Origin of the sequence: Pseudomonas wadenswilerensis, from assembly GCF_024749185.1 — a bacterium.
Classification (GTDB): Bacteria; Pseudomonadota; Gammaproteobacteria; order Pseudomonadales; family Pseudomonadaceae; genus Aquipseudomonas; species Aquipseudomonas wadenswilerensis.
Map to the genome: position 1 here is coordinate 1,309,927 of NZ_CP087191.1, position 449,138 is coordinate 1,759,064.

Annotated in this window: 427 protein-coding genes, 9 tRNA genes, 5 pseudogenes and 1 riboswitch (2 of these 442 only partly in view); of the genes and pseudogenes, 273 read left to right on the plus strand and 168 right to left on the minus strand. The window is 62.4% G+C overall.

Annotated features, from left to right (window positions below; genetic code table 11):
• The 23 genes from LOY45_RS05940 to recX form a co-directional block, all read left to right on the plus strand.
• On the plus strand, positions 1-533 hold the 3' portion of the coding sequence (locus LOY45_RS05940) for a hypothetical protein (protein ID WP_233673339.1). The gene continues 16 nt to the left of window position 1, outside the view; 533 of the gene's 549 nt are visible here — the last part of the coding sequence; the start codon falls outside the window, past its left edge; its stop codon occupies positions 531-533.
• 120 nt (positions 534-653) lie between these two features.
• Positions 654-1,172 (plus strand): hypothetical protein, encoded by a 519-nt coding sequence (locus tag LOY45_RS05945; RefSeq protein WP_115088352.1) that lies wholly within the window; start codon positions 654-656, stop codon positions 1,170-1,172.
• Complete coding sequence (locus LOY45_RS05950; protein ID WP_134063990.1) at positions 1,169-1,729, plus strand: phage baseplate assembly protein V; 561 nt, start codon at positions 1,169-1,171, stop codon at positions 1,727-1,729. Before LOY45_RS05945 ends, LOY45_RS05950 begins: the two co-directional genes overlap by 4 nt.
• A 46-nt stretch (positions 1,730-1,775) precedes the next feature.
• Entirely contained in the window at positions 1,776-2,102 is a 327-nt protein-coding gene (locus LOY45_RS05955) for a GPW/gp25 family protein (protein ID WP_115088350.1), read from the plus strand.
• Complete coding sequence (locus LOY45_RS05960) at positions 2,099-2,980, plus strand: baseplate J/gp47 family protein (protein WP_115088349.1); 882 nt, start codon at positions 2,099-2,101, stop codon at positions 2,978-2,980. Before LOY45_RS05955 ends, LOY45_RS05960 begins: the two co-directional genes overlap by 4 nt.
• Before the next feature lies 1 nt (position 2,981).
• Positions 2,982-3,587, plus strand: coding sequence for a phage tail protein I (locus LOY45_RS05965; protein ID WP_115088348.1), 606 nt, complete (start codon positions 2,982-2,984; stop codon positions 3,585-3,587).
• A complete protein-coding gene (locus tag LOY45_RS05970; protein WP_258578860.1) occupies positions 3,584-5,242 on the plus strand; it encodes a phage tail protein in 1,659 nt (552 codons plus the stop codon). Before LOY45_RS05965 ends, LOY45_RS05970 begins: the two co-directional genes overlap by 4 nt.
• Positions 5,243-5,427: 185 nt before the next feature.
• Positions 5,428-5,931 (plus strand): gp53-like domain-containing protein, encoded by a 504-nt coding sequence (locus LOY45_RS05975; protein WP_258578861.1) that lies wholly within the window; start codon positions 5,428-5,430, stop codon positions 5,929-5,931.
• Positions 5,932-5,933: 2 nt separating this feature from the next.
• The gene (locus LOY45_RS05980) at positions 5,934-6,365 is read left to right on the plus strand and encodes a phage tail assembly chaperone (RefSeq protein ID WP_115088347.1); all 432 of its coding nucleotides are present in this window, start codon (positions 5,934-5,936) and stop codon (positions 6,363-6,365) included.
• Positions 6,366-6,455: 90 nt separating this feature from the next.
• Entirely contained in the window at positions 6,456-7,622 is a 1,167-nt protein-coding gene (locus LOY45_RS05985) for a phage tail sheath subtilisin-like domain-containing protein (RefSeq protein WP_115088346.1), read from the plus strand.
• A gap of 12 nt (positions 7,623-7,634) precedes the next feature.
• Positions 7,635-8,144, plus strand: a complete 510-nt coding sequence (locus LOY45_RS05990) for a phage major tail tube protein (RefSeq protein ID WP_258578862.1) — start codon at positions 7,635-7,637, stop codon at positions 8,142-8,144.
• A gap of 9 nt (positions 8,145-8,153) precedes the next feature.
• A complete protein-coding gene (locus tag LOY45_RS05995) occupies positions 8,154-8,456 on the plus strand; it encodes a phage tail assembly protein (protein WP_134063980.1) in 303 nt (100 codons plus the stop codon).
• A 140-nt stretch (positions 8,457-8,596) separates the two neighbouring features.
• Complete coding sequence (locus LOY45_RS06000; RefSeq protein ID WP_258578863.1) at positions 8,597-10,657, plus strand: phage tail tape measure protein; 2,061 nt, start codon at positions 8,597-8,599, stop codon at positions 10,655-10,657.
• Between the two features lie 9 nt (positions 10,658-10,666).
• Positions 10,667-11,512, plus strand: a complete 846-nt coding sequence (locus LOY45_RS06005) for a phage tail protein (RefSeq protein WP_115088342.1) — start codon at positions 10,667-10,669, stop codon at positions 11,510-11,512.
• Entirely contained in the window at positions 11,487-11,693 is a 207-nt protein-coding gene (locus tag LOY45_RS06010; RefSeq protein WP_115088341.1) for a tail protein X, read from the plus strand. The genes LOY45_RS06005 and LOY45_RS06010 overlap by 26 nt, the downstream gene beginning before the upstream one ends.
• A gap of 68 nt (positions 11,694-11,761) precedes the next feature.
• Positions 11,762-12,793 carry a phage late control D family protein gene (locus tag LOY45_RS06015; RefSeq protein WP_258578864.1) on the plus strand — a complete coding sequence of 344 codons (1,032 nt, stop codon included), beginning with the start codon at positions 11,762-11,764 and terminating at the stop codon, positions 12,791-12,793.
• A gap of 29 nt (positions 12,794-12,822) precedes the next feature.
• Complete coding sequence (locus LOY45_RS06020) at positions 12,823-13,374, plus strand: glycoside hydrolase family 19 protein (protein WP_258578865.1); 552 nt, start codon at positions 12,823-12,825, stop codon at positions 13,372-13,374.
• A complete protein-coding gene (locus LOY45_RS06025) occupies positions 13,371-13,871 on the plus strand; it encodes a lysis system spanin subunit (RefSeq protein ID WP_115088338.1) in 501 nt (166 codons plus the stop codon). The genes LOY45_RS06020 and LOY45_RS06025 overlap by 4 nt, the downstream gene beginning before the upstream one ends.
• A 43-nt stretch (positions 13,872-13,914) precedes the next feature.
• On the plus strand, positions 13,915-15,225 hold the full coding sequence (locus LOY45_RS06030) for a colicin-like pore-forming protein (protein ID WP_115088337.1): 1,311 nt from the start codon (positions 13,915-13,917) through the stop codon (positions 15,223-15,225).
• A 27-nt stretch (positions 15,226-15,252) separates the two neighbouring features.
• The gene (locus tag LOY45_RS06035; RefSeq protein WP_134063968.1) at positions 15,253-15,825 is read left to right on the plus strand and encodes a hypothetical protein; all 573 of its coding nucleotides are present in this window, start codon (positions 15,253-15,255) and stop codon (positions 15,823-15,825) included.
• A gap of 14 nt (positions 15,826-15,839) precedes the next feature.
• Positions 15,840-16,322 carry a CinA family protein gene (locus LOY45_RS06040; protein WP_115088335.1) on the plus strand — a complete coding sequence of 161 codons (483 nt, stop codon included), beginning with the start codon at positions 15,840-15,842 and terminating at the stop codon, positions 16,320-16,322.
• A 103-nt stretch (positions 16,323-16,425) separates the two neighbouring features.
• Positions 16,426-17,493 (plus strand): recombinase RecA, encoded by a 1,068-nt coding sequence (gene recA / locus LOY45_RS06045; RefSeq protein WP_115088334.1) that lies wholly within the window; start codon positions 16,426-16,428, stop codon positions 17,491-17,493.
• Between the two features lie 8 nt (positions 17,494-17,501).
• On the plus strand, positions 17,502-17,969 hold the full coding sequence (gene recX / locus LOY45_RS06050) for a recombination regulator RecX (protein WP_038996683.1): 468 nt from the start codon (positions 17,502-17,504) through the stop codon (positions 17,967-17,969).
• Positions 17,970-17,973: 4 nt separating this feature from the next.
• Here the strand turns inward: recX and LOY45_RS06055 are convergent, their stop codons facing one another.
• Complete coding sequence (locus LOY45_RS06055; RefSeq protein ID WP_115088333.1) at positions 17,974-19,092, minus strand: LOG family protein; 1,119 nt, start codon at positions 19,090-19,092, stop codon at positions 17,974-17,976.
• A gap of 395 nt (positions 19,093-19,487) precedes the next feature.
• Here LOY45_RS06055 and LOY45_RS06060 point away from each other — a divergent pair, with 395 nt between their 5' ends.
• Positions 19,488-19,688, plus strand: a complete 201-nt coding sequence (locus tag LOY45_RS06060; RefSeq protein ID WP_115088332.1) for a hypothetical protein — start codon at positions 19,488-19,490, stop codon at positions 19,686-19,688.
• A gap of 5 nt (positions 19,689-19,693) precedes the next feature.
• Here the strand turns inward: LOY45_RS06060 and LOY45_RS06065 are convergent, their stop codons facing one another.
• Positions 19,694-20,110, minus strand: coding sequence for a quorum-sensing-regulated virulence factor family protein (locus LOY45_RS06065; RefSeq protein WP_258578866.1), 417 nt, complete (start codon positions 20,108-20,110; stop codon positions 19,694-19,696).
• A gap of 236 nt (positions 20,111-20,346) precedes the next feature.
• Here LOY45_RS06065 and LOY45_RS06070 point away from each other — a divergent pair, with 236 nt between their 5' ends.
• From LOY45_RS06070 to LOY45_RS06080, 3 genes are all read left to right on the plus strand, one after another.
• Positions 20,347-21,057 (plus strand): tRNA-uridine aminocarboxypropyltransferase, encoded by a 711-nt coding sequence (locus LOY45_RS06070; RefSeq protein ID WP_115088330.1) that lies wholly within the window; start codon positions 20,347-20,349, stop codon positions 21,055-21,057.
• Between the two features lie 260 nt (positions 21,058-21,317).
• Positions 21,318-21,968 (plus strand): response regulator transcription factor ErdR, encoded by a 651-nt coding sequence (gene erdR / locus LOY45_RS06075; protein ID WP_115088329.1) that lies wholly within the window; start codon positions 21,318-21,320, stop codon positions 21,966-21,968.
• 75 nt (positions 21,969-22,043) lie between these two features.
• A complete protein-coding gene (locus LOY45_RS06080) occupies positions 22,044-22,409 on the plus strand; it encodes a diacylglycerol kinase (protein WP_115088328.1) in 366 nt (121 codons plus the stop codon).
• Here LOY45_RS06080 and LOY45_RS06085 read toward each other — a convergent pair.
• Positions 22,406-23,332, minus strand: a complete 927-nt coding sequence (locus LOY45_RS06085) for a LysR family transcriptional regulator (RefSeq protein ID WP_010224761.1) — start codon at positions 23,330-23,332, stop codon at positions 22,406-22,408. The two genes, LOY45_RS06080 and LOY45_RS06085, sit on opposite strands and share 4 nt — an antisense overlap.
• A 119-nt stretch (positions 23,333-23,451) precedes the next feature.
• Here LOY45_RS06085 and fpr point away from each other — a divergent pair, with 119 nt between their 5' ends.
• Positions 23,452-24,231 (plus strand): ferredoxin-NADP reductase, encoded by a 780-nt coding sequence (fpr, locus tag LOY45_RS06090; protein ID WP_003222277.1) that lies wholly within the window; start codon positions 23,452-23,454, stop codon positions 24,229-24,231.
• Between the two features lie 50 nt (positions 24,232-24,281).
• Here fpr and tsaA read toward each other — a convergent pair whose 3' ends face one another.
• From tsaA to rimO, 5 genes are all read right to left on the minus strand, one after another.
• On the minus strand, positions 24,282-24,977 hold the full coding sequence (gene tsaA, locus LOY45_RS06095; RefSeq protein ID WP_134063966.1) for a tRNA (N6-threonylcarbamoyladenosine(37)-N6)-methyltransferase TrmO: 696 nt from the start codon (positions 24,975-24,977) through the stop codon (positions 24,282-24,284).
• A 7-nt stretch (positions 24,978-24,984) separates the two neighbouring features.
• Complete coding sequence (locus LOY45_RS06100; protein ID WP_115088326.1) at positions 24,985-25,446, minus strand: YehS family protein; 462 nt, start codon at positions 25,444-25,446, stop codon at positions 24,985-24,987.
• 49 nt (positions 25,447-25,495) lie between these two features.
• Positions 25,496-26,206 carry an rRNA pseudouridine synthase gene (locus tag LOY45_RS06105; RefSeq protein ID WP_115088325.1) on the minus strand — a complete coding sequence of 237 codons (711 nt, stop codon included), beginning with the start codon at positions 26,204-26,206 and terminating at the stop codon, positions 25,496-25,498.
• A 130-nt stretch (positions 26,207-26,336) separates the two neighbouring features.
• On the minus strand, positions 26,337-26,807 hold the full coding sequence (locus LOY45_RS06110) for a GNAT family N-acetyltransferase (protein WP_115088324.1): 471 nt from the start codon (positions 26,805-26,807) through the stop codon (positions 26,337-26,339).
• A gap of 90 nt (positions 26,808-26,897) precedes the next feature.
• Positions 26,898-28,235 (minus strand): 30S ribosomal protein S12 methylthiotransferase RimO, encoded by a 1,338-nt coding sequence (rimO, locus tag LOY45_RS06115; RefSeq protein WP_115088323.1) that lies wholly within the window; start codon positions 28,233-28,235, stop codon positions 26,898-26,900.
• Positions 28,236-28,503: 268 nt separating this feature from the next.
• On the opposite strand from rimO, the gene LOY45_RS06120 reads away from it, so the two are divergent.
• Positions 28,504-30,402 (plus strand): potassium transporter Kup, encoded by a 1,899-nt coding sequence (locus LOY45_RS06120; RefSeq protein WP_115088321.1) that lies wholly within the window; start codon positions 28,504-28,506, stop codon positions 30,400-30,402.
• Between the two features lie 105 nt (positions 30,403-30,507).
• Here LOY45_RS06120 and LOY45_RS06125 read toward each other — a convergent pair whose 3' ends face one another.
• The 4 genes from LOY45_RS06125 to LOY45_RS06140 form a co-directional block, all read right to left on the minus strand.
• Positions 30,508-31,803, minus strand: coding sequence for a virulence factor family protein (locus tag LOY45_RS06125; protein ID WP_134063962.1), 1,296 nt, complete (start codon positions 31,801-31,803; stop codon positions 30,508-30,510).
• Positions 31,803-34,445: a bifunctional lysylphosphatidylglycerol flippase/synthetase MprF gene (mprF, locus tag LOY45_RS06130; protein WP_258578867.1), complete on the minus strand. Its 2,643-nt coding sequence runs from the start codon at positions 34,443-34,445 to the stop codon at positions 31,803-31,805. The genes LOY45_RS06125 and mprF overlap by 1 nt, the downstream gene beginning before the upstream one ends.
• A 224-nt stretch (positions 34,446-34,669) precedes the next feature.
• Positions 34,670-34,746: transfer RNA gene (locus tag LOY45_RS06135), tRNA-Met, on the minus strand.
• Positions 34,747-34,877: 131 nt separating this feature from the next.
• Positions 34,878-34,954, minus strand: a tRNA-Met gene (locus LOY45_RS06140).
• A gap of 218 nt (positions 34,955-35,172) precedes the next feature.
• On the opposite strand from LOY45_RS06140, the gene dinB reads away from it, so the two are divergent.
• On the plus strand, positions 35,173-36,237 hold the full coding sequence (dinB, locus tag LOY45_RS06145; RefSeq protein WP_115088318.1) for a DNA polymerase IV: 1,065 nt from the start codon (positions 35,173-35,175) through the stop codon (positions 36,235-36,237).
• 45 nt (positions 36,238-36,282) lie between these two features.
• Here the strand turns inward: dinB and LOY45_RS06150 are convergent, their stop codons facing one another.
• The 3 genes from LOY45_RS06150 to LOY45_RS06160 form a co-directional block, all read right to left on the minus strand.
• On the minus strand, positions 36,283-37,236 hold the full coding sequence (locus tag LOY45_RS06150; protein WP_115088317.1) for a hypothetical protein: 954 nt from the start codon (positions 37,234-37,236) through the stop codon (positions 36,283-36,285).
• An 18-nt stretch (positions 37,237-37,254) separates the two neighbouring features.
• The gene (locus LOY45_RS06155; protein WP_115088316.1) at positions 37,255-38,970 is read right to left on the minus strand and encodes a proline--tRNA ligase; all 1,716 of its coding nucleotides are present in this window, start codon (positions 38,968-38,970) and stop codon (positions 37,255-37,257) included.
• Between the two features lie 170 nt (positions 38,971-39,140).
• Positions 39,141-40,421, minus strand: coding sequence for an OprD family porin (locus tag LOY45_RS06160; protein WP_115088315.1), 1,281 nt, complete (start codon positions 40,419-40,421; stop codon positions 39,141-39,143).
• Positions 40,422-40,716: 295 nt separating this feature from the next.
• On the opposite strand from LOY45_RS06160, the gene LOY45_RS06165 reads away from it, so the two are divergent.
• The 3 genes from LOY45_RS06165 (at position 40,717) to LOY45_RS06175 (ending at position 41,865) form a co-directional block, all read left to right on the plus strand.
• Entirely contained in the window at positions 40,717-40,974 is a 258-nt protein-coding gene (locus LOY45_RS06165; protein ID WP_148708569.1) for a hypothetical protein, read from the plus strand.
• Positions 40,975-41,229: 255 nt separating this feature from the next.
• Positions 41,230-41,655, plus strand: a complete 426-nt coding sequence (locus tag LOY45_RS06170; RefSeq protein ID WP_115088314.1) for an HIT family protein — start codon at positions 41,230-41,232, stop codon at positions 41,653-41,655.
• A 3-nt stretch (positions 41,656-41,658) separates the two neighbouring features.
• Positions 41,659-41,865, plus strand: a complete 207-nt coding sequence (locus tag LOY45_RS06175) for a SlyX family protein (protein ID WP_038996659.1) — start codon at positions 41,659-41,661, stop codon at positions 41,863-41,865.
• A 62-nt stretch (positions 41,866-41,927) separates the two neighbouring features.
• On the opposite strand, the gene LOY45_RS26860 is transcribed toward LOY45_RS06175, so the two are convergent.
• Positions 41,928-42,515, minus strand: coding sequence for a cold-shock protein (locus LOY45_RS26860; RefSeq protein WP_115088312.1), 588 nt, complete (start codon positions 42,513-42,515; stop codon positions 41,928-41,930).
• Between the two features lie 298 nt (positions 42,516-42,813).
• Here LOY45_RS26860 and LOY45_RS06185 point away from each other — a divergent pair, with 298 nt between their 5' ends.
• The 18 genes from LOY45_RS06185 (at position 42,814) to LOY45_RS06270 (ending at position 56,512) form a co-directional block, all read left to right on the plus strand.
• A complete protein-coding gene (locus tag LOY45_RS06185; RefSeq protein WP_115088311.1) occupies positions 42,814-43,287 on the plus strand; it encodes a Dps family protein in 474 nt (157 codons plus the stop codon).
• A gap of 243 nt (positions 43,288-43,530) precedes the next feature.
• Positions 43,531-43,860, plus strand: coding sequence for a ribbon-helix-helix domain-containing protein (locus tag LOY45_RS06190; protein WP_115088310.1), 330 nt, complete (start codon positions 43,531-43,533; stop codon positions 43,858-43,860).
• Positions 43,861-43,953: 93 nt separating this feature from the next.
• Positions 43,954-44,175: an FmdB family zinc ribbon protein gene (locus LOY45_RS06195; RefSeq protein WP_045193542.1), complete on the plus strand. Its 222-nt coding sequence runs from the start codon at positions 43,954-43,956 to the stop codon at positions 44,173-44,175.
• 93 nt (positions 44,176-44,268) lie between these two features.
• Positions 44,269-46,044: an aspartate--tRNA ligase gene (aspS, locus tag LOY45_RS06200; protein WP_115088516.1), complete on the plus strand. Its 1,776-nt coding sequence runs from the start codon at positions 44,269-44,271 to the stop codon at positions 46,042-46,044.
• Positions 46,045-46,165: 121 nt separating this feature from the next.
• Entirely contained in the window at positions 46,166-46,912 is a 747-nt protein-coding gene (locus LOY45_RS06205) for a YebC/PmpR family DNA-binding transcriptional regulator (RefSeq protein WP_115088309.1), read from the plus strand.
• A 170-nt stretch (positions 46,913-47,082) separates the two neighbouring features.
• Entirely contained in the window at positions 47,083-47,607 is a 525-nt protein-coding gene (gene ruvC, locus LOY45_RS06210; RefSeq protein ID WP_045193540.1) for a crossover junction endodeoxyribonuclease RuvC, read from the plus strand.
• 108 nt (positions 47,608-47,715) lie between these two features.
• Positions 47,716-48,324 (plus strand): Holliday junction branch migration protein RuvA, encoded by a 609-nt coding sequence (gene ruvA, locus LOY45_RS06215; protein ID WP_115088308.1) that lies wholly within the window; start codon positions 47,716-47,718, stop codon positions 48,322-48,324.
• Positions 48,325-49,380, plus strand: coding sequence for a Holliday junction branch migration DNA helicase RuvB (gene ruvB, locus LOY45_RS06220; RefSeq protein ID WP_115088307.1), 1,056 nt, complete (start codon positions 48,325-48,327; stop codon positions 49,378-49,380).
• A 125-nt stretch (positions 49,381-49,505) separates the two neighbouring features.
• Positions 49,506-49,961, plus strand: a complete 456-nt coding sequence (gene ybgC / locus LOY45_RS06225) for a tol-pal system-associated acyl-CoA thioesterase (protein ID WP_115088306.1) — start codon at positions 49,506-49,508, stop codon at positions 49,959-49,961.
• A 2-nt stretch (positions 49,962-49,963) separates the two neighbouring features.
• A complete protein-coding gene (tolQ, locus tag LOY45_RS06230) occupies positions 49,964-50,659 on the plus strand; it encodes a protein TolQ (protein WP_010223192.1) in 696 nt (231 codons plus the stop codon).
• Between the two features lie 14 nt (positions 50,660-50,673).
• Positions 50,674-51,126, plus strand: coding sequence for a protein TolR (tolR, locus tag LOY45_RS06235; RefSeq protein ID WP_115088305.1), 453 nt, complete (start codon positions 50,674-50,676; stop codon positions 51,124-51,126).
• Positions 51,126-52,202 carry a cell envelope integrity protein TolA gene (gene tolA / locus LOY45_RS06240; protein WP_115088304.1) on the plus strand — a complete coding sequence of 359 codons (1,077 nt, stop codon included), beginning with the start codon at positions 51,126-51,128 and terminating at the stop codon, positions 52,200-52,202. Before tolR ends, tolA begins: the two co-directional genes overlap by 1 nt.
• On the plus strand, positions 52,199-53,500 hold the full coding sequence (gene tolB / locus LOY45_RS06245; RefSeq protein ID WP_115088303.1) for a Tol-Pal system beta propeller repeat protein TolB: 1,302 nt from the start codon (positions 52,199-52,201) through the stop codon (positions 53,498-53,500). Before tolA ends, tolB begins: the two co-directional genes overlap by 4 nt.
• 52 nt (positions 53,501-53,552) lie before the next feature.
• Positions 53,553-54,050: a peptidoglycan-associated lipoprotein Pal gene (pal, locus tag LOY45_RS06250; protein WP_010223188.1), complete on the plus strand. Its 498-nt coding sequence runs from the start codon at positions 53,553-53,555 to the stop codon at positions 54,048-54,050.
• A 6-nt stretch (positions 54,051-54,056) separates the two neighbouring features.
• Positions 54,057-54,881: a tol-pal system protein YbgF gene (gene ybgF / locus LOY45_RS06255; RefSeq protein WP_115088302.1), complete on the plus strand. Its 825-nt coding sequence runs from the start codon at positions 54,057-54,059 to the stop codon at positions 54,879-54,881.
• A 158-nt stretch (positions 54,882-55,039) separates the two neighbouring features.
• Positions 55,040-55,687, plus strand: a complete 648-nt coding sequence (queE, locus tag LOY45_RS06260) for a 7-carboxy-7-deazaguanine synthase QueE (RefSeq protein ID WP_115088301.1) — start codon at positions 55,040-55,042, stop codon at positions 55,685-55,687.
• 13 nt (positions 55,688-55,700) lie between these two features.
• Entirely contained in the window at positions 55,701-56,375 is a 675-nt protein-coding gene (gene queC / locus LOY45_RS06265) for a 7-cyano-7-deazaguanine synthase QueC (RefSeq protein ID WP_115088300.1), read from the plus strand.
• Between the two features lie 61 nt (positions 56,376-56,436).
• Positions 56,437-56,512 (plus strand) — tRNA-Lys (locus tag LOY45_RS06270).
• A 134-nt stretch (positions 56,513-56,646) separates the two neighbouring features.
• Here the strand turns inward: LOY45_RS06270 and LOY45_RS06275 are convergent.
• Entirely contained in the window at positions 56,647-58,860 is a 2,214-nt protein-coding gene (locus LOY45_RS06275; protein ID WP_115088299.1) for a TonB-dependent receptor, read from the minus strand.
• Positions 58,861-59,122: 262 nt separating this feature from the next.
• Here LOY45_RS06275 and LOY45_RS06280 point away from each other — a divergent pair, with 262 nt between their 5' ends.
• Together LOY45_RS06280 and LOY45_RS06285 are read left to right on the plus strand one after the other, a co-directional pair.
• Positions 59,123-60,016: a glycosyltransferase family 2 protein gene (locus tag LOY45_RS06280; RefSeq protein ID WP_258578868.1), complete on the plus strand. Its 894-nt coding sequence runs from the start codon at positions 59,123-59,125 to the stop codon at positions 60,014-60,016.
• 17 nt (positions 60,017-60,033) lie between these two features.
• Complete coding sequence (locus LOY45_RS06285) at positions 60,034-60,654, plus strand: CatB-related O-acetyltransferase (protein ID WP_115088515.1); 621 nt, start codon at positions 60,034-60,036, stop codon at positions 60,652-60,654.
• A 9-nt stretch (positions 60,655-60,663) separates the two neighbouring features.
• On the opposite strand, the gene LOY45_RS06290 is transcribed toward LOY45_RS06285, so the two are convergent.
• The gene (locus LOY45_RS06290; RefSeq protein ID WP_233673350.1) at positions 60,664-61,917 is read right to left on the minus strand and encodes an SMI1/KNR4 family protein; all 1,254 of its coding nucleotides are present in this window, start codon (positions 61,915-61,917) and stop codon (positions 60,664-60,666) included.
• A gap of 148 nt (positions 61,918-62,065) precedes the next feature.
• Here LOY45_RS06290 and LOY45_RS06295 point away from each other — a divergent pair, with 148 nt between their 5' ends.
• Complete coding sequence (locus LOY45_RS06295) at positions 62,066-62,524, plus strand: carboxypeptidase regulatory-like domain-containing protein (RefSeq protein ID WP_115088296.1); 459 nt, start codon at positions 62,066-62,068, stop codon at positions 62,522-62,524.
• On the opposite strand, the gene LOY45_RS06300 is transcribed toward LOY45_RS06295, so the two are convergent.
• Positions 62,466-63,416, minus strand: coding sequence for a DMT family transporter (locus tag LOY45_RS06300; RefSeq protein ID WP_258578869.1), 951 nt, complete (start codon positions 63,414-63,416; stop codon positions 62,466-62,468). The two genes, LOY45_RS06295 and LOY45_RS06300, sit on opposite strands and share 59 nt — an antisense overlap.
• Positions 63,417-63,513: 97 nt before the next feature.
• On the opposite strand from LOY45_RS06300, the gene LOY45_RS06305 reads away from it, so the two are divergent.
• The gene (locus LOY45_RS06305) at positions 63,514-64,395 is read left to right on the plus strand and encodes a LysR family transcriptional regulator (RefSeq protein ID WP_115088514.1); all 882 of its coding nucleotides are present in this window, start codon (positions 63,514-63,516) and stop codon (positions 64,393-64,395) included.
• 48 nt (positions 64,396-64,443) lie between these two features.
• The gene (locus LOY45_RS06310) at positions 64,444-65,142 is read left to right on the plus strand and encodes a peptidoglycan DD-metalloendopeptidase family protein (RefSeq protein WP_115088294.1); all 699 of its coding nucleotides are present in this window, start codon (positions 64,444-64,446) and stop codon (positions 65,140-65,142) included.
• Between the two features lies 1 nt (position 65,143).
• Here the strand turns inward: LOY45_RS06310 and LOY45_RS06315 are convergent, their stop codons facing one another.
• The 3 genes from LOY45_RS06315 to LOY45_RS06325 are packed head-to-tail and all read right to left on the minus strand — an operon-like array spanning position 65,144 to position 68,936.
• Positions 65,144-66,442: an NAD(P)/FAD-dependent oxidoreductase gene (locus LOY45_RS06315; protein WP_258578870.1), complete on the minus strand. Its 1,299-nt coding sequence runs from the start codon at positions 66,440-66,442 to the stop codon at positions 65,144-65,146.
• A complete protein-coding gene (locus tag LOY45_RS06320; RefSeq protein ID WP_420832711.1) occupies positions 66,439-67,518 on the minus strand; it encodes a polyamine ABC transporter substrate-binding protein in 1,080 nt (359 codons plus the stop codon). Before LOY45_RS06320 ends, LOY45_RS06315 begins: the two co-directional genes overlap by 4 nt.
• A 59-nt stretch (positions 67,519-67,577) precedes the next feature.
• Positions 67,578-68,936, minus strand: coding sequence for a glutamine synthetase family protein (locus tag LOY45_RS06325; RefSeq protein ID WP_115088513.1), 1,359 nt, complete (start codon positions 68,934-68,936; stop codon positions 67,578-67,580).
• 174 nt (positions 68,937-69,110) lie between these two features.
• Here LOY45_RS06325 and LOY45_RS06330 point away from each other — a divergent pair, with 174 nt between their 5' ends.
• The 4 genes from LOY45_RS06330 to nadA all read left to right on the plus strand — a co-directional run bounded on the left by LOY45_RS06330 (position 69,111) and on the right by nadA (position 73,784).
• A complete protein-coding gene (locus LOY45_RS06330) occupies positions 69,111-70,025 on the plus strand; it encodes a helix-turn-helix domain-containing protein (protein ID WP_115088291.1) in 915 nt (304 codons plus the stop codon).
• A gap of 53 nt (positions 70,026-70,078) precedes the next feature.
• Positions 70,079-70,948, plus strand: a complete 870-nt coding sequence (locus tag LOY45_RS06335) for an isocitrate lyase/PEP mutase family protein (protein WP_115088290.1) — start codon at positions 70,079-70,081, stop codon at positions 70,946-70,948.
• 54 nt (positions 70,949-71,002) lie between these two features.
• Complete coding sequence (locus LOY45_RS06340; protein ID WP_166675721.1) at positions 71,003-72,499, plus strand: YdgA family protein; 1,497 nt, start codon at positions 71,003-71,005, stop codon at positions 72,497-72,499.
• Positions 72,500-72,725: 226 nt separating this feature from the next.
• The gene (gene nadA, locus LOY45_RS06345; protein ID WP_115088288.1) at positions 72,726-73,784 is read left to right on the plus strand and encodes a quinolinate synthase NadA; all 1,059 of its coding nucleotides are present in this window, start codon (positions 72,726-72,728) and stop codon (positions 73,782-73,784) included.
• A 104-nt stretch (positions 73,785-73,888) separates the two neighbouring features.
• Here the strand turns inward: nadA and LOY45_RS06350 are convergent, their stop codons facing one another.
• The gene (locus LOY45_RS06350) at positions 73,889-75,322 is read right to left on the minus strand and encodes a M48 family metalloprotease (protein ID WP_115088287.1); all 1,434 of its coding nucleotides are present in this window, start codon (positions 75,320-75,322) and stop codon (positions 73,889-73,891) included.
• A gap of 124 nt (positions 75,323-75,446) precedes the next feature.
• On the opposite strand from LOY45_RS06350, the gene LOY45_RS06355 reads away from it, so the two are divergent.
• Both LOY45_RS06355 and LOY45_RS06360 read left to right on the plus strand, forming a co-directional pair.
• The gene (locus LOY45_RS06355; RefSeq protein ID WP_115088286.1) at positions 75,447-75,686 is read left to right on the plus strand and encodes a sulfurtransferase TusA family protein; all 240 of its coding nucleotides are present in this window, start codon (positions 75,447-75,449) and stop codon (positions 75,684-75,686) included.
• 24 nt (positions 75,687-75,710) lie between these two features.
• On the plus strand, positions 75,711-76,781 hold the full coding sequence (locus LOY45_RS06360; RefSeq protein WP_115088285.1) for an AI-2E family transporter: 1,071 nt from the start codon (positions 75,711-75,713) through the stop codon (positions 76,779-76,781).
• A 103-nt stretch (positions 76,782-76,884) separates the two neighbouring features.
• Here the strand turns inward: LOY45_RS06360 and LOY45_RS06365 are convergent, their stop codons facing one another.
• Positions 76,885-77,358: a peroxiredoxin gene (locus LOY45_RS06365; protein WP_134063938.1), complete on the minus strand. Its 474-nt coding sequence runs from the start codon at positions 77,356-77,358 to the stop codon at positions 76,885-76,887.
• Positions 77,359-77,369: 11 nt separating this feature from the next.
• Positions 77,370-77,930 carry a glycine cleavage system transcriptional repressor gene (locus LOY45_RS06370; protein ID WP_115088283.1) on the minus strand — a complete coding sequence of 187 codons (561 nt, stop codon included), beginning with the start codon at positions 77,928-77,930 and terminating at the stop codon, positions 77,370-77,372.
• A 260-nt stretch (positions 77,931-78,190) separates the two neighbouring features.
• Here LOY45_RS06370 and dapA point away from each other — a divergent pair, with 260 nt between their 5' ends.
• From dapA to LOY45_RS06420, 10 genes are all read left to right on the plus strand, one after another.
• Positions 78,191-79,069 (plus strand): 4-hydroxy-tetrahydrodipicolinate synthase, encoded by an 879-nt coding sequence (gene dapA / locus LOY45_RS06375; protein ID WP_038996627.1) that lies wholly within the window; start codon positions 78,191-78,193, stop codon positions 79,067-79,069.
• Between the two features lie 17 nt (positions 79,070-79,086).
• A complete protein-coding gene (gene bamC, locus LOY45_RS06380) occupies positions 79,087-80,199 on the plus strand; it encodes an outer membrane protein assembly factor BamC (protein WP_115088282.1) in 1,113 nt (370 codons plus the stop codon).
• Positions 80,200-80,958: an MBL fold metallo-hydrolase gene (locus LOY45_RS06385; protein WP_093386320.1), complete on the plus strand. Its 759-nt coding sequence runs from the start codon at positions 80,200-80,202 to the stop codon at positions 80,956-80,958.
• 27 nt (positions 80,959-80,985) lie between these two features.
• Positions 80,986-81,696: a phosphoribosylaminoimidazolesuccinocarboxamide synthase gene (gene purC / locus LOY45_RS06390; RefSeq protein WP_038613804.1), complete on the plus strand. Its 711-nt coding sequence runs from the start codon at positions 80,986-80,988 to the stop codon at positions 81,694-81,696.
• Between the two features lie 93 nt (positions 81,697-81,789).
• A tRNA-Ser gene (locus tag LOY45_RS06395) sits at positions 81,790-81,879 on the plus strand.
• 245 nt (positions 81,880-82,124) lie between these two features.
• Complete coding sequence (locus LOY45_RS06400; RefSeq protein WP_115088269.1) at positions 82,125-82,502, plus strand: type 1 fimbrial protein; 378 nt, start codon at positions 82,125-82,127, stop codon at positions 82,500-82,502.
• A 192-nt stretch (positions 82,503-82,694) separates the two neighbouring features.
• The gene (locus LOY45_RS06405; protein WP_233673357.1) at positions 82,695-85,022 is read left to right on the plus strand and encodes a hypothetical protein; all 2,328 of its coding nucleotides are present in this window, start codon (positions 82,695-82,697) and stop codon (positions 85,020-85,022) included.
• The gene (locus LOY45_RS06410; protein ID WP_115088267.1) at positions 85,013-86,233 is read left to right on the plus strand and encodes a hypothetical protein; all 1,221 of its coding nucleotides are present in this window, start codon (positions 85,013-85,015) and stop codon (positions 86,231-86,233) included. The genes LOY45_RS06405 and LOY45_RS06410 overlap by 10 nt, the downstream gene beginning before the upstream one ends.
• A 10-nt stretch (positions 86,234-86,243) precedes the next feature.
• Positions 86,244-86,900 (plus strand): DUF1266 domain-containing protein, encoded by a 657-nt coding sequence (locus LOY45_RS06415; RefSeq protein WP_115088266.1) that lies wholly within the window; start codon positions 86,244-86,246, stop codon positions 86,898-86,900.
• A 42-nt stretch (positions 86,901-86,942) separates the two neighbouring features.
• Positions 86,943-87,839 (plus strand): LysR substrate-binding domain-containing protein, encoded by an 897-nt coding sequence (locus tag LOY45_RS06420; protein ID WP_115088265.1) that lies wholly within the window; start codon positions 86,943-86,945, stop codon positions 87,837-87,839.
• Here LOY45_RS06420 and LOY45_RS06425 read toward each other — a convergent pair whose 3' ends face one another.
• Positions 87,840-89,237, minus strand: a complete 1,398-nt coding sequence (locus tag LOY45_RS06425; protein WP_115088264.1) for an amino acid permease — start codon at positions 89,235-89,237, stop codon at positions 87,840-87,842.
• A 203-nt stretch (positions 89,238-89,440) separates the two neighbouring features.
• Here LOY45_RS06425 and LOY45_RS06430 point away from each other — a divergent pair, with 203 nt between their 5' ends.
• A complete protein-coding gene (locus tag LOY45_RS06430) occupies positions 89,441-90,244 on the plus strand; it encodes a phytanoyl-CoA dioxygenase family protein (protein WP_115088263.1) in 804 nt (267 codons plus the stop codon).
• An 84-nt stretch (positions 90,245-90,328) separates the two neighbouring features.
• Here the strand turns inward: LOY45_RS06430 and LOY45_RS06435 are convergent, their stop codons facing one another.
• Positions 90,329-90,553, minus strand: coding sequence for an HP1242/YdcH family protein (locus tag LOY45_RS06435; protein WP_115088262.1), 225 nt, complete (start codon positions 90,551-90,553; stop codon positions 90,329-90,331).
• A gap of 120 nt (positions 90,554-90,673) precedes the next feature.
• On the opposite strand from LOY45_RS06435, the gene LOY45_RS06440 reads away from it, so the two are divergent.
• From LOY45_RS06440 to LOY45_RS06460, 5 genes and pseudogenes are all read left to right on the plus strand, one after another.
• Positions 90,674-91,039 (plus strand): 5-carboxymethyl-2-hydroxymuconate Delta-isomerase, encoded by a 366-nt coding sequence (locus LOY45_RS06440; RefSeq protein WP_115088261.1) that lies wholly within the window; start codon positions 90,674-90,676, stop codon positions 91,037-91,039.
• Positions 91,040-91,208: 169 nt separating this feature from the next.
• Positions 91,209-92,822: pseudogene (locus LOY45_RS06445) on the plus strand (phosphoethanolamine transferase); the annotation flags it as partial.
• Between the two features lie 121 nt (positions 92,823-92,943).
• Positions 92,944-94,077: a ribonuclease D gene (gene rnd, locus LOY45_RS06450; protein WP_115088259.1), complete on the plus strand. Its 1,134-nt coding sequence runs from the start codon at positions 92,944-92,946 to the stop codon at positions 94,075-94,077.
• Entirely contained in the window at positions 94,074-94,367 is a 294-nt protein-coding gene (locus tag LOY45_RS06455) for a YcgL domain-containing protein (RefSeq protein ID WP_115088258.1), read from the plus strand. The genes rnd and LOY45_RS06455 overlap by 4 nt, the downstream gene beginning before the upstream one ends.
• A 66-nt stretch (positions 94,368-94,433) precedes the next feature.
• Positions 94,434-95,366 carry a D-2-hydroxyacid dehydrogenase gene (locus LOY45_RS06460; protein ID WP_134063805.1) on the plus strand — a complete coding sequence of 311 codons (933 nt, stop codon included), beginning with the start codon at positions 94,434-94,436 and terminating at the stop codon, positions 95,364-95,366.
• A gap of 90 nt (positions 95,367-95,456) precedes the next feature.
• Here the strand turns inward: LOY45_RS06460 and LOY45_RS06465 are convergent, their stop codons facing one another.
• Positions 95,457-96,050, minus strand: coding sequence for a nitroreductase family protein (locus tag LOY45_RS06465; protein ID WP_258578872.1), 594 nt, complete (start codon positions 96,048-96,050; stop codon positions 95,457-95,459).
• Between the two features lie 148 nt (positions 96,051-96,198).
• Here LOY45_RS06465 and LOY45_RS06470 point away from each other — a divergent pair, with 148 nt between their 5' ends.
• Positions 96,199-96,648, plus strand: a complete 450-nt coding sequence (locus LOY45_RS06470) for a YcgN family cysteine cluster protein (RefSeq protein WP_045193480.1) — start codon at positions 96,199-96,201, stop codon at positions 96,646-96,648.
• Positions 96,649-96,698: 50 nt separating this feature from the next.
• Positions 96,699-97,919, plus strand: a complete 1,221-nt coding sequence (locus LOY45_RS06475) for a hypothetical protein (RefSeq protein WP_258578873.1) — start codon at positions 96,699-96,701, stop codon at positions 97,917-97,919.
• Here LOY45_RS06475 and LOY45_RS06480 read toward each other — a convergent pair.
• The 3 genes from LOY45_RS06480 to LOY45_RS06490 all read right to left on the minus strand — a co-directional run bounded on the left by LOY45_RS06480 (position 97,916) and on the right by LOY45_RS06490 (position 99,252).
• The gene (locus LOY45_RS06480; protein ID WP_038996596.1) at positions 97,916-98,281 is read right to left on the minus strand and encodes a YgaP family membrane protein; all 366 of its coding nucleotides are present in this window, start codon (positions 98,279-98,281) and stop codon (positions 97,916-97,918) included. The genes LOY45_RS06475 and LOY45_RS06480 overlap by 4 nt on opposite strands.
• 66 nt (positions 98,282-98,347) lie before the next feature.
• Positions 98,348-98,818 carry an RNA methyltransferase gene (locus tag LOY45_RS06485; RefSeq protein ID WP_010223125.1) on the minus strand — a complete coding sequence of 157 codons (471 nt, stop codon included), beginning with the start codon at positions 98,816-98,818 and terminating at the stop codon, positions 98,348-98,350.
• Between the two features lie 62 nt (positions 98,819-98,880).
• Complete coding sequence (locus LOY45_RS06490; RefSeq protein WP_038996595.1) at positions 98,881-99,252, minus strand: YajD family HNH nuclease; 372 nt, start codon at positions 99,250-99,252, stop codon at positions 98,881-98,883.
• Between the two features lie 126 nt (positions 99,253-99,378).
• Between LOY45_RS06490 and LOY45_RS06495 the strand changes: the two genes are divergently transcribed.
• A complete protein-coding gene (locus tag LOY45_RS06495) occupies positions 99,379-99,651 on the plus strand; it encodes a hypothetical protein (RefSeq protein WP_115088254.1) in 273 nt (90 codons plus the stop codon).
• Here LOY45_RS06495 and LOY45_RS06500 read toward each other — a convergent pair.
• Both LOY45_RS06500 and LOY45_RS06505 read right to left on the minus strand, forming a co-directional pair.
• Positions 99,648-100,121 carry a cyclic nucleotide-binding domain-containing protein gene (locus LOY45_RS06500; protein WP_115088253.1) on the minus strand — a complete coding sequence of 158 codons (474 nt, stop codon included), beginning with the start codon at positions 100,119-100,121 and terminating at the stop codon, positions 99,648-99,650. The two genes, LOY45_RS06495 and LOY45_RS06500, sit on opposite strands and share 4 nt — an antisense overlap.
• 128 nt (positions 100,122-100,249) lie before the next feature.
• Complete coding sequence (locus tag LOY45_RS06505; protein WP_258578874.1) at positions 100,250-102,301, minus strand: S9 family peptidase; 2,052 nt, start codon at positions 102,299-102,301, stop codon at positions 100,250-100,252.
• Positions 102,302-102,385: 84 nt separating this feature from the next.
• On the opposite strand from LOY45_RS06505, the gene LOY45_RS06510 reads away from it, so the two are divergent.
• The 3 genes from LOY45_RS06510 to LOY45_RS06520 are packed head-to-tail and all read left to right on the plus strand — an operon-like array spanning position 102,386 to position 104,207.
• Entirely contained in the window at positions 102,386-102,877 is a 492-nt protein-coding gene (locus tag LOY45_RS06510; protein ID WP_095161860.1) for an MFS transporter, read from the plus strand.
• Between the two features lie 21 nt (positions 102,878-102,898).
• Positions 102,899-103,675, plus strand: a complete 777-nt coding sequence (locus LOY45_RS06515; protein WP_095161862.1) for a class II glutamine amidotransferase — start codon at positions 102,899-102,901, stop codon at positions 103,673-103,675.
• A gap of 10 nt (positions 103,676-103,685) precedes the next feature.
• Positions 103,686-104,207 carry a DUF2937 family protein gene (locus tag LOY45_RS06520; protein ID WP_095161864.1) on the plus strand — a complete coding sequence of 174 codons (522 nt, stop codon included), beginning with the start codon at positions 103,686-103,688 and terminating at the stop codon, positions 104,205-104,207.
• On the opposite strand, the gene LOY45_RS06525 is transcribed toward LOY45_RS06520, so the two are convergent.
• Positions 104,204-105,115, minus strand: coding sequence for a LysR family transcriptional regulator (locus tag LOY45_RS06525; protein WP_095161866.1), 912 nt, complete (start codon positions 105,113-105,115; stop codon positions 104,204-104,206). The genes LOY45_RS06520 and LOY45_RS06525 overlap by 4 nt on opposite strands.
• A gap of 142 nt (positions 105,116-105,257) precedes the next feature.
• Between LOY45_RS06525 and LOY45_RS06530 the strand changes: the two genes are divergently transcribed.
• From LOY45_RS06530 to LOY45_RS06545, 4 genes are read left to right on the plus strand one after another with little or no spacing between them, the layout of a single operon-like run.
• Positions 105,258-106,544, plus strand: coding sequence for an MFS transporter (locus tag LOY45_RS06530; RefSeq protein WP_095161868.1), 1,287 nt, complete (start codon positions 105,258-105,260; stop codon positions 106,542-106,544).
• A gap of 25 nt (positions 106,545-106,569) precedes the next feature.
• The gene (locus LOY45_RS06535; protein WP_095161870.1) at positions 106,570-107,322 is read left to right on the plus strand and encodes a 5-oxoprolinase subunit PxpA; all 753 of its coding nucleotides are present in this window, start codon (positions 106,570-106,572) and stop codon (positions 107,320-107,322) included.
• Positions 107,319-108,023: a 5-oxoprolinase subunit PxpB gene (pxpB, locus tag LOY45_RS06540; protein ID WP_258578875.1), complete on the plus strand. Its 705-nt coding sequence runs from the start codon at positions 107,319-107,321 to the stop codon at positions 108,021-108,023. Before LOY45_RS06535 ends, pxpB begins: the two co-directional genes overlap by 4 nt.
• Positions 108,020-108,940 carry a 5-oxoprolinase subunit C family protein gene (locus LOY45_RS06545; RefSeq protein WP_258578876.1) on the plus strand — a complete coding sequence of 307 codons (921 nt, stop codon included), beginning with the start codon at positions 108,020-108,022 and terminating at the stop codon, positions 108,938-108,940. The genes pxpB and LOY45_RS06545 overlap by 4 nt, the downstream gene beginning before the upstream one ends.
• Before the next feature lie 96 nt (positions 108,941-109,036).
• On the opposite strand, the gene LOY45_RS06550 is transcribed toward LOY45_RS06545, so the two are convergent.
• The 3 genes from LOY45_RS06550 to LOY45_RS06560 form a co-directional block, all read right to left on the minus strand.
• Positions 109,037-110,215 carry a vWA domain-containing protein gene (locus tag LOY45_RS06550; RefSeq protein ID WP_010223112.1) on the minus strand — a complete coding sequence of 393 codons (1,179 nt, stop codon included), beginning with the start codon at positions 110,213-110,215 and terminating at the stop codon, positions 109,037-109,039.
• A gap of 16 nt (positions 110,216-110,231) precedes the next feature.
• On the minus strand, positions 110,232-111,077 hold the full coding sequence (locus tag LOY45_RS06555) for an AAA family ATPase (protein ID WP_115088248.1): 846 nt from the start codon (positions 111,075-111,077) through the stop codon (positions 110,232-110,234).
• A 138-nt stretch (positions 111,078-111,215) separates the two neighbouring features.
• Positions 111,216-112,289, minus strand: a complete 1,074-nt coding sequence (locus tag LOY45_RS06560; RefSeq protein WP_115088247.1) for a DUF748 domain-containing protein — start codon at positions 112,287-112,289, stop codon at positions 111,216-111,218.
• 130 nt (positions 112,290-112,419) lie between these two features.
• Here LOY45_RS06560 and cysK point away from each other — a divergent pair, with 130 nt between their 5' ends.
• From cysK to LOY45_RS06575, 3 genes are all read left to right on the plus strand, one after another.
• On the plus strand, positions 112,420-113,394 hold the full coding sequence (gene cysK / locus LOY45_RS06565; RefSeq protein ID WP_258578877.1) for a cysteine synthase A: 975 nt from the start codon (positions 112,420-112,422) through the stop codon (positions 113,392-113,394).
• A gap of 161 nt (positions 113,395-113,555) precedes the next feature.
• The gene (locus tag LOY45_RS06570) at positions 113,556-114,491 is read left to right on the plus strand and encodes an aspartyl/asparaginyl beta-hydroxylase domain-containing protein (RefSeq protein WP_258578878.1); all 936 of its coding nucleotides are present in this window, start codon (positions 113,556-113,558) and stop codon (positions 114,489-114,491) included.
• A 402-nt stretch (positions 114,492-114,893) separates the two neighbouring features.
• Entirely contained in the window at positions 114,894-115,784 is an 891-nt protein-coding gene (locus LOY45_RS06575; protein ID WP_115088244.1) for a DMT family transporter, read from the plus strand.
• Positions 115,785-115,823: 39 nt separating this feature from the next.
• Here the strand turns inward: LOY45_RS06575 and LOY45_RS06580 are convergent, their stop codons facing one another.
• The 20 genes from LOY45_RS06580 to LOY45_RS06675 form a co-directional block, all read right to left on the minus strand.
• Positions 115,824-117,053 (minus strand): hypothetical protein, encoded by a 1,230-nt coding sequence (locus LOY45_RS06580; RefSeq protein WP_258578879.1) that lies wholly within the window; start codon positions 117,051-117,053, stop codon positions 115,824-115,826.
• A 474-nt stretch (positions 117,054-117,527) separates the two neighbouring features.
• Positions 117,528-118,487 carry a PDR/VanB family oxidoreductase gene (locus tag LOY45_RS06585; RefSeq protein ID WP_115088242.1) on the minus strand — a complete coding sequence of 320 codons (960 nt, stop codon included), beginning with the start codon at positions 118,485-118,487 and terminating at the stop codon, positions 117,528-117,530.
• A gap of 3 nt (positions 118,488-118,490) precedes the next feature.
• Positions 118,491-118,928, minus strand: coding sequence for a Rid family hydrolase (locus tag LOY45_RS06590; protein WP_115088241.1), 438 nt, complete (start codon positions 118,926-118,928; stop codon positions 118,491-118,493).
• Positions 118,928-119,959, minus strand: coding sequence for an aromatic ring-hydroxylating oxygenase subunit alpha (locus LOY45_RS06595; RefSeq protein WP_115088240.1), 1,032 nt, complete (start codon positions 119,957-119,959; stop codon positions 118,928-118,930). The genes LOY45_RS06590 and LOY45_RS06595 overlap by 1 nt, the downstream gene beginning before the upstream one ends.
• 20 nt (positions 119,960-119,979) lie before the next feature.
• On the minus strand, positions 119,980-120,207 hold the full coding sequence (locus LOY45_RS06600) for a recombinase-like helix-turn-helix domain-containing protein (protein ID WP_115088239.1): 228 nt from the start codon (positions 120,205-120,207) through the stop codon (positions 119,980-119,982).
• Position 120,208: 1 nt separating this feature from the next.
• Entirely contained in the window at positions 120,209-120,526 is a 318-nt protein-coding gene (locus LOY45_RS06605) for a hypothetical protein (RefSeq protein ID WP_134063783.1), read from the minus strand.
• Positions 120,527-120,535: 9 nt separating this feature from the next.
• Positions 120,536-121,678, minus strand: coding sequence for an FAD-dependent monooxygenase (locus tag LOY45_RS06610; protein WP_258578880.1), 1,143 nt, complete (start codon positions 121,676-121,678; stop codon positions 120,536-120,538).
• A 13-nt stretch (positions 121,679-121,691) separates the two neighbouring features.
• Positions 121,692-122,657: a VOC family protein gene (locus LOY45_RS06615; protein ID WP_115088236.1), complete on the minus strand. Its 966-nt coding sequence runs from the start codon at positions 122,655-122,657 to the stop codon at positions 121,692-121,694.
• Complete coding sequence (locus LOY45_RS06620) at positions 122,654-124,144, minus strand: aldehyde dehydrogenase (RefSeq protein ID WP_115088235.1); 1,491 nt, start codon at positions 124,142-124,144, stop codon at positions 122,654-122,656. Before LOY45_RS06620 ends, LOY45_RS06615 begins: the two co-directional genes overlap by 4 nt.
• Positions 124,145-124,154: 10 nt before the next feature.
• Positions 124,155-124,958, minus strand: a complete 804-nt coding sequence (locus tag LOY45_RS06625) for an aspartate dehydrogenase (protein ID WP_134063779.1) — start codon at positions 124,956-124,958, stop codon at positions 124,155-124,157.
• 10 nt (positions 124,959-124,968) lie between these two features.
• The gene (locus LOY45_RS06630) at positions 124,969-126,651 is read right to left on the minus strand and encodes a thiamine pyrophosphate-binding protein (protein ID WP_115088233.1); all 1,683 of its coding nucleotides are present in this window, start codon (positions 126,649-126,651) and stop codon (positions 124,969-124,971) included.
• On the minus strand, positions 126,644-127,444 hold the full coding sequence (locus LOY45_RS06635) for an SDR family oxidoreductase (protein WP_258578881.1): 801 nt from the start codon (positions 127,442-127,444) through the stop codon (positions 126,644-126,646). Before LOY45_RS06635 ends, LOY45_RS06630 begins: the two co-directional genes overlap by 8 nt.
• A gap of 1 nt (position 127,445) precedes the next feature.
• Complete coding sequence (locus LOY45_RS06640; protein ID WP_115088231.1) at positions 127,446-128,273, minus strand: IclR family transcriptional regulator; 828 nt, start codon at positions 128,271-128,273, stop codon at positions 127,446-127,448.
• Positions 128,270-129,139 carry an alpha/beta fold hydrolase gene (locus tag LOY45_RS06645; RefSeq protein ID WP_233673369.1) on the minus strand — a complete coding sequence of 290 codons (870 nt, stop codon included), beginning with the start codon at positions 129,137-129,139 and terminating at the stop codon, positions 128,270-128,272. Before LOY45_RS06645 ends, LOY45_RS06640 begins: the two co-directional genes overlap by 4 nt.
• 4 nt (positions 129,140-129,143) lie before the next feature.
• Positions 129,144-129,683 carry a cupin domain-containing protein gene (locus tag LOY45_RS06650; protein ID WP_115088229.1) on the minus strand — a complete coding sequence of 180 codons (540 nt, stop codon included), beginning with the start codon at positions 129,681-129,683 and terminating at the stop codon, positions 129,144-129,146.
• Positions 129,684-129,697: 14 nt separating this feature from the next.
• A complete protein-coding gene (locus tag LOY45_RS06655) occupies positions 129,698-130,462 on the minus strand; it encodes an SDR family oxidoreductase (protein WP_115088510.1) in 765 nt (254 codons plus the stop codon).
• Positions 130,462-131,238, minus strand: a complete 777-nt coding sequence (locus LOY45_RS06660; RefSeq protein ID WP_045193442.1) for an ABC transporter permease — start codon at positions 131,236-131,238, stop codon at positions 130,462-130,464. Before LOY45_RS06660 ends, LOY45_RS06655 begins: the two co-directional genes overlap by 1 nt.
• 29 nt (positions 131,239-131,267) lie before the next feature.
• Complete coding sequence (locus LOY45_RS06665) at positions 131,268-132,266, minus strand: ABC transporter substrate-binding protein (protein WP_115088228.1); 999 nt, start codon at positions 132,264-132,266, stop codon at positions 131,268-131,270.
• A 39-nt stretch (positions 132,267-132,305) separates the two neighbouring features.
• A complete protein-coding gene (locus LOY45_RS06670; RefSeq protein ID WP_233673390.1) occupies positions 132,306-133,142 on the minus strand; it encodes an ABC transporter ATP-binding protein in 837 nt (278 codons plus the stop codon).
• 410 nt (positions 133,143-133,552) lie between these two features.
• Positions 133,553-134,437, minus strand: a complete 885-nt coding sequence (locus LOY45_RS06675) for a DMT family transporter (protein ID WP_115088226.1) — start codon at positions 134,435-134,437, stop codon at positions 133,553-133,555.
• Positions 134,438-134,623: 186 nt separating this feature from the next.
• Between LOY45_RS06675 and aceK the strand changes: the two genes are divergently transcribed.
• The gene (aceK, locus tag LOY45_RS06680; RefSeq protein WP_233673370.1) at positions 134,624-136,345 is read left to right on the plus strand and encodes a bifunctional isocitrate dehydrogenase kinase/phosphatase; all 1,722 of its coding nucleotides are present in this window, start codon (positions 134,624-134,626) and stop codon (positions 136,343-136,345) included.
• Between the two features lie 134 nt (positions 136,346-136,479).
• On the opposite strand, the gene LOY45_RS06685 is transcribed toward aceK, so the two are convergent.
• Complete coding sequence (locus tag LOY45_RS06685; RefSeq protein ID WP_115088224.1) at positions 136,480-137,349, minus strand: DUF6279 family lipoprotein; 870 nt, start codon at positions 137,347-137,349, stop codon at positions 136,480-136,482.
• A 145-nt stretch (positions 137,350-137,494) separates the two neighbouring features.
• Between LOY45_RS06685 and LOY45_RS06690 the strand changes: the two genes are divergently transcribed.
• On the plus strand, positions 137,495-138,331 hold the full coding sequence (locus tag LOY45_RS06690) for a CvfB family protein (protein ID WP_115088223.1): 837 nt from the start codon (positions 137,495-137,497) through the stop codon (positions 138,329-138,331).
• Here LOY45_RS06690 and LOY45_RS06695 read toward each other — a convergent pair whose 3' ends face one another.
• Entirely contained in the window at positions 138,332-138,712 is a 381-nt protein-coding gene (locus LOY45_RS06695) for a hypothetical protein (protein ID WP_115088222.1), read from the minus strand.
• Between the two features lie 198 nt (positions 138,713-138,910).
• On the opposite strand from LOY45_RS06695, the gene LOY45_RS06700 reads away from it, so the two are divergent.
• A complete protein-coding gene (locus tag LOY45_RS06700) occupies positions 138,911-139,327 on the plus strand; it encodes a hypothetical protein (protein ID WP_115088221.1) in 417 nt (138 codons plus the stop codon).
• 14 nt (positions 139,328-139,341) lie between these two features.
• Here the strand turns inward: LOY45_RS06700 and LOY45_RS06705 are convergent, their stop codons facing one another.
• Positions 139,342-140,832, minus strand: a complete 1,491-nt coding sequence (locus LOY45_RS06705; protein WP_258578882.1) for a right-handed parallel beta-helix repeat-containing protein — start codon at positions 140,830-140,832, stop codon at positions 139,342-139,344.
• 235 nt (positions 140,833-141,067) lie between these two features.
• Here LOY45_RS06705 and LOY45_RS06710 point away from each other — a divergent pair, with 235 nt between their 5' ends.
• The 3 genes from LOY45_RS06710 to def all read left to right on the plus strand — a co-directional run bounded on the left by LOY45_RS06710 (position 141,068) and on the right by def (position 142,929).
• Positions 141,068-141,247 (plus strand): CsbD family protein, encoded by a 180-nt coding sequence (locus LOY45_RS06710; RefSeq protein WP_115088219.1) that lies wholly within the window; start codon positions 141,068-141,070, stop codon positions 141,245-141,247.
• Positions 141,248-141,413: 166 nt separating this feature from the next.
• Entirely contained in the window at positions 141,414-142,400 is a 987-nt protein-coding gene (locus LOY45_RS06715) for a YihY/virulence factor BrkB family protein (protein WP_038996548.1), read from the plus strand.
• Positions 142,390-142,929 (plus strand): peptide deformylase, encoded by a 540-nt coding sequence (def, locus tag LOY45_RS06720; RefSeq protein WP_115088218.1) that lies wholly within the window; start codon positions 142,390-142,392, stop codon positions 142,927-142,929. Before LOY45_RS06715 ends, def begins: the two co-directional genes overlap by 11 nt.
• Here the strand turns inward: def and LOY45_RS06725 are convergent.
• Positions 142,881-143,252 (minus strand): GNAT family N-acetyltransferase, encoded by a 372-nt coding sequence (locus LOY45_RS06725; protein ID WP_115088509.1) that lies wholly within the window; start codon positions 143,250-143,252, stop codon positions 142,881-142,883. The two genes, def and LOY45_RS06725, sit on opposite strands and share 49 nt — an antisense overlap.
• Before the next feature lie 366 nt (positions 143,253-143,618).
• Here LOY45_RS06725 and LOY45_RS06730 point away from each other — a divergent pair, with 366 nt between their 5' ends.
• Both LOY45_RS06730 and LOY45_RS06735 read left to right on the plus strand, forming a co-directional pair.
• Positions 143,619-143,876 carry a DUF2790 domain-containing protein gene (locus LOY45_RS06730; protein WP_134063769.1) on the plus strand — a complete coding sequence of 86 codons (258 nt, stop codon included), beginning with the start codon at positions 143,619-143,621 and terminating at the stop codon, positions 143,874-143,876.
• 99 nt (positions 143,877-143,975) lie between these two features.
• The gene (locus tag LOY45_RS06735; RefSeq protein WP_115088216.1) at positions 143,976-144,605 is read left to right on the plus strand and encodes a lytic polysaccharide monooxygenase auxiliary activity family 9 protein; all 630 of its coding nucleotides are present in this window, start codon (positions 143,976-143,978) and stop codon (positions 144,603-144,605) included.
• A gap of 6 nt (positions 144,606-144,611) precedes the next feature.
• On the opposite strand, the gene ada is transcribed toward LOY45_RS06735, so the two are convergent.
• From ada to LOY45_RS06750, 3 genes are all read right to left on the minus strand, one after another.
• Positions 144,612-145,673: a bifunctional DNA-binding transcriptional regulator/O6-methylguanine-DNA methyltransferase Ada gene (gene ada, locus LOY45_RS06740; RefSeq protein WP_258578883.1), complete on the minus strand. Its 1,062-nt coding sequence runs from the start codon at positions 145,671-145,673 to the stop codon at positions 144,612-144,614.
• A 76-nt stretch (positions 145,674-145,749) separates the two neighbouring features.
• Positions 145,750-146,379, minus strand: coding sequence for a DNA-3-methyladenine glycosylase family protein (locus LOY45_RS06745; protein WP_115088214.1), 630 nt, complete (start codon positions 146,377-146,379; stop codon positions 145,750-145,752).
• The gene (locus LOY45_RS06750; RefSeq protein WP_258578884.1) at positions 146,379-147,722 is read right to left on the minus strand and encodes an aminotransferase-like domain-containing protein; all 1,344 of its coding nucleotides are present in this window, start codon (positions 147,720-147,722) and stop codon (positions 146,379-146,381) included. The genes LOY45_RS06745 and LOY45_RS06750 overlap by 1 nt, the downstream gene beginning before the upstream one ends.
• Positions 147,723-147,809: 87 nt before the next feature.
• On the opposite strand from LOY45_RS06750, the gene LOY45_RS06755 reads away from it, so the two are divergent.
• From LOY45_RS06755 to LOY45_RS06795, 9 genes are all read left to right on the plus strand, one after another.
• Positions 147,810-148,766 (plus strand): threonine dehydratase, encoded by a 957-nt coding sequence (locus LOY45_RS06755; protein WP_115088212.1) that lies wholly within the window; start codon positions 147,810-147,812, stop codon positions 148,764-148,766.
• Between the two features lie 57 nt (positions 148,767-148,823).
• Complete coding sequence (locus LOY45_RS06760) at positions 148,824-149,078, plus strand: type II toxin-antitoxin system HicA family toxin (protein ID WP_115088211.1); 255 nt, start codon at positions 148,824-148,826, stop codon at positions 149,076-149,078.
• Positions 149,075-149,407 (plus strand): type II toxin-antitoxin system HicB family antitoxin, encoded by a 333-nt coding sequence (locus LOY45_RS06765; protein ID WP_010223090.1) that lies wholly within the window; start codon positions 149,075-149,077, stop codon positions 149,405-149,407. Before LOY45_RS06760 ends, LOY45_RS06765 begins: the two co-directional genes overlap by 4 nt.
• Positions 149,408-149,488: 81 nt before the next feature.
• A complete protein-coding gene (locus LOY45_RS06770) occupies positions 149,489-150,148 on the plus strand; it encodes a LysE family translocator (protein WP_115088210.1) in 660 nt (219 codons plus the stop codon).
• Between the two features lie 298 nt (positions 150,149-150,446).
• Complete coding sequence (locus LOY45_RS06775; protein WP_134063758.1) at positions 150,447-150,932, plus strand: GyrI-like domain-containing protein; 486 nt, start codon at positions 150,447-150,449, stop codon at positions 150,930-150,932.
• Positions 150,933-151,152: 220 nt separating this feature from the next.
• On the plus strand, positions 151,153-151,587 hold the full coding sequence (locus tag LOY45_RS06780) for a YybH family protein (protein WP_115088209.1): 435 nt from the start codon (positions 151,153-151,155) through the stop codon (positions 151,585-151,587).
• An 86-nt stretch (positions 151,588-151,673) separates the two neighbouring features.
• Positions 151,674-152,018 (plus strand): YciI family protein, encoded by a 345-nt coding sequence (locus tag LOY45_RS06785; RefSeq protein WP_115088208.1) that lies wholly within the window; start codon positions 151,674-151,676, stop codon positions 152,016-152,018.
• Between the two features lie 19 nt (positions 152,019-152,037).
• The gene (locus LOY45_RS06790; RefSeq protein ID WP_115088207.1) at positions 152,038-152,529 is read left to right on the plus strand and encodes an SRPBCC family protein; all 492 of its coding nucleotides are present in this window, start codon (positions 152,038-152,040) and stop codon (positions 152,527-152,529) included.
• A complete protein-coding gene (locus LOY45_RS06795; RefSeq protein ID WP_258578886.1) occupies positions 152,529-153,764 on the plus strand; it encodes an RNA polymerase sigma factor in 1,236 nt (411 codons plus the stop codon). Before LOY45_RS06790 ends, LOY45_RS06795 begins: the two co-directional genes overlap by 1 nt.
• Before the next feature lie 3 nt (positions 153,765-153,767).
• On the opposite strand, the gene LOY45_RS06800 is transcribed toward LOY45_RS06795, so the two are convergent.
• Both LOY45_RS06800 and LOY45_RS06805 read right to left on the minus strand, forming a co-directional pair.
• Entirely contained in the window at positions 153,768-154,238 is a 471-nt protein-coding gene (locus tag LOY45_RS06800; RefSeq protein ID WP_045187560.1) for a MaoC family dehydratase, read from the minus strand.
• A gap of 34 nt (positions 154,239-154,272) precedes the next feature.
• Positions 154,273-155,217, minus strand: coding sequence for an alpha/beta hydrolase (locus tag LOY45_RS06805; RefSeq protein WP_134063754.1), 945 nt, complete (start codon positions 155,215-155,217; stop codon positions 154,273-154,275).
• Between the two features lie 209 nt (positions 155,218-155,426).
• Between LOY45_RS06805 and fadD2 the strand changes: the two genes are divergently transcribed.
• Both fadD2 and fadD1 read left to right on the plus strand, forming a co-directional pair.
• Complete coding sequence (gene fadD2, locus LOY45_RS06810) at positions 155,427-157,115, plus strand: long-chain-fatty-acid--CoA ligase FadD2 (protein WP_115088204.1); 1,689 nt, start codon at positions 155,427-155,429, stop codon at positions 157,113-157,115.
• A gap of 306 nt (positions 157,116-157,421) precedes the next feature.
• Positions 157,422-159,119 (plus strand): long-chain-fatty-acid--CoA ligase FadD1, encoded by a 1,698-nt coding sequence (gene fadD1, locus LOY45_RS06815; protein ID WP_115088203.1) that lies wholly within the window; start codon positions 157,422-157,424, stop codon positions 159,117-159,119.
• 97 nt (positions 159,120-159,216) lie between these two features.
• Here the strand turns inward: fadD1 and LOY45_RS06820 are convergent, their stop codons facing one another.
• From LOY45_RS06820 to LOY45_RS06830, 3 genes are all read right to left on the minus strand, one after another.
• Positions 159,217-160,524 (minus strand): NAD(P)/FAD-dependent oxidoreductase, encoded by a 1,308-nt coding sequence (locus LOY45_RS06820; RefSeq protein ID WP_258578887.1) that lies wholly within the window; start codon positions 160,522-160,524, stop codon positions 159,217-159,219.
• A 31-nt stretch (positions 160,525-160,555) separates the two neighbouring features.
• A complete protein-coding gene (locus LOY45_RS06825) occupies positions 160,556-161,920 on the minus strand; it encodes a glutamine synthetase family protein (protein WP_134063748.1) in 1,365 nt (454 codons plus the stop codon).
• Positions 161,921-162,016: 96 nt separating this feature from the next.
• A complete protein-coding gene (locus tag LOY45_RS06830; protein ID WP_166675713.1) occupies positions 162,017-162,181 on the minus strand; it encodes a hypothetical protein in 165 nt (54 codons plus the stop codon).
• A 186-nt stretch (positions 162,182-162,367) separates the two neighbouring features.
• Here LOY45_RS06830 and hrpA point away from each other — a divergent pair, with 186 nt between their 5' ends.
• The 6 genes from hrpA (at position 162,368) to LOY45_RS06860 (ending at position 171,269) form a co-directional block, all read left to right on the plus strand.
• Entirely contained in the window at positions 162,368-166,273 is a 3,906-nt protein-coding gene (hrpA, locus tag LOY45_RS06835) for an ATP-dependent RNA helicase HrpA (protein ID WP_258578888.1), read from the plus strand.
• A gap of 206 nt (positions 166,274-166,479) precedes the next feature.
• Positions 166,480-167,601: a beta-ketoacyl-ACP synthase III gene (locus LOY45_RS06840; RefSeq protein ID WP_115088199.1), complete on the plus strand. Its 1,122-nt coding sequence runs from the start codon at positions 166,480-166,482 to the stop codon at positions 167,599-167,601.
• A 111-nt stretch (positions 167,602-167,712) separates the two neighbouring features.
• Positions 167,713-168,324: an RNA polymerase sigma factor gene (locus LOY45_RS06845; protein WP_115088198.1), complete on the plus strand. Its 612-nt coding sequence runs from the start codon at positions 167,713-167,715 to the stop codon at positions 168,322-168,324.
• Positions 168,318-168,548, plus strand: a complete 231-nt coding sequence (locus tag LOY45_RS06850) for an anti-sigma factor family protein (protein WP_115088197.1) — start codon at positions 168,318-168,320, stop codon at positions 168,546-168,548. Before LOY45_RS06845 ends, LOY45_RS06850 begins: the two co-directional genes overlap by 7 nt.
• Before the next feature lie 198 nt (positions 168,549-168,746).
• Positions 168,747-170,060: an OprO/OprP family phosphate-selective porin gene (locus LOY45_RS06855; RefSeq protein WP_115088196.1), complete on the plus strand. Its 1,314-nt coding sequence runs from the start codon at positions 168,747-168,749 to the stop codon at positions 170,058-170,060.
• Positions 170,061-170,144: 84 nt separating this feature from the next.
• Positions 170,145-171,269, plus strand: coding sequence for a GNAT family N-acetyltransferase (locus LOY45_RS06860; RefSeq protein WP_258578889.1), 1,125 nt, complete (start codon positions 170,145-170,147; stop codon positions 171,267-171,269).
• An 81-nt stretch (positions 171,270-171,350) separates the two neighbouring features.
• On the opposite strand, the gene LOY45_RS06865 is transcribed toward LOY45_RS06860, so the two are convergent.
• The 4 genes from LOY45_RS06865 to LOY45_RS06880 form a co-directional block, all read right to left on the minus strand.
• Positions 171,351-173,183, minus strand: coding sequence for an ABC transporter ATP-binding protein (locus LOY45_RS06865; RefSeq protein ID WP_115088194.1), 1,833 nt, complete (start codon positions 173,181-173,183; stop codon positions 171,351-171,353).
• A 64-nt stretch (positions 173,184-173,247) separates the two neighbouring features.
• Positions 173,248-173,805, minus strand: a complete 558-nt coding sequence (locus tag LOY45_RS06870) for a peptidylprolyl isomerase (RefSeq protein ID WP_115088193.1) — start codon at positions 173,803-173,805, stop codon at positions 173,248-173,250.
• The gene (locus LOY45_RS06875) at positions 173,799-174,611 is read right to left on the minus strand and encodes an alpha/beta fold hydrolase (RefSeq protein ID WP_134063743.1); all 813 of its coding nucleotides are present in this window, start codon (positions 174,609-174,611) and stop codon (positions 173,799-173,801) included. The genes LOY45_RS06870 and LOY45_RS06875 overlap by 7 nt, the downstream gene beginning before the upstream one ends.
• Before the next feature lie 14 nt (positions 174,612-174,625).
• Positions 174,626-175,549, minus strand: a complete 924-nt coding sequence (locus LOY45_RS06880; RefSeq protein WP_038996518.1) for a PA3225 family LysR-type transcriptional regulator — start codon at positions 175,547-175,549, stop codon at positions 174,626-174,628.
• A gap of 49 nt (positions 175,550-175,598) precedes the next feature.
• Here LOY45_RS06880 and LOY45_RS06885 point away from each other — a divergent pair, with 49 nt between their 5' ends.
• From LOY45_RS06885 to LOY45_RS06895, 3 genes are all read left to right on the plus strand, one after another.
• On the plus strand, positions 175,599-175,913 hold the full coding sequence (locus LOY45_RS06885; protein WP_115088191.1) for a 3-phosphoglycerate kinase: 315 nt from the start codon (positions 175,599-175,601) through the stop codon (positions 175,911-175,913).
• 109 nt (positions 175,914-176,022) lie between these two features.
• A complete protein-coding gene (locus tag LOY45_RS06890; protein WP_010223065.1) occupies positions 176,023-176,622 on the plus strand; it encodes an FMN-dependent NADH-azoreductase in 600 nt (199 codons plus the stop codon).
• A gap of 295 nt (positions 176,623-176,917) precedes the next feature.
• A complete protein-coding gene (locus tag LOY45_RS06895) occupies positions 176,918-177,796 on the plus strand; it encodes a carboxylate/amino acid/amine transporter (RefSeq protein WP_038996515.1) in 879 nt (292 codons plus the stop codon).
• Here LOY45_RS06895 and LOY45_RS06900 read toward each other — a convergent pair.
• Positions 177,737-179,038 carry a mechanosensitive ion channel family protein gene (locus LOY45_RS06900; protein WP_115088190.1) on the minus strand — a complete coding sequence of 434 codons (1,302 nt, stop codon included), beginning with the start codon at positions 179,036-179,038 and terminating at the stop codon, positions 177,737-177,739. The genes LOY45_RS06895 and LOY45_RS06900 overlap by 60 nt on opposite strands.
• Before the next feature lie 144 nt (positions 179,039-179,182).
• On the opposite strand from LOY45_RS06900, the gene LOY45_RS06905 reads away from it, so the two are divergent.
• Complete coding sequence (locus LOY45_RS06905; RefSeq protein ID WP_115088189.1) at positions 179,183-180,508, plus strand: DEAD/DEAH box helicase; 1,326 nt, start codon at positions 179,183-179,185, stop codon at positions 180,506-180,508.
• A 91-nt stretch (positions 180,509-180,599) separates the two neighbouring features.
• Here LOY45_RS06905 and LOY45_RS06910 read toward each other — a convergent pair whose 3' ends face one another.
• A complete protein-coding gene (locus tag LOY45_RS06910; RefSeq protein WP_115088188.1) occupies positions 180,600-180,869 on the minus strand; it encodes a hypothetical protein in 270 nt (89 codons plus the stop codon).
• A 126-nt stretch (positions 180,870-180,995) separates the two neighbouring features.
• Here LOY45_RS06910 and LOY45_RS06915 point away from each other — a divergent pair, with 126 nt between their 5' ends.
• From LOY45_RS06915 to LOY45_RS06930, 4 genes and pseudogenes are all read left to right on the plus strand, one after another.
• Complete coding sequence (locus tag LOY45_RS06915; protein WP_115088187.1) at positions 180,996-181,388, plus strand: transcriptional regulator; 393 nt, start codon at positions 180,996-180,998, stop codon at positions 181,386-181,388.
• A 109-nt stretch (positions 181,389-181,497) separates the two neighbouring features.
• The gene (locus LOY45_RS06920; protein ID WP_115088186.1) at positions 181,498-182,424 is read left to right on the plus strand and encodes a DMT family transporter; all 927 of its coding nucleotides are present in this window, start codon (positions 181,498-181,500) and stop codon (positions 182,422-182,424) included.
• 87 nt (positions 182,425-182,511) lie between these two features.
• Positions 182,512-182,703 (plus strand): annotated as a pseudogene (locus LOY45_RS06925) (LysR family transcriptional regulator); the annotation flags it as partial.
• 123 nt (positions 182,704-182,826) lie between these two features.
• On the plus strand, positions 182,827-182,952 hold the full coding sequence (locus tag LOY45_RS06930; RefSeq protein ID WP_258578890.1) for a PA1414 family protein: 126 nt from the start codon (positions 182,827-182,829) through the stop codon (positions 182,950-182,952).
• 54 nt (positions 182,953-183,006) lie between these two features.
• On the opposite strand, the gene LOY45_RS06935 is transcribed toward LOY45_RS06930, so the two are convergent.
• Together LOY45_RS06935 and speB are read right to left on the minus strand one after the other, a co-directional pair.
• Positions 183,007-184,386 carry a sodium:solute symporter family protein gene (locus LOY45_RS06935; protein WP_115088185.1) on the minus strand — a complete coding sequence of 460 codons (1,380 nt, stop codon included), beginning with the start codon at positions 184,384-184,386 and terminating at the stop codon, positions 183,007-183,009.
• Positions 184,387-184,531: 145 nt separating this feature from the next.
• Positions 184,532-185,482 carry an agmatinase gene (gene speB, locus LOY45_RS06940; RefSeq protein WP_115088184.1) on the minus strand — a complete coding sequence of 317 codons (951 nt, stop codon included), beginning with the start codon at positions 185,480-185,482 and terminating at the stop codon, positions 184,532-184,534.
• 222 nt (positions 185,483-185,704) lie between these two features.
• Here speB and LOY45_RS06945 point away from each other — a divergent pair, with 222 nt between their 5' ends.
• From LOY45_RS06945 to LOY45_RS06955, 4 genes and pseudogenes are all read left to right on the plus strand, one after another.
• Complete coding sequence (locus LOY45_RS06945; RefSeq protein ID WP_115088183.1) at positions 185,705-186,598, plus strand: LysR family transcriptional regulator; 894 nt, start codon at positions 185,705-185,707, stop codon at positions 186,596-186,598.
• A 142-nt stretch (positions 186,599-186,740) separates the two neighbouring features.
• Positions 186,741-187,046: pseudogene (locus tag LOY45_RS26965) on the plus strand (PAS domain-containing protein); the annotation flags it as partial.
• A gap of 279 nt (positions 187,047-187,325) precedes the next feature.
• Positions 187,326-188,300, plus strand: a pseudogene (locus LOY45_RS26970) (methyl-accepting chemotaxis protein); the annotation flags it as partial.
• A 79-nt stretch (positions 188,301-188,379) separates the two neighbouring features.
• Entirely contained in the window at positions 188,380-188,979 is a 600-nt protein-coding gene (locus LOY45_RS06955) for a tRNA-uridine aminocarboxypropyltransferase (protein WP_258578891.1), read from the plus strand.
• A 124-nt stretch (positions 188,980-189,103) separates the two neighbouring features.
• Here the strand turns inward: LOY45_RS06955 and LOY45_RS06960 are convergent, their stop codons facing one another.
• Genes LOY45_RS06960 through LOY45_RS06970 form a run of 3 tightly spaced genes read right to left on the minus strand, consistent with a single transcriptional unit; the run spans position 189,104 to position 194,032 of the window.
• A complete protein-coding gene (locus LOY45_RS06960; RefSeq protein WP_258578892.1) occupies positions 189,104-190,459 on the minus strand; it encodes an HlyD family type I secretion periplasmic adaptor subunit in 1,356 nt (451 codons plus the stop codon).
• An 11-nt stretch (positions 190,460-190,470) separates the two neighbouring features.
• Positions 190,471-192,618: a type I secretion system permease/ATPase gene (locus tag LOY45_RS06965; RefSeq protein ID WP_267954066.1), complete on the minus strand. Its 2,148-nt coding sequence runs from the start codon at positions 192,616-192,618 to the stop codon at positions 190,471-190,473.
• 40 nt (positions 192,619-192,658) lie between these two features.
• A complete protein-coding gene (locus tag LOY45_RS06970) occupies positions 192,659-194,032 on the minus strand; it encodes a TolC family outer membrane protein (protein ID WP_115088178.1) in 1,374 nt (457 codons plus the stop codon).
• A 520-nt stretch (positions 194,033-194,552) separates the two neighbouring features.
• On the opposite strand from LOY45_RS06970, the gene LOY45_RS06975 reads away from it, so the two are divergent.
• On the plus strand, positions 194,553-203,153 hold the full coding sequence (locus LOY45_RS06975; protein ID WP_258578893.1) for a retention module-containing protein: 8,601 nt from the start codon (positions 194,553-194,555) through the stop codon (positions 203,151-203,153).
• A 135-nt stretch (positions 203,154-203,288) separates the two neighbouring features.
• On the opposite strand, the gene LOY45_RS06980 is transcribed toward LOY45_RS06975, so the two are convergent.
• Entirely contained in the window at positions 203,289-203,654 is a 366-nt protein-coding gene (locus LOY45_RS06980; RefSeq protein WP_115088176.1) for a YbaN family protein, read from the minus strand.
• 10 nt (positions 203,655-203,664) lie between these two features.
• The gene (locus tag LOY45_RS06985; protein ID WP_115088175.1) at positions 203,665-204,252 is read right to left on the minus strand and encodes a UPF0149 family protein; all 588 of its coding nucleotides are present in this window, start codon (positions 204,250-204,252) and stop codon (positions 203,665-203,667) included.
• Positions 204,253-204,497: 245 nt separating this feature from the next.
• On the opposite strand from LOY45_RS06985, the gene recQ reads away from it, so the two are divergent.
• Positions 204,498-206,636 carry a DNA helicase RecQ gene (recQ, locus tag LOY45_RS06990; RefSeq protein ID WP_258578894.1) on the plus strand — a complete coding sequence of 713 codons (2,139 nt, stop codon included), beginning with the start codon at positions 204,498-204,500 and terminating at the stop codon, positions 206,634-206,636.
• Positions 206,637-206,754: 118 nt separating this feature from the next.
• Positions 206,755-207,189: a MarR family transcriptional regulator gene (locus LOY45_RS06995; RefSeq protein WP_115088173.1), complete on the plus strand. Its 435-nt coding sequence runs from the start codon at positions 206,755-206,757 to the stop codon at positions 207,187-207,189.
• Positions 207,190-207,195: 6 nt separating this feature from the next.
• On the opposite strand, the gene LOY45_RS07000 is transcribed toward LOY45_RS06995, so the two are convergent.
• Positions 207,196-209,385 (minus strand): patatin-like phospholipase family protein, encoded by a 2,190-nt coding sequence (locus LOY45_RS07000; protein WP_115088172.1) that lies wholly within the window; start codon positions 209,383-209,385, stop codon positions 207,196-207,198.
• A 70-nt stretch (positions 209,386-209,455) separates the two neighbouring features.
• Here LOY45_RS07000 and LOY45_RS07005 point away from each other — a divergent pair, with 70 nt between their 5' ends.
• Complete coding sequence (locus LOY45_RS07005) at positions 209,456-209,740, plus strand: Rdx family protein (RefSeq protein WP_038996489.1); 285 nt, start codon at positions 209,456-209,458, stop codon at positions 209,738-209,740.
• Between the two features lie 3 nt (positions 209,741-209,743).
• Here the strand turns inward: LOY45_RS07005 and LOY45_RS07010 are convergent, their stop codons facing one another.
• Both LOY45_RS07010 and LOY45_RS07015 read right to left on the minus strand, forming a co-directional pair.
• Positions 209,744-210,628, minus strand: a complete 885-nt coding sequence (locus tag LOY45_RS07010) for a DMT family transporter (protein WP_258578895.1) — start codon at positions 210,626-210,628, stop codon at positions 209,744-209,746.
• A gap of 78 nt (positions 210,629-210,706) precedes the next feature.
• Positions 210,707-211,471 (minus strand): AraC family transcriptional regulator, encoded by a 765-nt coding sequence (locus LOY45_RS07015; protein WP_134063724.1) that lies wholly within the window; start codon positions 211,469-211,471, stop codon positions 210,707-210,709.
• A 135-nt stretch (positions 211,472-211,606) separates the two neighbouring features.
• On the opposite strand from LOY45_RS07015, the gene LOY45_RS07020 reads away from it, so the two are divergent.
• Positions 211,607-212,446, plus strand: coding sequence for a UDP-2,3-diacylglucosamine diphosphatase (locus LOY45_RS07020; protein ID WP_115088169.1), 840 nt, complete (start codon positions 211,607-211,609; stop codon positions 212,444-212,446).
• On the opposite strand, the gene LOY45_RS07025 is transcribed toward LOY45_RS07020, so the two are convergent.
• Positions 212,420-213,013, minus strand: a complete 594-nt coding sequence (locus LOY45_RS07025; RefSeq protein ID WP_115088168.1) for an HD domain-containing protein — start codon at positions 213,011-213,013, stop codon at positions 212,420-212,422. The genes LOY45_RS07020 and LOY45_RS07025 overlap by 27 nt on opposite strands.
• Before the next feature lie 96 nt (positions 213,014-213,109).
• Positions 213,110-213,421, minus strand: a complete 312-nt coding sequence (locus LOY45_RS07030; protein WP_115088167.1) for an Mpo1-like protein — start codon at positions 213,419-213,421, stop codon at positions 213,110-213,112.
• A 161-nt stretch (positions 213,422-213,582) separates the two neighbouring features.
• On the opposite strand from LOY45_RS07030, the gene LOY45_RS07035 reads away from it, so the two are divergent.
• The gene (locus LOY45_RS07035; protein ID WP_134063718.1) at positions 213,583-214,662 is read left to right on the plus strand and encodes an AraC family transcriptional regulator; all 1,080 of its coding nucleotides are present in this window, start codon (positions 213,583-213,585) and stop codon (positions 214,660-214,662) included.
• Here the strand turns inward: LOY45_RS07035 and LOY45_RS07040 are convergent.
• A complete protein-coding gene (locus tag LOY45_RS07040; RefSeq protein WP_115088165.1) occupies positions 214,619-216,073 on the minus strand; it encodes a TrkH family potassium uptake protein in 1,455 nt (484 codons plus the stop codon). The two genes, LOY45_RS07035 and LOY45_RS07040, sit on opposite strands and share 44 nt — an antisense overlap.
• 100 nt (positions 216,074-216,173) lie before the next feature.
• On the opposite strand from LOY45_RS07040, the gene LOY45_RS07045 reads away from it, so the two are divergent.
• Positions 216,174-216,728, plus strand: coding sequence for an NAD(P)H nitroreductase (locus LOY45_RS07045; protein WP_134063716.1), 555 nt, complete (start codon positions 216,174-216,176; stop codon positions 216,726-216,728).
• A gap of 123 nt (positions 216,729-216,851) precedes the next feature.
• On the opposite strand, the gene LOY45_RS07050 is transcribed toward LOY45_RS07045, so the two are convergent.
• The 6 genes from LOY45_RS07050 to LOY45_RS07075 form a co-directional block, all read right to left on the minus strand.
• On the minus strand, positions 216,852-218,186 hold the full coding sequence (locus tag LOY45_RS07050) for a sensor histidine kinase (RefSeq protein WP_258578896.1): 1,335 nt from the start codon (positions 218,184-218,186) through the stop codon (positions 216,852-216,854).
• A 63-nt stretch (positions 218,187-218,249) separates the two neighbouring features.
• Positions 218,250-218,666, minus strand: a complete 417-nt coding sequence (locus LOY45_RS07055; RefSeq protein WP_115088162.1) for a Spy/CpxP family protein refolding chaperone — start codon at positions 218,664-218,666, stop codon at positions 218,250-218,252.
• A gap of 119 nt (positions 218,667-218,785) precedes the next feature.
• Positions 218,786-219,463, minus strand: a complete 678-nt coding sequence (locus tag LOY45_RS07060; RefSeq protein WP_258578897.1) for a response regulator transcription factor — start codon at positions 219,461-219,463, stop codon at positions 218,786-218,788.
• A gap of 7 nt (positions 219,464-219,470) precedes the next feature.
• Positions 219,471-219,875, minus strand: coding sequence for an SH3 domain-containing protein (locus LOY45_RS07065; protein ID WP_115088160.1), 405 nt, complete (start codon positions 219,873-219,875; stop codon positions 219,471-219,473).
• Positions 219,876-219,996: 121 nt separating this feature from the next.
• A complete protein-coding gene (locus LOY45_RS07070) occupies positions 219,997-220,296 on the minus strand; it encodes a YciI family protein (RefSeq protein ID WP_115088159.1) in 300 nt (99 codons plus the stop codon).
• Position 220,297: 1 nt separating this feature from the next.
• A complete protein-coding gene (locus LOY45_RS07075) occupies positions 220,298-220,906 on the minus strand; it encodes a septation protein A (protein WP_205125916.1) in 609 nt (202 codons plus the stop codon).
• Positions 220,907-220,972: 66 nt separating this feature from the next.
• Between LOY45_RS07075 and LOY45_RS07080 the strand changes: the two genes are divergently transcribed.
• The 6 genes and pseudogenes from LOY45_RS07080 to LOY45_RS07105 all read left to right on the plus strand — a co-directional run bounded on the left by LOY45_RS07080 (position 220,973) and on the right by LOY45_RS07105 (position 227,425).
• The gene (locus LOY45_RS07080) at positions 220,973-221,836 is read left to right on the plus strand and encodes a PHP domain-containing protein (protein ID WP_134063712.1); all 864 of its coding nucleotides are present in this window, start codon (positions 220,973-220,975) and stop codon (positions 221,834-221,836) included.
• 13 nt (positions 221,837-221,849) lie between these two features.
• On the plus strand, positions 221,850-222,479 hold the full coding sequence (locus tag LOY45_RS07085; protein WP_115088156.1) for an L-threonylcarbamoyladenylate synthase: 630 nt from the start codon (positions 221,850-221,852) through the stop codon (positions 222,477-222,479).
• A 128-nt stretch (positions 222,480-222,607) separates the two neighbouring features.
• A complete protein-coding gene (locus tag LOY45_RS07090) occupies positions 222,608-223,306 on the plus strand; it encodes a segregation and condensation protein A (RefSeq protein WP_166675712.1) in 699 nt (232 codons plus the stop codon).
• 15 nt (positions 223,307-223,321) lie between these two features.
• Positions 223,322-224,098, plus strand: a pseudogene (scpB, locus tag LOY45_RS07095) (SMC-Scp complex subunit ScpB); the annotation flags it as partial.
• Between the two features lie 153 nt (positions 224,099-224,251).
• Positions 224,252-225,379, plus strand: coding sequence for a 23S rRNA pseudouridine(2605) synthase RluB (gene rluB / locus LOY45_RS07100; protein ID WP_115088153.1), 1,128 nt, complete (start codon positions 224,252-224,254; stop codon positions 225,377-225,379).
• A gap of 624 nt (positions 225,380-226,003) precedes the next feature.
• Positions 226,004-227,425 carry an amino acid permease gene (locus tag LOY45_RS07105; protein WP_115088507.1) on the plus strand — a complete coding sequence of 474 codons (1,422 nt, stop codon included), beginning with the start codon at positions 226,004-226,006 and terminating at the stop codon, positions 227,423-227,425.
• A gap of 45 nt (positions 227,426-227,470) precedes the next feature.
• Here LOY45_RS07105 and LOY45_RS07110 read toward each other — a convergent pair whose 3' ends face one another.
• The 6 genes from LOY45_RS07110 to LOY45_RS07135 all read right to left on the minus strand — a co-directional run bounded on the left by LOY45_RS07110 (position 227,471) and on the right by LOY45_RS07135 (position 234,212).
• Positions 227,471-228,598 (minus strand): DUF1120 domain-containing protein, encoded by a 1,128-nt coding sequence (locus tag LOY45_RS07110; RefSeq protein WP_258578898.1) that lies wholly within the window; start codon positions 228,596-228,598, stop codon positions 227,471-227,473.
• An 87-nt stretch (positions 228,599-228,685) separates the two neighbouring features.
• On the minus strand, positions 228,686-231,148 hold the full coding sequence (locus LOY45_RS07115; RefSeq protein ID WP_258578899.1) for a fimbria/pilus outer membrane usher protein: 2,463 nt from the start codon (positions 231,146-231,148) through the stop codon (positions 228,686-228,688).
• Positions 231,145-231,861, minus strand: a complete 717-nt coding sequence (locus LOY45_RS07120; protein ID WP_258578900.1) for a fimbria/pilus chaperone family protein — start codon at positions 231,859-231,861, stop codon at positions 231,145-231,147. Before LOY45_RS07120 ends, LOY45_RS07115 begins: the two co-directional genes overlap by 4 nt.
• Before the next feature lie 137 nt (positions 231,862-231,998).
• On the minus strand, positions 231,999-232,634 hold the full coding sequence (locus tag LOY45_RS07125; RefSeq protein ID WP_258578901.1) for a DUF1120 domain-containing protein: 636 nt from the start codon (positions 232,632-232,634) through the stop codon (positions 231,999-232,001).
• A 124-nt stretch (positions 232,635-232,758) separates the two neighbouring features.
• The gene (locus tag LOY45_RS07130) at positions 232,759-233,394 is read right to left on the minus strand and encodes a DUF1120 domain-containing protein (protein ID WP_233673955.1); all 636 of its coding nucleotides are present in this window, start codon (positions 233,392-233,394) and stop codon (positions 232,759-232,761) included.
• Between the two features lie 164 nt (positions 233,395-233,558).
• The gene (locus LOY45_RS07135; protein ID WP_115088147.1) at positions 233,559-234,212 is read right to left on the minus strand and encodes a DUF1120 domain-containing protein; all 654 of its coding nucleotides are present in this window, start codon (positions 234,210-234,212) and stop codon (positions 233,559-233,561) included.
• A 366-nt stretch (positions 234,213-234,578) separates the two neighbouring features.
• Here LOY45_RS07135 and LOY45_RS07140 point away from each other — a divergent pair, with 366 nt between their 5' ends.
• Together LOY45_RS07140 and arfB are read left to right on the plus strand one after the other, a co-directional pair.
• A complete protein-coding gene (locus LOY45_RS07140) occupies positions 234,579-234,893 on the plus strand; it encodes a helix-turn-helix domain-containing protein (protein ID WP_115088146.1) in 315 nt (104 codons plus the stop codon).
• A gap of 327 nt (positions 234,894-235,220) precedes the next feature.
• Complete coding sequence (arfB, locus tag LOY45_RS07145; RefSeq protein WP_115088144.1) at positions 235,221-235,634, plus strand: alternative ribosome rescue aminoacyl-tRNA hydrolase ArfB; 414 nt, start codon at positions 235,221-235,223, stop codon at positions 235,632-235,634.
• Here arfB and LOY45_RS07150 read toward each other — a convergent pair.
• The 5 genes from LOY45_RS07150 to phhA all read right to left on the minus strand — a co-directional run bounded on the left by LOY45_RS07150 (position 235,628) and on the right by phhA (position 239,666).
• Positions 235,628-236,827, minus strand: coding sequence for an MFS transporter (locus tag LOY45_RS07150; protein ID WP_134063698.1), 1,200 nt, complete (start codon positions 236,825-236,827; stop codon positions 235,628-235,630). The two genes, arfB and LOY45_RS07150, sit on opposite strands and share 7 nt — an antisense overlap.
• Positions 236,828-236,927: 100 nt before the next feature.
• Positions 236,928-237,056 (minus strand): hypothetical protein, encoded by a 129-nt coding sequence (locus tag LOY45_RS07155; RefSeq protein ID WP_258578902.1) that lies wholly within the window; start codon positions 237,054-237,056, stop codon positions 236,928-236,930.
• Positions 237,057-237,286: 230 nt separating this feature from the next.
• Positions 237,287-238,480 carry an amino acid aminotransferase gene (locus LOY45_RS07160; RefSeq protein ID WP_134063696.1) on the minus strand — a complete coding sequence of 398 codons (1,194 nt, stop codon included), beginning with the start codon at positions 238,478-238,480 and terminating at the stop codon, positions 237,287-237,289.
• Positions 238,480-238,836, minus strand: a complete 357-nt coding sequence (locus LOY45_RS07165) for a 4a-hydroxytetrahydrobiopterin dehydratase (protein WP_036994257.1) — start codon at positions 238,834-238,836, stop codon at positions 238,480-238,482. The genes LOY45_RS07160 and LOY45_RS07165 overlap by 1 nt, the downstream gene beginning before the upstream one ends.
• 41 nt (positions 238,837-238,877) lie before the next feature.
• Positions 238,878-239,666, minus strand: coding sequence for a phenylalanine 4-monooxygenase (gene phhA, locus LOY45_RS07170; protein WP_134063694.1), 789 nt, complete (start codon positions 239,664-239,666; stop codon positions 238,878-238,880).
• 281 nt (positions 239,667-239,947) lie between these two features.
• Between phhA and LOY45_RS07175 the strand changes: the two genes are divergently transcribed.
• Positions 239,948-241,504 carry a sigma-54-dependent transcriptional regulator gene (locus tag LOY45_RS07175; RefSeq protein ID WP_134063692.1) on the plus strand — a complete coding sequence of 519 codons (1,557 nt, stop codon included), beginning with the start codon at positions 239,948-239,950 and terminating at the stop codon, positions 241,502-241,504.
• A 125-nt stretch (positions 241,505-241,629) separates the two neighbouring features.
• Here LOY45_RS07175 and LOY45_RS07180 read toward each other — a convergent pair whose 3' ends face one another.
• Entirely contained in the window at positions 241,630-241,890 is a 261-nt protein-coding gene (locus LOY45_RS07180) for a DUF2790 domain-containing protein (protein WP_115088139.1), read from the minus strand.
• Between the two features lie 404 nt (positions 241,891-242,294).
• Here LOY45_RS07180 and acs point away from each other — a divergent pair, with 404 nt between their 5' ends.
• The 13 genes from acs (at position 242,295) to astE (ending at position 256,938) form a co-directional block, all read left to right on the plus strand.
• A complete protein-coding gene (gene acs, locus LOY45_RS07185; RefSeq protein ID WP_038996456.1) occupies positions 242,295-244,256 on the plus strand; it encodes an acetate--CoA ligase in 1,962 nt (653 codons plus the stop codon).
• Between the two features lie 576 nt (positions 244,257-244,832).
• Entirely contained in the window at positions 244,833-245,615 is a 783-nt protein-coding gene (locus LOY45_RS07190; protein ID WP_115088138.1) for an ABC transporter substrate-binding protein, read from the plus strand.
• A 90-nt stretch (positions 245,616-245,705) separates the two neighbouring features.
• Positions 245,706-246,395: an ABC transporter permease gene (locus LOY45_RS07195; protein WP_010226646.1), complete on the plus strand. Its 690-nt coding sequence runs from the start codon at positions 245,706-245,708 to the stop codon at positions 246,393-246,395.
• A complete protein-coding gene (locus tag LOY45_RS07200; RefSeq protein WP_038996454.1) occupies positions 246,392-247,090 on the plus strand; it encodes an ABC transporter permease in 699 nt (232 codons plus the stop codon). Before LOY45_RS07195 ends, LOY45_RS07200 begins: the two co-directional genes overlap by 4 nt.
• A 66-nt stretch (positions 247,091-247,156) precedes the next feature.
• Positions 247,157-247,921 carry an ABC transporter ATP-binding protein gene (locus LOY45_RS07205; protein WP_010226650.1) on the plus strand — a complete coding sequence of 255 codons (765 nt, stop codon included), beginning with the start codon at positions 247,157-247,159 and terminating at the stop codon, positions 247,919-247,921.
• A 98-nt stretch (positions 247,922-248,019) separates the two neighbouring features.
• The gene (argR, locus tag LOY45_RS07210) at positions 248,020-249,000 is read left to right on the plus strand and encodes a transcriptional regulator ArgR (protein WP_010226652.1); all 981 of its coding nucleotides are present in this window, start codon (positions 248,020-248,022) and stop codon (positions 248,998-249,000) included.
• Positions 249,001-249,305: 305 nt separating this feature from the next.
• Entirely contained in the window at positions 249,306-250,526 is a 1,221-nt protein-coding gene (locus LOY45_RS07215) for an aspartate aminotransferase family protein (RefSeq protein WP_134063683.1), read from the plus strand.
• Positions 250,527-250,658: 132 nt separating this feature from the next.
• Positions 250,659-251,678: an arginine/ornithine succinyltransferase subunit alpha gene (gene aruF, locus LOY45_RS07220; RefSeq protein WP_115088136.1), complete on the plus strand. Its 1,020-nt coding sequence runs from the start codon at positions 250,659-250,661 to the stop codon at positions 251,676-251,678.
• A 74-nt stretch (positions 251,679-251,752) separates the two neighbouring features.
• Positions 251,753-252,778 carry an arginine N-succinyltransferase gene (gene astA, locus LOY45_RS07225; protein ID WP_115088135.1) on the plus strand — a complete coding sequence of 342 codons (1,026 nt, stop codon included), beginning with the start codon at positions 251,753-251,755 and terminating at the stop codon, positions 252,776-252,778.
• Positions 252,775-254,241, plus strand: coding sequence for a succinylglutamate-semialdehyde dehydrogenase (gene astD, locus LOY45_RS07230; protein ID WP_258579293.1), 1,467 nt, complete (start codon positions 252,775-252,777; stop codon positions 254,239-254,241). Before astA ends, astD begins: the two co-directional genes overlap by 4 nt.
• A 24-nt stretch (positions 254,242-254,265) precedes the next feature.
• Positions 254,266-255,615 carry an N-succinylarginine dihydrolase gene (gene astB, locus LOY45_RS07235; RefSeq protein ID WP_115088133.1) on the plus strand — a complete coding sequence of 450 codons (1,350 nt, stop codon included), beginning with the start codon at positions 254,266-254,268 and terminating at the stop codon, positions 255,613-255,615.
• Between the two features lie 14 nt (positions 255,616-255,629).
• Positions 255,630-255,920: a topoisomerase II gene (locus tag LOY45_RS07240; protein ID WP_233673959.1), complete on the plus strand. Its 291-nt coding sequence runs from the start codon at positions 255,630-255,632 to the stop codon at positions 255,918-255,920.
• Between the two features lie 10 nt (positions 255,921-255,930).
• Positions 255,931-256,938: a succinylglutamate desuccinylase gene (astE, locus tag LOY45_RS07245; RefSeq protein WP_115088131.1), complete on the plus strand. Its 1,008-nt coding sequence runs from the start codon at positions 255,931-255,933 to the stop codon at positions 256,936-256,938.
• An 82-nt stretch (positions 256,939-257,020) separates the two neighbouring features.
• On the opposite strand, the gene LOY45_RS07250 is transcribed toward astE, so the two are convergent.
• Positions 257,021-257,527, minus strand: coding sequence for a 6,7-dimethyl-8-ribityllumazine synthase (locus tag LOY45_RS07250; RefSeq protein ID WP_115088130.1), 507 nt, complete (start codon positions 257,525-257,527; stop codon positions 257,021-257,023).
• A gap of 92 nt (positions 257,528-257,619) precedes the next feature.
• Positions 257,620-257,771: riboswitch (FMN riboswitch) on the minus strand.
• 352 nt (positions 257,772-258,123) lie between these two features.
• Here LOY45_RS07250 and alaS point away from each other — a divergent pair.
• The 8 genes from alaS (at position 258,124) to mgtE (ending at position 264,926) form a co-directional block, all read left to right on the plus strand.
• Complete coding sequence (gene alaS / locus LOY45_RS07255; protein WP_115088129.1) at positions 258,124-260,742, plus strand: alanine--tRNA ligase; 2,619 nt, start codon at positions 258,124-258,126, stop codon at positions 260,740-260,742.
• Between the two features lie 88 nt (positions 260,743-260,830).
• On the plus strand, positions 260,831-262,066 hold the full coding sequence (locus LOY45_RS07260) for an aspartate kinase (protein ID WP_258578904.1): 1,236 nt from the start codon (positions 260,831-260,833) through the stop codon (positions 262,064-262,066).
• A 185-nt stretch (positions 262,067-262,251) separates the two neighbouring features.
• Positions 262,252-262,440, plus strand: coding sequence for a carbon storage regulator CsrA (gene csrA / locus LOY45_RS07265; protein ID WP_010226667.1), 189 nt, complete (start codon positions 262,252-262,254; stop codon positions 262,438-262,440).
• A 72-nt stretch (positions 262,441-262,512) separates the two neighbouring features.
• Positions 262,513-262,603: transfer RNA gene (locus tag LOY45_RS07270), tRNA-Ser, on the plus strand.
• A gap of 108 nt (positions 262,604-262,711) precedes the next feature.
• Positions 262,712-262,788: transfer RNA gene (locus LOY45_RS07275), tRNA-Arg, on the plus strand.
• A gap of 77 nt (positions 262,789-262,865) precedes the next feature.
• Positions 262,866-262,942: transfer RNA gene (locus LOY45_RS07280), tRNA-Arg, on the plus strand.
• 76 nt (positions 262,943-263,018) lie between these two features.
• Positions 263,019-263,095 (plus strand) — tRNA-Arg (locus LOY45_RS07285).
• Positions 263,096-263,483: 388 nt separating this feature from the next.
• The gene (gene mgtE / locus LOY45_RS07290; RefSeq protein WP_115088127.1) at positions 263,484-264,926 is read left to right on the plus strand and encodes a magnesium transporter; all 1,443 of its coding nucleotides are present in this window, start codon (positions 263,484-263,486) and stop codon (positions 264,924-264,926) included.
• Between the two features lie 56 nt (positions 264,927-264,982).
• Here the strand turns inward: mgtE and LOY45_RS07295 are convergent, their stop codons facing one another.
• A complete protein-coding gene (locus tag LOY45_RS07295) occupies positions 264,983-266,290 on the minus strand; it encodes an NtaA/DmoA family FMN-dependent monooxygenase (protein ID WP_258578905.1) in 1,308 nt (435 codons plus the stop codon).
• A gap of 33 nt (positions 266,291-266,323) precedes the next feature.
• A complete protein-coding gene (locus LOY45_RS07300) occupies positions 266,324-268,411 on the minus strand; it encodes a TonB-dependent receptor (protein WP_134063675.1) in 2,088 nt (695 codons plus the stop codon).
• A 182-nt stretch (positions 268,412-268,593) separates the two neighbouring features.
• Between LOY45_RS07300 and LOY45_RS07305 the strand changes: the two genes are divergently transcribed.
• Positions 268,594-269,385 carry an IclR family transcriptional regulator gene (locus tag LOY45_RS07305; protein WP_115088506.1) on the plus strand — a complete coding sequence of 264 codons (792 nt, stop codon included), beginning with the start codon at positions 268,594-268,596 and terminating at the stop codon, positions 269,383-269,385.
• Here the strand turns inward: LOY45_RS07305 and LOY45_RS07310 are convergent.
• Positions 269,373-270,173, minus strand: a complete 801-nt coding sequence (locus LOY45_RS07310; RefSeq protein WP_115088124.1) for an ABC transporter ATP-binding protein — start codon at positions 270,171-270,173, stop codon at positions 269,373-269,375. The two genes, LOY45_RS07305 and LOY45_RS07310, sit on opposite strands and share 13 nt — an antisense overlap.
• A gap of 157 nt (positions 270,174-270,330) precedes the next feature.
• Between LOY45_RS07310 and fepB the strand changes: the two genes are divergently transcribed.
• Genes fepB through LOY45_RS07325 form a run of 3 tightly spaced genes read left to right on the plus strand, consistent with a single transcriptional unit; the run spans position 270,331 to position 273,329 of the window.
• Positions 270,331-271,260, plus strand: a complete 930-nt coding sequence (fepB, locus tag LOY45_RS07315; protein ID WP_115088123.1) for a Fe2+-enterobactin ABC transporter substrate-binding protein — start codon at positions 270,331-270,333, stop codon at positions 271,258-271,260.
• Between the two features lie 3 nt (positions 271,261-271,263).
• Positions 271,264-272,304 (plus strand): FecCD family ABC transporter permease, encoded by a 1,041-nt coding sequence (locus LOY45_RS07320; protein ID WP_233673962.1) that lies wholly within the window; start codon positions 271,264-271,266, stop codon positions 272,302-272,304.
• Positions 272,301-273,329 carry a FecCD family ABC transporter permease gene (locus LOY45_RS07325; RefSeq protein WP_258578906.1) on the plus strand — a complete coding sequence of 343 codons (1,029 nt, stop codon included), beginning with the start codon at positions 272,301-272,303 and terminating at the stop codon, positions 273,327-273,329. Before LOY45_RS07320 ends, LOY45_RS07325 begins: the two co-directional genes overlap by 4 nt.
• 59 nt (positions 273,330-273,388) lie before the next feature.
• Here LOY45_RS07325 and LOY45_RS07330 read toward each other — a convergent pair whose 3' ends face one another.
• Positions 273,389-273,715: an Arc family DNA-binding protein gene (locus LOY45_RS07330; protein ID WP_010226671.1), complete on the minus strand. Its 327-nt coding sequence runs from the start codon at positions 273,713-273,715 to the stop codon at positions 273,389-273,391.
• Positions 273,716-273,830: 115 nt separating this feature from the next.
• On the opposite strand from LOY45_RS07330, the gene LOY45_RS07335 reads away from it, so the two are divergent.
• Both LOY45_RS07335 and phnN read left to right on the plus strand, forming a co-directional pair.
• Positions 273,831-274,022, plus strand: coding sequence for a hypothetical protein (locus LOY45_RS07335; protein ID WP_115088121.1), 192 nt, complete (start codon positions 273,831-273,833; stop codon positions 274,020-274,022).
• 36 nt (positions 274,023-274,058) lie between these two features.
• Entirely contained in the window at positions 274,059-274,655 is a 597-nt protein-coding gene (gene phnN / locus LOY45_RS07340) for a phosphonate metabolism protein/1,5-bisphosphokinase (PRPP-forming) PhnN (RefSeq protein WP_115088120.1), read from the plus strand.
• A gap of 3 nt (positions 274,656-274,658) precedes the next feature.
• Here the strand turns inward: phnN and LOY45_RS07345 are convergent, their stop codons facing one another.
• Positions 274,659-274,856 carry a hypothetical protein gene (locus LOY45_RS07345; protein WP_115088119.1) on the minus strand — a complete coding sequence of 66 codons (198 nt, stop codon included), beginning with the start codon at positions 274,854-274,856 and terminating at the stop codon, positions 274,659-274,661.
• Positions 274,857-275,149: 293 nt separating this feature from the next.
• Here LOY45_RS07345 and LOY45_RS07350 point away from each other — a divergent pair.
• Both LOY45_RS07350 and LOY45_RS07355 read left to right on the plus strand, forming a co-directional pair.
• Positions 275,150-275,226 (plus strand) — tRNA-Arg (locus tag LOY45_RS07350).
• 131 nt (positions 275,227-275,357) lie between these two features.
• Complete coding sequence (locus LOY45_RS07355) at positions 275,358-275,729, plus strand: c-type cytochrome (protein WP_258578907.1); 372 nt, start codon at positions 275,358-275,360, stop codon at positions 275,727-275,729.
• 43 nt (positions 275,730-275,772) lie between these two features.
• Here the strand turns inward: LOY45_RS07355 and LOY45_RS07360 are convergent, their stop codons facing one another.
• Together LOY45_RS07360 and LOY45_RS07365 are read right to left on the minus strand one after the other, a co-directional pair.
• On the minus strand, positions 275,773-276,795 hold the full coding sequence (locus LOY45_RS07360; protein ID WP_258578908.1) for an LLM class oxidoreductase: 1,023 nt from the start codon (positions 276,793-276,795) through the stop codon (positions 275,773-275,775).
• Positions 276,796-276,816: 21 nt separating this feature from the next.
• On the minus strand, positions 276,817-277,443 hold the full coding sequence (locus LOY45_RS07365) for a glutathione S-transferase family protein (RefSeq protein WP_233673965.1): 627 nt from the start codon (positions 277,441-277,443) through the stop codon (positions 276,817-276,819).
• A gap of 117 nt (positions 277,444-277,560) precedes the next feature.
• Between LOY45_RS07365 and LOY45_RS07370 the strand changes: the two genes are divergently transcribed.
• Positions 277,561-278,451: a LysR substrate-binding domain-containing protein gene (locus tag LOY45_RS07370; protein WP_115088115.1), complete on the plus strand. Its 891-nt coding sequence runs from the start codon at positions 277,561-277,563 to the stop codon at positions 278,449-278,451.
• Here LOY45_RS07370 and LOY45_RS07375 read toward each other — a convergent pair.
• On the minus strand, positions 278,403-278,999 hold the full coding sequence (locus LOY45_RS07375) for a hypothetical protein (RefSeq protein WP_258578909.1): 597 nt from the start codon (positions 278,997-278,999) through the stop codon (positions 278,403-278,405). The two genes, LOY45_RS07370 and LOY45_RS07375, sit on opposite strands and share 49 nt — an antisense overlap.
• Before the next feature lie 237 nt (positions 279,000-279,236).
• Between LOY45_RS07375 and LOY45_RS07380 the strand changes: the two genes are divergently transcribed.
• Positions 279,237-280,250, plus strand: coding sequence for a sensor domain-containing diguanylate cyclase (locus LOY45_RS07380; protein WP_115088113.1), 1,014 nt, complete (start codon positions 279,237-279,239; stop codon positions 280,248-280,250).
• Positions 280,251-280,305: 55 nt separating this feature from the next.
• Here the strand turns inward: LOY45_RS07380 and lpdA are convergent, their stop codons facing one another.
• From lpdA to LOY45_RS07400, 4 genes are read right to left on the minus strand one after another with little or no spacing between them, the layout of a single operon-like run.
• On the minus strand, positions 280,306-281,691 hold the full coding sequence (gene lpdA, locus LOY45_RS07385; RefSeq protein ID WP_115088112.1) for a dihydrolipoyl dehydrogenase: 1,386 nt from the start codon (positions 281,689-281,691) through the stop codon (positions 280,306-280,308).
• Positions 281,692-281,693: 2 nt separating this feature from the next.
• Positions 281,694-282,965: a dihydrolipoamide acetyltransferase family protein gene (locus LOY45_RS07390; RefSeq protein WP_115088111.1), complete on the minus strand. Its 1,272-nt coding sequence runs from the start codon at positions 282,963-282,965 to the stop codon at positions 281,694-281,696.
• Complete coding sequence (locus tag LOY45_RS07395) at positions 282,966-284,024, minus strand: alpha-ketoacid dehydrogenase subunit beta (RefSeq protein WP_038996423.1); 1,059 nt, start codon at positions 284,022-284,024, stop codon at positions 282,966-282,968.
• A gap of 1 nt (position 284,025) precedes the next feature.
• Positions 284,026-285,258, minus strand: coding sequence for a 3-methyl-2-oxobutanoate dehydrogenase (2-methylpropanoyl-transferring) subunit alpha (locus LOY45_RS07400; protein WP_115088110.1), 1,233 nt, complete (start codon positions 285,256-285,258; stop codon positions 284,026-284,028).
• 201 nt (positions 285,259-285,459) lie between these two features.
• Between LOY45_RS07400 and bkdR the strand changes: the two genes are divergently transcribed.
• The 3 genes from bkdR (at position 285,460) to LOY45_RS07415 (ending at position 288,913) form a co-directional block, all read left to right on the plus strand.
• Entirely contained in the window at positions 285,460-285,945 is a 486-nt protein-coding gene (gene bkdR, locus LOY45_RS07405) for a Bkd operon transcriptional regulator BkdR (RefSeq protein WP_045189126.1), read from the plus strand.
• Between the two features lie 217 nt (positions 285,946-286,162).
• Entirely contained in the window at positions 286,163-287,404 is a 1,242-nt protein-coding gene (locus LOY45_RS07410; RefSeq protein ID WP_258579294.1) for a glutamine synthetase family protein, read from the plus strand.
• A 171-nt stretch (positions 287,405-287,575) separates the two neighbouring features.
• Positions 287,576-288,913: an MFS transporter gene (locus tag LOY45_RS07415; RefSeq protein ID WP_115088504.1), complete on the plus strand. Its 1,338-nt coding sequence runs from the start codon at positions 287,576-287,578 to the stop codon at positions 288,911-288,913.
• A 101-nt stretch (positions 288,914-289,014) separates the two neighbouring features.
• Here the strand turns inward: LOY45_RS07415 and LOY45_RS07420 are convergent, their stop codons facing one another.
• From LOY45_RS07420 to flgA, 4 genes are all read right to left on the minus strand, one after another.
• A complete protein-coding gene (locus LOY45_RS07420) occupies positions 289,015-289,758 on the minus strand; it encodes a flagellar brake protein (protein WP_258578910.1) in 744 nt (247 codons plus the stop codon).
• A gap of 81 nt (positions 289,759-289,839) precedes the next feature.
• Complete coding sequence (locus LOY45_RS07425) at positions 289,840-290,307, minus strand: flagella synthesis protein FlgN (protein ID WP_134063626.1); 468 nt, start codon at positions 290,305-290,307, stop codon at positions 289,840-289,842.
• A 45-nt stretch (positions 290,308-290,352) separates the two neighbouring features.
• The gene (gene flgM / locus LOY45_RS07430) at positions 290,353-290,670 is read right to left on the minus strand and encodes a flagellar biosynthesis anti-sigma factor FlgM (RefSeq protein WP_115088106.1); all 318 of its coding nucleotides are present in this window, start codon (positions 290,668-290,670) and stop codon (positions 290,353-290,355) included.
• Between the two features lie 168 nt (positions 290,671-290,838).
• The gene (gene flgA / locus LOY45_RS07435; RefSeq protein ID WP_115088105.1) at positions 290,839-291,591 is read right to left on the minus strand and encodes a flagellar basal body P-ring formation chaperone FlgA; all 753 of its coding nucleotides are present in this window, start codon (positions 291,589-291,591) and stop codon (positions 290,839-290,841) included.
• Between the two features lie 69 nt (positions 291,592-291,660).
• On the opposite strand from flgA, the gene LOY45_RS07440 reads away from it, so the two are divergent.
• Positions 291,661-292,590: a chemotaxis protein CheV gene (locus LOY45_RS07440; RefSeq protein WP_010224956.1), complete on the plus strand. Its 930-nt coding sequence runs from the start codon at positions 291,661-291,663 to the stop codon at positions 292,588-292,590.
• A gap of 52 nt (positions 292,591-292,642) precedes the next feature.
• Entirely contained in the window at positions 292,643-293,470 is an 828-nt protein-coding gene (gene cheR / locus LOY45_RS07445) for a protein-glutamate O-methyltransferase CheR (protein ID WP_115088103.1), read from the plus strand.
• Positions 293,471-293,540: 70 nt separating this feature from the next.
• Here cheR and LOY45_RS07450 read toward each other — a convergent pair whose 3' ends face one another.
• Entirely contained in the window at positions 293,541-295,721 is a 2,181-nt protein-coding gene (locus tag LOY45_RS07450; RefSeq protein WP_233673969.1) for an autotransporter family protein, read from the minus strand.
• Between the two features lie 251 nt (positions 295,722-295,972).
• Here LOY45_RS07450 and flgB point away from each other — a divergent pair, with 251 nt between their 5' ends.
• From flgB to LOY45_RS07750, 60 genes are all read left to right on the plus strand, one after another.
• Positions 295,973-296,380, plus strand: coding sequence for a flagellar basal body rod protein FlgB (gene flgB, locus LOY45_RS07455; RefSeq protein WP_115088101.1), 408 nt, complete (start codon positions 295,973-295,975; stop codon positions 296,378-296,380).
• Positions 296,381-296,383: 3 nt separating this feature from the next.
• On the plus strand, positions 296,384-296,827 hold the full coding sequence (flgC, locus tag LOY45_RS07460) for a flagellar basal body rod protein FlgC (RefSeq protein ID WP_010224960.1): 444 nt from the start codon (positions 296,384-296,386) through the stop codon (positions 296,825-296,827).
• A gap of 15 nt (positions 296,828-296,842) precedes the next feature.
• Complete coding sequence (gene flgD / locus LOY45_RS07465) at positions 296,843-297,586, plus strand: flagellar hook assembly protein FlgD (protein WP_115088100.1); 744 nt, start codon at positions 296,843-296,845, stop codon at positions 297,584-297,586.
• A 30-nt stretch (positions 297,587-297,616) separates the two neighbouring features.
• Positions 297,617-298,942, plus strand: a complete 1,326-nt coding sequence (gene flgE / locus LOY45_RS07470; RefSeq protein WP_134063622.1) for a flagellar hook protein FlgE — start codon at positions 297,617-297,619, stop codon at positions 298,940-298,942.
• 72 nt (positions 298,943-299,014) lie between these two features.
• Entirely contained in the window at positions 299,015-299,203 is a 189-nt protein-coding gene (locus tag LOY45_RS07475; protein ID WP_415842460.1) for a hypothetical protein, read from the plus strand.
• Positions 299,204-299,392: 189 nt separating this feature from the next.
• Complete coding sequence (locus tag LOY45_RS07480; protein WP_115088098.1) at positions 299,393-300,133, plus strand: flagellar basal body rod protein FlgF; 741 nt, start codon at positions 299,393-299,395, stop codon at positions 300,131-300,133.
• Positions 300,134-300,178: 45 nt separating this feature from the next.
• Positions 300,179-300,964 carry a flagellar basal-body rod protein FlgG gene (gene flgG / locus LOY45_RS07485; protein ID WP_115088097.1) on the plus strand — a complete coding sequence of 262 codons (786 nt, stop codon included), beginning with the start codon at positions 300,179-300,181 and terminating at the stop codon, positions 300,962-300,964.
• Between the two features lie 54 nt (positions 300,965-301,018).
• Positions 301,019-301,714 (plus strand): flagellar basal body L-ring protein FlgH, encoded by a 696-nt coding sequence (gene flgH, locus LOY45_RS07490; RefSeq protein ID WP_115088096.1) that lies wholly within the window; start codon positions 301,019-301,021, stop codon positions 301,712-301,714.
• A gap of 12 nt (positions 301,715-301,726) precedes the next feature.
• Positions 301,727-302,836 (plus strand): flagellar basal body P-ring protein FlgI, encoded by a 1,110-nt coding sequence (locus LOY45_RS07495; protein ID WP_010224970.1) that lies wholly within the window; start codon positions 301,727-301,729, stop codon positions 302,834-302,836.
• Between the two features lie 10 nt (positions 302,837-302,846).
• On the plus strand, positions 302,847-304,046 hold the full coding sequence (gene flgJ / locus LOY45_RS07500; RefSeq protein ID WP_258578911.1) for a flagellar assembly peptidoglycan hydrolase FlgJ: 1,200 nt from the start codon (positions 302,847-302,849) through the stop codon (positions 304,044-304,046).
• Positions 304,047-304,056: 10 nt separating this feature from the next.
• Positions 304,057-306,105, plus strand: coding sequence for a flagellar hook-associated protein FlgK (gene flgK, locus LOY45_RS07505; RefSeq protein WP_258578912.1), 2,049 nt, complete (start codon positions 304,057-304,059; stop codon positions 306,103-306,105).
• Between the two features lie 13 nt (positions 306,106-306,118).
• A complete protein-coding gene (locus LOY45_RS07510) occupies positions 306,119-307,693 on the plus strand; it encodes a flagellar hook-associated protein 3 (RefSeq protein WP_258578913.1) in 1,575 nt (524 codons plus the stop codon).
• A 73-nt stretch (positions 307,694-307,766) separates the two neighbouring features.
• On the plus strand, positions 307,767-311,333 hold the full coding sequence (locus tag LOY45_RS07515) for a glycosyltransferase (protein WP_258578914.1): 3,567 nt from the start codon (positions 307,767-307,769) through the stop codon (positions 311,331-311,333).
• 59 nt (positions 311,334-311,392) lie between these two features.
• Positions 311,393-314,191 carry a glycosyltransferase family protein gene (locus tag LOY45_RS07520; protein ID WP_258578915.1) on the plus strand — a complete coding sequence of 933 codons (2,799 nt, stop codon included), beginning with the start codon at positions 311,393-311,395 and terminating at the stop codon, positions 314,189-314,191.
• A 69-nt stretch (positions 314,192-314,260) separates the two neighbouring features.
• A complete protein-coding gene (locus tag LOY45_RS07525) occupies positions 314,261-314,959 on the plus strand; it encodes a WbqC family protein (protein ID WP_258578916.1) in 699 nt (232 codons plus the stop codon).
• Complete coding sequence (locus LOY45_RS07530) at positions 314,956-315,600, plus strand: class I SAM-dependent methyltransferase (RefSeq protein ID WP_258578917.1); 645 nt, start codon at positions 314,956-314,958, stop codon at positions 315,598-315,600. Before LOY45_RS07525 ends, LOY45_RS07530 begins: the two co-directional genes overlap by 4 nt.
• Positions 315,601-315,637: 37 nt before the next feature.
• Complete coding sequence (locus LOY45_RS07535; RefSeq protein ID WP_258578918.1) at positions 315,638-317,014, plus strand: NAD(P)/FAD-dependent oxidoreductase; 1,377 nt, start codon at positions 315,638-315,640, stop codon at positions 317,012-317,014.
• Positions 317,015-317,045: 31 nt separating this feature from the next.
• Positions 317,046-318,209: a dTDP-4-amino-4,6-dideoxygalactose transaminase gene (gene rffA, locus LOY45_RS07540; protein WP_258578919.1), complete on the plus strand. Its 1,164-nt coding sequence runs from the start codon at positions 317,046-317,048 to the stop codon at positions 318,207-318,209.
• Between the two features lie 41 nt (positions 318,210-318,250).
• Positions 318,251-321,787, plus strand: coding sequence for a glycosyltransferase family 2 protein (locus LOY45_RS07545; protein ID WP_258578920.1), 3,537 nt, complete (start codon positions 318,251-318,253; stop codon positions 321,785-321,787).
• A gap of 256 nt (positions 321,788-322,043) precedes the next feature.
• A complete protein-coding gene (locus LOY45_RS07550) occupies positions 322,044-322,973 on the plus strand; it encodes a ketoacyl-ACP synthase III (RefSeq protein ID WP_258578921.1) in 930 nt (309 codons plus the stop codon).
• Between the two features lie 256 nt (positions 322,974-323,229).
• Entirely contained in the window at positions 323,230-324,078 is an 849-nt protein-coding gene (locus LOY45_RS07555) for a flagellin domain-containing protein (RefSeq protein WP_258578922.1), read from the plus strand.
• Between the two features lie 71 nt (positions 324,079-324,149).
• Positions 324,150-324,515, plus strand: coding sequence for a flagellar protein FlaG (locus LOY45_RS07560; RefSeq protein ID WP_115088087.1), 366 nt, complete (start codon positions 324,150-324,152; stop codon positions 324,513-324,515).
• Between the two features lie 71 nt (positions 324,516-324,586).
• Positions 324,587-325,993 carry a flagellar filament capping protein FliD gene (gene fliD / locus LOY45_RS07565; protein ID WP_115088086.1) on the plus strand — a complete coding sequence of 469 codons (1,407 nt, stop codon included), beginning with the start codon at positions 324,587-324,589 and terminating at the stop codon, positions 325,991-325,993.
• Positions 325,994-326,126: 133 nt separating this feature from the next.
• A complete protein-coding gene (fliS, locus tag LOY45_RS07570) occupies positions 326,127-326,522 on the plus strand; it encodes a flagellar export chaperone FliS (RefSeq protein WP_115088085.1) in 396 nt (131 codons plus the stop codon).
• Between the two features lie 9 nt (positions 326,523-326,531).
• Positions 326,532-326,828, plus strand: a complete 297-nt coding sequence (fliT, locus tag LOY45_RS07575; RefSeq protein ID WP_115088084.1) for a flagellar protein FliT — start codon at positions 326,532-326,534, stop codon at positions 326,826-326,828.
• 170 nt (positions 326,829-326,998) lie between these two features.
• Complete coding sequence (gene fleQ, locus LOY45_RS07580) at positions 326,999-328,474, plus strand: transcriptional regulator FleQ (RefSeq protein ID WP_258578923.1); 1,476 nt, start codon at positions 326,999-327,001, stop codon at positions 328,472-328,474.
• A 204-nt stretch (positions 328,475-328,678) separates the two neighbouring features.
• The gene (locus tag LOY45_RS07585; RefSeq protein WP_115088082.1) at positions 328,679-329,890 is read left to right on the plus strand and encodes a sensor histidine kinase; all 1,212 of its coding nucleotides are present in this window, start codon (positions 328,679-328,681) and stop codon (positions 329,888-329,890) included.
• Complete coding sequence (locus LOY45_RS07590; RefSeq protein WP_115088081.1) at positions 329,890-331,266, plus strand: sigma-54-dependent transcriptional regulator; 1,377 nt, start codon at positions 329,890-329,892, stop codon at positions 331,264-331,266. The genes LOY45_RS07585 and LOY45_RS07590 overlap by 1 nt, the downstream gene beginning before the upstream one ends.
• A 120-nt stretch (positions 331,267-331,386) precedes the next feature.
• Entirely contained in the window at positions 331,387-331,713 is a 327-nt protein-coding gene (gene fliE, locus LOY45_RS07595; protein WP_115088080.1) for a flagellar hook-basal body complex protein FliE, read from the plus strand.
• Between the two features lie 15 nt (positions 331,714-331,728).
• Entirely contained in the window at positions 331,729-333,510 is a 1,782-nt protein-coding gene (gene fliF / locus LOY45_RS07600) for a flagellar basal-body MS-ring/collar protein FliF (RefSeq protein ID WP_115088079.1), read from the plus strand.
• Positions 333,503-334,522, plus strand: a complete 1,020-nt coding sequence (gene fliG, locus LOY45_RS07605) for a flagellar motor switch protein FliG (protein ID WP_045189054.1) — start codon at positions 333,503-333,505, stop codon at positions 334,520-334,522. The genes fliF and fliG overlap by 8 nt, the downstream gene beginning before the upstream one ends.
• Before the next feature lie 84 nt (positions 334,523-334,606).
• Positions 334,607-335,368, plus strand: a complete 762-nt coding sequence (gene fliH, locus LOY45_RS07610; RefSeq protein WP_258578924.1) for a flagellar assembly protein FliH — start codon at positions 334,607-334,609, stop codon at positions 335,366-335,368.
• Positions 335,358-336,722, plus strand: coding sequence for a flagellar protein export ATPase FliI (fliI, locus tag LOY45_RS07615; protein WP_093385605.1), 1,365 nt, complete (start codon positions 335,358-335,360; stop codon positions 336,720-336,722). Before fliH ends, fliI begins: the two co-directional genes overlap by 11 nt.
• Positions 336,723-336,728: 6 nt before the next feature.
• Complete coding sequence (fliJ, locus tag LOY45_RS07620; protein WP_115088078.1) at positions 336,729-337,181, plus strand: flagellar export protein FliJ; 453 nt, start codon at positions 336,729-336,731, stop codon at positions 337,179-337,181.
• Between the two features lie 93 nt (positions 337,182-337,274).
• Complete coding sequence (locus LOY45_RS07625; protein WP_115088077.1) at positions 337,275-337,580, plus strand: STAS domain-containing protein; 306 nt, start codon at positions 337,275-337,277, stop codon at positions 337,578-337,580.
• Positions 337,577-339,292, plus strand: a complete 1,716-nt coding sequence (locus LOY45_RS07630) for an ATP-binding SpoIIE family protein phosphatase (protein WP_115088076.1) — start codon at positions 337,577-337,579, stop codon at positions 339,290-339,292. The genes LOY45_RS07625 and LOY45_RS07630 overlap by 4 nt, the downstream gene beginning before the upstream one ends.
• A gap of 25 nt (positions 339,293-339,317) precedes the next feature.
• Positions 339,318-339,665, plus strand: a complete 348-nt coding sequence (locus LOY45_RS07635; protein ID WP_134063588.1) for an Hpt domain-containing protein — start codon at positions 339,318-339,320, stop codon at positions 339,663-339,665.
• A gap of 79 nt (positions 339,666-339,744) precedes the next feature.
• Positions 339,745-341,034, plus strand: a complete 1,290-nt coding sequence (locus tag LOY45_RS07640; RefSeq protein ID WP_134063586.1) for a flagellar hook-length control protein FliK — start codon at positions 339,745-339,747, stop codon at positions 341,032-341,034.
• Between the two features lie 131 nt (positions 341,035-341,165).
• Positions 341,166-341,660, plus strand: coding sequence for a flagellar basal body-associated protein FliL (fliL, locus tag LOY45_RS07645; RefSeq protein ID WP_115088073.1), 495 nt, complete (start codon positions 341,166-341,168; stop codon positions 341,658-341,660).
• Between the two features lie 9 nt (positions 341,661-341,669).
• On the plus strand, positions 341,670-342,638 hold the full coding sequence (fliM, locus tag LOY45_RS07650) for a flagellar motor switch protein FliM (protein ID WP_010225006.1): 969 nt from the start codon (positions 341,670-341,672) through the stop codon (positions 342,636-342,638).
• 46 nt (positions 342,639-342,684) lie between these two features.
• Positions 342,685-343,149, plus strand: a complete 465-nt coding sequence (fliN, locus tag LOY45_RS07655) for a flagellar motor switch protein FliN (protein ID WP_010225007.1) — start codon at positions 342,685-342,687, stop codon at positions 343,147-343,149.
• Positions 343,150-343,605, plus strand: a complete 456-nt coding sequence (gene fliO / locus LOY45_RS07660) for a flagellar biosynthetic protein FliO (protein WP_115088072.1) — start codon at positions 343,150-343,152, stop codon at positions 343,603-343,605. It abuts the gene before it with no gap.
• Positions 343,605-344,357 carry a flagellar type III secretion system pore protein FliP gene (fliP, locus tag LOY45_RS07665; protein ID WP_115088071.1) on the plus strand — a complete coding sequence of 251 codons (753 nt, stop codon included), beginning with the start codon at positions 343,605-343,607 and terminating at the stop codon, positions 344,355-344,357. Before fliO ends, fliP begins: the two co-directional genes overlap by 1 nt.
• A 21-nt stretch (positions 344,358-344,378) precedes the next feature.
• Complete coding sequence (gene fliQ, locus LOY45_RS07670; RefSeq protein ID WP_038996371.1) at positions 344,379-344,648, plus strand: flagellar biosynthesis protein FliQ; 270 nt, start codon at positions 344,379-344,381, stop codon at positions 344,646-344,648.
• Positions 344,649-344,655: 7 nt separating this feature from the next.
• Positions 344,656-345,432: a flagellar biosynthetic protein FliR gene (gene fliR, locus LOY45_RS07675; RefSeq protein ID WP_115088070.1), complete on the plus strand. Its 777-nt coding sequence runs from the start codon at positions 344,656-344,658 to the stop codon at positions 345,430-345,432.
• A 2-nt stretch (positions 345,433-345,434) separates the two neighbouring features.
• Entirely contained in the window at positions 345,435-346,571 is a 1,137-nt protein-coding gene (gene flhB / locus LOY45_RS07680; protein ID WP_115088069.1) for a flagellar biosynthesis protein FlhB, read from the plus strand.
• Positions 346,572-346,740: 169 nt separating this feature from the next.
• A complete protein-coding gene (gene flhA, locus LOY45_RS07685; RefSeq protein WP_115088068.1) occupies positions 346,741-348,870 on the plus strand; it encodes a flagellar biosynthesis protein FlhA in 2,130 nt (709 codons plus the stop codon).
• Positions 348,871-348,881: 11 nt separating this feature from the next.
• Complete coding sequence (gene flhF, locus LOY45_RS07690) at positions 348,882-350,192, plus strand: flagellar biosynthesis GTPase FlhF (protein ID WP_134063580.1); 1,311 nt, start codon at positions 348,882-348,884, stop codon at positions 350,190-350,192.
• 120 nt (positions 350,193-350,312) lie between these two features.
• Positions 350,313-351,146, plus strand: a complete 834-nt coding sequence (gene fleN / locus LOY45_RS07695; protein WP_038613333.1) for a flagellar synthesis regulator FleN — start codon at positions 350,313-350,315, stop codon at positions 351,144-351,146.
• Entirely contained in the window at positions 351,143-351,883 is a 741-nt protein-coding gene (gene fliA / locus LOY45_RS07700; RefSeq protein ID WP_115088066.1) for an RNA polymerase sigma factor FliA, read from the plus strand. The genes fleN and fliA overlap by 4 nt, the downstream gene beginning before the upstream one ends.
• 103 nt (positions 351,884-351,986) lie before the next feature.
• Entirely contained in the window at positions 351,987-352,361 is a 375-nt protein-coding gene (locus LOY45_RS07705) for a chemotaxis response regulator CheY (protein WP_036990294.1), read from the plus strand.
• A gap of 19 nt (positions 352,362-352,380) precedes the next feature.
• Positions 352,381-353,169 (plus strand): protein phosphatase CheZ, encoded by a 789-nt coding sequence (locus tag LOY45_RS07710; protein ID WP_010225027.1) that lies wholly within the window; start codon positions 352,381-352,383, stop codon positions 353,167-353,169.
• Positions 353,170-353,181: 12 nt separating this feature from the next.
• Entirely contained in the window at positions 353,182-355,410 is a 2,229-nt protein-coding gene (locus tag LOY45_RS07715; RefSeq protein WP_258578925.1) for a chemotaxis protein CheA, read from the plus strand.
• Positions 355,411-355,454: 44 nt separating this feature from the next.
• A complete protein-coding gene (locus LOY45_RS07720) occupies positions 355,455-356,576 on the plus strand; it encodes a protein-glutamate methylesterase/protein-glutamine glutaminase (RefSeq protein WP_115088064.1) in 1,122 nt (373 codons plus the stop codon).
• Positions 356,576-357,316, plus strand: coding sequence for a flagellar motor protein (locus tag LOY45_RS07725; protein ID WP_115088063.1), 741 nt, complete (start codon positions 356,576-356,578; stop codon positions 357,314-357,316). Before LOY45_RS07720 ends, LOY45_RS07725 begins: the two co-directional genes overlap by 1 nt.
• Before the next feature lie 3 nt (positions 357,317-357,319).
• The gene (motD, locus tag LOY45_RS07730) at positions 357,320-358,207 is read left to right on the plus strand and encodes a flagellar motor protein MotD (RefSeq protein WP_115088062.1); all 888 of its coding nucleotides are present in this window, start codon (positions 357,320-357,322) and stop codon (positions 358,205-358,207) included.
• A gap of 45 nt (positions 358,208-358,252) precedes the next feature.
• A complete protein-coding gene (locus tag LOY45_RS07735) occupies positions 358,253-359,041 on the plus strand; it encodes a ParA family protein (protein ID WP_010225035.1) in 789 nt (262 codons plus the stop codon).
• Positions 359,041-359,910, plus strand: coding sequence for a CheW domain-containing protein (locus tag LOY45_RS07740; RefSeq protein WP_115088061.1), 870 nt, complete (start codon positions 359,041-359,043; stop codon positions 359,908-359,910). Before LOY45_RS07735 ends, LOY45_RS07740 begins: the two co-directional genes overlap by 1 nt.
• Positions 359,911-359,974: 64 nt before the next feature.
• Complete coding sequence (locus tag LOY45_RS07745; RefSeq protein WP_010225041.1) at positions 359,975-360,454, plus strand: chemotaxis protein CheW; 480 nt, start codon at positions 359,975-359,977, stop codon at positions 360,452-360,454.
• 1 nt (position 360,455) lies between these two features.
• Positions 360,456-360,848 carry a DUF2802 domain-containing protein gene (locus LOY45_RS07750; RefSeq protein ID WP_010225042.1) on the plus strand — a complete coding sequence of 131 codons (393 nt, stop codon included), beginning with the start codon at positions 360,456-360,458 and terminating at the stop codon, positions 360,846-360,848.
• 177 nt (positions 360,849-361,025) lie between these two features.
• On the opposite strand, the gene LOY45_RS07755 is transcribed toward LOY45_RS07750, so the two are convergent.
• Together LOY45_RS07755 and fliK are read right to left on the minus strand one after the other, a co-directional pair.
• Positions 361,026-361,358, minus strand: a complete 333-nt coding sequence (locus tag LOY45_RS07755) for an EscU/YscU/HrcU family type III secretion system export apparatus switch protein (RefSeq protein ID WP_233673977.1) — start codon at positions 361,356-361,358, stop codon at positions 361,026-361,028.
• The gene (fliK, locus tag LOY45_RS07760; RefSeq protein WP_258578926.1) at positions 361,355-362,923 is read right to left on the minus strand and encodes a flagellar hook-length control protein FliK; all 1,569 of its coding nucleotides are present in this window, start codon (positions 362,921-362,923) and stop codon (positions 361,355-361,357) included. Before fliK ends, LOY45_RS07755 begins: the two co-directional genes overlap by 4 nt.
• A gap of 163 nt (positions 362,924-363,086) precedes the next feature.
• On the opposite strand from fliK, the gene ccmA reads away from it, so the two are divergent.
• The 12 genes from ccmA to LOY45_RS07820 are packed head-to-tail and all read left to right on the plus strand — an operon-like array spanning position 363,087 to position 371,877.
• Positions 363,087-363,719, plus strand: a complete 633-nt coding sequence (gene ccmA, locus LOY45_RS07765; protein WP_115088058.1) for a cytochrome c biogenesis heme-transporting ATPase CcmA — start codon at positions 363,087-363,089, stop codon at positions 363,717-363,719.
• Positions 363,716-364,384: a heme exporter protein CcmB gene (gene ccmB / locus LOY45_RS07770; RefSeq protein WP_026001415.1), complete on the plus strand. Its 669-nt coding sequence runs from the start codon at positions 363,716-363,718 to the stop codon at positions 364,382-364,384. Before ccmA ends, ccmB begins: the two co-directional genes overlap by 4 nt.
• A gap of 43 nt (positions 364,385-364,427) precedes the next feature.
• On the plus strand, positions 364,428-365,204 hold the full coding sequence (locus LOY45_RS07775; protein ID WP_038996353.1) for a heme ABC transporter permease: 777 nt from the start codon (positions 364,428-364,430) through the stop codon (positions 365,202-365,204).
• Complete coding sequence (ccmD, locus tag LOY45_RS07780) at positions 365,201-365,377, plus strand: heme exporter protein CcmD (RefSeq protein WP_115088057.1); 177 nt, start codon at positions 365,201-365,203, stop codon at positions 365,375-365,377. Before LOY45_RS07775 ends, ccmD begins: the two co-directional genes overlap by 4 nt.
• Complete coding sequence (ccmE, locus tag LOY45_RS07785) at positions 365,374-365,829, plus strand: cytochrome c maturation protein CcmE (RefSeq protein WP_115088056.1); 456 nt, start codon at positions 365,374-365,376, stop codon at positions 365,827-365,829. The genes ccmD and ccmE overlap by 4 nt, the downstream gene beginning before the upstream one ends.
• A gap of 11 nt (positions 365,830-365,840) precedes the next feature.
• On the plus strand, positions 365,841-367,814 hold the full coding sequence (locus tag LOY45_RS07790) for a heme lyase CcmF/NrfE family subunit (RefSeq protein ID WP_177414889.1): 1,974 nt from the start codon (positions 365,841-365,843) through the stop codon (positions 367,812-367,814).
• Entirely contained in the window at positions 367,811-368,344 is a 534-nt protein-coding gene (locus tag LOY45_RS07795; RefSeq protein WP_258578927.1) for a DsbE family thiol:disulfide interchange protein, read from the plus strand. Before LOY45_RS07790 ends, LOY45_RS07795 begins: the two co-directional genes overlap by 4 nt.
• Positions 368,341-368,817, plus strand: coding sequence for a cytochrome c-type biogenesis protein (locus LOY45_RS07800; RefSeq protein WP_115088053.1), 477 nt, complete (start codon positions 368,341-368,343; stop codon positions 368,815-368,817). Before LOY45_RS07795 ends, LOY45_RS07800 begins: the two co-directional genes overlap by 4 nt.
• On the plus strand, positions 368,810-370,012 hold the full coding sequence (gene ccmI / locus LOY45_RS07805) for a c-type cytochrome biogenesis protein CcmI (RefSeq protein WP_115088052.1): 1,203 nt from the start codon (positions 368,810-368,812) through the stop codon (positions 370,010-370,012). The genes LOY45_RS07800 and ccmI overlap by 8 nt, the downstream gene beginning before the upstream one ends.
• Positions 370,013-370,022: 10 nt before the next feature.
• The gene (locus LOY45_RS07810) at positions 370,023-370,436 is read left to right on the plus strand and encodes a hypothetical protein (protein ID WP_010225056.1); all 414 of its coding nucleotides are present in this window, start codon (positions 370,023-370,025) and stop codon (positions 370,434-370,436) included.
• A 47-nt stretch (positions 370,437-370,483) separates the two neighbouring features.
• Positions 370,484-371,422, plus strand: coding sequence for a 2-hydroxyacid dehydrogenase (locus LOY45_RS07815; protein WP_258578928.1), 939 nt, complete (start codon positions 370,484-370,486; stop codon positions 371,420-371,422).
• Between the two features lie 47 nt (positions 371,423-371,469).
• Positions 371,470-371,877: a GFA family protein gene (locus LOY45_RS07820; RefSeq protein ID WP_115088050.1), complete on the plus strand. Its 408-nt coding sequence runs from the start codon at positions 371,470-371,472 to the stop codon at positions 371,875-371,877.
• On the opposite strand, the gene LOY45_RS07825 is transcribed toward LOY45_RS07820, so the two are convergent.
• Positions 371,870-372,763, minus strand: coding sequence for a LysR substrate-binding domain-containing protein (locus LOY45_RS07825; RefSeq protein WP_115088049.1), 894 nt, complete (start codon positions 372,761-372,763; stop codon positions 371,870-371,872). The genes LOY45_RS07820 and LOY45_RS07825 overlap by 8 nt on opposite strands.
• 154 nt (positions 372,764-372,917) lie before the next feature.
• Here LOY45_RS07825 and LOY45_RS07830 point away from each other — a divergent pair, with 154 nt between their 5' ends.
• The 3 genes from LOY45_RS07830 to LOY45_RS07840 all read left to right on the plus strand — a co-directional run bounded on the left by LOY45_RS07830 (position 372,918) and on the right by LOY45_RS07840 (position 375,179).
• Positions 372,918-373,850: a DMT family transporter gene (locus tag LOY45_RS07830; protein ID WP_115088048.1), complete on the plus strand. Its 933-nt coding sequence runs from the start codon at positions 372,918-372,920 to the stop codon at positions 373,848-373,850.
• A gap of 120 nt (positions 373,851-373,970) precedes the next feature.
• A complete protein-coding gene (locus tag LOY45_RS07835) occupies positions 373,971-374,309 on the plus strand; it encodes an FKBP-type peptidyl-prolyl cis-trans isomerase (RefSeq protein ID WP_115088047.1) in 339 nt (112 codons plus the stop codon).
• Between the two features lie 207 nt (positions 374,310-374,516).
• Positions 374,517-375,179, plus strand: a complete 663-nt coding sequence (locus tag LOY45_RS07840; protein ID WP_115088046.1) for a histidine phosphatase family protein — start codon at positions 374,517-374,519, stop codon at positions 375,177-375,179.
• Between the two features lie 3 nt (positions 375,180-375,182).
• On the opposite strand, the gene LOY45_RS07845 is transcribed toward LOY45_RS07840, so the two are convergent.
• Positions 375,183-375,869, minus strand: a complete 687-nt coding sequence (locus LOY45_RS07845; RefSeq protein ID WP_115088045.1) for a hypothetical protein — start codon at positions 375,867-375,869, stop codon at positions 375,183-375,185.
• A complete protein-coding gene (locus tag LOY45_RS07850; RefSeq protein WP_258578929.1) occupies positions 375,866-376,630 on the minus strand; it encodes a hypothetical protein in 765 nt (254 codons plus the stop codon). Before LOY45_RS07850 ends, LOY45_RS07845 begins: the two co-directional genes overlap by 4 nt.
• A 265-nt stretch (positions 376,631-376,895) precedes the next feature.
• On the opposite strand from LOY45_RS07850, the gene LOY45_RS07855 reads away from it, so the two are divergent.
• Together LOY45_RS07855 and LOY45_RS07860 are read left to right on the plus strand one after the other, a co-directional pair.
• Positions 376,896-378,878, plus strand: coding sequence for an S-type pyocin domain-containing protein (locus tag LOY45_RS07855; protein ID WP_115088043.1), 1,983 nt, complete (start codon positions 376,896-376,898; stop codon positions 378,876-378,878).
• Positions 378,875-379,141, plus strand: coding sequence for an immunity protein (locus LOY45_RS07860; protein WP_115088042.1), 267 nt, complete (start codon positions 378,875-378,877; stop codon positions 379,139-379,141). The genes LOY45_RS07855 and LOY45_RS07860 overlap by 4 nt, the downstream gene beginning before the upstream one ends.
• Positions 379,142-379,224: 83 nt before the next feature.
• Here LOY45_RS07860 and LOY45_RS07865 read toward each other — a convergent pair whose 3' ends face one another.
• The gene (locus tag LOY45_RS07865) at positions 379,225-380,133 is read right to left on the minus strand and encodes a LysR family transcriptional regulator (protein WP_115088501.1); all 909 of its coding nucleotides are present in this window, start codon (positions 380,131-380,133) and stop codon (positions 379,225-379,227) included.
• 106 nt (positions 380,134-380,239) lie between these two features.
• On the opposite strand from LOY45_RS07865, the gene LOY45_RS07870 reads away from it, so the two are divergent.
• Together LOY45_RS07870 and LOY45_RS07875 are read left to right on the plus strand one after the other, a co-directional pair.
• A complete protein-coding gene (locus LOY45_RS07870) occupies positions 380,240-381,481 on the plus strand; it encodes a D-amino acid dehydrogenase (protein ID WP_258578930.1) in 1,242 nt (413 codons plus the stop codon).
• 35 nt (positions 381,482-381,516) lie between these two features.
• The gene (locus LOY45_RS07875; protein WP_115088040.1) at positions 381,517-382,428 is read left to right on the plus strand and encodes a transporter substrate-binding domain-containing protein; all 912 of its coding nucleotides are present in this window, start codon (positions 381,517-381,519) and stop codon (positions 382,426-382,428) included.
• 156 nt (positions 382,429-382,584) lie between these two features.
• Here LOY45_RS07875 and LOY45_RS07880 read toward each other — a convergent pair whose 3' ends face one another.
• Entirely contained in the window at positions 382,585-383,022 is a 438-nt protein-coding gene (locus LOY45_RS07880; protein ID WP_115088039.1) for an Lrp/AsnC family transcriptional regulator, read from the minus strand.
• Positions 383,023-383,153: 131 nt separating this feature from the next.
• On the opposite strand from LOY45_RS07880, the gene LOY45_RS07885 reads away from it, so the two are divergent.
• On the plus strand, positions 383,154-384,059 hold the full coding sequence (locus LOY45_RS07885; RefSeq protein ID WP_115088038.1) for a DMT family transporter: 906 nt from the start codon (positions 383,154-383,156) through the stop codon (positions 384,057-384,059).
• Here LOY45_RS07885 and LOY45_RS07890 read toward each other — a convergent pair.
• The 9 genes from LOY45_RS07890 to LOY45_RS07930 form a co-directional block, all read right to left on the minus strand.
• The gene (locus LOY45_RS07890; protein WP_115088037.1) at positions 384,046-384,738 is read right to left on the minus strand and encodes an alpha/beta hydrolase; all 693 of its coding nucleotides are present in this window, start codon (positions 384,736-384,738) and stop codon (positions 384,046-384,048) included. The genes LOY45_RS07885 and LOY45_RS07890 overlap by 14 nt on opposite strands.
• A 97-nt stretch (positions 384,739-384,835) precedes the next feature.
• Positions 384,836-385,696 carry a glutathione S-transferase C-terminal domain-containing protein gene (locus tag LOY45_RS07895; RefSeq protein ID WP_115088036.1) on the minus strand — a complete coding sequence of 287 codons (861 nt, stop codon included), beginning with the start codon at positions 385,694-385,696 and terminating at the stop codon, positions 384,836-384,838.
• 1 nt (position 385,697) lies between these two features.
• The gene (locus tag LOY45_RS07900; RefSeq protein ID WP_115088035.1) at positions 385,698-386,345 is read right to left on the minus strand and encodes an FMN-dependent NADH-azoreductase; all 648 of its coding nucleotides are present in this window, start codon (positions 386,343-386,345) and stop codon (positions 385,698-385,700) included.
• Between the two features lie 183 nt (positions 386,346-386,528).
• Complete coding sequence (locus LOY45_RS07905) at positions 386,529-386,966, minus strand: PaaI family thioesterase (RefSeq protein ID WP_134063557.1); 438 nt, start codon at positions 386,964-386,966, stop codon at positions 386,529-386,531.
• A gap of 12 nt (positions 386,967-386,978) precedes the next feature.
• Entirely contained in the window at positions 386,979-388,055 is a 1,077-nt protein-coding gene (locus tag LOY45_RS07910) for an acyl-CoA dehydrogenase family protein (RefSeq protein WP_115088033.1), read from the minus strand.
• Positions 388,056-388,065: 10 nt separating this feature from the next.
• Positions 388,066-389,190, minus strand: a complete 1,125-nt coding sequence (locus LOY45_RS07915) for an FAD-dependent oxidoreductase (RefSeq protein WP_115088032.1) — start codon at positions 389,188-389,190, stop codon at positions 388,066-388,068.
• Positions 389,187-391,133, minus strand: a complete 1,947-nt coding sequence (gene asnB / locus LOY45_RS07920; RefSeq protein WP_115088031.1) for an asparagine synthase (glutamine-hydrolyzing) — start codon at positions 391,131-391,133, stop codon at positions 389,187-389,189. Before asnB ends, LOY45_RS07915 begins: the two co-directional genes overlap by 4 nt.
• Before the next feature lie 86 nt (positions 391,134-391,219).
• Positions 391,220-392,002, minus strand: a complete 783-nt coding sequence (locus LOY45_RS07925; protein WP_115088030.1) for an enoyl-CoA hydratase-related protein — start codon at positions 392,000-392,002, stop codon at positions 391,220-391,222.
• A gap of 3 nt (positions 392,003-392,005) precedes the next feature.
• Positions 392,006-393,193, minus strand: a complete 1,188-nt coding sequence (locus LOY45_RS07930; protein WP_258578931.1) for a hydroxymethylglutaryl-CoA synthase — start codon at positions 393,191-393,193, stop codon at positions 392,006-392,008.
• A 674-nt stretch (positions 393,194-393,867) separates the two neighbouring features.
• Between LOY45_RS07930 and LOY45_RS07935 the strand changes: the two genes are divergently transcribed.
• Positions 393,868-394,782, plus strand: a complete 915-nt coding sequence (locus LOY45_RS07935; protein WP_115088028.1) for a LysR family transcriptional regulator — start codon at positions 393,868-393,870, stop codon at positions 394,780-394,782.
• A 17-nt stretch (positions 394,783-394,799) separates the two neighbouring features.
• On the opposite strand, the gene LOY45_RS07940 is transcribed toward LOY45_RS07935, so the two are convergent.
• The 4 genes from LOY45_RS07940 to LOY45_RS07955 form a co-directional block, all read right to left on the minus strand.
• Positions 394,800-396,173: a TolC family outer membrane protein gene (locus LOY45_RS07940; protein ID WP_115088027.1), complete on the minus strand. Its 1,374-nt coding sequence runs from the start codon at positions 396,171-396,173 to the stop codon at positions 394,800-394,802.
• 107 nt (positions 396,174-396,280) lie between these two features.
• Complete coding sequence (locus LOY45_RS07945; protein ID WP_115088026.1) at positions 396,281-399,361, minus strand: MexW/MexI family multidrug efflux RND transporter permease subunit; 3,081 nt, start codon at positions 399,359-399,361, stop codon at positions 396,281-396,283.
• A 45-nt stretch (positions 399,362-399,406) separates the two neighbouring features.
• Positions 399,407-400,522, minus strand: coding sequence for an efflux RND transporter periplasmic adaptor subunit (locus tag LOY45_RS07950; RefSeq protein ID WP_115088025.1), 1,116 nt, complete (start codon positions 400,520-400,522; stop codon positions 399,407-399,409).
• On the minus strand, positions 400,519-401,175 hold the full coding sequence (locus LOY45_RS07955; protein WP_115088024.1) for a DsbA family oxidoreductase: 657 nt from the start codon (positions 401,173-401,175) through the stop codon (positions 400,519-400,521). The genes LOY45_RS07950 and LOY45_RS07955 overlap by 4 nt, the downstream gene beginning before the upstream one ends.
• Before the next feature lie 170 nt (positions 401,176-401,345).
• On the opposite strand from LOY45_RS07955, the gene LOY45_RS07960 reads away from it, so the two are divergent.
• A complete protein-coding gene (locus LOY45_RS07960) occupies positions 401,346-402,275 on the plus strand; it encodes a class I SAM-dependent methyltransferase (RefSeq protein ID WP_258578932.1) in 930 nt (309 codons plus the stop codon).
• 62 nt (positions 402,276-402,337) lie between these two features.
• On the opposite strand, the gene LOY45_RS07965 is transcribed toward LOY45_RS07960, so the two are convergent.
• The 11 genes from LOY45_RS07965 to gcl form a co-directional block, all read right to left on the minus strand.
• Positions 402,338-403,801, minus strand: a complete 1,464-nt coding sequence (locus tag LOY45_RS07965; protein WP_258578933.1) for a PepSY domain-containing protein — start codon at positions 403,799-403,801, stop codon at positions 402,338-402,340.
• A gap of 10 nt (positions 403,802-403,811) precedes the next feature.
• Positions 403,812-405,980 carry a TonB-dependent receptor gene (locus LOY45_RS07970; protein WP_258578934.1) on the minus strand — a complete coding sequence of 723 codons (2,169 nt, stop codon included), beginning with the start codon at positions 405,978-405,980 and terminating at the stop codon, positions 403,812-403,814.
• A gap of 99 nt (positions 405,981-406,079) precedes the next feature.
• Entirely contained in the window at positions 406,080-406,466 is a 387-nt protein-coding gene (locus LOY45_RS07975) for a DUF2946 domain-containing protein (protein WP_115088021.1), read from the minus strand.
• A gap of 159 nt (positions 406,467-406,625) precedes the next feature.
• On the minus strand, positions 406,626-407,627 hold the full coding sequence (locus tag LOY45_RS07980) for a sulfate ABC transporter substrate-binding protein (RefSeq protein WP_115088020.1): 1,002 nt from the start codon (positions 407,625-407,627) through the stop codon (positions 406,626-406,628).
• 96 nt (positions 407,628-407,723) lie between these two features.
• A complete protein-coding gene (locus LOY45_RS07985; RefSeq protein WP_233673986.1) occupies positions 407,724-408,545 on the minus strand; it encodes an ion transporter in 822 nt (273 codons plus the stop codon).
• A 44-nt stretch (positions 408,546-408,589) separates the two neighbouring features.
• Entirely contained in the window at positions 408,590-409,474 is an 885-nt protein-coding gene (locus LOY45_RS07990) for an urea transporter (RefSeq protein WP_134063543.1), read from the minus strand.
• A 162-nt stretch (positions 409,475-409,636) separates the two neighbouring features.
• Entirely contained in the window at positions 409,637-411,052 is a 1,416-nt protein-coding gene (gene pyk, locus LOY45_RS07995; protein ID WP_115088017.1) for a pyruvate kinase, read from the minus strand.
• 1 nt (position 411,053) lies between these two features.
• Positions 411,054-412,322: a glycerate kinase type-2 family protein gene (locus LOY45_RS08000; RefSeq protein ID WP_115088016.1), complete on the minus strand. Its 1,269-nt coding sequence runs from the start codon at positions 412,320-412,322 to the stop codon at positions 411,054-411,056.
• A 172-nt stretch (positions 412,323-412,494) separates the two neighbouring features.
• Positions 412,495-413,388, minus strand: a complete 894-nt coding sequence (locus tag LOY45_RS08005) for a 2-hydroxy-3-oxopropionate reductase (protein WP_233673988.1) — start codon at positions 413,386-413,388, stop codon at positions 412,495-412,497.
• Positions 413,389-413,541: 153 nt separating this feature from the next.
• Positions 413,542-414,324 carry a hydroxypyruvate isomerase gene (gene hyi, locus LOY45_RS08010; RefSeq protein WP_115088014.1) on the minus strand — a complete coding sequence of 261 codons (783 nt, stop codon included), beginning with the start codon at positions 414,322-414,324 and terminating at the stop codon, positions 413,542-413,544.
• Between the two features lie 57 nt (positions 414,325-414,381).
• On the minus strand, positions 414,382-416,157 hold the full coding sequence (gene gcl, locus LOY45_RS08015; protein WP_115088013.1) for a glyoxylate carboligase: 1,776 nt from the start codon (positions 416,155-416,157) through the stop codon (positions 414,382-414,384).
• Positions 416,158-416,413: 256 nt separating this feature from the next.
• On the opposite strand from gcl, the gene LOY45_RS08020 reads away from it, so the two are divergent.
• Entirely contained in the window at positions 416,414-416,854 is a 441-nt protein-coding gene (locus LOY45_RS08020; RefSeq protein WP_010225106.1) for a GlcG/HbpS family heme-binding protein, read from the plus strand.
• 108 nt (positions 416,855-416,962) lie between these two features.
• Here the strand turns inward: LOY45_RS08020 and LOY45_RS08025 are convergent, their stop codons facing one another.
• Entirely contained in the window at positions 416,963-417,571 is a 609-nt protein-coding gene (locus tag LOY45_RS08025; protein WP_115088010.1) for a TetR/AcrR family transcriptional regulator, read from the minus strand.
• 146 nt (positions 417,572-417,717) lie between these two features.
• On the opposite strand from LOY45_RS08025, the gene LOY45_RS08030 reads away from it, so the two are divergent.
• A complete protein-coding gene (locus LOY45_RS08030; protein ID WP_258578935.1) occupies positions 417,718-418,626 on the plus strand; it encodes a DUF808 domain-containing protein in 909 nt (302 codons plus the stop codon).
• A gap of 107 nt (positions 418,627-418,733) precedes the next feature.
• Here the strand turns inward: LOY45_RS08030 and LOY45_RS08035 are convergent, their stop codons facing one another.
• The 7 genes from LOY45_RS08035 to puuE form a co-directional block, all read right to left on the minus strand.
• A complete protein-coding gene (locus LOY45_RS08035) occupies positions 418,734-419,522 on the minus strand; it encodes an outer membrane protein OmpK (protein ID WP_115088008.1) in 789 nt (262 codons plus the stop codon).
• A gap of 362 nt (positions 419,523-419,884) precedes the next feature.
• Entirely contained in the window at positions 419,885-420,670 is a 786-nt protein-coding gene (locus LOY45_RS08040) for an outer membrane protein OmpK (RefSeq protein ID WP_115088007.1), read from the minus strand.
• Between the two features lie 134 nt (positions 420,671-420,804).
• Positions 420,805-422,160 carry a nucleobase:cation symporter-2 family protein gene (locus LOY45_RS08045; protein WP_115088006.1) on the minus strand — a complete coding sequence of 452 codons (1,356 nt, stop codon included), beginning with the start codon at positions 422,158-422,160 and terminating at the stop codon, positions 420,805-420,807.
• Between the two features lie 133 nt (positions 422,161-422,293).
• Positions 422,294-423,619: a urate hydroxylase PuuD gene (locus LOY45_RS08050; protein ID WP_115088005.1), complete on the minus strand. Its 1,326-nt coding sequence runs from the start codon at positions 423,617-423,619 to the stop codon at positions 422,294-422,296.
• Positions 423,620-423,669: 50 nt separating this feature from the next.
• Positions 423,670-424,173 carry an ureidoglycolate lyase gene (locus LOY45_RS08055; RefSeq protein WP_045200421.1) on the minus strand — a complete coding sequence of 168 codons (504 nt, stop codon included), beginning with the start codon at positions 424,171-424,173 and terminating at the stop codon, positions 423,670-423,672.
• Between the two features lie 104 nt (positions 424,174-424,277).
• On the minus strand, positions 424,278-424,793 hold the full coding sequence (uraD, locus tag LOY45_RS08060; protein WP_115088004.1) for a 2-oxo-4-hydroxy-4-carboxy-5-ureidoimidazoline decarboxylase: 516 nt from the start codon (positions 424,791-424,793) through the stop codon (positions 424,278-424,280).
• Positions 424,793-425,719 carry an allantoinase PuuE gene (gene puuE / locus LOY45_RS08065; protein WP_115088003.1) on the minus strand — a complete coding sequence of 309 codons (927 nt, stop codon included), beginning with the start codon at positions 425,717-425,719 and terminating at the stop codon, positions 424,793-424,795. The genes uraD and puuE overlap by 1 nt, the downstream gene beginning before the upstream one ends.
• Before the next feature lie 398 nt (positions 425,720-426,117).
• Here puuE and uraH point away from each other — a divergent pair, with 398 nt between their 5' ends.
• Positions 426,118-426,471 (plus strand): hydroxyisourate hydrolase, encoded by a 354-nt coding sequence (gene uraH, locus LOY45_RS08070; RefSeq protein ID WP_010225132.1) that lies wholly within the window; start codon positions 426,118-426,120, stop codon positions 426,469-426,471.
• 274 nt (positions 426,472-426,745) lie between these two features.
• Here the strand turns inward: uraH and LOY45_RS08075 are convergent, their stop codons facing one another.
• Positions 426,746-428,095, minus strand: a complete 1,350-nt coding sequence (locus tag LOY45_RS08075) for an NCS2 family permease (protein WP_038996292.1) — start codon at positions 428,093-428,095, stop codon at positions 426,746-426,748.
• Between the two features lie 359 nt (positions 428,096-428,454).
• Here LOY45_RS08075 and LOY45_RS08080 point away from each other — a divergent pair, with 359 nt between their 5' ends.
• Together LOY45_RS08080 and aqpZ are read left to right on the plus strand one after the other, a co-directional pair.
• On the plus strand, positions 428,455-429,222 hold the full coding sequence (locus LOY45_RS08080) for a GntR family transcriptional regulator (RefSeq protein WP_115088002.1): 768 nt from the start codon (positions 428,455-428,457) through the stop codon (positions 429,220-429,222).
• Between the two features lie 145 nt (positions 429,223-429,367).
• Entirely contained in the window at positions 429,368-430,060 is a 693-nt protein-coding gene (gene aqpZ / locus LOY45_RS08085; RefSeq protein ID WP_420832719.1) for an aquaporin Z, read from the plus strand.
• Here the strand turns inward: aqpZ and guaD are convergent.
• The 4 genes from guaD to xdhA form a co-directional block, all read right to left on the minus strand.
• Positions 430,057-431,361: a guanine deaminase gene (guaD, locus tag LOY45_RS08090; protein WP_258578936.1), complete on the minus strand. Its 1,305-nt coding sequence runs from the start codon at positions 431,359-431,361 to the stop codon at positions 430,057-430,059. The two genes, aqpZ and guaD, sit on opposite strands and share 4 nt — an antisense overlap.
• 10 nt (positions 431,362-431,371) lie before the next feature.
• The gene (xdhC, locus tag LOY45_RS08095; RefSeq protein ID WP_115087999.1) at positions 431,372-432,217 is read right to left on the minus strand and encodes a xanthine dehydrogenase accessory protein XdhC; all 846 of its coding nucleotides are present in this window, start codon (positions 432,215-432,217) and stop codon (positions 431,372-431,374) included.
• A 110-nt stretch (positions 432,218-432,327) separates the two neighbouring features.
• Positions 432,328-434,724, minus strand: a complete 2,397-nt coding sequence (xdhB, locus tag LOY45_RS08100; RefSeq protein WP_258578937.1) for a xanthine dehydrogenase molybdopterin binding subunit — start codon at positions 434,722-434,724, stop codon at positions 432,328-432,330.
• Positions 434,717-436,171 (minus strand): xanthine dehydrogenase small subunit, encoded by a 1,455-nt coding sequence (gene xdhA / locus LOY45_RS08105; protein ID WP_115087997.1) that lies wholly within the window; start codon positions 436,169-436,171, stop codon positions 434,717-434,719. The genes xdhB and xdhA overlap by 8 nt, the downstream gene beginning before the upstream one ends.
• Positions 436,172-436,443: 272 nt before the next feature.
• Here xdhA and LOY45_RS08110 point away from each other — a divergent pair, with 272 nt between their 5' ends.
• The 6 genes from LOY45_RS08110 to LOY45_RS08135 form a co-directional block, all read left to right on the plus strand.
• Positions 436,444-437,103, plus strand: coding sequence for a GntR family transcriptional regulator (locus LOY45_RS08110; RefSeq protein WP_115087996.1), 660 nt, complete (start codon positions 436,444-436,446; stop codon positions 437,101-437,103).
• A 2-nt stretch (positions 437,104-437,105) separates the two neighbouring features.
• Positions 437,106-440,594: a chromosome segregation protein SMC gene (smc, locus tag LOY45_RS08115; RefSeq protein ID WP_258578938.1), complete on the plus strand. Its 3,489-nt coding sequence runs from the start codon at positions 437,106-437,108 to the stop codon at positions 440,592-440,594.
• A gap of 204 nt (positions 440,595-440,798) precedes the next feature.
• Positions 440,799-441,677, plus strand: coding sequence for a cell division protein ZipA (zipA, locus tag LOY45_RS08120; protein ID WP_134063523.1), 879 nt, complete (start codon positions 440,799-440,801; stop codon positions 441,675-441,677).
• A gap of 131 nt (positions 441,678-441,808) precedes the next feature.
• Positions 441,809-444,163: an NAD-dependent DNA ligase LigA gene (gene ligA, locus LOY45_RS08125; protein ID WP_258578939.1), complete on the plus strand. Its 2,355-nt coding sequence runs from the start codon at positions 441,809-441,811 to the stop codon at positions 444,161-444,163.
• Between the two features lie 60 nt (positions 444,164-444,223).
• Positions 444,224-445,375 carry a zinc-binding metallopeptidase family protein gene (locus tag LOY45_RS08130; protein ID WP_115087992.1) on the plus strand — a complete coding sequence of 384 codons (1,152 nt, stop codon included), beginning with the start codon at positions 444,224-444,226 and terminating at the stop codon, positions 445,373-445,375.
• 76 nt (positions 445,376-445,451) lie between these two features.
• A protein-coding gene (locus LOY45_RS08135; RefSeq protein ID WP_258578940.1) for an NEL-type E3 ubiquitin ligase domain-containing protein crosses the window boundary here: on the plus strand, positions 445,452-449,138 show its 5' portion. It continues 972 nt past the right edge of the window; 3,687 of the gene's 4,659 nt are visible here — the first part of the coding sequence; it begins with the start codon at positions 445,452-445,454; its stop codon lies off the right edge, out of view.

The following is a 449,138-nucleotide window of genomic DNA, read 5'->3' on the forward strand; positions in this document are numbered from 1 at the left end:
TGTCGTTGTTTCGTGGAAAAACAGTCTACGAGCAAATCAGGGTTCTGCTAGGGATGGCAGGTGTTTTTTTGTTGATGGGGCTTACCTTCCTGCTTTTTGTTCAATCATTTGACAAACTCGGGGATGAAGCACCGACTCTGTTCAAAGGGCAGATTGTCAGTGTCCCCACCGAGATGCGCCAAGACAGTTCGACCGTGTACTTCCAGGTTCGACTGACTGAAGCGAACCCGCGCCCCTCGTCCAAACAGATAGTCTATGTCTCGAAAGAACTCTACCAAGCCGCGGGCCTGGCGCCAGGGGTGATGGTTGATGTTTTTGCGAGTGGTGGGGTGGACGAACTGAAGATTCGCGAAGTTCTGAATAGTGACGGGCGCGTTGTCTTCGATGAGCGCTTTGATCGTCGGATCACTTCAGTCAAGAACCACGACCTGATTCGTTATTTTTCCTACTTTATGATGATGACGCTTATCTGCTGCAGCTTCGCCGGTGTGCTCTGGTTTCGCCAGACACTTTTGTTACGGGCTAGCCGATAACTAACGGGTGCTCATGGGTGCCTTTACAACAGCTTCGATGAACCCGCCTTATGGCGGGTTTATTTTTGCCTGTTTTTAGCCGCGAATAGCCTTTGCGAGCTCCACGACACAGGACTGATCATGAGCGAACTGAACCGCTTGCATGAGGCGATCAGCGCGACTATCAAGGCCGCCTTGCCTCAGTTTGAAACCGTCGACGCCTATGGGGCGGCGGACCAGCACACAGCGCTGCCAGCGTTGTTTCATTCCATTTCCAGCCTTAAACCGGCAAATGATCCAGGCGACGGTCGTTCGTGCGTCATCGCGACCGTTGAAGCGCGCATCGTGATTGACTCCGGTCGCCAACACGCGGCATTGGAAGCTGTCACTTTGGCTACCCAACTGATCGTACTGTTGCGCAAACAATTCTGGGAGCTGGAGTTTGTTGAAGCGGCGATGAGTGTGCTGGCCGAGCCTGTTCAACCGGTTCCGGGGGCAACCCCTGCCGTTGGCTGGTTGGTGCAATGGCAGCAGATCCTGCACCTGGGAACCGTGCAGTGGCCATGGCCTGATCAACCGGGCCCACTCGCTTTTGCCTTCAGCCCCGACACCGGTCCGGGCTTTGAAGCGGATTACCAATCGCCGGAGGACATGCAATGAGCTACGCCAGTGCCATGCACGACCGCATGCTCGCCGGCCTGGTGATTCCTTGCCGGGTGGTCGCCGTTGACCTTGCCGCCGCCCGGGTGCGGGTGTCCGACGGCGCCGGCTGGACCAGCGCCTGGTTGCGCTGGCACAGCCAGGCCGCCGGCAAGGCCCGCCACTGGCGCGCACCCAGCCTTAACGAGCAAGGGGTGTTGATCAGCCCAAGTGGCGAGCCGGCCCAAGGCACCTTCGTGCCGGGCCTGTACGGTAACGCCGGCGCACCAGCGGACAACCGCGAGCATGTCGAGGTCTGGCGTTTCGACGATGGTGGCTCGCTGGTTTACGACTGGCAGGCCCGCAGTTACAGCATCGAGTTGCCCAGCGGTACCGTCAGCATCAAGGTCGGCGGCAGTTCGGCAGTGGTGACCGACCAGGCCATCGAGGCGAAAGCCGCCAGCATCACCCTGACCGGTGAGGTGCAGATCAACGGTCCGCTGCGGGTAACCGGCGACATCCTCGGTGGCGGCAAGATCATCGACACGGGCGGCAACACCGCCAATCACAAACACTGAAAACCAGCCCGCCCACTGCGGGCTTTTTTACGCCTGGAGAACATCAATGATCGGCATGGATCGCCGGAGCGGCCAGCCGTTATCCGGCATTGCACATTTGCGTCAGTCCATCGAAGACATCCTCACCACACCGCTCGGCGGCCGGCGCATGCGCCCGGAATACGGCAGCAAGCTGCGCCGCTTCGTCGATCTGCCGGTCAACGAAGGCTGGAAAAGCGCGGTGCAGGCAGAGGTGGCACGCGCACTGGGCCGTTGGGAGCCGCGTCTGAAGCTGGAGCGGGTCAGGGTAACGGGGGTGGTTGGTGGGCGGATCACTTTGCAACTGAGCGGACAGTACCTGGGAGCCAACCAGACTTTGGAGGTGACGGCATGAGTAGTGTGGATCTTTCGGCGCTGCCCGCGCCGCAGGTGCTGGAAGACCTCGATTTCGAGGCGCTCTTCCAGGCTGACCTGGCGACCTTCCGGTCGCATATGGGCGACAACTGGGACGCCGCAGTCGAAAGCGATCCGGTGACCAAGCTGCTGGAAGTCGGCGCCTATCGCAAGCTGCTCAACCGCGCGCGGGTCAACGATGCCGCCAAGGCGCTGTTGCTGGCTTATGCGCAGGGTTCCGACCTGGATCAACTGGCGGCCAATGTGCAACTGCAGCGGCTGGTGGTGCAGGCACAAGACCCCGGCACGGTACCGCCAACGCCACAGGTGCTCGAAGAAGACGACGCCCTGCGCGAGCGGGTGCAACTGGTCTATGAAGGGTTGACCACGGCGGGGCCGCGCAACAGCTACATCCTGCATGCCCGCAACGCTTCCGGGCAGGTGGCCGATGCCACGGCCGAAAGCCCGTTGCCGGCCCAGGTGGTGGTGACGGTGCTGGCGCTCGAGGGCGATGGCAGCGCCGCAGCCGAGCTACTGGACACCGTACGGCTCAAGCTCAATGACGATGACGTGCGTCCGGTTGGTGACCGCCTGACGGTGCAAGGCGCGCAGATTCTGCGCTACCGCATCGATGCGGTGGTGCACATGAGCGGCAACGGCCCGGAGATCGAAGCGACGCTTGCCGAGTGCAAACGCCGGCTGCAAGCCTGGATCAATCCGCGCCGGCGCCTGGGTGTCGAAGTGGCCCGTTCGGGCGTGGATGCCCAATTACACATCAACGGCGTCAGCCGGGTCGACCTGAACAACTGGGCCGACCTCCGCCCGACCCGGGCGCAAGCGGCCTGGTGCGAAGGGATCACTGTGACGCGAGGAAGCTGACATGGACAGTCTGCTCCCGCTCAACGGTACCGATCTCGAACAGGCCATCGAGGCCGCTGGTTTTGAAACTACCGAAATACCCCTGCGTGCGCTGTACAACCCCGACACCTGCCCGGCGCACTTGCTGCACCAACTGGCCTGGGCCTGGTCGGTAGACCGCTGGGATGAAACCTGGCCAGAGGCAATCAAGCGCTCGGTGATCCGCTCGGCGTTCTATGTGCATGCGCACAAAGGGACTATCGGCGCGTTGCGCCGGGTGGTGGAGCCGCTGGGTTACCTGATCGAAGTGAAGGAGTGGTGGCAGACGGTACCGCAAGGCGTGCCGGGCACTTTTGCGCTTCAGGTCGGGGTACTGGAGAACGGAATCTCCGAGGAAATGTATCAGGAGCTGACCCGGCTGATCGATGACGCCAAGCCGGTCAGTCGCCACCTGACGGGGCTTGCGATCACGCTCGCCACTACCGGGCATCTTCGCTTGGCGATGAGCGTGTCCGAAGGTGATGAGATTGACGTTTTTCCTCCTGCGTCCCGCGACATTGAAGTCAAGGGCGGCTTCGGCCCTGTGGGTCGCACACACCACATCGAAACTCTGGACGTTTATTTATGACTGATCAAAACAGCCAGTTCTTTGCCATTCTCACGGCAATAGGTGAGGCCAAGCAGGCCAACGCCGATGCCCTGGGCGTGCCTTGGACCTTTGCGCAAATGGGTGTAGGTGATGCCAACGGCACCGATCCTACCCCGTCCCGAACCCAGACCCGACTGATCAACGAGCGCCGCCGTGCGCCGCTCAATCAGGTCAAGGTCGACCCCGCCAATGCAAGCATCGTGATCGCCGAACAGGTTATCCCTCCCGACGTTGGCGGCTGGTGGATCCGGGAAATAGGGCTTTACGATGCCGACGGTGATCTGGTGGCCGTAGCCAACTGTGCACCGAGCTTCAAACCGCTGCTCACCCAGGGCTCCGGCAAGACGCAAGTCGTGCGCATGAACTTCATCGTTACCAGCGCAGCCAACGTGACCTTGAAGATTGACCCCGCCGTAGTGCTGGCCACCCGTGAGTTTGTAGAGCTGCGGTTGTCCGAGGAAATCGGCAAGCTGGATAGCAAGAACAGCGTACGCGCGGCAACTACAGGGCCAATTGACCTGGGTGGTCTGCCTGTATTGGATGGTATTGCAATCCGCGCCGGGGACCGGGTGCTGGTCAAGGACCAGGTGCAAGCCAGGGAGAACGGAATCTACGTTGCCGGTACCGACGCGTGGGTACGTGCGCACGACGCGAACGGCGATGGGGACGTGACACCTGGCCTTACTGTGATGGTCGAGCAAGGGATCAAGCTGGCGGACACGCAATGGGTACTCGTCACAGACGCACCCATCGTGTTGGGCTCTACAGCGTTACAGTTTCAAAATCTCACGCCTGGATACAATGGCGTAACCGCTCGAAATACCAGTGGTCAAATCACTGCTGGCGATGCGGGCAAGATGTTCTATTTCTATGGCAACGCGACGGATCAGGTTTTGACCTTGCCACATGCGTCCGAGTTGCATCAAGGCGCAAAGCTGAACTTGCAGAATATGGGCTCTGTGCCGGTTGAACTGTTTCCAGCTGAAGGGGAGAAGATTTGGGTTGGCGGCAGCAATTCGCTCCCGTCGTTGACAATGCACCCGTGTACTGAGCTCGAACTGGTCCGCGTTCATCCTACCGAGTGGTTTGCTCAAGGCACAGGCACGGTGTACAGGATGAGGAATTTGCCGACCGTGCCCACCGGATCAAATGACGGTCGATTGGCAAGCACCGGTTTTGTCCAGCAGGAGTTGTCAGCGGAGCGTGGCAGTGCGGCACCGTTGATGGATGGCGCTGCGATTGCTGGTGTTTCGACGAAAAAGTCGCGCGAAGATCACCGTCACCCAACGGACAGCACTCGAGCGCCGGTAGATTCACCCATTTTTACGGGGACACCCAGGGCGCCGACAGCAGCAGCTGGGGCAACGGGTAATCAGATCGCAACGTTGGATTTTTGCCGGCTATTGGTCGCGGCTTTGGTTGACTCGGCGCCGACTGCGCTCGATACCCTCAACGAGCTAGCCGCAGCGTTGGGCAATGACCCTAACTTTGCCACCACCATGCTCAATCAACTGGCTACCAAAGCCAACCGCTCCTCAACCCTGGCCGGTTACGGCATTACCGACGCAATTCCAAACCGCAACCCACTGGCAGGGGAAGCCTTGATGTTCATGGCGGTCAATTTGCATTTCTGACGTCTCTTTTTGAGTCGACGATTGCACAGAATGCTTACTACGATGGCGCCTCCTGGGTCAGGCATGATCCAAGCAAGAGTTCTGTTGCCCTCGTAGCGGCAGGCGGTTATGCAGGGGTGCGCAGGTGGCCTGCCGGAGCGCCGGTAGGCGATGCTGGGGTCAGCCATGAGGTTGTAGATTTTGGCATGCAGGCCACCGAGCCGGAAATCGATGCAGGTACCACCTCGCTCAAGTGGATAAGTGTGGCCGGCGTGGCTCGTTTCGTCGCCCGGACAGTGAAACAAGCGACAGAAGCGCTGGCCGGCCTTGCGCGCATCGGCACTCAAGCCGAAGTCAATGCAGGGACGGACGACACCCTGATTGTGACGCCAAAGAAACTGCGCTTCGGCGTGGCCTACAGCCTGACGCAGAATGGCTATATCGCACTTCCCTATTGGCTTGGCGGCTTCATTTTTCAATGGGGTTACGTCTACGAGTCTCAAGGGAGCACGGACTATCGCAATTTCTCCATTCCGTTCCCCAACAACGCGTTCGGCATGAACATTACTATCGAGGCGGCCACCACCGGTGGGCATGCCGGTAGCTATGGGCACGTGGTGCAAGTGGTTAACCGGAATGCGTTCCTGTGGTCCGTTGGCGGTTCGCTAGGCGGAGCAGGATATGGATATTACTGGGCGTGGGGGAACTAAAGATGTCTGATAGATACTGGTTCGTTGTAGCTGAAGATGGACGTTTGATTGGCCGTTTGGACACGGTGGTGAATCGAGAGGTGCCAGAGGGCGCTATTCCTGTGAGCAGTAAGTCATTTGAGCAAAGTCTTACTCTTCAACGAGGCCAACAGTGTTACTACGTTAATGGCGTAGTTGAGTATCGGGCGCTTGAAGGGCTGGCAGCCGTTGAGCAACGTGCTTGGCGAAATTCGGAGTTGTCCAGGGTCGAGTGGTTACGCAACCGGCACCGAGACGAAGAGGATCTGCAGCGCAAGTCTACTTTAACCGTGACGCAATTTACCGAGTTGTTGGGCTATATGCAGCAGCTGCGTGACTGGCCGCAAGCCGAGGTTTTCCCGGAGAACGAGCATAAACCTGTAGCGCCGTCCTGGATCGCCACCCAAATCCAATAAAGCCCCGCACCGCCGGGGCTTTTTCTTATCCGCAACAAACCCTCTGAAGGCCCCGCACTGCGGGGCCTTTGCATTTCTGGAGACTTACCCATGAGTGGATTCTTCCACGGCGTTACCGTTACCAACGTCGACACCGGCGCACGTACCATCGCGCTGCCTTCTTCCTCGATCATCGGCTTGGTCGACACCTTCACCGAAGGCCCGGGCGCAACCGCCAAGGCCAACGACCTGGTGCTGATTACCAGCGAGCGTGAAGCCATCGCCGCGTTCGGCGCCGATGCGGCAATCACCCGCGCCTGCCAGGCCATCTACAGCCGCGCCAAGGCGGTGATCGTCGCTTGCGGCGTGGCCAAGCTTGAAGAAGAGGCGGCGCAGACCTCGGCCATCATCGGCGGCGTGCTGGCCGACGGCAAACGCACCGGCCTGCAGGCGCTGCTGGACGGCAAAAGCCGTTTCAACGCCCAGCCTCGCTTGCTGGTGACGCCAAAACACAGCGCCACCCTGGCGGTCGGTACTGCCCTGGTGGCCCTGGCCGACAAGCTGCGCGGCCTGGCCATTATCGATGGCCCGAACACCACCGACGAGGCGGCCATCGCCTACGCCGAGAACTTCGGCGCCAAGCGTGCCTACCTGGTCGACCCGGGCGTGCAGTACTGGGACACCGGCAAGAGCGCGACCCTCGATGCCCCTGCGTCGGCCTGGGTTGCCGGTCTGTTCGCCTGGACCGACAGCGAGTACGGCTTCTGGGCCTCGCCATCGAACAAGGAGTTCGTCGGCATCACCGGCACCAGCCGCGCGATCGAATACCTGGATGGCGATGCCACCTGCCGGGCCAACCTGCTCAACAACGCCAACATCACCACCGTGATCCGCGATGACGGTTTCCGCCTGTGGGGCAACCGTACCCTGAGCAGCGATCCGAAGTGGGCCTTCGTCACCCGCGTGCGGACCATGGACATCGTCATGGACGCGATCCTCTACGGCCACAAGTGGGCAGTCGACCGCTCGATCACCGCAACCTACGTCAAGGATGTGACCGAAGGTCTGCAGGCGTTCATGCGTGATCTGAAAGCCCAGGGCGCAATCATCAATTTCGAAGTGTTCGCCGACCCCGAGCTGAACACCGCCAGCCAGCTGGAGCAAGGCAAGGTCTACTGGAACATCCGTTTCACCGACGTGCCGCCAGCCGAGAACCCGAACTTCCGTGTCGAGGTCACCAACCAGTGGTTGACCGAAGTCCTCGACCAAGCCGTTTAAGGAGCAATAACCATGGCAATGATTCCCGAAACCCTGGCGAACCTGAACCTGTTCGTCGATGGCGTCAGCTTTCAAGGTGACGTCCCCAGCCTGACCCTGCCAAAGCTCACCCTGAAGATGGAGGAGCACCGTGCCGGCGGCATGGACATGGCGATTGAAATCGACCAGGGCATGGAGAAGCAGGAAGCTGGCTTCGTCACTACCGGCGTGCGCCGCGAGTCGCTGAAGTTTTTCGGCCTGGCCGACGGCTCGGCCTTCAACGGCACCTTCCGCGGTGCCTTCAAAGGCCTCAAAGGCAAGATCACCCCGGTCATCGTCACCCTGCGCGGGGCGCTGAAAGAAATCGACATGGGCGACTGGAAGCCGGGCGACAAGGCCGAGATCAAGCACAACGTGGCCGTGACCTACTACAAGCTCGAAGTCGATGGCCGCCTGGTCTACGAAATCGATCCGCTGGGCATGAAGCGCGTCATCAATGGCGTCGACCAACTCGCCGCCCAACGTTCGGCCCTGGGCCTGTAAGGGGATCACATGACTCAAGCAAACAAGACGCCGAGCTGGCTGGCCGTGAGCGCCGAGCGGGTTGTCGTGACGTTGACCAGGCCGTCCGAGGCCAATGGTGTTCACGTCGACAGCCTGTCCCTGCGGGCACCGACCGTACGTGACATTCGTTCCGCGCAATCGGTGGCGAACAGTGACGATGAGCAACGTGAGCTGAACCTTTTTGCCTCGCTGGCCGAGGTGGGGGTCAAGGACCTTGAAGGGCTTGCCCTGAAAGACTACAGCCGCTTGCAGGCCGGTTATTTTCGCCTGGTGCAAGACGACGAGGTTTGACCCCAGGGTGCAGAGGGCGGCGGCAAAGCGCCTGGCCAGGGAGCTGAACTTTACTGCCGCTGAAATCATGACCATGTCGTTCAGCGATATGGTCTGGTGGCTCTCGGATTAAGCCTGTGGCGTGGCTATAGGGGAATCAGATGACGAGCAATCCGCCATTGAAACTGGAGCTCGGTGCCACCGCCGCATTCACGGTAGGCATTGCGTTCAAGTCGGTCGAAGACCGAATCAAGAAAAACACCAGGGTTCTGGAGAGCATTTACGCTGGGCTCTTAAGCTTGCGCAACGGCGGGACGCCTGCGTCGCAAGGCAGCTTCGCCTGGTTGGGTGAGCTGCGGCCCTACCTGCAAGCAACGCTGAACCTGCTTGAGCAGCAAGTCGTTGCGCTGGGCCGGTTTCGTCAGCAGCAAGTATCGGTGGCTGTGGACAAGGCCGCGCCGCCGGCAACGGAGGTAGCACCCGAGAGAGACAACCTGAAAGTCATCGAGGACCTTCCGGTACTCGGCGAGGCATTGAAGATCTCTCGGGCGTTGCTGCTACCCACCCAGATCAGCGCACAGTTTCAAAAGATCACCCGCGACATTGCGATCAGCGCCGGGGGAGCCGACGGAACGGACCCTTCGGCGCAGGAGCAGGCGATCATCGCCAAGGTGGCGGCGATCACCGAGGCAACCGGGATGGAGCGTAACCAGGCAGCCGAGCTGATCAAGCAGTTGTTCGACACGGGGATGGGCCTGGATAAAGCCCTGGACTTTGCCCCCGCGACGGCCAAGTTCTCGGTTGGCCAGGATGTGTCAGCCAAGGAGGCGGCACGCCTGGTCGGCGAGGTTCAGAAGAACCCTCGGGTGCGTGGACCGGATGAACTGGAAAAGGCGCTGGAGCACATTGTGTTTCAGCGCAAGGGTACCGGCGAAGGAGTTGCCGACAGCCTGTCTGCGTCGCAGAACCAAGGATTGGACCAGGCCCTGGACAGTAAGGAACCCTCGAAGGCCACGGGCGTGCTCGACAGGGATCTGGTCGCACGCCGGGGGACTTCCGATCAGCGTTTGACCGAAGCGTCCAACGCAGTTGACGAATCGCTGCGCAGCCTGGGTGATTCCATGCGGCCGTTGACGGATGGATTGGCCGAGACCGTGACTGGCATGGCCAAGGCATTCACTGGCGCTCCGGATGCGATCAAGTGGTTGATAGCGGGTGCCACCGTGCTCGGTACGACGTTCCTCGCACTCAAAGGCGGTGAAGCTGCCAAGGGTGTGTTGAGCAAAGGCCTTGAATGGCTCAAAGGCAAGCCGACGTCGGTGGGCGCAGCGGATGATCCGGGGCAGGGCAGTGATCTGTCGAACGTGAATGTGCTCAATGACCCGCTCAATGTGTTCGTCGTCAATGCCAGTGACATGGGTTGTTGCGTGAGAAAGCCGGGTCAGCGACGCAAGCCGTCCCGAAACGGACGAAAGGCGCCGCAAGGCCGGACGTCACAACGCAGGGCACCGCAACGCCAGCCTCGTTCAACGACTCGGCGGGCACCGTCGCCCAGAGCACCTGCGCCAGGTCCGTCCACACCACCGCCAGCGCCTCCCGCCAGCCCGGTGGGGACAGCTGGCAAGATTGGTGCGGCGATCAAGGGCGTTCGCGGCCCGGCGTTGCTGACGGCGGGTATCAATACTGTCGCCACGTTCATGACTGCCGACACTCCGGAAGAAAAAGCCGAGGGTTACGGCGCCGCCGCTGGCGGCCTGGTCGGGTCCGTCATCGGTGGAGTCGTCGGCTCGTTCGTCCCGGTAATCGGTACATCGATTGGCGCCGTGCTCGGTGGCATGGCCGGCGAGGCAATTGGTGGCTGGCTGGGCAAGCGCATGGTGTCTTCCGATCAAGAGGCAGAGCCTGCAGACAAGCAGGATCAGAGCAGCAAACCGGTGGCGGCACAGCCTGGCGATGTCGCGCGTTCTCTGGCGAGTGCCATGCCTGCAAGCGACGCTCTGCAAGCGCCCATCAAGCCAACGGGGGAGGGCATTGCCCAGCCGCAATCGGTCACCCAGCAATTCACCTTTACCCCCAGCATGCCCATCACGGTCCAGGGCAGTGTTACCGACCCTGCGCTGCTCGCCCAGAACCTGCAGGCCCTGGTCCGCCGTGAATTCGAGGAGCTGATGCGCATGGCGACCTCTCGGCAGTTGTCCGACGTTCCACATGTGTATGTTTAAGGAGAGTCCATGACCTACATGCAGCAGTTACAGTCGGCGCTGAGCTCCGTGGTGGCGGCAGGGCAGGCGGGGCGGCGGAGCGCCGATGAAATGCTGGCGCCCATGAACGGTGCTGTCAGCGACATCAGCGGCGCAGTCGCCGAGCTTGAGGCCATCCCATTTGTCGGGCCGATCATCGGGGCAAAGTTGCAACGTACGATGCGCGCCATTCATAGCGCACAAGCGACCGTCAACCGTGTCTCGGCCAAATACGACCAGGGATTGGCCGTGGTGGTGCAGGTGCAGGAGCGGGTTCAGGCATTCGGCGAGCAGGCTGCAAAGGCCGCGGCGACGATCAACCGAATTGCCGGCAAGATCAGCCCGTCGCTGGGCAATATCCTGCCCACCGGCAGTTTTGCGCCTCAGGTGACACCGGCTGCGGAGGCAGTCAAACCGTTCCCGCACTTGTTGATCCTGCAACCGCTGGATGGCGAGTCGCCGGGTTACTACTTCAACCTCGATACGGCGGCCTTCGAAGAGCTGCGTCGCCAGACCAGCTTTCGCTGGGTCGGCCAGGAGCGCCTGACGCGCAGTGCTGCCCAGCAGGCGGTGGGCCTTGGCGAGGAAAAAATCAATATCAGGGGGGCGATATTCCCGACCTTCAAGGGTGGCCTTGGCCAGTTACAGACGTTGCGCAGCATCGGACGGCTGTTACGTCCCCTGAGCCTGATCACCGGTTACGGCGAGGTGCTGGGCAACTGGTGCCTGCTCGGCATCGATGAAGACCAGAGCAACTTACTGGCGGGTGGCATCCCGCGAAAACAGGGTTTCACATTGGAGTTTGTGAGTTATGGCGACGACCTGCAGAACCTCTGAAGGGGACGTGCTCGACACCCTTTGCCATCACTACTACGGGCATCTCAATGGCAGCGTCGAGACGGTGCTCAATGCCAATCAGGGGCTGGCCGACGAACCCCAGCCATTTCGTGCCGGGGTGCTGGTTCAATTGCCAGAGCTGATCAACGCTGCCAATGCCACGGTGCAGCTATGGGACTGACGCTCCGGACTTGCGTACAACCAGCAGACCCCGCTTCGTGCGGGGTCTGCTTTTCTGGAGCATGAGCCATGCAACCTGTGTTTCGTATCGTCGCCGATGGCAACGACATTACTGCGCTAATCAATGATCGCTTATTGCTGCTGCGCACCTCGGACAAGCCTGGCATGGAGTCGGACGATTTCGAGTTGCGTATCGATGATCGCGATGGCGCGGTTACCTTGCCTGCACGCGGGGCACTCATCGAGGTTCATCTGGGGTACGCCGGTCAGACGTTGACCCGTCTGGGGCGCTACACGGTGGATGAAGTCGAGTTATCCGGCCCGCCTGACAGCATCGTCATCCGTGGCAAGGCCAGCGACATGCGCGGTACCGGCAAGACCACGCGCAGCGGCAGCTGGGAGGGCATCCCGTTGCAGCAGATCGTGCGCGACATTGCCGCACGCAACGGCTGGCAGCCGGCGTGCCCGGTGTTGACCAGGGTGCTACGGGTCGATCAGCTCAACGAGTCGGACTTCAACTTCATCACCCGCCTGGCCAAGCAGTACGACTGCACCGCCAAGATTGGCGACGGCGTCCTGCTGGTGCTGCCGCGTCAGGGTGGGCAGAGCGCTAGTGGCAAGGCGCTTGGCGTGGTTGGCCTGCGTCGTGCGGACGTCACCCGTTGGCAGTTTCGCCTGGCCGACAAGGGGACTTACAAGGCGGTGCAGACCCGCCATCAGGACAAGCGTAGTGGTCAGCTCGTGGTGGTCGACCTGGCGAACGACGAGACGCCGCAGGGGATGGCGCCGGTTCACACTGACCGCCACCTTTACCCTGACAAGGCCTCCGCCGAGCAGGTGGCCAAAGCCAGGCTGGCGGCGCTCAACCGCAGTACCGCCAGTGTCCGTCTGGATATGCCCGGGCGTACAGATGTGTTTACCGAGCGGAGCGTGGAATTGAAGGGCTTCAAGATCGGACTCGATGGTGAGTACCTGGTGGAGTCGGTGGAGCAGGTGTTCACGGCTTCCGGCTGGACGACCACGGTCGAATGCAATGGTGGCAAGCAGGGCAAGGCCCGGGCCAAGGGCGCCAGACCGCGCAAGGGCGGTGATTCCCGTTGAATGGACTTAGCAATACGCGTGAGGAATCTATGGAGCTAACTGAAAAAACGCTGAAATTGATTTTCCCCGACGCCCGCCAGCAAGCGGGCGTTTTCGTTCCTGCGTTGAAAGTCGCCATGGCCCGTTGGGAAATCGACACCCCGCGGCGCAAAGCGGCTTTCCTCGCCCAGATCGGGCATGAGTCCGGCCAGTTGCGCTATGTGAAAGAGCTGGGCAACGATCGCTACCTGGCGCGCTACGACACCGGCACCCTGGCCCTGCGCCTGGGCAATACCCCCGAAGCTGATGGCGACGGCCAGCTGTATTGCGGCCGCGGCCTGATCCAGGTCACCGGGCGCAACAACTATCGGGCCTGCAGCATGGCCCTGTTCAGTGACGAGCGCCTGCTCAAGCAACCGCAACTGCTCGAACAGCCGCAATGGGCGGCTGAGTCGGCGGCCTGGTTCTGGCACTCGCGCGGCCTCAATCAACTGGCAGACCGCGGCGAATTCAATCGTATCACCCGGCATATCAATGGCGGGCTCAACGGCCTGGAGGATCGCCTGAGACTCTGGGCGCGGGCCCGTGAGGTGCTGTGTTGAACCGCCTGCAGCTCGGAGCATTGCTGCTGCTGACGCTGCTGGCCTGTGCGCTGACCTGGCAGGTCCAGGGCTGGCGCATGGGCCGGCAATTGGCGGAGCAAGCCGAACTGCATGGGCGGGAATGGCAAGCACAGGCCGAATCCGCTGCCGCGCAACTGGTCGCCGAACGCCTGCAACGCCAGGGGCTGGCGCAACGGTTGGAGGTCAGTGAGCAACACCATTATCAGGAGCTACTCGATGCCCAACAGACTCAGGCACGCCTGCGTGATCGCCTGGCTACTGCTGACCTGCGGCTGTCGGTCCTGGTCGAGCGCGACGCCGCCGGTTGCGCCGGCCTGCCTGCCACCGCCGGCACCGGCAGCGTGGATCATGACCCCGTACGCGCCCGACTTGACCCGGCGCATGCTCGACGAATTATCGCCATCACCGAAGACGGTGACCGCGGACTGATCGCCTTGCGCGCTTGCCAGGCGTACGTGCGCGGGCTGGTGCGCTGAGCGCACATTTATTTAATGACGTTTCAACGAAAAGGACTTTGTAATGGGTGAAAAGAATATTGTTGTCGATCGTGGCATTCCGCCGGGCAACACCGGCAACGGCAGTGGTGGTGCCGGTAGTGGCGGGATACTCGGCGGCTTCTGGGGCGCTGGTGATATCAGCTCCGTGGTCGGTTCCGTGTCGGTATCGATCGACGGCGTCAGCAAAACCGCCGGCCCGGCGTTCAATGGCGCGGTGGTGTTCAACTCCACCATCGTCGAATCGGTGTTGTCCGGGGACGGCTGGCCCAGTATCGACGCCTACTACGATGTTGGCGTAGGGGTCTGGGGCATTCTTCCCTACCAGATCCTGGAAGTGCGCGACGAGATTCGCGGCAGTTTCGTGGTCAAGGAGCGCAACCTGCCGGCTACCCTCGACGCCGAGCAAAAAGCCGCCGAAGCCGCGGCAGGCAGTGATGCTGCCCTGAGCCCGGCACAAAAGCTTGAACGCTCCGTCAGTGCGGTGAAAGGGATGATGGCCAAGCGCGATGAACTGATCAAGTTCAACCGCCTGCGCCTGTCCACCTCGCCCGGCAGCGAGCTGCTCGAGCGCAACATCGACAAGATGGTCGCTGAGTTGAAAACCCTCGACGACGAGCAGATCCCGCCTGCCATCGACCAGGTACTGGACGTGCTGACCGCTGGCTTGAGCCTGCATGTCGACCTCAGTGCCAATGCCATGCTTCAGGAAAAGCTCGACAAGCTGCAGGCGCAAGCGCGCGAGGCCGCGGAGCAGGAGGCGTACAAAAGTGCGTTGGCCTTTGCCAGTGATGTCGGCAAGGAAGTCTCCAGCCGCTTCGGCACACAGATGGGCAAGGCTGCAGAGGAACTGAAGCAAGGCATCGCTGGCAAGACGGTCAAAAGCTACGATCAAGCCATGCAGGCGTTTGAAAAACTCACGCGCAACCCGGGCTTCAAGATGAACCAGAAGGACACCGCCGCCATCGCCCAGGCCCTCAACGCCCTGGATGCGGCAACCTATGCCGACAACCTGCAACGCTTGGGCAAGGCCTTTGGCGTCACCGGTAAAGTGGTCCAGGCAACGACCCTGGCGCAGAAGGCGGCCAGCGGTTTCAGCAGCGGTGAATGGAAACCGTTTTTTCTCGAGCTTGAAAGCATTGCCGTGGGTACGCTGGTGGGGGCTGCCGCCGGTGCAGTGCTGGGGGCGGGCCTGGCGCTGGTGCTGGCACCCGGCTTGGCCGCTGGTGCGGGTATCATTGCCACGGGGGTGATTCTGGCTGCCGTTTCGTCTTATATCGATGCGCAGGCTATGGAGTCATTCAATCAGATGGTGCTCAATGCAGTAGCACCCTGACGAGCAAATGAAAGGGCGGATTGAAGGATGAATGTGCTGAAAGGGAGCGAACAGCAGGGTGCCTACCTGCATATCCCGTACCTGCTGATTGCCGTCAGCCTGCTACCGATCTTGCTGTTGGCCTGGCGGGTACCTGCCGAGGCACATGAGGGCTTCTACTTCGAGCTTGACCGATTTCTCGATGGCTGTTTGTTTGGCCAGGTGGGTGTCTGGTCGTCGCTCTTCCCGCTGACGGCCAAGGCAATCGGCAACTACATTGCCGTGGCGGCTCCGGTTTTCTCCTTGTGGATCACGGTAGGTATCATGAGGCGATCGCGGCTGCAGCCGGCTGCGCCTCCTCAGGTCTCTATCGGCAAATATGCCGTGATCGCCTTGGGTTGTGTGCTGCTGGATGCTTTTCTGATCTACCAGAACTATTTTACGTTCACCGACTTTGCCACTCACTCGAGGAAATTTCGCTTTTTCGGGTTGAGCGTGGCGTTCTTTCCATTTGTCGCGATGCTGTCACTGTTGGCGTTCTATGTGATGGCATTCTTCAGTTACAACCTGCTGTTTCGCTTCCCTCGTGAGGTACTGGCGCGGCGCAAGCATCTGCACTGAACAAGGAGCTTGTCATGGACCCGATCACTGCACTGTCCGCCCGCCTGGGGGAACATCTGCGCCGCTTCAATGCCCAGGTGACTACGGCCGAATCCTGCACCGGTGGTGGCATTGCCGAGGCCATTACCCGCATTCCGGGCAGCTCGGCCTGGTTCGAAGCCGGTTACGTAACCTATTCCAACAGCCAGAAGACCCGCCAGCTGGCGGTGCCCGAGGCGCTGTTCGCTCAAGTAGGGGCGGTCAGCCAGGAAGTGGTCGAGGCCATGGTCCGTGGCGCCCAGGCCGCCAGTGGCGCGCGTTTTGCCGTGGCGGTCAGCGGCGTGGCCGGGCCTGATGGCGGCTCGCCGACGAAACCGGTGGGTACGGTATGGCTGGCCTGGGCCGATGGCAGCGATGTCAGCAGCGAGCGCAGGCACTTCGACGGCGACCGTGACGCGGTTCGCCGACAAACGGTAATCGCCGCGCTAGAGGGCTTGTTACAGCTTGGTGCAGAGTAAATCGCACATCGGGGGTAGGCGGGAAGAAAACCCTGTGGAATAATACTGGCTACTTATACAGGTGTTCTGGCCGTCAGGCCCTATCGATTACGTGAGGACTTCAATGGACGACAACAAGAAGCGCGCCTTGGCTGCGGCCCTGGGGCAAATCGAGCGTCAATTCGGTAAAGGCGCGGTCATGCGCATGGGCGATCACGAGCGCCAGGCGATTCCGGCCATTTCCACCGGCTCCCTGGGCCTGGACATTGCCCTGGGCATTGGCGGTCTGCCAAAAGGTCGTATCGTCGAAATCTACGGCCCTGAGTCGTCCGGTAAAACCACCCTGACCCTGTCGGTGATTGCCCAGGCACAGAAAGCTGGCGCTACCTGTGCCTTCGTCGACGCCGAGCACGCCCTGGACCCGGAATACGCCGGCAAGCTGGGCGTCAACGTCGACGACCTGCTGGTCTCGCAGCCGGACACCGGCGAACAGGCCCTGGAAATCACCGACATGCTGGTGCGCTCCAACGCTGTTGACGTGATCATCGTCGACTCCGTGGCAGCCCTGGTACCCAAGGCCGAGATCGAAGGCGAAATGGGCGACATGCACGTGGGCCTGCAGGCTCGTCTGATGTCCCAGGCGCTGCGTAAAATCACCGGTAACATCAAGAATGCCAACTGCCTGGTGATCTTCATCAACCAGATCCGCATGAAAATCGGCGTGATGTTCGGCAGCCCGGAAACCACCACCGGTGGTAACGCGCTGAAGTTCTATGCTTCGGTCCGTCTCGACATCCGCCGTACCGGCGCGGTGAAGGAAGGCGACGAAGTGGTCGGCAGCGAAACCCGGGTCAAAATCGTCAAGAACAAGGTGGCGCCGCCATTCCGTCAGGCTGAGTTCCAGATCCTCTACGGCAAGGGCATCTACCGCAACGGCGAAATCATCGACCTCGGCGTGCTGCACGGCTTCCTGGAAAAAGCCGGTGCCTGGTACAGCTACCAGGGCAGCAAGATCGGTCAGGGCAAGGCCAACTCGGCCAAGTTCCTCCAGGAGAACCCGGAAATCGCCGCGACTCTCGAGAAGCAGATCCGCGACAAGCTGCTGAATGCCGGTGCCGTTGAAGCGGCTGGCAAAGCTGCTGCGGTTACTGCTGAGCCTGAAGACGATGTGGCCGAAGCTGACGCCTACTGATCGCCCCCATGTCCGCCGTACTCGATACCCCCGTCGCCGTAAGGCGGACAGCCATGGACCTGCTCGCACGTCGCGAGCACGGTCGAGTCGAGCTGACGCGCAAGTTGCGTCAGCGCGGCGCTCCCCCCGAATTGATTGATCAGGAGCTCGACCGTCTGACGGAAGAGGGCCTGCTCAGTGAAGCCCGTTACCTGGAAAGCTTCATCAGCTACCGTTCACGCTCGGGCTATGGCCCTGCGCGTATTCGTGAAGAGCTGGGCCAGCGCGGGCTGCACCGTGGTGATATCGACCAGGCCCTGCGTGAATGCGGGGTGGACTGGTCGGCCCGGTTACTGGATGTCTGGCAGCGCAAGTTTGCCGGCCAGTTACCTGTCGATCCGCGCAGCCGCGCACAGCAAACCCGTTTTCTGGTTTACCGTGGCTTCTCCATGGAGTCGGTCGGCCGCCTGTTGAGCGGCCGAGGGCTGGACGACTGACGGCTCAGGTGACTTTCAGCGCTTCACGTGCCCGTTGGGTGGTGTGCATGGGCTCCGGCTTGGCCCAGTTTTCCGACAGGTTGATGAAGTCCACCAGTTCGCGCAGGCGTCCCTGATCGCGCCCGTTAAAGGCAAAGGCCAGGCGTGTCAAATGACTGAAGCGGGCTTCGTCATGCTGCTCGCCTCCGTAGGCGTGCTGATGAAAGTTGCCGCTCAGGCGCAAATCGGCAAACCCTTCCTGCAAATCAAACAATGCCGCTTCACTGAGCGGATGCTGCATGCGGATCACAAACTGGTTCTTCAGCCAGCGGCTGGAGTGGTAGTTACTGTAGAACTGGTTGATTTCTTCCACCGCTTCGTCGGCGGTGTACACCAGGCGCAGCAGTTTCATGTCGCTGGGCAGGATGTAGCGGTTCTCTTCCAGTTGGCGGGTGATGAAATTCAGGGCTTCCTGCCAGAAGGTGCCGCCTGGCGAATCCAGCAGTACTACCGGCACCAGCGGACTTTTGCCGGTCTGGATCAGGGTCAGTACTTCCAGGGCTTCATCCAGGGTACCGAACCCGCCTGGGCACAGGACCAGGGCGTCGGCCTCCTTGACGAAGAACAGCTTGCGAATGAAGAAGAAATGAAACGGCAGCAACTTGTCGGTGCCGTCCACCGTGGCGTTGGCATGTTGCTCGAAGGGTAGGGTGATGTTGAAGCCCAGGCTGTGTTCCACCCCTGCGCCTTCATGGGCGGCGGCCATGATGCCGCCACCGGCGCCGGTAATCACCATCAGGTCGGAGCGTGCCAGGGTTGCGCCAAGTTCTCGGGCCAGGGCATACATCGGGTGTTCAATGGGTGTTCGAGCCGAGCCAAACACCGTGACCTTGCGGCGCCCCTTGTACTGTTCAAGGGTGCGAAAGGCGTGATCAAGCTCGCGCAGGGCTTGCAGGGTGATCTTGGCGTTCCAGCGGTTGCGGTCGTCATGGGCCATGCGCAGGACGGTCAGCATCATGTCGCGGTACAGCGGCAGGTTGGGGCTGTTGGGCGCGACCAGGTTCAGTTGTTCTTCAATCTTGCTCAGGTCGATTCCGTTGTTCCTGAAGTGACTCGATAGCAGTTCGTTCGGTTGGTAAGGCATTCAAACGTCTCCTTCTGCAGCAAAACCTCTGACCGGGTGGCAATGGGCTGCCCGGCCGCGACACTGCATGTGTCGCTGGCTGCCGTGGCTCGAGTGTGGCCCCCGAGCATTGCAGTAGACCTGCAAGGTCTCAGTGCAGTGGTAATGGGTCCATACAACTTATTGTTCTTCATGTCTTCGAGTGCAACGCATAGCAGCAATGGGCAACCCCCTTTGCTTGCCCGAAAAATACAGGGTGGTTGCTATCAATCTAGACCCTGGCGCGTGTTTATGCAGGATGATCCGCTCTGAACCGGGCATGAGCAGGGACCGCTCGTCAGCCAGGATCCAATCATTGCGTGGGTCTGGTTAACTGAAAGTCCAGAGCGACAGTCGCGGTGCAGGGAGGCTGCAGCATGCAACGGCTTAACCTAGAGCTCGACGAGCAGCTGTACCGGATGCTTGAGCGCGCGGCGCAGGCCAATAACCTGAGCCTTGAACAGGAGTGCCTGCGACGGCTGGGGGGAGGGGAGCGGCACTCGCGGTATATCCAGGCGCTGGTGGCCGAACTGCGCGCCGATGAAAAACAGCGGCGCGACAGGGAGCGAGTGGCCTAAAACAGTTACTTCTGGATTTTCAGGCCACAGCTGGCGGCATTGAATGCCTGTTCGCTAACCGGGCGGTTGGTGTTGTACTCGGTGAAGCGGTAGGTCAGCACCGCGCCTTTGGCGAGCAACTGGCGAAAGCCGGAGTTCTTGCACACGCTGTCACCCAACTGGCTGCGCACCCTGTTCGGGTCGGCCTGCATTTTTTGCGCATGGCTGGGGAGCACACTCAGGTGATTGATCAGCTGTTTGCCTTCGACGGTGTAGCCCTGGTCGAGGATGTCTTCGTTGATCGCCCGCGGCGTGCCCACGCTGCTCTGCTTGGCAACTTTTTGCAGCATCTGGCTCAGCTCGTATTCCTGCTTGGACGCAGCATTTGCCGCCAGTGGCAGGGCGAGCAACAGGCTCAAGGACGGGGCGATGAAACGCAGCATGAATCTCTCCTGGTTCAGTAACTGGCAATTGGACCAACAACGGCGCACGGTGTTCCGTCACGGGCGCAACGGCAATGCCAGCGGGTAGCGACAGGTTGAGGATTATAGGGAGTCGGCGCTAGAGCTGCACGGCAAATCCCGTCAACCAGTAGGCAGGCTCTGATAAACTGTGCGGGTTTTCTGTCTTGCCGAGTCCGAGCAGTGCCATCCCTTTCTTGCCCACGTTGTGCCCAGTCATGAGCCATGCCGTATCGCGCCTGCGCGCCGAGCGCCTGGCGCGCAGTGTCAAACCCTTCGTTGCCCGCGGCTCCCGGGCGCCGCGCTGTCCTCAATGCCGGGTGATTTTCAGCTATTGCCTGTGTGCCTGGCGCCCGCAAGTGCCGGCCGATTCAGGCATGTGCCTGCTGATGCATGACACCGAGCCACTCAAACCGACCAATACCGGCTGGCTGATCGCCGACCTGATTGCCGACACCTCGGCATTCGGCTGGCAGCGTACGGCCGTCGACGAGTCCTTGCTGGCCTTGCTCGAGCAGCCGCACTGGCAGCCTTACATTGTCTTCCCCGGCGAGTTCGTCGAGCCTGGGCGGGTGGTCAACGAGGTGGCGCGCGTACCGGGCAAGCGTCCGCTGTTCATCCTGCTGGACGCCACCTGGACCGAAGCCCGCAAGATGTTTCGCAAGAGCCCGTACCTGAACCGTTTTCCGGTACTGAGCCTGCAACCGGAGCAGATTTCGCGCTATCGCCTGCGCCGCTCCAAGCGTGACGATCACTTTTGCACCGCCGAAGTGGCGGCCATGTGCCTGGAACTGGCGGGTGATCAACGCGCTGCCGAGGCGCTGGACGCCTACCTGGACGTGTTCACCACCCATTACCTGAGTGCCAAGCATCAATTGCCGCTGGATGAACAGGACACCGTGCACCAGCGTTTGCATACCTTCCTATAGTACAAGGGGCAGGCGCGGCACTTTGCGGCATAATGCTCGGATTGGTGGCCAGGGGGGCGAGCAGGGGCGGGTATTGAACTTGACCACCCGATCCAGGCTCGGCATCCTTGGCGCCGATTCGGGCACGACGAAGGCTTGAAACGCTGTTTTTCCTGGCCTCGATGTGCCTTTTGGGCTTACGGCGTTGCCGTAGCCTCGAGTTGCCCGCCAGGCGCCTATTCTTCCTTCCTGCGCCTGCACAGAACAGGATCATTAGATCGATGGCCACATACGAAATCCTGATTGCCGACGACCACCCGCTGTTTCGCAGTGCGTTGCGCCAGGCCGTCACCCTGGGCCTGGGCCCGGATGTACGTCTGGTTGAAGTGGCAAGCATCGCCGAACTGGAAACCCGCCTGACTGAAAAGTCCGACTGGGACCTGGTGCTGCTGGACCTGAACATGCCTGGAGCCTACGGGTTCTCCGGGCTGGTCCTGTTGCGCGGGCAGTATCCGCAGATTCCGGTGGTGATGGTCTCGGCGCAGGAAGAAGCCGCAGTCGTGGTCAAGTCGCGTGAGTTCGGCGCCAGTGGTTTCATCCCCAAATCGAGCCCGCTGGAAGTGATTCAGGACGCCGTGCAGAAGGTCCTCGATGGTGAGGTCTGGTGGCCGCCGCAGGCCTTCGAGAAAGTCGACGTGTCCGCCGAGGCCAAGGCCGCCAGTGAAGGCCTTGCGAGCCTGACGCCGCAACAGTTCCGGGTGCTGACCATGGTCTGTGAGGGCTTGCTGAACAAGCAGATCGCTTACGAGCTTAACGTGTCGGAAGCGACTATCAAGGCCCATGTCACGGCGATCTTCCGCAAGCTCGGCGTTCGTACCCGTACCCAGGCCGCCTTGCTGCTGCAACAACTGGAATCGGTTTCAGCCAGTTAAGGCCATTGGCCTTCACGCTTTTTTAACCCGATCTACACTAGGCTGCAGCGCTTTCAGTGGAATAAGTGATCTTCTATGTCGTCGCCTTTCAAGGGCCAGACCGGCCTTAAACGTATTTTCAATGCCGCGGGCTATTCGTTTGACGGCCTGCGCGCCGCTTTCACTGGCGAGGCTGCGTTCCGGCAGCTGGTGCTGCTCAACGTCTTGCTGATCCCGGTGGCGTTCTGGCTGGATGTCAGCCGCGCCGAGCGGGCGATCCTGATCGCGGTGTGCTTGCTGGGCCTGATTGTCGAACTGCTGAATTCGGCGGTGGAGGCAGCGATCGATCGTATTTCCCTCGATCGCCACCCGTTGTCGAAAAATGCCAAGGACATGGGCAGTGCTGCCCAGTTCGTCGCCCTGAGCATGGTCGGCCTGGTCTGGGCGGTGATCCTGCTTTAAGCAATGGTCGGCAGGACGATCTCGTCGCTGCGGCTGACGCCTGCGGTAAAGCTTCTGCACAGTTCAAGAAACTCGCGCATGGCGGAAGTCTGGTACTTCTGCTTGTGCCAGATGAAGAAGAACTGCCGGGCCAGGTCCAGTTCGGGGGTTTCCACCGGCACCAGGCTGCCGCGACGAAATGCGTCGCGCAGGGCCAGGCGCGAGATGCAGCCAATGCCCAGGCCCGACTCGACCGCCCGTTTGATCGCCTCGGTGTGTTCCAGCTCCAGGCGGATGTTGAGGTTCGAGCGGTGGTGACGCATGGCCTGATCAAAGGTCAGGCGCGTGCCGGAGCCTTGTTCGCGCAGGATCCAGGCCTCGTGGGTCAACTCTTCCATGCTTGCCTGGCCGCGTTTGGCCAGCGGGTGCTGAGGCGCGCAGAACACCACCAGTTCATCCTCGACCCAGGGCTGGACTTCCAGATCCGGATGGTTGCAGTCGCCTTCGATTAGACCCAGATCAATTTCGTAATGGGCAACCTGTTGCACGATATGCGCAGTGTTCTGTACATGCAGCTTGACCTGGCTTTCCGGGTGAATCTGCATGAAGCTGCCGATCAACAGGGTGGCCAGGTAATTGCCGATGGTCAGGGTCGCGCCCACCGCCAGCGAGCCGAAACCCGACTTGCCGTTGAGCAGGTCCTCGATTTCCTTGGCCTGGTCGAGCAGGGCCACCGCCTGGGGCAGCAGTTGATGGCCCAAGGCGTTGAGGCTCAGGCGTTTACCGGCGCGGTCGAACAGCTGGCAGCTGGACTGGCGCTCAAGTTCAGTGATCGATGTACTGGCGGCCGACTGCGATAACGCCAGTATCCCAGCGGCCCGCGAGACGCTTTGGTACTGGGCCACGGCAACGAACACCTGGAGCTGACGAAGGGTAAATCGCATATCTATATAACCGATAAGGCATATCTTGATAATTCATTTAACAGATATTGTCGCTGGCACTAAACTATTGCGCAATCGCGCTCTCGCTTAGCGCCGCGTTTTTCTTCAGGAGCCCGTACATGAGCAACATGAACCACGAACGTGTCCTCAGTGTTCACCACTGGAACGACACCCTGTTCAGCTTCAAGTGCACCCGCGACCCGGGCCTGCGCTTCGAGAACGGTCAGTTCGTGATGATCGGCCTGCAACAGCCAAATGGCCGCCCGCTCATGCGCGCCTACTCGATTGCCAGCCCGAACTGGGAAGAGCATCTGGAGTTCTTCAGCATCAAGGTGCCGGACGGCCCGCTGACCTCCCAGCTGCAGCACCTGAAGGAAGGCGATGAGATCATCATCAGCAAGAAGCCTACCGGTACCTTGGTACTCGACGACCTGAACCCGGGCAAGCACCTGTACCTGCTCAGCACCGGTACTGGCCTGGCGCCGTTCATGAGCGTCATCCAGGACCCGGAAACCTACGAGCGTTTCGAGAAAGTGATCCTGGTCCACGGCGTACGCTACGTCAACGAGGTCGCCTACCGCGAATTCATCACCGAGCACCTGCCGCAGAACGAATTCTTCGGCGAGGCGCTGCGTGACAAGCTGATCTACTACCCGACCGTAACCCGCGAGCCGTTCGAAAACCAGGGCCGCCTGACCGACCTGATGCGCAGTGGCAAGCTGTTCAGCGACATCGGCCTGCCACCGATCAACCCGCAGGACGACCGTGCGATGATCTGCGGTAGCCCGAGCATGCTCGACGAGACCAGCGAAGTGCTCGACAGCTTCGGCCTGAAGATCTCGGCGCGTATGCGCGAGCCGGGTGATTACCTGATCGAGCGTGCATTCGTCGAGAAGTAAGCGGCGCTGAAAACAAAAAAAAGCAGGCTTCGGCCTGCTTTTTTTGTGCCCTACTGGTCCATCACCACTTCCAGCAGCCGGATCTGATCCGGCTGCGGGTAGTGCCAGCGCACCTGTACATCCCAGAACTTGACCCCGTACACGCGCTCGGGTGGCGGTACCTGGTAGGCCGGGCGCGGGTCCTGGGCCAGGCATTGTTCAATCAGCTCCACCAGTGGCTCGGCGAGGCGCAGGGCGTGCTCGCGTGCCTGGCACAGGGCAGTATCGCTCCAGCTCACCGCAATCGGCGCAGGCGGCGCATCAGCCATGCGGTTGACCGCTCCGGCCACCGAATCGGCGTAGGGCACGTAGGGTTTGATATCGAGCACCGGCGTGCCATCGAGCAGGTCGATACCAGACAACCACAAGCGACCGGCCTCGACCTTCTCCAGCCTGACCACCGACTGACCAATACCGTTGGGCCGGTGGGTAGCCCGGGTGGCGAACACGCCCATGGACTTGTTGCCGCCCAGCCGTGGCGGGCGCACCTTCAGCCGTGGCTTGTCTTCCAGGGCCTGGTGGAACAGGAACAGCAGCCAGACATGGCTGACCTGCTCCAGCCCGGCCACGGCCTCGCCGTTGTCGTAGGGCGGCAGCAACTCCAATACCCCACGGGCAGCCGGTGCCAGTTGTGGCTGGCGCGGAATGGCGAACTTTTCCTTGAAGCAGGAGCGAACGTGGCCGATTGGAGCAACGCTGTAGTTCATCGGGGAATCAGCCACGAACCCGCAGGGTCAGGCCCTTGAGGAAGTTGCGCAGCAACTGGTCGCCGCATGGGCGGTAGTTGTTATGGCCGACTTTGCGGAACAGGGCGCTGAGCTCCGGTTTCGATACAGGGAAGTCGGCGGCCTTGAGGATCGCATGCAGGTCGTCTTCCTTCAGCTCGAAAGCCACGCGCAGCTTCTTCATGACGATGTTGTTAGTCACCGGCAGTTCGATGGGCAGTGGCGGGCGGCTGTCGTCCTTGCCGCGCTTGAAGATCACCAGGCCGTCGAGAAAGTAAGCGATGACTTCGTCCGGGCAGCGCACGAAGCCTTCTTCGTCTTCCTTCTTGAGGTAGGAGGCGATGTCGGCGAGGGACACCTCGAAGCCGGTCAACTTGATGATATCGGTGAGCTTGGCGTCGTTGACGTCCAGCAGGTAGCGCAGGCTGCGCAGTACATCGTTGTGAATCATGGGGACAATCCTGTTCAGGGGCGCCGTCTGGGTGACGGCGCCGTGTTGCTTAGAATCTTTCGCTGGTTGCCAGGTAGCGCCACTGGCCCAGTGGCAGCTTGCTCATGGCGACCCCGCCCAGGCGAATCCGGCGCATGCTCACCGGCGTGACCCCAACACTGCTGCAGAGCAGGTTGATGAGCCCGGCTGGCGGGTTTTTCAGGACCATGCGCAGGCGCGTTTCGTTCTGCCAGCTGGCCTTGATCTTCGGCAGTTCGTTGCCTTTCCAGTTGAAGCCACGGTTCAGGCGCTCCAGGCCGTGGGCAATCATTTCGCCGCTGACTTCGACGATGTATTCCTGTTCGAGCTTGGCCAGGTCGGCATCAAGCTTGCGGGTCACGCGCCAGTCCTGGGTGAACACCTGCAGGCCGCTGGCACCTTGCTGCAAGGGGGCGGCGCAGCTCAGGCGGGCGAAGTGGCCCTTGAGCGGGCGACGGCTGTAGCTGTGCTCTTGCGAGAGGCTATCGGCGCTGATACTGGCACAGGCGCTGTCGAGGTCGAGCTCGGCGGGCTGGTTGAGCAGCAGGGTGACCGGCTCCAGGGCTTCGGCCTTGGCGCCCTGGCGCAATTCGACCTTGTGCTCGGTGACCTTGAACTGCGGCTCGTCGATCACGGTGCCGTTCACCGTGACCCAGCCGCCCTCGATGTACAGCTCGGCCTCCCGCCGGGAGCAACCGACCAGTTCGATAAGGCGTTTGGAAAGGCGAATGGGTTCAGACATGACGACAGCCGTAGACACAGGGAAAGGTGCCCATTGTAACTGCCCCGGCGGGGTTGGGGCCGGGAACATTCGTTGATCCGGCCATTAATCTGCAGTTTCGTCATTTTTCAGAGGGGGATTACACAGACCTTCAGCCGGTGCGGGCAGACTGCGTACGAATCAGCCTCATGTGAAGTAGGGGATAGGGCTGGCCCATGCCGTCCGTTTCTGAGCGGCCCACCACCTCGAAGCCCTGGCGCAGGTAGAAGCCCAGGGCCTGGGCGTTCTGCTCGTTGACGTCCAGTTGCTCGGCGTGCAGTTCATCGATGGCCACCCGCAGCAGTCGCGAGCCCAGGCCCTGGCCGCGCATCTCGGGGTCGATGAAGAGCATCTCCACGCGCCCGCCGGCGACCCCGGCAAAGCCATGGACACGCTGCCTGGTATCTTTACAGCAGATCAGCATCACCGCGTCCAGGTACTGGCTGAGCAGCAGCTCGCGCAGCAGGCAGATGTAACTGTCGGGGAGAAAGTCATGGGTGGCACGCACGGACGCTTCCCACACCCGCGCCAGCTCCGGGTAGTCACGCAGGCCAGGGGTCTGCACGGTCATATGCCTGCGCATTGCGGTGGTCTCCTCGGGGCAACTGAAGAAACCATAGTTGCAAAAAAAAGCCCCGCCATTGCTGGCAGGGCTTTTTTTATCGGCGCCGAATCAGATCGGTTCGGCCCACATGTCGTACTCGTCGGCGTCGGTCACTCGGCAGCGTACCGTGTCGCCCGGCTTGAAGCCGTGGTTGCCGTCGATGAACACGTTGCCGTCGATTTCCGGGGCATCGAAGAAGCTGCGGCCAACCGAGCCTTCTTCTTCAACTTCATCGATCAGCACGTCGATTTCCTTGCCGATGCGCAGTTGCAGTCGCGCGGTGCTGATGGCCTGCTGGTGGGCCATGAAGCGGTCCCAGCGCTCCTGCTTGATGTCGTCCGGGACTTCATCCAGGCCCAGGTCGTTGGCCGGGGCGCCTTCAACTGGCGAGTACTGGAAGCAGCCGACGCGATCAAGTTGGGCTTCGGTCAGCCAGTCGAGCAGATACTGGAAGTCTTCTTCGGTTTCACCCGGGAAGCCGACGATGAAAGTCGAACGGATGACCAGCTCAGGGCACTGCTCGCGCCAGTTCTTGATGCGCGCCAGAGTGCGGTCTTCGAAGGCCGGACGCTTCATCGATTTGAGCACTTTGGGGCTTGCGTGCTGGAACGGGATGTCCAGGTACGGCAGGATCTTGCCGGCAGCCATCAGCGGGATCACGTCGTCGACGTTCGGGTACGGGTACACATAGTGCAGGCGCACCCAGGCGCCCAGGCTGCTCAGCGCTTCGCACAGCTCGAGCATGCGCGTCTTGACCGGACGGCCGTTCCAGAAGTCGGTCTTGTACTTGACGTCGACGCCGTAGGCGCTGGTGTCCTGGGAGATCACCAGGATTTCCTTGACCCCGGCCTTGACCAGGCGCTCGGCCTCGCTCAGCACTTCGCCGACCGGGCGGCTGACCAGCTTGCCGCGCATCGAGGGGATGATGCAGAAGCTGCAGCTGTGGTTGCAGCCTTCGGAAATCTTCAGGTAAGCGTAGTGGCGCGGGGTCAGCTTGACGCCCTGTGGTGGCACCAGGTCGATCAGCGGGTTGTGGTCCTGGCGCGGCGGCACGACTTCATGCACGGCATTGACCACCTGCTCGTACTGCTGCGGACCGGTCACCGACAATACGCTCGGGTGCACGTCGCGGATGCTGCCTTCCTCGACGCCCATGCAGCCGGTGACGATGACCTTGCCGTTTTCCTTGATGGCTTCGCCAATCACTTCCAGGGATTCGGCCTTGGCGCTGTCGATGAAGCCGCAGGTGTTGACCACCACCACGTCGGCGTCCTGGTAGGTGGGCACGACTTCATAGCCTTCCATGCGCAGCTGGGTCAGGATGCGCTCGGAATCGACCAGGGCCTTGGGGCAACCCAGGGAAACGAAGCCGACCTTGGGCGTGGTGGGCGTAGGGGTGGTGGACATGACTAACCTCGGTGTTGAAGGGCTTGCCTGGCCGGACAGGCGGGCAAACCTGATGGGCGCTTTGGGCGCCTCTGATCAAAAAGTGCGCAATTCTAGCGAGCGCAAAGTCACTTGACCAGCAGAAATACGACGAACGCTCAGCTATGCTTCGCGGCGATATGCCTGCGTTTGCATCGGGCCCTGACAGTGCCGGCGGCGCGATAGCAGAAATCATAGCGTCTGGCGCGAATCTTACCGGCCTCAAGGGTCTTGGTTGCGGGAGTGGTGGATGGTTCAGGCAAGCAGTCAGACCGATAGCGGGCATTCGTCGGCAAAGCCGCTGAGCCTGTTGGTGGCAGCCGTAGGGGTGGTGTACGGCGATATCGGCACCAGCCCCCTGTATACCCTCAAGGAAGTTTTTTCCGGCGGTTATGGCGTGCCGGTCAACCATGACGGCGTGCTGGGCATCCTGGCGTTGATCCTCTGGTCGCTGATCTGGGTGGTGTCGGTCAAGTATGTGCTGTTCATCCTGCGCGCCGACAACCAGGGTGAAGGCGGCATCATGGCCCTTACCGCCCTGGCCCGGCGGGCCTCGGCGCCCTACCCGAAACTCAAGGTGCTGATGGTCGGCTGTGGGCTGATCGGCGCGGCGCTGTTCTACGGCGACAGCATGATCACTCCGGCGATTTCGGTACTGTCGGCGGTGGAGGGCCTGGAACTGGCCTTCGACGGCATCGATCACTGGGTCATTCCGGTGGCGTTGATCGTGCTGGTGGCGTTGTTCCTGATCCAGAAGCACGGTACGGCGCGCATCGGCATCCTCTTCGGGCCGGTGATGGTCACCTGGTTCGTGGTGCTCGGCGCCTTGGGTGTGCATGGCATCATCCAGAGCCCTGAGGTGCTCAAGGCTTTCAACCCGGTCTGGGCGGTGCGCTTCTTTATCGTCCACCCAGGCATGGGCGTGGCGATTCTCGGCGCCGTGGTGCTGGCACTGACTGGCGCCGAAGCACTGTACGCCGACATGGGCCACTTCGGCCGTAAACCCATTGCCCGCGCCTGGTTCGCCCTGGTGCTGCCGGCGCTGGTGCTCAACTACTTCGGCCAGGGTGCCTTGCTGCTACAGAACCCGGAGGCGGCGCGCAACCCGTTCTACTTGCTGGCGCCGAACTGGGCGCTGATACCGTTGGTCGGTTTGTCCACCCTGGCCACGGTGATCGCCTCCCAGGCGGTGATTTCCGGGGCCTTCTCCCTGACCCGCCAGGCGATCCAGCTTGGCTATGTGCCGCGCATGCAGATCCAGCACACCTCCAGTGACGAGCAGGGGCAAATCTACATCGGGGCAGTGAACTGGTCGCTGATGATCGGGGTGATTCTTCTGGTGCTTGGGTTCGAATCCTCCGGGGCGCTGGCCTCGGCCTACGGCGTGGCGGTGACCGGGACCATGTTGATGACCACCTTGCTGGTGTCCACGGTGATGTTGCTGCTGTGGAAGTGGCCGCCGCTGCTGGCGGTACCGATCCTGTTGGGCTTTCTCTTTGTCGATGGCCTGTTCTTCGCCGCCAACGTGCCGAAAGTGGTGCAGGGCGGGGCCTTTCCGGTGCTGGCGGGGATTGTCCTGTTCGTCCTGATGACCACCTGGAAGCGCGGCAAGCAGATCCTGGTCGAGCGCCTGGACGAAGGCAGCCTGCCGTTGCCGCTGTTCATCGGCAGCATTCGCGTGCAGCCGCCGCATCGGGTCGAGGGAACTGCGGTGTTCCTCACTGCGCGCCCGGATGCGGTGCCACATGCCTTGCTGCACAACATGCTGCACAACCAGGTGCTGCATTCGCAGGTGGTGCTGCTGACCGTGGTCAGTGAGGATACGCCGCGGGTACCGGCGCAGGAACGCTTTGAAGTCGAGGCATATGGCGAGGGTTTCTACCGGGTGCTGTTGCACTTTGGCTTCATGGACGAGCCGGATGTGCCAGCGGCGTTGAAGCTCTGCCATCTTGAGGGGTTGGATTTCAGCCCGATGCGTACCACCTACTTCCTCAGCCGCGAGACGGTGATTGCGTCGCGGCTGGTGGGCATGGCGCGTTGGCGGGGGCTGTTGTTTGCCTTTTTGCTGAAGAATGCCAACGGCAATCTGAGGTTCTTCAATTTGCCGTTGAACCGGGTGATCGAGCTGGGTACACAGGTAGAGATATAGGTAGCTGCAAGCTACAAGCCTCAAGCTGCAAGCAAGAGCCGTGCGCGATTGGCTCTAGCTTGCAGCTTGAGGCTGACAGCTTGCAGCTGCGCGCCGGGGCGCGCTTCAATCCTGCTCGGCGACGCGGGTCTTGCCCTGGCGGTTCTCGATGTCGCCAATCAAGCGCTTGGCCAGCGCCGGGTAGTTCTCGTCGAAGTGATGCCCGCCGGGTAGCTTCAGGCGCTCGCCGACGGCAGTGTGGTCGGTACAGCCGCTCTCGTCTGCCTCTTCCTCGCCATACACACAGACCACCTTGGCGGCTGGCAGCCTGGCCATTTCCGGGCCGGTCGGCGCTTCTTTACCGGCATTGCCCAGCCAGCCCTCGACCTCGATCTCGAAGCTGCCACTGCGGGCAAAGGCCAGCAGGATCACTGCATCGATGCGCTTCTGGTCTTCGGCCGGCAAGCGGTTGTAGATCGCCGGCAGCACGTCGGCGCCGAATGAGTAGCCTGTCAGCACGAAGCGTTTGGTCCCCCATTTCTGCCGGTAGTGCTGCATCAGTTCCGAAAGGTCGATAGCGCTCTGTTCCGGGCTCTTGTGCTGCCAGTAGTAACGCAGGGTGTCGATGCCGACCACCGGGTAGCCGAGCTTGGCCATCTCACCGGCCACGTCGCGGTCCAGGTCACGCCAGCCGCCATCGCCGGAGAGGAACAGGGTCACGGTATCGGTGGTTTGCCCGGCCGGCACCTCGACCACCGGGATGCTCATGGCGTTGCCATCGTCGCCGACCAGCGCCTGGGTCAACTGGGCCTTGAGCACCTGCGGCAGGTGGATGTCGTAGTCGCTGATGCTGGTCTCGGCATTCGGCTGATCACGCACGAAGGCCGCGCTGGCGTCATCCGGGTTGTCGTTCCAGGCCACGCTCCAGTGGCCGTGGGCGGCAGACTTGGGCAGTGGCGTGGCGCAGCCGGGTTGCTCCAGATTGAAGTCCACCGAGATTGCCTGGGCCTTGTCATCGCTTTGGCTGGCCAGCCAGCTCCAGGCCTGGGCCGCGCCTGGGCCGATACCGGCAACCAGCGTCGGAGCGCCCTTGAGTTGTTGCAGGGCCTGCTGCATGGCCTGTTGCTGCTTGCTGCAATCGGCGGGTGGGAGGATCAGCTGGACCAGCTGCGCTTCGCCGCTCTGGCTCAGGTCAAGCAGTTGTTTCTCGCTCAGGGCCTGGTCCTGGGGCACGGCGATGGCGACTCGCGCCTTGGCACGGGTACCTGGGTTGACCCGGATCAGGCTGCTGCCATCAGTCAGGCTCAGGTGCTCCAGGGTCGCCTCGGGTGCCGGGCGGGTCCATAGCCAGAAGCCAAGGGCTGTGGCCAGCAGGGCCAGCAGCAAGGGGATCAGTACATACAGCCAGTAGCGTCGAATCATCAGCGTTTCACCAATCCAGTCAGGCCGCCTGCGATCAGGGCGGCAGTGTCAGCCAGTGCCACCAGTGGATCGAGTCCGGCCGGCACGGCCATGTAGCGGGGTTCCCAGTCCGGCTGGAACTTGTCCTTGAAGCGACGCAGGCCCTGGAAGTTGTAAAGCTGCTCGCCGCGCTGGAACACCATCGAGCCCAGGCGCTGGGTCAGTGGCGCGCCGCGACGTGGTTGCAGGCCGGAAAGCGGCACCATGCCGAGGCTGAAGCGCCCATAGCCGTGCTGCTTATAGTGTTGGATCAGGCCGATCATCATGAATTCCATGGTCAACTTCGGCGCTTCGGGGTGGGCGCGCATCAGGTCGAGGCTGGCCAGTTCCAGGCTGCGGGTCTCCAGCAGGTTGGCAAAGGCCACCGGGCGGCCCTCGAAGCGGATCAGGGCAATCCGGAAGTGCTGCAGGTACTCTGGGCTGAAGCGACCGAGGGAGAAGCCTTTCTCGCGCACGTTCTTGCCGCTGAGCCAGGCATCGGAAATGAGTTTGAGCTCATCCATCGGCGCCTGGCCTGGCTCGTGCACCTCAAGGCTGAGCCCGTCGCGGCCACCGCGGTTCCAGGTGTAGCGCAGGTCTTTCATTTCCTTGCCCTTGGCTTCGAGGTCAAAGCGCTTGAGATCGACCCGGGCTTCTTCGCCCAGTTTGATCGCGGTCAGGCCGATGTCCATATAGAAGGGCAGGTTCTCGGCCCGGACCTGGTAGAACACCGGGCGGGCGTGATGTACGTCGCACAGGTCGCGGAACTGCCAGATCATTTCTGCACGCTCGTGGGCCGGCCCGATGGGGTCGTATAGCGCCACCAGGCTGCGCCCGCGCCGGGCGTACATAAGGAAGGCATCGTCGTTGGGGTGGAACAGCAGCGCCTTGTCGCCGGTCAGTGCCAGGCCGCCGTCGGGTTGGTCGGAGGCCTGCAGGATAGTGCTGGCCCGTTGCAGTTCTTCGGCCGACGGTAAGTGGATCACCGGACGTGCGGTGCGCAGCAACCAGGTCAGGGCGACGATCACCAGCAATACCGCGCTGCCCAGGGCCGAGCGCAAACCGCGCGGGGCATCGGCGTCGAGGGTGAACTGCCACCACAGCTGATGGCTGTAGGGCACGTCCTGGTACGCGAACAGCAGCAGCCACACCGACGCACCCAGGACGCAGGCGCTGGCCGCCAGGTAGACCGGCGAGAACGGTAGCTCGAGCAAGCGGCTGGGTCGGTAGAAAGAGCGCCGGAAGACGGCCAGCAGGCACGCGGTCAAGGTCAGGATGCTGGCCTCTTCCCAGTCAAAGCCTTTGAGCAGCGAGAGCAGGGCGCCGACCAGTAGCAGGATGGTGGTCAGGATCCAGGCGGCCGACAGGCGCCGCCGCAGGCCCTGGGCCAGCAGCAGGCACAGCACGCCAATCAGGCTGGCGCCGAAGTGCGAGGCGTCGATCAGTCGGTGCGGTACGAGAAAGCCCAGGTGTTCCAGGCGTCCGTCGATTTCCGGGGTGGCGCCAGAAAACAGCAGCACCACGCCGGACAAAAATACCAGTACCGCCAGCACCGGTGCCGCCAGCCCGGAAGCAGCCCTGATCGCCTGTTGGGCAAACAACAGGCGCCGGGCTTCGCTGGCGAGCAGCAGAATGCAGGCCAGCAGCAGCGGCAACACCACATAGATCAAGCGATAGAGTAGCAGTGCGGCGGCCAGTGGCGCAGCGCCGAGCTTGTCGGCAAAGGCCGCCAGCAGGATCGCTTCGAACACCCCGACACCGCCGGGCACATGGCTGAGTACCCCGGCTGCCAGCGCCAGCAGGTAGACCAGCAGGAAGGCACCAAACGGCGGTGCTTGCGGCAGCAGCAGGTAAAGCACGGTGGCGGCAGCGGCAACGTCCAGGGCGGTAATGAACAGTTGTAGCAGGGTCAGGCGCGTGCCCGGCAAGCGCAGGGTGCGCCGGCCTGCCTGCACCAGCAGATTGTCCGCCAGTGGTTGTTCGGGCAGCCGTCGGCGATAAAGTCCGTAGACCAGCGCCGCACTCAAGCCAAGCACGGCCAGGGCAATCGTTGCCAGCAGCGCAGGCGAGAGGTGCAAGGCTGCAGCGGCAGCCGGCAGATTGCTCAAGGTCGCCAGGGCCGCGAGAGGCGGCAGGGCACAACCGAGGGAAAGGCTGGCGAACAGGGTCATCCGGGCGACTTCGGCGGCGCCTATGCCGTGACGGGCGTATAGGCGATAGCGCACGGAACCACCAGACAGTAGCGACAGGCCGATAGCGTTGCCGATGGCAAAGGCGCTGAAGCCGCCCATCACCAGAGTACGCGGCGGTAACTGGACGCCGGCGTAACGGCTGGCTGACCACTCGTAACCAAGCAGGATGACGAAGCCGACGACCGTGGCCATGACCGCACCCATCAGCGAAGTCGGGGGCACGCTGAGCAGTGAGTCATGCAGGGCATAGATGTCCAGCTCGCTGAGCAGATGGCGGCAGGCGATCAACGCCACGGCAAACAGCAGCAAGGTCACACCCAGGCCGATCGGCTGGCGGTATTTGCTCAGCCGTTCGAGCCAGCGCAGGCGATGCTCGGCATTGGGCAGTGCGGTAGTAACAGGAGCTTGTGTTTCGGGCGTCTGGGCGCGCATCAACCACCTCGTGGCTTGCGCGCGGCAGGAAGGTTGTATCCGGTCAAAGTACCAATCCCTTTGGAAGCGTAATGTCCGATATGATCGGGCCGCTGAGTGCCTTGAGGATAGTTAAAGAAGTTTCATATTGCCCCGGGTGGGAAGGGGGCAGGCGAGGAGGGCGAATGGTCGAACGAGCAGATGCAAAAAAGGCCACTTTTTTCAAAGTGGCCTTTTCTGTTGTTTGGTTGCGGGAGCCGGATTTGAACCGACGACCTTCGGGTTATGAGCCCGACGAGCTACCAGACTGCTCCATCCCGCGTCTGTGGGGCGGATTCTACAGCGTTGAGCTTGGCTGTCAACGCTTAATTGTTGATTTACAATAAAAAATTACCTGGCACTTTATTCCGGGCAAAGAAAAAGGCCACTCGTGAGAGTGGCCTTTCCTGAATCTGGTTGCGGGAGCCGGATTTGAACCGACGACCTTCGGGTTATGAGCCCGACGAGCTACCAGGCTGCTCCATCCCGCGCCTGTGGAATGAGATTCTACAGTTTTGCCCGGAGCTGTCAATAGCCTGTTTACAGAAATCCTTTCTCCTTCAATCGCTTAGCGCACCTGAAAAGGGCTGCAGGGCAGCAAGGGCGGGCCTCGCAGGGGATCCGGGGGTGAATGAATTAGTTGTGATGCGTGGGGCGCTATCGGGTGAGATACTGCTTACATCACTTTAAACCTGTTCTTACGCTCCCTATGTCTCAACGCAAGATCATCCATATCGACTGCGATTGTTTCTACGCCGCCATCGAAATGCGCGACGATCCGCGCCTGGTCGGACGGCCACTGGCGGTGGGCGGCTCGGCGGAGCGGCGTGGGGTGATCGCTACCTGCAACTATGAGGCGCGGGCGTTCGGGGTGCGCTCGGCGATGTCCTCGCGTCATGCCCTCAAGCTGTGCCCGGACCTGTTGATCGTCAAACCGCGCATGGATGCCTATAAAGAAGCCTCGCGGGAAATTCACGGGATCTTTCGCGAGTACACCGATCTGATCGAGCCACTGTCGCTGGATGAGGCTTACCTGGATGTGTCGGACAGTTCCTGGTTCGCCGGCAGCGCCACGCGGATTGCTGCAGATATTCGCCGGCGGGTTGCCCAACAGCTGCATATCACCGTGTCGGCCGGTGTCGCGCCGAACAAGTTCCTGGCCAAGATCGCCAGTGACTGGCGCAAGCCCAATGGCCTGTTTGTGGTTACCCCGAATGAAGTCGAAGACTTCGTTGCCGCTTTGCCGGTCAGCAAGCTGCACGGGGTAGGCAAGGTCACCGCCGACAAGATGGGGCGCCTGGGCATTATCAATTGCCTGGAACTGCGCGACTGGAGCCGCCTGGCCCTGGCCCGTGAGTTCGGTAGCTTTGGCGAGCGGCTGTGGGGGCTGGCGCGGGGCATCGATGACCGTCCGGTACAGAATGACAGCCGTCGTCAGTCGGTCAGCGTGGAAAATACCTACGACACCGATCTACCGGACCTGGCCAGTTGCCTCGAAAAACTCCCAGAGCTGATGGAAACCCTGGCCGGGCGCATGGCACGTATCGATGACAGTTATCGCCCGGGCAAGCCGTTCGTCAAAGTGAAGTTCCATGATTTCAGCCAGACCACCCTTGAGCAGTCGGGGGCGGGGCGTGACCTTGGTGGCTATCAGCAATTGCTCAGCCAGGCCTTTGCCCGTGGTGGCAAGCCGGTGAGACTGTTGGGGATCGGCGTGCGCTTGCAGGATTTGCGCGGTGCCCATGAGCAGCTGGAGCTGTTCACTCAGGAGTGAGGAGGGCAGCGCCAGCAGGCTGGCGCTATCCGGGTGTAGCGAAGGTCAGTGCGCGCCGGGGTCGGCAACCAGGCGGCCAGCGTCCTTGGTCAGTGACTTGAGGAACTCCTGTTGCAGCTCCGGATCGTTGCGGGTCAGCTCGATCAGGCTCTGCTCCAGTTCACTGGCTTCTTCTTCCAGGCCCAGCTCCGACAGGCGCTTGACCCGATGCACCCACTGGCTGACTTCATCGTCTTCCAGGTCGTCAAAAATCAGTTCGTGGGCTTCCACCAGTTTGCCGCGCAGGCTGGCGCTGATCAGCAGGCTGGCATCGCCACGCACGTTGTTGTCTTCATCGACTACCTGCAGATGCAGGGTGCCGATGTGGGTCAGGTTCTGCTCGCTGAACGGGCTGTCGAGCAGGTTCAGGTGCAGCACGCCATTTCGGTCGGTGGTCAGCTCATGGTCCATCTTGCCGGCCTTGACCGATACCGGCCGCTCGCTCCAGGGCACACTGGTGTATTCCTGGCGCTTGTCCTTTTGCACTTCGGTGATGCCCGCCAGGTTCTGCTGGGCACGGCCGTTGGACTGGGCGTTCATGAACGGGTTGAGGCCGTCGAAGCCATAGCTCAACCAGTCGTGGGTAACGCTGTCGGGCAAGTTGCCCAGGGCAAAGACGTTGACCACGTTGGCGCCGACACCGGCCACCACCGCCACCGCGCCCAGCGGAATCTCATAGACTTCGCGCCAGGGCTGGTAAGGCGTGTAGCGATCATAACGACGGGTGACTTCAAACTCGGTGACTTCGAAGTTCTTCTGTTCGTGGATGCGCACACGCCGTTGCGGCAGCTCGAGTACCTTGGGGTCCCCGGCATCGATCTGCAGGCTGTGTTCGAGCAGCTTGCGCTCGATGCGTTCCTCATGTTCGCTGCGCTGTGACATCTGGTTGGCGCAACCGCTGAGGAACAGGGCGCCGCACAGTGCGGCGCCCCCCAGGTTGATGGTACTTCGCTTGAACATGATTACTCTTGCGTTGGCTTAGCGACGAATGCGGGCTTGCAGGAACGACAGCACCTCGGCCACTGGCAGCGGCTGTGCGTCACGCTCGGTGCGGTGCTTGTATTCCAGGTTGCCGTCGGCCAGGCCGCGATCGCTGACCACGATGCGGTGTGGAATGCCGATCAGTTCCATGTCGGCGAACTTGATCCCCGGGCTGGTTTTCTTGTCGCGGTCATCCAGCAGCACTTCGAAACCGGCGGCGGTCAGTTCGGCATACAGCTTGTCGGTGGCTTCGCGAACCTGCTCGGTTTCGTAGCGCAGCGGTACCAGGGCGATCTGGAACGGTGCCAGGGTATCGCTCCAGATAATGCCGTTGTCGTCGTAGTTCTGCTCGATGGCCGCGGCAACTACGCGCGATACGCCAATACCGTAGCAACCCATGCTCAGGGTCACCGGCTTGCCGTTCTCGCCCAGGACCTGGCACTTGAGGGCTTCGCTGTACTTGGTGCCGAGCTGGAAGATGTGCCCGACTTCAATACCGCGCTTGATCACCAGGGTGCCCTGGCCATCCGGGCTCGGGTCGCCTGCAACGACGTTACGCAGGTCGGCCACTTGCGGAACCGGCAGGTCGCGCTCCCAGTTGACGCCGAAGTAGTGCTTGTCGTCGATGTTGGCGCCGATGCCGAAATCGCTCATCAGGGCGACCGAACGGTCGATGATGCACGGCAGCGGCAGGTTCAGCGGGCCAAGGGAGCCGGCGCCGGCGCCAATGGCGTTGCGCAGTTCTTCATCGGTGGCCATGACCAGCGGGCTGGCAACCTCTGGCAGGTTGGCGGCCTTGATTTCGTTCAGTTCGTGGTCGCCACGGACGATCAGGGCAATCAGCTTGCCCTCTTCGGCGGCGTGGACGATCAGGGTCTTGACGGTCTTTTCGATCGCCAGGCCATAGTTCTCGACCAGTTGGGTGATGGTCTTGGCGTCCGGGGTGTCGACCAGGCGCAGCTCTTCGGTCGGCGCCAGGCGCGCGGTTTCCCGCGGGATGGCCTCGGCCTTCTCGATGTTGGCGGCGTAGTCGGAGCTGTCGCTGAAGATCACATCGTCTTCACCGGACTCGGCCAGCACGTGGAATTCGTGGGAGTAGCTGCCACCGATCGAGCCGGTGTCGGCCTGCACCGGGCGGAAGTCCAGGCCCAGGCGGGTAAAGATGTTGCTGTAGGCCAGGTGCATGCGATCGTAGGTTTCCTGCAGGGAAGCCGGATCGGCATGGAAGGAGTAGGCGTCCTTCATGATGAACTCGCGACCACGCATCAGGCCGAAGCGCGGACGGATCTCGTCACGGAACTTGGTCTGGATCTGGTACATGTTCAGCGGCAGCTGTTTATAGCTGTTGAGCTCGTTACGGGCCAGGTCGGTGATGACCTCTTCGTGGGTCGGGCCCACGCAGAACTCGCGACCGTGACGGTCCTTGAGGCGCAGCAGCTCGGGGCCGTACTGTTCCCAGCGGCCGGACTCCTGCCACAGCTCGGCAGGCTGGATGGCCGGCATCAGCACTTCAAGGGCGCCAGCGGCGTTCATTTCCTCGCGGACCACGGCTTCGACCTTGCGCATTACCCGCAGGCCCATCGGCAGCCAGGTATACAGGCCGGATGCGAGCTTGCGGATCATGCCGGCACGCAGCATCAGCTGGTGGCTGATGACGACCGCGTCGGAAGGGGTTTCTTTCTGGGTAGCGAGCAAATATTGACTGGTGCGCATGGTAGGCCGTTGTCGGTTGCTTAAGACTTTAAATGACCCCGCATTGTACGGGGGCGATTCGGTGGCGTACAGGATGCCGGAGCACGAAGGCGTTGTCAGCCCGAATTCAGACAAGAAAAAGCCCGGCAGTGCCGGGCTCTTTCGTACTGGGAATACTGAAAGCCCGAGGCTTACAGGATGCTCAGCGGGTACTCGACGATCAGACGCAGTTCGTCGATGGAGTCCGAACCGTAGTAAACGCCATCGCTGGAGCGATAAGTCGCTTGACGAATGCGGAAGCTCAGGTCTTTGGCCGGGCCTTCCTGCAGGACGTACTTGGCCTCGATGTCGCGTTCCCATTCCTTGCCGTTGTCGGTGGAGGCAACATTGGCGCCGGTACCTTTGACATAACGGGTCATGAAGCTCAGGCCTGGTACGCCGAAGGTGGCCATGTTCAGGTCGTAGCGAGCTTGCCAGGACTTCTCGTCTTCAGCGTTGAAGTCGGAACGGGCGATGGAGTTGGCCAGGAAGATGGTGCCGCCACCGTCAACGCCGTAGCCGTAGTCGCCGTCACCGCTGACTTTCTGGTAGGCCAGGGTGAAGGTGTGCGCGCCAATGTTGTAGGCGCCCGACAGGCTGTACGCACGGTTATCAAGTTTGTCGCCATCGTAGGCGGCATAGTTGGTCGTGCCGTCGCTCTTGGTGTCATAGATGTTGAAGTCGAACACCAGGCCCTGATCGTCGCTGATCGGCAGCGCCCAGTTGACGTTGGCGTAATATTTGCGCCAGTAGTCTTCGACCTTGGAGTAGTAGAGGCTGGTGCTCAGGGAGTCGGTAAAGGCATAAGTGCCGCCGACCACGTCGGCCTGGGTCAGGTGCAGGCTGTCGCGGTTGGTCTGTTCTTGCCCGGTGAGGCTGGTGAAGTGGCCAGCGTGCAGGGTCAGGCCCTTGATTTCGTTGCTGGTGATCAGGGTGCCTTGGGCCATCTCAGGCAGCAGGCGGCTGTCGTCAGTGGCGAAGACTGGCAATGCGGTGAATTGGTCACCCACTTTCAGGACTGTGTCGGAAATGCGGAACTTGACCGCGCCACCGCCCTTGGAATAGTCGTCTTGCGAACGACCGTCGGAGCCGGTTGGGAACAAGCCGGTGCCAGAGGTGCCTTTACCGCCGTCCAGCTTGAGGCCCAGCAGGCCGATGGCGTCAACGCCTACGCCTACGGTGCCTTGGGTAAAACCGGACTCGAAGGTGCCGATGAAACCCTGACCCCATTCGCGGGCATAGCTTTTGGTCTTGCCCAGCGGATTGTTTTCACGGTTACGGAAGTCGCGGCTGAAATAGAGGTTGCGAAGTTTGACGTTCAGCTTGCTGTCTTCAACAAAACCCTTGGACTCATCCTGAGAAGAGGCCACTGCCAATTGCGAGGTGCCGGCTGCAACAGCCAGGGCGATTATGCTCCACTTCATCACGCGCATCGTGATTTGCTCCTTTGGTTTTTAGGAAGAGTACTGCCGTCGCTGTTTGGTTTTTTTATACAGCGCGGCTCTTTCTTTTTGTGTCGGCGAAAATGTATATCACGCTGACCATCGTTGGCGATATGGGCGTTGAGAACCTTTCGGTAACTTTACGGTCATGTCGCTAACAGTTATGTCCTTGTCGCAAATCACGCCCCGGGTTTTCGCGGGCCGTACAACTCCAGCGCTGTTTCAAGTGGATTAAGGATAGGTAAAAATAATCTAGCCCCTGCCCCCGAAACTCCCTGGTTACCCCATGCGGCTGTTGTTATTTGTCGCCGCTCACCGCATCAATGCAGGTGGCGTGCCGACTGTGGCGGATGACAATGCAACAAGCGTGCACAAAATCGAACAGGGTTCACGAAATTTTCACTTTTCTGCGCTCAAGGGCGGTTTGGTGCCGATAAACCGGGGGTCAAAGAACCTTTGGTTAGCCGTCAGCGATCCCGCTGGAATAAGTATAAAAGTTGCCCGTAAAGTCAAAGCGTTACCGCTGAAGGCTAAAGCTGAGTAGTTTGTGGATGTTCGGTGGGCACAGAGCGGACGGACGGCTTCATTTTGGTGCGAAAAGTAGCGTTTCACCGTTCGGGCGGCGTAACACCTGCTCGCCCAAGGACCTTTCGCGGCGAGGCGCGGGGGCAAAGTGGTGCATCTCTTCATTTTATAGGGCAGCAACCAATGCCCTTGAGGCTGAGGAGGAGTATCCTGCTGGCTGTGGCTCACGGTGGTTGCGTGGGCGAGGTTCTGTGCGGTTGTAGGAGATTTCGCTGTGTTTGTTCTGGATCAACGCCTTCAACAAGACACCTTGTGCCTGGGTGACTTTCCTCTTTGTCGTCTGTTGTTGAGCAAGGATGCCAACTATCCCTGGTTTATCCTGGTCCCGCGCCGTGCGGATATCAGCGAATTGTTTCAACTTGATGACAGTGATCAGCAGCAGCTCTGGAAAGAAACTACAGCCTTGGCTCAACTGCTCAAGGACAGCTTTGCTGCGGATAAAATGAATGTGGCGACCCTGGGCAATGTAGTTAGCCAGCTACATATGCACGTCATTGTTCGTCGTCGCACTGATCCGGCCTGGCCGGCGCCAGTATGGGGCAATAAACCTGCGATTGAATATTCGCCGCAACAGTTGGCGGATGTCCGTTTGCGTCTTGCCGAGATATTGGTTGACGACTTTCAGTTCATGGAGGCTTGAATCATGACCCTTGAAGCGCGAGTGACCGAGTTGGAAAGCCGGTTGGCCTTTCAGGACGATACCTTGCTGGCCTTGAACGATGTGCTGGTCGAGCAGCAGCGCGTTGTTGAGCGTCTGCAGCTGCAGATGGCCGCGCTACTAAAGCGCTACGAAGAGATGGTCGGTCAGTACGAAGCCAGCGAAGAAGAAGCACCGCCGCCGCATTACTGATTTCGGGGCGTAAAAAAACCGCGATGGGCAGTGATGCCGTCGCGGTTTTTTGTTTCAGCCGATCAGCGCCGTGGGGCGGCGATCACATCCTCGGCCTGCAGGCCCTTGTCGCGGTTCATTACCGAGAACTCGACACGCTGGCCTTCGACCAGAACCCGGTGGCCTTCGCCACGAATGGCGCGAAAGTGGACGAAGATGTCATCGCCCGAATCGCGGGAGATAAAGCCGAAACCCTTGGAGGTGTTGAACCACTTCACCGTACCGGTATCACGATTGGACATGTCGTACTGGGTGTTCTGGCTACGGTTTGCAGCGCTTTTGGCAAAGCCGGCAATCAGGTGCAGGACGGTGGCCAGCAGGGCGCAGGCCAGGGCCGGCAGGTTACCGAGCTCGGGACGGGCCAGCAGGGTCACGGTCTGCAGGATCACGGCAACAACCAGCAAAACACTGGCGGCGCGTTGCAGTTGCTGGCGGGCGCCCCGATAGTGCTGCGGGAGCACGGGAGCGATGACCAGGTTGAGCAGGCCGAAGAGCGCGAGGAAAATCGCCTCCGGTTGCTGCAGGAAGGGAATGGCTTCGGTTCTGAGGCTGGGTATGAAGGACAGCAGCAAGGCTGCAACGCCCGTCAACAGGTGGACGATCTTGAACATGTTGGTTGGCTCACATTGATAAGGCGGATCACAGGAAGAGCTGACTTCACGGCGCGCACGGGTAAAAAAGCGCAAAAACGTGAAATGGGTCAGCCTATGCGCCCGCGTAATGACAATCGGCGCGGGCGGCACGCTGCCTATTTAACAGCAAAGCCCCGGGGTTCTCAAATCAGCGGCCAACCGTGTGTCGCGTGGGCTGCAGCCCTGTGTCGCAGGCACGAGGCTGCAGCCGGTGAAAACTCTTGGTACAGTGGTTTGTAGCCGCTTGATCAGCAAGCGCCAAGGAAAGGGGAACTGCATGGCTATCGATATCGGTATCAGTGAAGAAGATCGCAAGTCCATCGTGGATGGTTTGTCGCGTCTGTTATCGGATACTTATGTTCTTTATCTGAAGACCCACAACTTTCACTGGAACGTCACAGGCCCGGCGTTCCGTACCTTGCACCTGATGTTCGAGGAGCAGTACAACGAACTGGCCCTGGCGGTCGATTCGATTGCCGAGCGTATTCGCGCCCTGGGCTTCCCGGCGCCGGGAGCGTATTCCATCTATGCGCGGCTTTCCTCTATTAAAGAAGAGGAGGGCGTGCCCGCCGCCGATGAGATGATCAAGCAGCTGGTCGAAGGCCAGGAGGCGGTCACCCGTACGGCGCGCAGCATTTTCCCGCTGCTCGACAAGGTCAGCGACGAGCCGACCGCCGACCTGCTTACCCAGCGCATGCAGGTGCATGAAAAAACTGCCTGGATGCTGCGTTCGCTACTTGAAGGCAAGTGACCGGCTGATTTAACGCGCGTTGTTTGAATGCCCGAGCTTCTATATGAGGTTCGGGCATTTTAGTTGGCACGGAAGCACTTTCCGGTGTTTTCAAGTACCGGGTCCAGCGCCGAGAATTCCTACATTCAGAATAACTGCGTCTGCTGGTGCCGGCGCGAGTCACGGCGCTTTATTAAGGGCAAGTTCCCGTGCGTGCCAAACGTCCGGGTTTGTTTCCCTGTTAAACAGTGGCGTGGTACGACTATGTCGGCATGGATGAATCGCACGGGGCGCGCAGCCAGCGTGCCGCACAAGGATGGCATCGATCCTTTCGAGGCAAATTTCAACATGGGCCTGGCCCAGCCGTTATCGCGTTCGGTACGGCTGAACGGTTTTGCCACCTGTCTGCGCCTTGAGGAGATTTACTGGACCATCCTCGAGCGCATTGCCGAGGCGAACAAATGCTCGGTCAACGCGGTGCTGTCGTACGTTGACCGCGAAGTGCACCTGCGCCATGGCGGGGTGAAAAATTTCAGCGGGCTGATCCGCGTGGTCTGCGTGGTCTATCTGCTGGGGGCAAAGGTGGCACGCTAGTCGGTTGCCGGGCTGCACAGCACTCCTTAACCATATATAATCCCGCGCTTTACTGCCTGAACCAGCCCGCGCTGTGGTTAACGAGACACGCCTATGCCCATGTACGACTATCAATGTGCTTCCTGCAATCATCAGTTGGAAGTCCTCCAGAAGCTCAGCGCCGCGCCGCTGACCGATTGCCCGGCGTGTGAGCAGCCCGCATTGAAAAAGCTGATCTCGGCCCCGGGGTTCCGTCTGGGCGGTACGGGCTGGTACGAAACCGACTTCAAGACCGGTGCGAAAAAGAACCTGGCAGGCGGCGACAAGGCCGACTGAGTTGATTGCACCGGCAGGGTCTTGCACTATTAGCCCTTTGGGGCATCAAGGCCTCCACTGAACATACGAATGACGAGAAGCGAAACCACCATCATGATGCGCAGCCATTATTGCGGCCAACTGAACGAGAGCCTGGAAGGTCAGGAAATTACCCTTTGCGGATGGGTCCATCGTCGCCGCGACCACGGCGGGGTGATTTTCCTCGATATCCGTGATCGCGAAGGCATGGCCCAGGTCGTCTTCGACCCGGATCGCGCAGAAAGCTTCGCCGCCGCCGATCGCGTGCGCAGCGAGTACGTGGTACAGATCACCGGCAAGGTGCGTCCGCGTCCGGCTGGCGCGGTCAACGCCAACATGGCGTCCGGCGCCATCGAAGTGCTGGGTTACGAGCTGACCGTCCTGAACGAAGCGGAAACCCCGCCGTTCCCGCTCAACGAATACTCCGATGTTGGTGAAGAAACCCGCCTGCGCTATCGCTTCATCGACTTGCGTCGCCCGGAAATGGCCGAGAAGCTGCGCCTGCGATCGCGCATCACCACCAGCATCCGCCGCTTCCTTGATGAAAACGGCTTCCTCGACGTCGAAACGCCGATCCTCACCCGTGCCACCCCTGAAGGCGCGCGTGACTACCTGGTGCCGAGCCGTACCCACGCAGGCAGCTTCTTCGCCCTGCCGCAATCGCCGCAGCTGTTCAAGCAGTTGCTGATGGTTGCCGGTTTCGACCGCTACTATCAGATCGCCAAGTGCTTCCGCGACGAAGACCTGCGCGCCGACCGTCAGCCGGAATTCACCCAGATCGACATCGAGACCAGCTTCCTCGATGAGTCCGAGATCATGGGCCTGACCGAAAGCATGATCCGCAAGCTGTTCAAGGAAGTCCTGGACCTGGAGTTCGGCGAATTCCCACACATGACCTTCGAAGAAGCCATGCGCCGCTACGGTTCCGACAAGCCGGACCTGCGTAACCCGCTGGAACTGGTTGACGTTGCCGATCAGCTCAAGGAAGTCGAATTCAAGGTGTTCAGCGGCCCGGCCAACGATCCGAAGAGCCGTGTTGCCGCCCTGCGCGTGCCAGGTGGCGCGAGCATGCCGCGCAGCCGCATCGACGACTACACCAAGTTCGTCGGCATCTACGGTGCCAAGGGCCTGGCCTACATCAAGGTCAACGAGCGCGCCAAGGGCGTTGAAGGCCTGCAGTCGCCGATCGTCAAGAACATCCCTGAGGCCAACCTCAACGTGATCCTCGATCGCGTTGGCGCGGTCGACGGCGATATCGTGTTCTTCGGCGCCGACAAGGCCAAGATCGTCAGCGAGGCGCTGGGCGCCCTGCGGATCAAGGTCGGTAACGATTTCAACCTGCACACCTGCGAGTGGGCACCGATGTGGGTTGTCGACTTCCCGATGTTCGAAGAGAACGACGACGGCAGCTTCACTGCGCTGCACCACCCGTTCACCGCGCCAAAATGCAGCCCCGAAGAGCTGGAGGCCAACCCGGCCACCGCGCTGTCGCGTGCTTACGACATGGTGCTCAACGGTACCGAGCTGGGTGGTGGTTCGATCCGTATCCACCGCAAAGAAATGCAACAGGCGGTCTTCCGTCTGCTGGGTATCGAAGCGGCTGAACAGGAAGAGAAATTCGGCTTCCTGCTCGACGCCCTGAAGTTCGGCGCACCGCCGCATGGCGGCCTGGCCTTCGGTCTGGACCGTCTGGTGATGCTGATGACTGGCGCCCAGTCGATTCGCGAAGTCATTGCCTTCCCGAAAACCCAGAGCGCTGCGTGCGTCATGACCCAGGCCCCTGGCCTGGTCGATGCCAAGGCCCTGCGTGAGTTGCATATCCGTCTGCGCGAACAGCCCAAGGCTGAGTAAGCAGACCCCGGGCGCATCCATATGGATGCGCCTTTGCGTTAAGGCGCATGAATTTCAAGGTCTCGGTCGGGCATGAGCGCGGCCGGGGCGTGGCATTGTTACAAAGGATTCGGAGTGCGTTATGGCTGGTCATTCCAAGTGGGCAAACATCAAGCACCGCAAAGAGCGCCAGGATGCCAAGCGAGGCAAGATCTTCACCAAGTGGATTCGTGAGCTGACCGTTGCCGCCAAGCAGGGCGGCGGCGATCCAGCCTCCAACCCGCGCTTGCGCCTGGCCCTGGACAAGGCGCTGGGGGCGAACATGAGCCGCGACATCATCGACCGGGCGGTTGCACGCGGTGCTGGCACGGCCGAAGCCGACAACGTCGAAGAGCTCAGCTACGAAGGTTACGGCCCGGGTGGCGTGGCGGTGATGGTCGAAGCCATGACCGACAACCGCAACCGGACCGCAGCGGCTGTGCGCCATGCGTTCAGCAAGTGCGGTGGCAACCTGGGGACTGACGGCTCGGTGGCCTATCTGTTCGAGCGCAAGGGCCAGATCAGCTTTGCCGCCGGTGTCGACGAAGACGCGCTGATGGAAGCGGCGATGGAGGCCGATGCCGACGACGTGGTCAGCAACGAAGATGGCTCGTTCGAGGTCTTCACCTCGTTCAACAGCTTCTATGCCGTGCGCAATGCCCTGGAAGAGGCCGGTTTCAAGGCAGCGGACGCGGAAATCGTCATGCAGCCGACCACCAGTGCCGAACTTGACCTGGACGGCGCGCAGAAGGTGCTCAAGCTGATCGACATGCTTGAAGACCTGGACGACGTGCAGAACGTCTACTCCAACGCCGAGATTCCTGACGAAGTCATGGAACAGCTCGGCTAGTCTCAAGTTGTTCATTCAGGTGGGAGCGAGCTTGCCTCTCGATGCGATTGGGCGGTAGTGCGCAATCGCGGGGCAAGCCCGCTCCTGCCGGCCCGAGGCCGGATCTGCCTGCAGTTGCATTGCACCTGCGAGCCGGTCCGGCTTCTGTTTTTACTATGGCGCAAAGACGTATGACTCTGATTCTTGGCATCGACCCCGGCTCGCGCATCACCGGTTATGGCGTGGTGCGCCATAGCGGTCGTGGCTGCGAGTATGTGGCTTCCGGATGCATCCGTACTGGCGCGGGCGAGCTGCCGGAGCGTCTGCAGATCGTGTTTCGCGGGGTGCGCGAGATCATTCGCCAGCACGGCCCGGTTACCATGGGCATCGAGCGGGTGTTCATGGCGCGCAACGCCGATTCGGCGCTCAAGCTCGGTCAGGCGCGCGGCGCGGCTATTGTCGCCGCCATCGAAGAAGGCCTGGAGATTGCCGAGTACAGCGCCACCCAGGTCAAGCAGGCAGTTGCCGGCACCGGTGGGGCCAATAAGGAGCAGGTGCAGATGATGGTCATGCACCTGCTCAAGCTGACCCAGAAGCCGCAGATTGACGCTTCCGACGCCCTGGCCATCGCCTTGTGCCATGCCCACACCCGCTCAAGCCTGGTGCCCCATGGCCTGGGCACGGCGCGTAGTCGCAGCGGGCGCTTGCGGCTCTGATAGCATCATCCGCTGAAACAAATTTTGCCCGGGCAATGCCTTCGGCCATTGCATTTGCTGTTAGGGTTGACCGGTCGCTTGCCGGTGCCCATGAGGAAGGATCGGAACGTGATTGGACGTTTGCGCGGCACCCTGGCTGAAAAACAGCCGCCGCACCTGATTGTCGACGTCAACGGCCTGGGCTACGAGCTCGAAGTGCCGATGACCACCCTGTACCGCTTGCCCAAGGTTGGCGAAGTGGTGACCTTGCACACCCACCTGGTGGTGCGCGAGGACGCTCATCTGCTGTATGGCTTTCATGAAAAGCGCGAACGCGAGCTGTTTCGCGAGCTGATCCGCCTCAACGGCGTGGGGCCCAAGCTGGCCCTGGCATTGATGTCGGGCCTGGATGTCGACGAACTGGTACGCTGTGTCCAGGCCCAGGATGCCTCGGCCCTGGTCAAGGTGCCCGGGGTCGGTAAAAAGACCGCCGAGCGCCTGCTGGTTGAACTCAAGGATCGCTTCAAGGCCTGGGAAACCTCACCGGCCATGTTTGCCCTTGTGCCCAATGGTCCACTGCCGATTGCCAGCGTCTCCAGCGCCGAGGCCGATGCCGTCAGCGCGCTGATTTCCCTGGGCTATAAGCCCCAGGAAGCCAGCAAGGCGGTGGCCGCCGTGGATGCCAAGGGCCTGAGCAGTGAAGAGCTGATCCGTCGCAGCCTTAAGGGAATGATCTAAGTGATTGAAGCCGATCGACTGATAGCCGCCACCGGGCGCGACCGAGAAGAGGTCCAGGACCGGGCGATCCGTCCATTGCGCCTGGCCGAATACATCGGCCAGCCGGTGGTGCGCGAACAGATGGCCTTGTTCATCCAGGCCGCCCGCGGGCGCAACGAATCCCTCGACCACACGCTGATCTTCGGCCCGCCGGGGCTGGGCAAGACCACCCTGGCCAATATCATTGCCCAGGAGATGGGCGTGTCGATCAAGAGCACTTCGGGGCCGATCCTCGAACGCCCGGGTGACCTGGCTGCCTTGCTGACCAACCTCGAACCCCATGACGTGCTGTTCATCGACGAAATCCATCGCCTGTCGCCCATCGTCGAAGAAGTGCTGTACCCGGCCATGGAAGACTTCCAGCTCGACATCATGATCGGCGAAGGGCCGGCGGCGCGCTCGATCAAGCTCGATTTGCCTCCGTTCACCCTGGTCGGTGCCACCACCCGTGCCGGCATGCTGACCAACCCGCTGCGTGACCGCTTCGGCATCGTCCAGCGCCTGGAGTTCTACAACACCGAGGACCTGGCGACCATCGTCAGCCGTTCCGGTGGCATTCTTGGCTTGCCCATCGAGGACGAAGGCGCCTTCGAGATCGCCCGCCGGGCCCGCGGTACGCCACGGATCGCCAACCGCCTGCTGCGGCGGGTGCGCGACTACGCCGAAGTGCGCGGCAAGGGCCATATCACCAAACCGGTTGCCGACATGGCGCTGAACCTGCTGGATGTCGACGAGCGCGGGTTCGATCACCAGGACCGGCGCTTGCTGCTGACCATGATCGAGAAGTTCGACGGTGGTCCGGTGGGGGTCGACAGCCTGGCTGCGGCCATCAGCGAAGAGCGTCACACCATCGAGGACGTGCTCGAGCCCTACCTGATCCAGCAGGGCTACATCATGCGCACGCCACGGGGCAGGGTGGTGACCCGGCACGCGTACCTGCATTTCGGTCTGAATATTCCCAATCGGATGGGGGAATCGATCACCGGTGAGGGTTTTTCCGCCCAGGCCGATGAGTGACAGATTTATCCAGCGTTTCTGTGGTCCTATCCGCGGGCATGGCTCAGTCACGCTGGCAATACGACATAATCGATGAAAAACAGTTGCCGGGGCGGATTGGCAAGCTGAGGAGTTAGCACTAGAGTATGCGCGCGCAAATTGAGCTAGAGCCGTTCGCACATCGTTGTCGTGTCTATTACGAAGATACCGATGCCGGCGGCGTGGTGTATTACGTCAATTACCTGAAATTCATGGAACGTGCCCGCACCGAGCGGTTGCGTGCCCTGGGCTTTGCCCAGTCGGCAATGGCGCAGGAAAACCTGTTGTTCGTGGTCCATTCCAGCGAGGCGCGCTATCACGCGCCAGCGCGGCTGGACGACGAATTGCGGGTCACCGCGCAAGTGCTTGAATTGAACCGCGCCAGCTTGAGCTTCGTGCAGCAGGTATGGCGCGAAAAAGATGCAACGCTGCTCTGCGAAGGGCAGTTCCTGGTGGCCTGTGTGCGCGCCGATACTTTCAAACCCCGGGCCATTCCCCCAGCGCTGCGCGCGGCCTTTGCCGAGGCGGGCGATCCGGGTACTCATTCAAATGCAGGAGATTAAGCGTGGAAGCTAACGTCGTCGACCATACCTCCATGTGGAGCCTGGTCAGCAATGCCAGCATCGTGGTACAGCTGGTCATGCTGATTCTGGTTGCCGCATCGGTAACGTCATGGATCATGATTTTTCAGCGCAGCACCATGCTGCGCGCCGGTCGTCGTGCGCTGGACAGCTTTGAAGAGCGCTTCTGGTCGGGCATCGACCTGTCCAAGCTGTACCGTCAGGCTGGCAGCAACCCGGACCCGGATTCGGGCGTAGAACAGGTGTTCCGCGCCGGCTTCAAGGAATTCTCGCGTCTGCGCCAGCAGCCGGGCGTCGACCCTGATGCGGTCATGGAGGGCGTTGGCCGGGCCATGCGCGTCGCCATCTCCCGTGAAGAAGAGAAGCTCGAGCAGAGCCTGCCGTTCCTCGCCACCGTTGGTTCCACCAGCCCGTACATCGGCCTGTTCGGTACCGTCTGGGGCATCATGAACTCCTTCCGCGGCCTGGCCTCGGCGCAGCAAGCGACCCTGGCCACCGTGGCCCCGGGTATCGCCGAAGCCCTGATCGCCACCGCGATCGGCCTGTTCGCCGCGATCCCTGCGGTTATTGCCTACAACCGTTTCGCTGCCCGCAGTGAAGTCTTGATCGGCCGTTACTACACGTTCGCCGACGAGTTCCAGGCCATCCTGCACCGTAAAGTGCACACCAGCGAAGAGTGATCAGGTAAAAGCCCATGGCCCGAGTTCGCCACAAACGCAAGCCGGTCGCCGAAATGAACGTGGTGCCATACATCGACGTGATGCTGGTACTGCTGGTGATTTTCATGGTGACCGCACCCATGCTCAACCAGGGCGTGAAGGTCGACTTGCCCAAGGTTTCCAGTGAAGCCTTGCCGCAGGACAACAACACCCAGGTCCTGACCATTTCGATCAAGGCTGACAAGACCTACTTCTGGAACCTTGGCAGCGAGGTCGACACTGACAAGCAGATGGACAAGGCCATGACCTTGCCGCAAATGACCGACGCCGTGACCAAGATCATCAGCGCCGGCCGTGACCAGGGCAAGCAGACCCAGGTCTTCATCCGTGGTGACAAGTCCGTCGACTATGGCGCGGTCATGGGTGCCATGGGCGGGTTGCAGAAGGCAGGTGTCGGTAACGTTGGCCTGATTACCGAGGCGCCCTGATGCAACAGCGAGAGCCATCCGCCTCGGAAAGCTATTTCTGGCCCAGTGTCTGGGCCATTGCGCTGCACGTTCTGGTGTTCGGCATGCTGTTCGTCAGTTTTGCCATGACCCCGGAACTGCCGCCGGCCAAGCCTATTGTCCAGGCAACCCTGTACCAGCTGAAATCCAAGAGTCAGGCGACCACCCAGACCAATCAGAAGATTGCCGGTGAAGCCAAGAAGACTGCTTCGCGTCAAACCGAAGAAGAGCAGATGGAACAGAAGAAGGTCGAGCAGCAGGCAGTGAAGGCTGCGGAACAAAAGAAAGAAGAAGCTGCTCAAAAGGCCGAAGAGGCGCGAGCCGAAGCCGAAGCGAAGAAAGCCGAGCAGGCCGAGAAGGCCGAGGAAGCGAAGAAAACCGCCGAAGCCAAGAAAGCCGAAGAGGCGAAGAAGGCCACCGAGAAGCAACAGGCTGACATCGCCAAGAAGAAGGCCGAAGAGGAAGCCAAGAAAAAGGCTGACGAAGAGGCCAAGAAGCAGGCGGCTGAAGAAGCCAAGAAAAAAGCAGCCGAGGACGCCAAGAAGAAGGCGGCCGAGGACGCGAAGAAAAAAGCAACGGCTGAAGAGGCGAAGAAAAAAGCCGCCGAAGACGCCAAGAAGAAAGCTGCAGCTGATGCAGCCAAGAAGAAGGCACAGGATGCAGCCCGCAAGGCGGCGGAAGACAAGAAAGCCCAGGCCCTGGCCGAGCTTCTGTCCGACACCACCGAACGGCAGCAAGCCCTGGCTGACGAGCAGGGTGATCAGGTAGCCGGCGATTTCGACGACCTGATTCGTGCACGTGCGGCCGAGGGCTGGGCACGTCCGCCTTCTGCGCGCAAGAACATGACGGTGGTCCTGCAGATCGGCATGTTGCCCGATGGCACCATTACCTCGGTGAGCGTAGCCCGCTCCAGTGGTGACGGTCCGTTTGACAGCTCGGCTGTGGCAGCGGTCAAGAACATTGGTCGTTTAACCGAGATGCAGGGCTTGAAACCGAGCGAATTCAATCCCTATCGTTCATTCAAGATGACATTCACACCTGAGGATCTAGCCTTGTGATTAACCTTCTTCGAGGACTGCTGGTCGTTCTCTGCTGTGCAGCAGGGTTGGCCGTAGCAGATGAAAAGAACATCCTGGTCACCAGCGGCAGCGATCGCGCGACGCCGATCGCCGTCGTGCCGTTCGGTCTGCAGGGCGGTAGCGTGCTGCCTGAAGACATGGCTGACATCATTGGTAATGACCTGCGCAACTCCGGTTATTACTCGCCGATCCCGCGGCAGAACATGATCAGCCAGCCGAGCCAGGCCAGCGAAGTGATCTTCCGTGACTGGAAAGCCCTGGGCGCCCAGTACATCATGGTTGGCAGCATCGTCCCTGCGGGCGGTCGCCTGCAGGTGCAGTACGCGCTGTTCAACGTCGCCACCGAGCAGCAAGTGTTGACCGGCAGCGTCTCGGGCAGTGTCGACCAACTTCGCGACATGTCGCACTACATCGCCGACCAGTCGTTCGAAAAGCTCACCGGCATCAAGGGTGCGTTCTCTACCCGCATGCTGTACGTGACTGCCGAGCGCTTCTCGACCAACAACACCCGTTACACCCTGCAGCGTTCCGACTACGACGGTGCGCGGGCAGTAACCCTGCTGCAATCGCGTGAGCCGATCCTGTCGCCGCGCTTTGCCCCGGATGGCAAGCGTATTGCCTATGTGTCGTTCGAGCAGAAGCGTCCGCGCATCTTCGTTCAGCACATCGACACCGGTCGCCGTGAGCAGATCACCAACTTCGAAGGCCTCAATGGTGCGCCAGCCTGGTCTCCGGATGGTTCGCGCCTGGCGTTCGTGCTGTCCAAGGACGGCAACCCGGACATCTATGTGATGAACATGGGTTCGCGCCAACTGTCGCGCGTGACTGCAGGTCCTGGTATCAACACCGAACCGTTCTGGGGTAAAGATGGCTCGACCATCTACTTCACCTCCGACCGCGGTGGTAAACCACAGATCTACAAAACCAATGTTTCCGGTGGTGGTGCAGAGCGGGTAACTTTCGTGGGTAACTACAACGCCAACCCTAAACTGTCGGCGGATGAAAAGACCCTGGTGATGATTCATCGCCAACAAGGTTTCACCAACTTCAAAGTGGCTGCACAAGATTTGCAACGCGGCAGTGTAAAGATTCTCTCGGAAACAAGTCTTGATGAGTCACCCACTGTTGCGCCCAACGGCACCATGCTAATCTACGCCACCCGCCAGCAGGGCCGGGGAGTCTTGATGCTCGTCTCTCTCAACGGACGCGTGAGGCTCCCGCTTCCTACCGCTCAAGGCGAAGTCAGAGAACCGTCCTGGTCCCCTTACCTGAACTGACGCGGCGCTTTACGTTTTACTTAACACACTGGGGTTCATTAGGAGTTTCACGATGGAAATGCTGAAGTTTGGTAAGTTTGCTGCGCTGGCTCTGGCCATGGCCGTAGCTGTAGGTTGCTCCTCGAAAGGCGGTGACGACGCAGGTCAAGGCCAAGTCGATCCTAACGCTGGCTACGGTGCCAACACTGGCGCTGTTGACGGCAGCCTGAGCGAAGAAGCTGCTCTGCGCGCAATCACCACCTTCTACTTCGAATACGACAGCTCGGACCTGAAGCCAGAAGCCATGCGCGCTCTGGACGTTCATGCCAAGGACCTGAAAGGCAACGGCGCTCGCGTCGTGCTGGAAGGTAACACCGACGAGCGTGGTACTCGCGAATACAACATGGCTCTGGGCGAGCGTCGTGCGAAAGCCGTTCAACGCTACCTGGTACTGCAAGGCGTTTCTCCTGCCCAGCTGGAACTGGTTTCCTACGGCGAAGAGCGTCCAGTTGCTACCGGTAACGACGAGCAGTCCTGGGCTCAGAACCGTCGCGTCGAACTGCGTAAGTAATTCGATATGCGAACGTGCCGTCGTGCTGTAACCGTCCTGGCTCTCACCCTGCCTCTCATGGCCTGGGCTGAGGTTCCTGTTGTTGATGACAACGCAGGCTATAGCGGCGCAAGCAGCTATCCGCCTGCGGGTTATGGTACGAACGGCGCCTATGCCGGGGGAGGGGTTACGGCCCCTGCCTCGGCACAGGGCCAGCTGTTCATGCAACTGCAGCAAATGCAGGAGCAGATCGCGCGTCAACAAGGCATCATTGAAGAGCTGCAAAATGATGTGTCACGCATGAAACAGGAGAGCCTGGAGCGTTACCAGGACCTGGATCGGCGTATTGGAAGCGGTGTTGCACCTGCCGCCACTCCTGATAATTCCTCCACCGGTGGCGAAGCCGCCGGTGCCGCTGCAGGCGCTGCCGCTGGTGCTGCCACCGGCCAGCCAGCAGCCAGTAGCGAACCTGGCGATCCGGCGAAAGAAAAGCTCTACTACGATGCTGCTTTCGACCTGATCAAAGCCAAGGATTTCGACAAGGCCAGCCAGGCGTTCAACGCCTTCCTGCGCAAGTACCCGAACAGCCAGTACGCCGGCAACGCGCAGTACTGGCTCGGTGAAGTGAACCTGGCCAAGGGTGACCTGCAAGCCGCAGGGCAAGCCTTCGCCAAGGTCAGCCAGCTGTATCCCAAGCACAACAAGGTGCCCGATTCGCTGTACAAGCTGGCCGATGTTGAGCGCCGCCTGGGTCACACCGACCGGGTCAAGGGCATTCTCCAGCAGGTGGTCACCCAGTACCCGGGGACCTCGGCTGCACAACTGGCCCAGCGCGACTTGCAGAAGCTCTGAGTCGGTCGCTTTAAAAGAAACCCGCGCTAGTCGCGGGTTTTTTCGTTAGAATCACTGCCCTTTTATGAAACACGCTGCTGCGAACTACGCGATGTCGAGTTCTCAGTGGTGCCTGACGGAGGCGGACAGCCTGTTTAGCTGTTACGCCCGTGGCGACTATGCAAGACACATTACGTATCACCGAAGTTTTTTACTCTTTGCAGGGTGAAACGCGTACCGCTGGGCTGCCCACGGTATTCGTTCGCCTCACCGGCTGCCCGCTGCGTTGCCAGTACTGCGACAGCGAGTACGCGTTCAGCGGCGGCAGTATCCGCACCCTTGATTCGATCCTCGAACAGGTCGCTGGCTTCAAGCCGCGTTATGTCTGCGTAACCGGTGGCGAACCGCTGGCCCAGCCCAACGCTATCCCTTTGCTCAAGCAACTGTGTGACGCCGGTTACGACGTTTCGCTGGAGACCAGTGGTGCCCTGGATATTTCCAGGGTCGATACCCGGGTCAGCCGCGTCGTCGACCTCAAGACCCCAGGCTCGGAAGAAGTGCACCGCAACCGTTACGAGAACATCGAACTGCTGACCCGCAACGATCAGGTCAAGTTCGTCATCTGCTCTCGTGAAGACTATGACTGGGCGGTGTCCAAGCTCATTCAGTACGGCCTGGAAAAACGTGCCGGCGAAGTGCTGTTCTCGCCAAGCCACCATCAGGTGAGCGCAACTGACCTGGCCGACTGGATCGTGGCCGATAATTTGCCGGTTCGCTTCCAGATGCAGCTGCACAAGCTGCTATGGAACGACGAGCCGGGACGCTGACAGGAGCGATGCAATGACTGAGAAACGTGCGGTAATTCTGCTTTCCGGTGGTCTGGACTCGGCCACCGTGGTCGCCATGGCCAAGGCTGAAGGCTACAGTTGCTACACCATGAGCTTCGACTACGGCCAGCGCCATCGCGCTGAGCTGAACGCCGCAGCGCGGGTAGCCCGCGACCTGGGCGTGGTCGAGCACAAGGTCATCGGCTTGAGCCTGGACGGCATCGGTGGCTCGGCCCTGACCGACAGCAGCATCGATGTGCCCGAAGCACCGAGTGAAGGCATCCCGGTCACCTACGTGCCGGCGCGCAACACCGTGTTCCTGTCCCTGGCCCTGGGCTGGGCAGAAGTGCTGGAGGCCCGCGATATCTTCATCGGCGTCAATGCCGTGGACTATTCCGGTTACCCGGATTGCCGTCCGGAGTTCGTCGAGGCTTTCGAGCGCATGGCTAACCTGGCGACCAAGGCCGGTGTCGAAGGGCAGGGCTTCCGTATCCAGGCGCCGCTGCAGAACCTGAGCAAGGCGCAGATCGTCCAGGCCGGCATGGCCCGCGGGGTTGACTACAGCCTTACCGTTTCTTGCTATCAGGCCGACGATGAAGGCCGCGCCTGTGGTAAATGCGACAGCTGCCGCCTGCGCGCCGACGGCTTCAAAGCTGCCGGTGTAGAGGACCCGACCAGATATTTTTAAATTATTTTGCGATGGGGTGTTGATTTCCTGTTAGAAATCAGTATTATACGCGCCATCCAACGGGTCGTTAGCTCAGTTGGTAGAGCAGTTGGCTTTTAACCAATTGGTCGTAGGTTCGAATCCTACACGACCCACCATACGCTGTAAGAAAAAGCCCGCGTCCTGCAAAGGTCGCGGGCTTTTTCGTTTCTGTGGGAGCGGGCTTGCCCCGCGATTGCGATATGAAGGACATACGCAATCGCGAGGCAGGTTGCACCCTCGCTCCTACAAATCAGAACGCATAGGTCGCCGAGAGAATCGCCGAACGCGCATCGCCATACTCGATGGCCGAAGAACGCGCATCGGTGCCGTTCTGCTGGCGTACACGCTCGACATAGTCCTTGTTGAACAGGTTGTTGACGTTCAGCTGCAGGTCGAGGTCTTCGTTGACCCGGTACGCCACCATGGCGTTGTGCAGCCAGTAGGCGTCGAGCTTGGCGCTGGTGCTGGAGGTCACGTTGCGTTCGCTGACATAGCGCGCGCCATAGCCGAGGGTCCAGCCAGCCGGCAGCTCGTAGGTGGTCCACAGGTTGAGCGAGCGCGGTGGCGTGTTGCCCAGCGCCTGGCCTTCACGGGCGATACCGGCAGCGGTGTTGGCGGCCTTGAGGGTTTCACTGTCGAGGAAGGTGTAGTTGGCGAACACGTCCCACTGCTCGGTGATGTGCCCGGTCACGCCGACTTCCACACCCTGCACGCGTTGCTTGCCGGCCAACTGGGTCGAGCCGTCGGCCATGGTTTCGCGGGCGTTGGTCTTCTCTACGCGAAACACGGCCGCGTCCAGTTCCAGGCGCTTGTCGAGCAACTCCCACTTGGTCCCCAGTTCCCAGGTCTCGTTTTTCTCCGGGGCCAGGTTTTCGGTGGTAGCACTCAGGCCGCCGCCGGTAGAGGCCAGGCTCTCGGCGGAGGGGTTGAAGGAGTTGCCCCAGGCCAGGTAGATACGGCCGTTCTCGGTGGGTTTGTAGACCAGCCCGGCACGCCCGCTGAGCTTCTCGTCGGTGGACTCGAAGTCGGAGGTGCGCACATGTGCAGCGTCGTAGCCTTGGGCTTCGCCCTTGAACTTGTCATAGCGCAGGCCCAGGTTCAGGTCCCATTGCTCATGCAGGGCGATGGTGTCGAACACATACAGCGCCTGGTTGGTAAGTTCGGTGTCGGTGTAGCCGCTGGTGGCCTTGTTGGCGGGCCCCGACCAGTGTCCTGGCGGGTTGCTCAGGTCGTAACCGTTGGCTGGATACAGGGCGTTGCTGAGCCCGTAGCCGTAGGTTTTCAGGTCCATGGTTTCGCGTGACACTTCCATGCCGCTGACCAGGTCGTGACGCATGCCCAGCAGGTTGAAGTTGCTGATCAGGTTGGTCTGGTTGATCCACATTTCGGTGGTTGCGTCGCGGCCATAGCCTTGCGGGCCTGCGGGGCGGTAACGGCCCGGGGGGACGCCGGTGGTGTTGACGTGGGAAGCGGACACCGTGGTATCGCGGGCGATGTGGCTGTAGCGCGTGAGGTTTTGCAGGCGCAGGTTATCGTTGAAGTCGTGCTCGAAGTTGGCGGTGAATGAGCTTTGCTCGATCTCTTCCTTGTCGAGGTTCTTCCAGCCGAAGTAGTCCTCGCGGTTTACCCCCGCCAGGCGTTTGCCATCCAGGGCCGGCACACCGTAGTCGGGCAGATTGTCATCGACCTGGTGGAAGGCGCTCAGGGTCAGGCGCGTGGATTCGCTCAGGCCCAGGCGCAGGGAAGGGGCGATACCCCAGCGCTCGCGGTCGATCTGTTCGCGGCCGGCCACGTCGTTCTGGTGGCCCATGAGGTTGATGCGAAACGCGCTGTCTTGCCCCACGCCTTCCAGTGGCTGGTTGCTGTCCAGGGTCATGCGGTAGTAGTTGTCGGTGCCGACGCTGCCGCCCAGGCGGGTGAAGGCCTGGTCTTGGGGCTGCTTGCTGATGATGTTGATGCTGCCGCCAGTGGTGCCGGCGCCGCCGAACACCGAGTTGGGGCCTTTGATGACTTCGACCTGCTCGACATTGAACGTATCGGTACGGTTGGTCTGGGCGCTGTCGCGCAGGCCGTCGATCTGGATGTTGCTGTTGGCCGAGAAGCCGCGGATGTTGATGCTGTCGCCCGAACCGCCACCGCCTTCACCGGCGTTGAAGGTGATGCCGGAGACGTTGGACAGTACCTGGCGCAGGCTCAGCGCCTGCTGCTCCTTGATCACCTGGGAGGGCACCACGGTAATGGTCTGCGGGGTGTCGAGCAGCGGTGTGGCGTATTTGCTCGAGGCCGAGCGTTCGGTCTTGTAGTCGCCGCTGGCCTGGGCATCAATGTTGATGTTACCCAGCTCAAGAGGCGGGCTGGAAGTCTGCTCTGCGAGCGAACAGCTCGATGCCGAAGCGACGGCCAGGCCCAGTGCTGAAGCCATGAAGGAGTGTGAAGAACGGCTACGGGCAATTTCGCAAGTCATGTAAGGTGTCACCCAGGGATAAATAAATGCAAGTGTTTATGAGAATTATTAGCAGTTGCAGTTTAATGATAATCTCTCCGGCTGAATTCTTTTCAGTATTTAGATGTTTCTGAATATTTCTGGCTGCGGGCGCATCGGCTGACACCGAGGTGCCGCCGCATCATGACAATGGCGACGAGTTCCAGCATGATGGTGGCCACTTTTTGATTCAGACGATCAGCAACAGCCTCCACAGAGAGGCCGGCGCGAGGCATTACCCGCAATGACCACCGAGCATCTGCAGCCGCTCTCCCAGCCACTGGCATCGCAGCTGCTGGTTTCCATCGTTGCTCCTTGCTACAACGCCGAGAAGTACCTTGAGGCTGCGCTGCAAAGCATCTTTGCCCAGGACTACTCCAACTTCGAAGTCATCATTGTTGACGATGGCTCGACGGACAACAGCCTGGCGATGCTCCGGGCGCTGCAGGATACTTACGATTTCAAGCTCCTGACCCAGCAGAACCAGGGCGTCAGCGCTACGCTGAACAACGGCCTCAAGCATGCCAGGGGGGTGTATGTTTCCACCCCGGATCTGGACGACATCATGCTTCCCCATTCGCTCAGCGTCAGGGCCAGGTATCTGGATGAACACCCGAAAGTGGGCTGCGTAGGTGCCTTGATCGCTTATATGGACAGCGACGGTGCCGAGATCAAGACCCAGCACCGTACCAAGGTGAAGAAATTCAGCTTCGATCAGATCGTCAGCGAAGCGGTGGTCATTGGCGCCCCCGGCGCGTTGTACCGCATGGAGGCTTTGCAGGCGGCGCAGTTTTACGACCCGAACATCAAAGTCCAGGATTTCCAGATAACGCTCAGAATTGCCAGCAAGGGTTACGAGATTCACGAGTTGCCCGTCTGTGTCACCCGTTACCGTCGACACCCCAATAACCTGTCTCGAAGGTTCAAGGTGTTGCTCGATGCCGATATGCTGGCAATGGCGCCTTATCAGGCGCATCCCGGTTACCAGAAGGGCAGGACGGTGCTGGTCAACAAGGCATTGAAGTATGCGGTGGTTGCCGACAAGAAGTTCGCCTGGAGCCTGTTACGCACGATTCCGTTGCGCAATTACAACCGTACAACGCTCAAACGCTTGAAACGCCTCGTACTGCACCGTTGATCAGCAAGGACCCCTTTGTGAAGTTATTCGACCTCTTGAAACAGCGTCGGGAGCGCAAGCGATTGCGCTCGATGGACAAGCTCGAGCGCGCTGCAGAAAAAATCAGGCTGCGCTATCCCCGATACAGTGTCGGGGTAGGCACCTATGGCATTCCGGAAGTCGTCGAATTTGGCGACGACACTGTACTGAAAATTGGCTCCTACACCTCGATCGCGGCGGGGGTACAGATTCTGCTGGGCGGTGAGCACCGTACCGACTGGCTGACCACCTACCCGTTTCCGGCCATGGTCGATGCCGTCAAGGACATCAAGGACTATGCGCCCAGCAAAGGCGATGTGGTGATCGGCAGTGATTGCTGGATCTGCACCAACGCGGTGATCCTCTCGGGCGTGACCATCGGCCACGGCGCAATTGTCGCCGCCGGAGCGATGGTCTCCCGCGATGTGCCTCCTTTTGCGGTGGTAGGTGGCAACCCTTGCAAGCAGATCAGGTGGCGGTTTGACGAAGACGTGCGCAACATCCTGCTGGAATCTGCCTGGTGGGACTGGCCCATGGACGAAGTCAAGGCGGTATCGAGGATGCTCAGCAGTTCGGACCTTGACAGCTTTCTTGCCTACATCAAAGCCCGCAACGGCTGACAGTCGTCCTCAGGTGAACAGGCGCTGGCGCAGCGTGTCGATACGCTCGGCTTCGGCCAGGTAGTCAACGGCGCTGCGATTGCTGAACAGCTTGCCGGCCTTGATCCGTTTGGCGTCGCGTCGCTGCTGCTCGGCGCGCTCCAGTAGCGCTTCGCGCAAGGCGCTGGCACTGGCCGGCGAAGCTTCGAGCAGCGGGCGGGCCATGACCTCGGCGCTTGCCATGTGGTCCTGGGCAACGGCGCTCAGCACGGCGCCAGGTTCGCTCAAGGCGCCCATGCCCAGCAAGCGGGCAGCCAATGCCGGGGTGATCTGGGCTGCGCCCACCAGGAGGGTGTCTGCTTGCACGGGGACCCCCTGGTCGAGTAACCAGCTGGCAGCCTCCAGGTGCCCGTGCTGCAGGCAAGATTCCAGGCTTGCACCGCGACCGCGCAGTGTTTCGGTCAGATCGCAGCCCGCGTCGCGCAGCGTCTGCAAGCGCGGGATGTCGCCCTGTTCGGCGGCATCGAGCATCGCCAGCTGGCGAAGGCGCGGCTGATGGGCGAGGCTGCCGTCAGCCAGGGCCGGGCGCCAGTCGAGCAGGCGCTGACGCAGCAACGCCTCAAGCCTTGCCTTGAGCGCCACGCCCACCTCACCGGCCCCCTCCAGTTCATCCAGCGCTTCAAGCAGTTCGCTGGCGCTGCTGTACTCGGCCTGCGGGTCGAACGGGTCTTCTTCATAGGCCAGCAGGCGAAACAGTCCACCGACGTCATCAGCGATGCGCGCGAGGCTGTCCTGGTGCAGGCTGCCGGCCCAGGCCGGCGGCAACCCGCGGCTCCAGGCAATCACCGCGCCATGGTCCGGGCCCGGGGTGACGCAGACGTAAAGGCGCTCCAGGTACTCGAAACCTGCGAAAGGCAGGTAGTCCAGTTTACCGCTCCATGGGCGACCCTGTTCCCGGGCGGCTTCTTCGGCCTGTTCCAGTTCGTGTTCGATCCAGCCCCAGAGGTCGCGGTAGCCGTCGCTGTCCGGATAGAACAGTTCACTGAAGGAGAATGGGTGGCGATGGCCATCGTAGACCACCTCCAGGTCGTAGCCGACGCGACCGCCAAAGCAGGTCTGCCATAGCTGCAACAGACCGGCAGGCACCGGGCCGGCCAGGTGGGCTTCGACCCGGGCCAGAGCTTGTGCGTCGATGGGCGGTTGAGTGTCGAAGATCACGCAGCCTTCAAACAGAGCCAGGTGATGGGCTTGCAGCAGCTGATGTTCGGCGGGGGAGAGTTCCATTCGTGGTCCACCTTCAGATTGGGCCGCAGACTCTAGCACGGTACGAAATCGTCATTGTATTGCTCGCGACCCTCACGCCGAATCGATCTAAACGCCAGGGAGGAGCGGCGTAAAATGGTCTGTACGCTGTCGCGCAGGAGTCATGGCAATGAAATCCTTCAGCATATTGGCGTTTTCCACTGCATTGGCCGTTGTACTGCTGGCCTGGCCGGCGCAGCGCTTGCAGGCTTCGCAGTACCAGGAGCCTGTCGATATGTCCGGGGTGCAGCTGCAATCCCAGGAGCAGAATGGCGTAAGTTATGTCACCGGCGGTATCGGCATCGATGAGTCGCGGGCCATTCAGCAAGTCCAGGGCTACAACTTGCACCTGACGTTCTCCACCGGCCCGGAAAACAAGTACGTGCCGGATGTCGACCTGACGATCCAGGGGCCGCAAGGTCAAACCGTGCTGCAACTCAACCAGGTCGGCCCGATGGTCTACGTCAAGCTGCCGCCGGGCAAATACAACCTGGTTGCCTCGCGCAATGGGGAACAACAGCTGGGTGCGGTCACTCTCGTTCCGGGCGAGACAGGCAAGGTGAACCTGCATTGGAAGCAGGACAACTGAGCGCCGCAGGCACCCGGTTGACCAGCAGTATGCCGGTGATCACCAACGTCCCGCCGGCCAGCATGGCGCCGGTCAGTTGCTCGCCCAGCAGCAAGGCACCGGCCATTACGGCGGTCAGCGGATTCAGGGCGATGAAGCTGCCGGCGCGGGTCGCTCCGATACGGGCGATGGCGTCGTAGTACATCACGTACGCCAGCGCCGAACCCACAGCCCCGAGATACGCCAGGCTGATCAGGTCGCGCGCCGACAGCAAGCGTATTGAGGCGATGCTCATGCTGGTGTTGACCACCGCGTGCAAGCTGAGCATCGCCGCCCCGGCGAACACCGCATAGGTCACGGTGTGCAGCGCGCCGATCTGCTTTACCACGCGGGTGCAGAACACACTGAAGATCACCCAGCTCAGCACGCAGCCGAAGATCGACGCATCACCGATCCAGTTGCCCTGGCCGATCGCCCCAGGCGCCCTGGCCAGTACCACGCAGCCGGCACCCAGCAGGCAGAGGGCGACGCCGAGCAGTTGGGTCCGGCCAAGGCGCTGCCTGAAACACAGGTAGGTCACGATCGCCATGACCGCAGGATTGCTCGCAACGATCAGTGAGGCCCTTGAGGCATCCGTGTACTGCAAGCCGTGGAAGAAGAACAGGGTGTAGGCATAGATCCCGAAAAAGCCCAAGCCCAGGATCTGCACGAGCTGGGACCCGTTAACCCGCACGAAACCTTTTTTCGAAACCAGCAGGATGATTATCAGCACCACGCTGGCCAGGATAAAGCGCAGGCTGCCGAGCAACAGTGGATCGATACCGCTGGCCAGGGCGCGGCCGGCGACAAAGGTGCCGCCCCAGATCATCGAAACCAGTGCGAGTTTCAGGTAGGTGCAATAGTGAGACGGCATGGGCGGACCTGGCTGACGAGGTAAAGTCGATGCGCCATACTTCTACGAATGCAAACTCATATGGAAATGAGCAATCGCTCATGGGATGTCGCTGCCGATGACCTTGACCCAGCTGGAAATCTTCGCCGTGGTGGCGGCGCGTAAAGGCTTCACCCTGGCGGCTTCGCAACTGAAAATCTCGCAATCGGGTGTTTCCCACGCCATTCGTGCCCTGGAGCAGGAGCTTGGCGTGGCCTTGTTCGAGCGTCAGCAGGGGGATATCGAACTGACGGATATCGGCAGCCGCCTGCTGCAACGGGCGCAAGCGATGCTCGGCCTGGCCGAAACCATGCGCCAGGAGGCTCTGGATGCCCTCGGGATGAAGCGGGGGACGCTGCGCATCGGCTCGTTCGGGCCGACGGCCTCGGTGCGTTTGCTGCCGGCCATCCTTGCCGCCTATCGCCAGGCTTATCCCGGCATCGAGGTGCATGTCGACGAAGGCCCGGATCGCCAGGTGCTGCAATGGCTGCAGGAGCGGCGCATTGATGTCGGCTTTGTGGTGCTGCCCGAGGAGCAGTTCGATACCTGCCCGTTGCTGGAGGACCAGATGGTCGTGCTCATGCCCACCGACCATGCACTGGCGCAGCACCCCGCCGTGACCCTCAAGCAGCTCTGCCTCGACCCTTTCGTGTTGACCGAAGCCGGTTCCGCCGAGATCGTCTCGCGGCTGTTTCTCGCCGCCAGGCTGCAGCCACGGATTCGCTACCGCACCTCGCAACTGCTCAGCACCCTGGAGGTGGTCGCCCGCGGTGACGGGTTGAGCATCGTTGCCCAATCGTCCTTGCCGTTGCGCACGACCCTGGATTATGTGCAGCGCCCGCTCGATCCGCCGGTCATGCGTACGGTGGGGCTGGCGGTGGTCGATGAGCGAATCATCTCGCCAGCGACCCGCGCCTTTATCGAACTTGCACGGACTTTGCCGCGTAATGTCGCCGACTGATTTATAGTAGCGCCCTCGTCAATGGCGTCTCCGGGAAAAGGAAGTGGTGTGTTTTTCAGGTTTGTTCTGATCGCCGTAATGCTGGCGATGTCCGCATGCAGTTCGCATTCCCCAAGCCCCGGTACCTCTGCCAACAAAGTCGTGGCCGGCACCTACAAGGTCAAGCGCGGCGATACCCTGTATTCGATCGCCTCGCGCCATGGCTGGAGCTTCAAGGAGCTTGCGCGTTACAACGGCATCAGCGCGCCCTATGCGGTGAATGTCGGCCAGACCATTCGTTTCGGTGGTTCGAAAACCACCACGCGCACCACCACCACCCGTAGCACCAGCAGTGCCAGCAAGGCCAGGCCCGTGGCGCCGGCCACCAAGGTCACCCTGCGCGGGTGGGCGTGGCCGCTGCAGGGCACGGTGATCCGCCGCTACTCGTCCGCCGACAAGCTCAACAAGGGCATTCGCATCGCCGCCACTCCGGGGCAGCCGGTGTACGCCAGCCTCGGCGGCAAGGTGGCGTTCGCGACGAACATCCGTGGTTACGGCAACCTGATCATCCTCCAGCACGGCACCTCCCATGCCAGCGTCTACGGTCACAACAGCAAGTTGCTGGTCAAGGAAGGCCAGACCGTCAGCAAGGGCCAGAAGATCGCCGAAGCCGGCGACCTGGACACCGACCGGGTGCAGCTGTACTTCGAAATCCGCCAGAGCGGCAAGCCGATCGACCCGCTGAGCGTGTTGCCGGCGGCCGGCTGAGTTAGCCCAGCACCTCACGCAGGCGGTACCAGAACATCCCCAGGGCCAGCAGTGGCGAGCGCAGGGCCTTGCCACCCGGGAAGGTCAGGTGCGGCACGGCGCTGAACACATCCAGGCCCTGGCTGTGCCCGGCATGAATGGCCTCGGCCAATAGCCGCGCGGTCCAATGGGTGACGTTCAGGCCATGGCCGCTGTAGCCCTGGGCATAGAACACGTTCGGGTGCTGCTGCAGGCGGCCGACCTGGGGGAAGCGGTTGGCGGTGATGCCGATCTTGCCGCCCCACTGAAAGTCGATGCGGGTGTCCGCCAGTTGCGGGAATACCTTGAGCATCTTCGGCTTCATGTAGGCGGCGATGTCCGCAGGATCGCGCCCGGAGTAGTGGCAGGCGCCACCGAACAGCAGGCGCCGGTCGGCAGACAGCCGATAATAGTCCAGACCGACCTTCTGGTCGCACAGCGACAGGTTCTGCGGAATCAATTGCTCGGCCTGCGTCTGTGACAACGGCTCGGTGGCGATGATGTAGCTGCCGGCGGGCAGTACCTTGCCGCTCAAGCGCGGCTCGAGTTCATCCAGGTGGGCGTTGCAGGCCAGCACCAGGCTGCCGGCGCGAACCGTGCCATGGCGGGTGCGTAGCTGCACGGTGGCGCCATGGCTGATCTCCAGCACCGCGCTCTGTTCGAAGATACTTACGCCGAGGGACTCGGCCACGCGCGCCTCGCCAAGCACCAGGTTGAGCGGATGCAGATGGCCCGAACCGCGGTCGATCAGGCCGCCGGCATAGACGTCGGAGGCGACCACCTGATGCATCTGCCCGGGCCCGACCAATTGTGTTTCATGGCGATAGTCCAGCCCGGCCAGACTCTGCTGCTCGGCACGGAAGGCGGCAAACTGCGCCGGGGTGTTGGCCAGTTCGCAAAAACCCCAGCGCAGGTCGCAATCGATGCCGTGCGCGCGGATGCGCTCGGCCACTACTTCGACCGATTCGATGCCGGCGCGTTGCAGGTACTTCACCCCGTCCTGGCCGACGTAGCGGGCAAAGCCCTCGACCTCGTGGCCGATACCGCGAATCAACTGGCCGCCGTTGCGACCGCTGGCGCCCCAGCCGATGCGCCGGGCTTCCAGGAGGATCACCGAGAGCCCGCGCTGAGCCAGTTCGATGGCGCAGTTGACCCCGGTAAAGCCGCCGCCGATCACGCAGACATCGGCCTGCAGGTCGGCGCTCAGGGCAGAGTAGGGCGCCAGCTTGTGGGCCGTGGCGCTGTAGTAGGAGCGGGCGTGTTCAGAGGTGTACTGGTTCATTTGTTCGACTTCACTTTGCTCCAGGAGCGGGTCATCAGGCGCATGATCGCCGGCGTCGGGGTATTGGAGACATACAGCTTGTCCAGCACCTCTTGCGGCGGGTACACCTCGGGGTTGTTGACCAGTTCGGCATCCATGTACTGCTTGGCCGGCGGGTTGGCGTTGGCATAGCCGACCACGCCGCTGACCTTGGCGATCACCTTCGGGTCGAGCAGGTAGTTGATGAAGGCATAGGCCTCCTTAGGGTTGCTGGCGTCGGAGGGGATGGCCAGCAGGTCGAACCACAGGTTGCTGCCTTCCTTGGGAATGGCGTAGGCGATGTTGACGCCGTTGTTGGCTTCCTTGGCGCGGTTGGCGGCCTGGAACACGTCGCCCGAATAGCCGAAGGCTACGCAGATATCGCCGTTGGCCAGGTCCGAGACGTACTTGGACGAGTGGAAGTAGGTGATGTAGGGGCGCAGGGTCAGCAGTTTGGCCTCGGCCTTCTTGTAGTCTTCAGGCTTGTTGCTGCGTGGGTCCATGCCCATGTAGTTGAGGATTGCCGGGAACAGCTCGTCGGCCGAATCCATGAATGACACGCCGCACTGGCTGAGTTTTTTCAGGTTCTCGGGCTCGAACATCACCGCCCAGGAGTCGATGTGATCAACGCCCAACACCTGCTTGACCTTGTCGACGTTGTAGCCGATGCCGTTGGTACCCCACAGGTAGGGCACCGAGTGCTGGTTGTCGGCGTCGTTCTCCTGCAGGGCCTTGAGCAGCACCGGGTCGAGGTTCTTCCAGTTCGGTAGCTGCTCGCGGTCCAGTTTCAGAAAGGCCCCGGCTTCGACCTGACGGGCCAGGAAGTGGTTGGAAGGCACGACCACGTCGTAGCCGGTGCGGCCGGCCAGCAACTTGCCTTCCAGGGTTTCGTTGGAGTCGAACACGTCGTAGATGACCTTGATACCGGTGCTGCCCTGGAAATCCGCCAGGGTCGTTTCACCGATGTAGTCGGTCCAGTTGTACACGCTGACACTGGGCTGGGCCTGGGCCGCGGCGCTGACCAGCAGCGCCAGGGTTGCAGTAACGACTGTTTTCATGGGGCGCATATCGACACCTTTTCGAATTGTTGTTTTCGATACTTGTTACAAGGTCGGGCTCAAACGCTGAGCAGCAGGAACTCGCGCTCCCAGGAACTGATCACCCGTTTGAAGTTCTCGTGCTCGGCGCGCTTGACCGCCACATAGCCGCGCACGAACTTGCTGCCCAGGTACTGCTCGATGGTCGGGCAGTCCTCCATGTGCGCCAGTGCGTCTTCGATGGTGATCGGCAGGCGCAGGTTGCGCCGTTCGTAGGCGCGGCCCTGCACCGGGGCGCTGGGGTTGATCTTCTCGACCATGCCCAGGTAGCCGCACAGCAGGCTGGCGGCAATCGCCAGGTAGGGGTTGGCATCGGCGCCCGGCAGGCGGTTTTCCACGCGCATGGCCTCGGGGCTGGAAGTCGGCACGCGCAAGCCCACGGTGCGGTTCTCTTCACCCCATTCGACGTTGACCGGCGCCGACGTGTCGGGCAGGAAGCGCCGGAACGAGTTGACGTTGGGGGCGAACATCGGCAGCACTTTGGGGATGTACTTCTGCAGGCCGCCGATGTGATGCAAAAACAGCTCGCTCATCTGCCCGTTGTCGTCGACGAAGATCGGCTTGCCGGTGGCGATGTCGATCACGCTCTGGTGCAGGTGCATGGCGCTGCCCGGCTCGTCACCCACCGGTTTGGCCATGAAGGTGGCGGTGACGTTGTGCTTGAGCGCGGCCTCGCGCATGGTGCGCTTGAACACCGTGATCTGATCGGCAAGGTCAAGGGCGTCGCCGTGACGGAAGTTGATTTCCATCTGCGCCGGGCCGTCTTCGTGAATCAGCGTGTCGAGGTCCAGGCCCTGGGCTTCGCACCAGTCGTAGACGTCTTCGAACAGCGGGTCGAATTCGTTGGCGGCATCGATCGAGAACGACTGCCGGCCGCTTTCGGCGCGACCCGAGCGGCCCAGTGGCGCTTGCAGCGGCAAGTCCGGGTCTTCGCAGCGCTGGGTCAGGTAGAACTCCATCTCCGGGGCGACGATCGGCTGCCAGCCCTTGTCGGTGTAGAGCTTGAGGACTTTCTTGAGCACGTTGCGTGGCGACAGTTCGATCGGGTTGCCCTGTTTGTCGAAGGTGTCGTGAATGACCACGGCGGTCGGCTCGATGGCCCATGGCACCACATACACCGCCGCTGAATCCGGGCGGCAGACCATGTCGATATCGGCAGGATCGAGCAGGTCGTAGTAGATGTCGTCGTCGACAAAGTCCCCGGTTACCGTTTGCAGAAGCACACTTTCCGGCAGGCGCATGCCTCGTTCATGCAGGAACTTGTTGGTCGGTGCGATCTTGCCGCGGGCGATACCGGTCAGATCACTGACCACGCACTCGACTTCGGTAATCTTGTGTTCTTTCAGCCACGCAGACAGCTGATCGAAAGGGGCATTCATAAAGACCTCGTTGTTGGTTTTATCCACGCCAGGACCGGCAGTTGCGACCGGCTTGCCACCCAAGCGGCTTCCCCTGTAGCGCGTTGAGGTCTATCTTGGGTGACGCTTGCGCATTCGATCTATCCACTTTCAGCAAGACTAAAATGCACCAAAAGAGTGCATAAAGAGCAGCTCATGACAGCGTCAACGCCTTTGCGGGTCCAAGCTTTCAACACCGCCGATGTCACCGAACAGGTCCGTGCCACCCCGGGCTGGACCCAGCACTACCAACAGATGTCTCCCGGGCATTTCGCCGGTCAGCTGCGCTGCCTCGACCTGCACGGCGTGGAGATCTACGAGGAGTGCATGAACACCCGGGTCGAGCAGAACTTCAGTGCGCCGGCCGGCTCCCTGGCGTTCTGTTTCGACCGCAGCGACCACAGCCTCTACGTGCTCAATGGCGAAAGCCGCAACATCTGGATCACTCCGGAGAACTACCAGGAAGTGGCCGTGGTGTTCGGCCCGGAATTCGTCCAGCGCCACGGCCTGGACATCGCCCGCCTCGACGGGCTGTTCATGGCGCCGCTGAACTCGATGCAGAACGAGCTGTTCAGCCGCTGGTTGAGCGGGACGCTCACGCGCATCTCGCAGACCATCGACCCGCCAAGCCAGGATGCACTGGCCGAACAGCTGCTCGAAGACTGCCTGTTCATCCTCGATAACGCGTGCATCTGCCTCGATCGCGGGGCGTTATGGCGGCGTACCGAGGAACGGGCGATCATGCGTAAAGTCGGTGAATGGGCGGCGGACTGTCCTGAAGAAACGCTTAACCTGATGGAGCTTTCGCAGGTCGCCGGGGTGTCCTTGCGCCAGTTGCAGCATGCCTTCAAGACCTTCACCGGCATGGCCCCGGCGCAGTGGTTGCGCCTGCGCCGGCTCAACAGTGCACGGCGAGAACTGCTCAGTTGCGGGCCCAGCGACACCACCGTCGCCGAGGTGGCCATGCACTGGTCGTTCTGGCACCTGGGGCGGTTTTCCGACAGCTACCGCAAGCTGTTCAAGGAACTGCCCAGCGAGACCCTCAAACGCGCGGCGCTGTCAGTCAGATAGCCACCAGTGGTAATGTTCGACCTACTAAATGAAGTCGATAGCCTGGAAAGACCATGCCAAGAGCCTCCCACCAAGACCTGCGTCGCGCGTTCCGTCAACTGCTTGCCTCCCCTGCCTGCTACCACACCGCCTCCGTGTTCGACCCGATGTCGGCGCGTATCGCCGCCGATCTGGGCTTCGAGGTGGGTATCCTCGGGGGCTCGGTAGCCTCCCTGCAGGTGCTGGCCGCCCCTGACTTTGCCTTGATCAGCCTCAGCGAATTCGCCGAGCAGGCGACGCGGATCGGCCGGGTGGCCCAGTTGCCGGTGATCGCCGACGCCGACCACGGCTATGGCAACGCGCTCAACGTGATGCGTACGGTGACCGAACTTGAGCGTGCCGGGATTGCCGCGCTGACCATCGAGGACACCCTGCTGCCGGCCCAGTTCGGGCGCAAGTCCACCGACCTGATCAGCATCGCCGAAGGCGTCGGCAAGATCCGTGCAGCGCTGGAGGCGCGGGTTGACCCTGAGCTGTCGATCATTGCCCGCACCAACGCGGCGCTGATTCCTACCGAAGAAGTCATCGCCCGCACCGTGGCCTACCAGAACGCTGGCGCTGACGCCTTGTGCATTGTCGGCATCCGCGACTTCGAGCACCTGGAACAGATCGCCGCACACCTGAGCGTGCCGCTGATGCTGGTGACCTACGGCAACCCGCAATTGCATGATGATGCGCGCCTGGCCGAGCTGGGTGTGCGCATTGCCGTCGATGGTCATGGCGCCTACTTTGCCGCGATCAAGGCCACCTACGACTGCCTGCGCGAGCAGCGCGGCATCACCTGCAGCACCTCGGACCTGAGCGCCACCGAACTCACCCATACCTACACGCAGCCGGACGACTACATCGTCTGGGCCCGCGAGTACATGGACGTCAACGAATAGGCCGCAAGGCTTAGCCAAAGCAACAACTCTCTACAAATGGAAGCGAAACAATTCATGAAGAAATCTACAGGCGTACTCGGCCTCGCAGTGGTAGTGGCAGCGGCATGCACCGCGGGTGCCTGGTACACCGGCAAGCAATTGCCCGGCGTGCTCGAAACCACCATCGCCGAATCCAATGCCCAGACCAAGCAGGCGCTGCTGGGCATGGAAACCACTATGGAGCTGCAACTGGTATCGCTGGACAGCCGTCTGTTCAGCAGTACCGCCAAATACCGCCTCAAGGTGCAGAACCTGCAGGTTGGTGAAGAAAGCAAAAGTTTCGAGCTGAATTTTGTCGACCAGATCGAACACGGGCCGTTTCCGCTGTCGCGGGTCAAGGCACTGAAACTGATGCCGGTCATGGCTGCCAGCCACTACGCCCTGGAAAAAGACGCTGCCACCGCTGACTGGTTCGCCCTGACCAAGGACGTTTCGCCGCTGCAAGGCCAGGTTGCCTACGGCTACGATCGCTCGATGGACAGTGCTTTCCAGGTGGCGCCGATCGAGTGGAGCAAGGACGGCTCGTCGCTGAAGTTCTCCGGGTTTGAAGTCAGTGGCCACGGCAACGAAGGCGCCGAACATGTGCAACTCACCGGCCAGTCGGCCGGCCTGAGCCTGAACCTGGTCGACCCCGACAGCAAAGTGCTGAAAGTCGAGATCAAGGGCCTGAGCCTGACCGGCGACATGACCAAGACGCCGTTCGGCTTCTATGTCGGCAAGATGGACATGGCCGTGGCTGACACGGTCGCGACCTTCGGCGACGAGCAGAAGGTCCTGGCGCTCAAGGGCCTGGCGCAGAACAACGAGTACAAGAACGACGGTGACAAGCTCTCGGTGCGCATGGAATACAAGGTTGCCGACATCAACTTCGACGGCAAGGCCATCGGTGCCGGCGAGATGGTCTGGAGCCTCAAGCGTCTCGACATCCCGGCCATGCAGGCGCTGATCGGCTGGTACCAGAGCCGCCTGCCGGAGTTCCAAAAGGCCGCTGCCGAAGGTGAAGGCATGCCGGACCTGGCGATGACCGAGGCCGAAACGGCCCAGGTGCGCAGCGATGTGCAGCGTCTGCTGGCGGCCAAGCCGCAGATCGCCCTGGAGAACCTGTCGTTCAAGACTGCCAATGGCGAAAGCCGTTTCAACTTCAGCGTTGACCTGGCCAACCCGAGTTCTCTGGAGTTGCCACCGCAGGAGCTGTACAAGCAGTTGATCACCCAGCTGCAGAGCAAGCTGTCGCTGTCCAAGCCGATGATCGGTGACCTGGCGACCCTGCAGGCGCAGTTCGAAGGCCAGACCGATGCTGCCATCGTCTCCCAGCAAGCGGCCCAGGCCGGGGAAATGGTCAGCATGATGGCGGTGCAAAGCCAGATGGCCAAGGTCGAGGGCAACGACATCGTTACCACGCTGCACTATGCCGATGGCATGGTCGACTTCAACGGCCAGAAGATGACCGTCGAGCAGTTCGCCAGCGTGATCATGGCCAATGCCAGCGCCATGCAGGCGACAGGCGGTTGATGTTCAGGCCCGGGGCGCCCGCCCCGGGCTTGTTTCACTAAAAAAACCTTTTGAATTCATCCGATTATCTGTAGCCTTCGGCATCCTATAAAAACCCGAGGCCGCAGCTGGTCCGTGGTTCTGTGTGCAAGGCTGTTTCGCCCTGCCTGCGGAGCCTGTAGCCGATTTGCCAGGGCTCGGTGATACACTCGACTTACGCGCTCAAGCGCCTGCAGGTCCAGCGATCATGACCCAGATTTCCGAACGCCTTCTCGTCCAGGCTCACCTCGATGCCAAGCAGCCCAAGCCGCTGACGCCCGAGCAAGAGGCCGACTACCGTGCCGCCATCGCCGCCGAGCTCAAGGCGCAAAATGCAGTGCTGGTTGCCCATTACTATTGCGACCCGGTGATCCAGGCCCTGGCCGAGGAAACCGGCGGCTGTGTGTCCGACTCGCTGGAAATGGCCCGCTTTGGCAAGAACCACGCAGCCACGACCGTGGTGGTGGCCGGTGTGCGCTTCATGGGCGAGACGGCCAAGATCCTCACTCCGGAAAAGCGCGTGCTGATGCCGACCCTCGAGGCGACTTGCTCGCTCGATCTCGGCTGCCCGGTTGAAGAGTTCTCGGCGTTCTGCGACAAGCACCCCGAACGCACCGTGGTGGTGTATGCCAACACCTCGGCGGCGGTCAAGGCCCGAGCTGACTGGGTAGTGACCTCCAGCTGCGCGCTGGAAATCGTCGAAAGCCTGATGGATAACGGCGAGACCATCATCTGGGGCCCGGACCAGCACCTGGGCCGCTATATCCAGAAACAGACCGGTGCCGACATGCTGCTGTGGGACGGTGCCTGCATCGTTCACGAAGAGTTCAAGTCGCGCCAGTTGGCCGACATGAAGGCGCTGTACCCGGATGCGGCGATTCTGGTGCACCCGGAATCGCCTGAGGCGGTGATTGACCTGGCCGATGCGGTCGGTTCCACCAGCCAGCTGATTGCCGCGGCGCAAACCCTGCCGAACAAGACCTTCATCGTCGCCACCGACCGCGGCATCTTCTACAAGATGCAGCAGCTGTGCCCCGACAAGATCTTCATCGAAGCGCCCACCGCCGGTAACGGCGCGGCTTGCCGCAGTTGCGCGCATTGCCCGTGGATGGCGATGAATACCCTGGAGCGTACCTTGCAGTGCCTGCGTGAAGGCAGCAACGAGATCTTCGTCGAGCCGGCGCTGATCCCTCAGGCGATCAAGCCGCTCAAGCGCATGCTCGACTTTACCCAGGCGGCGCGGATGAAGCTGTCCGGTAACGCCTGACGGCCCCATCGCTGGCAAGCCAGCTCTCACAGGTTCGGTGCATGCAAATCTACTGTGGGAGCCGGCCTTGCCGGCGATAGGCTGCGAAGCAGCCTCATGCGGTCTTAGCGCATCATGTCCTTGACCATCCGCTGCTGCTCCATCAGCTCGCGCTGACGCGCATCGATCTTCGACGCTAGGACAAAATTGTTGCCGGCCCGCTGCTTGGCGTAGTCGAGCTGCTGCAAGGCCTGGTCAAAGTCGCCCACCAGGGCGAAGTACTCGGCGCGGGCCTGGTGCAGGCCGATGGTGTTGCCCGACAACCCGCGCACTTCCGCCACGTCATACCAGACATCCGGGTCTTGCGGACGATTCTTGAGCAAGGCATCCAGCGCCTTCTCCGCCTCGGCGGGGCGGTTCTGCTTGAGCAGCAGGTCGATGCGCGCCTGTTGCAGCGGGTAGTTGCCCGGGTACAGGCCACGCATCCGCTCGACCCGTTGCTGGGCATCGGGCAAGCGGTTGTTGGTGATGTCGAGGTCGATCTGCGCCAGGTTGTAGGTGATGTCGTTGGGTGCCTTGGCCAGCAGCGGCTTGAGGTTCTCGCGCGCCTCGTTCAGGCGTCCGCCCTTGATCTGCGCCAGCGCCAGGCCGTAACGGGCGGCGTCCTGCTGCGGGTTTTCATCGAGCTGCGCCTGGAAGCGCTTGGCCGCAAGGCCGGGGGTGCCTTCATAGATCAGCGCCACCCGGGCACGAATCAGCTGATAGCGCTTGCTGTCTTCGGTGCCGCCCTTGGGCGCCTGTTCGGCGCGGTTTCGGGTGTCGGCGATCCGCGATTCGGTGACCGGGTGAGTCAGGAGGAATTCCGGCGGCTTGGCGTCATAGCGGTACTGGCGCATCAGGCGCTCGAACATGGTCGGCATGTTGCGCGGATCGTAACCGGCCTTCTCAAGGTTGAGGATACCGATGCGGTCGGCTTCCTGTTCGTTCTGCCGGGAGAAGCGCCGCTGTTCCTGGATGGCTGCCGCCTGGGTGCCGGCAATCGCGGCAATACCGGCATCGCCGGCACCCGCCGCCGCGGCGACGATACCGATCAGCAGCGCGCCCATCATCGGCAACTGCATGCGTTGCTGGGCCTCGACGCCGCGGGCGAAGTGGCGTTGCGACAAGTGCGCCAGTTCGTGGGCCAGTACCGAGGCGTACTCGCCCTCGGTCTGGGCATTGAGGAACAGCCCGCCGTTGACCCCGACGATCCCGCCAGGGGCGGCGAAGGCGTTGAGTTCACGGCTGTCGATGAGAATGAACTCCAGGCGCCGGTCCTGCAGCTGGCTGGTTTCGGCCAGACGGTAGACGCTGGTTTCGACGTAATCCTTGAGCTGGGGATCGTTCAGTTGATTGACATTGCCCCGCAGCAGGCTGAGCCAGGCGCGGCCCAACTGGTGTTCCTGTTGTGGGGAGACAATGGCAGAACTGGCGTCGCCGAGTGACGGCAGGTCGTCGGCATGGCTGGGGAGCGCCATCAAACAGGCCAGCGTCAGCAGGGTAGGGCGCAGAAAATTCATGCACGAAGCTCTGGTCGACAAAGAACCTTACTGTAGCCCGCTCACACGTTGGCGACCAGTGGCGGTATCCTACCGGGCTTGTTCAAAATGCTACCTGTGCCCGTATTTCTGCCTGGAGAACCCCATGAGCGCTATCCCGACCCATGACGCCGAACTCGACGCCAGCGGGCTGAACTGCCCGCTGCCGCTGCTCAAGGCGAAGATGGAGCTCAATCGCCTGGCCAGTGGCGCAGTGCTCAAGGTGATTGCCACCGACGCCGGTTCCCAGCGCGACTTTCGCACTTTTGCCAAATTGGCCGGTCATACGCTGCTGCTCGAAGAGGTCGAGGCCGGTGTGTACCGCTACTGGTTGAAGAAGGCCTGAGTTTTCTCTGTTAAAGGATCGTCAATGTTCAAGGTGCTTCGCGACTGGATGCAGCGCTACTTCTCCGATGAAGAAGCGGTGGTGTTGGCGGTCTTGCTGTTTCTGGCGTTCACCGCCGTCCTGACCCTGGGCGGCATGCTTGCGCCGGTGCTGGCGGGGATGGTCCTGGCATTTTTGATGCAGGGCCTGGTCAACGCCCTGGAGCGCCTGCGGGTGCCCACGCCTTATGCCGTGGCGCTGGTGTTCATGCTGTTCATGGGCGCCCTGGCGGTGTTCCTGCTGGTGTTGGTGCCGCTGCTCTGGCATCAGTTGATAACCCTGTTCAACGAACTGCCGGGCATGCTCGGCAAGTGGCAGTCGCTGTTGCTGCTGTTGCCCGAGCGCTACCCGCACCTGGTCTCTGACGAGCAGGTGCTGCAGGCCATCGAGGTGATGCGCGGCGAGATCGGCAAGTTCGGCCAGTGGGCGCTGACCTTCTCGTTGTCGAGCCTGCCGCTGCTGGTCAACATCATGATCTACCTGGTGCTGGTGCCGATCCTGGTGTTCTTCTTTCTCAAGGACCGCGAGCAGATCGCCCACTGGGTCAGTGGTTACCTGCCCAAGGAGCGGGCGCTGATGACCCGGGTGGCCGAAGAGATGAACCGGCAGATCGCCAACTACATCCGCGGCAAGGGCATCGAGATCCTGATCTGTGGCGTGGCCACCTACATCGCCTTCATCAGCCTGGGGCTCAACTATGCGGCGTTGCTGGCCCTGCTGGTCGGCCTGTCGGTGGTGGTGCCCTATGTCGGCGCGGTGGTGGTGACCGTGCCGGTGACCCTGATTGCACTGTTCCAGTGGGGCTGGGGCGATCAGTTCATCTACCTGATGGCGGTGTACGCGATCATCCAGGCCCTGGATGGCAACGTGCTGGTGCCGTTGCTGTTCTCCGAGGCGGTGAGCCTGCACCCGGTGGCGATCATCTGCGCGGTGCTGCTGTTTGGCGGGTTGTGGGGGTTCTGGGGGATCTTCTTTGCCATCCCGCTGGCGACCTTGTTCAAGGCCGTGCTGGATGCCTGGCCGCGGCGCGAGCCAATGGTGGCGCCGCTGCTTTGAGCTTTTGTGGGAGCTGGCTTGCCAGCGATACAGGTGCATTGGCCCTTGCGGCTAGCGCGGTGATGCAATCGCTGGCAAGCCAGCTCCCACAGGTAAAGCGCTATCAGGCCTTGTTCAGCGCCTGCGCCTCAGCCAGTACGGCATCCACATGCCCTGGCACCTTGACCCCACGCCAGGCCTTGCGCAGCACGCCATCCTTGTCGATCAGGAAGGTGCTGCGGTCCACGCCCATATACTCCTTGCCATAGAGCTTCTTCAGCTTGATCACGTCGAACAGCTGGCACAGGGCCTCGTCCTTGTCGCTGATCAGCTCGAAAGGGAAGGCCTGCTTGGCCTTGAAGTTCTCGTGGGACTTGATGCCATCGCGCGAAACGCCAAACACCAGGGTGTTGGCTGCTTCGAAGGCCGCATGCTGGTCACGGAAACCCTGGCCTTCGGTGGTGCAGCCCGGGGTGCTGTCCTTGGGATAGAAGTACAGCACCACCTGCTTGCCCTTGAGCTCAGCCAGGCTGACGCTCTGGCCACTGGTGGCCTGGGCCTGGAATTCGGCGACGGGTTGGTCGAGTTCAACGGCCATGTAAAGCTTCCTTACATCGGGTTCTGTGGGCGCCACGGTTCGATCAGCGCATCCAGGTTCAGGGCATCGGAGAAGTCCAGGAACTGGTCGCGCAGCCAGCTGATCTGGGTACCGGCCGGCAGGGTCACGGTAAAGGTGGCGTTGAGCATGGTGCCGCCGGTCTGCGGGGCCTGGTAGGTATCGCAGGTCAGGTTCTCCAGCTCCACGTGGTGGTCGATGAAGAACTGGCACAGCTCGTTGATGATGTCCGGGCGATAGGCGGCGCTGACATAGGCCACGTACGGCAGCGACAGCGGGCGCACTTCCAGTTCGGCGCTGCGCACCACGTTGACGGTGAAGGTGTGCTTCTTGGCCAGGCCCGGCAGGGCCGTTTCAAAGCGCGCCAGGGCGTCCCAGCTGCCGGCGACCTGCAGCACCAGGGCACTGCACTCGCCGTGGCGGGTCAGGCGCGAGGTGACGACCGAGCAGCGATTGTCGTTGCTGGCCCGGCACAGGATATTGGTCAGCTCCATGGGATTGGCACCCAGGGCGCTGATGACAAGGAATTGTTCGCGAACGGTGGGGGTGGACATGCAGCATTCCTAAAGCGATGAGCGGTCGGTACCAGACGTGGCATAAAGGCCGGTAGGCAGGAGCCCGGGGCTCAGGATCGAGCCTTGGGGCGCTGGCTACGCGCATTGTCGGCAGCCCGGCGGGCCACTATGTACCGATCAAAGACAGAAGGGTAGCGAAAATGGCCGCGGAGGGGAATGCTCCGCCCGCCTGCTTCGCTTGTGCAAGGCCGATGGCGCCAGTACCATTACCGCTCTCTTTTTCCGGCAGGAGCAGTTTCATGATTGCGGGCAGTATGGTGGCATTGGTCACACCCATGGATGCACAAGGGCGTCTTGATTGGGACAGCCTCAGCAAACTCGTGGACTTCCACCTGGAAAACGGCACCCACGCCATCGTTGCCGTCGGTACTACCGGCGAGTCGGCGACCCTGGATGTCAATGAGCACATTGAAGTCATCAAGGCGGTGGTCAAGCAGGTCAATGGCCGTATCCCGGTGATCGCCGGCACCGGCGCCAACTCCACCAGCGAAGCTGTGCACTTGACCCGCAACGCCAAGGAAGCCGGTGCCGATGCCTGCCTGCTGGTGGTGCCGTACTATAACAAGCCGACCCAGGAAGGCCTGTACCAGCACTTCAAACACATTGCCGAAGCCGTCGACATCCCGCAGATCCTCTATAACGTACCCGGCCGCACCTCCTGCGACATGCAGGCCGAGACCGTGATCCGTCTGTCGACCGTGCCGAACATCATCGGCATCAAGGAAGCCACCGGCGACCTGAAGCGCGCCAAAGCCATCCTTGACGGCGTGAGCAAGGACTTCATCGTCCTGTCCGGCGACGATCCGACCGCCGTCGAACTGATCCTGCTGGGCGGCAAGGGCAACATTTCCGTGACCGCCAACGTCGCCCCGCGGGAAATGGCCGACCTGTGCGAAGCCGCCCTTGCGGGCAATGCCGAGAAGGCTCGCGCGATCAACGAACAACTCATGCCCTTGCACAAGGACCTGTTCATCGAAGCCAACCCGATTCCGGTGAAGTGGGCTTTGGTTGAAATGGGCCTGATGCACAAGGGCATCCGCCTGCCACTGACCTGGCTGAGCGAATCCTGTCACGATACGGTACGCCAGGCGATGCGCCAGTGCGGCCTGAAGTTTTAATTGAGGACGTACACCGCATGAAGCGATTGGCTGGTCTTTCCGCCCTTGCCTTGATCATCTCCAGCACCAGCGGTTGTGGCTGGCTCTGGGGCGAAGAGGGTTACTTCCGTGACCGTGGCAGCGATTATCTGGAGGCCACCCAGAAGCCGCCGATGCAGCTGCCACCGGACGTCAGCAGTGCCAAGCGGCTCGATCCGCTGCTGCCGATTCCGCGCAACGTCGCCGACGACAACGTCAAGGGCGAGTTCGAAGTGCCGCGTCCGCAACCGCTGACTGCCGGTGCCGACATCAGCGATTTCAGCCTGCAGAAGAGCGGCAGCTCGCGTTGGGTCCTGGCCCAGCGTTCGCCGGCTGAAGTCTGGCCGGTGGCGCGTCAGTTCTTCGAAGACAACGGCTTCCGGATCGCCGAAGAGCGTCCGCAAACCGGCGAATTCAACACCACCTGGCAGCGTTTCGACGAGCTCTCGGCGTCCATGGCCAAGCGTCTGGGCAGTGCCTCGAGCAGCAGCGACAACGAAGTCCGTGCGCGCATCCGCATCGAGCCGGGCGTGCAGCGCAACACCAGTGAGGTTTACATCGTCACCGTCGAACGTCCGGCCGGCAGCACTGCCGAGCAAGACTTCCCGGCGCGTTCGAACAACACCGGTGTCGACGCCATCCTGGTCGACGAAATGCTCGCCAGCATGACCCGCAGTGCCGAGAAGGGCGGTTCGGTGTCGTTGCTCGCAGCCCGCGATTTCGATGCCCCGAGCCGCGTCAGCCTGAGCGAAGACGGCAGCGGCAACCCGGTGCTGAACCTGGGCGCCGACCTCGATCGCGCCTGGTCCAGCGTTGGCCGTGCCCTGGAACAGGGTGAATGGCGCGTTGAAGACATCAACCGCAGCCTGGGCCTGTACTACATCAACCTCGCCGAGAAGGCCGAGACCAAGGAGCAACCAGGCTTCTTCAGTCGCCTGTTCGGCAGCGCGCCGAGCAAGGAAGAGCGTGAAGCCCGTGCCGAGCGTTATCAGGTTCGCTTGAGCAAGGTGGGCGAAAGCGTTCAGGTGACCGTCGAGAAGAACATCAACACCGTGGCCCCGGCAGACGTCGCCCGCCGCGTGCTGAGCGTGATTCAGGACAACCTGGGTTAAGTGCGCTTCGCCGTACTTGGAAGTGGAAGCCAGGGAAATGGCACGCTGATCGCCAGTGGCAATACGTTGCTACTGGTCGATTGCGGCTTTTCCCTGCGTGAAACCGAGCGGCGCCTGGCGCTGCTCGGCGTTTCTGCGGCGCAATTGAGCGCGGTGCTGGTCACCCACGAACATGCCGACCACGTGCATGGGGTCGGGTTGCTGTCACGGCGCTACAATGTACCGGTCTACCTCAGCCGCGGCACCTTGCGCGGCATGCGCAAGCCGGTCGAAGCCGCAGGCTTCCTGGCCGCCAACGACACCTTGCAGTTGGGCGACTTGAGCGTTACCGCCGTCGGCGTCACTCACGACGCGCTGGAGCCGCTGCAGTACGTATTTGGCGATGGCAGCCGGCGCTTCGGTGTGCTGACCGACCTGGGCTCGTATGATGCGGCCCTGCTCAGCAGCTACCAGGGGCTGGACGCCCTGCTGATCGAGGCCAACCACTGTCGCGACCTGCTCGGACGCGGGCCTTATCCGATGTTTCTCAAGCAGCGGGTGGGCGGCGACTACGGACATTTGAACAACCATCAGGCCGCGCGCCTGGTGTCGGAGCTGGACTGGCAGAACCTGCAACACCTGGTGCTGGCCCATCTCAGCAGCAAGAACAACCAGCCACAGCTGGCCCGGCAATGCTTCGTCGATACCCTCGGCTGCGACCCGGACTGGCTACAAGTGGCCAATCAGGATTCCGGGCTCGACTGGCGTGAAATCGCCTAGCCCATCATTTAGCAAGCGGAGCCCATCATGGAAAAACGTGAAGAACTCTACCGCGGCAAAGCCAAGTCGGTTTACAAGACCGACGACGCTGACCGCTTGATCCTGCTGTTTCGCAACGACACCTCGGCGTTCGACGGCAAGCGCATCGAACAGCTCGACCGCAAGGGCATGGTGAACAACAAGTTCAACGCCTTCATCATGCAAAAGCTTGAAGAAGCCGGCATCCCGACCCAGTTCGACAAACTGCTGGGCGACAACGAGTGCCTGGTCAAGAAGCTCGACATGATCCCGGTCGAATGCGTCGTGCGTAACTACGCTGCCGGCAGCCTGGTCAAGCGCCTGGGCGTCGAAGAAGGCATCAAGCTCGAGCCTTCGACCTTCGAACTGTTCCTCAAGAACGACGAGAAGGGTGATCCGTTCATCAACGAATCCCACGTTGTTGCCTTCGGCTGGGGCACCGCCGAGCAACTGGTGAAGATGAAAGCCCTGTCGCTCAAGGTCAACGAAGTGCTGAACAAGCTGTTCGACGACGCCGGCCTGCTGCTGGTCGACTTCAAGCTCGAGTTCGGCGTATTCCACGGTGAGATCGTCCTTGGTGACGAGTTCAGCCCGGACGGCTGCCGCCTGTGGGACAAAGAGACCCGCAAGAAGATGGACAAGGACCGCTTCCGCCAGGGTCTGGGCGACGTTATCGAAGCCTACGAAGAAGTTGCCAAACGCCTGGGCGTGCCGCTGTAACCGGCAAATTCACGCAAGCGCCTGATACCACGCGAATTTTTTTCGCAAACAGGCTTTGCCTTTCGGTAAACTGCTGGTATCATGCGCGCCACTGGAGAGATGCCGGAGTGGCCGAACGGGACGGATTCGAAATCCGTTGTACTGGCAACAGTACCTAGGGTTCAAATCCCTATCTCTCCGCCATACAAGAGAAAGCCCCCTGACCGAAAGGTCCGGGGGCTTTTTCGTTTCCGCTGATTGAGCGTCTCAACCACCCGCCAATGTTTAACCATAGGCTTCGGGAGGCGGGTTGACGAACCGGTCGGCGCTTGTTTACACCGTTCTGCGACGCGCTTGGCAAAGCGCACCTTTGGCTATCAGACAATCCTTAGATTTTTCCGCGCCTGGCCGATACTCGAGGTACTAACCGCTATCGCCGGAGTGTCAGCATGAATCGCAAGTATGTTGCTATCGCTGCAGGGTTGTTGTTGGGCGCAAGCGGGGCCTGCGTGGCTGAGACACCGATCGCCCAGGGGGTGATCAATTTCACCGGTAGTGTCGTCGAGTCGCCTTGCACGGCTTCAGCCCAGGCAGGCGCCTTGAACCTCAATGACTGCCCGGCGCAGGTGCGGGGCACCCGGATCGATTTGCACAGGGTCGAGCCGCAAGCGTCGGTCAGTGCCCCCGATCACGCTCCGGTCAACGTCAAGCTGGTGGCCGACAGCGGCAAGACGGGTCGTTTTTACCATCAGCAGTACGCCCTGGTGGATGTCTCCGGCAAGCCTGTCACTTCCGGCACCTTCCTGATTACCCTGACCACGCCCTGAGCCTTCTATCACCTGCACGCTCTTGGTTTTTCAAACGCCAACTGGTAGCGTGCAGCACCCCCGCTGTATCGCCCGATCCCTTTCGCTATCGTTGCCTGTTGAGTGCAGCCGTATGCGGGTACCCGTCGTCTCCTTGAAGAGCCAGTACGGGGCACCGGGCGATGCACAAGTCATTCGCAAATGGAGTTCACGATGACGCAAAACAGCACCGTGCTGTCCGGCATTCAGCTGGATCAATTCATGGACCGTCTTGAGGTCGAGCATCAGGAACACGGTGCCGATTACCTGCTGGGCCAGCTGCGCGTCCAGCCGCTCAAGGCTGCCTCGCTGGAATCGATCGACCGTCTGCACGTGCTGTGGGTCAACGCCGGTGACGCCGAAGCCTCCAGGGCGGTGCTGGCCGACGACGGCCAGGCGCTGATCGAGGCGACGCCAGAAGAGGCGCGCAACGAACTCAAGGTCAACCTGCTGATCTACCAGCTGCGCCTGTGCAACTACCTCAAAGACGAGCAAGGCCTGCTGCAGGCCCTCGACGCCCTGCAGCAACTGAGCAACGAGGCGCTGGCGTTCGATATCGAACAGTACCGGCGCTACCGCATTTTCGACGATCTGCAGCACACCACCCTCGACGTCGCCCTCAAGGCCATCGAGGTGCGTCACACCCTGGCGTTGATCAACCCCGGCCGCCATGCCCTGCGGGCCTGGGACGATGCCGACCAGCAGCGGCGCCGGGCGCGGGTGCTGGCTGCCCACGAGCGTGACGAAGAGGCTCGCGAAGCGGCGCTGGCGGCAATTACCGCGTTGCGTACCGCTGGCGAAGGTCAGGATGTCGACGGCAACGACTGGCTGTGGCTGGGCGATGCGCTGATCGAAATCGTGCCGTTGCGCCTGGCGATGTTCGAGCAACCTGTAGTGCAGTTGATCGCCGAGCTGTCGTTGCCCCAGCGCCGGGAGTGGGAAGTGCGCCTGGCGCGCCTGGCTGCACGCTCATTGAAGGCCCAGGGCGACCTGCCCGGCGCCTTGAAAATCTGTGAGGTGGCGACCCTGGAACTGGACTCCAGCGGCAGTGACAACTTTGTCGAATTCCACTTGCCCTGGTTGCTTGAAAACGGTCAGATCGACGACGCCGGGCAGCGTGCATTCATGGAAATCTATGGAGTTCGCAGCCAGATGTGGCCGGGCACTGCCTACTGGGTACACGATCGCCTGCTCGATGCCGAGGACCAGTCGGCGTGGTGGCCGTTGTGCGTGATGCGCGCCTGTGATGATCAAAAGGTGTTGGAGCGGTTTGTTTCCGGGCTGCCATGGCGCGACGAGTCGACGCCGTCCCTGGGCCCGTTGCTCGATGCGCTGCATGCTGCCCGCGATGACCTTGAGCAGCTCGACAACGTTTTCGCTCTGGCCCTGGAAGAAGCCCGCCGCCGCGCGCCGAACCACCCTTGGATCAACCGCCTGCTGGCAGTGCGTGAACGCCAGGCCGGGCGCATTGACGCCAACACTGAACTTACGATGCTGCGCGAGGCCGTTTCGGCCGGCAATATGCAAGACCACCGCAGCGCCTACAGCCTGTTCAGCGCTCATGCCAGTGTGTTCGGCATTGTCGATGCCTTGCGCCAACCGCTGCCGACAATGGCCGGTGGCATGAACTATTACAGTTTCGCTTGCAACATCGACGACCTGGTCGAGGTGGAAGTCGAGAAGCTCTCGAGCGAGGAGGCAGATCAGGCCTGGTCGTTGTTGCGCGAAGTACAAAAGCTGGCCTACGAACACGGCCAGGCTCGCATGGAGCAATGCTTCGCCACCGGTCGCGGGCATCGTTACGATGCCTGTGCGCACATGTACTCGATGCTCTGCAACAACCTGGCGATCAACTACCGCTGCTACAACGACCAGCGCATGTATGAGCAGGCCCTGGAGCTGCATGCCCGTGGCATTGCCGCCAGTCCGTTCGCCGAGCACTATCATGGCACCCTGCAAAACCGCATTGAGCTGGGGGATGACGCGGGCATCGCCGAAGCCGCCGAACAGCTCTGGCACTACGCAGCCGACTATGGCTACAGCCGCCACGACCCGGAAGAGTACCTGCTGGAAGTCAGCCGCGCCCTGTACCGCCTCGACCGCGAACGCGAAATCCTGATCTGGCTGGAGCGCATCCTCAAGTGGCAGGAAGAGCGCGAAATCAGCGACAAGGACCTGGAGTACTCGCCGCTGTTCGCGCGGATGAAAGTGGCCATGTACCTGTCCTACAGCCTGCCGGAGGCGGCCACCAGCCTGTGGCTGCGATATGCGCCGCAGATCAACGAAAGGGACGAGAGCTCGCTGCTGGGCTGCGCCGGCGATGTGCTCAAGGGCCTGGGGCGCAAGGAAGAGGCCATAGCCTACTACCAGCGCTCGATCCTGCGCAGTGATCCGGAGAACGCCGTCGACCAGGGCAACAATGAGCTCTTCCGCCAGAGCATCGCCGAGCTGCAGGCACCGGAAAAACCGGCCGGCAAGGCCTGGTGGCAAATATGGAAGTGACACCGGAGCTGCGACAGTCCGGTTACGCCCCGCGCAACGCACTCAATGCCGATCAACTCAAACGCGGCATTGCCGAACGTAGCAAAGCCCGTGGTGATGCGCCGGAGGTGGGCAGATGGTTGCTCAACCATTTCTACCGTCATCTGGTCGGCAACTTCGAGCCGGCGCGACGCATCCTGACCCTGGAGCAGGCTGTCGAGGTGCTGGGAGGCGAACCGCCGCCATGGGTGACCAGGCATTTGAGCGACGCCGGTAAAGGCTCGCAGCAGGCGCTCGCGCCCCTGGTCTGGGTGGATCCGCAGCAGGCGCCACTGCTGGCGCAGGAGGCCTTGCTGGTGGAGTTTCTGACCTCGCGTCAGGGCACTGCGCTGGCCGGCAAGCTCGATCGCATCAACTGCCCCCAGGCGCTGGCGCTGTGGGACAAGGAACACGCGCAGATGGCCGCGCGGGTCGAGCAGGGCTGGCGCCAAAGCCAGCCCGAGGCCTTGGCCACATTGGTGACCACCACTGAGCACGTCTTGCAGGAGCTGCGCCCCGACAGTGCCTTGCTGCGCGCTGAAATGGCCTTTGAAAGCTATGTGATGCGCCACTGCCTGGGCCAGTTCGCCGATCGCCGCGCCCTGACCGGCGGCTACGGCGAGCGTTATGCCGAAGCGGTGGAGCAGCGGCGCATGCGCGTGTTCAGCTTTCGCGACGGCCAGGGCCAGCCACACATCACCATCAGCCTGATCGTCCAGGCCGACGGCAGCTTGACCGTCGAGCAGGTCAAGGGCAAGCAGAACCGGCCGCCGGTCGAGCGCTATTACCAGGACCTGCTGCAGTGCCTGAATGCCCTGGGCACCGACCAGCAGACGCCCGCTGACTGTATCGCCATCGGCATCGTGCGCACCGAAGCCGGCTGGCTGCGCATCGAAGAGGTCAGCGACCCGACCGCCCAGACCCGTCTGGTGGCCCGCTACCCCCAGCTGTACGAGCGCCTCGATGCGCCGTCAGCCATGGTCGAGTGGCTGGTGGCCGGGCGTCAGCCGCAGCAGTTCTTGCAGGTTGCCCCGCAGGCGGTGTCGGTCAAATACGCCACCCGGCATATCTTCAGCAAGCGCTTGCAGCGTCTGCCCGATGATCCGCTGTACCTGACCGAAGGCGTGCCGTGGCCAGACATGGCGCCGCCCCAGGCCGAGGAAATCCAGGCCTGGCAGACCCGGGCAAGGTAAGGAGAGCAGCATGTTTTTGCTTATCGCGGCGGTTATTTCAGCCTGGTTGTTGTGGCGTGCATTCCGCCCGCGCGGGGCCGCGCCGTTGTTCAGCCAGCGCAAGCACTGGTCGCTGCTGTTGGCCAGGCCCATGGCCGATGCGATGGAAGTCGAGGGCTTTTACTCGCCAGCGTGCGACCACTTCACCGAACAGGCCCAGACGATCGTGCGGGCGGCGTTGCTGCACCAGGCCGGGATTCGCAGCAACTCCAATGACGAGGCGGTGCGTGCGCACTTCAGTGCTACCCTCGAACAGCAATGGTACAGCCTCGACCTGCAAGGGCTGACGGCCAGCGATGAGCCGCGTGCGGCCATGGCCTTTGCCTGTGCGCGGGTGGCGTTTCTGGTCCGTTGTGGGGTACTGATGCATTGGCTCGAGCCCGAGCTCGCCTGGCGCGTGCTGTTGCTCAACGCGCAGCGGGCGCAGGATTGTTTCGACAGTTGGGAAGATTTCGGCAAGGCCTATAAGCTGGGGCGCGAGCAGTGGGTCGCGGCGTTTCGCGTCGACTCGCTGGGCGAAGTGTTCAACGAGCAGCATCTGCACCAGTTGCTGACGCCCGGCAGCGGCGCCTGGGCCGATATACCCTGGCGTACGCCAGCGGCGTTGAGCCCGGCCCTGGCGGGGTAACGGCGCAGCGGTTGGTTCAAGCATCCCGGAGGGGGCATAGCGATGATCGGCTTCACTTTCCGCCAGCTGGAGTATTTCGTCGCTGCCGCCGAGCAGGGCAGTGTCAGCGCTGCGGCGCGAACCAAGCACATTTCCCAGCCGTCGGTGTCCCTGGCGCTGTCGCAGCTGGAGGCGAGCCTGGGCGAAAAGCTCTTTCATCGCCAGGTCAGCCGTGGCCTGGAACTGACCCCGGCGGGGCGCAAATTGCTCGAGCAGGCGCGCGATATGCTCAACCTGGCCACGGCAATCGGCGGCAAGGGCGAGCAGCAACAGGTGGTGCGCGGCGCCTTGAGCCTGATCTGCTTCCAGGACCTGGGGCCGTATTACGCGCCACGCCTGCTGAGCGGCTTTCGCCGGCGCCATCCGGAAGTCACCATCACCCTGTTCGAGGCCGATCTTGCCGAGGTCAATCGGCGCCTGGCCGATGGCAAGGTGGAGCTGGCGCTGACCTATGACGTGGGGCTCGATTCGCCGATCGAAAAACGCGTGCTGGCGCAGCTGACGCCTTACGCCTTGCTGCCGGCGGACCACCCCCTGGCGTTGCAGGAGCGGGTGTCGCTGGTGGACCTGGCCAATGAATGCCTGATCCTTGAAGACATCGCCAGGACCCGCGAGTATTTCCTGTCGCTGTTCTGGGCCCACGACCTGCAACCGGCAAGCCTGCAACTGACCCAGACCTTCGAGATGCAGCGCGGGCTGGTCGCCCATGGCTATGGCGTGGCCTTGTCCTGCACCCGGCCGGTGGCCGATTGCAGCTATGACGGCCAACCCCTGGCCTGCCGGCCGCTGCTGGAAGCGGTCAGCCCGCAGCCGGTGGTGCTGGCCCAGTCCAGCGCCATGCGCCCCTCTCCGGCGGCGCAGGCCTTCCTCGACTGGGCCAGCGAGCAGTTTCCGGCCTGATCAGCGGCTGGCCGGATCTGCCAGCGTTGCCAGCGGCTGGCGGGCGACGAACAGCCAGTAGCCCAGCGACAGCAAGGCCAGCCAGCCGATGCCCACGTACAGGGCCATGCGCGTGTCCGGGAACCAGGCCAGCACGCCGAAGATGAACAGCATGAACACCACCGCACAGGCCGGGCCGACTGGCCAGAGCGGTACCGGGAAGTGCAGCCTGGCCACCTCGTCGGCGCTCATGCCGCGGCGCATGACGATTTGCGACAGGAGGATCATCAGCCACACCCAGACGATCGAGAAGGTCACCACGGCGGCGAGGATCAGGAACAGGTTGTCCGGGGCCAGGTAATTGAGCACCACCCCCAGCAGCAAGGCGACGGCCATCACCACCACGGTCATCCACGGCACGCCGAAGCGCGACAGCAGGGCGAAGCTGGCGGGTGCCTGGCCGTTGTGGGCCATGCCGTACATCATCCGCCCGGCGCTGAAAATGTCACTGTTGATCGCCGACACCGCTGCCGAGATCACCACGATGTTCAGCAGCGTGGCCGCCGAACCGATCCCCAGGCCGCTGAAGATCTGCACGAAGGGGCTGCCTTCGCTGCCGATCTTCGACCAGGGATAGATCGACATCAGCACGAACAGGGTGAACACATAAAACAGCAGGATGCGCAGCGGCACCGAGTTGATCGCCCGTGGAATCACCCGTTGCGGATCCTTGGCTTCGCCGGCGGTGATGCCGATCATCTCGACGCCGCCAAAGGCGAACATCACCACGGTGAACGAGGCGATCATGCCGCCCACGCCATTGGGGAAGAAACCGCCATGGCTCCACAGGTTGCTCACCGCTGCCAGGGGCTCGCCGCTGCCGCCCAACTGGATGCCGAACATCAGCACGGCCGCGCCAGCGAGGATCATCGAGACGATGGCGGTGACTTTCAGCAGCGACAACCAGAACTCCAGTTCACCAAACACCCTGACGCTGCACAGATTGAGGGCGCCAATGAAGAAGACGATGCCCAGCACCCAGATCCAGCGCGGCGTGTCGGGGAACCAGAAACTCATGTAGACGCCGAAGGCAGTGACATCTGCCAGGCACACCACCAGCATCGAGAAGGCGTAGCTCCAGCCTGTGAGAAAGCCGGCAAAGCGCCCCAGGTACTGGCTGGCGTATTGACCGAACGAGCCGGACACCGGGTTGCGCACGGCCATCTCGCCGAGGGCGCGCATCATCATGTAGATGGCCGCGCCACCGATCAGGTAAGCGAGCAACACAGAAGGGCCGGCCAGTTTGATGGCGGCTGCGGAGCCATAGAAAAGCCCGGTGCCGATGGCAGAACCGAGCGCCATGAAGCGAATGTGGCGGGTACTCAGACCGCGCCGCATGGCGGTGCTGTTTTCGTTCATCCCAGGTAACTCCTCGTTGTTCTTATTCTTGGATAGCAAGGCGCCGTAGGACACAGGCAGGGCCATTAACCGGCCAAAGGTGGCGGGCTGACAACCGGCGCGCCATACAGATTGCCTATAGTGGCGCATAGGTAATCTGTGGTTTACCGGCCGCGCGGGGCCGCCCAATACTTTTGTTCATTACAACAAGAGAGGTGGCCCCGATGAATGCCGATATCGAACAGTTCCAGCGTGACGGTGCAGTGGTGTTGCGTGGCGTGTTCCGTGACTGGATCGAACCCCTGCGCGAAGGTTTTGAACAGAACCTGGCCGCGCCCAGCGCCTTTGCCATCGAGAACGTCGGCAGTGGCGAAGGCGGGCGCTTCTTCGAGGATTACTGCAACTGGCAACGCATCCCGGCGTTCAAGGCGTTCGTGCTCAATTCGCCGGCGGCGGCGATTGCCGGAGCGCTGATGCAGTCACGGCAAGTGCAGGTGTTTCATGAACATATCCTGGTCAAGGAGCCGGGCACCTCCAAGCCCACGCCCTGGCACCAGGACCTGCCGTACTACTGCGTCGACGGCCTGCAAACCGCCAGCTACTGGATACCGCTGGACCCGGTCAGCCGTCACAACACCTTGAGCGTGGTGCTCGGCTCCCATCGCTGGCCCAAGCCGGTGCGGCCCAAAAGCTGGGCCAGCAACAAGGATTTCTATGGCGCCAGCGATGCAGGCTCCGGGGAAAGCCTGTTCATGGACATGCCGGATGTGGAGAACGGCGAGTACCAGATCCTCTCGCCGGAGCTGGAACCGGGGGACGCGGTGGTGTTCGATTTTCGTACCGTGCATGGCGCCGCCGGCAACATCGGCAGCAATCGCCGCCGGGCCTTCTCGACCCGCTTCATGGGTGATGATGTGCGCTATATCCAGCGCCCTGGGCGGACCTCGCCGCCGTTTCCAGGGATTGACCTGAAGACCGGCGATCGCATGCGCGAGGACTGGTTTCCGGTGGTGTGGGCGCGGCCATAAGGGCTGCCCGTAGGAGCGAGCTTGCCTCGCGATGCGATGGGGCAGGTAGATCGCGATCGCGGGGCAAGCCCGCTCCTACAGGGTTTACTTCAGATGGGCGACGATCTCGTCCTTGATCTTCAGGCGTTCCTTGCGCAGCCGGGTGACCGTGTCATCGGCGGCGCTTTTGTTCTCGGCATCGACGACTTCGGCGTCTTTGCTGTTGTAGTCTTCATGCAGCTGACTCAGCCGCGGGTCGTGTTGTTTCTTCTCGATGAACTGTTCCTTGGTCAGATTCAAGTCTGCGAGCAAATCGTGCTTGACCGGCATTTCTTCACCTCTCCGGGGTTTGTGGGGTGGAAGTCATGAACTTAGAGGATAGTCGTCTTTGCCGGGTTTCGGGGCTGGGGTAGTCTGTTGCAACATTTGCCCACCCCAGGACTCCGTGCAATGCCTCATCTTCATGTGGAATACAGCGACAACCTGAAAAACCTTGAGGTCGACCGCCTGTTGCTGCGTCTCAACAATGCCCTGGTGGGCAGCGGCCAGTTCGCCGAAGAGCTGGACATCAAGAGCCGCGCCGTGGCCCTGGCCGGTTTCCGGGTGGGTGTTGCCCCTGCGGAACGCGCGTTCGCCCACATCAAGCTGGCAATCCTCAGCGGTCGCTCCGCCGAGATCAAACGCCAACTGTCGGCCAGCCTGCTGGAGGTGCTCAAGGAGGCCGTTCCGAGCACGCCGGGGCTGGACATCCAGCTGTGCGTCGAGGTGATCGATATCGATCGCGATTCTTATTCAAAAGTGCATCTGCCAGCGTAAATAATCGTCTGGCTGAACACAGGCTGAACACGTCTTTTAAATAGACGCCAGCCGACTATTTGTTGGCGTCTTTTTCACAAAAAATTGATGACTCGCTACTTAAAGTTCGGGCAGTTTCCAGGTGGTGCCGCAAGGGCACTGTTCCCGCCGTTCAAATAAGCGAATCGTCATGTTCAAGGTCAAACCCCTGCGGGCCGAATGGGTCACGTTGATTGCCAGCCTGTACCTGTTGATCGGCTTCAACTCATTGTTGTGGCAACACCTGGCGTTGGTACTTGCGAGCGATGCGCACGGCCTGTTATTGCGTGTGGCCTTTGGCGTGATGATTCTGTGTGCGTTCAACCTGGTATTGACCCTGCTGGCCTTCCGGATGCTGCTCAAACCGCTGCTGATCACCCTGTTCATGGTCAGTGCCGGGGTGGCTTACTTCATGAGCCAGTACGGCGTAATGATTGATGTCGGCATGCTGCGCAATGCCATGGAGACCAATGCCACGGAAGTGCGTGACCTGCTCTCGATTAAACTTTTTTTATATATCGCTGTGTTAGGTGTTTTGCCGTCTATATTGTTGTACAAGGTACCGGTTTTATACCGCAACTGGGCCCGCGAGTTGTTCGGCAAGTTACTCGCCAGTGTCGCCTGTATTGTGGTGCTGGGCGCTGTTGCGCTGATTAATTACCAGGGCCTGGCTTCGCTGTTTCGCAATCACCATGAAATCCGCCTGATGCTGGTGCCGAGCAATTTTGTCGGCGCCTCCCTGGGCTATGTCGGCGAGCGGGTCGGCAGCGCCGCCACGCCGTTTCGCGCCATCGGCGAGGACGCCAAGCTCGACGTCGCCTGGCAGCAACGTTCGCGCAAGTCGCTGACCGTGCTGGTGGTCGGCGAGAGCGCCCGCGCGCCGAACTTCGGGGTGCTTGGCTACGGGCGCGATACCACCCCACAGTTGAGCAAGGAAAAGGGCCTGATCGCCTTCACCGATGTGCACTCCTGTGGCACCGAAACCGCCGTGTCGGTGCCGTGCATGTTCTCTGGCTTCACCCGCAAGGATTACGACGCCAGCACCGCCAAAAACCAGGAAGGCCTGCTCGATGTGCTGCAGCGGGCCGGGCTCGCGGTGCGCTGGCGCGACAATCAGTCCGGCTGCAAGGGCACTTGCGACCGGGTGGTGTTCGAGAATGTCAGCAACCTCAAGGACCCGGCACTGTGCGCCGATGACGAGTGCCGCGACGAAATCCTCCTCAAGGGCCTGGACAGCTTCATCGACAGCCTGCAACAGGACACGGTGCTGGTGCTGCACCAGATGGGCAGTCATGGGCCGGACTACTACAAGCGTTACCCGAAAGAATACGAGCGCTTCACCCCGGTGTGCCGCAGCAATGCCCTGAACCAGTGCAGCCAGGACAGCATCGTCAATGCCTACGACAACACCCTGGTGTACACCGACCATGTCCTGGCCGCGCTGATCGACCTCCTGCGTAGCAAGCAGGACAAGGTCGACACCGCCATGCTGTACCTGTCCGACCATGGCGAATCGCTCGGTGAGTACAACCTGTACCTGCACGGCACGCCTTACATGCTGGCACCGGAACAACAAAAGCACGTGCCGCTGCTGGCGTGGTTTTCCGACAGCTACAAGGCCAGCTTCGGCATCGATAGCGACTGCCTGCAGAAGGTCCGCAACGAGCCGCTGAGCCAGGACAACCTGTTTCATTCCATGCTCGGCCTGCTGCAGGTGCACACCAACCTGTACAAGCCCGAACTGGACCTGTTTGCCAGCTGCCGGCCGAATGTTGGCCAGGCACTGATCACCGACGCGGTAGCGGCGGCAGGGATAGCGGTCGAGTGGTTTCCCGACGATGGCCTGCGCCGTATATACTGCGCGCCATTGTTTGTGGGAGAGCCTTGTGGCCATCGATATTCACTGGATTTGCGACGATCGCAGCCTGGCAGAGCACTGCCTGCAGTGGCGCACGCTGCCCTTCGTGGCACTCGACACCGAGTTCATGCGGGTCGATACCTTCTATCCGAAAGCCGGTTTGATCCAGGTCGGTGACGGGGCACGGGCCTACCTCATCGATCCGCTGCGCATAGGCGACTGGCAGCCGCTGGCCGGCCTGCTTGAAGATCCGCAGGTGATCAAGGTCCTGCATGCCTGCAGCGAAGACCTCGAAGTGCTGTCACGCCTGACCGGCAGCTTGCCGGCGCCATTGTTCGACACCCAGCTGGCCGCCGGCTACCTCAACCTGGGCTTCTCCATGGGCTATTCGCGCCTGGTCCAGGAGGTGCTCGGCATCGACCTGCCCAAGGGTGAAACCCGCTCCGACTGGCTGCAACGCCCGCTGTCGGAAACCCAGGTCAGCTACGCCGCCGAAGACGCCGTGCACCTGGCCGAACTGTACGAGCGCCTGCGCCCGCAGTTGTCGGATGACAAGAATGCCTGGGTGCTCGAAGACGGTGCCGAACTGGTTGCCCAGTTGCGCCGCGAGATCGACCCGTATGAGCTGTACCGCGATGCCAAGCTGGCCTGGAAGCTGTCGCGCGCGCAACTGGCGGTACTGCGCGAGCTGTGCGCCTGGCGTGAACGCGAAGCCCGCGCCCGCGACCTGCCGCGTAACCGCATCGTTCGCGAAAACGCCTTGTGGCCGATGGCCCGCACCCAGCCGGATTCGCTGTCGGCGCTGGCCAAGATCGAAGACATGCACCCGCGTACCATCCGTCAGGATGGCGAGTTCCTGCTCGGCCTGATCAAGCAGGCTGCCAGCCTGCCGCCATCTGAATGGCCGCCGGCGGTGCCCGAGCCGCTGCCGATCGAAGCGTCGGCGCTGCTCAAGCAGCTGCGCGCCATCGGCCAGGCCGAGGCCGAGCGCCTGAACATCGCCCCCGAGCTGATGCTGCGCAAGAAAACCCTGGAACTGCTGCTCAAGAGTGGCTACCCCAACGGACCCTATCAACTCCCCGAGTCGCTGCGCGGCTGGCGCCGTGAGCGCATGGGGCAGGCGCTGCTCGATTGCCTGGCGGGCGCCGGAGACCAGTCATGAAACGTATCTGCTCGATCTACAAGAGCCCGCGCAAGAACGAAATGTACCTGTACGTGCTCAAGGCCGACGGCCTGGAGCGCGTGCCCGAAGGCCTGCTGCCGTTCTTCGGCAAACCGGTGCATGCCTTCGACCTGGTGCTGACCCCGGAGCGCCAGCTGGCCCGCGAGGATATCGCCAAGGTCCTGGAAAACCTCGAACAGCAGGGCTATCACCTGCAGATGCCACCGGCCGAGGACGAGTACATCGAGCACTTGCCCGAAGAGCTGCTGCGTCGCAACGACCCGGTCTGACCGCCCTTTCGCTGTAGTGCCGCCCTCCGCTGGCGGCCTTTGCCGTTATCCAAGGTTGTTATGAACATGCGTGTTTTGATCGCTGAACAGGATCATGCCCTCTACGCTCGCCTGTTGCGCGAGGCGGCACCGGACCTGGAAGTCCTGAACAGTGGTGACTCGGCCGAATTGGCACGGCTGGCCGCTGACAGCCCGGTGTGGCTGGGCCAGCCGGACCTGTTGGCAACCTTGTTGCGCCAGGGCCATCAGCCGCAGTGGCTGCAATCGACCTGGGCCGGGATTACGCCGCTGCTGGCTGACGGCCTGCAGCGTGACTACCGCCTGACCCGGGCGGTGGGCATCTTTGGCCAGGTCATGGCCGAGTACGTGCTCACCTACATGCTCGGCCACGAGCGCGAGGTGCTGGCGCGCCTGGTCAGCCAGGTCGAGCGCAAGTGGGATGAGCGTCCGGGGCGCAGCCTGGAAGGGCGGCGGGTGCTGATCGTCGGGACCGGCGATATCGGTCAACGGGTGGCGGAGTTTCTGCTGCCGTTTGGCGTGCAGCTGTACGGTATCGCCAGCCAGCCGCGCGAGCAGGCGCCGTTTATTGAAGTGGCCGGTCTTGAGGACCTGGGGCGTTTGGTCGGCCAGGTCGATTATGTGATCAACCTGCTGCCCGACACCCCGGCGACCCATGACCTGTATGACGCCGCGCTGTTCCAGCGCTTCAACCCCGAGGCCTTGTTCATCAATGCCGGGCGCGGCGTGGCGGTGGTCGATGGCGACCTGGTCGAGGCTTTGAAGAAAGGCCATCTGGCAGGTGCGGTGATCGATGTCTGTCGGCAGGAGCCGCTGCCGCAACGTCATCCGTTCTGGACTGCCTGGGGCTTGCTGCTGACCGGGCACAGCTCGGCACCGACCTCGCCGGCGGCGATGGTGCGCTTGTTTGTCGAGAATCTGCGGGCGTATCAGGCGGGTGAAGGGTTGCGTGGGGAAGTGGACTTTCAGCGCGGCTACTAACAGTAACGCCGGCCCCCACAGGTTTGAAGGCACCGTTGACCCTGTGGGAGCTGGCCTTGCCAGCGATGGGCTGCAAGACAGCCCGAAAAATCAAAGGCTGAAATCACCCTCAGCCGCCAACTCGCTCAACGGCCGACGCGGGTTCGGTACTTCCCGCGCCTGCAGGCCTTCAGCAAGGGTCGACTTGTCGCCCAGCTTGCCGATCGCCACTGCCGCGTGCAGGGCGTAGCCTTCGGGAATCTTCAGCTCCTTGCGGGTCAGTTCCTGATCGAAACCGGCCATGCCGTGGGTGTGCCAGCCGCTCAGGCTCGCCTGCAACGCCAGGTGGCCCCAGGCCGAGCCGGTGTCGAAGGTGTGCCACAGGGCCGGAGTTTCTTCACTTGCACCCGGTGCAGTGAAGCTGGTCTTGGAAATGATGATCACCAGCGCCGACGCATGCTGGGCCCAGCTGCGGTTGAACTCGTTGAGCAAACCGAGGAAGCGTTCCCAGTTCGGCGTGTCGCGGCGGGCATAGAGAAAGCGCCAAGGCTGCGAGTTGTAGGCCGAAGGTGCCCAGCGGGCAGCCTCAAGGAAGCTCAGCAGGGTGGCCTGGTCGATCGGCTCGCCGGTGAAGGCGCGCGGTGACCAGCGCTGGATGAACTGTTCGTTGATGGCGTGATCGGCAACGCGAGGATTTGCACTCATCTTGAGTTCCTGAGAGTTGGGGTGGTGACCGCTGGTCAAACTACTGTGTCGCATCAGCGCTGACAAGCGGTCTGGCAATGGCCGGTGACAGGCCCTAGACTGGCGCCGCCGCGCCGCCGCGCACGAATTGAAACAGGACACCCGTTACATGACTGCCAACGCCAATCCATTCTGGATGCGTAAAACCCTCGAGCAACTCGACCCGCAGGAGTGGGAGTCGCTGTGTGACGGCTGTGGCCTGTGCTGCCTGCAAAAGCTTGAAGATGAAGACGACAACAGCGTCTATTACACGCGAATTGCCTGCAAGTTGCTGGACCTCAAGACCTGCCAGTGCAGCGATTATCCGCAGCGGATGCAGATCGTACCGGACTGCATTCAGCTGACCCCAGGCAAGGCCGACCAGTTCAAATGGCTGCCGACCACCTGCGGTTACCGCCTGGTCAGCGAGGGCAAGGACCTGCCCGACTGGCACCACCTGGTTTGCGGTGACCGCGAACAGGTGCACAAGCAGCGGATTTCACAATCCGGGCGCATGCTCAGCGAAGACAGCGTCGATGAAGACGACTGGGAAGACTATCTGATTTTCCGCGCCGGTTGAGCCGCCCAGGCTTGTCGGGTATCGCGTTTGGGGGAACAAGGAGTTTCTGTATGCGTGTGCATTGCCATTGGTGGCTGGTGTTGGGCCTGCTGGCCAGTTCGCCGGCCTGGGCGAAAAAAGTCGATCTGGATTACCACGTGCGCTTGCTGCCGCAAAGCGAGCAGGCCGAGGTGCGCCTTACCCTGGCCGATGGGGCGACAGTGCGCAGCCTGGACTTCGACCTGGGCAAGGACGGCGCCTACAGCGATTTTCAGGCCGATGGCCAATGGCAGGTGCAGGGCGATGATCAGCGCGGCCATTGGCAACCGGCGCCAGGCAAGAGCCAGCTGACTTATAAGGTGCGCCTGAGCCAGCGGCTCAAGGGCGGCGCCTATGAAACCCGCATGACCCCGGACTGGGCGCTGTTTCGTGGTGACGATCTGGTGCCCCCGGCCCGCCTGGACCAGCACGACGGCACCGAACTGGTGGCGCGCCTGAGCTTCGAGCTGCCCAAGGGCTGGAAAAGTGTCGAGACCCCGTGGCCGCGCATTGGCAAGAACCGCTTTCGCATCGACAACGTCTCGCGCCTGTTCGACCGCCCGACCGGCTGGATGCTCGCCGGAACCATCGGCACCCGCCGCGCGCGCCTGGGCGAAACCGAAGTCAGCGTTGCCGCGCCGCAAGGGCAGGCCATGCGGCGCCTGGACAACCTGACCTTGCTGACCTTCGTCTGGCCGCAGTTGCAGGCAGTGTTCCCGCGCAACCCGCCCAAGCTGCTGCTGGTTGGCGCCCGGGACGAGCTGTGGCGTGGCGTCCGGGCCGGGCACAACTCCATATACCTGCACAGCAGTCGCCCGCTGGTCGGCGAGAACGGCTCAAGCCCGGTGCTGCGCGAACTGGTGCATGTGTTCGCGCAGATCAACGACCGCCAGGACAGCGACTGGATCGGTGAAAGCCTGGCCGAGTATTACGCCAGCGAACTGCTGCGCCGCGCCGGAGGCATGACCGAGGAGCGCTATCAGGCCCAGCAGGCGAGCCTTGAGCGCAGTGGCAAGAAGGTCAGCAGTTTGCGCGGCGAGCAGGTCGACAGCGCGGTGATCGCCCGTGGCGTGCTGCTGTTGCGGGCGCTGGACCAGGAAATCCGCCTGCACACCCATAACCAGCGCTCGCTGGATGATGTCACCCGGGCGATGATGCGCCTGAACAGCGTCAGCACCGCGGAGTTCATCCAGCTCAGCGAAAGCGTGCTGGGTAGATCTTCCGAGGTGCTGCAGAGCAAGCTGCTGCGTTAAGGCTTGGGGTCTTTCAGGGCATCGTTGCCGGTCACCGTGGTACCGCGGGTGGCGGCTTCGGCGTTGGCCTTGAGTGCTTGCAGCTCGGCGCCGCTGCGTTCGATTTTGGCGCGGATGTTATCGAGATCGCTACGGCCGCGCTCGATCAGGCTTTTCACCGAGCTGTGGCCGGTGATGCCACGGGCCAGGGCAACTCCGCCGATGGCCACCTGAATCAAACCAAACACGCCGCCGCGGCGCAGGCCCTTGCCGACCATGATCACCCCGGTGGCGACGGAACCTGCGCGCTCCCAGCCGTGGACGTTATGTTCGCTGGCCATATGCGCTGAATTGGCCGGGATAAGCGTCTGTTTCTCGGACATGGTCATTCTCCAGTAGGGACGATGGTCTACAGCAGACCGCCGGGCAAGCCGGCCTGTTCATTCGACTTACTTGAATTTCGGCCCGGAGCGGGTGTTCAGGCCTTTGGCCAGGCGGTCGTAGAGCACCACGTTGACGGTGGCGGCAAGGTTCATGCAGCCGTTGGTCGGGATGTAGATGGTCTCTTCGCACCAGGCGCGCACGCTCGGGTCGAGGGAGCCGTCTTCAGGGCCGAAGATGTAGATTGCGCGGTCCGGGTGGGTGTATTCGGGCAGTGGCCGGGCGCCGTCGACCAGTTCCACCGCCACCGGCGTGCAGCCCAGGGGGATGATCTTCTGCAGGTCGTCGATGCCGATCAGCGGGATGTCGTAGTGCACACGCTTGGTGTCGGTGACGAAGTCGCGGGCGCGCTCATAGCGCTTGCCGGTGTAGAACACCGAGTTGACGCCGTAGCAACCCGCAGCGCGCATCACCGAACCGACGTTCTCTGCTGACTTGGGGTTGAACAGACCAATGCAGCTGTACCGTTTGTTCGCCACGTGCCGGGGCCCTTCGCAAAAAAGACGCGATTATACGGGCTTGCCGGCAACTGTGGGCGGCTTCAGTCCTTCTTCAGCATGCCTGCCAGGGCCGCGAACGGATTGTGGGTGGCCTTGGCGATGCTCGGGCTGCTGGTCGAGCCTTCGCTGAAGTACTGCTGGTCGGTATAGCGCGAGTGCTCGTTGTCGTGACAGTACAGGCACAGCAGTTCCCAGTTGGAGCCGTCCTGGGGGTTGTTGTCGTGGTTGTGGTCACGGTGGTGCACGGTCAGCTCGCTCAGGCGCTTGCCGGCGAACTCGCGGGCACAGCGGCCACACACGTGCGGGTACATGCGCAGAGCCTTGTCACGGTAGCCCATTTCCTTGTCGCGCTTGGCGTCGGCGAGGATGCGGTCTAGCCGTGCGGTGGCGGCGGCAGAGGATGACGAACTCATGGGATTACCTTTTCTCGGGCTTGTTACGGTTATGCCTTGAAGTTTAGCCCGATGGCGGGCAATTCGGACAGGCAAACCGTGCGCCGTGGGAGTAGCCTGTAGGCAGGACCCTCAAGGAGCCTGTGCATGCGTTACTCGATCATTGCCGTACTGATCTGTGCCAGCCTGCAACCTGCCGTGGCTGCCGACGTACAGCCTCGGCTGATCACGCCGGTGCCGGGTGCGCCGGGCACGGCGACGCCAACGCCGTATCCGCAGGTGACGCCGAGCACCATTCCCCGGGCGGGTGACAGCCGGCCGGGGGCACCCTTGCTACCGCCGATGCCGGTGCCCAATCCGCCCAAGGACCAGCCACTGCCCGGTTTGAACCCGGACAACAGCAAGGGCAAGGGCAACTAGACCTGCTGTGCCAGGCGCTGACCGTCCTGCATGCGCAGGCGCCGGGACAGGGCCACGGCCAGGGCGCGGATGATCTTGGCGGCGATCTTCGGGGCGTCGTTGAGCATCTTTTCCAGCGAGTCCTTGCCCAGGTTGAGCAACTGGCAGTCGCTGGCGGCAATGCAACTGGCCGAGCGCCGTTCACCGTCGAGCACGGCCATTTCACCGAAGGCGCGGCCCTTGCGCAGGGTGGCGATTTCGACCTGGCGCTGCTCGGCATCGGTCTTGCGCACCGAAACCACGCCGTGGTGGATGATGCACATGAAGGTGCCGGCGTCGCCTTCGCGAAAGATTTCCGTGCCTTCGCTCATGCTGCTGATGCTGAAATAACCGGCGGCGGCCTGGAAGTCGCCAGGCAGCAACGGGTCGAACAGGCCGCAATCCATGAGCATGTCGCGGATTTCGTTGTTGAGGTGGGTGGGTTCAGGCATTGGCGTCGTTCTTTTAGATTTATGGTGTCTGTTCTGGGGCTGCTGCGCAGCCCATCGCTGGCAAGGCCAGCTCCCACAGGATTTGTGGAAGCCGGCGATTTGGTGGATCAGACAACAAATTTTCCGATTTACACCACGCCCAGCACGTTAAATACGAACGCGTACTCCAGCGCCACATCGCGCAGCCCCTGGTAACGCCCGCTCATGCCGCCGTGGCCGGCGCCCATTTCGGTCTTGAGCAGCAGCGGGTTGTCGTCACTCTTGGTCACCCGCAAGCGCGCCACCCACTTCGCCGCTTCCCAATACTGCACGCGGCTGTCGTTGTAACCGGCAATCACCAGCAGGGCAGGGTAGGCCTGGGCACGGACGTTTTCATACGGCGCGTAGGCCTTGATCCGCTCGTACACTTCGGGTTCTTCAGGGTTGCCCCATTCGTCGTACTCGGTGACGGTCAGCGGTAGTTCGGGGTCGAGCATGGTGTTGAGCACGTCGACGAACGGCACTTCGGCAATCGCTGCCTTGAACAGCTCGGGGCGCTGGTTGAGTACCGCGCCGATCAGCAGGCCACCGGCACTGCCGCCGCTGATCGCCAGTTGCTCGGCGCGGGTCACGCCCTGGGCGATCAGGTGCTCGGCACAGGCGATGAAGTCGCCGAAGGTGTTGTGCTTGTGCTCCTGCTTGCCGGCGCGGTACCAGGCTTCACCCAGCTCGCCGCCGCCACGCACGTGGGCGATGGCAAAGGCCACGCCGCGTTCGAGCAGGCTCAGGCGGGCGTGGGAAAACCACGGGTCGAGGCTTTCGCCGTAGGCGCCGTAACCGTACAGGTACAGCGGCACCGGCTTGCCAACGTCGGTGCGGCGCTGCACCAGGCTGATCGGCACCTGGGTGCCATCGGCGGCGGTGGCCCACAGGCGCTGGCTGACGTAGGCATCCGGGTCGAACGGGCCGAGCACCGGGGTTTCCTTGAGCACCTGCTGGGCGCCGTTGGCCAGCTCCAGCTGGCGCACCTGGGCCGGGCGGTTGAGCGACTGGTAACGCAGGCGGATACGCGGGCTGACGAACTCCAGGCTGTCTTGCACGTACAGGCTGTAGGCGGCGTCCGGCAGCTCCACGCGGTAGGCCGGCAAGCCTTGCGGGTGCACCTCGATGATCGGCAGGCCGCCTTCGCGCAGGCTCAGGCTCAGGGCGCTGGCGTTGAGGGTCAGGCCCTCGAGCATCACCGTGTCGCGATGGGCCACCAACAGTTGCCATTGCTCGCGGGTGGGCACTACGTCGGCAACAGCCTGGTACAGGGCGAAGTTGATGCCGTCCTGGTTGCTGCGGATAAACCAGCGCCACTGGCCTTCGAACTGGCCGTGGTCAGGGTAGTACTCATGGCCCTCGACCCGGGGCGCCAGGCAGGTAAAGGCCTGCTCGGGGTGTTCGGCATCGAGCACCCAGGCTTCGCTGGTGGTCTTGCTGTTGAGCAGCAGGATCAGCTGGCGCTCGGAGCTGGCGCGATAGCAGTGCAGGAAGAAGCGGCCATCGGTTTCTTCATGGACCGCGTCGACCACGCCGCTGCCCAGGCGGTGGCGCAGCAGTTTATGCGGACGGTGGGTGTCGTCCAGTTCGGCGAAGAACAGCGTCTGGTTGTCGTTGGCCCAGGTCATGCTGCCGTCGCAGTCCTCGAACGGCAGCTGCTCGATGGCGCCGTCGGCCAGCTCCTTGACGTACAGGGTGTAGATCTCGTCGCCCGTGGTGTCCAGGCTGTAGGCCAGGCGCTGGTGGTCGGGGCTGATGCTGAATGCGCCCAGCGACAAAAAGCCACCCTTGGCCAACTCATTAGGGTCGAGCAGCAGCTCTTCGCGGCTTTCATCAACCGTGTTGGAATCATCGGCCGGGCGCGGGCAGCGGTAATGGCGGGCGTATTCGTCACCGGCCGTGGTGCGCGTGTAGTACAGGTACGGGCCCCAGGGCGAGGGCAGCGACAGGTCGGTTTCGAGGATGCGCGCCTTGATCTCTTCGAACAGTTGTTCGCGCAGCGGCGCCTGATCGGCCAGCTGTGCCTCCTGATAAGCGTTCTCGGCGGTCAGGTAAGCCAGCACCTCAGGGGTATCGCGCTGCTGCAGCCAGGCATAGGGATCGGCACCTTCGGCCTTGCGGGCAATCGGGGCACGGGGAGCGGTGGCGTCTGCGGACATGCGGGGTTCTCTTGGCTGGGGGGCGCCTGCGCGCGGAAAAGTGTTTATCATAAGCATCTATTTGCCTAGCTTGCCATGGACACCATGACCGAGAACGACTATCTGCTCGCCTGGGGCCTCTACGCCCTTGCCGCCTTGGGATGCCTGTTGGTGGGCTTTCGCCTGACCTCATGGATGTGGCGCTGGCTGCGTGAGCCGCTGCGGGTGCTGATGGCGGTACTGCTGTTGACCCCGACCATCGTCGACCCGGTCAAGGAAAAATTCGCCCCGGCCATCGCCATCGCCGCCCTCGATACCTTGTTCAAGGTCGGCAACAACGCCCTGCGCGCCGCTGCTGACCTGGCCATGTACGGCATGCTCGCGTTCACCCTGTATGCGCTGTTCGTGCTCATCCGCTGGCCGCTTGAGCGGCGCGCCAAGGCCCGCCGCGAGCAGGCCGAAGCGGCCGCCCAGCGTGATGCCGACGAGCCTGTGAGCGATGAGCCGTTCGCCGCCGACCGCAGCGACCGCTACCGTAACCCGCCACCTGCAGCGCCGCTGGGCGGCAGCGGCACGCGGGTCGAGCCGCGTCTGTAGGATTGCCCGGAGCAGCCAAGCATGTGTGAACTACTGGGCATGAGCGCCAATGTGCCGACCGACATCGTTTTCAGCTTCACCGGGCTGATGCAGCGCGGCGGGCGCACCGGCCCGCACCGTGACGGCTGGGGCATCGCCTTCTACGAGGGCCGTGGCCTGCGCCTGTTCCAGGACCCGGCTGCCAGTTGCGAGTCGGAAGTCGCCAACCTGGTGCAGCGCTACCCGATCAAGAGCGAAGTCGTGATCGGCCACATTCGCCAGGCCAATGTCGGCAAGGTCTGCCTGTCCAACACCCATCCGTTCGTGCGCGAGCTGTGGGGCCGCAACTGGTGCTTTGCGCACAATGGCCAGCTCGGTGAGTTCAAGGGCCAGGCGACCTTTTACCGGCCGATTGGCGACACCGACAGCGAAGCGGCGTTCTGCGACCTGCTCAACCGCGTGCGCGAAGCCTTCCCCGAGCCGGTTGAGGTCGAGCAGTTGCTGCCGGTGCTGGTCGAGGCCTGTGCCGAATACCGTGGCAAGGGCGTGTTCAACTGCCTGTTCAGCGATGGCGACTGGCTGTTCTGCTTCTGCTCGACCAAGCTGGTGCACATCACCCGACGTGCGCCGTTCGGCCCGGCACGGCTGAAGGACGTCGACGTGATCGTCGACTTCCAGGCCGAAACCACCCCTAACGATGTGGTCACGGTGATCGCCACCGAGGCCCTCACCGAGAACGAAACCTGGCACCGCTACGAGCCTGGCCAGTGGGCCCTGTGGCGCCGTGGCGAATGCATCGCCGAAGGTCAGGCCAGCTAAGGATCAGTCCATGTTCAGAAGTTACCTGCGCTTGCTGTTGTTTACCTGCGGCTTGCTGGTCGGGCTGCAGGTTCCGGGCTATATCGTCGATTACGGCCAGCGGGTCGAGGCGCACCTGCTCGAATCCCGTGAGGGCCTCAAGGGCTTTGAAGACACCGCCAAGCGCTTCTTCAACGGCGACCTGCAGGCGCTGGTGCGCCATTACCGCAGCAGCGACGATCCGGTGTTCACCAGCGATGCCAACAGCATTGAAAGCCTGCTGATCCGCAACCGCCAGTTCGAGCAGGAGTGGCAGATTCTCCAAGGCCCGTGGCTGGCAAAAACCTGGCATGTGCTGGCGGCCGCCAACCCGCAACTGCGCGAAGAAACCCTCAACGGCTATCGCTACCAGATCCTTCTCAACCCCGAAGCCCTGGCCTGGGGCCTGAGCTGCGCGCTGGTGCTGGCGCTGGTGGTCGAAAGCCTGCTGCTGTTGCTCGGCTGGGTGGCACTCGGCGGGCGACGCAAGGCCGTGCAGGAGAGCTGGCGCTAAACCAGCACGATGCGCTGCGGCCCGGCATCGCGAGCGTAGCGCTCCAGCACGTTGCGGCACAGCTGCACCACTTCATCGACCAGCTCGACGCCGGTCTGCCAGGCCACCACCAGCTCCAGGCTCGGTGGTTGCCGGGCCAGCGGCAACAGAATCAGTTCGCCACGGGCCAGCTCTTCGCTGACCAGCGCTGGCGGCAGGGCGCCGATACCAAAACCATCACGCAACAAGCGGGTAATAGCCGCCACCGAGTTCACGCAGTTCAGCCGTGGCGCGCCGACGCCTTCGGCCTGCAACAGGCTGAGCACTTCCTGGTGGGGCCGCGAGTTCTTCGAGAAGGTGATGATGCGCTCGCGGGCCAGGTCCGCCAGCGACGCGTAGTCGCGGTTGTAGATCGACTGGCTGGCGACGATCCAGCCCATGGGGTAGCGCGCCAGGTCCAGGCTGCGGATCGTTTCCTGGCGTAACAGGTCGGTTTGCAGAATCACATCGAGAAAGCCTTTTTGCAGCTGTTCGCGCAAGTTCAGTGCAGTATCGGCGACCAGTTCGATCTCCACCTGCGGGTAGCGCTCCATCAGCTCCGAGACCAGCGGGCTCATCCAGGTGTGGATCACCGTGTCCATCACGCCGATGCGAATCCGCCCGACCTTGGCCCGGTCGCTGTCCAGCGATTGCTTGAGGGCCTTGGCGGTATCGAGCATCTGTTCGGCGTATTCCAGCACCTTGCTGCCTTCCGGGGTCAGGCTCACGCCCCGTGAGTCGCGCAGCAGCAACCTGACCCCGAGGTCGGCCTCCAGCGCGGCAATGCGGCTGGAGATCGAGGCCTGGGTGGTGAAGAGTTTTTCGGCGGTCAGGCGAAAGCTCTTGAGCCGGGCGACCCAGACGAAGGTTTCGAGGAATTTGAGGTTCATGGCGCGCTCACTGATCAAGTTTTTCTTATGCCAGACAGCTGGTTTTTCTCGTTGGACGACAACCCGCACCCGTCGAAAAATGATCCTCAGGCCGCGACACATGTTGTCGTCGTTAAAACAATACCAACAAGCTGAGGCAACCATGAACCCATCGGGCGTGCAGCAACAGGTCAAAGCCAGGTCAGTGGCGGGGCCATTCGACTGGTACCGCAACATCAACAAGCAGGAACGCCGGACCTTCTGGAGCTGCAAGATCGGCTACGGCCTGGATGGCATGGACACGCAGATGCTCAGCTTCGTCATCCCCACCCTGATTGCCCTGTGGGGCATCACCACCGCCGAGGCCGGACTGATCCACACCAGCACCCTGATCGCCTCGGCCCTCGGTGGCTGGATTGCCGGTATCCTCTCTGACCGTATCGGCCGCGTGCGCACCCTGCAACTGACAGTGCTGTGGTTCGCGTTTTTCACCTTCCTCTGCGGCTTTGCCCAGAACTACGAACAGCTGCTGATTGCCCGCACCCTGATGGGCTTTGGCTTTGGCGGCGAGTGGACGGCTGGCGCGGTGCTGATCGGTGAAGTGATCCGCGCCCAGGACCGTGGCAAGGCGGTGGGCATGGTGCAGTCCGGCTGGGCCATTGGCTGGGGCCTGACGGCGATCCTGTATGCGGTGCTGTTCTCGCTGTTGCCGCCCGAAGACGCCTGGCGTGCGCTGTTCCTGCTGGGCATCGTGCCAGCGGTGTTCGTGATTTTCGTCCGGCGCCTGGTCAAGGACCCGGAGATCTACCAGCAGGCCAAGGCTGCGCAAAAGACCGAAGCGCCTTCGCACTTCTATGAAATCTTCGCCCCGGGCATGCTCTTCACCACCCTTCGCGCCTCGTTGCTGACCACCGGCGCCCTGGGCGGTTACTACGCCATCACCTCGTGGCTGCCGACCTTCCTCAAGAACGAGCGCGGCCTGAGTGTGCTCGGCACCGGTGGCTACCTGGCGATGGTGATCTTCGGCTCCTACATCGGCTATGTGATCAGCGCCTACCTGACCGACCTGCTGGGGCGCAAAAAGAACTTCATCCTGTTTGCCGTCGGCTCGTTCATCATTGTCCTGCTTTACACCCAGCTGCCGGTCAGCGACGGCGTGATGTTGTGGCTGGGCTTCCCCCTGGGCTTCTTCGCCTCGGGGATCTTCAGCGGCATGGGCGCGTTTCTCACCGAACTGTTCCCCACCCGCATCCGCGGCTCGGGCCAGGGCTTTTGCTACAACATCGGCCGTGCCCTGGCAGCGTTCTTCCCGCTGTTGATCGGCCTGCTCAGCCAGAAGATCCCCCTGGGCCTGGGCATTGGCGGATTTGCCGCGGTGTCCTACGGAGTGGTAATTCTGGCAGCACTGAGCCTGCCGGAAACCCGCGGCAAAGAACTAGAAGCCCAATGAGGCCGAGCCTGAAGGAGTGTCAGTCGTGAGCCGCCTGCTATTGAATTGCGATATGGGTGAAAGTTTTGGCAGCTGGACCATGGGCCTGGACGCCCAGGTCATGCCCTATGTCGATTGCGCCAACATCGCCTGCGGCTTCCACGCCGGCGACCCCGGCATCATGCGCAAGACCGTGGCCCTGGCCGTGGCCAGCCAGGTGCGCATCGGCGCCCACCCCGCCTACCAGGACCTGGCTGGCTTCGGCCGCCGCTCCATGGCCTGCAGCGCCGAGGAAATCCGCGACCTGCTGCATTACCAGATCGGCGCCCTGGACGGCATTTGCCGTACCCAGGGGACGCAGGTTGCCTACGTCAAACCCCACGGCGCGCTGTACAACGACATGATGGCCGACCCGCTCAAGCTGCGTGCCGTGCTGGAAGCGGTGGCCGCCTATGACCGGCAGTTGCCGCTGATGCTGATGGCCACCGCCGACAACAGCGCGGCCCAGGCCCTGGGTGATGAGTACGGTGTGACCCTGTGGTTCGAGGCGTTTGCCGACCGCGCCTATGACGCCAGCGGCCACCTGCTGTCGCGGCGCTTGCCGGGGGCGGTGCACCACGATCCGGCGGTGATCGTCGAGCAGGCCCTGCGCCTGGCCCGGGGCGAGCCGCTGATTGCCAGCGATGGCAGCCCGTTGCAGTTGCAGGCTCATACCCTGTGCGTGCATGGCGACAACGACAGCTCGATCGCCGCTGTACGGCAGATCCGTCAGGCCCTTGATGCCCAGGCGGTGCCATGAACTACCGTATTGAAGTGGTGGCCATCGACTGCCTGATGGTGCGCCTGTTCGAGCGCATCGACGAAAGCAACATGCCGTGGATGCTCGCCGCCAGCCAGCGCCTGCGCAGCGCTTTTGCCGAGCGCCTGGTTGATCTGGTGCCGTCCTATACCACGCTGATGGTGCATTTCGACCTGCTCCAGGTATCACCAGCCGTGGCACAGGCGTGCATCCGTGAAGCGCTCAGTGACCTGCAAGCGGACGCTGGCAGCGGTGGCCGTGAGCATGAGATCCCGGTGTGGTACGACCTGAGCGTCGGCCCGGAGCTGAAGCTGCTGGCCGAGCGTTGCAACACAACGGTGGCAGACATCATTCGCCGCCACAGCGAGCGTGAATATCAGGTGTTCGCCCTTGGCTTTGCCCCCGGCTTCGCCTTCATGGGCCTGGTCGAAGAAGCACTGGCCGCGCCGCGCCTGGCCACCCCGCGCAAACGGGTGGCGGCCGGCAGTGTCGGGATTGCCGAGCGGCAGACCGCCGCCTATCCAGCGGTTTCTCCTGGTGGCTGGAACCTGATCGGGCGCACCCCGAGCAAACTCTTTGACCGTCAGCGCGAGGGCTACAGCCTGCTGCAGCCAGGCGATCGGGTACGTTTCGTCGCTGTCGAGCGTGCGACCTTCATCAACCTGGGCGGCGACGATACCCCGCTGGAGGCACAGGCATGAGCCGCTTGTCGATCGAGGCCAGCACGCCGCTGTGCCTGTTGCAGGATGCCGGGCGCTTTGGCGTGCGCCACCTGGGCGTGACCCAGGGCGGGGCGCTGGACTGGGTGTCGATGCGCTGGGCCAACTGGCTGCTGGGCAATGGGCCTGGGGCCGCCGTGGTCGAGGTCACCCTCGGTGGCTTCAGCCTGATTGCCGAGCAGGACTGCTGCCTGGCCCTGGCCGGTGCCGACCTGGACGCACGGCTCGACGGCCAGCCGCTCAAGCCCTGGCGCAGCTTCAGCATGAACAAGGGCCAGCGCCTGCGCTTGAATGCGCCGTTGCACGGTGCCCGTGCCTACATCGCCGCGCCGGGTGGCTTCAAGGCGCCGCAGGTGCTGGGCAGTTGTGCCAGCGTGGTGCGCGAGGAACTGGGCGGGCTGGATGGCCTGGGTTCGCCGCTGGCCAAGGGCCAACAGCTGGAATATGGCGGTGCGGCACCGGCGCCTAAAGAAGTGCCGGAGGCGTTCTGGCCGGACTTTACCGACAGGTTGCCGCTTGATCTGCTGTTGGGGGCGCAGATCGGCGACTTCAGCGGTATGAGCCTGTTCGAAGCGTTCAACCGTGACTGGACCCTCGACAGCCGGGGCGATCGCATGGGCATTCGCCTGTTGGGGCCGGTGTTGCAGTATCAGGGCCCGGCGATGATCTCTGAAGGTATCCCTTTAGGCGCGGTGCAGGTGCCGCCGGACGGCCAGCCGATCGTGCTGCTCAATGATCGCCAGACCATTGGTGGTTATCCACGCCTGGGCGCATTGACGCCGCTGGCCCTGGCGAGGATGGCGCAGATGCTGCCGGGGAGTGTGGTGCGGTTTCGGCCGGTGGTGCAGGAGATGGCGTGGCTTGAGCAGCGGGCGTTTCTTGAAAGGTTTGTTGGCTGAGAGGGCCTCATCGCTGGCAAGCCAGCTCCCACAGGTGAATGCAAACCTCTGTGGGAGCCGGCCTTGCCGGCGATGGGGCGCGTAGCGGCCCCGTGTCTACTTGGACAAAAACCGCATCCCTTCCTCCAGCCCGCGCAAGGTCAGCGGAAACATCCGGTCCTCGACCAGCTCGCGAACGATGTTGGTCGACGCCGTATAGCCCCAGGTGTCCTTCGGGTAGGGGTTGATCCAGATGAGCTTCTTGTACTTCTCCATGAAGCGCTGCATCCACACGTAACCGGCTTCTTCGTTCCAGTGCTCGACGCTGCCGCCCGGCTGGGTGATTTCATAGGGCGCCATGGCCGCATCACCGACGAACACCACCTTGTAGTCGGCGCCGTACTTGTGCAGCAGGTCCAGGGTCGAGGTGCGCTCCGAGGTGCGGCGCAGGTTGTTCTTCCACACCGACTCGTAGACGAAGTTGTGGAAGTAGTAATACTCCAGGTGCTTGAACTCGGTCTTGCAGGCCGAGAACAGCTCTTCGCAGATCTTCACGTGGGCGTCCATCGAGCCGCCGATGTCGAACAGCAGCAGCAACTTGACGCTGTTGCGCCGCTCCGGGCGCATCTGGATGTTGAGCAGGCCGGCATCGCGGGCGGTGTGGTCGATGGTGCCGTCGATATCCAGCTCTTCGGCCGCACCCTGGCGGGCGAACTTGCGCAGCCGGCGCAAGGCCAGCTTGATGTTGCGCGTGCCCAGTTCGACCTGGTCGTCGAGGTTCTTGTACTCGCGCTGGTCCCAGACCTTGACCGCCTTGCCCTGGCGCTTGCCGGCATCGCCGACGCGGATGCCCTCGGGGTTGAAGCCGCCCGAGCCGAACGGGCTGGTGCCGCCGGTGCCGATCCACTTGTTGCCGCCGGCATGGCGTTCCTTTTGCTCTTCAAGGCGCTTCTTGAACTCTTCGATCAGCTTGTCCAGCCCACCCAGGGACTGGATCTGCGCGCGCTCCTCGTCAGTCAGCGAGCGCTCGAACTCCTTGCGCAGCCAGTCTTCGGGAATCAGCGCTTCCAGGTGCCGGTCGAGGTTCTCCAGGCCCTTGAAGTAGGCCGAAAACGCCCGGTCGAACTTGTCGAAATGGCGCTCGTCCTTGACCAGGATGGCCCGCGACAAGTAGTAGAACTCGTCCATGTCGGCAAAGGTCACGCGCTGCTTGAGGGCATTGAGCAAGTCGAGCAGTTCGCGCACCGAAACCGGCACCTTGGCCGCGCGCATTTCATTGAACAGATTGAGCAGCATGGCTATTGCTCCCGGCTCAGCGGTTACCGCGACGGCTCATGAAGGCCAGGCGCTCGAGCAACTGCACGTCCTGTTCGTTCTTGACCAGGGCCCCGGCCAGCGGCGGGATGGCCTTGGTCGGGTCGCGTTCGCGCAGCACCGCTTCGCCGATGTTGTCGGCCATCAGCAGCTTGAGCCAGTCGACCAGCTCGGAGGTGGACGGCTTTTTCTTCAGGCCCGGCACCTTGCGCACGTCGAAGAATACGTCCAGCGCTTCGCTGACCAGGTCCTGCTTGATGTTCGGGTAGTGCACATCGACGATCTGCTGCAGGGTGGTGCGGTCGGGGAAGGCGATGTAATGGAAGAAGCAGCGGCGCAGGAAGGCGTCCGGCAGCTCTTTTTCGTTGTTCGAGGTAATGATGATGATCGGGCGCTGCTTGGCCTTGATCGTCTCGTCGGTCTCGTAAACGTAGAACTCCATCTTGTCCAGTTCCTGCAACAGGTCGTTGGGGAACTCGATGTCGGCCTTGTCGATCTCGTCGATCAGCAGAATGACCCGCTCTTCGGACTCGAAAGCCTCCCAGAGCTTGCCTTTCTTCAGGTAGTTGCGCACGTCATGAACCTTGTCGACGCCCAGTTGCGAGTCACGCAGGCGGCTGACCGCGTCGTACTCGTAGAGGCCCTGGTGGGCCTTGGTGGTCGACTTGATGTGCCAGGTGATCAGCTTGGCGCCAAAGGATTCGGCCAGTTGCTCGGCAAGCATGGTCTTGCCGGTGCCCGGCTCGCCCTTGACCAGCAGCGGCCGCTCCAGGGTGATCGCCGCATTGACCGCCAGTTTCAGGTCGTCTGTAGCGACATAAGCGCTGGTGCCTTCGAACTTCATGAACCGATCCTCTAACGTAGCGCCGGGGGTACATGGCCCCTGGCGGAAAAATTGTCATGCACGACTATAACGCGGGCTCCGGGCGACTGGGAACGCAGACGGCCCATTCAGTCTCTGAATGGACCGTCACTCGGTGACTCAGTCAGCCTTGGGCGGTGGCTGTTCATAGCGGGAGTTGAAGGCCTGGACGAAGCCGTTGCGTAATATCTGCAAGAACGCCTCGAAGGCGCTGATATCGCTTTTATGCACGCTGCCGCTGAGTTCCACGCGGGTAGCGAACTGGTTCTTGCGCTGGTTCTTCAGCACGGTTTCACCGCCGCCGACCAGGGCTTCCCAGATCGAGCGGAAAAAGCCCTTGTCCTTGCTCTCTACGTCCTGTTGCCAGTTGAACACATCGACGTCGCGCAGCAGCGGCTTGATGTAGCCTTTGAGCCGGCCTTTCTCGGCTTCGGCCTCGATCACCAGGTCGCCATGGCCGGCATTGAAATCAAACTTGCCGTAGGCACTGGCAAAGTCGTTGAGCCGGCGCAGTTCAATACCGGTGGCGCGCAGGCGGAATCTGAAGTCTTGGAAATCGCTGAAGGGGTCGAAGGTGGCGCTGCTTTCGACGCTGGCATCGCCCAGCAGACGGGCCTTGCCGTCAAAGGTGGCATCGCGCCGGCCCTTGCGGTCCTCGACGTTGGTCAGGTTGCGAATGCTGGCGTCGAGCTGGGTGGCCTTGAGGTTGACCGGCGGTTTGGAGTTGAAGTTGCGAAAGCTCAGGATACCGTCGTCGATGCGCACTTCGTTGAGGGTGATCGGCAGCAGTTTTTCCAGCTGCTGGCGCCAGTCGGTGCCTTGACCGGTTTGCGAGGTCTGCTTGCTGGTGCCGTCGACGAAATTCAGTTGTGGCTTGAGGAAGATCACTTCAGCCACCACTGCCTGGTCGTGCCACAGCGCATGCCAGCTGACCGACAGGTCGATCAACGGTGCCTCCAGGAACGGCACCGGGACCTTGCCGCTGGTCTTGACGATGTTCAGGCCGTTGATCTTGTAGGCGCCGCGCCACAGCGCCAGGTCGACGTCGGTGATCTGCCCGCGGTAGTCGCCCATGTCGGCGAGTTTATCGTTGAGGTAGTTGCGCACCAGCACCGGCAAGGTCAGGTGCAGGGCCAGCAGCAACAGGGCGATGCCTAAAAGCCCCCACAAGGGCCAGCGGTAGCGGCGTTTCATCGGCGGCGGTTTCCGGCAAGGTGGTGATCGGTTGACCCCTGTCAGTTGCAGGGGTTCGCCGGTTGTGGACGCACTGGCGTTGCAGGCTTACCCTTGAAGTTTTCCGCCTGGTGCATAAAAGGACCCCGCCATGAGCCGTATCTTTGCTGACAACGCGCATTCCATCGGCAATACACCGCTGGTGCAGATCAACCGCATCGCCCCGCGCGGGGTGACCGTGCTGGCCAAGATCGAAGGGCGCAATCCCGGGTATTCGGTCAAGTGCCGGATTGGCGCGAACATGATCTGGGACGCCGAAAGCAGCGGCAAACTCAAGCCGGGCATGACCATCGTCGAGCCCACCTCGGGCAATACCGGCATCGGCCTGGCCTTTGTCGCCGCTGCCCGTGGCTACAGGCTGCTGCTGACCATGCCGGCATCGATGAGCATCGAGCGGCGCAAGGTGCTCAAGGCCCTGGGCGCGGAACTGGTGCTCACCGAGCCGGCCAAGGGCATGAAAGGCGCTATCGAAAAGGCCAACGAGATCGTCGCCAGCGAGCCGTCGGCGTACTTCCTCCCTGGCCAGTTCGAAAACCCGGCCAACCCGGCGATCCACGAGAAGACCACGGGCCCTGAAATCTGGAACGACACCGATGGCGCGGTCGATGTACTGGTGTCCGGCGTCGGTACCGGCGGCACCATTACCGGCGTGTCGCGCTACATCAAGCAGGCCCAGGGCAAGGCGATCCTGTCGGTAGCGGTCGAGCCGATCGTATCGCCAGTGATCACCCAGGCCCGCGCCGGTGAAGAGATCAAGCCCAGCCCGCACAAGATCCAGGGCATTGGCGCCGGTTTCGTGCCGAAGAACCTCGACTTGTCCCTGGTGGACCAGGTCGAGCTGGTCAGCGACGAAGAGTCCAAGGCCATGGCCCTGCGCCTGATGCAGGAGGAGGGCATCCTCTGCGGCATTTCCTCCGGGGCGGCCATGGCCGCGGCGGTGCGCCTGGCGGAAAAACCGGAGATGCAAGGCAAGACCATCGTCGTGATCCTGCCGGATTCCGGCGAGCGTTACCTGTCGAGCATGCTGTTCGCCGACCTGTTCACCGAGCAGGAAACCCAGCAGTAAGTCGCGGCGGTGCTGATCCCGGGCAATAACCGCCAGCGTCGATTGTTGCACAATCCTTGACACTGAATCCCGGCCCCGCAGGTTTTCACCGGGGCCGGATCGGTTAATATGTTCGATTAATCCGGCAGTGATGGCCTGATCGAAATTCCAAGGAGTGTTGCATGACCTTTTCCTTTGTCGCCAAGGCAGGTGTACTGCTGCTGTTTTTCGGCAGCACGCTGTATGTACACCTGCGCGGCAAGGCGCGTTTGCCAATGTTGCGCCAGTTCGTCAACCATTCGGCGCTGTTCGCCCCCTACAACGCCCTGATGTACCTGTTTTCCGGTGTGCCGTCCAAGCCGTACCTGGACCGCAGCCGCTTCCCTGAACTCGACGTGCTCAAGGACAACTGGGAAGTGATTCGCGAAGAGGCCATGCACCTGTTCGACGAGGGTTATATCCGCGCCGCCGAAAAAGACAACGACGCCGGTTTCGGTTCGTTCTTCAAGAAGGGCTGGAAGCGTTTTTACCTGAAGTGGTATGACAAGCCGCTGCCCTCGGCCGAGGCGCTGTGCCCGAAGACCGTCGAGCTGGTCAACAGCATCCCCAACGTCAAGGGCGCGATGTTCGCCTTGCTGCCTGGCGGCAGTCACCTGAACCCGCACCGTGACCCGTTCGCCGGTTCCCTGCGCTATCACCTGGGCCTGTCGACACCGAACTCCGACGACTGCCGGATCTACGTCGATGGCCAGGTGTATGCCTGGCGCGACGGTGAAGACGTGATGTTCGACGAAACCTACGTGCACTGGGTGAAGAACGAAACCGAGACCACCCGGGTGATCCTCTTCTGCGACGTCGAGCGGCCGCTTAACAGCCCACTGATGACTCGCATCAACCGCAAGGTCAGTGCCTTCCTCGGCCGCGCCACCGCGCCGCAGAACACCGACGAAGAACGTGTTGGCGGGATCAACCAGGCCTATGCCTGGAGCAAGCGCTTCAGCAATGTCATCAGCAGCCGCGTGAAGCAGTTCAAGCGAGCCAATCCCAAAGCCTACCGGGCGTTGCGACCGGTGCTGGCGGTGGTGGTTGCCTACCTGCTGTATCGCTGGTTGTTCTGATTGTTTCGGGCCGCTTTGCGGCCCATCGCCGGCAAGGCCGGCTCCCACAGTGGATCTGCATTCACCACCGACTTGCCAGCCTGAAACAGGCTGGTCTATAGTCACCCCACTTCACCTCACCGAAGACCTGCTCATGCCAGCTTCCTGCCTATCCACCGTATTCGCTACCGCGCCTGACGCGGTTGTCGTTGTGCGCGGGATTCAGCAGCCGGCCATGATCAGTCACTACCCCCCACCTGTCAGTAGCGTGGTCGTGTGCAGCGTTGCACCGCCAAGCGTGGTAGTGCTGGGCTAAGCGGCCAATCGCTGCGTCCCCACACACCTGCACCCTACTGAATACGGTTGGCTGCCCCTCGCGGGTGGCACCGTTCGGCTTATCTGCCCGAATTACAGGTGGCATTCATGTCTGTTTTATCGAAACAATCCGTGGCCTCGGCGGCCACTACCAGCCTGTTCGTCCTGCTCTGGAGTAGCGGGGCGATCGTCTCCAAGCTTGGCTTGGCCCACGCCAGCCCCTTTGCCTTCCTGCTGCTGCGTTCGGCCCTGGCCCTGGCGGGCCTGCTGTTGCTCAGCCCGTTGCTCAGATTGCACTGGCCGCGCACCCGCCCGGCGGTGTTGCAAGCCCTGGCCACGGGTTGCGTGTTGCTGGGTGCCTATCAGATCTTCTACCTGCTGGCGCTCAACACCCACGTCACTCCCGGGGTCATGGCCACGGTCATGGGCGTGCAACCGATCCTCACCGTGGTGCTGATGGAGCGTCAGCGCTCCTGGAGCCGGCTGTTCGGCCTGGGCCTGGGCTTGAGCGGCTTGATCATGGTGGTCTACCAGGGCATCAACCTCGGCGGTGTGTCGCTGGGCGGCATGCTGTTTGCCTTGCTGGCGCTGATGAGCATGACCTTTGGTTCGATCATGCAAAAACGCATCACCAGCAACCCTATGGGCACCTTGCCGCTGCAGTACCTTGCCGGGCTGTTGATGTGTGCAGTGTTCGCACCGTTTCAGCCGCTGCAGGTGGAGCTGACCGACAGCTTCATCGGCGCCTTGTTGTGGATGGGACTGGTGGTGTCGCTGCTGGCGACCTTGCTGCTGTACCGGCTGATCGCCAAGGGCAATCTGGTCAATGTCACCAGTCTGTTCTACCTGGTGCCGGCCGTCACTGCGGTGATGGACTACCTGATCTTCGGCAACCGTCTGGCGGCACTCAGCTTGCTGGGCATGGGGCTGATCGTCATTGGCCTGCTGTTCGTGTTCCGCAAGCCGGCTGCCGCACAGGCGCAACTGCAAGCTGACTAGCACTGCAGGCCGCCCGGCACAACGCCGGGCGGTCTGCCCTCAGAAGTAGTAGCCGATGTTGATGTTGGTGCGGTAGTACCAGTCGTTGCTGCCGACCGAGTTGGTGTTGGTCCAGCCCGTGCCGTTCTCGGCGCCACCGAAGGGGTTGGCGTTCTTCGCCCAGGTGAAGTCGACCCAGGCCATGATCGGCATGGCCAGAAACTGCGCGCCCACGGTAAACATCTGCGAATCATCCCAGCCGCTTTTGTCTTTCATCATGCGGCTGTAGTCGTTGTACACCTTGATCTTCTTCAACTGGCCCAGGCTCGGGGTGAAGATGTCGTAGCCGACGTTGATCGAGCCGATGGTGGCCTTGGAGGCGATCAGGTAGGCCGGGGTCAGGCCGTTGCCGCCCATCAGCACCGAGTCATTGCTGACGCCGTCGGGGTTCTCTGGATCGTATTCGTAACGTATGGCCTGGCTGGTCACGGTCCAGTTGCCGGCGTTGACGATCGCATGCACGCCGCCTGCCCAGTAGTCGCCATCGTCACGGGTAGTGGCGTTGTACAGTTCGGCCGCCGCCAGCGAGGCACCGATTTCAGTTTTCCAGCCGTCACCGGTAAAAGTCCGGGCGACCCGGGCATTGACCTGGTTGCGCTTCTCGTTGTCCTGGCGCGACTGGGTGAAGGCCACGGCGTTGTCGTCGAGATCGCTATAACGGCCGACTTCCGGCGAGTAGCGAATGCCGCTGGGCAGCATGCGCGGGAAGTAGCCCAGTTGCAGGTCCCAGTCCTTGTCCTTGTAGCTGTATTTCAGGCCCGTGCCGGCGCTGACGCCATAACCCATGAAAAACGGGATGTGGTAACTCCAGCCAAACTGCGGGTACGGCTCAAGGCCAAAGGGTTTGAACGGCGCGCCCAGTTGCACGTTGGAATTGGCATTGAAGCGATAACCGACGTAGCCGCGGTCGATCGAGCGCTTGCCATCATCCTGGAACCAGTAGCCGACATCGCTGAACAGTTGTTTGTGGGTGGCCTGGACATCCAGGCGGAACGTATCAAAGAGGAAACGCCCGTTGTTCTCGGTGGTGTCCCAGTGTTCATCGCGGTAGTTGACCCGCAGCGCGCCGCCGATATCCAGCGAACTCTGGCCGTCGTCACTGCGCCAGGCAATGTGCGGGAATGGTTTTTTCACTGCTGGCGGCTGGTCCGGCGCCGCAGGGCCGGGCTCGGAAGCGAAACTGGCGGCGCTGCTGATGATCAGGCCCAGGCTTATCACGTACTTGTTCATATCAATGCCCCGCAAGGTTGAGCAGTGTCTGTGGGCAACAGCTGTCCGCCGCCTTGAGCAAGGCGTTAAGCGAGAGTCAGCGGTGGCACATCGGTGGGTTTTTTATTGTTTTATAGGTGGTACGTTGTTTTTATATTTGAACTCGAGAGGGAAAGAGCAGGAACTGTGCCAGTGCGGATAAACGGTTTGTTGTCAGATAAATATCATGTAAAACAATTATTTATATCTGAAACACATGAAGTTGTGCCGTGGGTGGAACAGGCCGGGATTTAAGTAACAGCAGTGGGCAATGGCAGTGCGGTTTAACTGCACAGCGCGCGTTGACAGTGCGTGGGTTGTTTTATCAATGAATAAGTAATTGACTGTTTTGGGGCCGCCGGACCTGTGGGAGCTGGCTTGCCAGCGATGAGGCCCGACAGCGGAGCAAAAAAAACCGGCACACCCGGTGCCGGCCAATTGCGCGTGTTGAAAGGGTTACAGATCAAGCACCATGCGCCGGCTCTTGCAGCCCGACACACAGACCATCATCGATGTATTCGCCGCCCGTTCGGCCTTGGTCAGTACACCATCGCGGTGGTCGATATCACCCTCCAGCACCCGGGTCTCGCACGAACCGCATACACCCTCGCGGCAGCTGTATTCGATATCGCAACCGGCTTCGAGCAGCACATCGAGCAGGTTCAATCCGGGCTCGATGTTCAGCGTCTTGCCGGACTTTTTCAGCTCGACGCTGTAGCTGTCCTGGGCATCTTCCGAAGGCGGCAGCTCGGCGGCGGTGAAGCGTTCGATGTGGGCATGGGGGTAGCCCAGGCTTTCGCAGGTGCTCTCGAAAGCATCGAGCATCGGCGTCGGGCCGCAGCAGTAAAAGTGCGTATCACTGGGCTGCCCGGCCAGGTAGTGAGCCAGGTCCGGCACCGCGTTTTTCTCGTCGTTGAAGTGGTAGAGCACCTTGGCATCGACCCCGCTGAGCTCTTCCAGTAGCGCCGCTTCCTTGCGTGAGCGGGCGCAGTAGACCAGCTCGGCGGATTTACCCAGGGCCAGCAACTGGCGAAACATGCAGTAGATCGGCGTGATGCCGATACCCCCGGCCACCAGCACATTGTGGCTGGCGTGCGGGTCGAGGGCGAAGTTGTTGCGTGGCGGCGAGATGTTCAGTTGCGTGCCAACGCGCAGTTGCTCATGGACGAACGCCGAGCCGCCGCGGCTGTTGCGATCACGCAGGATGCCGACCACATAACGGCCCTGGTCGCTCGGCGAGTTGAGCAATGAATAGCTGCGCACCAGGCCGTTGGGCAGGTGCAGGTCGATGTGCGAGCCGGCTTCGAACGGCGCGAACACGGTATCGCCCCACGGGCGCAGTTCGACGCTGATGATGCCTTCGGCTTCGTGGCGCAGGGTGTGCACCAGCGCGGTGATGGTAGAGGAGTTGGACATCGGTCACCTCAATGGCGCAGTGCGCAAGTCAATGTCGAGCCGGGCGCTGGCTTCGATTTCCACCAGCAGTTCAGGGAACACCAGGGCGCTCACTGCAACCAGGGTGGAGGTGGGGTAGCAGGCAAAACCTGTGAAGAAGTCGCGGCGGGCGCGACCCACTTCGTCCTTGTCGGCAATGTCGGTGAGGTACACCGTCAGCCGATAGATATTGCCGATGTGCCCGCCTGCCGCTTCCACCAGTGCCCGGGCCTTGTCCAGCACCACCAGGGTCTGCTGGTAAGCACCCAGTGGCGTGCCGCGCTCGACGGCCTGACGGGTGGCGGGATGACCGGTCATGCCGGACATCACCAGGTCGTTGCCGAGCAGCAGGGCGTTGGACCAACTGGCACTGGCCGGCTCGGTCAAGCCCTGGGCCTGGATACGTTGTACGGCCAGGTTCATCACAGCTGTTTCGCTTCGATCAGCGCCAGTTGTTCCTTGGCCTTGCCTTTCAGGTAGCGGCGCAGGCGCACCACACCCAGGTCATGCTGGTAGAGGTTCTCGCGCTGGTTGGCGTCGTACTCCATGAACTCCAGCAGCACCCGGTCCTGTTCCAGCACCGCCCAGTGACGGGCTTCCAGGCGGTTCTTGTAGAGGAAGCGCCAGGTGTCGCGCTGCCAGCCGGTCAGTGGCCGCGCGCGCCAGTGGAACACCGCCGACAGGCTGCGGCTGCTCGGGGTGTAGCTGCCGATGATGGTGAAGTTGCCGCCCGGGCCGCCGGTCTTCGGGTAAGGGATTTCCAGGCGCAGCCAGTGGCAGCCGTTGTCGAGGAATTCGGTCCAGTCGAAGTTGACCCCACGCTGGCCTTCCTTCTCGAAGAAGAAACCCTGCTCGGTATCGCGAGTGACGAACTTGGCGGTGGCTTCGCCTTCGCTCATCGAGTGCGACATCTTGTGCAGGTAGGTGCCGTGCATCGGGTCCATGACGTTGTCGAGCACGTAGCGGTAATCGCCTTGCCACTCGGTGTAGCAGAGGAAGCTGCTCCACTCGGGCGAAGTCAGCTGCTCGGGCAGCACCAGTTCCGGCGGGGTGTCCAGGTGCGGCTCGGTAGCGTTGAAGAGGAAGATCGCCCCGGCCGCTTCACGGGTGTGAAACATGCGCGTCGGGCGGCTGCCTTCAAGCTTGCAGCCCGGGCTGCCGGGGACCTTGGTCACGGTACCGTCGCAGCGTACTTCGACGCCGTGGTACGGGCACTGCAGGCGGTCGCCCAGCACCGGGCCCTGGGACAGCGGCGCGCCACGGTGCGGGCAGTGGTCTTCGAGGGCATGCACGCTGCCATCGTTGTCGCGCCACAGGGCGATCTTGTAGCCCAGGCGGCGCACCGACACCGGCTTCTCGCCAAGCAGCTGCGAGGGCAACACAGGAAACCAGAGGTCTTTGAGGCCGTTGGCCAGGTGGTTCTCAACAGGATCGACGGTGAATTGCATATTCATCTTGTTTTACCTCCGGCGGGTCATGCGCCCAGCCGCGCCATCAGGGTTTTATAGGAATCTTCGGTCCACTCGCCACTGGTCAGCGGGCAGGGCGGCCCGGCCAGGTTCAGGTGCGCCAGCAATTCGGGCAGTTGGGTCACGCCGTTGCCGTAGGCGCGCTCGATGGAGTCGCCGAGCAGCTCCTCGAACGGGGTGTTGGGCCGTTTGCGCGCCTGATGGGGCTCCAGGTACGGTTGGTTGTTGCTCATGTCATTGACCTCCATTGCGGACCCGTTCGCGGATCATTTCGCGGACCGGGACAAAGTCGTACGTCGGATAGCATTCGGTGCGGAACACGCCCCAGGCGGCGCGCTCCAGTTCCACATTGACCTTGCCGAGCAGGCTCGGCGGCAGGCGCAGGGTGACGATCTGGCCCAGGCCCATGGCCACGGTCCAGGACACCAGCTCGACGCCCGCAGGCGGGAAGCTGTCCCACCAGCCCATCGTTTTCATGTGCGCCTGGATCTCTTCCAGGTTCTTTGACTGGTCGTGCCTGAGCAGCACCGTCAGTTGCATCGTTTCGCTCATGTTCAGGCCTCAGGCGGCGCTGGCGGTGGGCACGGCCCAGGCGTCATAGCCGTAGACCCAGTCGGCGTTGCCGCCGGCCTTGAGCCACTGGTTGCCGCGCGAACCGATCTGGATCTGGCTGGTACGCTCCAGGCGTGCCAGCTGATAACCCTGCAGCGCGCTGGCGATCTGCGCAGGGCTGTTTACGTTCTGCAGATGACGGGCCAGCACCACCGCATCCTCGATGGCCTGGCCGGCGCCCTGGGCCATGAACGGCATCATCGGGTGGCAGGCATCACCGAGCAGGGTGATCGCGCCTTCGGACCAGTACGGCAGCGGGTCGCGTTCGTACAGCGCAGTCTTGAGGACATCGTCGCAGGCGTCGAGCAGGGCCCGGGCGTCGGCGTGGAAGTCCTGGTAGTGGCTGCGCAGCTCGGCGGCGTCACCGGCGGTGGTCCAGGACTCCAGGTGCCAGCTGTCCTGGGCGGTGGTGGCGAAGATGAAGATGTCGCGGCCCTGGTTCAGCGGGAAGGTGACGATCTGGCTCTGCGGGTTCGGGCCCCACCATTTGGTGAAGGCCTGGATGTTCGGCACCTGGGCTACACGGCTGGCCGGGACCACGGCGCGGTAGGCGACCACGCCGGTGAAGCGTGGCTGCTCTTCACCGAACAGGGCGTTGCGCACCACCGAGTGAATGCCGTCGGCGCCGATCAGCAGGTCGGCACGATGGTGGCTGCCATCCTTGAAGCGCAACTCGACGCCGCTGGCATCCTGCAGCACCTGTTCGGCGCGCTTGGCGAACTGCACGTTCTGCAGCGGGAACACATCGGCCAGGGCGGCCAGCAGGTCGGCGCGGTGGATGGTCAGTTGCGGGGCGCCATACTGGCTTTCGGCGGCATCGGCCATCTCCAGGCGCGAGGTTTCTTCGCCGGTGTTCCACAGGCGGCTGATGCGATGGGTGGGGCGCGCTGCCGGGATACGCACGGCCGGGCCTACACCGAGGCCGTCGAGGGCGCGCACGGCATTGGGCGTGAGGTTGATGTCGGCACCGACCCGCAAAAACGCTTTGGACTGTTCGAATACCGTGACCTGGTGACCGGCCTGGCGCAGGGCGATGGCGGCGGTAAGGCCGCCGATGCCGGCACCGTTGATGGCGATGTTCAACGAAGACATGGACAACTCCTGCTCAGGGTTTGGGTTTGTCGGTAAGGAACTTGCCTTGCGGCGCCTCGACATGCTGTTGGCGCCGGGTATTGCCATCGATGCCGCCGGCAATCGCCCATTCGGCAAACACCGTCGGGCCCGGTTCGAACTCGCGCGGCTGCCATTCGCCGGTCAGTTGGTCTTCGTCGGCGTAGTACTCGACCAGGGCGCCGGCCGGGTTCTTGAAGTACCAGAAGAACGCCGACGACACCGGGTGGCGACCCGGGCCGATCTCGGTGGCCCAGCCACTGCGCGAGATGTGCATGCCGCCGCCAAACACTTCGTGCAGGTCGCGCACGGTGAAGGCCACGTGGTTAAGGCCGGCCCGTGGCGCGGGCAGCTGGAGCATGAACAGGTCGTGGTGGCCACCTTCCTCGGCGGTGCGCAAGAACGCGCCGCGATTGGGGTAGCGGTCCGAGGCCTGGAAGCCGAAGCGCTCGTGGTAGAAGGCTTCGCAGGCATTCACATCCTTGACGAAGAACACCACGTGGCCGACTTCGATCGGCGTGGCGCGCTCGTAGACCGGCGCCGGCTTGTTGATCCGGCCCTTGGTCTGCCAGGTGTTGTGGCCGCTGCACTCGATGTCCAGCGCGCGCTTGCGGGTCACCTGCAGGCGGATCGCCAGGCCGTTGGGGTCGGTGCAGCCGATGCGTCCGTTACCTTCGACAAAGCCCGGGTCGTTGGCGATGCGCTGGCTGTACAGGGCCAGGTCGGCTTCGCTCTCCACGCCCCAGACCACTTCGCGCACGGTCGAGCCCGGCTCGATGGCCGCTGGCAGGCCGGCCTTGTTGATGTCGGCCAGGACCACCCGGCAGCCGTTGAGGGTTTCGAAGATCACCTCGTCGGCCTGTTCGCTGACCTTGTCCAGGCCCCAGTCGCTGAAGAAGCGCACGCAGGTGGCGAGGTCTTCGACGCCGTAGGTGACTTCATCGATGCCCAATACGCTCATGGCCTTGCCTCCGCACCGGCCCAGGCCAGTGGTTGTTCGTTCATGCCCCAGTAGAGGCTTTTCTGTTCCATGTACTGCAGGATCCCCAGGCGGCCCTTTTCGCGGCCCAGGCCGCTGTCACGCCAGCCGCCGAACGGCGTGGAAATGGAGAACTGCTTGTAGGTGTTGATCCACACCGTGCCGGCCTGGATCTTGCGGCCCAGGGCCCAGGCGCGCTTGTAGTCGCGGCTCCAGATGCCGGCGGCGAGGGCGTAGAGGCTGTCGTTGGCCTGCTCGATCAACTCGGCTTCGCTGTCGAACGGCAGGGCCACCAGCACCGGGCCGAAGATCTCTTCCTGGCAGGTCTGCTGGTTGTTGCCCAGGCCTTCGAGGATGGTCGGCGGGTAGAAATAGCCTTGATCGTAGATGCCGCCGCTGGGGCGCTGACCGCCGAGCAGCAGGCGACCGCCTTCGGCCAGGCCGAGAGCGACATAGCGCTCCACCGACTCGCGGTGCGCGGCGCTGATCAGCGGGCCCATCTGCGTCGATTCGTCAGCCGGGTCACCCAGGCGCAAACGCGCTGCCCCGGCCACCAGGCGCTGCATGAACGGCGCATACAGGGCGCGGGCGACGAACAGCCGCGAACCGGCAATGCAGGCCTCGCCCGAGGAGCTGAAGATGCCGTACAACACTCCGGCCACGGCGTGATCGAGGTCGGCGTCATCGAGGACGATGGTCGGCGACTTGCCGCCCAGCTCCAGCGACACCGGCATCATCTTGTCGGCGGCGATATGGGCGATGTGCTTGCCGGTTTTGGTCCCGCCGGTGAACGACACACGCTTGATCAGCGGGTGCTGCGTCAGCGCATCACCGAGCAGTGAGCCCTTGCCCGGCAACACGCTGACCAGGCCCTTGGGCAAGCCTGCTTCTTCGCAGATCTGCGCCAGTTGCAGGGCCAGCAGCGGGGTGATTTCCGCCGGCTTGATCACTACGGCGTTGCCGGCGGCCAGGGCCGGGGCGACCTTTTGCGCTTCGCTGGCGATCGGCGAGTTCCACGGGGTGATGGCCGCCACCACGCCCATCGGCTCGTAGACGCTCATGCTGACAAAGTCGCCGCGCGACGGGGTGATGGTTTCTTCCAGGGTTTCGCAGGCGGCGGCGAAGAACTGGAAGGTACCGGCGGCGCTGGCCACCAGCGCCCGGGTTTCATTGATCGGTTTGCCGTTGTCCTGACGCTGCAATTGCGCCAGCTCTTCGCTGCGCTGGCGGATCAGCTCGGCGATGCGGTACAGCACTGTGGCGCGTTCGTGGGGCTTGCGCTGGGCCCAGCCGCTGTTGAGAAACGCCTGATGGGCGCCTTGCACGGCGTCTTCGACATCCTCGAGGCTGGCGGCGTTGAGCCAGGCCACCGGCTCGCCCGTGGCCGGGTAGCGCGTGGCGTAGCGCTCGCCACCGCCCAGGCGCCAGGTGCCGGCGACGCAGATAGGTAAAGTCTGTTCCAGAGTCATCGTCGTTCCCCTAGATGGAAATGGCATGGGCGTGGTTGCCCAGGGCACGGACCACGCTGTAGACGGTCAGCGCCGAGGTCTTCGGGTTGGCCTGCAGCGGCTTGCCGCGCAGGCTCATCTCGAAACCGCCGAAGGCGCCACGGGCTTCGAAGTGGTGCACGTTCTCTTCGCTGAGCGGGTCGGCAATCAGCGTCACCCGCGTGCGGTCCAGGCCCAACCCGGCCAGCGACAGGGTGGCGGCGACATTGGCGTTCTTCGGGTACAGGCGTGCTGCCTCGCGGGCGCTGCCTTCGAAGATCACCGTGGCCTGGTCGATGGCGTCCAGGTCGCAGACCTGCTCGGCCGGGGTGTTCTTCCAGGCCCTGGCCGGTTTGCGGCCGGTGTAGTCGACCGAATCCAGGCCACCGACCTTGGCCGCCGACAGCGCATCGATGCCGCCGATGGCGCCGGGCAGCAGCTCGATGCGGGTGTTGCCACGGGCGGCGGCAGCCTCCAGGCGTTCGACCAGGCCCAGCTCCGACAGGGCCCCGACCGAGACGATCAGGCAGGCGATGCCGCGCTCCAGCGCCGGCAGTACGTGTTCCTCGATCGCCTTGTGCCCGGCGCATTCCACCAGCAGGTCCGGGCGGGCGTCGGCGGGCAGGGCGGTGAGCACCTGCGGCGGGCGCTTGAAACTGGCCAGGCGCTGCTCTACCAGGGTTTCGGAGCCGGCCGAGGCGATCACATGCTCGACGCGCAGCTGCGGGTCGTTCTCCAGCAGTTCCAGCACTGCGACGCCAATGGCACCGCAGCCGATCATGGTGATATTGAGCATCTTCAAGTCCTCAGGCCGTGGCTTTCTGGGCTTTGGTTTCGCTGTTGGGCGGGCCGGCGAACTGGGTGGCAAAGCCGCCGACGCTGAGCATGTCGACTTCCAGCAGGAACGGCCCGCCCTGGCTCAGGGCGTTGTCCAGCACCGGGCCGAAGTCCTTGAGGTCGCTGACCAGGCCATGGCGCAGGCCGATGGACTCGGCGAGCTTGGTGTAGTCCGGGGTGTGCAGTTCGACATAGGCGTGGCGGGCGCCGTAGATGGCGTCCTGGATGTTGCGAATCACCCCGTAGCGCTGGTCGTTCATCAGCAGGATCACCACGTTGGCTTTCTCCTGCACCAGGGTCGCCAGCTCACCGAGGTTGAGGATGAAGCCGCCGTCACCGGCCAGGGCGAAGACCTTGCGCTGCGGGTCGGTTTCCGCCGCTGCCACCGCCGCGCCAATGCCCATGGCCAACCCTTGGCCGATGCCGCCGCCGAGGGCGTGCACGCCGGCCAGCGGGTGGTAGAGGTTGAGCAGGCGGTTACCCCAGATGCTGTTGGACAGGGTCACGTCGCGTACCCAGGAGAAATTGCGCCCGGTCAGCCCCTGCAACTGCTCGACCATCGCCGAGTACGGGCCGAGGTCGGCCACCAGTTGCGCGCGGGATTGCGTGCGCACCGCCTTCAACTCGTCGATGAAGTTCGGGTCGATGTTCAGCCGGCCTTCAAGCCGATCAGCCAGGCCATCGAGGGCCAGGGCCGAGTCGCCGCAGATGAACAGTTCGCTGGAATAGCTGCGTCCTTCGATGGCTGGGTTGGCGTCGATGCGCAGGGTGGTGCGCGGCAGCTTCAGGGCGTATTTGAAGGTCTCGTTGCTGCGCAGGCGCGAACCGGCTACCACCAGCGCATCGCAGCTTTGCAGGAAGCCTTCGACCAGCTTGTTCTGCGAGAAAGCGCCGAGGCAGCGCTCGTCGTCTTCGTTGACCACGCCGCGACCCTGGGTCGAGGTGATTACGCCGACACCCATGTCCAGCAGGCGCTTGACCTGCGCGCCGGCGTGGCGGGCGCCGCCGCCGAGCCAGAGCAGCGGGCGGGTGGCACTGGCCAGGCGTTCGGCGACCAGGTCCAGGGCTTCAGGCGCCGGCACGGCAACCGGGATCGGCAGCGGCGACAGGTCGGTCGGCATCGGGATGAAGGTCGACTGGATATCGATCGGGATCTCGACGCTGACCGGGCCGGTCGGTGCGGTGAGGGCGGTCTGCACGGCGAGCTTGAGGGTGCTCAGCGCGGTCTCGACACTGCGCACGCGAAAGGCCGCCTTGGACACGGCCTTGAGCATGGTCAGCTGGTCGCGGGCTTCGTGGATGTAGGCAAAGTCCTGGTCCAGGTACGGCGTTTCGATCTGCCCGGTGATGTGCAGCAGCGGCGTGCCGGCGGTCAGTGCTTCGACCAGCGCACCGGCAGCGTTGCCCGCAGCGGTGCCGGTGGAGGTCAGGCACACGCCCAGGCCACCGGTGGTGCGGGCATAGGCATCGGCCATGTTGGTCGCCCCGGCTTCACCGCGGGCCATGACGAAGCGGATGTTGCCGCGCACGGCGAAGGCATCGAGGATCGGCATGTTGTGGATCGAGATCACGCCGAAGGCGGCCTTGACCTCGCATTGTTCGAGGAACGCGGTGATGGCAGCGCCAACGGTGACAGTGTTTTCATTACGCATGGCGGGACAGGCCTCCAGAAACATCGATATGGCTGCCAGTGGTGTAAGCCGACAGGGGCGAAGCCAGGAACAGGATTGCTTGGGCAGCCTCTTTGGGCAGCCCCAGGCGACCCAGGGGAATGTGTTTGCGTTGTGCCAGTTGTGCGGTCCATTGCGACCAGTCGAGGCCGCGCTCTTCGCGGGCCTCGAAGCGCCGGCGCCACTGGCCGGACTCGACCAGACCGATGAGGATGCCGTTGACCCGGATGCCTTGTTCGGCGAACTCGGTGGCCATCGAGCGCACCAGGTTCTTCAGCCCGGCACGGGCCGCCGAGGTGGCGACCATGTGCGGCTCCGGCTGGCTGGCCAGCAGCGAGTTGACGCAGACGATCGAGGCACCGGCCTGGCCTTGCAGTTGGGGGAGGAAGGCGCGCACCGGGTAGATCACCGAGAAGAATTTCAGCTGCAGCTCTTCGCTCCAGGCTTCGTCGGTGGTGTCGGCGAAGGTCGAGACCCGGCCTTGCCCGGCGTTGTTGATCAGCACCTGGGCCGGGCCCAGCGCGGCCAGGCTGGCGGCGGCGAAGGCCTGCACCGACTGGCTGTCGAGCACGTCGCAGCCCTGGGCCAGCAAACGCGCCTCGGGGAAGCGCTCGCGCAACCGTGCTTCGGCACTGTCCAGGCGCTGTTGATCACGGCCGCAGAAGGCCACCGCGGCGCCGGCTTCGAGCAGTTGCTCGACGCAAGCCAGGCCAATCCCGGAGGAGCCGCCGGTGACGATGGCGGTGCGCCCTTGCAGTTGATAGAGGTTGCTCATGTCAGTCCCTCATCAGCGCGGTGACGCGGCTGGAGCCTGCGTGCGGGGTGTAGTTGAGCAGGCGCGACAGCTCGTCGGCGCTGCCACGGACATGGCCGAGTAAGCCGTCAAAATTGATGTGACCAACCTGCACGGTGGGAATGGTCACGCCCATGGCGGCAACCACCCGGCCACTGTGATCGCGCACCGGGGCGGCGATGGTCGAGATCGACGACTCGAAGAAACCTTCGCCGCTGACATAGCCGCGCTGACGGTCGCTTTGCACCAGGTCGAACAGCTCCAGCACGGTTTTCGGCGTGCACGGCGAGTGCTGTTCCAGGTGTTCTTCCGGGTACAGCTCGCGCAGCTCGGCCAGGCTCAGGTCTTCGAGCAGGATGCGTCCCAGCACGGTGGCGTGGGCCGGCAGGCGGGTGCCGACGTTGACGGCGCTGGAGAACACCGACGGTGGCGAAACCTTGGCCACGTAGACGATCGAGCGACCGTCACGCACCACCAGGTTGCTCGGGTAATTAAGGTGATCGCACAGCCGCGCCAGCAGCGGCTGACCGAGCTCGGTCAGTTCCAGCGAGGCCAGGTATTCGAAGCCCAGGCGCAGTACCGACATGCCCAGGCGGTACTCGTTGCCGCTGCGGGTGACGAAGCCCATGGTTTCCAGGGTGGTCAGCAGGCGGAAGATGGTCGAGCGCGGCAGCTCCAGACGCCGCGCCAGTTCCGGTGCGGTGAGGGTGCGGTTTTGCCGGCTGAATTCACAGAGCAGCAACAGGCCGCGCTCAAGGCCGGGGACGATGTACTTGTCCTGGTTGTCTTTCAACAGATCCGAATCATTCATAGCGCAGTACCTGTCAGAGAGGCTTCGAGGGCTCGGGCAAGCAGGCTTGCCACGGCCTCGGGTTGTTCGATCGGGCTGGCGTGGCCGGCCTCGGTAATCAACGCGAACGCTGCCCCCAGGGCCTTGGCCAGGGCCTGGCAGTCCTCAGGGCGGGTGATGCTGTCGGCGGCGCCGCAGTAAACGTCGCAGGGCACGGCCAGGGCGGCGTAGCGCAGCAGGTCATCGCCGCACAGCAGCTCGATGGCCTGGCGATAACCCTGGGGCAGCAGGCGCGCCATGTTCCATTGCACCCAGGCGCGGGCATCGCTGCTGGCCGTTGGCGAGAGCATGTGGGCGCTGCGCTGGCGGGCCATCTGGCTGATGCCCAGCTGTTCGAGGTTGTGCAGGCGTTGGCTGCGCACCTGCCGGGCCTGCTCGGCCCGGGCCGGGTCGCCATAGCCACGGGCCGGGCTGATCAGCACCAGGCGGCGCACCCGTTGCGGCTGCCGATGGGTCAACGCCGCGGCGCTGAGAGCGCCCAGGGAATGGCCGACCAGCACGCAGTCGTCGATGTGCAGCGCGTCGAGCAATTGCAGCAGGCGCCGGGCATAGTCCGCCGCTTGCGGTGCAGGGGCGGCCAGCGGGCTTGAGTCGCCATAGCCCGGTGCATCCCAGGCAATCACCCGGGCGTGGGGGCTCAGTTGCAGCGCCACCTGCAGCCAGGACGCAGCGCCCGAGCCAATGCCATGCAGCAGCACGATGGCAGGCCCGTGCCCGGCTTCGCGGATCGCCTGGGCGCCGCCGGCCAGTGGCACCAGGCGCTGGGGAAAGCGCTGCTGCAACTGGGCCTCAAGGGCGGCGAGCGCGTGATCGGTGGCGTGCAACATGGGCTTAACCGCGCTTGATCGAGGCCAGCGGGTGCGCTGGCGGGTAGGTCGGGGTGACCGGCTTTTTCGCGCCGAGCATCACGCACATCAGCGCGTCTTCATCGCCGATGTTGATCTCTTCGCGGTACACGCCCGGCGGTACCGAAATCAGGTCGCGGTCGGTGAGCACGGTTTCGAAGCGCTCGCCGTCTTTCTCGATGATCACCTTGAGCTTGCCGCGCAACACGAAGAACACTTCCTCGACGTCGGTATGGATATGCGGCGGGCCTTCATGGCCGGCCGGGATGACCATGGTCGAGAAGGTGAAGTTCTCCGACGGGATGGTGTTCATGTCGCTGTTGACCCCGGTGCCCCCGGTGCCGACGTAACGCATTTGCGCGCGGCGGAACTTGGGGTCGTAGTCGGCCTGGAACTTCAGCGCATCCCAGTCGTACTTGCGGGTTTCATAGCGGGCGATGCGGGTCTGCATCCAGCCAGCCAGGTCCGAGCCTGCGGGTTGTTCCCAGGTCTTTGCAGCGTTGTTGTGTACGGATAGGTCGGTCATGGGTTTCTCCTTGGTCAAGGCATGACGAACCCGCCGTTGACCGGCAGGGTTTGTCCAGTGATGAAGCGCGACAGGTCGGACAGGGCGAACAGCACGGCGCCGCTGACGTCTTCTGGCAGTTGCGGGCGTTGGATCGCCCGTTGTTCGGTGTACAGGCGGTGGCGCGCCTCGGGCACATAGGCCGTGGCTTCCACCAGCACCAGGCCGGGGGCGATGGCATTGACGGTGATGTTGTCAGTGCCAAGTTCCCGGGCCAGGCTGCGGGTCATGGCGATGATCGCGCCCTTGCTGGCGACATACGCCAGCAGGTTCGGCGCGCCCCACAGCGGGGTGTCGGAAGCCAGGTTGATCACCGCACCCTTGCCGCTGACACGCAGGGCCGGCAGGCAGGCGCGGGTCATCAGCCAGGTGCCACGGACGTTGACCTGCATGACCTGGTCCCAGGTGTCGATGTCCAGTTGCTCGCAGGTCTTGCCGCCGGAGTTGGTGATCGAGGCGTTGTTGACCAGGCCGTCGAGGCCGCCCAGTGCGGCAACGGCCTCGGCGACGCAGGCATTGATCGATTCCGGGCTGCCCAGGTCGAGCGTCACGCCGGTCACCTGCAAGCCTTGTTCGCGCAGCTCGCAGGCCGCCTGCAGCACGCGCTCTTCGAGAATGTCGGCGATCACCACCCGGGCGCCGGCCTGGCCGATGGCCTGGGCGAAGGCATAGCCCAGGCCGCGGGCGCCCCCGGTGACCAGCACGCGGCGGCCTTCGAGCATGGAGTTGAATGGGCTCATCATTGGGTACTCAGCATGGCTTTGGGCAGGTAGTGCAGAACGCGTTTCTCGGCCCAGACCACCGCGCCGTAAGCCAGCACGCCGATCAGGGTGAGCATGACGATGGCGACGAAGACCCCGGCGGTGTTGCCCTGGCCTTCAGCGTCGACCAAGAGGAAGCCCAGGCCCTGGTTGCCGCCGACCAGCTCACCGACGGTGACGCCGATCACCGCCAGGGTCGACGCGATGCGCAGGCCGGAGAACAGCGCGGCCATGGCCGAAGGGAACTCCACCAGGCGGAAGATCTGCCAGCGGCTGGCGTTCATGGTGCGCACCAGGTTGATCATGTCCGGGTCAACCGTGCGGATCGCCGAGAGCACGTTGATCATCACCGGGAAGAACACGATGAGGATGGCGATGAGGATCTTCGGGTAGATGGTGTAGCCCAGCCACATCACGAACAGCGGCGCGAAGGCGACCTTCGGGGCGATCTGCAGGGCCAGGATGTACGGCGAGAGCATGGCTTCGGCCGACGGCGAAAGGCCCAGCGACACTCCGATGGCCACGCCCAGCAGGGCGCCGAGGCCAAAGCCGACGATGATCTCGAAGGCGGTGATCAGGGTGTGTTGCAGCAGGCCGCTGGACTGCCACATGACCAGGCTTTCCTGGGCCACGCGGCTCAGTTGCGGCATGACGAACTCGGGCATGCCGAGCAGGCCGGGGCCCCACTGCCAGAGCAGCAGGAACAGGATCAGCAGGGCGACGCTGCCGAGCACGGAGGTGTTGAGGTTTCTCATCGGGCTAATACCTTGTTGTGCATCCAGGCTTATTGCGCGGCCGTGGTGGTTTCGATGAACCGGTTGCTGTAGAGCTCGTCGAGCTTGGGTTCCTTGGCGACGATGCCTTCGCTGACATAGAACTTGCGTACCGCGTCCAGGCGCGCCGGGTCGATGCGCCCGAGCACGCTCTGGTTGGCGTAGACGTGCTCGACATACAGGCGGAAGGTTTTCTCCAGCGCCGCTTCCTTGCCGGCGTAGGCCGGGACCGCCTTGGCGAAGGTGGCGGCGGCGGCTTTCGGGTCCTGGATGATGTCGCGCATGCCCTGCAGGGTGGCCTGGACCACGCCGCCGACCACTTGCGGCTGGTTGTTGATGGCGTCGTCCGAGGCGAGGATTGCCTGGGCCATGCTCTCGAAGATCTGGTTTTGCGGGATCAGGTTGATTTCCACCCCGGCTTCTTCGGCATTGACCACCCAGTCCGGTACGCCGGCCATGGCCTGGGCCTTGTTGGCCGAGAACAGCTGCCACACGCCCGACGGGCCGGCGGCCTGAATGTCGACATCGGTCTTGCTCAGGCCGGCCTTGCGCAGCGAGGCGAGCAGGGCGTAGTAGGTGGTGTCGGAGTAGGACATCACGGTCAGGGTCTTGCCCTTGAGGTCCTTGATCGACTGGATGTTCTCGCTTGCGTTGGTGGCGATCATGGTCACCCCGCCGGCACCGAGCACTGCCACCGCCCGCACCGGAATACCGTTGGCGCGGACCACGATCGGGGTATCACCGATGGCGCCGCCGAGCATGGCGTTGCCGGCACCGATCTGCTTGGCGACATCGACCCCGCCCTTGGCGGCGATGAAGGTCAGGTCCAGGTCCCTGGCACGGTAGTAGCCCTTTTCCTTGGCGATGATCCACGGCGCGAAGGCCGGTGAGTTGGGCGGCGCGGGCAGCAGGTAGGTGACCTTGGTCGGCTCTGCCTGGGCAGTGAGCGCCAGGCCAAGGCCCAGGGCGATGACCGAAGTCTGTGCCAGGCGTTGCAGGGACTTGAACATGCGTACTCCTGAATCGGTTGATGGGCCGGTGGCCGTTGATCAATGCAGTTCGGTGTCTTCGCCGACTTTCAGCAGTTCCATCAGGCGCCCGGCCAGCGGGCCGATTTCCGGCAGCTTGCGGCGCTCCAGCGGGTTGTCACGGAACGGCAGGTCGACGGTGATTTCTTCGATGATGGTGCCGGGGCGGGCGCTCATGACCAGCAGGCGGTCGGACATGGCAATCGCCTCGACCAGGTCGTGAGTGATGAACAGCGCGGTTTTCTTCTCTTCGAACAACATCCGCGCCAGGTCCTGTTGCAGGATCATCTTGGTCTGCGCATCGAGGGCCGAGAATGGCTCGTCGAGGAACAGCACCTGCGGGTCGATGGCCAGGGTCCGGGCCAGGGCGGCGCGCTGGCGCATGCCACCCGACAGCTGGAACGGGTAGTGGTCGGCAAAGCCTTGCAGGTGGCAGCGATTGAGCAGATCTTCGGCAATCGGCTGGCGCTTGGCGGCGGGCATGCCCTGGATTTCCAGGCCCAGCTCGACGTTGCGGCGGATACTGCGCCAGGGCATCAGCAGGTCTTTCTGCAACATGAAGGCCACCTTGCGCACCGGCCCGACCACCGCCTCGCCGCCGACGAAGACTTCGCCTTCGCTAGGGCGGTACAGGCCGGAGCCCATATTGAGGATGGTGCTCTTGCCGCAACCGGATGGGCCGATGATCGACACCACCTCGCCGCGGCGGATCTTGAAGTTCACCTCGCGAATGGCAAAGGGCGCCTCGGCCTTGCCCTTGGCCGGGAAACATTTACCGACGTTACGAAATTCGATTTCGGTCGGCTCCAGGTCTTCCTTGGAGTTCGGCGTATTCCATTGAGAGGGGATTGCGTACATCTCTTTCACAGCCATTGGGGAAGCTCTCTGGTCTGTTTTATAGGTGATACGCCGTTTAGTGCATGAACAATGCCAAATGTGTATTGGCCCTGTTTTATTTAAAAAGTGCTTATTTATTAGAGAGTTATTGGATTAAGGCAAAAACCTGTTTGTTTTATATATGAAACAAGGTTTTCTATATGGCACGAAATTGCACAACAACTGCGCGTGGCAATTGCTGGTGCAAGGAAAAGAGGCTTTTTTCGGTAACGGAAGTGAAAGGCTGGTTTCATGGGTGAAACCAGAACATCTGCAGGGTGGGAGCTGGCCTTGCCGGCGATCGAGCGCGCAGCGGTCGCAATTCAGTCAGCGGTTGAGGGTGCTGACTGTACCGGCCTCATCGCCGGCAAGGCCGGCTCCCACGGGACCCGTCAGGCGCGAGCCGGCTTGAGCACCAGCCACAACGCCACGGCAATCAACAGCCCGCCATACAGGTGCGCCATCGACAGCGGCTCATCCAGCAGCCAGGCGCCCCACAGCACACCGAAGGCCGGGATCATGAAGGTCACGGTGCTGGATTTGACCGGGCCGATCTCGCTGATCAGGCGGAAATAAAGGATGTAGGCAAAGGCGGTACACACCAGCCCCAGCCCCAGCAACGACGCCCATACCTGCCAGCCACCCCAGCTTGCCGGCGGCTGGGTCAGCACGCTGTAGCCGAACAACGGCAACAGCAGCAAGGTCGCGCCCATCATGCTGCCCAGCGCCGACAGCCGGCTGTCGAGGCCGCCTTGCTGGTCGAGCCAGCGCCGGGCGAGAAAACCGGCCAGGCCGTAGCAAGCGGTCGCCGCCAGGCACGAGAGGGCGCCTTGCAGCAGCTTGGCGTCGAACGCCACCGGGCCTGCACCACTGAGAATGCCAACCCCGAACAAGCCGAGAAAGATGCCGCCGAGCTTGGCCAGGGTCATCGGCTCGCGGAAGAGCAGCGCGCCAATCAGCACGCCCATCAACGGCGTGGTGGCATTGAAGATCGCCGAGTAACCGGCTGGCAGCACCTGGGCCGCCACTGAATAGAGGGTGGCCGGTATCCCCGAGTTGATCATGCCCAGCACCAGGCAGGCCTTGAGCTTGCCATTGAAGTCCCAGCGCACCCGCAGCAGGGCAAGAATCACCAGCAGGCCGAGGCAGGCGATGGAGACGCGGAAAAACGCCGTGGGCAGGGTGCCGAGCACCGGCGCAATGATGCGCATGAACAGGAAGCTCGCCCCCCAGACAGCAGCGAGTATCAACAGGCGGGAAATGGCGATGGGGCTCATGGGCTCTCCGGGTCCTTTGGGGGCAGGGCGCGAGTTTACGTTACAAACCGGGCCATGCTCTCTCCCTTTCTTGCGCTTGAATTGCGCGCTCGGCGAGTTTGGCCGATACACCCGCGCCAACAGGCTTTCCCTGCCCGTGGCGACTGGCTAAGCTCAGGCTTTGACATTCCCGCAGAGGTCTGACGTATGCCCCAGCAATGGCCGGCCGCCGATATTGCCCGGATGATCCTCGATGGCTTCGACGATTACCGCGAACATTTCCGGCAGATCACCGATGGCGCCCGCGAGCGTTTCGAGCAGGCCCAGTGGCAACAGACCCAAAGCGCCTCGGCGGCGCGCATCAACCTCTATGAGGAAAAGGTCAGCGAGGTCAGTGGCTGGCTGCGTCAGGGTTTCGAGGACGAGGTGCTGCTCGATGTCTCGCTGTGGCCGCTGGTCAAGAGCGCCTATATAGGCCTGATCGACCCGCGCCTGGACGACGAACTTTCGGAGACCTGGTACAACTCGATCTTCTGCAGCCTGTTCAGCCATGACCTGATCAGCGATGGTTGCATGTTCATCCATACCACCCGGCCATCATTGCGCAGCCACGAACGGGCAGCGCAAACGCGCACCTACCGGCCGCAAAACGGCTTGAGCGCCCTGCTGGCGCAGATTTTTACCGACTACCGCTTCGATGTGCCGTATTCGGACCTTGCCGGCGACCTGGCGCGCCTTGACGCACAGCTGCGGGAAAACCTGCCGGACTGGGTGTGCAAGGACCCGGCCCTGGCCATCGAGCTGTTTTCCCCGGTGCTGTACCGCAACAAGGGCGCCTACCTGGTCGGGCGCCTGTACACCCAGGACGAGCAATGGCCGCTGGTGATCCCGCTATTGCACCGCGAAGGCCACGGTATCGAGATCGATGCGCTGATCACCGACGAGGCCGAGGTGTCGATCATCTTCTCCTTCACCCGTTCCTACTTCATGGTCGATGTGCCGGTGCCGGCCGAGTTCGTCGGTTTTCTCAAACGCATCTTGCCGGGCAAGCACATTGCCGAGCTGTATACCTCGATCGGCTTCTACAAACACGGCAAGTCGGAGTTCTACCGGGCCCTGATCAACCACCTGGCCGGCACCGATGACCGTTTCATCATGGCGCCCGGCGTGCGCGGCATGGTCATGAGCGTGTTCACCCTGCCGGGCTTCAATACCGTGTTCAAGATCATCAAGGACCGCTTCTCGCCGTCCAAGAGTGTCGACCGCGCCACGGTGATCGAAAAGTACCGCTTGGTGAAAAGCGTCGACCGCGTCGGGCGCATGGCCGACACCCAGGAGTTCTCCGACTTTCGCTTCCCCTTGAGCAAGTTCGAGCCCGAGTGCCTGGCCGAACTGCTGGAAGTGGCGCCGTCCACCGTCGAAGTGCACGGCGACACCGTACTGATCCGCCACTGCTGGACCGAGCGGCGCATGACCCCGCTCAACCTTTACCTGGAAAACGCCAACGGCGCCCAGGTACGCGAAGCCCTGGAGGATTATGGCCTGGCCATCAAGCAACTGGCGGCGGCGAATATCTTCCCGGGTGACATGCTGCTGAAGAATTTTGGCGTTACCCGCCACGGGCGGGTGGTGTTCTACGACTACGACGAGATCTGCTTTCTCACCGAGGTCAACTTCCGCTACATCCCGCCGCCGCGTTTCCCCGAGGATGAAATGGCCTCCGAGCCCTGGTATTCGATCGGGCCGCTGGATGTGTTCCCCGAGGAGTTTCCGCCGTTTCTGTTTGCCGACAGTGGCCAGCGCCGCTTGTTCAGCCAGCTGCATGGCGAGTTGTACGACGCCGATTACTGGAAGAGCCTGCAGGCGGCGATCCGCGGCGGCAAGGTGATCGATGTGTTCCCGTACCGGCGCAAGTGCCGGGAGAGCTGAACACTGTGGGAGCTGGCTTGCTAGCGATCGAGCGCGAAGCGCTCGTATTCCAGGCGCCGCCTGCAGTGCAGGCTGTACTGGCCTCATCGCTGGCAAGCCAGCTCCCACAGGGGTTATGAGATGATTTCAGGGGGTCACCCCTTCAAGCACTTCAACTCGCTGAAACTCTGCCGCACCTGCCCAAGCTTCTGCCCCATGTACTGGCGCTGCTGCTCGCTGCTCTGCGCCATCACATCCACCAGCAACCGCCGCGCCTCCTGCTCGGTACGCTGGAAGGCTCTCCGGTACTCCGGGGTCCACAGGCTATCGCGTTTCTTCAGGAGGATTTCCAGGCGTGGCTCGAAGGTGTCGCTGTGGCGCTGGTCCATCGCCGCGCTGAACTGCGCCTGCCAATGGGCACGGTTGGCAATCCACTGGCGATTCTGCTCGCCCAGGCCCTGGGACCAGGTCATGATCCGCAACTTCTGTTGCGGGCTGAGCTCGCCCAGCCAGGTGCTCAGGCGCTTTTCCATGCGCTCTGCGCGGCGTTCGATCTGCCGCGCCAACGGCGTATTGACGTACTTGGCCTGACGTTCGCGGATGTCTTCGGCAAACGCCTCGCGCATTTCCCGCACCTGATCGTCGTCCATGCTGCGCAACAGCTCGGCGGCCGAGGGGGTGATCTGGTCGGCGACCTTGGCAATCGCTTGCCGGGCTTGCTGGGTGCGCACCTGCAGTTGCTGGTCGGTTACCGCATTGTTGGCGACCATCGTCTGGATTTCGTCGATCCAGGTCAGGTAACCGGGCAACTGCGTACGACAATGCCAGGCCAGCTGCTGTTTGAGCCGATCGTTGAGCCAGGTCTTCTGCTGGCGGTTCATGCTCAGGTAGTCGTTCAGCGACCAGGGCACCAGCATGTCGAGGTTGCGGTAGGCCAGGTCGATACGGTTGCAGGCGACCACCAGCATGGCCGATATCACCAGCAACAGAACGGTGCGCAGGTACTTGGACAGGCTGGCGTACATGAGCGAATCCTTGCAAAGGCTTGCTTGTCTTTATAGAACAGGCCAGGCCCGCACGGTTCATTTTGCTGACAGGCCGTCATTGGCAACCGGGCGCAATCGCCGCTTCAGGTGTAGAATGCCCCGCTCGCAACGAGGATTTCCGGAAATGGCTTTAGTTGGGCGTTACAACACTTTGCAAGTGGTCAAGCACACAGACTTCGGTCTGTACCTGGACGGCGGGGCGGACGGCGAAATCCTGCTGCCTAACCGTTACATCCCCAAGGACACGCCCACCGAGGTCGAAGACTGGCTGAACGTCTTTGTCTACCTCGACAGCGAAGACAAGCTGATCGCCACCACGGAAAAGACCAAGTTGCAGGTCGGCGAGTTCGCCAGCCTCAAGGTCAAAGAGATCAACAGCATCGGCATCTTCCTCGACTGGGGCCTGCCCAAAGACCTGTTGATGCCGTACTCCGAAGAAAAGCGCCAGATGAAGGCCGGTGAGTACTGCGTGGTGCACGCTTATCTCGACAAGCGTACCCGCCGCATCACCGCCACCGCGCGCCTGGACCGTTACCTGGACAAGGTGCCGGCGACCTACAAGGTCGGCCAGGAAGTCGACTTGCTGGTGGCCGAAGAAACCCCGATGGGTTTCAAGGCGATCATCAACAACAAGCACTGGGGCCTGATTCACAAGAACGAAGTGTTCAAGTTCCTGCGTTCGGGCAAGCAGGAGAAGGGCTACATCAAGGAGCTGCGCAGCGACGGCAAGATTGCCCTGAGCCTGCAGCCCATCGGCCAGGACCTGGCCAACAGCCTGCACGACAAGATCCTCGCCAAGCTCAAGGACGCCAACGGCGTGCTGCCGGTCAGCGACAAGAGCGATCCGCAGCTGATCAGCGATCTGTTCGGGGTCAGCAAGGGCAACTTCAAGAAAGCCATCGGTGCCTTGTACAAGGATGGCCGCATCGTCATCCACGCCGACCGCATCGAACTGGCCTGATCAGACTTGCTTGAAGCCTGCGAAATTCAGGTTTTCACCGCCTGGGCGCAGGTCTTTGAGCAGCGAATCGCGATCGGCACTCAGCGCCAGGCTGATGGTCGAGCGGCGCTTGCCCGGGTGGCGCACTTCCATTTTTTCCTGATGCGCCTGCAGGTAGTTCACCGGCACCTTCAAATGCTGCAGCTCGTCGGTTTCCGGGGTGTGCAGCAGCAGGTTGACCCAGTCGGGCTGGCCCTTGCGCAGCAGCTTCACCGGCACATCGAACCACCACAGGCTGCGCTTGGTGTCGAGCACGGCAAACAGGGTGTTGTCGCTGTTGAGCACGGGTCTTTCCAGTTCCTGGTTGCGGCGGGCAATGGCGGTGGGTTTGTCGAGTTTCATGCAGGTTCCTACGGGTGACGCTTGAAAGGTCGCTTATTGTGCTGGGATTAACTTGAAACATAAAGCCGCCGTGGCAAGCGCAGGCGTGCGCGGAACTTATTTCCTGCTTTGATATCAATATGATGGCGCGCAATGGTGCGCCAGCCAATTGATCGACCAGCGCCAGGCGCCTCCCTGGCAACCCAAGGAAGAACGCAAATGAAAGTAGTGATTGCCCTGTTGTTGATGCTCAGTGGCTATGCCTATGCAGGGTGCGGCAGTATCGATGACCGCGATCAACGTGCCTACTGTTATGCCCGCGAAGGGGGCTCGTGCGGGAGTATCGATAACCGCGACCTGCGTGCCGCCTGTAATGCCGAAACCCAGGGCGGCAGCTGTGGCTCCATCGATGACCGTGACCAGCGCGCCTACTGCAATGCCAAGAAAGGCGGCAGTTGCGGGAGTATCGACAACCGCGACCTGCGTGCCGCCTGCAATGCCGAAACCCAGGGTGGCAGCTGTGGCTCGATCGACGACCGGGATCAGCGCGCCTACTGCAACGCCATGAAAGGCAGCAGTTGCGGCAGCATCGACAACCGCGATCTGCGCGCCCAATGCGATGCCAGAAAACACTGACCCCGCAACGGGGCTTAGCGGTTGGCGCTGGCCGTTGCTGGCGACAACGGCTGGCTCAGCGGTGAGGTGGCACCATCGGTGCGTGTCACCGTCGCGGTAAAGGCGCCGAACCGCTGCGCCTGTTCCAGCCGATAGTCGAAGTGCCCCTCGCCGCGTGCGTCAGTCGGCACCATCACTTCGCCCAGGTACTGCTCGGCTTCGCGGCCAGCGGCTTGCCCATTGGCGAATACTTCAACACGCAGCAGGCTGTGAGGCTCAGCATGGACCGTACCGCTCAAGCGACCGTCCTTGAGTTCAGTGAGCTGCGGTGCTGGCTGGTTACGGTTGGGCAACGGCTGGCAGCCTTCTACGGGCGCCTTGGCGTCGCAGATGATCGCCCGGTTGTTCGCCGACTGATCGACGCCAATCCCCCGTGAGCCCTCATAGATCGCATGCTCAAGCGCCGGTACGCCAAAGACGATAGCCCCGGTGCGCTGCTCGGCAATGCACGAGCCACCGGCTTGGCAGCGACGGATGTCCTTGCCGTTGTCCCAGATGCGGTTGGCGCTCAGGCGGTTGCTGGTGGTGGTTGGCTCCGGGCGCAGGGCCACGCCGATGCGGTTGCCATGGATCAGGTTGCCGTCAAGGATATTACCGGCGCCGCTGACGCTGACCCCGATCGAGTTGCCGGTAAAGGTGTTGGCGGCCAGGTAATTGCGCTGGCCCCAGTTGATCTGCAAGCCGTCCGAGTAGTTCTCGAAACGATTGCGCACCACGCTGTTGTCGTTGCCCCAGAGTATTTCGATGCCCTGGGACGGTTCCGGGTTGGCCTCGGTGGAGCGGAACAGGTTGTCAGCCACCAGGTTGAACGCCGCGCCGCGGGTCAGTTCCAGGCCATCGCCATTATCGATCAGCTGGTTGCGCAGCACCTTGTTGTTATTGGTGGTGGTCGCGGTCGGGTTGCCCTGGCCATCGTCGCCGGTGAGCATGATCCCGGCACCGCCCTTGTTGGCGACGATGCGGTTGTCTTCGATGACGTTGTTGCTGGCGCGGTTGAGCAGGATGCCGATGCAGAAATTACGCACTTCCAGGCCGGAAATGCGCACGCCCTGGGTGTCACGCAGCACCAGCCCGGGGCCGGTGGTGGTGCGTACATTGGTGCCGAACTGGCCGGGTACGGCGCCGGGGCAGGCCTGGGTGCCGTCGCCGATGATGTAGGCCGAGCCGTCGATGGCGATGAACTGGCCGTCGCGGGCCCAGGCCGTGCCTTCGATGCTTACCGGGCCCTGGATCGGCGGCAGCGGCGAGGCTGGCTTGATCAGGTACGGGGGCTTGCCTACCGGGCGGATTTCGATCCGGTACTGGCCGGGCTTTTCGTTGTTGCGCTCGATCGCCCAACGCAGGCTGCCGGGCTGTTGGTCATCGGCGTATCGATCGACCACCAGCGTGGTCAGGGCCGTTGCCGGTGCGGCGGCAATGGCGGACAGGGGCAGCAAAAGGGCTGCCAGCAGGGGCGTGACGCGCATGGGCAAAGGTTTCCGCAGTCGGCTGTTGTTGTTATAGCGCAGGCGCAAAAAGCCTGCAGCGTGGCTGTCGATTCTAGGATAAGCCTTTGCGATTCAGCGGCTTGCTTGAGCGAATCGGGGCGATATTCGCCCGCTGTTTTGCCAGCGGGCAAATAATTGAAACTCTCGCAACAGGCCATGGGTCCACAGACTGTCGACTCTGACCGCGTGTTATTTCCCCTTCAGGAGAACTCCCATGAGTGGCACTAAAGACAAAGTAAAAGGTATGGCCAACGAGGCTGTTGGCAACGTCAAGCAAGGTGTTGGCAAGGTGACCGACAACGACAAGCTGCGCGCCGAGGGCAAGGCCCAGGAACTCAAGGGCGAAGCTCAGCAAGCGGTTGGCAAGGTCAAGGACGCCATGAAGAAGCCTTGAACCTGTGTGCAGGGTAGGACGACGGCCATCCTCGGGTGGCCGTTGTGCTATCTGCAGCAATCAGTCGCAACTGTGAGGCGATCGTCGATTAGACTTCAGGTCGAACCTGTCTGATAAGTGTTTGAGGAACTTTGCCCATGACCCTCGAGCGGCGAAAGGAGACGCTATGATTTTCCCCGACCTGCGCGGCTTGCCGTTGCACCGTGTGCTGGTGCGCACAGTCAAGGAGTTTCTCGATGACGAGATGTCCACCTACGCCTCGGCGCTGGCTTACCAGATGCTGTTTTCGCTGTTTCCCTTCCTGCTGTTCCTGATCGCCCTGATCGGCTTCCTGCATTTGCCGGATTTCTTCTCCTGGCTGCGCCTGCAGTCTGAACTGGTATTGCCGCCCCAGGCGCTGGAGCAGGTCAACCCGGTGATCGACCAGTTGCAGCAATCCAAGGGCGGTTTGCTCTCGGTGGGTATCGTCATCGCCCTGTGGACCGCGTCAGCCGGTGTGCGGCTGATGATGAGCGCGATGAACGCCGCCTACGACGTGGTCGAAGGGCGCCCGGTGTGGAAGCGTATCCCGTTGTCGGTGATCTACACCGTCGGCATTGCCGGCATGCTCCTGGCGGCTGCCGCACTGATGGTGCTGGGGCCGCAGGTGATGGAGTGGATTGCCTCGCAGATCGGCATGCAGGAGTTCATCGTCACCTTGTGGACCGTGCTGCGCTGGCCGGCAATCATCATTCTGATGATGGTCGCGGTGGCCCTGATCTATTACGTGATGCCCGACGTTAAGCAGAAGTTTCGCTTCATTACCCCCGGTTCGGTGCTGGCGGTAGTGGTGTGGATCATCGCGTCCTTAGGCTTCGGTTATTACGTCAAGACTTTCGCCGACTACAACGCCATGTACGGCAGCATCGGGGCGATCATTGTCCTGCTGTTGTACTTCTATATCTCCGCTGCGGTGTTGTTGCTGGGCGCGGAGATGAATGCGGTGATCGAGCATATGTCCGAGGAAGGCAAGGACCCCGGCGAAAAAGACTTTGATGGTGTCGCCCACGAGCATGATAAAAAGCATGTTTCCGGGCTTGGCCGCGATCATTCACTCGATCATGAAACCACGCCTGCCAGCGAACCCCTGAGTCGAAGCCAGCATGATTCATGACATCCTGAAAATGGGCGATGAGCGCTTGCTGCGCATCGCCCCGCCTGTGCCGAAGCACATGATCGGCAGCACCGGGCTTGAGCGACTGATCGCCGACATGTTCGAAACCATGGAGCATGTCGGCGGTGTTGGCCTGGCCGCGCCGCAGATCGGTATCGACCTGCAACTGGTGATCTTCGGTTTCGAGCGCAGCGAGCGCTACCCGGATGCCGAGGCGGTGCCGCGCACCATTCTGCTCAATCCGCTGATCACACCCTTGGGCACCGAGGTCGAGGACGGCTGGGAAGGCTGCCTGTCGGTGCCGGGGCTGCGTGGTGTGGTGCCGCGCTACCAGCGGATCCGTTACGAAGGCATCGATCCGCAGGGGCAGCCGATAGTGCGCAACGCCGAAGGTTTTCATGCCCGGGTGGTGCAGCATGAGTGCGATCACCTGATCGGCCGCCTTTACCCCTCGCGCATCCACGATTTCAGCCGCTTCGGTTATACCGAGGTGCTGTTCCCCGGGCTGGACCCGGCCAGCGACGACTGAATCCGCGTCATCGCCAACAGGGGCTTGCTGCGCTGGTAGCGGGCCAGGCGCTCGGCCAGAGTGGCGGGCAGGGCGTCGCTGGTGCTGAACGCCAGCCGCTCGTAGAAGCCCACCAGAGCCGGATGGCAAAACAACCAGATGTCCCCTTGCAACTCGCTCGCGGCCGCTTCGATCAGCTGGCGGGCGACCCGTTGGCCGCGCCAGGCGGGCGCGACGAACAACCCGGTCAGCCAATGGCCGCCTGGTACTTGGCTCAGGCACAAGGCAGCGACGATCTCATCGGCCCTGGCTACCCAAAGCTGGCCCTGGGCAGCCGCGCGCATGGGCGAACCCTGGTTTCGGTAGAATTTATTCAGCAGGGGCCGCTCGGCGGCGGGCAGCGGGCAATAGCGTAACAAGGTCACTGGTTTGATCTGGCAAAGGCTCTACCCCGGGCTTTTACACGGGAAGGCGAAAAGTGTCGAGGGCGTTGTGTCGGGCTTATTGTTGCACAGGCGGTAACAGTGAATGTCCGGCTTCGCGATTTAACCGCCCGAAGTACCTTGTAAACTAACCACATCCCACGGAATAAGTTGTAGTGGGGTCGGTACTTCGTGTTATGTCCCATTGCTTGATATAACAACTTCTCCGCGCCCTTATTGGCAAATGAAGTCAATCGATTAGTTTGATTGCTTTGCAGGCCTATTATCATGAAAAGTTTATTTGCACTTGCCCTGGTTGCCATGTCGTCGTTCGCCATGGCGGATGAAATCAATAGTGCTGCTGCGCAACCTGTTGTTGAGCAGTATGACTACAGCACTAACCTGGATATTGCCAAAGTCATCAGTTTGTCGACCATTCCCAATGTCTGTGAAGTGGTACCGGCAACCATGACCTACGAAGACCATCAGGGTCAGCGCCACACCATCGCATACCGCGCCATGGGCGACGGCTGCAGCAACGGTTGATACCGTTTGGCGCCTCTGGGTTGCGCATTGCAGGGCTTGAGCTAGGGTGAATCGTGTCCAGGGTGGACAGGTTTTTCTATCTCACAAGGAGTGAATGCAATGAACAGCCCTGAAAAGAATCTGCGTCACGGTCGGGTCATTTCACCGGCCAGCCGTGGTTCCAAGACTGTCGAACTGGGATTGCTCGGCAACTGGCAAGTCAACGAAATGGAAGGCGGTAAAAACTTCCCCAGCCTGGTGGGTGGGCCGGTACCCGCGCCCTTCCAGTCGGATGTCGCCAGTGTCGTGCCACCGGCGGATGGATATATTCTAAGTGGCGGCAAAGAGGATGCTCGCGACGTCGTCAATTACACCAATGCCGAAATGTCCGCCAAACTGGGCTCGCCCTTTACCTGGCCGTTGTTGAATGTCACGCCAGGCCAGACCTTTCATGTGAAGTGGGAATACACGGCCCCGCACACCACCCGTGGCTATCGCTGGTTTATTACCAAAGATGGATGGGATGTGAACAAACGCATCAGTCGTGCCCAGCTCGAGACGGCGCCGTTTGCCGACGACCTCTATCCGTATACGCCGTATTTCGATCATAAGGACAAGCTCAAGGCCAAGGTCGAACACGAGGTCAAGCTACCCGGCAACAAGCGCGGCCATCACGTCATCGTGCTGCTGTGGCTGGTCGCTGATACCGGCAACGCCTTCTACCAGGCCTTCGACGTCAACTTCCAGTAACCCGCCTCACTGGCTCTCGCGCGCCAGCAGTTCACGCTTGCGCTCCACGCCCCAACGGTAGCCCGAGAGGTTGCCGTCGCTGCGCACCACCCGGTGACACGGGATGGCCACAGCCAGGGCGTTGGCCGCGCAAGCCTGGGCCACGGCGCGCACCGCCCTGGGAGAGCCGATCCGCTGGGCGATCTCGGCATAGCTGGCCGTACAACCAGCCGGGATCGCCCGCAAGGCCTGCCAGACGCGTTCCTGAAAGGCTGTGCCGCGCAGGTCCAGCGGCAGGTCCAGGCCGATGCCCGGTGCCTCGATAAAACCCACGACCCTGGCAATCAGGCTTTCGAAGCCTTCGTCGCCGCCGATCAGGTTGGCCTTGGGGAATTTGTCCTGCAGGTCATTGAGCAGCGCCTGCGGATCGTCACCGAGCAGGATTGCGCAAATCCCCCGTTCACTCTGCGCCACCAGAATTGCCCCCAACGTGCACTGGCCGATGGCAAAGCGGATGTCGGTATTGGCACCGCCGTCACGATAGGCGCCCGGGGTCATGCCCAGGCGTGCATTGCTCGATTCGTAGAAGCGGCTGTTGGAGTTGAACCCGGCCTCGTACAAGGCGTCGGTGACCGTTGCCGACTGCTGCAGTTGAGTGCGTACCTTGCGCGCACGGTGAGCCGTGGCATAGGCCTTGGGCGTCAGCCCGGTCACGGCTTTGAACACCCGGTGAAAGTGGAACGGGCTCATCTTCAGTTGTTCAGCCAGCTGGTTCAGGCTGGGCGCCGGGTCGGCGCTTTCGATCAAGGTGCAGGCGCGGGTGACCTGGGCCCGGTGCTGTTCGGCGACATCGGTCTGGTTGGCGCCGCGGCGCTTGCTCGGCCGGTAGCCGGCGGCTTCGGCCAGTTCGGCAGTGTCGAAGAATTCGACGTTGTCGATGCGCGGCAGGCGCGAGGTGCTGCTCGGCCGGCAATAGACGCCCGTGGTACGCACGGCATAGACGAAGGCCTGGTCCGCAGCCGGGTCGCGGGCCAGGATGGCCTGCCAGCGCGGGTCGGATTCGCTGATCCGTGGTTTGCCTGTACTCATGACGGTTTGCTCCTGGCGGTGATCGATGGGTTCAGGCTACGGGGTCGGGCTACAGGAATAACTCCGGGTCTTGCGTTCAAACTCGCTTGGCCGGTACGCGCCAGAGGTACCAGGCGGCAACGGTCCGGTAGGGGCTCCAGCGCTTGCCCAGGTCGATCATTTGCCGGCGCGTCGGCTGCGTCTCCAGGCCTTGCAAGCGGCGGTAGCCCTCGCGCACACCGAAGTCGTCGGCCGGCAGGATGTCCATGCGTTCCAGGGTATAGATCAGCAGCATCTCGACGGTCCAGCGGCCTACGCCACGCAGGTTGATCAGGCGCTCGACCAGCGCTTCATCTTCCAGTACCGAGGCCTGTTGGTAGTCTGGCACCCGCCCTTCGACACGTGCCTTGGCGATACCCTGGATGGTTGCCAGTTTGCTCGCCGAGAATCCGCAGCCGCGCAATTGCTCCGGGGTGGTCGCCAGCACCTGCTCGGGGCTGGGAAACCCGCACCCCGGGTAGAGCGCCAGAAAGCGTCCGAGAATCGCATCGCCCGCCTTGGCATGCAGTTGCTGGTAGGCAATGGCCCGCACCAGTGCCTGATATGGGTCACGGGTGGGTTTGGGTTGATGCAGGCAAGGGCCCACCGCCTCGATGTGTGCGGCCCACTGCGGGTCCATCGCGGCGAGGTAGGTTTGCGCCTCGGTATAGAAAGCGTGCTTGCTCATCAGGCCTCCAGTGCCTTTGCTACGTGCTCCAATGCCTGCTTGAGTTCGGCCCGGCTGGCAGCCGCCGACAGGCTGATGCGGATCGCTGCCAGGTCATGCTGTTTTACCGCGAACACCTCGGCTGGCACCACCGCCACGCCATTGGCCCGGCAAGCCTCGGTCAAGCGTGCGGCGCTGTGCCCGGCCTGGACCCAGATGTGTGGGGCAGGCTGGCTGCTGTTGACCAGGTAGCTGCCCAGAATCCTGCAGGCCAGGCGCCAGCGTTGGCGGACTTCCTCGCGCTGCCAGGCCAGACGCCGTTGCGCCGTGCCATCGGCAATCCAGCGACAGGCAATCTGCAGGTTCAGCGGCGACACCTGCCAGTGAGTGGCCTGGGCATGGGGATCGACCTGCGCCAGTAACGCCGGGTCAGCCACGATCCAGCCCAGGCGCAGGCCGGCGCCGACGGTTTTCGACAGGCTGCTGATCAACAGGCCGCGCCGCCCGAGCAACCGCCACAGCGGTGGCTGGTCGGTCAGCGCACCGTAGACATCGTCTTCGATCACCAGCAGGTCATGCCGCTCGACCACCTCGGCAATCGCCTGCTGGCGAGCGCTGCTCATGCATGCACCGGTAGGGTTGTGCAGGCTCGGGGTCAGCACCATGACGCGCGCGCCGGTGGCACGGGCGACCCGATCCAGATCATCGGCAACAATGCCCTGATCGTCCAGGGCGATGCCATGCAGCGGCAGGCGCAATTGCCGGCAGGCGGCCTTGATGCCGGGGGCCGTGAGAGCTTCGACCAGCACTGCTTCGCCCGGTTGGCACAGTGACAGCAAGGTCGTGAACAAGCCCTGCTGGGCGCCGCCGCACAGCAGCAGTTGCCGGTCGTTCAGTTGCAGGCCGCGATTGGCCAGCCAGGCGGCGCCGTGCACACGGCCGCGCAGCAACTCTTCGGCGCTCAGGTAATGGTCCAGGCAGCCCGCCTGACCGTCCTGCAACAACGCCTGCAAGGTCGTTTCGCTGTCGCGGTTGGCCGGGTCGATCACGGGCACATTGGTCGACAGGTCAATCAGGCTTGATTGCACGTCGCGCTGCTTGAGGCGAAACAGCGTAGCCTCCTTGCTGCCGGCCAGCACATAGGTGCCACGCCCGACTTCGCCCGAGACCAGGTGCCGTGCCGCCGCCTCGCGGTAGGCCTGCTGGGTGGTGCTGGGGTTCAGCCCCAGGTTCCAGGCCAGGCGCCGTTGTGGCGGCAGACGTTCGCCGACTTTCAGCTCGCCGCGCTCGATGGCGGCGGCAATAGCGTCGACCAGGGCCAGGTAGCGCGGCTGGGCATCCTCGGTGAGGGCAGGGGTCCACATTTATTGTTGGCCATGCAATATAAGAATTTACCCATACAATGCGCGGCGACTAGGATCAGGTCAAATCCGATCCTGCCGAGGTGCTTCATGTTCGATCTGCCTGCCCTGCGCGATGCTGCCCGCCTGGTTCATGCCAGCGTACCCGCCACCCCGCAATATGCCTGGCCGCGCCTGGCGCAACGGCTGGGCTGCGAGGTGTGGGTCAAACATGAAAACCATGCACCGACCGGCGCCTTCAAGGTGCGCGGCGGGCTGATGTATGTGCAGTGGTTGCTGGCGCAAAAGCCGACGGTTCGCGGCCTGGTCACCGCGACCCGTGGCAACCACGGCCAGAGCATGGCGCTGGCCGCACGCAATGCCGGGCTGCCGATCATCATCGTGGTTCCCGAAGGCAACTCACAGGAGAAGAACGCGGCGATGCGTGCCCTTGGCGCCCAGTTGATCGAGCACGGCGCCGACTTTGACCAGTCCCGCGAAGAGGCCGCGCGCCTGGCCCAGCTGCACGGCTACGAGAGCGTCCCGCCGTTTCACCCCGAGTTGATCCGCGGCGTCGCCACCTATGCGCTGGAGCTGCTGGAAGCGGTACACGAGCTGGATTGCGTCTACGTACCGATCGGCATGGGCTCGGGCATATGCGGCCTGATCCAGGCGCGCAACCTGCTTGGCCTGCGCACCGAGATCGTCGGCGTGGTGTCCAGCGCCGCGGACGCTTTTGCCCAGAGCCTGGAGCAGGGCCGCATCGTCACCACCGCCACGGCCAACACCTTCGCCGACGGCATGGCCTGCCGTATGCCGTTGCCCGAAGCCTTCGAAATCATCCGCCAGCACGCCGCGCGCATCGTGCGCGTCAGCGATGAGGAAATTGCCCAGGCGATGCGCATCTACCACGAAGACACCCACAACACCGCTGAAGGCGCAGGCGCCGCCGGGCTTGCCGCGCTGATCCAGGAGCGAGAGCGCCAGCAGGGGTGCAAGGTGGCGGTGATTCTCAGCGGGGCGAATATTGATCGGCAGCGGTATGCGCAGGTATTGGCGGGTGATTGAAAAATCCTGAATTGAAGCATTGGAAAAAGTGCTATCTTATTTTGATAGCATTTTCCGATGAACAATCGATATCGAACGATCCTCGACAGCATCTTCCGCACACCGACCAGCGCCAGCCTGGTGTTTACCGACATCGAGGCGCTAGTGCTGTACCTGGGCGGGCAAGTGCAGGAACGTGAGGGCTCCAGGGTCAAGTTGATCCTGGGTGATCAGCTTTGGCGCTGTCACCGGCCGCACCCGGGCAAAGAGGCCAAGCGATATCAGGTGGAAGAAGCCCGCGAGTTTCTTCTACGGGCAGGAGTTCAACCATGAACACTATGAGCTACAAGGGCTACACCGCCCGAGTCGAATACGACCCACGGGACGATATTTTCGTCGGTCGTGTCCTGGGTGTGCGTGACATCATCAGCTTCCACGCCAGCGCCGTCAGGCAGTTGCACGAGGCGTTTCACCTGGCGCTGGATGACTACCTGGCCGATTGCGCCGAGCGTGGGGTCAAGCCGGAAAAACCCGCTTCCGGCAAGGTCATGCTGCGTATCAGGCCAGAAGTCCACGCCGCGGCGACCATCGCAGCTCAGTCGGCAGGCAAGAGCCTCAACCAATGGGCCGATGAAGTTTTTGAGCGTGCAGCACAAGCCTGAATAAAGGCAATTTCTTCCAATACAGCCCGGCGAAAAACCGTTTAAATAGCGCCTGCCCTCAACAGCGGTTACGGAACGTCGATGCCTTTTTCAAATGGATTTCTGCTGAGTTTGTCGTTGTGCCTGGATATCGGCATTGCCAATATCGCCATGATCACCCTGGCCATGCAGCGGGGGTTCCTGCAGGGCTTCTGGCTGGGGCTGGGCACCTGTGTCGGTGATCTGCTGTATGCCATTGCGGCGTTGGCGGGGATGACCGTGTTGCTGCAATTTGAAACGGTACGCTGGGTGCTGTGGCTGGGCGGGTCGGTGTTGCTGGTGTGGTTTGCCATCAAGATGCTGCTGGCGGCGCTGCGCGGCAACACCCACCTGGAGACCCGTGGCGAGGTGGTCGTGGAATCGGGCTGGCGCGAGTTCATGCGCGGGATCTTCCTGGCCATGTCGTCACCCAGCGCCATTCTCTGGTTTGCCGCGGTCGGCGGGGTGCTGATTTCCCGTTCCGGTGGCGGCAGCCTGTTCGAAGCCGGGCTGTTTCTCTCCGGCTTCTTTGCCGCCGGGCTGATCTGGTGCCTGTCGTTGTGCGGCATTGCCAGCCATGGCGGGCGGTTGTTGGGTGACCGCTTGCTGACCTGGTCGTACCTGCTGTCGGCGGGCATCTTCTGTTATTTCGCCGGCTACGTGGTTCTTTCCGGTTACCGCGAGTTCATCCTCGCCGTGCCTGCGGCCACCCCGGGTCTATAATGATTCGAGACACCGGTGCGCAGGTGCCGTCAGGCAGGAGGATCTTCGATGAAAGGTCTTGATGCGAAAAAGATGACGAAGAAAAAACCACTGAAAACCGCCAAAGAAAAACACGCCGCCAAACGCGCCAAACGCTCCGGCGACAGTTTTCTTCCGCAATAAGGCCAAGAGCTCCGCAAGGGGCTCTTTTCGTCCGGGGCAGAACCTCAAGCAGATTACGAGAATGGGCAATTGCCGCTACTCTAGCGGTGGGTACGGATGCGCTGTGCCCATTACCCTGGCGAACGAGGCAAAGGACATGACTCTGCAGACTCCCCCGATCAAACCCGCGCGTTTCGAAGATGGTCGTACCTTCACGGTTGCCGGACTTGGTAAGCGCTATGGCCAGGCCACCCTCCAGCAAATCCCCACCCTGTGGCAACGCTTCGAGCAGCACATTGGCCGGGTACCCGGGCAGGTGGGCGAGGAAGCCTACGGGGTGTGCTGCAACGGTGATGGCAAAGGCAATTTCGACTATATCGCCGGGGTTGAAGTGCAGGGCACTGAGCCGCTGCCTGCAGAGTTTCGGCATGTCGAGCTCAAGGCCCGGCGTTATGCGGTGTTTGAGCACCACGGTAGCCTCGACAATCTCAAGGCTACCTTTCAGGCAATCTGGCAGGACTGGGTGCCGGTGTCCGGCGAAACCGTGGCCAACGCGCCTGAGTTCGAGCGTTATGGCCGGGACTTCAACCCCAACGACAGCCACAGCGTGATGGAAATCTGGTTACCTTTGGAAGACAAATGATCGAACGCTGTAGCGCTGCACAACAAGCCAGGCGCTTTGGCCCGATTACCCGCTGGAGGACCACCGTCAGTCTTTTCTGGTTCTTCGCGTATGTGATCCTTGGGTTGGGTTTCTGAGGCTCGCAATCAGTTTCCCCAGTCTGTCGATTTCAGCCGCTGCCATTCGACCATCTGTGAACGCGCCGAGTTGTTCGGCGCCTGATCGCGCAGAGGACACGACCATGAACAGCGCCGCCGAGAACGAAATCCGCCAACTCATCGAACAATGGCTTCCCGCAGTACGCTCGCGGGATGTCGAGGCCATTACCGCGCCTTACGCCGAGAACATTCGCGCTTTTGATGCGATCCAGCAATTGCAGTTCCAAGGCAAGGCCGCCTATCGCGCCCACTGGCAGGCCTGCATGGATCACTGCCCCGGCGAAATGATCTTCGAAATCGAGCAATTGCAGATCCAGGCCACCCCGGAACTGGCTTTGGCCCACTGGCTCAATCGCTGTGGCCCGGCCAGCAGCGAAGGGGGTGAGGATCAAGGCTGCTACATGCGCGCGACCGTGGGCTACCAGCGGATCGACGGGCAATGGAAGGTGATTCATGAGCACTGGTCAGCGCCGTTCGACATGGAATCAGGTGCCGCGCTGTTCTCGCTCAAGCCTTGAGCTTAGAACCCCGAGAGTTATGCCGAATCGCGCTTTCTAAGGCGGTGTGATCTACCGCCATAGTATCCCCAGCTGTGGAGACGACGATGAAATACCTGTGCCTGGTCTACTGTGACGAAAGTCTGCTGCATAGCTTGCCCGAAAGCCCGGCCGACGCCGAGTGCATGGCCTACGCCGAATCGATCCAGGGCAGCGGCCGAATGCTCGCCGCGGAGGCGCTCAAACCGGTGCAGACCGCAACCACCGTGCGTGTGCGCGGCGGGCAGATGAGCCTGACCGACGGCCCTTTCGCCGAAACCAAGGAGCAACTGGCCGGCTTCTATCTGGTTGATGCGCGGGACTTGAACGAGGCCTTGAACATTGCCCGCGGCATTCCCGCTGCGCGGGTCGGCAGTGTCGAGGTGCGGCCAATCCGCGAGTTGCAACCCTGAAACCAAGGAGAACAACACGATGAGCCTTCTACACCCCGAGCAGCCCAAGGCGCAGCATGAGCTGTCGTTGACGCGTCTGATCGACGCGCCGCGGACCAAGGTGTTTCGCGCCTGGACCGAGCCGCAACTGCTTGCCCGGTGGTGGGGCCCCAACGGCATGACTACGCCGGAATGCGAAATGCAGCTGTGGGTGGGCGGCTTGTTTCGTACTGTGATGCGTGCACCTGACGGCAGCGAGTATCCGAATCAGGGGGTGTTTCTGGAGATCGTGCCGCCGGCGCGGATCGTCTTTACCGATGCTTTCGGCCCGGGTTGGGTCCCGTCGAACAAGGCTTTCATGACCGTTGTCGTGACCTTCGACGACATTCACGGCAAGACCCAGTACACCGCCCGCGCCTGGCACTGGAGTGCCGCCGATTGCCAGGCCCACGAAGAGATGGGCTTTCACCGTGGCTGGGGTGAGAGCCTGGATCGCCTGGTGGCGCTGGTGACTACGCAGATGCCCGACTGATGGCCACGCTTGCTACGGTACGGGCACAACTGGAGACGGTCTATCGCCAGGAGTCGCGGCGCATCCTGGCGACACTGATTCGCCTGCTGGGCGACTTCGACCTGGCTGAAGAGGCCATGCACGAAGCATTTTTCATTGCCGTCGAACGCTGGCAGCGTGACGGTATTCCTGCCAGCCCCAGGGCCTGGCTGGTGTCCACCGGGCGCTTCAAGGCGATCGACAGCCTGCGCCGGCGTGCGCGTTTCGACCGTTCCCAGGCGCAGTTGGTGCAGGCGCTGGAGTCGCTCGAGGAGGCTCAGGTGAATGACGAAGAGCTGGAGGACGACCGCCTGCGCCTGATCTTCACCTGCTGTCACCCGGCGCTGGCCGCCGATGCCCAGGTGCCGCTGACCTTGCGCGAAGTCTGTGACCTGACCACCGAAGAAATCGCCCGCGCGTTTTTGCAGAGCCCGGCGACCATCGCCCAGCGCATCGTCCGCGCCAAAGCCAAGATCCGCGATGCGCGAATTCCCTATCAGGTGCCGTCTCTGGCCGAACTGCCGGAGCGTCTTGATAGCGTGTTGCGGGTGATCTACCTGGTGTTCAACGAAGGCTACTCGGCGTCTTCGGGGGAGAGCCTGATGCGCCGCGACATGAGCGATGAAGCGATCCGCCTTGGGCGTTTGCTCCAGCAATTGCTGCCCGATCCGGAAGTGCTCGGCCTGCTGGCGCTGATGCTCCTGCAGGCTTCGCGGCAGCAGGCGCGCAGCGATGCCGAGGGCGAGCTTGTGCTGCTGGATGAGCAGGACCGCAGGCTGTGGAACCGTGAACTGATTGCCGAAGGCTGCCAGCTGGTGCAGCAGGCCCTGCGTAGCCAGCAGTTTGGCGTCTATAGCTTGCAGGCAGCGATTGCCGCCGTGCATGCGCAAGCGGCCAGTGCCGAGGACACGGACTGGGCAGAGATCGTCGGTCTGTACGATGTACTGTGGCAGCGCTGGCCGTCGCCGGTGGTCGAACTCAACCGCGCCGCTGCCCTGGCCCGGCGCGATGGCGCCCAGGCGGGGTTGGCGGCGGTGGAGGCGATTCTGGCCCGCGGTCAGTTGCAGGACTACCACCTGGCCCATTCGGCCCGCGCTGAACTGTGCCGCCAGCTAGGCCTGCTGGATCAAGCCCGCGAGGCCTATTGCAGAGCTCTCGAACTGACCCGTCAGGGCCCCGAGCGGCGCTTTATCGAGCGCCGCCTGAGCGAGTTGTGACACTCAGCCGATGGTGATCGGCGGCGGGCTGACCAGCTCGACGGTCTGTTGCTTGCGCGGGGCGAGAATCTCGGCCTCGCCGTCAACCACCAGCTCGTCGTTCTGGTTGAACACGCGGGTGGCGATGCGCACCTTGAACTTCGGCAGTTTCTCGAGGATTTCCAGGCGCACGGTCAGGGTGTCGCCGAACTTGACCGGCTTCTGGAAGCTCATGGTCTGGCCCAGGTAGATGGTGCCCGGTCCAGGCAGTTCGCAGGCCACCGCGGCGCTGATCAGCGCGCCACTGAACATGCCGTGGGCGATGCGCTCCTTGAACATGCTCTTGGCCGCGAACTCGGCATCCAGGTGCACCGGGTTATGGTCACCGGACATTGCAGCGAACAGCTGGATGTCACGTTCTTCGACGGTCTTGCTGAAGCTGGCGGTCTGGCCGACTTCGAGGGCTTCGTACGGGGTGTTGGTGACCTGGGTCATCGCTTGGCTTTCCTTCTATCGTGCGGGGCGGTCGTCATTCGCTGCGGGCGGGGCGGCCAATGGCCAGGGCCTGGTCCAGCCAGTCGATGATGGCGGCCGTGACCTCGTCACGGTTGGTTTCGTTGAGCAGCTCATGCCGCGCCTGGGGGTAGAGCTGCAGCTGCACATGCTGATTGCCGGCCAGGCGCAAGGCACCCGCCAGATCCTTGAGACGCTTGCCGGCACTGACCGGATCACATTCACCGCCCATCACCAGGATCGGCAGGTTCGGATCGATCTGCGCCAGGTTACGCGGCTGGCTGATTTGCTCCAGGCCCATCAGCAGGTCGATCCACAAACGGTTGCTGCAGCGAAAGCCGCACAACGGATCGGCAGCATACTTGTCGACTTCGTCGTTGTCGCGGCTGAGCCAGTCGAAGGCGGTGCGGTTGGGCTTGAAGGCCTTGTTGAACGAGCCGAACGACAACCACTCGATCAGCGCGCTGTGCCCCAGCGGACCCTGGCGCCAGGCTTCGAAGCGGGCAATCAGGCAAGCCGTTCGGTACAGGGCAGGGGGTTGGAAGTTCGAGCCGCTGAGAATCGCGCCTTGCAGGCTGGCGCCATGGTGCATCAGGTAAGCCTGGGCGATGTAGCTGCCCATGCTGTGGCCAAACAGGAATACCGGTGTGCCCGGAAACTGCTGGCCGATGTGCTGGCTGAGCGGGCCCAGATCGTTGACTACGCTGTTCCAGCCATTGTGTCGGGCGAACAGGCCTAAAGTGCCAAGTTCGGCGGTGCGCCCATGGCCGCGCTGGTCATGGGCGAACAGGGCGTAGCCGGCCTTGCTGAGCGCCTCGCCCAGGCGTTGATAGCGCCCGGCATGCTCGGCCATGCCGTGGGCCAGCAGCACCACCGCCTTGATCGGCGTGGCCGGCAGCCATTGATAAACGTAGAGGCTGCAGTGATCGCTGGCCGGAAGCCAGAACGCGTCGTGGTGCATGGCGGGTCCTTGTGCACGCAAGTCGGTGAGTCAGCACAGTGTATAACCCAGGCACACAATCGCAGGGTCATCAGCAATAAGATTCACAATGTTAATGACAGCGCTTGGCGTATTTGCCACCTGCGACATACCTGCTAACGTCGGCAGAGCACCTTCTTCGCCAAGCAGGCAAGGGGGCCGGAACGGCTCAGGTATGAGGACAAGAATAAATGCAAGCTGATTTCTGGAATGACAAGCGCCCGGCAGGCGTTCCTTCGCAAATTGACATAAACGCTTACAAGTCAGTGGTCGAAGTGTTCGAACGCTCCTGCAAGAAGTTTGCTGACCGCCCGGCGTTCAGCAACCTCGGGGTGACCCTGAGCTACGCCGAACTCGAACGCTATTCCGCGGCCTTCGCCGCTTACCTGCAGCAGCACACCGACCTGGTGCCGGGCGACCGCATCGCGGTACAGATGCCCAACGTGCTGCAGTACCCCATCGCCGTATTCGGCGCCATGCGCGCCGGGCTGATCGTGGTCAACACCAACCCGCTGTACACCGCCCGCGAGATGCGCCACCAGTTCAAGGACTCCGGCGCCAGGGCGCTGGTGTACCTGAACATGTTCGGCAAGCTGGTGCAGGAAGTGCTGCCGGACACCGGCATCGAATTCCTCATCGAAGCGAAGATGGGCGACATGCTGCCGACGGCCAAGGGCTGGCTGGTCAATACCATCGTCAGCAAGGTCAAGAAGATGGTTCCGGACTACCGCCTGCCACAGGCTGTGCCATTCAAGAGCGCCCTGGCCCAGGGCCGTGGCCAGTCGCTCAAGCCGGTATCGCTGAGCCTCGACGACATCGCCGTGTTGCAGTACACCGGCGGCACCACGGGCCTGGCCAAGGGCGCGATGCTGACCCACGGTAACCTGGTGGCCAACATGCTCCAGGTGCTGGCGTGTTTCTCCCAGCATGGGCCCGATGGCCAGCGCCTGATCAAGGAGGGGCAGGAGGTGATGATCGCACCGCTGCCGCTCTACCATATCTATGCCTTCACCGCGAACTGCATGTGCATGATGGTCACCGGCAACCACAACGTGCTGATCACCAACCCGCGGGACATCCCCGGCTTCGTCAAGGAGCTGAAAAAGTGGAAGTTCTCTGCACTGCTGGGGCTTAACACCCTGTTCGTGGCGTTGATGAACCACCCCGAGTTCAAGAACCTCGACTTCTCGGCGCTGAAAGTGACCAATTCCGGTGGTACCGCACTGGTCAGCGCCACCGCCGAGCGTTGGGAGAGCATCACCGGTTGCCGCATTGTCGAAGGCTACGGCCTGACCGAGACCTCGCCGGTGGCCAGTACCAACCCTTATGGCCAGCTGGCGCGCCTGGGGACCGTGGGCATTCCGGTGCCGGGCACGGCGTTCAAGGTCATTGACGATGAGGGGGAGGAGCAACCCTTTGGAGAGCGCGGCGAGCTGTGCATCAAGGGCCCGCAGGTAATGAAGGGCTACTGGCAGCACCCCGAGGCGACCGCCGAGGCGCTGGACAGCGAAGGCTGGTTCAAGACTGGCGATATTGCCGTGATCGACCCGGATGGCTTTACCCGTATCGTCGACCGCAAGAAGGACATGATCATCGTCTCGGGTTTCAACGTGTATCCGAACGAGATCGAAGAGGTGGTGATGAGCCATCCGCAAGTGGCCAGTTGCGCGGTGATCGGCGTCCCTGATGAGCGTTCGGGCGAGGCGGTGAAGCTGTTCGTGGTGCCGCGCGAGGGTGGGGTGAGCCTTGAAGAGCTGAAGGCTTATTGCAAGGCCAACTTCACCGGCTACAAGGTGCCCAAGCACATTGTGTTGAGGGACTCGTTGCCGATGACGGCGGTGGGCAAGATTTTGCGCAGGGAGCTTCGGGATATAGCCTGACGGCGGCGCTGAGTCACTGTGGGAGCGGGCTTGCCCCGCGATGTGCCGTGCCGGACAGGGCGCTATCGCGGGGCAAGCCCGCTCCAACAGTGTGCTTTAGAATTTTTACTCTAAAAATGACTACGACATAATCAAGAGTCATTTCCGTGACTGTTCGGGCTACTTTAGCTCTAGGCGGCCCTTGGCAAAGCTGCTACTCTCGGCCCGCTTCGGATTATCAGGTTTGCAATAAACCGTAATCTTATATCAATAATAATCGCATCGACTGCGGTGAAGAATTCGCTGCTGCTGGAGGAGTGGGCTTCCATGATCGAAAATTTTTGGAAGGATAAGTACCCAGCCGGGATTGCCTCGCAAATCAATCCTGATGAGTATCCGAATATTCAGGCGGTATTGAAGCAGTCTTGCCAGCGCTTTGCCGATAAACCGGCCTTTAGCAACCTGGGCAAAACCATTACATACGGCGAGTTGTATGAGTTGTCGGGGGCCTTTGCCGCTTACCTGCAACAGCATACCGACCTGCAGCCGGGTGATCGTATTGCCGTGCAGCTGCCCAACGTTCTGCAATACCCCGTTGCCGTCTTCGGTGCCCTGCGTGCGGGCCTGATCGTGGTCAACACCAACCCGTTGTATACCGCGCGGGAATTGGAACACCAGTTCAACGATTCCGGCGCCAAGGCGCTGGTCTGCCTGGCGAACATGGCGCACCTGGCCGAGAAGGTGGTGCCCAAGACCCAGGTCAAACACGTTATTGTCACCGAAGTGGCCGACTTGTTGCCACCGGTTAAACGCTTGTTGATCAACAGCGTGATCAAGTACGTGAAGAAAATGGTTCCGGCGTACAACCTGCCCAAGGCGGTCAAGTTCAACGATGTGTTGAGCAAAGGTCGTGGCAAGGCTGTTCAGGAAGCCAATCCGGACAGTAACGACGTCGCCGTGTTGCAGTACACCGGCGGTACTACCGGGGTGGCCAAGGGCGCAATGCTGACCCACCGCAACCTGGTGGCCAACATGCTGCAATGCCGGGCGCTGATGGGCTCGAACCTCAACGAAGGTTGCGAGATCCTGATCACCCCTCTGCCGCTGTACCACATCTACGCGTTCACCTTTCACTGCATGGCGATGATGCTGATCGGCAGCCACAACATCCTGATCAGCAACCCGCGCGACTTGCCGGCGATGGTCAAGGAACTGGGCAAGTGGAAGTTCAGCGGCTTTGTCGGTTTGAACACCTTGTTCGTCGCCCTGTGCAACAACGAGAATTTCCGCAAGCTGGATTTCTCCGGCCTGAAGATCACCCTGTCGGGCGGTATGGCGCTGCAGATGAGTGTCGCCGAGCGCTGGAAGGCAGTGACCGGATGCGCCATCTGCGAAGGTTACGGCATGACCGAAACCAGCCCGGTGGCAGCGGTCAACCCGGCCGAGCAGAACCAGATCGGCACCATCGGTATTCCGATGCCCTCGACCCTGTGCAAGATCATCGACGACGCCGGTGTCGAACTGGCCCTGGGCGAAATCGGCGAGTTGTGCGTGAAAGGGCCGCAGGTGATGAAGGGCTACTGGCAGCGTGAAGACGCCACCAACGAGATCCTCGACAGCGATGGCTGGCTGAAGACCGGTGACATCGCCCTGATCCAGACCGACGGCTACATGCGCATCGTCGATCGCAAGAAGGACATGATCCTGGTCTCCGGTTTCAACGTCTATCCGAACGAACTCGAAGATGTGCTGGCGGCCTTGCCGGGCGTGCTGCAGTGCGCAGCCATCGGCGTGCCGGACGAGAAGTCCGGTGAAGTGATCAAGATCTTCATCGTGGTCAAGCCGGGCATGACGGTGACCAAGGAGCAGGTGATGGAGCACATGCGTGCCAATGTCACCGGCTACAAAGTACCGCGCTTCGTCGAGTTCCGCGATGCGCTGCCGACCACCAACGTTGGCAAGATCCTGCGCCGTGAACTGCGTGATGAAGAGCTGAAGAAGCTGGGCCTGAAGAAGATCGCCTGAGTTTCAGGCGAACGCTTCGCGCTCGATCGCTGGCAAGCCAGCTCCCACAGGTACGGTGTAATTAGACCTTGTGGGAGCTGGCTTGCCAGCGATGGTTTCAGCGCAATTTTTCGAGCATCTGGTAATACAACATCCCCGCCGCCAGCAACGGATTGCCCAGCACATCGCCCATCGGCACCTTGATGTGTTTGCAGCCGGCAAAGGTATCGAATTTCTCCAGTGTCCCGGTCAGTGCTTCGGCCATGATTTCGCCCATGATATGGCTGGTGGCGATGCCGTGCCCGGAATAACCCTGGCAGTACCAGACGTTATCCGAAAGCTTGCCCAGTTGCGGGATGCGGTTGACCACGATACCCATCGCGCAACTCCACTGGAACTCGATCGGCACGCCCTTGAGCACCGGAAACGTGCGCTCGATGCACGGGCGCAGTTCACCGGCGATATCCCGTGAATCGCGCCCGGAATAGTTGGCACCACCGCCGAACAGCAGGCGGCCATCGGCGGTCAGCCGGTAGTAGTCGAGGACGAAGCGGCAGTCGTACACCGCCAGGTCGTGGGGGTTGATCTGCGCCGCCAGCTCACCCAGCGGTGCGGTGGTGACGATGCCGCCCATGGCCGGGAAGATCTTGCCCTTGAGCTGGCGCTTTTCCAGTTTGTGATAGACGTCGCCGGCCAGCAGGATCTGCTTGGCCTCGACCCGCCCGTGGGCAGTCACCAGCGCCGGCTGATCGCCATGAACGATGTCCAGCACCTCGGAGTTTTCGAAGATCAGTGCGCCCAGGCTGTGCGCGGCACGGGCTTCACCGAGGCACAGGTTGAGCGGGTGCAGGTGCAGGTTGCGGCGGTTTTTCAGGGCGCCGAGGTACAGCGGGCTTTGCAGGTGTTCGCGCATGGCGCTCTGGTCGAGCAGCTCGACCTGATCAGCCATGCCACGGCGCTCGGCCTCGGCGGCGAAGGCGCGCAGTTCGCCCATGTGCGAAGCTTTCATCGCCGCGTGCAGGTGGCCGCGCTTGAGGTCGCAGTCGATGCCGTAGCGTTCCACCCTTTGCTCGATGATCTGGTGGCCGCGCCAGCGCAGGTGCCAGATGAAGTCATCGACCTCGTCCCCGAGCTTGTCGCGCATCTGCTTACGCATCGCTTCATCGCCCGAGAGGCTGCCGGTAACCTGGCCGCCGTTGCGCCCGCTGGCGCCCCAGCCGATGCGATTGGTTTCGACAATGGCGACCTTCAGGCCGCGTTCGGCCAGCTCCACGGCGCTGGCGACCCCGGTAAAGCCACCGCCGATGATTGCCACATCGACCTTCACCGTGCCCTTGAGGGTCGGATACTGGGTGGCGTCGTTGAGGCTTGCGGTGTAGTAGGAGGCACTGCGCTGGGCAGGGCCGGCATTCACGGCTGCATTCATGACAAAAAATCCTTGGCGCAAAAATAAAGAGTCAGGCCTGGGTCAGGTACCAGCGCCAGTCCTGTTCGCCGACCTCGGCCATGAACTGGCGGTACTCGGCACGCTTGACCGCCAGATAAACACCGAGGAATTCGGCGCCGAAGGCCTCGCGGGCCCAGCTCGAGCGCTCCAGGGCGGTGAGCGAAGTCAGCCAGTCGGTGGGCAGCAGTTCGGTGGCCTGGGCGTAGCCATTGCCCTCGACCGGCGCGCCCGGGTCGAGCTGTTGGCGGATGCCGTGATGCAGGCTGGCAAGGATGGCTGCGGCAGCCAGGTACGGGTTGGCGTCGGCGCCGCAGATGCGGTGCTCGATGTGTCGGCTGTTGGCCGGGCCGCCTGGCACTCGCAGGCTGACGGTACGGTTGTCGACCCCCCAGGTCGGTGCCAGCGGCGCATAGCTGTTGGCCTGGAAGCGTCGGTAGGAGTTGGCATTGGGGCAGAACAGCAGCAGCGAATCGAGCAGCAGCTTGAGCATGCCGGCCACCGACTGGCGCAGCAGCGGCGTGCCGGCCTTGTCTTCACTGGCGTAGAGGTTGTTGCCCTGGGCATCGGCCAGGCTCACGTGCATGTGCATGCCGGTGCCCGCCAGGTGATCGAACGGCTTGGCCATGAAGCAGGCCTGCATCCCGTGCTTGTGCGCCACGCCCTTGACCAGGCGCTTGTAGCGCACCGCCTGGTCCATGGCCAGCAGCGCATCGCCATGTTCCAGGGTGATTTCCACCTGGCCCGGGGCATATTCGGAAATCGCCGTGCGCGCCGGAATGCCCTGGGCTTTGCAAGCGGCATAGAGGTCGGCGAGAAACGGCTCGATCTGTTCCAGCTCGCGCAGGCCATAGACCTGGGTGCCCCGCGGCCGGCCGCCGTCGCTGTCCAGTGCCGGTTGCGGCCGGCCATGGCTGTCGCGCTTCTGGTCGAGCAGGTAGAACTCAAGCTCGCAGGCCATTACCGGGTAGTAACCTTCGGCCTTCAGTGCATCGATGACCTTGACCAGCAGGTGGCGCGGGTCGGCAATGCTTGCCGGCAGGCCTTCGCTGGGGTGCATGCTGACCTGCAGTGCCGCCGTGGGGATTTGCCGCCAGGGCAGGCGCACCAGGCTGTGTTCCAGCGGGTAGGCGCGGCAGTCGATATCGCCGACATCCCAGACCAGCCCGGAGTTTTCCACATCGTCGCCGTTCAGGGTCAGGCCGAGGATGGTGCTGGGCAATGGCCGACCGCTTTCGTACACCGCCAGCAGCTCTTCGCGGTGCAGCAGCTTGCCGCGCGGCACGCCATTGGCGTCGAGGATGAACAGCTCGATCATCTCGATATCGGGGTTGGCGGCCAGGAACGTTCGGGCCTGCTCGATGGGGGCAAATTGCATGGTGCTCTCGCTCGCGCCGTCAGGCGCACAGGACTGCCTAGCCGGTCAGGCGGCAGTCTTCGACAAGGAAGGTCGGCCAGAAGCTGGCCGCACGGTTCAGTGCAGGGCGAGGCGGGCGTCCGGTGGGCGGGCATGGCGGCAGTGCCACAAGGCCCAGAAGGCGAGAATGATGTGCACCAGCGGATTTTCCCCGCAGCATGCCCGCACCTTCGGGAACGAAGGGCGCAGCAGCGGACGGGGCAAGCCGGGAGACGAAGTCATGCCTGGATACTCCCATGCCGGGGAAGGTTCATTAAATCAGCCTTTGTACAACTTCAGGTAAGTCTTGGCTAAACAATGGCTCGCCAGCCCGCAACCGTGCCGAGCGTCGGCAAATCTGCGACAATCGCAGCCCTTGAAAAGCCGATCATGCAAAAGCAGGCTCACCTGCACGACTAAAAAGCCCCCATGACTGACCACGCGATTGATCAACTGCTGAAAAACCTCGACCACGCCATGATTTCCGAGCGTCACCGCCTGCGCCGGCAGCTGCACGAGCTGCGCAAGCGCCCGGATGAGGCGAAGCTTGCGCAGTGGGTCGACAAGGTGCAGGCCTCCTGCGCCCAGGTCACTGCGCGCAAGGCCAGCGTGCCGAGCATCCGTTACGATGACAGCCTGCCGATTGCGGCCAAGCGTGACGAGATCAAAAAGGTCCTGGCCGAGCATCAGGTGTTGATCATTGCCGGCGAAACCGGCTCGGGCAAAACCACCCAGTTGCCGAAGATCTGCCTGGAACTGGGCCGCGGCCAGCACGGCCTGATCGCCCATACCCAGCCACGGCGGATTGCCGCCCGCAGCGTCGCCACCCGGGTCGCCGAAGAGCTCGGCACGCCACTGGGGGCGCTGGTCGGCTACCAGGTGCGCTTTGAAGACCAGAGCGACGCCAACACCCTGGTCAAGCTGATGACCGACGGCATCCTCCTGGCCGAAACCCAGCACGACCGTTTTCTTGAGCGCTACGACACCATCATTGTCGACGAAGCCCACGAGCGCAGCCTGAACATCGATTTTCTGCTCGGCTACCTGAAGACCCTGCTACCACGCCGCCCTGATCTCAAGGTCATCATCACTTCCGCGACCATCGACCTTGAGCGCTTCTCCAAGCACTTCAACGATGCGCCGATCATCGAAGTGTCGGGCCGCACCTATCCGGTGGAAACCTGGTATCGGCCGTTAACCAGTGAGCAGGACGAGGAGGGCAACCGCGTCGAGGACGACCTCACCGTTGACCAGGCGATCCTCGCCACCCTCGACGAGATCGCCGCCTTCGAGCGCAGCCAGGGCAAGGGCCCGGGTGACGTGCTGGTGTTCCTGCCGGGCGAGCGCGAGATTCGCGACGCCGCCGAGATGCTGCGCAAGGCCCAGTTGCGCCACACCGAGATCCTGCCGTTGTACGCGCGCCTGTCGCCGGCCGAGCAGCAAAAGATCTTCCAGTCCCATCCCGGGCGGCGTGTGGTGCTGGCCACCAACGTCGCCGAAACCTCGCTGACGGTGCCGGGCATTCGCTATGTGATCGACAGCGGCACCGCACGCATCAGCCGCTACAGCTACCGGGCCAAGGTCCAGCGCCTGCCGATCGAAGCGGTGTCCCAGGCCAGTGCCAACCAGCGCAAGGGCCGTTGCGGGCGGGTCGAGCCGGGCATCTGCGTGCGCCTGTACAGCGAAGAGGATTTCAACGCGCGGCCGGCCTTTACCGACCCGGAAATCCTCCGTACCAACCTTGCTGCGGTCATCCTGCAGATGCTGCACCTGCGCCTGGGCGAGATCGACGCGTTCCCGTTCATCGAGCCGCCGGATGGCAAGGCCATCAGCGACGGCTTCAATCTGTTGCAGGAGCTCTCGGCGGTCAACCGCGAGAACCAGCTGACCCCCCTGGGCCGGCAACTGGCGCGCTTGCCGGTCGACCCGCGGCTGGGCCGCATGCTCCTTGAAGGCGCCAAGCAGGGCAGCCTCAACGAGCTGTTGATCGTCGCCAGTGCGCTGTCGATACAAGACCCGCGCGAGCGTCCGCCGGAGCGCCAGCAAGCGGCCGACCAGGCTCATGCGCAATGGAAGGACGTCGACTCCGATTTCGCCGCGCTGGTCAATTTGTGGCGTGGGTTCGAAGAGCAACGCCAGGCCCTGACCGCCAGCCCGCTGCGCAACTGGTGCCGGAAGAACTTCCTCAACTACCTGCGTTTGCGTGAGTGGCGCGATGCTCACCGTCAGTTGAGCCTGATCTGCCGCGACCTGCAGCTGAGCATCAATAAAGAGCCTGCTGACTACCCGCGCCTGCACAAGGCGATTCTGTCCGGCCTGCTCAGCCAGATCGGCCAGAAGACCGAAGACGGTGACTACCTCGGTGCCCGTCAGCGGCGCTTCTGGGTGCACCCGTCGTCCGGTTTGGGCAAGAAGCGCCCGCAGTGGCTGATGACCGCCGAGCTGGTGGAAACCACCAAGCTCTATGCGCGCATGGTGGCCAAGATCGATTCGGACTGGATCGAGCCGCTGGCCGGGCACCTGATCAAGAAGAACCATTTCGAACCGCACTGGGAAAAGAAGCGCGGCCAGGTGGTGGCCTTCGAGCAGGTCACCCTCTATGGCCTGATCGTGGTCGGCCGGCGGCCAGTGCATTACGGCCCGGTCGACCCGGTGATGTCCCGCGAGCTGTTTATCCGCGAGGCACTGGTGGGTGGCGAGATCCAGTCCAAAGCCAAATGCCTGACCGCCAACCGGCGCTTGCTGGAGCAACTCGACGAGCTGGAAGCCAAGGCCCGTCGGCGCGACATCCTCGCCGATGAAGAAACCCTGTACGGCTTCTATGAAGCGCGCTTGCCGGCGGAGATCCACCAGACCGCAACCTTCGACAGCTGGTACCGGGTCACCAGCCAGAAAGACCCGCAGTTGCTGATCATGCGCGAGGAAGACGTGCTGGCCCGCGAAGCCAGTGAAGTCACCGCCGCGCAGTACCCGGACACCCTGCGCCTGGGCGACCTGAGCCTGGCCCTGAGCTACCACTTCGAGCCTAACCATCCGCGCGACGGCGTCACCGTGCGGGTGCCCGCGCCACTCTTACCAAGCCTGCCGGGCGAGCGCCTGGAGTGGCTGGTGCCGGGCCTGCTCGAAGCCAAGTGCATCGCCCTGGTGCGCAACCTGCCCAAGGCGCTGCGCAAGAACTTCGTGCCGGTGCCGGACTTCGTCAAGGCCGCGCTGCAACGCATGAGCTTCGGCGAAGGTTCGTTGCCCCAGGCGCTGGGCCGCGAGCTGCTGCGCATGACCGGTGCGCGGGTCAGCGATGAAGCCTGGGCCGAAGCCGCCGCGCAGGTCGACAGCCATCTGAAAATGAACCTGGAAGTGGTCGATGGCCAGGGCAAGTTCCTCGGCGAAGGCCGCGACCTGGCTGAGCTGACTGCACGCTTTGCCGCTGCCAGCCAGGCCGCTCTGGCGGTACCGCAGACCGCACAAAGCCAGCAGCCGGTGCAGGCCAAGGCCTTCACCCAGGTGGCCGAGACCGCGCAGCAGAAGTTTGCCGGGCTGTCGATGACGGTCTATCCGGCCCTGGTGGAAGAAAACGGCACGGTCAAGGAAGGGCGTTTCTCGACCCAGGCCGAAGCCGAATTCCAGCACCGCCGCGCCTTGCAGCGCCTGTTGCTGCAGCAACTGGCGGAGCCGGCCAAGTTCCTGCGTGGCAAGCTGCCGGGGCTGACCGAGCTGGGCCTGTTGTACCGTGAACTGGGCCGGGTCGAGGCGCTGGTCGAAGATATCCTGCTGGCCAGCCTGGACAGCTGCATCCTTGAAGGCGAAAGCACCCTGCCGCGTGATGGCGCAGGCCTGGCCTCGCTAGCCGAGCGCAAACGCGGTAGCTGGGCCGAGCACGCCGAACGCCTGGCGCGCCTGACCCTGGAAATCCTCAAGCTCTGGCACGGCCTGCAAAAGCGCTTCAAGGGCAAGATCGACCTGGCCCAGGCCGTGGCCCTCAACGACATCAAGCAGCAGCTGGGCAACCTGGTCTACCCGGGCTTTGTCCGCGAAACCCCGGGGCCCTGGCTCAAGGAGCTGCCGCGCTACCTCAAGGCGATCGAGCTGCGCCTGGAGAAACTCGGCGCCCAGGTGCAGAAGGACCGGGTCTGGAGCAGTGAACTGGGCAACCTCTGGAGCCAGTACCAGATCCGCCTCGACAAGCACGCCCAAGAAGGCAAGCGCGACGAGCAGCTGCAGCTGTACCGCTGGTGGCTGGAGGAGTACCGGGTGTCGTTGTTCGCCCAGCAGTTGGGCACCAAGGTGCCGGTTTCCGACAAACGACTGAGCAAGCAGTGGAGTCAGGTGGAAGCCTAAACCCCCGCAGTTGTGGCACACTTGGCTGATATACGCCGCGCACCCCGGAATTACCTGCCGGGCCTGCGCGGCTCACGCATGCAGCACTGCGCAGTGGCCCGGCAAGCCAGGGTCATTGCCAGTCAAAGTTGGTACTTTGGTACCAATTCAAACCGACCGAACAGGCCGTTGCCGGGCTGGCAATGGCCCCGAACAGAGGAACGACCGTGCATAACGTCGTCATCAGCGGCACCGGCCTGTACACCCCGGCCAACAGCATTTCCAACGAAGAGCTGGTGGAATCCTTCAACGCCTACGTGCAGCAGTTCAACCGCGACAACGCCGCCGCCATCGAGCGCGGTGAGGTCCAGGCCCTGGCCGAGTCCAGCGCCGCCTTCATTGAAAAGGCCTCGGGCATCAAAAGCCGCTTCGTCATGGACAAGGACGGCATCCTCGACCCGCAGCGCATGAAGCCGCGCCTGCCAGAGCGCTCCAATGACGAACCGTCGATCCTCTGCCAGATGGCCGTGGCTGCCGCCGAGCAGGCCCTGCAACGCGCCGGCCGCACAGCCGCAGACGTCGATGCGGTCATCGTTGCCTGCTCCAATCTGCAGCGCCCGTACCCGGCCATTGCCATCGAAGTGCAACAGGCCCTGGGCATCAACGGCTTTGGTTTCGACATGAACGTGGCCTGCTCGTCGGCCACCTTCGGCATCCAGACCGCCTGCAACAGCGTGCAACTGGGCCAGGCCCGCGCGGTGCTGGTGATCAGCCCGGAAATCTGTACCGGCCACCTGAACTTCCGTGACCGCGACAGCCATTTCATCTTTGGTGATGCAGCGACGGCCGTACTGGTGGAGCGCGCCGACCTGGCCACCTCCAAACACCAGTTCGACATTGTCAGCACCAAACTGCTGACCCAATTCTCGAACAACATCCGCAACAACTTCGGCTTCCTCAACCGTGCTGCCGAAGAGGGCATCGGCGCTCCCGACAAGTTGTTCGTCCAGGAAGGCCGCAAGGTGTTCCGCGAGGTCTGCCCGATGGTTGCCGAGCTGATCGGCCAGCACCTGGCCGAGAACAACCTCAACGTCAGCGACGTCAAGCGCTTCTGGCTGCACCAGGCCAACCTGAGCATGAACCACTTGATCGTCAAGAAACTGCTCGGCCGTGATGCGCTGGAAGAAGAGGCACCGGTGATCCTCGACAGCTACGCTAACACCAGTTCGGCCGGCTCGGTGATCGCCTTGCACAAGCATCAGGATGACCTGCCACAGGGTGCCCTGGGCGTGCTCAGCTCGTTCGGCGCCGGTTATTCGATCGGTAGCGTGATCCTGCGCAAGCGTTGAGCTTCAGTTGCTTACGAAGTGTCCTACTGTGCTGGGACACTTGGCTGATGGCTTTAGCTGTAACAAATCCGCCTAATCGGACTCTACCCGCAGAACGATGGATGGATGGCGATGACTGGCGAACAACAAGCCCGCTTGCTGGAGCGGCTGCTCAAGGGTGAGCAACAAGCGTTCAAGGAACTGGTCGACACCTATCAGGGCGCCATGCGCGCCGTCGCCTACGCGATTGTCGGCAGCCGGCATGCCGACGAAGCGGTACAGGACGCCTGGCTGGCGGTGGTACGTAACCTCAAGGGATTCGAGCAGCGCTCGAGCCTCAAGACCTGGTTGCTTACCATTACCGCCAACGCAGCCAAGACCCGCTACAAACAGAACCGTCGCGAAGTGCTCCTGGATGACCTGCCAGGCCCCCATGGCACGATCGGTGACGAGCGCTTCGCCACCGACGGCCACTGGTTGCAAGGGCCTTCGGCCTGGCATGAAGACACGCCAGAGGCCATGCTCAGTCGTGAGCAGATGCGTGAATGCCTGGAGCACACCCTGCTGAGCCTGTCGCAGCTGCAACGCAGTGTGCTGGTGCTGCGCGAGCGACAGGGCCTGGAGCTGGAGCAGATCTGTAATCTTCTCGAGATTTCCCTCTCCAATGTCCGCGTGCTGCTGCATCGGGCGCGCCTGAAGGTCTTCGCCACCCTGGAACATTTCGAGGAAACCGGCCAATGCTGAGCTGCAAGGAACTCGTCGCCCGCTCCAGCGACTATCTCGATGAGCAACTGACCCTGGGCGAGCGTCTGATGGTCCGCCAGCACCTGATGTTCTGTCGCCATTGCCGCCGCTTTCTCAAGCAGATGCGCATGGCCCAGGCCACGGTACGGGCCTTGCCGGAAGAACCGGTGGTCGACAGCGATGCCCTGGCCGAGCGTCTGGCCCGTGAACTGAAAAACTCCTGAATCACGCTTGGGAGGCTCTGCAACGGAGCTTTCCGGCTTATTTCCTTTCGAAGTAAAAAAGTTCCCCTGTCACAAAACATTTATCTAAAAGCCACTGATCTGACATACACCCCCGCCAAGATTCCTCCCCAGCACAAGTGGCCTGAGCCGCGTGTTTTTTCAACATTATCAAGACCATAAAGTAGGGGAGCTTCTTCGATGATCCGTAAGCACTTCGCAGGTTTCGTAGCCAGCGCCTTGGCCATGGCCGTTACCGCCCAGGCTTTTGCGGGTACCGTGACCACCGACGGCGCCGATATCGTAGTCAAGACCAAGGGTGGCCTCGAGGTCGCTACCACCGACAAGGAATTCAGCTTCAAGCTGGGCGGTCGGATCCAGGCTGACTACAGCCGTTTCGACGGTTTCTACACCAACAACGGCAACACCGCCGACGCCGGTTACTTCCGCCGCGCCTACCTGGAACTGGGCGGCGTGATGTACACCGACTGGGCCTACCAGATCGCCTACGACTTCTCGCACAACTCCGGTGGTGACAACCGTTCCGAAGACGGCTACTTCGACGAAGCGTCGCTGGCCTACAACGGCTTCAAGCCGGTGTCGATCAAGTTCGGTCGTTTCGACCCTGAATTCGGTCTGGAAAAAGCCACCAGCTCCAAGTGGGTGACGGCGCAGGAACGTACCGCTGCCTACGACCTGGTCGACTGGACCAACTCGCACAACGGCGGCCTGGGTATCCAGGCGTCGGGTAACGCCGGCGATTCGCTGTATGGTTCGGTCGGTGCCTTTGCCAAGGACGCCACCAACCAGGACAAGGACGGCGACAGCACCAAGCAGTTCAACCTGCGCGGCGTCTTCGCGCCGATGCACGAAGCCGGCAACGTCCTGCACTTCGGTATCAACTACGCCCAGCGTGACCTTTCCGACACCGCTTTCGATGGTCGTATCCGCAGCCGTCTGGGCATGCGCGGGGTGAGCACCGACGGTGGTCAGGATGCCGGTACCAATGGCAACCGCCTGACCCTGGGTGGCCAGAACAACACCCCGGCCGGTGCCTACGACACCGACCAGGCCTGGGGGCTGGAAGCGGCCTGGGCCATGGGCCCGTTCTCGGTACAGGGCGAATACATCAAGCGTGAGGTCGAAGCCGACAGCGCCGCGTTCTCCGACATCAAGGCTGACGGCTACTACGGCCAGCTGGCCTACACCATCACCGGTGAGGCCCGTGGCTACAAGCTCGGCAAGTTCGACAGCATCAAGCCGTCGAACAAGCAGATCGGTGCCTGGGAAGTGTTCTACCGCTATGACCACCTGAGCGTCGATGACGACAACGGCGCGTTTGCCAACGTCAGCGATATCGAAGGCAAGGTCCACAACGTCGGCCTGAACTGGTACGCCAACGAGTCGATCAAACTCAGCGGCGTGTACGTCAAGGCCAAGGTCGACAATGCCCAGAACGCTGCCGGCGACGACAGCGGCGACGGTTTCGTAATGCGCGCGCAGTACGTGTTCTAAGCAACACCGCTCCTCATCCGTTAGATCTTCAGCCCCGCTTGCGCGGGGCTTTTTTTCGCCTGCGCGACGAGGCAGACTGCGTCAATGCCCAAGCTCATCCTGCAACACCTTGCCGAACTCACGCCTGCCACCTGGGATGCCCTGGTGCCGGACGAACAACCGTTCCTGCGCCACGCGTTTCTGTCCAGTCTGGAGGACAGCGGCAGCGTCAGCCGCAACACCGGCTGGAGCCCGGCGCACCAGTTGCTGACCGACAGCGCCGGGCAGTTGCGCGCCGCCTTGCCCGCCTATGTGAAAACCCATTCATTCGGCGAGTACGTATTCGACCACGGCTGGGCCGATGCCTGTGAGCGGGCAGGCATTGCCTATTACCCCAAGCTGCTCTGCGCCGTGCCGTTCTCGCCGGTGACCGGCCCGCGCTTGCTTGGCGACCCGCAGGCGGCGGCCGAGCTGGTGGATCAACTGACCGACGAGCTGTTCGAACAGGGGATGTCCGGCGCCCACATCAACTTCACCGATGCGCAGGCGGATGCGCTGATGCGCGAGCGCGAAGGCTGGATGGAGCGCCTGGGATGCCAGTTTCATTGGCGTAACCAGGGCTACCGCGACTTCCAGGATTTTCTCGACACCTTGAGCTCACGCAAGCGCAAGCAGATGCGCAAGGAGCGCGAACAGGTGGCGGGGCAGGGCATCGAGTTTTATTGGTTGCGCGCGGATGAACTGAGCGAGGCACAGTGGGATTTCGTCTTTGCCTGTTATGCCAATACCTATGCCGTACGCCGTCGCGCGCCTTACCTGACCCGGGAGTTTTTCAGCCTGCTGGCTGAGCGCATGCCCGCTGCGATTCGTGTGGTGTTGGCTCGTCAGGGCGGCCGTGATGTCGCCATGGCCTTCAGCCTGATCGGTGGTGGCAGCCTGTATGGCCGTTACTGGGGGTGCCTGGACGAATTCGACCGGCTGCACTTCGAGACCTGTTTCTACCAGGGCATGGACCTGGCGATTGCCGAAGGCCTGCAGCGTTTCGATGCCGGGGCGCAAGGTGAGCACAAGTTGATTCGCGGGTTTGAACCGGTGATCACCCGCTCCTGGCATTACCTGCTGCACCCGGGCTTGCGCCGGGCGGTGGAGGAGTTCCTGGAGCAGGAGCGGGCAGGGGTGTTGGCGTATGCCGGGGAAGCGCGTTTGGCTTTGCCTTATCGGCAAGGTTGAGGGCGTCATCGCGGGGCAAGCCCGCTCCCACACTGGTCCTGTGTGGGAGCTGGCTTGCCAGCGATGAAGACACCACGGTGTTCAGTCGATCCCGACAAACCCCCCGGTCTGGTGATGCCACAACCGTGCATACAGCCCTTGATGCGTGAGCAACTCCGAATGGCTGCCCATTTCGGCAATCCGGCCTTTCTCCAGCACCACCAGGCGGTCCATGCGGGCAATGGTCGACAGCCGGTGGGCAATGGCGATCACGGTCTTGCCTTGCATCAGGGTTTCCAGGCTCTCCTGGATTGCTGCTTCAACTTCCGAGTCCAATGCTGAAGTCGCCTCGTCCATGATCAGGATCGGCGCATTCTTGAGCAGCACCCGGGCAATGGCGATGCGTTGACGCTGGCCGCCGGAGAGCTTGACCCCACGCTCACCCACATGGGCATCGAAGCCGGTACGGCCCTGGGCATCGGACAGTTGCGGGATGAACTCGTCGGCACGCGCCCGGCGTACGGCTTCCCACAGCTCTTCTTCAGTGGCGTCGGGCCGGCCATACAGCAGGTTTTCGCGAATCGAGCGGTGCAGCAGCGAGGTGTCCTGGGTGATCATGCCGATCTGCGCACGCAGGCTGGCCTGGGTCACCTGGGCGATGTCCTGGCCATCGATGAGGATGCGCCCGCTTTCCAGGTCGTAGAGGCGCAGCAGCAGGTTGACCAAGGTCGACTTGCCCGCGCCGGACGGGCCGATCAGGCCGATCTTCTCGCCAGGGCGGATGTCCAGGTTCAGGCTGTCGATGATGCGGCTGCCCTTGCCATAGTGAAAACTGACGTTGTCGAACTTCACCCCGCCGCGATCGACCTTGAGCTTGGGTGCGCTCGGCGAGTCGGTGACGCTCACCGGCTGGGCGATGGTCTGCAGACCGTCCTGGACCATGCCGATGTTCTCGAAGATGCCGTTGACCACCCACATGATCCAGCCGGACATGTTGACGATGCGGATCACCAGGCCGGTGGCCAGGGCGATGGCGCCGACCGTGATCAGCGACTGGGTCCACAGCCACAGCGCCAGGCCCGTGGTGCTGACGATCAGCAGGCCGTTGAGGCTGGTGATGACCACGTCCATGCTGGTGACCACGCGGGCGGCCAGTTGGGTTTTTTCGGTCTGTTCGCTGATCGCTTCGCGGGCGTACTGTTGCTCGAAGTCGGTGTGGGCGAAGAGTTTCAGGGTGGCGATGTTGGTGTATCCATCGACGATGCGGCCCATGAGCTTGGAGCGGGCATCGGAGGAGATGACTGCCCGGGCCTTGACCCGTGGCACGAAGTAGCAGAGTGCGCCGATGTAGCAGGCAATCCAGGTAATCAGCGGCAGCATCAGCCGCCAGTCGGCCTCGGCAAACAGCACCAGCGAGCTGATCGCATAGATCAGCACGTGCCACAGCGCGTCCACCGCCTGCACCGCCGAGTCGCGCAGCGAGTTGCCGGTCTGCATGATGCGCTGGGCGATGCGCCCGGCAAAATCGCTCTGGAAGAAGTTCAGGCTCTGCTTGAGCACGAAGGTATGGTTCTGCCAGCGGATCATGCTGGTCATCCCCGGGCTGATGGTCTGGTGTACGAGAAGGTCGTGCAGGCCGAGAAACACCGGGCGCAGAATCAGCGCCACCACCAGCATCCATAGCAGTTCGGCAGCGTGATCGCTGAAGAAATCAGGCGAAGGGGTGCCTTGAGCCAGGTCGATGATCCGGCTCAAGTAACTGAAAAGGGCCACTTCGATCAATGCGCCGATGAATCCGATCACCAGCAGCGCGGCAAAACTCGGCCAGACCTGGCGCAGGTAGTACACATAGAACGGCCATACCGTGGTGGGCGGCGCCGCAGTAGGCGCCTCACGGAAGATGTCGATGAGCTTTTCGAAGCGGCGAAACAGCATGAAAACGGTAACTCCTGTTCAGTTCGACCCTCGGGCCTGGTTCACGTCCCTGTGAAGCCCAAGGTCAGTCGATACGTTTGGCCGACTTGATGAACACCGGGTCGACCGGCACATCGCGCATGCCTTTTTTCATTGTGGTTGGCGAGTTGACGATCTGGTCGACCACTTCCATGCCTTTGACGACCTTGCCGAACACCGCGTATCCACGGTCGCGGCCCGGGTCGAGGAAGGCATTGTCGGCGACGTTGATGAAGAACTGGCTGGTGGCCGAGTTCGGGTCGGAGGTGCGCGCCATCGACAGGGTGCCACGGACGTTCTGCAGGCCATTGCTGGCTTCGTTGCGGATCGGGTCCTTGGTGGGTTTTTGCACCATCTGCTCGGTGAAACCACCGCCCTGGACCATGAAGCCCGGGATCACCCGGTGAAAGACGGTGTTGTTGTAGAAGCCGCTGTCCACATATTGCAGGAAGTTCTTGCTGCTGATCGGCGCCTTGGTTTCGTTCAGTTCGATTTCGATCTGGCCGAAGCTGGTATCCAGCAGTACATGAGGCGCTTTTTCGGCGGCCATCAGGCTGGTGGCGAAGACGACTGAACAGGTGGCGAGCAGGAGTTTTTTCAGCATGGGCTCAATGATCCTTGAGAGGTGGTGGACGCCGCCAGGAACTGCAGCAGCGTCTGATTGAATACGTGAGGTTGATCCAGGGGCGTAGCGTGCCGGGAATCTTCGATGACCGCCAGCCGTGCCTGTGGAATCAGGGCAACGTAGCGCTCTTTAAGTTGTACCGGGGTGTAATCCTGGTCGGCGCTGATGACCAGGGTAGGACAGCGAATCTGCCCCAGGCGTTCCGCCACGCCCCAGCCGACAATGGCGTCGAAACTGGCCAGGTACGCGCGTTTGTCGTTCTTGGCCCAGCGCTCGGCCATCTTGCGCCGCAAATCGGCCTGCTGCGGCTTGGGGAACAACCGCTCGGCCAGGCCCTTGCCGATGGTTTCGAGGCTCAACACCCGGGCCAGGGCCCAGCGCTTGGCCCACCAGATCCAGTCGCTGCGGCTGCGGCGCTTGACCTCCGGGGCGCTGTTGACGATGCACAGGCTGCGCAGCCACTCGGGGTGATCGACGGCAAACTGGAAACCGATCATGCCGCCCATGGACAGGCCGACCAGGTGCACCGGGCCGGTCTGCAACTGCTCGAGCAGGGCCAGCAGGTCGGCGCTGAAGCTGGCGATGCTGTAGCGCTCGCGCGGCTTGTCGGAGCGGCCGTGGCCACGGATGTCCATGAGGATCACCCGGTAGTGGTGGGCAAGCGTCGGCACCTGCATCTCCCAGTCCAGGCAGCTGGAGCCCAGGCCGTGCAGCAGCACCAGCGGCTCGCCCTGGCCGTATTCCTCGTAGTGCAGCGAGCAACCTTCATGTTCGAAGTAGGCCATCGGCGTGATTCCTGTCAGGCTTGGGCGGGCGCGGCGAAGGGCACATCCAGCGGTGCGGTGTCGAAGTTGCGCAGCAACTCGACGAGGATCTGCGTCGCCGGGCCCAGGGGTTTGTCCTTGTTCGAGTAAAGGTAGAACAGTGGGTGGCGACTGCCACCCTGATCGAGCGGTAACGGCTTGAGCAGGCCTTCACGCAGCTCGCGTTCGATCAGGTGGCGCGGCAACCAGGCAAAGCCCAGACCGCTGCTGACGAAGGTGGCGGCGGTGGCCAGGCTGCCGACGGTCCAGCGCTGTTCGGCGCCCAGCCAGCCGACATCGCGGGGCTGCGCGCGGCCGGAGTCGCGGATCACCACCTGCAACTGGCTTTCCAGGTCCTGGAAGTTCAGCTCCCGACCCAGGCGGTGCAGGCTGTGTTCGGGGTGGGCAACGGCAACGAACTCGACCGAACTGAGCTCCGTGCCCAGGTAGCCGGAAATATTGAAGCCGCTGATGGCAAGGTCGGCGACGCCTTCATGCAGGACTTCCTCGACCCCGGACAGTACCTCTTCACGCAGGCGCACCCGGCAGCCACGGCTTTGCGGCATGAACGCACTCAAGGCGCGGACCAGGCGGGCGTTGGGGTAGGCGGCATCGACCACCAGGCGCACTTCGGCTTCCCAGCCCTGTTCCATATGGTGGGCCAGGTCTTCAAGCTGGCTGGCCTGCTTGACCAGTTGCCGCGAGCGGCGCAGCAGCACGTTGCCGGCCTCGGTGAGTACCGCCTTGCGCCCGTCGATGCGCAGCAGCGGTACGCCGAGCTGGTCCTGCATGCGTGCCACGGTATAGCTCACCGAGGATTGCGAGCGGTGCAGGGCCTCCGCGGCCTGGGCAAAACCACCGTGGTCGACCACCGCCTGCAGGGTCCGCCACTGATCCAGGGTTACGCGCGGCGCTTTCATCTTCGGCTCCTGTTGTCCTAAGCTGGCGCTCTTTCATGGAGAGCGTCGTATGAAGAAATGTTGTGCTGTATTGCTGGCCCTGCTTCCGCTCACGGCCCTGGCCTATCCCATCGACGTGGAAAAGGACATCGACGGCGTCAAGGTCGACTACACCACCTACGACACCGACCGTGATATCGGTTCGATCACCGTCAATAACTATGGCGACGTCGATGCGCAGTGCAAGGTGACTTTCCGCAACGGCCCGGAAGCGCCTCGGGTGCGCCGTGTGCTGGTGCCGGCGAAAAAAAGCGTCGATGCCACCGCCAAGTTCAACCGGGAAATCATCAAGCTGCGCATTGCCTTGAGCTGCAAACCGCAATAAAACAATTTAACTGATAGATTGGACCCAGTTTTTACGCTTTTTTATCGATAGGTCAATCATTAATCTTGCCTCCATCGACTTACCGAACTCGCCGATGGAGGCAAGCCCCATGTCCCGTGTACTCGTCATCGAAAGCAGCGCCCGCCAGCAGGACTCGATCTCCCGGCAACTGACCCGTGACTTCGTCAGCCAGTGGCAAGCCGCCCACCCGGCCGACCAGGTCACCCTGCGCGACCTGGCCGTCAACCCGGTGCCGCACCTGGATGGCAACCTGCTCGGTGGCTGGATGAAGCCCGAAGCCCAGCGCAATGCCGAAGAGCTGCAGGCCCTGGCCCGCTCCAACGAGTTGACCGATGAAGTGCTGGCGGCCGATGTACTGGTCCTGGCTGCGCCGATGTACAACTTCACCATCCCCAGCACCCTCAAGGCCTGGCTGGACCATGTACTGCGCGCCGGCATCACCTTCAAGTACACCGAAACCGGACCGCAGGGCCTGCTGACCGGCAAGCGCGCCTACATCCTCACTGCCCGCGGTGGCATCCATGCCGGCGCCAGCAGCGATCACCAGGAACCCTACCTGCGCCAGGTCATGGCCTTTATCGGTATCCATGACGTGACCTTCATCCACGCCGAAGGCCTGAACATGGGCGGTGATTTCCACGAGAAGGGCCTGAACCAGGCCAAGGCGCAGCTCGCCGCCGTGGCATGAGCCGGCAATGAATTTTCCCGCCTGACACCTGTTGCTCCTTTGGGTGTACCTGCCCGGTCACTGCCTTGTGCATGACCGGGCTTTTTTATGGTGATTACTGTGGGAGCGGCGGTGCGACGACTCGACGTGACCCGCGATGAGGCCAGTACCACCAACACATCAGGCGGCGTCTGGATTGCGACCGCTTCGCGCTCGATCGCAGGCAAGCCAGCTCCCACAGGTCCGCAGGGCCTTCAGCAGTTGCCGGGTGTGCTGCTAACCGCTAAGGTCGCCGCCTCCACAGCAAGGGGCCAACATGGGCTATTTATTGATCGTCGCGCTGATCCAGGCGTTTTCCTTCAGCCTGATCGGCGAGTACCTGGCGGGGCATGTCGACAGCTATTTCGCAGTGCTGGCGCGGGTGCTGCTGGCCGGGCTGGTGTTCCTGCCGCTGACCCGCTGGCGTCAGGTCGAACCACGCTTCATGCGTTCGATGCTGCTGATCGGTGCGCTGCAATACGGCATCACCTATGTCTGCCTGTACTTGAGCTTTCGTGTGCTGACCGTGCCGGAGGTGCTGCTGTTCACTATCCTCACGCCCTTGCACGTGACCCTGATCGAAGATGCCCTGAACCGGCGCTTCAACCCCTGGGCGCTGGTGGCGGCGCTGGTGGCGGTTGCCGGTGCGGCGGTGATTCGCTTCGACAGCATCAGCCCGGACTTCTTCATCGGCTTTTTGCTGCTGCAACTGGCCAACTTCACCTATGCCGCCGGGCAGGTACTGTACCGCCACCTGATCGCGCGCAACCCCAGCGACCTGCCGCATTACCGGCGGTTCGGCTATTTCTACCTGGGCGCCTTGCTGGTGGTGCTGCCGGCCTTCCTGCTGTTCGGCAACACCCAGCACCTGCCGAGCACCGACGTGCAATGGCTGGTGCTGCTGTTTCTGGGCCTGTGCCCGACGGCGCTGGGGTTGTACTGGTGGAACAAGGGCGCCTGCCTGGTTTCAGGCGGCACCCTGGCGGTGATGAACAACCTGCACGTGCCGGTCGGTTTGCTGCTCAACCTGCTGATCTGGAACCAGCACGAGCCGCTGGGCCGGTTGTTCATCGGCGGGGCGGTGATCCTGGCGTCGCTATGGCTCAGTCGTCTCGGCACTCAGCGCCCGCTGCTGGCTGGGCAAGGTCGAGGGTAACAGGCCGGCACGCAGGTCGTTGCCACTCGGCTGCTGGTACAGGCTCAGGCCGAACTCCGGCATCACCGCCAGCAGGTAGTCGAAGATGTCGCCCTGGATCCGCTCGTAGTCGGCCCACGCCGTGGTGCGCGTGAAGCAGTAGATTTCCAGCGGCACGCCCTGGGCGGTGGTCTGCATCTGGCGGACCATGCAGGTCATGTTCGGCTGGATCTCCGGGTGGCTTTTCAGATAAGCCAGGGCATAGGCACGGAAGGTGCCGATGTTGGTCATCCGGCGACGGTTGGCGGACAGTTCGGCGACATTGCCCTGGGCCTCGTTCCAGGCTCTGAGCTCACTGCGCTTGCGGGCAATGTAGTCGGTCAGCAGGCGTACTTCGCTCAGGCGCTGCTCCTCATCGGAGCGCAGGAAGCGCACGCCGCCGGCATCGATGAACAGGCTGCGCTTGATCCGCCGCCCGCCCGATTGCTGCATGCCGCGCCAGTTCTTGAACGACTCGGACATCAAGCGCCAGGTGGGGATGGAGACGATGGTCTTGTCGAAATTCTGCACCTTGACCGTGTGCAGGGTAATGTCCACCACATCGCCATCGGCGCCGACCTGGGGCATCTCGATCCAGTCGCCGACCCGCAGCATGTCGTTGCTGGTCAGCTGCACGCTGGCGACGAACGACAGCAGGGTGTCCTTGTAGACCAACAGGATGACTGCCGACATGGCACCGAGACCTGAGAGCAGCAACAGCGGCGAGCGGTCGATCAGGGTGGCGACGATGACGATGGCGCCGAACACGAACAGGACCATCTTGGCCAACTGCACATAGCCCTTGATCGAGCGGGTGCGGGCATGTTCGGTGCGTGCGTAGATGTCCAGCAGGGCGTCGAGCAGGGCACTCAGGGCCAGGGTCAGGAACAGGATGGTGAAGGCCAGGGCAACGTTGCCGAGGAAATGCTGGCTGGTGGCGCTCAGCTCCGGCACCAGCTTCAGGCCGAACTGCACCACCAGCGACGGGGTGGTCTGGGCCAGGCGCTGGAATACCTTGTTCTCGCGCAGGTCATTGACCCAGTGCAGGGCCGGCTGGCGGCCGAGCAGGCGGGCGGCGTGCAGCACCAGAAAGCGCGCCACACGGCCGAGCAGCAGGGCGATCACCAGCAATACGCCCAGGCCGATACCGGCGTGCAGTATCGGGTGTTGATCGAGGGTGCCCCAGAGGTCCAGGGTGTTTTGCCACAGCTGTTGAATGTCCATAACGGTGTCGTAGAGGGTCCGCAAGTCGAAAACAAGGCCATTAGAGCGCGGATCGGCAAGAAGTTGCCAAAAGAAATTCGGCTCCGACGCCGGAAAACGTTACCCTATGCAACTGAATTTTTTGCACATGCCCGAGGTACACCCGTGTTTTCCCAATTCGCCCTGCACGAACGCCTGCTCAAAGCCGTGGCCGAGCTGAAATTTGTCGAGCCGACGCCGGTGCAGGCAGCGGCCATCCCTTTGGCGTTGCAAGGGCGTGACCTGCGGGTGACGGCGCAAACCGGTAGCGGCAAGACCGCAGCCTTCGTCCTGCCGATGCTCAACCGCCTGGTGGACCTCAAGCAGAAGCGCGTCGAGATTCGTGCCCTGGTGCTGCTGCCGACCCGCGAGCTGGCGCAGCAGACCCTCAAGGAAGTCGAGCGTTTCTCCCAGTTCACCTTCATCAAGGCTGGCCTGATCACTGGTGGTGAAGACTTCAAGGAACAGGCCGCGATGCTGCGCAAGGTGCCGGACGTGCTGATCGGCACCCCGGGCCGCCTGCTCGAGCAACTCAATGCCGGCAACCTGCACCTGGAGCATGTCCAGGTGATCGTTCTCGACGAAGCCGACCGCATGCTCGACATGGGCTTTGCCGAAGACGTCGAGCGTCTGTGCAACGAGTGCCCGAACCGCGAGCAAACCATGCTGTTCTCCGCCACCACTGGCGGTGCCGGCCTGCGCGACATGATCGGCAAGGTGCTGAAAACCCCTGAACACCTGATGCTCAACAGTGTCAGCCAGCTGGCCGAAGGCACCCGCCAGCAGATCATCACTGCCGACCACAACCAGCACAAAGAGCAGATCATCCAGTGGCTGCTGGAAAACGAGACCTACGATAAGGCGATCATCTTCACCAACACCCGGGTGATGGCTGACCGCATCTACGGTCATCTGGTGGCCAAGGACTACAAAGCGTTCGTCCTGCACGGTGACAAGGATCAGAAAGACCGCAAGCTGGCCATCGAGCGCCTGAAACAGGGCGGCGCCAAGATTCTGGTTGCCACCGACGTCGCCGCGCGCGGCCTGGACGTCGACGGCCTGGATCTGGTGATCAACTTCGATATGCCGCGCAGCGGCGACGAGTACGTACACCGTATTGGCCGTACCGGCCGTGCCGGTAACGAAGGCCTGGCGGTGTCGCTGATCTGCCACGGCGACTGGAACCTGATGTCGAGCATCGAGCGCTACCTGAAGCAGAGCTTCGAGCGCCGGGTGATCAAGGAAGTCAAAGGCACCTATACCGGGCCGAAGAAGGTCAAGGCCTCGGGCAAGGCTGCCGGTGTGAAGAAGAAAAAGGCTGACAAGAAAGGCGACAAGAAGGTCGTTGCCAAGCGCAAGCCGACCGCCAAGCCGAAGCCTAATGCCCCACTGGCCAGCGCCGATGGCCTGGCACCGCTCAAGCGCCGCAAGCCGGCGCCGGCTGCGGAGTAAGCGCCAGCCTCATCGCCGGCAAGGCCGGCTCCCACAGGTTTTCTACAGACCTTGTGGGAGCTGGCTTGCCAGCGATAGCTTCACCCCGATTTCAGGTCTTTTTCTCCGCTGCCTTCAGCTCCTGCAACCGCTTGTCGATCAGCTGGCACTTGTCCGGCAAGTCCTTGCTGGCACTCTCAAGCTTCATGCCTTGCAACTCATCGTTGATCTCCTTGGCCTTCTGCGGATTCTGCTCGGTAAGCTTGCTCACTTCCTTGGCCAGTTCTTCGCGTTTCTCCGTCGCTTCTTCCAGCGTGCAGGCCCAGCTGGGCAAGGCCAGCAACAGGCTGGCGGCGGCAGCAATGTTCATCAGGGTCTTCATGGGCAGGCTCCTGTGCAATCAGGGTGAAGTCTTGCGGTTGAGCCTGGCCGGGACGCGAAAGTTCAGTCGAACCGCAGCCTCGCGCACCGGTCACAATCTTACCGACCCCTGATTGAGGCTATGCCGATGACCACCTACGACTGGGACCTGATCGAACGCCTGTTGCATGAAGCGCAGAACAGCGCCGGACACAGTTTCACCCCGAGACCCTATGCCGAGCAGCATGCTGCCCAGCTTGCGGCTGAAGGTGCGGCACCTGGCGATCTCGATCATCTGAAAACGCTGGCCTGTGAGTACGAAAAGATACTGTTCGAGCGCGGTTACTTTGCTTCACGCCCGGAAGATGAGGGCGGCAACGGTGAGAATTTTGTCCTCACCGAACGTGGCTCGCGGCTGCTGAGCCTGCTGGACAGCAGCATTCCGGGCAACGATCACCCGCGTCAGGTACTGGATGAGCAGGACGACCCGCTGGACGAGGCTACCTTCGATCAGGTGGCTTCCAAGGCACAGATTGCCTGACGCAGGCAACACAAGGCTGGCATTGAGCGCCTGCCGCCGCTGATAATCGGCACTGGATCCACTTCTGCCGAGAACCTGCCATGTCGTTGCCTGATACCGGGAGCGCCCGATGAGCGCCACCCGCCGCAATACCGATGCCTTCGCCCTGCAAGTGATGCTGGTGCTGTGCCTGATCTGGGGCATCCAGCAGGTGATGATCAAGTGGGCCGCGCCGGATATCGCGCCGGTGATGCAGCAGGCCATGCGTTCAGGCATGGCGGCGGTTCTGGTCGGGCTGCTGATGTGTTTTCGCGGCGGTTGGGATCAGGTGGCCAGCACCTGGCGCGGAGGCCTGCTGGCCGGCGCGCTGTTCGGCCTGGAGTTTCTGTTCATTGCCGAAGGCCTGAAGCTGACCTCGGCCGCGCACATGTCGGTATTCCTCTACACGGCACCGGTGTTCACGGCCCTGGGCCTGCACTTCATGCTGCCAAGCGAGCGGCTCAGGCCTCTGCAATGGCTGGGTATCCTGCTGGCGTTCTGCGGCATTGCCTTTGCCTTTGCCGGCGGCGTTTCGTTGGAGCAACTGGACGGGCGCATGCTGCTGGGCGATGCCTTTGGCGTATTGGCGGGCCTGGCCTGGGGGGCGACGACGGTAGTGGTGCGTGCTTCGCGGTTGTCTGAGGCACCGGCAACCTTGACGTTGTTCTACCAACTGGCGGTCGGCTTCGTCGGCTTGCTGTTGATTGCCGTTGCCAGTGGCCAGGTCACCCACGTGCAGTTCACCCCGCTGTCGATTGGCAGCCTGCTGTTCCAGGGCCTGATCGTGTCGTTCTTCAGCTACCTGACCTGGTTCTGGCTGCTGCGTCGCTACCTGGCCTCGAACCTTGCAGTGTTCTCCTTTATCACACCCTTGTTCGGGGTGACCTTCGGCGTACTGCTGCTCGGCGAGCCGTTGAGCCTGAACTTCGTACTCGGGGCCGTCATGGTGCTGCTTGGGGTAACGCTGGTCAGCGCTGAGCAGTGGGTGCGCCGGCGCTTGCGCAGCCTGCTCGGCTAGTCGACCACACGCATGCAGAACGGGCGCATTTTCGGCGACACTTGGTCTGTGTTGTGCGCGCGACTACGGCCTATTTCCGTAAAAAAGGCTAAAAGCGGGCTCGACAGCCTGCCGCGCAGGGAGCGGGTGGCGGTGCATCGCCTGCAGGCGCCGTTCGATCAGGCCACCACCTGGCTGATGTGGCGCAAGGGCATGCGCGGGGCAAACTTGAGCGCCTGGATCGATTTGCAACAAGGGGAAACAGTTGCACAGGCGACGGAACTGGCGGTCAGTGCTTGATCAAGATCAAACTTGGCTTTGGTCGTATGTTTTCGACATGCGCAATGTAAGACATCGGGCTATGATCTGTATGAAGCATCGCAGGATTTATTCGCCGTGCAGGCTGACCCGTAAGGGGGAGTTATGAGAAACCATCTGTTCAACTGGCTCCACGACCTGGCCGCTGCCCTGGGCCTGATCCCGCCACCGCTGCAGCCGGTGCCGATCCCTACCGACGAAGAACAGCGCAAGCGCCAGCAACGTCGCTAAAACACATTGGCCGCCGCATCATTGCTGATGCGACGGCCGTGGTGCACCTGCCTGTCAGGCCAGGTTGACGGCGCCTACCGGGCGGCGCGACATCAGGCTGATTACCACAAAGCTCACCAGGCCGATCGCCAGGCTGTAGTAGATCGGCGTGTTGGCATCCATCCCATCCTTGATCATGAACGCCAGGGCAGTGACAAAGCCCAAGGTCATGCTGGTGATCGCCGCCGCAGTGGTGGCGCGTTTCCAGTAGATGGCGCCGATCAGCGGAATCAACATGCCGCCCACCAGCAGGTTGTAAGCCAGGGTCAGGGCGCTGATGACATCGGTTACCACCAGGGCGATGCCCAGTACGGCAATGCCGGTCAGCAGGGTGAACAGGCGGTTGATGCCCAGGCTCGACTGCTTGCCGCCGCGCAGCTTCGGCAGCAGGTCTTCGGTCAGAACGGTGGAGGCTGCCAGCAGGCCGGCACTGGCGGTCGACATCATCGCGGCCAGCGCAGCGGCAATCACCAGGCCGCGGATGCCATCAGGCAGGGCGGATTTGACGATCGCGGCAAAGGCGTTGTTGGCGTTGTCCAGGTCCGGCAGGAGGACATGCGCGGCCATGCCGATCAGCGCGCACACCAGGCCGTAGATCACGCAGTAGACACCTGCGGTGGTGCCAGCGTACTTGGCGACCTTCTCGTCACGGGCGGTGAACACCCGTTGCCAGATGTCCTGGCCGATCAGGATGCCGAAGAAGTAGATCAGGAAGTAGGTGATGATGGTGTCCCAGCCGATGGTGGTCAGGCTGAAGTTACTCGCCGGCAGCTTGGCCACCAGTTGATCCCAGCCACCGACCTTGTACAGGCAGATGGGCAGCAGGACGAACATCAGGCCGACGGTCTTGATCACGAACTGGACGATGTCGGTCAGGGTCAGCGACCACATGCCGCCGATGGTCGAATAGACCACTACCACGCCACCACCGAGCAGGATCGCGCCCCAGAACGGCAGGTCGAACAGCACTTGCAGGACGGTGCCGATAGCCAGGGTCGAAGTCACCGCGATCATCAGCGCGTAGGCAAGCATGATCACTGCACTGGCCTGGCGGGCCATGGGGTTGTAGCGTTTTTCCAGCACCTGGGTGACGGTGAAAATCTTCAGGCGCAGCAGCGGCTTGGCCAGGAACAGGTTCAGGGCGATGATGCCCAGGCCCAGTGCCGCGCACAGCCAGAAACCGGAAATCCCGTGGACATAGCCCAGGCGAACGGTGCCGACGGTAGACGCGCCGCCCAGTACCGTGGCGGCCATGGTGCCCATGTACAGGCTTGGGCCGAGGTTGCGCCCGGCTACCAGGTAATCTTCATGGGTTTTTGCCCGGCGCATGCCGAACCAGCCGAGCGCGAGCATGCCGGCCGCATAGATCAGAACAACGAATATGTCCAAGGCCATGGGTGTCTCCAATTATCTTTATTATGGTGAGATCGACCCCGGCGCCAGGCAAGCCTGACGCCAGGTCATTCGTCTACTCAGTGGGCCGTCGTTGCGGCCCGACTGTCATGGCTCCTGCCCTGTTGCAACTCCTGGTGTACAACCGTTAGCGGCGAACCACGCCCGGCAGTGCACAGAGCATTTCGTACAGCAGGTTGGCACCCAGCAGCGAGGTGTTGCCGGTGGTGTCGTAAGGTGGCGAGACTTCCACCAGGTCGCAGCCGATCAGGTCCAGGCCCTGGCAACCGCGGATGATTTCCATCGCCTGGATGGTGGTCAGGCCGCCGATTTCCGGGGTGCCGGTGCCGGGTGCCCAGGCCGGGTCGATACCGTCGATGTCGAAGCTCAGGTACACCGGGCCGCCGCCGACTTTCTCGCGCACTTCGGCCATCAACGGCTCCAGCGATTTGTGCCAGCACTCTTCGGCTTGGACCACACGAAAGCCCTGCTTGCGGCTCCAGTTGAAGTCTTCAGCGGTGTAGCCCTGGGCGCGCAGGCCGATCTGCACCACACGGTCGCAATCCAGCAGGCCTTCTTCGACGGCGCGGCGGAAGGTGGTGCCGTGGGCGATCTTCTCGCCGAACATGTGATCGTTGACGTCGGCGTGGGCATCGATGTGCACCAGCCCGACCTTGCCGTGCTTCTTGTGGATCGCCCGCAGGATCGGCAGGGTGATGGTGTGGTCACCACCCATGGTCATGGGGATGACATTGTGTTCGAGGATCTCGTCGTAGGCTTCTTCAATGATCCGCACGGCGTCGAGCAGGTTGAAGGTGTTGATCGCCACGTCGCCGATATCGGCAATCGACAACGAATCGAAGGGCGCAGCGCCAGTGGCCATGTTGTACGGGCGGATCATCACCGATTCAGCGCGGATCTGCCGTGGGCCGAAGCGGGTGCCGGAGCGCAGCGAAGTACCGATGTCCAGGGGAATACCGATGAACGCGGCATCCAGGCCTTCGGCGCTAGGCAGGTGAGGGAGACGGAGCATGGTGGCGATGCCGCCGAAGCGCGGCATTTCGTTGCCGCCCAGTGGTTGGTGCAGAATCTTGTCCACGGTCGGGCCTCATCGATTCGATTGTTGTAGTTGTTGGAACCTGTCTGGCTGGCCTGGGACAAACCCTGAAATGCCGGCAAGCAGGTGCATTGCGGCAGAGTCTGCAAAAGGTAGTGGGTGAAAAGAATCGCTACAGGCAAATACTTAGTTCAGGTTTTTCTGAACTAATGCCGGGGATGGCGTTAGAATCCGGCCACCTGTTGCCCTGCGGACCGCGATCAAATGGCCTCTGCCTTGCCTGACCTGAAACTCCTGCGCATCTTCGTCAGCGTCGTGCGTCATCAGGGGTTTGCCAATGCCCAGCGCGAGCTGAACCTGTCGACCTCGGCCATCAGTACCTACATGAGCCAGCTGGAGGCGGCGCTGGGCATCGTCCTCTGCCATCGCGGCCGCGGCGGCTTCAGCCTGACCAGCAAGGGCGAACTGTTCCATCAGGAGACCTTGCGCCTGCTGGCGGAAATGGACGGCTTCGAGCAATACGCGGCGGCGCTCAAGGGCGAATTGCGCGGCACCCTCAACCTGGGGGTGATCGACTCCACCGTGGGTGATCGGGCCCTACCCCTGGCCGAGGCGATCGGTGCCTACAGCCAGGAACACCCGGCAGTGCATTTGCACTTGTCGGTATCCAGCCCCTACGAGCTGCAGCTGGGGGTGCAGGACAACCGTCTGGACCTGGCCATCGGTGCCTTTTCCACACGTATGAGCGGGCTGGTGTACCAGCCGTTGTACCGTGAACAGCATTGGCTTTACTGCAGCAACCGCCACCCGCTGTTCAACGAGCGGCGCATTCCCGAGCAGGTGATTACCCAGCAGCGCATGGTCGGTCGTGGCTACTGGAGCCAGGCGGAGCTTGCCCGCCACGGCTTCAAGCACAGCGCGGCGACAGTGGAAAGCATGGAGGCGCAACTGATCCTGGTGTTGTCGGGCGCCTACATTGGCTACCTGCCGGAACACTATGCCCAGGCTTGGGTCGACAAGGGGGATTTACGGGTGCTATCGCCGGCGACCTTCGGCTATCAGGCGCCGTTTTCCATGATAATTCGCCGTGGCCGCAGCCGCGAACCCTTGATCCAGACCTTCCGCGACTTGCTCAAGGCGCAACTCACTCCTGCCTAAACGAAACGGCCACTGAAAAATTTAGTCGCGGCTGCAAAAAATCCTGAAAATATCGGCCGCAACCCCGTAATCGCTCTGCTAAACCTGTATTGGCTTGATGAAATTTCCCATCATTTCCTAAGCAGGGATCGCCCAGATGCGCATGAATTTGCCCGTCACTGAGCATGAAAGAGTCTTTCCGAGCGAACAGCGGCTGATTTCCACGACAGACCTCAACAGCCGCATCACCTATTGCAACGACGCCTTTGTCGCCATCAGCGGTTTTACCTACGAAGAATTGCTCGGTCAGCCACACAATCTGGTGCGTCATCCGGACATGCCTCCCTCAGTGTTCGGTCATATGTGGGAAACCATCAAACAGGGCAAACCCTGGATGGGCGTGGTGAAAAATCGTTCAAAGAATGGCGATTTCTATTGGGTCAGCGCCTACGTCACGGCGATTTACGAGAACGGCCGGATCAGCGGCTATGAGTCAGTGCGTTCGGTTCCGACCCGCGAGCAGATCCGCCGGGCCACGGCCCTGTATGCACGACTGCGCCAGGGTCGTGGCCCGGTTCCGCTGGCGGCGCGGCTGGGGGCCGCCCTGGAACAGGGCTGGCCGCTGGTGGGCGCCGCTGTTCTTTCTGCTATCAGTTACCTATGGCTGCCGCAATACGCTGCCCTGGGCGTATTGATGGCCAGTTTGCTCAGCGCCTGGTACCTGATCGAAGCGCGGCACAACCGGGTGATCCGTCGTACCCTGGACGAACACCCGAAAGCCTTCACCAGCCCCTTGGTGGCCCTGACCTATAGCGACAACAGCGGCCTGCAGGGCCAGCTGGACCTGGCAATCCTCAGTGAAGAAGCGCGCCTGCAAACCGCGCTGACCCGCCTGGTGGATGCCGGCGTGAGCGTGAAGGCGCGTGCCGCGCAGTCTTCCGACTTGTCGGGCGCCCAGGCGCAACTGCTCGATCGCCAGCGCAGCGAAACCGACCAGTCGGCCACGGCCATTGCGCAAATGGCAGCGACCATCCAGGAAGTTACCCACAACGTGCAGAGCACCGCCACGGCGGCTTCCGACGCTGATCATCTGGCCCAGCAGGGCAGCGACCTAGCGCAGCAAAGCCTGCGCGCCATGGGCAGCATGGCCGAGGCGGTCAGCGACATCGGCCAGGCGGTCAATGCCCTGGCGGACCAGACCCAGTCGATCGGCAGCGTGGTCGATGTCATCACCTCGATTGCCGAGCAGACCAACCTGCTTGCGCTCAATGCGGCGATTGAAGCGGCGCGGGCCGGTGAGCAGGGTCGGGGCTTTGCCGTGGTCGCCGATGAGGTGCGCTCGCTGGCCCAGCGTACCCGCACTTCGACCGAGGAGATCCACCAGATCATCGCCTCGTTGCGCGCCGGAGCCGAGCGGGCGGTGTCCAGTGCCAGCAAGGGCGAGCAAATCTCTCGCGACAGTGTGCACAGCGTCGAGGCGGTGCAGTCGGCGTTGGTGGGGATTACCCAGGCGGTCAGCCGCATCACCGGCATGAGCCAGCAAATGGCGACCGCCTCGGAACAGCAGAGCCATGTCGCCGAGGACATCAACCAGCAGATCACCCGCATTGCCCAGCTCTGCGATCACAGCGCCGGGCAGGCCAAGCAGGGCGCGGAGATCAGCCAGGACCTCGAACGCATGGCCGACTATCTGTACGGTCTGGCAGAGCGCTTCAACCGCTGAAGCTTTATCGTCTCTCCCACAGGGAAGTGGGCTTTTTTCGGGACTGCTGTGGCACACTTTGCCCGCTCAGGAGAACCCGATGTCCAGAATCCACTGCGAGCGCTGTTTGCGCCCACAAGCTCATTGCCTTTGCCCGTTGATCCCGTCGCTCGACAGCCGCACCCGTGTGCTGTTGCTGCAGCACCCCAGTGAAGTGCGCCATGCCCTCAATACCGCGAAGCTGGCAGCGCTTGGCTTGCGCAATGCGCAGTTGCAGGTGGGGGAAGTGTTCGAGGATCTGGCTGAGCTGCTTGAGGCGCCGGGGTATCGCAGCGTCTTGCTGTTTCCGGGGGATGAGGCGCAGCCCTTGGTCGCTTATGGTGATGACCAGGATGATCGACCGTGGCAGTTGGTGGTGCCTGATGGTACCTGGCGTAAAGCGAGCAAATTGCTGCATTTGAATCCGTTGCTGGGCGCATTGCCGCGGGTGACCCTGACCCAGGTCCAGCCTTCGCGCTATCGCCTGCGCAAGGCGCCGCAGCCGGGCGCGTTGTCGACCCTGGAGGCGGTGGTGCAGGCGTTGAACGTGCTGGAGGCGCCGCAGAACTTTGATGCGCTTTTAAAGCCGTTCGAGGCGCTGATCGAGGGGCAGATCGCGGCGATGGGGCGCGAGACGTACGAGCGCAATCATCTACGTTGAGCCACTGCGAGCGCTTCGCGCTCGATCGCTGGCAAGGCCAGCTCCCACAGGACCGGTAGACACACTCACTGTGGGAGCCGGCCTTGCCGGCGATGGGCTGCGTACAGAGCAGCCCTCGAACGCTTCAGCGTTCGCGCATCGCCTCGGTACGTGCCTTGAGCACCGGCTTGAGCAGGTAGTCGAGCACGCTCTTGTGCCCGGTGATGATATCCACCGTCGCGGTCATGCCCGGAATGATCAACAACGGCTTGTTGTCACCCCCCAGATGGTTGCGGTCGGTACGCACCTGGATCAGGTAAAAGGCATTGCCCTTGTCGTCGGTGACGGTGTCGGCGCTGATCAGTTCGAGCTTGGCCTTCAGGCCGCCATAGATGGTGTAGTCGTAGGCGCTGAACTTGACCATCGCCGACTGCCCGGGGTGCAGGAAGGCGACATCTTGCGGCCGCACCTTGGCCTCGATCAGCAGGTTGTCTTCCAGCGGCACGATCTCCAGCAGGTCGCTGCCGGGCTGGACCACGCCGCCGATGGTGTTGACCTTGAGCAGCTTGATGATCCCGTGAACCGGCGAAACCACCGTGGTGCGGGTCACCCGGTCATCGATGGCGATGCTCGAGGCAGTGATCTTCGACAGGTCGGTGCGTTTTTCGTTGAGCTCCTTGGCAGCTTCCGAACGAAACCCGGCTTCGGACTCTTCGATCTTGCTCTTGATCTCCGCTACCGCCGCTTCGGCCCGGGGGATCGCCAGGCTGGTGGCGTTGAGCGAGCCGCGGGCTTCGACGGCGCTGCGCTTGAGACGCAGGATCTCCACCGGTGAAATCGCCCCGGTGCCGACCAGCGGCGTCGACATGTTCAGCTCCTGCTGCAACAGGGCCAGGGCCGAGCGGTATTGCTCGACCTTGGAGCGGAACTCGGCCAGTTCCTGGGTCTTCTGCCGCAGTTGTTCGTTGAGGGTCTGCTTCTCGCTGGTCAGGCGACGCTGGCGTGACTGGTACAGCGACAGCTCGTCTTCAGCCACCTGCGGCGCCTTGCTGCGCACTTCTTCGGAGAGCTGGAACGGCCGGCCTTCGGCTTCGGCTGACAAGCGCTCGACCTGGGCCGTGAGGGCAAAACGGTCGGCCTCGCTCTCGCCCTTGTTGGACTGAAACCGGGTGTCGTCCAGGCGCAGCAGGGTATCGCCCTTGTTCACCATCTGCCCTTCGCGCACGAAGATCTCGGTAACGATGCCGCCTTCCAGGTTCTGGATCACCTGGACCTTGCTCGACGGAATGGCCTTGCCTTCGCCCATGGTCACTTCATCGAGCACGGCGAACTTGGCCCAGAGCAGCGCTACCAGTAACAAAGCTGCAGCCAGCCATACGGTAATGTGTGACAGGCGCGGCGAGTCCTGCAGCGTGGCGCCGGCCACATCGGGCATGAACTCGTGTTCGGCGGTCTTGCCGAAACTCTGGAAGTAACTGCGCAGGCCTTGGCTTACGGACATGGATGGACCCCCTAGAGTGCCGCGCCAACGCGGCCTTTGCGCAGTGCATCGATGACCGCTTCCTTCGGTCCGTCGGCAACGATCCTGCCGTTGTCCAGCACCAGCAGCCGGTCGACCAGGCTGAGCATCGAGGTGCGGTGGGTGACCAGCAGCAGGGTCTTGCCCTGGACCCAGCCATGCAGGCGCTGGCGCAGTTGGTCTTCGCTGCTGTTGTCCATGTGGCTGGTGGGTTCGTCGAGGATCATGATCGGCGGTTCGAGCAGCATCGCCCGGGCCAGCAGCACGGCCTGGCGCTGGCCGCCGGAGAGCAGTTGGCCACGCTCGCCCACCGGGCGGTCGAAGCCTTGCGGATGTTGCCGGGCCAGCTCGCTGACGCCGGTCAGCTCGGCGACTTCGAGCATCCGCGCATCACTCACATAGCGCGCGCCAAGGGTCAGGTTGTCGCGCAAACTGCCCGCCAGCAGCGGCAAGTCATGGGCGACGTAGCCCAGTTGGTGACGCAAGTCGGCGATGTCCAGTTGGCGCAGGTCGAGATTGTCGAGCAGGATCTGCCCTTCGTCCGGGGCATAGAAACCCATCAGCAGGCGCGCCAGGGTGCTCTTGCCGGAACCGCTGCGGCCGATGATGCCGATACGTTCGCCCGGCTTGACGCTGAAGCTGATGTCATTGAGGGCGGCAGCGTTCTGTCCGGTGTAGCGAAAGCTCACATGGCTGACGTCGAGGGCGCCGTGCAACTGGGTGCGTTCCAGCGGCTGCTGGCCGGCCTGGCGTTCCTGGGGCAGGGCCATCAGCGCATCGGTGCTGCGCATGGTCAGTTGTGCCTGCTGGTAGCGGGTAATCAGCCCGGCGATCTGCCCCAGCGGTGCCAATACCCGGCTGCCGAGCATATAGCTGGCGACCAGGGCGCCGACGCTGAGGTTGCCGGCGATGATGCTGTAAACCCCGGCAACGATGGTGGCCATGCCGCAGAACTGCTGGATGAACAACGTGCCGTTGGTGGCCACGGCCGAAAGGTTGCGGGCGTGGGCGTCGAGGCGGGTGAGGGCGCCGTGGGTACTTTCCCACTGGTACTGGCGCTCGCTTTCAGCGCTGCAGGCCTTGAGGGTCTCCAGGCCGCCGAGGGTTTCGATCAGCAAGGCCTGGCGCACGGCGCCAAGGGCCAGGCTTTTTTGCACGGTGTCGCGCAGGCGTATCTGGATGAACAGGGCGAAGACAATGGTCAGCGGAAAGGCGATCAGCGGGATCACCACCAGCCAGCCGCCGAGCAGGCCGATCACTGCCAGCATCAACACCACGAAGGGCAGGTCGATGACGCTGGTCAGGGTCACCGCGGTGAGGAATTCACGCAGGCCCTGGAAGTCATGAATGCTCTGGGCAAAGCCGCCGACCGTGGCCGGGCGGGCTTTCATCGACATGCCGGTGATGCGTTCGAACAGGGTGGCAGAGAGAATCAGGTCGGTCTTTTTTCCGGCCTGGTCGAGCAGGTGGGCGCGGACTACGCGCAGGGTCAATTCGAACAGGGTGCCGATCAACAGGCCGGCACTCAGCACCCAGAGCGTCGAGGTGGCCTGGTTGGGCACCACCCGGTCGTAGGTCTGCATGACGAACAACGGCACCATCAGCCCCAGCAGGTTGATCAGCAGGCTGGCGAGGATGGCGTCGCTGTACAGCCAGCGCGAGAGTTTGAGGGTGTCGCGGAACCAGGCGTTGACCCGCGGCATCAGCGGGGCCCGCAGGTCTTCCAGTTCGTGGCGGGGGCGGGCGAACAGGGCTTCACCGGCGTAGGCTTCAAGCAGTTCTTCGCGGCTGACCCACTGCTCGCCGCCTTCGGCTTCGCAGGGCAGGATCAACGCCCGGCCATCTTCGCCCCAACGGCGCAGCACTGCGCAGCGACCGTCCTTGAGCAGCACCAGCACTGGCAGGTTGAGCGCCGAGATTGACCCCAATTCACGCCGTAGAACCCGCGCCTGCAGCCCGGCCCGTGCTGCTGCCCGGGGCAGCAGCTCAAGGCTCAGGCGTTGCTCGGGCAGGGGCAGGCCGGCACTCAGACCGGCGCGACTGACAGTGCAACCATGCAGCTTGCAGAGGATCAGCAAGCCATCGAGTAACGGGTCATCGAAACTCTGGCGCGGATCTAATGCCGAGCTCGCAGGTTGCATGCTGGTCAAGGTCGCCTACTCCTGCAGCGGGTGGAGGGGATTAGCGCATATCGGGCAAGCGCGCCTCGCTCTTCACTTCGCTCTTGGCGATCGCTTCGGGGGGCAACGAGATGCGCTGCTTGCTCAACAATTCACCCATGTTGGCCAGGACCCGGTACATGGAGAACTCTTCGGTGTAGCGCACTTCGGTGTAGCGGCGGTTGGCGTTGTACAGCTCGTTTTCACTGTCGAGCAGGTCGAGCAGGGTGCGCTGGCCGAGGCCGAACTGGTCTTGGTAGGCCGCGCGCACGCGGGTGGAGGTCTCGGCGTATTCGCGGGCCGCCGGCAGTTGCACGCGGGCGTTGTTCATGGCGTTCCACGACAGCGACAGGTCCTCGGTAAGCTGGCGCAGAGCGTTGTTGCGGATGTCCATGGCCTGGTTGATCTTGTGCGCATCGGACTGCAGGCGGGCCTTGTCGCTGCCACCACGGAACAGGTTGTAGTTGAGCTCGACACCGGCCTGCCAGTCGTTGTTGTCATGGCCGACCTGGCCTGCGGTGTTGTTGTTGGCACCGGTGGCCAGCACCGCGTCCAGACGCGGATAGAACGGCGACTTGGCCACTTCGTATTGCTGCTCGGCCGCATTGACATCGGCCTGGGCGGATTTCAGGTAGGGGTTGTTGTCGAGCATGTTCTGGCGCGCAGCCCCCAGGTCGCCAGGCACTTCGCCCTTGATGGTCACCGGGGTTTCCAGCTCATCGGCCGGGCGACCGACGACGCTATAGAACCTGGCCTCGGCATCGGCCAGGTCGACCTCGGCGGTGTACAGGTTGTTTTCCGCCAAGGCGCGACGGGCAGTGGACTGGTCGCGGTCGGCGATGCTGCCGACGCCACGCTCGCTACGCAGGCCGATCTGGTCGTTGACCCGCAGGTGCGCTTGCAGGTTGTTCTTGGCCAGGGTCACCAGCTCACGGCGTTTGAGCACCTCGAGGTAAACCTCGATGGCGCTCAGGGCGACGGACTGGGCGGTGGCCTGGGTGTAGTAGGCGCGCGAGTTCACCACCGCTTCCGTACGGCCGACTTCGTTGGCGGTGTTGAAGCCGTCGAAGAGCATCTGCCGCAGGCGCAGGTCGGACTGGGTGTAGGTCAATGTCTCTTTATTATGGTCGCGCGTGCCGTCGACATTGGTGCCACGGGTGTTGGTGTTGTCGGAGCGCTGGCGCCCATAGCCGGCCACCAGGTCGACTCTGGGGTAGTAACCGCCTCTGGCGAACTTCACATCTTCATCGGCCGACAGCCGGCTGTTCTTGCTGGCTCCAATTTCCGGATGTTGATCCACGGCGTTTTGCACAGCCTCATTAAGTGACATCGCCTGGGCATTGGTACATGCCATGGCCAACAGAATTGCGCTGGTGATGGGGGTCAAAACGCGCATGGGTTACTTCTCCCTGATTTCTAATAATGGTCCTGCGGTTCGTCAAAAAAGTGACGAAAACCTGAGGTCAAACCGTATCAGGCTTGTAACAACAGAGCTAAGAACATTTACGCGCGCAGCTAAGAAGATTTTTTCATAAGAGTTATGCGAAAAAAAACTTATGCGGTCTAAGAAATCCGCGACATTGTTCATATCAGGCAGCCCGTGGAATAGCGCTAGAGGGCATTTTTCGGGCGTCAGAGAAAGTTCCCGTGTTTTTGCAGCAGAGGGCATGGATGTAGCGGAGGGGATGGAGGCGGGGCGAAATTTGGCGACAATTTTTTGGCATATGTCACAAGGCCACTTCGTTCAACCACTTTCACCGCAGCACTGACAGGCGAAGTTGTTGATTTCATTGAAATCACGGCGTACTGGCAGGCTGTTTTCAGCGCTGGCCCGGGGTAATCCCGTCGGGTTGGGCACGCGATAGTTCAGCGCACGCTTGTTGCAATCAACCGATTTGCAGTGGAGGAGTGCGCTCATGGCTAAGTTAATCGGTATCGTCAGCAAGGTAGTGGGCGAAGTCTTCGCTGTGGGCAGCGATGGCAGCCGCCGGCCTCTGGTCGAAGGCGATAAGGTGTATGCCGGCGAGCAGCTGGACACAGGCCTTGCGGGCGCTGTCGCCGTCCACCTGCAAAACGGTGCCGAACTTACCCTCGGCCGCGGTAGCAGCCTGACCCTGACCCCTGAGCTGCTGGCGAACCAAGCGCCTCATGTCGAGACGTCGGAGTCGACGACCCCCAGCCAGGCACAACTGACTGATGTCGAGAAACTCCAGCAAGCCATCGCCGCCGGCGCCGACCCGACCCAGGAAGCCGACCCGACTGCGGCGGGGCCGGGCACTGGCGGTGCGCCGGGTGCACTGGGCGGCGGGCATACCTTCGTCATTCTCGATGAGGTGGCCGGGCGGGTAGATCCGCAGATTGGCTTTCCCACTGCAGGCTTCAACGGTTTTCCCGAGTTGCCGGAGCTGGACGTCGGCCTGATCAACAACAATGACGATGCACCGCCGCTGCCTGCGGTCGACAACCCGGTCAACCTCCAGGGGCTTGATATCGAGGGTGGCGAGTTGTCGTTGAACGAGGCCAATCTGGCCCAGGGTTCGGCCAGTGATCCGGCGGCCCTGACCCGGGGTGGCAGTTTCACGGTGCAGGCACCTGATGGGGTGTTCAACCTCAATGTCGGTGGCATCAACATTGTTACTGCTGGAGCGGTGACTGGCGTTGGCCAGTCGATCACCACCGGCCTGGGTAATGTGCTGACCATCACCGGCTACGATGCTGGCAGCGGCGTGGTCAGCTACAGCTACTCCTTGAGCGGAGCCGAAAACCACCCAGGCGGCGCTGGCGCCAATGGGCTTGGCGAAAGCATCGCGGTACTGGTCAGTGACACCGATGGCGACGTAGCCAGTGGTTCGCTGGATATCTCCGTGATTGACGATGTGCCGCAGGCGATGGCCGATACCAATGCCGTCACCGCCACGGAAAACCAGCTGACCCTTACCGGCAACGTGCTGACCAACGATGTGCAGGGCGCAGACCGGGTACCGAGCGGGCCGATCACTGCCGGCACCTTCGTTGGCACCTACGGCACGCTGGTGCTGGCGGCCGATGGTTCCTACACCTATACGCTCAACACTGCCGATCCGGACTTCATCAACCTGCATGGCGGTGGGAATGGCATCGAGACCTTTACCTACACCCTGACTGATGCCGATGGCGATGATTCCAGCGCCAACCTGGTGTTGAACGTCAGCAACCTCAATGATCCGGTGGAGCTCAACGGGCTGAGCATCAACGGCGGCGAGCTGGTGCTGTTCGAGAAAAACCTGGCGGACGGCAGCAGCCCCGACGCGGCGGCGCTGACCCAGAGCGGCACTTTTACCGTGACCGCGGCTGATGGTCTGCAGGCGCTGACGGTTGGCGGCATCAATGTGATCAGTGCAGGGGTGGTCAATGGTTTCCCGCAATCGGTCACGACCGCACTGGGCAATACCCTGACCATCAGCGGCTACAACCCGGCTACGGGTGAGGTGACTTACAGCTACACCTTGAACGCCAGCGAGGCGCATGCCACTGCCAATGGCAGCAACACCCTTGGCGAGAGTTTCAACGTTGTTGCCACCGACAGCGATGGCAGCAGTGCGAGCATGAGCATCGATGTTTCCATCCTCGACGATGTACCGACGGCGGCCGGCGATACCAATGCGGTGACTGCCACGGAAAATCAGCTGACCCTGACCGGCAACGTGCTGACCAATGATGTGCAGGGCGCAGACCGTGTGGCGACCGGGCCAATCACCGCCGGCACCTTCGTCGGCACCTACGGCACCCTGGTGCTGGCCGCCGATGGTTCCTACACCTATACGCTCAACACCAATGATCCGGACTTCTTCAACCTGCAGGGTGGCGGTAACGGCGTCGAGACCTTTGCCTACACGCTGACCGATGCCGACGGCGATGCGTCCACCGCCAACCTGGTGCTGAACGTCAGCAACCTCAATGATCCGGTGACCCTCGATGGCCTGAATGTCGAGGGCGGCGAACTCACCGTTTACGAGAAGAACCTCGGCGACGGCAGCAGCCCGGATGCGCCGGCCCTGACCCAGACCGGCAGCTTCACCGTGACCGCACTCGACGGCGTGCAAACGCTCACCGTCGGCGGCATCACCGTGGTCAGTGGCGGCGTGGCCAGCGGCTTCCCGCAGTCGGCGACCACGGCCCTGGGCAACACGCTGACCATTACCGGTTACAACCCGGCAACCGGCGTGGTCAGCTACAGCTACACCCTGGTGGACAACGAAACCCATGCCGCAGCCAATGGCATCAACAGTCTCGGTGAGAGCTTCACGGTCAGCGTGACCGACACCGATGGCAGTACCGCCAGTGGCGCCATCGACGTCAATATCGTCGACGACATCCCGACCGCAGCGGGCGATACCAACGCGGTCACTGCCACAGAGAACCAACTGACCCTGACCGGCAACGTGCTGATCAATGATGTGCAGGGCGCAGACCGTGTGGCGACCGGGCCAGTCACCGCCGGCACCTTCGTCGGCACCTACGGCACCCTGGTGCTGGCCGCCGATGGTTCCTACACCTATACGCTCAACACCAATGATCCGGACTTCTTCAACCTGCAGGGTGGCGGTAACGGCGTCGAGACCTTTGCCTACACGCTGACCGATGCCGACGGCGATGCGTCCACCGCCAACCTGGTGCTGAACGTCAGCAACCTCAATGATCCGGTGACCCTCGATGGCCTGAATGTCGAGGGCGGCGAACTCACCGTTTACGAGAAGAACCTCGGCGACGGCAGCAGCCCGGATGCGCCGGCCCTGACCCAGACCGGCAGCTTCACCGTGACCGCACTCGACGGCGTGCAAACGCTCACCGTCGGCGGCATCACCGTGGTCAGTGGCGGCGTGGCCAGCGGCTTCCCGCAGTCGGCGACCACGGCCCTGGGCAACACGCTGACCATTACCGGTTACAACCCGGCAACCGGCGTGGTCAGCTACAGCTACACCCTGGTGGACAACGAAACCCATGCCGCAGCCAATGGCATCAACAGTCTCGGTGAGAGCTTCACGGTCAGCGTGACCGACACCGATGGCAGTACCGCCAGTGGCGCCATCGACGTCAATATCGTCGACGACATCCCGACCGCAGCGGGCGATACCAACGCGGTCACTGCCACAGAGAACCAACTGACCCTGACCGGCAACGTGCTGATCAATGATGTGCAGGGCGCAGACCGTGTGGCGACCGGGCCGATCACCGCCGGCACCTTCGTCGGCACCTACGGCACCCTGGTGCTGGCCGCCGACGGTTCCTACACCTATACGCTCAACACCAACGATCCGGACTTCTTCAACCTGCAGGGTGGCGGTAACGGCGTCGAGACCTTTGCCTACACGCTGACCGATGCCGACGGCGATGTGTCCACCGCCAACCTGGTGCTGAACGTCAGCAACCTCAATGATCCGGTGACCCTCGATGGCCTGAATGTCGAGGGCGGCGAACTCACCGTTTACGAGAAGAACCTCGGCGACGGCAGCAGCCCGGATGCGCCGGCCCTGACCCAGACCGGCAGCTTCACCGTGACCGCACTCGACGGCGTGCAAACGCTCACCGTCGGCGGCATCACCGTGGTCAGTGGCGGCGTGGCCAGCGGCTTCCCGCAGTCGGCGACCACGGCCCTGGGCAACACGCTGACCATTACCGGTTACAACCCGGCAACCGGCGTGGTCAGCTACAGCTACACCCTGGTGGACAACGAAACCCATGCCGCAGCCAATGGCATCAACAGTCTCGGTGAGAGCTTCACGGTCAGCGTGACCGACACCGATGGCAGTACCGCCAGTGGCGCCATCGACGTCAATATCGTCGACGACATCCCGACCGCAGCGGGCGATACCAACGCGGTCACTGCCACAGAGAACCAACTGACCCTGACCGGCAACGTGTTGACCAATGACGTGCAGGGCGCAGACCGTGTGGCGACCGGGCCGATCACCGCCGGCACCTTCGTCGGCACCTACGGCACCCTGGTGCTGGCCGCCGACGGTTCCTACACCTATACGCTCAACACCAACGATCCGGACTTCTTCAACCTGCAGGGTGGCGGTAACGGCGTCGAGACCTTTGCCTACACGCTGACCGATGCCGACGGCGATGTGTCCACCGCCAACCTGGTGCTGAACGTCAGCAACCTCAACGATCCGGTGACCCTTGATGGCCTGAACGTCAACGGTGGCGAGCTGACGGTCTACGAGAAGAACCTCGGCGACGGCAGCAGCCCGAACACGTCGGCCCTGACCCAGTCCGGCAGCTTCACCGTGACCGCGCCCGACGGCCTGCAGACCCTGACTGTCCAGGGCATCAGTGTGATTACCGGGGGCGTTGCCAATACCTTCCCGCAATCGGCAACCACGGCCCTGGGCAACACGCTGACCATTACCGGCTACAATCCGGCCACCGGAGTCGTCAGCTACAGCTACACCTTGCTCGACAATGAAGCGCACCCGAGCGCCAATGGCACCAACAGCCTGAGTGAAAGCTTCACGGTGACCGCCACTGACACCGATGGCAACACCGCCAGCGGCTCTATCGACGTCAATATCGTCGACGACATCCCGGCCGCAGCGGGCGATACCAACGCCGTCACTGCCACCGAGAACCAGCTGACCCTCACCGGCAATGTATTGACCAACGACGTGCAGGGTGCAGACCGCATTCCAGCCGAGCCGATTACTGCTGGTACCTTCGCTGGCACCTACGGCACGCTGGTGCTGGCCGCCGATGGCTCCTACACCTACACACTCAACGCCAACGATCCGGACTTCAAGAACCTGCACGGTGGCGGCAACGGCATCGAGACTTTCACCTACACCCTGAAGGACGCCGACGGCGACACCAGCACCGCCAACCTGGTGCTGAACGTCAGCAACCTCAACGATCCGGTGACCCTTAACGGCCTTAACGTCAACGGTGGCGAGCTGACGGTCTACGAGAAGAACCTCGGCGATGGCAGCAGCCCGAGCAATCCGGCCCTGACCCAGACCGGCACCTTCACCGTGACCGCGCCCGACGGCCTGCAGACCCTGACTGTCCAGGGCATCAGTGTGATTACCGGGGGCGTTGCCAATACCTTCCCGCAATCGGCAACCACGGCCCTGGGCAACACGCTGACCATTACCGGTTACAACCCGGCGACGGGTGTGGTGACTTACACCTACACCTTGCTCGACAACGAGAATCACCCTACGGCCAACGATACAAACAGCCTGAGCGAGAGCTTTACCGTCACGGCCACCGATACCGATGGCAGCACGGCAAGCGGTTCGATCGATGTGAACATCGTCGACGATGTACCGAAGGCGGTTAACGACACCAACGCGGTCACTGCCAGCGAAACGCAACTGACCCTGACCGGTAATGTGCTGACCAATGACGTTCAAGGTGCCGACCGCGTAAGCGGGCCGATTACCGGTGGAACCTTCGTCGGTACCTACGGCACGCTGGTGCTGGCTGCCGATGGGTCCTACACCTACACCCTGAACGCCAACGATCCGGATTTCATCAACCTGCCCGGTGGCGGCACTGGGGTCGAAAACTTTACCTACACCTTGCGCGATGCCGATGGTGACACCAGCACCGCGACACTGAAGCTCAATGTCAGCAACCTTGATAACCCGGTGACCATTGACGGCCTCAACATCAACGGTGGTGAGCTGACCGTTTACGAGAAGCACCTCAGCGACGGCAGCAGCCCGAATTCACCGGCCCTGACCCAGACCGGCAGTTTCACCGTAACCGCCCCTGACGGCCTGCAAAGCCTGACCGTCGGCGGTGTCAGCGTCGTCAGTGGCGGTGTGGTCAATGGCTTCCCGCAAAGCGGCACCACGCCATTGGGCAATGCCATCACCATCACCGGCTACAACCCGGCGACCGGTGTGGTGACGTACAGCTACACTTTGCTCGACAACGAAAACCATCCCAACGCCAATGGCACCAACAGCCTGAATGAGGCGATCACGGTTGTTGCCACTGACAGGGATGGCAGTTCAGCCAATGCCACCCTTGATGTGAACATCATTGACGACGTGCCAAGCGTGGTCGGGGCCGAACGTTCGGTGACGCCGGGGCAGGTGGATTCCAACCTGCTGCTGATCATCGACGTGTCCGGCAGTATGAACGAAGCTTCCGGCGTACCGGGGCTGACCCGCCTGCAACTGGCCAAGCAGGCGATCAACGCATTGCTCGACAAGTACGACGAGATGGGCGATGTGAAGGTGCAACTGGTGACCTTCTCCAGCGGTGCCGACCAGCAATCGGCAGTCTGGGTGACCGTCGACCAGGCCAAGACTATCGTCAACGGCCTGAGCGCGAACGGCTCGACCTATTACGACTCGGCGATCGATACGGCGCAATCGGCCTACACCACCGGTGGCAAGATAGCCGGGGCGCAGAACATCGTGTACTTCTTCTCCGACGGTGCTCCGACCTCGGGGCATTCCATTACCGCGCCTCGGGAAGCCGCCTGGGAGACTTTCCTCGACAACAATGGCGTCAAATCCTATGCCATTGGCCTGGGCGGCGGCGTCAATGCCGAAAACCTCAATCCATTGTCCTACGATGGCAGTACCCACACCGACACCAATGCTACCGTGGTCACCGACCTCAGCCAGCTCAACTCGGTGTTGTCCGGCACCGTGCAGGGCGCGCCGATCACCGGCAGCCTGTTGAGTGGCGGAATCCTCGGCGCCGACGGCGGCTTCATCAAGTCGCTGCTGGTCGACGGCACCACCTACACTTACGATCCCAAGGCCAATAATGGCCAAGGCAGCTATACCGCCAGTGGAACCGACCGTGGCAGCTTCGATACGGTGACCAACACCTTCAACATCAAGACCGTGCTCGGTGGCACCTTGCTGGTCGACATGGATACCGGTGAATTTACCTACACACCGCCGAAGGACACTGGCAGCACCAGGACGGAAAACATCGGTTTCACTGCCAGCGACAACGACGGCGACCTGAGCAGCGCCAACCTGGTGGTGAAGGTCTACACCAACACCGCGCCGGTAGCGGGCGCCGATCACATCATCAGCAACATCCTCTCCAGCAGCATCGTGGTACCGGCCGCGGCACTGCTGGCCAATGACAGCGATGCCAACAATGACCGACTCAGTGTGGCTTCGACGACCACCTTCGAAACCGGCTGGGCAGCCAAAGGCGCCGGCTTCACGGTGGGCAGCGCAACACCGCCGCAGGTCAACTTCAGCAGTACCGGCAACTCGGCTGCCAACCAGCTCCGGGACCTGCCGCGCAGCGCTTTCAGAGGCCCGGCCAACGCCATGACTGCCGCGCTGATCGTCAACGGCTACTTGGGCAACGTGACCGCGAACAATGCCAACGACGAGGACGTGCTGACGGTCACCTTGAAAAAAGGTGAGACCCTCAAGCTGGATCACGACCGGCCGACGGGCAACATCCTGATGGAGTGGAAGGATGAGAACGGCAGCTATCAGACCATCGCTGACGGAAACACCTTTACCGCCAGTCATGATGGTGTCTACAGCATTCACCTGGTCAACCTGACCAACACGTCGGGCAGCAACGTCAACAACGCTGAAAACTATGCGTTGACCATGACTGTCGACTATTCCAACGCGCAAAACGAGACCTACAACGGCACCTATACTCTCAGCGACGGGCATGGCGGCAGCAGCACTGGCAATGTCGACATCACGTATCAGGAGGGCAACACCCTCACCGGTACCGGCGGCGACGATACCCTGCTGGCAGGCGCCGGTAATGACACCCTCAATGCCGGTACCGGTAATGACGTCCTGATCGGTGGGGATGGCAACGACTTCCTTTACGGTGGTGACGGCAATGACCAGCTGATCGGTGGTGCCGGCGACGACCTGCTCGACGGTGGCGCAGGTATCGACACCGCCAGTTATAGCGGTGCCGTCAGCGCCGTGACGGTCAACCTCAATACTGCCGGTGGACAGAATACCGGTGGCGCGGGCACCGACACCCTGGTGGCGATCGAGAACCTGATCGGTACTGACTACAACGACACCCTGACCGGCAACGGCAATGCCAACCTGCTTCACGGCGGCCTGGGCAACGACACCCTGATCGGTGGCGGCGGCGACGATGTACTGATCGGCGGGCCGGGCAACAACACGCTGACCGGCGGCACCGGCAGCGATACCTTTTTGTATCAGCAGGGCAACACCGGCCATGACGTGGTCACTGACTTTACGCCTGGCACCGATCATCTGGACCTGTCGCAACTGCTGCAGGGTGAGAATACGACGACAGCGTCGCTGGATGACTACCTGCACTTCAAGGTCACCGGCAGTGGCGCCAGCGTGGTGTCGACCATCGAGGTCAGTTCGGTAGCGGGGGCGGCTCCGACCCAGACCATCGACCTGGCAGGGGTAAACCTGGCCCAGCACTACGGCGTGACGGCAGGGGCGGGCGGGGTGGTTGCGGCGGGGCAGGACACGGCGACGATCATCAACGGCATGCTCAATGATCATTCGTTGAAGGTGGATACCGTCTGACGGTGTAGGCCTGTGGGAGCTGGCTTGCCAGCGATCGAGCGCGCAGCGGTCGCAATTCAGCCAGTACCTGATGTGCTGACTGCAATGGCCTCATCGCTGGCAAGCCAGCTCCCACAGAGATCTGTGGGGGCTGTCTCAGGACGGGCGCCGCAGGGTCTTCTGCCGCAAGATGTAAATGCTCACCAGCACCGCGCTGGTGAGCATGAAGCCCCGCGCCCAGATCAGCGGCACCAGGTAGCAGGACAGGCCAATGCTCAGCCACATCAGGGCGATGGCGTAGAGCTTGCCTTTGAGGGGAATGCCTTCGCCGCTGAGGTAGTCACGAATCCACGGCCCGAGCCGCGGGTGGTTGACCAGCCAGTGGTGAAAGCGCGGCGAGCTGCGCGCAAAGCACGCAGCGGCCAGGAGCAGGAACGGGGTGGTGGGCAGTACCGGCAGGAAGATCCCGATCACCCCCAGCGCGACGCTGAGCCAGCCGGTGGCCAGCAGCAGGTAGCGCATTGACGCCGACTCAGTGGTGGCGAGGTTTGAGCAGGGCTGGCTTCTCGTCCGGAGCGTGCAGCAGCAGGTACAGCGCGGTGAGCGCTTCCGGGATCTGCACAATCATGTCGTCCATCAGGTTGGCATCGCTGGCGATGTCGGCGAACTCAGGCTGCTCATCAAACAGGCCGGAACCGACCATGATCGGCAGGAGCATCTCGCTGACTTCTTCTTCAGCCGATTCGAACCAGGCCTCTTCGCGCAGGAACACGCCCTCCATGAAGCCGATGCACCAGCCGCGCAGGTCGGAGTCGTCCGGCTCGTCACCCAGGTCGAGGTCGCATGGCAGCTCGAACTCTTCGTCGCTGGCCAGCTGGCGGGCGATGTGGGCCTTGAGGGCGAGCAGGGTGCCTTCGATGGCTTCGCGCTCGGCGTCGTCCTTGTAATGCGGCTCTTCGGCGAACAGGGCGTCGATCCATTCGCGGTCCGGAACCGACTCGGCACAGATCGACAGCGCGGTCATGTAGCCGTGGGCGGCAACGTAGTCCAGCGCCTCTTCGTGCAGCTCGTCGGCGTCGAGGAAGGCTTGCAGGCGGGTCAATTGCTCGGCGAAGGACATTACGGGGCTACCTTGGGAATAAACGATACTGAATTCTAGCACCTTGCAGCGCAAACGAGGCAAAGGAAGACGTCTATCGCAGAGCATCCTGCGCGGGCGCAGGCTCCGGTATAATGCCCGATTTTTATCCCGCGACCCTCGCAATAACGGGGGCGGGTAAAAACCGCTTACGCATTTTTGAGTGTGGCAGGCGGGTTTTTCGTCCAGCCTGTGCCCAGGATGGTTCTGCGATTTTTGGAGTTTTTATGCTCGAACAGGCTCAGCGCGTCCTCAAGGACATCTTCGGTTACGACAGCTTTCGGGGACGCCAGGGTGCGATCATCGAGTGTGTGGCCAAGGGTGGCGATGCGCTGGTACTGATGCCCACCGGCGGCGGCAAGTCCCTCTGCTTCCAGGTCCCGGCCCTGCTGCGCCCGGGCCTGGCGGTGGTGGTGTCGCCTTTGATCGCGCTGATGGATGACCAGGTGGCGACCCTCGACGAGCTGGGCGTCGCCGCCGCCTCGCTGAACTCCACCCTCAGCGCCGAGCAGCAGCGCGAACTGGCCGGGCGTATCCGCCGGGGCGAAGTGAAGATGCTCTACCTGGCCCCCGAACGCCTGGTGCAGCCGCGCATGCTCGACTTTTTGCGTACCCTCGACATCGCCCTGTTCGCCATCGATGAAGCCCACTGTGTGTCGCAGTGGGGCCATGACTTCCGCCCCGAGTACCTGCAACTGGGGCAACTGGCCGAACTGTTCCCCAATGTGCCGCGCATCGCCCTGACCGCCACCGCGGACATGCGCACCCGTGAAGAGATCGTCACCCGCCTGCACCTGCAGAACGCCGAGCGCTTCCTGTCGAGTTTCGACCGGCCGAACATTTTCTACCGCATCGTGCCCAAGGAGCAGCCGCGCAAGCAGTTGCTGGCGTTCCTCGGCGAGCGGCGCGGCAACGCCGGTATCGTCTACTGCCTGTCGCGCAAGAAGGTCGACGACGTAGCGGCCTACCTCTGCGAGCAGGGCTTCCCGGCCTTGCCTTATCACGCCGGCCTGCCTGCCGAGACCCGGGCGTCCAACCAGCGGCGCTTCCTCAACGAGGAAGGCCTGATCATGGTTGCCACCATCGCCTTCGGCATGGGCATCGACAAACCCAACGTGCGCTTCGTCGCCCACCTGGACCTGCCCAAGTCGCTCGAGGCCTACTACCAGGAAACCGGCCGTGCCGGTCGTGACGGCCTGCCCGCCGACGCCTGGATGGCCTACGGCCTGCAGGACATGGTGATGCTCAAGCAGATGCTGCAGAACTCCGAGGGTGACGAGCGTCACAAGCGCATCGAGCAACACAAGCTCGACGCCATGCTTGCCCTGTGTGAAGAAACCCGCTGCCGTCGCCAGATCCTGCTCAACTACTTCGATGAAGAGCTGCCGCAGCCGTGTGGCCACTGCGACAACTGCATCGATGGCGTGCAGACCTGGGATGCCACCGAGCCTGCGCGCCAGGCGCTGTCGGCGGTGTACCGTACCGGTCAACGCTATGGCGTCGGTCACCTGGTGGACGTATTGCTCGGTCGCGATAACGAAAAAATCCGTAACTTCGGCCACGAGAAGCTGGCCGTGTATGGCGTTGGCAAGGACCGTTCCGAGCACGACTGGCGCTCGCTGTTCCGCCAGCTGGTGGCACGCGGTCTGGCCGACATCGACCTCGAAGGCTACGGTGGCCTGCGCCTGTCCGACACCTGCCGGCCGTTGCTGCGCGGTGAAATCAGCCTCGAGCTGCGCAAGGACCTCAAGCCACAAACCAGCAGCAAGGGTGGCAGCAGCAGTGGCGGCAGCCCGGCCAGCCAGCTGGTGCGTGGCGACGAGCGCGAGCAGTGGGAAGCCCTGCGCGCGCTGCGCCGCAAGCTGGCCGAAGAGCACGGCGTACCGCCTTATGTGATCTTCCCCGACTCGACCTTGCTGGAGATGCTGCGCAGCCAGCCCACCAGCCTCAGCGAGATGGGCCGGGTCAGCGGCGTGGGTGCGCGCAAGCTGGAGCGTTACGGCGACGCTTTCCTCGAAGTGCTGGGCGGCGGTGTCGAGGCGCCGAAAATCGTCACCGACCTGCGTCACGAACTGGTCAGCCTGGCCCGGGCCGGCATGACCCCGATGCAGATCGCCGGGCAGTTGAACTGCAGCGAAAAGAACGTCTACAGCCTGCTCGCCGAAGCCATTGGCCGCCAGGAGCTGTTGCTGGACCAGGCCCTGGACCTGCCGGAAGACCTGTTGGGCGAGATGCAGGATGCCTTCCTCGATGGCGAAGGCGAGCTGCCGCCGGTGTCGGCCATTGCCGAACAGTTTGGCGGGCGAGTACCTGAAGGGGTGCTGTATTGCGTGCGCGCGGCACTGGCCGCCGAATTCGAGATGTAAACCCGGCTTTGTCATCATTTATAACGATTATCGAGCCACCGGCAGCTGTATGAGCCTTGCCTGTGGCTCAAGGTCATGGTTAGCTGACTAATAATTAGTTCTGATAATGAGTTTCTCTATGCCGTTGACCGACCAACACAAATTCGGGATGCAGCTGGCACACATGTCCCGCGGCTGGCGTGCCGAACTGGATCGCCGCCTGGCCGGTCTGAACCTGTCTCAGGCCCGCTGGCTGGTGCTGCTGCACCTGGCCCGTTTCGACGAGGCGCCGACCCAGCGCGAACTGGCCCAGAGCGTCGGCGTCGAAGGCCCGACCCTGGCCCGTCTGCTCGACAGCCTGGAAACCCAGGGCCTGGTTCGCCGACAGGCGGTGCTTGAAGACCGCCGGGCGAAAAAAATTCTTCTCTGCCCGCCGGCCAAGCCGCTGATCGACCAGATCGAAACCATTGCCAATGCCTTGCGCGCCGAGCTGTTTGTCGGTGTCGATGAAGAGGAGTTGCGCGTGTGCATGCGTGTCCACGCGCGGATCCTCGCCAACCTGGAAAAGTCCTGATCACCCTCAGAAGGTGTGACCGAGATTGAGGTACAACGCCTTCTGATTCTCGCTGTTGGCCCCGTAGCTGAAGTTCAGCGGCCCCAGGGGCGTCTCGAAACCGACGAAGATGCTGGCTGCATTGATGTAGCCACTGTCGAACTCGTTGTCGTTGTTCCAGGCCCGGCCGCGCTCCAGCGAGCCACCGAGGTACAGCGGGAAGTCCAATGGCAAGTAGGCGCGCGGGGTCAGGCGACGGTAGTAGACCATGCGCATCAGGCTGACGTTCTGCCCGGACACCGAGTCCTGGCGAAAGCCCGACAGCTGCCGGGCGCCGCCGAGCACGAAGCTTGAGGTCACCACCTCGGCGTCATCCAGCGTACGTCCGTACTGGCCGCCCAGCACCCAGGTGTTGGGGCCGCTGCTCATGGCCTTGTCCAGCTTGAATGCCCATTGCCGGTAGCGCTGGTCGGATCCCAGACCCTCGTCGTACTGGCGCAGCACCAGGTTGATGTCCTCGCCACTGTGGGGGAAGTAGACGTTGTCAAGGGTGTCGAACGAGTACTTGAGCTCGTAGAAGCCTTCGCTGAAGCTAAATCTTGGCAGGTCCTGATCGCCGATCCGGACATCGGCCTTGCCCCAGGCCTGGCCGACGCCGAAGCGCACCTCGCCGCTGTTGCCGATCTGTCGTCCGAGGTTAAGACCGAAACCATACCGCTCCAGGCGGTATTCGGCGACCGGGTCATCGTCCAGGGTTGCCTCGATATTCTGCGAGCCCAGGTTCAGGTAGGGGGCAATGAAGTAGCGCGAGCCGGCATCCAGCGGCTGGTAGAACTCGCTGTAAAGCTCCTGCTGGTCGCCGATCTGCGCCCGGGTCAGCCATTCGGCCCCGAGCGTGTTGATGCCATTGACCCGGTAGCTGGCGCCGATGTTGAAGGCGCTGTCGCCGCGCATGTCGTCCGACAGGTTCAGGCCCAGACGCAGGTAGTCGGTACCGCCTCGACGGCCGCGCGCGTTGATCACCAGGGTGTTGTCAGCACCTTTGTGTACCACCCGGTATTGCACGCGATCGAAGTAGTCCAGGCCATAAAGGGTACCCATGTCGGTCTGCAGGCGGTCCAGCTCCAGTGGTTCGCCGATGGGTTGGCGAATGTAGTAGCGGATCACGTCGTCACTGACCTTCGAGTCGTTCTCGATACGGATCGCGGTGATCACCGGGGTGCGCTGGCTGGGCGAGCGCGCGGCCAGCAGTTCGCCGTCGCTGGCTTGCGGGCGCTTGAGCACTGCCAGGCGCGCGTCCAGGGCGCGCGCGGCTCGGTAACCGGCGTCGATCATGTCCTGGGCCCGGCCGAAATCGGTGACGCCGAAGCTCGACAGGGGGGGCTGGATGAGGATGTCGTCGCGGTGCAGGGCCGCCAGTTGCTCCTCGGAGTTACGCCGGGTCATGAGAGTGATTGACTGGTTGAGCACATCGACCACGGTCGCCAGTTGCTTGCGGCTGCGTAGCGGGGTACCGATATCGACGACGATCGCCACGTCCACGCCCATCTCGCGCGCGACATCCAGGGGGATGTTGTCGACCATGCCGCCATCGACCAGCAGCCGGCCATCCAGCTCGACCGGAGCGAACACCGCCGGGATCGACATACTGGCGCGAATCACCTGGGGCAGGTGGCCACGGCGAAATACCACTTTTTCGCCGCTGGCGATGTCGGTGGCGACGGCGCGGAAGGGGATCGGCAGCTTGTCGAAGTCGCGGGTGTCGCTGGTGTGGGCGAGCATGCTTTCCAGCAGCAGCGCCAGGTTCTGGCCCTGGATCACCCCCAGCGGCAGGCCCAGGCTGCCGTCGTCGCGAAAGCTGAGTTTCTGTTTGACGAGGAAGTCGCGGTCGTCCTGTTTACGCCGGAACGGCACGTCCTTGCGCGGCGGCGCGTCGGACAGCGCCTGCTGCCAGTCGATGTTCAGGGCGAGTTTCTCCAGCTCGTCGATCTTGTAGCCGGAGGCGTACAGGCCGCCGACCACCGCGCCCATGCTGGTGCCGGCAATCGCATCGACCTTGATGCCCTGTTCCTCCAGGGCCTTGAGTACGCCGATATGGGCCAGGCCGCGGGCAGCACCGCCGGAGAGCACCAGGCCGACTTTCGGTCGGGGCGCTTCGGCTGCCAGCAGCGGGAAGGAAACGAACATCAGCAGCAGGGATAACAGCAGGCGGTGCATCATGGCTCTCGGAGCGAAGGCTAAAGACCGCTAGTATAAGCGTGCCCACCTGTCAGGAGACCTTCAGTGTATGTCCGCGCCTAAACCGGAAATTGTCATTACCTACTGCACCCAGTGCCAGTGGCTGCTGCGTGCCGCCTGGCTGGCCCAGGAACTGCTGAGCACCTTCAGCGACGACCTGGCCCGGGTGGCCCTTGAGCCCGCCACCGGCGGCACCTTCCGCATTACCTGTGATGGCGTGCAGATCTGGGAGCGCAAGGCCGATGGCGGCTTCCCGGAAGCCAAGGTGCTCAAGCAGCGCGTGCGCGACCAGATCGACCCGCAGCGCGACCTCGGCCACAACGACCGGCCCTGACCCTCAGCCTTCTACGGCCGCGGTCTTGCTGATCTGGCTGCCGGTCGCCAGACGGCTGGAAATGACGATGGCGAGGATGATCAGGACGCCGCCCAGGAGCATGCGCAGGGTCGGGGTTTCGGCAAAAATCAGCCAGGCCATGGCAATGCCGTAGACCGGCTCCAGGGCAAAGACCACTGCGGCGGTGCGCGCCTTGATCACCGCCAGGCTGGCGACGAACAGGCTGTGCGCCACACCTGTGCAGAATACGCCGAGCAGGCCGATCCACAGCCAGTCCATGGCGCTGACGGCGCCCAGCGCTGGCGCCGCCGCCGGCAACAGGCACAAGGCGACCACGGCGTTCTGGCACAAGGCTGCCTGCACCGCCGGAATCCGCCCGGAGCCGGCGCGGTTGGTCAATGACAGCAGCGAAAACAGCAGGCCCGAGAGCAACGCCCAGAGCAGCCCGCCGGTGGCCTGGCTGGCCAGGTCGAAGTCCGGGGTTACCAGCACCAGGCCGATGCTCACCAGCAGCACCAGAACGATCTCGTTGCTGCGGATGCGCTCGCGAAACAGCAGCCCTTCGAGGATCACGGTAAAGGCCGGGAAGCTGGCAAAACCCAGGGTGGCGATGGCGACGCCGGCGACTTTCACGGCGATGAAGAAACTTACCCAGTGCCCGGCCAGCAACACCCCGCCGAGCAGCAGACGGCGCCAGTCTTGAGCCTGCAGGGGCTGCCAGGCCTTACGCGCAAATCCTGCGAATATGGCCAAGGCCAGCACGGCAAAGGCGGCCCGGCCGAAGACGATGATTGCAGGCGCGGCGCTGGCCAACTTGCCGAACACGCCGGTGAGGCCGAAGAACAGTGCGCCGATGTGCAGGGCGCCGAGGGCAGTGCGGTGATTCATGGAGATCCTTGTGGTAGGCCAGGGCAGCGGCGCCAGTTTACGAGCCGGGCGCTGGCGCTGTCTGTCGCGGTCCTCGCGTCAATTGTCTGCAGAGTCGCGCCGCAGGGCGCCGGGGGAGCGGCCAAAGGCCTTGAGCATGGCGGCGGCAAAGGCGCTTTGCGAGCTGTAGCCGACCTGGCAGGCAATCTCGCCGATCGGCAAGCAGGTATCGCGCAGCAGTTGCCGTGCACGCAGCAGGCGGCGCTGGCGCACATAGTCCATGGGCGTGACCCCGCATTCGGCCATGAACCGCGCATGCAGGCGCGCGCTGGACAGCCCGGCCAGGCGCGCCAGGTCGGCCACCTGCAGCGGGTAGGCGGCGTTCTGCTCGATATGGGCGTCGAAGCGCGCGTAGGGCAGTGACCTTGTTGTCGCCGCCCGCGATGCGTCACTGCTCAGGCTGGCCAGCAGCAATACCGCACCTTGCTGGGCAATCAGCGGATCGTTGATCGGGCTGGCCGCCAGCCAGTCGACCAGTTGCTGCTGGCGATGGTCCAGGTTCAATGGCCCGGCCCGCTCCAGCAGGCGCTGGCTGGCGTCCAGGTGCCCGCCCAGACACTGGCTCAGCCAATTGTCGGTGGGGATATCCAGCACCAGGCAGTCGCTGCCGGCAGCACTGCCGCAGGTGTGGTGGCGGCCGGCCGGGACCACCATCAGTGCCTGGCGGTCAAGCCGCGCGCCGCGGCCTTCGACCTCGAATTCCAGGCGCCCGCGCAGGCCGAACACCAGTTGCGGGTGTTCGTGGCTATGGGCGATCAGGTCGTGGCGATAATGGCGCAGGGAAAGTATCGAGCCGCTGCTCATCGAAAGGTCCTCCGGCAATCGCCGCAGTGTACAGGCTGGGAGGCGGGCCGGGCATGTCATCAGATCGACACCTGGCGGTCACGGTCGATTCACCGCCGGTTGGCAAGCTGGCGCAAACCTTCCCGGAGCCTGCCGATGACCCGTGCCGAGCTTGCCAGACCCTCGCGCAAACAGCGCGTACGCACCTTGTGGATATCGGACGTGCACCTGGGTACCCGGGATTGCCAGGCTGAGCACCTGTCGCAGTTCCTCAAGGGCTACCAGGCGGACCGCATCTACCTGGTCGGCGACATCATCGATGGCTGGAAGCTGCGTGGCGGCATGTACTGGCCCCAGGCGCACACCAACGTGATCCGCCGTCTGCTGACCATGAGCAAGCGCGGCACCGAAGTCATCTACGTCACCGGCAACCATGACGAGTTCCTGCGCCGCTATTCCAAACTGGTGCTGGGCAACATCCAGCTGGTCGACCAGGCCGAGCACCTGACCGCCGATGGCCGGCGCCTGCTGGTGATTCATGGCGACCAGTTCGACGTGATCACCCGCTATCACCGCTGGCTGGCGTTTCTGGGCGATTCGGCCTACGAGTTCACCCTGACCCTCAACCGCTGGCTCAACCACTGGCGTGCGCGCTATGGCTATGGTTACTGGTCGTTGTCGGCGTACCTCAAGCACAAGGTCAAGACCGCGGTCAGCTTCATCAGCGACTTCGAGGAGGCCATCGCCCATGAATGCGTCAAGCGCGGTTTTCACGGCGTGGTCTGCGGGCATATCCACCATGCCGAGATCCGTAAGGTCGGCGAAGTGGATTACCTCAACTGCGGCGATTGGGTCGAGTCGTGCACGGCGCTGATCGAGCACTGGGATGGCACTATCGAACTCTATCGTCTGGCGGACGCGCAAGCCGAAGCCGCCCGGCGCCTGGCCGGGCTCGAAGAGCTGGTTGATTCAGGCAGTGGCGGCGGGTTGTTGTAGCGCGGCCTTGTAGATCGACTGCCGGGGCTGGGCGAACAGGCGCTGCAGCATCGGTTCGAAGAAGCTCAAGGGCTGGCTGTCGTAGCCCGGATCGAACGCCGCCGCATCGTAGCGGGCGCAGAACTCGATGGTTTGCTGGTATTGCGGATGGTCCTGGAATTGTTCGCGCAGGTGCCGGTCCATGCCCAGGTGGTGGAAAAAGTAGTAACCCTGGAAGACCCCGTGTTTTTCCACCATCCACAGGTTTTCCGGGCTGATGAAGGGCTTGAGGATGGCGGCGGCGATGTCCGGATGGTTGTAGCTACCGAGGGTGTCGCCGATGTCGTGCAGCAGTGCGCAGACTACATATTCCTCATCGCGCCCGTCGCGCCAGGCGCGGGTCGCGGTTTGCAGGGAGTGGCTCAGGCGGTCGATGGGAAAGCCGCCAAAGTCGCCGTCGAGCAGGCGCAGGTGCGCCAGGATGCGATTGGCCAGCTGGCTGGTATAGGCCCTGAAATCATCGGCGATGATCGCCCAGTCCTGCTCGGTACCGTCCTGCATGTGGATAAAACGGGCCTGCTGATTCATCGGCACTCCGAAGCGCGGTGTTTCAGGGCACTCTACCCCCACCATCGGTCGGGGCAGTGGCCGCGCGGGACGGGTTTCTGACCTTGCGGGCCGAAATCAGAAGCTGACCTTGCCGCGCAGCATGTCGCGGTACATGGCAAAGTCGCCGATCAGGCTGTACAGCGGGTGCTTGAAGGTGGCCGGGCGGTTTTTCTCGAAGAAGAAGTGGCCGACCCAGGCAAAGCCGTAACCGGCAAAGGGCAAGGCCAGCAGCAAAAGCCAGTTGCCGCTGCCCAGGGCAAAGGCGAGCAGGGCGATGACCAGGCTGGTACCGACAAAGTGCAGGCGACGGCAGGTGGGGTTGCTGTGCTCGCCCAGGTAGTAGGGGTAGAACTCGGCAAAACTGCGAAATTGCTGAGGGCTGTTCACGACACTGCTCCAGGGTCTGGTCGATCTGACGAAGATACACGGCGTGGAGCCTGATCTGAGTCTAGAGTGAGTAACACTACAGAGCAGTGACAATAGGCGCCAATTGAGTATCCTTTGAGTTCGCCGCAGGAGCGGCTTGTCGGTAAGAAAAGAAGCCAGCCATGAGCGAAAGAACCACTTCAGCAAGCTGGGCATCAGGGATCGTCAAGGCACTCGAACTGGAAGGGCTCGATTGCCGTGCCATGTTCAAGCAGCTCGGCCTGGATTTCGCCGCGCTCGATGACCCCGACGCACGTTTTACCCAGGATTCGATGACCCGCCTCTGGCAATTGGCGGTCGAGCTCTCCGGCAACCAGGCGATCGGCCTGAACATGGCGCGGGTGGTGCGCCCGGCTTCCTTTCATGTGGTCGGCTATGCGTTGATGTCGAGCCGCACCCTGGCCGAGGGTTTCGAGCGGCTGGTGCGTTATCAGCGGATCATCGCCGAAAGCTCCGACCTTAGTTTCCGTCTGGAGCCCGACGGCTATGCGCTGGTTCTTACCGTTCATGGCGATCACCTGCCGCCCACCCGACACAGCGCCGAAGCCTCGCTGGCCTGCGCCCTGTCGCTGTGCAGCTGGCTCAGCGGGCGGGTGATACAGCCGCGGCGGGTGCTGATCCAGGGCCCGCAGCCCAGGGACCTGACCCCTTACAAGACGGCATTCCATGCCCCGCTGGTATTCAGCGCGCCCTACGATGCGCTGGTGTTCGAACGTGCCGACATGGAGGCACCGCTGCCGACTGCCAACGAAGCCATGGCTGTGCTGCACGACCGTTTTGCCGGCGAATACCTGGCGCGCTTCTCGGAAAGCCGGGTCACCCACCGCGCACGCCAGGTGCTGTGCCGGGTCTTGCCCCAGGGCGAGCCCAAGCGCGAAACCATCGCCCAGGCCTTGCACCTGTCCCAGCGCACCTTGCAGCGGCGATTGCAGGAAGAAGGCACGAGCTTTCAGACGCTGTTGGACGATACCCGCCGCGAGCTTGCCGAGCAGTACCTGGCGCAAGCCAGCATGACCCTGCTGGAAGCCGCCTATCTTCTGGGGTTCGCCGACCCGAGCAACTTCTTCAGGGCGTTTCGCCGCTGGTTCGATATCACCCCGGGCGAGTACCGGGCGCGTTTGAGCGGGGCCGCGGCGGCCCCGGTAGAGAACGAGTCGGTCAGTGACGCCAGAACGCAGGCATACACAGCACCAGCACCGTAATGATCTCCAGACGGCCGAGCAGCATGCCGAACGCCAGGATCCACTTCGCCGCATCCGGCAGGGTGGCGAAGTTGCCGGCCGGGCCGATGGTTTCGCCCAGCCCCGGGCCCACTCCGGACACGGTACTGGCGGCGCCGGTCAGCGCGGTCATCCAGTCCACACCCAGCAGCGACAGGGCCAGGGCGATGACACAGATGGTGATGGCGAAGAAGAACGAGAAGGTCAGGATCGAACGCACGATCTCTTCATCGAGACGGTGGCCGTTGTATTTCTGCTTGATCACCGCCCGTGGGTGGATCAGCTGATTCAAGTTGGCCTTGAGCAGGATGTAGGCGACCTGGAAGCGGAAGATCTTGATGCCGCCGGCGGTCGAGCCCGAACAACCGCCAACGAAGCCCAGGTAAAAGAACAGCATCAGCGAGAAATTGCCCCACAGGCTGTAGTCGCCCAGGGCAAAGCCAGTGGTGGTGACCACCGAGGTCACGTTCAGGGCCACGTGACGCAGGGCGTCGAGCCAGTGCAGGTTGGTGGTGGCCCAATACCAGGTGCCCAGTACCAGCCAGGTCGCTACCAGCATTGCCAGCAAACCCTGAACCTGCTGATCCTTGATCAATGCCTTGCGATTGCCACGAATGGTCGCCACGTACAGGGCGAACGGCATACTGCCGAGAATCATCACCACCACCGCGACCCAGTGCACCGCCGGCATGTCCCACTTGGCCAGGGACTGGTCGGAGGTGGAGAAACCGCCGGTGGAGATCGCCGACATGGCGTGGTTGATCGCATCGAAGGGGTTCATGCCGGCCAGCCAGAAGGCCAGGGCGCCCAGGGTGGTGATGCCGATGTACACCAGCACGATCGATTTGGCGACCATGTGCGAGCGCGGCATGACCTTTTCCGAGCGGTCCGAGGATTCGGTCTGGAACAGGCGCATGCCACCGATACGCAGCAGCGGCAGGATCGCCACGGCCATGGCGATAAAGCCGATACCGCCGAGCCAGTGCAGCAGCGAGCGCCACATCAGGATGCCCGGTGACATGTTGTCCAGGCCGCTAAGCACGGTGGCGCCGGTGGCGGTGATGCCGGACATGCTTTCGAAAAAGGCGTCGGTGTAGCTGATGTGCTGGGTCAGCAAAAACGGCAGGGCGGCGAAAATGCACACCACCAGCCAGCTGCTGACCGTCAGCAGGTACATGTCGCGCGGGCGCAGGTGCACATGCTCGGGGCGGCCCTGAATGACCAGGGCAAGGCCTGCAATAAAGGTGATCATGCTGGCCCAGAGAAACGACGGCAGATCGCCCGTGCGGTCGAAGATCACCAGGGTGGCCATGGGCACAACCATGCTGATCGCCAGGGTGATCAGGAAGATGCCGATGATGAAACCAATGATCCTTAAGGTCGGCAACGCCATGTGATCTGCTCTGACTCGAAACGGAAGGGCGCCATTCTACCTATGGCCCCCTTTAAGTAAACGCTAGAATAGCCCGACATTTATTCACAAGGGGTAGCCAATGGAGGCTCTCGACGCATTGCTCAACCGTGTTTCGGTCCCACGCCTGATGGAGCCGGCACCCAATGCCGCACAACGCGAGGCGCTGTTCCAGGCCGCGCTGCGGGCGCCGGACCACGGCCAGTTGCGGCCCTGGCGCTTTTTGACGGTAGAAGGCGAGGCGCGGACGAAGCTTGGCGAACTGCTCGCCGAAGCGGTAAAGCTCAGCGGTGAGGCAAGTGAGGCGGCGCTGGACAAGGCCCGGGCCATGCCATTGCGGGCGCCGTTGCTGGTGGTTGTGGTAGCGCGCCTGCAGGATCATTTCAAGGTGCCGGCATCCGAGCAGCGTCTGGCGGCCGGTTGTGCCGCCCACGGTATTCTGCTGGCCGCCCATGCCCAGGGCATCGGCGCGGTGTGGCGCACCGGTGAGCTGTCGTACAGCAAGCATGTGGCCAAGGGGCTGGGGCTGGCGGATAACGAAGAGATCATCGCCTTCCTGTACCTGGGTACCCCGCAGCATGAGCCGCGCACGGCGCCAGTGCTGGCGACGGCTGACTTCGTCAGTGCCTGGGGGTAAGTTTTTGCAGGGGCTGTGCCGCCCCTACCGCCGGCAAGGCCGGCTTCCACAGTGGACCTGTGTGCACCGGACCTGTGGGAGCTGGCTTTGCCAGCGATGGGCTGCGCAGCAGCCCCGGCATTCTCAAGCCTTGCCCGGCCCGACTAGCGGCAATTCCAGCCTGGCCACAAACCCGCCTTCCGGGTGATTGCCCAGGCTCAGGTTGCCGCCGTGGCGCTCCGCCGCCTTGCGCGCAATCGCCAGGCCCAGGCCGTGGCCGGCGGCGCTTTGCCCGGGCGCACGGTAGAACGGCTCACCCAGTTGCGCCAAGTGCTCCGCGGCCACTCCCGGCCCGTGGTCACGCACGCTCAGCACTATCTTGTCGTTATCCCGTACCCCGGTAATTTCAATCGGTTGCCCAACCGGATTGAAACGCACGGCGTTGCGCAACAGGTTATCCAGCGCCCGTTCCAGTAGCGTCGGCCAGCCTTGCAGGTTGAGCCCGGTTTCATGCTGCAGCTGGATGTCCTGCTCCGGCGCACCCAATTGCGCGTCCTTGTGCACGGAGGCCAATAGCGCATCGAGGTCCACCGGCTCGGCCCGCGCCTGATCGGCATCGACCCGCGCCAGCACCAGAATCTCGCTGATCAGCGCTTCCAGGCGGTCGCATTCACGGGTAAGGCGTGGCCACAGGGCCTGGCGCTGCTCGGGTTCGGCACGTTCAGCCAGGGCCAGGGCGATGCGCAGGCGCGCAAGGGGCGAGCGCAGTTCGTGGGAAACGTCGCGTAACAGCTGGCGCTGGCTGCCGATCAGGCTCTGCAGCCGTGCACCCATGCGGTTGAAATCGTTGGCCAGCACGCCGAACTCGTCACGGCGGTTGGCCAGGCGCGCCAGGCTGTTCTGCTGGTAGGTGGTCTGCCCCAGGTCATGCACAGCGCCGCGCAGGCGGCTCAGCGGGCGGGTGATCGACAGCGTCACCAACAGGCTGAACAGGGTCAGCACCACTAGGGCGATCCCCAAGGCACTCAACGGCCAGAGCAAGCTGTCACGGTGCCAGGCGTCCAGTTCCGGGTGCGGGATGCGATAGATCAGCAGGTAGGTCTCACCGCTGTCGGGGCTGGTGTATTCCTCGGTCAGCCGTCGCCATGGCAGGCGCCGGTCATCATTGTGGCGGCGCGCCTCGAAGGCGGCGGCGCGGCGTGGGAAGGTGCCGGGAACCACCGCATCGCCACTGTCGTTGAGCACCTGCACATCGATGTTGTAGCGGCGCTTGCGGTGTTCCAGGTAGTGCTGGGCATATTCCGGCCCTTGCTGCTCATAGCGCTGGGTCCAGTTCTTGGCCAGGGTGTTGAGGCCCGGGTGGCGGCTGAGAATCCAGGCGTCCTGGTTCAACATGTGGCCGAGCAGGATCGACAGCCCGGCAACCAGGGCGATGGCCAGCCAGAAACTGGCCAGGACGCGCCAGAACAATGAACGCAAAAGAGGCACCTCTAACGGAAAAAGCCCGGCCTGCTGGGGCAGGCCGGGCGGGTGGCTGACAGCTTACTGGGCCTTGTTGGCTTTTTCAGCTTTCCAGGCTTTGAACTCGGCCCATTCGGCGCGGCGCTCGTCCTGCTTCTTCGTCATCTCGTCAAACTGCTTTTGCTGTTCAGGTTTGAGCAGGGCGCGAATTTCGGCCTGGGTTTTGTCTTTCTTGGCTTTGAGCTCGTCTTTCAGAGCCTTCTGGTCAGCGGCCGGGAGCTTTTCCAGGTAGCGCTGGGTGATTTCGTGGCGGCTTTTCATCTGCTCGCCCATCAGCGTGCCGATCTGCTGGCGCTGTTCACGGCTCAGGTCCAGCTGGGCGAAAGGCGCTCCACCGCGGTGGTGCTCGCCGTGACGCGGGCCGCCGGCATCTGGCATGGCCATGGCGACGGTGGGCAGGGCGGCAGCGAACATCAGGGCGATAAGGGTCTTGCGCATGGTGACTCTCCTTTCTGAGGCCGGTCGTTACCGGATGTGCCCAGTCTAGGGAGATCAAGGTCAGCGGCGGTCAGGCAAGGGTAAAGCTTGGGTAAAGATGCCGGCGCGCCGCGCTGACATTACAGGCTGTAGTAGTAACCGCGGCTGCGCAGGGCGACGATGCGCGGGCGGCCATCGGCGTGCGGGCCGATTTTCTTGCGCAGGTTGCTGACATGCATGTCCAGGCTGCGGTCGTACAGGGTCAGCTTGCGGCCCAGGGCGAGCTGCGCCAGTTCCTGCTTGTCCAGCGGCTCGCCGGGCTGGCGCAGCAGCGCTTCGAGGATGCGGCTTTCGGAGAGGGTCAGGGTCAGTTCGTGCTCGTCGATGCTGACCACGCCACGGGCCGGGCTGAAGCACAGGTCGCCGATTTCCACCTGGCTGGGCGTCGCATTGGGGTGGCTGCGGCGCAGCACGGCGCGCAGGCGGGCGGTGAGTTCGCGCGGATCGCAGGGTTTGGCCAGGTAATCGTCAGCGCCCAGCTCCAGGCCGAGAATCCGGTCCAGCGGCTCGCCACGGGCCGAAAGCATCAGCACTGGCATTTCGGCGTGTTCGCTGCGCAGTTGCTTGAGCAGCTCCAGGCCGCTGCCATCGGGCAGCATCACGTCCAGCACGACAGCGGCCGGCGCCTGTTCGGCCAGCGCTTTACGGGCGCTATGACCATCGTGGCAGGCACGTACCACGAAACCTTCCTGGGTCAGCCAGCTGCCGAGCAGCTCGCAGAGTTCCTGGTCATCATCAATCAGTAACAGCTCGCTCATGACTCACTCAATTCAACCATTGCCGACGCTTTCTGTGTCCGCCACTGGCAAAGATACCGCAGAGTGCCGCAAACAGGGCAACTGCGCCACCAATCAAAAACCATTGTTGCTGGTCGGTGATGAGTTTCGGCGCAGCGCTGGCCTGCAATTCCTTGAGCGCCAGTTTCAGGCGCTGGTTTTCCTGGCGCAGGCGGGTGAGCTGAGCGCTTTCGCGTTCGCTGTCGGCGTTGTGCAGTTGCTGGACCAGGGTTTCACGCAGGCGCTCGCTTTCCTTCAGGCGCTGTTGCAGCTCGGTGATCTGGCTGCCGGCACTGAGCGACAGCGGGGTGCTGGAGCTGGCGGGCTCTTCGGCCTGGGCCAATGGGGTCAGCAGCAACAGGCACAGCAGCAGGGACAACGGACCTTGACGCATCGGAACTCCTGATTCCATTGGATGGTTCAGGAGGTTGTCGGCCATCGGGCGAGAATAATGAGCAATTGCGAAGAGAAAGCTGCAAAGGGCGGTGCGCCGGCTCGGCCACCGCCCTTGGGCATTACGGCAGGACTTGCTTGAACGGCTTGACGATGACGTTGGCGTAGACGCCGGCGGCAATATACGGGTCGGCGTCGGCCCAGGCCTGGGCGGCGCTGAGCGAATCGAATTCGGCGACGATCAGGCTGCCGCTAAAGCCTGCGGCGCCCGGGTCGTTGCTGTCGATGGCCGGGTGCGGGCCGGCCAGGACCACGCGGCCTTGTTCCTTGAGCTGCAGCAGGCGCTCGATATGCGCCGGGCGTGCGGCCAGGCGTTTTTCCAGCGAATCGGCTACGTCTGTGGCAATGATGGCGTAAAGCATGTCATTCCTCGTGCTTGGGAGTGGAAGGCGGGGTGGTGGGGTCGCTGTCGTGCAGGTGACGGGACAGGTAGACGCCCTGGGCCACCAGGAACAGCACGGTCATGCCCAGGCTGCCGAATACCTTGAAGTCGACCCAGATGCTCTGGAAGGTGAAGGCGACGAACAGGTTGGCCGCGCCGCAGAACAGGAAAAAGCCGATCCAGGCGATGTTCAGGCGCGTCCATACTGGCTCCGGCAGGGCCAGGGCGTGACCCATGATGCGCTTGATCAGCACCCGGTCACCGATGAAGTGGCTGCCGGTGAAGGCCAGGGCGAACAGCCAGTTGACCACCGGCGCCTTCCATTTGAGGAAGGTTTCACTGTGGAAGGCCAGGGTCAGGCCACCGAACACCAGGCAGGCGACCAGGGTCAGCCACTGGCCTTTCTCCAGCTTGCGCTGACGAAGGAACAGGGCGCCGTAGACCACCAGCGAGCTGATGATCAGCATCGCCGTGGCGCTGTAGATGCCACCGAGCTCGAAGTTGTGCCCGGCGAATTCAACAGCGCGCGGTTCGAGCTTGTAGACGATGAAGAACAGGAGCAGCGGGATGAAATCGATGAATTGTTTCACAGTGGCAGCCAGAAGCAGGATGTGACGGCATAATAACAAACATCAATGACAGCGAAAGCGCCACCTATGAATGTTGATCTGCACTGCCACAGTACGGCCTCCGACGGCGCCTTGTCGCCAACGGTCCTGGTCGCCCGGGCCCATGAGCACGGCGTGCGGATGCTCTCGCTGACCGACCACGACACCCTCGAAGGCCAGCTCGAAGCCCGCGCTGCGACCCAGGCCCTGGACATGCAGTGGGTCAGCGGCATCGAGCTGTCGTGCACCTGGGGCGGGGCGACCATCCACATACTGGGTTACAACTTCCCCCTCGACGCCACGCCTTTACAGGCCGCCGTCGAGTCGCTGCACCGTGGCCGCTGGCTGCGCTCGGAAGAAATCGACCGACGGTTGGCGCTCAAAGGCATGAAAGGTGCGCTCGACGGCGCCCGGGCCATTCAGCAGGAGTTGGGCGACAGCGGCAATGCCCCGGCGCGCCCGCATTTTGCCGAGTACCTGGTGCGCGCAGGCTACGTAAAAGACCGCGCCGAGGCGTTTCGCAAGTGGCTGGGGGCCGGCAAGCTGGGTGATGTGAAACTGCACTGGCCGACGCTGGAAGAGACCGTCGAGACCCTGCGCCAGTCCGATGCCTGGGTCAGCCTGGCCCACCCGATGCACTACGATTTAACCCGCAGCAAGCGCCGCCGGCTGATTGCCGACTATATTCAAGCAGGCGGGCAGGCACTGGAAGTGGTCAACGGCATGATGCCGGCTGAACAGGTAGGCACCCTGTCGATCCTGGCCCGTGAATTCGGTCTGCTGGCCAGTGCCGGCAGTGATTTCCATGGCCCTGGCACCTGGGGCGAGATCGGTGTCTACCGGCCATTGCCAGAGGACCTGCCACCACTGTGGCGCCGATTCAAACATGAGCAGCCTATCGCGGCAGTCTGAACAGGAAGAGAACGTGAGTCAGTTTTTCCAGATTCATGCGGAAAACCCGCAACCGCGCCTGATCAAACAGGCCGTCGAAATCATTCGCAAGGGCGGCGTGGTGGTCTATCCAACAGACTCCTCCTACGCCATGGGTTGCCAGATCGGCGACAAGAACGCCATTGAACGGGTTCGCCGCCTGCGCCAGCTGGACAAGAACCACAACTTCACCCTGATCTGTTGCGACCTGTCGCAGATGGGCCTGTTCGCCAAGATCGACACGGCTACCTTCCGCCTGCTCAAGGCCCATGTGCCAGGGCCGTATACCTTCATCCTCAACGCCACCCGCGAAGTGCCGCGCCTGCTGCTGCACGAAAAGCGCCGCACCATCGGCCTGCGCGTGCCGTCCAACCCGATTGCCCTGGCCCTGCTCGAAGAACTCGGCGAGCCGCTGATGAGCGTCAGCCTGATCATGCCCGGCGAAGACGAGCCGATGACCGACCCCTACGAGATCCGCCAGGCCCTGGAACATCACGTCGACCTGATCATCGATGGCGGCTTTGGTGACCTCAAGGCCTCGACCGTGATCAACCTGGCCGGCGATGAACCGGAAGTGATCCGCGTCGGTTGCGGCGACCCTGCGCCGTTCATGGTCGAAGCGTGAGCCAGGCCACCACCACCGAACCGAGCATCGACCCGCAAGCAGGCGCCCAGCAGGAACTGCCGCTGGTACTGGTGTATGGCGAAGCCATGACCGAGATGCCGGTGGACCTGTACATTCCGCCGGATGCCCTGGAAGTGTTCCTCGAGGCTTTCGAAGGCCCGCTGGACCTGCTGCTGTACCTGATCCGCAAGCAGAACGTCGATATCCTCGACATCCCGGTAGCGGAAATCACCCGCCAGTACATGGGCTACGTCGAACTGATGAAGACCGTGCGTCTGGAACTGGCCGCCGAGTACCTGGTGATGGCGGCGATGCTTGCCGAGATCAAGTCGCGGATGCTGCTGCCGCGCTCCGTCGAGGTCGAGGAAGAGGAAGCCGACCCGCGCGCCGAGCTGATTCGCCGTCTGCAGGAATACGAACGCTTCAAAGCTGCCGCCGAAGGCATCGATGGTCTCAGCCGGGTCGGCCGCGAGGTGATCGTGCCGCGCCTGGACGCGCCGCAGGCGAAGGCGCGCAAGCTGGTGCCCGAGGTCAGCCTGGAAGAGCTGCTGGTGTCGATGGCCGAAGTACTGCGCCGCGGTGATCTGTTCGAAAGCCACCAGGTCAGCCGTGAGGCGCTGTCGACCCGCGAACGCATGAGCGAAGTGCTCGAGCGCCTCAAGGGGGGCGGCTTCGTGCCCTTCGTCGAACTGTTCACGGCCGAGGAAGGCAAGCTCGGGGTGGTGGTGACTTTCATGGCGATTCTCGAACTGGTCAAGGAATCCTTGATCGAACTGGTGCAAAATGAGCCTTTTGCGCCGATCCATGTCCGCGCCCGCGCCGAGTAACAACTGAGCAAGCCCATGAACCTGAATGAACCGCGCGACCTGGCGCCCCTGCTCGAGGCTTTTTTGCTGGCCTCGGGCAAACCGCAATCCCTCGAGCGCCTGTACGAGCTGTTCGAGGAAGCCGAGCGCCCGGAGCCTGCGGTGTTCAAGAAGGCTCTGGAGGTGCTGCGCAAGTCCTGCACCGGCCGCGCCTTCGAGCTCAAGGAAGTGGCCTCGGGTTTCCGTTTGCAGATTCGCGAGGACTACGCGCCCTGGGTCGGCCGGCTGTGGGAAGAGCGCCCGCAGCGCTACTCCCGGGCACTGCTGGAGACCATGGCGCTGATCGCCTACCGCCAGCCCATCACCCGCGGCGAGATCGAAGATGTGCGCGGTGTGGCGGTCAACACCAACATCATCAAGACCCTGCTCGAGCGCGAGTGGATTCGTATCGTCGGTTACCGTGAAGTGCCCGGCAAACCGGCAATGTTCGCTACCACCAAGGCTTTTCTCGACCACTTCAACCTGAAGAATCTCGACGAACTGCCGCCACTGGCCGAACTGCGCGAGATGGAGCCGGAGCCCGAACCGCTACTGGCGCTGGACGACGCGCCGGTGCCGGCGCATTTGCAGGCCCTGGCCGATGCCAGCGCCGAGCCGGAAGAGCCCCAGGAAGAAACCAGCTTCCGCAGCTTGCTGACCGAGCTGGACGCCATGGAAGAAGGGCTGAAGACCGATTTCGATGACCTGATCGACGAGGCGCCTGCCGACCTTGACGCCGAACCACTGGAAACCGAACCGCAAATGCCGCGCGAGTAACTTCAGCCGCTGGGCGCGAAGCGCCGGCAACTTTTACAATTTCGGCTAGTCTCAGGTGCGTTCACGCCGCGATCAGCGTATGATTCGCGACCCTTTTTGGCGCTTGTCCGCCATACCAGATTTTTGTAAATACACCGGGAGGTGCCCAGCATGAGTGAAAAAGACCTGCAAGAAACCCAGCCATTGCCGCCATCAGGCGAGAAACTGCAAAAAGTTCTCGCCCGTATCGGTGTGGGTTCGCGCCGTGACGTCGAGGCCTGGATCAGCCAGGGCCGGATCAAGGTCAATGGCGTCAATGCCAGCCTTGGCCAGCGTGTCGACCTGCACGATGCGATCTCGGTCGACGGCCGCGTGATCAAGCGCGAAGAAGCCGCTGAAACCGTGCGCCGGGTGATCATGTACAACAAGCCCGACGGCGAGATCTGCACCCGTGACGACCCGGAAGGCCGTCCGACCGTGTTCGACCGCCTGCCACGGCCGAAAGAAGGCCGCTGGATCAATATCGGCCGCCTCGACATCAACACCACCGGCCTGCTGATGTTCACCACCGACGGTGAGCTGGCCAACCGCCTGATGCACCCGTCCTACGAAATGGACCGTGAGTACGCGGTGCGCGTGCGTGGTGAAGTCGACGAAGACATGATTGCCCGCCTCAAGGCCGGTGTCGTGCTCGAAGACGGCCCGGCGCGTTTCACCGATATCCAGGAAGCCCCTGGCGGTGAAGGCTTCAACCATTGGTACCACTGCGTGGTGATGGAAGGCCGCAACCGTGAAGTACGCCGCCTGTGGGAATCCCAGGGCCTGGTGGTCAGCCGCCTGAAGCGCGTGCGTTTCGGTCCGGTGTTCCTCAACTCCGACCTGCCGATGGGCCGCTGGCGCGAAATGAGCCAGCAGGAAGTCGACATCCTCGCCGCCGAAGTGGGCCTGACCCCGGTGGCCATGCCGGCACTGAACCACAAGAGCAAGGACAAGCTCGAGCGCCTGCAGCGCAAGTCCACCCGTCCTTTGGGCCGTGGTGAGCGCGTGCGTAACCTGCGTCCGGCTCAGGATGGCGCTGCTACCGGCGAGCGCCCTGCGCGCCAGCCCCGGGGTGAAGCCGAGCGTCCGGTTCGTCAGCCGCGTGGCGACGAGCGTCCAGCCCGTCAACCGCGTGGCGAGGCCCCACGCAAGGACAGCGGCCGTGGCAGCACCGTGGCCGAGCGCCCGAGCGACATGAACAAGCGCGGCAAGCCGGCGCCCAAGCGTCCGGGCAGCACCCGCAACAAGCCGCGCCCGTAAGTCGGGTGGGGTAGGAGCCAACCTTCGGGTTGGCTTTTTTTGCCCGAATTTCCTTGTCTTACAGACACTTCCGTAAGGTGTGGCAAGTTTTTAAACCACCTTGTAAATAAATCGTTACAAATACTGGCCGATAAGCGGGCCTTCGGTGCAGATCTTCCCCGCTGTAAACAGAACTTGCCGGAACGCCCGGGCCAGGGCGCTTTACGTGCCCGTCAACGGCTTGTTCGCAAGCCCTGGGAACGGTGAGATAGGCGCCATTGCCGTGTGCAAAGCCGGGCCGGAGAGCCGGGCATTCAATAAGAACAAATGGAGGCGCCATGTACGCCAATTACCCCCCCAGGCTAGAACCCTTCCTCAGGACCGGTGCGTTTTGTCGTCAGACAGTTACGCAACGTGTTGACCCCTGCGCGTCTGTAGGGGTATACAATGCGCCGCGTTTTAACTGTGACCCCAATGCGTACCGCGCACTCTTGCTGACACCCGGCTGATTCGCCCACGGCTTTTGCCCTGGATGGGCAGCAGTTGTCCAAGATCTTCAAGGTAATCACCTTGTTAATTCCGCTGCGCCACGAGCGCGGTGGGTCCGATTCCGTCACAGATAAAAACAAGCAGGTGACTTCGTTCATGAGTGGACAAAACACACATTCAGGCGAGCTGAAACGCGGCCTGAAAAATCGCCATATCCAGTTGATCGCCCTGGGCGGTGCAATCGGTACCGGGCTGTTCCTGGGTTCGGCCGGGGTGATGAAGTCGGCGGGCCCGTCGATGATCCTCGGCTATGCGATCTGTGGCTTCATCGCCTTCATGATCATGCGCCAGCTCGGCGAGATGATCGTCGAAGAGCCGGTGGCCGGTTCCTTCAGTCACTTCGCGCACAAATACTGGGGCGGTTTCGCTGGCTTCCTGTCGGGCTGGAACTGCTGGATGCTGTACATCCTGGTGGGTATGTCGGAACTCACCGCGGTCGGCAAGTACGTGCACTACTGGTGGCCGGAGATCCCGACCTGGGCCTCGGCGGCTGCCTTCTTCATCCTGATCAACGCGATCAACCTGGCCAACGTCAAAGTGTTCGGCGAGGCCGAGTTCTGGTTCGCGATCATCAAGGTCCTGGCCATCGTCGGCATGATCGCCCTGGGCAGCTGGATGCTGGCCAGCGGTAGCGGCGGCCCGCAGGCTTCGGTGAGCAACCTGTGGGAACACGGCGGCTTCTTCCCCAATGGCGTCAGCGGCCTGGTGATGGCCCTGGCGATCATCATGTTCTCTTTCGGCGGCCTGGAAATGCTCGGTTTCACCGCAGCCGAAGCCGAAAAGCCGAAGACCGTGATCCCCAAAGCGATCAATCAGGTGATCTACCGCATCCTGATTTTCTACATCGGTGCCCTGGTGGTGCTGCTGTCGCTGACCCCATGGGACAGCCTGGTCACCAGCCTCGATGCGGCCGGTGGTACCTATGGCGCCAGCCCGTTCGTGCAGGTTTTCTCGCTGCTGGGCAGTGATGTTGCCGCACACATCCTCAACTTCGTGGTCCTGACCGCGGCGCTGTCGGTGTACAACAGCGGTACCTATTGCAACGCGCGCATGCTCTACGGCATGGCCGAGCAGGGCGATGCCCCGGCGGGCCTGGCGAAGATCGACAAGCGCGGCGTGCCGGTGCGTTCGATCATGGCTTCGGCTGCGGTGACCCTGGTTGCGGTGCTGCTCAACTACTTCATCCCGCAGCATGCGCTGGAACTGCTGATGTCGCTGGTGGTTGCCGCCCTGGTGATCAACTGGGCAATGATCAGCTACTCGCACCTGAAGTTCCGCCAGCACCTGAACAAGACCGGCCAGACCCCACTGTTCAAGGCCCTGTGGTACCCCTATGGCAACTACATCTGCCTGGCCTTCGTGGTGCTGATCCTGGGCATCATGCTGCAGATCCCGGGCATCCAGATTTCGGTCTATGCGATTCCGGTCTGGCTGCTGGTGATGGGCGTGTGCTACAGCCTGAAAACCAACCGCAGCAAAGCGGCGGCCGCGGCAACCCCGGCATCGCTTAAACGCTGATTCACCCGGTTGAAAAAAACGCCCCGCTCTGCGGGGCGTTTTTGTTTACAGGTAGATGATCTCGATCGTGGCCGAGCCGTCGAGGTGGATGTCCTGGCGGTTGTCCAGCTCGTCGGTGGCAGCGATCACCGGCATGATGTTGATCGGCGTGCTCAGGTGGCGGATGGCGATCGGGCCGCTAATGTTGTTCTCGACATCGTTGAAGCCGAGCAGGGTGGTGGTGGTCAGCGGTTTGCTGGTACTGCCCGCGGTGCTCCAGCCCGTGCCGCGGGTCGACTGGGTGATGTACACCGCCGGCAACTGGTCGGCGCTGATGTGCAGCGGGTCGATCTGCACCTCGTACAGGCCGATCTTGTTCTCGCTGGCATCACGGCCCAAACCATAGAAGTTAAGGGAGTCGACCACGGCGCTGCCATCGCGGTTGTCCTGCATCAGCAGGGCATAGCGCGCCGGGCTGTCGCACTGGATCGACAGGTTCAGCTGGCGCGTGGGCAGACGCGTGCGTTTGTCGCTGTTCAGGGTCTGCATGCTGATCTTGCCGTAATTCACCACCCCGCCCTGGGACAGCATCGGCGTGCAGGCCGCTGGCTGGATCTGCCATTGCAAGGCAAGTTCTGCATGGCTGCCGGGTAGCGGAGCAACGAACTGCCCGGTTGTACGGAACGCGGTCGACTCGCGCACTTCAAAGGCCTTGGCGGACAGTTCGGCTTCGAATACCAGGTTCAGGCTCAGGCTGCGGCCTTGCACCGCCTTGCCGGCGCGGACGGGGACAATGCCACTACGCGGTTGCCAGCCCAGCGAGCCACTGGCCGGGCCCGGTAGCGCGCCGGCCTGCTCGATCCGGGCCAGGTCGACTCGCTCGCCGTCGACAAAGGCATCCTCGGCACGCATTCGGTAGTGACCGCCAGCGGCCAGTTCGAAGCGCTCGGTATCCAGGGCATTGGCTGTGTAGAACAGGCTCAGGTCGGTGGGTTCGCTGCAGCTCAAGGTCAATTGGGCGGTTTTCTCCAGTAGCGCCAGGCCCGGGCTGCCGGGTTGCAGGCGGGTTCGGTCGAGGGTGCCATAGTCCAGCGGCGCCGGAGTGACGTGCAGTCGGCATTCGCCGGCAATGGCAGTCAGCGGCAGGCTGAAGAGAAGAAGCAATACAAGCTGGGAATTTTGCCGGGTGTTCATGATTTGACGCGTCCTCACCAGAGCGGTGTGTGGAAGGACGACACAACGTGTGGCTGCCGTCTGGCGTCATGTCGTCGCGAAAGGGCTTCAACTGCAGGTGCGTTGGACCTGGGTGTAGTAGCTGTCGCTGACGGCGACAGTGTCGGGGTCAAGGGTCACGCGGCACTCGCGGGCCTGGTGGTCGCTGACGATCAGGTGACCGATATCGGCGCTGTTGTCGATGAACACCAGTCCGCCCGGTTGCACCAGGTTGATGAAGCGCCCGCGGTCGTCGAACACCGAAGCGCCACTGGCCAAGGGCTGGCCGCTGTCGTCGAGCAAGGTCAGCAGTACCCGGCGGGTACTCCAGGCCCGGAAACTCAGGCGCGGCACTGCCCCGCGACTGGCGTGCAGCACACCGGCACCCTGGTCGACATTGATGTGGGTCGGCAGGCTCTGGCTGTCTACCTCGACCGGGCTTTTGCCATAGGCGGCCAGCGAGGCGATTACCGCGTTGCCGGCGTAGTCGGTCCACACCGGCCCGCTGGGCGTGCTGGCCTTGACCCCGGAGGTGTCGGTGACCGAAAGGATCGCGAAGGTGTCGCGGATCGGGTAGGGCGAGGGTGTGATCCCGGCGCCATGTACCGCGATACCGCCGCGCAGGCCCAGGTTGTAGTTGGTGTTATCGCCATCGCCGCTGTAGTTCAGGTCCAGTTGGGTGTAGCGCGGTAACGCGGAAAGACCGGCGCTGGCCAGGGTGCTGGAATCGCCCGAACGGTGCTCGGCACCCAGGCGGTAGCCAAAGCTGTCGTTGACCTGTTCGTTGTAGGCAACGGTACTGGTGGTGCTGGTGTCGTTATGGCGCACGCTGCTGCGCAGGCGCCGACGACCATCCAGCGGGAGGCTGGCGCTGAAGTACAGGGCGTCGTCGTTGTAGCCATCGTTGCTTCCGAGGGCTTTTTCCACCGTCGCCGAGAGCGTTACACCGTTGTAGCTGTTGCCCCAGGACAGGAACAGCCGCTGGCTGCTGTCGTGCTCGTAATAAGTGGTTTGCGTGTAACCCAGATTGAGGCTGCCCAGGGTGTGGCTGGCCCAGCGCAGGCTGGTGCTGAACTGGTCGCGGTAGCTGGAGATGAGCTGATCGTTGTCGCGGTAGGTGCTGTCGAGCAATTCGCGGTAGCCGCGGCTGCGGTGGTTGCCGGCCACCAGGCTGCTCCATTGTTCGTGCAGTTGCCAGTTGAGCTGGCCGCCCAGTTGCGCACCTTGTTGATCAAGGCTGCTGGCGTGTGTGCCGATGGCAAAGACTTCAGCGCTGACCCGTGGCGTGAGCGCCGTGCCGAGGCTGGCGCCCAAGCTGCGATAGCCCTGGGCGAGGATCAGGCCGCTGCTCAAGCTTGAGGTATTACCCAGGGCGCCGGTCTGGCCCAGGCTCACCACCGCCGGGTCGTCCGTGCCATGAACATGACTGCGCACCACGCCGGCGCCGACACTGTAACCGCTTTGCGGGCGGGCGCTGGTCGCCAGGCTGGCCGGCACGCGAAAGCGCCGTTGCTCGCCATTGGTCTCGATCACCGTTACTTCCAGGTCCGAGCGCGAGGTAATGCGCGGTATGTTAGTGAGGGTGAAGGGCCCGGGCTGCACCACCGTGCTGTACAGCAAGGCGCCGTTCTGGTGCACCTCGACCCGCGCCTGGCTGTTGGCGATGCCTTGTACGCTGGCGGTGTCCAACTGTGATAGCAGGCCGTACTCGGGAGTGACCTGCGCACCGATGATCTGCGCCCCGTTGAGCACCGGGTTGACCAGGCTGATCTCGCCGGCCTGGAACAGGCTGCGCTGCTGGGCGAAGCTGCGTTGCACATAAGTGTCGAGCATCTCGCTGCGCACCTTGCCGTCGAAGCGGCTGTGCACCTGGCGGCTGCGCAGGATCCAGTTGTCCAGGTTCACCCCCACTTCGGTGTTGGCTGCGGCATAACGGCTGGATTCACCGTCATAGCGGTTGAACGAGCCGAAGATGTCATAGTTCAACAACCCGGCGACACCGCCCTGGCTGTAGCCATCGGCCCATTGCCGCTCGTCCCGCAGCGCCTGGTCCGGCACGAACAACCGCACCTGGTGCTGACCGGGTTGCAATTCGACCTGGGCCTGGGGGAAGGCCGTGCCCAGGGCCCGGCAGTCCGGGTCGGTGGGCATGTCCTGTTCATCCAGGGTGGTGGACCATTCGGCGGGTTGGCGCAGCCCGGCGAAGGCCAGCAAGGCGTCATCGACGCACAGGCTGCCATCTTCGCCGAAACGCGCCTGGGTGGTGCCCTTGTCGCGGCCGTTGACGCTCAGGCTGACCTGCTGGCGCCCAGGCGGGAAGCGCGTTTGCCGGCCGAACAGAGCGGCAAGTTTAGGGTCGATACCGCGCTGGCGCAGTACCTCCTGGTCGAACACGCTGTGCTCCGGCGGGGTGGGTTCATTGGCCGCGCGCGCCGGCTTGAAAGTCTCAAGGCCCAGCAGGGTGAGACACAACCCCAGTATCAATTGCTCGCGCGGACGGGGTTTGCCAATGGCATCAACGATGACCTTCACAGGATGCTTGCCTCATAGGGATCGACCGCAAAGCCATAGACCGTGGCCGGTTGAAAGCGCACGGTGTTGGCCGCGGCGGCGGCATCAGGCAAGTCGAGGGTGATGGTTTCGTTGGCCAGCACGTAGGTGCGGCCAAGGTCGAGGGCGTGCTGGCCGGGCAGCAGTTTCAGTTCCTGGGCCAGGCGCACCACGTAGGGCGTGTTGTTCTCCACCCGCAGCTGTTTGCCGTCGATGCGCCAGGCCAGGCCTTTCCAGGGTTCGCTGTTGCGCGCCAGGCCCTTGGGGTGAAGGATCACCGGCAGGTTCTGGCGCACGCCGAAGTTGACCCGCATAGCCCCGGGGTCACCCGGCGCGGTTTCGCGGATGCCTTCGAAGATCACCCGGCGCAGGCGTTGGGTCTGCAGCGGCTCGTTACCCACGTAGTGGAAGATCACCTGCTGCTCTTTGCCTGCCTCTACCCGGGCCACCGTGGGCTGCACCACCAGCAGGTTGTCGGTGTCTTCACTCGGGTTTTCGATGAACACCGCCAGCAGGGCGGCATGGGGGTCGGTGTTGGTGACCACGAAGTCGCTGCCGTTGGCGCGGGCTTCTTCAACGATCACCACCGAAGTCCGGGGCACCATACCGTCGGCGTGTACCTGTATCAGAGGTAGGGTGCAGATGAGAATCGCAGGCAGCAGGCTGCCGGCAAAGGATTTGCACGCAATAGTCATGGTTGTAAGGTTCTTGTGCGGTGCCGAGCGCCGCTCCCCTCGAGTTGCATCCGGCAAGCTCGAAGCGGGGGAGTGCGCTGGCCGTGGAGTAGGACCGGGTCGCGAGAATCCTTGTTCACGACCCCTGGAGTGAGCGACTAGAGATAGACCAGCTCAACGGTCGTACTGCCGTCCAGCTCTACGCGGTCGCTGAAAGGCAGCTCCTTTTTGACATGACCATGGATGTTCATGACGACGCTCACGCTGCTCGCTGCTGAAGGCCTGGGCTCGACACCCGTGGAGAAGCCCAGTCGAAACTGCGGCCAGTACCCTGCTTCCTCAACCATGCCGGTCGAGACAATCTTCCAGGAGTTGCCGGAATCCATTGATTCCACGGTCGTGCCTTGCGCCCCATCGATCAGGACATCTTCGCTATTCCATCTGAGCCGGTATCCACCAATGTTCTGGTCCTGATGCTTGCCAAGGCCGAACACTGCCCCGGCAGCCTGGCCGCTGTCTCGGCGATTGTCATTGGCGATGAGGGCAAAGGTCGCCGGGGTGTTGCACTCAATGGAGAGGTTTAGCGACTTTGCAGGCAGCAGGTAGCCGTAAGAGATCTCTTCAAGCTCGGTTACCGCGAGGGAGCCATAATCAACCACACCGCCGTTGGCGAATGTCGGGGCACACGCCGATGGCGTAATGTTGCCGGTTACGGTCAGGTCTGTGGTCGCGGCCATGGCCGTGGCAGACGCCAGGCTCACAAGCACCGCAAGGGACAGTGCAGACTTTTTCACAACGCTTTCCTTCTGGTGTTGGCGGTTGCTGGTGGCCCGTATCGCGAATACGGTCATCCCCCCCCAGGTAACGGGCAGCAGGGAGGGGATGGCGTTCGGTGGGCTCTTGTGTCAGCGGCGGGTGTTAGAGGTAGATGACTTCGATGGTCGCGCTGCCGTCCAGCTCCATGGCGCCGTTCAGGGTCAGGCCTTTGTTGATACTGCCGCGCACATCCATGGTTACGTTGACACTGGTTGCTGGCGTCGGGCCCAGGTTAGTGCCAATGGAGAATCCCGTGAGAGCATTTGGCACTCGCCCAGCGTCTTGAAGGACGCCGTCGCCGATTTCGTTCCAACTGTTGCCGCCATCCTCGGATAGCAGGTTGAGGCCTTGTGTGCCGTCGACCACGGTGCTTTCGTACTGCCAGGTCATGCCATATTGCCCGATCGACTGATCCTGGTGTTTGCCAAGCCCGAATAGCCACGGGCTGGCGGGGCTGCTGTCGCGGCGGTTGTCGTTGGCGATCAAGGCGAAGGTGGTCGGTGCGCTGCATTCAATGGCGAAGTTCAAGGACTTCGCCGGCAGGTTGTACTGGCTGGGGGTGTCTTCGAGGTCGGTCAAGGCGAGGCTGCCGTATTCGACCAAGCCGCCATTGCTCAAGGTTGGCGTGCAGGCGGCGGGGGTGATGATCCCGGTCACGGTCAGGTCAGTGGTGGCAGCCATAGCGTTGGCCGTTGCCAGGGACATCAGCACAGCAAGGGACAGGACGGAGTTTTTCACAACGGTTTTCCTTTTAAATGTTGGTGTTGGGTACTGCGAGATGTCCCGTTTCGCGAGCGCAGTTGACCGCTCCCTGGCCAATGGCAGGGAAAAGTCTCGGGCGTTCGGCGGGATCTTTTATGCGGTCGGTGAAGGACCGCTACGCGTTTGCGTTCTGTGACCGGCTAGAGGTACTGCAGCTCGATGACCATGTGCCCATCCAGCAGCTCTTCGTCCAGATGTGTCATGTCGTTGCGCAGCCAGCCTGTAACCTCCAGGCGCAGGTTCAACTGCTCGGCGGCTGACGGGCTGCTCTGGCCGCGCCGGGCAAAGCCCAGGCGTGAGTCGGGCTTGTCGCCCAGGTGCTCGAAGCCGCCACCGGGCATACGAGTCCAGGTGCTGCCTTTGTCTTCGGAATAGAGGGTGTCGGCTGGCAGGCTGTCGAGGGTCGCGTCACTGTCCGCCCACACCGCGCTGTAAAAGCCCAGGGCCTCGCCGCTGGTGGTGGTGCCCAGACCGAAAGCCCTGGGCGCTGGCATCGAGGCGCTATCGCGGCGATTGCCGGTGGCTACCAGGGCGAAACGGGTTGGACGGTCGCAAACGACGGTGAAGGTCAGGTTGCGCGGCGGCAGGATCGAGTGATCGGGAATGACGGGTTGGGGAGGGAGTTCTGGCATGGAAATATTGCCGAAATCGACCTGGCCGCTTCCGGAAAGCGACGGCGTGCAGGCTGCCGGGGTGATGGTGCCGCTGATGTTGACGTCAGTACTGCTGGCATGTGCGCCAGCACTGACAAAGGTCAGCAGTGCGGTCAGGGTGCACAAACGTTTGGTGTTCATTGTTCGGTCCTTTGAAAATGAATGAACCTCCGTGCCGTTGTTGGTCTTATGCAGGAATCGGCAGCGGATGGCTCTTCAGGCAGCGCAAGGCAAGCTTGCTCTGCCAGTTACCAGGGACGAATCCCTGATCCTGTGTCATCCGTGACGATTTTTCACACGTTTTTGTTAGACGATAGAGCGTGCGAATGTTTGGTTTTATGTGCTTTGCTTGGCCTTGCCCAGGGTAAACAGCGGGAGCATAGTGCTCGGCAAGGCCGTCTGTGTTGTTCGGATGCCGATTATGCCCAAAAAAATGTTCGTGTAAAGGGGTTTTGATTGAAAAATTGTGCAAATACTGCACCGAAATCGGCAGAGAGCGGAGAGCGATTGCGCCAGGAGCGTACCCGTCTGGGCTTGCGTCAGGATGATTTCGCCCAGCTTGGCGGGGTCAACCGCAATACCCAGGGCAGTTATGAAAAAGGCGAGCGCAACCCGGACGCCGCTTACCTGGCGGCGGTAGCAGGCGCAGGTGTCGATGTGCGATACGTGATTACGGGGGTGCGCACGATTGATGGTGGCGCTTCGTTGAACGAGCCGGAACAGCGATTGCTGGCTCAATACCGATCATTGGCTATCGCCGACCAAGAAGTTGTGCATAGAATTGTCGGGGCCATGCACGACGCGAAAGGTAGTGGCGCATAGCTATTATCTCAATTTTCCTACGAAACGCTCGGAACGGTCCTGGTGGGTCCGCAGGGAATTGCTCGTAACGTCGATGCATTCAGTCTCGTTAGGGAAGGGTGATCATGTCGGAGCATAAAACCTGCGCATTCAACACGGAAAGTGACGCTTCATCGGTGCAAGCCTTGAGCGAAGTCGAAAACGAGCTACTGATTTTGTTTCGCCAATTGTCCCCAGTTGATCAGGGCTGCGTGCACCGGGTGGCTGAGGTACTGTGCCAGGGGGCGGAGGGGGGGCGCTCGTGAACGCCGTTGAGCAACCGGCCTCATTGCTTTTAAAGGATTTACGATGTTGCAGTTATCCAACGCGGTGCAGATACCGGACGACGAGATCGAGTTGACCGCCATCCGCGCCCAGGGCGCCGGCGGCCAGAACGTCAACAAGGTCTCCAGTGCCGTTCACCTGCGTTTTGACACCCAGGCCTCATCGTTGCCGGCGTTCTACAAGGAACGCCTGCTGGCCCTGAGCGACAGTCGCATTACCCGTGACGGGGTGATCATCATCAAGGCCCAGCAGTATCGAACTCAGGAACAGAATCGTGCCGATGCCCTGGAGCGCCTGCGCGAACTGATCCTCTCGGCCATCAAGGTCGAGAAGGCGCGACGCCCGACCCGGCCGACCCTGGGTTCCAAGACCCGGCGCCTGGACACCAAGAGCAAGCGCGGGGCCATCAAGGCCGGGCGCGGCAAGATCGATTATTGAGACAGGTGCCGCGTTGGTTGCAGGCGGGCCTGGCGGTACAGATACAGGCTCAGTAACAGGCCGCAGAACGACGCGCCGGCAGCAAAGACAAAGATAGAAGCGAAGCCGAATCCGGCGGCAATCGCCCCGGCCAGTGGCCCGGTGATGCCCAGCGACAGGTCGATGAACAGCGAATAGGCGCCCACGGCCGCGCCGCGATTGGAGGCGGAGACCAGATTGACCGCTTCGACCCCCAGGGCCGGAAACACCAGCGAGAACCCAAAGCCGCTCAGCGCCGCACCGGCCAGGGCCAGCTCGGCACTCGGCGCCTGCCACAGCAACAGCAAGCCGAGGGTTTCCACCGACAGGCAGGCGATGGCGACCCGATAACCACCGATACGGTTGATCAGGTTGCCGAACAGCAGCCGGGCGCCAATGAAACAGGCGCCGAACAGGCTCAGGCACAGGGCGGCGTTGTTCCAGCTGTGGCTGGCGTAGTACAGGGTGATGAAGGTGGCGATGGTGCCGAAGCCGATCGAGCCCAGGGCCAGCCCCGAGCCATGGCCGAATACCCGGCCGAGCACGTGCAGAAACGGCAGGCGTTCACCGGCAACCACAGGGGCGGCGGTTTTCGGCCAGGCCAGGGCCAGGCCCAGCACGCACAGCAGCAAAATGCTGGCGCCCATGCTCCACAGGCCGAACTGCTGCACCAGCACCACGCCCAGCGGTGCGCCGATGGCCAAGGCGCCATAGCTGGCGATGCCGTTCCAGGAGATCACCTTGGCGGTGTGTTGCGCGCCCACCCGGCCAATGCCCCAACCGATCGAGCCCGAGCCGACCAGGCTTTCGGCGCTGCCCAGCACCAGGCGGCCGACCAACAGGCTGGCCAGGCTCAGCCATGGCGCATGTTGCAGCCACGCTGAAATCAGCATGAACACGCCGCTCAAGCCACAACCGGCCAGGCCGTAGAGCACGGCGCGCTTGCTGCCCAGATTATCGATGATGCGGCTGGCGTAGGGGCGGCTGAGCAGGGTGGCCAGGTATTGCACGCTGATCACCAGGCCTGCGACCACGGCGCCGAAGCCGAGGTCGTTATGCACGTAGCCGGGCAGCACGGCCAGGGGGATGCCGATGTTCAGGTAGCCGATGAAGGTAAACAGGACGATGGAGACGACTTGCAGGGTGACCGCAAGGGAGCGCGGTGAGTCGGGCATGAGGGGGCTTTCGTAATAGAGGAATTCTTGACGGTGTGAAAACGTGTTGACGGGGTGGTCCCTGCATCAGCCGTTTTCACACAGTCTGATCGTTGCGCGATTATTCCTGGTCGGCGCTGGAAGTTTCGTCGCCGTCGTAGTCAGCCTGGGCTGGTTCGGCGCTGTGAGTGGCAGGAGTCTGCTCTTCTGGGTTCAGGCTTGGGAAGGGAAGATTCGGGATTTCATGCATCTCGTCGTTCCTCGCAAGTGTGTGGAAAGGCTGCGCAAGGCGCGCATGGGCTTGTGAAAGCCCGTGCAGGATACAGGAGTCTGAATGACAGTATGAATTTTCCTGCTGATTGGTGTTGAAGAGCGGGGGATCTTCGGGGCTGCTTCGCAGCCCATCGCTGGCAAGGCCAGCTCCCACAGGGTTTGGTATATGCAGATCCCGTGTGGGAGCCGGCCTTGCCGGCGATGCTTTTAACGACAGACGTCGGCGATGGCGGCAGCCAGTGCTTCAAGGCGTGCCGCATCGGCGCCGGCGATGTTCGCCCGGCCAGTGCCGACCATGTACACGCTGTGGCGCTCACGCAGTTGCTTGACCTGCTCCGGCGACAAGCCGGTGTAGGAGAACATCCCGCGTTGTTCGGCAATGTGCGCGAAGCGTTCGCTCAGGCCATGGGGTGCCAGGGCCTCGACCAGCCCGACGCGCAGCTCGGCGATGCGCTGGCGCATGGCCTCGACTTCTTCGACCCACAGGCGCTTGAGGTTGGCGTCGCCAAGAATCTGCGCCACTACCGCCGCGCCATGGTCCGGTGGCGTCGACCACAGGTTGCGCGCCAGCAAGGCCAGCTGGCTGCGCACATCCACCAGCTTTTCGGCATCATGGCTGCACACCAGCAGGGCGCCGGTGCGGTCACGATAGAGGCCGAAGTTCTTCGAGCAAGAGCTGGTAATCAGCAGCTCGGGCAGTTCGGCGGCGAACAGCCGTACCGCCCAGGCGTCTTCTTCCAGGCCATCGCCAAAGCCCTGGTAGGCAAAGTCGATCAGCGGCAGCAACTCGCGACGGCGCACCACGTCCAGCACGGCACGCCAGTCATCCTGGCTCAGGTCGAAACCGGTCGGGTTATGGCAGCAGGCGTGCAGCAATACCACATCGCCTGTTGGCGCGGCTTCCAGGGCAGCGAGCATCCCGGCGACATTCAGGCGGTTGTCCGCACCGACGTAGGGATAGTGGCTGACCTTGAGGCCGGCGCCGGCGAAGATGGTTTCGTGGATCGGCCAGGTCGGGTCGCTCAGCCAGATACCGCGGCCAGGCAGGCAGTGCTCGATGAACTCCGCTGCCAGGCGCAGGGCACCGGTACCGCCCGGGGTCTGGGTAGCGCCGGCGCGCTGGTTGCTGAGCAGCGACGAATCACTGCCCAGGACCAGTTCGCCGATCAGCCGGCCAAAGGCCGCATCGCCATGACCGCCGACGTAGCTCTTGCTGGCCTGCTGCTCAAGCAGGCGCTGTTCGGCCTGCTTGACCGCGGCCGGAATCGGCGTCAGGCCCTGGGCATCCTTGAACACGCCGACACCGAGGTCGAACTTGTTCGGGTTGCTGTCCTTGGCATATGCCTCCATCAGCCCGAGGATCGGATCGCCGGGTACGCGCCCGATGGCGCCGAAGTGCATTACTTGCGGCCTTCGGCGGTGCTGGCGACCTCGTCGGTACGCGCGGCCATGATGAAGTCGTTACGGTGCAGGCCCTTGATCGAGTGGCTCCACCAGGTCACGGTGACCTTGCCCCATTCGGTCAGCAGGCCTGGGTGATGACCTTCGGCTTCGGAGATTTCGCCAACGGCGTTGGTGAAGGCCAGGGCATGCTTGAAGTTTTTGAACAGGAAGACTTTTTCCAGCTGCATGATGCCGTCACGGACTTCGATGTTCCAATCCGGGATCTGCTTGATCAGTACCGGCAGTTCTTCGTCGCTGACCTGTGGAGCATCGGCACGGCAGGCTTCGCAGTGGGCTTGGTTCAAGGCGTTCATAAGGTTTTCCGCAAGTGTTTGTTATTGGTTTGCAAGGTCGCTCAGGCGGCGACCTTGGGTGGAAATTTCGGTGCGTGCAGGCCCATCTTCATCGCCGTGTGAACCATGCCCATGATGTCTTCGTGGGCCAGGTCGAACAGGCGCTTGAGGTTGGGTAGGGCGAAGTACAGCGGTTGCAGGATATCGATGCGATACGGCGTGCGCATCGCTTCCATCGGGTCGAAAACCTGGTGCTCGGGCTCGTCGGACAGGCTGTAGACGGTCTCTTTGGGCGAAGACAGGATGCCGCCGCCGTAGATCTTGCGGCCCTGCGGGGTGTCGACCAGGCCAAACTCGATGGTCATCCAGTAGAGGCGGGCGAGGTACACGCGCTCTTCCTTGGTGGCCTGCAGGCCGAGCTTGCCATAGGTGTGGGTGAATTCGGCGAACCACGGGTTGGTCAGCAATGGGCAGTGGCCGAAGATCTCGTGGAAAATGTCCGGTTCCTGCAAGTAATCGAGCTCTTCTTCGGTGCGAATGAAGGTCGCCACCGGAAAGCGTTTGCTGGCCAGCAGTTCGAAAAAGGTCTGGAAGGGGATCAGTGCGGGTACGCGGGCAACTTGCCAACCGGTGGTGGCGCCCAACACTTTGTTGATTTCGCCCAGCTGCGGGATACGGTCGTGAGGCAGGCCCAGCTGTTCGATGCCGTCCAGGTATTCCTGGCACGCGCGGCCTTCGATCACCTTCAATTGACGGGTAATCAGGGTGTTCCACACCGCATGTTCCTGCTGCGGGTAGTCGATAAAACCCTGCGCATCGGGCTCGCGAGCCACGTATTGCGTCTGTTTCATACTGCTCTCCTGCTGAGGGCCATTCTTGTTATGTGATCAAGCCATTACCCCTAGTGATAACCCTCAATTGTGCTGTTTGCAGCGGCCTGGCGGCGGATTTGCGATGATTTCGGCCTGGATTTTGTAACGATAACTTTACGAAATAGCCAGCATCCAGAAAAAACGGGGGCTTTAACCCTTGAAACCTCAGCTATCTGTCACATAATCTTTACGACTATTCTTCGGTCGCTGTAAAAAAATGCCCGACGTGCCGCGTACCAGACCTTCTTGTAGGACATTTCATGCGTATTAAAGTGCATTGCCAAAACCGCATCGGCATCCTGCGCGACATTCTCAACCTGCTGGTCGAGTACGGCATCAACGTCGCCCGCGGCGAGGTCGGTGGCGAGCATGGCAATGCCATCTACCTGCACTGCCCGAACCTGATCAACCTGCAGTTCCAGGCCCTGCGGCCCAAATTCGAATCGATTGCCGGGGTTTTCGGCGTCAAGCGCGTAGGTTTGATGCCCAGTGAGCGCCGGCACATGGAGCTCAATGCCCTGCTCGGCGCCCTGGATTTCCCGGTGCTGTCGATCGATATGGGTGGCTCCATCGTTGCCGCCAACCGTGCGGCGGCGCAATTGCTCGGGGTGCGGGTCGACGAGGTGCCTGGCATTCCGCTGTCGCGTTATGCCGAGGATTTCGACCTGCCGGAGCTGGTGCGCGCCAACAAGTCGCGGATCAATGGCCTGCGGGTCAAGGTCAAGGGCGATGTGTTCCTCGCCGATATCGCGCCGCTGCAGTCCGAGCATGACGACAGCGAGGCCCTGGCCGGCGCGGTATTGACCCTGCACCGCGCTGACCGCATCGGCGAACGCATCTATAACGTGCGCAAGCAGGAGTTGCGCGGTTTCGACAGTATCTTCCAGAGCTCGCGGGTCATGGCGGCGGTGGTGCGCGAGGCGCGGCGCATGGCGCCGCTGGATGCACCGCTGCTGATCGAAGGTGAAACCGGCACCGGCAAAGAGCTGCTGGCCCGTGCCTGTCACCTGGCCAGCCCTCGAGGCCAGGCGCCGCTGATGGCGCTCAACTGTGCCGGTTTGCCCGAGTCCATGGCCGAGACCGAATTGTTCGGTTACGGCCCAGGGGCGTTTGAAGGCGCGCGGGCAGAGGGCAAGCTTGGGCTGCTGGAGCTGACGGCGGGCGGCACCCTGTTCCTGGATGGCGTCGGTGAGATGAGTCCGCGCTTGCAGGTGAAACTGCTGCGCTTCCTGCAGGACGGCTGTTTCCGTCGTGTAGGCAGCGACGAAGAGGTGTACCTGGATGTGCGGGTGATCTGCGCAACCCAGGTCGATCTGTCCGAGTTGTGCGCCCGTGGCGAGTTCCGTCAGGACCTCTACCACCGCCTTAACGTGCTGTCGCTGCACATTCCGCCGTTGCGCGAATGCCTGGACGGCCTGCCGCCGCTGGTCGAACACTTTCTCGACCAGGCCAGCCGGCAGATCGGTTGCCCACTGCCCAAGCTTGCACCTGCAGCAATGGAGCGCCTGAGCCAGTACCACTGGCCGGGCAACGTGCGGCAACTGGAGAACGTGTTGTTCCAGGCGGTTTCGTTGTGCGACGGCGGGGTGGTCAAGAGCGAGCATATCCGCTTGCCGGACTACGGTGGCCGGCAACCGCTGGGCGAGTTTTCCCTTGAGGGCGACCTGGGGCAAATTGTCGGGCGTTTCGAGAAGGCAGTGCTGGAACGATTGATGAGCGAATTTCCCAGCAGCCGTGCACTGGGTAAACGCTTGGGTGTTTCCCATACAACAATTGCCAACAAGTTGCGTGAACATGGTGTTGGCAAGTCGGATTAATTAATCCGTCGTTAATAAAGCATGGGTAATAGAGGCAGGTTGTTAGTTGCAGGCATGACGGTAAATGAGTGCAGCGCGCCTCGTTCGTTAACAACCGAGGCGCTGCAGGCGGTCAATCCGTTGGATCAACCGTTCGAGCAACCGTTACCCATCACCCGGTACTCGAGAATGTGGCGCTTGCCCTGGGAGTCTTCGTAGGTCATGCGCGCCGGGACCACTTCGCAGACATTCGGGACTTCGCTCATGGAAATAACCTTGGCGATGTCCAGGTGCTGCGAGTAACTGTACTGTTCAACCGGAATCTGCTCGGCGCCGCCATTTGCAACTTCCTCGGCCATGGCCACGCTGCAAAGACTACCCAGTGCCAATACCAGTAAAGCTTTCATCTTCATTTTTACCTGTCTAAGGTCGTAAGGGGGCACGCAGCGCTTGTGGCGCCGCGTGTACAACATCATCAACTATCACGATTATTTGCCGATTAACTTCCCTTCGTGGGGGGCTACAAGAAAGTTAATCGTGGTGCCGTTGCTGGCGAGGTGAATTCTAGGAGTGCGGCCTGGGCTTAAACAGCCACGGTTTTGATAAACACTGTTGGCAGAAACTGTAACAATCGCCTGGCAGGCTGCCGGATTTTTTTATTTTTCCACCGTGCAGGCCCGGCCTTGAGCCTTCGTCGCTGGTTGCAGGGAGAAAAGACGAGGGCGTTACTACCAACGTCGAATGGCCGGCGCAGTCTGGTACAGTTACAACGAGGTCATACAAAAACAACTATTACACCGAGGTAACAAAGATGAGTGCGGCTCCCCTGTATCCCGTTCGTCCCGAGGTTGCGGCCAACACGTTGACCGACGAGGCGACCTACAAGGCCATGTACCAGCAGTCGGTGATCAACCCGGACGGCTTCTGGCGCGAGCAGGCTCAACGCCTCGACTGGATCAAGCCTTTCACCAAGGTCAAGCAGACCTCCTTTGACGACCACCATGTCGACATCAAATGGTTTGCTGACGGCACTCTGAACGTTTCCTACAACTGCCTGGACCGTCATCTGGCCGAGCGCGGCGATCAAATCGCGATCATCTGGGAAGGCGACGACCCTTCCGAACACCGCAACATCACCTACCGTGAACTGCACGAGCAAGTGTGCAAGTTCGCCAACGCCCTGCGCGGCCAGGATGTGCACCGGGGTGACGTGGTCACCATCTATATGCCGATGATCCCCGAGGCCGTGGTCGCCATGCTGGCCTGCGCCCGTATCGGTGCGATCCACTCGGTGGTATTCGGCGGCTTCTCGCCTGAGGCGCTGGCCGGGCGCATCATCGACTGCAAGTCGAAGATCGTCATCACCGCCGACGAAGGCCTGCGTGGCGGTCGCCGCACTGCGCTGAAAGCCAATGTCGACCTGGCCCTGACCAACCCGGAAACCAGCAGCGTGCAGAAGATCATCGTCTGCAAGCGCACCGGTGGCGACATCGCCTGGCACCAGCACCGCGACATCTGGTACGAAGACCTGATGAAGGTTGCTTCCAGTCACTGCGCGCCGAAGGAAATGGGTGCCGAAGAAGCGCTGTTCATCCTCTACACCTCCGGTTCCACCGGCAAGCCCAAGGGCGTGCTGCACACCACTGGCGGCTACATGGTGTATGCCGCACTGACCCACGAGCGGGTGTTCGACTACCGTCCGGGCGAAGTCTACTGGTGCACCGCCGACGTCGGCTGGGTCACCGGCCACAGCTACATCGTCTACGGCCCGCTGGCCAACGGTGCGACCACCGTGTTGTTCGAAGGCGTGCCGAACTATCCGGACATTACCCGCGTGTCGAAGATCATCGACAAGCACAAGGTCAACATCCTCTACACCGCGCCGACCGCCATTCGCGCGATGATGGCCGAAGGTCAGGCCGCGGTTGCCGGTGCCGACGGCTCCAGCCTGCGCCTGCTGGGTTCGGTGGGCGAGCCGATCAACCCGGAAGCCTGGAACTGGTACTACCACACCGTCGGCAAGGAGCGTTGCCCGATCGTCGATACCTGGTGGCAGACCGAGACCGGCGGCGTGCTGATCAGCCCGCTGCCGGGCGCTACCGCGCTCAAGCCGGGCTCGGCGACCCGTCCGTTCTTTGGCGTGGTACCGGCACTGGTGGACAACCTCGGCAACCTGATCGAAGGCGCTGCCGAAGGCAACCTGGTGATCCTCGATTCCTGGCCGGGCCAGTCGCGTTCGCTGTATGGCGATCATGACCGCTTCGTCGACACCTACTTCAAGACCTTCCGCGGCATGTACTTCACCGGTGACGGTGCCCGTCGCGACGAAGACGGCTACTACTGGATCACCGGCCGCGTCGACGACGTGCTCAACGTCTCCGGCCACCGCATGGGCACCGCCGAGATCGAAAGCGCCATGGTCGCCCACCCGAAAGTCGCCGAGGCCGCAGTGGTTGGCGTGCCGCATGACATCAAGGGGCAGGGTATCTATGTCTACGTCACCCTCAACGGTGGCGTCGAACCGACCGAGCAACTGCGCCTGGAGCTGAAGAACTGGGTGCGCAAGGAGATCGGTCCGATTGCCTCGCCGGATGTCATCCAGTGGGCGCCGGGGCTGCCGAAAACCCGCTCGGGCAAGATCATGCGCCGCATCCTGCGCAAGATCGCCACGGCCGAGTACGACGGCCTGGGTGATATCTCGACCCTGGCGGATCCGGGTGTGGTGCAGCACCTGATCGATACCCACAAGGACATGAGCAAGGCTTCGGCCTGAGTCTGAAGCTGCTTCGCAGCCTATCGCCGGCAAGTCCGGCTCCCACAGGGTGATGTTTCCACTGTGGGAGCTGGCTTGCCAGCGATGAGGCCCTCATGTGTTACTCAAATGCCCCGTCCGGCATCTGCCGGCGGGGCTTTGTGCATTCTGTTACTTCGACAATCATCGGTAACCCTTCTGTCACCGCTTTCGCACAAAAGCGGGGCAAAGCGAAACGCCCAAGTGCCTTTTCGGAGCATTTTTTTGCGGCTTTGCGGCCTGCTGAAACGCTACGCTTGCCGGATTAGAAGGCTTTGCCAATAATAGGCCCGCTTATTGCTTCATTGATTGGTTATTTGTCTTTTGCTTTTGCATATTCCGTGAAAGCTGTCAATATCTCCGACCCCGTGTTCCTGCGCTTCTGTAACTAGTTGTCGCATTGAAGAAATATCGGCTTCGGAGCTGTCGTTAAAATGCCGATCACTCGCTCGCCGCGTCTGCTTCAATGCCGACCCTGCGCAGCTCGCGTTGTACCCATTCGCATATCGGGCAGTCCTCAACCCTGCCTTGTATTGCCCTTTACCGATGGAGTTCCAGATGAAGAAACTCGCACTGCTTGGCGCCCTGGCGCTGTCCGTGTTTTCCCTGGCAGCGCTGGCTGATGAGAAACCGTTGAAAATCGGGATCGAAGCCGCCTACCCACCGTTTGCATCGAAGGCGCCGGACGGCAGCATCGTCGGCTTCGACTACGACATCGGCAACGCCCTGTGCGAAGAGATGAAGGTCAAGTGCGTGTGGGTCGAGCAGGAATTCGACGGCCTGATCCCGGCACTCAAGGTGCGCAAGATCGACGCCATCCTGTCCTCCATGTCGATCACCGAAGACCGCAAGAAGTCCGTGGACTTCACCGGCAAGTACTACCTGACCCCGGCGCGCCTGGTGATGAAGGAAGGTACTGCCGTCAGCGAAGGCCTGACTGAACTGAAGGGCAAGAAGATCGGCGTGCAGCGTGGCTCGATCCACGACCGCTTTGCCAAGGAAGTGCTGGGTGCGCAAGGCGCCACCATCGTTCCTTACGGCACCCAGAATGAAATCTACCTGGACGTCGCCGCTGGCCGTCTGGATGGCACCGTCGCCGATGCTACGCTGTTGGAAGACGGTTTCCTGAAGACTGACGCCGGTAAAGGCTTCGCCTTCGTTGGCCCATCGTTCACCGACGCCAAGTACTTCGGTGACGGCATTGGTATCGCTGTACGCAAAGGCGACGCGCTGAAAGACAAAATCAACGCGGCCATCGCCGGCATCCGTGCCAACGGCAAGTACAAGCAGATTCAGGACAAGTACTTCAACTTCGACATCTACGGCCCAGAAGCCAAGTAAATCGTCGACGTTTCACCTGTTCAATGGTGCAAGCAGCAGAGACTCTGAGGTTTGCACCATTTTTTCATCCCTAAGGTCGAGGACCTCATCATGTTGAAAGGCTACGGGGCAGTCATCCTCGACGGAGCGTGGCTGACGCTACAGCTCGCCTTGTCGTCCATGGCCCTGGCCATCGTGCTCGGTCTGATCGGTGTGGCGCTGCGTTTGTCGCCAGTGCGCTGGCTGGCCTGGCTCGGCGATCTGTATTCCACCGTGATCCGCGGGATTCCCGATCTGGTACTGATCCTGCTGATCTTCTACGGCGGCCAGGATCTGCTCAATCGCGTCGCGCCGCTGCTGGGCTTTGACGACTATATCGACCTCAATCCGCTGATGGCGGGTATCGGCACCCTCGGTTTCATCTTTGGTGCCTATCTGTCGGAAACCTTCCGTGGTGCGTTCATGGCCATTCCCAAGGGGCAGGCCGAAGCCGGCATGGCCTATGGCATGAGCAACCTGCAGATTTTCTTCCGGGTGCTGGTGCCGCAGATGATTCGCCTGGCGATTCCTGGCTTCACCAACAACTGGCTGGTCCTGACCAAGGCTACCGCACTGATTTCGGTGGTCGGCCTGCAGGACATGATGTTCAAGGCCAAGCAGGCGGCCGATGCCACTCGCGAGCCTTTCACCTTCTTCCTGGCGGTAGCGGCGCTGTACCTGGTGATCACCAGTGTTTCGCTGCTGGCCCTGCGTTACCTCGAGAAGCGCTACTCGGTAGGCGTAAAGGCGGCTGATCTATGATTTTCGACTACAACGTCATCTGGGAAGCGCTGCCGCTGTACCTGAACGGCCTGCTGACCACCCTCAAGCTGCTGGCGCTGTCGCTGCTGTTCGGTTTGCTGGCGGCGATCCCGCTGGGCCTTATGCGCGTTTCCAAGCAGCCGCTGGTGAACATGAGCGCCTGGCTCTACACCTACGTGATCCGTGGCACACCGATGCTGGTGCAGCTGTTCCTGATCTACTACGGCCTGGCCCAGTTCGAAGCGGTACGTGAAAGCTTTCTCTGGCCGTGGCTGTCCAGTGCGACCTTCTGTGCCTGCCTGGCCTTTGCCATCAACACCAGTGCCTATACCGCCGAAATCATCGCCGGCAGCCTCAAGGCCACGCCGCACGGCGAGATCGAGGCGGCCAAGGCCATGGGCATGTCGCGGGTCAAGATGTACCGCCGCATCCTCTTGCCGTCGGCCCTGCGCCGGGCGCTGCCGCAGTACAGCAACGAAGTGATCATGATGCTGCAGACCACCAGCCTGGCGTCGATCGTGACCCTGATCGACATCACCGGTGCAGCGCGCACGGTCAACGCCCAGTACTACCTGCCGTTCGAGGCCTATATCACGGCTGGCGTGTTCTACCTGTGCCTGACCTTCATTCTGGTGCGCCTGTTCAAGCTGGCCGAGCGTCGCTGGCTCGGCTACCTGGCGCCGCGCAAGCACTGAGGCCTGCGCCCACTTTTTCGCCCTGAGCGTTAGCTCAAGTCTGACTGCTTTGTGAGAATCGACAGCATGTACAAACTCGAAGTCCAAGATCTGCATAAACGCTACGGCAGTCACGAAGTGCTCAAGGGCGTGTCCCTGGCGGCCAAGGCAGGCGACGTGATCAGCATCATCGGCTCCAGCGGTTCGGGCAAAAGTACTTTCCTGCGCTGCATCAACCTGCTCGAGCAGCCGCACGCGGGCAAGATCCTGCTCAACAACGAAGAGCTCAAGCTGGTGGCCAACAAGGACGGCGCGCTCAAGGCCGCCGATCCCAAGCAACTGCAGCGCATGCGTTCGCGCCTGTCGATGGTGTTCCAGCACTTCAACCTGTGGTCGCACATGACCGCGCTGGAAAACATCATCGAAGCGCCGGTGCACGTGCTGGGCATGTCGAAAAAAGACGCCCTGGAAAAAGCCGAGCACTACCTGGCCAAAGTCGGTGTTGCCCACCGCAAGGACGCCTATCCTGGGCATATGTCCGGTGGTGAGCAGCAGCGCGTGGCAATTGCCCGGGCGCTGGCCATGGAGCCGGAAGTGATGCTGTTCGACGAGCCGACCTCGGCGCTCGACCCGGAGCTGGTCGGTGATGTGCTCAAGGTCATGCAGTCGCTGGCCCAGGAAGGCCGGACCATGGTCGTGGTCACCCACGAAATGGGCTTTGCCCGCGAGGTGTCGAACCAGCTGGTGTTCCTGCACAAGGGCCTGGTGGAAGAGAGCGGCAACCCACGCGAAGTGCTGGTCAACCCGCAATCGGAGCGTCTGCAACAGTTCCTTTCGGGCAGCCTGAAGTAAGATTGCCGTTTTGCACCAAAATGGGTCATGCTGCATCGTACGCGCAGCATGACCAGGCTCTAACTTCTTGACCTTTTTCAGGTTTCGGACCGCACCCCATGACCACCCAGCGAATCGGTTTTCTCATCTGGCCCAGCACCAAGGCCCTGACCCTGGCGCTGGCGGAAGAGGTGTTGCGGGTTGCCCAGAAGGTCCATCCGGAAGTGGTCTACGAGCTGTCGTTCCTGCAGGCCGAAGCACCTGGCGAAGGTGCCTGGCGCCTGCCGGGCGAGCCGTGGGCCGGCAAGCTCGAAGGTTGCCAGAAGCTGTTTTTGCTGGCTGACGAGCCGCCCCAGGCCGTGGCGTCGAGCCTGGCCAGCGCACTCAAGCAGCTGGTACGTGCCGGTTGCGTGGTCGGCGGCCTGTCGGCGGGGGTTTACCCGTTGGCGCAGTTGGGCCTGCTCGATGGTTATCGGGCTGCGGTGCACTGGCGCTGGCAGGATGATTTCGCCGAACGCTTCCCCAAGGTCATTGCCACCAGCCACTTGTTCGATTGGGATCGCGACCGTTTGACGGCGTGCGGCGGCATGTCGGTAATCGACCTGCTGCTGGCGGTGCTGGCTCGCGATCATGGTGCCGAGCTTGCCGGTGCGGTGTCTGAAGAGCTGGTGGTCGAGCGCATTCGTGAGGGTGGCGAGCGCCAGCGCATTCCGCTGCAAAACCGTCTCGGCTCCAGCCATCCGAAGCTGACCCAGGCCGTGCTGCTGATGGAAGCCAACATCGAAGAGCCGCTGACCACCGACGAGATCGCCCAGCATGTGTGTGTATCGCGCCGCCAACTGGAGCGGATCTTCAAGCAATACCTCAATCGCGTGCCGAGCCAGTACTACCTGGAACTGCGCCTGAACAAGGCGCGGCAGATGCTGATGCAGACCAGCAAGTCGATCATCCAGATCGGGCTGTCCTGCGGGTTTTCTTCCGGGCCGCATTTCTCCAGCGCCTACCGCAACTTCTTTGGCGCAACGCCGCGGGAAGATCGTAATCAGCGACGTAGCAGCAGCCCGTTCGAACTGTCGTCGGTGCCCGCGGAGCGCGGCTGATAGCCGATGCTATCGCCGGCAACGCCGGCTCCCACAGTTCTTGTGTATGCAGAGCCCCTTGTGGGAGCCGGCCTTGCCGGCGATGGCTGCGCAGCAGCCCGAATACAGTTGTGTCCCCACCACACCCGCAGCGTTTAAACTGCGCCTTTGCGACCCTATTTGTCGCATTGCCGTAAGCCTTGGTAAAACAGGGTTTGGCGCTATAAGAAGTTGTCGCTTGGCGGCAAGGTCAGGCGCCGATCTGTCCTTACAATCCCCCCATCGCTCGCCAGTTCCAGGCAGGCGTTCCTCTTCAGGAGACTCCGATGTCCGTTGAGCAAGCTCCGGTGCAACGCGCCGATTTCGACCAGGTGATGGTCCCCAACTATGCACCGGCGGCTTTCATTCCCGTCCGTGGAGCGGGCTCCCGCGTCTGGGATCAGGCGGGCCGCGAGCTGATCGATTTCGCCGGCGGCATCGCCGTTAACGTCCTTGGCCATGCCCATCCGGCGCTGGTTGGCGCCCTGACCGAGCAGGCCAACAAGCTGTGGCACGTGTCCAACGTGTTCACCAACGAGCCGGCCCTGCGCCTGGCGCACAAGCTGGTCGATGCGACCTTCGCCGACCGTGCGTTCTTCTGCAACTCCGGCGCCGAAGCCAACGAGGCGGCGTTCAAACTGGCCCGGCGTGTCGCCCACGACCGTTTCGGCCCCGAGAAGCACGAGATCATCGCCACCGTTAACAGCTTCCACGGTCGCACCCTGTTCACCGTCAGCGTCGGCGGCCAGCCGAAGTACTCTGACGGTTTCGGGCCGAAAATCACGGGTATCAGCCACGTGCCGTACAACGACCTGGAAGCGCTGAAAGCGCAGATTTCCGACAAGACCTGCGCCGTGGTCATCGAGCCGATCCAGGGCGAGAGCGGTGTGGTCCCGGCTGACGTTGCCTACCTGCAAGGCGCCCGCGAGCTGTGCGACAAGCACAACGCGCTGCTGATCTTCGACGAAGTGCAGACCGGCGTTGGCCGTACCGGCTCGTTGTTTGCCTACCAGCACTACGGCGTGACTCCGGACATCCTCTCCAGTGCCAAGAGCCTGGGCGGCGGTTTCCCGATCGGCGCCATGCTGACCACCGAAGACCTGGCCAAGCACCTGGCCGTCGGCACCCACGGCACCACCTACGGCGGCAACCCGCTGGCCTGTGCCGTCGCCAGCGCGGTGCTGGATGTGGTCAACACCCCTGAAGTGCTGGCCGGCGTCAAGGCCAAGCACCAGAAGTTCAAGGCACGCCTGGAGCAGATCGGCGAGAAATACGGCTTGTTCACCCAGGTACGTGGGGTTGGCCTGCTGATCGGTTGCGTGCTGTCCGAGGCCTGGAAAGGCAAGGCCAAGGATGTCTTCAACGCCGCCGAGAAAGAAGGCCTGATGGTGCTGCAAGCCGGCCCAGACGTCGTGCGTTTCGCCCCGAGCCTGGTGGTCGAGGATGCTGATATCGATGAAGGCCTGGACCGTTTCGAGCGCGCTGCAGCAAAACTGACTCAGGCCTGATTCAAGCCTGAAGTCCTTTCATCGGCCCTGCCGGGCCGGTGAAACCGAATTCCAGAGCAGGTGCCTGCGGGCGCCTGCTGTTTTTCTTTGAGCCGGCGGATGTCGGCCTGTTTTCCCGAAAGGAGTGACACCATGCTGGTGATGCGCCCCGCGCAAATGGCTGATCTGGGTGAAGTACAGCGTCTTGCCGCAGACAGCCCCATTGGTGTCACGTCCTTGCCGGATGATGCCGGTCGCCTGAGCGACAAGATTGCCGCTTCGGAAACGTCCTTCGCTGCCGAAGTCAGCTTCAACGGAGAAGAGAGCTATTTCTTCGTCCTTGAAGACAGCAGCACCGGCAAGCTGGTCGGCTGTTCGGCCATCGTCGCCTCAGCTGGCTATTCCGAGCCGTTCTACAGCTTTCGCAACGAGACCTTCGTGCATGCGTCCCGGGAGCTGAAGATCCACAACAAGATTCACGTCCTGTCGCAATGCCACGACCTGACCGGCAACAGCCTGCTGACCAGCTTCTACGTGCTGCCGGAGCTGGTCGGCAGCGGCTGGGCCGAGCTCAACTCCCGTGGCCGCCTGCTGTTCATGGCCGCCCACCCGGAACGCTTCGCCGAGTCGGTGGTCACCGAAATCGTCGGCTATAGCGACGAGCATGGCGATTCGCCGTTCTGGGATGCCATCGGGCGCAACTTCTTCGACCTCAATTACGCCGAGGCCGAGCGCCTGTGCGGTCTCAAGAGCCGGACCTTCCTGGCCGAGCTGATGCCGCATTACCCGATCTACGTGCCCTTGCTGCCGGATGCCGCGCAGGAGGCCATGGGCCAGGTGCACCCGCGGGCGCAGATCACCTTCGACATCCTGATGCGCGAAGGCTTCGAGACCGATCACTACATCGACATTTTCGACGGCGGTCCGACCCTGCATGCGCGGGTTTCCGGTATCCGTTCGATTGCCCAGAGCCGGGTGATGCCGGTCAAGCTGGACGATGCCGCCAGCAAGGGCGGGCGCCCGTACCTGGTCAGCAACGGCCAGTTGCAGGATTACCGCGCGGTGCTGCTGGAGCTCGACTGGGCACCCGGCAAGCCGGTCAGCCTGAGTCTTGAAGCTGCCGAAGCCCTGGGCGTCGGTGAAGGCGCCAGCGTCCGTCTGGTCGCGGTTTGATCCCTGCGGTTCGATAACCGAGCACCCAGGTCGAGTTTTGCGGCAGGCCCAAGGCCGCCGCCCGAGGAGATAGCATGATCGTTCGTCCCGTACGCAGCAGCGATTTACCTGCGCTGATCGAGCTGGCGCGCAGCACCGGCACCGGCCTGACCACCTTGCCGGCCAACGAAGAGCGCCTGGCACACCGGGTCGGCTGGGCCGAGAAGACTTTCCGTGGCGAAGCCGAACGCGGTGATGCCGATTACCTGTTCGTGCTGGAAAACGACGAAGGCGTAGTGGTGGGTATCTCCGCCATCGCCGGTGCGGTCGGCCTGCGTGAGCCCTGGTACAACTACCGGGTCGGCCTGACCGTCAGCGCTTCCCAGGAACTGAACATCTATCGGGAAATCCCCACCCTGTTCCTGGCCAACGACCTGACCGGCAACTCCGAGCTGTGCTCACTGTTCTTGCGTGGCGACCACCGCAGTGGCCTCAATGGCCGCTTGCTGGCCAAGGCGCGCCTGCTGTTCATCGCCGAGTTCCCGGAGCTGTTCGGCAACAAGATCATCGCTGAAATGCGCGGCATGTCCGACGAACAGGGCCGTTCGCCGTTCTGGGAAAGCCTGGGCCGGCACTTCTTCAAGATGGAATTCAGCCAGGCCGATTACCTGACCGGCGTCGGCAACAAGGCTTTTATTGCCGAGCTGATGCCCAAGTTCCCGCTGTACACCTGCTTCCTCTCGGAAGCGGCGCGCAACGTCATCGGCCGGGTGCACACCGACACTGAGCCGGCGCTGGCAATGCTCAAAAGCGAAGGTTTCAGCTACCAGGGCTATGTCGACATCTTCGACGCGGGCCCTGCGGTGGAGTGCGAAACCGCCAAGATCCGCGCAGTGCACGACAGCGAGGCGCTGGTACTGGCCGTCGGTACCCCGGGCGACGACGCGACCCCGTTCATCATTCACAACCGCAAGCGCGAAGACTGCCGCATCACCGCCGCACCTGCGCGCTTTGCCGCCGGCACCCTGGTGGTCGACCCACAGACCGCCAAACGCCTGCGCCTGAGCGCCGGTGACCAGGTGCGTGCCGTACCACTGTCCGCTGCCCGGGAGGCCAAATAATGACGACTCACTTTATCGCCGGCAGTTGGCAGACAGGGCAGGGCGAAGCGCTGCAATCGCTCGATCCGGTTAGCCAGCAGGTTGTCTGGCAAGGCCAGGGCGCCAGCGCCGAGCAGGTTGACAGCGCCGTCAAGGCCGCGCGTCAGGCCTTTGCCGGCTGGGCGCTGCAGTCGCTGGAGGCGCGCATCAGTGTGCTCGAAGCCTTTGCCGCCGCGCTCAAGGCCAATGCCGATGAACTGGCGCGCTGCATCGGTGAAGAAACCGGCAAGCCGCTGTGGGAAGCCACGACCGAAGTGACCAGCATGGTCAACAAGGTGGCGATTTCGGTACAGAGCTACCGCGAGCGCACCGGTGAAAAGAGCGGCCCGCTGGCCGATGCCACCGCCGTGCTGCGCCACAAGCCCCATGGCGTGGTCGCGGTGTTCGGCCCGTACAACTTCCCCGGTCACCTGCCCAACGGTCATATTGTCCCGGCGCTGCTGGCCGGTAACACCGTAGTGTTCAAGCCCAGCGAACTGACCCCGAAAGTCGCCGAGCTGACGGTCAAGTGCTGGATCGAGGCCGGCCTGCCGGCAGGCGTGCTCAACCTGGTCCAGGGCGCCCGCGAAACTGGCGTGGCCCTGGCTGCCAACCCGGGCATCGACGGTTTGTTCTTCACCGGCTCCAGCCGCACCGGCAACCTGCTGCACCAGCAGTTCGCCGGCCGTCCGGAGAAGATCCTGGCCCTGGAGATGGGCGGCAACAACCCGCTGGTGGTCGACGAGGTCAAGGACCTGGACGCCGCGGTGTACACCATCATTCAGTCGGCGTTCATTTCCGCCGGCCAGCGCTGCACCTGTGCACGCCGCCTGCTGGTGCCGCAAGGCGCCTGGGGCGATGCGCTGCTCAAGCGCCTGGTCGAGGTGAGCAAGAACATCTCGGTCGGCGCTTTCGATCAGCAGCCGGCGCCGTTCATGGGTTCGGTGATCTCCCTGGGCGCCGCCAAGGCACTGCTCGATGCCCAGGCGCAACTGCTGGGCAACGGTGGTATCGCGCTGCTGCAAATGACCCAGCCGCAGGCCACGGCCGCCTTGCTGACCCCGGGCATCATCGATGTCAGCGCGGTAGCCGATCGCCCTGACGAAGAGTTCTTCGGCCCGCTGCTGCAGGTGATTCGCTACAGCGATTTCGATGCGGCCATCAGTGAGGCCAACAACACCCAGTACGGCCTGGCAGCCGGCCTGTTGTCCGATTCCCACGCGCGCTACCAGTACTTCTGGCTGCAAAGCCGCGCCGGCATCGTCAACTGGAACAAACAACTGACCGGCGCCGCCAGCAGCGCACCATTCGGTGGAGTGGGTGCCAGCGGCAACCACCGCGCCAGCGCCTACTACGCGGCGGATTACTGTGCTTACCCGGTAGCCTCGCTGGAGACCGCCAGCCTGACCCTGCCTGCCACACTGACGCCAGGCGTCTCCCTATAACAAAAGGTCCACGGAGCCTTGCCGATGAAATCGTTTGAAGTGAATTTTGATGGTCTGGTCGGACCGACGCACAACTACGGCGGGCTGTCGTACGGCAACGTTGCTTCGCAAAGCAACAGCCAGCAGGCGTCCAACCCGCGGGAAGCGGCGCGTCAGGGCCTGGCGAAGATGAAAGCGTTGATGGAGATGGGTTTCCAGCAGGGCGTACTGGCCCCGCAGGAGCGTCCGGACGTGGCCGCGCTGCGCCGCCTGGGTTTTGCCGGCACCGATGCGCAAGTGATCGAGCGTGCCGCCAAGGACGCCATGCCGTTGCTGGTCGCCAGTTGCTCGGCATCGAGCATGTGGGTGGCCAATGCCGCCACCGTCAGCCCGAGTGCCGACACGGCGGACGGTCGCGTGCACTTCACGGCTGCCAACCTCAACTGCAAATATCACCGCAGTATCGAGCACCCGACTACCAGCCGTGTGCTGGGCGCGATGTTCGCCAACCAGCAGCACTTTGCCCACCACGCCGCCTTGCCGGCCGTGGCGCAGTTCGGTGATGAAGGTGCAGCCAACCATACCCGTTTCTGCCGCAGCTACGGCGAGGCCGGTGTCGAATTCTTCGTCTACGGGCGCAGCGCCTTCGACACCCGCTATCCGGCGCCGCAGAAATACCCGGCGCGCCAGACCCTCGAAGCTTCGCAAGCCGTCGCCCGCCTGCACGGTCTGAGCGAGGAGGGCGTGGTCTACGCCCAGCAGAACCCGGCGGTGATCGACCAGGGCGTGTTCCACAACGATGTGATCGCGGTGGGTAACGGCGAAGTGCTGTTCTACCACGAAGATGCCTTCCTCGAGACCGAGGCGATACTTGGCCAACTGCAGGCTAAACTGGCTAAACGAGGCGGTAACTTCAAGGCGATCTGCGTACCGCGCTCGGCTGTCACGGTAGAGGACGCCGTGCGTTCGTACCTGTTCAACAGCCAGTTGCTGTCTCGCGCCGATGGTTCGATGCTGCTGATCGTGCCGGAAGAGTGCCACAACAATGAGCGGGTCTGGGCGTATCTGTCGTCACTGACCGGCTCTGGCGGACCGGTCAGCGAGGTCAAGGTCTTCGACCTCAAGCAGAGCATGCAGAACGGTGGCGGGCCGGCGTGCCTGCGCTTGCGCGTGGCATTGAATGAAACGGAACTGGCGGCGGTCAATCCAGGCGTTATCATGACCGCACCGCTGTACGACACCCTGACCCAATGGGTTGACAAGCACTACCGTGATCGCCTGAGCGAAACCGACCTGGCCGATCCGCAGTTGTTGCTGGAATGTCGTACGGCCCTGGATGAACTGACCCAGATCCTCAAACTGGGTTCGGTCTATCCGTTCCAACTTCAACCTTGAGAGAGAATTCGACTATGTCCGACGCCCTGCAGCTGATCCTTGAAGATGACGATGGTACCCAGCTGGAAACTTCCTGCACCCGCTTTGCGGTGGTCTGGCAAGGCAAGGAGGTATGGATTCAGCAGGATGGCCGTGGTCAGCTGCTGATCGGCGTCGACGTCGAAGAAGACGATACCGAGTACGCCAACTTGCTGCTGCGTCCGCTGGCGACCAACCTGGTCAGCCTGCAGCTGGAAATGGAACCGGCCGATGCCGGCGACGATGAAGAACACGTCCATGGTCCCGACTGCGGCCACCATCACTAAGGAATAGCCCATGCTCGCCCTCGGCAAACTGCTTGAACTGACCCTGGCCGGTCGCGAACCGGCAGAGAAGACCCAGCTGACTGTCGACGGCGTACGCATGCGCTGGCTCGGCGAGGGCGCCCTCGAAGTGCGCCCGCCCGAGGCTCGTGACAATGGCCAGGACCTGCTGCTGTCGGCGGGCATCCATGGCAACGAAACCGCACCGATCGAGTTGCTCGATCGGCTGCTGCACGACATTGCCCGCGGCGATCTCAAACCGCGTGCGCGTATTCTGTTCCTGTTCGGCAACCCCGAGGCGATCCGCCGCGGCGAGCGTTACATCGAGCAGGACGTCAACCGCTTGTTCAATGGCCGCCACGATCAGTCCAGTGGTGCCGAGGCCCTGCGTGCCTGTGAGCTGGAGCGCCTGGCGGCGACTTTTTTCAGCGTCCCCGAGCGCACCCGCCTGCATTACGACCTGCACACCGCCATTCGTGGTTCGAAGATCGAGCAGTTCGCCCTCTATCCGTACAAGGAAGGTCGCCAGCATTCGCGTCGCGAACTGGCGCGCCTGAGTGCGGCCGGCATGGAGGCGGTGCTGCTGCAAAGCAAGGTGTCGATCACCTTCACCGCCTACACCTATGAGCAATTGGAGGCTGAAGCCTTCACCCTGGAGCTGGGCAAGGCGCGGCCGTTCGGGGAGAACGGCCAGGTCAATGTCGAGCGCCTGGAGACCCGTCTCAAGCAGATCATCGAAGGCACCGAGCCTGAAGAGCCTCAAGCCCTGGATGGCCTGCAGCTATTCAGCGTGGCTCGCGAGATCATCAAGCACAGCGAGCATTTTCGTCTGAACCTGCCTGCGGATATAGAGAACTTCTCGGAGCTCGAACCCGGCTACCTGCTGGCCGAGGATATCGCCGACACCCGCTGGATCGTCGAGGAGCAGGGCGCGCGCATCATCTTCCCCAACCCGAAGGTCAAGAATGGTTTGCGGGCGGGGATTCTGATCGTTCCCGCCAACCCCGAACAGCTAGGCTGATTGGGTGGGAGCGGGCTTGCCCCGCGATTGCGATCTACCTGCTGCATCGCATCGCGGGACAAGCCCGCTCCTACAGGGTTATTCAGCCGGCCATTTTTTGCGGCACTTCATTGCGACGCAGGGCGCGCAGCTTGTGCAGGGTATCGGCGCAGGTCTTGGCCGCCTCGGCGCCCTTGACCAGGAAATGTTCGAAGTAGAAGTTCTGATGCTCGTCACCGGCATGGAAGTGGTGCGGGGTCAGCACAGCCGAGAACACCGGCACCTCGGTTTCCAGCTGCACCTGCATCAGGCCGCTGATCACCGACTGGGCGACGAACTCATGGCGGTACAGGCCGCCATCGACCACCAGGCCGGCGGCGACGATGCCGGCGTAGCGACCACCACGGGCCAGCAGCTTGGCGTGCAGAGGGATCTCGAAAGCGCCGCCGACTTCAAAGAAATCGATATCGCTCGCCTGATAGCCTTGTTTACCCATCTCTTCGACGAATGCCTTGCGAGCCTGGTCGACAATATCCTTGTGCCAGCAGGCCTGGATGAAGGCGATGCGCTCGTGGGAAGGGTTCTTGCTATCGATTGCGGTAGGTTGCATTGAAACGGACTCCTGTTTGGATGAGAAACAGGGCGCTGGATCGAAGGGGATTTCGCCATGCAGCTGCACAACGACAGGCGCGGATGCACCTCTCCCGTTCTCTCTTTATCCGGACTATGACCGTCGGCCCCGGAATCACACCGGGTCTGCTGACCTTGCAGGCAGGCCTGCAAGCGCTCGCGGGCTATGCGCATTGCGCGCAATTACCGCCGGTGGGGAATCGCACCCCGCCCTGAGAACGTTACCGTCGGTTGTCAACGGCGAGGAATTATTAGCACAGATGTCAGGTAAACGTATAGGCTGCTAACGATTTTTTCCGGATCAACGACATTTCATCCGGGAAACCTTGCCAATTGCTTTGTGCGGCCCCAGTAATATCGTGTCACCAGATCAAATCAGGCCCAGAGAGGTCGGGCGGAGTGGTCGCGAGCGGTTTTTCGCTGACGTTGTCGTTGCAGGCCGTCCAATTGACGGTTTCTATAGCATAAACACACTGCACCCAAGCCTAAGGCCCGATATAATGCGGCCCTTTGCCGTCGTTTCGTCAATTTGACGCAAGCATTTGCCTTAAGGCCGCCGTTTCCGTGGAAGAACCTATGAAAAGCGCAGAAATCCGTGAAGCCTTCCTTCGCTTCTTCGAAGAGCAGGGACACACCCGAGTTGCCTCCAGCTCCTTGATTCCGGGCAACGACCCGACCCTGTTGTTCACCAACGCGGGGATGAACCAGTTCAAGGACTGCTTCCTTGGCCAGGAAAAGCGCGCCTACACCCGCGCGACCAGCAGCCAGAAGTGCGTGCGCGCCGGTGGCAAGAACAGCGACCTGGAAAACGTCGGCTACACCGCCCGTCACCACACCTTCTTCGAAATGCTGGGTAACTTCAGCTTCGGTGACTATTTCAAGAAAGACGCCATCACCTACGCCTGGACCTTCCTGACCAAGGTGCTGAACCTGCCGGAAGAGAAACTCTGGGTCACCGTCTATGCCAGCGACGATGAGGCATACGACATCTGGACCAAGGAAATCGGCGTACCGGCCGAGCGCATGGTGCGCATCGGCGACAACAAGGGCGCACCATACGCCTCCGACAACTTCTGGACCATGGGCGATACCGGCCCGTGCGGCCCGTGCACCGAGATCTTCTACGATCACGGCGCAGACATCTGGGGCGGCCCACCCGGCTCGCCGGAAGAAGACGGCGATCGCTACATCGAGATCTGGAACAACGTCTTCATGCAGTTCAACCGCACCGCCGATGGCGTGCTGCACCCGCTGCCAGCACCGTCGGTGGATACCGGCATGGGCCTGGAGCGCATCAGTGCGGTCATGCAGCATGTGCACTCGAACTACGAGATCGACCTGTTCCGCAACCTGCTCAGCGCTTCGGCCGCCGCCATTGGCTGCGCCAACGAAGAGCAGTCGTCGCTCAAAGTGGTGTCCGACCACATCCGTTCCTGCAGCTTCCTGATTGCCGACGGCGTGCTGCCGTCCAACGAAGGCCGCGGCTACGTGCTGCGCCGCATCATCCGTCGCGCTTGCCGCCACGGTAACAAGCTGGGCGCCACTGGCAGCTTCTTCTACAAGATCGTCGCCGCCCTGGTGGCCGAGATGGGCGAAGCCTTCCCCGAGCTCCAGCAACAGCATTCCAACATCGAGCGCGTGCTCAAGGCTGAAGAAGAGCAGTTCGCCAAGACCCTGGAGCAGGGCCTGAAAATCCTCGAGCAGGACCTGGCCGATCTCAAGGGCACCGTAGTGCCGGGTGACGTGGTGTTCAAGCTGTACGACACCTACGGTTTCCCGATGGACCTGACCGCCGACATCGCCCGCGAACGCGAGCTGACCATCGACGAAGCAGGCTTCGAGCGCGAGATGGAAGCCCAGCGTGAGCGTGCCCGCTCCGCCAGCGCCTTCGGCCTGGACTACAACACCCTGGTCAAGGTCGACGTGGCGACCGAGTTCACCGGCTACAACGCCACCGAAGGCAGTGCCAGCATCGTTGCTCTTTATAAGGACGGCAAGGTCGTCGAGCAGCTGGGTGAAGGCGAGGAGGGTGTGGTCATCCTCGACCGTACGCCGTTCTACGCCGAGTCCGGCGGCCAGGTTGGTGACACCGGCTACCTGCAGGCGGGCAACGTGCGCTTCGATGTGCGCGACACCACCAAGACCGGCGGCGCCTTCCTGCACCACGGTGTGGTGGCCAGCGGCACCCTGACCGTCGGTGCTCAGGTGCAGACCCGGGTCGATGCCGATGTTCAGCACGCCACCTCGCTGAACCACTCCGCCACCCACCTGCTGCACGCGGCGCTGCGCCAGGTGCTGGGCGATCACGTACAACAGAAGGGCTCGCTGGTCGATAGCCAGCGCCTGCGCTTCGACTTCAGTCACTTCGAGGCGGTCAAGCCAGAGCAGCTCAAGGCCCTGGAAGACATCGTCAACCGCGAAGTGCGCAAGAACTCCGAGGTGCAAACCGAAGAGACCGATATCGAAACCGCCAAGCAGAAGGGCGCCATGGCGCTGTTCGGCGAGAAGTATGGCGACAGCGTGCGGGTGCTGAGCATGGGCGGCGATTTCTCCGTCGAACTGTGCGGCGGTATCCACGCCAAGCGTACCGGTGATATCGGTCTGCTCAAGATCATCAGCGAAGGTGGCGTGGCCTCCGGCGTACGCCGGATCGAAGCGGTCACCGGCGCTGCCGCACTGGCGTACCTGAACGCTGCCGAAGAGCAGCTCAAGGAAGCCGCGCAACTGGTCAAGGGCAGTCGCGACAACCTGATCGACAAGCTCTCGGCCGTGCTCGAGCGCAACCGTCAGCTGGAAAAACAGCTGGAGCAACTGCAGGCCAAGGCCGCCAGCGCTGCTGGCGACGACCTGTCCAACGCAGCCGTCGAGGTCAAGGGCGTCAAGGTCCTGGCCGCACGTCTCGATGGCCAGGATGGCAAGGCGCTGCTGGCGCTGGTCGATCAACTGAAGAACAAACTCGGCCGCGCAGTGATCCTGCTCGGCAGTGTCCATGAGGAAAAGGTCGTACTGGTTGCCGGTGTGACCAAAGACCTGACTGGCCAACTCAAAGCCGGTGATTTGATGAAGCAAGCCGCTGCCGCGGTGGGTGGCAAGGGCGGTGGTCGTCCGGACATGGCGCAAGGTGGTGGCGTAGACACCGCAGCGCTGGACAGCGCGCTGGCCCTGACCGTGCCATTCGTGGAGCAGGGCGTTTAAGGCGTACATCGGCCCGCCGTCTAGTGGTGGGCCATGGCGTCGTTTGAATGTTTATTGGGTGCCCTTCATGGGCTGAGGCGGCTTTGAAATGGCGTTGATCGTACAGAAATTTGGCGGTACCTCGGTCGGCACAGTCGAGCGAATCGAGCAGGTTGCCGACAAGGTCAAGAAGTTCCGTGAAGCCGGCGATGACCTGGTGGTTGTACTGTCGGCGATGAGTGGCGAAACCAATCGCCTGATCGACCTGGCCAAGAAGATCAGCGATCAGCCGGTTCCGCGTGAACTGGATGTGATCGTCTCCACTGGCGAGCAGGTGACCATCGCCTTGCTGGCCATGGCCCTGATCAAGCGTGGTATTCCGGCGGTGTCCTACACCGGTAACCAGGTGCGGATCCTCACCGACAGCGCGCACAACAAGGCGCGCATCCTGCAGATCGACGACCAGAAGATTCGCGGCGACCTCAAGGCTGGCCGCGTGGTCGTGGTCGCAGGTTTCCAGGGTGTCGACGAGCACGGCAACATCACCACCCTCGGTCGTGGTGGCTCCGACACCACCGGCGTGGCCCTGGCGGCAGCGCTGAAGGCTGACGAGTGCCAGATCTACACCGATGTCGATGGTGTCTACACCACTGACCCGCGCGTGGTGGCCCAGGCCCAGCGCCTGGACAAGATCACCTTCGAAGAGATGCTGGAAATGGCCAGCCTCGGTTCCAAGGTGCTGCAGATCCGCGCCGTCGAGTTTGCCGGCAAGTACAACGTCCCGCTGCGCGTGCTGCACAGCTTCCAGGAGGGTCCGGGTACCCTCATTACCATTGATGAAGAGGAATCCATGGAACAGCCGATCATTTCCGGCATCGCCTTCAACCGCGATGAAGCCAAGCTGACCATCCGCGGCGTACCGGATACCCCGGGCGTTGCTTTCAAGATCCTCGGCCCTATCAGTGCCGCGAACATCGAAGTCGACATGATCGTGCAGAACGTTTCGCACGATAACACCACCGACTTCACCTTCACCGTGCACCGCAACGACTACGACAAGGCCCACAAGGTCCTGGACAAGACCTCCGTCGAGCTCAACGCCCGCGAAGTGGTCGGTGACACCAACATCGCCAAGGTCTCGATCGTCGGCGTCGGCATGCGTTCCCACGCCGGTGTCGCCAGCCGCATGTTCGAAGCGCTGGCCAAGGAGAGCATCAACATCCAGATGATCTCCACCTCCGAGATCAAGGTCTCGGTGGTAATAGAAGAGAAGTACCTGGAACTGGCGGTGCGCGCCCTGCACACCGCTTTCGAGCTGGACGCCCCGGCCCGACAGGGCGAGTAAGGCGGCTGCCTCTGGGGGCGCGGCTTGGCCGCGCCCTTCGTTTTTCTGGCTGGTGTGAGAAATCTGTGCTTTTGCTCGCGCTAGTCAATACTTAGGCGTAGGTCAGCAGCCGTCACGGGTTGTAGGCTGAAGCCCTTTTTTTTGCAGACTGTTATCCCTGAACTGAATTGCGTGAGGAGAAAGCTATGTTGATTCTGACTCGTCGGTGCGCCGAGAGCCTGATCATTGGCGACGGCGAAATCACCGTGACCGTGCTCGGCGTCAAAGGAAACCAAGTGCGGATAGGGGTAAACGCCCCTAAAGAAGTGGCCGTCCACCGTGAGGAAATCTACCTGCGGATCAAGAAAGAGAAGGACGAAGAACCAACCCATTAATTTTTATCGAGTTTTTTTCAAAAAAGAGTTTGCAAACGGGGAAGGGTCTGGTTATTATACGCCCCGTGTTGCGGAGAGGTGGCCGAGTGGCCGAAGGCGCTCCCCTGCTAAGGGAGTATACCTCACAAGGGTATCGGGGGTTCGAATCCCCCCTTCTCCGCCATTATTCATGTAGGACGCTGTAATCTGCCTGAATCGCCTAAGTCGTTGAAATTAAACGAAAAAGTGGTTGGCAAAAAGATTTAGCGGCCTATAATGCGCGGTAACAAATGCACTCATAGCTCAGCTGGATAGAGTACTCGGCTACGAACCGAGCGGTCGGAGGTTCGAATCCTCCTGAGTGCACCATACGACGAAGCAGTTTTCAACTTGAATGCTGCTTCAGCTGCAACCAGAGGTGATCTGGTCCATCAAGCGCCAACCCTGCACTCATAGCTCAGCTGGATAGAGTACTCGGCTACGAACCGAGCGGTCGGAGGTTCGAATCCTCCTGAGTGCACCATACATCAAAGCAGTTTTCAGTTTGAAAGTTGCTTTAGCTGTAACCAGAGGTGATCTGGTCCATCAAGCGCCAACTTGCACTCATAGCTCAGCTGGATAGAGTACTCGGCTACGAACCGAGCGGTCGGAGGTTCGAATCCTCCTGAGTGCACCATACAACAGAAAGCCCGCCTACCAAGGCGGGCTTTTTGCTTTCCGGCATTCATCTTCCGGTAAGGCGTGATGACTACACTGTCATCATTGCCGTGCCTGCCCCGCGCTATTTTTTGCCGACCCCGATGTGTTTTTTTTCGCGCTGCCGCCGTCGCACTGTTGCCTGCATACGTTGTCACAAGTATGTCTCGCAAACGATTGTTATAGCCGCGATTTTTTCAGCACCCAGACAGCTCAAGCGGTGTATGATTGCGCCCGTCAGCCCCGCCGGGGCTTGTGGAATACCACCATGGACTTACCCAGTAGTTACTCAATAGCAAGTTTTGCCAATCAAGAATTGACTGATTGATCCTCCCGGCGTGCTCCGCTGCTGGGAGTGGAGTTCGCCTATGACTGAAATCGAAGTAAAAAAGACGCAAGAGAGCCTGCAGGATCGCCTGGCCCAGGTGGTCGAACTGTTGCAGCGTCAACGCGTGGTCGAAGACCTGACCCACCGTCAGGAAGGTCATCACCATGACCTGGTAGAAAACCTCGTTCACCGCCAGAACCTGGTCGAGCTGCAACGCAAGCTCGACGACCTGCACTCCGCTGACGTTGCCTACATCCTCGAAGCCCTGCCGCTGGACGATCGTCTGACCGTCTGGCAACTGGTCAAGGCCGAGCGCGACGGTGACATCCTCCTGGAAGTGTCCGACTCGGTCCGTGAGACCCTGATCGCCGACATGGACGATCACGAGCTGCTCGCCGCCGCCAAGGAAATGGACGCCGACGAACTGGCCGACCTGGCGCCAGAGCTGCCCCGTGACGTTGTCCACGAGCTGATGGAAAGCCTCGATGCCCAGCAGCGCGAACGTGTCCGTTCGGCCCTGAGCTACGACGAGGATCAGGTCGGTGCGCTGATGGACTTCGAGATGGTCACCATCCGCGAAGACGTCAGCCTCGAAGTGGTCTTGCGCTACCTGCGCCGTCTCAAGGAGCTGCCAGGCCACACCGACAAACTCTTCGTGGTCGATTACGACGGCATCCTCAAGGGCGTGCTGCCGATCAAGCGTTTACTGGTCAACGACCCGGAGAAGAAAGTCGCCGAGGTCATGGCCAGCGACCCGGTGAGCTTCCATCCGGACGAAGACGCCTACGATGCCGCTCAGGCGTTCGAGCGTTACGACCTGATTTCCGCCCCGGTGGTGGACAAGAGCGATCGTCTGATCGGCCGTCTGACCATCGACGAGATGGTCGACCTGATCCGTGAAGAGAGCGAAAGCGAAGTGCTGAGCATGGCCGGTCTGCGCGAAGAAGAAGACATCTTCGCCTCGGTCTGGCGCTCGCTGCGTAACCGCTGGGCGTGGCTGGCGATCAACCTGATCACCGCCTTCGTCGCCTCGCGGGTGATCGGCCTGTTCGAAGGCTCGATTGAAAAGCTGGTGGCACTGGCGGCGCTGATGCCGATCGTTGCCGGTATCGGCGGCAACTCCGGTAACCAGACCATCACCATGATCGTGCGCGCCATGGCCCTGGACCAGGTCAGCCCCGGCAACACCTCGCGGTTGATGCGCAAGGAGCTGGCGGTGTCGTTGATCAACGGCCTGATCTGGGGTGGGGTGATCGGTGTGGTTGCCTTCCTGCTGTATGACAGCTGGTCGCTCGGCGTGGTGATGACCGGCGCCATGACCCTCAACCTGTTGCTGGCGGCGCTGATGGGGGTGTTGATCCCCATGACCCTGGTACGCCTGGGCCGCGATCCGGCGATGGGCTCCAGCGTGATGATCACGGCCGTGACCGACAGTGGGGGCTTTTTCATCTTCCTGGGCCTTGCCACTATCTTCCTACTCTGAGCGGCCATCGGACAAAAAAACACCCCTCGCGAGGGGTGTTTTTTTTTGCCTGGCGTTTATTGCTCTGTGAGGTGTTCGATAAAGGTCGAGCCGCTATAGCCCTCGCGGAACAACCCGGCCTGCACCAGGCGCGGCATCACCTGCTCAAGAAACAGATGCACCGACTCCACCGAGCCACCGGGCGCTGCGATAAAGCCATCGATTGCCCCGGCCGCAGCCCACTCGACGATACTCTCGAGCGCATCGTCCACCGTACCGATCACTTGCCAGTGCGCAGCGGAGATCACCTCCGGACGCAGCAACAACTCACTGACCCGCAGCGATTCACGTTCGACCAGGCGCCGCAGCAGATTGGTGTGGGTGCGGCTGTTGGGATTGCTTGCGGGTGGCGGCAGGTCATCGCGGGTGATCGGCCGGTCCTCTGGCCATTCACTAAGGTCGATCCCGATCATCTCCTTGATCGAGGCAAACTTGCGCGGCTTGTCGATGCGCGCGTGGGTTTGCATGAACAGCTCGCGGGCCTGCTCGCGGGTGTCGGCCAGGTACAGGCTCAGGCCGGGCAGCAGACGAATGTCGGCGGGGCAGCGGCCGTGTTTTTCCGCGCGACGGGACAGATCGCGGCGCAGGTCGAGCGCGGCTTCGATATCCGGTGTCGGTGCAAACACCAGGTCGGCAACCGCAGCGGCAAAGTCACGACCCGAGTCCGAGGCGCCGGCTTGCACCAACGGGATTCGCGTGTTGGCGTACATCGGCAGGTTGAGCGGACCCTTGACCTTCAGGTGAGTGCCGGCGTGGTCGATGGGGCGAACCTGTGAGGCGTCGGCATAGCGGCCAGTGCTGCGATCCAGTTTCAGCGCATTGCTGGGGAAGCTTTCCCACAGTTGGTGCACTACCCGGGTGAACTCCGCAGCCCGCTCATAACGTTCATCGGCACTGGGCATCGCCGTCAGGCCGAAGTTCTCATGGCCTTGCAGCGCGGTGACGATGTTCCAGCCAACCCGGCCCTTGCTGATCCAGTTCAATGACTGCAACTGACGGGCGACCACATAAGGCGGCAAAAAGGTGGTCGATACGGTCGAGACCAGGCCGATCCTGGATGTGTGCTGGGCAACCGCAGCCAACAGAATGCTTGGGTCCAGGCTGGCGAACCCGGAGCCGCTTTCCAGCATCTCCGGCACCAGGGCATGTACATCGGGGCGAAAGACAAAGTCCAGGTGCGCAGCTTCGGCGCGCTTGGCCAGATCGATCGCAAACTCGGCGGTGAAGATGCCTTCGATGTTGCTGTTGTCACGACGCCAGCCATCGCCGCTCAGCCAGGTAGGCGCCAGTGACAGGCCAATGTGCAGGCGCTTGGGGGTACTCATCCTTGCGGTTCTCCTCGTTATCTATAGACCGGCTCAGAACGCGCCCTTGACGCCGACGCCAACCATGCGTGGCAGGGTCATGCTCGCCTCGGTGCCGCCAATGCCACGGTTCTGCTGCATGTAGGTGGGGGAGCGGTCGTCGAATACGTTCTTGACGTAGCCGTACAGCTGCACCTGCTTGTTGAACTGATAACTCATCCGCGCATCGGTGAGGGTGTAGGGCTTGACCGAGTAGGACGAGGTGTTGGCGGTGTCGGAGTAATAGCCATCCAGGTGACGGACCTGGACGTTGAAGTTGAGCTTGTCGGTGATGTCCCAGCTTGGGCCGAAGCTCAAGGTGTAACCGGGCGACCGGGCAAACTCGTTGGCCTGGTAGTCGGCGTTGCTGGAGATCTTGTCGATGCGTGTACGTAAGGTACCGGCGCTGGCCTTGAGGGTCAGGTTATCGAGGACGCGGTAGTCGGCGCTCAGCTCCAGGCCATAGGCATGGGCCTTTTCCGCGTTGATGGTGTAGGACTGGGCGACGCCCGGGGAGATCACCACCGGGATGTTGTACTGGGCGTCCTTGAAGTCCATGTAGAACAGGTTGCTACTGAGGATCAGGCGGTCGTCGAGCAGGTTGGCGCGGCTGAACAGCTCATAGTTCCAGATCGACTCTTCCTTGAAGTATGCCCACTGCCGGGTGGTCAGGTTGAGTGACACACCGCCGGGGTTGTAACCGCGGCTGACCAGGGCGCCGACGGTCCAGTCCGGCGTCGCGGCGAAGGCCAGCGAGACCTTGGGCAGCAGGGCGGAGAAGGTTTTCCCGTAGTCCAGTGCCGTGGGCGCAAGCACTGAATTGCCCTGGCGCTCGATGTGATCCTGCTGATAGCGCAGGCCGGTGCTCAGGGTCCAGCGGTCACTCAGGCGGTAGTTCAGCTCGCCGAAGATACCGAGGTTTTCCTTGGTGTCATCGAAGGCCGACAGTCCGCGCAGGTTCAGGGTTTCGTCGGTCTTGGTGTGGGCATAGTAGATGCCGCCCATGCCGCTGACGGTATCAAGCGCGTCGCCAAAGGTAATACGCGATTCGTTGGAGGCGTTCTTCTGCTTGATATCGGCATCGCCTTCACCGGCAACGCCGGTTACCCGCTGCACGTTGGACAGCGAATACTGCGCCTGGTTGAACAGCTTGATGCCGTTGTCGAAGTCATAGCTGACATCCAGCACGCTGGTGTTGGTGTCTTGCTCCCAGCTGGGCATGGTGGTGGTGTCGTGGTCGAGCTTGTGAAAGGGCGCTGAGGCCGCTTCCTGGGTCGGGCGATTGCTATCGTTGTGCGAGAAGGTGTATTTGGCCTCAAGCCCCGGCAGTGACTCAGGCACCCACAGCAGCTTGGCCCGGGCATTGACGGCACGGAAATTCTGGTCGGTCTTGCCGGGTTGGAATTTCGGATTGTCGTAGTCGATGAAAGTGTCGCGCGCCGAGTAGTCCACCGCCAGGCGTCCGGCCAGTTCATTGCCCATCAGCGGGCCGGAAATGGCAACCGAGCTGCGCTTGGCATCGTAGCTGCCGATCTCGGTCTGGTAGGCCGCCTGCGGAGTGAAGGTCGGATCCTTGGTGTTGACGATGATCGCACCGGCAATGGCGTTGGCCCCTTGCGAGGTGGTCTGTGGACCACGGAACACTTCGATGCTGTCCACGTCCCAGACCGAGGTGGCACCGAAGAACATCTCGTTGTAGTTCAGGTAATGGCCGTCGAGGTTGATCGTCGCCCGCGGCACGGTGCCACCCCAGAACACGTTCTGGCCATTGTTCGGGCCCTGGGTGTCCTGGCCGCGAATGATCGGCGCGCCCACCGAGTCGGTGTAGATCACGTTGGGTACATCATTGAGCACTTCCGACACCGACGCGCTGCCGGTCTTTTCCTTGTCGATCTCCTTGGCGGTCTTGATCGATACGGAAGAGGCCGTGTCTTTCAGGTCGCGTTCGAGCTTTTCGCCGGTGACGATGATCGGCTCGAAAACAACGCTCTGCTTGTGGGTAGTGACGACGGATTGTCCAAAGGCGTAAGGCGATGCCAGCAATGTCGAGAGTGTCAACACACTAAAGCCTTGGCGCAGTGTGCGGTGTGGATGTGCCTTCAAGATGCCCCCAAATGAGAATGATCCTCTTTCCCGTTCGAGGGTAGCATGGTGCCATTGCGTTCCTCAATAAAGAATTCATTCCGCAAAATGGGAATAGGTACAGGTTCATGGAATCGGTATCATGGCCGCCAACAAGCGCGACCGTGCGCGCCGGCGAGGAGAGCGAACAATTGAACAATGAGATGACCGCCCTGGACGAAGAAGCGCAAGCAGCCCCGGAAAAGCGCTCCGGCACTATTCAGTCGGTGTCGATCGCGGTGCGTTTTCTCCAGGTCCTGGCCAATGCCGAGAGTGAGTTGGCGCTGGGGGAGGTCGCTCGGCGCACCGCTACCGGCGGCTCGACCGCCCACCGCTATCTGCAGAGCCTGGTCAAGGAAGGCCTGGCCAAGCAGGACCCGGCCAGCGGCCTGTACGACCTGGGGCCGGCCGCCTTGAACATTGGCATCAGCGCCTTGAAGCGTGTCGACGCGGTAGACATCGCCGCCCAGCACATGAAGTCCCTGGCCCAGCAGCATGCCGCCAGCGGCGGGGTGGCGATCTGGACCGACCGCGGGCCGACACTGGTGCGTTGGTACCGCAGTGCCTATTTCTCGATCAACCCGCTGGCATTGGGCGATATCCTGCCGATTGACAATACCGCCTGCGGCCTGGTGTTCCAGGCCTTCCTGCCCAAGGCGGTGATCGATGCCGCGCGCAAGCAGCAGCCGGCGCATTTTCGCGGCACGCCGCCGAGCAAGGCGCTGCTCGATGAGGTGCGTAGCGGCCGCTGGGCCGAGCTGACCAGCCATTTGCTGTCGAATGTTACCGGCCAGGCGGCGCCGGTGTTCGACGCCCAGCAGGAAATTGTCTGCGTGATGACCACGGTCACTGACCTTGGCCAGCTCAAATCAGCAGAGGATCGCGACGCCTTGCACCGTGAAGCCGGCCTGGTCAACCAGGCCACGGGTGGGCGGATTTTCGATCAGCGCGGTTGAATCTGCATCTGGCGTCCCTTGGGTACCACCAGCGGGGTGCCGGTGACCGGGTCGGCAATGATCACCGAGGCCAGGCCGAATACCTCCTCTACCAGCGCTTCGGTGAATATTGCGCCAGGCTCGCCCTGGGCCAGCACCGCGCCGCCGCGCATGGCAATCAGGTGTGAAGCGTAGCGGCAGGCCTGGTTGAGGTCGTGCAGTACCGCAACGATGGTCCGACCCTGGCGGTTGAGATCGCTGAGCAGTTCGAGCAGTTCGATCTGGTGGGCGATGTCGAGGAAGGTGGTGGGCTCATCGAGCAGCAGGATCGGTGTGTCCTGCGCCAGCACCATGGCAATCCATACCCGCTGACGCTGGCCGCCAGAGAGTTCATCCAGCACCCGTTCCGCCAGCTCGCTGACCTGGGTTGCGGCCATGGCAGAGTTGACCGCCTGTTCATCGGCCGCGGACCATTGGCGCAAGAATGATTGGTGAGGGAATCGCCCGCGTGCCACCAGGTCGGCAACCGTGATGCCTTCCGGTGCCGTGGCGCTTTGCGGCAGCAGGCCGAGGCGTCGGGCGACCTCCTTGGCGGGAAGCTCGGTGATGGTTTTACCGTCAAGCACCACTCGGCCTTGGGCGGGAACAAGCAGCCGCGACAAGGCGCGCAGCAGGGTGGATTTACCACAGGCATTGGGCCCGACAATCACGCTGAAGGAGCCATCGGGGATGGCGATGGACAGGTCGCTGGAGATGGTGCGCTGGTCGTAACACAGCGTCACGGTGTCAGCATGCAGGCGATGCGTCATGGGTGGCCTTTCCTGGCTGGCAGCTCGGCGGCGAGTATTGCATGTGCAGAATTAATTCTGCAATATGGAATGAGATTGCATCGCATCCACGTTTAGGCGGGCAAGCACCCGCTGTCGAACCCTTCCTGCCTCACTTGTAGCCGAAGAAAGATCGCCGATGAAAAAGCTCACATTTGCGCCAACGCTGGCTGTTGCGGCGCTGATCCTGCTCGCCTGTACCGCCGTCGGGCTGCGTCCGGCAACCGCTGTCGCGGCCGGGCAGTCCAAGCCGCTGCGGATTGCCTCGACCTCGCCGAGTGTCACCGGCATCCTGCTGGCCATGAAGGCACCGCTGGTGGCCACTGCTGCCACCACCCCGAGCCGGATGACCGACAGCAAGGGCTTTTTCAGCCAGTGGGCGAGCGTCGCCGATGCGCGCCAGGTCGAGGTGCTGTACCCCAACCTGGTGTTCGATATCGAGGCGGTGCTCGGCGTCAATCCGGACCTGCTGGTGCTCGCCGCCACCGGTGCCGACAGCGTGGTCCAGCACCAGGCCGAGCTGGAGGCCCAGGGCATACCGACCTTGGTGGTCAATTACTCGAACCAGAGCTGGCAAGAGATTGCCACCACTCTGGGAAAGGCCGCAGGCCTGGAGGCGCAAGCACAGGCAGCGATCAAGGACTTTGACGATTACGCCGCACTCACCGCGGCCTCGATCAATCCGCCCAAAGGCGGTGTAAGCATCGTCGGTTACAACATCGGTGGCAGCTATTCCGTCGGCCGCGCTTCCAGCCCGCAGGCCCGGTTGTTCACTGCGCTGGGGGTCAAGGTCGCGAGCCTGCCACCGGCCCTGAGTGGCGAGGTTACCCGCGCCGTGGACTTCGAGTTCATCTCCCGCGAAAACCTTTCGGCGGCGATCACCGGTGAAAGCGTGTTTCTGCTCGGCGCCACCGACGCTGATGTACAGGCGTTTCTTGCCGACCCGTTACTGGCCAACCTGCCCGCGGTGACGCAGAACAAAGTCTACGCCCTGGGGCCGACCTCGTTCCGTGTCGACTACTACTCTGGCCGGCAGATGATCGATACCGTCGCCCGGCATCTGCGCTGAGCCATGGCGATTGCAGCGTTGCGCACCGTGGCTTTCAACCGGCACCGGCGCATGCGCTCCTCGGGGCTGCTGACTGGCCTGGGCGTGCTTGGGCTGGTTGCAGTCTGCAGCCTGCTGATCGGTTCACGCGCCATCGGTCTTGGCGAAATCGCCGATGCCTTCTGGTCGTATGACCCACAGAACAATCAGCATCTGGTGATTCGAGAACTGCGTGTTCCCCGCACCCTGGTAGCCATTCTGGCGGGCCTGGCCCTGGGCGTGGCCGGGGCGCTGATGCAGGCGGTGACACGTAATCCGCTGGCCGAACCCGGGCTGCTTGGCATCAACGCAGGTGCTGCGCTGGCGGTCATCATCGGCGTGACCCTGTTCAAGTTGGTGAGCATTGTCGAGTATGTCGGCTTCGCCTTTGCGGGTGCCGGGCTGGCCGCGCTTGCCGTGTTCATTCTTGGCCAGGCTCACGAAACCGGTACCAACCCGGTGCGCCTGGTGCTGGCCGGGGCGGGGTTGTCGGTGATGCTGGCGTCGATCACCGGCATCCTCCTGCTCAACGCCCCGCTTGAGGTGTTCGACAGCTTTCGCAGATGGTCGGCCGGCTCGGTTGAAGGCAGCAGCTTCCAGACCCTTGGCGTGCTCGCGTTGGTCGCCGCTGTCGGGCTGGCGCTGGCCATCGCTATCGTCGGCAACCTCAATGCCATGGCCCTGGGCACGGATCTTGGCCAGGCCCTGGGCGTCAATCTTCGCGCTACCTGGTTGCTGGCTTGCCTGGCAGTGATGCTGCTGGCCGGGGCGGCAACCGCGGCTGCCGGGCCGATCGGCTTCGTCGGCCTGGTCGCACCGCATCTAGCCCGGCGGGTGGTGGGGCCGGACTACCGCTGGATAGTGCCCTATGCCGGGCTGATTGCCGCGATCCTGCTGCTGGGCGCCGATGTAATCGGCCGTGTTGTCGCTGCGCCAGCGGAGGTCGCCGCCGGGATCATTGCCTTGCTGATCGGTGGGCCGTTCTTCATTGTCATCGTGCGCAAGTTCCGGATGAGCCGGTCATGACGGGGGCGGTGCTGCGCCTGGGTAACTATTCACTGCGCTGGCGGCCACGGGTTGCCGTGGTCTGTGCAGTGCTGGCGCTGATAGCCGTGGGCCTGGCGATCCTCTTGCTGGGCGTGGGATCGTTGCCGTTGACACCTGGCCAGGTGTTCGAGAGTTTGCTCGGGGGAGGCGACAATCCGACCGCCGACCGGGTGATTCAGCGGGTTCGCTTGCCGCGGGTGCTGACTGCGCTGCTGGTGGGCGGCGCGCTGGGCATGGCCGGTTCGATCTTCCAGTCGATCTCGCGCAACGCCCTCGGGTCTCCGGATGTCATCGGCTTTACCACCGGGGCTGCCAGCGGCGCCATTGTGCAGATCATCCTGTTCGATGCTGGCCCCCTGGGAACCTCGCTGGCGGCGGTGCTCGCAGGAGTGGGCACGGCCTTGCTGGTGTTCGTGCTGTCGATGCGCGGGCGTAGCACCGGTGGCTATCGGCTGGTGCTGGTGGGGATTGGTGTCGGCGCCATGCTCTCGGGCCTGAATACAGTGCTGCTGGTCATGGGCGACCTCGACCGGGCCATGTCGGCGCAAATCTGGCTGGCCGGTTCGCTCAATACCCGCACCTGGTCCCACGTACTGCCGGCAGCGTCAGGTTTCATTGCCATTGTGCCGGTGGTTATTGGTCATGCGCGACACATCGACCTGCTGGAAATGGGCGATGACACGGCCAGTCAGCTCGGTATCGCGCCGGAGCGCACAAGGCTGATCATGGTGTTGGCTGCCGTGGCGTTGACCGCGATTGCCACTGCAGCTGCCGGGCCTATCGCCTTTATCGCCCTGGCTGCTCCACAGCTGGCCAGGCGTTTGACCGGTGCGCCTGAAGTGCCGTTGGTGCCGGCAGCGTTGATGGGCGCGGTGCTGTTGCTGGTGGCCGACCTGCTCAGCCAGCGCCTGGCGTTGAATCTCAATCTGCCCATCGGCCTGAGTACGGGTTTGCTCGGCGGTTTCTATCTGCTCTGGCTACTGTCGCGCAGCAAACGGGTTTGATCGAGGTAATAAAAAAGGCCAATGCGTGAGCATTGGCCTTGAGTGATTGTGCCACGAAATCAGGAAGCGTCAGCTGCCATCTCGGCGTCATGGGCAATCAACGACACCAGCGCATTCTGCTGGCGATGGGAAAGCTGGCGGAAACGTTGCAACAGTTCGCGTTCGTGCAGGGACAGTTCCGGGCTGTCCAGACGCATGCTCAGTTCTTCACCCAGTGCACCTTCCTGAATAAGGCTCTGCTCCAGGCGAGCGATGATTTCCGAGTTCATGCTGCGGTGGTGGTTGCGCGCTACCTCGGCAATGCGCTCACGCATTCCGTCGGGGAGGCGGACGACGAATTTGTCAGCGGTGCGGCTTGAGTAAATAGCCTGTTTCATTGGGCGCATATAATTGACCGGTTTTTGGTTCAGGGGAAGCGGTTCTCGAAATTGGCCGCACGATGTCACTACGACCATCCCGGCGTCAAAATGTTCAACCTGAATTGTGAATGAGGCGTGAATCATGCCTCATTATCGCCGGTTCCTTGGCGTCAATTCTGTGACAAATATTGAACCGGATAAAGGCGTTTTGCCAGTACCAATTATCAGAAATGAGCACTGGTTTGAAAAGTTTTCATTTTCTCTTTTTCCGTTGCTGCAGACCTTCGTCGGCAACGGCATGCAACAGGCAGAAAAGGCCTTGGAAAGCGTCTAGAATGCGCGTGCTTTCTTACCATTGAGCATAGTAGCTATGCAGCATGACGCAAGCGCGACGCGGCGTACAGTGAACCCGGGTCGTCTGGTGTACCTGATGGGACCCTCAGGTGCCGGAAAAGATTCCCTCATCGATGCGGCGCGCCCTGAACTGCAGCGCCTGAACGTGCACATCGCCCGGCGCGTGATCACCCGTTCGGCCGAGGCCAAGGGCGAAGATGCCATCGGTGTATCCCCTGAACAGTTCGAACGCCTGTGCGCCGAGGGCGCCTTTGCCCTGCAGTGGCAGGCCAATGGCCTGGCCTATGGCATACCGGTGCAAATCGATGCCTGGCTGGCTGAAGGGCAGGCGGTGCTGGTCAATGGCTCGCGCGCGCATTTGCAGCAGGCACGTGAACGCTACCCGGATCTGTTACCGGTGCTGCTGCGGGTTGATCATCAGGTATTGCGCCAGCGCTTGCTGGATCGTAACCGGGAAACCGCTCAAGACATCGAGCAGCGTCTGGCGCGGGCACAGCAGGTGAGGGTAGAGGAGGGTGAAGTGCAAGTGCTGGACAACTCCACGTCCTTGACCGATGCGGTCCAGCGCTTGCTTGGGCTGCTGCGCGAGCAAGGCCTGCTTGGCGCGAGCTGAAGCCTAGAACACCAGCCGTTCGTTGCTGACTTGGGGTGCGCTTTGTACTTGCGCGGCCTGGGTGCCAAACACCGCCAGTTGCGCCTTCATCGCCGGCACGGCATGGGCCTGCGCAGGCACGGCAATGCCGTCGGGTTGCACGACCAGGCCAACCAGAACGGCCAGAGCCAGGGCGTTGAGCAGAAGCAGGGTGCTGTTCATGGGCATACTCCGCAAAGGTGAGGGCTGAGCCCTAGCCACTTTTCATGAAATAGATAAAGCACACTGCATGCCAGGCTTTTTATCGGTTTTTACCCTTTAAAATCAGTCGCTTACGTTGGTTTTTCGCGTGATTTTCCGTGCAATCTGCAATGATGGCTGACTGCCTCATTGCAGATTGCACGATCCGCTAAAAAGCCCACAGGCAAAAAGCCCCACGGATGACATGACAAATGCCGGCCTGCTGGTTAACATGCACGCCGTCCCTGCCGCGCGACGCTCGTTGCCGGCTCTGCGTCTCAGTAGCTCAATTGGATAGAGCATCCCCCTCCTAAGGGGAAGGTTGGCAGTTCGAACCTGCCCTGGGACACCAACGAATTCGGGCCTTTCTGGCCATCTGTCTGACTGCGTTTCTCTGTGACGGCAGCGTGGCAGCGGAAGGAATAAATAAAGCCCCTTTCAGAATCATCTGGAGGGGTTTTTTTCATTAAGGCTGCATGAGAAATGAAAAAATTATTCATTGCTTCCCTAGGGGCTTTATCGCTAATTCAACCATCACTGTCCTTTGCGGATAACGGGAAAAATCTCTATTTACAGAGGTGCGTCATGTGTCACGGCGCAGATCTCAAGGGTACAGGGCCGTTGGCTAACAAAAGCAACCCTCCTACCCCGGACCTTACAACCGCCGCTTTCAAAAAACGATTGGCTGATTATCCGGGCGTTATTGTCTCATCGGTAATACTTCGCCCCAATGGCGACCTGATTCCGAGAACATTGCGAGAGAATGGCGTAAAGCTATCGCCGTACGCCTGGAGGGTTCAGGATTTTCGCGATTTGAATCAATACATGAGTGCAGTGATTTCAAGAAGTCGATGATTTGTGGTGCCAGGCCGCTGCTGCGTGAACAGCGGCCTGGGGCCTACCAGTCTTGCCGCAACGGCAGCGGCCCTTCATGGGACGCAAACAGCGGTAGCACTTCTTCTGCCAGCTCCTGAATCACTTCGTCTGCCGGCCGCTGGCAAAACTGTATGCCCAGCGCCGCATGATTGACCCCGGCATCCTGCCATTCCCCGAGCAGATCAATCAGCCCCTTGCGCCCGGTCCTCAGCACGTAGCCGCCTTGCATGGCCGTGCGTGGAAAGTCGGGGTTGGCGTCCAGGTCGATCCACTCGTTGGTCACGTGCGGACGAAAGCCGCCACCGGGAATGTGGTCGCGCCAGGCGCGGATTTTTTCGGCCAGGCGCCGAGGGCCGAGAATGTTCTCGGTCGCCTCAGGAAAGGTCAGCCAGCCATCGGCCTGCTCGCCCAGCCACTGCAGGGACTGGCGCGAGCTGCCGGTCACCAGCAGGGGGATGGCTCCGCTGACGGGCTTGGGCAGCAGTTGCGCGCCATTAAGGTGGCCCAGTGCTGATTGAATCGGATGGTCGCCAACCTGCAGCAGTTGGCGAAAATACCGCACTGCCTCGGCAAAGCGCTCGCCACGCTCGCTGTGCTCCAGGCCATAGGCGGGAAACTCAATCGGGCGGTCCCCGGAGGCGATACCCATGACCAGGCGCCCGCCTGACAACTGGTCGATGGTAGTGGCGGCCTTGGCCAGGTCGATCGGATGACGCAAGGCGAAGATCGCGCTGCCCGTCGCCAGGGCGATGCGCCGGGTGTGCGCGGCCAGGTAGCTGAGGTAGGCGAAAGGATCGAACAGCTGGCCGGCATCGCCAAAGTGCGGATCGTACAACGGCACATCACGCACCCAGACGGCGGCAAAGCCGAGGCGGTCGATCTCGCCGACCAGCGCGGCCTGACCATTGAGCACCGCCATGTCGCCGCGGTAGAAGCGCAGCGGCAGGAAGATACCCAGGGTCAGGTGGTCGGCGGCGAACATGCGTCGATAGCCGGGGTGATGGGCGAAGGCATGGGCGCTGGCGCCCGTTAATGTCGGGTTCATCGGCAAATTCCTTGTTGCGCTTCAGGGGCCAGTGGCAGGTGCTGGCAGGCGGATGCCGCGCTGGACGGCAGGGCGCTGACTGACGCGCTCATGCCAGGCGCTCAGATGCCGGTACTGGCTGAAATCGAAGTCGATAACCCGGGCGATATGGGTCCAGCCGAAGGTGGCGATGTCAGCGATCGAATAGCTGCTGCCCGCCAGCCAGGGCCGGTCGGCCAGGCGTTGGTCGAGGGTGCTGAACAGTTCTTCGCTCAGGCGCCGGTAGCGGGCGATGGCCTCGGGGCAGGGCTGCTGGGCGAACAGTTCGAAATGCACGCGCTGACCCAGAATCGGCCCCATGCTCGCTGCGTGAAACTGCAACCAGGTAATGGCCGCCCAGCGTTCGCTGGGGGTATCCGGCAGCAGGCGTGCGCTCTTTTCGGCCAGGTACAGCAGGATCGCCGCAGACTCGAAGAGGGTGATATCGGACTCGGGATCGACCAGTACCGGGATGCGTCCATGGGGGTTGAGCTTGAGAAAGTCAGCCTGGCGATGCTCGCCACGGTCGATCTGCACGTGCTTGAGGGTGTAGGGCAGCCCTAGTTCTTCCAGGGCGATGGTGATCTTGAAGCCATTAGGTGAGCTATCGCTATAAAGAATCAACGGCATGGGCCTTCTCTTCAGGAGTGTTCAGAGAAGGGCTATGCTAGGCAGGCCTTGGCTGATTGAAAAACGATCAATTCTGCGTTTAGGCGATAGATTTTCTAAACCATGGAGAGGGTAGAAATGGGCGCGGTTCTACCGTTGTTGGCATTGCGGGCCTTCACTGAAGCGGCACGTCTGGGCAGCCTCAAGGCGGCCGCCGAGCGCATGGGGGTAACGCCGGGGGCGGTCAGCCAGCAGGTGCGCCTGCTCGAGGCGCGCATGGGCGTGGTGTTGTTCGTGCGTGGCCGCCATGGCGTGCACCTGAGCGAAGCCGGCGCGCGGGTGTATCCGGGGCTGCTCAAGGGCTTCGATCAGATCGAGGCATCGCTGGCATTGCTGGAGCAACTGGCGCCGGGCAAGACCCTGACCATCAGCACCGTGCCGTCTTTCGCAGCCTCCTGGCTGGTACCGCGCCTGGGCCGTTTCAATGCCTTGCACCCGCAGATCGAAGTGCGCGTCGAGGCCTCGGCCAAGCTGGTGGATTTTCAACGTGAGCGTATCGACGTCGCCTTGCGCCATGGGCTCGGCCAGTACCCGGGGCTGGCGTCGATTCGTTTACTGGCACCGGTCCTGTTGCCGGTGGCCAGCCCGCAGTTGCTGGCGCAAGGGCCGGCCTTGAAGCGCCCCGCCGATTGTCTCAAGTATCCGTTGCTGCACGATGCCGATCGCGCCGACTGGATGCTTTGGCTACAGGCTCATGGCGTGGCCGATGAGCCGCGGGCAGCACGCGGTGCGAGTTTCGAGGATGACCTGCTGCTGTTGCGTGCAGCGGCTGCAGGCCAGGGCATAGCGCTGGTACAGGACACCCACGCTGCGGAAGACCTGGCCAGCGGCAGGCTGCAACTGGCCCTCGACAAACCCTGGCCTGCGCGTTTCGCCTACTACCTGGTGTGCCGACAAGAAGCCTTGCAGCGCCCCGAGGTTCAGGCATTCGCCGATTGGGTCAGAGCAGAGGCGGATGCCAGGTCTTGATCCTTATTGTCATCGCTGCCACCTTGGGTCGCAGTCAGATTGGCCACCAGCTTGGCTGAGATTGCCGGCCCTTGCAGCTGGGAGTTGAGGCTGGCCAGCGACTCCAGCTCGGTCTGCTTTTTCATCTGCTCGGCGATCTTGCGTTCGATCTTGTCCTTCTCGGCAGGTGGCAACGCCTCGAACTCTTCCTGGCTGATGCCCAGTTCGTTGAGCAGCTTGAGCTTGATCTTCTCCGCCGGGCTCAGGGCCATGTACTCGCGAAACGCCTGAGTGGCGCTCTTGCCGGATTCGCTGGTGCCGATGCTGGCCCGCTCACGCATGTCCACATCCGGGTTCTGCAGCTGTACCTTGAGCTTGGCGAAAGCTTCCTCGCGGGCGTCTTCGGCACTTTGCTGCGAGCTATTGCCATGGCTGTGCTGCTGCCGATTGGCACTGCTGGTGGGCACCGGCGGGCGGAACTGGGCCTGTTCGGCGGCGGCCGCCTCGGCCACGCCACGGGTCGGGTTGATGGTCAGCGGCTGGGCGCTGACGGCATTGATGCTACTCACCTGATCACTCTCCTTGATGGATGCAAGTTGACCATCGATCAATGGCAAGTCTTGTGCCAGCTCTGCTGACAGGTCCACGAGCTAGTATATTCAGGGGGTGGCGCTGTACGGCGGGTAGGGAATCGGAGCATGCTTTGCCCCGAAGAGGAAAACCCTTGCCGTCAGCGGCAAATCAATTCAAACCGGCAGCACCAACATCCGGCTGGGGCGTAGTTGCCTGGACAAGGGAGATCGTCCATGACTCAAACGTCAGATACACCACCATTGAAGGCCCCGCTGGCCGACTTCAGGGAAGAGCAGTTGCAAACCCTGCTGGAGTTGATCAGCGACGGGATCTGGGACTGGAATGCCAACACCGGTTACGTCTACCGCAATCCCGGGTGGTACAGGATGCTCGGCTACCCGAGCCATTCCCTCGACAATACGGTGCTGACCTGGGAAGGGGTGATCCACCCCGAGGACTATCCGCGGGTGATGGCGCATTTCGAGGATTACCTCACTGATCGCGCCGGGCGGTACCGCATCCAGTACCGCTGTCGTTGCCGGGACGGCAGCTACCTGTGGATCGAGGACAGCGGCCACATAATTGCGCGCAACGAGGATGGTTCGGTGGCGCGGATGCTCGGTGCCCACCGCAATATCGATGACGCCAGGCGCCTGGTTGATCGGCTGGAGGAAAAGAACCTGAGCCTGGAAGCGCAGATCGCCGAGCGCACCCGCGAGCTGTCCTGGGTCAATCAGCAACTGCAGCGCCAGCTCGATGAGAACCGCGACCTGGCCGAGCGCGATGCCCTGACCCTGGTGGCCAACCGTTACCGCCTGGAAAAGGTCCTGCAGCAGGAGTGCGAGCGGGCGCGGCGCTTTCGCCAGCCGCTGGCGCTGATCATCATGGATATCGACGACTTCAAGCCGATCAACGACCAGTACGGCCATGCCCAGGGTGATCAGGCGCTGATCGCCTCGGTGGAGCGGATCAAGGTCTGCCTGCGCAGCGATGACCTGCTGGCGCGGTGGGGCGGTGATGAGTTCGTTGCGGTGCTGCCGGGCACGCAGCGGCAAGAGGCGCTGCAGCTGGCGCGGCAGATTCGCCAGGCGCTGGAGCAGGCGCCGCCGGTGGGCGAGCGGTTGCTGACCATGAGCTATGGCGTGGTCGAGTGGCTGGAAGGTGAAGGGCAGGCGCAGCTGCTGTGCCGGGCGGACCAGGCGCTGTACCGGGCCAAGGCGGCCGGCAAGGATGAAATCGGTGAATGAAAAAGGACCCGCTGCACGGAGCAGCGGGTCAAATCGGCCTCAGCCGCTTCAGTGTCTACAGATGCAGGGCGTGCCCCAGGGCGCGCAGTGCCGCTTCCTGTACCGCCTCACCCAGGGTTGGGTGAGCGTGGATGGTTCCCGCCACATCTTCCAGGCACGCGCCCATTTCCAGTGACTGGGCAAAGGCGGTGGACAGCTCCGAGACGCCAACGCCGACCGCCTGCCAGCCGAGGATCAGGTGATTGTCGCGACGGGCGACCACGCGCACGAAACCGCTTTTCGATTCCAGGGTCATGGCTCGGCCGTTGGCGGCGAACGGGAACTGTGCAACGATACAGTCCAGGCCATCCTGCTCGACCTGTTCCGGGGTCTTGCCAACCACCACCAGTTCCGGGTCGGTGAAACACACCGCGGCAATGGCGGCCGGCTCGAAGCGCCGCGACTTGCCGGCAACAAGTTCGGCAACCATTTCACCCTGGGCCATGGCCCGGTGGGCGAGCATCGGTTCTCCGCTGATATCGCCGATGGCCCAGACGTTGAGCATGCTGGTCTTGCATTGGTCGTCGATGGCAACCGCCGAACCGTTCATCTTCAGCGCCAGGCTTTCCAGGTTGAAGCCCTGGGTGCGCGGCTTGCGCCCGACCGCGACCAGTACCTGGTCAGTGCTCAGTTGCAGCAGTTCACCCTCAGGATCACGTACCTGCAACGCCTGCTTGTCGGCATCGAAACCTTCGACGCTGTGCTTGAGGTAGAGCTTGATCCCCAGCTTCTTGATCGACTCGGCCACCGGTGCGGTCAGTTCACTGTCGTAGGTTGGCAGGATGCGCTCGCGGGCTTCGACCACGCTGACCTCGACGCCAAGCTTACGGTAGGCGATGCCCAGCTCCAGGCCGATGTAGCCGCCGCCAACCACGGTCAGGTGCTTGGGCAGGGTTTTCGGCGCCAGGGCCTCGGTGGAGGAAATGATCGGGCCACCCAGCGGCAGCATCGGCAGTTCGACGCTGCTTGAGCCGGTGGCCAGCAGCAGGTGCTCGCACTGGATGCGCTGGCCGTCGACTTCGACGTGCTTGCCATCGAGAATCTTCGCCCAGCCGTGGATCACCTTGACCCCGTGTTTTTTCAGCAGGGCCGCGACGCCGCTGGTCAGGCGATCGACGATGCCGTCTTTCCAGGCCACGCTCTGGGTGATGTCCAGGCTCGGTGGCGAGACCTTGATGCCCAGGCTCGACTGCTGGCTGTGCAGCTGGGTCTGGTGGAACTGTTCGGCGACGTGGATCAGCGCCTTGGACGGAATGCAGCCGATGTTCAGGCAAGTGCCACCCAGGGCCTGGCCTTCGACCAGCACCGTGGGAATGCCCAGTTGGCCGGCGCGAATGGCCGCGACATAACCGCCGGGGCCGCCGCCGATGATCAGCAGGGTAGTGTTGAGCGTCTGTTGCATGGTCACTCCACAAACAGGCTGGCAGGTTGTTCGAGCAGGCCGCGGATGGCCTGGATGAAGAGTGCCGCGTCCATGCCATCGACCACGCGGTGATCGAACGAGCTGGAGAGGTTCATCATCTTGCGAATGACGATCTGGCCATTGATGACCATCGGCCGTTCAACCATGCGGTTGACCCCGACAATCGCCACTTCCGGGGTGTTGACTACCGGGGTGGAGACGATGCCGCCGAGGGCGCCGAGGCTGGTCAGGGTGATGGTCGAGCCCGACAGTTCTTCACGGCTGGCCTTGTTGCCGCGGGCGGCGTTGGCCAGGCGCACGATCTCGCCGGCGTTGCTCCACAGGCTGCCGGCTTCGGCGTGGCGCAGTACCGGTACCATCAGGCCATTGTCGCCCTGGGTGGCGATGCCGACATGCACCGCGCCGTGGCGGGTGATGACCTGGGCTTCGTCGTCGTAGGTGGCGTTGATCTGCGGGAACTCGCGCAGGGCGACGACCATGGCGCGCACCAGGAATGGCAACAGGGTCAGCTTGCCACGGCTGTCGCCCCACTTCTTGTTCAGGTGCTGGCGCAGCTCTTCCACGGCGGTGACGTCGATTTCCTCGACGTAGCTGAAGTGGGCGACGCGGCGCTTGGCATCCTGCATGCGCTGGGCAATCTTGCGGCGCAGGCCGATCACCGGGATCTGCTCGCTGTCGTTGCGCTTGGCGTAACCGCCAGGGGCACTTTGGCTGCTGGTGGTTGGCTGGGCCAGGAAGGCGTCGAGGTCGTCGTGCAGGATGCGTCCGGCCGGGCCGCTGCCATGTACGTAACGCAGCTCGATGCCGGCATCCAGGGCACGCTTGCGCACGGCAGGCGAGGCCAGTGGGCGTTCGTGGGCTTCGCGCGGAACGATGGCGGCGGGCTGGTGGGTGGAGGCTGCGGGTGCAGCAACGGGTGCTGGTGCAGCAGGTTTTGCTGCTGGTTCAGGGGCAGGTGCAGCGACTGCACTGGCCTCTTCGCGGGGCAAGCCCGCTCCTACGTTGCCGGCGCCTTCGACTTCGATGCGGATCAGTTCGCTGCCCACCGCCATGACTTCACCGGGCTGGCCGCCCAGGGCCAGGACCTTGCCGCTGACCGGCGAAGGGATTTCGACGGTGGCCTTGTCGGTCATGACATCGGCCACGACCTGGTCTTCAGTGACGGTATCGCCGACCTTGACGAACCATTCCACCAGTTCAACTTGTGCGATGCCTTCACCGATATCCGGCATCTTGATGACGTGCGTGCCCATTCAGACCTCCATGACCCGTTTCAATGCCGCGCCCACTCGCGAAGGGCCGGGGAAATACGCCCACTCCTGTGCGTGCGGGTAGGGGGTGTCCCAACCGGTGACGCGTTCGATCGGAGCTTCGAGGTGATGGAAGCAGTGTTCCTGGACCAGCGCGATCAGCTCGGCACCGAAGCCGCAGGTGCGCGTGGCTTCATGGACCACCACGCAACGGCCGGTCTTTTTCACCGACTCGACGATGGTTTCCAGGTCCAGCGGCCAGAGGCTGCGCAGGTCGATGACCTCGGCGTCGACGCCGGTTTCTTCAGCGGCCACCTGCGAGACATAGACGGTGGTGCCATAGGTCAGCACGGTGACGTCCTTGCCCGGGCGGGTAATCGCCGCCTTGTCCAGCGGCACGGTGTAGTAGCCGTCCGGTACGGCGCTGGCCGGGTGTTTCGACCACGGGGTTACCGGGCGGTCGTGGTGGCCGTCGAACGGGCCGTTGTACAGGCGCTTGGGCTCAAGGAAGATCACCGGGTCGTCGTTTTCGATCGAGGCGATCAGCAGGCCTTTGGCGTCGTAAGGGTTGGAAGGCATCACGGTACGCAGGCCACAGACCTGGGTGAACATCGCTTCAGGGCTCTGGCTGTGGGTCTGGCCGCCGTAGATACCGCCACCGCAGGGCATGCGCAGGGTCAGCGGGGCGACGAACTCGCCGGCCGAGCGATAACGCAGGCGGGCCATTTCCGAGACGATCTGGTCGGAGGCCGGGTAGAAGTAGTCGGCGAACTGGATTTCCACCACCGGGCGCAGGCCATAGGCACCCATGCCCACGGCGGTTCCGACGATGCCGCTTTCGGAGATTGGCGCATCGAATACCCGCGACTTGCCGTACTTGGTCTGCAGGCCTTCGGTGCAACGGAACACGCCACCGAAGTAGCCGACGTCCTGGCCATACACCACGACGTTGTCATCGCGCTCTAGCATGATGTCCATGGCCGAGCGCAGGGCCTGGATCATGGTCATGGTGGTGGTCGCCATAGCGGTTTCCAACTGGATTGAAGTGTTGTGATCGTTCATGTCAGATCCCCAGTTCCTGGCGCTGCCGGCGCAGGTGCTCCGGCATCTCCTTGTAGACATCCTCGAACATCGAGGCCGGGCTCGGCATCTGGCCGCCAGCCAGGGTGCCGTACTGCTCGGCTTCTTTCTGCGCCTTGATGATCTCGGCCTCGAGCTCGGCGCTGACCGCCTGGTGCTCTTCTTCGGACCAGTGACCGATGGCGATCAGGTGCTGTTTGAGGCGGGCGATCGGGTCGCCCAGGGGGAAGTGACTCCAGTCGTCGGCCGGACGGTACTTGGACGGATCGTCCGACGTCGAGTGTGGGCCGGCACGGTAGGTGACCCATTCGATCAGGGTCGGGCCGAGGCCCAGGCGGGCGCGTTCGGCGGCCCAGCGGGAGGCCGCGTACACGGCGATGAAGTCGTTGCCGTCGACGCGCAGGGAGGCGATGCCGCAACCCACGCCACGACCGGCGAAGGTGGTCGATTCACCACCGGCGATGGCCTGGAAGGTGGAGATCGCCCACTGGTTGTTGACCACGTTGAGGATTACCGGCGCACGGTAGACGTGGGCGAAGGTCAACGCGGTGTGGAAGTCCGATTCGGCAGTGGCACCGTCACCGATCCAGGCCGAGGCGATCTTGGTATCGCCCTTGATGGCCGAGGCCATGGCCCAGCCGACCGCCTGGACGAACTGGGTCGCCAGGTTGCCGCTGATGGTGAAGAAGCCGGCTTCGCGCACCGAATACATGATTGGCAGCTGGCGGCCCTTGAGCGGATCGCGCTCGTTGGACAGCAGTTGGCAGATCATCTCCACCAGCGACACGTCGCGGGCCATGAGGATGCTTTGCTGGCGATAGGTGGGGAAGCACATGTCGCTGCGGTTCAGGGCCATGGCCTGGCCGCTGCCGATGGCTTCTTCACCCAGGCTCTGCATGTAGAACGACATCTTCTTCTGCCGCTGGGCAACCACCATGCGGCTGTCAAACAACCGGGTCTTGAGCATGGTGCGCATGCCCTGGCGCAGGATCTCGGGGCTGACGTCCTCGGCCCAGGGGCCCAGGGCATTACCCTTGTCATCCAGCACCCGGATCAGGCTATAGGAGATGTCCGCGGTATCGGCGGCTTCTACATCGACGGGAGGTTTACGGACCTGACCGGCATCGTTCAGACGCAGGTAGGAAAAATCGGTCTGGCAGCCTGGCCGGCCTGTAGGCTCGGGCACATGCAAACGCAGGGGGGCGTACTCGTTCATGCTTTTTTACGCTCGCTCTGTCTTGTGTTTTTGTTGAGCTTTGAAGCGGTCGCTACTGACACCCGGCTTGTGACCATGGAGTCAGTCTTGTCCTACATGATATTCCGGCGCCTGAAGAATATTTTTCTCAAGTTCGTTGCCTTTGCTTCGGCTTGCGGATAAACATTCCTTATAAAGACAAAAAACAGGTGATTTTCTCTCATGCGTAAACTGGATCGTACGGATATCGGCATTCTCAACAGCCTCCAGGAAAATGCCCGGATCACCAACGCCGAGCTGGCGCGCTCGGTGAACCTCTCGCCGACACCCTGCTTCAACCGGGTCAAGGCCATGGAAGAACTCGGGGTGATTCGCCAGCAGGTGACCTTGCTGGCGCCGGAGGTGCTGGGCCTGGATGTGAATGTGTTCATCCATGTCAGCCTGGAGAAGCAGGTCGAGCAATCTCTGCATCGTTTCGAGGAGGAAATTGCCGAGCGCCCGGAGGTCATGGAGTGTTACCTGATGACCGGCGACCCTGATTACCTGTTGCGCGTATTGCTGCCGAGCATCCAGGCCCTGGAGCGCTTTCTCGACTACCTGACGCGCTTGCCGGGGGTGGCCAATATCCGTTCGAGTTTTGCCCTGAAACAGGTGCGCTATAAAACCGCGCTGCCGCTGCCGGCCAATGGCCTGACCCTGCCAGGCTAGGCTGTGTAGAAAATTACGTTCACATCGTCCGTTTGGCGCTTGAAATTTCGAACGCCCGGTGCCTATGTTGTAACCGTCGCCGTTCCCGGCATGCGAAAACAACAAGGATAGAGTCATGACGACCAATGGCCAAAACTCACTCGCCGAGCGATTGACGGGCATTGATGAGATCGAGTGCATTACCCCGGACCTCAATGGAGTGCCGCGGGGCAAGGTGATGACCGCTGAAGGCTTTCTCGAAGGCCGCCGCCTGCAGATGGCCCGCGGCGTTCTGCTGCAATGCATCATGGGCGGTTACCCGGCGGCGCGCTTCTATGGCAGCGACGATGGCGACCTGGCGCTGGTGGCCGACCCGCAGCACATCTATCGCCTGCCCTGGAGTGATGAGCCGCGGGCCCTGGCGATTTGCGATGCGGTCGAGCTCAACGGCGAAAGCTCTGGACTGTCCAGTCGCGGCCTGCTCAAGGCGGTAATCGCTCGTTACGCCGCCCGTGGCCTGGCGCCGGTGGTGGCGACCGAGCTTGAGTTCTTTGTCTTCGCCCCCAACAGCGATCCCAACCAGCCGTTCCTGCCACCGCTGGGCAAGGACGGTCGTCGTGAAGAGGGCCATTCGGCGTTCAGCGTCAGCTCCAACAATGGCCTGCGTCCGTTCTTCGCTGAGGTCTATCGCTGCATGGCCGCCCTGGGTCTGCCGCGCGATACTTTCATGCACGAGATGGGCGTCAGCCAGTTCGAGATCAACCTGCTGCACGGCGACCCGCTGCTGCTGGCCGACCAGACCCTGCTGTTCAAGCACCTGCTCAAGGAAGTTGCGCTCAAGCATGGCCTGACCGTGGTGTGCATGGCCAAGCCGTTGGCGCACACGCCGGGTAGCTCCATGCACATTCATCAGAGCGTGGTGGAGGTGGATGGCGGGCGTAATGTCTTCAGCGATGCCGAGGGCAAGCCGACGCCGACCTTCTATCACTTCATCGGCGGCCAGCAGGCCTGCATGGCGGATATCACTGCCCTGTTCGCGCCGAACGTGAACTCCTACCAGCGCCTCTGCCACCCCTACGCCTCGCCCAACAATGCCTGCTGGTCCGAAGACAACCGCGCGGCCGGCTTGCGTATTCCGGCCAGTTCACCCGTGGCGCGACGGGTCGAGAACCGTCTGCCAGGCGCTGATACCAACCCGTACCTGGCGATTGCCGCAAGCCTGGCGGCCGGCCTGTACGGTATCGAACAGCAGCTTGAACCGGCGCCAGCAATCCAGGGCGAATTCGCGGTGCCGGATCATTTGAGCCTGCCATGTACCTTGCATGCGGCATTGGAGCGTCTGAAGCGTAGCGAGCTGGCGCGGGAACTGTTCGGCAAGGAGTTCATCGAAGGTTACATCGCCACCAAGACCCTGGAGTTGACCAGTTTCTTCGATGAGATCACCCCGTGGGAGCGTCGCGTACTGGCAGCTCAGGCGTAACCCGCGAGGCGTTTTTGACGCAGTGCTCGGACAATTCAAAAGCAGGTGGCAGACATTCTTCGATAAGCGTCTGCCACCTGTTTTTTTATGCCAGCCGCCTGCAACACGGTTTTTTTCACTTATGCTTTCAAGCAGTTTTTCCACCAGCTCAAGGAGCCGTTCGGGACGCTGATGCGACAGATCTGGAAGTCTTTTCGCGCGCTGTATTTCGCTGCGCTGATGATGTTGATCGGCTCCGGCTTGTTGAGTACCTACCTGGCCTTGCGCCTGGCGGCCGACCACGTCGACAGCCTCTGGGTCGGTGCGCTGATGGCCGCCAACTATTTCGGCCTGGCCCTGGGCGGCAAGATCGGCCACCGGCTGATTGCCCGGGTCGGGCATATCCGTGCCTATGCCACCTGCGCCGGGATCGTCGGCGCGGCGGTGCTCGGCCATGGCCTGGTCAGCTGGCTGCCGGCCTGGGTGGTGCTGCGGATCATCGTTGGTCTCGGCATGATGTGCCAATACATGGTCATTGAAAGCTGGCTCAACGAGCAGGCCGATGCCAAGCAGCGGGGCGCGGTGTTCAGCGGCTACATGATCGCTTCGTACCTGGGCCTGGTGCTCGGTCAGTTGATCCTGGTGGTGCATCCGCAACTGGGTCTTGAATTGCTGATGCTGGTGGCCATGTGCTTTGCCCTGTGCCTGGTGCCGGTGGCGCTCACTCGCCGGATTCACCCGGCGCCGCTCAGACCTGCGCCGATGGAGCCGCGCTTCTTTATCAAGCGTGTGCCGCAGTCGCTGAGTACGGTGCTCGGTGCCGGGCTCATTGTCGGTTCCTTCTATGGCCTGGCGCCTTTGTATGCGGCCAAGCAGGGGCTGAGTACCGAGCAGGTGGGTCTGTTCATGGGGTGCTGCATTTTCGCCGGGCTGCTGGTGCAGTGGCCGCTGGGTTGGTTGTCGGACCGCTACGACCGCGCGGTGCTGATTCGCAGCGTTGCGGTGGGCCTGGCGATTGTCGCCTTGCCGCTGGCGATCATGCCGGCCGTGCCGTTGGAGGTGCTGTTTGTCGCGGGCTTTGCGGTGTCGCTGCTGCAGTTCTGTTTGTACCCGCTGGCGGTGGCGTTTTCCAACGACCACGTCGAGGGCGAGCGACGGGTTTCGCTGACGGCAATGCTGCTGGTGACCTATGGCGTGGGGGCGAGCATCGGGCCATTGGTGGCCGGGGTGATGATGAAGCTGCTGGGCAACCAGATGCTCTATGCCTTCTTCGTATTTTTTGCTCTGGTGCTGGTCTGGCGGATCCGGCCGAAAGCGGTTACCGGTTTGCACCAGGTCGACGATGCGCCGCTGCATCACGTGGCAATGCCGGCGGCAGGTTCACCCTTGTCGGCAGCGCTGGACCCACGGGTTGACGAGCAGGTGGTGCAGGATCAGATGCAGACGCCGGTGGCAGCCGAGGATACCGAGGCGGAGGAGGGGGCTGAAGCTGAAGTTGTGGCTGAAGAGGTCAAACCGACGCAGGTGTGATGGAGTGGTCGGGGCCGCGTTGCGGCCCGTCGCCGGCAAGGCCGGCTCCCACGTATGCAGCGCACCTGTGGGAGCTGGCGTTGCCAGCGATGGGTTGCGACTCAGTAATCGTCTTTATCGAACCGCCGCGCTTCACGCTGCAGCTGATACACAAAGGTTTCTACCTTGCGCTGCATCTGCCCGTTGAGGTTGTGAAAGCGTACGCCGGCAAAAGTGGCATTGATACGCTCTTCGAAATGCAGATGGCGCAGCTCGACCTCGACCTGGGACAACCCCAGTGGTGCGCCGGTGGCGAACTTTTCGTAGACCTGGCCCAGTTGCAGGCGCTCTTCGACATTGCCTTCAAAGCGCAACTTGCAGCCAGTGGCGGAAATATCCAGCAGCTTGCCGCGCAAGGTGCCATTGCCCTTGAGCTTGTCGCCGTCGAGTGCCACATCCACCAGTTGGGTAAGCTTCAGCGCCGCGCGAAACGCATTGCGGCGCTGATGGTAGGCGACCTCGGTCGGCAGGGTGCCGCGGTAGCAGCGATGGCCGTCGGCTTCGACGATGCTCAGCGAGGTGTTGCACTCCCAGGCAATGCGCACGCCATCATGAAAGCCTTCAACGCGAAACGGTTCGCCATTTTGCAGGTAGCGTTCGCCGTCGCGAGGGATCATTTCATCAAGGGCCAGGCGGTTGCCTTCGCGGTCGACTTCAACGACATAGCTTTGAAAGCGCTGGCTGCGTTCGTGGAAGGTGATGATCAGCGGGTCATGGCTCTCTAGCAGCGACCGCAAGTTGGCGGCAATTTCCAAAGGGGTGGTGAGCACCTTCGGAGGCTGCGGAGCTTCTGCTTCATTGAACACGGTTAATCATTCTCCAGGCAAAATCGTCACACGCAAGTTACGGCATTTTGCCAGTATGTTCCGTGCCTTGATACAGGGGAATCAAGCCTGGCTCAGCGCCCGTGGCTTGGCGAGGGGAGAGGTGGCCCCACGGCTGTCGTAGAGCGACGGCGCTTCGCCGCCCATGAGGATTCTGATCTGGTTGGCGGTGGTGCTTTGCTGGAGCTGGATCGAGCGGCCATTGCGCTCGTTGACTGCCTGGCAGTCAGCCAGCAGTTGGCCCAGTACATCCAGTTGCTGCAACAGCAACTCGCCGAAGGATGACTCGCTGGCCAGTTGGGCGACGCCCTCGCGGTCCTGGGACAGGCCCAGGCCTGCAAGGAGCTCACTACGCTGGCGGCCATGCTGATCGAGGAGGATCACCAGCGACTGCTTGCGCGCCAGAATGTTTTCCAGCAGCGGCATGTCGCGGCCGTGCAGGGCTACATTCTCGGTCTGCAGTAATTCGAGCAGTTCTTGCGCTGGAGCAATATCGTTTTCGATCAGTTGCAGCAGAGTAGTGTCGTGCATGGCTGGCTCTTTGGTTCAAGCGTCCTGAAGTCAGCGCGCCGGGGGCTAGCGCTGGGCTTCGAAATTAAGCAGTTTGCTGGCGACGCGGTTGCTGTCGACCTGGTAGCTGCCGTCGGCGATAGCCTGTTTCAACTCGGCCACCCGGGCGCTGTTGACAATCGGCTGGTCGCGCAGCTTGTCGCTGACCTTTTGCAACTGCTGGGCCTCGTGGCTGAGGTGTACGGTTTCCCCGCTGGCGCTGTTCTCAACGACGCTGCCAGCCTTGGCCGAAGCAGTGCTGGCGGTGCTTTCCTGGCTGCTGCCGGTACGCACGCCGCCCGCAACGGACGGGGAGTTATTCAAACGACTGAAGTCGATGACCATGATCAGAAAACCTCTGGGTATTTGGACGCTTGCCTTGTTTTCGGCCGACCCGAAAGAAACTTTAGGCGCAAATGCTCAATGGCGTGCGCGGCCGGTTCGGGGCATCCAATGGGACACAGTTTAGGAAAAGCAGTTCCTGATCGCCAGCATTGTTGTTGATTCAAGTACCTACATGGCCACTTCCACCTGGCCCGGCCCGGTGACCCTGGCCTTGACCACCCGCTTGGAGTTGAGGTTGCGTACCCGGATCTGTTCGCTCAGGCCGCCCTTGCTCAACGCTTCGCCGGGCATGCGCACGGCCAGGCTGCCGCTGCGGGCGGTTATCACCACCTGGTCACCCTTGCGCACCACCTCGGCCTGTTCCAGATGCTGGGGGGTAAGGACCTGATCCATGACCGTTGGTCGGATAACCTTGAGCCCTACCGCCTGGTCGAGGCTGCCGAGAAAACCCTGGTTGAGCATGCCCACGTCGCGTTCACGCAGGGCTACGTCCTGTTCGCCGACGATGCTGTCGCGCTTGAGCGGGCGAACCACGGTCACCACATTGCGAAACAGACGTACCTGGGCGGGCACGAACACCGTCCACGGTGAACTGCCGTCGCAACGAACCCGCACGGTGACGCGGCCCATCGGCTGCGCCGGGCTCTCCAGCGCGGCGCCCAACTGCTGGTCGCACAGCGGCATGCGCAGGCGCGGATCGAGGTTGTTGACCTGGATCTCGTAGCGGCCTTCGGTCTGGCTGGTGGCCAGGTAATCTTCTACGGTGAATTCAAGAAACCCCTGGGTGACACCGATAAGCTGTTCAGGCAAGGTGAAAGCGTCAGCCAGAGTTCGAGCGCCAGGGGCCAGCAGGCACAGCGCAGCAAGGAAGCCGGGCAGGTGGCGGGTCAGGCGTCGGAAAAATGTCGTTTTCATGTTCATACGATTAAAAAAAGCAAAGCGCGTGCCGACTGGGTACGAAGCTCGAAGCGTTTGGTGAAGGAGTCTGGCATGGCTGGTGTAATGGATTCGGTGAACCAGCGCACGCAACTGGTAGGGCAGAACCGCCTGGAGCTGCTGTTGTTCCGTCTCAATGGCGAGCAGCTCTATGGCATCAACGTGTTCAAGGTGCGGGAAGTGCTGCAATGCCCGAACCTGACCGTAATGCCCAAATCCAGCCCCGTCGTGCGCGGTGTCGCGAATATTCGTGGGGCAACCATCCCGATCCTCGATCTGGCGATGGCGACCGGAATGCCCGGTCTGAGTGAAGAAACCAGCAAGAGTTTCGTCATCATCACCGAGTACAACACCAAGACCCAGGGGTTTTTGGTGCATTCGGTGGAGCGCATCGTCAACATGAACTGGGAGGAGATCCATCCGCCACCCAAGGGCACCGGGCGCGATCACTACCTGACGGCGGTGACCCGGGTCGACAACAAGATGGTCGAGATCATCGACGTGGAGAAAATCCTCGCCGAAGTGGCACCGACCTCCGAGGCGATTTCCGCCGGTGTGGTGGATGCCGAGGTACAGGACAAGGCGGTGATGCTGCGGGTGCTGACAGTCGATGATTCGTCGGTGGCGCGCAAGCAGGTCAGCCGTTGCCTGCAGACCGTCGGCGTCGAGGTGGTGGCGCTCAACGACGGCCGTCAGGCGCTCGACTACCTGCGCAAGCTGGTCGACGAGGGCAAACGGCCGGAAGAAGAGTTCCTGATGATGATCTCCGACATCGAGATGCCGGAGATGGACGGCTACACCCTGACGGCCGAGATCCGCAGCGACCCGCGCATGCAAAAGTTGCACATCATCCTGCATACTTCGCTTTCCGGGGTGTTCAACCAGGCGATGGTCAAGAAGGTCGGTGCCGATGACTTCCTGGCCAAGTTCCGCCCGGACGACCTCGCCCAGCGCGTTGTTGATCGGATCAAGGCCACGCACTAACGGCCAGGAGCGTTCGCTCCTGGCGGTACATACGATTTAAGAGGCGGCATCATTGTCTACGGGTAATTTGGATTTCGAACAGTTCCGGGTCTTCCTGGAAAAAGCCTGTGGCATCCTGCTGGGCGAAAATAAGCAATACCTGGTCTCCAGCCGTCTCAACAAGCTGATGGAGCAGCAGGGCATCAAGTCCCTGGGCGAACTGGTGCAGCGTATCCAGAGCCAGCCGCGCAGTGGTTTGCGCGAGCAGGTGGTCGATGCCATGACCACCAACGAGACCCTCTGGTTTCGCGACACCTATCCATTCGAGGTGCTGAAGAACAAGGTGTTGCCCGAGCAGATCAAGGCCAACCCCGGACAGCGCCTGCGCATCTGGTCGGCGGCCTGCTCGTCGGGGCAGGAGCCGTACTCGATCTCCATGGCTATCGACGAGTTCGAGCGCAGCAACATTGGCCAGTTGAAGATGGGTGCGCAGATCGTTGCCACCGACCTGTCCGGCTCGATGCTGAACAACTGCAAGACCGGCGAATACGACAGCCTGGCGATTGCCCGCGGCCTGTCCCAGGAGCGCCTGCAACGTTACTTCGACGTCAAGGCGCCGGGGCGCTGGGCGGTCAAGGCGCCGATTCGCAGCCGTGTCGAGTTCCGCTCGTTCAACCTGCTCGACAGCTATGCGAGCCTGGGCAAGTTCGACATCGTGTTCTGCCGCAACGTGCTGATCTACTTCTCGGCCCAGGTCAAGAAGGACATCCTGCTGCGCATTCACGGCACGCTCAAGCCGGGCGGATACCTGTTCCTGGGCGCGTCCGAAGCGCTCAACGGTTTGCCGGATCATTACCAGATGGTCCAGTGCAGCCCGGGGATCATTTACCAGGCCAAGTAAGCGACGGTTCATGCATGCAGCAAGGCCGGCATCGCCATCAGTGGGTGCCGGCCTTGTTTGTGTCTGCAGGTCAGAATTGATAGCGCAGGGTGGCTGATAGCAAATTGGCGTCGAAGCCGGACTTGCCGTAGTAGTCGTAATCGAGTCCCAGGCTGGCTGCGCCAAGGTGGTAGTCAACGCCGATGCCAGCTTCGTAGCTGTCCCGGGCGACAGCTGCGCCATGACTGGCAAAGGTGCTGCTGCCCAGTGCGAAGCTGGATGTGGTGCGTGCCTGGTCGGCGGCGAAATCATGGTAGGCCATCAGGCGGGCGTGGGGTTCGAGTGTTCCGCTGCCGACTGCGTGGCGGCTGGCGGCGCGCAGGCCGGCACCCAGTTCGATGGCTTCGTATCGTTGGTCGTCGACCTTCAGTGCCGCGGCGGACCCTTTCTCGCGATAGCTGTCGAGCGTGACCAGGCTGTAACGGGCCGCCAGGCGCGGCTCGACCAGCACGTGCGGAGTAATGCGGTAGGTGTAGCCAGCTGTCAGGTTCAAGCCCAGCAGGTCGCTGTCGTAATCGGCTTTGGCGCGGCTGCCGGCGATGTCTCGCTTGCTCTGGTTGCTGTTCAGGCCATAGGTCAGGCTGGCGTCGACAAAGTAGTTGTCCTGGGTGAAGCCGCCGTACAGGGTGAAAGCTTGGCTGTCGACTTCGCTGGCGTTGCGATTGCTGCCGTTCAAGGTGGTGGTGATGTAGCTGTAGGTCAGGCCGGCTGTCAGTTGCTCGTTGATCCTGGTGTCGGCACCAATGGCAATGCCTCGGCTGTAGGCGTTGTAACCCTGGATGCTGTCACGGCGGCTTTGTGCGGCATCGTTGTACAGGCCTTGTATCCATAGCCCGGATGGCTGTGAGTCCTGCTCGCGCAGTTGAGCGCTGCGCCGGTTGGCTGCCTCGCTGTTCAGGCGCTGGCTGGTCATTGCTGCCTGGGTGGCGCCGCCATTGATCTCTGGGGTCAGTTGGCTGGCCAGTTGGGCCAGTTCGCGCTCGTCGCTGTTGGCGAATGCTTGTAGTAACGGGTTGCTGGCCTCGAGAGTTGCCAGCACTCGGTCGCTGGTAAAAGCGTTGAGTGCTGCGCGTGTGTTGCTGGTGGCGCCTTGGCGCAGCAACATCTGGTCGATCGCGTCCTGGCCTTTGCCGGTGACCGTTGCCTGGATGCTGTGCTCGTCGAAACTGTAACTGTCGACGCTCAGCAGGGCGGAACTGCTGACAACGTCCAGGGTGTTGTTGGCAATGCTCAACTGGTCGGCGCGCAGCAGAATATAGCGGCTGCCCTGGGCGCTGAAGTCGCTGCCGGTGGCCGTGAGGCTGATCTGGCTGTTGGCGCCGAAGGCGGCGGTTTCACTGACGTCCAGTATCGGGGTATCCGGCCGGGTAGTGCTGCTCAGGGTCAAACTGAGTGATGAGCCCTGGTTGATGCCCAGGTTGCCGTCAAGGGTGGTATGGGCTGATTGCAGTTGCAGGTTGCCGGTGCGCTCGAGAAAGCCCGAGCCGACAGATAGCCAACCCTTTGCTCCGAAGAGTCCTGGTTTGTTGACCTCGATGAGGCTGCCATCAACGCGCACATCACCCAGTACCTGGATGTTGCTCAGGCCTTTGAGGTTGCCGCGCACGCTGCTTTGATCATTCAGCGTGACATTGACCTGTCGATCCGTTGCGCTCGCATCGATGGCATTGCCGGTCGCAAACAGGCTGCCGGTGTTGATGAGGGTCAAGGGTTGCCGGTCCCGGTCGGGGCCCCAGACCGGGTCGTCCGTTGCTACGTTGACGCTTGCATCGACTATTGCAATGGCGGTCTGGGTGGCGCGGATGGTGCCATTGTTGATGATCTGATTGTCTTGATGAAACGCTACGCCATCGATCAGTAGGCCGGTTGCACCCTCGCCGCTGGCGTCCAGGGTGCCCTGGTTGATGAATCTGTCGAGTTGCAGGGGCGCGTTGCCATCGCCTGCCAGGCGCATGGCTACTGTGTCAGGGCCGATAACCTGGATGCTGCTCTGGTTTATCAGGTTGCCCTGGAGGTTGCCGCCGCTCAGGTTCACGCCTGTCATGCCGGGCCCTGTCGTATGGACTGCACCGGTCAGCTCGAGGTTTTCAGTGCTGGTCAGGCGGGTCGCGGTAAAGCCTTGTTCCGCCAGTGCTAGGGTCTGTGCCTGGGCGGGCAGGGCGCTGGTGACAGCCAGCGCCAGGACGGATCGGTTGAGCAGTGAGCGTGGCACGCGTTTCTTCCTTGAGAGGCGTTTGCAGTGCTGCCGATATTAAACAAGTGGTTCGTGCTTGGGTAAGGTTCGCTAGTGTCGCAGTGCCAGCGATTGCCGCTTTGCTGACACCCGGCGGAAATCCTTTGCCGCTTTTCTGGCATTGCCGCCACCGGCAAACTCCTCAAAGCCCCGTATTTACGGGGTTTTGTTTTTTGGCATGGCTCTTGCTCTAGCTCAGTCAACGAAAAACCTTCGAAGGTTTCCCCGACATGAGCATCAGCTTCGACAAAGCGCTCGGCATCCACGAAAAGGCATTGGGCTTTCGCGCCCAGCGTGCCGAGGTGCTGGCCAACAACATCGCCAACGCCGATACGCCCAACTACAAGGCGCGCGACATGGACTTCGCTTCGGTTCTGGCGGCCCAGGCCGAGCAGACCAGCAAGGGTCATTTCGCGCTGGATCGTACCAACGCCCGGCACATCGAGGCCGAAGGCCTGAGCATGGGCGACGAGTCCTTGCAGTACCGCACGCCGATGCAGCCGTCGATCGATCAGAACACCGTCGATGCCCAGCTCGAACAGTCGAGCTACGCGGAAAACGCCGTGGGCTTCCAGGCCAGCTTCACGCTGCTCAACAGTAAATTCAAAGGGCTGATATCGGCCCTGCGCGGAGAGTAAGTCATGTCCCTCGCCAGTGTCTTCAACATTGCCGGTAGCGGCATGAGCGCCCAGACCACGCGTCTGAACACCGTCGCTTCGAACATCGCCAACGCCGAGACCGTCTCGTCGAGCATCGACCAGACCTACCGTGCCCGTCACCCGGTATTTGCCACCACCTTCCAGCAGGCCCAGGCCGGTGTCAGCCAGTCGCTGTTCCAGGACCAGGATGCTGCCGGCCAAGGTGTGCAGGTGCTCGGCGTGGTCGAGGACCAGAGCAATCTCGAGGCGCGCTACGAGCCGAACCATCCGGCAGCGAACAAGGACGGCTACGTCTACTACCCGAACGTCAACGTGGTGGAAGAGATGGCTGACATGATCTCCGCCAGCCGCTCGTTCCAGACCAATGCCGAGCTGATGAACACGGCCAAAACCATGATGCAGAAGGTCCTGACCCTGGGTCAGTGATAAGGGACGAAGCCAATGGCAAGCGTTAACGATCCAACAGCCGGCGTAAGCCTGAACGACGTCATCAAGGCGTCGGGCAAGAAGAACAGCGAAACCAGTGCCAACAGTGCCGCCGGTATCGCCTCGGCCACCAACAGCAAGACCGGCGCCAACAAGCAGGCACTGGGCAAGGACGCGTTCCTGCAGTTGCTGGTGACCCAGATGCAGCACCAGAACCCGCTCGATCCGCAGGACAACAGCGAGTTCGTGGCCCAGTTGGCGCAGTTCAGCAGCCTGGAAGGCATCACCTCGCTGAACGAGTCGGTGACCGCGATTTCCGGCAACTACAAGTCTTCGCAGGCACTGCAGGCCTCGTCGCTGGTCGGTCGCTCGGTGGTTGCCCAGACCGACAAGGCCGTGGTCGATACCACCAAGAGCCTCAACGGTTCGGTGGTGGTTCCGCAGGCGGTCAGCAATGCCACCGTCACCATTACCGACAAGGATGGCAAGTTGGTCAAGACCATCGACATGGGGGCGCAGAAGGCCGGCAATGCCTCTTTCGTCTGGGACGGTACCAACGACAAGGGCGAGAAGGTCGATCCGGGTACCTACACCTTTGCCGCCAAGACCACCGTCGATGGCAAGCAGCTGGACATGTACACCATGCTGCCGGCCACCGTCAGCAGCGTCACCATCAGTCAGACTGGCGGCGAGATGATGCTCAATCTTGCCGGCCTGGGCAGCATCGCCCTGTCCAAAGTCCAAACCATCGGTATATAGAGCCGGCTAACGCGGCACAAGGAGTGAAAGATGTCATTCAATATCGGCCTTAGCGGTCTCTATGCAGCCAACAAGCAACTGGACGTGACCGGCAACAACATCGCCAACGTCGCCACCACCGGTTTCAAATCGTCGCGCGCGGAATTCGCCGACGTCTACTCGGCCAACAAGCTGGGCGTTGGCACCAGCAACATCGGTAACGGTGTGCGCCTGGCAGCGGTATCGCAGCAGTTCAAGAACGGTGAAATCAACAACACCGGCAACGTGCTGGACATGGGCATCCAGGGTCAGGGCTTCTTCGTGCTGAGCGACAACGGCTCGCTCAGCTACACCCGCGCCGGTGCCTTCCAGACCAACAAGGACAACTACGTCGTCACCGCTGACGGCCTGCGCCTGCGCGGCTACGGTGTCGATGAAAACGGCAAGATCATCAACGGCGTGCTGACCGACCTGAAGATCGATACCTCGGCGCTGGCGCCCAAGAGCACCACTTCGATCGACCAGGGGTTGAACCTGAACTCGTCGGACAAGATCATCCCGGCGGCCACCACTTTCAGCCCGACTGACGAAAACAGCTGGAACAAGACCTTCGCCACCAAGATCTACGACAGCCAGGGTAATGAGCACGTCATGGATCAGTACTACGTCAAGACCGGGACCAACACCTGGAAGTCGTACACCCTGATCGATGGCCGCAACCCGCTGAACCCGGCCGAAGAGCCGCCAAAGGCGCTGGAAGGCACCATCGAGTTCAACTCCGACGGTAGCGTCAAGACCATGACTGCCGGTGCCGCGGGCTCGGGTTACGAGGTGGTCAACAAGGTCTTCAAGTTGACCGGCTGGATCCCTGCCGAAGTGACCAATCCGAACGCCAAGCCTCCGGTCTGGGGTACCAACGGTTCGGCCGCCAACGCTGGCGGCATCGCCATCGACATGACCGACACCACCTCGTACAACACCCCGACCACGCGCCTGTCGCAAAGCCAGGACGGTTACGCTACCGGGATTCTGTCGAGCCTGAGCATCGACTCCAGCGGCGTGATGTTCGCAAGCTTCAGCAACCAGCAGTCGCGCGCCATCGGCCAGGTCGCCATCGCCAGCTTCGCCAACGAGCAGGGCCTGCAACCTATGGGTGGCACCCGCTGGACCGAAACCTACGCGTCGGGTATTCCGGGTATCGATGCGCCGAAGACCGGCACCCTGGGCGCTATCGCTTCCAACTCGCTGGAAGACTCCAACGTCAACCTGACCAACGAGCTGGTCGAGCTGATCAAGGCGCAGAGCAACTACCAGGCCAACGCCAAGACCATCTCGACCCAGAGCACCATCATGCAGACCATCATTCAGATGACCTGATGCGGGTGTGAGGTAATCGGTGTGAGCGGACCCCTTTCTCGGAAGGGGTCTTGCATTTCAGAGGTATCGATCATGTTGCAACGATTGCTGATGGCGCTGTTCGCCGTGCTGTTGATGAGCCAGGCCTGGGCTGATGCCGCGCCCTGGTATCGCTGGGAAAGCCAGGTCACCGGGCGCCTGGTGTGCGCACAGTTTGCGCCGGGCGAGGGCTGGAAGCGTTTTGCCGGTCCGTTCAATAACGCGGCTTGCCGCGACCACTGAGCTTGCCGCTAGCGGCAAACCGGCGCCGTATTTTCGACGGCGCATCTTCTGCGTGAGATCTCGCGCGCGCTTGAACCCCTTGTCTTTCGGGCGTTTTCCGCCTTTTTCAAAAGTTGGTTTGAAACTTGCTTCAGGCTCTGCAAAGCAGCGGCGGACGGCAAGTGTTCGCCAGCGCAGCGGAGGATGACTGTGGACAAGATGCTATACGTGGCCATGACCGGCGCCAGCCAGAACGCGCTGGCGCAGAAGGCCCATGCCAACAACCTGGCGAACATTTCCACCAGCGGTTTTCAGCGTGACCTGGAGCAGGCGCGCTCGATGCCGGTATTCGGTGACAGCTTTCCGGCGCGGGCCTATGCCATGACCGAGCGCCCGGCCACTGATTTCAGCCCGGGCTCGATGCAGGAAACCGGCCGTGACCTGGACATCGCCATCGGCGGCGACGGCTTCATCGCCGTGCAGGCCCCGGATGGCAGTGAAGCCTATGTGCGCACCGCCAGCCTGAACATTGACGGTCTGGGTGTGCTGCGGGCCGGCAACGGTATGCCGGTGATGGGCAATGGCGGGCCGATTGCCGTGCCGCCAGAGCAGAAGGTCGAGGTTGGCCAGGACGGCACCATCAGCATCCGCGCCATGGGCGAGGGCCCGCGGGTCATGGCCGAGGTCGACCGGATCAAACTGGTCAACCCGGACCTGAAGAACATGACCAAGGGCCTGGACGGCTTGATCCACACCAAGAACGGCCAGCCTGCCGTCGCCGATGCCAACGTCCAGGTGGTCTCCGGTTTCCTGGAGTCGAGCAACGTCAATGCGGTCGAGGAAATGACCTCGGTGCTGGCGCTGTCCCGTCAATTCGAATTGCACATCAAGATGATGACCACGGCCAAGGAAGGCGACGAAGCCATGGCTCGTGTTTTGCAAATCGGCTAATAACACAGACGTAGCGCCGTAAAACAGGCGCGCGAGGAGAACAGCATGCTTCCGGCTCTTTGGGTCAGTAAAACCGGTTTGTCCGCCCAGGACACCAACTTGACCACCATTTCCAACAACCTGGCCAACGTTTCGACCACCGGCTTCAAACGTGATCGCGCCGAGTTCCAGGACTTGCTCTATCAGATCAAGCGTCAGCCAGGTGCCCAGTCGACCCAGGACAGCGAACTGCCGTCGGGCCTGCAAGTGGGTACCGGTGTGCGCATCGTCGGCACCCAGAAGAACTTCAGTACCGGTAGCCTGCAGACCACCGAGAACCCGTTGGACATGGCGGTCAACGGTCGTGGTTTCTTCCAGATCCTGCAGCCTGATGGCACTGTTTCGTACAGCCGTGACGGTACCTTCCACCTGAACTCCGATGGCCAGATCGTCACCGCCAACGGTTTTGCCCTGGAGCCCGCGATCGTCGTGCCGCCAGACGCGCAGACGTTCACCGTCGGCCAGGACGGCACCGTGTCGATCACCACTGCCGGCAACCCGGCGGCGCAGATCATCGGCAACATCCAGACCGCCGACTTCATCAACCCGGCCGGCCTGCAGGCCATGGGCAGCAACCTGTTCCTGGAGACCGCCGCCAGCGGCGCGCCGCAAATCGGTACCCCGGGCCTCAACGGTTTTGGCGTGGTACAGCAGCAGACCCTGGAGAACTCCAACGTCAGCACCGTGGAAGAGCTGGTCAACATGATCACCACCCAGCGTGCCTACGAAATGAACTCCAAGGTCATTTCCACCGCTGACCAGATGCTCTCGTACGTTACCCAGAACCTGTAAGTGAAGTCTTCGAGGTCGCTTGAACGGCGCCTGTTACACCGTGAGGTCAGAGTCATGAGTCGTTTGTTTTGCATACTAGCCCTGAGTGGGATCGCCTTGCTGGCCGGTTGCGTCGCGCCGACGCCCAAGCCCAACGATCCCTACTACGCGCCGGTATTGCCGCGCACGCCATTGCCGGCGGCGGCCAACAACGGCTCGATCTACCAGGCCGGTTTCGACCAGAACCTGTACAGCGATCGCAAGGCTTTCAGGGTCGGTGACATCATCACCATCACCCTCAACGAGCGCACCCAGGCGAGCAAGAACGCCAACTCGCAGATCGCCAAGAACAGCAAGGCCGAACTCGGCCTGACCTCGTTGTTCGGCAGCAGCGTGACCACCAACAACCCGTTCGGTGATGGCGACCTCAGCCTCAGCGCCGGCTACAGCGGCGACCGCTCAACCAAGGGTGACAGCAAGGCGGCCCAGGGCAACACCCTGACCGGCTCGATCACCGTCACCGTTGCCGACGTGCTGCCCAACGGCATCATTGCCGTGCGCGGCGAGAAGTGGCTGACCCTCAACACCGGCGATGAGCTGGTGCGTATCGCCGGGATGATCCGTGCCGATGACATCGCCACCGACAACACCGTGCCTTCAACCCGTGTCGCCGATGCACGCATCACCTACTCGGGTACCGGCTCGTTCGCCGATGCCAGCCAGCCGGGTTGGCTCGACCGGTTCTTCATCAGCCCGCTTTGGCCTTTCTAGGTTCGGATGACCATGTTCAACTTCAAGCAGCTGATTGCCGCTACGATTCTGCTGTCCACTGCGTTCGCCGTGCAGGCCGAGCGTCTGAAGGACATCGCCAGCATTTCCGGCGTGCGCACCAACCAGCTGATCGGCTACGGCCTGGTGGTGGGTCTCAACGGCACGGGTGACCAGACCACCCAGACGCCGTTCACCCTGCAGACCTTCAACAACATGCTCTCGCAGTTCGGCATCAAGGTGCCGCCGGGGTCGGGCAACGTGCAGCTGAAAAACGTTGCCGCGGTGTCGGTGCATGCCGACCTGCCGGCGTTCGCCAAGCCGGGTCAGGTGGTGGACATCACCGTCTCGTCGATCGGTAACTCCAAGAGCCTGCGCGGCGGCAGCCTGCTGATGACACCGCTCAAGGGTATCGATGGCAACGTTTATGCCATCGCCCAGGGCAACCTGGTGGTGGGCGGTTTCGATGCCGAGGGCCGCGACGGTTCGAAGATCACCGTCAACGTGCCATCGGCCGGTCGTATCCCGGGCGGCGCCTCGGTCGAGCGCGCCGTACCCAGCGGATTCAACCAGGGCAACAGCCTGACCCTGAACCTCAATCGCCCGGACTTCACCACTGCCAAGCGCATCGTCGACAAGGTCAACGAACTGCTCGGCCCGGGTGTAGCCCAGGCCCTGGATGGGGGGTCGGTGCGGGTCACTGCGCCGCTCGATCCAAGCCAGCGGGTCGACTACCTGTCGATCCTCGAGAACCTCGAGATCGATCCGGGCCAGGCCGTGGCCAAGGTCATCATCAACTCGCGTACCGGCACTATCGTCATCGGCCAGAACGTCAAGGTGTCGCCAGCGGCGGTCACTCACGGCAGCCTGACCGTGACCATCACCGAAGACCCGATCGTCAGCCAGCCGGGGCCGTTCTCCAATGGTGAAACCGCCGTGGTGCCGCGCTCGCGGGTCAATGCCGAGCAGGAAGCCAAGCCGATGTTCAAGTTCGGCCCGGGTACCACCCTGGATGAAATCGTCCGTGCGGTAAACCAGGTGGGTGCTGCACCCGGTGACCTGATGGCGATCCTTGAAGCCCTGAAACAGGCCGGCGCCTTGCAAGCCGACCTGATCGTGATCTGAGGGGCTGGCCATGGATATGCCGAAAAGCGCATTCAATGCCGCCGATACCGGGGCTTACACCGACCTCAATCGTCTGAACTCGCTGAAGGTCGGCGATCGCGACAGCGACGCCAACCTGCGCAAGGTGGCCCAGGAATTCGAGTCGTTGTTCCTCAACGAGATGCTCAAGTCGATGCGCTCGGCCAGCGACGTGCTGGCCAAGGACAACCCGCTCAATACCGAGACCACCAAGCAGTACCAGCAGATGTACGACCAGCAGCTGGCGGTGAGCATGTCCCGCGAGGGCGGCGGTATCGGTCTGCAGGAAGTGCTGATGCGCCAGTTGTCCAAGCAGAAGGCCAGCGCCGCGACCAACAACAGCCCGTTCCCGCGGGTGGACACCCAGCAGCGTCCATTGTGGGCGGCCAAGGTGGCCGAGCCTGTGCGCAGCGAAGAAACCGCCGTCACCCGCAACGATATGGCAGCGCTCAACTCGCGTCGCCTGGCCCTGCCGGGCAAGCTGACCGATCGCCTGCTGGCCGGCATCGTACCGTCGGCCGGCACCGCTGCGGCCACCACCAACACCGCAGCCTTGCCGCAGCGCACCACGGCCATGACCGATGCCGTGGTCAAAGGCGACTGGCAGTCGGCGCAGAGCTTTGCCGCGCCGGGCTCGATGCGCATCTATGGTCGCGCCGTGGCCCAGCCGCCGCTGGCGCCGGCCAAGCGTGCGTTCGGTTCTTCCGATGAATTCGTCGCCACCATGTTGCCGATGGCCGAGCAGGCCGCCAAGCGCATCGGTATCGATCCGCGCTACCTGGTGGCCCAGGCGGCGCTGGAAACCGGCTGGGGCAAGTCGGTCATGCGTCAGGCCGATGGCAGCAGCAGCCACAACCTGTTCGGCATCAAGGCCACCGGCAACTGGCAGGGCGGCCAGGCGCGGGCGATCACCAGCGAGTTCCGTGACGGTCAGTTCGTCAAGGAGACCGCGGCGTTCCGCTCCTACGATTCCTACCAGGACAGCTTCCATGACCTGGTCAGCCTGCTACAGAACAACGCGCGCTATAAAGAAGCGGTCAAGGCTGCCGATAAACCGGAACAGTTTGTACGCGAGCTGCAGAAAGCCGGTTACGCAACCGACCCGGATTACGCGAGCAAGATTTCGCAGATCGCCAAACAGATGAAATCGTACGAAAGCTACGCAGCGATTGGCACTACAACGAAACTATAAGGTTTGAACCATGGCGAGTTTGATCAACATCGGGATGTCGGGGCTCAACGCCAACCAGGCGGGCCTGCACACCACGGGTAACAACATTGCCAATGCCGATGTTGCCGGTTATTCGCGCCAGCAGAACGTGCAGCGGGCCAATGGCGCGCAGCAGGTCGGCCACGTCTTCATCGGTACCGGCACCACCCTCTCCGATGTGCGCCGGGTGTACAACGCCTACCTTGAAAGCCAGCTGCGTACCACCACCTCGCTGAGCAGCGATGCCGCCTCGTACCTGAAGCAGGTCGGGCCGATCGACCAGATGCTGTCGGGCGCCGATACCGGCATCACCGGCGCCTTGAAGAGCTTCTTCAGTGCCTTGCAGAGTTCTGCTGCCAAGCCTAATGAAGATGCGTCGCGCCAGTTGCTGCTGACCAGTGCGCAATCGCTGAGCAAGCGCTTCAACACCATCGCCAACCAGCTCAACGAGCAGAATAACAACATCAATGGCAACCTCGCTTCGATGGCCGACCAGGTCAACAAGCTGACGGCAACCATTGCCCAGTACAACGATCAGATCTCCAGGGTAGCGGTGGTGCAGGGCACTCCGAACGACCTGTTCGATCAACGCAACGAAGCAGTGCGTCAGCTCTCCGAGCTGGTCGGTACCCAGGTGGTCGAGCGCGAAGGCAACCTCGACATCTACCTGGAAAACGGTCAGCCGCTGGTGTTGGGTAAAACCACCAACAACCTGGAGACTGCACCGAGCAAGACCGACCCGACCCGTTTCGTCGTGCAGCTCAATCGTGGCAGCACCACCATGGACGTCACTTCCAGCCTCAAGGGCGGCGAGATCGGCGGCCTGCTGCGTTATCGCAGCGAAGTACTGGACCCGTCGCTGAACGAGCTGGGGCGCGTGGCCCTGGTCATGGCCGATCGCATCAACAGCCAGCTGGCCCAGGGCATCGACAAGAACGGCGAGTTCGGTGCGGCCCTGTTCAACAACATCAACAGCCCCGAGCTGATCAGCCAGCGCAGCATCGCCCAGGCGGGCAACAGCGCAGGCTCCGGCAACCTCGATGTGACCATCAAGGACACCGGCAAGCTGAGCACCAGCAACTACCAGGTGACCTTCACCAGTGCCACCGGCTACAACGTCAAGAAGCTGCCGGAAGGCAGCGTGGTCGGTTCCTACGATCTTACCGACGATCCGGCGCCGGTCATCGACGGTTTCAGCCTCAACCTCAATGGCGGTGCGGTGAAGGCCGGTGACACCTTCAAGATCACCCCGACACGCAATGCCGCGACCAACCTGGACACCGTCCTTACCGATCCCAAGCGCCTGGCGCTGGCATCGCCGCTGACTTCCACCAGCGGTGCCGGCAACAAGGGCACCGGGATCATCGGCCAGCCAAACCTGACGTCGACCCTGGACATCTACGATCCGGCCCAGCGCCTGGACCTGCAGAATGGCCTGAAGTATTCGACCCCGGTCAAGCTGGTGTTCGGTGACGAAAAGGTCAACCCGCAAACCTACAAGCTGCTCGATGCCAAGGGTGGCACGCTGGGTACCGGCACCATTATTCCGGGCCAGGAAAACAAACTGCAGTTCTCGGTGCCGATGGTCGACTCCACCGGCGCGGCGATCAAGGATGCCAACGGCAACCAGAAATCCTTCACCTTCGACATGAGCGTATCGGGCGCGCCCAAGGAAGGTGACAGCTACACCGTCGGCATGACCGGCTCGGGCTCGGACAATAATCGCAACGGCCAGGCGGTGATCGACCTGCAGACCAAGGGTACCGTCGAAGTTGGCGCCAATGGCAAAGGCATCAGCCTGACCGACGCTTACGGCAAGCTGGTGGAAAACGTCGGCGGCAAGACCGCCCAGGCGCAGATGGATGTCGACTCTACCGGCGCTCTGCATGAGTCGGCCAGGGCCTCGCGCGATTCGCTGTCGGGCGTGCAGCTCGATGAAGAGGCCGGCAACCTGATCAAGTTCCAGCAGTACTACACGGCCTCGTCGCAAATCATCAAAGCGGCGCAGGAAATCTTCTCCACGCTGATCAACGCCCTTTAAGGAGTGGTAGACCGTGCGTATTTCTACTTCCCAGTTCTACGAAACCAGCTCCGCGAACTATCAGCGCAACTTCTCCAATGTGGTGAAGACCGGTCAGCAGGCCAGCGATAACATTCGCGTACGTACTGCCGCCGATGATCCGGTGGGCGCTGCGCGCCTGTTGCAACTGCAGCAGCAGAGCAACCTGATCGACCAGTACGATGGCAACATCACCAACGTGCGCAACAGTCTGGGTACCTCCGAATCGACCCTCAACGGCATCACCAATATCCTGGCGCGGGTCAAGGAACTGACCATCAGTGCCGGCAGCGGTGGCTACACCGACGCCGACCGCAAGGCCGATGCCCAGGAGCTGACCCAGCTCGAAGAGCAGCTCTACAGCCTGATGAACAGCCGTGACGAGAACGGCAAGTACCTGTTCTCCGGCTCGCGTGGCGACACCCCGCCATACGTGCGTAACGCCGATGGGACCTACACCTACCAGGGCGACCAGAGTACCCTGAGCCTTCAGGTGGGTGACATGCTCACCATGGCCTCCAACGAGAGTGGCTACAGTGTGTTCGAACAGGCGCTGAACACCAGCCGCAGCCAGACCAAGCTGACCTCGCCGGCCGTGGATGACGGCCGCGTCAGTCTGTCCAATGGCCAGGTCTCGGGCAGCACCCAGTACAACGATCGCTTCCGTGGCGGTGAGCCGTACACCATCACCTTCACCAGCAGCACGCAGTTCAAGATCACCGATGCGGCCAACAACGACGTGACTCTGGAGGCTACCGGCGAGGGCAAGTTCGATCCGAGCAAACCGGGTGGCGTGACCTTCCGTGGTGTCGAGATGGCCCTCGATATCAACCTGAGCGACGCCGACAAGCCAAACGCTGATGCGCTGATCGCCGGCCATACCTTTTCACTCGGCTCCAAGCCAGATGAAGTCAGCGGTTCGCGTAGCCCTGGCAATACCTCGTCGTCGCAAATCACGGGCGCCAGTATCAGCGACTCGACGGCCTACAACAACGCCTTCCCCGGTGGTGGCGCAGTCATCAAGTTCACCAGTGCTTCCGCCTATGAAGTCTATGCCCAGCCCATGGGGCCAGACGCGCGCCCGGTTGCCACTGGCACGCTGACCGGTACCCCGGCAACCAAGGCCAAGATTGCCGGTGTCGATTTCGATTTCTCGGCACCGCCAGCTGCTGGCGATCAGTTTTCGGTCAAGGTCGATAACCATCAGACCCAGAACATCCTCGATACCATCTCCGAGTTCCGCAAGGCACTGGAGCTGCCGGTGGACAAGGATCTGGCATCACGGCAGAAGTATCAGGGTGCCTTGCAATCGGCAATCGGTAACCTGGAAAGCGGTGCCAACAAGGTCGCCGAGGCGATCAGCTCGATCGGTGCCCGCGGTGCCGCCCTGGATGTCCAGGCCGACACCAACGAAAGCCTGAAGATGGCCAACACCAAGACCCAGAGTTCGATTCGCGACGCTGACCCGGCCGAGGTGCTGACTCGCCTCAGCCTGCAACAGACCATGCTGCAAGCATCACAATTGGCGTTCACCAAAATCTCCTCGCTGAGCCTATTCAATCGGCTCTGATACATCTTCGCACTCTACCTTCGGGTGATGCCCAGTGCCGGCATCACCCGAAGGCTTCTCCAGGTTTGCCTCCATGATCGAACAGCCACTTGTCAGCATTGCCATTCCCGCCTTTAACCCAGAGTTCTTCAGCCGTGCTTTGCTGAGTGCCATTTTCCAGCGCTACGCGAACCTGGAAGTCATCGTTTGCGACGACAGCCAGGGAGGGGAGATCAAGGCCATTGTCGATGAGTGGGCTGGGCAGGCGAAGTGCGAACTGCGTTATGTACACAACCCTGTGACGCTGGGTTTCGCTGGTAATTTGCTGCAGTGCCTTGAGCATTCCCGAGGAACCTTCATCAAGTTCCTCTGTGATGACGACTGGTTGATCGATGGTTGTATCGAGCGGCAGGCGCAAGTCATGGCGGATTGCCCGCAAGTCAACCTGGTAGTCAACCATCGGCTTCTATGCGCGGCGGACGAGACAGTCTTGCCATCGCGCCCGGACAACTGTCTGATCTCCCCCTGCAGCGCGATCCTCAACGGCGGCGATTTGCTCGATGCGGTCGCCAGCAAGGTGCCCAACCTGTTTGGTGGCATCAGCCATATGCTCATGCGCCGGGGCCCGGTAGAGGAATACCTTCCCCAGTTGGCGCAGCAGGGCGCAGGATTCGTTGCGCGCCTGGATATGGCGCTGTACATCTGCCTGTTGCGTCGCGGGCACCTGGCCTGCCTGTCCGACATGCTCAGTCTTGAGCGCGTCCACGCCGGTCGCCTGAGCCACCAGGCGGGTATGACCCTCGCTCACAAGAGCGAGAGCGAATGGCTGCAGCAGATGCTCGAAGCGCGCACCAGTGAGCCGCCGCCAGCCATTGGCTGGATTCGCTATGTACCGCTTGAGGACTTTCGTCCAGGTCAGGCTCTGGAGTGGGACGAGTACGAACTGACCCGCCTGTATGCTGGGCAGTTGGGCGGCTATCAGCAACAGGTCGGTACCCACAGCCTGAGTTTTGCCGAGCTCTACGCCGAGTGGCTTGATTGTCGCACCTTGTCAGCAGCGCAAGTCCGGCTGTTGCCCAAACGCCTCGAGCAATGGCCACGTCAGCCACGCATAGTGACTGTGGTGTTCGATCCGCAAGCAGAGGCGAATGCCCTGAAATCGACACTCGACAGCCTGGCCTGCCAGTCTTATCCGGCGCATCAGGTCTGGGTACTCGGTGCCCAGGAGCAGCTGCCGGATGAGGCTGGCGTCGAACGTATCCAGCTGCGCGGCAGTGGTTTCGAGCAACTGAATGCGCGTATCGCGAAAGCCGAGACGGCGGACTGGGTCTTCCTCCTGCAGGCCGGCGATCGCCTGCATCCCCATGCCCTGGTGATCATGGCCGAGCGCATGGCCCTGCATCCGGACAGATTATGCCTGTACACCGACGAGGGCAGCGACGACAACCTGCAGGTCGGGCAACCGATCTTCAAGCCCGACTTCAACCTCGACCTGATGCGCAGCGTTCCCTTTGTCGGCCGTATGTTGGCTTTCCAGCGTACTCAGCTACTGGCGTCGGGAGGGTTCAAGGCCGACTATGATGTGCTCGCGCCTCAGGATCTGCTCTGGAGGCTGGTTGAAGCTCATGGTCTGCAGGTGGTCGAGCATGTGGCCGAGTTGCTGGTGCAGTGTCAGTACAACTATACCGCTTGGCAGTCGGCGCCAGCCTGCATAGCCCAGGCGCCGCGTATCCTGCAGGCGCACCTGCAACGGCTGGGTATCGAAGCTGAACTGGTATCGGCGCAGAACAGCATGCTGACCCGAGTCCTCTACCGGCACAGTGATACACCGGCGGTCTCCATCATTATTGCCGCCGGCCAGCACCTGCAGTCGTTGCGGCGCTGTGTCGAGTCGATTTTCGAACACACCGCTTATCGCAACTATGAGGTCCTGATTGCTGTCAACGGCGGTGAGCCTGAAGACATGCAGGGCTGGCTCAGTGCTATGAGTGAGCTCGGCAGTGACCAGCTGCGCATCATCCGGATCAGTGCCGCTGGCGGGCCACAACAGTTCAATCAGGCCAGTGAACAGGCACGGGGCAACTACCTGCTACTGCTCGATGCAGGCTGCATGATGTTTGACGCTCAGTGGCTGACCGAGATGATGAGCCAGGCTCAGCGCCCGGAAGTCGGCATAGTCGGGCCGAAGATGTGCAACAGCTCCGGCATGATCGTCAGCGCCGGGTTGTTGCTCGGCTTGCACGGGCCGGCGGGGAGCCCCTTTTTCGCCCAGATGGTCGACAGCAGCGGATACATGAATCGCCTGGTGGCGGTGCAGAACCTCAGTGCGGTCAGCGCTGACTGCCTGCTGGTAAGGCGTGAACTGTTCGAGGAACTGGGTGGCCTGGAGTCCGAGGCATTCAAATCCCAGCTCTTCGATGCCGATCTGTGCCTGCGCGTGCGGGACCAGGGTTACCTGGTAGTGTGGACGCCCTTTTCGCTGGTGGCGCGCGAGTCTATCGAAAGTTCCGCCGACCCCTCGCTCAAAAAGAGGGATCAGCACGCGTTCTATCAGCGCTGGCTGCCGCGGGTGGCCAATGATCCGGCCTATAACCGCAATCTCAGCCTGAAGCTATCAAGCTACAATCTGGAGCCGGGCTTGCGTACCGGTTGGGATCCGTTCATCAGTCGCCCATTGCCCTTTGTGCTGGCATTACCGATCAACACCACGGCGGTCGGGCACTATCGGGTAGCGCAGCCTTTTACCGAGCTGGAGCGCGCAGGGTGGATCCAGGGGCAACTGGATTACGCCACCCCCAACACGATCGAGCTGGAGCGCTGCAAGCCGGATTCCATCATCCTGCAATGCCGCTACATGGCCACTTCGTCCCGGCAGATCGAACACATCAAAGAATTCTCCAATGCCCGGCGTATTTACGAGATCGACGACTACATCATCGATGTCCCACAAAAGAACGCACACAGACGAAACATGCCGGAGAACATCCGCGAGCTGGTGAGCTTTGGCATTGCCCTTTGTGATCGCGTGGTGGTTTCTACCCAGCCGCTGGCCGACGCGCTGTCGAGCCTGCACCACGATATCCGGGTAGTGCCGAACATGCTTGCCACACAAATGTGGAGCGGCTTGCAGAGCCATCGCCAGACCTCCCTCAAGCCGCGCGTTGGATGGGCGGGGGGCACCAGCCATCGTGGCGATCTGGAGCTGCTCGCCGACGTGGTGAAGGAACTGGCGAATGAAGTGGACTGGGTGTTCTTCGGCATGTGTCCGGATGTCCTCAGGCCCTACGTCAAGGAGTTCCATACCGGCATCGCGATGTCGCTGTACCCGCAGAAGCTGGCAAGCCTGAACCTGGATCTGGCGCTGGCGCCGCTCGAGAGCAACCTGTTCAACGACTGCAAGAGCAACCTGCGCTTGCTCGAGTATGGCGCTTGCGGCTTCCCGGTGGTCTGTGCCGACACCAAGGCTTACCAGGGGTATCTGCCTTGTACGCGAGTGATCGGCAATACGACGCAGGCATGGCTGGAAGCGATTCGTATGCACCTGGCCGATCCTCAGGCCAGTTATCGCCAGGGTGATGCTTTGCGTGAAGTGGTGCTGCGCGACTTCATGCTGACGCCGGACAAACTTCAGCCCTGGGCCAACGCATGGTTGGCCGATTAACGACAATGGCCGGCAATTCTGCCAGTCGTTGACAGAACAACATGAGAATTAGGTGCGCTATGGGCGAACAAGCAATCGGTTGTGCGGCACGGCTGGATGACGTCACCGTCGTCTTACTCGGCCAGGAAGACCCTGGCTACACAGGGCGTGCCGCCCATTATTATCAGGCGCGCTTCGCGCACCTGCAGACACTCGCAGCGCCTTCGGCGGCAGTATCGGGAAGCGCTTGGTCCGAGCAATTGTTGCAGGCCCTGAACCAGGTCGAGACCCCGTTTGCGGTATTGACCCTCGAGTGCGATTTTCTCCTGGCCGAAGGCATTGCCGCAGCAGTGCGGGCCTTGCATGCGGACGTTGATTGCCTGATGGCTCAGGGGTACTCCCTGGGTTATCAGCCGGGCAACAACGAAGTGACCTACTATAAGCTCGGCACCGCGCCCAAGTCCCGGCAACAGGCCAATAGCGCCCTGGGGCGTATCGCCTTGCATGCTGAGTACGGCTTGCAGGCATGGCGGTCGGTAGTCAGGGTCGAGGCTTTGAAAACGGTGGTGGCCAGTGTACCTGCAGGCTTGTCGTTCGAAGGCTGGTGCGCGGCGGTTTCCTACGGCTTGCTGGCCAAAGGCGCTGGCAGCCTGCTGGCGCAAACCAGCGTGGTGGTCGAATACCGTCCCTGGGAAATATCTTCAGCCGGTCGCGAAGAGCAATTGACCCACATCGTTCGCCAGATCAAGCAATGGGATGGCGGACAGGCCGCGGTGTTTGCCGATGCCAAGGGCTTCGAAGTGCTCAATGCGTTCGTACGCAACACGCACGAGCGCAGTGAAGCGCCGTTGCTGCTGACTTCGCGCTGGAACAGCGTGTCGGCCGAGCCGCAGCTGACGTTCGAGCCGAAACAATTCGTCGAGATGCCTTACTACAACGCCACTGTGTTCGGTCAGTTGCGTTCGATCGAGTTTCTGGTTCACGCCTGGCCGGCCGGCCAGGTGCAAAGCCGCGCGCTGGAAGGTACCTGGGTACGTCAGCAGGCATTGTTGACTGTGCATGCCAACGACAGTGCCGATAGCCTCAAGGCCCGCTACTGGGAGGCTTTCGAACTGGGTGTGTTCAATGTGCAGGTGTGTCAGCGCCTGGTGGGCGCCCTGGGTGTGCAAGAGCTGGCTCAGTCGCGGGACCTGACGATTTGGCGCGAACAGCTTGAGGCTGTGCAAGCGGTAACGGTTGCCTCGCTGCTGGCTGACACGCCGTCGGGCAAAGTGCTGGAGGCCATTGCCGCGGCCACCCCCGATGCTGTTGCACGCAATCGCATCCTCGACCACCTGGACAAGACGCCATCGCCACAGATGGCGTTCATCGTCCTCGATCTGGACGACAGCGATGCCGCGCTGCAGAGCACTTTCGACAGCCTGGTAGGCAGCGGTCTGCGCAACTTCAAGGTGGTGGTGCTCAAGGCCGGCAACCTGCCTGCCATTACCACGGCCAAGGATACCTTGCATTTCATCAAGGTCACCCAGGCCAACCTGGTTGCCCATCTCAACCAGGTCGTGCGCCAGCTGCCCAGTGAGTGGGTGATGTTGATGCAGGCTGGCGATGTGCTGGTTCCAGGTGGTCTGCTGCGCTTACAGGTAGAGTTGGCCGGGGCGCAGGCGTGCCAGGCCATCTGTGCCAATGAAATTCAGCGTGACAGTGATGGTCGCCTGCTCAGTGTCGTGCGTCCTGGCTGTAACCTGGACCTGCTGCGCAGCTGCCCTGACCTGATGTCGCGGCACTGGTTGGTTCGCCGGCAGAATGTCGTTGACCTTGGTGGGTACAGCGAAACCAGTGCTCACGCACTCGAGTTTGACCTGCTGCTGCGCCTGGTTGAGCACAGCGGCATCGGCGGCATGGCTCACCTGGATGAATACCTGGTGATCGGTCAGCAAGCGTCCGAGGCACTGGCCGCTGACGCCTTGACCACGCTCAAGCGTCATTTGAACCAGCTCGGCTACCGCGGGCAGGTCAACGAAAGTGCCGGCGGTGTTTTCCAGGTCGACTTCCGTCACCCGCAGACGCCGCAGGTGAGCATTCTGCTGTCAGCCGATTCGGATCTTGAGCAACTCAAGGTCAGTCTGGCAAGCATCGTCCAGCGTACCCGTTATGCACGCTACGAAGTGATCGTGGTCTGCGAGGCGGCCAATGCCGAGCCGATCTCGGCAGGTCTGGCCACGGTACAGGGGCTTGGCTCGCGGGTCCGGTTGTTTGCCAGCGAGTCGGCGCTGCGCGCCGATATGATCAACGAAGCGGCAATCCAGGCCCAGGGCCAGTACCTGGTGCTGATGTCCAGTCGCAGTGAAGTGGCGTCGCCGGCCTGGATTGAAGCGATGCTCAATCAGGCGCAGCGCCCCGAGGTCGGTGTTGTCGGTTGCCAGATGTATGACCGTGACGGTCTGATCAGTCATGCCGGTTATGAATTGCACGGCAATGGGCAGGTGCGCAATGCCTGGCAGGGCGCTTCCCGCGAGACAGCGTCGGCGTTGGGGCTGGCGACGGTACGCAGCTGCCAGGCGGTGTCTGACGATTGCCTGATGCTGAGCAAAGAGCTGTTCGAGCAATGCGCCGGGCTCGAGACCATGGATGCCACGGGCATCGACTTGTGCTTGAAAGCGGCGCAAGCGGGCTTGTTGGTGATCTGGACGCCGCAGGCAGAGCTGCTCAACGCAGCGGTACCGCAGATTGATGACCAGGCGTTGCAGGCCCTGGTTACGCGCTGGCCGTCGGCCTTCAGTGCGCGGGCAATCGTCGATGTCGCCACCGCAGTGGACGTCTCCCGGTCACGAGGGCAAGGGGCACCGCTCGAGCTCGACTGGCTGGCTGATCTCAAGTAGCAGGCAAAACGAAAGCCGGGTGTGAAGCCCGGCTTTTTCGTTGCGATTGGGTAGTTTGAAGAGGCGATGATGCATAAGAAAGTGGCTGTGGTGCAGTCAAATTACATTCCTTGGAAAGGTTACTTTGACCTGATTCGCAGTGTTGATGCGTTTGTGCTCTACGACGACGTGCAGTTCACCCGTCGCGACTGGCGCAATCGCAACAAGATCAAGACTGCGCAAGGCGAGCACTGGCTGTCGATCCCGGTGAAAAACAAGGGGCGTTACACGCAGCTGATCAACGAGGTGGAAGTCAGTTCACCCGACTGGAGCCGCCAGCACTGGAAGTGCATCGAAATGAGTTATCGGCGCGCGGCCTGTTTCGAAAAGATGGCCCCGGAAATGCAAGGACTGTTCGAACGAGCCGAGAAATTGACATTGCTCTCGGACATCAACTTCCTGTTCATCTCCGAGATATGCCGGATGCTGCAGATCGACACGCCACTTTACCGCTCCGAAGACCTTGGCCAGGCCCAGGGCAAGAACGAGCGCCTGATCGAGTTGTGCCTGTCGCTGGAGGCCAATGAGTACCTGTCGGGGCCGGCGGCGCAGTGTTATCTCGATGAAGAGGCCTTTGCCCGTGAGGGGCTGTCGGTCTCGTACATGAACTACGACGGTTACCCTCGGTACCCGCAGCTGTTTGGCGAGTTCCAGCACGGCGTCAGTGTGGTTGACCTGCTGCTCAACACCGGTCCGCAGGCTGCCAGTTTCCTGGAGCGCCAGCCATGAGCCGTGGAGTTGAATCGATCCTGCAGGAGGTCAACAGTTACTACTCGTCCAAGGTCAGGGACTTTGGCGCCACTGCCCAAGGGGTGGACTGGAACGGTAGCGAGTCGCAGCACCTGCGTTTCGAGCAGTTGCTCAAGATCGTCCCGCCAGAGGCGCGCGAGCAGGGTTTCAGCCTCAATGACATCGGTTGTGGATACGGCGCGTTACTGTCGTACATCAAACAACAGGCATTGAGCGTTGATTACTATGGTTTCGATTTGTCGGCGGCAATGATCGAAGCGGCCGACAAAGAGCATGGCACCGCGCCTAATGCGCGGTTCGAAGTAGCTGAAACCTGTTCGCGCGTTGCCGACTACTCGCTTGCCAGTGGCATTTTCAATGTTTGCCAGGCCACAGCGCGCGAGGACTGGGAGGCCTATATCCGCACGGTTCTCGAGTCGATGAATGCCTGCAGTCGCAAGGGCTTTTCATTCAACTGCCTGACCAGTTATTCGGACCTGGAGTACATGCGTGATTACTTGTACTACGGCGATCCGTGCTTCTACTTTGACTACTGCAAAAGGGCTTTCTCCGGGCAAGTGGCGCTGCTGCATGACTATGGTCTGTATGAGTTCACTTTACTGGTGCGCAAGCCGGCGTAGTGCCTGAACGATTCAAATTTCTCTGAGGTTACGGACGATGTTTCTAATTGTTGGCAATGGCATGGTCGGCCTGGCAATTGCTGCCGGCCTGTCGCGCAAAGTGGCCGCCGAACAGATCGTGGTGGTGGGGCCGTCCGGGCGCCCGAACAGCGCCTCGATGGCGGCGGCGGCAATGCTCAACTCCTTCGCGGAACTGGAGCCCGATGCCCTCAAGCATCCCCGTGATCGCCTGAAGTTCGAGTTGAGCCAGGCATCCGCGCGCCTTTGGGGCGGCTTCGTCGAAGAGTTTGGCATCCCGTCCGAGTTTTATCGGTTGGGCACCATTCTGCTCAACAACAACGCATCCAACGCTTATGAAGATGCTGCGTACGATGCGATCAAGGGATACCTGAAGGAGTTCGACGAGCCGTTCGAAGCTGTCGAGCCGAGCATAGAAACCTCCTATGCCCCCGGTTCCGAGTACCGCAGCCGCAACGCCTTGTTCCTGCCCCGCGAAGGCGTGGTCAACCCGGACGGTGTTGTCCATGCGTTGCAGGCAAGCCTTGAAGCGCGCGGTGTGCGCTTTGTTGATGGCAAGGTGACCAGCTTGCTCAAGGAGGGCGGACGCACTCAAGGCGTCAGGCTCGAAGACGGCAGTGTTCTGCAGGGTGATCGCGTGGTGCTGGCCAACGGCAGCTCCGCCACTCGCCTGTGGGAAGAGGCCTGCATCAAGGTCATCAACGGCGTCGGTGCGACCATCGTGCTGAAGAATCCGGGCATCAAGGGCCGCTACGTCGTGCGTACGCCCAACCGCGGTGGTGCTTGCGGCATCTATCACGCGCCGTACCAGGACGACCTGTTCGTGGTCGGCGCCACCAACCTGATCACCACTCTGGACGAGGAGGTGCCGCGCGCTGAATCGGTCGCGGCGCTGATCAACGGTGCGATCAACCAGGTCAATCATCAACACCGTGCCAGCGGTTTCGTGCGCTACAACTTCGGTTATCGTCCGGTAAGCCTGGACGGCTACCCGGTGATCGGGCGCCTGAACGACAACACCTTCATTGCCTCGGGCACCCGTCGTGACGGCTACCATTTTGCACCGTGGCTGGCCGAACATCTCAGTGCCTTGCTGCTCGATCAACCGTTGTCTGCCCCGGCCCAGGAGTACTTCCAGTACACCTCGCCACAGCGCAGTGCCTTCCTCGATGTGTCGATCGAGGCGTGCGCGCGCAAGTACGCGGCGGTCAAGTGCTCGGCATTGTCCCAGCATGGCTTTGATGCCGGGCATACCGATGCCGACCAGGCCATCGAGGCTTACTACTACCGCCGGGCGCTGGATTTCTTCGAGAAAAACAACGTGAGCCAGGCCGTGCAGGTCGATTTCATCGACGCACTGATCGGTGGGTATTTGTCGCTGGCAGATTTTGCCTGAGCCGAGCGGCTTGCAGGTTGGAGTGAGTAACGTGAGTAATCAGAAGATCCCATTCGGTAAACCGTTCGTGGTCGGCAAAGAGCTGTTCTACATTGCCCAGGCGGTCATGAATGGCTCCCTGGCCGGTGACGGGCAGTTTACCGAGCAGTGCCACAAGTGGCTTGAACACCATCTGGGGTGCCCCAAGGCGTTGCTCACCCACTCCTGTACCGCGGCCCTGGAAATGGCGGCAATCCTTGCCGATGTCGGGCCAGGGGATGAAGTGATCATGCCTTCCTTCACCTTTGTCTCCACGGCCAATGCCTTCGTCTTGCGTGGTGCTGTACCGGTGTTCGTCGACATTCGCGAGGATACCCTGAACCTCGATGAGCGCCTGGTCGAGGCCGCCATCACCGAGAAAACCAAGGCGGTGGTGGCGGTGCACTATGCTGGCCAACCCTGCGACATGGATGCACTCAAGCGCATCTGTGATGCCCGTGGCCTGTTTCTCATCGAGGATGCCGCCCAGGCGATCCTGGCGCGTGACAAGCATCGCGCGCTGGGCACCATTGGTCACCTGGGCTGCCTGAGCTTTCATGAGACCAAGAACGTCATCAGTGGCGAGGGCGGGGCGTTGCTGATCAACGACCCACGCCTGATCGAGCGGGCGGAGATCATCTGGCAGAAGGGCACCAACCGCAAGGCGTTCGCCCGGGGAGAGGTGAGCAAGTACACATGGGTAGATGTCGGCTCTTCATTCTTGCCCAGCGAGCTCACCGCGGCGTTCCTGTACGCCCAGCTCGAACATGGCGAAACCATCAACGCTCATCGGCGTGACCTGTATGAGCAATATTTTGCCGCGCTGCGGCCGCTGGAAATCGACGGCTGCCTGACGTTGCCGGGCACCCAGGACGGTAAACCGGAAAACGCGCACATCTTTTATCTGCTGTGCCGCAGCGAAGCACAGCGCACAGCGTTGATCGCGCATTTGCGCGAGCAGGGGGTGCACGCGGTTTTCCACTACGTGCCATTGCATGATTCACCGGCGGGTCTGCGCTATTCCCGTGCCCACGGCGAACTGCCGGTCACCACGGACATTTCCCATAGGCTGGTGCGCTTGCCCCTGTATTCCGACATGCAGGCACCGCAGGTGGCTCAGGTCTGCGCAATCATCACCGCGTTTTTTACCGCCGACAGTTCACGTTCAGTGGCCTGAACCACGACGTCGGTGTTTCATTGAATACTGGAGTTACCACGATGTCGAATGCCCCGCAGATCGACCCTCGGCTGCTTGAGCAGGCGATGTCCCGCTTGCAGTTGATGTTCGCCAAGCCTGAGCATCCCTATTACATACTGGCGCCCGATTACCGCGAGACCTCATCGGGCGTTGCCACGCTTCATTACCTGTGTCACATCCTCAACCTCAGTGGGCGCGAGGCTTACGTATGCGGGGCCGAGGCGCTCAACCCTGACCTCAGGACGCCAAAGCTCGATACGCAGACCGAGCTTCGTCATCGCAGCGCCGGCAAGATGCCAATCGCCGTGTATCCCGAAGTGGCGGTCGGTGCACCGCTCAAGTGCCCGGTGAGTGCACGCCTGCTGCTCAACTTCGAAGGCTTTCTGACTGGCAAAGGCATGCAGCCAGGTCCGGACGACCTGATGTTCTATTCGGGGGCCATGATTGCTGTGGACAGCGGCGAGCCTGATGGCGATGTGCTCAATCTGCCGATTATCGACATCGCTTTGTTCTGTCCGCCCGACGCGTCGCAACCACGGCAAGGTGCTTACCTCTATCAGAACCGCCACCCGCTGGAGCAGGTGGACTATTCGCAGCTGCCCGAAGGCATTCGCCTGCTCAGCATGGCCACGCCCCTGACCCTGGCGGAGCTTGCACAGGTGCTGAAGTCGGCAGATATCCTTTACACCTATGAATGGTCAATGACCTGTGTGATGGCGCTGTTGTGCGGCTGCCCGGTGATATTCATGCCAGGCTACGGGATCGACCAGAAGTTCCTGGACACCTGCTTTGTAGGCAGTGGCACCGGCTTTGCCATGCTTGATCAACCCGATGCCGTGGACCATGCGCGCCTGGCAGTCAAGGGCGCATTTCAGCGCTACGTTGAAGTGACGGCACCATTCTGGCGGCAACTGGATGTGTTTATCGAAAAAACCCAGGCAGCCGCACGGGACAAGGCACGCGCCCAGCATCTGGCCATGAACCACTGGTTGCAGGCGCGTTATCCGGACCCGCAGCAACTTGCGCTGATGATCGAGCGCCTGGCCGCCAACCCTTCGCCACGCTTTGCCGTGCTGGTGATCGATGATGGCAGCCGCGCCGAGTTGCTGCAGCGCACGCTCGCCAGCCTGGCCGCCGATACTTTGCTTTACAGCAATCTGCAGGTCGAAGTGGTGGACGCTCACGCTGCTGCCCAGGCGATCAATCAGTTGGCAGCGCAGAGCAGCGCCGACTGGTTGATGATGGTCGAGGCGGGGGTCGAATTCACGCCTGCCGGGCTGTTGATGGTTGCCCTGGATCTGCTCGGCGCCCCCGCCGATTGCCTGGCGCTCTATGCCGACGAAGCCATGCGCTTGAATGAAGGTGCGCAAGGCGTCTCGCTGCGTTCGGACCTAAACCTTGACTTGCTGCTCAGTTGTCCGGCCGGATTGTCGAAGCACTGGTTGCTGCGCCGCGACATGTTTGTTGAGCTGGGTGGGTTTGATAGCAGTTGCGGCCGTGCATTCGAGCTGCACTACCAGTTGCGCCTGATTGAAGAACGTGGCCTGGCCTGCATCGGACATGTCAGCGAGCCGCTGCTGGTTTGTGATGCACCGAGCCTGGTTGATTGCCCTGACGAGCGCGCAGTGATCGAACGCCACCTGCACGCGCGTGGTTACCTGCAGGCGCAAGTGGCGGCGCATTTGCCTGGCCACTACCGGATTGACTACGGGCATGCCCAGCAAGCATCGGTGAGCATCGTGATCCTGCTCGAAGGGTCGCTGGAGCTGTTCCAGCGTTGCCTGGATGCGTTGCTGGCCAACACGGACTACCCGCACTACGAAGTACTGCTGTTGGATCCGGGCTGCGCAGACGGCCAAACCCGCCAATGGCTGGCAGGTGTCGAGCAGTTGGGCGGCGAGCAGTTGCGGGTGCTGCGCTTTGCCTCCGGTCAAGCCAGGGCCGTGCTGTACAACGAGGCGGCCCGCGAGGCCCGCGGCGACTTCCTGTTGTGGCTGGACCCGGCGGCGGGCATTTTGGGCAAAGGCTGGCTTGAGCAACTACTCAATCATGCTCAGCGTCCGGAGGTCGGTGCGGTAGGCGCCAAGTTGTTGTCGGCCGAAGGCAAGATTCACCACGCCGGGCTAGTGCTCGGTTTATGTGGCCCAGTCGGTCGCGCCTTCGAAGGCAGTGCCCACCAGGATGCCGGCTACCTGCAGCGGCTGCTGGTCGATCAGAATTATGCCGCGCTCAGCGGCGAATGCCTGATGCTGCGCCGAGAGCTGTTTCTCGAGGCGGGTGGTTTCGATCAAGAGCCGCTGCTGATGCGCTGGATCGATGTCGATTTGTGCCTGAAGCTGCAGCAAGCGGGCTACCTGAATGTCTGGACACCCCATGTGCAAATGCTGATGGCACCCCAGACAACAACGCCAGCGACTGTCGAGGAGGAGGATGCACTGTACGCTCGCTGGTTGCCGGTGCTTGCCAGCGACCCGGCGTACAACGCCAATCTGTCCCTGCAGCATCAGGGCGGCTTTGTTCCAGTCGAGCCGGCGCTGTCCTGGCGCCCGCTGCACAGCTGGCGTCCGTTGCCGGTGGTGCTGGCGCACAATGCCGACTTGCAGGGCAGCGGTCAGCAGCGGGTAATCCAGCCATTTGCCGCGATGAAGGCTGCGGGGTTGATCGATGGTGCGCTGTCGGCAAACCTGCTGCAGGTTGCCGATCTTCATCGTTACGCGCCGGACACCATCGTACTCCAGCGCCCCCTCGATGCGCAGAGCCTGCAGGCCATGCGGCGGATGCAGGCCTTCTCCAGCGCCTTCAAGGTCTTCGAGCTGGATGCCTATCTTCCCGAGCTGCCCGCGCAGAGCGCGTTGCGTCGGCAGATGCCCGAGGATCTGTTCGCCAGCTTGCAGCAAGGCCTGGGCTATGCCGACCGCCTGCTGGTCTCGACACCGGCGCTGGCCGAGGTCTTCGCCGGGCTGCATGATGATATTCGCATCGTCGAGAATCGTTTGCCCGGTGCCTGGTGGCGCGACTTGCAAGGGCAACGGCGGATGGGCACCAAGCCGCGTGTCGGTTGGGCGGGTGGGGTTGAGCGGATCGAAGAGCTGGAACTGATCAGCGAACTGGTCAAGGCGCTGGCCACGGAAGTGGACTGGGTGTTTCTGGGCAGTTGCCCGGCCGCCTTGCGCCCCTTTGTGCGCGAGTTCCATGTCGACGTGCCGCTGGCGCGTTATCCGGCGAAGCTGGCAAGCCTGGATCTGGACCTGGCCCTGGCGCCAATGGCCCAGGGTTTGTACAACGAATGCAAGAGCAACCTGCGCCTGCTGGAGTACGGCGCCTGCGGTTTCCCGGTGATTGCCAGCGACGTACGCTGCTACCAGGGTTGCAATGACTTGCCAGTGACCCTGGTAAGCAACACCTTGCAAGACTGGTTGCAGGCCATTCGCATGCACCTGGCCGATCGCGACGCCGCCCAGCGCCTGGGCGCCGAGCTCAGGGCCGCGGTGCATCACGGTTGGCTGCTTGAAGGCGAGCACCTGCAGCAGTGGCGCAACGCCTGGCTGCCGGGTTGATCCTGCGATAACGCCAACCTGCGCCTGTGATCGCTGTATCGCAGGCGCAGCCCGCCTGGCGATCCGCTGTAGCGGTAACGGCTGACGATTATAATGGGTAATCTTTGTCCAACAGTGACTTGGCAGTCGAAACGGGCATCTTTAATCTATTGAGTCGTCGGGCGGTACTGGCGGGCGGGGTGCGCGCAGGCTCGCAAGCCCTTGGTTACCAGGTTCCAGTGCCCGTGAAAATCCGCATATCTATCGGGAAGCCACAATGATTGGCATCAAAAGCATTGCGAGTTACGTACCTGTCGAGGGCGTTGACAATTACGCCCAGGGTGCGAAATTCGCCAAGGACCAGGAATTCATTCTCGGCAAGATCGGTTCGACCTTTTTGCCGCGCAAGGATGCAGGCCAGGAAACCTCCGACCTGTGTGTGGAGGCGGTAAAGGCCCTGTTCGCTGCCAATCCGAGCCTGGTGCCTGAGTCCATCGACGCCCTGATCGTCGTTACCCAGAACGGCGACGAAGAAGGTTTGCCGCACACTGCCGCCATCGTCCAGGACAAGCTGGGCCTGCCGACCCACGTGGCTGCCTTCGATATTTCCCTGGGCTGCTCGGGCTATGTCTATGGCCTGTATGCCATGAAAGGCTTCATGGAAGCGGCGGGGCTGAAAAACGGCCTGCTGATCACCGCTGACCCGTATTCGAAGATCGTCGACCCGGAAGATCGCAACACCACCATGCTGTTCGGTGATGCCGCTACCGTCACCTGGATGGGCGAGGGCGCCCACTGGCAATTGGGCAAGGCCAAGTTCGGTACCGACGGTGGCGGCGCTGCGCACCTGAAGGTCAGTGACGGGGTGTTCTTCATGAACGGTCGTCAGGTCTTCAACTTTGCCTTGCTCAAGGTGCCGGCGCACCTGCACGAGCTGTTGGGCGAAAGCCAGTTGGCACCGGCGGATATCGATCTGTTCTGCATCCATCAGGGCAGTGCGGCGATTGTCGATGCAGTCGCCCGGCGCTTCGAGGATGACCCGGACAAGTTCGTCAAGGACATGGTCGAGACCGGTAATACCGTGTCGTCGAGCATTCCGCTGCTGCTGGAAAAACACGTGCTCGGTTCTCAGCACAAGCGCGTCGCCCTCAGTGGTTTTGGTGTTGGCCTGTCCTGGGGGTCGGCGATCATCGAATGCAAGGATTGAGATAGAGCCTTGCCGTTTAAAAAGCGCTGCCGGTTGCACCGGTGGCGCTTTTTTTATGCCTGCCGTTGGTGTGAAAGTGGTTTTTCTGGCGTCAAACCCTTGATTTCATTGGGGTGGCAGGGTGCCATTAAAAAATTTCTAAAAAGCCCTAAAGCAACCGCGCCAGACGACGATAACTATTACGAAGGTTCTCTAGGCCACACCCGGCGGATGCCAGGGCCGGAAGCCGCAGTATCCCAAACACGAGGAATTCGTCATGGCATTAACCGTTAACACCAACACTACCTCCCTGGGCGTTCAGAAGAACCTGAACCGCGCTTCCGACGCTCTGAGCACCTCGATGAGCCGTCTGTCCTCCGGCCTGAAAATCAACAGCGCCAAAGACGACGCCGCCGGCCTGCAGATCGCTACCCGTATGACCTCGCAAATCCGCGGTCAGACCATGGCAATCAAAAACGCCAACGACGGTATCTCGATCGCCCAGACCGCTGAAGGCGCGATGCAAGAGCAGGTCAACATCCTGCAGCGTATGCGTGAACTGGCTCAACAGTCGCGAAACGACTCGAACGACTCGACTAACCGTACCTCGCTGGATGGCGAGTTCAAGCAACTGGGTGCGGAACTGACTCGTATCGCCCAGTCCACCCAGCTGAACGGCAAGAACCTGCTGGACGGTTCGGCTAGCGTCATGACCTTCCAGGTCGGTTCCAACACTGGTTCCCAAAACCAGATCACGATCGACCTGAGCGGCAAGTTCCTGGCCAGCGACCTGGGTATCACCACCGCCATCACCATCGCCGGTAGCGACAGCGCCACTGCCGAAACCAACTTCTCGGCTGCCATGGTTGCAATCGACAAGGCTATCGGCACCATCGGTGACTCCCGCGCTGCGCTGGGTGCTGTACAAAACCGTATGACCAGCACCATCAACAACCTGCAAAACATCAACGAGAACGCCGAAGCTGCTCGTAGCCGCGTACAAGATACCGACTTCGCCGCTGAAACTGCTCAGATGACCAAGCAGCAAACCCTGCAACAAGCTTCGACTTCGGTTCTGGCCCAGGCCAACCAACTGCCGTCGGCGGTACTGAAGCTGCTGGGCTAATCACCTGGTAGTTGTCGGCGGGGGAGTGCATCTATGGCGCTCCTCCGCCTTTTGCATTGAGAGGTGGTGACATGGATATGAGCGTCAAGCTGAACCTGTCGTACCCGACGGTGAAGCCGGTCGAAGCGACCACCGAACGCCCTGCGGCGAAGCCCGTAGCGGCTGTTGAAGCCATCACGCCGGCCAAGGATACTGCCGACAAGGGGCTGTCCGAAGCAGAGAAGGTGAAGAGCGCGGTCAAGGATATCGAGAAGTTCCTTGCATCATCGCGACGTAACCTTGAGTTTTCCACGGATGAAGAATCCGGCCGAATTGTAGTAAAAGTCATCGCCAGTGAGACCGGAGAGCTGATCCGCCAACTTCCTTCGGAAGAGGCGTTGAAGATCGCTCACAGTCTGAGCGATGTAAACAGCCTGCTGTTCAATGCCAAGGCCTGAAGTTGGCGGCTGAACCGCAAGTTCGCTAGTCTGGCAAGGCTAGGGCGGCGCGTAACCATGAGGGAGTAGCAATGGCGAGTACAATTTTACCGAGTATCGGTCTGGGTTCCGGGGTAGACATCAACAAGATCGTTGATGTGCTCGTCAAGGCGGATACCGATCCCAAGGCGAACCAGATCAAGCGCCAGACCGCCAACAACACGGCCATGCTTTCCGGGGTAGCGTCGCTCAAGAGTGCGCTTTCTGTGTACCAGGAAGCGATGAAAAAGCTCAACGATCCGAAGGCTCCGTCCTTCAACGCCTATACCGCGACCTCCAGTAGCGACGCCACGGTCAAGGCGACCTCGAACAATACTGCTGTACCCGGCACCTACTCGGTCCTGGTCGAAAATCTCGCCACCTCGTCCAAGGTGGCCAGTCAGAACTTTACCGGCGGTGCCAGCACGTCGATACCTGAAGGTGACCTGACCATCACCCAGGATGGCGTGACCCATACCGTGAAGGTTGGCCCGGGTGCGACTCTGCAGACGGTGCGCGACTCCATTAATACCTCGCTGGCCGAGAAAGGCATCAGTGCCAACATCGTCAACGGTAAGGACGGCTCGCGCCTGGTGTTCAGTTCGACCAAGACCGGTGAGGGTACCGATATCTCGGTCGATGGCATTGCCGAGCTGAAGATCAACGGCACTGCCCCGATGGCGGGTAACGGTGCCGGTTATATCGACGGCGTTGCCCAGAGCGCCAAGCTGACCATCGATGGTCTGCCAGTTACTAGCAAGAGCAACACCGTTGATGGTGCGATCAGTGGTATGAGTCTGGAGCTGCTCCAGGCCACCGGAACTGATAAGACCAAGGCTATCAAGGTTACTGTTGGTGAAAATACCGAAGGCCTGAAGACGTCGGTCAAGGCTTTTGTTGACGCCTACAATACCCTGGTCAAGGCTGCCAATGCCCTGACGTCGGTGTCCAAGGACGCAGACGGCAAGACCGTGCTCGGGCCGCTGACCAACGATCCGACCACCCGCTCGCTGCTGTCCGACCTGCGCAAGCAGCTGTCTACCCCGTCGGGGAGTGGTCGCCTGACCACGCTCAGTCAGTTGGGTATCAACACGGCCAAGGACGGTACCCTGGAGTTCAACTCCGCCAAGTACGACGCGGCGATGAAGGATAAAAAGCTCGGTCCTGACGTGCAGGAGCTGTTCACCGGCACCGATGGCGTGTTTGCGAACATGAAAAAGGCTGTCGAACCGTACTTGCAGACCGGCGGTATCCTCGATTCCCGCAAGGCTGGCCTGGACAGGCTGCAAAAGGATCTGAGTGATCAGCAGCTGGCCCTTGATCGGCGCATCAAATCGCTGACCGAATCCCTGACCAAGCGCTACGTGGCCATGGATACCCTGGTCGGCAAGCTCGAGGCGGAACGCAAGAACATCGTTTCGATGTTCGCCTCGATCGAGGCGCAGCAGAAGAATTCCTGATCGACCGATGTGCCAGAAGCCCGGCAGTACCCGTAAGGGGACTCCGGGCTTTTTGCTGGCCGCGCTAAAGTTTTTTGACGCGCGGGCGATACAAGCGGTATACGAAACCTTTTTTGCGGTGACGAGGTAGAGCATGAATCCGATGTTGGCCCTTCGGCAGTACCAGAAAGTCAACGGCGTGGCCCAGACCTCCGTGGCCAGCCCGCACCGTCTGGTGCAGATGTTGATGCAGGGTGGTCTTGATCGAATTGCCCAGGCCAAGGGCGCCATGGCGCGCAACGACGTGGCCCAGCGCGGCATCCTGATAGGCAAGGCGATCGGTATCGTTGGCGGTTTGCGCGAAGGCCTGGACCTGGAAAACCATGCTGACTCGCTGACCGACCTGGATAACCTGTATTCGTACATGAGCAAGCGCCTGGTCGAAGCGAACGTGCAGAATGACCCGGAGATCCTCAACGAGGTGGCGCGTCTGCTGATTACCGTCAAGGAAGGCTGGGACGCGATCGGCGATCAGCTCACCGATGCCTAGGAGATTGCAATGAGTGTCGTGCTCGAACGTATCGAACAAACCCGCGAGGCACTGCTGGGTGCCTTGGCCAGCCGTGACTGGGAGGCGATCAGCGAACTCGACGTCAGCTGCCGCCTGTGCGTGGACGATGTGCTGGTCGAAGCGACGGTCGACGAGGCGACACTGCGCAGCAAGCTCGAGGAGCTTCTGGGCGTCTACAGGGAATTAATTGAGGTTGCAAGTGGCGAGCGTCAAACAATAGTCGATGAGATGTCGCAGATCCGGCAAGCGAAAAACGCGGCAAAGGTATACCATTTGTTCAGCTGAAACTGGGCAAAACCAAAAGCAGTGCGCCATAAATTTGACTATGTACGGTTTTTTGACTTAACTAGTGGCTGTTTTCTAATTTCAGACGTCCGAACACTGACCGTTCAGTCGGAATGATGTCGAGCTTGCCCTTACAAGGGCGCCGAGATGACTAGGGAAGTTGTTATTGCATGTGGCGTGAAACCAAAATTCTCCTGATCGATGACGATAGCGCTCGCCGCCGTGATCTGGCGGTGGTGTTGAATTTTCTTGGCGAAGAAAATCTGCCCTGCTCGAGCCATGACTGGCAGCAGGTTGTCGAGTCGTTGTCATCCAGTCGTGAAGTACTCTGTGTCCTGATCGGGACCGTGAATGCTCCGGCAAGTCTGATGGGCTTGCTTAAGACAGTGGCTGGGTGGGATGAGTTCCTTCCGGTTCTGCTTTTGGGCGAAATTTCTTCTGCCGAGCTGCCGGACGACCTGCGCCGTCGCGTGCTCTCCAGCCTCGAGATGCCGCCGAGCTACAGCAAGTTGCTCGATTCGCTGCACCGTGCCCAGGTCTATCGCGAGATGTACGACCAGGCCCGCGAGCGTGGACGCCAGCGCGAACCGAACCTGTTCCGCAGCCTGGTCGGCACCAGCCGCGCCATTCAGCACGTGCGGCAGATGATGCAGCAGGTGGCCGACACCGACGCCAGCGTGCTGATCCTCGGCGAATCGGGCACTGGCAAGGAAGTGGTCGCGCGTAACCTGCATTACCACTCCAAGCGCCGCGAAGCGCCGTTCGTGCCGGTCAATTGCGGGGCCATTCCGGCCGAGCTGCTTGAAAGCGAACTGTTCGGTCATGAGAAGGGCGCCTTTACCGGGGCCATTACCAGCCGCGCCGGGCGTTTCGAGCTGGCCAATGGCGGTACCCTGTTCCTCGACGAAATCGGCGACATGCCGTTGCCGATGCAGGTCAAGCTGCTGCGCGTGCTGCAGGAGCGCACGTTCGAGCGGGTCGGCAGCAACAAGACCCAGAGCATCGATGTGCGCATCATCGCCGCGACCCACAAGAACCTCGAAAGCATGATCGAGGTGGGCACTTTCCGTGAAGACCTGTACTACCGCCTCAATGTATTCCCCATCGAGATGGCCCCGCTGCGCGAGCGCGTCGAGGACATCCCGCTGCTGATGAACGAGCTGATCTCGCGCATGGAGCACGAGAAGCGCGGCTCGATCCGCTTCAACTCGGCCGCGATCATGTCGCTGTGCCGTCACGGCTGGCCGGGTAACGTCCGCGAGCTGGCCAACCTGGTCGAGCGCATGGCGATCATGCATCCCTACGGGGTAATCGGCGTCTCCGAGCTGCCGAAGAAATTCCGCTACGTCGATGACGAAGACGAGCAACTGGTCGACAGCCTGCGCTCGGACCTCGAAGAGCGCGTGGCCATCAATGGCCATACGCCGAACTTCGCCAACCACGCCATGCTGCCGCCCGAAGGCCTGGACCTCAAGGACTACCTCGGTGGTCTGGAGCAAGGCTTGATCCAGCAGGCGCTGGATGACGCCAACGGTATCGTCGCTCGCGCCGCCGAGCGCCTGCGCATCCGCCGCACCACCCTGGTGGAGAAGATGCGCAAGTACGGCATGAGCCGGCGCGAAGGGGATGAACAGGCGGAGGATTGACGCCTGTGTCGCCATGATGGGCAGCGCAATGGGCCCATCATGGCGAATAACCCTATCTTTCAAAGGGCTGTAACGCCCGTCCTGGCGGCCTTTGCCAGTTCTCTGCAGCTCCAGTAAGCGTCCTTCTGAAACTATCCGGCACGGCTATTGCTATATCGCAGGCTCCACACCGTTTTATGACGGTCAGTCACGCGAGAGAGCACGATGCCCCAGGTCGCTACCATCTCCTGTGTCCCTGAGCCGAAGGGGCCAAACGCCGCCGAGCAGGAAAGCCGCCTTGGTCTTGAACAGGCTTTTGCCATGTTCGATCAGGTGTCCACCCAGCTCAGTGAGTCCTACAGCCTGCTCGAAGCCCGGGTCACCGAGCTCAAGGGCGAGCTGGCGGTGGTCAGTGCCCAGCGCATGGCCGAGCTGGCCGAGAAGGAGCGCCTGGCCAACCGTCTGCAGAACCTGCTTGACCTGTTGCCCGGCGGGGTCATTGTCATCGATGGCCAGGGCCGCGTGCGTGAGGCCAATCCCGCTGCCTGCGACCTGCTTGGCGAGCCGTTGGAGGGTGAGCTGTGGCGTGAGGTGATCGCTCGCAGCTTCGCTCCGCGCGAGGATGACGGCCACGAGGTGTCGCTGCGTGATGGCCGGCGCCTGTCGATTGCCACGCGCTCGCTGGATGCCGAGCCCGGGCAGTTGGTACTGCTTAATGACCTGACCGAAACCCGTCACCTGCAGGACCAGCTGGCCCGCCACGAGCGCTTGTCCTCGCTGGGGCGCATGGTTGCCTCCCTGGCCCACCAGATTCGCACGCCCTTGTCGGCGGCCATGCTCTATGCCAGTCACCTGGCCGAGCAGAGCCTGCCGGTAGAAACCCAGCAACGCTTTGCCAGCAACCTCAAGGAGCGCCTGCACGAGCTGGAGCATCAGGTGCGCGACATGCTGGTGTTTGCCCGCGGCGAGTTGCCGCTGACTGACCGGCTGACGCCCAAGGCCCTGTTCCAGGCACTGCAGCAGGCCGCGCAGACTCATGTCCAGGGGCATGCGGTGCGCTGGCAGTGCGACAGTCACCTGGGCGAGTTGCTGTGCAACCGCGACACCCTGGTCGGCGCCATGCTCAACCTGATCGAAAACGCCCTGCAGGCCAGTGGCGAGCCGGCGCGGCTCAAGGTTCACCTGTACCGGCGTGAGCAGGTCCTGCACCTGTGCATCAGCGATGCCGGCACCGGTATCGACAGTGCCTTGCTGGCGCGCCTGGGCGAGCCGTTCCTGACCACCAAGGCCACCGGTACCGGCTTGGGCCTGGCGGTGGTCAAGGCGGTGGCCAGGGCCCACCAGGGCAGTTTGCAATTACGTTCGCGACCCGGTCGTGGCACCTGTGCACGGATCAGCCTGCCGCTGATCGGTGCGCAGCAGGCGGAGACAGAGTAATGAAAGCAATCAAGGTGCTGCTGGTCGAAGATGACCGCGCCCTGAGGCAGGCACTGGCCGATACCCTGGAGCTGGGCGGCTTTGCCTATCAGGCCGTGGGTTCGGCCGAAGAAGCACTGGAAGTGGTCGCTGGCGAGGCGTTCAGCCTGGTGGTCAGCGATGTGAACATGCCGGGTATGGATGGCCATCAGTTGCTGACCCTGCTGCGCGCGCGCCAGCCGCAGCTGCCGGTGTTGCTGATGACCGCGCATGCCGCCGTCGAGCGTGCGGTCGAGGCCATGCGCCAGGGCGCGGCCGATTACCTGGTCAAGCCATTTGAGCCCAAGGCCCTGCTCGAACTGGTGGCGCGTCACGCCCTGGGTGTGGCCGGCGCTGGCGAAGGCGAGGGGCCGGTGGCGCGCGAGCCTGCCAGTGCGCAGTTGCTGGAGTTGGCTGCGCGGGTGGCGCGAAGCGATTCGACCGTGCTGATCTCGGGCGAGTCCGGCACCGGCAAAGAGGTGCTGGCGCGCTACATTCACCAGCAGTCGCTGCGCGCCGAGCAGCCGTTCGTGGCGATCAACTGTGCGGCGATCCCGGACAACATGCTCGAGGCCACGCTGTTCGGTCACGAGAAGGGCTCGTTTACGGGGGCCATTGCTGCCCAGGCCGGCAAGTTCGAGCAGGCCGATGGCGGCACCTTGCTGCTCGACGAGATTTCCGAAATGCCCCTGGGTCTGCAGGCCAAGCTGCTGCGGGTGCTGCAGGAACGTGAAGTGGAGCGGGTCGGTGGGCGCAAGCCGATTGCCCTGGACATTCGCGTGGTTGCCACCACCAACCGTGACCTGGCCGGTGAAGTGGCTGCGGGGCGGTTCCGTGAAGACCTGTTCTATCGCCTGTCGGTGTTCCCGCTGGCATGGGCGCCGCTGCGCGAACGCAGCGCCGATATTCTGCCGCTGGCCGAACGCTTGCTGGCGCGCCACGTCAATAAAATGAAGCACGCCCCCGTTCGCCTGTCGCCTGAGGCTCAGGCCTGTCTGCAGGGTTACGCCTGGCCGGGCAACGTGCGCGAGCTGGACAACGCCATCCAGCGCGCCTTGATCCTGCAGCAGGGCGGGGTGATCGAAGCGGCGGATTTCTGTCTTGCCGGTGCCTTGCCGGTATTCGCCGCAGCGCCGGTCGCCGCGGTTGCGCCGATCGAGGCCGAGGCCGCAGGCGGGCTGGGTGATGACATGCGCCGCCATGAATTCCAGATGATCATCGACACTCTGCGTGCCGAACGCGGCCGCCGCAAGGAAGCCGCCGAGCGCCTGGGTATCAGCCCACGCACCCTGCGTTACAAGCTGGCGCAGATGCGCGATGCCGGCATGGACGTCGAGGCTAGCCTGTACGCGAGCTGACAGGGTGTTGAATTAGAGTTTTTGTTCGGGCCGCGGGCAGAGCTGGCACTCTTGTTGCTATGTCCTGCCTATCCGCTGCGTGAGTGTCAAAAAAATGCGGGCCGTCGGAGAGAGAAGTCCATGAGCCAAGGTGTTGAATTTAATCGATTGATGTTGGACATGCGGGCCATGCAAATGGACGCCATGTCGATGCCGAAGGCTGCCGCTGCGCCTGAGCTCGGTTCGAGCAATTTTGCCGACATGCTGGGGCAGGCCATCAACAAGGTCAGCGACACCCAGCAGGCTTCCTCGCAGCTGGCCAACGCTTTCGAGATTGGTAAAAGCGGCGTTGACCTCACCGACGTGATGATCGCTTCGCAGAAAGCCACTGTGTCGTTCCAGGCCTTGTCCCAGGTGCGCAACAAGCTGGTGCAGGCCTATCAAGACATCATGCAGATGCCGGTATAAGGGCGAGATTGAGTCATGGCCGAAGCAGTCGTCGATAACGTGCCCGCGAAAAGCAGCGGGGCAGCGCCCAAGCCGCCGTTGTTCGGCATGTCGTTCCTGGAAAACATCTCGCAGATGCCCATGCTGCGTCAGGTCGGCCTGCTGGTCGGTCTGGCCGCGAGCGTAGCCATCGGCTTTGCCGTGGTGCTGTGGTCGCAGCAACCGGACTACCGGCCGCTGTATGGCAGCCTGGCCGGCATGGACACCAAGCAGGTCATGGAGACCCTGGCCGCTGCCGACATCCCCTACAACGTCGAACCCAATTCCGGCGCCTTGCTGGTCAAGGCCGACGATATTTCCCGTGCCCGCCTGAAGCTGGCAGCCGCCGGCGTGGCACCGAGCGATGGCAATGTCGGTTTCGAGATCCTCGACAAGGAGCAGGGCCTGGGCACCAGCCAGTTCATGGAAGCCACTCGTTACCGTCGTGGCCTGGAAGGTGAGCTGGCGCGGACCATCTCCAGCCTCAACAACGTCAAGGGTGCCCGGGTGCACCTGGCGATCCCGAAGAGCTCGGTGTTCGTCCGCGACGAGCGCAAGCCAAGTGCCTCGGTACTGGTCGAGCTGTACCCGGGCCGCGCCCTGGAAGCCGGTCAGGTGATGGCCATCGTCAACCTGGTGGCGACCAGCGTGCCGGAACTGAACAAGTCCCAGGTCACCGTGGTCGACCAGAAGGGCAACCTGCTCTCCGACCAGGTCGAGAACTCCGAGCTGACCATGGCCGGCAAGCAGTTCGACTACAGCCGCCGTATGGAAGGCCTGCTCACCCAGCGTGTGCACAACATCCTCCAACCGGTACTGGGCAACGACCGCTACAAGGCTGAAGTCTCTGCAGACCTGGACTTCAGTGCCGTTGAGTCGACCTCCGAGCAGTTCAATCCGGACCAGCCAGCGCTGCGCAGCGAGCAGTCGGTCAACGAACAACGCTCCAGCAGCATGGGCCCGCAAGGCGTGCCAGGTGCCCTGAGCAACCAGCCGCCCGGCCCGGCCTCGGCGCCGCAGACCACCGGTGGCACGCAAACCGCTGCCAGCGCCATTCAGCCCGGCCAGCCGCTGCTCGACGCCAACGGTCAGCAGATCATGGATCCGGCCACCGGCCAGCCGATGCTTGCCCCGTACCCGGCCGACAAGCGTCAGCAATCGACCAAGAACTTCGAACTGGACCGCTCCATCAGCCATACCCGTCAGCAGCAAGGTCGTCTGACCCGCCTGTCGGTGGCGGTCGTGGTCGATGACCAGCTCAAGGTCGACCCGGCCACCGGCGATGCCGCCCGCACGCCATGGGCCGCCGAAGACCTGGCGCGCTTTACCCGTCTGGTGCAGGACGCGGTGGGCTTCGATGCCAGCCGTGGCGACAGCGTCAGTGTGATCAACGTGCCGTTCGCCGCCGACCGTGGTGAAGTGATCACCGAAATACCGTTCTACTCGCAGCCGTGGTTCTGGGACATCATCAAGCAGGTCATGGGCGTGCTGTTCATCCTGGTCCTGGTGTTCGGCGTGCTGCGTCCGGTCCTCAACAACATCACCGGCAATGGCAAGCAAGGCGCCGGTGCCGATGGCGACATGGAACTGGGCGGCATGCTCGGTCTGGATGGCGAACTGGCCAACGACCGCGTCAGCCTGGGTGGTCCGCAAAGCATTCTGCTGCCAAGCCCGAGCGAGGGTTATGACGCACAGCTCAATGCAATCAAGAGCCTGGTGGCCGAAGACCCGGGTCGTGTGGCCCAGGTCGTGAAAGAGTGGATCAACGCCGATGAGTGATAACCGAGCCCTTACCGCCAAACTGACCCGTGTCGACAAGGCAGCGATCTTGCTGCTGTCACTGGGTGAAACCGATGCCGCGCAGGTACTGCGGCACATGGGGCCCAAGGAAGTGCAGCGGGTCGGCGTGGCCATGGCGCAGATGGGCAACGTCCATCGCGAGCAGGTCGAGCAGGTGATGAGCGAGTTCGTCGAGATCGTCGGCGACCAGACCAGCCTGGGTGTCGGCTCCGACGGCTATATCCGCAAGATGCTTACCCAGGCCCTGGGCGAGGACAAGGCCAACGGCCTGATCGACCGCATCCTGCTCGGTGGCAACACCAGCGGCCTGGACAGCCTCAAGTGGATGGAGCCGCGCGCGGTGGCCGACGTCATCCGCTACGAGCACCCGCAGATCCAGGCCATCGTCGTGGCATACCTGGATCCGGACCAGGCCGGTGAAGTACTGGGCAACTTCGACCACAAGGTGCGCCTGGATATCATCCTGCGCGTCTCGTCGCTCAACACCGTACAACCGGCCGCACTCAAGGAACTGAACCAGATCCTCGAGAAGCAGTTCTCGGGCAACTCCAATGCCGCGCGCACCACCCTGGGTGGCATCAAGCGGGCTGCGGACATCATGAACTTCCTCGATAGCTCCGTCGAAGGCCAGCTGATGGACGCGATCCGCGACATCGACGGCGACCTCTCCGAGCAGATCGAAGACCTGATGTTCGTCTTCAACAACCTGGCCGACGTCGACGACCGCGGTATCCAGGCGCTGCTGCGCGAAGTCTCTTCCGACGTGCTGGTGGTGTCGCTCAAGGGCGCCGACGAGAAGGTCAAGGAGAAGATCTTCAAGAACATGTCCAAGCGTGCTTCCGAGCTGCTGCGCGACGACCTCGAAGCCAAGGGCCCGGTGCGCGTCAGCGACGTCGAGACGGCGCAAAAGGAAATTCTCACCATCGCCCGCCGTATGGCCGAAGCCGGGGAAATCGTCCTCGGTGGCAAGGGCGGCGAAGAGATGATCTAAGACCTTATCGCGGGGCAAGCCCGCTCCCACAGAGGTCCTGTAGGAGCGGGCTTGCCCCGCGATGCTTTATGAGTGCGTGAAATCATGTCAACCAACGAGCACCTCAGTGAGCTGATTCGCGCCAACGACGTCGATGGCTTCGATCGCTGGGCATTGCCCAGTTTCGACCCCGAGCCTGAGTCGGAACCCGAGCCCGAGCCCGAAGCGGTTCAGGACGAAATCGAAGAAGTGCCGCTGGAAGAAGTCCAGCCACTGACCCTCGAAGAACTCGAAAGCATCCGCCAGGAAGCCTACAACGAAGGTTTTGCCACCGGCGAGCGCGAGGGCTTTCACAGCACCCAGCTCAAGGTCCGCCAGGAAGCCGAAGAGGCCCTCAGCGCCAAGCTGGCCGGCCTCGAACAGCTCATGGGGCATCTGCTCGAGCCTATCGCCGAGCAGGACAGCCAGATCGAAAAAGCCGTGGTGCACCTGGTCGGGCATATCGCCCGCGAGGTTATCGGTCGCGAACTGCGCAGCGATTCCAGCCAGATCGCCCAGGTGCTGCGTGAAGCCCTGAAGCTGCTGCCAATGGGCGCCGAGAACATCCGTATCCATATCAATCCGCAGGACTTCGAGCTGGTCAAGGCCCTGCGCGAGCGTCACGAAGAGCGCTGGAAGCTGCTCGAAGACGAAGCCCTGCTGCCGGGCGGCTGTCGCATCGAAACCGATCACAGCCGCATCGACGCGAGCATGGAAACCCGTATCGAAAAGGCCATGACGCAGCTCTTCGATCAGCTCCACGACCAAGGCCTGCACCCGGCGGCGCCGGACTTGCAGGTCGACCTGGACAGCCCCGATGCGCCTTGAGCGAACCAGCTTCGGCAAGCGTCTGGGGGCTTACGCCGATGCCGTCAATTTACCCTCCCAGCCGGTGGTAGAAGGCCGCCTGCTGCGCATGGTCGGCCTGACCCTCGAAGCCGAAGGCCTGCGCGCGGCGGTCGGCAGCCGTTGCGTGGTGATCAATGACGACAGCTATCACCCGGTGCGGGTCGAGGCTGAAGTCATGGGCTTTGCTGGCGGCAAGGTGTTCCTCATGCCGGTCGGCAGCGTGGCCGGCATCGCTCCCGGTGCCCGCGTGGTGCCGCTGGCGGACAGCGGCCGCCTGCCGATGGGCATGAGCATGCTCGGGCGGGTGCTCGATGGCGCCGGTCGTGCCCTGGATGGCAAAGGCGGGATGAAGGCCGAGGACTGGGTGCCGATGGACGGCCCGACCATCAACCCGCTCAACCGCGACCCGATCAGCCAGCCGCTGGATGTGGGTATTCGCAGCATCAACGGTTTGTTGACGGTCGGCCGCGGCCAGCGTCTGGGCCTGTTCGCCGGTACCGGCGTCGGCAAGAGTGTGCTGTTGGGCATGATGACCCGCTTCACCGAAGCGGACATCATTGTCGTCGGCCTGATCGGTGAGCGGGGCCGTGAGGTCAAGGAGTTCATCGAGCATATTCTTGGCGAAGAAGGGCTCAAGCGCTCGGTGGTAGTGGCATCGCCCGCTGACGATGCGCCGCTGATGCGCTTGCGCGCCGCGATGTACTGCACGCGCATTGCCGAGTACTTCCGCGACAAGGGCAAGAACGTCCTGTTGCTGATGGATTCGCTGACCCGTTTCGCCCAGGCCCAGCGGGAAATTGCCCTGGCCATCGGCGAGCCGCCAGCCACCAAGGGTTATCCGCCGTCGGTGTTCGCCAAGCTACCCAAGCTGGTGGAGCGCGCCGGTAATGGCGAGGCCGGGGGTGGCTCGATCACCGCGTTCTATACCGTGCTGTCCGAGGGCGACGACCAACAGGACCCGATCGCCGACTCGGCGCGGGGTGTGCTGGACGGCCACATCGTGCTGTCCCGGCGCCTGGCCGAGGAGGGGCATTACCCGGCCATCGACATCGAGGCTTCCATCAGCCGGGTCATGCCGCAAGTGGTCAGCCCCGAGCAGATGACCGAAGCGCAGCAGTTCAAGCAGCTGTGGTCGCGCCTGTCGCAGAGCCGCGACCTGATCAGCGTCGGCGCCTATGTGGCCGGTGGCGATGCCGAAACTGACCTGGCCATCACCCTGCAGCCGCGTCTGGTGCATTTCCTGCGCCAGGGTCTGAACGACAACGTCGGCATGCAGCAGAGTCGCGAGCACCTGGCTGGCGTGTTCGCCCCCCTGCCTGCGGCAGGCGGCTGATAGATCATGGCCCAGCCAAGCCGTGCCGCGCGTCTGGCGCCGGTGGTGGAGATGGCGGAGAACGCCGAACGCCAGGCCGCCCAGCGCCTTGGGCAGTTCCAGCAGCAGGTGAGCATGGCCCAGGCCAAGCTCGGCGAGCTCGACCGCTTTCGCGCCGACTACCAGTTGCAGTGGATCAATCGTGGTGCGCAGGGCGTGTCCGGTAGCTGGCTGGTCAACTACCAGAGCTTTCTCGGTCAGCTCGAAACGGCCATGACCCAGCAGCGCCAGAGCCTGGCCTGGCACCAGAACAACCTGAAAAACGCCCGGAGCACCTGGCAACAGGCCTACGCCCGGGTCGAAGGCTTGCGCAAGCTGGTGCAGCGTTACATCGACGAGGCGCGAATGCTTGAAGACAAGCGCGAGCAGAAGCTGCTCGACGAGTTGTCCCAGCGCCTGCCGCGCCACGACCGCTACTGATCCGTGCGTTGATCGGCAGGGCTTGCCGGTGGGGGGCGGGGCTGCTAAACCTTCTAGGTGTCTGCAATCGTCGCAATGGAAGGAATCATCGACATGGCAGTTGTATCTGAAGTATCCCCGGATGGGAAAAAGCTGACGATAAAGGTCAAAGGGCGTTTTGACTTCGGCAAGCATCAGGAATTTCGCCACGCCTACGAGGACGAGCCGCGCAAGCCGGAGTCAGTGGTTGTCGACCTCAAGGACGCCACCTATCTGGACAGTTCGGCCCTGGGCATGCTGTTGCTGCTGCGCGATCACGTGGGGGGGGACGATTCGGAAATCCGCGTGGTCAACACCAGCTCCGATGTGCGAAAGATCCTCGCCATCTCCAACTTCGAAAAGCTGTTCGACATCAGTTGAGCCAGCCAGCCCATGATTTCGAAGCGCTCACTGTACTGATCGCCGAAGATGGCGCGGCAGACCGTTTGCTGCTCGCCACTATCGTGCGTAAACAGGGGCATCAAGTGCTCACCGCCGAAAACGGCGAGCAGGCGGTGACCCTGTTTGCCGAACAGCGCCCGCACATCGTTCTGCTCGATGCCTTGATGCCGGTGATGGACGGTTTCGAGGCGGCGCGGCAGATCAAGGCGCTGGCGGGTGAGGCGCTGGTGCCGATCATCTTTCTTACATCCTTGAGTGAAGAACAGGCACTGGTGCGCTGCCTGGAGGCGGGTGGCGACGATTTTCTGGCAAAGCCCTACAGCCCGGTGATCCTCGCCGCCAAAATCAAGGCGATGGACCGTTTGCGCCGCTTGCAGGCCACGGTGCTTGAGCAGCGCGACCAGATCGCCCGCCATCACAATCACCTGCTCAACGAGCAGCGGGTGGCCAAGGCGGTGTTCGACCAGGTGGCCCATGCCGGCTGTCTGAGTGCGCCGAACATCCGCTACCTGCAATCCCCCTACGCCTTGTTCAACGGCGACTTGCTGCTGGCGGCCTTCACCCCGGCGGGTGATATGCACGTACTGCTCGGCGACTTTACCGGGCACGGCCTGCCGGCTGCGGTAGGTGCCATGCCGTTGGCTGAAGTGTTCTACGGCATGACCGCCAAGGGCTACGGCCTGGCCGAAACCTTGCGGGAGATGAATGCCAAGCTCAAGCGCATCCTGCCGGTGGACATGTTCTGTTGTGCACTGTTACTCAACCTGAGCTTTCAGCGGCGGGTGGTAGAGGTTTGGAATGGTGGGATGCCCGACGGTTATCTGTTGCCGGCCGGTGGCGGCGAACCCATGCCACTGGTTTCGCGTCACCTGCCCTTGGGAATCCTGACGCCGGAGCGCTTCGACGACACTACCGAAGTGCTGCCCCTGGCCCTGGGCGAGCGCCTGTTTCTGCTGTCCGATGGCGTGGTCGATACCAGTGACGACAACGAGCAGTTGTTTGGCGTCGAACGCCTGCGTCAGGTTCTGGGTGCCAACCGTCGGCCGGCGCTGTTGTTCGAAGAAGTCCTGCAGGCGCTGGAGGGTTTTCGCGGGCGCTCGCGAGACGACGTCAGCCTGCTGGATATCGAGGTGGTCGAGCCGCAACTGTTGTCGCCGCCTCCGGTGATCTATTCTGACAGTGGTCAGTCGAGCCCGCTGGACTGGTCGTTGCAATTTGAATTTCGTGCCGACACGCTAAAGCGTTTCAATCCGTTACCGTACTTGCTGCAGCTGCTGCAGGAGATTCATGGTCTGCGGGCTCAGAGCGGGGCATTGCACAGTGTGCTGACCGAGCTGTATTCCAATGCCCTGGAACATGGGGTGCTGGGCCTGGACTCAGCGCTCAAGCGCGATGCGCGCAGCTTTGCAAGTTATTACCAGATGCGCAATGAGCGTCTGCAGGCCCTGAGCGAGGGGTTCATCCGCGTGCACCTGAGGGTTGAACCCGGGCCGCGGGGCGGGCGTCTGATAATTGAGGTCGAAGATAGCGGCAAGGGCTTCAATGTGAGTAAAGTGCTCGCCAGGCCTGTGTCCGAGCAAGGGTTGTGCGGGCGCGGGCTGAACCTCATACGCCGGTTGAGCCGGCGTGCCGAATGGGTCGACGAGGGGCGTCGCGCATGCGTGGAGTTCGCCTGGGAGGCTCTGGCATAATCCAACTTGATCAAGGAGTGAGCAAGTGTCCGAAATTCACATCGATCGCAAGGTGCTCAGCGACTTGCAGGAGGTCATGGAAGATGGCTACCTGCAATTGCTCGAGACCTTTCTTGCAGATTCCGAAATACGCCTCAGCCAGTTGCATGGGGCGAAGAACGCCGACGAGCTGGCGCATGCGGCGCACAGTTTCAAGGGCAGCAGCAGCAATATGGGCGCCGTGGCGCTGGCCGAGTTGTGCCGGCAGCTCGAAGATCGGGTCAACCATGGGCCGCTGCAAGGAATCGAAGATTTGATCAACCAGATCGACCGCGAGTACGCAGCGGTCCGTGGCTTGTATTACGACGAACGCCAGCGGGTGTCGATTGGTTGAGCATAAGTTCAAACCTGGCGCGAGTTTTGCGTAGTCTTCGCTAATTCACGTTTACGACTTCTGTAGCGGAGACTCCTACATGCCTGTCGCCTCCAACCCCCTGCTGCAAACCAGTGCCGTGGCGAAGCCGTCGCGCGCCGCTGCCGGTGCGCCGGATAAATCGCTGCAGGCCCCTAACGACAAGGCGTCCGGCTTTTCCGATGTGTATGCCAAGCAGTCTCGTGAGACGGCTGTAGGCGTCAAAGACACGCCTGTGCCTGAGAAAACCACCGCTGGTGCAACTGGCGGCAAGAATGCTGCCGCCGACCAGTCGAAGGTTGCCGACAGCGGCAAGAATTTGCCTGAAGACCAGGACAGCGCCGAGGTCGAACCTTCGCAGTTGTCTGACCCGACCTTGCTCGACCCCAGTCTGGTGGCTGGGCAAGTGACCGATGCGCAGCCGGGGGCGCAGTTGATCCAGGCCCAGGCTGAAGCCGTGGCGCCGGTGATCCAGGCTGCGGCTGCACAATTGCAGGTGGCTTCGACGCCAGGCCAGGCGATAGCCGAAGAGCCCGAGTTCGATCCCGAGGCCGATCCGCTGGCTGACCTGCCGGCCTTGCGCCTGGCCCTGGAGCAAAGTGCCCAGGCCCAGGGCACCACCTCCGCCCATACCGCAGGCAAGGCCGGCAATGCCCAGCCTGAAGCGGCAACGGCGCAGCCTGCCGTCAATACACTGGCGGCCCTGCTGGACAAGCCCGGTGCCGATGCTGAACAGGGCGAGCCGGGCGAAAAAGCCTTCAGCGGCCTGATCGATGATGGTCTCAAGGATCTCAAGAGCGCTTCGAGCGATACCCGTGTTGACAACTTTGCCGAGCGCCTGAGCAGCCTGACCCAGGCGGCCACGGCCAAGACCGCCAATGCCGTGCCGGTGGCCGCGCCGCTCAATCAACCGTTGGCGATGAACCAGAGCGGCTGGACCGAGGGTCTGGTCAACCGGGTCATGTACCTGTCCAGCCAGAACCTGAAATCGGCGGATATCAAACTTGAGCCGGCCGAGCTCGGGCGCCTGGACATTCGCGTCAACCTGGCGCCCGAGCAGCAGGCACAGGTGACCTTCGTCAGTGGTCATGCCGGGGTGCGCGAGGCGCTGGAAAACCAGGTCCACCGTCTCAAGGAGATGTTTGCCCAGCAAGGCCTCGGGCAGCCGGACGTCAACGTCGCCGACCAGTCCCGTGGCGGACAGCAGCAGGGTGCCCAGGACACGCCGAAGCTCAGCGGCGTGGCTGCGCGGCGCAATGAGTCTGGCGAATCCGCTGAAATCGCACCAGGCGCAATGCCGGTCGAGCAGCAGTCGGTTGTGGGCTCAAGCGCCGTGGATTACTACGCCTGATTGGCTGCGGTCTTTGTGGGAGCTGGCCTTGCCGGCGATGCAAGGCGCAGCCTTGCCCTTCCAGGTTGGCATAACACTTGCTCAACCCTCGCCATGTGACTGAAATCTCCGATGAATGACGGATTATTGGCATGGCGAAGAGCGAAGCAGAGAAAGACCCCGCCGCTAAAGGCAAACTCAAGCTGATCCTGCTGTTGGTGCTGGCATTGCTGCTGGCTATCGGTCTGTCGGTTGGCGCCACCTGGTTCTTCCTGCACGCGTCCGAGGGCAAGCCAGCGGTTGATCCGGCCCTGGCCAACCTCAAGCCTGCGGCGATCTATGAGCCCCTGGCGCCGGCCTTCGTGGTCAACTTCAACCAGAACGGCCGCCAGCGCTTCATGCAGGTGAGCATCACCATGCAAGGCCGTGACCAGGCAGCGCTGGACGCCCTCAAGGTGCATATGCCGGTGATTCGCAACAACCTGGTCATGCTGTTCTCGGGGCAGGGTTTCGACACCCTGGCCAGCCCGGTCGGCCAGGAAATGCTACGTCAGAAGGCCACCGCGAGTGTCCAGGAAGTGGCGCAGAAGGAAGTCGGCAAGCCGGTCGTCGACCAGTTGCTGTTTACCAATTTCGTATTGCAGTAGGAGCCCCAGATGGCCGTGCAGGACCTGCTGTCCCAGGATGAAATCGATGCCTTGCTGCATGGCGTCGACGATGGTCTGGTGCAAACCGAGAGCAATGCCGAACCCGGCAGTGTCAAAAGTTATGACCTGACCAGCCAGGACCGGATCGTCCGCGGACGCATGCCGACCCTGGAAATGATCAACGAGCGGTTCGCCCGTTATACCCGCATCAGCATGTTCAACCTGCTGCGTCGCTCCGCCGACGTCGCGGTCGGCGGCGTGCAGGTGATGAAGTTCGGTGAGTACGTGCATTCGCTGTACGTGCCTACCAGCCTGAACCTGGTGAAGATCAAGCCGCTGCGCGGTACCTCGCTGTTCATCCTCGACGCCAAGCTGGTGTTCAAGCTGGTGGACAACTTCTTTGGCGGCGACGGACGTCACGCCAAGATCGAAGGCCGCGAGTTCACCCCGACCGAGCTGCGCGTGGTGCGCATGGTACTGGACCAGGCCTTCGTCGACCTCAAGGAAGCCTGGCAGGCGATCATGCCGGTCAACTTCGAGTACATCAACTCCGAGGTCAACCCGGCCATGGCCAACATCGTCGGGCCGAGCGAGGCGGTGGTGGTCTCGACCTTCCATATCGAACTCGATGGTGGCGGCGGCGACCTGCACGTGACCATGCCGTACTCGATGATCGAGCCGGTGCGCGAAATGCTTGACGCGGGCTTCCAGTCCGACCTGGATGACCAGGACGAACGCTGGATCAAGGCCCTGCGTGAAGACGTGCTGGACGTCAGCGTTCCGCTCAGTGCCACGGTCGCCCGTCGCCAGTTGAAGCTGCGCGACATCCTGCACATGCAGCCGGGCGACGTGATTCCGGTCGAGCTGCCGGAAGAGCTGATCCTGCGGGCCAACGGCGTGCCGTCGTTCAAGGCCAAGCTGGGTTCGCACAAGGGCAACCTGGCCCTGCAGATTATCGATCCGATCGAGCGCCGCTGAGGCGCTCGTGGTTCCAACTCCGAATTGATTGCCCGTCGAGGACAAAATGGCTAACGAAAACGATATCACCTCCCCGGAGGAGCAGGCCCTGGCCGATGAGTGGGCCGCGGCCCTGGAAGAAACCGGCGACGCCGGGCAGTCCGATATCGACGCCTTGCTGGCTGCCGATGCCGGCAATACATCGCCCAACCGCCTGGCCATGGAAGAGTTCGGCAGTTCGCCGCGCAGCAACGAGCCGGTCACCCTCGATGGTCCGAACCTGGATGTGATCCTGGATATTCCAGTGAGCATTTCCATGGAAGTGGGCAGCACCGAAATCAACATCCGCAACCTGCTGCAGCTCAACCAGGGCTCGGTGATCGAGCTTGACCGCCTGGCCGGTGAGCCGCTCGATGTGCTGGTCAACGGCACCCTGATCGCCCATGGCGAAGTGGTTGTGGTCAACGAAAAGTTCGGCATCCGCCTGACTGACGTGATCAGCCCAAGCGAACGTATCAAGAAGCTGCGCTGAGTGAACAGGCTCCTGCGCAACAGCCTGGCCCTGGCCTGTGGCCTGTATGTAGACGTCGCCCTGGCCACGACGCAACCGGCTGCCGCAGTCGTGGCGCCGGTTGCGGCAAGCGGCAGCGCGGCGGGGCAGTTGACCCAGCTGGTACTGGGCTTGCTGTTGGTGCTGGGGCTGATCTTTTTGCTTGCCTGGCTGCTGCGCCGGGTGCAGAACGCCGCACCGGGCAGTGCTCAGGTCATCGAGATCCTCGGCAGCCGTTCACTGGGGCCGCGAGATCGCCTGCTGCTGATACAGGTCGGCAAGGAGCAGATTCTCATCGGTCATTCGCCGGGTACCATCGAGGCCCTGCATGTCATGGCCGAACCGATTGAAGTGCCCGCCAGTGCGCGTCAGGCAACACCAGAATTCGCCCAGCGCCTGATGGAGCTGATGGGCAAGGATCAGAAGGGAAGGTCGTAATGGGCGCGTTGCGCATGATGTTGGCGCTGCTGCTGATGCTGGTGGCGCCTATGGCTTTGGCGGCCGATCCACTGTCGATCCCGGCGATCACCCTGTCCAGCGGGGCTGACGGCCAGCAGGAGTACTCGGTCAGCCTGCAGATCCTGCTGATCATGACGGCGCTGAGCTTCATCCCGGCATTTGTCGTGCTGATGACCAGCTTTACCCGCATCATCATCGTTTTTTCCATTCTGCGTCAGGCCCTGGGCCTGCAGCAGACGCCGTCGAACCAGATTCTCAACGGCATGGCGCTGTTTTTGACCCTGTTCATCATGGCGCCGGTGTTCGACCGGATCAACCAGGAAGCCGTGCAGCCGTACCTGGCTGAGAAGCTCAGCGCCCAGGACGCGATCAGCAAGGCCCAGGCGCCGCTGAAGAACTTCATGCTGGCGCAGACCCGCGAGAGCGACCTTGACCTGTTCATGCGCCTGTCCAAGCGCACGGATATCGCCAGCCCCGATCAGGCGCCACTGACCATCCTGGTGCCGGCCTTCGTCACTTCCGAGCTCAAGACCGCGTTCCAGATCGGCTTCATGATCTTCATCCCGTTCCTGATCATCGACCTGGTGGTCGCCAGTGTGCTGATGGCCATGGGTATGATGATGCTCTCGCCGCTGATCATCTCGTTGCCGTTCAAGATCATGCTGTTCGTCCTGGTCGATGGCTGGGCGCTGATCATGGGTACCCTGGCCGGCAGTTTCGGCGGCGTCTGACGCCGCGAGGAGAAGTAGTCCATGACCCCTGAAGTGGCTGTCGACCTGTTCCGTGACGCGCTCTGGCTGACCACCCTGATGGTTGCCATCCTGGTGGTGCCGAGCCTGCTGGTGGGCCTGATCGTGGCGATGTTCCAGGCTGCCACCCAGATCAACGAACAAACCCTGAGCTTCCTGCCGCGCCTGCTGGTGATGCTGGTGACCCTGATCGTGGTCGGTCCGTGGCTGGTGCAGAAATTCATGGAATACATCCTGTCGTTGTACGGCAGCATTCCGCAGCTGATTGGCTGATCCGGCGATGCTCGAGCTGACCGATGCGCAGATTGGTGCCTGGGTGGCCAGTTTCATCCTGCCGCTGTTTCGCGTCACCGCTGTGCTGATGACCATGCCGATCTTTGGTACAACCCTTGTGCCGGCGCGCATTCGCCTGTATTTCGCCCTGGCGATTACCGTGGTGATCGTCCCTGGCTTGCCGCCGATGCCGGTGGTCGAGGCGCTGGACTTCAAGGCGCTGTTGCTGGTGGCCGAGCAGATCGTCATCGGCGCCCTGTTTGGCATGGCGCTGCAGTTGTTCTTCCAGATTTTCGTCATTGCCGGGCAGATCGTCGCGATCCAGATGGGTATGGCCTTCGCCTCCATGGTCGACCCGACCAACGGCGTCAACGTCGCGGTGGTCAGCCAGTTCCTGACCATGTTGGTGACCTTGCTGTTCCTCGCTATCAACGGCCACCTGGTGGTCTTCGAAGTACTGACCGAGAGCTTTACCACCTTGCCTGTGGGTGGCGGCTTGCTGGTCAATCATTTCTGGGACCTGGTCGGACATCTGGGTTGGGTGCTGGGGGCGGCGCTGCTGCTGGTGCTACCGGCCATTGCCGCGCTGCTGGTGGTCAACATTGCTTTTGGCGTGATGACCCGGGCGGCGCCGCAGTTGAACATCTTTTCCATCGGCTTTCCGCTGACCCTGGTGCTGGGGATGGTGATCTTCTGGATCACCCTGGCCGATATACTCCCTCACTATCAGTCGCTGGCTTCCGAAGCCTTGCAGTGGCTGCGTGAACTGGCACGGGCGCGCTGAGCATGGCAGAGAGCGAAAGCGGTCAGGACAAAACAGAAGACCCCACCGAGAAACGCAAGAAGGACGCGCGCGAGAAGGGCGAGATTGCGCGTTCCAAGGAACTCAACACGGTCGCGGTGACCCTGGCGGGCGCGGGTGCGCTGCTGGCGTTTGGCGGTGGCCTGGCGCAAACCCTGATGGAGCTGATGCGCATCAATTTCAGCTTGTCCCGCGAGGTGCTCATCGATGAACGGTCCATGGGTATTTTCCTCATGGCCTCCGGCAAGATGGCCCTGCTGGCTACCCAGCCGGTGTTGCTGGTGCTGCTGATCGCGGCAATCATCGGCCCGGTGTCGCTGGGTGGGTTCCTGTTTTCCAGCAGTTCGCTGGCACCGAAGTTCAGCCGCATGAACCCGCTATCGGGGATCAAGCGGATGTTCTCGGTCAACGCCTTGTCCGAGCTGCTCAAGGCGCTGGCCAAGTTCTTCATGATTCTGATCGTCGCCCTGACGGTGTTGTCGGCTGACCGCGATGATCTGCTGGCGATTGCCAACGAGCCGCTGGAGCAGGCGATCATTCATAGCGTCCAGGTGGTTGGCTGGAGTGCGCTGTGGATGGCGGCGGGGCTGTTGATCATCGCAGCGGTGGACGTGCCGATCCAGCTCTGGCAGGCGCACAAGAAACTGTTGATGACCAAGCAGGAAGTGCGCGACGAATACAAGGATTCCGAGGGCAAGCCCGAGGTCAAGCAGCGCATTCGCCAGTTGCAGCGCGAGGCTTCGCAGCGGCGGATGATGGCGGCGATCCCCGAGGCGGACGTGATCATCACCAACCCGACCCACTATGCCGTAGCGCTCAAATACGACCCGGAGAAGGGTGCGGCACCGCTGCTGCTGGCCAAGGGGGCCGACTTTATCGCCCTGAAGATTCGCGAGATCGCCAACGAGCACAAGATCCAGGTGCTCGAATCGCCCGCGCTGGCGCGTTCGATCTACTACTCCACCGAGCTTGAAGAAGAGATTCCCGCCGGCTTGTACCTGGCAGTGGCCCAGGTGCTGGCCTATGTCTACCAGATCCGCCAGTACCGCGCCGGCAAGGGCAAGCCGCCGGAGCCGCTCAAGGACCTGCCGATCCCGCCGGATCTGCGTCGCGACTCCTGACCAAGTCTACGCAGATTCATTGTGGGAGCCGGCCTTGCCGGCGATGGCTGCGCAGCAGCCCCGAGTCACTCAAACCACCTCGTTCAACAAAGTTGGAAGGCTTCTTGCAAAGGCAGCGCTGCGCGCCTCAAAGGCGTCAAAGTTTTGCTTGAGCTAACGAGGAATACCGGTGGATCGCTCTCAGTTAATCAACAGTGCCCGTAGCAACCTGGTCGGTCTAGGCCGGGGTAACCTGGGTGTGCCGCTGTTGCTGCTGGTGATGCTGGCAATGATGATGTTGCCGATCCCGCCGTTTTTGCTCGACGTGTTCTTCACCTTCAACATCGCCTTGTCGATCGTGGTCCTGCTGGTCTGCGTCTACGCCCTGCGCCCACTGGATTTCGCCGCATTTCCGACCATCCTGCTGGTGGCGACGCTATTGCGCCTGGCGCTCAACGTGGCGTCCACGCGGGTGGTGATGCTCCACGGTCACGACGGCCACGAGGCCGCCGGTAAGGTGATCCAGGCCTTCGGCGAGGTGGTGATCGGCGGTAACTACGTGGTCGGTATCGTGGTCTTCGCGATCCTGATGATCATCAACTTCGTGGTGGTGACCAAGGGCGCCGGGCGAATTTCCGAGGTGAGTGCGCGCTTCACCCTCGACGCCATGCCCGGCAAGCAGATGGCCATTGACGCCGACCTCAACGCCGGCCTGATCGACCAGGCCCAGGCCAAGGCACGCCGTGCCGAAGTGGCCGGCGAGGCCGAGTTCTACGGCTCGATGGACGGTGCCAGCAAGTTTGTTCGCGGTGACGCCATCGCCGGCCTGCTGATCCTGTTCATCAACCTGATCGGCGGCATGGCCGTCGGCATGTTCCAGCACAACATGACCTTTGCCGATGCCGGCAAGGTCTACGCCCTGTTGACCATCGGTGACGGTTTGGTGGCGCAGCTGCCATCGTTGTTGCTGTCCACGGCGGCCGCGATCATGGTCACCCGCGCCTCGGGCTCCGAGGACATGGGCAAGCAGATCAACCGGCAGATGTTCGACTCGCCCAAGGCCCTAGCGGTCTCCGCGGGCCTGATGATCGTCATGGGCCTGGTGCCGGGGATGCCGCACATTGCCTTCCTGAGTCTCGGCCTGCTGGCCGCTGGTGGTGCTTATCTGGTGTGGCGCAAGCAGAACCAGGTCAAGCTCAAGGCCCTGGAAGAGGTGCAGCGCCAGCAGGACCTGCTGCCATCGCCGCAGCGCGCCATGGAAACCAAGGAACTGGGTTGGGATGACGTCACCCCGATCGACATGATCGGCCTTGAGGTCGGTTACCGGCTGATCCCGCTGGTGGACCGCAACCAGGGCGGCCAGTTGCTGGCGCGGATCAAGGGCGTGCGCAAGAAGCTGTCCCAGGATCTGGGCTTTCTCATGCCTACGGTGCACATTCGCGACAACCTCGACCTGGCGCCTAGTGCCTACCGCCTGACCCTGATGGGGGTGATCCTGGCTGAGGCGGAGATCTACCCGGACCGGGAGCTGGCGATCAACCCCGGGCAGGTGTTCGGTACCCTCAGCGGCATTGCCGCCCGCGACCCGGCCTTTGGCCTGGAGGCGGTGTGGGTCGACGTCAACCAGCGCAGCCAGGCACAATCGCTGGGCTACACCGTGGTGGATGCCAGTACCGTGGTTGCGACCCACCTCAACCAGATCCTGCACAAGCATTGCCACGAGCTGATCGGCCACGAAGAAGTGCAGCAACTGTTGCAGGTGCTGGCCAAGGCCTCGCCCAAGCTTGCCGAGGAGCTGGTGCCGGGCGTCATTTCCTTGTCGGGGCTGCTCAAGGTCCTGCAGGCGTTGCTCGCCGAACAGGTTCCGGTGCGTGATATTCGCAGCATTGCCGAGGCTATCGCCAACAACCCGGCCAAGAGTCAAGATACCGCCGCGCTGGTGGCGGTGGTGCGCGTCGGATTGTGTCGCGCCATCGTGCAAAGCATTGTCGGCGTTGAGTCCGAGCTGCCTGTGATCACCCTTGAGCCAAGATTGGAACAGATTTTGCTCAATAGTTTGCAAAGGGCTGGGCAAGGCCAGGAAGACGGTGTTCTTCTTGAGCCGAGCATGGCCGAAAAGCTTCAGCGTTCGTTGATCGAAGCCGCCCAGCGTCAGGAGATGCAAGGGCAGCCGGCGATCCTCCTGGTCGCAGGACCGGTACGAGCCATGCTGTCGCGCTTCGGTCGCCTGGCTGTACCGAATTTGCATGTTTTGGCGTATCAGGAAATACCTGACAACAAGCAAGTTACCATCGTCGCCACAGTGGGCCCGAACGGCTGAGGTAGTGGGTTATGCAAGTTAAGCGTTTTTTCGCCGCCGATATGCGTCAGGCCATGAAGCTGGTTCGCGATGAGCTGGGGGCCGAGGCCGCCATCATCGGTAATCGCCGGATTGCTGGTGGTGTCGAGCTGACGGCTGCGCTGGACTACAAGCTGTCCGCCCTGGCGCCGCGGGTGCCGAATGTCGAGCTCGAAGACGAGCTGCGCAAGACCCAGTCGCGCATCGTCACCGCGCAGGCCGAACTGAGCAGCCGCAGCGACAGCGAAGACGCCAACCGCCAGCTGTTTGCCGGCCTGCCGCTGACTGCCTCCGAGCCGCTGGTCGATCCGCAGGTCGAAGCGCCGGTGACGACTGCTGCGCCGGCCGCCGCACCCATTGATCCGCGCCTGTTCGACTCGATGCGCTCGGAACTGTCGGGGCTGCGTGAGCTGCTCGAAGTCCAGCTCGGCTCGCTGGCCTGGAGCCAGTTGCAGGGCAACAAGCCGCAGCAGGCCAACCTCTGGCGCCGCCTGCAGCGCATCGGCCTGTCTGGTCCGATTGCCCGTGAGCTGCTTGACCTGACCACCGAGATCGAAGAGCCACGCCATGCCTGGCGCATGCTCCTGGCGCATCTTGCGCGCATGATTCAGGTGCCGGAAATCGAACCGATTGAAGAAGGCGGTGTCATTGCCATGGTCGGTCCGGCAGGCATGGGCAAGACCACCACCCTGGCCAAGCTCGCCGCGCGTTACGTGCTCAAGTACGGCGCACAGAACCTGGCCCTGGTGAGCATGGACAGCTTCCGTATCGGCGCCCAGGAGCAGCTCAAGACCCTGGGGCGGATCCTCAACGTGTCGGTTACTCACGTTGACCCGGGCCAGTCGTTGGCCCAGGCCCTCGACCCGCTGCTGCGCAAGCGCGTGGTGCTGATCGATACCGCCGGCCTGCAGGCCAGCGACCCGGCGCTGCGCATGCAACTGGAAACCCTTGCCGGGCGCGGGATTCAGGCCAAGAATTACCTGGTGCTGGCAACCACCAGCCAGAAGCAGGTGCTCACCGCCGCCTATCACAGCTACAAACGTTGTGGTCTGGCCGGTTGCATCCTGACCAAGCTAGATGAAACCGCCAGCCTCGGCGAGGTGTTGAGCCTGGCAATCAGTCACGAACTGCCGGTGGCCTATCTTACCGATGGCCCGCGCATTCCTGACGACCTGCATCTGCCGCGCCGGCACCAGTTGGTCAGCCGCGCAGTGAGCGTGCAGGTGCAGGACGAGCCCAGCGAAGAGGCCATGGCCGACATGTTCGCTGATCTCTACCACAGCTCCGGCAAACGCGTGGGCTGAGGTGAACTTGAATACGTTGCAAAGTACCTACATCAATGGTCTGCCAGGCATTTTTCAGGTGTTGAAAGCGCAGCCCAGTCATGTGGCCTCGGTCTAAGTAAGACAAGGTAAAGAACAAACATGGGTAGCATGCATCCCGTACAGGTGATCGCCGTGACCGGCGGCAAAGGTGGCGTTGGCAAGACTAACGTGTCAGTGAACCTGTCATTGGCGCTGGCTGAGCTTGGCCGTCGGGTCATGCTGCTGGACGCCGATCTGGGCCTGGCCAACGTTGACGTGCTGCTGGGCCTGACGCCCAAGCGCACCCTGGCCGACGTCATCGAGGGCCGTTGCGAGCTGCGCGATGTGCTGCTGCAAGGCCCCGGTGGTGTGCGCATCGTGCCGGCGGCCTCGGGCACGCAAAGCATGGTGCACCTGGCTCCGGCCCAGCACGCCGGCCTGATCCAGGCTTTCAGCGAGATCGGCGACAACCTCGATGTGCTGGTGATCGACACCGCTGCGGGTATCGGTGACTCGGTAGTCAGTTTTGTCCGCGCCGCCCAGGAAGTGCTGCTGGTGGTGTGCGACGAGCCCACCTCGATCACCGACGCCTACGCGCTGATCAAGTTGCTCAACCGCGATTACGGCATGAACCGCTTCCGCGTCCTGGCGAACATGGCCCAGAGCCCTCAGGAAGGGCGCAACCTGTTCGCCAAGTTGACCAAGGTCACTGATCGCTTCCTCGATGTCGCCTTACAATACGTCGGTGCGGTGCCTTACGACGAATGTGTGCGCAAGGCGGTGCAGAAGCAGCGAGCGGTCTATGAAGCCTTTCCGCGTTCCAAGTGCGCGCTGGCATTCAAGGCCATTGCCCAGAAGGTCGATACCTGGCCGCTGCCTGCCAACCCACGGGGTCACCTGGAGTTTTTTGTCGAGCGCCTGGTGCAACCGACGAGCGCGGGTCCGGTGCTATGAACGCCAGCGGTTATCGGATGTACAGCAAGGCCTCGCGTGATGCCCAGTACGAGTTGATCGAACGTTACGCGCCGCTGGTCAAGCGCATCGCCTACCACTTGCTGGCGCGTTTGCCGGCCAGTGTGCAGGTGGAGGACCTGATCCAGGCCGGAATGATCGGCCTGCTCGAAGTCTCCAACAAGTACGACGCGAGCAAGGGTGCAAGCTTCGAGACCTATGCCGGTATCCGCATCCGCGGCGCCATGCTCGATGAAGTGCGCAAGGGCGACTGGGCGCCGCGTTCGGTACACCGCAATACCCGCATGGTCAGTGACGCGATTCGAGCAATTGAAGCAAAAACCGGCCGTGACGCTAAAGATCACGAGGTTGCTGCCGAACTTCAATTGAGTCTCGATGATTATTACGGGATTTTGAATGACACCCTGGGCAGCCGCCTGTTCAGTTTCGACGACCTGCTGCAGGACGGCGAACATGAAGGGCTGCACGAGGACGGTGCCAGTGCCCAGCTCGAGCCTTCGCGCGATCTGGAAGACGAGCGTTTTCAGGCAGCCTTGGCCGATGCCATCGCCAACCTGCCGGAACGCGAGCGTCTGGTCCTGGCGCTGTACTACGACGAAGAACTCAACCTCAAGGAGATCGGTGAGGTCCTGGGGGTGAGTGAGTCGCGTGTCAGCCAGTTGCACAGCCAGTGCGCGGCACGTTTGCGTGGTCGCCTGGGGGAATGGCGGGCGCGTTGAACACCGGTTCGATGCAGTCGTGAAATGTAATGCCGAATTGATTGAATGCGCGTTCCGCGCTGAACGCGTTAAAGACTGCTTGGAGGTCTAATTGAACAAAGACATGAAAATCCTCATCGTGGACGACTTTTCGACGATGCGGCGGATCATCAAGAACCTGTTGCGTGATCTGGGCTTTACCAACACCCAGGAAGCCGACGACGGCAACACCGCGCTGCCAATGCTTGAAAGCGGTCATTTCGACTTTTTGGTGACCGACTGGAACATGCCCGGCATGTCCGGTATCGACCTGCTGCGCAAAGTGCGTGCCGACGAGCGCCTGAAACACCTGCCGGTGCTGATGGTGACTGCCGAAGCCAAGCGCGAGCAGATCATCGAAGCCGCCCAGGCCGGGGTCAACGGCTACGTGGTCAAGCCATTTACCGCCCAGGTGCTGAAAGAAAAGATCGAAAAGATCTTCGAGCGCGTCAATAGCTGAGGTACGCCACGGGGGCGCTATGGAGCAAACACAATCATCCTTGGGCGAGTTTGAGTCGACACTCAAGAAACACGCCAAGGAACTGGTCGACAGCCTGGAACGAGGCAAGTTCGGCGATGCGGTGCAACTGATCCATCAGCTGAACCAGACCCGTGACCTAGGCCTGTACCAGGAAGTCGGCAAACTCACCCGCGAGTTGCACAGCGCGATCGTCAGCTTCCAGATCGACCCGCACATGCCGCAGGCCGAGGAAGTGTCGCAGATTACCGATGCCACCGAACGCCTGTCCTACGTGGTCAAGCTGACCGAGGGCGCGGCCAACCGCACCATGGACCTGGTCGAAGCCAGCACGCCGGTACTCAATGAATTGAGCGACGAGGCCAAGGCGTTGAGCGTCGACTGGCAGCGTTTCATGCGCCGCGAAGTGGCGGCACCGGAATTCCGTGAGCTGGCCAAGCGTGTCGACAGTTTCCTGACACGCAGCGAGGAGGGCAGCCGCAAGGTCGCCGGGCACCTCAATGACATCCTTCTGGCTCAGGACTACCAAGACCTGACCGGCCAGGTGATCAAGCGCGTCACGACGCTGGTTACCGAAGTAGAAAGCAATCTGCTCAAGCTCGTGCTGATGGCAAGCCAGGTCGACCGCTTTGCCGGTATCGAACATGACCACCAGCAGCTGCGCGCTGAAAAAGATCAAGAAAAACATCCGACTCGGGGTGAAGGTCCGCAGATTCATGCCGATAAGCGTGAAGACGTCGTGTCCGGTCAGGACGATGTCGACGATCTGCTGTCCAGTCTGGGTTTTTAGGGAGCACGTTTAATGAGCTTCGGCGCCGATGAAGAAATCCTTCAGGATTTCCTGGTAGAAGCCGGCGAAATTCTTGAGCAACTGTCCGAGCAACTGGTCGAGCTGGAAAGCCGTCCGGATGATGCCGATTTGCTCAATGCAATTTTTCGCGGTTTTCACACTGTAAAAGGGGGCGCCGGCTTCCTCCAGCTCAACGAGCTGGTGGAGTGCTGCCATATCGCCGAAAACGTGTTCGACATCCTGCGCAAGGGTGCCCGGCGCGTTGATGCCGAACTGATGGACGTGGTCCTGGAAGCCCTGGACACGGTCAACAGCATGTTCGGCCAGGTGCGCGAGCGCACCGATATCACCCCGGCCACCCCTGAGCTGCTGGCGGCGCTGTCGCGCCTGGCCGAGCCTGCCGGGGAAGACGAGGTTGCTGCACCTGAACCGGAGGTGGTTGAAACGCCAGCGGCCGAGGCCGAAGCGGATATCACCGATACCGAATTCGAACAGCTGCTCGATTCGCTCAATGCGGTCAAGGCCGAAGCCGAGGCCCAGGTGACCGAGCCGGCCAGTGACGAAATCACCGACGCCGAGTTCGAGTCGCTGCTCGACCAGTTGCACGGCAAGGGCCAGTTCGCCGCCGACAGCCTCGGTGCCGCAGCTGAAGCGCCCGTTGCAGCCGCCGCAGGCGGTGACGTCAGTGGTGACATCACCGACGATGAGTTCGAAGCACTGCTCGATCAGTTGCACGGCAAGGGTAACTTTGCCGTCGATGCACTGCCGGGCGCCGCGAGTGCACCTGCCGAGGCCGTTGCGCCTGCGGCAGGCGGCGATCATATCTCCGAGCACGAGTTCGAAGCGCTGCTCGACGAGCTGCACGGCAAGGGCAAGTTCGTCCCGGATGCCGTTGTCACTGCAGCGCCTGCCGCCACCGCAGCGCCAGCCAAAGCTGCGGTCAAGCCTGCGCCGGCACCTGCCGCCAAGGCTGCTGCTCCTGCCGCCGCGCCCGCCCCGGCGGCAAAGGCTGCGGCAGCGGCGCCTGCGCGCCAGGCCGCACCGGCTGCCGAGAAGCACCCGGCCAGCGAAACCGAGACCACCGTACGGGTCGATACCGCACGTCTCGACGAGATCATGAACATGGTCGGCGAGCTGGTGCTGGTGCGTAACCGCCTGGTGCGCCTGGGCCTGAACAGTGGCGATGAGGCCATGTCCAAGGCTGTGTCGAACCTCGACGTGGTGACGGCCGACCTGCAGACCGCGGTGATGAAAACCCGCATGCAGCCGATCAAGAAGGTCTTCGGGCGCTTCCCGCGCCTGGTTCGCGACCTGGCCCGGCAGCTGAAGAAAGAAATCAACCTGGAGCTGGTCGGTGAAGAGACCGACCTCGACAAGAACCTGGTCGAAGCCCTGGCCGACCCGCTGGTGCACTTGGTGCGCAACGCCGTCGACCATGGTGTCGAGACCCCGGAAGAGCGCGAGGCCTCGGGCAAGTCCCGTGGCGGCAAGGTGGTGCTCTCGGCCGAACAGGAAGGCGACCATATCCTGCTGTCGATCTCCGATGACGGCAAGGGCATGGACGCCGACGTGTTGCGCGCCATCGCGGTCAAGCGCGGAGTGATGGACAAGGACGCGGCCGATCGCCTGAGCGAGACCGAGTGCTACAACCTGATCTTCGCCCCGGGCTTCTCGACCAAGACCGAGATTTCCGATGTGTCCGGGCGTGGCGTGGGCATGGACGTGGTGAAAACCAAGATTTCCCAGCTCAACGGCTCGATCAATATTTACTCGACCAAGGGCCTGGGCTCGAAGATCGTCATCAAGGTGCCACTGACCCTGGCGATCATGCCGACCCTGATGGTCATGCTTGGCAACCAGGCGTTCGCCTTCCCGCTGGTCAACGTCAACGAGATCTTCCACCTCGACCTGTCGCGCACCAACGTGGTCGACGGCCAGGAAGTGGTGATCGTGCGTGACAAGGCCTTGCCGCTGTTCTACCTCAAGCGCTGGCTGGTCAGCTCCGCCGCTCATGAAGAGCAGCGCGAAGGCCATGTGGTGATCCTTTCGGTCGGTACCCAGCGGATCGGCTTCGTCGTCGATCAACTGGTAGGCCAGGAAGAAGTGGTCATCAAGCCGCTGGGCAAGATGCTCCAGGGCACCCCGGGCATGTCGGGCGCCACCATCACCGGTGACGGGCGCATTGCGCTGATCCTCGACGTACCGAGCATGCTCAAGCGTTACGCCGCCCGGCGTATTTGATTCTGGTGGCGCGGCGTTACGCCGCGCCCCCTAATGGAGTGTTTATGGCAGTCAAGGTCCTGGTGGTGGATGATTCCGGTTTCTTCCGCCGCCGTGTCTCGGAAATTCTTTCAGCGGACCCGACTATCCAGGTCGTCGGTACCGCGACCAACGGCAAGGAAGCGATCGACCAAGCGCTGTCGCTCAAGCCCGATGTCATCACCATGGACTACGAAATGCCCATGATGGATGGCATCACCGCCGTGCGTCACATCATGCAGCGTTGCCCGACCCCGGTGCTGATGTTCTCCTCGCTGACTCACGAAGGCGCGCGCGTCACCCTCGATGCCCTGGATGCCGGTGCGGTCGATTACCTGCCGAAGAACTTCGAAGACATCTCGCGCAACCCGGAGAAGGTCAAGCAGTTGCTGTGCGAAAAGGTCCATACCATTTCCCGTAGCAACCGTCGTTTCAGTGCCTACGCAAGCCCGGCGCCAACCCCGGCTCCGGCGCCGGCCGCGCAGCCAAGCGTCAGCAGCCTGGGCAGCACGCCCGCGCCGCGCGCCGCAGCCCCGGTACGTACCAGCGCAGCGGCAGCCAGCACGTCGCCTGCGCCCAAGCGCAAGCCGTACAAGCTGGTCGCCATCGGCACTTCCACCGGCGGCCCGGTTGCCCTGCAGCGGGTCCTGACCCAGTTGCCGGCCAACTTTCCGGCGCCGATCGTGCTGATCCAGCACATGCCGGCGGCGTTCACCAAGGCTTTTGCCGAGCGCCTCGACAAACTGTGCAAGATCAGCGTCAAGGAAGCCGAAGACGGCGACATGCTGCGCCCGGGCCTGGCCCTGCTGGCCCCTGGCGGCAAGCAGATGATGGTCGACGGCCGCGGCACGGTGAAGATCCTGCCGGGCGATGAGCGCCTGAACTACAAGCCGTGCGTGGACATCACTTTCGGCTCGGCGGCCAAGTCCTATGGCGACAAGGTGCTCTCGGTGGTGCTCACCGGCATGGGCGCCGACGGTCGGGAAGGCGCACGCCTGCTCAAGCAGGGCGGCAGCACGGTGTGGGCCCAGGATGAAGCCAGCTGCGTGATCTACGGCATGCCCATGGCCATCGTCAAAGCCAACCTGGCCGACGCCGTCTACGGCCTGGACGAGATCGGCAAGCACCTGGTCGAGGCCTGCGTCTGATGGATGTCTTGAGCCTTATCGGGATCATCCTGGCGTTTGTCGCCATCGTCGGCGGCAACTACCTCGAGGGCGGTCACCTGTCGGCGCTGCTCAATGGCCCGGCGGCGCTGATCGTAATTGGCGGTACCCTGGCGGCAGCTTTGCTGCAGTCGCCCATGAGCGCCTTCAAGCGCGCGCTGCAGATCGTGCGCTGGATCCTCTTCCCGCCACGGATCGACCTGGCCGGCGGTATCGACCGGGTAGTCAACTGGTCGCTGACCGCGCGCAAGGAAGGCCTGCTGGGCCTTGAAGGGGTCGCCGATGCCGAGCCGGACCCGTATGCGCGCAAAGGCCTGCAGTTGCTGGTCGACGGCGCCGAACCCGAAGCCATCCGCAGCATCCTCGAGGTGGATTTCTACACCCAGGAAAGCCGTGATGTGCAGGCCGCCAAGGTGTTCGAGAGCATGGGCGGCTATGCGCCGACCATCGGTATCATCGGTGCGGTGATGGGCCTGATCCACGTGATGGGCAACCTGGCCGATCCGTCGCAATTGGGTAGCGGCATTGCCGTGGCGTTCGTCGCCACGATCTATGGCGTGGCCAGTGCCAACCTGATCCTGCTGCCGATCGCCAACAAGCTCAAAGCCCTGGCCCTGCGTCAATCGCGCTACCGGGAAATGCTCCTGGAAGGTTTGCTGTCGATCGCCGAGGGCGAAAACCCGCGCTCGATCGAGCTGAAGCTTCAGGGCTTCATGGAGTAACACATGGCGCGCCGTCGACAACCCGAAGAGCATGAAAACCACGAACGCTGGCTGGTGTCCTACGCCGACTTCATCACCTTGCTGTTCGCCTTCTTCGTGGTCATGTATTCGATCTCCTCGATCAACGAGGGCAAGTACAAGGTCATTTCCCAGGCCCTGATCGGCGTGTTCAACGACCCCGAGCGGAGCATGAAGCCGATCCCCATCGGCGACGAGCGCCCGCTCAGCGTCAAGCCGGCCGAGCCGTTGATCAAGGACAGTGAGCAGGTCGACGCAGGCCTGGCACAAACCAGCAGCGACCCGTTGAAGACCATCACCGATGACGTACGCGACGCCTTCGGCGACCTGATCAAGTCCGACCAGATGACCGTGCGCGGCAACGAACTGTGGGTCGAGATCGAACTCAATTCCTCGCTGTTGTTCGGCAGCGGCGACGCCATGCCTAGCGATGTGGCGTTCAACATCATCGAGAAGGTGGCCAATATCCTCAGGCCGTTCGCCAACCCGGTGCATGTCGAAGGCTTTACCGATGACCTGCCGATCCGCACGGCGCAGTACCCGACCAACTGGGAGCTGTCGTCGGCGCGGGCGGCGAGCATCGTCCGCCTGTTGGCGATGGAAGGGGTGAATCCGGCGCGCATGGCCTCGGTCGGCTATGGCGAGTTTCAGCCGATCGCCGGCAATGACACCGCTGAAGGTCGCGCGCGCAACCGACGGGTGGTGCTGGTGATCTCGCGCAACCTGGAAGTACGCCGCAGCCTGACCGGTACTGGCAGCGCCAATGCCACTCCGGATGCGGCCATGAAGCGGGCTGGCACACAAACTGCACCGGCTGCGGTAGCACCGACGGTGGGCGACAAACGCGTCAATTCCCCGTCACCGACCCTATAACCGATCCCGGCAGGGCAGGCTGCCGTACCGGGAGGAAGCAACGCAATGAGAGTCTGGGCAGTAGCCAATCAAAAAGGTGGAGTCGGCAAGACCACCACGTCCATCGCCCTGGCCGGCCTGCTGGCCGAGGCGGGCAAGCGCGTGGTTGTCGTCGACCTCGACCCGCACGGGTCGATGACCAGCTATTTCGGGCATAACCCCGATGCGCTGGAGCACAGCTGCTACGACCTGTTCCTGCACAAGGGCACGGTGCCCGAAGGCTTGCCCGGGCAGTTGCTGCTGCCGACCAGCGACGAGAAGATCTCGCTGTTGCCCTCGAGTACCGCCCTGGCCGTGCTCGAGCGCCAGTCGCCGGGCCAGAGTGGCCTGGGCCTGGTGATCGCCAAGTCTCTGGCGCAGCTGTGGCAGGATTTCGACTACGCCATCATCGACAGCCCGCCGTTGCTCGGCGTGCTGATGGTCAATGCCCTGGCGGCCAGCCAGCAGCTGGTGATCCCGGTGCAGACCGAGTACCTGGCGGTCAAGGGCCTGGAGCGCATGGTCAGCACCCTGGCGATGGTCAACCGCTCGCGCAAGCAGGCCTTGCCCTATCACATCGTGCCGACCCTGTTCGACCGCCGCACCCAGGCCTCCATGGGCACCTTGCGGGTGCTGCGCGACGCGTACCCCGAACATATCTGGCAAGGCTATATCCCGGTCGACACGCGCCTGCGTGATGCCAGCCGGGCCGGGCAGACGCCCTCGCAATTCGACGGCAAGAGCCGCGGCGTGGTGGCTTACCGGGCCTTGCTCAAGCACCTGCTGACGCAGAACCTTGCCTTGCAGGTGGCCTGATGAATCGCCCTCAACAGCTTGCCAGCCGGCCACAAATGGCCCTGCAGAGCTACCTCGATGGCTTGCTGCAGGAGGCCACCGAAGAACTCGATGAGGCAGTGCCGGTATCGGTCGAGCCGGACGAGTTCCAGGCGGCGGTACGTGAAGAGCAGGCCCGTGATGCCCAGGTCGCAGCCCAGGCGGTCGTGACGCCTGCGCCACTGCCGTTTGCCGAGCCGCCACGGTCGGTGTTGCCGCTGACCTTGCCGCCGGTGGTCGAGCCCGTGGTCGAAGTGCCTGAGCCTGAGCCTGAGCCTGCGGTCGAGGTCGCCCAGGTTGCGCCGATCGAGCCACTGGTGGATGTGCACCTGCCGCCGGCACCGAATCAACCGGTACCGCCGGCCACGATCGACGGCCGTCCGGCCTGGGCCGCCGAGCCGTTCGAATGCCTGTTGTTCGACGTCGCGGGGCTGACCCTGGCGGTACCGCTGGTGTGCCTTGGCTCGATCTACTCGTTGGCGGGCCACGAATTGACACCGTTGTTCGGCCAGCCTGACTGGTTCCTCGGCATCCTGCCGAGCCAGAGCGGCAACCTCAAGGTCCTGGACACCGCCCGCTGGGTCATGCCCGATCGTTACCGGGATGATTTTCGCCAGGGCTTGCAGTACGTGATTTCGGTCCAGGGCTACGAATGGGGCCTGGCGGTACATCAGGTCAGCCGTTCGCTGCGTCTGGACCCCAACGAAATCAAATGGCGCAGCCAGCGTGGCCAGCGGCCTTGGCTGGCTGGCACCGTTATCGAACACATGTGCGCGTTGCTCGACGTCGCCGAACTGGCCGAGTTGATCGCCAGCGGTGCGGTCAAGCAGCTGCACAGCACCCATAAATAATCGGCCGCATCTGCCGCGACCGCACTGAGCACTCCGCCGATGGCGGATTTTGAGGGATAGGGGAATGAAAAAATCGTCTGCACAAGGTTCCGAAGATCCGATCCTGCAGTGGGTGACCTTCAAGCTGGACAACGAGTCCTACGGCATCAACGTGATGCAGGTGCAGGAAGTCCTGCGCTACACCGAGATCGCCCCGGTCCCGGGTGCCCCGAGCTACGTGCTGGGCATCATCAACCTGCGCGGTAACGTGGTCACCGTGATCGACACCCGCCAGCGCTTCGGCCTGCTGTCGAGCGAGATCACCGACAATACCCGTATTGTCATCATCGAGGCCGACAAGCAAGTGGTCGGCATCCTGGTCGACAGCGTCGCTGAAGTGGTTTACCTGCGTCAGTCGGAAATCGAGACCGCGCCGAATGTCGGCAACGAGGAATCGGCCAAGTTCATCCAGGGCGTGTGCAACAAGAACAACGAACTGCTGATCCTGGTCGAGCTGGACAAGATGATGACCGAGGAAGAGTGGTCCGAGCTGGAGAACATCTGAGTTGATCCTCGAGGTTGCAGTCATATTTCTGGCGCTGCTGTGGGCGGTCAGCCTGTGGTTCTTCCTGAACTACAGCAAGCGCCAGCGTGAGCTGGCCGCGCAACAGGCCCAGGGCGATGCTGTGCGTGACCAGCGCATCAAGGACCTGGGCAAACGCCTGGACGACTACCAGAACGGCAGCGTGCGCATGGGTGAAGCCCTGCACGAGCTGCGGGCGGTGGTTGCGCCCTTGCCGGACAAGCTCCTGCAACTGGAACAGCGTGACCCCAACAGCCTGTCGTTCGCGCAAGCGGCGCGGCTGGTGGGCATGGGTGCCAGCGTTGATGAACTGACCCAGTCCTGCGGTTTGACCCAGGCTGAGGCGGAGTTGATGAGCAAGTTGCACCGCAGCTGAAATCAATCGCGGCCTGTGGGAGCCGGCCTTGCCGGCGATCGACCGCGCAGCGGTCGTGATCCAGTCACTGCCTGGTGTGCTGGCTATACCGGCCTCATCGCTGGCAAGCCAGCTCCCACAGGTTTTGCACAATCCCTTCAAGTCTTCCCATACAAGCGGGCTTGCCCCGCGATGCTTTCAGGTACCCGGCAATCTCAGGTCGGTGGGGGTGATATCGCGCTCCTGCGGCCCTTCATCGACAAACCCCACCGGCACCTTGCCCTTGAGCTGCCAGGCAAAGGCGATGATTTCGGCGATGGTCAGGTACAGGGCCTCGGGAATCTGATCGCCCAGTTCCATGCGCGCCAGCAGGCGCACCAGTTCGGCATTTTCATAGATCGGCACTTCGTGCTCGCGGGCAATCGCCAGGATTGCCTCGGCCAGCTCGTCGTCGCCCTTGGCGCTAAGGGTCGGGGCCTGCTGGCCGTCGTAGGTCAGGGCAATGGCCTGGCGTGGAGTCTTATCAATCATGCCTGTTCATCCACCCATCTTTGTTCCAGGTGCGTGCGCGGCCCCTGGGGCGGTGTGCCGTGATGGCAGTGCAGTTCGGTGACGTTCAGGCCCCGCGCCAGCAGGCGTTCGCGCAGGTGGCCGAGCTGGCTTTCGATCAATTGTGCGGTGCTCGGCAGTTCGGCCCAGAGCTGGCTGGACAGGCTGCCCTGGCTGATCTGCGCCTGTACCTGCAGCGGCCCCAGCGGATGCAGGTCGAAGGACAGCTCGATGCGCCAGAGCATTTCCAGCGGGTCGCGGCGTTCGCGCTCCGGGTCGCTTTGCTGCTCCGGGGTTTCTTCGCGTTGCAGTTTCATCTGTAGCGGCATGAAGTCCTGGCCGGTGCGCAGCGGGATCTCCAGTTGCCAGGTGGTCTGCAGGTTGCCATCGGCGGTGGTGCCGGTCTGTTCCAGGCTTGCCAGCTGATGGCTTTGCAGGCGCGATATGGCCGCAGCGGCCAGGCGCAGCAAATGCTCAAGGTCACCTTCGCCGTCCTGGCTCTGCAGCAGGCGCGAGGGCAGGGGAAAGCCACCGGGATGTGGCCGCGGGCTGACCTGGCCGAGCATGCCCAGGGCATTGCGGACCATGCCGGGCATGACCTGGGCCAGGGTGCTGGCGGCGGCAGCCGGGTTGAACGTGGCGTTGCCGGGTAGCCCCGGCAGCAGTTGCGCCACCAGGCGCACCACTTGGGCTTTAAGGTCGGGTGCAAGCGCAGCGGGCAGCCCGGCCAGCAGCTTGGCCTCAAGAAACACGCCGCTGTTGCTCAAGGCCTGTGCCAGGCCCTTGGGGTCGCTGAGCTGGCGGATGTCCGGCAGGCTGGCCAGCAGCTTGTCTACCGTGGCGCGCACTTCGCCCGTTTGGCTATTGTCGTTGCGCAATTGTTGCAGGGTCGCGAGCAAGCCTTGCAGGGACGCCTGGCGGCTCTGCTGGGTGCTTAGCTGCTGGGTAATCGCCAGTTGCTCCTGGCGCCCGCTGAGCGGTACGAAGCTCAGCGATTGATCACTTTGCACCCGAGCGCTGAGCAGGCTGCCCACCGGCAGCGGGCGCGGGCTGTCGATGGCCAGGGTGGCGCCGGCCTGAGGGCCGCCGAGCAAGGTCACCAGCGAGCGGAACTGGGCCAGTTGACCGGGGTTCTGAGGGAGCGCCTGGCTGGTTACGACCTTGCCTTGCAGCAGGGTGCCAACAGGCAGTTCGCGGGTGTCGATGCGGGTCAGGGTGGCCACGCTGCTGGCGATGGCCTGCTGCACGGTGATGGTCAGGTTGGCGCTGCTGCTCTGGCTCACCGCCAGTTGGCTGCCCTGGGCCAGGGGCAGGGTGCTGCTGGCCTGGATGTTGGTCTGCTTGCCGTTGTCCTGGGTCAGCTTGAGCAGCATCTGGAAGTCCTGGCCGACCTGGCGCAGGGCCAATACCTCGGCCTTGGCGGTTTCGCCCGGGGCCAGCAAGGCCTGTTGCGGTTGCAGCAGGCGCAGCAGCTCACCGGTCATCGCCGAGCGCAGCTGCGGGTTGGCCGGAATCTGTGCAGCAAGGTTGTTGATTTCGCCTGTCATCCGCTCGCAACCTGTTGAAATAGCCCTCTTTGCAGTAGGACATCACATGTATAATGCCGCCCGATCTTTGGCGATCAGCGCGGCCGGGCCACATCGTCGTTGCCAGTATAACGGCAAGGCCGGGACCGACTTGAGACAGGCATCCCAAGCATAAGGCGAAACCGTGACCCCTCATCTCCAAGCCGTGGGCCTGGCCTGCGAGCGCGACTGGCGAATGCTCTTCGAAAACCTCGAATTGCACCTGGGCGCAGGCGACATGCTGCAGATCAGCGGCCCCAACGGCAGCGGCAAAACCAGCCTGCTGCGCTTGATGGCCGGCCTCATGAGCCCGACCGCCGGGCAGATTCTCCTCAGCGGCAAGCCTTTGGCTGAACAACGCAACGAACTGGCGCGCATCCTCTTGTGGATCGGTCACGCGGCCGGCATCAAGGATGTCCTCAGCCCCGAAGAGAACCTCGCCTGGCTCTGCGCCCTGCATCGCCCGGCCGCGCCGGCGGCAATCCGCACGGCCCTGGAAGCGGTCGGCCTGCGCGGTTTCGAAGACGTCCCCTGCCATACCCTGTCGGCCGGCCAGCAACGCCGCGTGGCCCTGGCCCGACTGTACCTGGACAGCCCGCCGCTGTGGATTCTCGACGAACCCTTCACTGCCCTCGACAAGCAGGGCGTGGCCCAGCTCGAAGCGCACCTGGCCGCCCATTGCGAGCAGGGCGGCATGGTTGTGCTGACCACCCACCACACGCTGGAACGCAAGCCGTCCGGTTACCGTGAACTGAACCTGGGGCAGTGGGCCGCATGAGTGTGTTTGTACTGTTGTTGCGTCGTGAAGCGCGTCTGCTGTGCCGACGTCCGGCCGAGCTTGCCAATCCGTTGGTGTTCTTCGCCATCGTCGTCGCCCTGTTCCCGTTGGCGGTCGGTCCGGAGACTCAATTGTTGCAAACCTTGTCTCCGGGACTGGTCTGGGTCGCCGCGCTTTTATCGGTTCTGCTCTCGCTGGACGGGCTTTTCCGCAGTGATTTCGAGGATGGGTCGCTGGAGCAGTGGGTCCTTTCGTCGCACCCCCTGCCTCTTCTGGTGCTGGCAAAAGTACTGGCACACTGGGCCTTTTCCGGCCTGGCACTGGTATTGTTGGCACCCTTGCTGGCACTGATGCTAGGTTTGCCTGCGGCGTGCCTGCCGGTACTGCTGGCATCGCTTTTGCTCGGTACCCCGGTACTGAGCCTGTTGGGCGCTGTGGGTGCAGCCCTGACAGTCGGCTTGAAACGTGGCGGCCTGCTGCTGGCGCTACTTATTTTGCCGTTATATATCCCGGTATTGATCCTGGGCAGTGGCGCCTTGCAGGCGGCATTGCAAGCTATGCCGGCGACCGGTTATCTGCTCTGGCTTGGCAGCCTGACCGCCCTGGCAGTAACTCTGGCACCCTTTGCAATAGCGGCTGGCCTGAAGATCAGCGTCGGCGAATAATGAGGTCTGGGCCCTGCCCAGCAAAGACCCTGGATGTACCGTGATGAAAAGCAGCGCAATCAGCTGGACGTGGTTTCACAAACTGGGTTCACCCAAATGGTTCTATTCCATCAGCGGGCGGATGCTGCCGTGGCTGGCGATTGCCGCCATCCTGCTGATCGGCATCGGCGTGGTCTGGGGCCTGGCCTTCGCGCCCCAGGACTACCAGCAAGGTAACAGCTTCAGGATCATCTACATCCACGTGCCGGCGGCGATGCTCGCCCAGTCCTGCTATGTGATGCTGGCGGTCGCCGGAGTGGTGGGCCTGGTGTGGAAGATGAAAATCGCCGACGTCGCCCTGCAGTGCGCGGCGCCCATCGGTGCCTGGATGACCGCCGTAGCGCTGGTCACCGGCGCCATCTGGGGCAAGCCGACCTGGGGCAGCTGGTGGGTCTGGGATGCACGACTGACGTCGATGCTGATCCTGCTTTTTCTGTACTTCGGTCTCATTGCCCTGAGCCATGCAATCAGCAATCGTGAGAGCGCGGCCAAGGCCTGCGCGGTGCTGGCCATCGTTGGGGTGATCAACATCCCGATCATCAAGTATTCGGTGGAGTGGTGGAACACCCTGCACCAGGGCGCCACCTTCACCCTCACCGAAAAACCGGCGATGCCTGCCGAGATGTGGCTGCCGCTGCTGCTGACGGTACTGGGCTTCTACTGCTTCTTCGGCGCCGTGCTGTTGCTGCGCATGCGCCTTGAAGTGCTCAAGCGCGAGGCGCGCGCCAGCTGGGTCAAGGAGGAGGTATTGAACAGCCTGGGTCGGGAGATGGCACGATGAGCTTTACCTCCTTCAGTGATTTTCTCGCCATGGGCCATCACGGCCTGTACGTCTGGTCGGCCTACGGCATCTGCCTGCTGGTGCTGGCCTTCAACGTCGCCGCGCCCGTGCGCGCCAAGCGCCGTTACCTGCAAGAACAGGCGCGCCGTCTGCGCCGGGAGAACAAACCGTGAATCCGCAGCGTAAAAAGCGTCTGTTCATCATCCTCGGCCTGCTGGCCGGGATTGGCATTGCCGTGGGCCTGGCCCTGAGCGCCCTGCAGCAGAACATCAACCTGTTCTATACCCCGACCCAGATCGCCAATGGCGAAGCGCCGCTGGACACCCGCATCCGCGCTGGCGGCATGGTCGAGAAAGGCTCGCTGCAACGCTCCGGTGACTCGCTGGACGTGCGCTTTGTGGTCACCGACTTCAGCAAGTCGGTGCCTATCACCTACCGCGGCATCCTCCCGGACCTGTTCCGCGAAGGGCAGGGTATCGTCGCCCTGGGCAAGCTCAATGCCGAAGGCGTGGTGGTGGCCGATGAAGTGCTGGCCAAGCACGACGAGAAATACATGCCGCCGGAAGTCACCAAAGCCCTCAAGGAAAGCGGCCAGGCCGCCACCGATGCTGGAGCCAAGCCATGAATGCGGCACTGATCATTCCTGAACTGGGCCAGCTGGCGATGATCCTGGCGATCTGTTTCGCTTGCGTCCAGGCCACCATCCCGCTGCTCGGCGCCTGGCGCGGCGACAGCCTGTGGATGAGCCTGGCGCGCCCGGCAGCCTGGGGCCAGTTCGCCTTTTTGGCGTTCGCCTTCGCCTGCCTGACCCACGCCTTCATGACCGACAACTTCTCGGTCGCCTATGTCGCCAACAACTCCAACAGTGCCTTGCCCTGGTACTTCAAGTTCAGCGCCGTGTGGGGCGCCCACGAAGGCTCGCTGCTGCTCTGGGCGATGATCCTCGGCGGCTGGACCTTTGCCGTGTCGATCTTCTCCCGGCAATTGCCGCAGGTGATGCTGGCGCGGGTGCTGGCGGTGATGGGCATGATCAGCGTCGGCTTCCTGTCGTTCCTGATCATCACCTCCAACCCGTTCAAACGCCTGCTGCCGCAGGTGCCAAGCGACGGCGCCGACCTCAACCCGCTGCTCCAGGACATCGGCCTGATCGTCCATCCGCCGATGCTGTACATGGGCTACGTGGGCTTTTCGGTAGCCTTTGCCTTCGCCATTGCCGCCTTGCTCGGCGGCCGCCTGGACGCCGCCTGGGCCCGCTGGTCGCGGCCGTGGACCATCGTCGCCTGGGCCTTCCTGGGTATCGGTATCACCCTCGGTTCCTGGTGGGCTTACTACGAGTTGGGCTGGGGTGGTTGGTGGTTCTGGGACCCGGTCGAAAACGCCTCGTTCATGCCCTGGCTGGTGGGCACCGCGCTGATTCACTCGCTGGCGGTCACCGAGAAGCGCGGCGTGTTCAAAAGCTGGACGGTATTGCTGGCGATCGCCGCGTTCTCCCTGAGCCTGCTGGGGACCTTCCTGGTCCGTTCCGGGGTACTGACCTCGGTGCATGCCTTCGCCTCCGACCCCGAGCGCGGCATCTTCATCCTGATTTTCCTGTTGTTCGTGGTCGGTGGTTCGCTGACCCTGTTTGCCCTGCGTGCACCGGTGGTCAAGAGCCAGGTCGGCTTTGCCCTGTGGTCGCGGGAAACCCTGCTGCTGGCCAACAACCTGGTGCTGGTGGTGGCGGCTTCGATGATCCTCCTGGGCACCCTGTACCCGTTGATCCTCGACGCCCTGACCGGTGCCAAGCTGTCGGTCGGCCCGCCGTACTTCGATGCACTGTTCATTCCGTTGATGGCAGTGCTGATGGTGGTGATGGCGGTGGGCGTGATCGTGCGCTGGAAAGACACCCCGAGCCAATGGCTGCTGGGCATGCTCACCCCGGTGCTGATCGCCAGCGCCGTGCTGGCGCCGATCGGCGGCTTTCTGGTCGACGATTTCGACTGGCAGGTGCTGACCACCTTCGCCCTGGCCGCGTGGGTCATCCTCGCCGGTGCCCGCGACATCCTCGACAAGACCCGCCACAAAGGCCTGTTCAAGGGCCTGCGCGGCCTGAGCCGCAGCTACTGGGGCATGCAGGTGGCGCACCTGGGCCTGGCGGTGTGCGCCCTGGGCGTGGTGCTGTCGAGCAACAACAGCGCCGAACGCGACCTGCGCCTGGCACCGGGCGAGTCGGTGGAACTGGCCGGCTACCAGTTCATCTTCGAAGGCGCCAAGCACTTCGAAGGGCCGAACTTCACTTCCGACAAGGGCACCGTGCGAGTGGTCGAGAATGGCCGCGAGATCAGCGTCCTGCACCCGGAAAAACGCCTGTACACCGTGCAGCAGTCGATGATGACAGAAGCCGGTATCGATGCCGGTTTCACCCGTGACCTCTATGTTGCCCTCGGTGAGCCACTGGATAACGGCGCCTGGGCGGTGCGGGTGCACGTCAAGCCGTTCGTGCGCTGGATCTGGCTGGGTGGTTTGCTGACCGGCCTGGGCGGCTTGCTGGCAGCACTGGATGGTCGTTATCGCGTCAAGGTGAAAACCCGCGTGCGTGAGGCACTGGGCATGTCTGGAGCAACTGCATGAAGCGTTGGATCATGGTGCTGCCGCTGGCGGTGTTTCTGCTGGTGGCGGTGTTTCTCTATCGCGGCCTGTTCCTCGACCCGAGCGAACTGCCCTCGGCGATGATCGGCAAGCCGTTCCCGGCCTTTGCCCTGGCGTCGGTAGACGGCAAACCGCTGACCGAGGCCGACCTGCTCGGCAAGCCGGCGCTGGTCAACGTCTGGGCCACCTGGTGCCCGTCGTGCAAGATCGAGCATCCGTACCTGAACAAGCTGGCCGAGCAGGGCGTGGTGATCCACGGGGTCAACTACAAGGACGACAACGCCGCCGCACTGAAATGGCTGGCCGAGTTCCACAACCCGTACCAGCTGGATATCCGTGACGAGCAGGGCAGCCTGGGCCTGGACCTGGGGGTGTACGGCGCGCCGGAAACCTTCCTGATCGACGCCAAGGGCATCATCCGCTACAAGCACGTAGGCGTGGTCGACGCCACCGTCTGGCGCGAGCAACTGGCGACGCAGTACCAGAGCCTGGTCGATGAGGCCAAGCCATGAAGCGCTGGCTGGCAGCCGCCGTACTCGGCCTGAGCCTGGCCGGGGTGACCCAGGCGGCAATCGACACCTACCAGTTTGCCGATGAGGCGGAACGCGAGCGTTATCACGAGTTGACCAAGGAACTGCGCTGCCCCAAGTGCCAGAACCAGGACATCGCCGACTCCAATGCGCCGATCGCCGCCGACCTGCGTCGGGAGATCTTCCGCATGCTCGGCGAAGGCAAGAGCAACCAGCAGATCGTCGATTTCATGGTTGATCGCTACGGTGACTTCGTCCGCTACAAGCCCGCCCTGAGTGCTCGTACCTGGCTGCTGTGGTTCGGCCCGGGCGTGTTGCTGCTGGGCGGCTTTACCGTGCTTGCGCTGATTGTGCGCAAGCGCCGTGGCCAGGCAGCTGCAGGCAGCGCCGACCTTTCCCCCGAGGAGCGTGAGCGCCTCGCCAAATTGCTGGACAAAGAACAGACCCATGACTGATTTCTGGCTTGCTGCAGGCCTGCTGTTGCTGGTGGCCCTGAGCTTTTTGCTGATCCCGGTGTTGCGCAGCCGTCGTGCGCAACAGGAAGAAGACCGCACCGCCCTCAACGTTGCCCTGTACCAGGAACGCGTTGCCGAGCTGGCTGCCCAGCAGGCCGCCGGGGTGCTCGATGCCGAGCAGTTCGGCAAAGGCCGCGATGAGGCCGCGCGCGAGCTGCTGGCCGATACCGAGGGCGTCGAACCGCAGCGCCTGGGTCGCCTGGGCAAACCCTTGCCGCTGCTGGCGGCGGTGCTGGTGCCGTTGATGGGCCTGGGCCTGTACCTGCATTTCGGTGCCAGCGAGCAGGTCGAGCTGACCCAGCAATTTGCCAAGGCGCCGCAGTCCATGGAAGAAATGACCCGCCGCCTGGAGCTGGCGGTGCAGGCCCAGCCGGACTCGGCCGAAGGCCTGTACTTCCTCGGTCGTGCCTACATGGCCCAGGAGCGTCCTGCCGATGCCGCCAAAGTCTTCGAGCGCGCCGTGGCGGTTGCCGGGCGTGAGCCGGAGCTGCTCGGACAGTGGGCCCAGGCGTTGTACTTTGCCAACAACAAGCAGTGGAACGCCCAGACCCAGGCCCTGACCGACGAAGCGCTCAAGGCCGACGCGAACGAAGTCACCAGCCTCGGCCTGCTCGGCATCGCTGCGTTTGAGTCCGAGCACTACCAGCAAGCCATCGACTACTGGAACCGCCTGCTGGTACAACTGCCTGAAGGCGACGCCTCGCGGGCAGCGTTGCAGGGCGGTATCGAACGCGCCAGCGAAAAGCTCAAGGCTGGCGAGGGCAAGGCCGCACCGGCAGTTGCCGAGCAGGGCACGGCACGCCTGAAGGTACGGGTGGAACTGGCAGCGGCGCTCAAGGACAAGGTCAAGCCTGACGACACCGTGTTCATCTTCGCCCGTGCAAGTTCCGGCCCGCCGATGCCACTGGCGGCCAAGCGGGTTACCGTGGCGCAGCTGCCGATCGAAGTGGAGTTGAGCGACAGCGATGCGATGATGCCGAACATGAAACTGTCGAGCTTCCCTGAAGTCCAACTGGTTGCGCGCATCTCTCGCGCTGGCCAGCCGACCCAGGGCGAATGGGTTGGCAAGGGTGCTCCGCTGGCCAGCAGCACTACCGCCGCGCAACACCTGACCATCGACAGCCCGGACCAGTAAGAGACCGACTATGAACAGCATCGCACGCCTGACCCTTCTCTCCCTGGTTGTGGGCTTGAGTGCATGTACCGTTCATCAGCCCTCCGAACCCACCGCGCCGCCGATCGAGACCCTGCCGCCTGGCCCGAGCACCAAGCCTGCGCCCAAGCCGGGCGCGGTGCCGAGCAAACCGGCCGTCACCCCGGTGCCCAAGCCGGTACAGCGCACCTCACCGAGCTTTGCACCACCGCCCGGTGGTGCCAGCCACTGGGACCCGCGCCTGGGTGTGTACGTGCTCGACGGCAAGCCCAACACCTTCTACCGCCAGCGCACCTACTACCGCTGGAACAACGGCTGGAGCTGGTCGACCAACCTCAACGGTCCCTGGCAGGAAACCGACAGCAGTGGCGTGCCGGGCGGTCTGGGTCGGGCTTTCGCCCAGTAGCCTGAAGTCCGCATAATGCCCCCTCGCGAATAGCCCGGGAGCTTGGCATGACACAGACGGTACTGGTGCTGGTAGAAACGGTCGACGCCTACCTGCCCCTGTTGGAGAGCAACGGTTTTCGCCTGATCCGCGCGCAGACCCCGGCTTTGCGTGCCGAGGCCATTGCCCGTCATGGCAGCGAGATCGATGCGGTACTGACCCGCGGTCCGCTGGGCCTGTGCGCCGATGAAATTGCTGCCTTGCCCGCCTTGAAAATCATCTGCGTGATCGGCGCCGGTTACGAGCAGGTCGATCTGGCGGCCGCCGCTGCGCAGGGTATCACCGTGACCAACGGCGCTGGCGCCAATGCCAAGGCGGTGGCTGACCATGCCATGGCCTTGCTGTTGGCGGTTGTGCGCGATATTCCCCGTGCCGATGCCTCGACCCGCCGTGGCGAGTGGAACCGGGTGATCAGCCCGTCGGTCAGCGGCAAGCGCCTGGGTATTCTCGGCCTTGGCGCGGTCGGCCTGGCGATTGCCAAACGTGCGGCGCAGGGCTTCGATATGCAGGTGAGCTATCACAACCGCAACCCGCGTACCGATGTGGTCTATCACTACTGCGACAGCCCCTTGGCATTAGCCCGTGAATCGGACTTTCTGATCGTCGCTACCCCGGGTGGTGCCAATACCCGCCAGCTGATCGACAGGCCGGTGCTTGAAGCCCTGGGCGCAGAGGGTTTTCTGGTCAACATCGCCCGGGCCAGCGTGGTTAGCACCACTGATCTGGTCGAGGCCTTGGCAAACGGGGTGATAGCCGGTGCGGCGCTGGATGTGTTCGATGAAGAACCGGCAGTGCCCGTCACCCTGAAGGCCTTGCCCAATGTGGTGCTGACGCCGCATGTCGCCGGTCAGTCGCCGGAGGCCGCGCGCGACACGGTGCAACTGGTGCTGAAGAACCTGCAGGCATTCTTTGCCGGCGAGCCGGTGCTGACCCCGGTCACCGGCTGACAGCTGCTAGACTTGCCGGCTACCTCTCCCAGCAAGGAGCCTTGACCATGTCCCTGGAAAAACACGGCAGCTGCCTGTGCGGTGCCGTCAAACTCAGCGTCAGCCTGGAGAAAGCCAGCGTCAACGCCTGCCATTGCAGCATGTGCCGGCAGTGGGGCGGCGGGCCGTTCCTGTCGGTGCATTGCGCTGAGCCGGTGCAGTTCACCCGCGGCCAGCCGGTGTTCCATGACTCATCCGACTGGGCCCAGCGCGGTTTCTGTGGCACCTGTGGCACGCACCTGTTGTACCGGCTGAAATCCGGCAATTTCGATGCGGTGTCGGTCGGCGTGCTGGAGGGCGATACCGACTGGATCTTCGATCTGCAGGTGTATATAGACAAGAAACCGGAGTATTACTGTCTGGCCAGAGGCACACCGACAATGACTGCAGCTGAAGTCGAGGCGCTGTTCAGCTAAGCGCCAGTAACCATGCCTCGAACACTTGCGCCGCCGGCGAGCGCAGGGCCTGTTTGTCGTGCACCAGGTAGTCGGCCTGGCCGGTGTGCACGACAAACGCCGACACCTGGCGGATCAAGCCGTTGTCGATCCGCTCGCGGGCCATGAACTCCCAGCCCAGCCCCACGCCCATCCCCTGCATCACCGCATCGAACACCAGGTTGACCTGGTTGAAGGTCACCGCATTGGCCGGCGCCTGGTAGCGCAAGCCCTGGTGGCCGAACCAGTCCTGCCAGTCCAGGCAGTTCCAGGCCGAGGCGTCCAGTTGGATCAACGGCAATGCCTGCAGCTCGCTCAGTGAATGCACCGCGGGCAGGGCACGTTTGACGCTGGCAATGGGGTAGATGGCCTCATCGAACAACTTGCTGGCCTTGAGTGAACTCCAGTGGCCATGGCCATAGAGGATGCCGAAGTCGTAGTTGCCGATATCGCTCTCGCTGATTTCGTTGCTGGCGTGAATGTTCACCGTCAGCTCCGGGTGCTGCTCGTTGAAGCGCAGCAGGCGCGGGAACAACCAGTACTGGGCCACCGCATGGGTGCAGATGACGCTGACATTACGGCTGCCGTGGCCGCTTTTCAGGCGCAGCACATTGTTCAACAGGCTTTCCAGCATGGGTTCGACAATGGCGTTGAAGCCTTCACCGGCTGTCGTCAGGGCGATACCCCGGGCGCGGCGCTCGAACAGGATCGCGCCGAGGTGCTCTTCCAGCACCTTGATCTGTTTGCTCACTGCGCTCTGGGTCAGGTACAGCTCGCTGGCGGCGCGGGTGAAGCTGCCGGTGCGGACCACCGCTTCGAAGGCAATCAGGGTGTCCAGCGGCGGCAAGTGACGGCTGAAGCGGCTCATGCTTAGGGTCCAGTCTGGGGAATGCCTCAATCATAAGGTCGATGCTTTCGGCATGAAAGGTATTCCCTGTGGGAATGTCTGCATGCCAAATCATCTTTTGTCGGAACGGCGCCCTGGCGTTAGCCTGCGCACTTCTTTGAACAGGAGCAGGCAAGTGAAACGGGGTGTGGCTTACGCCGGTGTAGCCGGTGCGATGTGGGGGCTGGTGCTGATGGTGCCGCAGCTGTTGCCGGAGTTCAGCCCGGTGCTGCTCAGTTGTGCGCGCTTTGTCCTGTTCGGCCTGGTGACCCTGGTACTGGCGATTCCCATGCGCACGGCCCTGGGCCGCTTGACCCTGAGCGACCTGTGGATGATCGGGCGCCTGGCCCTGATCGGCAATCTGCTGTATTTCATCTGCCTGGTGGCGGCAATCCAGCGCCTGGGCGTGGCGCCGGCGTCGTTGATCGTCGGCGTGCTGCCGTTGACCATCACCCTGTACGGTCGTCACGACAGTGGCGGGGTGACGCTGCGGCAATTACTCCTGCCGCTGGGCCTGATTCTCGCCGGCATGCTGTGCATCAACCTGCAGACTTTTGCGGTCGAACCCGGTGCACTGGCCGACAAGCTTGCCGGTGTGCTCTATGCCCTCGGCGCGCTGGCCTGCTGGACCTGGTACGCGGTGCACAACAGCCGCTACCTCAAGCAGTGTGGGCATTTCGACAGCCACCAGTGGTCGGTGCTCAGCGGGGTGATGACCGGGGTGTTGAGCCTGGTACTGGTGCTGGTGCTTGCCTTGTGGCAGCCAACCCAGTTGCAGGTCGAGGCGGCGCCTGAGCGCTGGACGCTGTTCTGGCTGTACAGCCTGGGTTGCGCGGTGTTCGGCTCGTGGCTGGCGGCGTTGTTGTGGAATGCCGCGTCCAAGCGCATGCCGTTGACCCTGAGCGGCCAGTTGATTGTCTTCGAGACCCTGTTTGCCTTGCTCTATGCCTTCATCTGGCGCCAGAGCGGCCCGAGCCTGCTGGAAGGTCTGGCGATTGTCCTGGTGATCGGCGGTGTGTGCTGGTCGATGCGCCAGCATGAGCCGGGCAGGGCGCCAGCGACAGCCTGAGGCATGTGTGGGGGCGGGCTTGCCCTGCGATACCATGATGGTCATGGGCCTTGCAAAACCCTGCCAACCCTGCGAAAACGCTGCCCACTAAAGGCATATCCCGCTTCAACGAGGTCAAGCATGAGCAGCGAACTGCAAATCATCGATATCCAGCCAGGCGATGGCAAGGCCGTGGTCAAGGGCGCGCTGATCACTACCCATTACACCGGCTGGCTCGCCGACGGCAGCGAATTCGATTCTTCCCACAGCCGCGGCAAACCGTTCCAGTGCGTGATCGGCACCGGCCGGGTGATCAAGGGCTGGGACCAGGGCCTGATGGGCATGCAGGTCGGCGGCAAGCGCAAGCTGCTGGTGCCGGCGCATCTGGCTTACGGCGAACGCAGCATGGGCAAGATCCCGCCCAATGCCGACCTGACCTTCGAGATCGAACTGCTCGAAGTCCTTACCCGCGACGATTGAGCGCCGTCCGTCTTAATTCAGCAACATCACCACGCTACAGTGGCTCTGGCTCAGGGCCGAGCGCTCAGGGATCGAACCAAAAGGCATTCTTGTACTCTGAAGCATGCCCGATTCCACGGATGGAACATCAGACAGGGATTCCCCCGCGGCTTCGGCCGCGGGGGCACAGGCGGGTCAGCCTCAACCCTTTTTGCTGTGAAGAGCCCTATGAAGTTGCCGTCCCTGTTCAAGCGTCACCGTCACGCTGCGTTGTCCCTTGCCCTGCTTGCCGGAGTCGGCCTGCTGGCCGTCGAGGCGGTGGAAAGCCGCGCCGAACCGATGGACGGTGTACAGACCCTGGTGTTCCTGCGCCACGCCGAAAAGCCCGGCGAAGGCCTTGGGCAACTCAATTGCCAGGGACTCAACCGGGCGCTGGACCTGGCCACGCTGCTGCCAGAGAAATTCGGCAAGGCCGATTATGTGTTTGCCGCCAACCCCTCCCGGCACGTCGAAGAGGGCAGCAAGGACGACGCCTACAGCTACATCCGCCCGTTGATGACCATCAGCCCGAGCGCCATCAAGCTTGGCCTGCCGGTGAACATCGACTTCGGCGCCAACGACACCGGCGAGCTGGCCGACGAGCTGCTGCAGGATAAATACCGCAACGCCACCGTCTATACCGCCTGGTCCCACGGCTACCTGCCGGAACTGATCAACACCGTGGCCGGCAAGGCCCTGGGTGAAAAACGGGTGATCACCGACGATTGGGATGGCGAGGATTTCGACTCGATGTATGTGCTGACCCTCACCTGGCACGATGGCAAGGCCAGCCTGCTCAGCCGCAATTACAAGCAGGGCCTGAACAACGGCGAGCACACCTGCCCGAGCTGATGCTCAGTTCAATGCTTCGAACTGCCCCTTGGCCTCGCGCCATTCAAACACCTTGCCCAGGCAATAGCTGTTGGTTTCCAGCAGCACCTGGGTACTGCCGCCTTCGAGACGTACCTTGACGCTGTCGATACCCTGGCTGTAGCAACCGGGCAGGCCTACGTCGAGGGTTTGCACGCGTTTGCCGCTGGCCTTGTCCATGACCTCGATGGTCTTCACCCGGTCGTGGTCGTCGGCCAGCGGAATCTGGAAATAGAAGCGCTCGGTAGATGCCGCCTGGGGTAACGACGGGGTGCCCGCCGGCCAGACCTGCTGATGACCGAAGTCAGCCACCAGGCGCAACTCCAGGGGTAGCTGCCTGGCATTGGCGTAGGCCGTCCAAGTGCCGAGCATGGGCTTCGAGGCGCCGTTGTCGTCGGGGTTGTAGAACCTCAGGCGAGCCGTGGGCAGACCGCTGCTGTCCAGTTCATCCATGGATAACTGGCGGCCATTGTTGACCGAGCGCTTGAGGCGGATCGGCGTGCGGTAGCGATCATAGAAGTAGAACCCATGCTTGTAGTCATTGGTTTTCTCGATCACCAAGGTGATCGCCTGCTTGCCCAGGGAGCCCTGATAAACAGACTGGTAGGCCTGAGTGCCGAGGCTCAGGCCAAGCAACCCGGCGGCCAGCAGGCATTTGCCCAAGGTGTTCATCGGTTGGGCTCCCTGGCTTGCTGCTCGGTCTTGAGCTCGTAGCGATTGCTCGCCGGTTGGTAGACGTAGTACTGCGGGTCTTGTCCGGCAGCACCGCCGCTGGCCAGCTGCCCGACCGGGGTGGCTTTGAAATCGATCACCCCATCACCGTTGAAGTCGGCAAAGCTCAGGCTGGCGCTGCCCTGGAAGAACAGCGCCAGGTTGTCGATGACCTGCACCGGCTGGCCGCTGGTGCGATCGAGGATAGTGATGCGGTCGACGGTGCCGACATACTCGCCTGCGGCCTTGTGCGCGTGCACGCGAAACAGCCTGCGCCCGTCCAGCGGAAGTTGCAGCAGTTCGCCCTGCCAGGAGGCGTCCCGGCGGTCACTGAAACGCGTAACGCGCTTGAGCTCCAGCGCTTGTCGCTCGCGGTTGCGCAGGTTCACCCGGGTTCCGCGCAGTTCGCGGTCGTGGCTAAAGGCGAAAGGCTGAATCAGCAGCGCGGCGGATGGCAGGTCCGGGTTATCCAGGAGATTGATCAGCAGCGGCAAGCGATGGTCGTAGGGCGTGCGTTCAAGCGGGATCAGCCACTGGCGCTGCGCCTCCAGCCAGTACCCCTCGACGGTCTGGTGCTGGGCGTCGTAGGTCAGGGCGACTTCCACGGCGGTATCGCCCTGGGTGCCTTGGTAGACACTGACGGGAAGGGCCGCTTCAACAGTGGCGCAGGGCAACAGGGTTGCCAGGCTGAGCGAGAGCAGCAGCCTTGGGAGGGGGATCATTTGAGCTGGGCGTCCATGCGAAAAAACAGCGCAAGGCTAGCAAACCTGAGGGGCGGCGGCGACTGGATATGCGTCAACAGTCAGCTCCGTTTGAGAGTATTTCTCTTTAACGTCTTTCCGTTGAATCATGTGCAAAATGAGCTGGTAAAATAATACTGTTCAAATATACAGTAGTTTTGTCGCCCACGAAGGGTGACCAACCAACGACCGGGGTTCAAAAACCATGTCTTGATTGAAAACGTCCAAGCAGTAAAAGGATAGAAACATGCCAGGAAGCCTTGTATTACCCCCTATCATCATCACCGGTAGGGAACAGATTTACGGTCCGGGTGGGGGCGGTGGCTACGATCCCAACGCGGACTTGAGCTACAACCTCGCCATTCTTCAGCAGCCGGATGCGCTGCAGTCGCTGACCAAACAGCACTTACGGGGTCGGGTGTATTCCTCGCTGCGTGCGATCGAGAGCAAACTCAAAGCCTTCTTTTCGGCCAAGTTGGCAACAGTTTCGACTGATACCGAAAGCGAGTTGCAGGCAGCCGGTGTGCGCAACGAGGCCACTTACCAGACCTCGGTCGAAACCGAAAACGCCAAGCGCACGGTAGATGGCCTGATTCAAACAAAAAATGCCCTGCTCGGTGCCTATCAGGCCTTGGCGCTGGTTTATTCCGGCAGCGATCCGCTGACGCTTACGGATGCCCAAAAGTTGCAGATCGTAGCTCGGGAAATGGGCTGGAACCTGGGCCAGTACCCGGCGCTGGGCAAAGCTCAGCAAGACAGCTTCGGCGACTCTTACAGTGCCGCCTATCAGGCCAGGATCCTTGCCGAAGCCATCGCCATTCTCAACCGCAAGTCGGCTGCGCTGGCGGCGCGGCTGGCTCAGGTTCAGGCTGCTGAAGCCGAGGCGCGGCGGGTTGCGGCCGAACAGGAGGCGCGTCGTCTGGCCGAAATCAAGCGCCAGGCTGAAGAGCAAGCGCGCCTGGCTGAAGCCAAGCGTCAGGCCGAAGAGCAAGCGCGCCTGGCTGAAGCCAAGCGTCAGGCCGAAGAGCAAGCGCGTCTGGCCGAAGCCAAGCGTAAAGCCGAGGAACAGGCACGTCTGGCGGCCGAGGAGGCGATTCGCGCGGCCAACACCTTCCGGGTGCCGGTTGCCGGAAACAAGGCCCAACTCAGTGCCGTGGCAGGTTCCATTGGCCTCGCCACGGGTTCGAAGTTCACCCTCGATGCCGCCATCCAGGGTGCTATAAAACTGTTGCAAGCTGCAGCCGGTGTTGTGCTCGATCGCGCCACCGGCGTGGGTATCGGTTTGCTGGTTTACTCACCCTCGCTAGGCAACAGTGACCGATTTCCATCGACCTCGCTGACCGTTCCGGCCAGCAGCCTGGCGCCGAATCTGCCGCAGAACCTGGCGGCGATCGCCGCTGCTGGCGGTACGGTCGACCTGCCGTATCGGGTGGTTGGCAGCCGTACGCAGTACTCGGTGGTCAAGACCGGTTCGGCAGGTGGCCTGTCGCCGAAGGTCAAGGTCAGGATGCTGACGCTCAATCCTGCGCGCAGTGCCTACACGTTCACCAGCGCCGATACGCCGCCAATCACCCTGAGCTTTCCGATCGCATCGCCCGGCAACAGCTCCACGGGTACCCCGGCAAAACCTGTAGACGTTCCAGTTTACAACGGGGTTACCCTGACGCCGGTCCAGGTTGAGGGTGAGGTCTTTCCAGCGCTTAACCCGTTGGATATCCATGACGGCATTTACGTCTTTCCGGCCGACTCGGGATTGGCGCCACTGTATGGTGTGTTCAGCTCGCCTTATGATGGTGCCACCACTGTCGGCGTGCATAGCGGACGAAAGTACAACCCTGCCAAGGCGGGCGGCCCCGTCCGGGAGCTGGATTGGAAGAGCGCATCGGTCACTCAGGCGGGGCTCGCGCAGGTCAAGCTTCACACCGGGCGTTTCGCACCCTCTGATGCCAACAATGTCATGATTGATCGCTTGGAAAAGATCCTGCGCGGCGAGATTCCGGTCACTGATACGGACAAACGCTTTTACACGCATGAAGTCAGGGAACTGGAGCGTTATCGAGCGCTAGGCGTCAAGGACGGTCACGAAGATCGTTCGGTATGGAACGATGCCCATACGGCAACGCTTGAAGATTACAGCATCAATGAACGGACTAATCCGCTGTATACCCAGGAAGCCAAAGAGGCGGGTGACCGGCAGGAATACAGGGAAGCAATGAGGAATTTGAAATGAGCACTATCAAAGACATTATCTTGAATGAGTCGGTAGCGGATGTACTGACGGCATTGATTCCGGGATCTTCGTATCCGCGCATTGACCGGATGTACGTGGATTACAAGTTCGAGGTCATCAAGAGTGGCGAGCTGCAACGTACATTCGAGAAGCTGTTTGCCGATGGCGTATTCGCCACGGATAACAATGGCCACCCTATCAAAGGTCCAAAGTGGGTAGCGCCTGGCTTCGTGACGTCGAAAAAATACGGTCCGGCTTCATGATCTGATGCGCCATCAGAAGCACTCTCGGGGTGCTTCTTTGCTGGTGCAAGGCCCCGCTCAGGCGGGGCCTTTTTCATGCCGGCTCAAACGCCTCTGGTGACCCGCGCAATCTGCTCCCGCGCACGCTCGGCAAAATGCTCCAGCAACTCATCCAGTGTGTGCGGGTGGCTCTCGTTGGCGCGGGTCAGGGCGTAAAGGGTAATAGGCAGGGCAGGATTCAACGGCCGAACCAGCGTTCGCGCCGAATCCTGGGCGGTAAAAGGATCGATCAACGCCAACCCTGCACCGGACTCGACCATGGCCCGGGCCAGGGAATAGGTCTGCACGCGGATGCTGATCCGCGGCGCCGGCTCCAGGTTCTTCAGGTAGTGGCCGACCTGGGCGGCCAGCGGGTCACTGCTGCTCAGGCCGATCAACGGCGCATCGGCCAGGGACTCGACTGCCAGCGGCACGCCCTGGCGGTCTTCGCTCCAATAGCCTCTGGGCGCCAGTACCACCAGCATTCCATGGGCCAGAGGCTGCACATTCAGGCCGGGGTGTTCGGGATGGCGCAAGGTCAGGGCGACATCGATCTCGCGCATCAACAACTGCTGCACCAGCTCGCGGCTGTGCAAGCTCGACAGTTCGCACTCGGATTGTGGATGGCGCTCGGCCCACTGGCTGATCACCGGGGGGAACAGCGACAGCGCCAACGCCGGCGTTGCCCCCATGCGCAGGGTCATGCCCGGTTGCCGGCGCAGGCTGGCAGCCAGGCGCCGAACCCCCTCTACGCTGTCGCTGACCTTGTCGACTTCGCGCTCCAGCGCCAGGGCCTCGGGGGTGATCTGCAACTTGCCGCGCACCCGCAGGAACAGCGGGAAGCCCAGCTGTGCTTCGGCATGCTGGAGTATCTTCGACACCGCTGGCTGAGTCACGTGCAGCAGTTGCGCGGCGCCGCTGATGGAGCCGGTCTGGCGGATGGCCTGGAACACTTCGATATGACGCAAGCGCATGGGATCGCCCATAACCTTTGTTTATGCTTTACCCATTTTTATTCATTATCGCCAGGCTGTCACCGGGCCTAGTCTGAAGGCCTTCAGATTGGCGGATGAAAAGCACATGGCACAGCGGGTAACGGTCATCGGCGGCGGCGTTATTGGTCTGGCAACGGCGTATGCCCTGGTGCGCGAAGGCTTTGCCGTCGACCTGATCGAGGCGCGGGACAACCTTGCGGGCGGCACCAGCTTTGCCAATGGCGGGCAGCTGTCCTATCGCTATGTCGCGCCGCTGGCCGATGCCGGGGTGCCGCTGCAAGCGCTGGGCTGGCTGCTGCGCAGCGAATCGCCGCTGAAACTGCGCCCCCGCCTGGACCTGGCGCAGTGGCGCTGGATGGGCGCGTTCATGGCCGCCTGCCGCAGTTCGGTCAATCGCGCCAATGCCGCACACCTGCTGCGCCTGGCGCTGCACAGCCAGAGCACCTTGGCGCAATGGCGCGAGGAAGATGGCCTGGACGGCTTTGCCTGGCGGCGCAACGGCAAGCTGGTGACCTTTCGCAACCGCGCAAGCTTCGAGCATGCCCGCCTGCATCTGCTCGACCCGCATGGTCAGCAGGTATTGGATGCGCAGGAGATCAGCGCATTGGAGCCGGCATTGACCCATGCGCCGTTCATTGGCGGGGTGTTCACCGCCGACGAGGAGGTCGCTGATTGTCACCGCTTCTGCCTGGCCCTGGTCGAGCGCCTTCAGGCTTCGGGGCAATGCCGCTTGATGCTCGGCCAGGCGGTGACGCGCATCCACCACAGTGGCGGGGTGGTGCAGGCGCTGGAACTGGGTGAGCAGGTCTTGCCGGTGGAGCGTCTGGTGCTGTGTGCCGGGCACCGCAGTGCCAGCCTCGGCCTGCCCGGGCTGCACCTGCCAATCTATCCCCTCAAGGGCTACAGCCTGACTGCGTCGATCCAGGCCGGGCACCGGGCGCCTGAGGTGAGCATTACCGACTACGACCGCAAGATCGTCTATGCCCGCCTCGAAAACCAGCTACGCATTGCCGCCATGGTCGATATCGTCGGCTTTGATGAATCGCTGGATCCGCCGCGGCTGGCCAGCATGCGTCAGTTGGCTGAGGCGACCTTGCCCGGTGCCGCCGATTATCAGCATGCCCGCGAATGGGCCGGCATGCGCCCGGCAACCCCCAGGGGCGTGCCGTTGCTCGGTGCTACGGCGTATCGCAACCTCTGGCTCAACCTTGGCCACGGTGCTCTGGGCTTCACTCTGGCCTGCGCCAGTGGCCGACTGTTGGCCGAACTGATAGGCGGCCGCGCGCCGTCGGTCGACCTGCACGGCCTGACCCCACGGGCGGCCTGACCTGAACAAGAACAACAAACGCAAGGAGTGTCCCGATGTCGATTACCCGTTTGCACCGTCCTGCTCTACTTGCCCTGTCATTGTGTTTTGCACAGCCGATTCTGGCTGAAACGCCGCCGCTCACCGGCAGCCTGAAGAAGATCGCCGAGTCCGGCAGCATCACCCTCGGCTATCGCGACTCGTCCATTCCTTTTTCTTATGTGGGCGATCACAGCGGCAAGCCCATGGGCTACTCGGTCGACCTGGCGGCTGAAATCGTCAAGCACCTGCAGGCTAAGCTGGCAGTGCCACCGCTTAAGGTGCGCTACAACCTGGTGACCTCACAGACGCGTATCCCGCTGGTGCAGAACGGTACGGTCGATCTGGAGTGCGGTACCACCGGGGTTACTGCCGAGCGGCAGAAGCAGGTGGATTTCTCCTATGGCTTTATTTTCGTCAAAGGCCAGCTGCTGACCAAAAAGGACAGCGGCATCCAGGGCCTGGATGACCTCAAGGGCAAGAATGTGGTGAGCACGGCGGGCACCACCAATGAGAAGTACCTGAAGAACTACAACCTGGAGCACCAGTTGGGGGCTTCGGTGATCAGTGCCAAGGACCACGGCGAGGCGTTCATGATGCTGCAGTCCGGGCGCGCTGCGGCGTTCTACATGGACGATGCACTGCTGTACGGCGAGCGGGCCAAGGCGCGCAACCCGCACGACTGGGTCGTGGTGGGCAAGGCGCAATCGAAGGAGATCTACAGCTGCATGGTGCGCAAGGGTGATGACGGCTTGCTGGCGCTGGTCAACGAGGCGCTGGCGGATGTCTATCGCAGCGGGCGCATCGAGGCAATCTACAACCGCTGGTTCCAGCAGCCGATCCCGCCCAATGGCCTGAACCTGGAGTTTCCGATGACCAGTGAACTGAAGGGCCTGATTGCCAGGCCCTCGAGTGAGCCGGTGCAGTAACGCCGCAGCTCTTGCAGGGGACACACAGCGCCACTGTGGGAGCCGGCCTTGCCGGCGATGAGGCCAGTGCGGTCAGCACCCCATCTGCGGCCTGACTTGCGACCGCTGCGCGCTCGATCGCTGGCAAAGCCAGCTCCCACAGTGGCCGCGGATCGTTCAGGCCATCGGTGGCAAGCGCCGTTTCACCGGGGTTTTCTTGACGATTGCGGTGTTGGTCTCGGCATGGCTGTTGAGCTTGTCCAGCACGGTGTCGAGCTCTTCCATCGAGCGTACGTGCAAGCGTGCGATAAAGCAGTCATCGCCGGTGACCTTGTCGCACTCGGTGAACTCGGGGATGGCCATGATCTGCCGTTCAACCTCTTGCAACTGCCCCGGCAACGGCCGCACCCGCACAATGGCCTGCAGCTGGTAACCGAAGCAGCGCGGGTCGATCTCCACCGTGTAGCCCTTGAGCACGCCGCGCTCCTCCAGCCGGCGCAGGCGTTCACTGACGCTGGGCGAAGACAAACCGCTGAGCTGCGCCAGGGCCTTGAGCGAGCGCCGCGAGTCTTCCATCAGTGCCTTGATCAACAGCTGGTCAATGTCGTCGGTCATACGGGCCTCGTTAGGCAAAAATCGAAAACTGCCTTGATAGTAAAGGTAGAGAGTCAGTCTAGCCTGTTTTATCAACTGGAACGGGCCCCGGCACCCTTGCCATAATTTGCCCATCGTCAAGGAGGTGAGTGATGGACAGTTCAATACGCCGTGGGTCGTTCGAAATGGTCGCCGCGATGTTGATTTCCGGGACCATTGGCTGGTTTGTGCTGGTGTCCGGGCAACCGGTGCTGGATGTGGTGTTCTGGCGCTGCGTGTTCGGTGCCGGGACCTTGTTGCTGATCTGCCTGGCCATGGGCTTTCTCAAGCCCAGCCTCCTGACCCTGACCACCTTCGCCTTGGCGGTGCTCAGCGGCGTGGCCATCGTCGGCAATTGGGTGTTGCTGTTCGCGTCTTATTCCCGCGCCTCGATTGCCATCGGTACCGCGGTGTACAACGTCCAACCGTTCATGCTGGTCGGCCTGGCGGCGCTGTTTCTCGGTGAGAAGATCACCGTGCCCAAGCTGTTCTGGCTGGCGGTTTCCTTTGCCGGGATGCTGGCGATCGTCAGCGCCCATGGCAGCCAGGGCGGTAGTGGCAACGATTACCTGCTGGGCATCGCCCTGGCCTTGGGCGCGGCGCTTCTCTATGCAGTGGCGGCGTTGATCATCAAGCGCCTGAGCGGCACCCCGCCGCACCTGATCGCCCTGATCCAGGTGTGCACCGGCATTCTCCTGCTGGCGCCCTGGGCCAACACCAGCGGCCTGCCAGGCGATGTCGGCGCGCTCGCCAGCCTGGTGACCCTGGGCATCGTTCACACCGGGGTGATGTACGTGCTGCTGTATGGCGCGATCCAGAAACTGCCGACCGCCTTGACCGGGGCGCTGTCGTTCATCTACCCGATCGCGGCGATCTTCGTCGACTGGTTCGCCTTCGGCCATCGGCTTGAACCACTGCAATGGCTGGGCGTGGCCGCGATCCTGCTGGCCGCGGCCGGCATGCAGCAAGGCTGGTGGTTCAAACCCGCTCTGAAGGTCCCGGCGGTCAAGCCAGACTGACCGCCGCACGGTCGATCAGGGCCGCCACTTCGGCGGCCCTGGAGGCCAGTGAGGCGTGGCTGGCGTCCAGCTTGAGCAGCTCCTTGGGTTGCATGCGTTGAGCCATGAGTTGCTGGTTGTCCGGGTGGATCATCCGGTCGTGGGTCGAGAGCTGGTACCAGGTGGGTTTGTGTTTCCACGCAGGGTCGCCGATGGTGTCGCCGAAGGTGCTGGCCAGCGGCGCTTTCTGGGTCACGCTCATGACCAGCCCTTCATCCTTGCCCAGGTCCTGGCAAAAACTCTCATGCATCTTGTCGGGTTTGATCCACAGGTAGCCATCGCCGTCCGGTTGCAGGTTGGCGGCCGCTTCCGGCGGGTGCTGGGCGGTGATGCCGCCGGGGCTCTCGCCGTTATCAGGGGCAAAGGCGGCAATGTAGACCAGGCCCGCGACATTTTTCTGGTTGCCCATCTGGGTAATCACCGCGCCGCCATAGGAATGACCGACCAACAACACCTTGCCGGGTATTGAGGCGACCATCTTGCGCGTGCGTTCGGCGTCGTCGGCAAGCGAGGTCAGGGGCATTTCCACCGCATGCAGGTTGCGGTGGCCCAGGCGTGACAGCTCAAGGATGACCCGGCTCCAGTGGGCGGCGCCGCCCCAGAAACCATGAACCAGGACAATGGATGGGGTGTCGCTCATGGCCGTTCTCCAGCTAAGGGTGGGAAAGCCAGTGTAGACGCTCCTGCCTGATTGCGAGGAGTCCTGCCGCGGGCCACGGCGCCGCGACAGGCCCAGGTCAGTTCAGCCAGGGCAGGGCTGGGCCCTGGGGGACGATACGGGTCGGGTTGATGTGGTCGTGGGAGTAGTAGTAATGCAGCTTGATATGGGCCATGTCGATGGTGCGGTAGATCTCCGGAATCCGTACCAGGCGGCACAGGTACTCATACAGCGCCGGGTATTCGCTCAAGGTCTTGAAGTTGGCCTTGAAGTGCACGTAGTACACCGCTTCATAGCGGATCAGCGTCGGCAGCAGGAACAGGTCGCTCAGGCTCAGCGTGCCACCGACCAGGTAAGGCTGCTTGCGCAGCCGGTTTTCCAGGCTGTCCATGGCCGCGAAGAACTGCGCGTAGGCCTTGTCGTAGCTGTGCTGGTCGGGGGCAAAGCCCATGTGGTAGACCATGCGGTTGATGTTGGTGTGCAGCCAGCTGTTGAGCTCGACGATGTCGCAGCTGGAGCGCTCCGGCACCAGGTCCAGCGGGGTGCGCGCCAGGGGCAGCAGGCGGGTGGCCATCTGCAGGGCCAGCTCGGCCGAATCGTTGTGGGCGATGCAGTCCTTGCGTCGGTCCCAGAGCACCGGCACCGACTGGTTGCCGCTGAAGTCCGGGTGCGAGCGTTGGTACAGGGTCGACAGCAGCGTTACGTCCTTGTGCAGTGGATCCTGGTCGCGTTCATCGAACTCCCAGCCCTTGTCGTAGCGACGCGCCGCCACCGAGGTGACATCCAGCGCATCGCCCAGGCCCAGCAGGCTCTGCACCAGGTGCACGCGGTGCGAGAATGGGCAGGCGTGGGAGATGTACAGGTGATAGCGGTTGGGTTCGGCCACCAGTTCGCTGAGGATCAGCGCTTCACCCAGGGTGTTGTCGTTCGCTTTGGACATGTTACCTCCCTTGCGCGGCAGCCAGGCTCAGGCGCGGGCGTGCGCCCATGGATTCAATGCTGTGCTGGATCTGCCGACGGGCAGCGGCCAGGCCGTTGGCCAGGCTTTCCTCGCCCATGCCCAGGCCTTCGGCGTAGATGAATTCGACGTGCTGCAGGCCGATGAAGCCCAGGGTCTGCGAGAGCCAGCCGGCCAGGCTGTCGCTGCCCTGGCTGTAGACGCCACCGCTGGTGTTGAGCACATGCACCGGTTTGTCGTTGATCAACCCGACCGGGGCGCCATCGACGTAGTTGAAGGTGACGCCGGCGCGTACCAGATAGTCGACCCAGGCATGCAGGATCGACGGTGCGCCGAAGTTGTAGCGGGGCAGGCCGATGACCACGCGGTCGGCTTCCTGCAGTTCTTCGATCAGTTCGTTGGACAGTTTCAGCGCGGCGCTGGCTTCGGCGCTGCTGGCATCGCCACCGTACAGGGCATCCATGGTCACCGCGTTGAGGTGCGGGATCGGCTGGGCGTGCAGGTCGCGCACGACAATCGAGGCTTCTGGAATCACCTCCTTGAGTTCTGCAAGGAAGTTGTCGACCAGTTGCCCGGAAAAACCGCCGTCGGTTTTGATCGAAGAACGAATGACCAATACTTTGTGATTCATGGCTTGAACTCTTGTGATGAGGGAGTCACTAGAGTTTTTAACAATTGGCCGGACAAAAATAGCGCATATATTCAGGTTCAAACTTCAAGGGTCTTCATGTATTTCCCGGCCCCCAACGCAAACAGCCCGGTGGCGCAGGCGAGTGCGCTACCGGGCTGTTTGCCGGGGCTGCGGGAGCAGCCCTTACCACTGGTGTTTGAGGCGAAACTTGGTCAGTTGCGCGCTGGCCACCTGGGTGCGGCTGCCATCGGCATTGAGCCGCCAGGCGTCGGCCTGGGTGAAGATCAGATTGCGCCCGTCACGGATCACCCGGGCCTTGAACTCCAGCTCGCTGTGCAAGGGGCTGGCCGACATCAGCATGGTATTGAAACTGCTGGTCAGGGCATATTCCTCGGGGCCGAGAATCGGCAGCGTGGCAAGCATGCTGACCACATCGAGCATCGAATAGATCACCCCGCCGTGCAGGGTGTGGCTGAGGTTGTCGATGGCTTCGGTGACCCGCAGGCGGCAGGTGCAGGCGCCAGGCGATTGCTCCAGCAGTTCGAGCCCGCAGTAGCGCTGGTAGGCGTGTTCGAGCAGCGCACTGGAGTGGGCGGCGGCGTGTTCACTGATCTGACTCATGGCTGTGTTCCTTCACAGTTGCCGGGCAATGATTTCCAGCATGATTTCGTGGGTACCGCCGCCGATCGCCAGCAGGCGGGCATCGCGGTGAATGCGTTCGACGCCGTTGGGCGCCATGCAACCGTGGGCGCCCTGCAATTGCACGGCATCGCGGGCGATGGTTTCCAGGGTCTGTACCGCGCTGTTCTTGGCGATTGCCACCTGGTGCGGGCTCAACTGGCCGGCGGCCTGCAAGGTCACGCAGGCCTGCACGTAATGACGGCTGACGCTCAGTTGCGCGTAGTGCTCGCTCAGGCGATGGCGAATCACCGATTTGTCGATCAGGGCCTTGCCGCCGACCTTGCGCTGCCTGCACCAGGCAATGGCTTGCTGCAGGGCGATATCGGCAGAGGTGCTGGCCATTACCGCCAGGTTCAGACGCTCCTGCTGCAGGCTACCTTGCAGCAGACGGCCGACACCGCCGCCCTGGGTCAGGCGTACCACGGGGGTGTTGTCGAAGCTCAGGTCGGCCAGCGGCAGGCAGCGCCAGCCCAGGCATTGGCGCGGCGTATGGCTGATACCGGCGGCCTTGCCGTCGACCAGGAACAAGGCCAGGCCGTCTTCACAGTGGCCGACCAGCAACAGCCAGTCGGCCCGCGCGCCGTTGCAGATGAACGCCTTGTGGCCGCTTAACCGGTAGCCGTCGGCGTGGCGTTCGGCGCGGCAGGTGAGGGCGCGCAGGTCGGAGCCGGCCTGGCTTTCGGTGATCGCCAGGGCGATGCTCTGGCGGCCATCGAGCACCGCCGGGATCAGGTCGGCGGCCAGTTCCGGGGCGCTGGCCTGCAGGGCCTTGAGGCTCACAAGGTGCGAACCCAGGCCCATGGTGATGCCTTGGGCACCGCTGCGGGTCAGTTCCTCGACCAGGATCGCCAGGCGCTGTGGATCGTCCGGTAACACTGCGCTGGTATGGCCCAGGTTGAGCAACCCGGCTTCGCCGGCCAGCTGATTGAGTTGTGGCGGGTAGGCCCCGGACTCTTCCCACTGCGCCACATTGGGGCTGATGTGCTGGCTGACAAAGGCGCGCACGTCGTTGCGATAGGCTTCGCTCATGCTCGTTCCCTCAGAATACGGTGGTATGGGCCAGGTCGTGGAAGCGGTTGACGATCGGCAGGATGCGCGCCGGGGTGACCGCGCTGTCTTCTTCGAAGTAGTACAGGTCGGTCATGTCGCGCATCACTTCCAGCATCACCCGCGAGCGCTCGGCAGCGCGCACTTCGTAGCGCTGCAGGGCGGCATCGAGGCTGTCGTCGCACAGGCCGACCAGGGCCTGGGCGAGCATGAAGCCGTTCTCCAGGCCCAGGGTCAGGCCATAGCCAAGGGTCGGCAGCATGGCGTGGATGCTGTCGCCGAGCATCGCCACCCGGCCGTTGTGCCAGCGCCCGGCGCCGGTCAGGGCCATCATCTTGTGGGTGAGGATCTGCTCGTGCGGGGTCCGCTCGATCATCCGCAGGATGTCCGCGGGCAGGTCGGCGAACAGCTCCAGCAGCCCGTCACGGTCGTGCAACGGCTGGTTGTGGTGCTGGTAAGCGGCGAACCAGTACCGGTACGGCCGGTCGGCGGCCAGCGGGTAGGTGACCACCCGCGAGAAGGCCGAGGTGAAGATCTGGCAGCGGTCGCTGTGCAGCAGCGGCGAGTCGAACTCGACCATGCCGCGGCTGGCCACCAGGCCGGTGTCGTAGGGCTCGAGCCCCGGCTCCAGGCATTGGCGTACGGTCGAGCCGACGCCATCGCTGCCGATCACCAAGTCAAAGTCCTGTTGATGACCATTGCTGAAGTGCACCCGGGCCCGATCGCCGAGGTTCTCGATCCGCTCGCAGCCCATTTCGTAGCGTACCTGCTCGCCACCGAGCTTCTCGCGCAGCAGGCCGAACAGCTCGCTGCGCGGGAACATCACCGCCGGTGCCGGGATCCCCAGCCCGGCCGGACGCACCGGCTGGCTGTGGATCAACTGGCCATCGCGACCATGGGTGTCGAGGTACTCGATGGCTTTGCCGTGCTGCATGAACTCACGATCGTTGAACAGAAAGCGCAACACCTGCACGCCCTGGGGCCAGACGTAGATCCCGGTCCCGGAATCCCGTGGCCCGTGGCTGCGTTCGTAGACCGTGCAGTCCAGGCCGAAGCGCTTGAGCATGAGGGCACAGGCCAGGCCATTGAGGCCCGCGCCAATGATCGCGATTTTCATGCCGCCACCCCTGCATCCAGGGGGTTCCATTGCTGGCTGGTCATGCGGTAGCGACGTTGCAGCAGGCACAGGCTGGTCAGCTCCATCAGCATCGGGTCAAGCAGGCCCTGTTCCTGGGCCGACAGGCTCGGCAGTTGGTTGAGCAGGGCACGCACCTTGGCCGCATCGAAGAACGGCAGGGCGTCCAGGTCGCTGCTGTTGAGGGTGTCCTGGACCAGTTGATACAGGCGTCCTTGCTGCTGCAGGGTGGCCGGCGGCGCGCGGAAGTAGTGCTTCTTGCGCTCGTACAGTGCAGTCGGCAGGTAGGGGCGCATGGCTTCGCGGAAGACGAACTTCTCGGTGGCGCCACGCACCTTCATCCACACTGGCATCTGGCAGGCCAGCTCGACCACGTGGTGGTCCAGCAGCGGTACCCGGCCTTCGATGCTGTTGGCCATCTCCATGCGGTCACCTAGGGTGGTGAGGACGAAGTTGGGCAGGTACGACTTGGCCCACAGGTACATCGAGTTGTGCACCGGATCGCGGCCTTGCAGCTTGCTGTGGTCGAGACGGTCGAAGAACTGGCGGTACGGGTCGATACCGGCGAAGTGATCGCGGAAATCGGCGCGGTACAGGCCTTCCAGGGCTTTGAACCAGCCGGCCTGGTTGTCCAGCCAGGACACGCCGTGCTTGAGCTGATTGACCATCCAGTGGATGTCATGGGGCATGTTGGCGCCGGTGTAGCCCTGTTCGTTGTCCTTGATCCGCTGGCGCAGCAGGCTGATGACTTTCGGGTCCTGCTGCTCGTTGTTGTACAGCAGCATGTCGCGACGAAAATGCGGGTAGCCGGCGAACACTTCATCGGCGCCTTCACCGGTCAGCACGACCTTCATGCCGGCCTTGCGCACTTCGCGGCTGAGGATGTACTTGGCCACGCCGTGGGCGTTGAAGAATGGCGTTTCGTTGTGCCACAGGGCCTGCTCGAAATTGTCCGCCAGGTGGTCCTGGGTGATTTCGATGGTGTGGAAGCGTGCATTGTTGTGCTCGGCAGCCAGGCGCGCGAAGCGGTTCTCGTCGTAGTCGTCCATGTCGGTGAACGACAGGTTGAAGGCATCCAGCGGCTCGCCATGCAGCTTGGTGGCGATCCCGAGCATGGCCGAGGAGTCGATGCCGCCGCTCAGGTAAACGCCCATGGGCACATCGGCACGCAGGCGCAGGCGCACCGATTCCTCGATGGCTTCGCGCACTGCCTGGATCATCCCGGCTTCGTCGGACGGTGCCACTGCGTCGCGGCGGGCAAACTCCATGTCCCAGTAGCGGCCGCTGTGCAAGCCGCCGTGGTCGACCATGATCCAGCAGCCCGGCTGCACACTGCGTACACCCTTGAACAGGGTGTGATCGCGCAGGTAGAAGGCGCGGCTGGCGTAGGCGTTTTCATCCCACTCGGCGCTGACACCGGCCGCCACCAGGGCCTTGATCTCCGAAGCGAAGTACCAGTTGCCCTCATGCTGGGCGTAGAACAGCGGCTTGATCCCCAGGCGGTCACGCACTGCCAGCATCAGGCGGCGCTGACGGTCGAACAGCACCATCGAGAACTCGCCGCGCAGGCGGTTGAGCCCGGCCAGGCCCGAGCGGCGGTACAGGTGCAGGGCGATCTCGCTGTCCGAGGCGGTCTTGAAGGTGGCACCGTCAGCTTCGAGCTCGGCGCGGATGCGTTCGTGGTCGTAGAACTCACCATTGACCACGATCACCAAGTCACCTTCGTCGGCAACGATCGGCTGCATGCCGTTGTCCAGGCCGATGATGCTCAGACGGGTATGGCCGAGCACGGCGTGCTCGCCGGGGTCACGCCAGAGGCTGTGTTCGTCCGGACCGCGGTGATTGATGGCGACCAGGGCATCAAGCACTGCCTGGTCGGGAACATTGTGGCGATTGGACTGATACACACCGATAAAACCACACATGGCAAATTCCTTTTTGAATGAGGTCGGGCGTCGTCATCGGGCGGCGCCGGGTAGCGGGGGCAAACTCACCCGCAACACATCAGGGTTCACTCCACCCAGTCAGGCCGGGTGCGATTGAAAAAAGCGTTGAGTCCGTGCTGGCCTTCTGGCGAAGTGCGCAGGCGGGCGATCAGCCGCAGGTTTTCCGGTTGCTCTTCGAGCAGGCCGTCCTGGCGGCCCAGGCGCAGGAGCATGTGCTTGACCGCGCGGCTGGCCTGGGGGCCGGTCTGCAGCAGCAGTCCCAGCCAACGGTCGCGGCAACTCTCAAGCACCTGCAGCGGCACCTGCTTGTGCACCAGTTGCAGCTGCACCGCGCTGTCGCCGTCGAAAATCTCTGCCGACAGCATGTAGCGCCGCGCCTGGCGCAGGCCCATGGCGCGCACTACGTAGGGGCTGATCATCGCCGGCGCCAGGCCCAGGCGCGCTTCGCTGAAGGAGAATCGCGTCTGTTCGGCTGCCAGCACATAGTCGGCGCAGCACAGCAGGCCCAGGGCACCGCCGAACACCGAACCCTTGGCGACGACGATGACCGGCACCGGGAAGTTGTCCAGTTGCTGCAGGACAGCGGCCAGAAGGCCGGCGTCCTGCAGGTTCTGGGCTTCGCTGAAAGCCAGGCTGCGACGCATCCACTCAAGGTCGGCACCGGTGCAGAAATGCTCGCCGGCGCCGTCCAGCACCAGGGCCCGCAGCCCGGGGCGGCTGGCCAGTTCATCCAGATGCCCGGTCAAGGCCCGCAACAGGCTTTCATTGAGGGCGTTGCCGGCATGGGGACGGTTCAGGGTCAGGCAGGCAACCGTCGGCTGCAGCCAGCTCAGAAGCACTTCGCTCATGGCCTAGCTCGCCATCTGCAGCTGCTGGGCGGTGCTTTCGTACAGACGGCGGTAACCTTCGGCGCCGCAGTAGCGGAAGGCGCCAGTGGTCACGCGCGGGGTGCTGTAGTCGGCGCTGGCCGGCTGGTTGTTGCCGTAGAACCAGTCGCTGTACTGGGCGTGGCTCAGGCGCGTGCGCTGGGCGAGCATGCGCGCATGTTGCTGGCGTCGCGAATGGGCCTGGTAACCCTTGACCACGGTGGCGCTGAAGAACTCGCCGACGCTGCCCGAACCGTAGCTGAACAGGCCGATGTGCTGGCCGCTGAGGTCTTCCTCGGTCTTGTCCAGCAGCGACAGCAGGGCGATGTACAGCGAGGCGGTGTAGCAGTTGCCGATGGCTTTGCCGTATAGCTGGCTGGTGTTGTAGGCCTTGTCGCCGAGGGCCTTGGCGGCTTCCGGCTCGATATTCTCGAACACCGAGAAGGCTTTTTTCGCCATCTTGGTGAACGGCTGGTGGAAGCACAGGTAGCTGATGTCAGTGAGGGCCAGGCCGCCATCGGCACGGTAGTTCTGCCAGGCGTGTTGCAGCGACTCGAGGTAGACATCGATCGACAGTTTGCCGTCCACCAGCGCGGTGCTGCGGTAGTTCGGCCGCCAGAAGTCCATGACGTCCAGGCTGTAGCGGCCCTGGTGCGGATGGATCTCCAGCAGGCGCGGGTTTTCGCTGACGATCATCGCCACGGCGCCGGCGCCCTGGGTGCATTCACCCTCGGAGTTCTGCTCGTAGCGGGCGATGTCGGTGGCGATCACCAGGACTTTTTCCTGTGGGCGCTGGCGGACCAGGGCACAGGCCATCTGCAAGCCGGCAGTGGCGCCGTAGCAGGCCTGCTTGAACTCCACCACCCGGCAGTCGGCACGCAGGCCGAGCAGGCTATGGACGAACAGACCGGCCGATTTCGACTGGTCGATGCCGCTTTCAGTGGCCAGGATCACCGTGGCAATGCTGGCCCGGGTTGCGCTGTCGATCAACGGCAGTGCAGCGTTGGCCGCCAGGGTGACGATGTCTTCGTCAGGGGCGGGGACGGCCATGAATTCCTGGCCAATACCCACCAGGTATTTATTAGGGTCGATATTATGCCGTGCGGCAAGTTCATCGAGTGGAAAGAAGTGCTCCGGTACAAACAGCCCAATATCGTCAATGCCGATTTTCATGTGTATGCCCATTTATTATTCGTTCGAGAAGTTCCAGATACACGCCCGGGTTGTAGTTTTCCGGTGCCGACTTATCCAGTTGCAAGTGGCGGTAGAATTATTGCGGCTGAAGGTTCAATCAGGAAAAGCGAAATATTCAGATAGGATTCATGAGGGGGGTTCATGGGTTGTTGACTGTTGTTTTTTTATGACAGGCAGCCGTTGTTTTACGGCGCTGGTGTCGTATTCATTCAGCTATGCAGGGCTTTGTAACAGGCAGGCTAAAGCCTCGCGCAAGCACGAAGCGAAAAGAACAGGTGAAAGACAAGTATTATTTTATTTTGCCGGTTTGTTCGACAATAACTGTTTATTTAAATAATCAGGCGGCGCCGGGTGGAGGTCGCTTTATTGAATGTTTATGCCGGTAGGGGCGGGCGCTGTACACCCGTTTCGCTGTTGCTTTAGTTGTTCGTGCCTGAGTCGCTGAATCCATAGCGTTCTCCCTGAAGGTCGGCGTTTCATCCCTGATTGAACAATCGCTTTGCTATTCAGTTGTCGCATGAAGGCGAAGGCCGGGAAAAGTGAATTAAGTAGCGCTGAACCGGTCACCCGCTTCATGTATCCGCTGCGCCTGTGGTACAAACGCCGGGGTGACGTAGTTGACGTCCCGATGCCGGTCATACAAGGAGGTAGGCATGTTTTCCAAGATCAGTCTCGATCAGTGGCGCGCGTTCGTCTCCACCGTGGAGTGCGGCGGCTTTCAGCAGGCTGGCGAGCACATGTACAAATCCCAGTCGGCGATCAGCCATTCGGTCAATCGCATGGAAATGCTGCTGGGCCAGGAGCTGTTCATCATCGAGGGGCGCAAGGCGGTGCTGACGCCGCTGGGCAAGGCCCTGTTGCCCCAGGCCAAGCACCTGCTGGGGGCGGCGCAGAAGCTCGAACACCTGGCCAACCAGTATCAGCCGGGACTGTTTACCGAGCATGCGATGGCGGTTGACGTGTTGTTTCCCATCGAATTGCTCCAGCAGGGCTTGCATGAGTTCTCCTCGACCTTCAAGGACCACCGCATCCGTTTGTACGAAACCGCCCTGTCCGGAGCCCGCGAGCTGCTGGAAGACGGCAAGGTCGAATTGGGTATCGCCAGCAGCCTGCCGTCCGGTTACCTGCAGGAGTTCCTGCTCAATGTCTCGCTGATCTGCGTGGTGGCCGCCGACCATCCGCTGGCGGCGGTCGAGGGCGAGCTGAGCCTGGATGACATGAAGACTCACCGCCAGGTGGTGATCCGCGATTCGGGTACGCGCAGTTCGCAGAACAGCGGTTGGCTCGGTACCTCGCAGCGCTGGACGGTCAGCAGCCTGGCGGCGGCCAAGACCTTCGTCGAGCGCGGCCTGGGCTTTGCCTGGCTGCCAGAGCACGTGATCGCCGACGAGCTGGCCGATGGCAGCCTGCGCCGAGTGCCGCTGCAGCACCAGCGCGAGCGCGAGGTGCCGATGTACATGGGCTATGCCGAAGAGTTCAAGCACAGCCCGGAGGTGCGGCTGATGGCGCAGATCATTCGTGAGCTGTGCCAGCAGCACAAGGACAGCGCGCAGCGCCTGGTCAGCTGAACCGGCGCCGGCCTGGTTCAGCCCTGGCGGGCCAGGTCGGCGGGCAGGAAATCCTTGTCCGGATCGTAGTCGGGCTTGAGGAACTGGGCCAGGCTCTGCAGGTCGCCGGGGTTGAGGCTGCCGGCCTCAAGCTTGAGGCGCAGGCCATTGAGGATGTAGCCGTAGCGGGCGATGTTGTAGTCGCGCACGGCGTTGTACAGATCCCGCTGGGCATCGAGGATATCGACGATGTTGCGGTTGCCCACCTCGTAACCGGCTTCGGTGGCCTTGAGCGAACCCTGGCTGGAGATGATGGTCTGGCGCCGCGCCCGTACCTGCTCGACATCACTGTTGACCGCACGAAAGGCGTTGCGCGAACGCTCCACCACTTCCCGCTGCAGGCTGGTCTGGTCGTATTCGCTCTGGTCCAGGCGATGGCTGGCCTGGCGCACTCGCGAGCTGGTGCCGCCACCGCTGAAAATCGGCAGCTTGAACTGCACCATCACCGAACTGTCGCGCTGGTTGCCCGCACGCTGGCCAAAGTGGCTGGGGTTGTCCATCAGGTCGCTGTCGCCTTCGGCATAGCCCAGCGCCAGGTTTAGGGTCGGCAGGTGTTCGGCCTTGCTGCTGCGCAGGGTCTGTTCGGCAACCTTCAATTGCGACTGGCTGGCGCGCAGGCGCAGGTTTTGGCTCAGCGCCTGGTCAACCCAGGGCTCGACCTGGTTCGGCACCGGCGCCACCACCGGCAGGCTGTGGCGGATGCCGATCAGCGGCGGCTGCGCTTGCCCGGTCAGGCGCATCAGGGCCTGGTAGGCATCATCGCTGCGGCGCTGGCTGTCGATCAGGTTGGCGTTGGCGCGGTCGAAACTGGCCTGGGCCGAGAGCACGTCGTTCTGGTCGGAGAGGCCGGCATCGAAACTCTGGCGGGTCTGGCGCAACTGGCGCTCGAAGGCGCGCAGTTCGGCCTTGGTCGCGGCCAGGTTGTCCTCGGTCAGCAGGGTGTTGAAGTAGGCCTCGGCGGTGCGCAGGATCAACTGCTGCTGGAATGCCGAGAAATCCAGCTCGGCCTGCTCGCTCTCGGCTTGCGCAGCCTTGAAGGTGAACCAGCGCGAGGCATCGAACAGCGGCTGGTTGAGGGTCAGGCGATAGAGGCTGCCGCTGCGTTCCTCGACATTATGGCGGTCGCTGCGGCGATTGCCGGCATCAGCTTCCAGGGCCACCTGTGGCAGCAACTCGGCGCGGGCTTGGGGCACGCCCTCCTGGCGCGCCAGGTAGTTCTCCCGGGCGGCGGCCATTTCACTATTGTGTGCCACCACCTGGGTGTACACCGACATCAGGCTGCTGCGGTTAGCCTCTTCGGCCTGGGCCAGCGGCGCCAGGATCAGCAGGGTCAGGATCGACTTTCGAAACATGTGCGGTTCTCTTTTTTTACCAAGCCGGTCCCGCAGCAGCCCTTGGGGGCCACCGGGGATGGCGGAGGGAAACAGGCGGGCAGGGCGCAGGCCGTGCCCGGTTGAAGTCAGGCCAGGGCGCTCACGTCGGCCAGTTCCTGGTGGCGTGGCGACTGGTTGGCGGCGCGGTGGTCCTTGGCCAGCAAGGAGTACACGGTCGGCAGGATGAACAGGGTGAACAGGGTGCCGATGAGCATCCCGACCACGATCACCAGGCCCAGGCTGAAGCGGCTGTGGGCGCCGGCGCCACTGGCCAGCAGCAGCGGTACCAGGCCGACGACCATGGCCGCGGTGGTCATCAGGATCGGCCGCAGGCGGATCTCTGCGGCGCGTTCGATGGCGCTGCGGCGGTCGAGCTGTTCGGCCTGTTGCAGTTCGTTGGCGAACTCGACCATGAGGATGCCGTGCTTGCTGATCAGGCCGATCAGGGTCACCAGGCCGATCTGCGTGTAGATGTTCACCGTGGCATAGCCCAGGTACAGCGGGATCAGCGCACCGCAGATCGACATCGGCACGCTGATGAGGATCACCAGCGGATCGCGCAGGCTTTCGAACTGCGCGGCCAGCACCAGGTAAATCACCAGGATGGCGAAGATGAAGGTGATCACCAGGGCGCTGCCTTCCTGCACGAACTGGCGGGCGTCGGACAGCCAGTCATGGCTGAAGCCCACCGGCAGGTTGTCGGCCTGGGCGCTGAGGAACTGCACCGCAGCGCCGATGCTCACCCCCGGCGCCGGCACGGCCTGCAAGGTGGCCGAGTTGAGCTGGTTGAACTGGGTCAGCTTGTTGGCCTCGATCGACATGTCGAAACTGACCAGGGTCGACAGCGGGATCTGTGCGCCGTTGGCTGCCTTGACGTATTGCCCGACCAGCATCTCGGCGGACATGCGCTGGTTGCGCAGCACCTGCGGAATCACATCGTAGGAGCGGCCGTTGAGGGCGAAGCGGTTGATGTAGTTCTCGCCCACCAGCACCGCCAGGGCATCGCCGATGGCCTGCATGCTGATGCCCAGGTCGTTGGCCTTGTTGCGGTCGATGGTGATATTGACCAAGGGGCTGTTGAAGTCCAGGTCGCTGTCGACCACGGCAAACAGGCCGCTGGCCATGGCGGCCTGCTTGATCTTCTCCATCGCCTCGAATACCACCCGGTGTTCCTGGGAGCTCTGGATCACCATCTGCACCGGCAGGCCACCGGTGGAGCCTGGCAGCGACGGCAGCTGGAAGGCGAAGATGCTGACACCCTCGATTTCACCGACCGCCTTCTGGATCTCGCCTTGAAGTTCGTCGGCGCTGCGTTCACGCTCTTCCCAGACGCTGAGGTTGGCGCCGCCGAAAGCGGTGCGCGGGCCATCGTTGCCATTGACCACCCAGGTGATGTCGGTTTCCGGAAAGCTGGCGAACAGGCGGTCCATCTTCATGGCATAGACTTCGGTGTAATCGATGTTGGCGTATTGCGGCGCCTTGGCCACGGCCAGCACCTGGGCCTGGTCTTCGACCGGCGCCAGTTCGCGCTGGGCGCCGAGGTACAGGACCGGCAGGCTGATGAACACCGCCGCCGCCACCACCAGGGTCACGCTGCGATGGTGCAGGGAGATGTCCAGCAGGCGCCGGTAGCTATTGCCCAGGCTGTGGAAGAACCGTTCGGCGGCGCGGGCCATCGGCCCTTCGTTGACCTGGCGGCTGAGCAGGAACGAGCTCATCACCGGCGACAGGGTCAGGGCCACCACCCCGGACACCACCACCGCCCCGGCCAGGGTAAAGGCGAACTCCTTGAACAGCGCCCCGGTCAGCCCGCCCATCAGGCCGATCGGTGCATACACCGCCGCCAGGGTCAGGGTCATGGCAATCACCGGCCCGGCGATTTCCCGGGCGCCGACCAGCGCCGCATGCAGCGGCGACTTGCCCGACTCGATATGGCGGTGGACGTTCTCCACCACCACGATCGCATCGTCGACCACCAGGCCGATGGCCAGGACCATGGCCAGCAGGGTCAGCAGGTTGATGCTGAAACCGAACAGGCTCATGATCGCCGCCGCACCGATCAGCGACAGCGGAATGGTCACCAGCGGGATCAGCACGGTGCGCAGCGAACCGAGGAACAGGAAGATCACCACGGCGACGATGATCACCGCTTCGACCAGGGTCTTGAGCACTTCGTCGATCGACGCCTGGATGAAGCGCGCCACCTCGAAGACGATGTTCGCGGTCATGCCCGGCGGCATGTTTTCGCGAACTTGCGGCATCAGGTCCTTGACCCCCTGGACGATGGTCAGCGGGTTGCCGGTAGGGGTCGGGTGCAGGCCGATGAACACGCTCGGTTCACCGTCCATGATGCCGCTGGTGTCAAAGGACGTGGCGCCCAGCTCGGCGGTGCCGATATCGCTGAGGCGGATCAGGGTGTCGCCCTGGGTCTTGACCACCATCTGGCGGAACTGCTCGACGCTGGTCAGGTCGGTGTTGACGTTGATGTTGGCCGAGACGTACTGGCCCTTGGTCTGGCCCGGGGCGGCCTGGAAGTTATTGTTGCGGATCGCTTCGGCGACATCGCTGGCAGAGATGTTGCGCGCCGCCATGCGCGCCGGGTCCAGCCACAGGCGCATGGCCAGTTTCTGCCCGCCGAGGATCTGCGCTTCGGCGACGCCGTCCACCGAGGCGAACAGCGGTTGCACCACCCGCGAGATATAGTCGGTGATGGCCGGCAGGCCGATCTCCTTGCTCGAGAAGCCGACATAGATCACCGCCGTGCCTTCCCCCGAGGACTTGGCAATCACCGAGTCATAGGCGCCTTCGGGCAGGCGGTACTTCACCTGGTTGACCGCGGCCATGATCTCGGTGAGCGCCTTGTTCGAATCGGCGTTGAGCTTGAGGCGGATGCTGATCACGCTCTTGCCCTGGGTCGAGGTCGAACTCAGGTAGTCGACGCCGTCCACCGAGGCGACCGCCTGGGCGATGGGCTGGGTGACGAAGCCCTGCATCAAGGAGGAGCGGGCCCCCGGGTATTCGGTGGTGACGGTGATGGTCGCGCTTTCCAGCTGCGGGTACTGGCGGATCGGCAGGTTCAGCAAGGCCAGCAGGCCGAGCATGACGATCATCGAACAGACGACCAGCGTCAGCACTGGCCGACGGATGAACAGGTCAGTGAATTTCATAGCGGAACAAGTCCCTTTCAAAGGCACGCAAGGCGCAGGTCGGCGTTACAGTTGCTGGGCCACGTCGGGTTTCTTCAGGTCGCTGGCGGCCATGGCATCCTGGGTCAGGCGCACTGGCATGCCGTTGCTCAGGCGGATCTGCCCGGAGACCACCACCCGGTCGTTGGCATTGATCGCATCGAGTACCACCACCCGGTCATTGCGCCGCGCGCCGAGCTTGACGAAGACCTGCTCGACATTCAGCTGGCCGTTGTTCTCGCGCAGGACGAACAGCGAGTTGCCGTAGGCGTTGTAGCTGATCGCGGTTTCCGGAACGCTGAGCACATCGGCCAGGCTCGGCAGCTCGACGCTGACGTTGGCGAACATGCCCGGCTTGAGCAGCAGTTCGGGGTTGTCCAGGGTCGCCTGGACCTGCATCGAACGGGCGCCGGGGTCGATCTGCGGCTCCAGGGTGGTGACCGTGGCCTGGAACGGGCGCTGCGGCCAGGCGTCGACCTTGAGGTTGATCAGCTGCCCGGGTTGCAACTGGGCGGCGGCCTGTTCCGGCAGCGAGAAGTTCACGTACAGGCGCGACAGCTGGGTCAGGGTCACCACGCTGTCGCCGGGGCTGATGTACTGGCCCAGGTCGACCTTGCGGATCCCCAGCACGCCGGCGAACGGCGCGCGGATGGTCTTCTGGTTGATCACCGCCTGGACCCGGGCGATCTCGCCACGGACTTGATCGTAGTTGGCCTGGGCCTGGTCCAGTTGCGACTGGGTCGAGGCCAGCAGCAACACCTTGCGCGTGCGCTCCAGGGCCAGCTTGGCGTTCTTGGCCTGGGCCTGGAGCTTGGCCAGGTCGCCTTGCTCCGGGCCGTCGTTGAGCTTGAGCAGCACCTGGTTGGCGCTGACGGCCTTGCCGGCGGTGAAATTGAGTTCGACGATGCGTCCGCCGACTTCCGGCGATACCTGCACCTGTTGCACCGCGGCCAGGGTGCCGACGCTGGACAGCACCACCGGCATCGGCCCCGACTGCACATTGGCCACGGCCACCGGGGTAGCTGGCGCCGCGGTCGGTGCCGGTGCGCTGGTGTCGCTGACGCCGTTTGGCGACCAGACCATGAAGGCTGCCGCCAATGCCGCGACGGCGCTGCCTGAACCTACCCAGTAGCGCGCTTTCATTGCACCGCTCCTTCTGGCTTGGCCGCCAGTTCCTGACGAATGTTGTTCAGTGACTGGCGCAGTTGCTCAAGCCCCAGGGCGCCTGGGATCAGGTACCGATCGGCAATCACCAGCGACGGCACCGAGCTGATGCCCAGGTGGCGGCCCAGGCGCAGGTCCTGTTCGAGCAGGGCCGGAGCGTCATGCTCGAAGGCGTGCTCGAAGGCCTGCGGGTCAAAGCCGGCTTCGGCGGCAATCGCCAGTACCGTGGCCTTGTCGCCGATGTTGCGGCTTTGCACCAGGTGCGCCAGTTGCAGGCGATCGAACATCTGCTCGTGAGCGGCATTGCCCCCCAGCGCATTGGCGGTCTGGCAGGCGCGGGCGGCGAGCAGGCCGTTGGGGTATTCGAACGGTTGCTGGCGCATGCCTTCGATGTTGATGCGTTTTTCATCCTCGGCGCGGGCGCAGGCTTGCCAGTGGCCGAGGATGGTGTCCTTGGCCTGGGGCATCGAGCCGAAGCGCTCGATCATCGCCTCACGGCTGGTTTGCAGAATGAAACTGCGGTGCTGGATATCCAGGTCGAGTTCGGCTTGCAGCTGCTTGAGCCGCGGGGCGAGGACGAAGCACCAGCCGCAGACGACATCGTGGAAAAATTCGACTTTCAAGGAGGACATGGTAGTGACCCGATAGCAGAGGGGATGGAGGCACTATCCACAGCGGCTGGGGGAGAAAAAAGCGACAAAAGTGCAGCTAATCCTCCCATCCCCTTCATCGATGGCCGAACGGCCTGCCAGCACGGGCCGGGCAAGGTAGAATGGGCGCCTTTAGCCAACTGATTGTGCCCATGACTTCCGTGATCGATACCCTCCAGCAGCACCTGCTCGCCGCCCTTGACCCGGCGCCGGGCGAAACCCGCCGCGTGTTCCATGGCCGCGGGCGCTGCTGGCCGGGGTTGGAGCAGATCACCGTGGACTGGCTGCAGGGTGTGCTGCTGGTGTCGCTGTTTCGCGAGCCGCCCGAAGGCCAGTTGCCGGCGCTGGAGCAGATGCTCCTGGCCCTGGCCGAAGCGCCGTGCTGGAGCGGCCAGGCGATCCTGATCCAGCACCGCTACCTGCCGGACAGCCCCGGCCAATGGTTGCTGGGTACGCCCAGCGAGCACTGGCTGATCGATGAGGACGGCCTGCGTTATCAGCTGGACCTGGGCCTGAAGCAGAACACCGGTTTGTTCCTCGACATGCGCTATGGCCGGCGCTGGGTACGCGAGCAGGCGGCGGGCAAGCGCGTGCTCAACCTGTTCGCCTATACCTGCGGGTTTTCGCTGGCGGCGATTGCCGGTGGCGCCGAGCAGGTGGTGAATCTGGACATGGCGCGTTCAGCGCTGAGCCGTGGGCGCGACAACCATCGGCATAACGGCCATGACCTGGGCAAGGTGAGTTTTCTTGGCCATGAGCTGTTCAAGTCGTGGGGCAAGGTGCGCAAGTCAGGGCCCTATGACCTGATCATCATCGACCCGCCGACCTTCCAGAAAGGCAGCTTCGTCCTGACCCAGGATTACCGCAAGATCCTGCGGCGCCTGCCGGAGCTGTTGAACGACGGCGGCACGGTGCTGGCCTGCGTTAACGACCCGGCGATCGGCCCGGACTTTCTCATCGAAGGCATGGCCGCAGAAGCGCCGGGGCTGGCCTTCGTCGAACGCCTGGCCAACCCGCCGGAATTCCCCGACAGCGATCCGGCGGGCGGGCTCAAGGCCCTGGTGTTCAGGGACCTTGTGTAGACGCGGGCTTGCCCCGCGATAGCATTCTGTCAGCCATCGCGCATCGCGGGGCAAGCCCGCTTCTACTTGGCCAACCGTCGCCAGCCGAGCACCACACCACTGACACTCAGCACCAGCCCGCCCAGGCTGAACAGGATCATCCAGGCATCCCACAGCGGCCGCTGTTGCAGCAATGGCAACCAGTCCCAGCTGTGCAGCAATGAGAACAACCAGCGCGACACGCGCCGGGGCTGGTCCAGCACGCCCAGCATCTCGCCGGTGTACAGGTCCAGGTGCAGCCAGCTCTGCTGCGGGTCTTCAAAGCGTACGCGCAACACCGGCAAACGCTTTTCCAGGTGGCCGAGCATGCTGTGCTCGGCCCTGGCGTAGTAGTAGAAGTCGTAGGTTTCTAGCTGCTCGCTGTGCATCTGGCCCTGAGGCAAAATCGCTTGCGCTGCACGCTCCAGTACGTCCCGTGGCAGGCGCTCGAGTACCTGCCCGTCGGCCATCGACAGCACCCGGGTTCGGCCAGCACCCTCATGGCCGACCAGATAGCCCGCACCGCCGATCAAGCGCCACTCAAGTTCACGGGCCTTGAAGCCTTGCTGGCCAAACCGCGCCAGCGCCTCGTTGGCCGAGAGCGGGAAAGCCGCCGCGGTCAAAGGCCCGCCTTGATAGGCCGCAACGTTCAAGGGCGCTGAACTGCTGAACAGCCGCCACGGGTTCATCGACATCAAGCCACTGAAGATCCAGGTGATCGCCAGCACGCCGAACAGCAAGCCGCCGATATGGTGCCAGCGGGCAAACCCGCGGTAGGGCGAGCGCGAGCCACTGCGGTAGGGCTGGCGCAGACGCCAACGGAGGATGCCGATCACCGCGCCGAGCAGCGCCATCAGCGTGCCGGCCAGCGACAGGTAGATCACCAGGTTGCTCCACAGGCCGTCCGCGCCAATGCCACGCAACGGGTACAGCCAGTGCAGCCAGGCGCCGACCAGGTTCCAGCCGCGCTCCACGGCGCTGGCATCGCGCACCACTTCGCCGGTATGGCCGGAGATGTACAGCAGGGTACGCTCGCCATCGTCGAGCTGGACCCGCTGTAACGGCCGCTCGGCGTCCAGGGCGCGCGAGTGGCTCCACAGGTCCTCACTCACTGCGCCGCGATAGCTGGCCTTTGCCCCCGGGTCGTACTGACGAGCACTGGCCAGCGCCTGGTCGCGGTCGATCGGTTGCAGGCGCTGGCCCGTGCGGGCATCCACCGCCACGCTGGCGTGACCCGGATAGCCGAACAGGTAGCGCGGCGTGCCGGCCACCATGATCAGGCGGATGCTTGCCGGGTTGCGCTCGGCATCGGCGCTGCGCAGGGCAGTGCCGAGGTCGACGCAGCAATCCTGCAGGCGCAACTGCGGCAGGTGAGCGAAGTGCTCGCGCGGGGTCAGCTTGGGGTAGCCGACATAGAGCATGACCATCCCCGAAAAGAACCACAGGGCCATGAACAGGCACAGCCCGATGCCCAGCCAGCGGTGCCACAGGTACAGGTAACGTTTCATCGGTGGCGTCCTAGAAGCGCGTCTGCACGGCCAGCTCCAGGGTGCGCGGGGCACCGAGGTAGAGCATGCTCGCAGAGGTCCAGCGGGCGTACACCTCGTCGGTCAGGTTGCGCACCCGGGCGGTGATGCGCGTGTCGTCATCGACCTTGAAACCGAGGAAGGCGCCGAAGATCGTGTATGACGGCGCATAGCGGGTGTTGGCTGCATCGGCATACACCGAAGATACATAGCGGCTGTCGGCACCGACTTGCCAGCTCGGGTCGATGTCGTAGGTCAGCCACAGGTTGGCGACCCGCTCGGGGATGTTGGTCGGGGTGTTACCCTTGCGCGAGATCGAGCGGCCGCCGACGTTCTCGTTGAACTCATCGTACTGGGCGTCGACATAGGCGAAGTTGCCCTCGGCCAGCAGCTTCGGCGTGACGTGCAGCGACGCGGCCACCTCGACCCCGCGTGAGGATTGCTTGCCCACCGGCTGGGTGACGCTGGGGTTGGCGGCGTCGGCGGTGGCCAGGTTCTTGCGCTCGATATGGTAGGCGGCGACGGTAGCGGCACCACGGCCGTCGAGGAAGCTGAACTTGCTGCCCACTTCCAGTTGCTTGCCGGTGCTCAGGTCGAAGTCGCGTACCGAGGCGAAGCTGGCGGTGCTGAGCATGCCCGAGGGCGGGTCGGCGGCGGTGCTGTACTGCACGTAGACGTTGGCCGCCGGGGTCAGTTCGTAGACCAGGCCGATGCGCCCGGTGGTGGGCTCGTAGCTGCGCTGGAAGTCCAGCGGGTTGTTGGCATCGACCGTGCGGTAGTTGTGCACATCGAGGTCGATATGGTCGTAGCGCAAACCAGTGAGCAGCGACAGGCGCTCAGTCAGTTGCAGACGGTTTTCGACGAACGCCGCCCAGGTGTCGACGGTGTTCTCGCGGTTCTTCTGATAGCCCGGGACCATGCCGTTCAGATCATAGAAATGCCCGGGTTCGAAGGTGGCCGGGTCGACGCTGTCGAAAATGCCGGTGATCGAGCGCGGGTAGCTCATCTGCACGTTGTGGCTGTAGTCCAGGCCCGCCGACCACTGGCTGTTCAAGCCGAACAACTGGCCTTCGTGGAGCAGCTCGAAGCGGTTGCCGTTGAGTTCCTGGTCGTGGCGTTGCAGCAGCGCGTTGGAGCGGTTTACCCGGCTGTTGTCGGCGTTGTAGGCGTAGGTTTCGAGGTTACGGAAGTTACGCTCGGTGTTGTAGTGGTAGAGAGTGTTGCGCAGCGAGGTGTTGTCGTTGAAACGGTAGTCGGTGATCGAGCGCAGCCAGCGCACGCGCTGTTCGTAGCGGCCGTCTTCGACGTTGTAGTTCTCGAAGCGGCGGCTCTCGTCGACCTTCATTTCGCCACCCAGCGGGTTGAGCACCGGGCTGCCCCAATAGGGGCTGTCGACCGTTTCGTTCTGATACTCCACGGCCAGGGTGTGGGACAGCTGGTCGTTGATGTCGGTGAGCAGGGAGAACGCCACGGTCCAGGCATCGCGCTCTTCGCGATCGACATAGCCATTGCTTTTGCTGTGGCTGAAATCCAGGCGGGCGTAGTTGCGGATGCCGTCGCCGTCGTTGAGCGCATGGTTGAAGCCGAACGAGGTCTCGCTGCTGTCATAGGAGCCGTACTTGATTCGCCCCTCGTTGAAGTTCTCGTCGCGGCTGGCCAGCTTGGTGATGTAGTTGATCGATCCACCCACGGCACCGGCACCGAAGAGGAAGCTCGACGGCCCGCCGACGGCTTCGACCCGGTCATAGATCCAGCTGTCCACCGGGCGCGCGGCGATGGAGTCGTATTGCACGCTGATGCCGTTGAACAGCTGGGTGATCTGTGCCCCGGAAAAGCCCCGATAAGCCACTGAGCCGGCAGAGCCGGGCGGCGAGGCGGCGGTCATGCCGGGCACGCCGTTGAGCACGTCCTGGGTAGTCTGGGCGCCGCGCTGCTGAATCTGCTGGCGGTTGACGATGTTCACCGAAGCCGGGGTTTCCCGTGGCGTCAGGCCAAGGCGTGAGCCGGTTTGCGACGGGGTGTCGAGCAGTACGCCGTCTTCGGCGTCGGCGCGGCCGTTGATGCGCAGGTCGGGCAGGGTCAGCGGCGTCTCGGCCACAGCATTGAAGGACAGCGCGCACAGCAGCGCCGCGCAACCGGAAAGGCGATAGGAGTAGGGCATGAATCACACTCTGGAAATTGAGCCAGCGGCCGCCTGCACCTGTCAGGCAGGCGCAGCAAAAACGGCCGGTTCAGGCAGCCCGGGGAGCTGCCAGGAGGTTCAAGCCAGAAGCGGGGAGGCGCGGGGGTTGGCGGCGGGCCAGCAATAGCGCGGCGGTGCTTTGCTGCGCAGCTCACGGTGATAGCGACGTACACGAGTGACCGCCAGCAGCCAGCCGATGACCAGCGCAAGGCCCAGGCAAACTACGGCGGCGGCGCACACCGGGCAGGTTTGCATGCTGTCCCAGCCGGCCACCGACTGGTCGTCGAAATCGCTTTTCAGTGTCGGCCCGGCGCTGCCCATGGCTGAGCAATAGGCGCCGCCAATGCCATTGAGCTGCAGGCCCATCATCTGCCCGTGACCGATCCCGCAGGCGAACAGATTGAACAGGACACAGAAGTACAAGGTCCAGGCAATCAGCGGGCGGTCGGAGGGGGTGCGGTTCATGGCCGCGACTTTAGCACCGATGCCCGCAGGCGTTAAAGCCGAATCAGGCCTGTTGTTCGGTGAGTTTCAGCGGCGGCGGGTTGTATTGCGCGAAGCAATCGCCGGGCAAACCCGCTCCTACACATTCAGTAGGAGCGGGCTTGCCCGGCGATGAGGCCCTTACTGCCCGGTATAGATCTGGTCGAAAATCCCGCCATCGTTGAAGTGGGTTTTCTGCACGGTGCGCCAGTCACCGAAGGTCTTCTCTACCGACAGGAAGTCGACTTTCGGGAAGCGGTCGGTGTACTTGGCCAGTACCGCCGCATCACGCGGACGCAGGTAGTTGTTGGCAGCAATTTCCTGCGCCTCTGGCGACCACAGGTACTTCAGGTATTCCTCGGCGGTGGCGCGGCTGCCTTTCTTGTCGACCACCTTGTCGACCACGCTCACTGGCGGCTCGGCCTCGGCGGAGACGCTCGGGTAGATCACTTCGAACTGATCGCGACCGAACTCGCGGGCGATCATTTCGGCTTCGTTCTCGAAGGTCACCAGCACGTCGCCGATCTGGTTGGTCATGAAGGTGGTGGTCGCGGCGCGGCCACCGGTGTCGAGCACTGGCGCCTGCTTGAACAGCTTGCCGACAAAGTCCTTGGCCTTGTTCTCGTCACCGCCGTTCTTCAGCACATAGCCCCAGGCCGAGAGGTAGGTGTAGCGGCCGTTGCCGGAGGTTTTCGGGTTAGGCACGATGACCTGGACACCGTCCTTGAGCAGGTCGGGCCAGTCTTTCAGGGCCTTGGGGTTGCCCTTGCGGACGATGAACACGGTGGCCGAAGTGAACGGCGCGCTGTTGTTCGGCAGGCGGCTGACCCAATTGTCCGGCACCAGCTTGCCATTGTCGGCCAGGGCATTGATGTCGGTGGCCATGTTCATGGTGATGACGTCAGCCGGCAGGCCATCGATCACCGAACGGGCCTGCTTGCTCGAACCACCGAAGGACATCTGCACGGTGATCTTCTCTTTGTGCTCGGCTTCCCAGTGCTTCTGGAACGCGGCGTTGTAGTCCTTGTAGAAGTCGCGCATCACGTCATACGAGACGTTCAGCAAAGGTGCCGGAGCAGCCTGGGCCACGGAGCCGAAGGCGAGGCCGGCGGCCAGAAGCGAGGCACTGAAGAGTTTTTTCACTGCGCATTCCTTGTTCGAGTTGGCGTTAAAGGCATTATGCCAGCGACTATAGCGGTTGGACCTTAGGCGCTAAAAGATTAAAAAGTGCTTTGCTTATTACGTTTTATTGAACAGTGCGTTACCGCAACGGGAGCAGAACGCGGCGCCGTGTTCATGGCTGTTTTTCCGACACACCGGGCAGTCGTGCTGCAGCTGTTCGCCGCGCATGGCGTTGGCCAGCTCCGCGGTGAAAATCCCGGTGGGCACGGCAATGATCGAATAACCGGTGATCATTACCATCGACGACAGCACCTGGCCCAGCGGAGTCTTGGGCACGATGTCGCCAAAGCCGACCGTGGTCAGGGTGACGATGGCCCAGTAGATGCCCTTGGGGATGCTGGTAAAGCCATGCTCGGGGCCTTCGACTACGTACATCAGGGTGCCGAACACGGTCACCAGGGTCGAGACGCTGAGCAAAAAGACGATGATCTTCTGCTTGCTGCCGCGCAACGCCGTGAGCAGGTAGTTGGCCTGCTTCAGGTAAGGGCTGAGCTTGAGCACCCGGAAGATCCGCAGCATACGGATGACGCGGATGATCAGCAGGTACTGGGCGTCGCTGTAATACAGGGCGATGATCCCCGGGACGATGGCCAGCAGGTCGACCAGGCCATAGAAGCTGAAGGCGTAGCGCAAGGGCTTGGGCGAGCAGTACAGGCGGATCAGGTACTCGACCAGGAAGATCGCGGTAAAGCCCCACTCGATGGCCGCCAGCAGCCCGGCGTAGCGCTGGTGCACCTCGTCGATGCTGTCCAGGATCACCGTCACCAGGCTGGCGAGAATGATCAGCAGCAGGATCTTGTCGAAGCGTCGGCCGGCGACGGTGTCGGTTTGAAAGACGATGACGTAGAGCTGCTCGCGCCAACTCGAAGGGGTGTCCATAGGCTCGTTCCAAAGGCAGATGGGCAGAGCCTAGGGGCTGCACCTCAGCTGTGCAAGCGACGCCGGCTGTGGGACGCCGGCACGCGTAGCAGGCGGCCACCGGCATGCAGCAGCCAACAGGCGAGGATGAACGGCGCGGTCAGGCCGGCGACCGGCAGCAGGCTGAACACCGGTTGCAGGGCAATCGCCAGGACGATGGCCAGCAGCGGCAACCAGGGCCGCTGGCGCTCCTGGCTGAAGGCCAGGGCGGCCAGGGCGGCGTTGAAGCCGAACAGGCCGTTATAGGCCGCCGTGGCCTCGCCACCGATCAACGCCACGCTGCCACCGATGGCCGAGCCGAGCAAGGCCCAGACTGCCGCGTAGCGATTGGAGATCAGCAGGCCGATGGCAATCAGCACGCCGGCCAGGGGCTGGTCGAGCAAGAAGATCTGCCCGAGGCCACGGGCCAGGGCAAACAGCGGGTTGGCTTCGACGCCGGTACTGGCGGCTCCGGCGGGTTCGGCCATGGTCAGCGCAGCCCAGCCGAGCAACACGAACGGCGCCGTGTAGGCGGGCAGCAATTGCTTGGGGCCGCGCTTGAGCCACTGGTGCACGAGCATGCTGCTCAGGCCGCCGGCGGCGATGATCAGTGGCGGCAGGATCGCCGACCAGGGCAGGGCATAGCTGATCAACAGGCCGATCAGCACGCCGTTGTAGCTGTACAGGCCGGCCTGGCGGTCGCTGCGGTTGTAGCCGCGGCGTTGCGCGGTCAGCAGCCCGGCGAGGGCACCGAGCAGCGCGCCGCCGACCAGGTCGGGCGCGGTCAGGGTGATCGCCAGCAGGCAGCACAGGCCACACAGCGGGTTGCGCTGCAGCAGCACCTGGCTGAAGCCGTTGAGCAAGGCCGTGGCCCAGTCGGGGCACGGGTTGACGAAATTCTTGGTGTACATGGGGGCAGTCTGGGTTGATGTGGAGTGGGGAGCCTCTTTGGGCCGGGTTGTCCCACCGGAATTGTTGTTGGCCGGTCTGGCCTCATCGCTGGCAAGCCAGCTCCCACAGGTTCGGTGTGCACAGCACCTGTGGGAGCTGGCTTGCCAGCGATGGGGTTCAACTCAGATCAAGCTCTCGATCCGCAGCGTGTTAGTCGACCCGGGCTTGCCAAAAGGCACACCGGCGGTGATCAACAGCGTATCGCCACGGCTGGCCATGCCCTGGGCCTGAGCGATTTCCAGGGCGGTGGAGCAGATCTCGTCGACCTGGCGCAGGCGATCGTTGACTACCGAGTGCACACCCCAGGCCACGCTCAGGCGCCGGGCGGTGGACAGGTTGGGAGTCAGGTTGAGGATCGGTGCCCGTGGCCGTTCGCGGGCGGCGCGCAGGGTCGAAGCCCCCGACTCGCTGTAGTTGACCAGCACCGCCACCGGCAGGATGCCGCTGATGCGGCGGATCGCGCAGCTGATGGCGTCCGATACGGTGGCTTCGGCTTTCGGCCGGCCGACGTCGAGCTGAGCCTGGTAGTCCGGGCCATTCTCCACCTGGCGGATGATCTTGCTCATCATCTGCACCGCTTCCAGCGGGTAGTCACCCGAGGCGGTCTCGGCCGAGAGCATCACCGCATCGGCGCCTTCGGCCACGGCGTTGGCCACGTCGGTGACTTCGGCGCGGGTCGGGGCCGGGGAGAAGCGCATCGATTCGAGCATCTGCGTGGCCACCACCACCGGTTTACCCAGTTCGCGGCAGGTGTTGATGATGCTCTTCTGGATCTGCGGCACGCTTTCGGCCGGCACTTCCACGCCCAGGTCGCCACGGGCGACCATGATCGCGTCGCTTAGCTCGGCAATGGCGCGCAGTTGGGTGACCGCCGAAGGTTTCTCGATCTTGGCCATCAGGTAGGCGCGGTCACCGATCAGCTGGCGCGCTTCGACGATGTCTTCCGGGCGCTGCACGAACGACAGCGCCACCCAGTCCACGCCCAGCTCCAGGCCGAAGCTCAGGTCGCGGCGGTCCTTGGCGGTCAGCGGGCTGAGGTCCAGCACCGCTTGCGGCACGTTGACGCCCTTGCGGTCGGACAGCTCGCCGCCGTTGAGGACTTCGGTCTCGATCGCATCGCTGTGCTTGGCGGTCACCCGCAGGCGCAGCTTACCGTCATCGAGCAGCAGGTCCATGCCCGGTTCCAGGGCGGCGATGATTTCCGGATGCGGCAGGTTGACCCGCGAGGCAGTGCCGGGGGTGCTGTCCAGGTCCAGGCGCAGGGTCTGGCCGCGCTGCAGTTGGACTTTGCCCTCGGCAAAACGGCCAACGCGCAGCTTGGGCCCTTGCAGGTCCATGAGGATGCCCAGCGGGTAGTTGAGCTGGCTCTCCACCTCGCGGATCCACTGGTAGCGAAGGGCGTGGTCTTCGTGCTCGCCGTGGCTGAAGTTCAGGCGGAAGATGTTCACCCCGGCCTCGACCAACTGGCGGATGTCGTCGATGCCCTTGATCGCAGGACCGAGGGTGGCAAGGATTTTGACTTTTTTATCGGGCGTCATGTCAGGCACTCTCGAGGATCAGGATGGCGCGAAAATCGTTGACGTTGGTCCGCGTCGGCTCGGTGACGATCAGGGCATCGAGCGCGGCGAAGTAGCCGTAGCCGTTGTTGTTGTCCAGTTCATCGCTGGCCGACAGGCCCAGGGCCGCGGCGCGGGCGTAGCTGTCCGGAGTCATCAGCGCGCCGGCGTTGTCTTCGGAGCCGTCGATGCCGTCGGTGTCACCGGCCAGGGCATAGACCCCGGGCAGGCCCTTGAGGCTTTCGGTCAGGCTCAGCAGGAATTCGGCATTGCGCCCGCCACGGCCATTGCCGCGCACGGTCACGGTGGTCTCGCCACCGGAGAGGATCACGCAAGGCGGCGACAGCGGTTGGCCGTGCTGGACGATCTGCCGGGCGATGCCGGCATGGACCTTGGCCACCTCGCGTGATTCGCCTTCCAGGTCGCCGAGGATCAGCGGGCTGAAACCGGCCTGGCGGGCTTTGACCGCCGCCGCTTCGAGCGACTGCTGGGGCCGGGCGATGAGCTGGAAGTGGCTGCGGGCCAGGGCCGGGTCATCGGCCTTGACGGTCTCGGAAGCCGGGTTGTTCAGCCAGGCGGTAACCGCCGCGGGCGCTTCGATGTTGTAGCGCTTGAGGATCGCCAGGGCCTCGGCCGAAGTGCTCGGGTCGGCCACGGTCGGGCCGGAGGCGATCACCGTGGCCAGATCCCCCGGTACATCGGAAATCGCATAGGTGTAGACGGTGGCCGGCCAGCAGGCCTTGGCCAGGCGCCCGCCCTTGATCGCCGAGAGGTGCTTGCGCACGCAGTTCATCTCGCCGATGGTCGCGCCGGATTTGAGCAGGGCCTTGTTGATCTGTTGCTTGTCGGCCAGGGTCAGGCCTTCGGCAGGCAGCGCCAGCAGCGCCGAACCGCCACCGGAGAGCAGGAAGATCACCCGGTCGTCAGCCGTGAGGTTGCTGACCATTTCCAGCACCCGTTTGGCCACGGCCAGGCCGGCGGCGTCCGGGACCGGGTGGGCGGCTTCGACCACTTCGATTTTCGAGCAGCTGGCGCCGTGGCCGTAGCGGGTGACCACCAGGCCGGAGACCGGGCCCTTCCAGGCGCGTTCGACGACTTCGGCCATGGCCGCAGCGGCCTTGCCGGCGCCGATGACGATAACGCGACCGCTGCGGTCGCTGGGCAGGTGGGCTTCAAGGACCTGGCGGGGATGCGCGGCATCGATGGCCGTGGCGAACAGCTCGCGCAGAAAGTGTTGCGGATCGACCGACATGGCAGGCTCCAATCTTATTGTTCTTCGGAATCAAAAACGCCCCTGGGCCCGCCTCCGTGCAGGCTGACCCAGGGGCGCTGAAAGCGGCAAGCTTCAAGCTCCAAGCCGCAAGAGAAAGCGGATCGATGCGCGGCCTGCTTTTTCTTGCAGCTTGAAGCTTGCAGCTGGCCTCTTACTCTTCACCGCGGATCGAGAAGTTGGCCATGTGTTCCAGGCCCTTGATCAATGCCGAGTGGTCCCAGTTGGCGCCGCCGATCGCGGCGCAGGTGCTGAACACTTGCTGGGCGTTGGCGGTGTTGGGCAGGTTGATGTTCAGCTCCTTGGCGCCTTGCAGGGCCAGGTTCAGGTCCTTCTGGTGCAGGCTGATGCGGAAGCCCGGATCGAAGGTGCCCTTGATCATGCGCTCGCCGTGCACTTCGAGGATCTTCGAGGAGGCGAAGCCGCCCATCAGTGCTTCACGCACCTTGGCCGGGTCTGCACCGTTCTTGGCGGCGAACAGCAGGGCTTCGGCCACGGCCTGGATGTTCAGGGCAACGATGATCTGGTTGGCGACCTTGGCGGTCTGGCCGTCGCCGCTGCCGCCGACGCGGGTGATGTTCTTGCCCATGACCTGGAACAGCGGCAGGGCGCGTTCGAAAGCGTTCGGGCAACCGCCGACCATGATGCTCAGGGTCGCGGCCTTGGCACCGACTTCGCCACCGGAAACCGGCGCGTCGAGGTAGGTGGCGCCGGTGGCTTTGATCTTCTCGGCGAAGGCTTTGGTGGCGGTCGGCGAGATCGAGCTCATGTCGATCACCACCTTGTTCGGGCCAACGCCCTGGGCCACGCCGTTGTCGCCGAACAGCACCGCTTCAACCTGCGGGGTATCGGGGACCATGACGATGATGAATTCAGCTTCCTGGGCCACTTCTTTCGGGTTGGCCAGGGCCACGGCGCCAGCGGCGACCAGGTCGGCAGGCGCGGCATCGTGGTGGGTGGAGATGAACAGGCTGTGACCGGCTTTTTGCAGGTTCTGCGCCATTGGACGGCCCATGATGCCGGTGCCGATAAATCCGATTTTAGCCATGAGAAATGCCTCTTGTAATTATTCAATCTCGGCTGGCGGGCCGGGCCCCTGTGGGAGCTGGCTTGCCAGCGATGGGAACAATGCGGTGTAGCTGTGAGGGCCTCATCGCTGGCAAGCCAGCTCCCACAGGGATGGTCGAGGCCCGTCAGTGCGTCAGATCGCGTTGTGGCTCTTCAACCAGCCAAGGCCCGCTTCGGTGGTGGTCAGCGGCTTGTATTCACAGCCCACCCAGCCCTGGTAACCGATGCGGTCCAGGTGTTCGAAGAGGAAGCGATAGTTGATCTCGCCAGTACCCGGCTCATTGCGGCCCGGGTTGTCGGCCAGCTGGATGTGGTTGATCTTGGCCAGGTTGCTTTCCACGGTGCGGGCCAGGTCGCCCTCCATGATCTGCATGTGGTAGATGTCGTATTGCAGGTACAGGTTGCTGCTGGCCACTTCCGCCTGGATGTCCAGCGCCTGCTTGGTGGTGTTCAGGTAGAAGCCGGGGATGTCGCGGGTGTTGATCATTTCCATGACCAGCTTGATCCCGGCCGCCTGCAGCTTGTCGGCGGCAAACTTGAGGTTGTCGACGAAGGTCTTGCGCACCGTGGCGCAGTCCGGGCCTTGTGGGCGGATGCCGGCCAGGCAGTTGACCTGGGTGTTGCCCAGCACCTGGGCATAGGCGATGGCCAGATCGACACCGGCACGGAATTCCTCGACTCGGGCCGGGTCGCAGGCGATCCCGCGGTCACCCTTGGCCCAGTCGCCGGCCGGCAGGTTGAACAGCACCTGGGTCAGGCCGTGGGCATCGAGCTGCTGCTTGATTTCAGCCGAGCTGAAATCGTACGGGAACAGGTACTCGACACCGCTGAAACCAGCGTCGGCAGCAGCCTTGAAACGGGCGAGGAAGTCCTGCTCGGTGAACAGCATGGACAGGTTGGCGGCGAAACGTGGCATGGTTGTCTCCTTGCAAAAAGGGGCCCTGTGCACCCGGCAGCAGGGCCTTCGCAGCGATCAGTCGAGCAGGGAAATCGCGGTTGGCGCGTCGTTGCCGACCAGCGCCAGGTCTTCGAATTCGTTGACCGCGTTGATCTCGGTGCCCATGGAAATGTTGGTCACGCGCTCGAGGATAACCTCGACCACCACCGGTACCCGGAACTCTTCGGCCAGTTTCTGCGCCTTGAGCAGGGCCGGGGCGATCTCGCCAGGCTCGGTCACGCGCAGAGCCTTGCAGCCCAGGCCTTCGACCACCGCGACGTGATCGACGCCATAACCGTTGAGCTCCGGCGCGTTGACGTTCTCGAACGCCAGCTGCACACAGTAATCCATCTCGAAGCCGCGCTGAGCCTGGCGGATCAGCCCCAGGTAGGAGTTGTTCACCAGCACGTGGATGTACGGCAGGTTGAACTGCGCGCCCACTGCCAGTTCTTCGATCATGAACTGGAAGTCATAGTCGCCCGACAGCGCCACGACCTTGCGGGTCGGATCAGCCTTGACCACGCCGAGGGCGGCAGGGATGGTCCAGCCCAGCGGGCCGGCCTGGCCGCAGTTGATCCAGTGACGCGGCTTGTAGACGTGAAGGAACTGCGCGCCGGCGATCTGCGACAGACCGATGGTGCTGACATAGCAGGTGTCCTTGCCGAAGACCTGGTTCATTTCCTGGTAAACGCGCTGTGGCTTGACCGGCACGTTGTCGAAATGGGTCTTGCGTTGCAGGCTCGATTTGCGCTGTTGGCAATCTTCCAGCCAGGCGCTGCGGTCCTTGAGCTTGCCGGCGGCTTTCCACTCGCGGGCCACTTCGAGGAACACGTCCAGGGCGGCGCCAGCGTCGGAAACGATACCCAGATCCGGGGTGAATACCCGGCCAATCTGGGTCGGCTCGATGTCGACGTGAATGAAGCGACGGCCTTCGGTGTAAACGTCAACGGAGCCAGTGTGACGGTTGGCCCAACGGTTGCCGATACCCAGCACCACGTCGGACTTGAGCATGGTGGCGTTGCCGTAGCGGTGCGAAGTCTGCAGGCCGACCATGCCCACCATCAGCGGGTGATCGTCGGGGATGATGCCCCAGCCCATCAGAGTCGGGATCACCGGGATACCGGTCAGCTCGGCGAACTCCACCAGCTTGTCGCAGGCATCGGCGTTGATGATGCCGCCACCGGCGACCAGCAATGGACGCTCGGCAGTATCGAGCATGGCCAGGGCTTTCTCGACCTGGACGCGGTTGGCCGCAGGCTTTTGCACCGGCAGCGGCTGGTAGGCGTCGATGTCGAATTCGATCTCGGCCATCTGCACGTCGAACGGCAGGTCGATCAGCACCGGGCCTGGACGGCCGGAGCGCATTTCATAGAACGCCTTCTGGAACGCATACGGCACCTGGCCGGGTTCCAGCACGGTGGTCGCCCACTTGGTCACCGGCTTGACGATGCTGGTGATGTCGACGGCCTGGAAATCTTCCTTGTGCATGCGGGCACGCGGCGCTTGGCCGGTGATGCACAGAATCGGGATGGAGTCGGCCGAGGCACTGTACAGGCCGGTGACCATGTCGGTGCCGGCAGGGCCGGAGGTGCCGATGCACACGCCGATGTTGCCGGCCTTGGTGCGGGTGTAACCCTCGGCCATGTGCGAGGCGCCTTCAACGTGACGAGCGAGGACGTGATCGATACCGCCGACTTTCTTCAGGGCCGAGTACAGGGGGTTGATGGCTGCACCCGGAATGCCAAACGCGGTTTCCACACCTTCGCGGCGCATCACCAGAACGGCTGCATCAATTGCTCTCATTTTGCTCATGGTTTTGTGCCTCTTTGATTTTGTAATTGTATACAAATGGCTTTTCACCAGAGTGTATTCACGCCAGGCGACTCTGGTCAATCCATTTTCATCGGCGATCGGCGCTTTCGTCGGGAAGCCTTTAAAAATGGCATTTCGTCAGAATTGGTTCATCGCGTCGAAATTATTGTATACAAAAATATTCGCCATTGTGTTCTATTTGTTCTATTGATTTTTACACCTGCCCTCGGGCTTCTAACAACAAGAGGACCTTTCCATGAACGCTTTGACCTTGAAAGTCGCTGTCAGCCTGGTGAATGCTGCGCTGGTTGCCGGGCGCAAGATCTCCTCCGCGCCGTTGACCGTGGCGGTGCTGGATAACGGCGGGCATCTGCTGGCCCTGCAACGTGAAGACGGCGCCAGCCTGCTACGACCGCAAGTAGCGATGGGCAAGGCCTGGGGTGCAATTGCCCTGGGCAAGGGCTCGCGCCTGCTGGCGCTGGATGCGCAGCAGCGCCCGGCGTTCTTCGCCGCGCTCAACGGCCTGGGCCAGAGCCCGGTGGTACCGGCGCCGGGCGGGGTGCTGATTCGTAATCAGCAGGGCGTGGTGCTGGGGGCGATCGGCATCAGTGGCGATACCTCGGATATCGACGAGCAATGCGCGATCAGTGCGATCGAGGAGGCGGGGTTGACGGCGGATGCGGGGGTAGCGGCTTAAGGCCTATCGCGGAACCTGTGGGAGCTGGCTTGCCAGCGATCGAGCGCAAAGCGCTCGCTGGCCTCATCGCTGGCAAGCCAGCTCCCACAGGGATCTCGGCAAATTTGCCTAAGCGTCCGGCTCACACCCCTTGAGCACCAGGCGGATGATGGTCTGCGCCGCCGCCTCATAATCGCTGTCATCGAGCTTGGCCTTGCCGGTGACCACCGAGATCTGCCAGTCGAAGTCGGCGTAGGTCTGGGTCGCCGCCCAGATGCTGAACATCAGGTGGTGCGGGTCGAGCGGGGCGATCTGGCCGCGGTCGATCCAGGCCTGGATACACTCGATGTTGTGCCGGGCCTGCTCGTTGAGCTGCTCGACCTGGCTCGGGCTCAGGTGCGGCGCGCCGTGCATGATCTCGCTGGCGAAGACTTTGGAAGCAAACGGCAGGTCGCGGGAGATTCGCACCTTGGAGCGGATGTAGGCGCTCAATACCTCTTTGGGATCGCCGTCGGCATTGAACGGCGTCGATGCCTGCATGATCGGCTCGATGATGCTTTCCAGGACCTCGCGGTAGAGGTTTTCCTTGGACTTGAAGTAGTAGTAGACGTTGGGCTTGGGCAGGCCGGCCTTGGCCGCGATGTCGCTGGTCTTGGTGGCAGCGAAGCCCTTGTCGGCAAACTCTTCACTGGCCGCGCGCAGGATCAGTTCTTTGTTGCGCTCGCGAATGCTGCTCATGGTTGACGCTGTTCCTCGTGTCTGGCCGCTGGCGGCACCGGGCCTGGGAGGGCGGTTGCGCATGGTAGCACCGCGTTCGCAAGCGGCTCAAGGTGGCGACTTTGAGCTAGACTGTGGCCCTCTCAACCCGCTGGAATCAGGCAAACATGGCAGGAAGCAGTCTTCTGGTATTGATCGACGATATCGCCACGGTACTCGACGATGTCTCGGTAATGACCAAGGTCGCGGCAAAAAAGACCGCAGGGGTGCTGGGCGATGACCTGGCGCTCAATGCCCAGCAGGTCACTGGCGTGCGTGCCGAGCGGGAAATCCCGGTGGTCTGGGCGGTGGCCAAGGGCTCGTTCCTCAACAAGCTGATCCTGGTGCCGGCGGCGCTGTTGATCAGCGCCTTCATCCCCTGGGCGGTGACGCCGCTGCTGATGGTCGGCGGTGCGTTCCTGTGCTTTGAAGGATTCGAAAAGCTCGCGCACAAGTTCCTCCACAGCAAGGAACAAGACCAGGCCGAGCATGCGGCGCTGGTTGAGGCGGTGGCGGACCCAGCAGTCGACCTGGTGGCCTTCGAGCAGGGCAAGATCAAGGGCGCGGTGCGCACCGACTTCATCCTTTCGGCCGAGATCATCGCCATCACCCTGGGCGCGGTCGCCCATGCGCCGCTGACCCAGCAGATCATCGTCCTTTCGGGCATCGCCATTGTCATGACCATCGGTGTCTATGGCCTGGTGGCCGGCATCGTCAAGCTCGATGACCTGGGCCTGTGGCTGACCCAGAAGGCCTCGAGCGCGGCCAAGGCGATCGGCAACGGCATCCTGCGGGCGGCGCCGTACATGATGAAGAGCCTGTCGGTGATCGGTACGGCGGCGATGTTTCTGGTCGGTGGCGGGATCCTGGTGCACGGCGTGGCGCCGCTGCATCACGCCATTGAAACCTTCAGCGCAGGGCGCGGCGGGGTGCTGACCAGTACGTTGCTCAATGCCGGGGTGGGGATTGTCGCGGGTGCGGCGGTGTTGGCAGTGGTTGCGTTGATCGGCAAGCTCTGGCGTGCTGTCAGAGGCTGATAGCCTCATCGCTGGCAACGCCAGCTCCCACAGGGGCAGGTGTTAAACCGATCCTGTGGGAGCCGGCCTTGCCGGCGATCAAAGCCCGAAGGGCTTTGCCTCTTTGATCAGAAGTGCGCTTTGACCAGGAAGCTGGCAGTGTTCTGATCGGTATCGAAGGCATCGCTGTCCTTGATGCCGTACTTGTTCTTCCAGTAGTCGTATTCGAAACCGACATACAGCTGCTTCTCGCCCCAGTTCAGCGCCTTGCCCAGGTCATATTTGACCTGCGGGTTGAAGTGCAGGTTGGCGTGGTAGGTGCCACGGCGGCTGGTGGCATCGTTGTCGACGACCCAGTCCATGAAACCATCGATGAGAATGTCGGACTTGCCCACAGGAATGGTGTAGGACCAGACCGGGGTGATCTGCCAGACGTTGTCACCGGCACGGCTGCCCTCGGTGTTGCGCTGGTAGAAGTTCAGCTGGAAGTAGTCGAAGCCTGGGATGTCCAGGTCGAAACCCGGGCCGATCAGGTAGGACTCGGTGTCGCCCTCGCCAAACTCGTAGGTCATCGCCAGCAGCACGTCCTTGACCGGACCGAAGGCCAGCTTCTGGTCGAAGATCTTGCCGAACGACAGGCGCGGGCTGATCTCGCCGTAGTAGGTATTGGGGCCGTTGTTGAAGTCCTTGTCACCGTTGTAGAAGATCTTGTCGACGAAGATGAAGTTGTCGCCGTACTTCCAGGCATCGGCGTGCTCGAAGGTCACGGTCTGCTGGATCGACGGGTTGACGGCAAAGTTCTTGCCCCACAGGTAGGTCAGGCTGTTGTTCTGCCATTGCAGCAGATCACCGGCGCTGGCGGCGGTGCTGGCCGCCAGCAGGCCGCTGGCGAGGATCAGGCTGTTGGTAATACGCATCGCGTAGTTGCTCCCTTGATTGATTCTGTGTCGGTGCTCTGGTGTGGCACCTTTTGGGTAAATACTTGTCTTTTGGGTCAGTTTTTTTCGATTGGCCACAGCTGTTTGGCAAGAGCTGGGCCAACCTTCCGGGGTGGCGCAAGCAATCCTGCTCGACGTCTTTCTGAACAGTTGAAAATGGGTATTTCAGGTTGGCGTGACGCCTGCCAACCGCCCGAATTCATTGACTGAGCGGTCAGCAAACGCAGGCAGGATCCGTCCTGCCCTGATCGAGGGGGCGCGCAGATTACTGACTTGCGCGCCGGTCCTCAAGTGCCCCGTCCTGGAGCGGGTGAGGCAAAAACTGTGCATTTGGTCAGCTTTTAGAAGTGAACCTTAACCAGGGCGCTGGTAACGCTCTGGTTGGTGTCGAGCTTTCCACTGTTCTCGATACCGTATTTGTCTTTCCAGTAGCTGTACTCGATACCCACGTACAACTGCTTGGCGCCCAGGTTCAGGGCCTTGCCCAGGTCGTATTTGACCTGTGGGTTGAACTGCAGGTTGGCGTGGTAGGTGCCGCGCCGGCTCTGGTCGTTGTCCACCACCCAGTCCATGTAGCCGTCGATCAGCACATCGGACTTGCCCACGGGGATGGTGTAGGAAAAGGTCGGGGTAATCTGCCAGACGCGATCACCGGGGCGGCTGCCTTCGGTGTTGCGCTGCATGATGTTGAGGGTGAAGTAGTTGAAACCGGGGATCGCCAGGTCAAAGCCGGGGCCGATCAGGTAGGCCTCGTTGTCGCCTTCGCCAGACTCGTAGGTCATGGCCAGCAACACGTCCTTGATCGGACCGAACTCGAATTTGCGATCGAAGATCTTGCCGAACGACAGGCGCGGGCTGAATTCACCGTAGTAGGTGTTGTTGCCTTTGTTGCGGTCGGTGCCGCCGTTGTAGAAGATCTTGTCGATGAACAGGAAGGTGTCGCCGTACTTCCACTTGTTGGCATGTTCGAAGGTCACCGTCTGCTGGATTGCAGGGTTGACCTGGAAGTCCTTGCCGTAGAGGTAGGTGAGGCTGTTGGTGTGCCAGAGCAGCAAGTCCCCTGCGGCGGCTGGCAAGGTGGCCAGCAGACTGCTACCCAGCAGGAGGGAAGTGGTGATGCCTTTCATGTTGTGATTCCCGGCTTTGTTATTGTTGGTTTTCGGTTTTTTTGGCGCGAAGCGCCCCGGCCGACCCGCTCCCACGGGTCGACGGCCTTGCGTATTGCTTGGGTGATGCCGGGCGGCAAGCGCCGCCCAAAGGCTCAGTGCTGGTGGGCGGTATCGTTGTGGGCGGCGCGCTCGGCGCCACCGAGAATGTTGAACAGCAGGTTGAGGATCAACGCGCTGACCGTGGCCATGGCAATCCCGCTGTGGGTGATCGGTTCCATCCACTGCGGCATCTGCGCGAAGAACTCCGGACGCACTACCGGGATCAGGCCCATGCCGACGCTGACGGCCACCAGCAACTGGTTGCGGCGGTCGGCGATGTCGGCTTCCTGAAGGATCTTGATGCCAGTGGCGGCGACCATGCCGAACATGGCAATCGACGCCCCGCCGAGTACCGCAGGCGGAATCGAGGCAATCAGGAACGCCGCTTTTGGCAGCAGGCTGAGCAGGATCAGGAAGCCGCCGGCGACCACGGTGACGTAGCGGCAACGCACGCCGGTCATCTGCACCAGGCCGATGTTCTGGGCGAACGAGGAGTGGGTGAAGGTGTTGAAAAAGCCGGCCACGAACGACGCACCGGCATCGCACATCAGGCCGCGGCGCAGCATGCCCGGGGTAACTTCACGGTCGGTGACCTTGCCCAGGGCGAGGAACATGCCGGTGGACTCGACGAAGATGATCACCACCACCAGGCACATCGACAGGATCGGCGCCAGGCTGAAGGTCGGCATGCCGAAATGCAGCGGCGTCACGACCTGTACCCATGGCGCTTCACTCAGGCCAGAGAGGTCGACCATGCCGATGGAGCCGGCGATGATGTAGCCCAGGCCCATGCCGATCAGTACCGAGACATTGACCCAGAAACCACGCATGAAGCGGTTGATCAGCAGGATGGTGGCGAGCACCAGGCCGGCGACGATCAGGTAGACGGGGGAGCCGAAGGGCGCGGCATCGGCGCCACCGCCGGCCCAGTTGACGGCAACCGGGAACAGCGACAGGCCGATCGAGGTGATGACCGTGCCGGTCACCAGGGGCGGGAAGAAGCGCACGACCTTGGACATGAACGGCGCGATGATCATGCCGAAGAAACCGGCGGCGATGGTCGCGCCGAAAATCCCCTGCAGGCCGACGCCGGGCATGCCGGCCATGGCCACCATGCTGCCGACCGCGGCAAAGCTTGCGCCCATCATCACCGGCATGCGGATGCCGACTGCGCCAATGCCGAACGACTGGACGATGGTGGCGACACCAGCGACCAGCAGGTCGGCATTGATCAGGAAAGCGACTTCTTCACGAGAAAGTCCGGCGGCTTGTCCGATGATCAGCGGCACGGCAATCGCGCCTCCGTACATCAGCAACACATGCTGCAGACCCACCAGGAACAGTTGGAACAGGGGCAGTGGCTGTCGTGGGGGCGCAACAGGGATGTACGCCTTGCGTGACTCGGACATGCAACACCTCGGTTTTGTTTTTATTCTTGGAGCTGCAAGCTTCAAGCGCCAAGCTTCAAGAAGAAGCAGGAGGTCGCGCTTGGCTTGCAGCTTTTTTTTGCTTGTCGCTTACAGCTGGCAGCTTGCGGCTGCCTTAGTGGGTCGGTGCTCCCTTGGCGACCCAGGCGCCAATCAGTTCACGTTCCTGCTGGGTCATCTGGGTGATGTTGCCCAGCGGCATGATCTGCGTAGCCACGGCTTGTGCCTGGATGCGTGCGGCCTGTTGCTGGATCTGTTGCGGGGTATCGAGCATCACCCCGGCAGGAGCGGCGCTGAACAGCGGGCTGGTCGGCTTGGCCGAGTGGCACACGGTGCAACGCTCCTGGATGACGCTGTGGATCTTGTCGAAGCCGGCGTCGTCGAGCTTGGCGGTGGCGTTGGCTGGCGCCTCGGTCGGTGCGGCAGGCTGTGCTGGAGCGGCAGCCTGTTCGGCAGCTTTCTCGGCAGCGGTCTTGCCACCCAGGGCGGTTTCCGGCAACGGCTGGTACTCGACCTTGGCGGCGGCCTGCTCAGGGGCGCTCGGCATCGGCGCAGGGCCGGTGACGTAAGCCAGGCAGATCATCGACAGGGCACCGACCGGCAGGGTCCAGGCGTACTTGTTGCTGTCATGACGGGTGTTGAAGTAGTGACGCACCAACACCGCAGCCACCGCGATACCCGCCAGGATCAACCAGTTGTACTGGCTGCCGTAGGTGCTCGGGAAGTGGTTGCTGATCATGATGAACAGCACCGGCAGGGTGAAGTAGTTGTTGTGCCGCGAGCGCAGCAGGCCCTTGGCCGGCAGTACCGGGTCGGGCGTCTGGTTGGCTTCGATGGCGGCGACCAGCTGACGCTGGGCCGGCATGATGGTGCGGAACACGTTGCCGACCATGATGGTGCCGATGATCGCGCCGGTGTGCAGGTACGCGCCACGGCCGCTGAACACCTGGCTGAAGCCGTAGCAGGCGGCGATGACCAGCACGAACAGCACCAGGCCGAGCAGGGCAGGGCGTTTGCCCAGCGGCGAGTCACAGAGGAAGTCGTAGATGAACCAGCCGGCGATCAGCGAACCGATACCGATGGCGATGCCTTCACCACCGCTCAGGGTGCTGCCGGGGGCCAGCAGGTACAGGGTCGGGTTCCAGTAGAACACCAGGCACAGCAGGGCGATACCCGACATCCAGGTGAAATAGGCTTCCCATTTGAACCAGTGCAGGTTCTCCGGCATTTTTGGCGGAGCCAGCTTGTATTTCTCCAGGTGGTAGATCCCGCCACCGTGAATCGCCCAGAGATCGCCGGACAGACCGTCGCGCGGGTTGGCCCGGTTGAGGTTGTTTTCCAGCCAGACAAAGTAGAACGACGCGCCAATCCATGCCACGCCAGTGATCATGTGAACCCAACGCACGCTCAGGTTCAGCCATTCCAACAGATGTGCTTCCACAGTCTTTACCTCTACCCTGGCGCCCTGTAGCCGGGCGCTCAGGTCTTCTCTTATTGGTGGGGGGCGAGGATCAATTGCTCATCCTCATTGAAAAAATGCTCATCGCAGTTGTTGCCAGTGCCACTGCGATCAACCACCAGGAAGTCATCCCGCTTTTCGATCGTCAGCACCGGGTGGTGCCAGACGCCGCGATGGTAATTGATGCCCTGCCTTCCATTACTGATGAAGGCACGGACCAGGCCTGATACAGGTGCATCGCCAACGGGCGCGACCACGATCAGAAAGGGGTTGCCGAGCAGCGGAATGAAAGCCTGGCTGCCCTGCGGATGGCGCTCCAGCATGCGGACGGTCAGCGGCATGTCCTGCGCGTCGGCGCGGAAGATGCTGATGATCGCCTTGTCGTCGGGTTGTGCGGTTTCGACCGTGGCCAGACGATGGAAGCGCATGGTCGAGCCGTTGTTGATCATGAAGTGGTCGCTGCCGTCGGTTTCGATCACGTCACCGAAAGGGGCGAAGGCTTCTTTGCTCAGGGGCTCAATCACTAAAGTGCGCATGCGGATTCTCTTTATTCTGTGTTGTGGAGGGGGCCGTTGTTGCGCCGGTCAGGCCCTGGGTACGCTCGCGTCGCGCACTCGGGCCAGCCCGGCGGTCGACGCCCTTAAAGCTGCAGCAGGCGGAACAGGGCGATCAGGTTGATCTGCGCCAGCGCTTCCTTGAACTCGGCTTCGACCGAGTTGTGGATGCGCTTTTCAAAGGCGGCCAGGATCTGGTGCCGGTTACTGCCTTTGACCGCCATGATGAACGGGAACTTGAACTTCTCTTTGTAGGCATCGTTGAGTTCGGTGAAGCGCTCGAACTCTTCGGCGGTGCACTGGTGGATACCGGCGCCGGCTTGTTCATGGGTGCTCGATTCGGTCAGTTCACCCTGGATCGCGGCCTTGCCGGCGAGGTCCGGGTGCGCGTTGATCAGCGCCAGCTGGGCGGCGTGGTCGGCGCTCAGGAGGATGTCGCTCATGCGCTGGTGCAGGGCTTCGATCTGCTCGATTTCCTGCAGCTGGCCCAGGTCGTAGGCCTTTTCGGCGACCCACGGCGAGTGTTCGTAGATGTCGGCGAAGGCTGCAACGAACGCTGCGCGATCCAGGGTCGAAGGCTTCAGGGTCTTGAATGCGGTCATCATGCTTTCTCGGCTTGGAAAGGGTGGGTGGCATGCCAGTGACGGGCGATGTCCACGCGCCGGGCGAACCAGACCTGGTCATGGCTCTTGGCGTACTCGACGAAACGCTTGAGCGCGGCCAGGCGCGCCGGGCGGCCGATCAGGCGGCAGTGCAGGCCGATCGAGAGCATCTTCGGTGCCTCGGCGCCTTCTTCGTAGAGCACATCGAAAGCGTCCTTGAGGTACTGGAAGAACTGCTCGCCGCAGTTGAAGCCCTGCACCTGGGTGAAGCGCATGTCGTTGGTGTCCAGGGTGTAGGGGATCACCAGGTGCGGCTTGCCGGTCGGATTGTTCTGTTCCCAGTAGGGCAGGTCGTCGTCGTAGGTGTCGCTGTCGTAGAGGAAGCCACCTTCCTCCATCACCAGGCGGCGGGTGTTCGGCCCGGTGCGGCCGGTGTACCAGCCCAGCGGACGCTCGCCGGTGAGTTCGGTGAGGATGCGGATGGCTTCGAGCATGTGCTCGCGCTCCTGGGCCTCATCCATGTATTGGTAATCGATCCAGCGGTAGCCGTGGCTGCAGATCTCGTGGCCGGCTTCGACCATGGCGCGGATCACGTCCGGGTGGCGCTGGGCGGCCATGGCCACGGCGAAGATGGTCAGCGGTACACCGGTGTCCTTGAACAGCTTGAGCAGGCGCCACACGCCAGCGCGGCTGCCATACTCGTACAGCGACTCCATGCTCATGTTGCGCGCGCCCTGCAGCGGCTGGGCGGAGACCATTTCCGAGAGGAAGGCTTCGGACTCTTTATCGCCATGAAGGATGTTGCGTTCGCCACCTTCTTCGTAATTGAGCACGAAAGACAAAGCAATGCGGGCGTTCCCCGGCCAGCGCGGATGGGGTGGGGTGTTGCCGTAACCGATCAGGTCGCGAGGGTAATCAGCGCTCACTGCAGTCTTCCTTCTTGTACGTTAATGCGGAGGGCGTGGGCACCCGGGTAGGGTATCGGCCACGACGATGGAATGATTGTATACAACTTTGTTTGCGATTTGTAAGCCTGTTTTTTCGCTTTTCTTTGCCTTTTTACCCACTCCTGCCTCTATAAGGAGCCCTGCAAGAAACCTGCCTGATCGGTCAGCTAATGACGGTCGCGTCGGCCAATGGCGTGGTTTTGCGACTGATGGCTTATTTACAGGGGATGAGCGGCATGTCAGGAAAGAATACCGAATTATTGTGTACAATTTTACAGAGAAATGTCTTAATAATCCGACAGCCGCACGTTGTCGGGCTTCCTGACGCTGGCGTGCGGGTATTTTTTGCCCACAGATAGAACAGAGGCGAGCAAGCAATGGGACGTTTGACCACGCATGTACTGGATGCCGCTCATGGCTGCCCTGGCAGCTCGATCAAGGTCGAGCTGTACCGGGTCGAAGGCCAGCAGCTGGAGCTGGTGAACACTACCCTGACCAACAGCGATGGCCGTTGCGACGCGCCGCTGTTGCAAGGCGATGATTACCGCAGCGGTGTCTACCAGCTGCAGTTCAGCGCCGGCGATTACTACCGTGCCCGCGGCGTACAACTGCCCGAGCCTGCTTTCCTTGATGTGGTGGTGCTGCGTTTCGGCATCAGTGCCGAGCAGGATCACTACCACGTACCGCTGTTGATCTCGCCGTACAGTTACTCGACCTATCGTGGAAGCTAGTTGGTCGCTAGAAGAATCTTCGTAGGTCCTTGCCCGCTCACACTGCGGGCTTTTTTTTACCTGTGATTCGAGATCCCGCCTATCCCTGTGGGAGCTGGCTTGCCAGCGATGAGGCCAGTGCGGTTCGCACCAAAGTTGTTGCCCGGATTACGACCGCTTCGCGGTCGATCGCTGGCAAGCCAGCTCCCACAGGGACCACTCAGGCATCAGCACTGTTTAGCCGACAACAAAAAGCCCCACCCGAAGGTGAGGCTCTGTTTACCTGCAGTTGTGTTTACAGGAATACAAACTTGGCAATGAAGATCGCCGTCAGCACCCACAGGCTTGCCGAGATCTCCTTGTAGCGTCCGGTCCCGGCCTTGAGCACCACATAGGTGATAAAGCCCAGGGCGATGCCGTCGGCGACCGAGAAGGTCAGCGGCATCATGATCGCGGTGACAATCGCCGGGATGCTGTCGGTGGCTTCATCCCAGTTGATGTGGGCCATGCTGCCCATCATCAGCATCGCCACGTAGATCAGCGCGCCGGCTGTGGCATAGGCAGGAATCATCCCGGCCAGCGGGGCGAAGAACATCGCGGCGATGAAGAACAGGCCCACCACCACCGCGGTAAGCCCGGTACGGCCACCGGCGGCGACCCCCGCGGCACTCTCCACATAGCTGGTCACCGGTGGCACGCCGACCACGGCGCCAAACACGCTCGATGCACTGTCGGCTTTAAGCGCTCGCGACAGGTTTTCGATGCGCCCGTCGGCATTCACCAGGTTGGCCCGCTGGGCCACGCCCATCAGGGTGCCGGCGGTGTCGAACATGTGCACGAAAAGGAAAGCGAACACCACGGCAATCATGCTGACGTTGAACACGCCGGCGACATCCATGGCCATCCAGGTCGGCGCCAGGCTCGGCGGCAGCGAGAACAGTCCGCCGTACTCCACCAGGCCCAGGCCCCAGCCGGCGAGGGTGACGCTGATGATGCTGATCAGGATCGCGCCGAACACCCGGTGGTAGCTGAGCACCGCGATCATCAAAAAGCAGATGGCCGCCAGCAGCGGGCCAGGCTCATGCAGCGAGCCGAGCTTGATCAGGGTCGCCGGGCTGTCGACGACAATCCCGGCGGTTTTAAGACCGATCAGTCCGAGGAACAATCCGACGCCGGCACCCATGGCATGCCGCAGGCTGACCGGAATGCTGTTGAGCAGCCATTCGCGCACCCGCGACAAGGTCAGCAGCATGAACAGCACCCCGGAGACGAACACCGCGCCCAGCGCGGCTTCCCAGGTGTAGCCCATGGTCCCGACCACGGTGTAGGTAAAGAAGGCGTTGAGCCCCATGCCCGGCGCCAGGCCTACTGGCCAGTTGGCGTACAGGCCCATCAACAGGCAGCCAAGGGCGGCGGCGATGCAGGTGGCGACGAACGCCGCGCCGTGATCGATGCCGGCATCGGCCATGATGTTGGGGTTGACGAAAATGATGTAGGCCATGGTGATGAAGGTGGTCAACCCGGCGATCATCTCGGTTTTGACGGTGGTGCCATGTAGCTTGAGTTTGAAAATCCGCTCCAGCCAGCTCGTTTCGAGCGGTGGGGCAAGATCCAGCGTAGGGGCGTCGGATTTGCGGCTTTCCACAGCGTGTACTCCTCAAGTCTTTTCTTGTTTTCCAGAACCAGTCCTGCGCACGCACTGGGGGGCTCTGTGAGGCGGATGGGATGGCAGGCCACCGGACCGTTTGTTGACTTCTGGGTCAGGAAGTTGCACGGATGGATTATGCGTTTGTATACAAAGAATGCAAATAATGTTTTCTTTGTTGTGCTCAGATAATTTGCCAGTGCAGCTATAAAGGCCATCGCCACCTGCAGAAATCCCTGCGGCTGTGTACAATGTGCCAATACCTTAATCGTTTAATTTTCTTACCAGGACTTGCCATCGCCCCACTGGCTGGTATTACAGTCAGGGTCCGACTGGCGGATCTCCGTGCTCGAGTGCCCATGAACGAACAGCTGCAACCTCTCAAGAAACCAGTGCGTACCGGCAAGGCCGGTCGTAGCGGAACCCAGGACGATATCGTCTACGCGCACATTTTCGAGGCCATCCTCGAGCAGCGTCTGGCGCCGGGTACCAAGTTGAGCGAGGAAGCCCTGGGCGAGATCTTCGGCGTCAGCCGCACCATCATCCGTCGCGCCCTGTCGCGCCTGGCCCACGAAAGCGTGGTCCTGCTGCGGCCCAACCGCGGCGCGGTAGTGGCCAGCCCGACGGTCGAGGAAGCCCGCCAGGTGTTCTTCTCGCGACGCATGGTCGAGCGCGCCATCACCGAGCTTGCGGTCGAGCACGCCACTGCCGAGCAACTCAACGAACTGCGCCAGATGGTCCGCGAGGAGCGCGACAGCTTCTCCCGTGGCGATCGCGGTGCCGGTATTCGTTTGTCCGGCGAGTTCCACCTGAAACTGGCGGAAGCGGCGGGCAATGCCCCATTGATCAGCTTCCAGCGCAGCCTGGTGTCGCAAACCTCGCTGATCATCGCCCAGTATGAAAGCGGCAACCGCTCGCATTGCTCCTACGACGAGCACATGCAGCTGATCGACGCCATCGAGGCCCGTGACGTCAACCAGGCAGTGAGCCTGATGATGCACCACATGGACCACATCGACAGCAAGCTCAACCTCGATGAAGACAGCGCCTCGGATGACCTGCATGCGGTGTTCTCGCACCTGCTGCAGACCAAGAAGCGTGGTGGGATTGCGCCGCTCAAGGGTTGAAGGCCAGTAGCACCCAATGTCCGGCCACTGGCAGGTTATCCAGCCTCTGCTAGATTCTCACCTGATCCACCGCAAACCTTCATCAAGCAGTTGGGCTTGCGCGCTATGCGTAGAACTTCAACTACTTGAGGACAGGTATATGTCGATGCCCCTGAGCAAACGCATGGGTGCTGAACTGATCGGGACGTTCTGGCTGGTGTTGGGTGGCTGCGGCAGTGCGGTGATCGCCGCGTCGTTCCCCATCGGCATCGGCCTGGTCGGGGTGGCCATGGCCTTCGGCCTGACCGTGCTGACCATGGCTTTCGCCATCGGCCATATTTCCGGATGCCACCTCAACCCCGCGGTGTCGGTCGGGCTGGTGGTGGGTGGGCGGTTTCCGCTCAAGGACCTGCTGCCCTACGTCATCGCCCAGGTGATCGGGGCAATTCTCGGTGCGGCGGTGATCTACTTCATTGCCAGCGGCAAGGCCGGTTTCGAGTTGTCGGCAGGGCTGGCGTCCAACGGCTATGCCGAGCATTCCCCCGGCGGTTATTCATTGGCGGCAGGCTTTGCCAGTGAAGTGGTGATGACCGCGATGTTCATCCTGATCATCATGGGCGCCACCGACAGCCGTGCCCCGGCAGGCTTTGCACCGATTGCCATCGGCCTTGCGCTGACCCTGATCCACCTGATTTCGATTCCGGTCACCAATACCTCGGTGAACCCGGCGCGCAGCACGGGCCCGGCGATTTTCGTCGGTGGCTGGGCACTGCAGCAGTTGTGGCTGTTCTGGGTGGCGCCGCTGATCGGGGCAGTGATCGGCGGCGCGCTGTACAAGGGGCTGTTCCGCGAGCCCTAGCGCTGATGCACGCAGCGGCCGGCGGCGAAGGTCTGCCTGACGGTGCGGTCATCGCCCAGGGTCATCAGCACGAACAGCGTCTCGTCGATGCTGTTCGACTGCTGGATGCGGTAGTCCATCAGCGCCGTGGCCTTGTAGTCGAGCACCAGGAAGTCGGCATCGTTGCCCGGCTGCAGGCTGCCGATGCGGTCATCCAGGCTCAGCGCCCGGGCGCCGCCCAGGGTCGCCAGGTACAGTGACTTGAACGGGCTCAGGCGCGCGCCCTGCAGTTGCATGACCTTGTAGGCTTCATTCAGGGTGTTGAGCAGCGAGAAGCTGGTACCGGCGCCCACGTCGGTGCCCAATCCGACCTTGACCTTGAACTTCTCGGCCTGCGGCAGGTTGAACAGGCCGCTGCCGAGGAACAGGTTGGAAGTCGGGCAGAAGGCCACGGCCGAACCGGTTTCGGCCAGGCGCTGGCATTCGTCGTCGCACAGGTGCACGCCGTGGGCGAACACCGAGCGCTGACCGAGCAACTTGAAGTGATCGTAGACGTCCAGGTAGCCCTTGCGCTCCGGGAACAGTTCCTTGACCCAGTCGATTTCCTTGAGGTTTTCGCTCAGGTGGGTGTGCATGTACAGGTCGGGGTATTCGCCCAGCAGCTGGCCGGCCAGGGTCAGTTGCTCCGGGGTGCTGGTCGGTGCAAAACGCGGGGTCACTGCGTAGTGCAGGCGGCCCTTGCCGTGCCAGCGCTCGATCAGCGCCTTGCTCTCGATGTAGCCGGACTCGGCGGTGTCGGTCAGGTAGTCCGGGGCATTGCGGTCCATCATCACCTTGCCGGCAATCATTCGCAGGTCCAGGCGCTCGGCTTCTTCGAAGAAGGCATTGACCGATTCCGGGTGCACGCTGCCGAATACCAGGGCGGTAGTGGTGCCGTTGCGCAGCAGTTCTTCAACGAAGATCTTCGCGACCTTGTCGGCATGCGCCTTGTCGGCAAACTGCTTCTCGCAGGGGAAGGTGTAGGTGTTGAGCCAGTCCAGCAACTGCTCGCCGTAGGAACCGATCATGCCGGTCTGCGGGAAGTGGATATGGGTGTCGATAAAGCCCGGGGTGATCAGGGCATCCTGGTAATGCTCAACCTCGATGTCAGCCGCCAGGGTCGGCAGCAGGTCGCGGGCATCGCCCAGGGCGCTGATCTTGCCGTTGTCGATCAGCAGCAGGCCGTCTTCGAAATACTGATAGGAGGCTTCGACGCCTACTTCGGCAGGGTCGGCGATGCTGTGCAGGATGGCGGCACGGTAGGCTTTGCGGGTTGCGCTCATAGGGCTCTCGTCATATGGCTTGGCTGCGCCGTGACGGCGGCAGCAATTGGGCAATGGGGCCGGCGTTGACAGCGTTGTTGTGCTGGCCAAAGCTGGCGTTGTAGGTGGCAATGATTTCCGCGGCGATCGACACGGCGATCTCGATCGGCAGCTTGCCCTTGACCTCGGCGATGCCCATCGGGCAACGCATGCGTTGCAGGCGCTCCTCGGCAAAGCCGCGCTCACGCAGGCGATGCTCGAACTTGACGCGTTTGGTCTTCGAGCCGATCAGGCCGAACCAGGTGAAGTCATTGCGTTTGAGGATCGCCGCGGTCAGTTCCAGATCCAGCTGATGGTTATGGGTCATGACGATGCAGTAGCTGCCGGCGGGCAGCTCATCGACTTCATCCACCGGCTCTTCGCTGACGATCTTGCTGACCCCGGCGGGAAGGCTCTCGGGGAATTCCTGCTCGCGCGAATCGATCCAGCGCACCTTGCAGGGCAGGGCGGCGAGCAAGGGTACCAGAGCGCGGCCGACATGGCCTGCGCCGAATACGGCGATCTGCGCCTGCACCTGACCCATCGGCTCGAACAGCAGCACGGTGGCGCCACCGCAGCACTGGCCGAGGCTGGCGCCGAGGCTGAAGCGTTCCAGGTGCGGCGCTTCACGGCGCTCGGCGAGCATCTGCCGGGCGATGTGCATGGCCTTGTATTCCAGGTGGCCGCCGCCGATGGTGTCGAACAGCTGCTCGGCGCTGACGACCATTTTCGAGCCGGCATTGCGTGGCGTCGAGCCGCGTTCTTCGATGATGGTCACCAATACGCAGGGCTCGCCGCGAGATTGCAGGTCGGACAGGGCGTTGATCCAGGTGTGCATTATTCAGTTACCTCTACGGTGCCTGTTCTGGCCTCATCGCTGGCAAGCCAGCTCCCACAGGTCCGGTGTACACAGATCCTGTGGGAGCTGGCTTGCCAGCGATAGCGGACTCACGGTGTCACTGTCTCAACCTCGGTAGCAGGCTGCTGCGCCGCCACTGCCTTGCGCATCTGCTCGCAACCCCAGAGCACCCGCTCCGGCGTCGCCGGCGCATCGATCAGCGGATGCACGCGGTAATCGCCCAGGCTCGCCACGGCATCCTTGATCGCACACCAGGCAGCGATGCCGAGCATGAACGGCGGTTCGCCCACGGCCTTGGAATGGAACACGGTGTCTTCCGGGTTCTTGCGGTTTTCCACCAGCTTGACGCGCAAATCCACCGGCATGTCGGCTACCGCCGGGATCTTGTAGCTGGCCGGGCCGTTGGTCATCAGCTTGCCCTTGGCGTTCCACACCAGCTCTTCGGTGGTCAGCCAGCCCATGCCCTGGATGAAGCCGCCCTCGACCTGGCCGATGTCGATGGCCGGGTTCAGCGAGGCACCGACGTCGTGCAGGATGTCGGTGCGCAGCATCTTGTATTCGCCGGTCAGGGTGTCGACGATGACCTCGGCACAGGCTGCACCGAAGGCGAAGTAGTAGAACGGCCGGCCACGCGCCTGGCTGCGGTCGTAGTAGATCTTCGGGGTCTTGTAGAAGCCGGTGCTCGACAGCGAGACCTGGGCGAAATAGGCCTGCTGCACCAGCGCTTCGAAACTGAGGATCTCATCGCGCACGCGCACGTGGCCGTTGCGAAACTCGACGTCTTCCTCGCTGACTTTGTATTGCCGTGCGGCGAACTCGGTCAGGCGTTTCTTAAGGATCTCGGCCGCATTCTGCGCCGCCTTGCCGTTCAGGTCGGCGCCGCTGGAGGCGGCAGTCGGCGAAGTGTTGGGTACCTTGTCGGTGTTGGTCGCAGTGATCTGGATGCGCTGGAAATCAACCTGGAACACTTCAGCCACCACCTGGGCCACCTTGGTGTTCAGGCCCTGGCCCATCTCGGTGCCACCGTGGTTCAGGTGAATGCTGCCGTCGGTGTAGATGTGCACGAGGGCGCCGGCCTGGTTGAGGAAGCTGGCGGTGAACGAGATGCCGAATTTCACCGGGGTCAGCGCCAGGCCTTTTTTCAGGATCGGGCTGTTGGCGTTGAAGCGGCGGATCGATTCGCGACGCTCGGCGTAATCACTGCTGGCTTCAAGCTCGGCGGTGATCTCTTCGAGCATGTTGTGCTCGACGGTCTGGTAGTAGTGGGTGACGTTGCGCTCGGTCTTGCCGTAGTAGTTGGCCTTGCGCACGGCCAGTGGATCGAGGGCCAGGTGGCGGGCAATATGGTCCATCACCTCCTCGATGGCGACCATGCCCTGCGGGCCGCCAAAGCCGCGGTAGGCGGTGTTCGAGGCGGTATTGGTCTTGCAACGGTGGCCATGGATGGTGGCGTCGCCCAGGTAGTAGGCGTTGTCGGCGTGGAACATGGCGCGGTCGACGATCGAGGCCGAGAGGTCCGGCGAGCAACCGCAGTTGCCGGCCAGGTCGAAGTTGATTCCGTGCAGGCGGCCGTTGTCATCGAAGCCGACGTCGTACTCGATGTAGAACGGGTGACGTTTGCCGGTCATCAGCATGTCTTCGACCCGCGGCAGGCGCATCTTGGTCGGCTGGCCGGTGAGGTGCGCGATCACTGCGCACAGGCAGGCGGGGCTGGCCGCCTGGGTTTCCTTGCCGCCGAAACCACCGCCCATGCGGCGCATGTCAACGACGATCTTGTTCATTGGCACGTCGAGGACTTCCGCCACCAGCTTCTGCACTTCGGTGGGGTTCTGGGTCGAGCAGTAGACGATCATTCCGCCGTCTTCGGTGGGCATCACCGAGGAGATCTGGGTTTCCAGGTAGAAGTGCTCCTGGCCGCCGATGTGCAGGGTGCCCTGCAGGCGATGCGGGGCGCTGGCCAGGGCGCTGACCGAGTCGCCACGCTGGTGGGTGTGGCTGTCGAGCACGAAGTGTTTCTTGCGCAGCGCCTCGACCACATCCAGCACCGGTTCCAGGTCTTCATATTCGATGATCGCGGCCATGGCTGCGCGGCGCGCGGTATCGAGGTCGCGGGCGGCGACGGCAACCACCGGCTGGCCGACGAACTCGACGGTGTCGATGGCCAGCAGCGGGTCGCCGGGCAGCAGCGGGCCGATGTCCTTGAGGCCCGGCACGTCTTCATGGGTGATGGCGATGCGCACGCCCTCGAAGGCGTAGCAGGGGCTGGTGTCGATGCTCAATACCCGGGCGTGGGCGCGGTCGGACAGGCGCGCATACACGTGCAGCTGGTTGGGAAATTCCAGGCGGTCATCGATGTACACCGCTTCGCCTGACACATGCTTGTCGGCGCTGTCGTGCTTGAGGCTGCGACCGACCCCGGTGGTCAGGTCCTGGCTGAACAGTTCGGCCAGCTCTGCCTGGCTTTTGGCGACGTGATGGTTAGACATAAGCGGTCACCCGAGTCTCGATGTGCGGCGTTTGTAGTTCAATGAAGTATTTGCGCAGCAGGTTCTGCGCGCTGAGCAGGCGGTATTCCTTGCTCGCGCGAAAATCCGAGAGTGGCGTGAAGTCCTCGGCCAGGGCCTGGCAGGCGCGCTCGATGCTGGCCTGGTTCCAGGCCTTGCCAACCAGTGCCGCTTCGCAGGCGCGGGCCCGTTTCGGGATCGCCGCCATGCCGCCGAAGGCAATGCGCGCAGCCTCGACCACGCCGTTGCTGATGCGCAGGTTGAATGCCGCGCACACCGCCGAGATATCGTCGTCCAGGCGCTTGGACACCTTGTAGGCGCGGAACGCCCAGTCGGCACGGGCCCGTGGCACGATGATCTTCTCGATGAACTCGCTTTCCTGGCGCGCGGTGATGCGGTAGTCGATGAAGTAGTCTTCCAGCGCCAGGGTGCGGGTGCTTTCACCTTTGCGCAGAACGATCTGCGCATCCAGGGCAATCAGCAGGGGTGGCGAGTCACCGATCGGCGAGGCGTTGCCGATGTTGCCGCCAAGGGTGCCCTGGTTACGGATCTGCAGCGAGGCGAAACGGTGCAGCAGCTCGCCGAAATCCGGGTACTCGGCGCTCAGGGCGTCGTAGCAATCGGTCAGCGGCGTTGCGGCGCCGATTTCCAGGTACTGGCCTTGAGTCTCGATGCGCTTGAGTTCGGCGACGTTGCCGACATAGATCATCACCGGCAGGGTCTTGTGGAACTGGGTGACTTCCAGCGCCAGGTCGGTGCCGCCGGCCAGCAACCGGGCTTCGGGGTGCGAGCCGTAGAGTTCGGCCAGATCGGCCACGGTCAGCGGCACCAGGCAGCGCTTGTCGCCGCTGTTGAGCTCACCGGTTTCACCCGGCGCGATGGCCTTGAGGCGGGCGATGGTCTGGGCTTCGCTGCTGTCGAACTGATCAGGCTTGGCCTGGCAGCAGGACTGCTCGGCGGCGGCCAGGATCGGCCGGTAACCGGTGCAGCGGCAGAGGTTGCCGGCCAGGGCTTCCTGGGCCTTGTGCAGATCGGGTGCATCGCTGTTCTTTTGCAGGGCGAACAGCGACATGACAAAGCCCGGGGTGCAGAAGCCGCATTGCGAGCCGTGGCAATCGGCCATGGCCTGCTGCACGCTGTGCAGCTTGCCCTGGTGCTTGAGGCCTTCGACGCTGATCAGTTGTTTGCCGTGCAGCGAGGAGACGAACGTCAGGCACGAGTTGAGGCTGCGGTAGCGGATGTGCTCGCGGCCGTCCTCGCCCTGGGCCAGCTCGCCGACCACCACGGTGCAGGCGCCACAATCGCCGCTGGCGCAGCCTTCCTTGGTACCGGACTTGCCCAGGTGTTCACGAAGATACTCGAGCACGGTCAGGTTGGGGTCCAGGGCATGCTCACTGCGCAGCTCCTGGTTAAGTAGAAACTGGATCACGGGAAGGCCTCACAAGCGACTTATTGTTGTTGAGCGGACTGTAAGCAGACTTGATTTTCAGGTCAACAATTTTCTGACCTTCGGGTCAGGAAATTTCTCGTGGCGCTTCCGCCCTTTCACAGGTGCTCTGTTATGAGCATAGTTGGCTCTGTGGGATCCGAATCTTTTGCGCCAATCGTGCCAACTTCTGCTATATGGCCACTGCGCGGCGCGGGGGCAAGTGCGCTACAATTCGGCGCTTGTGCACAGTTCAATGATTTTGAAGGAAAACCATGACGTTCAAGGCGCCGGACAGCCTCTCCGAGCAAATTGCCCATTACCTGGCCGAGCGGATCATCCGCGGCGAGCTCAAGCCTGCCGAACGTATCCAGGAGCAGAAGGTTACCCAGGCGTTGAATGTCAGCCGTGGTTCGGTGCGCGAGGCGCTGCTGATCCTCGAACGCCGCCATCTGGTGACCATCCTGCCGCGTCGTGGTGCCCACGTGACCGAGCTCGACGAGCACAACGTGCGCAGCCTGTGCACGTTGATGGGCGAGCTGTACACCTTGCTCGGCAACGCCGTGGCACAGCACTGGCGCAATGACGCTGACCTGCTGCCGTTCCTCAAGATCCAGCAGCGACTGACCAGCGCTTTTGAGCGTCAGGACATCCGTACCTTCGTCGAAGACAGCTTCGCGGTGATGCGCGCTGCCTATCCGTTCGCCGACAACCCCTACTTGCAGGAAACCGTCGAGAACCTGCAGCCGGCCATGAGTCGTGCCTATTACCTGGCACTGGACCAGCGCAAGGCCAATATGAACGACTTCCTGGTGCTGTTTGCCAACCTGCTCGAGGCCGTGGTGGCCCGTGACCAGCTGCGCATCCGCACGGTGCTGGCCGAGTACTGCCAGCGCAGCTGCGAGCTGGTGCTGGCGGCGCTGGCGACTGCCTGAGCATGCGCTTAAAGTGCATTCGCCTGGCCGGGTTCAAGTCGTTCGTCGACCCGACCACGGTCAACTTCCCCAGCAACATGGCGGCCGTGGTCGGCCCCAACGGCTGCGGCAAGTCCAACATCATCGATGCGGTGCGCTGGGTGATGGGCGAAAGCTCGGCCAAAAACCTGCGTGGCGAGTCGATGACCGACGTCATCTTCAACGGCTCGACCAGCCGCAAGCCGGTGAGCCAGGCCAGCATCGAGCTGGTGTTCGATAACTCCGACAGTACCCTGGTCGGTGAATACGCGGCTTATGCGGAAATTTCCATTCGCCGCAAGGTGACCCGCGACGGGCAGAACACCTATTACCTCAACGGCGCCAAATGCCGGCGCCGGGACATTACCGATATCTTCCTCGGCACCGGCCTGGGCCCGCGCAGCTACTCGATCATCGAGCAGGGGATGATCTCCAAGCTGATCGAAGCCAAGCCCGAAGACCTGCGCAACTTCATCGAAGAGGCGGCGGGTATCTCCAAGTACAAGGAGCGCCGGCGCGAGACCGAGAACCGCATCCGCCGCACCCATGAGAACCTCGAGCGCCTGACCGACCTGCGCGAAGAGCTGGAGCGCCAGCTCGAACGCCTGCACCGCCAGGCCCAGGCCGCCGAGAAGTACAAGGAATACAAAGCCGAAGAGCGTCAGCTCAAGGCGCAACTGGCGGCCCTGCGCTGGCAGGCCCTGAACGATCAGGTGGGCCAGCGCGAAGCGGTGATCGGCGACCAGGAAGTCGCCTTCGAGGCGCTGGTGGCCGAACAGCGCAATGCCGATGCCAGCATCGAGCGCCTGCGTGATGGCCACCATGAGCTGTCCGAGCGTTTCAACCTGGTGCAGGGGCGCTTCTATTCGGTCGGCGGCGATATCGCCCGGGTCGAGCAAAGTATCCAGCACGGTCAGCAACGGCTGCGCCAGTTGCAGGATGACCTGAAAGAGTCCGAGCGCGCGCGGCTCGAAACCGAATCGCACCTGGGCCACGACCGTACGATGCTCACCACCCTGGGTGAAGAGCTTGAAATGCTCGAGCCCGAGCAGGAGATGACCCTGGCCGCCGCCGAAGAGGCCGCCGCCACCCTGGAAGATGCCGAAACCACCATGCACGGCTGGCAGGAGCAGTGGGACAGTTTCAACACCCGCTCGGCCGAGCCGCGGCGCCAGGCCGAAGTGCAGCAGGCGCGTATCCAGCAGCTGGAAACCAGCCTCGAGCGCCTGGCCGAGCGCCAGCGCAAGCTCGGCGAAGAGCGCGATCAGCTCAGTGCCGACCCGGAAGACGCAGCAATCCTTGAACTGGGCGAGCAACTGGCGACCAGCGAAATGCTGCTCGAAGCGCTACAGACAGACGAGCTGCAGGTGGTCGAGCAGCTCGAAGCCCTGCGCGATCAATTGCAGCAGGCCGTTCAGGCCCAGCAACAAGCCCAGGGCGAGTTGCAGCGCCTGGGCGGTCGCCTGGCTTCGCTCGAAGCCCTGCAGCAAGCGGCGCTCGACCCCGGCACCGGCACTGCGCAATGGCTGCGTGAGCAAGGTCTGGCACAGCGTCCGCGCCTGGCCGAAGGCTTGCGCGTTGAGCCGGGTTGGGAGCTGGCGGTGGAAACCGTGCTTGGCGCCGATCTGCAGGCAGTAGTGGTCGACGATTTCAACGGGCTGGACCTGGGCGCCTTCGATCAGGGCGAACTGCGCCTGCTCGACAGCCGTGGCGAAGGCGTGCGCATTCCCGGCAGCCTGCTCGACAAGGTCGAAGGGCGCATCGATCTGGCGCCCTGGCTCGGCCAGGTCAAACCGGTAGACAGCCTCGAACAGGCCCTGGCCCTGCGCGCTCAGTTGGCAGACGGGCAAAGCCTGATCAGCCGGGACGGTTACTGGGTTGGCCGGCACTTTTTGCGCGTCAGCCGTGCCAGCGATGCCCAGGGTGGCGTACTGGCCCGTGGCCAGGAGCTGGAGCGCCTGGGCCAAGAGCAGCAAGAACATGAAGCCGCATTGGAGCTGCTGGAAGCCAGGCTGCAGGAGCAGCGCGAACAGCAGCAGCAACTCGAAGAGCGCCGCGAGCAACTGCGCCGCCGCGCCCAGGACGAAGCCCGCCAGCAAAGCGAACTCAACGCCAGGCTCTCGGCCGGCAAGGCCCGCGCCGAGCAGTTGAGCCTGCGCCGCCAGCGTCTGGAAGAAGAGCTTGCCGAGCTGCTTGAACAACGCAGCATCGAACACGAAAACCTCGGCGAGTCGCGCCTGCAACTGCAGGAAGCCCTCGACCTGATGGCCCAGGACACCGAGCAGCGCGAGTTGCTCCTGGCCCAGCGCGACAGCCTGCGCGAGCGCCTCGACCGGGTGCGCCAGGAGGCCCGTCAGCACAAGGATCACGCCCACCAGTTGGCTGTGCGCCTGGGCTCGTTAAAGGCCCAGCACGATTCTACCCGCCAGGCCCTGGAGCGCCTGGAGCTGCAGTCCGAGCGCCTGAGCGAGAAGCGCGAACAGCTGACCCTGAACCTGGAGGAGGGCGAGGCGCCGCTGGAAGAGCTGCGCCTCAAGCTCGAAGAGCTGCTGGAAAAACGCATGAGCGTCGATGACGAGATGCGTCAGGCGCGCCTGCACATGGACGAAGCCGACCGCGAGCTGCGCGACGCCGAGAAGCGCCGCACCCAGGCCGAACAGCAGTCGCAGCTGCTGCGTGGCCAATTGGAGCAACACCGCCTGGAATGGCAAGGGTTGAGCGTGCGGCGCAAAACCCTGCAGGAGCAGCTGCACGCCGATGGCTACGACCTCGACGGGGTACTGGCGACCCTGGGCGAACAGGCCAGCGAGGAGGAAGCCGAACAGGAGCTCGAGCGCATCGACGCGCGTATCCAGCGCCTGGGGGCGATCAACCTGGCGGCCATCGACGAGTATCAGCAGCAGTCCGAGCGCAAACGCTACCTGGATGCCCAGGACGCCGACCTGGTCGAAGCCCTGGACACCCTCGAGAACGTCATTCGCAAGATCGACAAGGAAACCCGCAACCGCTTCAAGGATACCTTTGATCAGATAAATGCCGGATTACAGGCACTTTTCCCAAAAGTTTTCGGTGGCGGCAGCGCTTACCTGGAACTGACGGGCGAAGATCTACTCGATACAGGGGTGACAATCATGGCGCGGCCACCGGGCAAGAAGAACAGCACCATTCACCTGCTCTCGGGCGGTGAGAAAGCGCTGACCGCCCTGGCCTTGGTATTTGCCATTTTCAAGTTGAACCCGGCACCGTTCTGCATGCTCGATGAAGTCGATGCGCCGTTGGACGATGCCAACGTCGGGCGTTACGCCCGGCTGGTGAAGGAGATGAGCCAGACGGTGCAGTTCATCTATATCACCCACAACAAGATCGCCATGGAAATGGCTGATCAACTCATGGGCGTGACCATGCATGAACCGGGTTGTTCACGGCTGGTGGCGGTGGATGTGGAGGAGGCGATGGCCATGGTCGACGCCTGATTCGAGGCAATAAGGCGTGAACCTGCGGTAAATGGCCCTGTCAGTTGCGACAGACGGTGTAAAGTTATCTTTGGTCGTGCTAGCTTAATGTCACTTATTTTTTTGCGTGGGTAAAACGCCTGTCAGAACATAGAGTTGGCGCCACGTTTTAAAGGGGTTTAAACCCTTTATTTTTCAGCATTTTTTACAGAGGCACGGGATTACATGGAAATCGGTCTGCGCGAGTGGCTGATCGTCATCGGCATTATTGTCATTGCCGGTATTCTTTTTGACGGCTGGCGCCGCATGCGCGGCGGCAAGGGCAAGTTGAAATTCCGTCTGGACCGCAGCTTTTCCAACCTGCCGGACGATGACAGCAGCAGTGGTGGCACCGAAGTGATCGGCGAGCCCCGCGTGCTCGATAACCACAAAGAGCCTGCGCTGGACGAGCACGATCTGCCGTCGATGAGTGCCGGGCGTGACCGTGAGCGTGAACCCAAGGTCGGCAAAAACAAGCGTAACAAGCGCGGCAACGAGCCCCAGCAGGGCGACCTGAACCTGGCCGCCGAACCGCGTGAGCCTGATCTGTTCGGCAATGCCGACGATGACTTCCCGGACGAAAGCCCGAAAACCAGCGGCTACGGTTCTGCGCCGGACAAAGACCTGCCACCGGTTGAAGAAGTACTGGTGATCAGTGTGATTTCCCGCGATGAAGGCGGCTTCAAGGGCCCGGCATTGCTGCAGAACATCCTTGAAAGCGGCCTGCGTTTCGGTGAAATGGACATCTTCCACCGTCACGAAAGCATGGCCGGTAACGGCGAAGTACTGTTCTCGATGGCTAACGCGGTCAAGCCGGGCGTGTTCGACCTCGATGACATCGACCACTTCAGCACCCGTGCGGTGAGCTTCTTCCTCGGTCTGCCAGGCCCGCGTCATCCCAAGCAGGCCTTCGACGTGATGGTGGCGGCAGCGCGCAAGCTGGCCCACGAACTCAACGGCGAGCTCAAGGATGACCAGCGCAGTGTGATGACCGCGCAAACCATCGAGCACTACCGCCAGCGCATCGTCGAGTTCGAGCGCCGGGCGTTGACCCAGAAACGTTAAGAGCATCGCCGGCAAGGCCGGCTCCCACTGTGGGAGCCGGCCTTGCCGGCGATGAAGACGCAACTGATAGTTCAGACATGCCCCAAAGAGCAGCCACGGCTGCTCTTTTGCTTTGCAAGAGATTACACACCATGACCGCCGAATCCCGAATTCTTGAACTGCGTGCCGAGCTCGATCAGCACAACTACCGCTACTACGTGCTCGATGAGCCGAGCGTGCCTGACGCCGAATACGATCGCCTGTTCAACGAACTCAAGGCCCTGGAAGTCGAACACCCGGAGCTGGTGACCGCTGACTCGCCGACCCAGCGCGTCGGTGGCTCGGCGCTGTCGGCGTTCAGCCAGGTACGCCACGAAGTGCCGATGCTCAGCCTCGGGAATGCCTTCGAGGAAAACGACCTGCGTGAATTCGACCGCCGTGTGGTTGAAGGCCTGGACCTGCCGGCCGGCGATCTGTTCGGCAACGGCGCGGCAGTCGATTACAGCTGCGAACCCAAGCTCGACGGCCTCGCGGTCAGCCTGCTGTACCGCGACGGCCAACTGGTGCAGGGCGCAACCCGTGGCGACGGCACCACGGGTGAAGACATCAGCGTCAACGTGCGCACCGTGCGCAACATCCCGCTCAAGTTGCAGGGCGAGGGTTGGCCGGCGGTGCTGGAGGTGCGTGGCGAGGTGTACATGTCCAAGGCCGGATTCGAGCGCCTCAACCGGTCGCAGATCGAGGCCGGCGGCAAGACCTTCGCCAACCCGCGCAACGCCGCTGCCGGCAGCCTGCGCCAGCTGGACTCGAAGATCACCGCCAGCCGCCCGCTGGAATTCTGCTGCTACGGCGTCGGCCAGGTCTCGGCGCCGATTGCGGACAGCCATATCGGCACCCTGGAGCAGCTCAAGGCCTGGGGCATGCCGATCAGCCGCGAGTTGCGCCATGCCGCCGGCGTGGCTGAATGCCTGGAGTACTACCGCGACATCGGCGCACGGCGCAACGACCTGCCTTACGAGATCGATGGCGTGGTGTTCAAGGTCAACAGCCTCGCCTCCCAGCGCGAGTTGGGCTTCCGGGCCCGTGAGCCGCGCTGGGCGATTGCCCACAAGTTCCCCGCCATGGAAGAGCTGACCGAAGTGCTGGATGTCGAGTTCCAGGTCGGTCGTACCGGTGCGGTAACCCCCGTGGCCCGGCTCAAGCCGGTCAAGGTCGCCGGTGTGACCGTGTCCAACGCCACTTTGCACAACATGGACGAAGTGGCGCGCCTGGGCTTGATGATCGGCGACACGGTCATCATCCGCCGCGCCGGTGATGTAATTCCGCAGGTGATGCAGGTGGTCACCGAGCGCCGTCCCGAGGATGCCCGCCCTGTGCACATCCCCACCGAGTGCCCGGTATGCGGCTCGCAGGTCGAGCGCACCCAGCTGGTCAAGCGCAGCAAAGGCAAGGAGACCGTCAGCGAAGGCGCCGTGTACCGCTGCGTCGGCCGCCTGGCCTGCGCCGCCCAGCTCAAGCAGGCGATTATCCACTATGTTTCGCGCCGGGCCATGGACATTGAAGGGCTGGGCGAGAAGAGCGTCGAGCAACTGGTGGATGAAGGCCTGATCCGTTCACCGGCCGACCTGTACCAGCTGACCTTCGAGCAGATCGTCGACCTTGAAGGGTTTGCCGAGCTGTCGAGCAACAACCTGCTGGCAGCGATCGAAGCCAGCAAGAAGCCCGGCCTGGCGCGCTTCATCTATGCGCTCGGCATTCCTGATGTGGGCGAGGAGACGGCCAAGGTCCTGGCCCGTTCCCTGGGCTCGTTGCAGCGGGTCATGGCAGCCTTGCCGCAGGTGCTGACCTACCTGCCGGATATCGGCCTGGAAGTCGCTCACGAGATCCATAGCTTTTTTGAAGACGAACACAACCGGACGGTGATCGCCCAACTGCTCGAGCGCGGCCTGCAGTTGCAGGACGAAGGTGAGCTGAGCGCCGAATTCGCTGCCAGCACCACGCTGGCCGGTTTGATTGCCAAGCTGGATATTCCTTCGGTCGGGCCGACCGGCGCCGAGAAACTGGTGGCCAAGCTCGACAGCCTGGAGAAGATCATCGCTGCCGACGGCATCGACCTGCGCCAGGCCCTGGCAGCCAAGCCGGCCGAGGCGGTGCGTGCGTACTTCCAAGTGACGGAGAACGCTGCCCTGGCCCTGGCCATCGAAGCGCAGCTGCGCGACTTCGGCATGCACTGGTCGAGCGAGAAGAAAGTCGCCGAAGGCTTGCCCCTGGCCGGCCAGACCTGGGTGCTGACCGGCTCGCTGGAACGCATGAGCCGCGATGTAGCCAAGGACAAGCTGGAAAGCCTCGGGGCCAAGGTGGCCGGTTCCGTGTCGGCTAAAACCCACTGCGTGGTCGCCGGCCCCGGTGCCGGTTCCAAGCTGGCCAAGGCCAATGACCTGGGCCTGAAGGTGCTGGATGAAGATGCCTTCGTCGGCTTCCTGGCCGGTCACGGCATCGAGGTGTAAACACGGCACTCGCGGCGGTCGCCATGGTCTAGTCTTGGCAAGCAGCCAGGAGGGATCGCCATGTACCGTTTTTTCGAACAGCTGGGCGCCAGGATCGCGGCGCCCTTTGTCAGCCAGCAGCAGCGCCCGGATCGGGTCTGGCAGTGCCAATGCGGGCAGTCGGTGTTCTTTCGCAACAGCCAGTGCCTGGCCTGCCAATCGGCGCTGGGCTACTGGCCGCCGAGCAACCGGGTGGCGAGCCTCTTGCCCGGGCCTGCTGCGCGGCTCTGGCTGCTCGATGGCGAGCCTGAGGCCGGGCCGCTGCGGCGTTGCGCCAACCTCGATACCCCGGCTGCCTGCAACTGGCTGTTGGCCGACCGCGAGCCGGATAGCCTGTGCCTGGCCTGTCGCCTGAACCGGACCATTCCGGACCTTTCCATCGCTGACAACCACCTACGCTGGCGCAAGCTGGAAACCGCCAAGCGCCGGCTGACCGCGCAGCTGTTGCACCTGGGCTTGCCGGTGGAGCCGAAAGGCGAGGAGGGTGGCCCGGGCCTTGCGTTCGATTTCATCGGCGTCGATCTTGAGGGCAACGCACCAGTGACCGGTCATGCCAATGGCCTGATCACCCTCGATGTGCGCGAGGCCGATGATGACTGGCGCGAGCGGGTGCGGGTGCAGCTGCACGAACCCTATCGCACCTTGCTGGGTCACCTGCGTCACGAAGTCGGTCACTACTATTGGGACCGTTTGATTGCCGACAGCCATTGGCTCGACGGCTTTCGCGACCTGTTCGGTGACGAGCGCGAAAGCTACAGCGAGGCATTGGAGCGCCACTACCAGCAAGGTGCGCCGAGCGACTGGGCCGCAGCTCATGTCAGTGCCTACGCGACCATGCACCCGTGGGAAGACTGGGCCGAAACCTGGGCGCATTACCTGCACATGACCGATGCCGTCGACACCGCGCTGGCATTGGGCATGAATGCCAGCAGCCTGGAGCTGGACTTCCCGCCTTTCACCCGTGAAGACCTGTACCGCCCGGATGACCCCGGGGCAAAAGACTTTCTCGCCTTTATCAATGCCTGGGTCGAGCTGTCAGCGATGCTCAATGAGTTGTCGCGCAGCATGGGCCAGGTGGATTTCTATCCGTTTGTGCTGCCGTCGGCGGTGGTGGCCAAATTGCACTTCATTCATCTGCGCATTGCCGACTGTCAACTGGCGCCGGTGGCATAGCTATGTAGTGCAGCTGCTGCAGGACAATTCAATAGCCTCGTGTCTTTTGTGAAGCCATCACTGACAGGAGGACAGCATGACCCGCGCCCGCCAGAAAACCGACCCGGATGCCGAACACAGTCATCGGCAGAACAATCTCGATACCCTGGCACGCGCCTGCCCCGAATGGTTGTTGAAGGCTGATCTCTCCACCCGTCAATCCTACAGTCGCAGCCTGAGCAAGGCGCACAAGGCCGGGCGCGCGGCCAGGCAGGTCATGCAACGGATCGAGCCGCTGGAGCGGTTTGCGATCTCGCTGCTGAGCGAGAAACTGATCCAGCGTTTTCGCGTGTCTGTCGATGTGACGCAGGTGCAGCTCGATCATTACACCTGGTATTTATCGGCGCAGATCGGGTCGCCTTCGAACCTTCAGCGGGTCTCCAGACTGTGGCAGCAGGGCAGCCTTTTGCACATGGCCCTGCAGAATTTTACCGCTGCGCAAGCGGACGCCGTCGAGTCGGCACCAGGGTCGAAAGTGCACCTTGCCCAGGTGCAGATCAGCGCCATCGCGGCTTCTGACTTTATCGCCCTGTGCCGGGAAGTCGATATCGGCCGCCGTTACCAGGAACATCTCGCCTCGGTGCTGGCGCCAGGGCAGCCGGGCAGTACCTGGACCGGAGAGCCCAGCGCATCGGTGTTGTCGACCCTGGCCAGCACCAAAGCGGCCAATCTGGAACTCTCGGCACAGGTTGCATTCATGCGTGGGTATATCAGTTGGTCGGCTTACCAGATGCTGCTGGCGGTCAGCAATGGCGAGCAGTCTGTGCCCTACGACCTGCAACCGCTCGAATGCTGCCAGCTGGTGCTGCATGGTCATGTGCTGGAGGGCGTGCTGGTGTTTCGCCAGGCGCAGTCGCTTTACCCTTACCCGGTGTCTCGCAAGCGGGTGCTCTATGTACCGCAAGGGGCTGCGGGCGAGTTGCGTGAGTACGCTGATTTACCCTTCATGGTTACCGCGCTTTCCCGCCAGCTGATCTACACCACATTCAGGCAGGCCCTGTTGCGCCACGCGCCGCTGACCGAGCAGGCAGTGCTGAACAACAAGCTTGAAAGCGGCATCGATGGGCATGTCCGGGAACAACCGCTCAGTGGCAAGCTGTTCGAGCAACTGGTCCGGCGCCAATGCCTGCAGCGGCGCCAGGACAGCCTGGTGCTGGCAGTACCGACGGCGCAGGTCGATCATCAGCAACGCCAGCAACTGCTGGAAACCCTGGAAAGCGTCGGCTTGCAGGTGCTCAATCTGGTATCGCTGTTCGTCCCGGTGCTCAATGCCGCGATGCTGGCCTATACCGCCTATGACCTGATGTCCGAGGTGTACCACGGTATCGAGGACTGGAGCGAGGACAGGACCGATGAGGCCATGGAGCACTTGCTTGGCGTGGTTGAAACCATCGCCGTAGGCGCGGTGCTCGGGCTTGCGGCGCACAAGGTCGGGCGATGGGTGAACGAGCACGGCTTTTTTCAGAGTTTGCGGCCGGTGCAACGCTTCGACCGCTCCCTGCAACTCTGGAGTCCGGAGCTCGAGCCCTATCGCCAGCGCCTTGAAGTGACGCCTGCAGCCATCGATCAGCGCGGGCGCTTGCTGGCCCATGGCAATGATCATGTGGTTATCGAAGGTCATGCCTACCGCGTCGAGCAAGATGGCGCCGGTGGTTCCTGGCAGATTGTCCACCCTGAACGTCCCCAAGCCTTCAAGCCCAGGCTTGAACACAATGGCGAAGGGGCCTGGCGGCATCAATGGGAGCGCCCCTGGGAGTGGTCTTCGGCCCGCTATGCCTTTCGCCGACTGGGGCCGCTGGCCCAGGGCATGGACGATGCGGACATTGCCCGCGTATTGCGCTGGGCCGACGTCGATGCGGCGCAGCTCTGCCAATTGCACATGGACAACGCACCGGTACCGGCTCTATTGCGCCAGGCCTGCGTGCACTGGCGTCTGGACAGGGACATCAGCGGATTCATCGCGGCGCTTGGGACGACGACTGTCAGCGATAACGCCATGGCGATTTTCCTCTTGCCGCATCTCCCGGGTTGGGACCCGCAACTGACGCCGCTCATCCAGGCCGCACAGGATTCGCTGCTGTTGACGGTGTTGCGCGATGCGCTGGGCGAGCAGCAGCTTGAGCAACTGGGCATCGAAGCCGAGGCGCTCGACACGCTGGCGCAGCAGAAACTCTGTGAGTTACTGGCGACCGAAGCGCGGGGGCAACGTCAGGCCCTGTTCGATTTCTGTCAGAGGCGGGCTGAACCGGCTGTGCAGGAAAGCAGCTTGCTCAAGCGGGATTTTCCTGGTTTGCCGGTAAGAATGGCCGAAGAGCTTCTGGGCCAGGCCCGCGAGGATCTGGTCGCCCGCATGCATCGTCAGGCACGGGTGCCCCTGGCAATAGCCCAAGGCGCCAGAAGGCAACTGAGTCAGTACCGATTCCTGTGTGTCCGCCAGGGCTTCGAATGGCCCTGGCGGCGCGATCAGCGGTTCGACCAACTGGTCTTCGGTTTGCTCGAACATCTGCCTGGCTGGCCTTCCGGCTTGCGCATCGAACTGCACGGCCAGGACAGTGCCGGCGTGCTGCTGGCAAGTGCCGGAACAAACCTTCCGGGCCAGGTGCGCACCGTGGTCAAAAGTGCCGAGGGGCATTTCAGCATCGAGGGGCAGGAGGGGGGCGATACCGACCTGTTTACAATGTTGAACCCGTTATTGCCAGAGGGCGTGCGCCAGGAGGATGGCCAATCACTGGCTCAGGCACTGGCGGAGTTGGCCGATACCGACCGTAATCGCGCCCGACGCCTGAGTGGCCAGGTATTGTTGGAGGACCGGTTCAGGCCTCCAGTGCGCCTGGCCGATGGGCGGGTCGGCTATCCCTTGAGTGGCCGCGGTGCAGCGGACGAGCAATGGCAGTTTTATCGCGACCAGGCCAAGCAGTTGTTTCCGCGGCTCACGGATGCTGAACTCACCGATTACCTGCAAGGCCTGTCGATGGCCAGTGTCGATGTGCCCAGGCTGCTCAGGGAGAAAGCCGAGGAACTGGCCGGTTTGCGCGAGTCTTTGAGTGAGTGGGTGCAGGATCGTCCTGGGCCGCACTCCAGTGGCATGCAGCGGCGGCGTCAGCGTGTGGCTGACACGCTCATCATGGCCTGGCGCCGGCAGACACCTCGGGAATTCGGCGATACCGGCGAGCTGCGCGGCTACCGCCTGGACCTTGAAGGCGCCGACCTGGGTTCGCCGCCGCTGTTCCCGCTTGGCGTGGACTTCAGCCATGTTCAGCGCCTGTCGCTGAAAAATACTGGCCTGACGGCCATCCCCAACGGTTTTCTCGATGCATTCAGCAAGCTGCGCGTGCTTGAGCTTGGGCGTAACCGGCTCACGGAACTGCCCGCCATCATTATCGACATGACCCGCCTCGAAGAGCTGCGTTGCGCCGATAACGACATACAGTTGACCGAACGAACGGCGGGTATCCTGGGCAATCTGCGCCGGCTGGAGGTGCTTGACCTGAGTAACAACCCCTTGGGCACGCCTCCGCATCTGACCGGCCTCACCGGCCTGCGAAGCCTGAACCTGCGTTTCACCTCAATCGATGCGTTTCCGCAAGGCTACGTCGAACTGACGCGGCTGGAACTGGCCGATCTGCGTGACAACCAGTTGAGTGAGCTGCCTGAAACGCTGTACCAGTCACAGTCGCGCCCGGCGCGTGCCCTGTATTTGCAGGACAACCCGCTCTCGGCGTCG

What these genes read in the sequence shown, in the direction of transcription:
- LOY45_RS05945 (WP_115088352.1), top strand. Translation starts at nt 654, where the DNA reads ATGAGCGAACTGAACCGCTTGCATGAGGCGATCAGCGCGACTATCAAG.
- LOY45_RS05950 (WP_134063990.1), top strand. Translation starts at nt 1,169, where the DNA reads ATGAGCTACGCCAGTGCCATGCACGACCGCATGCTCGCCGGCCTGGTG.
- LOY45_RS05955 (WP_115088350.1), top strand. Translation starts at nt 1,776, where the DNA reads ATGATCGGCATGGATCGCCGGAGCGGCCAGCCGTTATCCGGCATTGCA.
- LOY45_RS05960 (WP_115088349.1), top strand. Translation starts at nt 2,099, where the DNA reads ATGAGTAGTGTGGATCTTTCGGCGCTGCCCGCGCCGCAGGTGCTGGAA.
- LOY45_RS05965 (WP_115088348.1), top strand. Translation starts at nt 2,982, where the DNA reads ATGGACAGTCTGCTCCCGCTCAACGGTACCGATCTCGAACAGGCCATC.
- LOY45_RS05970 (WP_258578860.1), top strand. Translation starts at nt 3,584, where the DNA reads ATGACTGATCAAAACAGCCAGTTCTTTGCCATTCTCACGGCAATAGGT.
- LOY45_RS05975 (WP_258578861.1), top strand. Translation starts at nt 5,428, where the DNA reads ATGCAGGCCACCGAGCCGGAAATCGATGCAGGTACCACCTCGCTCAAG.
- LOY45_RS05980 (WP_115088347.1), top strand. Translation starts at nt 5,934, where the DNA reads ATGTCTGATAGATACTGGTTCGTTGTAGCTGAAGATGGACGTTTGATT.
- LOY45_RS05985 (WP_115088346.1), top strand. Translation starts at nt 6,456, where the DNA reads ATGAGTGGATTCTTCCACGGCGTTACCGTTACCAACGTCGACACCGGC.
- LOY45_RS05990 (WP_258578862.1), top strand. Translation starts at nt 7,635, where the DNA reads ATGGCAATGATTCCCGAAACCCTGGCGAACCTGAACCTGTTCGTCGAT.
- LOY45_RS05995 (WP_134063980.1), top strand. Translation starts at nt 8,154, where the DNA reads ATGACTCAAGCAAACAAGACGCCGAGCTGGCTGGCCGTGAGCGCCGAG.
- LOY45_RS06000 (WP_258578863.1), top strand. Translation starts at nt 8,597, where the DNA reads ATGACGAGCAATCCGCCATTGAAACTGGAGCTCGGTGCCACCGCCGCA.
- LOY45_RS06005 (WP_115088342.1), top strand. Translation starts at nt 10,667, where the DNA reads ATGACCTACATGCAGCAGTTACAGTCGGCGCTGAGCTCCGTGGTGGCG.
- LOY45_RS06010 (WP_115088341.1), top strand. Translation starts at nt 11,487, where the DNA reads ATGGCGACGACCTGCAGAACCTCTGAAGGGGACGTGCTCGACACCCTT.
- LOY45_RS06015 (WP_258578864.1), top strand. Translation starts at nt 11,762, where the DNA reads ATGCAACCTGTGTTTCGTATCGTCGCCGATGGCAACGACATTACTGCG.
- LOY45_RS06020 (WP_258578865.1), top strand. Translation starts at nt 12,823, where the DNA reads ATGGAGCTAACTGAAAAAACGCTGAAATTGATTTTCCCCGACGCCCGC.
- LOY45_RS06030 (WP_115088337.1), top strand. Translation starts at nt 13,915, where the DNA reads ATGGGTGAAAAGAATATTGTTGTCGATCGTGGCATTCCGCCGGGCAAC.
- LOY45_RS06035 (WP_134063968.1), top strand. Translation starts at nt 15,253, where the DNA reads ATGAATGTGCTGAAAGGGAGCGAACAGCAGGGTGCCTACCTGCATATC.
- LOY45_RS06040 (WP_115088335.1), top strand. Translation starts at nt 15,840, where the DNA reads ATGGACCCGATCACTGCACTGTCCGCCCGCCTGGGGGAACATCTGCGC.
- recA (WP_115088334.1), top strand. Translation starts at nt 16,426, where the DNA reads ATGGACGACAACAAGAAGCGCGCCTTGGCTGCGGCCCTGGGGCAAATC.
- recX (WP_038996683.1), top strand. Translation starts at nt 17,502, where the DNA reads ATGTCCGCCGTACTCGATACCCCCGTCGCCGTAAGGCGGACAGCCATG.
- LOY45_RS06055 (WP_115088333.1), bottom strand. Translation starts at nt 19,092, where the DNA reads ATGCCTTACCAACCGAACGAACTGCTATCGAGTCACTTCAGGAACAAC.
- LOY45_RS06060 (WP_115088332.1), top strand. Translation starts at nt 19,488, where the DNA reads ATGCAACGGCTTAACCTAGAGCTCGACGAGCAGCTGTACCGGATGCTT.
- LOY45_RS06065 (WP_258578866.1), bottom strand. Translation starts at nt 20,110, where the DNA reads ATGCTGCGTTTCATCGCCCCGTCCTTGAGCCTGTTGCTCGCCCTGCCA.
- LOY45_RS06070 (WP_115088330.1), top strand. Translation starts at nt 20,347, where the DNA reads ATGAGCCATGCCGTATCGCGCCTGCGCGCCGAGCGCCTGGCGCGCAGT.
- erdR (WP_115088329.1), top strand. Translation starts at nt 21,318, where the DNA reads ATGGCCACATACGAAATCCTGATTGCCGACGACCACCCGCTGTTTCGC.
- LOY45_RS06080 (WP_115088328.1), top strand. Translation starts at nt 22,044, where the DNA reads ATGTCGTCGCCTTTCAAGGGCCAGACCGGCCTTAAACGTATTTTCAAT.
- LOY45_RS06085 (WP_010224761.1), bottom strand. Translation starts at nt 23,332, where the DNA reads ATGCGATTTACCCTTCGTCAGCTCCAGGTGTTCGTTGCCGTGGCCCAG.
- fpr (WP_003222277.1), top strand. Translation starts at nt 23,452, where the DNA reads ATGAGCAACATGAACCACGAACGTGTCCTCAGTGTTCACCACTGGAAC.
- tsaA (WP_134063966.1), bottom strand. Translation starts at nt 24,977, where the DNA reads ATGAACTACAGCGTTGCTCCAATCGGCCACGTTCGCTCCTGCTTCAAG.
- LOY45_RS06100 (WP_115088326.1), bottom strand. Translation starts at nt 25,446, where the DNA reads ATGATTCACAACGATGTACTGCGCAGCCTGCGCTACCTGCTGGACGTC.
- LOY45_RS06105 (WP_115088325.1), bottom strand. Translation starts at nt 26,206, where the DNA reads ATGTCTGAACCCATTCGCCTTTCCAAACGCCTTATCGAACTGGTCGGT.
- LOY45_RS06110 (WP_115088324.1), bottom strand. Translation starts at nt 26,807, where the DNA reads ATGCGCAGGCATATGACCGTGCAGACCCCTGGCCTGCGTGACTACCCG.
- rimO (WP_115088323.1), bottom strand. Translation starts at nt 28,235, where the DNA reads ATGTCCACCACCCCTACGCCCACCACGCCCAAGGTCGGCTTCGTTTCC.
- LOY45_RS06120 (WP_115088321.1), top strand. Translation starts at nt 28,504, where the DNA reads ATGGTTCAGGCAAGCAGTCAGACCGATAGCGGGCATTCGTCGGCAAAG.
- LOY45_RS06125 (WP_134063962.1), bottom strand. Translation starts at nt 31,803, where the DNA reads ATGATTCGACGCTACTGGCTGTATGTACTGATCCCCTTGCTGCTGGCC.
- mprF (WP_258578867.1), bottom strand. Translation starts at nt 34,445, where the DNA reads ATGCGCGCCCAGACGCCCGAAACACAAGCTCCTGTTACTACCGCACTG.
- dinB (WP_115088318.1), top strand. Translation starts at nt 35,173, where the DNA reads ATGTCTCAACGCAAGATCATCCATATCGACTGCGATTGTTTCTACGCC.
- LOY45_RS06150 (WP_115088317.1), bottom strand. Translation starts at nt 37,236, where the DNA reads ATGTTCAAGCGAAGTACCATCAACCTGGGGGGCGCCGCACTGTGCGGC.
- LOY45_RS06155 (WP_115088316.1), bottom strand. Translation starts at nt 38,970, where the DNA reads ATGCGCACCAGTCAATATTTGCTCGCTACCCAGAAAGAAACCCCTTCC.
- LOY45_RS06160 (WP_115088315.1), bottom strand. Translation starts at nt 40,421, where the DNA reads ATGCGCGTGATGAAGTGGAGCATAATCGCCCTGGCTGTTGCAGCCGGC.
- LOY45_RS06165 (WP_148708569.1), top strand. Translation starts at nt 40,717, where the DNA reads ATGCGGCTGTTGTTATTTGTCGCCGCTCACCGCATCAATGCAGGTGGC.
- LOY45_RS06175 (WP_038996659.1), top strand. Translation starts at nt 41,659, where the DNA reads ATGACCCTTGAAGCGCGAGTGACCGAGTTGGAAAGCCGGTTGGCCTTT.
- LOY45_RS26860 (WP_115088312.1), bottom strand. Translation starts at nt 42,515, where the DNA reads ATGTTCAAGATCGTCCACCTGTTGACGGGCGTTGCAGCCTTGCTGCTG.
- LOY45_RS06185 (WP_115088311.1), top strand. Translation starts at nt 42,814, where the DNA reads ATGGCTATCGATATCGGTATCAGTGAAGAAGATCGCAAGTCCATCGTG.
- LOY45_RS06190 (WP_115088310.1), top strand. Translation starts at nt 43,531, where the DNA reads ATGTCGGCATGGATGAATCGCACGGGGCGCGCAGCCAGCGTGCCGCAC.
- LOY45_RS06195 (WP_045193542.1), top strand. Translation starts at nt 43,954, where the DNA reads ATGCCCATGTACGACTATCAATGTGCTTCCTGCAATCATCAGTTGGAA.
- aspS (WP_115088516.1), top strand. Translation starts at nt 44,269, where the DNA reads ATGATGCGCAGCCATTATTGCGGCCAACTGAACGAGAGCCTGGAAGGT.
- LOY45_RS06205 (WP_115088309.1), top strand. Translation starts at nt 46,166, where the DNA reads ATGGCTGGTCATTCCAAGTGGGCAAACATCAAGCACCGCAAAGAGCGC.
- ruvC (WP_045193540.1), top strand. Translation starts at nt 47,083, where the DNA reads ATGACTCTGATTCTTGGCATCGACCCCGGCTCGCGCATCACCGGTTAT.
- ybgC (WP_115088306.1), top strand. Translation starts at nt 49,506, where the DNA reads ATGCGCGCGCAAATTGAGCTAGAGCCGTTCGCACATCGTTGTCGTGTC.
- tolR (WP_115088305.1), top strand. Translation starts at nt 50,674, where the DNA reads ATGGCCCGAGTTCGCCACAAACGCAAGCCGGTCGCCGAAATGAACGTG.
- tolA (WP_115088304.1), top strand. Translation starts at nt 51,126, where the DNA reads ATGCAACAGCGAGAGCCATCCGCCTCGGAAAGCTATTTCTGGCCCAGT.
- pal (WP_010223188.1), top strand. Translation starts at nt 53,553, where the DNA reads ATGGAAATGCTGAAGTTTGGTAAGTTTGCTGCGCTGGCTCTGGCCATG.
- ybgF (WP_115088302.1), top strand. Translation starts at nt 54,057, where the DNA reads ATGCGAACGTGCCGTCGTGCTGTAACCGTCCTGGCTCTCACCCTGCCT.
- queE (WP_115088301.1), top strand. Translation starts at nt 55,040, where the DNA reads ATGCAAGACACATTACGTATCACCGAAGTTTTTTACTCTTTGCAGGGT.
- queC (WP_115088300.1), top strand. Translation starts at nt 55,701, where the DNA reads ATGACTGAGAAACGTGCGGTAATTCTGCTTTCCGGTGGTCTGGACTCG.
- LOY45_RS06275 (WP_115088299.1), bottom strand. Translation starts at nt 58,860, where the DNA reads ATGACTTGCGAAATTGCCCGTAGCCGTTCTTCACACTCCTTCATGGCT.
- LOY45_RS06280 (WP_258578868.1), top strand. Translation starts at nt 59,123, where the DNA reads ATGACCACCGAGCATCTGCAGCCGCTCTCCCAGCCACTGGCATCGCAG.
- LOY45_RS06290 (WP_233673350.1), bottom strand. Translation starts at nt 61,917, where the DNA reads ATGGAACTCTCCCCCGCCGAACATCAGCTGCTGCAAGCCCATCACCTG.
- LOY45_RS06295 (WP_115088296.1), top strand. Translation starts at nt 62,066, where the DNA reads ATGAAATCCTTCAGCATATTGGCGTTTTCCACTGCATTGGCCGTTGTA.
- LOY45_RS06300 (WP_258578869.1), bottom strand. Translation starts at nt 63,416, where the DNA reads ATGCCGTCTCACTATTGCACCTACCTGAAACTCGCACTGGTTTCGATG.
- LOY45_RS06305 (WP_115088514.1), top strand. Translation starts at nt 63,514, where the DNA reads ATGACCTTGACCCAGCTGGAAATCTTCGCCGTGGTGGCGGCGCGTAAA.
- LOY45_RS06315 (WP_258578870.1), bottom strand. Translation starts at nt 66,442, where the DNA reads ATGAACCAGTACACCTCTGAACACGCCCGCTCCTACTACAGCGCCACG.
- LOY45_RS06320 (WP_420832711.1), bottom strand. Translation starts at nt 67,518, where the DNA reads ATGAAAACAGTCGTTACTGCAACCCTGGCGCTGCTGGTCAGCGCCGCG.
- LOY45_RS06325 (WP_115088513.1), bottom strand. Translation starts at nt 68,936, where the DNA reads ATGAATGCCCCTTTCGATCAGCTGTCTGCGTGGCTGAAAGAACACAAG.
- LOY45_RS06330 (WP_115088291.1), top strand. Translation starts at nt 69,111, where the DNA reads ATGACAGCGTCAACGCCTTTGCGGGTCCAAGCTTTCAACACCGCCGAT.
- LOY45_RS06335 (WP_115088290.1), top strand. Translation starts at nt 70,079, where the DNA reads ATGCCAAGAGCCTCCCACCAAGACCTGCGTCGCGCGTTCCGTCAACTG.
- LOY45_RS06340 (WP_166675721.1), top strand. Translation starts at nt 71,003, where the DNA reads ATGAAGAAATCTACAGGCGTACTCGGCCTCGCAGTGGTAGTGGCAGCG.
- nadA (WP_115088288.1), top strand. Translation starts at nt 72,726, where the DNA reads ATGACCCAGATTTCCGAACGCCTTCTCGTCCAGGCTCACCTCGATGCC.
- LOY45_RS06350 (WP_115088287.1), bottom strand. Translation starts at nt 75,322, where the DNA reads ATGAATTTTCTGCGCCCTACCCTGCTGACGCTGGCCTGTTTGATGGCG.
- LOY45_RS06355 (WP_115088286.1), top strand. Translation starts at nt 75,447, where the DNA reads ATGAGCGCTATCCCGACCCATGACGCCGAACTCGACGCCAGCGGGCTG.
- LOY45_RS06360 (WP_115088285.1), top strand. Translation starts at nt 75,711, where the DNA reads ATGTTCAAGGTGCTTCGCGACTGGATGCAGCGCTACTTCTCCGATGAA.
- LOY45_RS06365 (WP_134063938.1), bottom strand. Translation starts at nt 77,358, where the DNA reads ATGGCCGTTGAACTCGACCAACCCGTCGCCGAATTCCAGGCCCAGGCC.
- LOY45_RS06370 (WP_115088283.1), bottom strand. Translation starts at nt 77,930, where the DNA reads ATGTCCACCCCCACCGTTCGCGAACAATTCCTTGTCATCAGCGCCCTG.
- dapA (WP_038996627.1), top strand. Translation starts at nt 78,191, where the DNA reads ATGATTGCGGGCAGTATGGTGGCATTGGTCACACCCATGGATGCACAA.
- bamC (WP_115088282.1), top strand. Translation starts at nt 79,087, where the DNA reads ATGAAGCGATTGGCTGGTCTTTCCGCCCTTGCCTTGATCATCTCCAGC.
- purC (WP_038613804.1), top strand. Translation starts at nt 80,986, where the DNA reads ATGGAAAAACGTGAAGAACTCTACCGCGGCAAAGCCAAGTCGGTTTAC.
- LOY45_RS06400 (WP_115088269.1), top strand. Translation starts at nt 82,125, where the DNA reads ATGAATCGCAAGTATGTTGCTATCGCTGCAGGGTTGTTGTTGGGCGCA.
- LOY45_RS06405 (WP_233673357.1), top strand. Translation starts at nt 82,695, where the DNA reads ATGACGCAAAACAGCACCGTGCTGTCCGGCATTCAGCTGGATCAATTC.
- LOY45_RS06410 (WP_115088267.1), top strand. Translation starts at nt 85,013, where the DNA reads ATGGAAGTGACACCGGAGCTGCGACAGTCCGGTTACGCCCCGCGCAAC.
- LOY45_RS06415 (WP_115088266.1), top strand. Translation starts at nt 86,244, where the DNA reads ATGTTTTTGCTTATCGCGGCGGTTATTTCAGCCTGGTTGTTGTGGCGT.
- LOY45_RS06420 (WP_115088265.1), top strand. Translation starts at nt 86,943, where the DNA reads ATGATCGGCTTCACTTTCCGCCAGCTGGAGTATTTCGTCGCTGCCGCC.
- LOY45_RS06425 (WP_115088264.1), bottom strand. Translation starts at nt 89,237, where the DNA reads ATGAACGAAAACAGCACCGCCATGCGGCGCGGTCTGAGTACCCGCCAC.
- LOY45_RS06430 (WP_115088263.1), top strand. Translation starts at nt 89,441, where the DNA reads ATGAATGCCGATATCGAACAGTTCCAGCGTGACGGTGCAGTGGTGTTG.
- LOY45_RS06435 (WP_115088262.1), bottom strand. Translation starts at nt 90,553, where the DNA reads ATGCCGGTCAAGCACGATTTGCTCGCAGACTTGAATCTGACCAAGGAA.
- LOY45_RS06440 (WP_115088261.1), top strand. Translation starts at nt 90,674, where the DNA reads ATGCCTCATCTTCATGTGGAATACAGCGACAACCTGAAAAACCTTGAG.
- LOY45_RS06455 (WP_115088258.1), top strand. Translation starts at nt 94,074, where the DNA reads ATGAAACGTATCTGCTCGATCTACAAGAGCCCGCGCAAGAACGAAATG.
- LOY45_RS06460 (WP_134063805.1), top strand. Translation starts at nt 94,434, where the DNA reads ATGCGTGTTTTGATCGCTGAACAGGATCATGCCCTCTACGCTCGCCTG.
- LOY45_RS06465 (WP_258578872.1), bottom strand. Translation starts at nt 96,050, where the DNA reads ATGAGTGCAAATCCTCGCGTTGCCGATCACGCCATCAACGAACAGTTC.
- LOY45_RS06470 (WP_045193480.1), top strand. Translation starts at nt 96,199, where the DNA reads ATGACTGCCAACGCCAATCCATTCTGGATGCGTAAAACCCTCGAGCAA.
- LOY45_RS06475 (WP_258578873.1), top strand. Translation starts at nt 96,699, where the DNA reads ATGCGTGTGCATTGCCATTGGTGGCTGGTGTTGGGCCTGCTGGCCAGT.
- LOY45_RS06480 (WP_038996596.1), bottom strand. Translation starts at nt 98,281, where the DNA reads ATGTCCGAGAAACAGACGCTTATCCCGGCCAATTCAGCGCATATGGCC.
- LOY45_RS06490 (WP_038996595.1), bottom strand. Translation starts at nt 99,252, where the DNA reads ATGAGTTCGTCATCCTCTGCCGCCGCCACCGCACGGCTAGACCGCATC.
- LOY45_RS06495 (WP_115088254.1), top strand. Translation starts at nt 99,379, where the DNA reads ATGCGTTACTCGATCATTGCCGTACTGATCTGTGCCAGCCTGCAACCT.
- LOY45_RS06500 (WP_115088253.1), bottom strand. Translation starts at nt 100,121, where the DNA reads ATGCCTGAACCCACCCACCTCAACAACGAAATCCGCGACATGCTCATG.
- LOY45_RS06505 (WP_258578874.1), bottom strand. Translation starts at nt 102,301, where the DNA reads ATGTCCGCAGACGCCACCGCTCCCCGTGCCCCGATTGCCCGCAAGGCC.
- LOY45_RS06510 (WP_095161860.1), top strand. Translation starts at nt 102,386, where the DNA reads ATGACCGAGAACGACTATCTGCTCGCCTGGGGCCTCTACGCCCTTGCC.
- LOY45_RS06515 (WP_095161862.1), top strand. Translation starts at nt 102,899, where the DNA reads ATGTGTGAACTACTGGGCATGAGCGCCAATGTGCCGACCGACATCGTT.
- LOY45_RS06520 (WP_095161864.1), top strand. Translation starts at nt 103,686, where the DNA reads ATGTTCAGAAGTTACCTGCGCTTGCTGTTGTTTACCTGCGGCTTGCTG.
- LOY45_RS06525 (WP_095161866.1), bottom strand. Translation starts at nt 105,115, where the DNA reads ATGAACCTCAAATTCCTCGAAACCTTCGTCTGGGTCGCCCGGCTCAAG.
- LOY45_RS06530 (WP_095161868.1), top strand. Translation starts at nt 105,258, where the DNA reads ATGAACCCATCGGGCGTGCAGCAACAGGTCAAAGCCAGGTCAGTGGCG.
- pxpB (WP_258578875.1), top strand. Translation starts at nt 107,319, where the DNA reads ATGAACTACCGTATTGAAGTGGTGGCCATCGACTGCCTGATGGTGCGC.
- LOY45_RS06545 (WP_258578876.1), top strand. Translation starts at nt 108,020, where the DNA reads ATGAGCCGCTTGTCGATCGAGGCCAGCACGCCGCTGTGCCTGTTGCAG.
- LOY45_RS06550 (WP_010223112.1), bottom strand. Translation starts at nt 110,215, where the DNA reads ATGCTGCTCAATCTGTTCAATGAAATGCGCGCGGCCAAGGTGCCGGTT.
- LOY45_RS06555 (WP_115088248.1), bottom strand. Translation starts at nt 111,077, where the DNA reads ATGAAGTTCGAAGGCACCAGCGCTTATGTCGCTACAGACGACCTGAAA.
- LOY45_RS06560 (WP_115088247.1), bottom strand. Translation starts at nt 112,289, where the DNA reads ATGAAACGCCGCTACCGCTGGCCCTTGTGGGGGCTTTTAGGCATCGCC.
- cysK (WP_258578877.1), top strand. Translation starts at nt 112,420, where the DNA reads ATGAGCCGTATCTTTGCTGACAACGCGCATTCCATCGGCAATACACCG.
- LOY45_RS06570 (WP_258578878.1), top strand. Translation starts at nt 113,556, where the DNA reads ATGACCTTTTCCTTTGTCGCCAAGGCAGGTGTACTGCTGCTGTTTTTC.
- LOY45_RS06575 (WP_115088244.1), top strand. Translation starts at nt 114,894, where the DNA reads ATGTCTGTTTTATCGAAACAATCCGTGGCCTCGGCGGCCACTACCAGC.
- LOY45_RS06580 (WP_258578879.1), bottom strand. Translation starts at nt 117,053, where the DNA reads ATGAACAAGTACGTGATAAGCCTGGGCCTGATCATCAGCAGCGCCGCC.
- LOY45_RS06585 (WP_115088242.1), bottom strand. Translation starts at nt 118,487, where the DNA reads ATGTCCAACTCCTCTACCATCACCGCGCTGGTGCACACCCTGCGCCAC.
- LOY45_RS06590 (WP_115088241.1), bottom strand. Translation starts at nt 118,928, where the DNA reads ATGAACCTGGCCGTACAACGTATCCAGGCCCAGGGCTTGACCGAGCCG.
- LOY45_RS06595 (WP_115088240.1), bottom strand. Translation starts at nt 119,959, where the DNA reads ATGAATATGCAATTCACCGTCGATCCTGTTGAGAACCACCTGGCCAAC.
- LOY45_RS06600 (WP_115088239.1), bottom strand. Translation starts at nt 120,207, where the DNA reads ATGAGCAACAACCAACCGTACCTGGAGCCCCATCAGGCGCGCAAACGG.
- LOY45_RS06605 (WP_134063783.1), bottom strand. Translation starts at nt 120,526, where the DNA reads ATGAGCGAAACGATGCAACTGACGGTGCTGCTCAGGCACGACCAGTCA.
- LOY45_RS06610 (WP_258578880.1), bottom strand. Translation starts at nt 121,678, where the DNA reads ATGTCTTCGTTGAACATCGCCATCAACGGTGCCGGCATCGGCGGCCTT.
- LOY45_RS06615 (WP_115088236.1), bottom strand. Translation starts at nt 122,657, where the DNA reads ATGAGCGTATTGGGCATCGATGAAGTCACCTACGGCGTCGAAGACCTC.
- LOY45_RS06620 (WP_115088235.1), bottom strand. Translation starts at nt 124,144, where the DNA reads ATGACTCTGGAACAGACTTTACCTATCTGCGTCGCCGGCACCTGGCGC.
- LOY45_RS06625 (WP_134063779.1), bottom strand. Translation starts at nt 124,958, where the DNA reads ATGCTCAATATCACCATGATCGGCTGCGGTGCCATTGGCGTCGCAGTG.
- LOY45_RS06630 (WP_115088233.1), bottom strand. Translation starts at nt 126,651, where the DNA reads ATGCGTAATGAAAACACTGTCACCGTTGGCGCTGCCATCACCGCGTTC.
- LOY45_RS06635 (WP_258578881.1), bottom strand. Translation starts at nt 127,444, where the DNA reads ATGAGCAACCTCTATCAACTGCAAGGGCGCACCGCCATCGTCACCGGC.
- LOY45_RS06640 (WP_115088231.1), bottom strand. Translation starts at nt 128,273, where the DNA reads ATGAATGATTCGGATCTGTTGAAAGACAACCAGGACAAGTACATCGTC.
- LOY45_RS06645 (WP_233673369.1), bottom strand. Translation starts at nt 129,139, where the DNA reads ATGTTGCACGCCACCGATCACGCGCTCGCCGCCCTTGAGGCCCAGTTG.
- LOY45_RS06650 (WP_115088229.1), bottom strand. Translation starts at nt 129,683, where the DNA reads ATGACCGACCTATCCGTACACAACAACGCTGCAAAGACCTGGGAACAA.
- LOY45_RS06655 (WP_115088510.1), bottom strand. Translation starts at nt 130,462, where the DNA reads ATGAGCCCATTCAACTCCATGCTCGAAGGCCGCCGCGTGCTGGTCACC.
- LOY45_RS06660 (WP_045193442.1), bottom strand. Translation starts at nt 131,238, where the DNA reads ATGAGAAACCTCAACACCTCCGTGCTCGGCAGCGTCGCCCTGCTGATC.
- LOY45_RS06665 (WP_115088228.1), bottom strand. Translation starts at nt 132,266, where the DNA reads ATGTTCAAGTCCCTGCAACGCCTGGCACAGACTTCGGTCATCGCCCTG.
- LOY45_RS06670 (WP_233673390.1), bottom strand. Translation starts at nt 133,142, where the DNA reads ATGTACGCAATCCCCTCTCAATGGAATACGCCGAACTCCAAGGAAGAC.
- LOY45_RS06675 (WP_115088226.1), bottom strand. Translation starts at nt 134,437, where the DNA reads ATGAGCCCCATCGCCATTTCCCGCCTGTTGATACTCGCTGCTGTCTGG.
- aceK (WP_233673370.1), top strand. Translation starts at nt 134,624, where the DNA reads ATGCCCCAGCAATGGCCGGCCGCCGATATTGCCCGGATGATCCTCGAT.
- LOY45_RS06685 (WP_115088224.1), bottom strand. Translation starts at nt 137,349, where the DNA reads ATGTACGCCAGCCTGTCCAAGTACCTGCGCACCGTTCTGTTGCTGGTG.
- LOY45_RS06690 (WP_115088223.1), top strand. Translation starts at nt 137,495, where the DNA reads ATGGCTTTAGTTGGGCGTTACAACACTTTGCAAGTGGTCAAGCACACA.
- LOY45_RS06695 (WP_115088222.1), bottom strand. Translation starts at nt 138,712, where the DNA reads ATGAAACTCGACAAACCCACCGCCATTGCCCGCCGCAACCAGGAACTG.
- LOY45_RS06700 (WP_115088221.1), top strand. Translation starts at nt 138,911, where the DNA reads ATGAAAGTAGTGATTGCCCTGTTGTTGATGCTCAGTGGCTATGCCTAT.
- LOY45_RS06705 (WP_258578882.1), bottom strand. Translation starts at nt 140,832, where the DNA reads ATGCGCGTCACGCCCCTGCTGGCAGCCCTTTTGCTGCCCCTGTCCGCC.
- LOY45_RS06710 (WP_115088219.1), top strand. Translation starts at nt 141,068, where the DNA reads ATGAGTGGCACTAAAGACAAAGTAAAAGGTATGGCCAACGAGGCTGTT.
- LOY45_RS06715 (WP_038996548.1), top strand. Translation starts at nt 141,414, where the DNA reads ATGATTTTCCCCGACCTGCGCGGCTTGCCGTTGCACCGTGTGCTGGTG.
- def (WP_115088218.1), top strand. Translation starts at nt 142,390, where the DNA reads ATGATTCATGACATCCTGAAAATGGGCGATGAGCGCTTGCTGCGCATC.
- LOY45_RS06725 (WP_115088509.1), bottom strand. Translation starts at nt 143,252, where the DNA reads ATGCGCGCGGCTGCCCAGGGCCAGCTTTGGGTAGCCAGGGCCGATGAG.
- LOY45_RS06730 (WP_134063769.1), top strand. Translation starts at nt 143,619, where the DNA reads ATGAAAAGTTTATTTGCACTTGCCCTGGTTGCCATGTCGTCGTTCGCC.
- LOY45_RS06735 (WP_115088216.1), top strand. Translation starts at nt 143,976, where the DNA reads ATGAACAGCCCTGAAAAGAATCTGCGTCACGGTCGGGTCATTTCACCG.
- ada (WP_258578883.1), bottom strand. Translation starts at nt 145,673, where the DNA reads ATGAGTACAGGCAAACCACGGATCAGCGAATCCGACCCGCGCTGGCAG.
- LOY45_RS06745 (WP_115088214.1), bottom strand. Translation starts at nt 146,379, where the DNA reads ATGAGCAAGCACGCTTTCTATACCGAGGCGCAAACCTACCTCGCCGCG.
- LOY45_RS06750 (WP_258578884.1), bottom strand. Translation starts at nt 147,722, where the DNA reads ATGTGGACCCCTGCCCTCACCGAGGATGCCCAGCCGCGCTACCTGGCC.
- LOY45_RS06755 (WP_115088212.1), top strand. Translation starts at nt 147,810, where the DNA reads ATGTTCGATCTGCCTGCCCTGCGCGATGCTGCCCGCCTGGTTCATGCC.
- LOY45_RS06760 (WP_115088211.1), top strand. Translation starts at nt 148,824, where the DNA reads ATGAACAATCGATATCGAACGATCCTCGACAGCATCTTCCGCACACCG.
- LOY45_RS06765 (WP_010223090.1), top strand. Translation starts at nt 149,075, where the DNA reads ATGAACACTATGAGCTACAAGGGCTACACCGCCCGAGTCGAATACGAC.
- LOY45_RS06770 (WP_115088210.1), top strand. Translation starts at nt 149,489, where the DNA reads ATGCCTTTTTCAAATGGATTTCTGCTGAGTTTGTCGTTGTGCCTGGAT.
- LOY45_RS06775 (WP_134063758.1), top strand. Translation starts at nt 150,447, where the DNA reads ATGACTCTGCAGACTCCCCCGATCAAACCCGCGCGTTTCGAAGATGGT.
- LOY45_RS06780 (WP_115088209.1), top strand. Translation starts at nt 151,153, where the DNA reads ATGAACAGCGCCGCCGAGAACGAAATCCGCCAACTCATCGAACAATGG.
- LOY45_RS06785 (WP_115088208.1), top strand. Translation starts at nt 151,674, where the DNA reads ATGAAATACCTGTGCCTGGTCTACTGTGACGAAAGTCTGCTGCATAGC.
- LOY45_RS06790 (WP_115088207.1), top strand. Translation starts at nt 152,038, where the DNA reads ATGAGCCTTCTACACCCCGAGCAGCCCAAGGCGCAGCATGAGCTGTCG.
- LOY45_RS06795 (WP_258578886.1), top strand. Translation starts at nt 152,529, where the DNA reads ATGGCCACGCTTGCTACGGTACGGGCACAACTGGAGACGGTCTATCGC.
- LOY45_RS06800 (WP_045187560.1), bottom strand. Translation starts at nt 154,238, where the DNA reads ATGACCCAGGTCACCAACACCCCGTACGAAGCCCTCGAAGTCGGCCAG.
- LOY45_RS06805 (WP_134063754.1), bottom strand. Translation starts at nt 155,217, where the DNA reads ATGCACCACGACGCGTTCTGGCTTCCGGCCAGCGATCACTGCAGCCTC.
- fadD2 (WP_115088204.1), top strand. Translation starts at nt 155,427, where the DNA reads ATGCAAGCTGATTTCTGGAATGACAAGCGCCCGGCAGGCGTTCCTTCG.
- fadD1 (WP_115088203.1), top strand. Translation starts at nt 157,422, where the DNA reads ATGATCGAAAATTTTTGGAAGGATAAGTACCCAGCCGGGATTGCCTCG.
- LOY45_RS06820 (WP_258578887.1), bottom strand. Translation starts at nt 160,524, where the DNA reads ATGAATGCAGCCGTGAATGCCGGCCCTGCCCAGCGCAGTGCCTCCTAC.
- LOY45_RS06825 (WP_134063748.1), bottom strand. Translation starts at nt 161,920, where the DNA reads ATGCAATTTGCCCCCATCGAGCAGGCCCGAACGTTCCTGGCCGCCAAC.
- LOY45_RS06830 (WP_166675713.1), bottom strand. Translation starts at nt 162,181, where the DNA reads ATGACTTCGTCTCCCGGCTTGCCCCGTCCGCTGCTGCGCCCTTCGTTC.
- hrpA (WP_258578888.1), top strand. Translation starts at nt 162,368, where the DNA reads ATGACTGACCACGCGATTGATCAACTGCTGAAAAACCTCGACCACGCC.
- LOY45_RS06845 (WP_115088198.1), top strand. Translation starts at nt 167,713, where the DNA reads ATGACTGGCGAACAACAAGCCCGCTTGCTGGAGCGGCTGCTCAAGGGT.
- LOY45_RS06850 (WP_115088197.1), top strand. Translation starts at nt 168,318, where the DNA reads ATGCTGAGCTGCAAGGAACTCGTCGCCCGCTCCAGCGACTATCTCGAT.
- LOY45_RS06855 (WP_115088196.1), top strand. Translation starts at nt 168,747, where the DNA reads ATGATCCGTAAGCACTTCGCAGGTTTCGTAGCCAGCGCCTTGGCCATG.
- LOY45_RS06860 (WP_258578889.1), top strand. Translation starts at nt 170,145, where the DNA reads ATGCCCAAGCTCATCCTGCAACACCTTGCCGAACTCACGCCTGCCACC.
- LOY45_RS06865 (WP_115088194.1), bottom strand. Translation starts at nt 173,183, where the DNA reads ATGCTGTTTCGCCGCTTCGAAAAGCTCATCGACATCTTCCGTGAGGCG.
- LOY45_RS06870 (WP_115088193.1), bottom strand. Translation starts at nt 173,805, where the DNA reads ATGCTGAAAAAACTCCTGCTCGCCACCTGTTCAGTCGTCTTCGCCACC.
- LOY45_RS06875 (WP_134063743.1), bottom strand. Translation starts at nt 174,611, where the DNA reads ATGGCCTACTTCGAACATGAAGGTTGCTCGCTGCACTACGAGGAATAC.
- LOY45_RS06880 (WP_038996518.1), bottom strand. Translation starts at nt 175,549, where the DNA reads ATGAAAGCGCCGCGCGTAACCCTGGATCAGTGGCGGACCCTGCAGGCG.
- LOY45_RS06885 (WP_115088191.1), top strand. Translation starts at nt 175,599, where the DNA reads ATGAAGAAATGTTGTGCTGTATTGCTGGCCCTGCTTCCGCTCACGGCC.
- LOY45_RS06890 (WP_010223065.1), top strand. Translation starts at nt 176,023, where the DNA reads ATGTCCCGTGTACTCGTCATCGAAAGCAGCGCCCGCCAGCAGGACTCG.
- LOY45_RS06895 (WP_038996515.1), top strand. Translation starts at nt 176,918, where the DNA reads ATGGGCTATTTATTGATCGTCGCGCTGATCCAGGCGTTTTCCTTCAGC.
- LOY45_RS06900 (WP_115088190.1), bottom strand. Translation starts at nt 179,038, where the DNA reads ATGGACATTCAACAGCTGTGGCAAAACACCCTGGACCTCTGGGGCACC.
- LOY45_RS06910 (WP_115088188.1), bottom strand. Translation starts at nt 180,869, where the DNA reads ATGAAGACCCTGATGAACATTGCTGCCGCCGCCAGCCTGTTGCTGGCC.
- LOY45_RS06915 (WP_115088187.1), top strand. Translation starts at nt 180,996, where the DNA reads ATGACCACCTACGACTGGGACCTGATCGAACGCCTGTTGCATGAAGCG.
- LOY45_RS06920 (WP_115088186.1), top strand. Translation starts at nt 181,498, where the DNA reads ATGAGCGCCACCCGCCGCAATACCGATGCCTTCGCCCTGCAAGTGATG.
- LOY45_RS06930 (WP_258578890.1), top strand. Translation starts at nt 182,827, where the DNA reads ATGAGAAACCATCTGTTCAACTGGCTCCACGACCTGGCCGCTGCCCTG.
- LOY45_RS06935 (WP_115088185.1), bottom strand. Translation starts at nt 184,386, where the DNA reads ATGGCCTTGGACATATTCGTTGTTCTGATCTATGCGGCCGGCATGCTC.
- LOY45_RS06945 (WP_115088183.1), top strand. Translation starts at nt 185,705, where the DNA reads ATGGCCTCTGCCTTGCCTGACCTGAAACTCCTGCGCATCTTCGTCAGC.
- LOY45_RS06955 (WP_258578891.1), top strand. Translation starts at nt 188,380, where the DNA reads ATGTCCAGAATCCACTGCGAGCGCTGTTTGCGCCCACAAGCTCATTGC.
- LOY45_RS06960 (WP_258578892.1), bottom strand. Translation starts at nt 190,459, where the DNA reads ATGTCCGTAAGCCAAGGCCTGCGCAGTTACTTCCAGAGTTTCGGCAAG.
- LOY45_RS06965 (WP_267954066.1), bottom strand. Translation starts at nt 192,618, where the DNA reads ATGCAACCTGCGAGCTCGGCATTAGATCCGCGCCAGAGTTTCGATGAC.
- LOY45_RS06970 (WP_115088178.1), bottom strand. Translation starts at nt 194,032, where the DNA reads ATGCGCGTTTTGACCCCCATCACCAGCGCAATTCTGTTGGCCATGGCA.
- LOY45_RS06975 (WP_258578893.1), top strand. Translation starts at nt 194,553, where the DNA reads ATGGCTAAGTTAATCGGTATCGTCAGCAAGGTAGTGGGCGAAGTCTTC.
- LOY45_RS06980 (WP_115088176.1), bottom strand. Translation starts at nt 203,654, where the DNA reads ATGCGCTACCTGCTGCTGGCCACCGGCTGGCTCAGCGTCGCGCTGGGG.
- LOY45_RS06985 (WP_115088175.1), bottom strand. Translation starts at nt 204,252, where the DNA reads ATGTCCTTCGCCGAGCAATTGACCCGCCTGCAAGCCTTCCTCGACGCC.
- recQ (WP_258578894.1), top strand. Translation starts at nt 204,498, where the DNA reads ATGCTCGAACAGGCTCAGCGCGTCCTCAAGGACATCTTCGGTTACGAC.
- LOY45_RS06995 (WP_115088173.1), top strand. Translation starts at nt 206,755, where the DNA reads ATGCCGTTGACCGACCAACACAAATTCGGGATGCAGCTGGCACACATG.
- LOY45_RS07000 (WP_115088172.1), bottom strand. Translation starts at nt 209,385, where the DNA reads ATGCACCGCCTGCTGTTATCCCTGCTGCTGATGTTCGTTTCCTTCCCG.
- LOY45_RS07005 (WP_038996489.1), top strand. Translation starts at nt 209,456, where the DNA reads ATGTCCGCGCCTAAACCGGAAATTGTCATTACCTACTGCACCCAGTGC.
- LOY45_RS07010 (WP_258578895.1), bottom strand. Translation starts at nt 210,628, where the DNA reads ATGAATCACCGCACTGCCCTCGGCGCCCTGCACATCGGCGCACTGTTC.
- LOY45_RS07015 (WP_134063724.1), bottom strand. Translation starts at nt 211,471, where the DNA reads ATGAGCAGCGGCTCGATACTTTCCCTGCGCCATTATCGCCACGACCTG.
- LOY45_RS07020 (WP_115088169.1), top strand. Translation starts at nt 211,607, where the DNA reads ATGACCCGTGCCGAGCTTGCCAGACCCTCGCGCAAACAGCGCGTACGC.
- LOY45_RS07025 (WP_115088168.1), bottom strand. Translation starts at nt 213,013, where the DNA reads ATGAATCAGCAGGCCCGTTTTATCCACATGCAGGACGGTACCGAGCAG.
- LOY45_RS07035 (WP_134063718.1), top strand. Translation starts at nt 213,583, where the DNA reads ATGAGCGAAAGAACCACTTCAGCAAGCTGGGCATCAGGGATCGTCAAG.
- LOY45_RS07040 (WP_115088165.1), bottom strand. Translation starts at nt 216,073, where the DNA reads ATGGCGTTGCCGACCTTAAGGATCATTGGTTTCATCATCGGCATCTTC.
- LOY45_RS07045 (WP_134063716.1), top strand. Translation starts at nt 216,174, where the DNA reads ATGGAGGCTCTCGACGCATTGCTCAACCGTGTTTCGGTCCCACGCCTG.
- LOY45_RS07055 (WP_115088162.1), bottom strand. Translation starts at nt 218,666, where the DNA reads ATGCGCAAGACCCTTATCGCCCTGATGTTCGCTGCCGCCCTGCCCACC.
- LOY45_RS07060 (WP_258578897.1), bottom strand. Translation starts at nt 219,463, where the DNA reads ATGAGCGAGCTGTTACTGATTGATGATGACCAGGAACTCTGCGAGCTG.
- LOY45_RS07065 (WP_115088160.1), bottom strand. Translation starts at nt 219,875, where the DNA reads ATGCGTCAAGGTCCGTTGTCCCTGCTGCTGTGCCTGTTGCTGCTGACC.
- LOY45_RS07070 (WP_115088159.1), bottom strand. Translation starts at nt 220,296, where the DNA reads ATGCTTTACGCCATCATTGCCACAGACGTAGCCGATTCGCTGGAAAAA.
- LOY45_RS07080 (WP_134063712.1), top strand. Translation starts at nt 220,973, where the DNA reads ATGAATGTTGATCTGCACTGCCACAGTACGGCCTCCGACGGCGCCTTG.
- rluB (WP_115088153.1), top strand. Translation starts at nt 224,252, where the DNA reads ATGAGTGAAAAAGACCTGCAAGAAACCCAGCCATTGCCGCCATCAGGC.
- LOY45_RS07105 (WP_115088507.1), top strand. Translation starts at nt 226,004, where the DNA reads ATGAGTGGACAAAACACACATTCAGGCGAGCTGAAACGCGGCCTGAAA.
- LOY45_RS07110 (WP_258578898.1), bottom strand. Translation starts at nt 228,598, where the DNA reads ATGAACACCCGGCAAAATTCCCAGCTTGTATTGCTTCTTCTCTTCAGC.
- LOY45_RS07120 (WP_258578900.1), bottom strand. Translation starts at nt 231,861, where the DNA reads ATGACTATTGCGTGCAAATCCTTTGCCGGCAGCCTGCTGCCTGCGATT.
- LOY45_RS07135 (WP_115088147.1), bottom strand. Translation starts at nt 234,212, where the DNA reads ATGAACACCAAACGTTTGTGCACCCTGACCGCACTGCTGACCTTTGTC.
- arfB (WP_115088144.1), top strand. Translation starts at nt 235,221, where the DNA reads ATGTTGCAGTTATCCAACGCGGTGCAGATACCGGACGACGAGATCGAG.
- LOY45_RS07150 (WP_134063698.1), bottom strand. Translation starts at nt 236,827, where the DNA reads ATGCCCGACTCACCGCGCTCCCTTGCGGTCACCCTGCAAGTCGTCTCC.
- LOY45_RS07155 (WP_258578902.1), bottom strand. Translation starts at nt 237,056, where the DNA reads ATGCATGAAATCCCGAATCTTCCCTTCCCAAGCCTGAACCCAGAAGAG.
- LOY45_RS07160 (WP_134063696.1), bottom strand. Translation starts at nt 238,480, where the DNA reads ATGCACTTCGGCGCCATCGGGCGCGTACCCGGCGATCCGATCCTCGGG.
- LOY45_RS07165 (WP_036994257.1), bottom strand. Translation starts at nt 238,836, where the DNA reads ATGAACGCCTTGAACCAAGCCCACTGCGAAGCCTGCCGTGCCGATGCT.
- phhA (WP_134063694.1), bottom strand. Translation starts at nt 239,666, where the DNA reads ATGAAACAGACGCAATACGTGGCTCGCGAGCCCGATGCGCAGGGTTTT.
- LOY45_RS07175 (WP_134063692.1), top strand. Translation starts at nt 239,948, where the DNA reads ATGCGTATTAAAGTGCATTGCCAAAACCGCATCGGCATCCTGCGCGAC.
- LOY45_RS07180 (WP_115088139.1), bottom strand. Translation starts at nt 241,890, where the DNA reads ATGAAAGCTTTACTGGTATTGGCACTGGGTAGTCTTTGCAGCGTGGCC.
- acs (WP_038996456.1), top strand. Translation starts at nt 242,295, where the DNA reads ATGAGTGCGGCTCCCCTGTATCCCGTTCGTCCCGAGGTTGCGGCCAAC.
- LOY45_RS07190 (WP_115088138.1), top strand. Translation starts at nt 244,833, where the DNA reads ATGAAGAAACTCGCACTGCTTGGCGCCCTGGCGCTGTCCGTGTTTTCC.
- LOY45_RS07195 (WP_010226646.1), top strand. Translation starts at nt 245,706, where the DNA reads ATGTTGAAAGGCTACGGGGCAGTCATCCTCGACGGAGCGTGGCTGACG.
- LOY45_RS07200 (WP_038996454.1), top strand. Translation starts at nt 246,392, where the DNA reads ATGATTTTCGACTACAACGTCATCTGGGAAGCGCTGCCGCTGTACCTG.
- LOY45_RS07205 (WP_010226650.1), top strand. Translation starts at nt 247,157, where the DNA reads ATGTACAAACTCGAAGTCCAAGATCTGCATAAACGCTACGGCAGTCAC.
- argR (WP_010226652.1), top strand. Translation starts at nt 248,020, where the DNA reads ATGACCACCCAGCGAATCGGTTTTCTCATCTGGCCCAGCACCAAGGCC.
- LOY45_RS07215 (WP_134063683.1), top strand. Translation starts at nt 249,306, where the DNA reads ATGTCCGTTGAGCAAGCTCCGGTGCAACGCGCCGATTTCGACCAGGTG.
- aruF (WP_115088136.1), top strand. Translation starts at nt 250,659, where the DNA reads ATGCTGGTGATGCGCCCCGCGCAAATGGCTGATCTGGGTGAAGTACAG.
- astA (WP_115088135.1), top strand. Translation starts at nt 251,753, where the DNA reads ATGATCGTTCGTCCCGTACGCAGCAGCGATTTACCTGCGCTGATCGAG.
- astB (WP_115088133.1), top strand. Translation starts at nt 254,266, where the DNA reads ATGAAATCGTTTGAAGTGAATTTTGATGGTCTGGTCGGACCGACGCAC.
- LOY45_RS07240 (WP_233673959.1), top strand. Translation starts at nt 255,630, where the DNA reads ATGTCCGACGCCCTGCAGCTGATCCTTGAAGATGACGATGGTACCCAG.
- astE (WP_115088131.1), top strand. Translation starts at nt 255,931, where the DNA reads ATGCTCGCCCTCGGCAAACTGCTTGAACTGACCCTGGCCGGTCGCGAA.
- LOY45_RS07250 (WP_115088130.1), bottom strand. Translation starts at nt 257,527, where the DNA reads ATGCAACCTACCGCAATCGATAGCAAGAACCCTTCCCACGAGCGCATC.
- alaS (WP_115088129.1), top strand. Translation starts at nt 258,124, where the DNA reads ATGAAAAGCGCAGAAATCCGTGAAGCCTTCCTTCGCTTCTTCGAAGAG.
- LOY45_RS07260 (WP_258578904.1), top strand. Translation starts at nt 260,831, where the DNA reads ATGGCGTTGATCGTACAGAAATTTGGCGGTACCTCGGTCGGCACAGTC.
- csrA (WP_010226667.1), top strand. Translation starts at nt 262,252, where the DNA reads ATGTTGATTCTGACTCGTCGGTGCGCCGAGAGCCTGATCATTGGCGAC.
- mgtE (WP_115088127.1), top strand. Translation starts at nt 263,484, where the DNA reads ATGACTGAAATCGAAGTAAAAAAGACGCAAGAGAGCCTGCAGGATCGC.
- LOY45_RS07295 (WP_258578905.1), bottom strand. Translation starts at nt 266,290, where the DNA reads ATGAGTACCCCCAAGCGCCTGCACATTGGCCTGTCACTGGCGCCTACC.
- LOY45_RS07305 (WP_115088506.1), top strand. Translation starts at nt 268,594, where the DNA reads ATGACCGCCCTGGACGAAGAAGCGCAAGCAGCCCCGGAAAAGCGCTCC.
- LOY45_RS07310 (WP_115088124.1), bottom strand. Translation starts at nt 270,173, where the DNA reads ATGACGCATCGCCTGCATGCTGACACCGTGACGCTGTGTTACGACCAG.
- fepB (WP_115088123.1), top strand. Translation starts at nt 270,331, where the DNA reads ATGAAAAAGCTCACATTTGCGCCAACGCTGGCTGTTGCGGCGCTGATC.
- LOY45_RS07320 (WP_233673962.1), top strand. Translation starts at nt 271,264, where the DNA reads ATGGCGATTGCAGCGTTGCGCACCGTGGCTTTCAACCGGCACCGGCGC.
- LOY45_RS07325 (WP_258578906.1), top strand. Translation starts at nt 272,301, where the DNA reads ATGACGGGGGCGGTGCTGCGCCTGGGTAACTATTCACTGCGCTGGCGG.
- LOY45_RS07330 (WP_010226671.1), bottom strand. Translation starts at nt 273,715, where the DNA reads ATGCGCCCAATGAAACAGGCTATTTACTCAAGCCGCACCGCTGACAAA.
- LOY45_RS07335 (WP_115088121.1), top strand. Translation starts at nt 273,831, where the DNA reads ATGCCTCATTATCGCCGGTTCCTTGGCGTCAATTCTGTGACAAATATT.
- phnN (WP_115088120.1), top strand. Translation starts at nt 274,059, where the DNA reads ATGCAGCATGACGCAAGCGCGACGCGGCGTACAGTGAACCCGGGTCGT.
- LOY45_RS07345 (WP_115088119.1), bottom strand. Translation starts at nt 274,856, where the DNA reads ATGAACAGCACCCTGCTTCTGCTCAACGCCCTGGCTCTGGCCGTTCTG.
- LOY45_RS07355 (WP_258578907.1), top strand. Translation starts at nt 275,358, where the DNA reads ATGAAAAAATTATTCATTGCTTCCCTAGGGGCTTTATCGCTAATTCAA.
- LOY45_RS07360 (WP_258578908.1), bottom strand. Translation starts at nt 276,795, where the DNA reads ATGAACCCGACATTAACGGGCGCCAGCGCCCATGCCTTCGCCCATCAC.
- LOY45_RS07365 (WP_233673965.1), bottom strand. Translation starts at nt 277,443, where the DNA reads ATGCCGTTGATTCTTTATAGCGATAGCTCACCTAATGGCTTCAAGATC.
- LOY45_RS07370 (WP_115088115.1), top strand. Translation starts at nt 277,561, where the DNA reads ATGGGCGCGGTTCTACCGTTGTTGGCATTGCGGGCCTTCACTGAAGCG.
- LOY45_RS07380 (WP_115088113.1), top strand. Translation starts at nt 279,237, where the DNA reads ATGACTCAAACGTCAGATACACCACCATTGAAGGCCCCGCTGGCCGAC.
- lpdA (WP_115088112.1), bottom strand. Translation starts at nt 281,691, where the DNA reads ATGCAACAGACGCTCAACACTACCCTGCTGATCATCGGCGGCGGCCCC.
- LOY45_RS07390 (WP_115088111.1), bottom strand. Translation starts at nt 282,965, where the DNA reads ATGGGCACGCACGTCATCAAGATGCCGGATATCGGTGAAGGCATCGCA.
- LOY45_RS07395 (WP_038996423.1), bottom strand. Translation starts at nt 284,024, where the DNA reads ATGAACGATCACAACACTTCAATCCAGTTGGAAACCGCTATGGCGACC.
- LOY45_RS07400 (WP_115088110.1), bottom strand. Translation starts at nt 285,258, where the DNA reads ATGAACGAGTACGCCCCCCTGCGTTTGCATGTGCCCGAGCCTACAGGC.
- bkdR (WP_045189126.1), top strand. Translation starts at nt 285,460, where the DNA reads ATGCGTAAACTGGATCGTACGGATATCGGCATTCTCAACAGCCTCCAG.
- LOY45_RS07410 (WP_258579294.1), top strand. Translation starts at nt 286,163, where the DNA reads ATGACCGCTGAAGGCTTTCTCGAAGGCCGCCGCCTGCAGATGGCCCGC.
- LOY45_RS07415 (WP_115088504.1), top strand. Translation starts at nt 287,576, where the DNA reads ATGCGACAGATCTGGAAGTCTTTTCGCGCGCTGTATTTCGCTGCGCTG.
- LOY45_RS07425 (WP_134063626.1), bottom strand. Translation starts at nt 290,307, where the DNA reads ATGCACGACACTACTCTGCTGCAACTGATCGAAAACGATATTGCTCCA.
- flgM (WP_115088106.1), bottom strand. Translation starts at nt 290,670, where the DNA reads ATGGTCATCGACTTCAGTCGTTTGAATAACTCCCCGTCCGTTGCGGGC.
- flgA (WP_115088105.1), bottom strand. Translation starts at nt 291,591, where the DNA reads ATGAACATGAAAACGACATTTTTCCGACGCCTGACCCGCCACCTGCCC.
- LOY45_RS07440 (WP_010224956.1), top strand. Translation starts at nt 291,661, where the DNA reads ATGGCTGGTGTAATGGATTCGGTGAACCAGCGCACGCAACTGGTAGGG.
- flgB (WP_115088101.1), top strand. Translation starts at nt 295,973, where the DNA reads ATGAGCATCAGCTTCGACAAAGCGCTCGGCATCCACGAAAAGGCATTG.
- flgC (WP_010224960.1), top strand. Translation starts at nt 296,384, where the DNA reads ATGTCCCTCGCCAGTGTCTTCAACATTGCCGGTAGCGGCATGAGCGCC.
- flgD (WP_115088100.1), top strand. Translation starts at nt 296,843, where the DNA reads ATGGCAAGCGTTAACGATCCAACAGCCGGCGTAAGCCTGAACGACGTC.
- flgE (WP_134063622.1), top strand. Translation starts at nt 297,617, where the DNA reads ATGTCATTCAATATCGGCCTTAGCGGTCTCTATGCAGCCAACAAGCAA.
- LOY45_RS07475 (WP_415842460.1), top strand. Translation starts at nt 299,015, where the DNA reads ATGTTGCAACGATTGCTGATGGCGCTGTTCGCCGTGCTGTTGATGAGC.
- flgG (WP_115088097.1), top strand. Translation starts at nt 300,179, where the DNA reads ATGCTTCCGGCTCTTTGGGTCAGTAAAACCGGTTTGTCCGCCCAGGAC.
- flgH (WP_115088096.1), top strand. Translation starts at nt 301,019, where the DNA reads ATGAGTCGTTTGTTTTGCATACTAGCCCTGAGTGGGATCGCCTTGCTG.
- LOY45_RS07495 (WP_010224970.1), top strand. Translation starts at nt 301,727, where the DNA reads ATGTTCAACTTCAAGCAGCTGATTGCCGCTACGATTCTGCTGTCCACT.
- flgJ (WP_258578911.1), top strand. Translation starts at nt 302,847, where the DNA reads ATGGATATGCCGAAAAGCGCATTCAATGCCGCCGATACCGGGGCTTAC.
- flgK (WP_258578912.1), top strand. Translation starts at nt 304,057, where the DNA reads ATGGCGAGTTTGATCAACATCGGGATGTCGGGGCTCAACGCCAACCAG.
- LOY45_RS07515 (WP_258578914.1), top strand. Translation starts at nt 307,767, where the DNA reads ATGATCGAACAGCCACTTGTCAGCATTGCCATTCCCGCCTTTAACCCA.
- LOY45_RS07520 (WP_258578915.1), top strand. Translation starts at nt 311,393, where the DNA reads ATGGGCGAACAAGCAATCGGTTGTGCGGCACGGCTGGATGACGTCACC.
- LOY45_RS07525 (WP_258578916.1), top strand. Translation starts at nt 314,261, where the DNA reads ATGCATAAGAAAGTGGCTGTGGTGCAGTCAAATTACATTCCTTGGAAA.
- LOY45_RS07530 (WP_258578917.1), top strand. Translation starts at nt 314,956, where the DNA reads ATGAGCCGTGGAGTTGAATCGATCCTGCAGGAGGTCAACAGTTACTAC.
- LOY45_RS07535 (WP_258578918.1), top strand. Translation starts at nt 315,638, where the DNA reads ATGTTTCTAATTGTTGGCAATGGCATGGTCGGCCTGGCAATTGCTGCC.
- LOY45_RS07545 (WP_258578920.1), top strand. Translation starts at nt 318,251, where the DNA reads ATGTCGAATGCCCCGCAGATCGACCCTCGGCTGCTTGAGCAGGCGATG.
- LOY45_RS07550 (WP_258578921.1), top strand. Translation starts at nt 322,044, where the DNA reads ATGATTGGCATCAAAAGCATTGCGAGTTACGTACCTGTCGAGGGCGTT.
- LOY45_RS07555 (WP_258578922.1), top strand. Translation starts at nt 323,230, where the DNA reads ATGGCATTAACCGTTAACACCAACACTACCTCCCTGGGCGTTCAGAAG.
- LOY45_RS07560 (WP_115088087.1), top strand. Translation starts at nt 324,150, where the DNA reads ATGGATATGAGCGTCAAGCTGAACCTGTCGTACCCGACGGTGAAGCCG.
- fliD (WP_115088086.1), top strand. Translation starts at nt 324,587, where the DNA reads ATGGCGAGTACAATTTTACCGAGTATCGGTCTGGGTTCCGGGGTAGAC.
- fliS (WP_115088085.1), top strand. Translation starts at nt 326,127, where the DNA reads ATGAATCCGATGTTGGCCCTTCGGCAGTACCAGAAAGTCAACGGCGTG.
- fliT (WP_115088084.1), top strand. Translation starts at nt 326,532, where the DNA reads ATGAGTGTCGTGCTCGAACGTATCGAACAAACCCGCGAGGCACTGCTG.
- fleQ (WP_258578923.1), top strand. Translation starts at nt 326,999, where the DNA reads ATGTGGCGTGAAACCAAAATTCTCCTGATCGATGACGATAGCGCTCGC.
- LOY45_RS07585 (WP_115088082.1), top strand. Translation starts at nt 328,679, where the DNA reads ATGCCCCAGGTCGCTACCATCTCCTGTGTCCCTGAGCCGAAGGGGCCA.
- LOY45_RS07590 (WP_115088081.1), top strand. Translation starts at nt 329,890, where the DNA reads ATGAAAGCAATCAAGGTGCTGCTGGTCGAAGATGACCGCGCCCTGAGG.
- fliE (WP_115088080.1), top strand. Translation starts at nt 331,387, where the DNA reads ATGAGCCAAGGTGTTGAATTTAATCGATTGATGTTGGACATGCGGGCC.
- fliF (WP_115088079.1), top strand. Translation starts at nt 331,729, where the DNA reads ATGGCCGAAGCAGTCGTCGATAACGTGCCCGCGAAAAGCAGCGGGGCA.
- fliG (WP_045189054.1), top strand. Translation starts at nt 333,503, where the DNA reads ATGAGTGATAACCGAGCCCTTACCGCCAAACTGACCCGTGTCGACAAG.
- fliH (WP_258578924.1), top strand. Translation starts at nt 334,607, where the DNA reads ATGTCAACCAACGAGCACCTCAGTGAGCTGATTCGCGCCAACGACGTC.
- fliI (WP_093385605.1), top strand. Translation starts at nt 335,358, where the DNA reads ATGCGCCTTGAGCGAACCAGCTTCGGCAAGCGTCTGGGGGCTTACGCC.
- fliJ (WP_115088078.1), top strand. Translation starts at nt 336,729, where the DNA reads ATGGCCCAGCCAAGCCGTGCCGCGCGTCTGGCGCCGGTGGTGGAGATG.
- LOY45_RS07625 (WP_115088077.1), top strand. Translation starts at nt 337,275, where the DNA reads ATGGCAGTTGTATCTGAAGTATCCCCGGATGGGAAAAAGCTGACGATA.
- LOY45_RS07640 (WP_134063586.1), top strand. Translation starts at nt 339,745, where the DNA reads ATGCCTGTCGCCTCCAACCCCCTGCTGCAAACCAGTGCCGTGGCGAAG.
- fliL (WP_115088073.1), top strand. Translation starts at nt 341,166, where the DNA reads ATGGCGAAGAGCGAAGCAGAGAAAGACCCCGCCGCTAAAGGCAAACTC.
- fliM (WP_010225006.1), top strand. Translation starts at nt 341,670, where the DNA reads ATGGCCGTGCAGGACCTGCTGTCCCAGGATGAAATCGATGCCTTGCTG.
- fliN (WP_010225007.1), top strand. Translation starts at nt 342,685, where the DNA reads ATGGCTAACGAAAACGATATCACCTCCCCGGAGGAGCAGGCCCTGGCC.
- fliP (WP_115088071.1), top strand. Translation starts at nt 343,605, where the DNA reads ATGGGCGCGTTGCGCATGATGTTGGCGCTGCTGCTGATGCTGGTGGCG.
- fliQ (WP_038996371.1), top strand. Translation starts at nt 344,379, where the DNA reads ATGACCCCTGAAGTGGCTGTCGACCTGTTCCGTGACGCGCTCTGGCTG.
- fliR (WP_115088070.1), top strand. Translation starts at nt 344,656, where the DNA reads ATGCTCGAGCTGACCGATGCGCAGATTGGTGCCTGGGTGGCCAGTTTC.
- flhB (WP_115088069.1), top strand. Translation starts at nt 345,435, where the DNA reads ATGGCAGAGAGCGAAAGCGGTCAGGACAAAACAGAAGACCCCACCGAG.
- flhF (WP_134063580.1), top strand. Translation starts at nt 348,882, where the DNA reads ATGCAAGTTAAGCGTTTTTTCGCCGCCGATATGCGTCAGGCCATGAAG.
- fleN (WP_038613333.1), top strand. Translation starts at nt 350,313, where the DNA reads ATGGGTAGCATGCATCCCGTACAGGTGATCGCCGTGACCGGCGGCAAA.
- fliA (WP_115088066.1), top strand. Translation starts at nt 351,143, where the DNA reads ATGAACGCCAGCGGTTATCGGATGTACAGCAAGGCCTCGCGTGATGCC.
- LOY45_RS07705 (WP_036990294.1), top strand. Translation starts at nt 351,987, where the DNA reads ATGAAAATCCTCATCGTGGACGACTTTTCGACGATGCGGCGGATCATC.
- LOY45_RS07710 (WP_010225027.1), top strand. Translation starts at nt 352,381, where the DNA reads ATGGAGCAAACACAATCATCCTTGGGCGAGTTTGAGTCGACACTCAAG.
- LOY45_RS07715 (WP_258578925.1), top strand. Translation starts at nt 353,182, where the DNA reads ATGAGCTTCGGCGCCGATGAAGAAATCCTTCAGGATTTCCTGGTAGAA.
- LOY45_RS07720 (WP_115088064.1), top strand. Translation starts at nt 355,455, where the DNA reads ATGGCAGTCAAGGTCCTGGTGGTGGATGATTCCGGTTTCTTCCGCCGC.
- LOY45_RS07725 (WP_115088063.1), top strand. Translation starts at nt 356,576, where the DNA reads ATGGATGTCTTGAGCCTTATCGGGATCATCCTGGCGTTTGTCGCCATC.
- motD (WP_115088062.1), top strand. Translation starts at nt 357,320, where the DNA reads ATGGCGCGCCGTCGACAACCCGAAGAGCATGAAAACCACGAACGCTGG.
- LOY45_RS07735 (WP_010225035.1), top strand. Translation starts at nt 358,253, where the DNA reads ATGAGAGTCTGGGCAGTAGCCAATCAAAAAGGTGGAGTCGGCAAGACC.
- LOY45_RS07740 (WP_115088061.1), top strand. Translation starts at nt 359,041, where the DNA reads ATGAATCGCCCTCAACAGCTTGCCAGCCGGCCACAAATGGCCCTGCAG.
- LOY45_RS07745 (WP_010225041.1), top strand. Translation starts at nt 359,975, where the DNA reads ATGAAAAAATCGTCTGCACAAGGTTCCGAAGATCCGATCCTGCAGTGG.
- LOY45_RS07755 (WP_233673977.1), bottom strand. Translation starts at nt 361,358, where the DNA reads ATGATTGATAAGACTCCACGCCAGGCCATTGCCCTGACCTACGACGGC.
- fliK (WP_258578926.1), bottom strand. Translation starts at nt 362,923, where the DNA reads ATGACAGGCGAAATCAACAACCTTGCTGCACAGATTCCGGCCAACCCG.
- ccmB (WP_026001415.1), top strand. Translation starts at nt 363,716, where the DNA reads ATGAGTGTGTTTGTACTGTTGTTGCGTCGTGAAGCGCGTCTGCTGTGC.
- LOY45_RS07775 (WP_038996353.1), top strand. Translation starts at nt 364,428, where the DNA reads ATGAAAAGCAGCGCAATCAGCTGGACGTGGTTTCACAAACTGGGTTCA.
- ccmD (WP_115088057.1), top strand. Translation starts at nt 365,201, where the DNA reads ATGAGCTTTACCTCCTTCAGTGATTTTCTCGCCATGGGCCATCACGGC.
- LOY45_RS07795 (WP_258578927.1), top strand. Translation starts at nt 367,811, where the DNA reads ATGAAGCGTTGGATCATGGTGCTGCCGCTGGCGGTGTTTCTGCTGGTG.
- LOY45_RS07800 (WP_115088053.1), top strand. Translation starts at nt 368,341, where the DNA reads ATGAAGCGCTGGCTGGCAGCCGCCGTACTCGGCCTGAGCCTGGCCGGG.
- ccmI (WP_115088052.1), top strand. Translation starts at nt 368,810, where the DNA reads ATGACTGATTTCTGGCTTGCTGCAGGCCTGCTGTTGCTGGTGGCCCTG.
- LOY45_RS07810 (WP_010225056.1), top strand. Translation starts at nt 370,023, where the DNA reads ATGAACAGCATCGCACGCCTGACCCTTCTCTCCCTGGTTGTGGGCTTG.
- LOY45_RS07815 (WP_258578928.1), top strand. Translation starts at nt 370,484, where the DNA reads ATGACACAGACGGTACTGGTGCTGGTAGAAACGGTCGACGCCTACCTG.
- LOY45_RS07820 (WP_115088050.1), top strand. Translation starts at nt 371,470, where the DNA reads ATGTCCCTGGAAAAACACGGCAGCTGCCTGTGCGGTGCCGTCAAACTC.
- LOY45_RS07825 (WP_115088049.1), bottom strand. Translation starts at nt 372,763, where the DNA reads ATGAGCCGCTTCAGCCGTCACTTGCCGCCGCTGGACACCCTGATTGCC.
- LOY45_RS07835 (WP_115088047.1), top strand. Translation starts at nt 373,971, where the DNA reads ATGAGCAGCGAACTGCAAATCATCGATATCCAGCCAGGCGATGGCAAG.
- LOY45_RS07840 (WP_115088046.1), top strand. Translation starts at nt 374,517, where the DNA reads ATGAAGTTGCCGTCCCTGTTCAAGCGTCACCGTCACGCTGCGTTGTCC.
- LOY45_RS07845 (WP_115088045.1), bottom strand. Translation starts at nt 375,869, where the DNA reads ATGAACACCTTGGGCAAATGCCTGCTGGCCGCCGGGTTGCTTGGCCTG.
- LOY45_RS07850 (WP_258578929.1), bottom strand. Translation starts at nt 376,630, where the DNA reads ATGATCCCCCTCCCAAGGCTGCTGCTCTCGCTCAGCCTGGCAACCCTG.
- LOY45_RS07855 (WP_115088043.1), top strand. Translation starts at nt 376,896, where the DNA reads ATGCCAGGAAGCCTTGTATTACCCCCTATCATCATCACCGGTAGGGAA.
- LOY45_RS07860 (WP_115088042.1), top strand. Translation starts at nt 378,875, where the DNA reads ATGAGCACTATCAAAGACATTATCTTGAATGAGTCGGTAGCGGATGTA.
- LOY45_RS07865 (WP_115088501.1), bottom strand. Translation starts at nt 380,133, where the DNA reads ATGCGCTTGCGTCATATCGAAGTGTTCCAGGCCATCCGCCAGACCGGC.
- LOY45_RS07870 (WP_258578930.1), top strand. Translation starts at nt 380,240, where the DNA reads ATGGCACAGCGGGTAACGGTCATCGGCGGCGGCGTTATTGGTCTGGCA.
- LOY45_RS07875 (WP_115088040.1), top strand. Translation starts at nt 381,517, where the DNA reads ATGTCGATTACCCGTTTGCACCGTCCTGCTCTACTTGCCCTGTCATTG.
- LOY45_RS07880 (WP_115088039.1), bottom strand. Translation starts at nt 383,022, where the DNA reads ATGACCGACGACATTGACCAGCTGTTGATCAAGGCACTGATGGAAGAC.
- LOY45_RS07885 (WP_115088038.1), top strand. Translation starts at nt 383,154, where the DNA reads ATGGACAGTTCAATACGCCGTGGGTCGTTCGAAATGGTCGCCGCGATG.
- LOY45_RS07890 (WP_115088037.1), bottom strand. Translation starts at nt 384,738, where the DNA reads ATGAGCGACACCCCATCCATTGTCCTGGTTCATGGTTTCTGGGGCGGC.
- LOY45_RS07895 (WP_115088036.1), bottom strand. Translation starts at nt 385,696, where the DNA reads ATGTCCAAAGCGAACGACAACACCCTGGGTGAAGCGCTGATCCTCAGC.
- LOY45_RS07900 (WP_115088035.1), bottom strand. Translation starts at nt 386,345, where the DNA reads ATGAATCACAAAGTATTGGTCATTCGTTCTTCGATCAAAACCGACGGC.
- LOY45_RS07905 (WP_134063557.1), bottom strand. Translation starts at nt 386,966, where the DNA reads ATGAGTCAGATCAGTGAACACGCCGCCGCCCACTCCAGTGCGCTGCTC.
- LOY45_RS07910 (WP_115088033.1), bottom strand. Translation starts at nt 388,055, where the DNA reads ATGAGCGAAGCCTATCGCAACGACGTGCGCGCCTTTGTCAGCCAGCAC.
- LOY45_RS07915 (WP_115088032.1), bottom strand. Translation starts at nt 389,190, where the DNA reads ATGAAAATCGCGATCATTGGCGCGGGCCTCAATGGCCTGGCCTGTGCC.
- asnB (WP_115088031.1), bottom strand. Translation starts at nt 391,133, where the DNA reads ATGTGTGGTTTTATCGGTGTGTATCAGTCCAATCGCCACAATGTTCCC.
- LOY45_RS07925 (WP_115088030.1), bottom strand. Translation starts at nt 392,002, where the DNA reads ATGAGCGAAGTGCTTCTGAGCTGGCTGCAGCCGACGGTTGCCTGCCTG.
- LOY45_RS07930 (WP_258578931.1), bottom strand. Translation starts at nt 393,193, where the DNA reads ATGAAAATCGGCATTGACGATATTGGGCTGTTTGTACCGGAGCACTTC.
- LOY45_RS07935 (WP_115088028.1), top strand. Translation starts at nt 393,868, where the DNA reads ATGTTTTCCAAGATCAGTCTCGATCAGTGGCGCGCGTTCGTCTCCACC.
- LOY45_RS07940 (WP_115088027.1), bottom strand. Translation starts at nt 396,173, where the DNA reads ATGTTTCGAAAGTCGATCCTGACCCTGCTGATCCTGGCGCCGCTGGCC.
- LOY45_RS07945 (WP_115088026.1), bottom strand. Translation starts at nt 399,361, where the DNA reads ATGAAATTCACTGACCTGTTCATCCGTCGGCCAGTGCTGACGCTGGTC.
- LOY45_RS07950 (WP_115088025.1), bottom strand. Translation starts at nt 400,522, where the DNA reads ATGAAAGCGCGCTACTGGGTAGGTTCAGGCAGCGCCGTCGCGGCATTG.
- LOY45_RS07955 (WP_115088024.1), bottom strand. Translation starts at nt 401,175, where the DNA reads ATGTCCTCCTTGAAAGTCGAATTTTTCCACGATGTCGTCTGCGGCTGG.
- LOY45_RS07960 (WP_258578932.1), top strand. Translation starts at nt 401,346, where the DNA reads ATGACTTCCGTGATCGATACCCTCCAGCAGCACCTGCTCGCCGCCCTT.
- LOY45_RS07965 (WP_258578933.1), bottom strand. Translation starts at nt 403,801, where the DNA reads ATGAAACGTTACCTGTACCTGTGGCACCGCTGGCTGGGCATCGGGCTG.
- LOY45_RS07970 (WP_258578934.1), bottom strand. Translation starts at nt 405,980, where the DNA reads ATGCCCTACTCCTATCGCCTTTCCGGTTGCGCGGCGCTGCTGTGCGCG.
- LOY45_RS07975 (WP_115088021.1), bottom strand. Translation starts at nt 406,466, where the DNA reads ATGAACCGCACCCCCTCCGACCGCCCGCTGATTGCCTGGACCTTGTAC.
- LOY45_RS07985 (WP_233673986.1), bottom strand. Translation starts at nt 408,545, where the DNA reads ATGGACACCCCTTCGAGTTGGCGCGAGCAGCTCTACGTCATCGTCTTT.
- LOY45_RS07990 (WP_134063543.1), bottom strand. Translation starts at nt 409,474, where the DNA reads ATGTACACCAAGAATTTCGTCAACCCGTGCCCCGACTGGGCCACGGCC.
- pyk (WP_115088017.1), bottom strand. Translation starts at nt 411,052, where the DNA reads ATGACGCCCGATAAAAAAGTCAAAATCCTTGCCACCCTCGGTCCTGCG.
- LOY45_RS08000 (WP_115088016.1), bottom strand. Translation starts at nt 412,322, where the DNA reads ATGTCGGTCGATCCGCAACACTTTCTGCGCGAGCTGTTCGCCACGGCC.
- LOY45_RS08005 (WP_233673988.1), bottom strand. Translation starts at nt 413,388, where the DNA reads ATGGCTAAAATCGGATTTATCGGCACCGGCATCATGGGCCGTCCAATG.
- hyi (WP_115088014.1), bottom strand. Translation starts at nt 414,324, where the DNA reads ATGCCACGTTTCGCCGCCAACCTGTCCATGCTGTTCACCGAGCAGGAC.
- gcl (WP_115088013.1), bottom strand. Translation starts at nt 416,157, where the DNA reads ATGAGCAAAATGAGAGCAATTGATGCAGCCGTTCTGGTGATGCGCCGC.
- LOY45_RS08020 (WP_010225106.1), top strand. Translation starts at nt 416,414, where the DNA reads ATGAACGCTTTGACCTTGAAAGTCGCTGTCAGCCTGGTGAATGCTGCG.
- LOY45_RS08025 (WP_115088010.1), bottom strand. Translation starts at nt 417,571, where the DNA reads ATGAGCAGCATTCGCGAGCGCAACAAAGAACTGATCCTGCGCGCGGCC.
- LOY45_RS08030 (WP_258578935.1), top strand. Translation starts at nt 417,718, where the DNA reads ATGGCAGGAAGCAGTCTTCTGGTATTGATCGACGATATCGCCACGGTA.
- LOY45_RS08035 (WP_115088008.1), bottom strand. Translation starts at nt 419,522, where the DNA reads ATGCGTATTACCAACAGCCTGATCCTCGCCAGCGGCCTGCTGGCGGCC.
- LOY45_RS08040 (WP_115088007.1), bottom strand. Translation starts at nt 420,670, where the DNA reads ATGAAAGGCATCACCACTTCCCTCCTGCTGGGTAGCAGTCTGCTGGCC.
- LOY45_RS08045 (WP_115088006.1), bottom strand. Translation starts at nt 422,160, where the DNA reads ATGTCCGAGTCACGCAAGGCGTACATCCCTGTTGCGCCCCCACGACAG.
- LOY45_RS08055 (WP_045200421.1), bottom strand. Translation starts at nt 424,173, where the DNA reads ATGCGCACTTTAGTGATTGAGCCCCTGAGCAAAGAAGCCTTCGCCCCT.
- uraD (WP_115088004.1), bottom strand. Translation starts at nt 424,793, where the DNA reads ATGACCGCATTCAAGACCCTGAAGCCTTCGACCCTGGATCGCGCAGCG.
- uraH (WP_010225132.1), top strand. Translation starts at nt 426,118, where the DNA reads ATGGGACGTTTGACCACGCATGTACTGGATGCCGCTCATGGCTGCCCT.
- LOY45_RS08080 (WP_115088002.1), top strand. Translation starts at nt 428,455, where the DNA reads ATGAACGAACAGCTGCAACCTCTCAAGAAACCAGTGCGTACCGGCAAG.
- aqpZ (WP_420832719.1), top strand. Translation starts at nt 429,368, where the DNA reads ATGCCCCTGAGCAAACGCATGGGTGCTGAACTGATCGGGACGTTCTGG.
- guaD (WP_258578936.1), bottom strand. Translation starts at nt 431,361, where the DNA reads ATGAGCGCAACCCGCAAAGCCTACCGTGCCGCCATCCTGCACAGCATC.
- xdhC (WP_115087999.1), bottom strand. Translation starts at nt 432,217, where the DNA reads ATGCACACCTGGATCAACGCCCTGTCCGACCTGCAATCTCGCGGCGAG.
- xdhB (WP_258578937.1), bottom strand. Translation starts at nt 434,724, where the DNA reads ATGTCTAACCATCACGTCGCCAAAAGCCAGGCAGAGCTGGCCGAACTG.
- LOY45_RS08110 (WP_115087996.1), top strand. Translation starts at nt 436,444, where the DNA reads ATGACGTTCAAGGCGCCGGACAGCCTCTCCGAGCAAATTGCCCATTAC.
- smc (WP_258578938.1), top strand. Translation starts at nt 437,106, where the DNA reads ATGCGCTTAAAGTGCATTCGCCTGGCCGGGTTCAAGTCGTTCGTCGAC.
- zipA (WP_134063523.1), top strand. Translation starts at nt 440,799, where the DNA reads ATGGAAATCGGTCTGCGCGAGTGGCTGATCGTCATCGGCATTATTGTC.
- ligA (WP_258578939.1), top strand. Translation starts at nt 441,809, where the DNA reads ATGACCGCCGAATCCCGAATTCTTGAACTGCGTGCCGAGCTCGATCAG.
- LOY45_RS08130 (WP_115087992.1), top strand. Translation starts at nt 444,224, where the DNA reads ATGTACCGTTTTTTCGAACAGCTGGGCGCCAGGATCGCGGCGCCCTTT.